We start from the raw sequence: 461,373 nt of genomic DNA, 5'->3' as shown, positions 1-461,373 counted from the left end.
GGCACGGGCGACACCACGCTGTTCTGCAGCATGGTGGTGATGGCACCAGAGCAAAACCGCAAGATTTTTGATCAGATCATCGACCGCTCCAATCGTCAGATGTCTCCGGACAACGAGGCCCTCCTGTATCAGGAATTCCGTGCCAAGCGGGCCGCCGAGGAACTGGAAGACGCTCTGGGAGGTTAATGTATGAGCCGTCTTCGTACTGTAATGTCGGTAGTTGTGCTGGCCTGGCCCCTGGTGGCGGCCGGACAGCCAGGCTATCAATCCGGAGCAGGCGGGGCTGCAAGCAGCTACACCGCAAGCTCGGGATTCGAGGAGTTTAAGAAAAACCGCCTGCAAGGATTTACCTCCTACAAAGAGCAGGTGCAAAAGGAGTTTCAGCAGTTCGCCAAACTCCATGACCAGGTATCGGCCCAATACGAAAAGCGTATCTCCGATGTCTGGGCGGAACCCGAACAATCCTCAAAAACCCGTTGGGTGCATTACGAAGACGGCTATCGCATTAAACGGGTGGTGGACTTTGAGCAACAGCAGATTATCTGGTCCACCCCCAAGAGCGAGGCAGACAACGTTGACCTGAGCAAACAGGGTGCCCGGCAAATGTTGCAGGCCCTGATGGTCATGACGCGCCGGGATGCGTTCGAGCAAGACGAGGTCGCCCGGGAAGTCGAAGAGCAAAGCCGTACGCAATTCAAACACCTGGAAACCGCCACGCTGGACGATACCAGCGCGGTGCTTCCGGCCTATCTCTTTGGTGAGGGCCATGTAGAGAAGCAACGCCGTGACAAGGCTATTGCGGCTATGCTCGCAGCTGGCGAGCGCGTGACCCGGAATCAGCACGGCCAGGAAGTGATTGGTTGGGTGTTCCCCCTCACCGCTGGGGAAGCAAAGAACACTGAAGCAAAACCAGACCCGGTAACCCCGCCCAAACAGGCGCCGGCCCCAACTGAATCGAAACCGGTTTTTGCACAAACAGAGGGGGCCGTCTGGCAAACCCGCGCCATACAAAGTGGCCAACGGGAACAGCTTCCGGCGAGGGCCCGCCCGTTTGTTGCAGCGATCAATAAAGAAAACAGCGAATTTGAGCTTTCCGCCGAATTGTTGCTGGCTATTATTGAAACCGAATCGGCCTTCAATCCGATGGCGAAATCGTCCATTCCCGCCTTTGGCCTGATGCAGATCGTGCCAGCCAGTGCCGGCCAGGATGCCACCGAAAAGCTGTTTGGCAAGCCCCGGCTGCTTGCACCGTCTTACCTCTACAATGCGGACAACAACATCCGCATTGGCGCTGCCTATTTCAATATTCTGTATTACCGCTACTTCAAGGGGGTAGACGACCCGCTGTCTCGGCTGTATTGCGCCATCGCAGCCTACAACACCGGCCCGGGTAACGTTTCCCTGGCGCTCACCGGAAAGGATATGAAACTCCGGCCCGCCATCGCGGTAGCCAATACCATGACGCCAGGGCAGGTATACGAGCACCTGCTCAACAACCTGCCGTACGAAGAAACGGTGAACTACCTGCAGAAAGTGACCACCCGCCTGAGTAACTACACGGAGGTGCTCGATAATGGCTAACGTTCTATGGAAAGCGATGATGCGCGTTGGCCTGGTACTGCCGGTAATGCTCCTGAGCGCGTGTGCCACCACTGGGCCAGCCCAACTGCCGGAATGGGTGCTTAATCCGCCCACGGATACCGCAACCACCATCTATGGTGTTGGCGAAGGTGCTGCCTTGCGCACAGCCCGTGATGACGCCCTGGCTGTTATTGCCGGCAAGCTGGAAGTGCGTGTGACTTCGGATGTGCTTACCGAAACAACACTGGCCAATGGCCGAGAAGAATCGAACACCAGAAACCGGGTGCGCACCACAACGGAAGCGCTCAAGCTCTCCGAGTTCCAGACAGAGAACAGTGCCCAGGTTGCCAACCGCTTGTACGTCTTGCTCTCTATAAAGCGACAGGTTTTGGTGACCTCCATTCTGAACGACCTGGAGCGGCTGGACAGCGAGATTGACGCCCGGCTATCCAACACGGGTAACCAGTCGAAACTCAAACGTTTGTACCGGCTTACCTTAGCGAAAACCCTCATCGCAGAGGCACTCGACAAAGCCCTCCTGGTTCAATCTGTGAGTCAGAACCCCTCACTCAAACAAGTGCAAGCGGCCCATTACCAAAGCCTGTTGCAGGAGCGGGAGCAGTTGCAGCAGAACCTTTCGCTGGCCGTAGCCTGGGATAAAAACACACCAGAGATCGGCGAGCGAGTGCTGACCATGCTGCTGGAACTCGGTCTGCATGCCGAGGCCAACAAAGCGGGGGCTACCTACGACGGCCGGATCGTGGTGACCGGCACGCCTTCGCGCCGTGAAATCTTTGACGAATTCCACGTGCAACTGGACGCCGTGGTCGCCTTGCAAGACAGCGAAGGCAGTGAAATCTCATCCGCCCGATACAAAGCAGCAGCGAGTTCACTATCAGACCACCAATCCGCACAGAAAACCGCCAACCGCCTGATCGCTGACGAAGTCCGAGAACGGGGCATCTGGCGCGCACTGAATATGCATAAAGGAGCATGACGTTCACGCGCATGCATCCTGTTAAAACCCAAGGAGAACGATAATGATTAAAAAAACGCTAGCGCTCGGCATTGTTGCAGGTCTGGGACTTGGAGGCTGCGCCTCCGTTGAAATCAACCCGGCAGACCTGAACAACAAGATGCAGCTGCCGGTGTCTGCTGCTAACCCGGCACCCTCCGGAGCGGTAACCAGCAAAGTGGTTATCTTTGAACCGGACACCACCAGGGCCACCGTCGCGGAACAATCTGAAGCCGGCGGCCCCATTCAGTTTGCGTTGGATGGCTACATTAACGATGCAGGCGCAGACCTGGTGGATCGTAACCTCGCCGCACAGCTCAAAGACGAAGTCATCCGTGCCGAAATGGGCGGTGCTGGCGCTTACCAGGGTGCTCCGGTTGCCGATTATGCGGTTCGCACGACAGTAACCGGTGCCAGCTTTGGCGCCGAGTTCCAGGAAGCCAGCCGTTGGACCGACGACGATGGCGAAACTCACGTCACGCCAGCCAAATGTAAGTACTCCAGCCGCGTTGCGGTCTCCGTAGACGTATACACCGTACCGGAACTCACTCGGGTGAAGTCGCTGCGCAGCGAAGGCACCAGCTCCGCCTCTGAAGATGCACGTAGCTCCAACTGCAACAAAGGCGGCCCAGGCCTGGTGCGCTCAGCAGCAGAAGATGCCGTTTATGAAATTCAGGAAGACCTCAAGGCGTTCTTCTCGCCCATCGGCTACGTGCTGCATGGTTTCGAGACCTCAGACGGTAAGTTTGTTCTGAAAACCTCTCTGACCAAAGAGCTGGGAGCCCAAGAAGGTAAAGGTGTTCGAATCGTCAATGTGACTGAAGAGGGTGATCGCTATCCGGTGGGCGAGGGCACCATCGCCAAGCCTCTGGTGAACAGTGGCGCTTTCGTGATTGTCGACGAGGAAGTGGTATCCCGCGTACGGATTGGTGATGAAGTGCGTGTAGACCACAGCTGCTCCTTCATGGGGTGCAAACTGGACCAGACCCTGGGCATGAACTGATAAAAACCTGCCATCGAAGGCTTGCGCGAGGGAATGCGTGAGCCTTTGCTCCAGGGCAAAACTGCCCGCAAATATCCTGGGGTCTCCCCGCAAATTTGGTAACATGGTGTAAACCTGACGCAGGACGCCGCCATGCACTACAGCTCCATACTGCCAGATGTGATCAAAATTGCTGATGAAGCCAGCGAAAAAGTGCTGCATATCTACCAGTCTGATTTCAAAGTAAATTATAAGGAAGATCACTCACCCATCACCGCTGCGGACATCGCCAGCCACGACATCATTGTCAAGGGCCTGCGCCAAATCAGCCGGGACATTCCCATACTCTCGGAAGAGGGCGCGGAGATTCCCTGGGAAGAGCGGAAAAAATGGCGCCGGTTCTGGCTGATCGACCCCATCGATGGCACCAAGGATTTTACCCAGCGCACGGGCGAATTCACCGTTAACATCGCCATGATTGAAGATGGCGAGCCCGTAATGGGCGTGGTCACCGCTCCAGCCCTGAAAGAAGCTTTCTGGGGTATCAAGGGTGAAGGTGCTCACATGCGGGACCGCACCGGCCGGGTGCACCGCATACGGGTGGCAGAACCCAAAGACACGTTGCGGGTGGTCGCCAGCAAAAATCACCTCAACGACGAAACCCGTGCCTTTATCGATACTCTCGGCGCACACGAAACCGTCCAGGCTGGCAGTTCCCTGAAATTCTGCAGAATTGCCGAAGGGCATGCTGATATTTATCCACGAATGGGCCCGACCAGCGAGTGGGATACCGCAGCCGCCCACGCGGTGCTCGTCGCCGCAGGGGGGAAGGTGCAAACGCCGGAGGGCCACCCCTTGGTTTACGGAAAAGAAAGTATACTGAATCCCAATTTCATTGCCGCGGGAAACTGGTATTTCTAACCCATGACCTGGTACGCACTACAACACAAGCCTGCCCAGGGCGACCGCGCGGTCCAGCACCTGCAGAACCAAGACATTGCCTGCTTCTACCCGAAAATCGAGGTAGAGAAAATCAAGGCAGGCAAGCGCACTAAAAAGCTGGAGCCCCTGTTCCCGGGGTACGTATTTGTGAACCTGGAGCAAACCGACCCCATGTGGGCGAAGCTTCGCTCGACTCGCGGTGTGCTGCGCATCGTCAGCTTTGCCAACCGGCCAGCACCGATTGACGATGAAGTGATCGACCACATTAAAAGTAGCATGGATAAGGTGGCAGAGCAGGGCGGCATCAAGCCCGGCCAGCCCATAGAGCTGGACGACGGGCCGTTTAAAGGCATTAACGCCATTTTTCAGTCTTATGATGGTGAAGAGCGGGCGATAGTGCTGGTTACCTTCATGCAGAAGCAGCAGCAAGTAAGAGTGCCCGTTTCCGCCATTCGGTCATGACGGGGGGTAGCCCCAAGGTTGTGCTGAAAATGTGATCAGGTTCGCTGCATTTTCTAATCTTTGACAACTTTTTACCGCTCCAACCCCCTGATTAGTCAAGTGTCAGACTTTTTGTCACTTGCTTGTCATACCGCATGCCGTAGAATCGTCATGCTTTTGAAATACTTCATTCATTCCCTGACAAGGAAACCGTTGGGAACTTCCCTCCCGCTGTAACCGTTCTATCCTTGTCTAAAGAAAACCAAATCCTATGACCTCAAAACACTGGGCCCTGGTCGGTGGGGCGGTAGCGTGCCTAAGCGTTATCACAGTCAATGCGGCACCGTGGACAACAGTCGGCGATGCTTATGAGCGCCATCAACTCCAGAAACGAGCAGATTCCGGCTCTTTGAACCATATCGTTACTACCTGGCCGGTTATGAAAGCCTCTGTTGGCCTGGCTCGCAGTAACGGCCTGTCTGCTGGTTTGGCCATCTCGGGCAGCACAGAGAACGAGTTTATTACCGGCTACGCCGGCGCGGAGTCCCAGGAAGGCATGCTCGCAGCCAGTGCGGAGTATGATGACAACTGGTGGGCAGCTGGAATCAAAGCGCAACTGGTTGCCAATCCAAGCGATGATGATGCAGCACGCCTGGATGGCAGTTATCTCGCCCTGTTTCCCGGCAACTGGGTCTTGGGAGCAGGCGCCGTTGAACGATGGTGGGGGCCAGGTTGGCAGAACAGTCTGATTCTCTCGAATAATGCTCGTCCTGCCCCTGGCGTTTGGTTAAGTCGCCATCGTGAAACGCCATTTGAAACGCCCTGGCTATCCTGGCTCGGCCCCTGGCAAATCACCGCCACCGTAAGCCAGCTGGAAGGCGAACGTGAAGTTGCCGATCCGCTCCTGGTTGGATTTCGCGGAACATTCCGGCCGATCGAAGGGCTGGATATCGGCCTTACACGCACCTTTATTTTTGGTGGGGATGGTCGGTCTACCTCTTTCTCGACGTTCTGGGATGCCTTTGCAGGCAATGACAACCCCAGAGATGCCGCGGAAGACCCCAGCAATCAGTTGGGGGCGGTGGACGTTAGATACGGATTTAAAGTAGGTGAGCAAACCGCCTCTATCTACGGCCAGATGATGGGCGAAGACGAAGCAGGCGGCTTTCCGTCGCGGAAATCCTGGTTATTTGGCGTAGATGCAACCACCAGCTTGTGGGGCAGGGAGCAGCGTTGGTATCTGGAAGGTGCAGACACGCTGGCCGATAACCTGTTTGGCTCGCCCATGGAAGACATAGCTTACGAACATCGGGTTTATCGTACGGGCTACCGCTACAAGGGGCGTAACCTCGCCGCAAGCATAGACTCAGACAGCCAGATTTTCACCCTGGGTTATTTCGACTTTCTGTCAAACGGCAGTACCGTCGGTGCGTCCGTCAGTTATGTTGATTTCACCGGGAACCCACCGTCTCGGGTTACCGTGCCAGACTCAGACGTGACGTATTTCTATCCATCAAGAGATCAGGCCGTCATGCTTTACGGCGGTTTTTGGGAGTTTGCAACGGAATACGGTAAGGTCAGGCTCTCCGGTCAGATCGCGGAAGATAAAATTGCAGTACGCTCGCGAGAGTTGGACCAATGGTCTCTCTCTGCGCGATGGTCTTATGGATTCTGATAATTCAGGCAAGATTGAATGAATAAACATCACCAAGCGAAAGCCACAGCGACGATCGCTCCGCTTATGGCCTTCGTTGCTGTATTGGCCGGTTGTGCGACCGGTGGGCAGATAAACACGGCTAAAACGATTCCAGTTCCGCAGTGGCTAAATACCAAGAACACAGTCACCTCCCTTTCAGCACAGCATTCACAGCAGATCGATAAAGCCCGAACCGGAGAGATCGTTAAGCTGGGTGCTTCGCCATGGGGCGAAAATACACAGTTACGGGTAGGCGAGCGTTACTTCTCCGCAACCGGTAAATCCTGCTTTGTTACCCGCATAGTAAGTTCGGAAGGAACCCAGCCTGCAACGGTATGCGAGTACCCGGAAGGCAACTGGGGAGTAACCCGGTCTTACACTGCAGAACAAAAGGCGGTTCAAGACCAGGAAATCGGAGGTGTGCAATGATCACTCGTCATTCTGCCTCCGTGGTGGCGGCACTTTTATTTTTAGTCACTTCCATAGTGAGTGTGGGTGTGAGCGCTCAAAGCATCGGTGATATACCCGCAAGCCAGCGTGAGCGCCTGATGCCTCAAATCCAGGCGGCAACGGAAAACGCGGGCAGTGGCCCTTCCGAAGCAGATACCGCAAACCAGGAGCGCCAGGCCAGAACCCTGAGGTCTACCGGCACTTATGGTCCGATCCTGACGGAAGAACAGAAAGAAGAGCTGCAACCTTTCGGCGCTGAGCTGTTTACCGGCGGCTTTCGCGGCTTGCGCTCAGATGGACTCAATCCCGACTACCGCGTTCTGCCGGGCGACCAGGTAACGCTTCGCCTTTGGGGCGCTGTCGAGATGGATCGAGTGCTCCCGGTAGACGCACAAGGCAACATCTTCATTCCTGCGGTTGGCCCCGTTCAGGTCGAGGGAGTCAGCCATAGCCAGCTGGATTCCGTGGTGAAGAGCGCTGTGCGTCGCGTCTACCCGGATAACGTGAATGTTTACACTAACCTCCAGGGCGTTCAGCCCGTCTCGGTATTTGTAACCGGCTACGTCAACAAGCCGGGCCGGTATGTGGGTGTGCCCAGCGATTCTATCCTCTACCTGCTGGACCAGGCCTCCGGAATAGATGAAGAGCTGGGCAGCTATCGGAACATCAAACTGAGCCGCAATGGCGAAGTGATCGCCCGAATCGACCTTTACGATTTCCTCCTTGAAGGCGCGCTGAACCACCCTCAGTTGCAGGAAGGCGATACCTTGCTTGTTGAAAAGCGTGGCCCCGCCATCACCGCGTTGGGGGATGTCAGCAAACCCTATCTTTTCGAACTATCCCCAGGCCCTCTCACAGGCTCCATGCTTAGTGAGCTCGCGCCATTGCGCCCCGGCGTTTCCCACGCCCTGATTCGTGGAAAGCGTGGTACTGTGCCTTATTCCGAATATTTACCTCTTGAGCGTTTTGAATCTGCTGAACTCGCCAACGGCGATGAAGTCCTGTTTCTGGCTGATCAGCGCTCCCAGAATCTTGTGGTTCAGTTAGAGGGCGCCTACCTGGGCAAATCTTACTATGTGGTGCCCAAAGGCACATCACTTCACGAATTGCTGAACGAAATTGCCATCAACCCGGAAGAAACCGCCTGGGAAAGCATCTCGCTGCGCCGGGAAACCGTGGCTGAACGCCAGAAGGAAGCTCTGAACGACAGCTTGCGCCGGCTGGAAACCACCTACCTTGGTGCCTCATCATCCACGGCAGAAGAATCTGCCATCCGGGTACAGGAGGCGGAATTGATCTCTCGCTTCGTGGAAGAAGCCCGCAAGGTAGAGCCCAATGGCCGCCTGGTGGTTGCCCACGAAGGGAAGCTGGTAGATGTGCGGCTGCAGGATGGCGACACCATTACGCTACCACAGCGCACGGATGCCATCCTCGTGTCCGGTGAGGTTTATATTCCGCAATCCCTGGTGTATATCCCGGGCCGCAGCGCTCGCGATTACATTGATGCAGCTGGCGGCTTCAGCCAGCATGCCAACCCGGAACATATTCTGATTGCCCGCCAGAATGGTGAAGTAAGGGACGCGGGTGAGGTGCAGCTCCTGCCGGGGGATCAGATACTGGTCCTGCCGAAGGTCGAGACCAAGAATCTGCAGATTGCGTCTACGGTTACCCAGATTCTCTATCAGATTGCTGTAGCAACCAAGGTAGCGCTGGACCTGTAAGTGCAAAGCGCGAAACGTACTCCCTGGCAGATAACCATCGGCGTATGGCAGGCCCTGTTCCTGAGGGAAGCTGTGGCCAGAATCAGTGCAGACAGGGTTGCCTGGCTATGGCTGTTGGCAGAACCGATTGCACATGTGGCTTTGCTGGTGTGGGTACGCACACTCATTGGTAGGATACGGGTGATCCCAGGCGCGGAATTCATACCCTGGCTGGTTGTGGGAATCACCACCTTCATCATGTTTCGTAACCAGATGAATCGTGGAATGGAAGCCATAGCGGCCAACCGTGGCCTCTTTGCCTATCGCCAGGTACAGCCTGTGGATACCGTGCTGGCCCGCTGCGGCCTCGAGGGGGCAATCAGCACTGTTGTCATTACGCTAATGGTTTTTCTGTTCTCCCTGCTTGGTCACAATCTGGTTCCCTATCATCCCATGGTTGTCCTTCATATCTGGGTTACTGTTTGGGCGTTCGGCATGGGCGTGGCACTGATCTTTTCTGTTGTGGTTACCAGCCTGCCGGAAGCCAGCAAATTCATCCGTATGTTCATGTTTCCGCTGTACTTCCTCTCCGGCATTATGATTCCAGTGCAGTACTTTCCTCACGATTTACAGCAATACCTTCTCTATAACCCCATGTTGCACGCCGTTGAACTTATCCGCACCGGGTTTTTTGAAACCTACCGTGCAGTCGATGGTGTGAGCGCGTTGTATCTTCACCAATGGGTTTGGGGAAGTGTGTTTCTGGGCCTCTTGCTGCAACTTCGCTTCAAACAGAGGTTGCTGGCGCAGTGATCGAAATTCGCAACCTCTACAAACGCTATCACGGCCCCTTTGGCGGTGATTGGGTGCTGAAAGACGTTAACTTCACCATTCCAGACAACGTCAGCGTGGGTTTGCTTGGTCGAAATGGCGCCGGTAAATCCACCCTGCTCAGGATCATTGGCGGGATGGATTCGCCAGACAAGGGCACCGTTAACCGGGATTGCCGGGTATCCTGGCCCATAGGGCTGGGTGGAGGATTCCAGGGGTCTATGACGGGCCGACAGAATGTGAAATTCGTAGCCCGCATCCACGGAGGTGGAGATCGAATTCCGGAAATTATCAGCCGGGTTCAGGATTTCGCGGAAATCGGAAAGGCATTTGATCAACCCGTAAAAACCTATTCCTCTGGTATGCGCAGTCGCCTCGCATTCGGCCTGTCACTCGCCTTTGATTTTGATGTTTACCTGTCGGATGAAGCGACTGCCGTAGGCGATGCAGCATTCAAAGCCAAGGCCACCAAGGCGTTCAAAGACCGTGTAGGCAAAGCCAGCATCGTCATGGTGTCGCATCAGGTTGGCATGCTTAAAGACCTCTGCCAGGCAGGGGTATGGATAAATAACGGAACCGCCACCTGGTTCGACGACATCAACGAAGCCATAAACAGTTACCACAAGAGCATCGGTAAATGATTCAGTTCCTCAAGCGCAACCCCTTTTGGGCCATTGCAGCCATTGCCACCCTGTTTGCCGTTATCTACTGGGGAGTAATGGCGACAGACCGCTATGTCTCCAGGGCTCACATCGTGTTGCAAACACCTGAAATCGTGCCCACGGGTCTGAACGTCTCGTCGTTGCTCTCTGGTACCAGTGGCTCTGGCGATCTTCTACTGCTGAAAGATCATCTGGAATCGGTCGCCATGCTCAGAACGCTGCAGCAAAAGCTGGATTTGCGCGGCCACTACTCACAAACCTCCATAGACCGGTTCTCGCGCCTGTCATCGGCCGACGTGCCAATAGAAAAGTTCCACGAATACATGGCCAGCCGTATCAAAATACTGTTCGACGACTACAGCAGCGTTCTGAAAATCGAAGTGCAGGCTTACTCACCCGAAATGGCTCAGGATATTGTAAAAGCCTTGCTGGATGAGGGTGAGCGCCATATGAACGAAATGGGCCAACGCCTGGCCGAAGAGCAGGTAGAGTTCATCGATAAACAGGCTAAGGAACTTGAAACCCGGTTGTTTGACGCCCGCGATGCGTTGCTGGCGTATCAGAACGAAAAAGGGCTGGTAGCGCCTACTCAAACTGTAGAAGCCATCTTCACTACCGTATCCCGGTTGGAAGGTGAGTTGGCGTTGTTGCGAGCTCGCATCAAAGCCCAGAGTACCTACCAGAGCCAGAACTCACCTGAAATCCGGCGGCTCCGGGCCGAAGCCCAATCGCTGGAGGAACAAATAGCCATAGAGAAAGAAAAAATGGCCCGCCAGGGCGGCGATGCCCTGAACAAAGTCTCGGCGGAATACGAAACCCTGCAGATGCGCGCGGAATTTGCCCTGGAGCTTTATTCCAACGCCCTGACTACACTCGAAACCACCCGGGTAGAAGCGGCCCGCAAGCTCAAGCAAGTCTCGGTGCTGGAGTTCCCAACCCTGCCGGAATACCCCACACGGCCAGACAGAACCTACAACATCGTGGTTTTCCTGATTTTCGCCATACTCTTTGCGGCGATTCTGCAAATGGTCATGGCAGTCATTCGGGACCACAGAGACTAACTAAGCATGAGCCACAACGGCACAAAGGCCAATTGTTGGCGCGAATTTCTGCTGCAACACGGCCTCCAGCACCGGCTAGTGTACGCTATTGGCTTTAACCCACACTGGCGTAAAACCCTGGCAAGGTTTACCCAAGGCAGCGACATAACTCATGTACGCACGGCAGACCAGGTGCCGGAAGGTGCCTTGGCTTTGATATGGGGCCAACGCCAGGTGGAAATCCAGCATAAAGAGACGGTGCTGGTGCGCCTTGAGGATGGCTTTTTGAGGTCGGTTGGTTTGGGAGCGGAATTTGCCAGGCCGCTGTCCTGGGTGGCGGATTTTCAGCACCTGTATTTTGATGCCACGGGACCATCCCGCCTGGAGACCCTGCTCAACGAGCAATCGGTTACCGAGGTCGAAAAAAGCCGGGCCAAAGCATTAATTGAAGGCATCACAGCGGCACGCCTGAGCAAATACAACAGCCAGTCGGCCTCCTGGGCACGCCAAGGGAAAGAGCACGTCATCCTGGTACCGGGGCAGGTAGAAACCGATGCCTCTATCGCTTTTGGTGCGCCCGGCATCAAAACCAACATGGAACTCCTACAAACCGTTCGGCAGCAGCACCCTCAAGCCTGGGTTGTCTATAAACCCCACCCAGACGTGGTCGCCGGTGCCCGAAAACAGGGAGACCAGGAGCAAAACGCACTGCAATGGTGTGACGAAATCGTCACCCATGCCAATATTGCGGAATTGCTGGAACAAGTAGACGAAGTGCATACGCTGACCTCGCTGGCCGGTTTCGAAGCGCTTCTGAGACACAAAAGCGTCACCTGCTATGGTTTACCCTTCTATGCGGGGTGGGGGCTTACAAACGACCAATACACCTGCCATCGTCGAAAACGTACGCTAAGCCTTGAAGAGTTGGCACATGCCGTGCTGATTCAATATCCGTTGTACAGCAGTTTGAATCACAATGGCTTTATTACCCCTGAACAGGCGCTGAGCGAACTTCAGAACCAGAAAACGCGTCGACGGGCGGCTGGTATAGCCCTCGGCAAATACGCCAGGAAAGCCATTAACCTGATCAGAGGAGCTCAGTAACATTGAGCACCATTGAACCGACCAATTCCACCGAGAACCAACGCGTTGCCATTGTTGGGACGCTGGCCAACACCATGCTGGGTTTTAGGGGCGAGTTGATTCGAGATCTTGTGGCGGGCGGCCACACCGTGTTTGCTTTTGCCATTGATTATACGCCGGTAACGGAACAGGAAATCCGGGCCATGGGCGCAACGCCGGTTTCTTACAGGATGGGTCAGCTTTCCACCAATCCGCTCACCGACATTAAAGCCACGCTGCAGCTCTACCGGCTTTTCAAGGAGCGTGCGATAACCCTGAGCTACTGCTACTTTTCAAAGCCAGCAATCTACGGAACCTTGGCCGCCAAACTGGCAGGAGTAACCACGCGGGTGGCCAAAATTGAGGGGCTGGGCCGGGTTTTTACGCGCCACCCGGGAGGCGACAAACTCAAAAAACGCATCCTTCGCATGATAATGGCGGCCCTCTTCCGGATAAGCTTGCCCCATGCCCATAAAGTGCTAGTGCTGAACGAAGGTGACAAGCAAGACCTCCAAAGCTTCAGCACAAAAATACCGGAACCGACAGTGCTTGGCGGTATCGGCGTGTGCCTGAAACGCTACCCCTTCCGACCGCCGGTTACTGCGCCAGTGAGGTTCATCTTTGTGGGCCGTCTTTTGCCAGAAAAGGGTGTGCGTTATTTTGTGGAGGCCGCAAAAGCCTTGAAAACGCGATACCCCGACACCGAATTTATCCTGGTAGGCGCTCCAGACAACAAGCCCGGGGCCATCAACAAGGCCGAGCTGGACCAGCTGGTATGCGAGCAGGTGGTAACCTGGCCGGGCCCCGTAGAAGACGTGGCCCCCTGGCTGGCAAGAAGCAGTGTATTTGTGCTGCCTACCTACTACCGCGAAGGGGTGCCAAGAAGCACCCAGGAAGCCCTGGCCATGGGCCGCCCAGTTATCACAACACGAATGCCAGGCTGCCGTAAGACGGTGCGGGAAGGCGCCAACGGCTACCTGATAGAACCACACGATCAGGCTGGCCTGGAACGTGCCATGCTTGAATTCATTCGAAATCCGGATCGGATTCCGGCCATGGGTGTAGAGAGCTACCGGCTGGCAAAAGAACAATTTGATGTGCGTAAAATCAATCAGTCGATAATGAAAACCATCGGTGTAAATATCGCACCGATGGTTTTCGAGAATGAAATGCCAGATCCAGCAAACGACTGGCACGCCAAAGTTCAAACTTCCGTTAAATAGAAATCAAGAACCATGTCTAAAACCTTTTTGGTAACCGGCGGCGCTGGCTTCATTGGCTCCGCCGTCGTCCGTGAACTTTTGAACAACACCGACCACACCGTGGTAAACGTAGACAAGCTCACCTACGCCGGAAACCTGGAATCCCTGGAATCCGTAGCTGGTAACCCCCGTTACACTTTTATCCAGGCCGATATTTGCGATGCAGATGCCATGAACAAAGCCCTGGCCAAGCATCAGCCAGACATCATCATGCACTTGGCTGCCGAGAGTCACGTAGACCGTTCCATAGATGGCCCTGCCGCCTTCATGGAAACCAACATTGTTGGTACATACACCTTGCTGGAAGCCACCCGCGCCTACTGGAAACAGCTCCAGGAAATCGCCCCGGAAAAAGCAGCACACTTCCGCTTCCACCACATCAGTACCGATGAAGTCTATGGCGACCTGCCACACCCAGACGAAAGTGAAAACGCCACCGAGCAGCTGTTTACCGAAACCACCCCTTACGCCCCCAGCAGCCCGTATAGCGCCAGCAAAGCCAGCTCAGACCACCTGGTGCGCGCCTGGCAACGCACCTACGGCCTGCCCACGCTGGTGACCAACTGCAGCAACAACTACGGCCCGTACCACTTCCCGGAAAAGCTTATCCCGCTGGTCATCCTCAACGCCCTGGCCGGCAAGCCGCTCCCTGTTTATGGCAACGGCAGCCAAATCCGCGACTGGCTCTACGTAGAAGACCACGCCCGCGCCCTCATTCTGGTCGCACAACAGGGCAAAATAGCCGATACCTACAACATCGGCGGCCACAACGAAAAACAGAACCTGGAAGTGGTACAAACCATCTGCGACATCCTGCAAGACCTGGTTCCCAAAAACACCCAGTACCGGGACCAGATCACCTACGTACAGGATCGCCCGGGCCACGACCGCCGCTACGCCATAGACGCCAGCAAAATCGAGAAAGAACTGGGCTGGAAACCCCAGGAAACCTTTCAGACTGGCCTGCGCAAAACCGTGGAGTGGTACCTGAACAATGAAAGCTGGTGGAAACGAGTACAGGATGGCAGCTACCAGGGCGAACGCCTAGGGGTAGGCGCATGAAGAATATCCTGCTCCTGGGCAAAACTGGCCAAGTAGGCTTCGAACTCCACCGTGTGCTCTCCCCCTTGGGGGCGATTGACGCACCCAGCCGGCCAGAACTTGACCTAACCAGCGCAAAGGCTGTAACGGATTACCTGGAACGAACCCACCCAGACCTAATCGTAAACGCCGCCGCCTGGACCGCCGTAGACGCTGCCGAAGAACAGCAAACCGAAGCCCGCCGCCTCAACGCTGGCCTGCCCGAACAGCTCGCCAAATACAGCGCAGAGCAGGGTGCCTTTCTGGTGCACTACAGCAGCGATTACGTCTACCCTGGCAACGGCACCGAGCCCTGGAAGGAAACCAGCGCCACCGGCCCGCTCAGCGTATACGGCCAAACCAAACTCGAAGGCGACAACGCCATTCAACGAAGCGGCTGTGAACACCTGATCTTCCGCACCAGCTGGGTCTACAGCGCCCGTGGCACCAACTTCATGAAAACCATGCTGCGCCTGGCCCAAACCAAGCCGGAGCTCAACATAGTGGCAGACCAGATCGGCGCCCCCACACCGGCCAGGCTCATCGCCCAAATCACCGCCATGGCCATCCGCAGCAACATCCCCAATGGCCTGTACCACCTGGCCCCCACGGGGGAAACCAGCTGGCACGGCTTTGCGCAGGAAATTTTCCGCCTGGCGAAAGGGCAGGGCGAACAGCTGACGATGGGCCCGGAAAACGCTCACCCCATCCCAACCAGCGACTACCCAACCCCGGCCCAACGCCCACTGAACTCAAGAATGGCCCTGAACAAACTCGAAACCGCCCTGAACATCCAGCTACCAGATTGGCAAAGCCAACTACACCTAACCCTCGCCGAGTACCTGGAAAAGAATTGATTCGCCAGGAAATCATTAGTCTCCCGGAGCAACACCCATGAAAGCCACCCTAGGCACAACCCCCCACAGCAACTGGCAAACCCTCGCCCCCTTGCTGCGAGCCCTGGGCTGTGAAACCCCCAATCCGGAAACCGGGCACCTGAACACCCAGGAACTACCCGAGGGCCACTTCCTGCTTGCCTACACCCACCCCCAGCAGGCCCTGGAAACCGCCATGGCAAAGGGCCAGGCCCCGGAAAGCGCCCTGCACCAATGGGCCGAAAGCGCCCAGGCACTGGTGAACCTGTTCAAAGCAAACCGCCGCCGGGCGGTAGTCATCAACATCCAGCACGCCGCACAAAACCTGGCAAACACCACCCAGGCCCTGGCAGAGCACTGGCAACAAACCCTGGAACTGCCAGAAACGCCCGAACTGCCAGAAACCCCAGCGGAACAACCCGCACCGGCTGCCAACCCCTACTACCAACTACTGGCCAGCGCCACCCTCCAGCAAAACCCGCAGCTAAACGCACTGCTGGCCCAGCTGGAAGCCTGCACCCTGCCGCTGGAAACCCCAGACACTCCGGCCGAAGCGCTCAACCCGAACGAGCTATACCAGGCACTCACCACCGAAGCCAACACCGAAAACCAGGCATTGAACGAAGCCCGGCAAGAAAGCCTGCTCCTGCTGGAACAACTCCACCTGGTGCAAGAAGAACTCGAACAACGCGTCTTGGCAGCGAAAGACACCGAGAAACAACAGGCAGAACAACAGAAAAAGCTCGATGCAGCCCTGAAGGCTCAGCAGGCCAGCGAAAAGCAAAGCGCAGACGCCGAAAAAGCGCTGAAAAAAGAACAAACCGCCCACACCAAAACCAAAGCCGAAAAAGCCACCCTGGAAAACCAGCTAAAAGCACTGAAAGCCAGCAACAAAACCCAGGCCCAAACCACCGCCGAGCTGGAAAAACAACTCAAAGCCCAAACCGCGAAAACCGAACAGGCGGAAAAAGCCCGCCAGGCCGCAGAACAGCAACACCAGCAAACACAAACCACCCTGGCAGAAGAAAACCAGCTAATACTCGAACAGCTGCATCTGGTGCAGGAAGAGCTTGAAACCAAATTCCTGCAAGCCCACGAGCACCAGAACACCATCGGCAACCTGCAAATTCAGTTACAGCAGGCCCAGCAACAGCTTCAACAGGCTAAGAAACAACACGCCGCCAGCCAAAACGAAAACCAGCTGCTGCAAGCCCGCCTGCATAAACTCCGTGCCACCCTGGAAAACCTGGAACGCACCAACAGCACCCTCAATGGCAACCTCGCCGAACTGAAAAACCAGCTCGCCGCCGCCAGAAAACACCAGGCAGACTGGGAACACAAACACCAGCAGGCCGAACGCAACGGCACCCTGGCCCTGGCCGCCGCCAATCGCCGCATCAGCGAACTCAGCACCGAACTGAACAACGTTACCAAAAGCCGCAGCTGGCGCCTGGCCAACTCCTCCGCCAGCTACAGCAAAAAAAGCAAAAAAGCCGCAGCCGAAAAACTCGACGCCCAAAAAGCCGAAATTGAACAATCCGGCCTGTTTGACGAAACCTGGTACCAGGAAACATACCCCGATGTGGCCAAAGCCAAACTCAACCCCATCGAACACTACCTGAAAACCGGCGCCTACGAAGGCCGCAACCCCAGCGAAACCTTCGACACCACCTGGTACCTCACCTACTACCGCGACGTAACCGAAAGCGGCCTCAACCCGCTTATACACTACATCCGTTACGGCCAGAAAGAAGAGCGCGCACCCCGTTCAGGCTCATTGGCATCGCTGCCGGCACCGCAAACCCAACCCGCTGCCAAACAACACTGAACCACGGCCCAAGGAAAAGGTAAGCCAACACCATGCACACCATCCTCCACATAGGCGCCGGCCAGGCCACAGAACTGCCAGACTGGCTGAACACCGAAGCCCAGCGCATCGTCCTGGTGGAACCCCACCCGGAGCTGGCCGAACACCTGCGCCAGGCAACCAGCCGCGAACCCCGGGTAACCGTAGTAGAAGCGGCTATTACCCCGAACCCGGCCAATAACCAGCTGCACGAATACAACCTGCCGGAAGCCAGTAGCCTGCACGCGCCCACCCGCCTGAAAACCCTGTTCCCCGGCCTGAAAACCATCGCCATCCACACCGTGGCCACCCTCAGCCCCGAACAACTCCTGGCAGACCACGGCCCGGAAAACGGCCAGCCAGTCATGCTGGTACTGCAAACCCCGGGTGAAGAACACGCCATCATTCAGGCGCTGATAACCGCCGAACAGCTCAACCAGTTCCAACAACTGCACCTGGCCGCCAACCCGGAACCCTACTACCAGGGCAGCGCCGCCGCCGAACAAACCCTGCAAGTACTGGCAGATAACGGCTACAACATCACCCAGGAAAACCAGCAAGACCCAGACTGGCCAACCTGGCAACTGGCCCGCAACCCCCTGCAAGACAAAATCGCCACTCTGCAACAAGGCAACCAGGCCCTCGAAGAACAGCTGCGGGAAAAAGACGACAACCTGCAAGCCTTCGCCAAAGAAAAAGAAACCCTGAAAGAACAACTGCAACAAAGCGAAAGCCAAAAAGCCGAAGCCCAGAAAGCAAACGCCGCACACAAAGCCAGAGCGGAAGAACTGAAACAACGGCTGGCCCAGGCCGAAGCCGCCTTCAGCGCCAAAGTACAAGCCGAACAGCAAGCCAGAAAACAACTGGAGCAGCTGAAGGCCGAACAGCTGGTTCCCGGCCAAGAAGCTCTCGCCAAAGAGCAGGCAGCCCACCAGCAAACCGCCAGTGCCTTAGAAGAGGCTCGGCAACAACTCAAAACCCGTGAAGCCGAACTCGCCAAGCAAGCGGAACAAAAAAGCGGACTAACGCAGCGCCTCACAAACGCCGAACAGGCCCGTGAAAAATCTCAAAAGCAGGCCGAACAAGCTCTGGAACAGGCGGAACACGCTAAACAGCAAGCCGAACAAGCCAAAGCGCAGGCCGAGCAAGCCCTCTCCAAAGAAAAAGAGCAACATCAGGCCACCGAGCAAGCCCTAAAAACCGAACTGGAAACGCTACGCCAGAAAGCCGAACAACTGGCACCCGCACAGAATGCCTTAGCCAAAGAGCAAGCGGCCCACAAGCAAACGGCCACCGCCTTGGAAGAGGCGAAGAAGACAGTTGCAAACAAGGAACAAGCCCTTACAAAAGCCACTCAGAAGCTGGAAGAGGCACACCAAACCCAGCAGCAAACCGAAAAAGCGCTGGAAGACAACAAAAAATGGTTCCTGGCCCGCAAACAGCAAGCAGAGCAGCAACAAACCGAGCTAGCCGAACTCAAAAAGCAGAATGAAGACCTTCAGCAGCAGCTGAGGCAACAAACCGACGCCCTCAAACAGGCCCAGCAAGCGTTAGCCAGCGAAACCGAGAAACGTGAAGAGCAACAGGCCACAAACGCCAAACTTGAGGAACTGGAAGAGAAAATTGCCAGCCTTGGCAGCAATCTCACCAACCACATCGACAAAAAGCTGACCAACACCGCCAAACAGGTGGAAGACACTCTAGGCCTGCAAAATTACCTGAGTACCGGAGAGCTGCCACTTAACTACCACGGCTGGCCAATCAGCCCGGATTTGGCGCTCTACCTCACGGAGCGGCTGGAAACCCAAAACTACGACCTGGTTATCGAGTTCGGCTCTGGCACTTCCACAGTGTTGTTTGCCAAAGTGCTCATGAAAAAAATGCTGCGGCAAACCATCGCCAAAAGCCAAAAGCGAATTGGCGCCGACAGCACATCCCAGTCAACACAAACATGGGTGGAAGGAACGAGCCTGCCGAACGACACCGACTTGCCGAAGCGAGTACTCACGTTTGAGCACAACGATCACTATCATCAACAAACCGCTGAAATGCTTCGCCAAGCAGGCTTGGAGCAAGTTGTAGACCTGGTACACGCTCCGCTGGTGGATTACAGCTATCAAGGTACTGATTACCTCTATTACGACTGTGACAAAACACTGGCAAAGATTGCAGAACTTTATGAAGAGCGGCAGCCGAACATTCTGGTTTTGGTTGATGGGCCGCCTGGGGCGACCGGGCCGAATGCGAGGTTTCCAGCGCTTCCTAAGTTATTAAATCACCTCCCAAAGGCAAAGTTTGAGTTGATTCTTGATGATTTTAATAGAAAGGAAGAAAAAGAAATTACAGGTTTTTGGATTGAACTGCTTAAAAACCGATCCTTTAGATTTAAAGAAAAAAGCCTTGTGTTAGAAAAAGGTGGTTTTCAGTTGATTATTAATTAGTGTTGCCTTTTTACTCTATCTGATTGGTTCGGTTATGAAAAATTCAGAATATTTAGATTTAATTTTACGCAGAGAAAAATACGGAAAAAATGTCGGCGCTTTAGATTTTCTTATAAAATTTGGTGAGAAGAAAAGGTTTTTATCCAGTTCAAATTGTGTTTATGAGAGCCCAGTATCAGTTAGCCATAAATATAAACGGCTAGAAGACTTGAATCATGGTGTTGGGCGTAACCCACGTGCTAACGAATTTGGCTACCTGGTTGATTACGCGAACATCCTTCGAAATGTCCAGATGACACAGACATTCTTAGGGCAGGTTCGATATTTAATTACTAAAATTCACGCCCTTGATAGTCACAAAAAGAATGAGCTCCTTAAGCTCATTCGTGCGGCGTACATCGTTAGTGGTGATGTAGCATTTTTTGAAGCGTTAGAGGGCGTAGACAGCCCTTCCGTTGGGAAAATTTCGCTGCCAAAATCGATCGTGGACAATTTGCCTTCACCGTTTAACAAAAGGGTAAGAAAGGGTACTGCCATTCACGATCGCGTATTCACGATACAGAATGAACTTGCTGAAATAGATAAGATCCTCGAAGAGGAAGAGCACTTACTGGCAGAACAAACCCAGGGACTAAAGATCAACCAGGCGCGTTTGGTCGGGAACGAAAGTGCCTATCTTGACGCTATTAATGACCTGCTTACTTCCTCAAAGCTAAGCCCCATCACCAGCATAGATCTGGCAGCTGATAACGTTCTTGCCTCGATCAAGCACACTGCGGAACACGTGAAGCCGGAAGACCGGGGCTTAGTGACCATTATCATGTCCTGCTTCAATTCAGAGGGAACAGTAGGTTATGCACTGGAATCTTTGTTGGCTCAGACTTATGAGAATCTTGAAATTCTGATTTGCGACGACAGCAGCGATGATGCAAGCCTCCAGAAAATCATTCAGATTGCGAAGCGAGACAGGCGGGTCAAAGTTTTCAGGTCCAAGGATAATCAAGGCACCTACAACATCAGAAACGCATTGCTTGAAAGAGCCGCGGGTGAGTTTATCACCTTCCAGGACTCAGACGACTGGGCTCATCCTCAGCGGATAGAGGAACAGGTAAGTTATTTAACAACTAACAACGTCCCCGTTGTCAGCGCACGGTGGGTTCGTATCGACCCACGGGGTAATGCGATCTTTTTTGTAGACGGCCGAATCTTACGATTTTGCGTTGTGTCTACGATGGTTAAACGCTTCGTGTTCAGTATTGTTCCCAAGTTTCGCCCGAGCCTTGTTGCTGCAGACACAGAGTTTCATGAAGCCTGCATCAAGTTTCTGGGTGAAGAGAAAGTAAAGGTACTGGAAAAGCCGTTGATACTGGGGTTGTGGGGCGATGGCTCCCTGACGAAGAAAGACGGCCTGCAAGCAGAAAGTAATGGCCAGGTAGCCCTGAGACGCCGGAATTATTCTGACATAGCCGCACGACAGCGGGTGCTGGGGTCAAGAATTGTAACAGATAACGATGTTGAGGAAGTGCTGAAAGAAAACGGCATTTACCGGGATTACAAGGGAGTAGTAGAAGTGGAGGTTGGCCGATGATTATTGCAAATATGGCGACGTTTCCCGCCCGCAGCGAGGTGTTGCCAGATTCGCTAGCTCGAATTCTGCCTCAAGTGGACAAAATTAACCTGTGTTTGAACAGCTACGAGAAGATACCCGAATATCTCTGCCAGCCAAAAATTAATGCATTCATTCCCGATCAGGATTACCGAGATGTCGGCAAGTTCGTTGTTAATGACTTTTCGGATGATGACTATATTTTATATATGGACGATGACCTTGTATATCCTGAGGACTATGTATCGGTCCTTATAAATGAGCATGAAAAATATCAGGGTTTTTCGCCAATAATAGGTGTTCATGGAATTATTTATCCAGATGTGTATGATGGCCAAGTTGGGTGTCGTGTAGTTTTCTCTTTTAGGCAAGCTTTAAAATGCTCCAGAGTTGTTAACCAACTAGGGACGGGCACTATATTGTGCAAAGGATATCAGGCCGCAAAGCTAAACTACATGCTTGGATCTGAGAGGTTTGTAGATGTCAGGTATTCACGGTATGCATACGAAAATGGGTGGCCACTGATATGTATATCAAGAAGCTTCTCCTGGTTGGATGAAGTAAAATATGATGAAACAATTTTTTCAACCTTTACATCAAAATGGCCTCTCGAGGTAATTAAAGAATGTCAATATTTTAGTGGTTATGGGAAATTGAGTACTGATGTGTCTTTATTGGTTGAAGGTTTTTGATGTTTTTCGGGTTATTGACTATGTTTTTAATATTTAATTTTGTAATCGAAAGACTACCCTATGAATAGTTTTTTTGTGATAGAAAAAGATGATGTTTTTGATTCGATGCCTGATTCTTTGCATGGTTACGCCGTTTTGGCTGATTCTTTGGTGTTCGGTTCAAAAGGGCTTTTGGATTTTAAAACTAAGAATCCTGGCTTTTCGTCACGGCAATTGAAGGATGGTCGTTTTTCAGCCATCGTTCGGGAAGGTGATGAAATTGTTGTGAAAGTTGATTCAACTGGGCAGGAGATTCTTTATCTTTTTCAGAAGAATGATGATTGGATAGTATCAAATTCATTTTTGACACTAGCCAAAGTAGCTTCTAGAAATTTCAGTTTGAGCCTATATGAAGCTTCTGTTTTTGGTTTTCTTCTAAAAGATGGTGTGCATATAGGTGAACAACTGATTTCCAATCGAACGATGATTGACGAAATAAGGGTTGTCCCACTAAATTATGAAATTCGAGTAAATGTAAGTACAAAAAAAATACGTGTCGTTGAGTCTTGCTCGCTTAAGGATATCATGTTTTCTTCTTTGAGCTATGAGGAAAGTTTATTAGAGACAATAGAGACGGGTGCGGGCTTGCTTGCTGCACTTTCCTCAATTGGCGCCCCTCTAAATCTGTTTATATCAGGTGGGTACGATAGTCGATTAATTCTCGCGATGCTTTTTGTTGGTTTGGGTTATCAAATTCCGGAAAATGTTCATTTTACTAGTAATGAATCAAAAGTTGATGATTTCAAATCGGCAAAAAACCTTTCGACCAAGTTAGGGTTTTCTATTAATAAATTTTTGCCTCCGAGAATTGATTCGACTATATCGAGCAGTGATTCGTTTCGGCAGTATTTGGCTTCTTGTGGAGGAACATACCTACCCTTCTATCCGGTCAACTCTAACCGGCAGAGTCGTAATATTTATTTTAGGTTAACTGGAGATCAACCAACAGGGTGGAGTCATTTTTCTGGTAATGGGCCATTTAATGGTAATGCGGCAAAAATCGTTGATGATATTAATAAATCTCTTGCTCATAGGGGGGTTGGAGATTTAGTGAGTAATGAGTTTTTATCTACCTTTGATGAAATGGATTTAGATCCTAATGATCCCTATGCCATGCTGCTCCATTACAGTGCAATAAGGTCGAGACACCACTGTGGTCGAAATTCTTATAAGAGTCTCGGAAATGTTGTTTTGTTTACGCCTTTGATGCAAAGAAAATTCATTGAACTCGAGTTGAAAAATGTATTGAGAGGTGGTGTTCCTAAGCAGTTATTTTGTGATGCATTTCTGGCCTTGGCTGATTGGGCGATAAAGGAGCCATTTGAAACGTCAGATAGATCCTTTGGCGACGAGTTGGTAAGTTCTTCGCCATTTAAATCTGGTGTTAGTATAGTGCCAAAAAAGTTCCAAATTTATGGGAGTCCAAGTGAGCTATTCGAAAATGATGACAGTTTTGATCGCTTCGACCTGCCTATTAATTTGAAAGTAGATCAAGATAAAATAAAGGACTGTGTTCACTATGCTTTTTACACTTCTGATCTTGCTCGTGGTAGCGCATTGTTTTCCGATAGAGATTTTTATTTGGCTAATGAAGAGCTTAAGGGAAGAGGTTCTTTGAGTCATTCTTACAGAAAAAGTCTTCATATAATTTGCACGGATATCGTTCTTCGCTTGATTGAAGAGTCGAAGAAGAATTTTTAATAATTTGGTTTTTGATATGCTAATCTCTGAGAAAAAACATAGATTTTTTACAAATAGCTTGGATGCTTCATCTGTTATTGCAAGCGAATTTGATCTTAGTTCGGTTTTTTTGAATAATAAATCTAAGAGTATATTCTTTGAAAAGGCTGTTCGCTTTGCTTCAGAGTTGATGGTTGGTAAAAAAGGTGTTTTTTTAGGCGCCCATTCGTATATGAATGGCGGAGGTTATGTTACCGATAATACGTTCATAGGTAGGTACTGCTCAATAGGTAGGCGTGTTAGTTTGGGGGCGGGCTTACATAGGCTGAATACTGTTAGCTCATTTCCTTTTCGGCACTATACTAGTGCTTCTCCGTATACTCGTGATGACGCGCTTTATATTCCGGAGTCAAGAAAATTTTCAGATGAAACGATAATAGGTAACGATGTTTGGATTGGCGATGGTTCAGTTATTATAAAAGGTATACAAGTTGGTACGGGGGCTGTCATTGGAGCGAATTCTGTAATAACTAAGGATATACCGCCATATGCAATTGTGGGTGGGAGTCCTTCTAAATTGATACGTTACAGGTTTGATGCTGATATAAGAGAAAAGTTACTAGGCTCTGAATGGTGGGAAAGTGACAGGCTGGATTTAGAAAGCTTGCCTCTGTTAAATGTTTACGAATTTTTGGAGTCTTATGCCTCTGAGAAGTTTTCTGATGCTAACTTTTCTACATATTTAATTAATTGATTTTGTTCCAACTTGATCTAAAATTTGGGTGCGTTTCAATGAAAATCGCCATCGCCGGCACCGGCTACGTCGGCCTCTCCAACGCTGTGCTCTTGGCCCAGCATCACGAAGTGGTTGCACTGGATATCGATACCCACAAAGTCCAGCTGCTGAACGACAAAGTCAGCCCCATTGAAGACTCGGAAATTAACCGCTTCCTGGCCGAAAAAGAGCTGAATTTCTGCGCAACGCTGGACAAGACACAGGCCTACACCAACGCGGACTTCGTGATTATCGCCACCCCCACGGATTACGATCCCGAAACCAATTACTTCAACACCGGCACCGTGGAATCGGTGATTCAGGATGTCATGGCCATCAACCCGAAGGCGGTGATGGTAATCAAGTCGACAGTTCCCGTTGGCTTTACCCGGGAGGCCAGTGAGCGGTTTGGGACCAACAACCTGATGTTCTCACCGGAGTTCCTCCGCGAGGGTAAGGCGCTTTACGACAACCTATACCCGTCAAGGATTATCGTGGGTGAGCGCTCGGAGCGTGCCGAGACGTTCGCGGCGCTGTTGCGGGAAGGGGCGGTAAAAAAAGATGTGCCCGTTTTGTTTGTTGACAGCACAGAGGCCGAGGCCATCAAGCTGTTCTCCAACACCTACCTGGCGATGCGTGTGGCCTATTTCAACGAGCTGGACACTTACGCCGAAAGCCATGGCCTGGATACCAAACAGATTATCGACGGGGTAGGGCTGGACCCACGCATAGGTAAGCACTATAACAACCCCTCATTCGGTTACGGTGGTTACTGTCTGCCGAAAGACACCAAACAACTGCTGGCCAACTATGATGATGTGCCTAATAACCTCATCCAGGCGATTGTGGATGCCAACCGCACCCGCAAGGATTTTGTGGCCGATGCGGTATTGCGTCGTAATCCGCAAGTGGTCGGTGTTTACCGCCTGATTATGAAAACCGGTTCCGATAACTTTCGGGCCAGCGCCATGCAGGGTGTGATGAAGCGCATTAAGGCCAAAGGTGTTGAGGTTATCGTCTACGAACCCGTGCTGGAGCAGGCTGAGTTTTACCACTCCCGCGTTGTGGAAGACTTCGAGGCATTCAAGCAGGAGGCAGACGTCATACTGGCCAACCGAATGGCGCCGGAGCTGGAAGACGTGCGGGAGAAGGTTTACACGCGGGATTTGTTTGGGAGTGACTGATTAAAAGGGCTGACTGCTTGGGGTAGTAGGACGATAAATGGCTAACGGTAAAGTCTGGATTGATGGACGGGTTGTTCCTATTTTTCGCCAACTTCAGACGAAGCTAGGCGGCAGTGCTCCTTTTTTGAACGTTTATGAGGGCGGGCGGCCCGTTGGGCCCGCGTCAATACATAAACCCACGCTTTACCCAGAATTGAACATACCTGCAGGGAGCGGTGGAGACTGGGGCGAGGTTGCTCGTGGAATTGCTCATCTGATATCTGCTATTGATGGCGTTCCGGAGCTCCGTGCTGCCAGTAACGCAGACACCGAGCTGGCGATAGCCCAACAGCTTAACTCGGAACTGCAGACGATTGCCGCTGCAAAAGAGAATCTGCAGCCAAAACCGCTATGGACCAGGGGTGGGCCGGATGCGCTATTGTCAATGATTTTGGAACCATGCCCTGGCATTTCGACGGCACAGACTCGGTTTCGCCTTTTGCAACTTCATCGCTTGGTACTAGATGGACACCCTGAGGCGCAAAGAGCACTTGATGTCGCCAGGGAAGCACTTCCGGAAGAGGGCTTTGAGGCTGAATCCGTCTTTAATGCGATTGTCGAGGAAGATCTAAGACACCCCGCCGGGAAGGCGATGGCGGCTGCAGCGCTCTTTGAGTATCTCGATTTGGATCCAGGGCAGTTTTACCTTCAAAGTTCCCAATATGTGGATGGGGTCTTCGATGACCGAAGTCTTGGTTATCATCCAGCAATAAAAAACGCACAGGTGGAGTTTGATTCGCTTCGTCCTACACCGGGCTGTTGGTTAAAGTGCCAGTTACCATTTGCGCTCCCTATTTTGGAGGGAGTTTACAAGTCCGATGATTTAATTCTTTTGGTCCGACACACGCGAGTGATTAGTTCCCGTGCAAGCTGGAAAGCATCACAAGGCATGCGGCTGGATAGCATGATGAATCCGTCCGGTCTATACGCGCAGAGCGTTGTTGAACTTTGGCTTCCTGGGAATCTGGCAATAGATTTTGCGCTCCCGCCTGGCGACGAACAATACAAAAATATCCATACCTATCCAGAAGCCATAAAGGGAGCGGTCCGTAAGCTAAATGAATTTATTGTGGGGCTAAGGGCGGATACTGGTCGCAGCGATATTCCTGAGGTGATTCCAGGCGATCTGAATCAGCTTGCTTTCAAGCAGTTTGATTCAAAAGGCAACCTCACGCGTGACATCCCCATGCTGAATTTGGAGCTTGTGCGGGTAAGTGCCGGTGCACCTCATCTCAATGAAGAGGTTCTATTGAAACCCTTTGAGGTTCAATATCCTGGTTTCGCACGCGAGCTTCTGGAGAGTGCCAAGTTTCATGTTTCCGCGTACAGCGTGCGCAGGGCAGTGATAGATTTCGCTGGTGCTTACGAGGCGTTTATTGCTGAGGTGGTTTCCCCTCGAATTGGTGAAGTTAGGGAAAACACGAAAGATCAGTTTCTGCGGCGCTACGGGGATAAGCTCTCTGCTGAGGTTCGAGCTGAGGTTGAAAAAGTGACTCTGGCGCCGAACCAGGACCCCGATCGGGTGCCGCCTATTCACAGGCAGTTGGACGTGTACAAGAAGATGGGGTTGAAGCCCGATTTTGGTAGAAAGCACCTCAGCGCCATTCGCAAGGTGATGGACGTCCGGAATGACGCAGCCCATGGTAGAGTGATTTCTCACGAGGTATTGAGCGACATAATTGCAGGAATCGGTGCGCTTGAATGTTTGATGCAGGAGTGGCCCGGGAATAATGTTAAAGAACGAGAGTTATAGTATTTGGCTCGATAAACTAAATTAGTGTGGGTTTACAAATAACCAGTTTTTATTGGCGGTGTGTAGTTATCTCAATACAATGGCTGGCCTGCACTGTTTCAACAAGGATGATTCATGCCGCGGACCAGCGGCACGCCAATCAGGCACGACCAGAACTTTCAGAACCTGATTCTTGATTACCCCTGCTGCGCACCCTGGAGGCGGATCCGGAGAAGCGGCTCAAGCACCTGGACTTTATCGACACCTACACAGCCCAGGGTGATAATGAAATGGAACAGTATCAGCAGCAATACCCGCAGTAGAGCAACATTATGAAGGCGAGCTTGAGCGATCGGTTACTAGCGGAGCGGATGGTGATCCCGATTGGTACCTGCAGGAATTAAGGTTGACCACCAGCCACCAACGCAACTTGGGCCAAACTCTTACCGCCCGGCATTATGTTTTGGCATGGAACGGGCAGCAGTTTACTCAGTATGCTCACATAAACGCATACCATGCACTTTGAAATGGCATTGATTTGGTTCAATTGAACCTGTGCCCTATGGTGGACGAAATCGAGCCCAGCTCCAGCTAGGCAACTTGAACGGATTTCACTTAAAAGTTAATATGCCTCTCCATCTCAAACGAATTACGTTCCAGAGCATTCGAGTTCCAGTTCAGCCAGAGCCGAAACTGGTTGATAACAGCTGGGTAGTGGTTGCCGCCTGTGAGAATGATTATTTCAGCAACTGCGCATAGATGCGGAGAAGAAAGGAGAGCTCGTGTTAGAGCCAGATAATTCTTTATCTTCCTCGCCACCACGGAGGTGACTGTGAATACTGTTAATCACGAATTTTCTGAACTGTTTGAGTCCCTGTGGGAAGACGAAAGCACCCAGTTTGAAGCCAAAACCCAAGACGTTGCGATTGCTTTGGCGAGTGCCGTAGAAAAGGCAGGGTTGAGCCGGGGCGAATTGGCGAAGAAGCTTGCCTGGAAACCTAGCCGGGTAACCAAAGTGCTGACAGGCAATTCTAACCTTACCTTGAAGACCATGTTTGAGGTATGCCGCGCTATTGGTATGGAGTTTGACGTGGTGTTGCGTAAAGCCAGTGAGCGGGTTGAAGTGGTTGACCCTGATAAGCATCGGGCTATGTATTAGCAGACGATCAACAATCTTCATTCTTTGGATTTCCGGCATTTGGATGTTTGAATGTCTTGCCCTTAAGCTCATTCACTATCTACCGACACGCCGCATGTTAGAGACGTTCTCTTGGTTGTGACACCCGAAAAATGGTTTGACCCCTACTGGTACCTGCAACAATACCCCGATATCGCTCGCGCCGGCCTCAACCCGCTTGAACACTACCTGAACCACGGCATCAACGAGGGCCGGCTGCCGTGTCGGCTGCAGTCGCTGGAGTGGGATCAGGCTTTGTGGCAAAAGGAGCAGCCAGAGCGCGAGTGTGTTCAGGCGTTATCGACACTGGCCGCCAGTGATAACCCGTTGGAAGCTTCTTATGCAGCCTTTGCACTGGGCCGCTGGCATGCCTGGCAGGACAACTGGCCACAAGCGGCCAGGGTGCTGGCAGGGCGTGCTCAGGCAGGGCAAAGGTTACCGGCACATCACGGCCCGGAACTGCTTGCCGTAGAAGCCCTGGTGCGCACTGGCCAGCTGGCAAAAGCCTGGCACCGGTTGGGTGGCTTGCAACAGCAAGAACGCGCATGGGCAGACGCCAGCCTGGCGACGGCAAATGTGTTGGCGGCCAAAGCCACGCACTATGCCCGGGCGCCTTCATCGGTAAAGCAGGCCTGGCAAGCCCAACGCCTGGGCTGGATTAACCGGGTGTGGCAGCAGGTTGGGCTTGAGGCGGCGAAACTGGTCGACCCAAATGGGGCGCTTCAGCTGGATAATCTTGCGGTGGATCGCCCGTTGCCAGAGGTACAGGTTACCCCGGCCAAAACACCGCTGGTTTCGGTGATTATCCCGGCCTACAACTCGGAGCAAGGGCTGAGTACGGCGCTGAAAAGCCTGGTCGATCAGTCTTTGGTTGTTGCTTGCCCCGGGGCAGTGGAAATTCTTGTGGTAGACGATGCCTCTACCGACAACACCGCCACCGTGGCAGAAACCTTCGCGCGCCAGCACCCGAATGTGCGGGTACTTCGCCAACCGAGCAATGCCGGCGCCTATGCAGCCCGTAACCGTGGCCTGGCCGAGGCCCGTGGCGATTTTATCACCGTACACGATGCCGACGACTGGTCGCACCCGCGCAAACTGGAGCTGCAGTGGCGGGCCTTGCAGGAAAACTCTCAGTGGATGGCCTGCAATTCTCATTGGGTGCGCTGCACGCCGGAGCTTCAGTTTACGCGCTGGCGTATGGAAGAGGGGTGGATTTACCGCAACACGTCCTCGTTGATGTTTCGCCGCGTGGTGTTTGAAACCCTGGGCTACTGGGATGAGGTGCGGGTAGAGGCAGACACCGAATACTATTACCGCATACGCGCCGCCTTCGGCCCGCAAAGTACTGGCGAAGTGCTGCCGGGTATACCCCTGGCGTTTGGCAGGGTAGTGCCCACCGCCCTCACGGTGCTGCCGGCCACCCACCTGGCCACCCAGTTCGCGGGTGTCAGGGCCGAGTACCGCAAAGCCGCGTTTGCCTGGCACGAAAATGCCACCGGCGCCGAACAACTCTACATGCCCCACAAGCCGCAAAACCGCCCGTTTACCGCACCGGCAGACATACTTCGATGACATGTCTTGTGCCATAAATGACACCTGGCACCCATTAATCCACCAGGCCAGGCAGGCTACAAAGGGGTCTGACCCCTTGGGGTCAGACCCACCCATCTGCCAGAGGCCTGCGGATTTATATCTGCCGCCAAGGCATTAATTGGCCTTAAACCATAGGTGGACAGGATGTACGCAATGATGCCGCCCAAGGCAGAACGATACCGGATGAATAGATTACCCCTCACTTTGTTTTTTGTCCGGGTGGGTCCGTGAGTGTCTGTGGCCCGGCCAGCGCCCCCGGGCGCGAAAAAGCCGGTACCTTTCGCAAGAACTACGCGCTGGCGGATATCAGTCGCATTCACTTTATTGGCGTGTTCGATACCGTCGGTGCCCTGGGCATTCCGGCGCCGTTTCTGGGTAGCTTGGGTTCCGACAAGTATCTGTTCCAGGACACCGAGCCCAGCAGCATCATCAACCACGCCCGCCATGCGGTGGCCATTAGAGTGGTTGGGGTGGGATGGTATTGAGCTGATAGGTGGGCAATAATGCGTATATTGCGATAGGCTGCGCAATTTTGCTCACGCTGAAAATGTTCTCTATACTTTGGGGTGTTGAAAAACGCTCAACCAACTCACGGCAATGCAGGAGGCAAAGCCATGCACGCATACCAAACACACCATCAGGTTGACCACCAGCCACCAACGCAGCTTGGGCCAACTCTTACCGCCCGGCATAGCAGCGCCGGCCTGCGCTGGCTCTTTGAGCGTCGTGATGCCTGGTCTCTCACCATGGAAGAACTTGGTGAGCTGCTTGGCGGGGTGAAGCGGCGCACCCTGAACGATTGGCAGCAAAAGCTGAATGCCGGCCAGGAGGTAGAGGTGTCTCGAGATACCATGGAGCGGATCAGCCTGCTGCTGGGTATCCACAAGGCCTTAACCCTGATCACTCCGGCCGGCCATGAGCGCATGGCGTACGAATGGTTCTGCAAACCCATCGACTTGATGGGCTTGCGTGGCCGTTCGATTCGGGACTATCTTCTGGCCCAGGGTACGATGGACGCTCTGTACTATGTGCGCCGAAATCTGGATGCCATGCGCGGCTGAGAAAGGCCGTCAGTTCTATGAACAGAACTCAACCGCGGTGGAAGCATCATCGGGTTATTCACAGCAAGTATCCGCCTATCGATGTGTTCGAAAGCCCGGATCATCTTATTTTGGGGGAGTTGGAATCGGCCACCAGTGATCGGGTGGTGAACTGGCCGAGGTATGTTCTGGAAGAGGATTACCGCGCCGGTGAAGGTTGGGGTGCGGTTATGGCGTCTTTCTGCTACCCGGCAGAGGGCCGGTTCAACACCGCAAGCCGGGGTGCCTATTACGCCGGTGATTGCCTGGAGACAGCCCTGCGGGAATGGGCGCATCACACCGGTAAGGTGTGGCAGGGCTTTGGGGTGGGCAATGATTTTTCAGCCGTTGTGCGCTGTTACACCGGGCATGTCACCAAGCTGTTGGTAGACGTACGGGGGCAACCGGAATATAGGCGCGCTACCGATTACCAACCGGGCCAACAACTGGCTGCAGAGCTCCTTAGTGCGGGCGAGTACGGGATCCTATACAGCTCTGTGCGGTCTCCGGGGGCAGAGGCTGTAGCTCTGCTAAGGCCACCCGCGACCACCCCGGTCACCCAGGCCGGGCATTACGTTTTGGCATGGAACGGGCGGCAGTTTACGCAGTATGCCCACATAGACGCATACCATGCCCTATAAAGGTGTTACTTTGGCTTTATCCTCCTCAAAGTGGTTCGAACCCCACTGGTACCTGCAACAATACCCCGATATCGCCGGCGTAAGGGCCGAGTACCGCAAGGCGGCGTTTGCTTGGCACCAAAGCGCCAAAGGCGCCGGGGGGCTTTTCCTTCCAAGGGGCCCGGAGCGGCGTGCGTTCAAGGCGCCGGCTGGTATACTGCGGTGATACATCCACTAAAATCTTTGTTCGTGGTTTTAGTGGATTTCGTGGCGAAAAAGTTTTTAAGTCTTTTGAATAGGAATTAAGTGTGCCAGACCAGAACCTGAATCAATTGAAAGAGCAGCTGGAACAAAAAAAAGCCGATCTTGCCCAGCGTTTTGAAGAGGTGGCCCGGCTGACCGAACAACTGGAAAAAGAACAGGCGGGGGTAGATGCACTGCAACAGCAAATAGAAGCCCTTCAGCAGCAGGCCCGGAAGGCAGCTGCTGCGCCGCTGAAACTGGAGATTACCGACGAGCAGCGTGAAAAAAATCGCAAGCATATCGAGCTGATTGCGGGCAGCGATTTGTTCGATGCGGAATGGTACCTGGCCACCTACCCGGATATTGCCAAATCCGAAAAATTTGCCAAGGCCCCGGCGGCCCATTACACGCTGTATGGCGCTTTCGAAGGGCGCAAACCTTGCCCGGAGTTTGATTCCTCGTTTTACCTGCGCACGAATGCCGATGTGGCGAAGGCCGGCATCAACCCGCTGGCCCATTATCTGCGCTTTGGCCGTGACGAAGGCCGGGCGTTCGCGCCGCCTGTGGACGGTGAATGAGCCAGCCCGAACCATTGATTGAACGGCTGCAACGCCTGCAACTGTTTGATGCCACATGGTATCTGGAGCAAAACGAGGACGTTCGGGCCAGTGGTCTGGACCCATGGCAGCACTATCTGAACCACGGCCTGGCCGAGAAGCGATTGCCAGGGCCGCTGCGGGAGAATAGAGGCGCGGAGGGGCTTCGGGTGCTCTATGCGCTCTCGGTGCAATCCGGTGGCACCCCGCAAACCAATGAAGACCTGATGAATGCCCTGGCTGCAAGAGATGATGGCCCGGTAGACTGCTTCGTGCTTCGGTGCACCGGCCGAAATCTTTGTTTGTATCTGTATTGTCATGGTGTGTATGCCACCATCGCCGAGCATCTTTTAGCCGCGCCCATTGCACCGTTTCCCCACAGTGATAACGAATTCGACACGGTGGTTGGCCAGTGGCTGGATGCCCTTGGGGTATCGTTGGTGCACGTTCGGCATTCTGCCTACCAGAGCCTGGGGTTGATTGAAGCAGCGTATGAACGCAACGTACCGGTGGTGTATTCGTTCCACGATTATTACACCGCCTGCCCATCGGTGAAGTTGCTGGATGAAAACCGTCACTTCTGCGGCGGCCGCTGCACCGCCACTCTGGGGGAATGTCACCAGGAGTTATGGCCGAAAGAGCAGGTGTTGCCGCTAAAGCATGAAGCGGTCTATGCCTGGCAGGGCCAGTTTGCAGGTGCCCTGGCTCTGTGTTCCGGGTTTGTGGCGACGGTGCAGGCGGTGAAAGACATCATGCTGGATGTGTTTCCGGCGTTGGCGGGCAAGCCTTTTGACGTAGTCCCCCACGGCCGGGATTTTAAGGAGCTGGTGCAGCTGGCGCAGGCGCCTTCGCCGGCTGAACCAGTGCGGGTGTTGGTGCCGGGGCACATCGCCATTTCCAAAGGCGCGGAGATTTTGCAGCACCTGGCCAACCGGCCAGAGCTCGCTCATATAGAGTGGCATGTGTTGGGTACTCTGCAGCAGGGGTTTGGCGACAAAATGCCAGCCAATGTGATTGTGCACGGCGCCTACCAACGTAAGGATTTCTTCGCCCATGTGGCGGAAATTAAGCCCCACCTGGGCGCGGTGTTGTCCATATGGCCAGAAACCTGGTGCCACACCCTAACGGAACTCTGGGCCGCGGGTTTGCCGGTAGTGGGCTTTAACACCGGGGCGGTGGGCGAGCGGCTGAAGAGCACCGGAGCAGGGTGGCTGGCCGAGGAGGCTACGGCCGAGGCCATGATGAACGCCGTTTTCCGGGCCAGCCAGCCGGGTGAATGGCAGCAGGCCCTGGCACAAGTCAAAAACTGGCAGGAAAACGGCCAGCGCAGCTGCGCCCAAATGGCTGAAGACTACTGGAATCTGTACAATCAGGTGACAGAAGCAGGTCTTTAAAACTCAGGAGAAGTAATGAAAGGCATCATCCTCGCCGGAGGCTCCGGCACCCGCTTGCACCCCATTACCCACGGGGTTTCCAAGCAACTGCTCCCCATCTACGACAAACCGATGATCTACTACCCCATCTCGGTACTCATGCTGGCTGGTATTCGGGAGATTCTGATTATCTCCACTCCGGATGACCTGCCGCAATACGAACGCCTGCTGGGCGACGGTGAGCAGTTCGGTGTTAAGTTCAGCTACGCCGTGCAACCCAGCCCGGACGGCCTGGCCCAAGCGTTCATCATTGGTGAAGACTTTATCGGCAAAGACTCCGTGTGCCTGGTGCTGGGCGACAACATCTTTCATGGCCAGCACTTCAGCGATCAGCTCAAACGCGCCGCCGCGAAGCCTCACGGTGCCACCGTGTTTGGGTATCTGGTGAAAGACCCGGAGCGCTTTGGCGTGGTGGAGTTTGATGCCGAAGGCAAGGCTATCTCCATTGAAGAAAAGCCGAAAAAGCCCAAGAGCAGCTATGCCGTAACGGGCCTGTACTTCTACGACAACGACGTGGTGGAAATCGCTAAAAATGTGCAGCCGTCTGGCCGCGGCGAGCTGGAAATCACCTGTGTCAACAATGCCTACCTGGAACGCGGCGACCTGCACGTAGAGCGCCTGGGCCGGGGCTTCGCCTGGCTGGACACCGGCACTCACGACAGCCTGCTGGAAGCCGCCCAGTACGTGCAAACTATAGAACACCGCCAGGGCCTGAAAGTGGCTTGTCTGGAAGAGATTGCCTGGAACCAGGGGTGGGTGAGCAAAGACTTTATTTTGCAACGTGCGGATGATCTGAAGAAGACCCATTATGGGCAGTACCTCAAGCGCCTGGTGAAGTAATGACCATCTCCAAACTCCTGACAGCCTACAAAGAACGCATCCCAAACCCGGAAGCTCCAGCCGAGCGCGTAAGCTTTGGCACCTCTGGCCACCGGGGCACGGCGCTGAACAACAGTTTCAACGAACAACACCTTATGGCCATCACCCAGGCCGTGGTGGAGTGGCGAGCCGGTCAGGGCATTAATGGCCCGCTGTACGTGGGCAAAGACACCCACGCGCTGTCTGCCCCGGCAATGGATACCGTGCTGCAAGTTCTGGCCGGTAATGGCGTGTGCACTCGCATTGATGCGGAGGGTGGTTTTACTCCTACGCCGCTGGTGTCCCACGCGATTCTGGTGCATAACCTGGGCGGGTCAGGTGAGCTGGCGGATGGCCTGATTATTACGCCATCTCACAACCCGCCGGAAGATGGTGGTATCAAGTACAACACGCCAGACGGCGGCCCGGCCAATACAGACGCCACCGGCTGGATTGAAAGCCGCGCCAACAAGTTACTGGCTGCCGGCCTGGTGGGGGTGAAAACCTCCCCACGGCGTATGGCCATTAACGACGCTGAGCGCTGGGATTACGTAGGCCAGTATGTGCAGGCCCTGGGCGACGTGGTAGATATGCCGGCCATTGCGGCCAGTGGGCTGAAAATTGGCGTAGACCCCATGGGTGGATCCGCCCTGGCGGTGTGGGAGGCGATTGCGTTTCAGTACGGCCTGAACCTGGAGGTGGTGAACCGCAGCCAGGACCCGGAATTTGCCTTCATGCCACCAGACCACGACGGCAAAATCCGCATGGATTGCTCCAGCACCGCCGCCATGGCGAACCTGCTGAATATAAAAGACCGCTTCGACCTGGCCTTCGGCAACGACCCGGACGCAGACCGCCACGGCATAGTAGACGCCGCCGGCCTGATGAACCCCAATCACTACCTGGCGGTATGCATCGACTACCTGATTCGCAACCGCCCCCAGTGGAAGCCGGAACTGAAAATTGGCAAAACCCTGGTGTCGTCTTCCATGATTGACCGCGTGGTAGATGGCCTGGGCCGCGAACTGTATGAAGTTCCCGTAGGCTTCAAATGGTTTGTGGAAGGCCTGCACCAGGGCACCCTGGCCTTCGGCGGCGAAGAAAGCGCCGGCGCCAGCTTCCTGACCATGGCTGGCACCCCTTGGAGTACCGATAAAGACGGCATCATTCTGTGCCTGCTGGCGGCTGAAATTCTCGCCAAAACCGGTAAACTGCCCAGCCAGTATTACCAAACACTGACAGAAACCTACGGCGCGCCGGTATACCAACGCAAAGACTTCCCGGCCACGTCGGAACAAAAACAGAAGCTCAAGGCGCTGACTGCCAATGATGTTCCGTTTACCGAGATTGCCGGAGACCCGGTAAATGGTTGCTTTACCGAAGCACCCGGAAATGGCGCTGCGATTGGTGGGGTGAAGGTGACTACGGCGAATGGCTGGTTTGCGGTAAGGCCGAGTGGGACTGAGGATTTGGTTAAGGTTTATGGGGAGAGTTTTGTGGGTGAGGCATTCCTGCAAGCGATGATAAAACATGCGTTGCGGCTGACTGCATGAAAGTCGTTCTACACATTGGAACACCAAAAACCGGCTCCTCTGCACTGCAGTATTTTCTTAATGAGAATCGCAAGCAGCTTGCTCGGCACGGATACTATTACCCGAAGCACAACTTCGACAGTAATCAGATTTCAGGCGGCCACGGCAGTTTGGCCCGGTTTATTGACGATGGCGAACTCGACAAGGCGCGAGCGCAACTGGATACCTGGCTAAAAGCCGCAGCGCGGAAAAATTTGGTTCTGCTTCTTTCGGCTGAAGGTTTTTACACACAAGCTAAAACATTGCCGTTGTTGTTTGAGGGGCATGAGCTCTCAGTCGCAGCTTTTGTGCGCCATCCGGTTGAGTTTGTCATTGCCAACCACAATCAGTCTGTTAAGCGGCACTTTGGCACTCAAACCCTCCAAAATGTTTTGGAAAAGGTGCCACAGTCTCAGAATCGCGGGGTAAATGGCGAGCTCCTGTTTGAATGGGCTGAGGCCGTTGGTCGAGACAATCTGAGTGTTCTCGCTTATCACAAGCCATCTTTGCCCAAGGGGCGTGTGGAATTTGCGTTTTTGAAATGGTTGGGTGTTTCGGGATTGTCGTTGTCTGGCTTTCGTGTTCCTGAGCGACTGATTAATACGAGTTACGCGCCTGAAGCGCTTGAGCTTAAGAGGTTACTCAATACAGTTTTGATCCAGGACGATCGAACAATAAATCACCAGGTTGACATCTTTCTCCAGCATTATTCAGATCGGCGAAATAACGAGACACCAAGGCGTGCAGGTGGATTGCCGGTGCAGCCCGCTGTGCTACGAAGCGCTTATCAGGCGTTTGAGGATTCAAATGCCAGGTTATTGAAAGAGCTTGTGCAAAGCCCCCCGAAAGGTTTCCTAAAAACACCCTATTCGCTTGGTGAGCCTGAAGTGCCAGATGCGCTCGGAGTATTAACTCTAGGGCGCGCGATGACAGAAAAGCTTCCCGAGGTGTCTCGTTATTTGCAAGCCCGTGTTGAGGAAAACCTAACTCAGCGGCGGGTGCCATATGCAATTTACAAATTGGCGGATGTAATTGGTATTCCATACAGCGAGCCGGAAACGCCGCAGGTAATGAGGGAGGAGTTTTTGCGGGTTTTTCGGGCTCCTAAAACAGTTGCCGCAGACCACTTGAGGGCCTTGGCACAGTTTCTGGTTTCTGAAGACTATAAAAACGAGGCGCTGAACGTGATTCGCCAGGCAGAAAAGCAAAGGCCGAACGGGCCAGTCATTCGTGATTTGAGAATTGCGCTTGAAAAAAGATTTAAAGGTTGAAAAGGAATGAAGGGAAGTTATAGGAGCTTGTATGAATTCGGCGAGATGTTCTTGGGGCCGATTCTGAGTGTTTATGCCCGAGAGGTGGAGAGTAGCGCTGAAGAGCGCCTGCCCGTTTGTCTGGCTCGGGAAGGGTGGCTGTTCCATAAGTTATTTGGGGAGTTGAAAGCGGACGGCTTGGCAAATTTTCAGAACGAACCAGTGTACTTGAAGGTCTCCCGAACCGTTTTGTTACGTTCTTTGCTTGGTGATGAAAATGCCTGGGAGATGGCTTTTTCAGCAGAGTTCAGAAAATCGACGGTTCTGGATCTTCTGATTCGTCGTTTCGGATTCAGTATGCACGAAGCTTTTTCGACACTCCCCGGTGAGATACTTCACCGAGAACTGGAGTTGCCCCATCAGGCTGGTGAACTTCGAGAATGGATTAAGCCCTATAAGTCCGCTTTGGCCGGTGCAGTAAAACCGACACTGGAAGGACTTCAGGAATCGTTTGAGCTGGCAGGCCTTAGCCAACCTGAAATTGAACCCTTGTTTCTTGATATAGGCTACTCAGGCACGATTCAGAAGCTACTAACCCATTTGCTAAAAAAAGATACTACGGGACTATATTTCATAGCTCTTAAAGCAGGCAGTCACAATGTAGGAACGTTTCGAGCAAAAATGTCGGGCGTTTTTCATCAGGGGATTGAGTGGAATCAAGGCCATATGCTTCTGGATCGCTCGTTATTGCTGGAAAGCCTTATGACAGCTCCGCATGCGCAGGTGGTTGATGTTCGTGTGTCTCCATCAGGCCTAAAGTATTTTTACGGCAAAGAGGCTCCTACCCAGAAGTTTTTCCAAGACTTGGATGTAATTTTTCGTGGCGCCATTGACGAGGTTAAGAGGCTTTTGGCTCACGATATCTATTATTCTGTCAGTGATATTGAAGATTTGTATCGGGTGATGGTGACGACACCAGGTGCTATTCCCAAGGCTGCCTGGCACCTGTTTGGAATAGATGACGATTTTTATGGCAATGGTGAACTTAATTCGCTGCAGGTTTTTGGGTTGTGATTATGCTGAATAGTGTAAAAAAAGGAATTAAAAAGGTCGTAAGGGGAAAAGTAAGCGACCCGTCGGGGGGCGTGTGGCGGCAAGCAAGGGATTCGGGGTTGTTCAATCCAGTATGGTACGAGGATACGTACCACAAAAAGTTCGACAGTCATAAAGCTGCATTTGAAGATTATATGAGGGTTTCACGGTTCTCGCCGGTCAACCCGTCTCCATTTTTTGATACAGAGACGTATCACAAGCAAAATCACGATGTTTTTCATAATGAGCTGAGTCCTTTGTTTCACTACCTGACGTTCGGTCAGGCTGAGGGGCGAGCTTGTCAGCCCGCAAAAGCACGTTGGACACCGAAGAGCACCGAACCATTTGACCCGGTGTTGAGCGCGGAAGCGGCCGTGATGAAGGTTGCGGTTTGCCTGCATATTTTCTATGACGACTTCATTGAAAAGTTTGCTGATGCTCTAAAGCTGTTCCCCGCAGAGGTGGATGTTTTTGTCGCTGTTTCTGACGAAAAAATAACTGCGCGTGCCGAAGCGGTTTTTTCTGCCGTAGCAAATGTTTCAACTGTGAAAGTAGTTGTAGCTCCCAACCGGGGCCGGAATTTTGGGCCACTGTTAGTGGAGTTTGGTTCAGCTTTGCTCAGCTACGATTTGGTATGCCACCTTCATTCCAAAAAATCGCTTTATTCCGGGCGTGAGCAAACGCAGTGGGCTGATTATCTTTGCGAGTACCTGTTACGGGACCGCGCAGTCACGACGGCTGCTCTTAATCGCTTTGCCAGGGATGAATCGGTTGGTGTGTATTATCCGATCACTTTCTGGGCCATGCCGACCTGGACAAACCATGTTCTGATGAATGCGGGTAATCTGAAGGCCTGGGAGAAAGATCTGGAGTTGGACCCTATCTCGGGTTTTATCAGTTACCCGGCAGGCGGAATGTTTTGGGCGAGACCTGCCGCACTCAAGCAGCTGCTTGAAAGAGATTGGAACTATGAGGACTTTCCAGCAGAACCCTTGCCTAATGATGGTTCTATGCTGCATGGGCTGGAGCGGATTATTGGCCGGTTGGCGGAGAAAAATGGTTTCAGGGAGCTGTTTTATGCTCCTACCTCTGGCCACCTTACCTTTGATCAGACTTACATCGGGGCTTCGTATTACACAGATTTTGAAACCTATGTTCCGTTAATTCGAGGCCAGGAATGTGTTGGTTTTGATGTATTCGATACACTTCTGCGCCGGGAGTATTATTATCCGGACTACGCCAAAATGCTTTTGGGCAAAGAGCTGGTAGAGCAGGGCCGAGTTCACTCAGTGCGTGATTTCGTAGAGCAGAGAAATCACGCGGAGTGGGTGGCAAGAGAACGCAAGAAGTTTCAGGGTGATGTGAGCATCTACGAAGCCTATGAAGTGCTTTCTGAGCTTCTTGATGTTGATAAAAGTGTTGCCAGGCAGTGGGCAGATAATGAATTTGAGTTTGACCTGGGGATGGTTGTTCCTCGACAAGAAATAGTGTCGCTTTTTAACCAGCTTGGTAGCGAGGGTTATAAGCTCTGGATTATTTCTGACACCTACTATACGGAAGACCAGATAGCCTTGATGCTGAAAAAGGTTGGGGTAACGGCACCTCACCGCTTGATGGTTTCAAGTGCCATGCAGGTGCGAAAGGATGCTGGTTCGATGTGGGAGATAGTAGTGCGAGACTTGGAGTCAGAGGGTATTAAACGATTTGCCCATATTGGCGATAATGTTGTATCCGATGCTCAAGTCCCAGGAAACTATGGCATTTTGTCAACTATACATATTTTGAACCCACTGGAGAAATGGCGTTTGATGGGATTTCCTTCGGTTTTTGATTCAGGCTTGCCTCCAGAAGAGCAAATCCTTAAATGGGGTAAGCTCGTTAGTGTCAATGGTTCTACAGCATTTATCGGTGGCTAATGAAGTACTCGACTCTATATTTACATGTTGGCTGGTCCAAAACGGGCACATCTGCGATTCAGTCCCAAGTGCAGGCGCAGCACAGGGAATTTCTTCAAAAGGGGATCCTTTACCCGCAAGCCCTGCAGTGGCCTGATCATTCTCACCATCCTTTTGCGCTGGCATTTAATGATGTCGGGGGCTACCAGGGGCAACACACACCGGCAGAGGCTTTGAACCAGCTGCAACGAGAAATGTCGTCTGTAGATGCGGATAGTGTTTTGGTTTCGTCTGAGTTGTCACCGTTTTATTTTTCTAATGATTTATTTAAATCATTCGTTGAATCTAATTTTGAAACCGTAAAAGTTATCTTTACCGTGCGTACCCAGTCCGAACTGTTACTGTCGCTTTTTAACCAGTTGGTTAAAGATCCGAACGTTCGTTATGGGGCTTCAATGTTTACTCTTGCGATGCGCAACCTTGCCTGGTTGAATTTTGATCAAAACGTTATGCGTTGGAGTAAGGTGGTTGGTCGTGAAAATCTTCATGTTGTCCCATACAGCCGCGAAGTCGTTAGGGATTTCTTTAACCTTTTTGACATCGGCGTGTCTGAAGGCGAGAGCGGCAAAATCGTAAATCCCTCTCTTCCGACCCGGTCACTTGCGATTCTTCAGGCAAGGGCGCGGGCAGCTGACAATCCACGCGATTTTCTTGAAATTCGTAACCGTATATTGTCACAACTTTCTGAAATACCGGAACAAAATGATCGCTATGTTTTGTTTTCGGTGCCAGAGCAGAAAGCCTTCGATGATCATTTTTCGGCAAGTAATAAAAAACTGGCAGATGAGTTTGGGTTCGATATTTCCAGGTTAAAAAAGGAAGTTTATGAGCCAGTTAAGGTGATTCCTCCCGGAGTTCGTTTGCCTAATGAGTAGAACAGTCATTGGTGGTTTTGCAGTGGTCAATGCAAATGCCTTTGAGAGTGCTTCGCTAAAGGCGCCGTTGCAATTTGATTATTTTGACATAGGGGAGCACTGGCGCGACGAGCCTGTGGCCTCGTTCGATCCTGGCTCGATTGGGGAATACCAATCCGCGGTGGATAGATTTTCGCGTGGTCCCGGTATCTGGCCCCGTCGACTTCTGAAGGCTGAAGACCTTTTGGTGTTCGGACCCCGATGCATGTTGTTGAGTGCGCGCCATAGGGTTTTGATTGGTGGATCTCCATTAAATTGGCATCCACCGCACCTGGAAGCTGATTTTAGGGAGTTTGCCAAGCAGGATTTGGGAAAGTTGAAGTTTTTTGATGAGGCCGTAGTTTTGCCAACGCCTGGGTTTGGCGTTTATGGGCACTGGTTGTTGGATTTCTTTCCGAGGTTGTTGTTGATTCGTGAGTTTCTAAGCTCTGTTGACAGGGAAATACCGGTCTTGTCCCGCCCCGTACCGAAATGGGCGCGGAAATTTATTGAGTACGCTGGGCTGGAAGGTGTTATCAAAGAATACGACAAGGAGGTCCCGTTCCAAATAAGGCACGCCTACCTTCCGTTGGTCGCGAAAGACGGAATGGTTTATTCCTCCGAATGTCTGAGAGAGAGCTTCGCCGCGATTAGCGCGAATGTTGCATCAGACCCTTATGAAGGGGCGGGGGGGTATTCAAGACTCCTTGTTCTTAGAAATAAGCCCCCGTTTGCTTCCAATCAAGAGGAGCTATATGAACTTTTGGAGCCTCTTGGCTTCAGGGCGACTTTCCCTGAAAGGTTGAGTTTTGATGATCAAGTTAGGCTATTTCGCAATGCGGATGTTGTGGTCGGCGAAGACGGATCTGCTATGCATGGCATTGGCTTCTGCCGGCCAAATACTCATGTCGTTATTTGGGGGAGGAGAAACCGGACGAATCTTAGGCACTTATCGGTTGCCCGTGCCAGTAAGGTCCGGATGGCCTTGATAGATTCTTTAGGGTGCGAGCACGCTTACCGAATAAATTTGGACGGTGTTTTGAATTCTTTAGAACGCTAGTTGGTGTGGGTATCTTGTAGCAGCTTAAACTTTTTAAAGAGTCGTTTTTTATTATGAAAGACTATGATGTCGAGAAATCGCTAATATCAATACATCTCCCAAAGTGTGGTGGGTCATCATTGACATCTGTTTTAAAGGATTGGTTCGGGGATTTTTATAGGGAGCATTATTACAGACCTGGGGTGATGCCGGAAAAGCTAAAACTATCTCCGGGTCTTTGTATTCATGGTCATTTTGTTCCTGAAAGAAAGGTTAGTGTTAAGGATTATTATCCGGAAGCAAGCCAGTTTATCACTTTTGTTCGTGATCCTTTAAAATCTGTTGAGAGTCTGTATTATTTTAATTTGAAAAGATCAAAAATAAGAAAGGAGAAAGGTTTAGATAATAATTATGATAGATTTATGACTAAGTTTCCTGATGTCGATCATTTTGTTTCCAATGCCAAGTTTTGGATGCTCGATCAGTTGCCATTTGAGGTGAACAAGGAAAATTATAAAAAGGTGATATCCGAGTTTGTCTATATAGGTGTTGTAGAGGAATATGAGCGGTCACTTGCAGGGCTTTCTGATGCGCTTGGAAAAAAGATGCCTGAGCTCGTCCCCCACAAAAATAAAGGTGAAATTCGGAAGCCAACATCTCATTTGGTCGCGCAAGAGTTCAGGGAGCGCCACCAGCTCGAATATATGTTCTATAGCGAAGTTCTTGCGTTGTTAAAAAACGCTGATAAGAGATAAGACTCTATGATTGTTTTCGTTCATATTCCAAAAACTGCGGGTACAAGTTTCTCCAAGGCACTAGACAAAAAGTTTGGGGCAGAGCATGTTGCCTACGATTTTGGTTCTGCCTTTTCCCGCACATCCCGGATGGTTACTGATCATCTATATGGTAAGCATACTCCAGAGCTTTGGAGCATGCGGCGAGAGATGGAGGCTCAGGGAGTAAAGGTTTTAAGTGGGCACTTTCCTGCAAAGAAATACAGTACGCTCTTTCCGTTGACCCAGTTTGCGACGTTTCTTAGAGATCCTGTTCAGCGTTTTTATTCCGAGTTCTGCCATCGAAAAAGAAGAGATTTTGATCGTTTCGAGGGGGATTTTGATGAGTACTGTAAAGATCCTCGTTTCCGGAATGTTCAGTCGTCATATTTGGCCGGGGTCCCTTGGGCTGCGTTGGGGTTTATTGGCATTACTGAGCAATATGCAGAGAGTATTGAATTTTTTTCTAGGCTTTTTGGGGCTCAGATAGAAAGGCTGTCATTAAATAAGAATTCTGAGAAAGGCCGGCAGCTATATGACCTGACTCCCGAAGAGCTGGAGCTTGCAAGGGCCGTGAACCAAAAAGATATAAATCTATATGAGGCTGTAAAACGATATTTTAATGAACTTCGGCGTGTTCATGGAGAAAACGAACATATAGTGAAGGGGCAGTTTCACCGGCCTTCGGATAATAGAATCTCGGGTTATGCATTTTATGATGATCCGCGTTTCGAGCTTGCTGACGTTGAGTTAGATATTTTGGTCGACGGTGAGACGGTAGCTCAGTGTAAGTCTAATGAGTACAGGCAACGACTCCATTGTTTTGGCTTGCCAAAACGCGGGTTTGTTGGGTTTAGCGCGGAGTTGTCGATTCCTTCGGGGGCGTCGGTCGAAGTGGTGTGCTCAGATACGGGCCAGCGGTTGGCGGGATCTGTTTATTCTTGAGCAAGAAACGATAGTCTGAGCTTGTAAAATCCTGTCAAATGTTGGCGGGTGGTGTTTTTTGCCCTACCGATTGTCCGCGGATGTGCTAATTTCATGCAAACATGTGTTTGCACTGCCGTGCTTTTTAAAGAGCTGACGCTATATTGTACGCCGCAGTGAATCAACCAGATTGGATCATAATAAAGGATGTCAGTGATGACCTATATTGAGCAAGAAGGTTCCCTCTCCCTGAAATTGGTTGACGGGGTATACGTAATTGAGACTGAGGGCGGGGATCTTTCGCTTAAGCGGGCCAACGGGGCGGACTTTGTGGACAACAGTTCGTTCACATTTACCCATGCCGAGCAGACGGCAGACGGCGGTTACGTGGCCGTTCTGAAGTTCACCGCGGACGACAGCATCAGTCTGCGTTGGTTCAACGCCGAAGGCCGGTTAGTTGAGGGTACCGATGCGGCGGCGCTGGAGACCTACCTGGAGCGCGAAGCCGAAATTGGCATCGATTTGAATGGCGACGGTGTTCTGAGTGAGCCGGCGCCGCAAGAAACCGTGATTGAAGCCGAAGGGTCTGCCACGCTGAAGCTGTCTGGCGATGGCGTTTACAGGGTGCAGACCGAGGCCGGTGAGTTGTCCCTGAAGCGGGCCAATGGGGCGGATTTTGTGGACAACAGTTCGTTCACGTTTACCCACGCCGAGCAGACGGCAGACGGCGGTTACGTGGCCGTTTTGAAGTTCACGGCGGACGACAGCATCAGTCTGCGCTGGTTCAACGCCGAAGGCCGGTTAGTTGAGGGTACCGATGCGGCGGCGCTGGAGACCTACCTGGAGCGCGAAGCCGAAATTGGCATCGATTTGAATGGCGACGGTGTTCTGAGTGAGCCGGCGCCGCAAGAAACCGTGATTGAAGCCGAAGGGTCTGCCACGCTGAAGCTGTCTGGCGATGGCGTTTACAGGGTGCAGACCGAGGCCGGTGAGTTGTCCCTGAAGCGGGCCAATGGGGCGGATTTTGTGGACAACAGTTCGTTCACGTTTACCCACGCCGAGCAGACGGCAGACGGCGGTTACGTGGCCGTTTTGAAGTTCACGGCGGACGACAGCATCAGTCTGCGCTGGTTCAACGCCGAAGGCCGGTTAGTTGAGGGTACCGATGCGGCGGCGCTGGAGACCTACCTGGAGCGCGAAGCCGAAATTGGCATCGATTTGAATGGCGACGGTGTTCTGAGTGAGCCGGCGCCGCAAGAAACCGTGATTGAAGCCGAAGGGTCTGCCACGCTGAAGCTGTCTGGCGATGGTGTTTACAGGGTGCAGACCGAGGCCGGTGAGTTGTCCCTGAAGCGGGCCAATGGGGCGGATTTTGTGGACAACAGTTCGTTCACGTTTACCCACGCCGAGCAGACGGCAGACGGCGGTTACGTGGCCGTTCTGAAGTTCACCGCGGACGACAGCATCAGTCTGCGTTGGTTCAACGCCGAAGGCCGGTTAGTTGAGGGTACCGATGCGGCGGCGCTGGAGACCTACCTGGAGCGCGAAGCCGAAATTGGCATTGATTTGAATGGCGACGGTGTTCTGAGTGAGCCGGCGCCGCAAGAAACCGTGATTGAAGCCGAAGGGTCTGCCACGCTGAAGCTGTCTGGCGATGGTGTTTACAGGGTGCAGACCGAGGCCGGTGAGTTGTCCCTGAAGCGGGCCAATGGGGCGGACTTTGTGGACAACAGTTCGTTCACGTTTACCCACGCCGAGCAGACGGCAGACGGCGGTTACGTGGCCGTTTTGAAGTTCACGGCGGACGACAGCATCAGTCTGCGCTGGTTCAACGCCGAAGGCCGGTTAGTTGAGGGTACCGATGCGGCGGCGCTGGAGACCTACCTGGAGCGCGAAGCCGAAATTGGCATCGATTTGAATGGCGACGGTGTTCTGAGTGAGCCGGCTCCGCAAGAAACCGTGATTGAAGCCGAAGGGTCTGCCACGCTGAAGCTGTCTGGTGATGGTGTTTACATGGTGCAGACCGATGCCGGTGAGTTGTCCCTGAAGCGGGCCAATGGGGCAGATTTTGTGGACAACAGTTCGTTCACGTTTACCCACGCTGAGCAGACGGCAGACGGCGGTTACGTGGCCGTTCTGAAGTTCACGGCGGACGACAGCATCAGCCTGCGTTGGTTCAACGCCGAGGGCCGTCTGGTAGAAGGCACTGCAGCCGCGCCGTTGGAGACCTACCTGGAGCGCGAAGCTGAAATTGGCATTGATCTGAATGGAGACGGTGTCCTGAGTGAGCCGGCACCGCAAGAAACCGTGATTGAAGCCGAAGGGTCTGCCACGCTGAAGCTGTCTGGTGATGGTGTTTACATGGTGCAGACCGATGCCGGTGAGTTGTCCCTGAAGCGGGCCAATGGGGCGGATTTTGTGGACAACAGTTCGTTCACCTTCACCCACGCTGAGCAGACGGCAGACGGCGGTTACGTGGCCGTTCTGAAGTTCACTGCGGACGACAGCATCAGTCTGCGCTGGTTTGATGCATCGGGTGTTTTGACGGCCGCTACCTCTGCGGCGCCCCTCGATACCTACATCGAACGCGAAGCCGAAATCGGAATCGACCTCAACGGCGACGGCGTACTCAGCGCCCCAGACGTCATCAACACCATCGAATCCGAAGGCTCGGCTACCCTGATAACCGTGAACGGTGAGTACCAGGTGGAAATGCCGGCCGGTTCCGTCGCCCTGACGGATGGCGCAGGCCAGCCCCTCGCTGAAAACTCGGATTACACCCTGGTTCATGCAGAGCCCAAAGATGGCGGCTTTGTGGCTGTGAAGCAGTTGGCCAATGGCAACATCGCTCTGATGTACTTCACCGCGGCCGGTGTGCTCAGCAGTCAGACGGCAGAGGGCTCGGTAGCCAGTTTTGTTGAACAAGAAGCGGCGATTGGCATTGATCTTAATGGCGACGGCATTCTCTCGGAGCCGGAGCCCGCTGATGGCGTTGTGAAACAGATTGATACCGCATCACTGCAGTGGAACAGCGCGGGCTACAGCATCACCATCGAGGGTGTCACGGTTCCTGTTACTGATGGCGCTGGTACCCAGGTTGAGCCCAGCGCTTCTTTCGAAATGATCAATCTGGTGCGCCAGCAATGGGGCCCGGATGATATTGAATACCTGGCCATTGGCCGTGACCTGGATTCCGGTGATTACCAGGTGTTTATTTACGATCAGTTTGCCACCCAGATTGAAATTGTAGGCCCCATGCCAGAGAGCGTTCTGCAGGGCTATGAAATCATGGATGGTGTCGATTTCACTGGCGACGGTGTGATTGGCCGGGGCGAGGCCGCGCAAAGTGGAGTTACTTCAGAGCTGTCTGGTCACTGGGGCAATGAAGGCGCTATCTACGGTTCGAACAATGCAGACGATATTGTCATTCCAGACATTCTGCCACCTGGTACAAATAGTGAAGACTCCTGGGTAGACGTGTTCGGCGGTGCTGGCGACGATATTATTGTCGGTGGTAATGGTGAGAACTACTTCATTGGGGGGGAAGGTAACGACACACTGATGGGGCAGGAAGATTCCGATAACGATCAGGAAGCCATTTACGACTCTCGTGGAAATGGCGCTACGCAGGCTCCAGACATTCGCTTCGAGCCGAATGGCGATGTGGTCATCTTTGATGACACCGGGGATCTCTATCGGTTGAACCTCACCAATAATGACTTTAACTGGGTGGAGGATCTCTCCGTTGCCGATGGTCGCGATGAGGGCCGTGATACTCTCGTCAATGTAGACGTGGTGTTTGTCCTGAACGATCACGGTGAGTTCGGCATTACCTATGATCACGAAGCCGGTGAGTACTATTACAAGTCGCCCTACCAAACCTTTGTTGAGGTTGAAGAGGATTACTGGGGCCGGGAAGGCGAAATTGAGGGTACCGTTGGCGATGACACCATTGATGTAGAGACCGTTCCAGAGTTTGCCGATTTCGGCTTTGAGGACTGGATTGATATCAGCGGTGGTAATGGCAACGATACGCTATATGGCCATGCCGGAGACAGCGGTTTTGAGGGTGGCCGGGGAGACGACTTTATTGATGGCCGTGATGGCTTCGATAAGGCCGAATACAGCCTGTTCGACTTTAACGACTACAGCGCGTTCCTGGGCTACCGGGATAACAGCGATGGCACCCTGACGGTCACCAAGAACGGCACAGATGTTCTGACGGTTGAATTGAATGCCGATGGCACCGGTACCGTAACGGATCTGCGCCCGGGTTCAGAGAGCTTGGGCACTGATACGCTCGTGGGAATCGAGGAAATCGAAATTGAGGGAACGGTGGATTATCTGTTAATCCAGCGTGACAGCAACGGCTATCGAGTGTCAGGTACCAATACACCGGAATATAACCCCGAGTGGGGCCAGATTCGCGGTACCGTTGGTGATGATGTGCTCGAGGCCTCTGAAGAAAATGGTTTCATGCCGGGTGATTACGTCGATATGTGGGGCGGTGGCGGTAACGACACACTCATTGGCGGCTCCGGCACGACTTTCTTTGAGGGCAGCGCCGGCAACGACATCATGGACGGTAGTCTTGGTGAGTGGAGCTACGCCTCATATCATGCTCCGGATTTGTCCGCTTATGATCAGTTCTGGGATAGCCCGGAGGGCATCTACTCATTCGATTACCGTTTTGAGGAAGATGGCTCAATAACGGTCTTCGTAAATGACCAAGATCTTTATAACCTGAGCTTGACGGGTATCAATGGTCAACCGGGCTATATCGAAGATCTTTGGGATGAGGACGGTGACTTTGGTCGGGACACCTTGATCAATGTCGATACGGTGAACCTGGGTAACCCCAGCGGTATGGACTCTCTCAGTATCAGCTACAACGAGGAGTGGGGTTACGACGTATGGGGTTTCATCAGAAATTATGTCTATGCGGAGCGAGATGACGAGTTCAACGGCGAGGTTATTGGCACGCAAAACGACGATGTAATCAACGTCGCGGATTTTGCCGATGAGATCACCGTTAGTGCAGACAGCTCAATCGATATTATTGCGGGTGACGGTAACGACACTATAACCGGGCACGGCGGCACTAACTGGATTGAAGGTGGGGCCGGTGACGATATTATCGACGGGGTGGGTGGCTACAATACGGCCAATTACTACACAGATGGCTGGGATTACTGGGATCAAACCGGCCTGAGTTATTCCTTCACTACCTTTGCCACTCGGGATAATGGTGACGGAACGCTCACGGTTTTCGTTGACGATGTTGATCTGTACCACGTGTCGCTGGATGCCAATGGCAATGGGTTCGTTAATGATCTTCTTGCTGCAGATGGAGACGAGGGCAATGACACTCTCGCAAACATCAACGAAATCAATATCTCCACACCAGTGGGCTCCCTATACATTAGCTCTGATGGTGCCGGTGGTTATCAGGTTAACGGTGAGATCAAAGACGAGCCGTATGCTGAGAGCTGGAACACGGGTGACGGCAGTGGCGTCATCTATGGCAGTACCCAGGATGATGTAATTGCCGCGTCGGATTTTGCGGAGCTGGATGCTTCGAATGACATGAGCACCATTGATTTTGCTGCCAGTGAAGGCAATGACACGATGGTGGGCCATGCCGGGTCTAATACGTTCCATACGAATTATGCCGATGGCGACGACACCATGGACGGTGGCGACGGTCACGATACCGTTACCTACATAAATTACGATGAATCAGCCTATTCTCAGTTCACTGGCGATGGCCGATGGCAAGCCGGTGTGCGTGAGAATGCTGCTGGTGATTACACGATTTATGTCGAAAACACGGATATGTTCAGTGTCACTTTCGATGAGAATTACACCGCAACCGTTACCGATCTTTGGTTTGGAGACGGCGATTCCGGCATCGATACGCTGATCAACATAGAAAGCATTTCCTTTGATGGTCCGGTAGGCTTTGCTCATTTCGAGGTCGATCCCCTGTCCGGCGTTTCGGTAATGCAAGATGATTATCAGCCGGATGTGATTGATAACGGTGATGGTACGGCAAGCATTATCGGTACAGACCGCAATGATACGATTCTTCTGCAGGATTATGCCGAGCTGGATTTGAGCCCTGCGAGCAGCATCTATGTTGAAGGTGGTTGGGGAGATGACATCATTGTTGGCCACGATGGATCTAATATTCTTGTTGGTGGATCCGACAATGATTTGATGGATGGTGCCGGCGGTGACGATCTTGCATTGTTCAAATTTGAACAATGGGATGGCGGCCAGGCTGCTCCCCAGCTTTCGGTTGCGGTTGACGGTACGGTTGTTACCATTAGCAGCCTGAATTTTGGCGACATCTACCGGATTGACCTTGCCTCTGAGATCGGGCTGGATTCTGTAGGTGGTACTCCTGCGGATGCCTCTACGGCGCTTACAGTCGGTAATGGCATAAGGTCGGCATTTGAAACGGCTGATGATGTGGATACTTTTGCTGTCAGCGTGGAAGCTGGCCAGACCTACATCATTCGTGGGCTTGAGGATTACTCTCAGGGAGAAGGCGCGCAGCCACGGGTATCGGGTATTACCAATGAGTTTGGTGATTTCTCGGGTGAGTGGTATACCGAATGGGATGAGGTGGGCCAACACGTCGTCTTTACTCCGTATCAATCCGGAACTGCCTACATTGCAGTAGAGAGTGACTATGGCAATGCAGGTAATTACTCTCTTGAAGTCTTGCCGTCTGGTACTGATGCTGCAGGTGAGTTGGTGGATGTGCCATCAGACTACCGAGCTGGTGTCGCCGTTGAAGACTTGGCCATGTTTGAGAAGGACTTCGTTGCTAACACCGAGCACTTCGAGTTCACGGTTGATAACTATTCTGGCGAAACGTCGGTGGTGGATATCGACCAGACTGACACTGGCTACGACATCCTGATAAATGGTGTTAAGTCCGATGAAGTCGCACTTGTGTAACACCCCTTAACAACCTTCGGGTTGCATTAACAGCGACCCCGGTTATCATGCCGGGGTCGCTTTTTTCTGTTCCTCCTTTGGGCTTTTATGCAAGACAATAACCAGGTAAACCTGTTCCGCGAAGTGTTTGCGTTGTGCAAGCGCTCGTTCTGGTTTGTGGTGGTGTTCAGTTTTTGCATTAACTTGCTGATGATTGTGCCTGCCATTTACATGTTGCAGGTGTACGACAGGGTTATTACCAGTGGTAGTTACAACACCTTGTTGGTGCTGACACTGATAATGGTCTTTCTTCTTGTGTCTATGGGTGGTCTTGAGTGGGTGCGCTCCCGGGTGTTGATTCACCTGGGCGAGCGCATAGACGGGCTGCTGGCTTCCCGGCTGTTCAACGCCGGTTTTGTGAACAAACTGCGGGGGGCGCCCAATAGCGGTGCCCAGGGCCTGCAGGATTTGTTCGGCCTGAAGAACTTTGTAACGGGCAATGGCCTGTTTGCCTTTCTGGATTTCCCCTGGTTGCCGGTGTACCTGGCGATTATGTTCATGTTCCACCCGCTTTACGGTTGGGTGGGCGTAGCTGCGGCTCTGATTTTGCTGGCGCTGGCGTTCACCAATGAATATTTCACCAATCCCATGCTGCAGGAAGCCAGCAAAAAATCCGTGGCAGTAAACCAGCTGTTAACGCGCAATTTTCAGAATGCTGAGGCGGTGCACGCTATGGGTATGCAAGCCAATGTGCGCGGCAAATGGCAACCCATGCATGACGAGGTTCAAGCCCTTCAGGCTCAGGCCAGTAAGCGGTCTGCTGGCTTTACCAGTACATCCCGCAATATCCGTATGTTGGTGCAGTCTTTGATTCTGGGTCTCGGTGGATATTTGGTTTTAGAGCAGGAGATTTCCCCGGGTGTGATGATTGCTGGCTCTATTCTGTTGGGCCGGGCACTGGCACCTATCGATCAGTTGATTGGCGCCTGGCGTGGGTTCAGTGCGGCACGTTCACAGTATCAGCGAATAACCGCATTGCTTAATGAGGTACCGGAAACACCCCCTCGCATGCAGTTGCCGGAGCCGGTTGGCAAGCTGTCTTTTGAGCACGTGTTTGTGGTGCCACCAGGGGCTGAGGAACCGGTTTTGAAAGGTTTGTCCTTTAGCGTAAATCCCGGTGAGGTGGTAGCGGTGATTGGGCCCAGCGCTTCTGGTAAGTCCAGTCTTGCCAGGGCGGCTTTAGGTACATGGCCGGCTGCCAAAGGCGTGGTTCGGTTGGATGGTGCGGATATTAATCATTGGGATCGCGAGCAGTTAGGGCCGTTTGTGGGCTACGTACCTCAGGATGTAGAGCTGTTTGATGGCTCAGTAAAAGACAATATTGCCAGGTTTGGGGACGTGGACGCTGAAGCGGTGGTTGAGGCGGCGAGGCTGGCTGGTGTTCATGAGCTTATTCTGCGTTTACCTCAAGGCTATGACACGGTGATTGGTCAGAGTGGCGGAGTGCTCTCTGGGGGGCAGCGCCAGCGAATTGCCCTGGCCCGGGCGATTTATCGTTTTCCGAAACTGGTGGTTCTGGATGAACCCAACTCGAACCTGGACGATGCCGGTGAGAAAGACCTGGCTCGCGCGGTAGCTGATCTTAAACGGCGGGGTACGGCGGTGCTGGTGATTACTCACCGGATGTCGCTGGTGAATGGTGTAGACAAGATTATGGTTTTGGTTGAGGGCCAGGTTCGTGATTTTGATGAACGAGCCAAGGTTCTGTCGGCCATGAATCAAGCGGCACGGCCGGCGCCGGTTCCGGTGCGTAAGGTGTCCCGGCCGCCGTCCTCGGGAGCGCCATCGTGATGGCAGGCCCGTCTTTGAGTAATGCTTTGCCCGGTGCTGTGGGCAATGTGGGGGATTCTGGCGATCGCAAGGTGTTATTGGCGGGTTCGCTGATTGTGGCGCTGGTGTTTCTGGTTTTTGGTGTGTGGTCTGCCTTTGCGCCGTTGGACAGCGCGGCCCTGGCCCAGGGTATTGTGAAAGTTGAGGGCAACCGCAAGCAGGTTCAGCACTACGAAGGCGGTATTGTTGAAAACATTCTGGTGCAGGAAGGCCAGGCGGTTACCCAAGGTGATTTGCTGATGCGCCTGGATGATACCCAGGCCCGGGCCGAGCGGCAGATTCTGACTGGCCAGCTGTTGGCGGCGAAGGCGGAGGAAGCCCGCTTTTTGGCAGAGTTAACCGGTGCGGATCTGCCGGATTTCCCTGAGGTGCTGGCCACGGATGAGCGAGGTGTAGAGGCCCGTGAGGCGTCGCTGGAGCATTTTCTGGCCCGGCGAGAGGCCCGCTTGGGCGAGGTTGAGGTGTTGGAGCAACAGATTGAGCAGCTGAAGCTGCAAGCCGGCGGGCTGCAGGAAATGATTGATGCCAAGAACCGCATGGTTACGTCCTACAACGAAGAAATTGCCCAGTACGACGCACTGTTCTCGAAGGGCTTGTCCAACAACTTGCGTATTCGGGAATTGCAACGCCAGCGGGATGAGTATCAGGGCGAGATTGCTGAGCATAAATCGGAGATTGCCAGTACGAATGTGCGGGTAACCGAGGCCGGGCTGAAGATTATTCAGATTGAGCGCAATGCAAGAACCGAGGCGGCCAATGAGTTGTCCCGTATTAAATCCGAGATCTATGACTTTGAAGAGCGTTTGTATGTGGTGGAGGACCGGATTCGCAAGGCGGATATCCGGGCGCCTGTGGACGGTATGGTGATGGGACTGGCGGTGCATACCATTGGCGGAGTGATTCGCCCAGGAGATGTGCTCATGGAGGTGGTGCCCCAGGGGGCGGAGCTTGTGGTTGAAGCTCGGATTGCACCATCAGACATCGATTCGGTTGCAGTAGGCATGTTGGCCGATCTTCGCTTTCCGGGTTTCAATACGGCGAATATTCCGATTGTGCAGGGTAAGCTTGTGGAGCTCTCGGCCGACAGTTTTGTCAATGAAGAGGATGGCACGTCGTATTATATCGGCAAGCTGGTTGCAGACGCCGATTCTCTGGAGCAACAACTGGGCGATTTTCAGCTGGTGCCCGGTATGCCGGTTGAGGTTGTGATTAAAACTGGCTCCCGCACGTTGTTCCAATATTTGTTGAAGCCAGCCATCAATATGTTTGATACATCGCTTCTTGAGCACTGATTAAGGCCCAGATGACTCGTTTCCTTCCTTTTTTTGTGCGGCGTTGGTTGCATCGGCTGCTGGAGTTGACGCCACTGGTTCGTAAGCCGGCTGAGTGTCTTGAGGTCAGGCAGCAGCTAGAGCCTTCAGCTAATGACGACTACGATTGGTGCTCTACAGGGGCGGATCCGCAGTTCGGCTGGCGCTACGATTTACCGGCTCCGGGCTGGTATATGCTTGAGGTGGTGCTTCGTCACGATCAACCTCTGGCAGGCTTAAGGGTTTACTTCAATACTGGCGACGGCTTTAGCGATGCAGGTAGTTTTTATCTTCCTTTAAAAGCGGGGCGGCTTACCAAGCGTTTATGCAGGGTGCCGAACAGGGTTAAGTCTATTCGCATAGACCCTATGGAAAGTGCCGGGCAATTTACTTTCGAACATCTTCGCTTTGCTCGTGTTACCACCAGAATGGCCCTGGATCGCCTGGCCAGGCGTTTGGTGAATATGCATTACCATTGGCAAGAAACCCGGTTTGAAGATGTCTTGCCAGGCATTCGTAAAGAGGCATCGGCGGCTGGCACGGATTGGCTGGCATTGGCCGCCAAGTATTACGAGGAAACGTTTGCCCGCATGTCGATGGCCTGGAGCTATCCGGAATGGCTGGCTAGAAATCCGGCTTTGACTGCCACTGATATTGGGCAACGGCCGGCCCCGGTAGGGTATCGTTTTGAGGTGCTGTTGGCGGTTGACTCCCCGGATCGCTCAATGGTTAGTCGGTCAGTCGCAGCGGTTGAACATCAGGTGTGGGGGGACTGGTGCTTGAAGATGGTGGTTTCTGCTGCGCTGTCGGAATCGGAATGTGCATGGTTTGAGGGGATTGTGGCGGCGGACGATCGTCTTTCCCTGGAGCTATGTTCCAGGCCACTTACCGAGCAGGTTGAGCAGGAGGTTTGGCGCAGCGAAGCAGATTGGCTGGTAGTGATGGAGCCGGGAGACGCCTTATCACCTGATGCCTTTTGGTGGGTCGCAACTCAGGCGGGAAAACAGCCAGAACTGCCGTTGCTCTATTGTGATGAGGATTGTCTGGATGAGAATGGCGGCCGCTTTGGGCCGAGTTTTCGGCCAGACTGGAACCCGGATTTGTTGTTATCCCGAAACTATACAGGCAAGGCGTTGTGGCTGAAGCCAGAGGCGATTCGTAGAGGCGTTCACCGTTTCGGCGCCGGCTTGCACGGGTGGCGTTATGGTGTGATGTTGCAGCTTGGTATTGGTGCAGGGCTGTCGGTGCATCATGTTCCCCGTGTGCTGTTTCATGGTCGCCGGGCTGACACCCACGAGCTTGAAGCCGCGGAAGCTGACAGCACGCTGGCCCATGAACAGTGGTCCCGGGCCGAGGCTGGCAGGCAGGGTGTTGAGGTCATCAAAGTACTGGGTGGGGTTCGGCAGAAGTATCCTGTTCCGTCGAAGCCGCCTTTGGTGAGTCTGTTGATCCCGACGCGTAACGGAGTCGAGATTCTTGAACCTTGTGTCGATGCCATTCTTCAGCGCTCTACTTATCCGAACTTCGAGGTGCTGATTCTTGATAATCAGTCCGATTGTGCACGCACTCTGGAGTACATGGGCAATGTGACTGAGCGGGATTCTCGGGTGAGGGTGTTGCGCTGGGATTTTCCCTTCAATTATTCAGCAATCAACAATTTTGGTGTGACAGAAGCTCGGGGGGAAGTTATCGGGCTGATTAACAACGATATTGAGCCTATCAATGGTGATTGGCTGGATGAAATGGTAGGCCATGTTCTGCGCCCGGAGGTAGGCTGCGTTGGGGCCAAGCTGTATTACCCTAACGAAACCATCCAGCACGGCGGCGTGATTCTTGGTATTGGCGGGGTGGCAGGGCACTCTCATAAGTACCTGCAACGTGACGCGGAAGGGTATGAGTATCGCCTGAAACTGGTGCAGAATCTTTCTGCGGTAACGGGCGCCTGTTTGTTGGTTCGGAAATCGGTGTTTGAAGAGGTGGGCGGCCTCGAGGAAGCAAATCTTGCTGTGGCCTTCAACGATGTGGATTTCTGTTTAAAAGTCCGAGAAGCCGGTTACCGAAACGTGTGGACACCGTTTGCAGAAGCCTACCACCACGAATCCGTCAGTCGAGGCGCCGATGACACTCCGGAGAAGCGCGACCGTGCCAATCGTGAGGCCGCCTATATGAAACAACGCTGGGGTCAGGTCTTGATGCACGATCCGGCCTATAACCCGAACCTCACACTGATCCACGAAGATTTCTCGCTCCGCTGATTTTGGGGTATGACCCCAATGTTGTTTTTTTGTAAGTTGTTTTGGTAATACTGTTTTAATCACTTGTGCCGCTTTGGGCGATACACTACCTTCCTACCTATCGCATCCATTTGTTTCGGGATTGTTGGCTTCAGGATGAAGAAACCGCTTGTTGTTCTTGTCATCATTTTTATCGCCGCTCTTGCTTCTGTTCTTTGGCTTTTCCCCGGCCAGGAATCTTCGTCGAATATTGAAAACGTAAAAGAGCCTCCAGCTAGGGAGTCTCTATCGTCACTATGTGTAGGTGTTTTGGCGGTGGAGAGGAATGCCTGGGATGCTGCCTACCGGGAGTTTTCTGAGCTGGCCGTGGTTGGAGAGCCTGTCGCCCAGTATTACCTTGGAACGATGTTCGCCCGTGGTTATGGGGTGGTTAAGGACAGTTCTACAGGCATGCGTTGGCTGATGAAAGCAGCTGAGCAGAACTATCCGCGGGCAATGTTTGAGCTGGGCCTACTCGCCTACCAAGGGCAGGTGAGTGGCAAAAATTATTCCGAAGCTTTCCATTGGTTTGAGCGTGCAGCGAAGTTGAACCACCCGGAGGCACAGCTGTTTTTGGGCTCTATGCATTTGAATGGCCGGGGTACAGAGGTAGATCTAGCTGTTGGCCACGCCTGGCTTTCCGTTGCTCTTGAAAATGGGTTTGTTCCTGCGGCAGATGTTCTCGCAAATCGCGCCGAGCCGCCAAACACCGCGGTACAACTCAAAGTACAACTTCAGAATTCGATAGCCGATACCGTCCGGCAATCCGACATACCCAGGGGGCCGCAATGCGCTCAGTAAAAACATTCTATTCCTCGTTAATTCTATGGTTGGGTCTGCTGGTTTTTGCCTCTTCCGCCCAGGCAGGTAGCCTGAATGGCACGGTTTATGGGGGTGGTACGCCCCTGGCCGGTGCAGAGGTATCGCTTTATCTGGTGATGGCGGGCGATGGCAGCACTACGGAGCAGCCTGAATCGGGCGATGGTGCAACTGAACCGGAGGCCACAGGCCCTGCGGCCACGGCGGTTACGGACAGCAACGGCCAGTATGCCCTGGAGGCTCTGGAGCCGGGTTTATACGATCTGGTGGTTGCGCCTTCTGTGGAGTCTGGATTTGGTAACACGCTGATTTCTAATGTGGATGTGGGTGATGGCGTTTCTCAGCGGAATGTGGTGTTGGTTGAGAATGCGTCGATTCTGAGTGGGACGGTGTTTGATGGTAATGGGGAGCCGGTCAGTGGCATTCAGCTGACAGTTAATGAACAAGCCAGTGGCACGGCGGTGGGCACGGTGGTATCGGATGAAACTGGTTACTATGAATTGCCGCTGGCGCCCGGTGTTTATGAGATTGATGCCGGGTCAGGGTACGGGGCGGCGGCGGACGCTCAGCGCCCGGATTACTTTGTGCTGTGGCCGGCGGCGGTGAATGTAAGCGTCGACGGAGCCACAGTTAATGACATTCAGCTTCCGTTTATAAAGCTCACGGGCCAGACCACGGACCAGAATGGAGTGCCGGTGGCTGGCGTGACCATTCGGGCCGATGAGTCTTGGTCTGACCAGGCTGCTCTGGGGCAATATCAGTTCCGGAAAGTTGTAACGAGTGTGCAATCCGATGCGAACGGGTACTACTCCTTGGTGGTTCTTGCGGGCCTGGAAAGCTTGTCGTTTATTCCACCAGAGGGATCAGAGCTGGCGCAGAAGGTCGAGAGTGGCTTGTCGCTGACGCACAGCCAGGAGCGCGATTTCTCTCTACCGAGCAAGCAGGTTTTGAGTGGGCGTGTGTTGGATGGTAACGGTAATTCGATTGGCGGTATCGAGCTGACGGTTAATGAACAAGCCAGTGGCACGGCGGTGGGCACGGTGGTATCGGATGAAACTGGTTACTATGAATTGCCGCTGGCGCCCGGTGTTTATGAGATTGATGCCGGGTCAGGGTACGGGGCGGCGGCGGACGCTCAGCGCCCGGATTACTTTGTGCTGTGGCCGGCGGCGGTGAATGTAAGCGTCGACGGAGCCACAGTTAATGACATTCAGCTTCCGTTTATAAAGCTCACGGGCCAGACCACGGACCAGAATGGAGTGCCGGTGGCTGGCGTGACCATTCGGGCCGATGAGTCTTGGTCTGACCAGGCTGCTCTGGGGCAATATCAGTTCCGGAAAGTTGTAACGAGTGTGCAATCCGATGCGAACGGGTACTACTCCTTGGTGGTTCTTGCGGGCCTGGAAAGCTTGTCGTTTATTCCACCAGAGGGATCAGAGCTGGCGCAGAAGGTCGAGAGTGGCTTGTCGCTGACGCACAGCCAGGAGCGCGATTTCTCTCTACCGAGCAAGCAGGTTTTGAGTGGGCGTGTGTTGGATGGTAACGGTAATTCGATTGGCGGTATCGAGCTGACGGTTAATGAACAAGCCAGTGGCACGGCGGTGGGCACGGTGGTATCGGATGAAACTGGTTACTATGAATTGCCGCTGGCGCCCGGTGTTTATGAGATTGATGCCGGGTCAGGGTACGGGGCGGCGGCGGACGCTCAGCGCCCGGATTACTTTGTGCTGTGGCCGGCGGCGGTGAATGTAAGCGTCGACGGAGCCACAGTTAATGACATTCAGCTTCCGTTTATAAAGCTCACGGGCCAGACCACGGACCAGAATGGAGTGCCGGTGGCTGGCGTGACCATTCGGGCCGATGAGTCTTGGTCTGACCAGGCTGCTCTGGGGCAATATCAGTTCCGGAAAGTTGTAACGAGTGTGCAATCCGATGCGAACGGGTACTACTCCTTGGTGGTTCTAGCCGGCCTCGACGCCCAAACCATCACCCCCCCAACCGGCAGCGGCTTCGCTCAAACGGTCATCTCGGAGATGAACCTGCAAACCAACCTGGAGCAGTCCATCATTCTGCCTTACAACGATGTAATCGCTCCGGTGATCACCTCGGCGCCGCGGGCTACGGATATTACAGATACGGGCGCGGTGATTCAGTGGCAAACCGATGAACCTGCTTCGTCGGTTGTCACCGTGAATGGTGTTGCCCATCGGGTACCTGGCTTCCGCATGTCCCATTCAGTGGCGGTTTCTGGGTTGTCTGCTAGCCAGCTATACAGCGCAACGGTTGCTTCTTCCGACAAAGACGGTAATGGCCCGGTTTCCGGCTCCACGTCGTTCACCACCCAGGCCACGCCAGACATTCAGGTGCCAGTGATTCTAGAGGGGCCGGTGGTCAGTTTTGTTGCCCACGACAGGGCGGTGGTGGAGTGGCGCACCAACGAGCCGGCCACGACGGCACTGGGTTACAGCGTCGCTGATGGTGTGCAACAGGCTGTTAATATCGACGGCTTGCGTAATCAGCACCGGGTTGAGGTGACTGGCCTTCAGCCAGAAACGGTGTACGCGGCGCAGGTGTCCTCTGTGGATGCGGCGGGAAATGGCCCGGTTTCGGGGCAGGTTGGCTTCCAAACGCTGCAGGCGCCAGATACTTCAGCACCGGTTTACGTGAGCGGGCCGGTGATTACCAATATCAGCGCCGATTCGGTAACGGTGGAATGGCAAACCGATGAGCCTTCCGTTAGCGCAATTTCTCTGAACGATGGCACGGAATATCGGGTGGTTCGGGATGAAACTCTAGATACTGAGCATGCAGTGACGGTAACGGGCCTGGTAGCGGCCACGCAGTATACCTATACGGTTTCAGCCACGGATGCCGTTGGTAATGGCCCGGCTTTGAGTGGAGAGGATTCGTTCCGTACTCAGGAGCTAGCCGATACTCAGCCACCTTTGGTGACAGAAGCACTGAAAATTGTGGGCATTACTCACCAGTCGGCTGTAGTTCACTGGCGTACTGATGAACCCGCCGATAGCACGGTGGAGTTCGGTATTACCAGTGGTCAGCTGGGCGAACTGGCCAGTGAATCCAAACTCAAGAATAAGCATGTGGTGCAGCTGACTAATCTAGATAGAGACACGCTGTACTATCTGCGTGCGGTGTCGGTAGACCAGCATGGCAACCGGGTGGTTACGGATGAAGTGAACTTCACAACGCGAAGTTTGCCGGATTCTGCCAAGCCGCATTTCAAGAAGCAGCCGGAAGTGGTGGGTGCCACAGACGAGACAATCACGTTGGCCTGGGAAACCGATGAGCCAGCTGATGCGGCTGTGGTTGTTACGTCGGGCAATGGTGATGTGAAGTCCAAGGCGAATGGCAAGAAATCCAACCGCCATACGGTCACTGTCACAGGTTTGGCTGCAGGAGAGAGTTATTCCTACGTGGTAGAAGCCAAGGACAGCTCTGGCAATGTGTCTCGCCATGAGAGCGCAGCGATAGTGGCAGAGGATTTCTGGCAATCGGGTGCGGTTCAGCTGGCCAGGGCGTTGGGCGTTGAAACGGCCAGTGCCGCAACGGCTGTCGCTAAAACAACGGAGGCGCCAGACACCGTTGCGCCGGCATTCCAGCTGGCACCGGAGTTTGTCTGGGCTGACAGCAGCCGGGTAGTTGTGGAATGGATCAGCGATGAGCCGGCCAGTGCCGAGTTGCGTTATGGCGTCGCAGGGGCTCTGGACAGGGTGGCTTCAGAGGTGGATGCCGAGCTTGAACATCAGTTGGTTCTGGCAGGGCTACAACCGGGGCTGAGTTATGAGTACGTGCTGATTCTGACGGATGTTGCTGGCAATGAAACCCGCCACACCGGCAGTTTCTCAGCCGCTGCAAATGCAGATACGCTGGCGCCGGTGATTTCGTCTGTGGTTGATTATCAGCCTGCCACCGGTGTTCTGGACCTGGAATTCGCAACCGATGAGCTGGCTACCGCAACGGTTCGTTACGGCGCAAAGGGCGGCGATCTGAAGTACTCTGTCAGTGTGGTGGGTTATAACCGCCTGCACAGCGTGCGGATTGCTGGCCTGGATGCGGCTATGGATTATGCCTGGGAAGTTGAGGCAACAGACCCGGCTGGTAATAAGGCAACCTATGCACCGGAAGGTTCTGATACTGGCGAAGAAGCGGATGCTGATGGTGATGGAATGCCAGACGCCTTTGAGCTGGCCCATGGCCTGGACCCTGCGGACAGTTCCGATGCCTTGCTGGATGCAGATGGCGACGGGGTCTCGAATCTGGATGAGTATCTGGCTGGCACTGACCCATTGAGTGCGCCAGCTGATGATGAGGAGCCCGTGACGGAAATCAACCAGGTTCCGGTGGCGAGCTTGTCTGTGATGCAGAATGGTCTGCAGGTTGCGCTTCCGACCTTGAAGGATGGGGTTGTCAGTGTGCTCGTTGAGGTTAGGGATCCGGATTTCGGGCAATCGCATCAGCTTGACTGGAGTCTGACGGATAACCGGTTGGTTCCGGTGGGGGGATCGAATGCAGGGGCGTTTGTGTTTGATCCGGCGGGATTGGTTGCCGGTGTTTACTTTGTTCGGGTAACGGTTACGGACGATGGTGCTTCGGCTCGTTCGGCTTCCTACGAGCTTCCTCTGAGGCTGATTGAGGGTGACTCCGCAGGCGAAGATGCCAATGGCAATGGTATGCCGGATGCGTTGGACCTGTCTCCCGAGGGCGGCAGGGTTTATGTGCCGGGCCTGGGCGAATTGCAAGCCAGTGAGGGTTTGCGGTTACGGCCCGCGGCTGTCGCGGTAGCGGCTAACCGGTTGACTCCCGTTGTTCGCTGGCATGAGCTGGTGCGTTTTGGCGGGGAAGATGCTCAGCCTGGCCGCTATGTGCTGGATGGTTACTGGCGCTATGAGGATGTGATTGATGTGTCGGTACATGATCTGGTACACGCCGGTGACTCTGCGCAGATCATGATTCCGCTGCGTGAGCCGGTCAGCACGAGCGGGAGGCTGCGCATTTATCATTCCGACAGGGGCTGGCAAAGTTTCCGGCAGACCATGAATAACCGTATTTTTTCTGCGGTGTCTACGGGCGTAGAGTGCGCGCAACTGCCCCAGTCTGAGTGGCAGTCGGGTTTGACTAAAGGTGCAAATTGCCTGCGGCTATTGATTCAAGACGGTGGGCCAAACGATGTGGATGGCCAGGCGAATGGCGAGGTGCGCATCACTGGTGGCGTGGGTACCGATTTCGAGACTTTCGCAATCAGAAACGACCGGCAGGCACCTTGGTTCACGCGGCCCCCTGTGGCAGCATTCCCACAGCGCGGATTGCCGTCGGTGCAGTTGCAGTGGGCAACCAACGAACCGGTTAGTGTGGATCTCTCGGTGAGCACAAAAGGCTACGAAGCTGAGCGTCAGCTTTCCCTGCCGGCAGCGGCCAGCCATGAAATTCCGCTGACCGGCCTGGTGCCGGGTCGCAGATATGAATACCGGCTGGAACTGACCGACAAAGCGGGTAATCAGGCGAGCTATAACGGGGGCTTTACCGTTCCGTCTGTGCCTTATCGTGATCGCTACCGTCAATCCGGCCGCTCAACATTAAGATTTTGAATCGTAGGGTCAGACCCCACCAACAGTTAAGGAGTACGAAATACCAATGAACTACCAGGCCCTGAGCATTCCTGATGTCGTTCTGTTAACCCCCAATGTATTCGGCGATGACCGCGGCTTCTTCCTGGAAACCTTCCGCCAGAGCGAATTTGAAGAACACTGCGGCAAGTACACCTTCGTGCAGGACAACCACAGCAAATCTGCCAAAGGCATCCTGCGTGGCCTCCACTACCAGCTGAACCAGCCCCAGGGCAAGCTGGTGCGGGTTACCCGCGGTGAGGTGTTTGATGTGGCCGTGGATATGCGCAAAAGCTCGCCTACATTTGGCCAGTGGGTGGGCGCCATGCTCAGCGAAGACAACAAGCAGATGCTTTGGGTGCCGCCGGGCTTTGCCCATGCCTTTTACGTGACGAGTGATGAAGCGGAGTTTCAGTACAAGTGCACGGATTACTACGCGCCAGGGGATGAGTACTCCATCCGCTGGGATGATCCGGATCTGGCTATTGACTGGCCGCTGAAGGGTGAAGCGCCTCGGGTGTCTGAGAAGGATGGTAATGGGTTGTTGTTTCGGGATGCGCCGGGTTTTGAGTGATTGTGCTATTCTGCATCAATCGTATGAACTTTGATGCACGGTGAGGTTATGGCGACCATACGCAAGACGATTACGCTGACTGACCAACAAGGTGACTGGGTAAAGTCCCGAATTGCGAGTGGTGGGTTCACCAACGACAGTGAGTATTTCCGCGATTTGATCCGGCAGGATCAGGCTCGTAATGCGGGAATTGAGCAACTCCTGGCAGCACTTGAGGAGGGTGAGCGAAGTGGCATCAGCAATCGCTCACCGCAGGAAATTCGCCAGGCGGCCAGGGAGAGGCTGAAAGCAGATGGCAAACTACCGGCTGAGTAAGAAAGCTGATGAAGATTTTGAATCTATCTATGTCTTTGGTTTGCTGAATTTTGGCCTGATGCAAGCGGACGCTTATGCCAATGGCTTGGAAAAGCGCTTCGAGCAAATAGCACTGCAGCCAGATCTGTATCCTGCTATTGATCACATTAAGCCAGGTTACAGATTCAGTGTTTATCAGAGCCACTCAATTTATTATCGGGTCGATAATCCAGGAGTTCTCATTTCCCGCATTTTGCGTAATCAGGATGTTGGAGCGGCGCTATGAGTTCAGGCGTCGCTAGCATCAGGAGTTTCGTCGTTCAGCAAACCGAAAACCCCTCCACAGACTTCTTTATCCGTCCGTTTTTACGCGGGAGTGGCGAGGATGTGCGGTTTCATACCTTTGCCGACATACCGGAGCCGGCAGAGCTTGCCGGTGGCACGGTAATTTTTGTGCGATATGTGCCACCTGCCTGGAAAGCGTTGCTGAAACGCCATCCAGCGCAGCGGGTGGTGTTTTTTATGGACGACGACCTGTTTGACTGGCGCGCCTTTCGGGGCATGCCCTGGCATTACCAGCGCAAGTTGTTTCGCCTGGCCTGGCGGCATCAGCGCTGGTTAAGGGAGATTGGCGCGGAGCTTTGGGTGTCGTCGCCCTGGCTGGCGCAGAAGTATGCCAGCTGGAATCCTTCCGTTCTTGAACCCGAAAATCCCCATGGTTTGGTGGCTGAGTTTACCGACCCTCCGATGAAAACCGTTTTCTATCACGGCTCTGCCTCGCACAGGGGGGAATTGGAGTGGTTGATGCCGGTGGTGGAACAGGTGTTGGCGGCCCGTAGCGATGTATGCTTTGAGGTGATTGGCGACCGCAAAGTGCGGGACCGTTTTGCGCACTTGCATGGGGTGCAAGTGGTTCACCCTATGAGCTGGCCGGCCTATAAAACCTTTATCCAGCGCCCTGGCCGAACCATTGGCCTGGCCCCGCTGCTGGACACTCCCTTCAACGCCGCCCGCGCGCCCACCAAGTTCTTCGATATTACCGCTGCTGGCGCAGTGGGTATCTATGCCGATTCGCCGGTATACAAGCGCTTGGTGGAGCATGGCAAAAATGGCTTGTTGCTGCCGATGAATTCACAAAAGGCCTGGGCGGATGCGGTGCTTGAGCTACTCGCGCAGCCTGAGAAAAGACAAGCGCTGCTCAACCATTCTATGAGCCACGAAACAGTAGACCAGCGTGCCGGATAACCACTCCTACCTCACAATCTCCCGAACCCTGTACGCCCTCAAAAACCTGGACGTGTTTACGGAAGGTCCTGTTGTGCGGTACCGCCTTGGACGTTCCATCAAGCCGGCGAGCGCTATGCTTGCCTGGGGGCGAAAGCCTTCCGCTTTCAAGGCGGAGATAGTGGCAAGGAAACTTGGCTTGCCCGTGGTGCGCCTGGAGGATGGCTTTCTACGCTCGGTGGAACCCGGTAACGAGCCGCCTCTGTCGCTGGTGTGGGATGACCAGGGTATTTACTACGATGCCAGCCAACCCTGCCGACTGGATGCATTGCTGGCTCGGCCCCTTGGTCTGGATGAAAAGGCTCGGGCTCGTGATTTGATTCGCCGTTGGCGCGCGGGGCGGGTTTCCAAGTACAACCACGCCCGCGAGCGGAATTACCAGCACCTGAGGCCCTATGTCCTGGTGGTCGACCAAACCTTTGGTGATGCATCGGTGAAGTATGGCCAGGCTGATGCGAGTAGCTTCGACACTATGCTGAAGTCAGCTCTGGAAAGATTTCCGGGGCATCGCATTGTGCTTAAAACCCATCCGGATGTGGTAGCAGGCAGAAAGCTGGGGTATTTCAGCCAATCCGATGAGGCTCAGTCTGAGCGGGTAGAGTGGCTGGGTGACAATGTTCATGCTCCGGCATTGCTGGAACACGCCGATGCGGTGTTCTGCGTAACCTCGCAAATGGGGTTTGAAGCCCTGATGTGGGGCAAGGAAACGCACGTGTTTGGCATGCCATTCTACGCAGGCCGCGGATTAACCGTAGATGCTTTGTCGGCACCGGAATTTCGTGAGCCGGTAAGCCTGGAAACACTTGTGTTTGCCGCGCTGGTGGGTTACCCGCGGTACGTAGATCCAGAGACCGGTCTTCGCTGTGAGCCGGAGCGCATTCTTGATTGGATGGCCTTGCAGCGAGAGCAGCGTGAGCGCTTTCCCGAACAGCTTTATTCGCCCCGTGTGCCTCTGTGGAAGCGCAAGGCGTTGAAGCGTTTTCTTGCCGGCAGTGATCTGATTGATGAACGTAAGCAACCTGCACCGGAGGGTTCTGCACGGGTTGTGTGGGGGCTCACGGAATCCCGGGAACCGGTAATTCGGGTGGAAGACGGCTTTATTCGCTCGGTGGGTCTTGGTGCAGATTTGGTTCAGCCCCAGTCCTGGGTGATGGATGATGTAGGCATGTATTACGATGCTACTCGGCCATCCCGCTTGGAGCAGCTGCTTGAGGGGGCCGGGTTTGAGCCTGGCCTGTTAGAGCGGGCTGCTGGTTTGATTGATAGCCTGAATGCATCGGGCACCACCAAATACAACACCGGGGCCAGAGACTGGCAGCGTCCCCCTGGCGCTGAGCGAGTGTTGCTGGTGCCGGGGCAGGTGGAAAGTGATGCTTCTATCAAGTTTGGGTCACCGGTTGTTAAAACCAATCTGGAACTGCTGAAAGCCGTGCGTGAGCAAAACCCGGGTGCCTGGGTGGTTTATAAGCCTCACCCGGATGTGGTGGCTGGCTTGCGCACGCCTGGGGGTGCCGAAGAGCAGGGCGAACGCTGGTGTGATGAGTTAATACTGGATCAGGATATGGCTCATTTGCTTAGCCAGGTAGACGAAGTGCATACGATCACCTCGCTGACCGGCTTTGAGGCCTTGGTTAGGGGGGTAAAAGTTACCTGCTACGGGCAACCGTTTTACAGCGGGTGGGGGCTGACAATGGATATCCACCCCTGCACCCGCCGCACCCAAACGCGAACTTTGGAAGAACTGGTGGCGGCAGCGCTTATTCTGTACCCCACCTACATCAGTCAGGTAACCGGGAAGTTCTCCACCGTGGAAACCGTACTCCGCGAGATTGAGGCGCAAAGGAAGAGCTCGGCGCCGGAAGTTGGTACACTCCTCAGACTTTCAAGAGCGCTGAGGCGGGCCTGGCGGTTTTGAAGCCCGCACAATCCGGGTATTGTTAGAGTTAGTGCAGGCTAAGCAGAAGTTTTTGGAGGATGCGTGGCATGACTATTTCGCCTGAAAAAGTTTGGTTTGATCAGGATAACCTTTGGGTTTTATTGTCAGATGGGCGTACCGTGGGCGCACCCTTGGCTTGGTTTCCTCGCCTGTTGAATGCAGATGTTACAAACCGTGAAGACTTTGAACTGAGCGTTCATGGTATTCACTGGGATGCACTGGATGAAGACATCAGTGTGCAGGGATTATTGGCGGGACTTGGAGACCAGTCCCACCCAAAGCGTGAGAGTGTTGCCTGAGGCTGCTGGCATGCCTCAAACCTGACGGATGAAAAGGGGGGCTGCCCCCGAACGGGGTCAGCTCCCACCCGTCTGCCGATATATTCACTATCAGAGAAACTATGCAAACCTACGACGTATTCAATGGCGATGCAGATGGCATCTGTGCGCTCATCCAGCTCCGCCTGGCTTATCCTGGCGAATCCACCCGGATTACTGGTGTAAAACGCGATATTGCCCTGGCCCGGCAAGTGCCGGTTGATTCGCCAGCCCGGGTAAACATTCTGGATATCAGCCTCGATAAAAACCGCGAAGCCGTAGATGGCCTGCTGGCTGCGGGCTGCTCGGTGTTTTATGTAGACCATCATTTCCCCGGCGACACTCTGCCTGATCACCCCGGGTTTACGGCTCTGATTGATACCCAGCCCACTACCTGCACCAGCTTGCTGGTGGATCAGCATTTGGGTGGCCGGTTTCATCATTGGGCCATTGCGGCGGCGTTCGGCGATAACCTGAATGCGGTGGGCGAAGCGCTGGCTGCCAAAGCGGGCTTGAGTGCCGAGCAGGCCGAGGCCCTTAAAAATCTGGGCGTGTGCATTAACTACAACGGCTACGGCGCCACGGTGGAGGACTTGCACTTTCACCCGGCGGATTTATACCGGGCGTTTGTGAAGTTTGAGGACCCATTGGATCTGATCGCGTCTGAGCCTGCTGAATGGCAGAAGCTGCGAGAGGGTTATGCGGAGGATATGGCCAAAGGTCTGGCTGCGCCCGTTTTGAACGAAACGGTAACATCTCTTGTTGTAAAACTACCGGATGAGGCTTGGGCGCGGCGAGTAAGCGGCGTGTTAGGCAACGAGTTGGCCAATCGGAACCCTGAGAAAGCCTGTGCCATTGTGACCGAGAAGCCAGGTGGCCATTACCTGGTGAGTATCCGTGCACCGTTGGGTAACCGCACAGGCGCTGATGAAGTCGCCCGGCAGTTTCCGACCGGTGGCGGGCGCAAGGCGGCCGCAGGCATTAATGAGCTGCCGGCAGGGCAGCTGGAAAAGTTTATGGGCTTAATGGCCGAGTTTTGGCGTTAAGCGATAACGCCAGGCAGGGCTGCTCGCCCTTCGAGAGCCCGCAAGAATCTTGATTCAGAGTACGGATGCAATAATGACACTAACCCCCCCCAAGAAAACCCACCTCAAACAGCTTGAGGCGGAATCGATTCATATCATTCGCGAAGTGGCCGCCGAGTTTGATAACCCGGTGATGCTCTATTCCATCGGCAAAGACTCTGCTGTGATGCTGCACCTGGCCATGAAGGCCTTCGCCCCCGGCAAGCCGCCTTTCCCGCTGATGCATGTGGATACCACCTGGAAGTTCAGGGATATGATTACCTTCCGGGACAAAATGGCCGAGAAATTAGGTATGAAGCTGATTGTTCATACCAACCAGGAAGGTGTGGAGCAGGGTATTGGGCCATTTACCCATGGCAGTGCCAAGCACACAGATGTAATGAAAACCCAGGCGCTCAAACAGGCGCTGGACAAGTACGGTTTTGATGCTGCTTTTGGCGGTGCCCGGCGGGATGAGGAGAAGTCTCGTGCCAAGGAGCGGGTGTATTCCTTCCGCGACAAGTTCCACCGCTGGGATCCGAAAAACCAGCGCCCGGAGTTGTGGAACCTCTATAACGGCAAGGTGAACAAGGGCGAAAGCATTCGCGTGTTCCCGCTCTCCAACTGGACCGAGCTGGATATCTGGCAGTACATCTATCTGGAGAACATCGACATCGTGCCCCTGTACTATGCGGCGGAGCGCCCGGTGGTGGAGCGTGATGGCACACTGATTATGGTTGATGACGACCGCATGCCGCTGGAACCGGGTGAGCAGCCGATGATGAAGATGGTGCGTTTCCGTACCCTGGGCTGCTATCCGTTGACCGGTGCGGTGGAATCAGAGGCGGCCACCTTACCGGACATTATTCAGGAAATGCTGTTGACCACGACGTCGGAACGCCAGGGCCGCGTGATTGATCACGATGGTGCAGCATCCATGGAGCAGAAGAAGCGGGAGGGATATTTCTAATGTCGCATGCATCGGTTTTGATTGAGAAAGACATCCTCGCGTACCTGGATCAACACGAAAACAAGGATTTGCTCCGGTTTCTAACCTGTGGAAGTGTGGACGATGGTAAGTCCACCCTGATTGGTCGCTTGTTGTTCGATTCCAAGCTGATTTTTGAGGACCACCTGGCGGCGTTACACAAGGATAACGAGCGTCAGGGCAATGCGGGCGAAGCTCTGGATTTGGCGCTGCTGGTTGATGGCCTGGCTTCAGAGCGGGAGCAGGGCATTACCATTGATGTGGCGTACCGGTACTTCAGCACCGACAAGCGCAAGTTCATTATTGCGGATTGCCCGGGCCACGAGCAATACACCCGCAATATGGCCACCGGGGCGTCTACCTGTGATCTTGCCGTGGTGATGATCGACGCCCGTAAAGGCGTGCTCACCCAGTCCCGCCGTCACAGCTTTATTGTCAGCTTGCTGGGCCTGAAGCATGTCGTCGTGGCTATTAACAAGATGGACCTGGTGGAATTCAGCGAAGAGCGCTTTAACGAGATCCGCGCCGAATACCAGAAGCTGGCCGATCAACTGGGGCTGCAAGACGTTTACTATGTGCCGATTTCTGCCCTGAATGGCGATAACGTGGTGAACCGCAGTGAGCACACGCCCTGGTACCACGGCGAGACTCTGATGACCATTCTGGAGCAGGTCGAGCTGCGAAAAGACCAGAACGTGGAAGATTTCCGCTTTCCGGTGCAGTTCGTAAACCGTCCGAACCTGGATTTTCGTGGGTACTGTGGCACGGTCGCCAGTGGTGTGGTGCACAAGGGTGACGAGCTGGCGGTGCTGCCGTCTGGAAAGACGTCTCGGGTGAAGGGTATCCACACTTATGAGGGCGAGATTCCACGGGCATGGCCTGGTGATGCGGTGACCATTACGCTGGAAGACGAAATTGATATTTCCCGGGGCGACCTGTTGGTCCACGCCAACCAGAAACCGGAGATGGGCCAGCGGTTTGCCGCCCACGTGGTTTGGATGAATGAGAAGGCGTTGGTACCTGGCCGCGAATACGGCATCAAGATCGGCACCAAAGTGACTGGCTGCTTTGTGAACAAGGTGTTGGAAGAGGTAGATGTAAATACCTTGGAGCGCAATACCAACGTAGCCAGCGGCCTGGAATTGAACGCCATTGGTCTGTGCGATGTGGAGTTGTCGGAGCCTGTGGTAGTTGAAGATTACCAGATGCACCCGGGCACCGGCGCTTTTATCCTGATTGATCGCCTTACTAATGTGACAGTGGCTGCAGGTATGGTGGCGCAGGCATTGGATGGGGCTGGTGAGGCACCCAAGCGTGAATATACTGAAGCCGAGCGGAACCTGAACCGGTTTATCCGCGAGAATTATCCGGAATGGGGCTGTAAAGCAGTATGAGCAACATAGTCTGGCACGATCATAAAGTTACCCGCGCCGAGCGTTCCGCCAATAAGAACCAGAAGCCTTGCCTGCTCTGGTTTACCGGGCTGAGTGGCAGCGGTAAATCCACTATTGCCAATGCGTTGGACGTCGCCTTGCACGAGCGGGGTTACCACACCTTTTTGCTGGATGGTGACAACGTACGCCATGGCCTGTGCAGCGATCTGGGCTTTTCCGATGACGACCGGGTGGAAAATATTCGCCGGGTCGGTGAGGTGTGCAAGCTCTTTGCGGACGCAGGCTTGATTGTGATGAGCGCTTTTATCTCTCCGTTTACCAGTGATCGCCGTATGGTGCGTAAGCTGTTTCCGGCAGGAGAATTCATTGAGGTGTTCATGGATGCTCCGCTGGAAACCTGCGAATCCCGGGATCCGAAAGGCCTTTACAAGAAAGCCCGTGCTGGCGAGATTAAGCATTTCACCGGCATCGATTCGCCCTACGAAGTACCCTCACACCCTGAAATCCGTCTGGATACCTCCCGGAATTCGGTAGACGAATGCGTGGACTCGTTGATTGCTTATCTTCAAGAAAGAGAGCTAATCAATCGGAAATAACGGGGAAGAGCCGCGGACATTTGGTGCCGCGAAATGTCTTGGGGGGCTGACCCCGGCATGGAGTAGTTGAACGGATGGAATGGCAGGCTGTTTTTACGCTGATGGTGCTAGTGGGGGTGCTTGGCACGTTGGCGCTTACGCGGGTATCGGCGGATCTCGTGTTAATGTCTGCGTTAGCCCTGTTGCTGGTGTTCGGCATCCTTGGGCCGTTAGAGGCATTAGCGGGATTTGCCAACCCGGGTGTGATTACCATCGCTACCCTGTATGTGGTGGCTGCTGGCTTGAAGGAGACGGGAGCGGTGCAGTGGATTGCCCGCTTGTTGCTGGGCCACCCCAAAACCCAGCGAGGTGCGCAATTACGCATGATTGCGCCAACCGGCGTGTTGAGTGGCTTTATGAACAATACGGCCGTGGTGGCCATGTTTATTCCCGCCATTCAGGACTGGGCCCAGCGTCTGGGGATTCCCGCCTCTAAGCTTCTGCTGCCGTTGAGTTATGCGGCTATTCTTGGCGGCACTTGTACCCTGATTGGTACCAGTACCAATCTGGTGGTGGATGGCATGCTCCAGAGCCGGCTGGGTATTAACCTTGGGTTGTTTGAGTTGGCTTGGGTGGGCGTTCCGCTTTTGGTGGTTGGTGGCGCTTTTCTGGTGTTGGTTGGTCACCGTCTGTTGCCGGACCGAGGTGGGCTCAGCGAAGAGTTGGACCAAGTTCGTGAGTATGGGGTAGAGGTAGAGGTGGAGAGCCCTGGCCCATTGGTGGGAAAAACCATCGCCCAGGCAGGTCTGCGGGCACTGACCTATGGTTACCTCACGGAAATTGATCGGGATGGACGGTTGATTACCGCTGTTGAGCCCGATAGAACACTGCAGGCAGGCGATAAGCTGTATTTCGTAGGAGCGCCTGAGTGCGCCAGTGAGCTTCGGCGTATTCAAGGTTTGAAGCCCGCCAATGGCAGCGTTCACAAGCTGGAAATGGAAAATCATCAGCGCTGCCTGGTGGAAGTGGTTCTGGGCCCGGAATTCCCGGCACTGAACAAGACCATTCGCGATAGCCGTTTTCGGACGCGCTTCAATGCGGTGATTCTATCCGTATCCCGGGAGGGTAAGCGGGTGCCTGGCAAGCTCGGGGACATTACCTTCCGAATGGGAGATACCCTGTTACTGGAGGCCAGCCATCAATTCGTTGAGCAGTACAGGTTCCGCCGAGACTTCTTGCTGGTGAGCGCATTGAACGATTCGACACCACCAGATTTTCGCAAGGCGCCCAGGGCGCTGGGTATCCTGGCAGTGATGGTGCTGTTGAGTGCGTCTGGATTGTTGTCGATTCTGGAGGCGGCGTTTATCGCGGCCGGCGCGATGATTGTAAGCGGTTGCCTGACGGCCAGCCGTGCCAGGCGTAGTGTCGATTTGCCAGTGCTGGTGGTGATTGCGGCGTCCTTTGCCTTGGGCAACGCGATGACCGAGACAGGTGCTGCTCAATGGGTGGCGGGTTTGTTGTTGGGGTGGGGGCCGCTGACGCCCTGGGTGGCACTGGCTATGGTGTATGTGCTGACGGCTGTGTTTACGGAGGTGATTACCAATAACGCCGCCGCCGTGCTGATGTTTCCTATAGCGATGGCGGTCTCCGAGCAGCTGGGGGTGAGTGTACTACCGTTCGCTATCGCGGTTATGTTCGCCGCTTCGGCTTCTTTCATTACGCCCTTGGGCTACCAGACTAACTTGATGGTTTATGGGCCGGGCCGTTATCGTTTTAACGATTATGTGCGAATTGGTCTACCGGTGTCGCTGCTCGTGGGGGTAGTGGCGGTCAGTCTGATTCCCTTGGTTTGGGGATTTTAAGGTCTGCGTGGCAGTCCTTATGGAAAATGGCTCCGGGGAAGATGAGCCAGGCAATCAAAAATCATCACTTTTCCATCAATGCAGTGGCAAGTGGTAGAGCTTGAGTCGGGAGCTTGATTTGAAAGTATTAACGGTATTTGGAACCCGCCCGGAAGCCATCAAGATGGCGCCACTGGTGCTGGCCCTGCAGGCGGATGAGCGCTTTGAGTCTGTGTTGTGTGTTACCGGCCAGGATCTTACCGATGTCATCACGGCCTTTTTGCAGAAAATGCGGGATGTACTTGCGGAAATCCGGCCGGATATCATGCTGGTGCATGGCGATACTGCCACCAACTTCGCAGTTACCCTGACGGCTTATTATGAACAGATTTCGGTGGTATTCAGGAGGAGGCGCCTTCGCTTGGTAAGCCGGTACTGGTTATGCGGGAGACCACCGAGCGCCCGGAGGCAGTAGAGGCCGGTACGGTAGAGCTGGTGGGCACGGATGTAGAAAAGATTGTTGGCCGGTTGAAGTCATTGCTTGATGATCAGGCGGCTTACGATGCAATGAGCCTCGCACATAATCCCTATGGAGACGGGCAGGCTTGTGAGCGTGTTCTTGAAGTCCTGGCTCGTGGGGGCAATGATTGATCAGGGGTGTCTGTTATACTATCTGACTGTCTAATCGCAACTCGAATGTAAAGCGTCTTAACCAAGGCGCTTTTTTTCATTAGGGCTCAAGGTTTCCATGCTCCTTCGGCACACACTCTACTATTTCACTGCTCGCGGCTTGCCTGGGTTGGTCAATTTTGCCGCATTGGCAGTGTTTACGCGCCTCTTGGCGCCGGAAGAATTTGGCCGTTATGCGCTAGTGGTGGTTGGAGTAGGTTTGGCCAATGTTATCTTGTTTCAGTGGTTGCGATTGGTGCTTGCACGTTTTTACCAGGCAAACCGGCATTGCCGCGAGCAATACCTGGGGGGCGTGCTTGCGCTGTTTTTGAGCGTTGCTGTGCCTGTCACCGGAGCGGGCCTTCTGCTGGCGATGGTGTGGCCAGACCCTTTATGGCAGTACCTGCTTCTGTTGTCAGTGATTCTTTTACTGGCCCAGGCATGGTTCGAGCTGAATCTTTCCTTGGCTCAGGCGGGGGTTCAGCCGATTCTGTATGGCAAGCTTTCTGGCACGAAAGCGGCGCTCTCTATTGTCGTCGGTGGTAGTCTTGCTGCGCTGGGATGGGGGGCGTCAGCACCGATAGTGGGCCTTATCGTTGCCCATGCACTTTCTTTTATTGCTTTTGGGTGGTTTGCATGGCGGGGAGTCAAGCCCTCGTTGCCCGGGAATGATGTTTTAAAAAGCCAGTTGGGATACGGATTGCCTTTGACGGTCACCTTTGCATTGTCATGGGTCGTATCCGGGTCTGACCGTCTGCTCATTGCCTGGCTGATGGATGAACGGTCGGTTGGCGTTTATGCCGCTGGATATGATCTGGCTTTCCAGACTCTGATGCTGGTACTGACCATTATCAATACAGCTGCCTTTCCGCTTGCAGTAAAAGCTTTGGAGCGCGGAGGGGCCCCCGCTGCTCGAAGGCAACTCGGCGAGAACGGCCAACTGATTTTTGTCGCAGCCATTGCTGGAGGAAGCGGTTTCGTTGCATTGGCACCGCAGGTGGTGGAGATTGTCATCGGTGCTGAGTTCAGAAGCTCCGCTTTGGCGATTTTCCCGTGGGTGGTGTTTGCCGGCGCCATTGCGGGTATCAAAGCCTTTCATTTCGATCTGGCCTTTCAGTTAGGCGTGGCCAGCCGCTGGTTAGTGCTTACCGGCGCTGTCGCGGCTTTGTCCAATCTGGTTTTAAACATACTTTTAATACCGAGCTTTGGCATTCTTGGCGCCGCCTGGGCTACACTCGCGGCTTTTGTTATATCGGCCCTTTTAAGTGCAGTGTTGGGCTCAAGGGTATTTGACATGCCGCCGCTGGGTCCAATGATCGGGCGGGCGTTGATGATTGGCGGGCTCTCTGGTGGCGTTGCCTGGCTGGCAGCTGGCCAGTTCACCAGTGTTTGGTCAGGGTTAGTGAGTGGATTGCTTGCGGGAACGGTTGTGGGGTTAGTTGCGTGTTGGCTCATGAATGTGGCGGGTGTTCGGGCGCGCTTGCAGCACCGTTTTCCGGGTTAATCAGGTAGAACGTGTAAGGTTTGGAGAAAAAATGGGCGCAAGAGTAAGTCTTTATAATGGGTGGATGCGCCTGACGGGGCGGCGCCCGCAGTTAGAGCTCTGTCAGGAGTGGTTAGGCAAGCAGTTTTTACCCGCCAGTGAGAGTGGGCGGGCGCATCTGGAATCGTTGTGCGGAATTTTACTTCATGCCTTTCAACATGTTGCTTATTACCGAGACTGTCTTTTGCGTGCGGGTTTTGATGACAACGAGATTCGTAATGATCCCGTTGCGGCTCTCGGAGCTTTGCCGCTCTTGGACAAGAGGATTTTGCGGGAACACTTTGAGGCGTTGAAATCAGACGACCTTGCCAGCCGAAACTGGCATGTCAATACCAGCGGAGGGAGCACTGGAGAGCCCGCGCGCTTTATTCAGGACAGTGAGTATCACCTTTATGGGATGGCCGGTAAGGCTTTGTTCGATGTGTGGACAGGTTACAAAGCGGGTGAACCCAGAGTCATTCTCTGGGGGTCTGAGAGGGATTTGCTGGTAGGGCGTGAAACTGTAAAAGCTCGCGTTGGCCGTTTTTTGAGGAACGAAGTTCCTTTGAATACCTTTCGGATGTCTGAGCAGGATCTTCGCCACTTTGTAGATGTTATTAATGAAGTGCGCCCTGTACAGATTACGGCATACGTTGAGAGTGCTTTTGAGCTAGCAAGGTATGTTGAGCAGCGTGGTCTTAAAATACACTCGCCCACTGCCATTCTGACGTCGGCGGGAACACTGTTTCCGCACATGCGTGAGCTGATTGAGAAAGTGTTTCAGGCGCGTGTATTTAACCGTTATGGCTCCCGCGAGGTGGGCGACGTTGCGTGTAACTGCAGGGAGCAGGACGGCCTGCATGTAAATCCATACACGCACCATGTGGAGATTCTGAGAGAAGACGGCACTCCATGTGTCCCCGGAGAAATCGGGGAAGTGGTTGTGACCTCTCTCACCAACCGTGCAATGCCTCTGTTGCGTTATCGTATTGGTGACCTCGCCTCGTGGGCGGAACAGGCCTGTGAGTGCGGCCGGGCTTGGCCTTTGATGCAAGAAGTTGCAGGGAGGGTCAATAGCATCCTCAAGACTCGAAACGGCACTTTTGCTACAGCTGCGTTGAGTACGATGATGTACTTTAAAGACTCTGAGAAAACGAAACCGTTTTCTTCATTTGGCCGATATCAGCTTGTGCAAAAGGGGCTGGATCATTTGGTTGTCCGTTTGTTGTTGGAGAACGAGGCGCTTTTTGCGGAGGAAAAGCCTTTATTGATCCATAACATCAAGGCTGTATTCGGTAACGATATTATTCTTGATGTAGAAACACCCACTAGCCTGCCCAGTAACCCAAGTGGTAAGCACATCTATATCTGGAGCGAGGTTGAATGACTGGTCATCTGGCAATATTCCTTCCATCTGTGAGCGGTGGCGGGGCGGAAAGGGTAATGGTCATTCTCGCCAATCGCTTTGCCGAGCAGGGGTTTAAGGTTGATTTGGTTCTGGCACAGGCCGAGGGGGCCTATCTTTCCCAGGTTAGTGCTATGGTGAATGTTGTTGATCTGGGAGTGCCTCGAGTTCTTCAGAGTATTCCCAAGCTTGCCAGGTATCTTCGCAGCAGCCGGCCAGATGCCATGCTTTCGGCTCTTGCCCATGCAAATGTCGCAGCAATAATCGCACGTCGGCTATCTGGTATTAAGGTCCGGCTCGTGGTTAGTGAGCGAGCCAATCTGTCGGTCTCCGCCTCTAATGCGGGAACCTTACGCGCAAAGTTCATGAAGCGGTTTGTCGCGATGGCATACCCTTTCGCTGATCACGTTATTACCGTTTCTAAAGGGGTTGAACAGGATCTCGTAACGGGGCTGGGTCTATCATCGCAGAAGGTATCCACGGTCTATAACCCGGTGGTAGATCAGGAGCTACTGGAAAAAAGCCGGTTGCCCGTTGAGGATGACTGGTTCAAAAGGGATCAATCTGTGCCTGTCGTCCTTGGTGTGGGGCGGCTTTCTCCACAAAAGGATTTTACAACCTTACTGAAAGCCTTCAGCCGGGTTCGCGCAGAGAGACTGGTTAGGTTGGTTATTCTGGGGGAAGGGCCGCTGCACTCGGAGCTTGAGAACCTGGCGACAGAGCTCGGGATTCAAGGTGATGTTCGGTTGGCGGGATTCAAAGATAATCCTTTCCCTTACATGCGCCATTGCTCGGTTTTTGTGCTTTCTTCTGCCTGGGAAGGGCTTCCCGGCGCATTGATTCAGGCGATGGCCTGCGGTGCCCCGGTCGTGTCGACTGATTGCCCCGATGGTCCGGCTGAGATCCTCGAAAATGGCCGGTGGGGGAGTTTGGTGCCCATTGGCGATGTTGGAGCGATGGCCGAAGCCATAAACAGCGCACTTGCAGCCTCAGATCAGCCGGACGTTTCCCGCAGGGCCATGGATTTTACGGTTGACCAGGCGGTGACGAATTATCTGGATATTCTTTTGCCCGGACACGGTGATGGGCACCCGGAATCTCTGAACCATCTTAATTCTGGTCGATAGCATGCAATCTAATTCGTTTCTTGAAGATACAGGACACTCGCTGGAGGGATATCGAGGGTGGTGGACCAGACTTGCCGGGCATCTTGGGGCGGTCTATCCATTTTACGATTTGGCATCACCTGATTATTTTTCACTTGAAATTGCCGACGTCATCGCGAAAAGGGTTTCCAGAAGCGCGCCTGTGGAGCTGGATAGAACGGCTGTTGCTTGCAAAGTTGGCCTGCCTTATTTGTTGGGCAATCGAACGCTTGTAAAGGGCGTTGAGCGGGCACCCTGGGTCGAACGGCCCGTCAGCCCTGGCGAATGGCAGCTTATGCCGCTTCCTGATCACGGCAGTGCTCACCCTGATAAAGATGAGTTCCTGGAAAAGTTTATTCAGGCACTACGGTCGGAACTCGAGGGCTATGTCGGCAACTCGCGCACGGTTGGGATATTGCTGAGCGGCGGCATGGACAGCCGGGTTGTCGCAGGTGTGCTACGCGAGGTTGAGCTACAGAATCCTGGTCGGTTCGACGTAGTGGCGCTGTCCTGGGGAGCGGCGGGCTCACGGGATGTCGTTTACGCTGAGCGTATTGCTCGGCAATTTGGATGGTCATTTGAGCATTTTCCTATAACTGCCGAGACGCTTCGGGAAAATATCGATATCGCCGGGTATGCCGGGGCGGAGGTTTCTCCACTGCATCTGCATGCCATGCCGGCTATCGCCAGGCTAAAGAATATAGATCTTGTGCTCGCGGGAAGTTATGGCGATAGTGTAGGGCGAGCTGAGTTCTCAGGAGTAAGAGTCGCTAACCTTAAGCCCATCCTACCCTCGAATATAGATCCGTTCGGAGTATTGAAGCATTCCGCAAAAAAAGCCGCAGAACCAGAATTGGCGAGAGATGTTCGTTGCTCTGGCCATTTTCGTTCTGATAACTCGTCTTTGCGCAATTTTGAAATTGAGCAGGAAATGCACTATATGCGGCGAATGTTGCAAAGCTGCATGTTGCATATTGGCCGAGAGATCCCTCTGTACCAAATGTTCACGGCACCGGCTGTATTTGGGCTGATGTGGCAACTCGCGCCTGAAGAAAGAGGCGATCATTGGTACCAGTATGTTCTCGAGGCGTTGCCAGGGAGGCTGCTGGATATCCCCTGGGCACGGACCGGAAGTCGTTATCTGGAGCAGTCTGGCGAGGCCGACCGGTTACCTAAGGCCTATCATGCCTATGGTGAGTGGCTTCGTAACGATCTTCAGGATCTGGTGGTATCCCGGGTTAACAGTGATGCTATCCGTGGCCTGGGCTTATTTAACGACAAGGGGCTCGATAAGGCGCTTCGTAATTGGCTGAAAGCAGAAACGAAGGGCAGTAACTCCCTGGACGAGTTGATCTCTTGGTTAGCCTCACTCTATACGTTTCTTGAGGCCTACCCTGTGTCATGTCAGCCTGCCGAGCCCAACGTTGTCGGCGATGCGTTTTCCGCTATGCGTGGCAGTCTGTATGGGAATCTTTATGTTCGCGCCAGAAATTATTTCAGAGAGTGATTGAGGTGTTCTTGTACAGGGACAAGCGGTCTGGTTTTACTTGGGAATTCAAAACGCTTGGCTCGGGCTGTTTAAGTGGGTTGAGTCGCCAATGAAGGTTTTACATATTATTACCAGTTTGGACGCTGGTGGTGCGGAGGGTGTGCTTGCCAGATTATGTGTGGCTGATAAATCCAATGATCATCACATTGTTTCCTTGATGGACGAAGGGGTATACGGGGAGGTGCTTCTTAAGGCCGGCGTTAGCGTCTCTTGCTTAAGGTTGCCCAAAGGTGGCGTATCCGCCAAAGGGCTGTTCAAGCTCTGGCGCATCATCCGGGATATTCGGCCGAACGTGATTCAAACCTGGATGTACCATGCCGATTTTCTTGGCGGCCTTATAGGACGGCTGGCCGGAGTTCGCAACATAGTCTGGGGCATCAGAAACACAGAGCTCGCACCAGGAAAGTCCAGCCGTTCTGCAATTCTGGTGGCGAAGCTGTGTGCCCGGTTGTCGAGCCGGATTCCGGCCAGAATTGCCGTGTGTGCTGAAAAGGCTGTCAGTGTTCATGAAAGCCTGGGGTACTGCAGAGAAAAAATGGTTGTGGTTCCGAATGGTTATGATTTATCTCGCTTCCGGCCGTTTCCAGAGTCGGGCTCGGCTCTACGCCGGGATTTGGGTATTCCCGACACCAGTTTCTTAATGGGTATGGTCGCGCGCTTTGATCTGTTTAAAGACCACGAGACCCTGTTTGCTGCGCTTGATCTTCTAGCGGCCGAAGGAGTGGATTTTCAGTGTTTGCTGGTAGGGACTGGCATGACCTCTGAGAATACGGAACTAAATGAAGTGTTGATGAAAAGGAGCATTAGCCAAAGGGTAGTGCTTGCCGGGAGGCGGAGTGACATTCCAGAGGTAATGTCGGCCCTGGACCTTCATGTGTTGTCGAGTTCCAGCGAAGCTTTCCCAAACGTTCTCGCCGAGGCTATGGCGTGCGGAACGCCCTGTGTGTCGACCGACGTGGGTGATGCAGCCCTCATAGTCGGCGATACTGGTTGGATAGTGCCACCAGAAAGTCCTGAACAGTTGGCCAATGCATTGCGATCTGCAGTCTTGGAATATCGTCTCATGGAGGATTGGCAGAATCGTAAAAGGGAGGCAAGGAAACGAATCGAACAGCGGTTTTCCCTGGAAGGCATGGTTGCCAATTTTAATTCGCTTTGGAGCGAAATTTTGAGGTGATGAGTGTTATTGGATGCGCAGCGTTCGGACCATCTAGCTCGCTTGGTTTTATTACTGTTTATTTTTTCCATTCCTTGGGAAGAGATGGTTGTAATTCCCGGCGTTGGTACTTTGACAAAAATTCTGGGCGCCTTGGGCGCTTTTTGTGTCCTCATTTTTTTAGCCGTTGAAAGGCGTGCTTATTACCACATTTTTTTTATTGTCGCAGGGGCGTTCGTCGCTTGGAGTGCTTTGAGTATTGGCTGGTCCATAAACAGGGACGCCACGGTGCTCCGTGTGGTCACTTATGTGCAGTTACTTGGCATGGCGTTTTTGATCTTTCAGGTGGCGGACAAGGCTTTTATTAAACACGCTATGGTCGCCTTTTCCCTGGGGTGTTGGGTTTTAGTCTTGGGTACGTTTCATCAGTTTGTTCTCGGAATCGAGGCCCACCACCAAAGGTTTTCTGCGCCAGGAACCAATCCCAATACTTTGGCTGCAGCAATTGCGCTCGCGTTACCAATGGCAGTGCTTGCTATGCGTGACAAAAGCCTTTCACCTTGGCTTTTTATTGGTTTACTCGTATTTGTTCCGGCTGGCCTGATAACGATTATCCTGACAGGCTCCCGAGCTGGATTTGTGTTGATGAGTCTGTCGCTGCTTGCCCTGTGTGGGTATTTGGCGAGTCTCTCTCGAAGATTTCGCTGGAGAACGTTGCTGTTTTGGACAATGGCAACGGTAGTCTTGATCAGTGTAACGCCGCTTGAGACAGCGCAGCGAGGGACAGGTACCTTCAGTGAGATTCAAGCGTTGTTATTTAGCGAATGGGAGGTTGAGCGTGCCGAGTCTCCAGAAGGAGACGCCGGCGGTCAAGATTTGCCACATTCTTCGGAAATTGAAGATAAGGAAGCAGGCACCCTGAGCAGCCGAACCGAAATATGGTCAGCTGGCTGGCAGGTATTCCTGGATAATCGTTGGGCTGGCGTGGGTGCCGGTGCCTTTGCATCGGCAGTAGAGAATGTGATTGGTCAACCCCAGGCCCCCCATAATGTCTACTTGGGGCTATCTGTTGAGGGTGGAATTCCGGGCTTGGTGCTTTGGTTGCTGATTATGATGATTGCTTTGCTCGCGTGCCGAGACGTGCCTGAAGAGGCGCGTAAATACCTGGCGTTGATTCTGGTGATGCTGTTTCTGATGTTCTTGGTGGGTAATTCCGAGTGGCGCAAGATGACCTGGTTGCTGTTGGTCTTGCCTGTGTGTTTTTCCAGAAAAAAGCGTTTCCCACTTGCTTTTGGTTTGGAGAGCAAGACGTGAAGGTTGTTTATGTCATTACCCGTTCTGATGTAATGGGAGGAGCCAGCGTACATTTGTTGGATTTGGCCAAAGGTGTGCAGGATCTCGGCCACGAGGTCACAATTCTCGTGGGGGGGCGAGGTCTCGTGGTTGACCGTGCAAAACAGCGTGGTCTTGACTGTCGCCCCCTCGAGTATCTGGTTCGAGAAATATCGCCCTGGGTAGATTTCAAAGGCTACCTGGAATTGCGTAGAGTTTTATCTGAGCTTAGACCCGATATAGTTCACTTGCATTCCGCGAAAGCGGGAATTTTGGGCCGGTTAGTAGCTTGGCGGTGCGCGATACCGGCAGTCTATACCGCCCATGGCTGGCCCTTTACCGAGGGGGTTTCGGAGAGAAAACGAAAAGTGTTTGCGTTCATTGAGCGTGCAATGGCCAAAATCAGTAACCGGATCATTACCGTCTCCGAGTATGATAAGAATATTGCAATTGCTCAAAAGGTTGCTGATAAAAAGCAAATGGTAGTGGTTCACAATGGCATACCGGATGATTCTCCTCAGCCGAACCTAAAGCGTCTTTCCCGAACCGTAAAACTGATAATGGTGGCCAGATTTGAAGATCCGAAAGACCAGTGTGCTTTGCTTCGGGCACTTTCCTGTGTTCGTGAGTTGGACTGGCGTCTCGAACTTGTTGGCGACGGCCCGAGGTTCGACGAGAACAAGAAGCTTGCCGAGCAGCTTGATCTGTCTGATCGCGTGGCCTTTCTGGGCGCAAGGGATGACGTTCCGCAGCGTTTGAATGATGCAGATGTTTTGGTGCTCGTCTCTCGATGGGAAGGATTGCCGCTGACCGTTCTGGAAGCCATGCGTGCCGGCTTACCGGTGATTGTGTCGAACGTCGGTGGCGTCAGCGAGGCGGTATCTGATGGTAAGACGGGGTTTTTGGTTCCGCGAGAGGGGCAATCTGAACTGGTAGAAGCTCTGAAAAAGCTTATCGGAGATGCGGATTTGCGCAGAAGGATGGGGGAGGCGGGGCGTTCACGGTACGAGGTTGAGTTTACCTTTAACACCATGCTGGCACGCACCGTTGATGTGTATCGGGATGCCCTGGGAGCCAAAACGTGAAGGTCGTAATAACCGGAGCTTCAGGGTTTGTTGGGCGGGCACTGGGAAATGCCCTTTTAGCTACGAGTAGGATCACAGCAGTGACGGGGCTTGTTCGCGCGCCCGTTACAGGCGTTGGTTTTGATACCCGGATCGTCAACGATCTCTCGGATAAAAAGGGACTCCGGGACTCTTTTCGTGGTGCTGATGTTGTTGTTCATCTGGCTGCGAGGGCTCATGTACTGGGCGACGAGAGTCCGGAACCTTTATCGGAATTCCGTCGTGTAAATGTCGAAGGTACTCTAAATGTCGCAAAGGCAGCGTTGGAATCGGGCGTAAGCCGTTTGGTTTTTCTTAGTTCAATCGGTGTCAATGGTAATAAAACAGAAGGGAATCCATTCAGTGAAAAGTCGATTCCTGATCCTGTTTCTGACTATGCGCTGTCAAAGTGGGAGGCGGAAGAATTGCTTCGTGCTTTGTGTGCCGGCTCATCAATGGAGTTGGTTATTGTCAGGCCACCGTTGGTTTATGCTGGGCAGGCTCCGGGTAATTTTGGCAGATTGTTGAAACTGGTGTCAGCCGGAATACCGCTGCCTTTTGGGGCGGTCTCGAATCTCCGTAGCATGGTCGCTCTGGATAACCTTGTCGATTTCTTACAAAGCTGTATTTTGCATCCTGAAGCCAGCAATGAGACTTTCTTGATATCTGATGATGAGGATCTGTCATTGGCACAGATTATCAGTTGTCTGGCGGAGGGTATGTCAAAGCGGTTTGTTCTGGTTCCAGTGCCGGTCGCCATTCTTTCTTTCGGCGCTAATATATTGGGTAAAGGCGCTATAATCGAACAGCTTTGCGGGTCTCTTCAGGTGGATGCTGGAAAAGCTCGCCGGGTATTGGGATGGACCCCGATTGTAAACGCAAGGCAAGCGCTGGAAGGCGCCGGTAAGCATTATTTTCTGCTGAAATCGGGCGGGGGTAATGCTTGAGACGTTTTATTTATGGAGTGGTCGAGTGATTCGTGCGTTAGATTTGTTTTTCTCCTTGTTTGGTCTATTGCTTGGTTTGCCGGTTTTAGTCGTTTTATTTTTTATCGGCCTTTTTGACACTGGTTCGCCGATTTTCAGCCAGGAGCGAGTTGGTAGACACAGGAAACCGTTTACGCTTGTTAAGTTTCGGACAATGAGAAAGGGAACTGCTTCTGTAGCAAGTCACTTGGCAAGTGGTGACGCCATTACGCCCTTTGGTCGTTTTTTACGAAGAACCAAGTTGGATGAGCTTCCTCAGCTCTGGAACGTGTTGAAAGGAGAGATGAGCCTTGTAGGACCTCGTCCATGTCTGTTCAATCAGGATGAACTGATCCGGGAAAGGCAGGAGCGAGGCGTTTTTGATGTTCGCCCGGGGATTACAGGATTGGCTCAGGTTAGCGATATTGACATGTCTACGCCAGTGTTGCTGGCGGAAACAGACGAAGAGATGATAAGGAACCTCTGTCTTGCTGACTATTTCAGATACATTTTTATGACAGTGACGGGAAAAGGGGCAGGAGATCGAGTGAGGCGCTGATTTCTTCCTGTTTTTAAACGCTATATTTTGAAGGGTTAAGCTTTGTCATCAGATCTGATCAACAAGATACTCGGACTGTCTCGGCCGGTAAAACGGTTCGTTTCTGTGGTTACTGATGCACTACTGCTCTCGTTTGCTGTCTGGGCGGCTTTTGCATTGAGGTTCGAGGATTTGGCCTGGGTGCCCTCCAATAAACAGTTATTAGTGTCTTCTGCGACCGTTCTGGTGACTATTGTCGCATTTATTAAACTGGGGCTTTATCGTGCCGTCATTCGCTATTTAAGCGAACACGCTTTTTTAGCAATCATTAGTGGTGTGGTGGTTTCCAGCCTGTCTCTCATTGTGTTTGGTTATTTGTTCCAAACGCTGGTGCCTAGATCGGTTCCGGTTATTTATGGTGCTTTTGCCTTCTTGCTGGTTGCTGGCACGCGATTTTCCGTCAGAGCACTGGTGCGCCGGAGTGGCGAGAAGGTCAAAGACGGAGTTTTGATTGTTGGTGCCGGGTTAAAGGGTATGCAACTTGCCTCCGCTTTGTCGCAGGGGGTTGAGTACCGGCCAGTTGGCTTTATTTCAACAGTGGAATCAAATCACAAGTCGTTGATTGGCAACTTGCCAGTGTATTCGATCAAGCACATTGAAAAGATTATCCGAAAGCTCGATGCCTCACGTGTCCTGTTGGCACTCGAAGATTCCACGCCCGTTGACCGGAAGTCCCTGATGCAGACACTCGAGCGGCTCTCTGTGCCTGTTCAAACGGTTCCTTCAATGTCGGAGCTTGTTTCGGGACAGGCCAGGATCAATGACATAAGGGACCTGGAAATAGAGGACCTTTTAGGGCGAGATCCAGTTAGGCCAGACGCCGCCACTGTAGCCCAGAGCTTGTACGGTAAATCCGTGATGGTCACGGGGGCGGGCGGCTCAATCGGCTCAGAGTTGTGCCGGCAGATTCTGATACATAAGCCCCGAGTGCTGGTCTTGTTTGAGCAATCGGAGTTTTCGCTCTATTCCATTGAGCGTGAGCTGCAGTCGATAAATCAGATCGAAGGGCTAGGGGTATCCATCCACGCCGTTCTGGGGAGTGTAACCCATCGCCGTCGTTGTGAAGCGGTAATGCGCGCTTTTGGTATTCAGGCGGTCTACCATGCAGCGGCCTATAAACATGTGCCTTTAGTCGAGCACAATGTGATTGAAGGTCTCCAGAATAATGTTTTTGGTACTTGGCACACAGCAGAAGCTGCTATCGCTGCAAAAGTGGAACGTTTTGTACTGATCTCGACCGATAAGGCCGTTCGCCCGACCAATGTTATGGGCGCAACCAAAAGAATGGCGGAACTCGTTTTGCAGGGCTTGGCGCAACGTCAAGATGAGACGGTTTTCTCTATGGTGCGCTTTGGCAATGTTCTGGGTTCTTCCGGTTCTGTGGTGCCATTGTTCCGTGATCAGATTCGTGATGGTGGTCCGGTTACTGTGACGCATCCGGATATCATCCGGTATTTCATGACAATACCCGAGGCCAGTCAGCTTGTTTTACAAGCCGGAAGCATGGGCGAGGGGGGGGAGGTTTTTGTCCTTGATATGGGTGAGCCGGTAAAAATAGCTGACCTTGCCAGAAAGATGATTCATCTAATGGGACTGAGGGAACGCAGCTCTGAACACCCGAACGGTGATATTGAGATTATCTATACGGGACTGCGCCCGGGTGAAAAACTCTATGAGGAGCTACTGATCGGAGATAATCCTCAGGGAACCGCGCATCCCCGGATAATGATGGCCAGAGAAGCGTCAATGACTTGGCCTAAGGTTGAGGAGTTGATGGGCAGGTTGGCTCAAGCTAGTCAATCGTTTGACTGCGCTTCGGTCATTGCGTTGTTAAAAGAGGCGGGAACGGGATATTCCCCTACCGGTAAAACATCCGATCTTGTGTGGTGTCGTGGCGAGGATCGTCGACCCAGTGCTGAAACGAGCAGCAAGGTAATCCGGTTAAACTGACGAGCAGATCTTTAAACAAGGATGTTGGGATGGTATCAGTTAAACACCACGGCGCCGTTACCGGCGTCACTGGATCCTGCCATGAGCTCCGATTATCGGGCTTTGGCGTTCTCATTGATTGCGGACTTTTTCAGGGCCAGGAACAGGGCCGCGATTCATCTGCCAATAGCTTGGCGATTGATTTCCCTGTTGAGCACATTCGTGCATTGATCATAACCCACGTGCACATAGACCACGTGGGCCGGATTCCCTACCTTTTGGCCGCCGGGTTTGACGGGCCAATTATCTGCTCCGAACCTTCGGCGATCATGCTCCCGGAAATCCTGGACGATGCGCTCAGGATTGGGTTTACCAGAGATCGGGGCTTAATCAACAGAGTTCTCGACAGGATTCGGTCGCAGCTTGTGCCCTTGGCTTATGGCCAGTGGCATGAAGTATTCAGAGATGAATCGGAAGCTCTGAATGTGCGTTTGCAACGTGCGGGACATATTTTGGGCTCTGCCTATGTGGAATGTGATGCTCAAACGGTTGAAGGGCAAGAGCGTATCGTGTTCAGCGGGGATTTGGGCGCGCCGCATTCACCGCTGCTGCCTGCACCGAAATCGCCCGAGAAAGCGGATCGATTGATTATAGAGAGCACCTACGGCGATAAGAATCACGAAGACCGGGAATCACGCCGATATCGTTTGAAGTCGGTTCTTGAGCATGCGTTGGAGGATGGCGGTACGGTTCTGATTCCGGCATTCAGTATCGGTCGCACCCAGGAATTGCTTTACGAGATAGAGGGTCTGATTGCGGAATTTGGTGATGAGGCCATTGAGCAAACTGGTGATTCCTCGTCTTCCATTGCTTTGAATTGGAAGGACCTTGAGATCGTTGTGGACTCACCTCTGGCGGCCGAATTTACGCGAATTTACCGGGATCTGAAACCATACTGGGATAACGAGGCCCGTGCCTTGGTAAAAGCCGGAAGGCATCCGCTTTCGTTTGAGCAACTCACTGTGATCGGCTCCCACGAAGATCACCTGAATGCCGTGGACTATCTGGCCCGATCACATCGGCCCTGCGTGGTAATTGCGGGATCTGGCATGTGTGCCGGCGGCCGGGTGGTGAATTACCTTAAGGCTATGTTGGGCGATCGGCGTAACGATGTTCTTTTTGTTGGATATCAGGCTGCCGGTACACCGGGCAGAGATATTCTTACCTATGGTTCCCAGGGCGGTTGGGTTGAGTTGGACGGAGAGCGGTATGACATCCGCGCCCGAGTTCACTCGGTTGGTGGGTATTCGGCCCATGCCGGGCAGGGGGATTTGCTGACCTTTGTTGACGGGATCCCCCGCTCGCCTAAAGAGATCCGTATTGTTCACGGAGATGCGGGCGCAAAAGAGGCATTACGGGTAGAATTGCAGATAATGGCACCGGAATCGAAGGTTTTGATTCCTGCTGGCTAGACAAAATTTAAAGGATAAATCCGAGGTTTCTGGAGGGATGATGAAGAAAATTGCGGTTGTAGGCCTGGGCTACGTTGGTTTGCCTTTGGCGGCTGCATTTGGCGAGAAGCGGGAGGTGATTGGTTTTGATATCAACACCAAGCGGATTGCTGAACTCAAGGACGGAGTAGATTTCACTCGCGAGGTATCCTCCGAAGAGCTGGCCATTTCTAAATATTTATCCTTCACGGATTCGCTGGACGACATTGCTGATTGCCAGATCTATATAGTGACCGTGCCGACGCCCATCGATGAGTATAAGTCACCGGATCTCACCCCCTTGATAAAAGCCAGCGAAAGCGTAGGCAAAGTCCTGAAGAAGGGCGACATCGTTATTTATGAGTCCACGGTGTTCCCCGGTGCCACTGAGGAAGTCTGCGTTCCGGTTCTGGAAAAAATGTCTGGCCTCAAGTTCAATCAGGACTTCTTTGCCGGTTATAGCCCTGAACGTATCAACCCGGGCGATAAGGAGCATCGAGTTACCACCATTATGAAGGTAACCTCTGGCTCCACTCCCGAGATTGCAGATGAGGTGAATAATCTCTACGCAGATATCATTACTGCCGGCACTCACAAAGCCAGCTCAATCAAAGTGGCGGAAGCGGCCAAGGTAATTGAAAATACCCAGCGGGATTTAAATATCGCGCTGATGAATGAGCTATCGATGATTTTTGCCCGCATCGGGATCGATACCCATGAAGTGTTGGCCGCTGCAGGTACCAAATGGAATTTCCTGCCGTTCAAACCCGGCCTGGTAGGCGGGCATTGTATTGGTGTGGACCCGTATTATCTCACCCATAAGGCCCAGGCCATTGGTTATCACCCGGAGATTATTCTTGCCGGCCGCCGTGTGAACGACAATATGGGCCCCTATGCCGCCGCTGAACTGGTCAAGGCGATGATCAAGAAAGGGCATACCATTGCCAATTCTCGGGTATTGGTTATGGGGCTTACCTTTAAGGAAAATTGCCCGGATTTGCGTAATACCCGTGTTATTGATGTGGTTAATGAGTTAAAGGATTTCGGTTGCCAGGTGGATGTCACCGATTGCTGGGCAAATAATGAAGAAGCCGAGCATGAATATGGTATTTCCCTGGTTGCGGAACCGAAGGCCGGAGAATATGATGCGGTATTTCTTGCAGTACCGCACCGCGAATATGTAGACCTTTCCGCTGAGCAACTGCGTGCTTATACAAATGGCAACGGCGTTTTATTTGATTTGAAAGGTGTGTTGCCGTTAGGGAAGGCTGATTTGCGCCTCTGATCTTAATGTGAACTACGAAGCCGGCCAATGTGCCGGCTTTTTTATTAAGTCGATTTAAGTAATTTGTTTTGCCTTGCTTTGGTTTCTCTATTATTATTTGTTTCGACTCTCGGTCATATTCACTCAGTATTTAAAACCCCACGATAAAAGGTTTTATTTCCATGGCAAAGATTAATGATTATTACCAGAAGAAGCAGCTGATGGAAAAGCTGGCCGCCGAGCTGGAGAAGCTTGAAAAGGACCAGGCACTGAAAAGCGAACTGGAATTCGAAAACAAAGTTCGCGATTTGATGAAAGAGTATGACAAATCACCGAAGGACGTTCTGCAGATTCTGTCTGCTATTGATCCTTCTATCGCTGGCGCCAAGGCCGAGACTGCAACCGGTACCCGTGCCAAGCGTCCGCTGAAAACCTATAAAAACCCGCACACTGGTGAAGTGGTAAAAACCCGCGGTGGTAATCACAAGACTCTGAATGAGTGGCGTGAAAAGCACGGTAAGGAAGCGGTACAGAGCTGGCAGCAGGATTAACTGCTTATTCCCCTCCCTCAATAGAGGGAGGGGAATATTAACTGATTACGACTTTGTTCCGCCCGCTTTCCTTGGCTTTATATAAAGCCTCATCTGCCTTTTGCATCCACTGCATATAGTTCTCTGGCGTTTCAGTTAATTGCGCGATGCCCATGCTTACTGTGTAGCGAATATCGCCTGCCGTAGTGCTAACCGTGCTGTTCTCAATCGCCTCACGAATGCGCTCGCAAATGACCCGGGCACTCTCGGCATCGGTTTCTGGCAAAATAATGCCGAACTCTTCACCGCCATAGCGGCCGGCGCTGTCCGATTGCCGGATGTTATTGCGAGTGACTTCGGCGGTATGGCGAATCACCTCGTCTCCGGCCAGGTGGCCGTAGGTGTCATTCACCGGTTTGAAGTGGTCGATATCGAACATCACCAGGCTTGTGGCCTGGCCATAGCGCCGGAAACGTTCATATTCCGCATCCACCAGGTTTTCCCAGGTGCCCCGGTTCAGCAGCCCCGTTAGCCGGTCTGTCATGCTGAGTTTGGCCAGCTGTTCGTTTGCACGTTCCAGGGCCCGTTTGCTGCTGGCGAATTCGGTTACGTCGTAAATCAGCAGGCACACCTTCTCCACCTCTCCGTTCGGAGCGGTGATCGGGCTGATGGTCAGGTTCTGGAACATGTATTCTTCCGTGCCTGTGATAGGGCGTGTATTCCGGAACTTGAACAGGTAAGGGCGCTGTTCCCAGGACGTAAAGGCCCGGGTGTTCAGCATGGCGACGGCGTCTACCTTTCGGGTAAGCCAGGCTTCCGGGATGTCCGGAAAGGCTTCGAACAAAACCTTGTCCTGAATCTGGCTGGCGGTAATGCCACTGTGGTGTTCCATGAAGCCGTTCCATGCCTGGACGTGGAAATCCAGGTCCAGCACGACCAGCCCCACCTCGACGGATTCGAGCATGTCCATCAGCCAATGGAATTCGTTGGCGTCCTGATTAAAGGCCATAGTCAATCCACCAGATACGCGAGGCGTTTGTCAAGGAATGGGATGGAGTCCTCGGTTAGCAGGATCAGCATGTTGCATCGGATATCCCGGTTTTCCAGAGCATAGCTGATCTCAATACACAGCAGCTGTTCTTCCCGCTTGCTGTGATGATCCAACAGTTCGTTAACCGGGCGGTGCTGGCCGAGAACGGTCGGATGACCCAGGCCCAGCTTCAGGTCGAGCTGATCGCCAATACCGTTGATGAACGCGCCAAACAAGATGCTCGACATATCCATGAGCACTTCCACGTTCACGGATTCGCCTTCCAGCACGTCATAGTGCAGCAGTTCGGCCATTTCCCGGAAGCTGGCGTCTTCAAACAGCAGCAGTGCCTCACCGGCGATACCCGCGCCTGTAAAGCCCTGGCAAACGGCTGAATAGTTTTCTGCTCGTTGCGCAGCCGATATCGCCATGTGCAGCTCAGAGTTGGCGATAAACGCGACTTTGGGGATAGGTTGTTTGACAAACACCTTTAGCAGCCGGGCCAGCAGATCTGAGGACCGGCCCATGGCCACGTTGGAGATCTCCTGCAGGTAGTCGCTCAGGCTCACTGAGATTTCCGGGGCTGCTGCTTCTCGACTGTGCAGGCTGGCGTCGTTCAGGGCAGTGTCTTCAAGCTCGGAAGGGCGATAGAAACCGTACTCTTCAAGCAATCGGGAAACAACGCCGGTGTCGGTTGGCTTTTTGATGAAGTCGATGGCGCCCAGTTTACGCACACGTTCCCGGGCTTCCGGCTGAATGTCGCCCGAGACTACGATGGTCAGAACCGGAAGATCCTCTGAGCGGATATGTTCCAGCACCTGGTAGCCGTCGAGTTCCGGCATGTTCAGGTCCAGAAACAACAGCTCGGCTTTCTGATCGCGCAGTATGGTTAGCGCCTCCTTGCCATCGCCGGCGAAGAGGATGTCGTCTGCCAGGCCGGGTGGCAAAGCTTTGGCCATTTGTTTGCGCGCCAGTGCAGAGTCGTCGCAGATCAATATTCTGGTGGTCATGGAGTGCCGTTTGGGGCCTTTAACGAAAGGGCGTAAGTATACCAATCTCAGTTGTTATGTATATGCGGGCTACATTATAAGTTCGCTAAGCGACATATTGGTGTCTGAGTTAGTGTAGTCCTGTGACGAACATCAAGCTTGAACAACAAATGACGGCCACGTAATGAATGAATGTGATGTACCTCACTCAATATACGAGGCTCGGTCGGATATAGTCGTGTTGCGGTCAAAAAGAAACAGTTTGTTACAAAGAATAACAGGCCGCATGCCAGCACCGAAATAATAAAACCAGCGGGCAGGCATGGAGTCGGGTGTCGAAACTGACTCACTAAAACAATCAGAGACACAATCTATGACAACGCAAGCGTACGGATGCGCTGCCCTTGCCATGCTCTGCCTGGGTATTTCGCCCGTTTCCCAGGCAGAACTGGAGCCCATTTCAGACAATGCGATGGGCGAGGTAACCGGGCAGGCCTTTATGCAGATTGAAAACATCCCCGGCCAGAACCATGAGTTCACGCGCATGACGCTGACCATGGATGTAGAGACCCGTGTGAATATTGACGATATTCAGGCCGGCCAGATCAATGGCGGCACGGACTTCTCTGCCACCCACCTGGCCTTTGGTCATATCGCCCGTAACGACGGCGAGGTGTTCAATGGCAAGACCTACAGTGCCGGGGATGAAATTCCTTTCGAAGCGCGCATGCCCTACATCGAACTGGCGGAGGATGCCGCGGGCCTTGCCGGATTCCGCATGGGTTTTGGGCAGGCAAGGGGCTCGGTGTCGTCCCATACCACCAGCTTCAGTGGCGACATCGGCCTGAAAGTGCAGGATGCATCCGGTGCCGTTTACGATACCTATCTGTTTGATGGCGATGGTGGCGCGGCCACCAACTACCGAGCATCTCACATTGGTATTGACCCAAACTCCTGTGTTTCCGGAGCTAACTGCACGCCACTTACCCACCTGCAATCATTGACCGTAGGCGAGGATAACGGGAGTACCGATGGCACCATCGGATTCACGGATGCGTTTTTCATCGGCTTTCAGCGCGATGACGGTGTAGCCTGGCAAACGCTGGACGGTGCCAATACCATCAGTGTGGGTAAGGGTGTGTTTATTAACCTGCCTACCAATATGACCGTGGATCTGAGCCAGCTGGTTGGCCCGGACGGCATCGACCGCCTGCGTACCCATCAGTCGGATATGGGTACCAAGCTGTTTTGATTTTGCTAGACTCCTGCCTCTGAACCAACACGCAGGAGTCTTCCTTTGATCCGCTCTTTCTACTGGCACGATTACGAAACCTTTGGCGTAGACCCGGTTCACGACCGGCCCTCCCAGTTTGCGGGTGTTCGCACCGATGCGGATCTGAATATCATCGAAGACCCGCTGGTGATCTATTGCAAGCCAGCCGACGATTACCTGCCATCTCCTGAAGCCTGCCTGATTACCGGTATTACTCCTCAGAAAGCGCTGGAGGACGGATTTCCGGAAGCGGAGTTTATCGCCCAGATTAATGAGGCTTTCAGCCAGCCCGGTACCTGCGCTGTGGGCTACAACAGCCTGCGGTTTGATGATGAAGTTACCCGGCATACGCTGTATCGCAATCTCCGGGATCCCTACGCCAGGGAATGGCAGAACGGGAACTCTCGCTGGGACATCATTGATATGGTGCGGCTGACCTATGCCTTGCGGCCGGAAGGTATCCACTGGCCCCGCAAAGAAGATGGCAGCCCGAGTTTCAGGCTGGAAGAGCTGACAGTAGCCAATGGCATTGCTCATGAGGCTGCCCACGATGCCATGTCCGATGTGCTGGCCACCATTGCCGTGGCAAAGCTGATCAAGGAAAAACAGCCCAAGCTGTTCGATTTCGTTCTAAGCAACAAAGACAAACATTCCGCGAGGCAAATGCTGGACACGGCGAGCATGAAGCCGGTGTTTCATATTTCCGCCAAGTACCCGGCAGCAAGGGGTTGTTGTGCGCTGGTGGCGCCGTTGGCAGAGAGCCTGAGCAATAAGAACCAGGTGATCGTTTACGATCTTCGCGAAGACCCGGAAGCGCTGATTAGCGCCTCGGTAGAAGAGATCCGTGAGCGGGTATTTACGTCTCAGGCGGAACTGGGGGAGGGCGTTAGCCGGTTCCCGCTGAAAGGTGTGCAACTGAACAAATGCCCGGTATTGGCGCCGGCGACCATGCTCTCCACGCTGTCACAAGAGCGGTTGGCCGAGCTGGAGTTAGATGGTGATGTGCTTCGGGCGAACCTGGCCAAGCTGCGCAAAGCACCAGACCTGCCCGCCCGCATTGCCCAGGCATTCGAACAGGATTTTCAGGGCAGCGACCTGACCGATCCCGACGAGCAACTTTACGCTGGCGGTTTTATCAGCAAAACCGACCGGGAGAAACTCAACTGGTTGCTGACCCAGCCCGTGGAGATCCTGGCCGAGCAGGAAGTGCGGTTTGAAGACGCGCGCCTGCCGGAGATGCTGTTCCGTTACCGTGCCCGAAACTATCCGGATACCCTGATTGGCGAGGAAATGGAGCGCTGGGAGCAGTTCCGTACCGAGAGATTGATGCAGCCGAAAAAGGGATGGCGGTCGCTGGAAGCTTTTGGCCGTGAACTTCAGAGATTGGCCTCTGATCCTGAGCTGATTCCCAGGAAGCAGCAGGTTCTAGAGGACTTACATCTCTATGGCGAATCCCTGATCCCCTATATGTAAGTGGGGGCTGCCCCCAAGACATTTCGCGTTGGCAAATGTCCGGGGGCTGCCCCTTTTCTATTTCTCAAATAGGACAGAAATATCGTCGGCCGTAATGGCCGAGCTGAAGGCATCAGCTTTGCCGTACAGACCGTCTGCAAGCTGGCTCTTTCTTGCCTGTAGTGCCTGAATTCGCTCTTCTACCGTGCCTTCGGTTTCACGAACCAGGTTTTGTACCCGGCCCTGGCTGAAATAGCGCTTGCCTCGTTGCAGGCTGTTGTTGTCAAAGTTGAGGTTCAGGTTTGCTTGCGAGACTTGCATGGCTGAGAGCGGGCACCGGTAGATTCAAAAAAGGGAAAGCTACCGGAAACCCACTGTGTGCTCAATCGAATTTGGGGTCAGACCATGCGAACAGGGCCGGGGTACCGAGCAACCTGTTCATCTGAGGTTATTAGCAAGACCCCCTCGGTCTCGGCCTGGGCAACCAGAATTCGGTCGAAGGGATCCTTGTGAATATCAGGAAGGTGGCCTACCGCCAGTGTGTGTTGCGAGGTGACAGGTAATTCCAGATAGCCGTTATCTACAAGTCCCCGCCTCAGTAAGTGGGGGTCGACACGAAAATCCGGTCGGCCCAAGCCGTTTTTGATGACGACTTCCCAAAGGCTGGCAGCACTGAAATACAAGCGATGTTCTTTGTTGCTAATCAGTGCTTTTGCCTGCGGGGATAGCTTTGAGGGCTCCGCTGCCGTCCATAGCAGAAGGTGAGTGTCCAGAAGCAGGTTCACATCAGCCTCCGAACATTTCGGTTATGTCTTCCTGCCCCATCCGGTCAAAGTCATCCGGCACAGTAAATTCCCCAGCCATAAAGCCAATCCGTTTCTGCTGGTTATCTTCCGGTGAATCGTAAGCGGAAACACGGGCAACGGGTTTCCCTGCTTTAGCGATGATGAAAGCCTCACCTTTGGCAGCACGGGCAACCAGTTGTGATAAACGCGTTTTTGCTTCGTGCATGTTGACAGATTCCATCGTGCTCTCCGATCGATTAGCTAAGCTTGGTTAGTTTAGCATTGTCGGGCTGAGCTCACTACCGTATTACCGCCTCCGCTGAAAATACACGCTCAGGTTCTGCCCCATCAGGCTTTGAACTTCACTACCCAGGGCTTCCGCCTGGATCTGGCGCTGTACCGGGCCGGTGGCCAGGCTGTGGCCATCTTCATCCCGGGCTTTAATCAGCTTCCACTCCACTTCATTGCTCACCAGGGCCAGCAGCTCTTTGAGCTGGTTGGCGTCTTGCGGCCGGAACCATCGATCGCGGCAGCCGCCCAGGCTGTAGAAGTCCTCGTCCTTCAGCAGCTCTGTCCAGAGGGTATCTTGCCGGTTGGCCAATACCATCCTGCGAAGTTGACGCAAGGCTGTGCGAGTGGGTTGCAGATTGTGCTCCGCGACCAGGCGGCGAATCTGTTTGTCGCCCTGGGTTTGCTCGGCCAGCGCCGTGTGCATGTGCACTATGGCACCGGTGTTCGAGGCAGTATTGATCAGCGCGGCCAGAGATAGCTCGGTCATGGCTGGTGAGGGCACACGGCCCACTTCCACCCAATGGACCTTGTGACCATCGGCTACAAACCGCTGTGCGATGGACCAGGGCCAGAACACGATGTTGTCCATGTTCAGGCTCTGGGCCATGCGGGTGCCTTTGGCAATGTTCGCCAGCGATTCATCAACCGCGATCACTTCCACGTCGTCCAGGTATTGCGCCAGCTCCATGGCTCGCTGGCCAGACTGAGCGCCGCACACCATAATCCGTAACGTGGCGGGGAGGTTGTCGGTGTTCAGGCCAAGTTCCTGAGCCATCACGGCTTTCAGGCTGGTCTCCGTGCGATAAGCCAGCTGGCTCCAGGCCGGCCATGCCTGGGGCACATCGGTTTTCTCCAGGCAGAGTTCCTCGGCTTTTTCGTCAAAATTCTGCTTGATGGCCTCTTCTTCTGCCCGGCTGTAGTAGCTCGCTGCCATCATGTGTTGCATGGCCAGCGGCCAGTCCACCAGGTTCCATTGGCCGAGTTGTACTGCAAAGTTCTGGTGGAAGAGTGCGCCATACATGGCACTGATCATCAGCGAGCCAATCAGGGCTTCTTGAGGTTCGCCCACGGCAAATTGCGCCATGATGCTTTCATTGATGGTGGCCGCCAGGCGTTCTTCATCGTCTTCCGCGGCCAAAGCGAAACCGGTGCGGTCGGCGTATTCCGCGATGGCCAGGCAGAGGGGCTGCAGTTCGTCCCTCAGGCTGGCCGTTTGAGCGACCTCCGCCATGATGGCGCGACGAAGCATCACGACCAGTTCTTCTACGGCAGCATTGGGCATCAGGGTTTTCTGTAGCGCCAGAATAAGCAATTCGTCTTCGGCGGCAGCATCCAGGAAGACCTCGGTGTTCGGGTTATCCAGATCGTATTGTTGCTGGATGATCGCCCCGACAAAGCGGCCAATTTCCTGGTGTGGCAGGCCTTCCTTGCGCAGCAGGGCGATGGCGTCCAGCGCCAGATCGCTGTCGGCTTTGTGAACCTGAAGGTGCTGCGCACACGAGAGCATGCCGGAATAGACAGAGTCCCATTCCGATCCGCTTTGGAGTAACTTTCGGTAGTGCAGGTAGGCAACATCAAACTGGCCTTGCAGCCGTTTGGCGTGGGCCACGCCGCAGAAAGCGGCGGCAGATTGCCGGTCGCATTCCAGTGCCTGCAGGAAATACTCCTCCGCCAGGGCGGGGCGCTCGCTCTTCAGTGCCCAGTAGCCCAGGTTGCAGTATTGCTGGGCCTGGGCAGGTTGCCGGTTCAGGCTGGCGTTGAACAGAGCATGGGCTTTTTCAAGCTGGCCGTCGTCCATCTCCACCCGGCCGAGTAGGCCGAGAGCTGCTGCGTTGTCTGCCTCCAGCGCCAGCGCCTGGTTCAGGTACTCCCGGCATTCATTCCGCGCCTTCAGCCGCTGAATGTAGGAAAGCCCGTTGCTGTTGGACTCGCCATACGCCAGGTTTGCCTGGAGCACCAGGCGCGCGACCTGAGCCTGAACCGAGCGGGAAAGATGCGCGTTATGATGTTGTACTTGCATGGAACACCTCGTTACCAGCCAATATCCGATGCGGCAAAGGTCTGCAGTTTTTTGACGGTTTGCCGGGGTTTGAGGGAGGTGTTGCGAAAGGTGTGCCAGTTTGGGGTTTGGGGTCAGCCCCCAATTTATAGATGCTCGGCGAAATCCATTGAGCCGTGCAGGATTCGCACGACGACGAGCTTGCGTGCTGACATTTCAGATATGGCTTTGAAAAACACTACATGTCGGGCTTTCTGAGACTCTCTCTGAATCCTTATACTTCTGATCCCCGGTAGGAGTTCAGATCTATCCCTTGCTAAAGGATGATCAGGGCCCCGCTCGGATAACTCTTGGATGGTATGCGCAATCAGCCCACTGTAACTCATAGCTTGGTGGATGCCGAAGTTGTCCCGCGTGTAGCGCACAATCTCTTCGAAATCTCTAGCAGCGTTTTGGGAAAGTTCCACCGTCCATAGTGGGTGCATGCTGTTTAGTCCTTTTTATTCAGTTCTGCGGCCCTGTTGATCAGGTAGTTTGTGATCGCTTCACCGGTGCCCAGTGTGACTGTGCGGCCATTATCGACGTCTGCAAGCCCTTCGGCTAAGGCTCCGCGAAGTTCGAGAAGCTTTTGCTGCAGTTGGACTTCCTTCTCTTCGACCAACCGCAGCCCTTCTCTCAGTACCTCGCTGGCATTTTGGTAGCGACCTGTCTTAACCAAGTTACTCACCAGTTGTTCCTGGTGGTCTGTCATAACTATATTTCTAGTTGCCATTGTTCGGGGCCTCCCTGTGTCTATTGGCATATATTGCCATTTTGGCTATAGGGTTCCAAGCAGGAATATTGGATTCGACCCAAGTGTATTTGATTGGGTGAAATGTCTTGGGGTCAGGGTCAATTAGAAAGTTGGGAGTAGGTCAGTTCAACTTTGTCGTTCAGCTAAAACCAAAACGGCCGGGTGACTAACCCGGCCGTTTTGGTATCACTTGGCTACTGTTAACCCTGCAACAACTGCAGCACCTGCTGAGGCCTGGCGTTAGCCTGAGCCAATACCGAGAGGCCGGCCTGCTGGAGAACCTGGGTGCGGGCCAGTTCGGCGGATTCGGCCGCAAAATCGGCGTCCTGAATCCGGGAGCGGGCGGCTGAGAGGTTCTCGGAAGCGGTCGACAAATTGGCAATCGTGGTTTCAAAGCGATTTTGAACCGCACCGAGCTCAGAGCGAAGACCACTGATTTGTTCCAGTGCATAATCCACTGTGGTAATAGTGTTGGCGGATTCATCGCGGGTAAGGACGTTCATATCGTTAACGATAAGGTCTTCCTGTGTAAGAGTGCCCAACCCAAGGTCTGCAAGAGTTCCAGTCCCGCCCAGCGTAACTGTGTCGCCGATATCTGTGATGAGCTCAAGGCCTGGCTCAAAAGTGGCGGTTGCTGCTCCAGTAATAGCCGCGCTTCCCAAAACGTCTGTTGTGCCATCGTCCTGGAGCTCAATCACGCCACCATTCTTGTCTGTCAGAATAATGTTGGTGCCAGCCGTATCTTTTGCTGCGGTAATTCCGGTCTGCCCGGCTCTCTCGTTGATTTTGTCTATGGTCGAGTCGATGTCGTCGGAGTCTGTAATTTCAATACCGGTTCCATTAATGGTGATTGTTGCAGGGCTATCTGCAGCGGCTGGCGCGCTGAATGCACCAGTATCTACAATCGTCTCACCCGCCTTTTGCGCCGTAACATTGGTATCTGGGCTGACTAGGTTGATTTGATTAATGAGGTCTTGCCCAGTGGTTGCTGAAGACAGGTCAACGTCCACACCATTAATGCTTAACGATCCGGCTGCGCTAAAGCTTGTAATATTGCCTTGATTAAATGTTGTTCCAGAAGAGACGGAAGCGCCGAGTTTAGAGCCTCGTGCATCAACTCCGTCCACGCCGATGGTTTGATTTGCATTGGCTCCAACCTGAAAGCTGAAATCTGCAAAGCTTCCATCCAGAATGTTACGCCCGTTGAACTGAGTTGTGCTTGCAATTCGGTTAATTTCGGAAATCAGCGCTGAAACTTCCTGGTTCAGAGCTTTGCGATCTGAAGGAGAGTTGGTGTCGTTAGCGGACTGTACCGCCAGTTCACGAATTCGCTGAAGCGCGTTGGTGGTCTCTTCAAGAGCACCTTCGGCAACCTGAGCAAAGGAAATGCCATCATTGGCGTTTCTGATGGCTTGATTCAGTCCTCGAACCTGGGAGGTGAAGCGCTCAGAAATCGCCAACCCTGCAGCATCGTCTTTTGCGGAGTTGATGCGCAGACCAGAGGACAGCCTTTCGAGGGCGACGTTAGCGTCTCCCTGGGATGTATTAAGGTTGCGTTGAGCGTTTAGCGAAGCGATGTTGGTGTTGATGACCTGAGGCATATCTATTCTCCTGCTCAGAGGTGCCGGAAACCAGATGCCCGTTGTAGAGGGGAACCCTTGCCGGCGGAAATTCGTTAAATTGCCGTTTTGCCGGATACTAAGCGAAGGGTGTGCCAGTTTTAAGAAAGTGGCGTTATATGGCTGTTTTAATTGATAGTTTTTAGATCAGGTTTTGAGCAGGGTGTTGCCTAGCGCCGGAAAGTTGGCGTAGGGGGCGGGAAAAGGGTTGCCGGTTTTGTTGAGTTGGGGTAGTACAGTTCGCCCCACCAAATGTCCCGGGGTCTGCCCCCAAATTCCATGTGTTACATTCCTTTACAAAAACCCTGAAAATTTTCCTAAAGCAACCGCACAAGGCGCCGTTAAGTGGAATAACAGGGCGGCGCTCCCAGATTAACGAGAACGGGCGTCAGACCTTTTCCATGAAATAACGACATCTGTCGAAGGAGAAGCATTATGGCTCTCGGTATTAATACTAACGTTGCGTCCCTCAACGCTCAGAATCAGCTGGGTAATTCTCAAAGGCTGAATGATCAAGCGCTTCAGCGACTTTCTTCTGGTTTGCGAATTAACTCTGCGAAAGACGATGCTGCCGGTCTGGCCATTTCAACACGGTTTCAATCGCAAATCTCTGGTTTAAATGTGGCTCAGCGGAATGCCAATGATGGTATTTCGTTGGCGCAAACGGCTGAAGGTGCTTTGGACGAGATCACCAACAACCTGCAACGTATTCGCGACTTGTCCGTGCAGTCTGCTAACGCTACGAATAGCGCTTCTGATCGCGCAGCATTGCAAGCCGAAGTTGACCAGTTGGTTGAAGAGGTTGATCGCGTTGCTTCACAGACAACCTTTAATGGCACCAAGCTTCTGGATGGGAGTTTTACTCAGAAAAATTTTCAAGTTGGCGCCAATGCCGGTGAAAAAATTTCAATCGATGGTATTACTAATGCTAGGAGCTCATCTCTTGGCATCTATACCGGTGTGAGTGCAGCAGATAACACTATCGCCGGAAATGCTGCGGCACAAGAACTGACAGTTACTGTTGGAAGTAACGCTACAGTTAGTTTGGGTGATGTGGCGACCGATGCTAGGGATATAACGGATGCGATAAATAACTCCGGAATTGCTGGGCTAACTGCGAGTGCGGATGTCAATCGGGTCAGTGGCGATACCACCGGTGCAGCTACGGTAGCAAGTGCTGATGCTGGCAATGTAACATTTACCATTAATGGGACCTCATTCGAGGTTTTCGCTGGTACAGATAATGGCGCGAACACTAAAGCAGCGATGGATGCGATTAATAGTGTGTCTTCCGTTACTGGTGTGGTAGCTGAAAACAAAGGCGGGAAATTAGACTTGGTCGCTAGCGATGGTCGGAATATCACTTTCGCTTTCGATGATACGGCCAACTCTACTGGTGCTAATACACAAAGTTTTGGTCTGGCTGCTGCCGGAACCCAATATTCAAAGGTGGATATCGAGTATAAGGGAACTTCGGATCAGCAAGGTGGAACTCTGGTTATTGCTCAAACTGATGGCTTGACCCTTTCCAAGGGTATATCCAAGACTGGAACGGCTCTGAACGCGATTGATATTGGTACTCAGGAGGGTGCCGAAAAAGCGCTTTCATCTATTGATGGTGCGCTCGACGCAATTAACGCTGCGCGGGCAGATCTCGGTGCTGTCCAGAACCGCTTCGAGTCCACGATCAATAACTTGGCAACCTCAGTAGAAAACCTGAGTGCCTCCAACAGCCGAATCCTGGACGCAGACTTCGCAGCCGAAACCGCGAAGCTCTCCAAGTCCCAGGTACTGCAGCAGGCCGGTATCTCCGTCCTGGCTCAGGCGAACGCCCGTCCGCAGCAGGTTCTGTCCCTCCTGCAGTAACAGGGACATAGCGGCACAAACCGGAACCTTCGGGTTCCGGTTTTCCGCCGTTTGAGGATAGCGAGGTAAAGCTATGAATGACGTTAACCTGAACAACCCGAACCTGAAGCTGGTGAATGCCAGTGACCGGGGCCCGGTGAAGGCACTGTCGTCATCTCAGGCCGAGGGCCGGAATGCCCCTGACCTTGCTGCTTCGACTGTCGGCGCAGCCCAGGTTCAACGCAACGTTGCTAACGAAGCCTCCAAAGCCGAGCGGCTGCAGGAGCGTAACGAGGCGCAGCGTGAAGAGTTGGATCAGGCGGTCAGCCAGCTGAACGACTTTGTTCAGAATGTGCAGCGGGATCTGCAGTTTGAAGTGGATAACGACATGGGCCAGACCATTGTTAAAGTGGTCGATCAGCAAACCCAGGAAGTCATCCGCCAGATTCCGGATGAAGTGGCTTTGAGGTTGGCAGAAAAATTGCAGCAGGACGAACCGCTGACGTTGTTTAACATCAAGGTGTAAAAGCTTGCCGCTTTTGCGCGGATGACTACAACGGTATTTCAGCACCGCCGCACCTGAGAAGGTCCGGCGGTGTTCTGCGTTATGGCTGCACCCGGTCTGATTCGGGGCTATGCTTGGTTTGACGCGTTGTTACAATTTTCTACGCCGGAAAGGCAAAGTTTTGCCGCTTTCGGCCGATACATAGTTCAGTGAAGACATTGGCCCCCTTGAGGAGGCATGGTTATGGCAGGTATATCATCGTTGGGAATTGGTTCCGGGGTGCTGAACTCGGATCTGGTGGATCAGTTGGTGGCCGCAGAGCGCAAGCCTACGGAAACCCGCCTAACCCAGAAAACCCAGCAAGCCGAGGCGCTTTTGTCCGCCTATGGCAAGTTGCGCAGTGCCGTCACGGAACTTCGTCTGCCTATGCGGCAGTTGAGCTCACCGGATAACCTCAAGGCATTTTCTGCGTCTTCCTCCAATGACGATATTGGTGTTTCTGTCGATTCCACCAAGGCAAGCCGTGGCGCTTACAGTGTGGAGGTCACCAGTCTTGCCTCTGCTCAGGCATTGGCTTCCCGGGATGTATTTGCGGATCGTGACGCGACCAGCGTCGGACGTGGCACCCTGGAGCTGTCGGTTGGCGACAAAATTACGAATATCACTATAGACAGCAGTAACGACACACTTCAGGGTCTGGCGAACGCGATTAATGAAGCAGACGCGGGCGTTTCCGCTGGAATCATCGATACCGGTAGTGGATATCAACTGGTGCTTTCTGCGGATGAGACGGGTACCGCCAACGCAGTCAGTATTTCTGTCACGGGTGATACGAATGGCACAGATACCGACAACACCGGCCTTTCACGTTTTGCCTTCAACGCGGGAATGGATGCGGACTCCGGCCTGAAAGAAACTATTGCTGCCAGCGATGCGGTAATGGATATCAATGGTGTAACGGTTACCCGTTCCACCAACACATTTGAAAATGTGATCGATGGCCTGACCTTCGATATCAAAGAAACCGGCACTTCTACTATTAAAGTCTCTCAGGATTTTGGCGCAGTGGCTGACCGCGTTCAGGGCTTCGTTGATAAGTTCAATGCGCTGCAGTCCACCATTGACAGCCTTGCCGGTTTTAATGCCGAGGCTGGTGTGGGCAGCCTGCTAACCGGCGATTCTACGGTTCGGGCGATTCAGAGCCAGTTGCGGAATATTCTTACCCGTGTGGTGCCAGGCATGGAGAACGCCAGTGTTCGCAGTTTGGCCGATGTGGGTATCACCACTGACTTTGAGACCGGTGGCCTAGAATTCGACCGGGCGAAGTTCGAAGAAGTCCTGAAGGCTAATCCTGACGAGGTAACGGCGCTGTTTGCGGAGCAGGGGCGTACCACGGACAGCCAGGTGGAATTTGTTCGCAGCGGTTTGAATACCGAGCCCGGTGAGTACGACATCAATATCACGCAGGCTGCCACTCAGGGGCAGTTGGTAGCTGGTTCGGCACTCGGTGCTACGTTCGATATTACCGATACCAATGATGATCTGGCCTTGACAGTGAACGGTGATATCACGGTGAACCTGAAGCTGACCCAGGGTAATGGCATTAGTCAGGAGGCGCTTCTTGATAATATTCAAGCTCAGTTGAACGCCAATAATGCGCTGAATGCAGCCGGCACCCGATTGCAGGTTGGTTTGGATGGTGGCGGAAATCTGACGTTTACGTCGGCAGACTATGGTAGCGATTCGAAAGTGGCCCTGGCATCCGCCGAAGATGCGGCCTTGTTTGGCCTGGATACCAATACCAGCACCGACGGGCTGGATGTGGCCGGCACCATCGATGGTCGGGCTGCGGAAGGCGACGGCCAGGTGCTGTTTCTTGGAACTGGCAACGGCGGTGCTTCGGGACTTCAGGTTCGAATTCTCGGTGACCAGACGGGTAATCGTGGTTCCATCACCTTTGTGGAAGGGGTTGCAGAGCGTACGGTTGACTTGGTGACCAACATTGTTGGCGCTGATGGCGCGATCGAAGCTCGGACAAATGGACTAAACCGTGAGCTTGAGCAGATTCAGGAGAGTCAGGTTCGTCTTGAGGAGCGTATTGCTGCTTATCGGGAGAGGCTGGTGAGCCAGTTCACAGCGGCGGACTCCTTGATCTCGCAGTTGAACAGCACCCGGGATTACGTCACGCAGCAGTTGGCTGCGTTGGCACCACAGAACAATCGAGAGTAATACGGTGAAACGAGGTTATTTATGAACGGTTTACAAGCGTACCAACGCGTTAATACCCAAACCAGCATCACCGATGCCGATCCCCACAAGCTTATCCAGCTGTTGTACAACGGTGCCATTGAGCGCATCAACATGGCCAAGGCCAAGATGCAGGCCAAGGATTACGCCGGAAAAGCGCAGCTGTTGAACAAAGCCATCGAAATCATTGGCGGGCTGCGCTCGTTCCTGGATTTCGAGAAGGGCGGCGATCTGGCGCCACGGCTTGAAGCTTTGTACGACTACATGGAGCGCACCTTGCTGGAAGGCAGTGCCCGTAATGATATGGCCAAGCTGGATGAAGTGATTGAATTGCTTCGTTCAATCAAAGAAGGCTGGGACGGCATCCGCGAGGAAGTGGTAAGCCAGCACTCCCAGGCCGCTGGCTAAACCAGCACTTCTGCCGTCCATGGCGCCCCTATCCTTTGGCAGGGTAGGGGCTTTATAGCCATTCCCCCCGCCATCCCGTACAATGTTGCCCTTCTTTTCAACACATCCATTCTGTTCAGTCTGGAGCAAGGGCATGTCTGATATTAAAAAGGTGGTGCTGGCCTATTCCGGTGGCCTGGATACTTCCGTCATCGTTCGGTGGTTGCAGGATACCTATAACTGTGAGGTGGTAACCTTTACTGCCGACATTGGCCAGGGCGAGGAAGTGGAGCCGGCGCGTGCGAAAGCCGAAGCGCTGGGCGTTAAGGAAATCTACATCGAGGACCTGCGCGAGGAGTTTGTGCGCGATTACGTGTTCCCGATGTTCCGCGCCAATACCATCTACGAAGGCGAGTACCTGCTGGGTACCTCTATTGCCCGCCCGCTGATTGCCAAGCGCCTGATCGACATTGCCAACGAGACGGGTGCAGATGCCATCTCTCACGGTGCCACCGGTAAAGGTAACGACCAGGTTCGCTTTGAGCTTGGCGCCTATGCCCTGAAGCCGGGCGTGAAGGTGATCGCTCCCTGGCGCGAGTGGGATCTGAACTCCCGCGAGAAGCTGCTCAAGTACTGTGAAGAGCGGAACATCCCGGTGGAAATGAAGAAGGGCAAGAGCCCGTACTCCATGGACGCCAACCTGCTGCACATCTCCTACGAAGGCATCAACCTGGAAGACCCGTGGGCGGAAGCCGAGGAAGACATGTGGCGCTGGAGTGTGTCTCCGGAAGCCGCGCCGGATAAGCCCACGTACGTGGAACTCACCTACAAGAAGGGCGACATCGTTGCCGTTGATGGTCAGGAAATGAAGCCCCACGTGGTGCTGGAAACCCTGAACAAGCTGGCGGGTGAAAATGGTATTGGCCGCCTGGACATCGTCGAGAACCGCTACGTGGGCATGAAGTCCCGCGGCTGTTACGAAACTCCGGGTGGTACCATCATGCTGCGCGCCCACCGCGCCATCGAGTCCATTACTCTGGACCGTGAAGTGGCACACCTGAAGGACAGCCTGATGCCGCGCTATGCTGAGGTGATCTACAACGGTTACTGGTGGTCCCCGGAGCGTGAGGCTCTTCAGGCGCTGATCGACCAGACCCAGAACTACGTGAACGGCACCGTTCGCCTGAAGCTTTACAAGGGCAATGTAGACGTGGTCGGCCGTAAGTCTGACGATTCTCTGTTCGATGAGAAGATCGCCACCTTTGAAGAAGACCAGGGTGCTTACGATCAGAAAGATGCGGAAGGCTTTATAAAGCTGAACGCGCTGCGCCTGCGGATTGCCGCTGGCAAAGGCCGCAAGCTTTGATGGTTTGTTGATGCCCTGAAAACGCCCGGTTCATAACCGGGCGTTTTTGTTTATACTTTTCAAACAATTCCAACAACGAAAGTCATCACCATGAATGCGTTGGGCACAGCTTCCGTCGCCGCTTTGCGGCAGTATGTTCGCTACGCCGATGCCAAAGGTATCGCGGTTGATCCGCTGTTTGAAAAGGCGGGTTTGAAGCCCGAGATCCTGGATTCCGATGAGGGCCGAATCGACGGCGAACAGCTCCAGGCATTTATTCACTTGCTGGCCGAACATACCGGTAACCCGGTATTGGGATTGGAGACCGGCGACTATGTGCAACCCGGTTCCTACAGTGTGCTGGGTTACATCACCATGAGCTGCGCCACGTTGGGGGAAGCGGTTACCCGTATTGCGCCCTATGAAAAGCTGGTGGGGGATATGGGTACCACCCGCCTCAAGATGAAGGGCGATTGCGCGACACTGATCTGGACCTGCAATTTTACCGATCCTGTGGTGTGGCCCCAGGTGGTGGACAATGTCTTTGCCTCCTGGATCAACTATGCGCGATGGCTGGCAGACAGCGCGGACGCCACGCCGCTGGAAGTTCGCCTCAGGCGGCCTTCTCCCGGCCCGGAGCATGAGAAGGCCTATGCTTTGCGCTGGCAATGCCCTGTACAGTTTGATGCAGAGGAGGACAGTGTCACCTTTGCGCAGTCACTGCTCGCCACCCGCCTGCGTCAGCCAGACCCGCTATTGCGAAAAACCCTGGAAGCACACGCATTGTCTCAGTTGGCGTTGCTCGACACCGACACGGATCTGACCAGCAAGGTAAAGCAAAGCATTCAGAAACAGCTCGCCGAGGGCATTACCCGCCAGGATATGGTTGCCGAGGATCTGGGAATGACCAGCCGTACCTTACAGCGAAAGCTGAGTCAGGAAGGGGTGTCTTACCAGAAGTTGCTGGATGAGGTGCGCCAGCAAATGGCGGAGGACTATTTGCAGAATACCGACATGAGTATTCCGGATATTGCCTTGCGCCTGGGGTACAGCGAAACCACGTCGTTTCACCGAAAGTTCAAGGCTGCGACGGGTAAGACGCCGGGGGATTTTCGCAGGCAATAAAAAAGCCAGCTTACGAGAGCTGGCTTAAGAAATTCGGAAAGAACGAAAGTGCCTGAAAAATTCGTTAATCCTGCAGAATCAGCTTGCGGTACCCATATGGCGGCGGAGGTACTACTCGGCTCCTCCGCCATGGGTGGATACTGCTTGATTCCACAATGTCAGAATAAGCCTGATCGCCTTTCCTGTCTGTTTGTGAAGTGTGTCCCAGTGTTACTGTTTGTGATCGCTACACACCTGCCCGTATCTCCGGGGTGATTTCGGTGAAACGACGGGTTTCATAGGCATCTACCAATCCTTGCACGGCTGCGCGCTCCAAATCCTGCACTGTTGGCGTGCCGTCCTGGGCATCGGCTTTGCACAGGGCCATACCGGCCTCCACAGAGATGAAGCCGGCGGTGGTTTTCAGGGCTTTGTGGTTGATGCCGTCAAAAATGCGCCGGAACGCGGTGGTGGTGCAGTGATCACTGTTGGGAAAGTAGGAGACAATCGCAAACTGGTTATCACCTACCCGACACAGGGCATCAATCGGGCGAATCAATGTGCTCAGGCGCCGGGCGATGCCGATCGACAGTTCGCTCATCACGCTGGGCGGATGTTTGCGTTTCAGGTCTTGCCAGTTGCGGATGCCGCACATCACGTAGGCGGTTGAGCCGCCACGGGATTCGGCGTGGCGCAGGGTTTTCTGCAAGCGCTGGCGCGCGTATTTGTTGTTGGTCAGGCCGGTTTCCAGATCAATGATGTTGCTGGATTCCAGTTCCCGGTTGTTCTCCACCAGCAGCGCGTTGGCGCGCAGCAGGGTGTTCTGCCGGTCTGCCATGCGGTCCGCCGCAAAGATGCGAGGGATGAGCTGTTTGGTCATGTCTGATTTGTAGATGAAGTCGTCCACACCCCGGTCGAACGCTTCCGACAAGGCTTCCACGCTCTCGCGGGCGGTGAGCAGAATCACATAGGTGTAGTGGTTGTTCTGCTCGTCTTGCTGGCGAACCTGGTCGGTCAGCTGCAGGCCGTCCATTTCCGGCATCAGCCAGTCTGCAATCAATACGCTGACCGGGCGTTGTTCCATGAGTTTCAGGGCAGCCGGTGCGTTGTTGGCGATGCGTATGTCGCGGTATCCGGCATTTCGCAGCGTACGGCCCACCACCATACTGCTGAATTTGGCGTCGTCTACTACAAGAATGGGAAGATCGAGGTTTGGCATTGTTTGTCTACTTCTTACCAGTCCATTGTCAGATGCGGTTCGCCACAGCTCTTGGTATTCTTGGCGGTTTCGAACATCCGTAATCAAATTGTCGCCACAGTATACCCCTCCGTGGCCTTTGGAGAATAACGACTATGCCTTCTTTTGACATTGTTTCAGAAATCGAAATGCACGAAGTTACCAACGCGGTGGACCAGGCCAAGCGTGAACTGGGTAACCGCTGGGATTTCAAGAATGTTGAGGCGGACATCGAGCTGGAGGACAAACGCCTGACGCTGAGCGCCGAGCAGGAGTTCCAGCTGGAGCAACTGGTGGACATGATGCGAATGGCCTTTGCCAAGCGCAACATCGACACCCGCGCCCTGTCCGAAGATGGTGAAAGCAAAGCGGGCAAGCTGGTGAAGCAGCATTTCACCCTGAAGCAGGGTATTGAAACGGACATGGCCAAGAAGATCGTGAAGATGATCAAAGAGCAGAAGATGAAAGTGCAGGCCAGCATCCAGGGTGACAAGGTGCGGGTTACCGGCAAGAAACGGGACGACCTGCAGGAAGCCATTGCCATGTTGCGTGAGGCAGAACTGGACATCCCGCTGCAGTTCAACAACTTTCGCGACTGATTCGGAGAGGCTCCTATTTATCTTCCTCCCAACGTTGCAGCCCTGATTCGGGATACCGCCTACACCTACACCCGCTGGCAAGTGATTGCCATGTTGTTTCTCGGGTTCTCGGCGGGGCTGCCCTTTCTGCTGGTGTTTTCCACCCTCAATGCCCGCCTGGCAGACGTTGGGGTGGAGACCGCCACCATCGGTTTTTTCAGTTGGCTTGGCATTACCTATTCCATCAAGGTGTTCTGGGCGCCGGTGGTGGACCGGCTGAAACTGCCGGTGCTGGATCGCTTGTTTGGCAAGCGCCGCAGCTGGATTCTGCTGGCTCAGGCGGGCATTGCCACCGGGTTGTACCTGATGTCCCAGACGAACGCCCTGGCGGCTCCGGAGACACTGGCGCTGTTCGGATTGTTGGTGGCTTTTTCCTCCGCCACGCAGGATGTGGCCATTGATGCCTATCGCATTGAGATTGCTCAGGAGCGTTTGCAGGCGGCGTTAGCGGCCACATACATCTTTGGTTATCGGCTGGCGTTGCTGGTGGCTGGCGCCGGTGCACTGTATGTGGCGGAGTTCTGGTCCTGGGAAGTGTCGTACCAGGTGATGGCAGCGCTGGTGGGTGTGGGTGCGCTGACGGTGCTGATTGTGAAAGAGCCGGAAGTAAACCATTTTGCGGCTGCTCAGGACATTGCCCATCGAATTGAGGAAGAGGTGGAGAAACGAAGCCACCGACCGGAACGCCTGGCCAGGTTAACTGGCTGGTTCTATGCCGCCGTGGCTGGTCCGTTTCTGGACTTCTTCCGTCGGTATCGGGAGCTGGCGGTGGCGATTCTGGTGCTGGTGGCGGTGTATCGCATTTCGGATATTGCCATGGGGGTGATGGCCAATCCTTTTTACCTGGATTTTATGGGCTTCACTAAAACCCAGGTGGCCGATGTCACCAAGGTGTTCGGGTTTTTCATGACCATTGCCGGTTCTATGCTCGGTGGGGTGTTGGTAGTCCGTTATGGTGTGCGCCGGATACTGCTGGCGGGTGCCATCATGACGGCGGCGACCAACCTTCTGTTTGTACTGTTAGCCCAGCAACCACCGGATATCGCGGCGCTGGCCTTGGTGGTGAGTGCCGATAACCTCAGTGGCGGCATTGCCAATGTGGCGTTGATTGCGTGGCTGTCCAGCATGACCAGTGCCTCGTTCACTGCCACCCAGTATGCCCTGTTCAGCTCGCTGATGACGCTGCCAGGCAAGTTCCTGGGGGGCTTTTCCGGGATTGTGGTGGCGAACTTTGGCTACGCCGAGTTTTTCCTGATCGCGGGATTGATGGGCGTGCCTGCGATTCTTCTGGTGCTGTTTATGATGCGACACGGCGCCAGGCTGGATGCGCTGGCGCCAGTCAAACATGAGGAAGATGCCCTGGTGAAATAGCGGCCGTTCAGGAAGAGCAGCTGATGTTCAGATGTTTCCCCCAATCCGGTGGCAGGGCAGCGTATTTCTCATACTCGGGTTGCTCATCAAAGGGCTTTTCCAACACCTTGAGCAGTTCTTTCATCGGCTCATAGTCGCCATTCTGCGCCTCCAGGATCACTTGCTGGGCCAGGTAGTTGCGCAGAATGTACTTCGGGTTTACCCGGCGCATGGCGAATTCCCGTTCATCGTGGCCACGGGTTTCCTTCTGCAGTCTGGCTTCGTAACGTTCCAGCCACTCGTCGGCCACGCTGCGGTCTGTGAACAGATCACGAACCGGCGCTGTGCCATGGTCGTGCAGGTTGGACAGGCCGCGGAAAAACCGGGTGTAGTCCACGCGGTGTTCGTGGAGCATGCTGAAGGTGTCCATGATCAGGCCCATATCTGACCCATCCGCTTCCTCCAGCCCCAGCTTGGCGAGCATCTGGTGTTTGAAATGCTCGTTGTAGGCGGTTTCATAGCGTCGCAGTCCCCGGCGAACGGTATCCTCGTCCATGATCGGCAACAAAGCAGTGGCCAGGTACTGACAGTTGGTAAAGCCTACCTGGGGCTGGCGGTTGTAGGCATAGCGGCCTTCGTGATCGGAGTGATTGCAGACGAAGCCGGCGTCGAAATCATCCAGGAAGGCGAAGGGGCCATAGTCAAAAGTGTCACCGATAATCGACATGTTGTCGCTGTTCATCACCCCATGGCAGAAACCAACGGCCTGCCATTTCGCGATTAGTCTGGCGGTGCGTTCCACCACTTCCTCAAACCAGCGGGCGTAGCGTTGGTCCTCCGGCAAGCTGATCAGGTGAGGGAAGTGCAGGGCAATCACATGCTCTAACAAGGTTTTCAGGGCTTCCGGCCCTTCATGGTGGGCGGCAAACTCGAAGTGGCCGAACCGGATGTGGCTTTTCGCTACCCGCATCAGAGCGGCGGCGGTTTCGATGGATTCCCGGCGCACCGGGTCTTTGGCACTGATCATGAACAGCGCCCGGGTGGTCGGTATTCCGAGACCATGCATGGCTTCGCTGCACAGGTATTCGCGAATGGTTGATCTAAGCACCGCCCGGCCATCGCCGAAGCGGGAGTAGGGCGTGGTGCCTGCGCCCTTCAGGTGCCAGTCCCAGCGTGTGCCGTCCGGGCCCACGGTTTCCCAAAGCAAGAGGCCGCGGCCATCGCCCAGTTCCGGGTTGTACATGCCGAACTGATGTCCGGTGTACTTCATGGCGACCGGGTCCATCCCCTCCAGAAGTTCGGCGCCGGCACCAATGGCCGCCCAGTCATTTTCATTCCGCACCAGAAATCCCATATCGCTGGCCAGGGCCTGGTTAAAGCAGACCATGCGCGGTTCAGACAGAGGAGATGGCTGTACCCGGCTGTAGAAGCTGTCCGGTAATTCCAGGTAGCGATGTTCCACCTGAAAGCTGTTGTTGCTCATAAAACGACCTGGCTTTGGTATGAATACTGCGTATGTATAGGGTTGAAGCCTAACAACAGATTGCAGAGCAGGTGAACCAAATGCAACCACACCTGATAGTTTTCACCGACCTGGACGGCACCTTGCTGGACCATCACAGCTACAGCTGGCGGGCCGCATCGCCGGCCATGGCAAAGTTGGCCGCTAACGGTATCCCCTTGATTTTTAACTCCAGTAAAACCGCCGCGGAGATGCGCCATCTGCAAAACGCGATGGGTATACGGGCCCCCTTCATCGTCGAGAACGGTGCGGCGGCGGTTATCCCGGCGGGCTGTCTGGGCCGCACCGAAGAACAGGTGATGAATTTTGGCGCAGATCACCAGCAGGTTCTGCGCACGCTTATGGTGCAGAGGGAGGCGGGTGCACAGTTTCGGGGCTTTTCAGATATGCCGGATACGGAACTGGCCGAGGTTGCGGGGCTGGATAAGGTGGAGGCTGCTCGGGCCCGGCAGCGCCTGGGTACTGAGCCACTGATCTGGCAGGGCAGCGATCCGGAGCTGGACCAATTCAGTGCGGCGCTGGAGCGTGAGGGGCTCCGTCTGGTGCAGGGTGGGCGCTTCTGGCACGCCATGGGGCGGTTCGACAAAGCCGAGGGGGCCCGCTTTTTGCTGGAGCAATACCGGGAGCGCTATCAGGGCGAGCCGATAGTCACCATCGCATTGGGCGACAGCCCGAATGACCAGCGCATGCTGGAGGCCGCGGATATCCCGGTGGTGATTCGCGGGGTGAACAGCGATCAGGTCCAGTTGCCATCGCAGAAGCACCCCATGCGCTCCCTGAAACCCGGCCCAGAGGGTTGGAACGAATGCGTGCTCAATCTTCTTTTTGAGTACGGCTACTAGGCCGCCTGGTGTGGCCAAAAGCATAGGAGAGGCGCCATGGGCGACTTTTACCAGAATGGCATAGTAACGACCCTGCACAATCTTGTGCGACGACCGGTAGAAGACATCGAGGCCGATCTGCTTCAGTTCCGTAAAGCGCGGCCCATGTCACTGGTGTTGCCGTCGCTGTATTCAGAGCTGGAAGGCCCCGCCCTGAAACACATTGTCCAGGAGCTGGCAAAGGTGCCTTATCTGGAAGAAATCGTGATCGGGCTCGATCGTGCCGATGAAGCACAATACCGGCACGCATTGGAGTACTTCTCCGAGCTGCCTCAGCCGTTCAAGGTACTGTGGAACGATGGGCCGCGTTTGCGGGCCATCGACCTCAAGCTTCGCGAACAGGGCCTGGCCCCAACTGAAATGGGTAAGGGGCGGAATGTCTGGTACTGCTTCGGTTATGTGCTGGCCTCAGGGGTGAGCAAATCGGTGGCGTTGCACGATTGCGATATCCTGACCTACTCGCGGGACCTGCTGGCACGGTTGATTTACCCGGTGGCCAACCCCGGATTCAACTACATGTTTTGCAAAGGCTATTACGCCCGTGTTGCCGACAGCAAAATGAACGGTCGGGTCAGCCGTCTGCTGGTCACCCCGCTGATCCGGGCCCTGAAAAAAGTCTGCGGCCCGAACGATTTTCTCGACTACCTCGACAGCTACCGCTATCCCCTGGCCGGAGAATTCTCGTTCCGCACAGATGTTATCAATGACCTGCGCATTCCCAGTGACTGGGGGCTCGAGATTGGTGTGCTCTCGGAGATGAAACGAAACTACGCCACCAATCGCCTGTGCCAGGTGGATATTGCTGATGTCTACGATCACAAGCATCAGGATCTCTCGCCGGAGGATGCCAGCCGAGGGCTGTCCAAAATGAGCGTGGATATCGCCAAGGCCCTGTTCCGAAAGCTGGCCACCAATGGCGAAGTGTTCTCCAATGAAAAGTTCCGCACCATCAAGGCGACCTATTTCCGTATTGCTCTGGATTTTGTGGAAACCTATCAGAACGACGCCGTGATCAACGGGCTCGGCTTTGATCGGCACAAGGAAGAAAAGGCAGTGGAATTGTTTGCCCAGAATGTGATGCGCGCCGGCGCCTACTTCCTGGATAACCCCATGGACACCCCCTTTATCCCCAGCTGGAACCGGGTGACCAGTGCCATTCCGGACATTCGCGAGCAACTGCTGGAGGCTGTTGAACTGGACAATCAGGAATATCGGCCATGACTCAGCCACTGAAGAGCAAGCTGCAAGGTATGCTCGAGGTCGTCTATCCCTCGGTAGATTGCGATTTTCTGGCGGAGCAGTTACTGGCCACCATGGGGCTGGCGCCCAATGCCGACGCCCCACCGGCCCACCAGAACCATTGGGACGAAACCGATGTGTTGCTGATCACCTACGCGGACACGCTTCAGCAACCGGACGAGAAGCCGCTGGTGACGCTCAAGCGCTTCCTGGATGACTGCCTTAAGGACTCCGTTTCCGCGGTGCACATACTGCCGTTTTTTCCCTTCAGCTCTGATGATGGCTTTTCGGTGATGGATTACCTGGCGGTGAATGAGAGTCACGGTGGCTGGCCGGAGATTGAGGCCATTGCCCGGGACTACAAGTTGATGTCCGATCTTGTGATCAACCACATGTCGGCCCGCAGCCGGTGGTTCGAAAACTATAAGAAGCGCATCGACCCGGGTAAGGACTATTTCTTTGAAGGCAACCCGAAAGACGACCTCAGCCAGGTAGTGAGGCCACGTACGTCGCCCCTGCTCAATCCGGTGCAGACCGACGACGGCGAGCGCTATGTGTGGTGCACCTTCAGTGAAGATCAGGTAGACCTGAACTTTGCCAACCCGCAGGTATTGTTGGAGTTTACGGGGATCATCCGCCAATACCTGGAACGGGGTGTGATGATTTTCCGTATGGATGCCGTGGCCTTTCTCTGGAAAGAGCCCGGCACGCCGTGTATTCACCTGCAGCAAACCCACGAGCTGATCAAGATTCTGCGCTTGCTGATTGAACATCACACGCCGGACGCGGTGGTGATTACCGAAACCAACGTGCCTAACCGGGAGAACCTGACTTATTTTGGCAATGCCAACGAAGCCCACGCCATCTATAACTTTTCGTTGCCGCCTCTGCTGATCAACACGCTGGTGACCGGCAATTGCCGACATCTGAAAACCTGGCTGATGAGTATGCCTCCGGCGCAGCTGGGCACCACCTATCTGAACTTTATCGCTTCCCACGACGGCGTTGGTCTGCGGCCCACAGATGGCCTGCTGACCGAAGATGAAAAGCAACGCCTGATCAACACCATGGAGTCGTTTGGCGGTAAGGTGTCCTACCGCCGGACGGCCGACGGGCGGGATCAGCCCTATGAGATGAACATTGCGCTCTGGGATGCCCTCAAAGGGACCGCAGAAGGCGGTGCCGACCACTGGCAGCTCGCGCGATTCCTGTGCGCGCATACCATCATGCTGGCTCTCGAGGGCATTCCCGCCTTTTATATCCACAGCTTGCTGGCCACGGAGAACGATCAGGCACGGGTGGAGCATACCGGGCGCCTGCGCTCCATTAACCGCAGTCAATGGCAGTTGTCGCAACTGGAGGAAACCCTCGCAGATCCACTGACCCACCACAGCAAGGCATTCCGGGAGCTGAAGCGTTTGATTGCCATACGTCGCGCTCAACCTGCGTTCCATCCGAACGCCACGCAGTTCACCTTGCACCTAGGGTTGCAGTTGTTCGGGTTCTGGCGCCAGAGCATGCGTCGGGAGCAATCGGTGTTCTGTATCCATAACATCAGTCCCGAGGTGCAGCAGGTGGCGCTCAGTGATATCAATCTGATCGGAACGGATCGCTGGGTAGACTTGATCTCCGGAATGGAGGTGGATGATCTGGCTGGGTCAATCACCCTGAAGCCGTATCAGAGTGTGTGGTTGTCCAACGAGCAGAGACGCTGAGCGTTAAGGCGAATGCCTCAGGAATGAGGCATGGTTGGTTTGTATTCTGCAAGTCGGTGGTTATAATCGGGGCTGCTCAGGATGAGTCAGTTCAACATAATCTTCAGGGATCGAAGTCATGCCCCAGGCAAGCGGATTGCAGTTCACCGCCCGTGTAGGCGAATTCCCCTCGGACCACTTTGTCGTTGTCGGCTTCGCGCTGACCGAACGGCTGTCTGATCTGTTCCATGGCCGGTTACAGCTGGCCAGCACCGACCCGGATGTGGCCGCCGCCGATGTACTGGAACAGCCGGTAGACCTGGTGGTGTGGCAGGACGGCCAGCCCCTGCGCCGGTTCACCGGCGTGGTGAATGAATTTATGCGGGGCGACACCGGCCACCGCCGCACCCGCTACGAAGTGGTCATCCAGCCGCCCCTGTGGCGCCTGGGCCTGATGCACAACAGCCGCATCTTCCAGACCCAGACCACCGACGCCATCGTGCGCACCCTGCTCGAAGAGCGGGGCATTGTGGATTCCATCTTTGACTTCAAGCGCCCACCGGAAGAACGGGAATACTGCGTCCAGCACCGGGAAACCGACCTGCAGTTCCTGGAACGCCTGGCCGCCGAAGAAGGCTGGCACTACCGCTACCAGCACGGCAGCGTGGATGGTGAAGAACAACCAGCACTGATTCTTGCCGACCACCACGGCGACGCTCCGAAACTGGACCCGGTCACCTGCAACACCAAAGCCGGTGGTAGCACCCAACAGGCCTGCGTGTTCCAGTTCGCCTACGAAGAGCGGGTCAAAGCCGCCTCCGTGGCCATGAAGGACTACACCTTCAAGAACCCCGCCTACGCCCTGATGCATGAACACAGCGCTGCCGACGCGAACCACCGGGAAGACTACCAGCACTACGACTACCCCGGCCGCTACAAAGCCGACGCCAGCGGCCAGCCGTTCACCCAGAACAGACTGGATGCGCTTAGAAACGACGCCGCCATGGCCAACGGCAAAAGCAACCGCCCGGAATTCACCCCCGGCGCCAAAGTGGAACTGCAGGACCACGACAGCCAGACCCTGAACCGGGAATGGCTGCTCACCGCCATCACCCACACCGGCAAACAGCCCCAGGCCCTGGAAGAAGAGGGTGGCAGCGAACCCACCAGCTACCACAACACCTTCAGCGCCATTCCGGCCGACAAAACCTGGCGCCCGCTGTGCAACCACAAACCCGTGATGGACGGCCCCCAGATGGCGCTCGTCACCGGCCCCGAGGGTGAAGAAATCCACTGCGACCAGTATGGCCGGGTGAAAGTAAGATTCCCTTGGGACCGCTATTCCAAGAACGACGCACACTCAAGCGCCTGGCTGCGCGTGGCCCAGGGCTGGGCGGGTGGCCAGTACGGCTTTATGGCTCTGCCCAGAATTGGCCACGAAGTCATCGTGTCTTTCCTCGACGGCGACCCGGACCAGCCCATCATCACCGGAAGAACCTACCACGCCACCAACACACCGCCGTACGCGCTGCCGGAACACAAAACCCGCACCACCCTGAAGACCAAAACCCACAAGGGTGAGGGCAGCAACGAACTGCGGTTTGAAGACGAAGCGGGCGAAGAACAGATCTACGTGCACGCCCAGAAAGACCTCGACCTGCTGACGGAAAACAATCGCACCGAAGTCATCAGGAACGACAGCCACCTGACGGTGGAGAACCACCAGTTCAGCCACATCAAAGCGGCGGACCATTGCACCACCGACGGCGAAAACCGGCTGTCCGTTGGCGCAGATTGCAGCCAGACCGTGGGCGGCACCTACCATCAGAAAACCGCCCGCACCATGGCCTCGGAAGCCGGCACCGAAGTGCATCACAAGGCCGGTGCCAAGGTGGTTCTGGATGCCGGGGCAGAGCTGACAATTTCTGGCGGTGGAAGTTTTATCAAGCTGGACCCCAGCGGCGTGACCTTGAGTGGGCCGGGGATCAAGATTAATTCCGGGGGCAGTCCGGGCAGTGGTTCGGGGCAGAATACAGTTGCTCCGGAACTGCCTGCATTGCTTGATAGAGATCGGGCAGCAATGCAGCAGTCTCCTGAACTGGCAATGGTTAGTCAGCGTAAAGGTGCCTCTCCCGACCAAACAGAGTTTGAACAGTTACCGGGCTCTGATCGAAAACTGATCATTGATGTGATTGGTGGCCACTTGGAGCGGGATTCAGTAGAGGCGGTGAAAGGAAGCGATGGAGGGGAGAGCGTATGACGGACACGGTGGATTTTTCGGATGAGTCTCTGGATCGCTCAATTCTCAGAAGAGCGGACTACGACGATACAGATCCCAAAGACCTGGTGCTGACGATCCCCAAGCGTGATGGAGGCAAGATCTCTGTTCCTCTTCTTAAGCATGCAAGATCCAATATTGAGCGTGAGGATTACCAAGAGAATACTCTTTTGAGGATCAAACCTCTGGCGGAGATCGCCGATAACCTCCCGGTACAGCAAGGGCGCGGTGCACCAATCTATCAGGGTAAAGGGGTGGCATTGCTACGCCCTGGATTTCTCTACATTTTTTGCAAAGACAAGCTCTGGCGAGAATTGGAGATCAATCAAAACTCCCAATTTAGTGACGTTGATCTTCAGGAAGCGCGTGCGGAGGTCAACGACCCTCAGTCCGATTTGAGAATGGTGCGCCCATCAGCGGGGCAGTGGTTGGACGATGTGCTTGTTCCTGTGTTTCTCCAGGGACAAGCGGTGATGCACGATTTCCGCATGGCCTACAGTGAAGTCCAGTGGGACTGGTCTTATATTCAGAAACTTGAAGAGAATGACGCAGTTCGTAATGCAAGGACGACTGGAGTGGGTCATGCCTGGGCGGCCACATCAGTTGATTCATTAAGTTTTGAAACCGGATTCCCTGCATCACGTGTTGAGAACGCTCCAGAACTCAGGCATCGGGATCTGGGCATTGAACTAATGATTGAAGATCCCAGTGATTTTGTGCTCAGTTTTGAAGGGCCGAGTGAAGACGATCTGTGCAGCAAGCTCGCCAAGCTATTGGTGAGTAATGAAAAGCAGGCAAGGGAGTCAGCACGGCGGGCGGCCTCGAGAAGCGAAGTAAAAGACCCTGTTGAATACACTGAGCAATTGATGAAGAACCCGCTCGAGCATGCACTGGAGGCTATCGCACCAGATCCGGTGGATGCCGGTGAGGAGAGTGAGGTGGCGAACATTCTTGAGCTCTCCTGCCCCCAAGGGGCAGATCTTTTGCAGCATCTCCGCTCGCAGAGGGGGGTTGTCTGCGTAGCTATCCCGGATCCATTGTTCAGGCTGCGTCACTCGTTGGCGCAGCTTCAATTGGCGCTTCACTATCTTGACGCTCTTGATGTATCCATACAGGAAAGACCGCTGGTTCATTCAGCAATGCTGATACGTCAGGCGGTATTTGATCCGAATGCATCCGACTCAGCTGGTCAGATTAGAAAGCTGCGGGCCGCAGTAGATCAAGACAAACTCCACAAAATCCTAGAGCAATCAGAACGCCGAACGATACTTCACAGCATAGAGGGTCATCTAACAAAGCTCGAAATGCTAGTTGCTAGCGGTGAATTTGATTTGGTCTGCGGTGACTATCTCCATCATAGAGGGCTCGGGCCATGCGAGGCATTCTCTCTTCATGCGGGCCTGCTGGATATTTTTCAGCAATTACCTGGTGTATTTAGAGCGCAGGGTGTGGAAGAGCCAATTACTCTGTCTCGTGTCCTGAAGCTGGGTCTGGAAAAGAGTTCTCTGATTGACGCTTTGGCTAACGGGGAATGCGAAGAAGATGACCGGTCGTTGCTGGCGCAGTTAAGGGCACTATCTCGTCAGGGCGAGACCCTCACTGATCGGCACTTGAATGGGCTCGGTCTATCAGCCATCAGTACGATTGCTCAGCAACTAAAATATGAGGAGGCTGATTCCGGTACGAATGATGAAAGCTCCTCTCCTGTTTCTGTTGGCTCTGCAGGTACCGTTGCGGGGATGGTTGAAACTGCACTGAGTGGCTGGAGTGGCGCCGTTCTTAAGGTTATTGATCGGATACGTGAGAGTGGCGAATTGACGGCTATCAGGCTGGACCGAGTGTTTACCGCGGTCAGTGAAGCGGCTGATATTGCGGATCCGAAGCTTGGTGGTGAATTAAGAGTGATGCGTAGGGATGCCGTTGACCTGACGCGTTACAGCATTGTCGGCGTTCATGGAAAAGGCCTCTCGTTTGGATTGACCGATGCTGATCTCCAGAGTGAAGCGTTGACAAGGCGTAACGACTACCTTTTCGCTGATCGAGTTGATGCGGCGGGTAAAAAGGTTGCGTCAACGAGTCCGGCAAGGCTTGCGGATGAGGTTGGTGACGCTGTAGTTAAAGCTGCTGCCCACACTTGGGTGTTTGTCTTGCCGATTGATCATCCCGAAGCTGTGAAGTTCAGTGCGTGGAAATTTGATTGGGCTAATAAGGCTAAGGCTGTTGCGGATGGGCCGGGCTTGTCCCGGGTTTTGGTGGGGTTAGCTGCATTTAACGTTGTCTCCGAAATGTTGAATTTGAAGCAAGCAAAGCCAGAAGAGGTTGGCTATGGTCTTACGAAATTTGTGGGTGCAGGATTAGATCTTTCCGCGGCATTGATGAAGCTTCACGCGGTTAATTCCCCCGCCGAAAGTAAATTGGTTTCGAAAGTTATATTGAGGCCGCTTTTTGAGGTGAGGTCTATACCAGTGCTTGGCCCTTTAGTTCAGCAAAAGCTCATGAAGGATGGCGCAAGTACTATTGTACGTTCTATGTCGTTGGTGAATTTCTTCGCGGCTAGTTTTATGGTGACCGTAAGCGCCTGGGACGTTCGTAATAGTGTTAGTCGTGGAGATATGGACGCCGCTTTAGGCCATGCACTAGCAGTAATCGGTGGTAGTGTTTTCGCATTTTCAAAATTAATGACCGGTATGTTGTTGGTGCCTGGTTGGGGGTGGGCTTTGTTGGGTTTGGGGTTGGTTTTAGGTGGTAGTATATATGCTGCTGTTTCCACTGATAGTGAGATAGAGCAGGTGCTGAAAAGAGGGCCTTTGGGCATTGGCCCAAGTCATGCGGGGCTGCCAGATGATGATGTCCTTTACTATGCCCAACTTCTTACCTTATTCGCTCCTATAAGTATTTCGGCTAAGCGTTATGATAATCTAAGTGATAGTGAAAAGAGAATGTTTTCGGATAACGAGACTTCCCAAAATGATTATAGAATAACGCTTAAGTCCCCGATAATTAGTAGATTTAAAATCGATAAAGTTGGTCATAAAAAAGATAATACAGGCGAGAGAGTTAAACATCCAAGTTTAAGGCTCGGTGTTCAAGAATTGGAATATACTCACAGCACTGTTCAGACATCAAAAACCGACGCGTGGAATGTGGAAAATTACAGATTGAGCAAAAGTACTCCGTTGAAGAGGATTAAAAGCTGGGTCGCCGTTCCTGAACAAAATGCAGTGCATTTTCTGGTTGAAAGAAACTTGGTTGGAGGCGAAATCGAAACGTATGAATATCGTGAACGACGAACCATTAGCCTAAGAGTTGTGATGCAGGCGTATATTACAAGTGAAATTGGGGGATTTCGGTATCCGACTCCGGCGTTGGATGAATACAAACCGTTCGATTCTAAGCATCACGCTGTACTGCCAGGTAAGAAACAAAATGTACTGAACCCGTTCGATAACGATCCGGTTCCGTATTGGATAATTAAAGAGGTTGCACTTTGAGTAACGATGATAAAAAAAGAAGCTATCAGAATTGGAGAGGATCGGGAGATAAGGTTCCTCCTGTTCCTGATGCTACGAAAAAAAATAGAAAACGTGCTGGTCAGGATCTACAACCTGTTGGCGATTACGCAGGTATCGATCCCTATTACCGTATTAGCGATGATGTTGGGGAAGTTCAAAACCAAGATAAGATTGACCCAGAAGCTTTTCAGTCCGGTAACTGGTGGTGGAATCATCGTCAGATTCGTTTCTTGAGTGGCAAGGCGTTTCTCGGCCTTTCAGCAGTTCTATTATTCGTACCCTATGCATGGGGTGGATTGATTTTGATTGGTGGTGCATGGTGGTTTTATTATTGGTTGTATCAATGGGTCGTTGAAGCCAACGATATTGTATTTATGCTGGTAATGTTAGTTGGAGTTGTCGTTTGGCTACCACTTTCGATTCTTATCCTGATAAAGACTATGCCCGTGGTCATGGGCAGCGTTGCTCTATTACTGAGGCCGTTCGACAAATTTCTTGGTAAGCTCTTGGACAGAAGTCATAAGGCGGGTGAAAGCTACTTCAGCCGAGAGACCGGTCAGGTCAGTTTTGCCTTGCCAGGCGGAAAAAAGTTGACAGCCCCCTTCGAGGAATATGATGCCTACGTGGAGCGCGTCGTTGAAGCCGGCGGTATCTTCTACCGCCTGATGTTCGTGCATCGCTACACCGCCAAACAATTCAGCCAGACGTCCCTGAGCCGGGTAGAGCCCACGAAAGAAGAGGTAATGGCGCTGTGGGACATGCTTCAACGCTACATGGATACCTCTCAGCCCCTGCCGGATGTGCCAAGGCTGGAACCATTCAGACATCTGGACCCAGTTACCGCAGAGCATGACCGGCGCACCGACCGCAACCCTCGCTTCTGGCGTGATCTGGATTTGGAAGTCTGGAAGGAAGGGGAAGGCAAGGAATGGCTGAAGCGGCAGATGGAATACCCATGGGATAAACGCCAATGCAGGCTGACACCGCAGTTGGGCAAGATCTCGATGGCGGAGTACCGAAAGCTACGCCCGGCCGATGCCTGGCCGATTTGAGAGGCTTGATAGCATCGGCGCAGCCACATGTCGCTCGCGACTTCGTTTTTTGCGTTGCTTGAGGGATCTGCGTGACTGAACTGCTGCAAGACACTCTTTTTTCGAACACCGCCTTTCGGGTGGTGGAGATTGGTCCACTGCCGAAAGCTCCCAAAGACCGAATGCGCATCGGCGAGGATCTTCAGCCTGTCGGTACCTATGCCGGCATTATTCCCTATTTCGGGACAATTGAAGATGTTGAAGTGCTACAGGATCACGAAAAGACAGATCCCGAGTTCGAGTCCAAAGATTGGTGGTGGGACCACCAAAGGATTCGATTTTTGAATGACAAATTGGGACTCAAGGTTTTAGTCCTTGCATTGCCGGTCATATGGGTTTTTTTCCTATGGTTCAGCGGTATAGCGTTAGTCGGTTGGGGAATTATTGAGGCAAATAACAACTTAGATATTGCATCCGAGATTCTGGTCTTTATTGGAGGGCTTCTTTCGCTAATGTGGTTTGCGTTTGCGTTTGCGTTTGCGTTTGCGATTTGGGTAACTCCTATCACCACTAACTGGCTCATGAGCACCGGCATGAGTTTTGTACTCAAGCCCTTTGAAAAAGCGATCAACAAGAAACTGGACGACACCCTCGAGGACGGTTGTAGTGAGTTCAACCGAGCCACCGGGCTGGTTCGCCTGGCTCTCGGGCGAGGCCGGTTTTTCGAAGCCCCGTTTGTGGAATTCGATGCTTATGTGGACCGGGTGATTCAGCAAAGCGGTGTGTTCTATCGGCTCATTTTTGTGCATCGCTATACACAGAAGTCATTCCATAAAACGGCTTTCAGTACCATCGAATCCAGCAAATCAGAGGTCCTGGCACTTTGGGATGTACTTCAGACCTACATGGATGTCACGCAGCCCCTGCCAGATGTACCACGGCTGGAACCATTCCGACACCTGGATCCTGTCACCGCTGAACACGACCTGCGCAGCGGTCGTAATCCTCGCTTCTGGCGCGATCTGGATTTGGAAGCCTGGAAGGAAGGTGAGGGCAAGGAATGGCTGAAGCGGCAGGAGGAATATCCCTGGAATAAGCGCAAGTGCCGGCTCACGCCGCAACTCGGTAAGATCTCGATGGCGGAATACCGAGAGCTACGTCCAGCCGATGCATGGCCGATTTGATAACACGCTCGATTCTGTAATGGCTGGACCGAAAACCGGCGCCATTACAGAATCGAAGTCACTTTACCAACTCCCCACATTCTCCATACTCGCCCAAGGCTCCCGAGCCGGCAGCGCATCGCCTTTCTGCAGCAACTCAATGGAAATCCCGTCCGGTGTCTTGATGAACGCCATATGGCCATCCCGGGGTGGGCGATTGATGGTGACGCCCCTGGCCTGGAGTTTCTCGCACAGGGCATAGATATCGTCCACCCGGTAGGCCAGATGGCCGAAGTTGCGGCCGCCGGTGTATTCCTCTGGGTCCCAGTTGTAGGTCAGTTCGATCATGGGCGCCTTGTCTTCCCGGGCCCGGGCTTCGTCTTCCGGTGCGGCGAGGAATACCAGGGTGAAGCGACCTTTTTCGTTGCTTTTACGACTGATTTCTACCATGCCAAGCAAATCGCAGAAGAAGTGCAGCGTGTCGTCCAGGTTGCTCACCCGGATCATGGTGTGCAGGTATTGCATAAGGTACTCCTTGGCTGGCCAGGTTCTGAATTGTGTCCCCCACAGTTTACGGTATTCTTCGGCTATGACTAAAAACGAGATTACCGAGACGTTGCTGGCGTTCGAGGTGCCGGCGGTCCGGCACCTGGCCTGGTTGTGTCTGTCGCCTCAGCTGTTAAAGCATGAGCTCAGTTTCGATCCTGCCGCCCATCTGCCCCCGGAATTCCTGGAGACGTTGAAACGGTGGGAGCGGAACCCTGATACCCTGCCTGTTCGGTTGACGGAAACGCCGGAGCGTCGGCTTGGCCACTATTTCGAGCGCCTGTATGAGGTGTTACTGCGGGATCTGTTGGGTTGGGACATTGTACTGCAGAATCAGCAGGTTCAGGCCGAGGGGCGAACGCTGGGTGAGCTGGATTTTCTGGTTCGCAACCGGTGCTCCGGCCAACTGGAGCACCACGAAATTGCCATCAAGTTCTATCTCGGCTTCGTAACCGAGGCAAATCAGGTCCGGTGGTACGGACCCAATGCCCGGGATCGGCTGGATCTGAAAACTGAGCGCCTGCTGAATCACCAAAGCCGCTTGTGCCAGCGACCAGAAACCCAGGGCTTGCCGGCCAGTGTTGGCGTCTGCGAAACAGTTACACCACGAATTTTCATGCCAGGCTATCTGTTCTATCCGGTTGCTCAAACGCTACCTGAGGCCCCGGCACAGGTGCCGAGGGAGCATCTGAAAGGTTACTGGATGAGGCTTGATCAGGCTCGGCAGGAGAATATCTCTGGCTGGGTGCCCCTGTTCAAGCCGGACTGGATCGGCCCCTGGGCTCAATCGGCTGCGCCGGATACAGCATCGGCGAGGGCGGCGCTTGATCGGGTGGAGAGCGCCGGGATACCCCAGATGTTTGCCGTTTTGAACAGGCGGACGGAATCTGATCGTTGGGTAGAGACTAGTCGGGTGTTCATTATGCCGCCTCAGTGGCCGGGTGCGGGCGCCTAAGACCATTGTAGGGGCTGTTCGGTTCACAGAAACGGGCCTTGGTCGTTGTCACATTCGTGACACGGTTCTAGAATTCCGGGCTGTTCAGGTGGCATCAGGACGATGCCCGTAAGCCAAGGAAGGAGATGCCCCGATGGAAGATTGGCAAGGATGTCTGTCTCCGGAGTGTCAGACCGCGCTGTTGATGGCCCGAGAAAGTGTTGGGCGCCGGGGCGGTTCTGTGATTACTGCCGAAGATTTTCTGCTGGCATTGCTCGATGCCATCCCCGCGATTCCCCCGTTTTTGCAACGCCAGAGTATCGATCTGGACGAACTCGTTCGCACCATTCAGGGTGAGCAGCCCATCGTGACCGAGGTGGTCGGAGACGGTGATCTGTCCTCGCAGTTGATCTATTGGATTGCCTCCGCCCGCGAGTCGGCCGAGGCCCCCTGGCTCGATTGGCCGGTGCTTCTGAAAGCCCTGACGTCCCAGTGTGAACGGCTTCAGGATAAAGCCTACGTAGCTGTTCTCGAGCTTGTGACGTACTGGCCCTCGGCACATGACGTGCCTGTGCCCACCTCCGATGCCCGTTTCGTTGCGCCGGTATCGATTGCGGAACCAGAATGGCTCGCGCTGGCGGAAGATGTTGCGGTTGCCCTGGCGGCCAATCCCGAAGCACTGATTTGGGTTCGGGGGCCGAGGGGTGCCGGCAAGTCGGCCTGGCTGCACTCGCTCCAGAGCACTCCTGGCCTGGCCTGGGTTCAGGTTAATCCTCGCCGGGAGTCCGAAGTGCTGGCCTGTGATCAACCGGTTTTACCGTCAGGTGATTCGTCCTCTGAGCATTGGCCTGCGCTGGTATTGGACAATGTCAGCCCCGCCGATTTGCTGACGTTGATAGCCGAGCCGCTGGGCCTGATCCGGGATCTGGTTTCCGGCTGGTCTGGGCCAATCTTGCTGATTGGTCGTGATTCGATGACGGATTCCAGCGGTGTCGTTCGGCTGGGGCAGTTGCTGGGGCGTGAACCTGAGGTTCTGGAGTTGCCTCCGGTGAGTGTCCGTCAGCGGAGGGCGGTACTCACCGCACATCAACCGGCAATCGAAAAGCGTTGGAATATACAGGTTTCCCAGGCAGCTCTCGAATATGCGGCTTCCCGACAAAGCAGCTGTGTCAGCACTCCTGGTGGCATGCTGCAGTGGGTACGGCGAGCTGCCGCCCGGCTGGATTTGTTTGCCAGTCGTGGCTCGGTGTCGGCGGCGGCACTGGAGGGCGAAAAAGAGGTGTGGCACCGGCAGTCTCTGGTTGCACTGGCGCGGGGAGAAGATTGCCATCTCCCGGAGCAGAAGGCGGAGGTCCTGATGATTGAACAGGCGGCGGCCGATGTTCTCTGGCACGAGCGCAAGCGGGCCGGCACGCTCCGTCGATTGCTGGTGGACGATCTGCGCGAGGAACTGGAGCGATGGGTTGCAGCGAGGCCCGGGCCGGTTCACTATGTGCGACATTGCGAACAACTGCAGGGAGAATCCTTGGGTGCAGGATCTGGAAATCTACATTCGTGACCTTGAACCGGCCGCGGTCTCCAACTGGCTGGAAGGCCAACTGGACGAATTGCAGCTGGACGATACCGACGTCAGTTCGGTGGTGAAGGGCATGGCCAGGTATAGCGGCGCGCGGGTGCGCATCACGCTGTATCCGGGCGCTTTCGGCAAGCGTTTCACTTCACTGGTGATGGAAGGCGATGAGCTGCCCTGGAACAGCGACCTGGATTGCGCCCGCAGTGCCTGGCGGACAATGGATACTGAAATCCGCTGCAGCCCGGGAGACTGGAAAGAAGGGGACCCGGTGGAGGACGATAAGTGGTGGCGGCTGGATCATCGCGGCGAGCAGTTGGTGGTCTGGAACTGACAGCCACAAGGTTTTCGGCTTGAAACAAAAAAGCAGCCCCGAGAGGCTGCTTTTTTATTGGCGCGTGCGGGCGGTGTCTCAGTCGCTCAGGATAGACACGTTGTCTGCCTGCAGGCCTTTGTCTGCCTCAACCACGTTGAAGCGCACCAGTTGGCCCTGGCGAAGCACGCGGCGACCACGGCCACGGATGGCGCGGAAGTGCACAAAGATCTCGTCGCCACTGTCACGAACGATAAAGCCGAAGCCTTTCTTGACGTTGAACCACTTGACGGTGCCTTCCTCGTTACCTTCGGGAGTGCTGTCGTCAAAATCGTCTTCGTCGTCGTCATACTGATTGCTGGGCTGGGCACTGCGAGGTGCTGCCTTGCGCGCGGCTGAGTTCCTGGCGGCAGGCTGCTTGCCGGCGAGTGCAATCGCAACAAAGGCGGCAACGGCAAAGACAACAAACGCGAACAGATAGGCCGCTATGCCACCCTGGCTGCCTAGAGCTTCCAGGCCCTGGCCCAACGCCAGGATTTTCAGGGGTTCCGGAGTGGTGGTAAGCAGAAGGCCGAGTACAAACGGTGCCGGAATCGCGATCAGAATGGCAACAAGGATCGCTTTGGCTGGATTACGCATTGGTTGGTTATTCTCCATGGTTTAACACTGACGATAAAAAGCCGGACATCGGGTAACATGGCATGTCTGGCCGGTGAACGCCGCCAACCCCGGGAAAACTGATTATCCCGGCCGCAGGCGGTAAAAGGCGGCATGATACCAGATTACAGAAAGGGCTGACCAAACCTCATGAGCAAAAACTCCCTGGAAGAACGACTGGCAGAACTGGAAATGCGACTTGCGTTCCAGGATGAGCTGATCAACACGTTGAGTGATCAGGTCGCCAAGCAGGAGATGGACATTCGGGAACTGTGGGACGCCAAGAAAATGCTGCACAAGCAACTCAAGGATATCTCGCCGTCCAATATCCGGCGGGAAGAAGAGGAAACGCCCCCGCCGCATTATTGATCAGAGGCTCATTGTGAGCCTCTGGTTCGATTCTTTATGCCAGCAGCTCGACCAGGATCTGTTCGTAGATCTCGGACAGCGTGTCCAGATCCTCAGCCTTCACACACTCGTCCACTTTGTGAATGGTGGCGTTGATCGGGCCGAGTTCGACCACCTGGGCACCGGTGGGCGCAATGAAGCGACCGTCTGAGGTGCCGCCGGACGTAGACAGTTCTGTTTCACGGCCAGTCACGGTTCGAATGGCATTCTGTGCGGCTGATACCAGCGCGCCTTTGTCGGTCAGGAATGGCCGGCCACTGAGGTGCCATTGCAGGTCGTACTTCAGGTTGTGCCGGTCCAGGATTGCGACCACCCTCTCTTCCAGGCTTTCCGCGGTGTTCTCGGTGCAGTAACGGAAGTTGAAGTGCACCAGGCACTCCCCGGGCACAATATTGCTGCCGACGCCGGCCTCGACACGAGTTATCTGGAAGGTGGTGGGCGGGAAGAAGTCGTTGCCGTTGTCCCAGAATTCCTTGGCCAACGCGTCCAGTGCCGGTGCAACGTTGTGGACGGCATTCTCGGCCAGATGCGGGTAGGCCACGTGGCCCTGAACGCCGTGAACGGTGAGGTATCCGTGAAGGGAGCCGCGCCGGCCATTCTTGATGACATCCCCTACCTGATGGGTGCTGGAAGGTTCGCCAATCAGGCACCAGTCCATTTTCTCATTGCGGGCTTCGAGGGTTTCTACCACTTTCACGGTGCCATCCTGGGCCGGGCCTTCCTCATCGCTGGTGATCAGCAGGGCAATCGAGCCCCGATGATTCGGGTGGTTGGCCACAAATCGTTCACAGGCGGTGATGAAGGCCGCCAGGCTTCCCTTCATGTCCGCAGCGCCCCGACCGTGCAGGTAGCCGTCCTTGATGATCGGGTCAAACGGCGGGTGAGCCCAGTTTTTCTCGGGGCCGGTGGGTACCACGTCGGTGTGGCCGGCAAATGCCAGAACAGGCCCATTGTTGCCCTTTCTTGCCCACAGGTTGTCGGTTTCGCCAAAGCGCAGGTTCTCCCCACTGAAACCCAGCGGCGCCAGGCGTGACATCATGAGTTCCTGGCAGCCCGCGTCGTCCGGCGTTACGGATTGGCGGCGGATAAGGTCCTTGGCAAGTTCCAGGGTGGGGGAGAGCGACATAGAGAAACCTGTTCGATAAGGAAAGAGTAGAGGGAATAACACCACAGAACCCCCGGTGTTCGTGGGTTCTGTGGCGGGCTGCAGCCTTAGTTGTTGGCGTGCAGTTCTTCGTTCAGTTCAATGGCGGTCTTGTTGGTTTTGCACTCAACCGCACCGGTCTGGCTGTTGCGACGGAACAGCAGATCGTTTTTGCTGGCCAGATCGCGGGCTTTCACCACTTCCACCAGTTTGTTGTGGTCATCCAGCAGGGCCACCTTGGTGCCTGAGGTGATGTACAGGCCAGCTTCAACGGTGCAGCGATCGCCCAGCGGGATGCCGATGCCGGCATTGGCGCCCAGCAGGCAGTTCTCGCCCACGGAAATAATGATGTTGCCGCCGCCGGAAAGCGTGCCCATGGTGGAACAGCCGCCGCCCAGATCGGAGCCTTTACCGATCATCACGCCTGCGGAGATGCGCCCTTCGATCATGCTGGTGCCTTCGGTACCGGCGTTGAAGTTGATAAAGCCTTCATGCATGACGGTGGTACCTTCGCCTACGTAGGCCCCCAGACGTACTCGGGCGGTGTCGGCAATACGTACACCCTTGGGCACTACGTAATCCGTCATCTGCGGGAATTTGTCGACCGACTTCACTTCCAGAATACGGCCATCCAGGCGTGCCTGCAGTTGCCGCTCCGGCAGTTCATTCAGGTCAATGGCGCCTTCGTTGGTCCAGGCCAGGTTGGGCAGCAGGCCAAAAATGCCGTCCAGTTTCAGGCTGTGGGGCTTGGCCAGGCGGTGTGAGATCAGGTGCAGTTTCAGGTACACCTCCGGCGTGCTGGAAGCGGTATCGTCCGTTGCCAGTACGGTGACTACCACGGGGCGCTTGCTCTCAGCCGCTTTCTCGGCCAGTTTGGCCTGGTCTGTCCGGCCCAGTTGGCGAAGGGCGTTGGCAAACTGTGCCAGTTGTTCTGCTTTCACGCTGATGGCCTGGTTGCCACCCTTATAGTCCAGCGCAGACTCAACCACGTCGATCAGGTCTCTGTCGGGTGTCATGATCGGCTGCTGGTAGTACACCTCCAGCCATTCGCCCTGGTTGTTCTGGGTGCCGATTCCGATACCGAATGCAAAACTCATCTGGTGGTTGCTCCTGTTGTCATTAAATAGTCAGAAAAATTCAGCCCAGCCACGCAGACCAGTCGTCTGCGTTGAACCCCACATTTACGCCGTCTCCGCGCTCGACGACAGGGCGCTTGATGATGGAGGGGTTGTCCAGCATGATCTGGTGGGCACTTTGGGCGCTAATGGTATCACGAACCTCGTCGGGAAGTTTTCGCCAGGTGGTCCCGCGTTTGTTCAGGAGCGTTTCCCAGCCAACGGCCTGTTCCCACTGGCTGAGCTTCTCGCTGCTCAGGCCGTCTTTCTTGAAATCATGGAACTCATAGTCCAAGCCGTGCTCATCCAGCCACTTCCGGGCCTTTTTGACGGTGTCGCAGTTGCGGATGCCATATAACTTCATTGTTCAAAACCTTTTACGAACTCAACGATACGTTTCGCGGCCTCAACACATTCCTCCAGGGGAGCTACCAGTGCCATGCGCACGCGGTTTTCACCCGGGTTGTGGCCGTTTACCGTGCGCGATAGATATCGGCCCGGCAATACGTGTACGTTCTGTCGGGCGGATAGCTCCCGGGCAAAAGTTTCGTTGTCCATGGGCGTCTCCGGCCAGAGGTAGAAGCCGGCATCCGGGAAGTCGACGTTCATGACTTCGCGCAGAATGGGCACGACTGCCTCGAACTTGGCCCGGTAGGCGGCGCGGTTTTCGCGCACATGGTCTTCATCGTTCCAGGCGGCGATACTGGCCAGCTGATTATGTATAGGCATGGCACAGCCATGGTAGGTGCGGTATTTCAGGTAGCCGGCCAGTACCTCGGCGTCGCCGGCCACAAAGCCGGACCGCAGGCCCGGCAGGTTGCTGCGTTTGGACAGGCTGTGGAACACCACACAGCGCTTGAAATCGTGGCGGCCGATGGCGGCGCAGGTTTGCAGCAGGCCTTCCGGCGGGTTGGCTTCGTCCGGGTAGAGCTCTGAATAGCACTCGTCCGAGGCAATCAGGAAATCGTGCCGGTCAGCCAGTTCAATCACTTTTACCAGGGTTTCCCTCGGAATCACGGCTCCGCTTGGATTGCCGGGTGAGCAAAGGAACAGGATCTGGCAGTCCTTCCAGACCGACGCGGGCACGGCGTCGAAGTCCGGGATGAAGCCATTGCTGTCATCGCAGGGCAGATAAACCGGTGTGGCGCCGGCCAGGAAGGCTGCGCCTTCGTAGATCTGATAGAAAGGATTGGGGCTGACCACGGTGGCGGGTTTGCCGGCATCCACAACCGCCTGAACCAGGGCGAAGATGGCTTCGCGGGTTCCGTTTACGGGCACCACGTGGCGGTTCGGATCCAATGATTCCGGGGCCAGAGCAAACCGGCGGGTTGCCCATCCGGCAATCGCGCTACGAAGTTCGTCGGTGCCTTTGGTGGTGGGGTAATTCGCCAGTTTGTCCAGGTTATCGGCAATAACGTCCTTTACGAAGGCTGGCGACGGGTGCTTGGGTTCACCAATTCCCAGGGAGATAGGCTCCAGATGTTCTGGTAACGAAATGCCGGCCTTCAGTTTGGCCAGTTTCTCGAAGGGGTAGGGGTGAAGTCTTTCCAGATTGGGGTTCATTGAATCTCGTCCAGCATTTTACAGAGGTCCTGTTGCAGGGCCTGGCACACGCCCGGGTCGCGCAGGGGTTCGCCCTGTTCGTCGGTGATGAAGAACACGTCTTCAACCCGTTCTCCCAGCGTGGCAATCTTGGCGTTGGTCAGCCGCACCCGGTGCTCCAGCAACACCTGGCCAATCCGCGCCAGCAGACCGGGGCGGTCCGGCGTAATCAGTTCCATCACCGTGCGCTGATTGATGGTGTCGTTGGAGAAGGTCACCTCGGTCGGGAACGCAAAGTGCTTCAACTGCCTTGGCGTTCTGCGATGGATGATGTCCGGATAGTCTTCCGGGTCGTCCAGTTCTTCAATCAGGCGCTTGCGTACACGCTCCTTTCGGGCCGGGTCGATGCCCAGCGGCTGGCCCTTGTCATCAAGCACCACGTAGGAGCTGATGGAATAGGGGCCTTCGGTGGAATTGATGCGGGCATCCACGATGTTCAGGTTCAACTGCTCCAGGACAGCGGTGGTAGCGGCAAACAGGGCGACGCGATCTTTCATGTAGATGATGATCTGCGAATAGCCGTCAGTCGGGCCACCCCGGGTGTCCCGGATCAGCACCAGAGGATCCGGGTTGTCGCCGTGGCGAATGATGGCGGCTGTTTGCCAGGCGATATCGACAGTGGAATCCTGCAGGAAGTATTCGTCGTCCACGGTATTCCAGATCTGGTCGATCTGTTCATCGGTCATGTTCTGGGCGTGGAGGATTTCCCTGGCTTCCTCCTGGGTGGCCCGGATCCAGGACTGCCGGTCTACCGGATTGTCAGTGCCGCGGCGCAGCGCCCGTTTGGTTTCTATATAAAGCTGGCGCAACAACGACGCGCGCCAGGTGTTCCACAGTTTGGGATTGGTGGCACTGATATCGCACACCGTAAGAATGTAGAGATAGTCCAGGTGGGCCAGGCTGGGTACCGCGCGGGCAAAGGCCTGAATGATGTCCGGGTCGGAAATATCCTTGCGCTGAGCAGTCATGGACATCAGCAGGTGGTTTTCCACCAGCCAGGACACCAGCTGGGTGTCCCGCTCGCTGAGATGGTGTCGCTCGCAAAAGGCTTCGGCATCAATGGCGCCGAGCTCGGAATGGTCGCCGCCCCGGCCTTTTGCCACGTCGTGGTAGAGGCCGGCAATAAACAAGGTTTCCAGTTTGGGTAGCCGGTGTATCAGGCGCGAGGCCAGGGGGTATTCGGTTCTGGCCTCGGTGCTGTTGAGCCTCACCATGTTGCGGATCACCCGCATGGTGTGGGCGTCTACCGTATAGATATGGAAAAGGTCGTGCTGCATCTGGCCAATGATCTGGCCGAACTCCGGCAGGTAGCGGCCCAGCACGTTGTACTTCTTCATGGCCGACAGGGTCTGGTCCAGGGCATGGGGCGTGCGTAGCAGCTCCATAAACAGCGTGGTGACGGCCAAGTCAGAGCGGAACGCGTCATCAATCAGATGCCTGTGGGCCCGGAGTGAACGAATCGTAGTGGCCCGGATGCCTTTGATCTCCGGGTGTTGCGCCATCAGCACGAAGATTTCCATGATGGCGTAGGGAGCATAGGCGAACACCTGATTGTTCACCGCTTCAATATAGAGGTTGCGAACCTGAAAACGCTTATTCAAGGGGCGGATTTCATCTTCTCCGCCGCTGCCAATGATGGCCTCGTCATAATACTGCAGGATTACGTCCGCCAGCTCCGCCAGTGCAAGCACGGTGCGGTAGTACTGCTGCATCATCAGTTCCACACCCAGGCGTTTGCCTTCGTCCTGGTACCCGAGCATTTGCGCCAGCGCTCGCTGGTGGTCAAACAGCAGGCGATTTTCGTTGCGGTCGGCCAGTAATTGAAGACCAAAGCGGAGCTGCCAGAGGAAGGTCTCTCCCTGATACAGAATCTGATGCTCTTCTTCGGTCAGGATGCTGAAGCGGGTGAGGTCGGCAATATTCTGCAGGCCGAAATGGCGTTTGGTGATCCAGCCGATGGTCTGGATATCTCGAAGGGCGCCCGGTGAGCCTTTGACGTTGGGTTCCAGGTTATATTCGGTGTCGCCGTATTTCTTGTGGCGCTGCTGCTGTTCTTCCCGTTTGGCCAGGAAGTAATTCCGATCGGAGCTGACGTCGTCCGAATACACCTGCTCACTGAGTTCCGCCCGCAAACCATCCGGGCCTGCAATGGTACGTGTTTCCAGCAGGTTGGTCAGGATAGTGATATCTTCCCGGGCGGCCTGAATGGATTCCGCCAGGCTGCGAACGCTGTGGCCAATATCCAGTTTGAGGTCCCAGAGCAGGGTGACAAACGCGCCCAGGTCTTCCTGCCGGTCCTCTTCTATGCCATTGCGGGTCAGGATCAGCAGGTCAATATCGGAATGAGGGTGCAGCTCGCCCCGGCCATACCCCCCCCACGGCCACCAGTGCAATGTCAGCGGAGCGGGAGAACGGGTATCGGTTCCAGATCAGCCGGAGAACCTTGTCGATGGTGTTGGCCCTGGCAAGAACCAGGGCCCGGACATCGGCGCCTTGCCGAAATGCCTCGGCATCAGCGTTGTAGCTTTCCCGCAACAGTTCGCGTGCGGCAAACACCGGTGAGGTGTCGTTACTGATGCGGGATTCCAGCTCGCTTCGGTCCACTTAGAACGACTCTTCCGATCGGCGGGTGAGCACCTCATAGCCATCGGAGGTTACCAGAATGGTGTGCTCCCACTGTGCCGACAGTTTGTGATCCTTGGTGACTACCGTCCAGCCATCTGCCAGTAACTTGGTCTGGTATTTGCCCTGATTGATCATCGGCTCGATGGTAAAGGTCATGCCTTCTTTCAGTTCCATGCCGGTGCCGGGCTTGCCGTAGTGCATTACCTGAGGCTCCTCATGAAACACCTTGCCAATGCCGTGGCCGCAATAGTCTCTGACAACGGAGTAACGGTGTTTCTCGGCATACTGCTGTATTACGTGGCCAATATCACCCAGGCGGGTTCCGGGTTTCACCAGTTCAATGCCTTTATACAGGCACTCCTGAGTGATCTGGATCAGGCGTTCGGTGCCGGGCTTGGGTTTGCCCACAATCCACATCTTGCTGGTGTCGCCGTGGTAGCTGTCTTTGATGACGGTGACATCGATATTGATGATGTCGCCTTCCTTCAGCACCTTCTTCTCGGACGGGATGCCGTGACATATCACGTGGTTGACCGACGTGCAGATCGACTTCGGGAAGCCCTTGTAGTTCAGAGGAGCGGGAATCGCCTGCTGTGTGTTGACGATGTAATCGTGCGCAATGCGATCCAGCTCTTCGGTGGTGATGCCGGGTTTGACATGTTCGTCGAGCATTTCCAGAACTTCGGCAGCCAGGCGACCGGCCACGCGCATCTTTTCAATCTCTTCGGGGGTCTTGATAGTTACCTGCATCGGGCTTCCTGTTGATTTGTATCAAACCGGCATTTTAAGGGGCGGCGACATAAGGTACAAGGCGGGGAGCAGGCTATGCTGGCCATAGTCCAGGGCTAAAAATAATGGCGTTTGGCCTGGCAGATATGGTATAAACGCGCCCGCCGGAAACGAATCCGGCAAATTCACACACGTGTCAGCACGTTGTCCCAGGGTGCCGGCTCCTGTTTAAAGGAGGCTGGTTGGGGCAATCGGACGCGTGGAGGACTAACCCGAAGCTAAAAGGTAAATATCATGGCTCAGGTAAATATGCGTGACCTGCTCAAGGCAGGTGCTCACTTCGGTCACCAGACTCGCTACTGGAACCCGAAAATGTCGAAGTTCATCTTCGGCGCCCGTAACAAGATTCATATCATCAACCTGGAGCAGACTGTTCCGGCCATGAATGAAGCGCTGAACTTCATTCAGTCTCTGGCTGAGAACAAGAACAAGATCCTGTTTGTTGGTACCAAGCGCGCGGCTTCCAAGATCATCAAGGAAGAAGCTCAGCGTTCCGGTCAGCCTTACGTTAACCACCGCTGGTTGGGTGGTATGCTGACCAACTACAAGACCATCCGTCAGTCTATCCGTCGCTACCGTGATCTGGAAGCCCAGAGCCAGGACGGTACTTTCGACAAGCTGACCAAGAAAGAAGCCCTTGAGCGTACCCGTGAAATGGACAAGCTCGAGCGCTCCATCGGTGGTATCAAGGATATGGGCGGCCTGCCGGATGCCCTGTTCGTTATCGATGTAGACCACGAGCGTATCGCCATCAAGGAAGCCAACAAGCTGGGTATTCCTGTTATCGGTGTTGTTGATACCAACAGCGATCCCGATGGTGTTGATTACGTGATCCCGGGTAACGATGACGCCATCCGTGCTATCCAGATCTACGTGAAAGCCGTTGCCGATACCTGTCTGGAAGCTTCCCAGTCTGCCGGCGCTGGCGCTGACGAGTTTGTTGAAGTCAGCGAAGATGCTGCAGGCGCTGCTCCGGCTGCCGAGTAACATCCAGGCTTAACGTTTGAGTTGTAAGGTATGCCCGCCTGTTTATGCGGGCATATCTCCCCACCGAATTCGGAAAAGACAAGAGGATTGAACATGGCTGCAATTACCGCTGCAATGGTCAAAGAGCTGCGTGAGCGTACCGGCCTTGGCATGATGGAGTGCAAAAAGGCACTGGTTGAAGCTGAAGGCAGTGTTGAAGCTGCAATTGAAGAGCTGCGCAAGTCTTCCGGTCTGAAAGCCGCCAAGAAAGCCGGCCGTACCGCTGCTGAAGGCGTATCTCTGGTCAAGGTGTCTGACGACAACACCGTGGCGTTCATTCTGGAAGTGAACTCCGAAACTGACTTCGTTGCTCGCGACGACAACTTCATGAACTTCGCCAACGACGTTCTGAATGTTGCTTTCGAAAAAGGCGAAACCGACGTTGCGGCCTTGATGGCTGGCGATCTGGAAGCCAAGCGTGAGGCGCTGGTTCAGAAGATCGGCGAGAACATCACTGTTCGTCGCATCATCAAGGTTGAAGGCCCGGTTGTAGGTGGTTACGTGCACAGCAACAACAAGATCGCTTCTGTTGTTGCCCTGACTGCCGGTAACGAAGAGCTGGCCCGCGACATCGCCATGCACGTTGCTGCTGTTAACCCGCGCATTGGCAAGCCTGACGATATGCCGGCTGAAGAGCTGGAAAAAGAGAAAGAGATCATCAAGGCCCAGCCGGATATGGAAGGCAAGCCTGCTGAGATCGTTGAGAAAATGATGGGTGGCCGCATCAAGAAGTTCCTGGCTGAAAACAGCCTGGTTGAGCAGCCGTTCGTCAAGAACCCGGACCAGAAAGTGGGTGAGCTGATCAAGTCTGCCGGTGGCGACCTGGTTGGTTTCGTTCGCCTGGAAGTGGGTGAAGGCATCGAGAAAGAAGAAGTGGATTTCGCCGCTGAAGTGGCTGCTGCCGCTGGCACAGGCAAGGCCTGATTCCTCTTCGAGGCACTGCCGTACAACATGGCAGTGCCACCTGAGTCTGCCACGTCAGCCGGGTTCGCCCGGCTTTCGTGGCGGGCTTGTATCTGAGATACCCCTTTTTCTGAGGAGTATGTCAGATACAAGCCTGCAACGGGTTTGCGCCGGATAGCCAACAGACGAGAAGGGGACCACCATGCCGACATCTTCGAAAAACCAGCCCAGATACAAGCGTGTTCTGCTCAAGCTCAGTGGCGAAGCCCTGATGGGAGAGCACGATTTCGGTATTGATCCCAAAGTTCTTGATCGTATGGCCCTGGAAATCGGTGCCCTTATTGGCATTGGTGTTCAAGTGGGACTGGTGATTGGCGGTGGCAATCTGTTTCGCGGAGCAGCCCTCAATGCGGCAGGCCTTGATCGCGTGACCGGAGACCACATGGGGATGCTGGCCACGGTCATGAACGGCCTGGCCATGCGTGATGCGCTGGAGCGTTCGAACATCCGTACCCGCGTGATGTCTGCTATCCCCATGAGCGGTATTGTCGAGCATTATGACCGTCGCCGTGCGGTGCGGGATCTCAAGGAAGGTGACGTGGTCATCTTCAGTGCGGGTACCGGCAACCCGTTCTTCACCACGGACTCTGCAGCCTGTCTGCGTGGCATTGAAATTGAAGCTGACGCTGTTCTGAAGGCAACCAAGGTAGATGGAGTTTACTCGGCCGATCCCCATCTTGATCCTACGGCAGTAAAATACGACCACCTGACCTATGATGAGGTTCTGGACAAGAAGCTGGGCGTGATGGATCTCACGGCCATCTGCCTGGCGCGGGATCACGGTATGCCGCTGCGGGTCTTCGACATGAACCGCCCCGGTGTGCTCACGCGCATTGTGACCGGGGAACGGGAAGGCACATTGATTGAATGAATAAGGCTGCCGGCGCCTGAAGTGCCGGCTTCCTGCATGGAACCAGACGAACGAATTGAGGAAGCTGACGTGATTAACGACATCAAAGCTGAAGCCGAAAAGAAAATGAAAAAGAGCCTGGAAGCTCTGCACTCGGCTTTCAATAAGATCCGTACCGGGCGTGCCCATCCGGCGATCCTGGACAGCGTAATGGTGAACTACTACGGTCAGGAAACACCGCTGAAGCAGGTGGCCAGCGTGAACGTGGAAGATAACCGGACGCTGACAGTCGCGCCCTGGGAAAAGAATCTGGTGCCCACGATTGAAAAGGCGATCATGACGTCTGACCTTGGCCTGAATCCGGCCACCAGTGGCGACATCATCCGCGTGCCCATGCCGATGCTGACCGAAGAGACCCGTAAAGAAATGGTCAAGCAGGCAAAGGCTGATGCGGAGCACGGTCGGGTGTCTATTCGTAACGCTCGTCGCGATGCTAATCACATGATCAAAGAGCTGGTTAAGGAAAAGGAAATCAGCGAAGACGATCAGCACCGTGGCGAAGATGAAATTCAGAAGCTCACCGACAAATACATCGCCGAAGTTGAAAAGATGTTGAAGTCGAAGGAAGAGGACCTGATGGCGGTTTAATCGCCCGGGTTCATTCAGGAGCAGGATCAGCGGCGGGGGAGTCCCGCCGCACAGAGGATTTCATGACGGCAAAAGTTACCGCAGAAATTCCGGTGGCAGCAGATAACTGCCCCCGGCATGTCGCCATTATCATGGATGGCAATAACCGCTGGGCCAAAGCGCACCGGCTTAAGGGAGTGGCGGGCCACAAGGCCGGGGTGGATGCGGTCAAGGCGGTGGTGGAAACCTGCGCCAAAGAGGGCGTGGAGGTATTGACCCTGTTTGCCTTTTCCAGCGAGAACTGGCGCCGGCCCAAGGACGAAGTATCAGCTCTTATGCGTCTGTTCCTGATCGCATTGGAGCGGGAAGTCCGCAAACTGCATCGCAACAATATCCGCCTACGGATTATCGGTGATCGTTCAGCCTTCAATCCGGCGCTCCAGGAGCACATGGAGAAAGCCGAGGCGCTGACCCGTGACAATACCCGTATGACGGTGGTGATTGCGGCCAATTACGGTGGCCACTGGGACATCACCCAGGCGACCCGTAAGGTGGCGGAGCAAGTGAAGGCGGGCCAGCTGGAACCTTCAGATATCACCGACGACCTGATCCAGGAGCACCTGAGTATCGGTGATCTTCCCATGCCGGATCTCCTTATCCGGACAGCAGGCGAACAGCGCATCAGCAATTTCCTGTTATGGCACCTGGCCTACACCGAATTCTACTTTTCCGAGGTATTCTGGCCGGATTTCAAGAGCGAGCAAATGCTCAAGGCGCTTGATGCCTATGCCCATCGACAGCGCCGTTTCGGTCAGACCGACGACCAGATTGCTGCTCGCGCTGCACAACAATAACGACCAAGCGACCAATACCGTGCTTAAAACCCGAATCATTACCGCACTCATCCTGGCGCCGATTGCAATCGGTGGTATTTTTTTCCTTCCGCCTCTGGGGTTCGCCCTGTTTACCGGCGCCATCATCACGTTAGGGGCCTGGGAATGGGCCAATATGTCCGGAATCGAAAGCCAGCCCGGACGCGTCGGGTATGCGCTGGTTATGGCGGCACTTCTCTATGCCCTGGGCGGCCTGCCAGCACTGTTGGTGCTTTGGCTGGCGATTGCCTGGTGGTTGGTCTGTTTCTGGCTGGTCAGACGGTATCCCGCCGGATCCGAACGCTGGGGCGCTATCCCGGTCAGGGCGCTGATGGGGTTCATGGTGCTGGTGCCCGCGTGGGTGGGCCTGAATCACCTTCGCAATGGCGGCTTCCAGTTTGGCGACGTGGCCAATAATCTGGTGGTTATTCTGTATATTTTTCTGGTGGTGTGGGTGGCTGATATCGGCGCCTATTTTGCCGGCCGTGCCTTTGGTAAAGCCAAGCTGGCCCCCCGCGTCAGTCCCGGCAAATCCTGGGCTGGCGTCTGGGGGGGATTGGCTGCCGTGGCCTTGCTCGCCATTTTGGCCAGCCTTCTGGCCAACGCAGGTGTCGCGGAAGCCATGCTGCTGGTGGTGGCAAGTCTGGTGACCGGTTTTGTCTCGGTTCTTGGCGATTTACTTGAAAGCATGCTGAAGCGCTTTCGAGGCATCAAGGACAGCAGTCAGCTGCTGCCCGGGCATGGCGGCATTATGGATCGTATCGACAGCCTCACCGCGGCCATTCCGGTATTTGCCCTGATGATTACTCTGTTGGGCTGGTTGACCGCCGGCCAGGTCGTGGTATGACGAAACGCTCGATTACGGTTCTCGGCGCAACGGGCTCCATCGGCTTGAGTACCCTGGATGTTATTCGCAGGCATCCAGACCGCTTTTCAGTGTATGCCCTGACCGCAGGAACCCGGGCGGATGAATTGGCAACCCTGTGCCGTGAATTTCGACCGGCCGTTGCGGTGATGGCCGATGCAGAAGCTGCTGAACGCCTGAAGGCGCTGTTGGCGGATATGCCCGAGACCCGGGTGCTGGCGGGAGAAACGGGGCTCTGTGAGGTGGCGGCTTCGGCGGAGTCGGACACCGTGATGGCGGCGATTGTCGGGGCGGCTGGCCTGGCGCCAACGCTGGCTGCAGTCCGGGCAGGGAAACGCGTTCTTCTCGCCAATAAAGAAGCGTTGGTGATGTCCGGCAAGCTGTTTATGGATGCGGTTGAGCGCCACGGGGCTGAGCTGCTGCCCATTGATTCCGAGCATAATGCCATTTTTCAGTGTATGCCGGCGGACAAGGTGCGAGACCCTCATGGCGCGGGTATTACCCGTATCCTTCTGACCGCCTCCGGCGGACCTTTCCGGGAGTCTGCGGCTGAGGACTTGCGGGTGGTGACGCCGGCCCAGGCCTGCGCCCATCCTAACTGGTCGATGGGCCAGAAGATTTCTGTGGACTCTGCAACCCTGATGAACAAGGGCCTGGAGTTGATTGAAGCCTGCTGGCTGTTCAATACCACGCCGGCAAACGTGCAGGTTCATGTCCACCCTGAAAGCATCATTCACTCCATGGTTGAATATGCCGACGGCTCGGTGCTTGCCCAGTTGGGAAGCCCGGATATGCGTACACCCATTGCCAATGGCCTGGCCTGGCCTGAGCGTATTGAGGCTGGTGTTGCGCCCCTGGATTTGTTCGCCATTGGCCGTTTTCACTTTGAGCGCCCGGATTTGCAGCGTTTCCCCAGTTTGCGCCTTGCGGCCGAAGCCTTTGCTGCCGGCGGTACAGCGCCAGCGGTACTCAATGCAGCGAACGAGGTTGCAGTGGCGGCGTTTCTGGAAGGCCGGCTGTGCTTTGCCGATATCCCCGTTATTATAGAGCGAACCCTGACGGCCACAGAAGTTGTTCCGGCGGACAGCTTTGACACTATTTTCGCGAAAGATGCCGAGGCTCGCCGCCGGGCCAGGGAACAGATCAGCTTGCTGGCTGTCTGACGTCCCTGGGCCTGACAGGCCGCTCATTCAGCCATAAACCGGAACGTCTATGCAGATCATTCAAACCGTACTGGCACTGGCGCTTACCCTCGGAATTCTGGTAACGCTGCACGAATACGGCCATTTCTGGGTGGCACGCCGATTCGGTGTGAAGGTGCTTCGTTTTTCAGTGGGGTTCGGCAAGCCTCTGTTTTCGTGGTATGACCGTCACGGAACCGAATATGCGGTAGCGGCTATCCCCCTGGGGGGATACGTGAAAATGCTGGATGAGCGGGAAGGGCCGGTACCGGAAGAGCTGCGTGAGCAGGCGTTTACCTCGAAACCTCCTTTCCAGCGCATCGCTATTGCGGCTGCCGGCCCAATTGCCAATTTTCTGTTCGCGATTCTCGCTTACTGGGTGTTGAGTGTTGTTGGCGTTACCACGGTCGCTCCGGTGGTTGGCGAGGTGGCCCTGGGCAGCGTTGCGGAACGGGCAGGGCTGGAAAGCGGGATGGAAATCCATGCCGTTGACGGCCATAGGGTGACCTCCTGGCGAGACGTGAACATGCGGCTGCTCGAGAGGGCGGGGGAGTACGGTCAGGTTTCGCTGGAGATTTCCCGGGATGGTTCCAGGGGCACTGTGGCGGGTCCATTGGACGGCTGGCGCCTGAGTGATGATACTCCGAACCCGCTGGCGGAGTTCGGGATATCCCCCTGGCGTCCGGATGTGCCCGCGGTGCTGGGTGAGGTGACTGCCGATGGTCGGGCAAATGCGGCCGGGCTGCAAGGCGGTGACCGCATATTGGCTGTTGATGGCGAGCCGGTACCGGACTGGTTCGCTCTGGTGGAGCATATTCGGAATGCCCCGGAACAGACTCTGGAACTGACCATCGAGCGCTCTGGTGATGAATTGAATGTACCGGTAACACCGGCATCGAGAACCCTTGAAGATGGTCAGGTGATTGGTTTCGTCGGTGCCGGCGTAAGTGCAGTGAGCTGGCCCGATGATCTGTTGCGGGAGGTCCGCTATGGGCCTTTGGCTGCCATACCCAATGCGGTGAACGAAACCTGGGCCGACACACGTCTGACCCTGGTGGCGATTAAAAAGATGGTCACCGGGCTGTTGTCGCCGACCAACCTCAGTGGTCCTATCACCATTGCCCGGGTTGCCGAGGCGAGTGTCAGCTCGGGGTTCGAAGACTTTGTGCGCTTTCTGGCGTATCTGAGTGTCAGTCTTGGCGTGCTTAACCTGCTCCCCGTTCCGGTTCTGGATGGTGGGCACATTGTGTACTACACCATCGAAGCCATTCGCCGGAAGCCACTTTCCGAGCAGGCCCAGGCCTTTGGATTACGAATCGGTATGGCTTTGATACTGACTTTAATGGTGTTTGCTCTTTACAACGACCTGATGCGGTTGTGAGAATTGCGGGCTCCTTACCGCACATTAACCAGGCGAAATAACTGAATGAGACGTTCCCTTCTAGCTGTAGCCGTTGGCCTAGCAATTACCGCAACCGGTATAAAGCCAGCGCTGGCGGATGAATTCACGGTTGCGGATATCGAGGTAGAGGGCCTTCAGCGGGTTTCAGCGGGTTCTGTGTTTTCGGCTTTTCCGGTGAACATCGGCGAGCGTATGGACGAGACCCGGTTGGCCGACGCCATCAAGGATCTGTTTCGGACCGGATTGTTTACGGATATTCAGGCCAGTCGTGATGAAGGCGTGCTGATTCTGTCGGTGCGTGAACGCCCGTCGATTTCCTCCATTGAGATCGAGGGTAACAAGAATATCGAAACCGAGATGCTGATGGATGCCCTGGCCGGTGCGGGCCTGGAGGAAGGTCAGGTATTTCGGCGTGCTACCCTGGAGAAACTGGAACTGGAGATCCTTCGCTCCTACATCGCCCAGGGCCGCTACAACGCAAGAGTAAAAGCCACCGCGGAAGAGTTACCCAGGAACCGTGTTGCCATTCGCCTGGACATCAACGAGGGTTCTGTCGCTGCCATTCAGCACATCAATATTGTTGGGAACGAAGATTTCAGTGATGAAGAACTCATCGGCCTCTTCGAGTTGCGTACCAGTAGCTGGTGGAACTCGCTGACCAACAAAGATAAATACGCCCGGGAACGTCTGAGCGGGGATCTGGAGTCTCTGCGTTCGTTTTATCTTGATCGCGGCTATCTGGACTTCAACGTTGAATCCAGCCAGGTGTCCATCTCGCCGGACAAGCAGGAAGTCTTTATTGCCATTTCCGTTAATGAAGGCCCCCAGTACACCATCTCGGATATTCGTTTGCGGGGTGAGCTGATTGTCGGCGAGGAAGAGCTACGGAAATTCATTCCGGTTAAAGAAGGCGATGTATTCTCCCGTGCACAGATGACGGCGATTTCCGAAGCGCTCTCGTTCCGGCTCGGTCGCGAAGGCTATGCGTTCGCCAACGTCAACGCGGTACCTGAGCCGGGTGAAGACAATACAGCTGCTGTTACCTTCTTCGTGGAGCCCGGCAAGCGAGCCTATGTCCGCCGGGTGAACTTCGATGGCAACGTGTCCACCAAGGATGAGGTGTTGCGCCAGGAAATGACCCAGATGGAGGGTGGGGTAGCCTCGTCCGACCGCATCGAATTCTCCAAAACCCGTCTCGAGCGCCTTGGGTTTTTCCAGACGGTCGATGTCGAAACGGTTCCGGTACCCGGCACCGACGATCTGGTTGATGTGAACTACAGCGTGCAGGAGCAACCAACGGGCAGCTTGTCCGCGTCGGTGGGCTTCTCGCAAAATTCCGGCGTAATCCTGGGTGCCTCGGTCTCGGAGAACAATTTCTTCGGTACCGGCAAGCGCGTTTCGTTTGGTGTGAACGTCAGCGATTCGGTGAAAAGCGCCAATGTGTCTTATCTGGATCCATACTATACGGTGGACGGGGTAAGCCGGGGCTTCAGTTTGTTTGCCCGTGAGACCGATTACGAGGAAGAGGATATTTCCTCCTACCTGCTGGATGAATACGGTGGTCGGGTAACGTTCGGGTATCCGACAGACTCCATCACTCGTTTGAACTTCGGTGCTGGCGTTACCCAATCAAACATTAAGCCGGGTGTATTCTCAGCTCAGGAAGTTCGCGATTTTATCGCCGACGAAGGCGATTCGTTCACCAATTACTTCCTGTTTGGTAGCTGGCGGCGGAGTACTCTCAACCGAGGTGTACTGCCGACCAAGGGTTACAGTCATTCCCTGTCGCTGGATGTCGCTGTTCCAGGCAGTGACCTGACCTTCTACAAGGCGACCCACAAAACGGATTTCTATTTCCCGCTGACGGATTCCGCCAACTGGGTCTTCAGAGCGCGATCGGAGATCGGGTATGGGGACGGCTACGGTGACCGCAGTCAGATGCCGTTCTTCGAGCATTTCTATTCCGGGGGCTATGGCTCTGTTCGGGGATATGAAGCAAACTCTTTGGGTAACAAGGCGGAGCGTGCAGCAGGCGACTTCTCGGATCCCGATCCGTTCGGTGGTAACGTTCTGACAGAAGGCGGGCTGGAGTTGATCTTCCCGACGCCTTTTGCAGGAGACTCCCGCTCGATGCGCACGTCTTTCTTTGTTGATGCCGGACAGGTGTTTGATACAGAGAGAGGTTTTGATCCCGAGTTAGGTGAAGTGCGGACTTCGGCTGGTGTCAGTTTCCAGTGGATCACTGCGGTAGGCCCGCTGGCTTTCAGTCTGGCCAAGCCGCTGAATGATAAATCCGGTGACGACACCCAGGTCTTCCAGTTCTCACTGGGGCAGACGTTCTGACCGGGCTATAAAAAAAGAAAGAATGAAACAAAGGAGAAGATTGATGACCCGTTTGATGACTATCCTTGCCGCCGCTCTTATGGCCTTCTCGGCCCAGGTGGCGGCGGAGACCCGTATTGGTGTGGTGGATCTGCGCCAGGCCCTGTTCTCTTCCAATGATGCCCAGGCCTTCAGCGAAAAACTCCAGCAGGATTTTGCCGGCGACGAAGCCCAGGTGCGTGAAGCTCAGGAGGCCGCCCGCAAGTTAAAGGATCGGCTGGAAAAGGACGGCGCCATGATGAACGAGAGCGAGCGTAATCAGTTGGCCTCCGAGTTTCAGGAAAAGGTAAAGGAGTTTAATTTCCTCAAGCAACGCCTCGACGCCACCGTTAACCAGCGCAAGCAGCAGTTTCTGGAAGGTGCGCGCCCTGAGGTAGACGTCGCTGTGAAGGAACTCCTGGAAGAAAATGACCTTGATCTGATTCTGCCCAGCGAAGCGGTGGTTTACGTTAAGCCGGAGATGAATCTGACCACACAACTGCTTGAAAAACTGAACCAGTGATGTAGAAAGGGGCTCCCCGGCCCCTGTGTTTGGAGAAAACGATGACACAGAAGTCCTATCGGCTGCAGGAGATTGCCGAGGCATTGGGAGCGCGCCTCCGGGGAGACCCCGATATCCGTATTACCGGGCTTGCCACCTTGCAGGCGGCTGTCCCGGGCCAGATCAGTTTTCTGGCAAATTCCTCCTATGCCAAATACCTGAGAGATACCCGGGCGTCAGCGGTGATTGTGTCCTCGGCTGCGGCGGAGGATGTTCCGACCAATGTCCTGTTACTGGACAACCCCTACCTGGGCTATGCTCAACTCAGTCATTGGTTTGATCCGGCTCCCAAGGCTTCCCCGGGCATTCATCCAACTGCCGTGGTTGATGAGTCTGCCAGTATTCCCGAATCCGCATCCATAGGCCCGCATGTTGTGATTGAGGCCGGGGTTTGTATTGGTGAGCGCGTAGCAATCGGTGCTGGCGGTTTTATCGGGGCGAGAGCGAGTATCGGAGACGACAGTATCCTTCGGCCCCGGGTCACGCTTGCACATGATGTGGTTGTCGGTAAGCGCTGTCACATTCTCAGTGGTGCGGTGATTGGTTCCGACGGCTTCGGCTTTGCCAACGAAAAAGGTGTCTGGCACCGCATCGCGCAGCTTGGTGCCGTGGTGCTGGGCGACGATGTGGAGGTTGGTGCCAATACCACCATAGACCGTGGCGCCCTGGACGACACCACAATAGGTAACGGCGTGAAGCTGGACAATCTGATTCAGATTGCCCACAACGTACAGATTGGTGATCACAGCGCAATGGCGGCCAAAGTCGGAATTGCAGGTAGCACCCGGATTGGCAATCACTGCGTGTTTGGTGGCGCCTCTGGCGTGGCTGGTCACCTTGAAATAGCTGACCAGGTTCACCTCACGGGCATGACCCTGGTAACCGGTGATATTCGTGAATCGGGGGTCTACTCCTCCGGCACCAGTGCGGATACCAATCGCCAATGGCGGAAAAATGCCGTCCGTTTTCGTCAACTGGATGCTCTGGCGCGACGGATCAAAGAACTGGAAAAGAAATTAGAGGGCTGAGGCCAATCAAGATGATGCACATCGATGAAATTCTGGAGTACCTGCCGCACCGTTACCCCTTTTTGCTGGTGGATCGGGTGACTGAGGTCGAAAAAGGGAAGTCGATCAAGGGGTACAAGAATGTATCGTTCAATGAGCCCTTTTTTACCGGTCATTTTCCGGACAATCCGATTATGCCGGGTGTCCTGATTATTGAAGCCATGGCGCAATTGTCGGGGATTCTTGGTTTTGTGACTGTGGAACGGAAACCGTCGGACGGCGTGGTACAATATCTGGCTGGATCCAGTAAAGCGCGTTTCAAGCGCCCCGTTTTACCGGGTGACCGCTTGGATATGGAGTCTGAGTTTATCTCTGGCAAGCGCGGTATCTGGAAGTTTGATTGCCGTGCCCTCGTTGATGGCGAGGTGGTATGCGTGGCAGAAATACTTACCGCTGAGAGAGAAGTTTGATGGCGACAAATGACTGGTCGGGTGTCCATCCTCAAGCGATTGTGGACCCGTCAGCCAAACTGGCGGATAACGTGACGGTTGGCCCCTGGAGCTATATTGGTCCGGGGGTGGAGATTGGTGAAGGCACCGAGATTCTCTCTCACGTGGTCATCAAGGGGCCGACGGTAATTGGCCGCAACAACCGAATCTTCCAGTTTTCCAGCATCGGCGAAGAATGCCAGGACAAGAAATACGCTGGTGAGCCGACCACGCTGGTCATTGGTGATGACAATGTTATCCGCGAGAATTGCACTATTCATCGTGGCACCATTCAGGACCGGGGTGAGACCAGGATCGGTAATGGTAATTTGCTGATGGCTTATGTGCACGTGGCCCACGACTGTATTGTCGGCAACCATACCATTCTGGCCAATTGTGCCACGCTGGCAGGGCATGTATCGGTAGGAGATCATGCCATTCTGGGCGGCGGTACCATGGTGCATCAGTTCTGCCATATCGGGCCCCACAGCATGGCGGCCGGTGGCAGTATCGTGCTCAAGGATATTCCCGCCTATGTCATGGCGAGCGGCCAGTCTGCCCAGCCTCACGGTATGAATGTGGAAGGGCTGAAGCGACGTGGTTTTGCCAAGGATACGCTCCTGAGTCTCCGCAGAGCCTACAAAGTGGTTTATCGCCAGGGCCTGACGACCGAGCAGGCCATCGAAGAGCTGGAGCGCAACTTTGCCGATGTTCCTGAGGTTCTTCCGCTGATTGACTCGCTCAAGGGAGCGGATCGCGGCATCATCCGTTAAGCCAGCCGGAGGCTGCTGGTGACACATCGACAGGCCAATTCGGCCACATTCTCAGGGCGAACCATCGCCATCATTGCCGGCGAGGCATCGGGAGATATTCTCGGTGCCGGACTGATTCGTGCGCTAAGAAAGCGTTACCCGAAGGCTCGTTTTGTCGGCATCGGCGGTGATGAAATGATTGCAGAAGGCTTTCACTCGCTGGTGCCAATGGAACGGCTTTCCGTGATGGGCCTGGTGGAAGTGCTCGGGCGAATCCGCGAGCTGTTCAGTATCCGTGCGCGCTTGCTGGATTATCTGTTTACTACCCCTCCGGATGTTGTGATTGGAATCGATTCGCCGGACTTCACATTGGCCATCGAGCGTCGATGCCGGGAAGCGGGCATCCCGTCGGTACACTACGTAAGCCCTTCAGTTTGGGCCTGGCGCCAGAAGCGTATCTTCAAGATTGCCAAGTCTGTCGACCTTATGCTGACGTTGTTTCCCTTTGAAGCCCGTTTTTATGAGGAGCATCATGTGCCGGTGTCTTTTGTGGGGCACCCTCTGGCCGACAGGATAGCGCTGGAACCGGATACTCTGGCTGCGCGGAAAAGTCTTGGTCTGGAGACAGATAAACCTGTGCTGGCGGTGTTGCCGGGTAGTCGGGGTGGTGAGGTTGAGCGCCTCGGCACTCTGTTTCTCGAAGCGTCCCGTTGGCTCCAGGCACGTCGCCCGGATCTGCAGCTGGTTATTCCCTGCGTCAATCGGGATCGTGAGCGGCAGGTGCGTGAGCTGGTTGAATCCCTGGAGGTGAGCTTGCCGGTCACGCTGGTTCGTGGTCGGTCGAGGGAGGTGATGGCTGCCAGCGATGTGGTGCTGCTGGCGTCGGGTACCGCGACACTGGAGGCGATGTTACTGAAAAAACCGATGGTGGTAGGTTACCGGCTCAGCGATTTCAGTTACAAGATACTGTCCAGATTGGTCAAGGTTCCCTGGGTGGCGCTTCCTAATTTGCTGGCCCAGGAGCAACTGGTGCCCGAGTTGTTACAGGACGACGCAACGCCGGAGAAGTTGGGGGCGGCGGTTCTGGAAAGGCTGGAAAACGAACAGGAGCGCGACAGGCTGCATCAGGCGTTTCTGGAGTTGCACCAGACGCTGCGCCAGGGCGCCGACGAACGTGCGGCGGAAGCGGTGTCTGAGCTGCTGGAGTCCCGAAGCTGATGGCGGCCAAGGCATTACCTCCTTTTGAATGTTCCTATCGCGGCTCGCTGCTGGCCGGTGTGGATGAAGTGGGGCGCGGCCCGCTCATCGGAGCGGTTGTGACGGCCGCTGTGATTCTTGATCCAGCGCGGCCTATCCCCGGGCTGGCGGATTCCAAAAAACTCACCGAGAAGAAGCGCCTGCGCTTGTACGACGATATCCTGGAGAACGCGGCGGCCTGGAGTCTGGGTCGATGTGAGGCCAGGGAAATCGACGAGCTGAACATCTACCAGGCGACCATGCTGGCCATGAAGCGGGCTGTTGAAGGGCTCTCGATAGCCCCGGAGTATGTTCTTGTGGACGGGAACCGGTGCCCGAAGTGGCGCTGGTCTTCCGAGCCCGTGATCAAAGGTGATAGTCGGGTTGAGGCAATCAGCGCTGCCTCCATTTTGGCAAAGGTAACGCGGGATCGGGAGATGGAGGAACTGGATGTCCGGTTTCCGGGTTTCGGTCTTGCCCAGCACAAAGGGTACCCTACGCCTGTGCATCTCGAGGCGCTCAATCGCCTTGGGGTGACTCCGGAGCATCGCCGATCCTTTAGGCCGGTACAGGTGGCGCTGGATACCGTCGGGGTTTATGGAGGATCCTCCGCGCCTGTGCAGGAGCTAAACTATCCTGCCGATTTATTTGAAAATATGGATTGACAGGGTGCGGGGCCGGCGGTAGTATACGCGCCACGTTGACAGGGGTAACCCGGTTAACAAACAGTTTGATGCGGGGTGGAGCAGTCTGGTAGCTCGTCGGGCTCATAACCCGAAGGTCGTTGGTTCGAATCCAGCCCCCGCTACCAATCCAGAAAAGCCAGCTTTTGCTGGCTTTTCTCATTTCCGGGGCCAGTGTTTTATTCTGACCCTGTTTCTTGCAAGGCAGGCCAGTTTTACTGGTCTGCCTTTTTTGTTTCCGCTTCTCTGCGATGCGCCGGTGTCCCCTCAATTCTTTGCGATTTCCGTCTTGCATTATGATGACGGAAAAATGACGATTTTTTATCTATAAAAATGACGTTTATCGCATCATCATTCGCGCCGATTTTATAGAATTTCACAAAATCGACGGAAATATGGTGGTTCATAACCGTGAAACGCGTCATTTATATGTCAAAGGCATGGATTGCCGCGTTGTTGGTAGGGATGGTGCTCGCGGGTTGCGGCGGCGGTGGTTCCGGCGGTAGTGAATCCGCCACTCAATCTGGCAGCCTACCCGATACCGGAAGTAGTGTTGGCAGTGCTCAGCCGGCTGCAGAGCGCTCAGCTGTATTAAGCTGGTCTGCGCCTATGACTCGTGTGAACGGTGAGTCGATCGCGATGGGAGAACTGGACAGATACGTGATTCGCTATGGGCAGGATGCTGACGATCTGTCCAGAGAGATCACCGTAGATGGTGCCAGTGGTGAGGCAGAGATGTCCTATGTGGTCGATAACCTTGACGCTGGTACCTGGTATTTCACGATTCAGGTTCAGGACACTGCCGGTCTTCTGAGTGAGCCTTCTGAGCCGGTCAGCAAGACCATCCAGTCTTGAGCAGGCATGCCGGTTCAGAACATCGGGTCTGCGATTGGTAGCTTCAGGGTGAAAGTGGTGCCTTCGCCCGGCCGTGAGTCTACGCTGATCTCGCCTCGGTGTTTTTCCACCACCGTTTTAACGAATGAAAGCCCCAGGCCGGTCCCATGCGCTCCGGCTATCTCGCTGCGCTTCTGTCGATGATAGCGGTCGAACAGTAACGGCAGCTCCTCCGGATCAATCCCATAGCCCTCGTCTGATATGGCCAGACAGGCCAGATGCGCTGCCTGATAGACGTGAACGCTGACTGCGGAGTCCGGGGGGCTGTATTGCACGGCGTTGGTCAAAAGGTTGATGACGGCCCGTTCCAGAAGTTCGGCGTTGCCTTTCAGCCAGAGGTCTTCGGTACCGTTCAGCACGATCGAAATGCCTTTTTCCTGGGCCTGCTCGCACACACTGTCCCGAGCGTTCTCAACAATCGCCAGAAATTCGCATTCGTAGAACCGGGTTTCGGTCAGTTGCTCGGCGCGAGCCAGCTGCACAAACTCTTCGGCCAGATGATAGCTACGCCGCGCCAGCCGCCCCAACTGGTCGAGTTGGTTGGCGTCAATATGGCTGGGATCCCGTTTCAGTTGTTCAATCAGGGCCAGCTGAGAGACCAGAGGTGAGCGAACATCGTGTGAGATGAAGTCGATCGCCTCACGATGCTGCCGTTGCTGCTCCCGAAGTTCGGAGATGTCTGAGATGTTGGCAATAATGCCAAACTGGCGACTGTTTTGCAGGGCAAAAGGTGCCAGGTGGATGAGAAAATCTTTACCGTTCAATGTCAGGTCTACGGTTCGGCTTTGTCTCAGGGTCAGCGCCTCTGAAATGGTTTCGAACCAGGGCGGCAAGTCCCGGGGGTCGTGGCCATCAAGGAGGGTGGCCAGGGGCATGCCGCTGAGGCTTGGCATAGGCTCGCAAAACCAGTCTTCAATGTGACGGTTGGTAAACCGTATAACGCCTAATTCATCGGTCACGATGATGCCATCGGGCATGTGCTCGAAGCTGTGGCGAATAAACGCCTGCATTTCTGCTAGCTTCTGGGTGGCAATGCGCACTTTCTCGATCCGGGCCGAAATGTTTTCCCGGGGCCCCTTCTGGCGTTCACTGTCTGCATGGGGCTCCAGCTCCAGCTGGTTCAGATAGCGCTGGATGACCTCCCGACTGAGGTCGTTCGGCAGAGTCAGGCCGAGCAGGTAGCTGGTGCCGCCACGAATCAGTGTTATCCAGCTTTGGTTCTGCTGGTGTTCCCATCGTCCTGGCGTCTCCGTGGGTGGGGCCTGGGCAAGGGTCATTTCCTGTACTTCCAGCAAGTCATCCTGCTCTGCCAACAGCCATCCGGGTGGGTGGAGCAGCGCCCGCAAGTGAGTCAGCAATTGTTGTGGATGTCGGTTTGAAGGCTCTGGCAGGGACAGTCGTGGCGTTCTGGCCATTTCGTCCAGTTGCCGGTTGAGAAAGCGATTGGTCATGGCGAGCCGGAGTGCGCTGGCGATGGGCATGGCGGCCATCGGCAGCATCAGGGCGTTGGCTACGGACAGCTGAACCCGTGCCCCAATCAGCAGCAATACATAACCGGCTACCAGTCCTGCGGCAATGGTCGCACATGCCAGCAGGGTGGCAGCAGGGCGCAGGCGAGGCAGAAGCAGAGCTAACAACAACAGTACGAGCAGGTTCAGTGCGGGTGCGGCCCAGGGCTCCGCCGGCACGATCAGTATATTCTGCTTGCTCGCGGAATAGACATTGGCATGGAATTCCACCCCGGACATTGGCCGGCTCAGACCGGAAAACGGCGTGGGCAGTATGTCGCCAAACCCCGCGGCGGTAGCGCCGACCAGGACGGTTTTGCCGGCAAACTCCTGCGGTGAGGGCGGGTGGCTAAGCACGCTCGCGTAGGAGTAGGTGGGTAAGGTGCCGGCCCCGCCTGCCAGGGGCACCAGCCGATAATCCTCCCGGACGTTGATGTAGTTCGGCAATTGCGCCTGCATCTGATTCGACATTGGCAAGTGAGCTGCGAGTGACAGGGTCGGCCATAACCGGCCGGCAAGGCCGTTGTACAGATAGAGCCCGCGGGCGACGCCATCAGTGTCCAGCTCGATATGGGCATGCCCGATCGCCCCTGCGACACCTGCCAGGCTGGGTGTGGGGAGTTGTTCACTGATCAGCCGCTCCCGGGTTGGAGCGGTAAGATAGGCTGGCAGAACAACGTTGCCATGGCGGGCCATGGCGCTAGCCAGTTCCTCATCGCCCGGCCCGGCTTCCGGAAACAGGATGTCGAGTACAATGGTTTCTGCGCCCGCTTGCCGCAAGGTGTCGATCAGCGAGGCATGAAGACTTCGGTCCCAGGGCCATCGGCCAACCTGTTCCAGGCTGAACTCATCAATGGCAATGATGGCCACCGAATCATCCATGGGCGCTGGCCAGGTTGTGATCGCCCTGTCATACATCCAGTCATTGATTCGACTCGGCAGCTCCGTTGTCTGAATCAGTAGCAGGGTGGTGACGAGTAGCAGGCCCAAGGACCACGGTGTTGTTGTTATCGGTAACCAGTCCCTTCGCATCGGCCTTTTTGTCGTAGAAGGTTAGTCGAGATACAGCTCCCTGCCCGGGCCCCAGCGACTGGCAAGAGGGCCGTCAGAAAGCGCTTTGACGCGGACAAAATACCTTCTTCCGGGAATCAGGCGCAAGGCCGCAGTGGTATCGGCGATATCGGCTTCCTTGATGATATTGCGAAACGCCGGCTCTTCAGCCAGTTGCAGACGGTAATCCGTGGCGGTGTCGATGTTTTCCCAGAACACCCGAACCTGGCTGTCCAGATAGTTCACGCTGATAATCCGAACCGGAGGCAGGGTACCGTTAACCACGATCTTGCGTGGTTCGGAGGTAGCAACAGAGCTGCCTCCTGCCTCCGTAACCACGCGCCAGTAATACTGGCCGGGGCTCAGGGGGCGGGAAGGAAGCGCCTGGCTTTCCGGCGCCCACTCGCTGGTTGTGATCAGTTGCCGGAAACTGTCATCCTCGGCGATCTCCACCCGGGCAACTTCGTTGGCGCCATTGAGCTGCCAGCGGAACTCCGGCATGTCGTCATTCACGCTCTCGCCATCGGCCGGAGCGGTGAGGTCGGGCTTTCTGGCCTGGAGGTCTACCTCAAGTTCGGCGGTGCCGGGCATTCCGGCGATACCGCGCTGATCAACCGCGGCGAGTTGGATTTCGTAGCGGCCGTTGTCGAGTTGGGCGATGTCGAAACGGGTTCCGGCTATATCCCGGCTCTGCACCCAGGTGCCGGATGCCTGGTCAAAAATGTCCAGCCGGTAGGCCGGGTAACCGCCTGCCTGCCAGGTCAGTTCGGCCGGAAGCTGCGTGAGTACCGATGGCAAAGGATTCATGGTTGGCGCCGGCGGAAGCTGTCGAATATTCAGCGCGCCTCCGTTGGCGGTGGAGACGCTCGCGCCATAGCCGGCTGGAATGCGACGGGTGTTGCTTGGCTGGCCGAAGTCCACCACGCCTTCGGTAACCTGCACGCTGCTGCCGTTGCTGCTGGCTTGCATGGCAAACACCGTACCCCGGACGGCGGCGACAGCGGAGGGCGTCTCGATTTCGAAGCGGGCCCCGCCTTCAATGACCGGGCGAACCCGGGTGTGAACCTCACCTCGTTGCAGGCGAAGCCGGGTGTCGACCATGCCGGATTTGCCATATTGGGTGAGCCGATTGAACATGAGGCGGGAGTTGGGGGAGATCCGAAGTTCCGAGCCGTCGGCCAGTTCAATGGTTGCTGATCCGGCTCCTGAGAGTATTTCGTCTCCAACCCGGACGATCGAATCTTCGGACAGCGGGAGTTTTCGCCCATCCATGCCGGAGATGTGTTGCACGTTGCCGATGACCGCGATCACCCGGGCCGGTTCGGGTTGTTTTTTAAGCCAGTTTACTGGAATGCGCAGGGTATCCCCGGTGCCAAGTTCCGCGTTGCTGGCCAGACCATTGTGCTGCAGCAGTCGTTGGCGTGTGGCCTGCTCGGATAGCAGTGTCTGGGTTACGCTCGCCACCGTATCTCCCTGACGCAGGGTATAAACCCACTCCGGGGCATTGTCCCGTTGCTGGCTGCCAGATACCGCCGACCCCCGTGCGATTGACAGCTCCGCAACGGTGGTCGCTGGCACCATGACCACCAGTGCAAGGAAGGTCAGGATCTTCAGGTGCTTGCTCAGAGCGTCAGGCATTTGCAGTGTCATCGTTCCGAATTTCGTTTGCGTCACCGGGCTTGATGGCTTCGAGCCGATAGCCACGCTGGTAGATGGTCTTGATACGAAATCCGTTTTCAGGGTTGAGCCCGAGCCTTCTGCGAAGGCGGCTCATATGAGTATCCACCGTGCGGGTGTTGATGTCCCTGGTTAATCCCCATACCCGCTCCAGCAGCATCTCCCGGGTGAGCAGGCGGCCCTGGTTCTGGAACAGGAACAGCGTCAGGTCGAAGTCCTTGTCGGTGAGCGTGAGTGGCTCGCCATGCAGGAGGATAATGCGCTGGTTGGTATTGATCTCAAAGGGCCCGTAGACCAGCACTTCCTTTTCACTTTCCGGATTGCTGCGCCGGGCCAGTGCATTGATGCGGGCGACCAGTTCAGCCGCCCGTGCCGGTTTGGCAATATAGTCGTCGGCGCCGGCATCCAGGGCGCGAACGATGTCGGTTTCACTGTCACGCTGGGTCAGGAAAATGGCGGGTACGGGCCAGTTAAGCTGTGCCCGGATGTTCTCCAGTACCTCGATTCCGGTCATGTCCGGAATCTGCCAGTCCAGAATAATCAGATCATAACTGCGGTGCAAAACGGCACCGAGAAACGATTGGCCGGTCGGAAAGCTGTCACAGTGATGTCCTTTCTCTGAAAGGATGGACTGGATGTGCTGCGCCTGTTCGTGTTCGTCTTCCAGCAGAGCAATGCGCATTAAGCCTGGCCCTCGATCGTGTTGCCTGGTTTATATACCGTAGCGCAGAGCCCTTGGTCAGACCCTGCAGTGTCGGGGATTATCCCAAAAAATGAGTTCCCGTTCAGTATCGTTATGTAGAATTCCGTAAGTCCACCGAAGGCCGGCCGTTGTGGTCATCAACTGTTTGTCGGCAGCCGGGGAAATTGCTGCAGCCCCAGAACCAGCCTTTTTTGCTTTTACGTCGTACCAGTGGCGACAAACAATGCGGGCAAGGCACCGGTTTCTGGCTGGTGCCGTCCTCGGGTTGATGGTCCTCCAGGGGGCGGGTGCCCTTGCAGGCGGGGTATCGGGTGCAGGCAAAAAAAGCCCCGAACTTGCCTTCCCGTTCAACCATCGGCGCCCGGCATTTCGGGCAGTGAATGGCGGTGCCTGGTGTTTCTGTATTCACCAAACTCGCAGCGGGCGTTTGCGCCATGAATCCGCGGATTTCATTCTTGAGGGCCTCCAGAAAGGCTCTGGGGTCCTCTTCACCACGGCGAACGCCTTCGAGAGTGGCCTCCCAGACAGCGGTGCGATCCGGCGTACGAATGGATTCCGGTAGCGCCGCGATCAGGGTTTTACCCTTGTCAGTGGCGCGGATGAAGCGTTTTTCCCGGAACAGGTAATCGCGCCGGAACAGCGTATCGATAATGGCTGCACGAGTCGCTTCGGTGCCAAGGCCATCGGTTTCACGCAGTGTTTTTCTCAGCTCGTTGTCGGCGACAAAGCGGGCAATATTGGTCATGGCCGATAGCAGCGTGGCATCGGTGAAGTACTGTGGCGGCTGGGTTTTGCGCTCGCTGGCGTGGGCCTCGTTGCAAAGCACCGGTTCATCTTTGTCCAGTCTGGGCAATGGTGCTTTTTCAGGCTCCTGCCCAGGTTCCCGCTTGCGGATTTCCAGCGTTTTCCAGCCTGGCTCGATCACGGCTGTCTCGGTGGCGCGAAAGCGATAGTCCTGAATCGCGACCGTCAGCCGGCCTTCCCGATGCACGGCGTCAGGTGCAAACTGCATCAGATAGAATCGACTGATCAGATCGTAGATTTTCTGTTCGGCCGAAGACAGCTTGCCGTTTGGTGCGGGCCGCACTGTGGGAATGATTGCGTGGTGGGCATCCACTTTTTGGTCATTCCAGGCGGCAGAGCGGCGGTCTGTCTCTGTTGTCTCGCAGAATCCGGACAAATCCGGTGCGACACGGGCGATGGCGCGAATCACGGCCTCCCGGTGACCGAAATGCTCCTCTGGCAGGTAGCGGCTGTCTGACCTTGGGTAGGTAATCAGTTGGTGGCGCTCATACAAGTTCTGGGCGGTATCGAGCACATCTTTGGCGCCCATCCGGTACAGACGGCCGGCCTCGATCTGCAGTGCAGACAACGACAGTGGCAAGGGCGGCGGTTCCGGGCGGTCGCGGAACCGGGCCTCGGTAATTCGGCCCGGTCGACCGCTGATGGCGGCGACAATCTGCTCGGCCACCGACTTGTCCAGCAGCCGGTTTTCCTCATCCAGATGGTCCTGAAATTCGTCACCGGGTAACCAGCGAGCAATGAACGGTCGCTGGTCGGCCTCCGGCTCGCTGGCCTGGAAGGTGGCTTCGACCCGGTACCAGGGCCTGGGCTGGAAGTGCTCGATGGTGTTGTCTCGATCCACCACCAGGCCCAACACCGGAGTTTGCACCCGACCCACGGAGAAGACGCCCTGTTCGCCCCGGGTTTGATAGCTGAGGGTATAGAATCGGGTGAGATTGATGCCATAGAGCCAGTCGGCCCGCTGTCTCGCCAGCGCAGAATGGGACAGTGGGCGGAACTCCCGGTTGTCTCGGGGGGTCTGTATGGCGCGGGCTACCGCCTTGGGGGTAAGGTCGTTGATCAGTATCCGTTTTACCGGTGCCTTGGTGCCGAGATAGCGCAGGACTTCGTCGACCAGTAGCTGGCCTTCACGGTCGGGATCACCGGCGTGGGTAATGAGATCGGCCTTGCGAATCAGAGCTTCGAGCACTTTGAATTGCAGGCGCACGCTGTCTTTGGGCACCAGTTGCCAGGGTTCGGGGAACATGGGCAGGTCTTCAATGCGCCATTTTTTCCAGGCCGGGTTATAGCGGGCCGGCTCGGCGGGCTCCAGCAGGTGGCCTATACACCAGCTTACCGTGGCAGCATCCGGTCCTTTGCCGCAGCGTATCCAGCCCTGGCCTTTCTCGTGGGGGCCGGGAAGTGCGGCGGCAATGGCTCGGGCCAGGCTTGGCTTTTCGGCGATGTACAGGTGCATGGCTATCTGGGGTTGGTTGCTGGCAGGGGAATGTGTCGCTTTGGGGCTTTTGTGTCAAGGGCTTCGGGGTTCCGCGGCGTACTGTAGTAGACTGGTTAAACAACAGGTCCGTGCATTGATGCTTAAAGTCCGGAGTAAGTGAGTTATGAAAGTACAGAAAAGCATAGAGGAGAAGCTGGCCAATGGCTTTGATGCCAGTCTGATTTCGGTGGAAAACGAGAGCCATATGCATTCGGTGCCACCCAATTCTGAAACCCATTTCAAGGTAACGCTGGTGTCGGCGGATTTTGAGGGCCAGATGAAGGTGCGGCGTCATCAGGCGATCTACAAGGTTCTGGCGGATGAACTGGCGGGGCCGGTGCATGCTCTGGCATTGCATCTGTATACGCCGGAAGAGTGGACGGCCAGTGGTCAGGCATCCCCGGCTTCGCCCAACTGTATGGGCGGGTCGAAAGGTGATGCAGCAATGGAAAAGAAGCTTCAACAAGGAGCTAATGGATGAGCCAGTTTTTCCAGATTCACCCGGAAACACCGCAAAAGCGTCTGATCAAGCAGGCGGTGGAGATTTTGCGCAAGGGTGGGGTGATTGTGTATCCCACCGATTCAGGTTACGCCCTGGGCTGCCACCTTGGCGACAAGCAGGCGGCAGACCGTATCAAGCGGATTCGGCGCCTGGACGACAAGCACAACTTCACCCTGGTGTGTCGTGACCTGTCAGACATCGGGGTTTATGCCAAGGTAGACAATACCCAGTACCGGTTACTGAAGAATTTCACGCCGGGCCCCTACACCTTCATTCTGGACGCGACCAGCGAGGTGCCTCGCCGGTTGCTGCATCCCAAACGGCGGTCTATCGGCATCCGGGTTCCGGACAACGAGATTGTTCGGGAATTGCTGGGTGAGCTGGGTGAGCCGATTATGAGCAGCACCCTGATTCTGCCGGGTGAAACCGAGCCGTTGACCGATCCTTACGATATTCGCGAGACCCTCGGGCATGAGCTTGATCTGATTATTGATGGCGGCTTCTGCGGTATGGAGGCTACCACGGTGGTCAACTTTACCGGTGATGTGCCTGAAGTTACGCGGGTGGGTAAGGGTGATCCGGCCCCGTTTCAGGTTTGATCTGATTAGCAGTTACCCCCGGGCTTCAGGCCCGGGTATTCAGGCTGAAGGCGTAGCGTTGCTGCGCTGTGACACCCGTCTCGGCGGGTGTGGCGGTGCGTCGAAGGCTGTCATAGCGGTGGATGACATCTTGCAGTCCATTGAACTGCTGGTTTTCGCTGAGCAGTGAATCCAGCAGGGAATTATTCACGCCATAAGCCTGATTAAGCTTGAGCGCATTATCCATAAAGTGCAGGGTGGGTTCGGTCACGCTCAAGCGGCTTAACGCCTCACCAAATCCCCGGTTGTTGTTGAGATCCTGTTGTATCCTATCCCGCACCTGGTCGGGAATTTTGCCGTCCAGCTGAATGCTGCCTTGCTCGCTTTTGCTCACGCTCAGCGCCGTTGCCGGGTGTACGTTGTATTCGGCAAGTTTGTGCCGCAGAGTTTCGCGAACGTAGGACAAATCCTGGGCTACCGTCTGTTTGTACTGGGTCAGTGGCAATTGCCGGGTTTTCTGGCTGGCGGGGTTGCGATCCTGCCATTGGGACGGTGTGAAGCGGTCGTCAGTGCTGCTCTGGGGCTCGCTTGCGGTGGCGCCTTCATTGGTTTTACCGGCGGGTACGTCAGTGCGTGGCGCGCGGTTGTCCATGGCTTGCTGAAAGCGCGTGCTGGCCTGTAACAGTGATGTCAGCAATGACATGGTTATCTCCCCTGAAACGGAAAATCTCTGCCGGATACCACGGAATTAGCCCGTGTCGCATCAGGCCTTGCAGGTTTCGGGCCAACCTGCCTTGCCTTCGGGTTTGAATGTGCCGGGACGAATGTAAAACATTGCAAGGAATGACATAGCGGGCGCGTCCGGATGATCTGCGTCATAAAAAAATTGATGCATATCTATAAAGTTATGCGCCAATTCGCCGTCATTACTCTTGGATGTCCAGATCATCTTCCGTTGTCGGGGTCACATGAAAAAACAATACTCAATCCGTTTCCTGTTACTGGCAGCTCTGGCTGCGGCTTTCACCGTCATTCTCGTGTTTACGGTTGTTTACAGCGCGCAGTCCCAGCGAGCCCACCTCGAAGAATACAGCCACAAATACGTGGATGGTCTGGCAAAGTCCTTTTTCGATGGCCTGAACACCATGATGGTGACGGGCACCATTAATAACCGTGATGTTCTGCGCGAGAAGGTGATGGCTCCCGAGGACGTACTGGATGTTCGGGTGATCCGCAGCGATCAGCTGAATGCCATTTACGGTGCTGGGAATGCTGCCGAACAACGCCGTGAGCCGCTGGACATGAAAGCGCTGGATGGTGAACGGGTAGAGCACTATTCGGAGAACGACGCGGGTCGTGTCTACACGTTGATCGAGCCGGTTATTGCCAGCGAAAACTATCAGGGCGTGAACTGCCTCGGCTGTCACCAGGCCCAGGAAGGGGACGTGCTTGGCGCTATTCGGGTCGACTATTCTTTGGCGGAGAGCGACGCGCGCCTGCAGCAGCAGCTGATGGTGAGTGGCGGTATCCAGATTCTGATCTTTGTGGTTATTTTCATACTGACTACCGTAGTGTTGGGGCGCCTGGTGTTTTCCCGCTTACGTCGGCTGCACGACCGAATGGATGAAATCTCCCGCAATTCGGATCTCTCCATAGAGCTGGAGGTAACCCGAAACGATGAGATTGGCTCGGTCTCTCGTGCGTTCAATCGGATGGTCGCCAAGATCCGCGCCAGCATGCATACGGTGATGGACAACGCGGAACAGGTTGAAGCGGCGGCCCGCACCATTGCCGGTAAGGCAGAGACCACCGAGCAGGAAGTGCTGGCCCAGAAAGACAATACCGACCAGGTGGCCAGTGCCACCACCGAGATGGCCGCTTCCGCGGTGCAGGTTCGTGAGAACGCGGTGACTACCGCACGGAAATCGGCCGATACCACCAAGTCGGCAGAAACCGGAGAGCATCTGGCTCGAAATGCGGTTCAGGGTATTGAATCTCTGAATGCGGAAGTCCAGAACGGTGCGCAGCGCATTGAGCAGCTGGATCAGCGGACAACGGAAATGGCCTCACGGCTGGAGCTGATTTCCGAGATTGCCGACCAGACTAACCTGTTGGCCCTGAACGCGGCGATTGAAGCGGCCAGAGCTGGTGAGCAGGGCCGGGGATTTGCCGTGGTCGCAGACGAAGTCCGGGCGCTTGCCTCGCGCACGCAAACGTCGACTGAGGAAATTCGCCAAACCATTGAAGGACTGAAGAAAGAGGTGGTGGATTGTGTCGGTACCATGCGCCATGCCTCGGAACTTGCTCAGCATCAGGTGGATTCAATTCTGAAAGTGGAAACCGAGCTGCAAACTATTGCTGCAGCGGTGCGTGAGATCACGGGCCTGAATGAGGAAATGGAGAGTGCGGCTAACGAGCAGAGCGAAGTGTCGGACTCCATCAATCAGAATGTGATTGAAATCAGCCGCTCTGCTGAGCAGACCTCCAGCGATGCTCAGGAGGCCGCGCGGATTGCAGGGGATCTGCTGTCCATGGCGGAAACCCTGCGCAAAACCATCGAGCAGTTCCGCCTGTCCCAGGGCTGAAGTGTGCGATTTTACCGGGGCGTTCAGCCCCGGTGATCAGACACAAACGGATTGGTGGCTCGTTCCTGGCCGAACGTAGAGATGGGGCCGTGGCCACAGATGAAGTTCACGTCATCCCCCAGAGGGAACAGCTTTTCCCGGATGGAGTGAATCAGGGTGTTGTAATCGCCTTTCGGGAAATCCGTGCGGCCAATGGAACCATTGAACAGCACGTCACCCACCTGGGCCAGTTTTGAGCCTCGATGGAAAAACACCACATGGCCAGGGGTGTGGCCCGGCGTGTGCAGTACTTCCAGGGTTTCATTGCCAACGGTCACTGTATCCCCGTCTTCCAGCCAGCGATTGGGCGTGAACACCTCCGGCGCCGGAAACCCGAACATCTGTGCCTGCATGGCCAGGCCCTGAATCCAGAAGTTGTCGTCCTTGTGCGGGCCTTCAATGGGCAGCCCCGCTGATTTGGACAGCTCCGCCGTGCCGCCGGCGTGATCTATGTGGGCGTGGGTGAGAAGGATCTTTTCCAGAATCACGCCTTCGTCCTCGGCTGCCGCCAGAATGCGATCCAGGTCCCCGCCAGGGTCCACCACCGCTGCTTTGTGGGTTTCGGTACACCAGAGCAGGGTGCAGTTTTGTTCAAAGGGTGTGACGGGTACGATCTTGTACTTCAGCGACATACTGTTCCAGTTTGTTCAGATTTGATTTTGCGGTAGAGAGCATCCGGGGCAATGTCTGCTTCGTTGGGCCAGCAGATGGCTCCGAACTCATCAACTTTTGCTTGAGCAAAGAATGCCGGGTCTTTCAGGGGCTCGAACATCGGGCCAAACAAACGATCTGCAAGGCTGATCTCGCCGTGAGTACCATCATCGAAGGTGACGGCCAGTACGTAATCGGCCTTGGCTTCCACATGGGTGACTCTGGGCATGCTGTTCATTCCAATGGCTCTATCTTCTTCAGTGGCTGGTGCAGCTCGGCAAGGCGCCAGTCTGCGATAAGGTCCTGCCGGTGTTCAAAGGCCCATTCGATAACCATTGCTTTGGCTCTTTTGGGCAGTTTGCCCTCAACCATCTCCAGCGTTTCGATCAGAATGATGGCCTCGTGTTCCCCATAATAAGCGTAAAAATGGGGAGGATTATGGTCATCGTAATACATCCGTATCAGAATGCCGAAGAATTCACTGATGGTTGGCATGGGCCCTCCGTGGCTCATAAGGTGTCATATTTTGGTAGACCGATAATAACAATCTGCGGACAGGTGGGCTATTGAAGAACTACCTCCAGAAAATCCTTCAGGGCCAGGCGATTAACTACGAGGCCTTTCTGAAGAAGCTGCCGGATTCCCAGCGTCGGCGGCATCGGGAACTGTTCGCAACGGAGAAGGTTGGCGCCAATCGCTGGCAGGTAACCATTCTTGATGAAGCTGCGTTTGCGAAGTTACATCGACAGGCCGCTTCACCCGTTAGCAGAGTAGATGCGGCGAAGAAGGGCGATTCCCACCGCCACGGCACCGATGTGAGTTTTCTGCTGGTGTATCATCACGCCCTGACAGGCAACCGGCCGGATTCGGTGGTGATTACCGGAGATTCGGTGGATATCGGTTTTCGGCCAGCGCCCCGGGTGCTGGTGGTGGAGAATGAGCGAAATTTTTATTACTACCGACAGATGCTGGCCTTTGCCGGTGACTGCCTGGGCCAGACAGTTGATCTCACAAACAGCGATGTCGTGCTCGGTGGCGGCAATCGGATTACCGGTACTGCGGATTTGAACTGGCTGACCAGTTACGATGAGGTGCTCTGCGCCTTTGATTACGATGCCGGCGGCCTGCAGATGTTTTCATCGGTGCGATCGGCACTGGGCGACAAGGCCTGCTATCTGCAGCCGGCTGACTGGCAACCTTGGCTGAGCCGTTTCCGCAAAACCCCGGACTCCACCGAAAGGTTTACAAAAGCCCTGTCGCTGGCGGAAGATCTGGGGTTTGTGTCGCTGGCGCAGGCCTTCCGGGCCACCGGCAAATTCATGGAACAGGAGATGATTCTGAATGAGTGATTCACAGGCGAGCGCGAGTACGTTCACCTTCGGCATTCGCCGCCTGGTGCTGGTGGACTCCGCCGGCTTCTGTTACGTGGAAATTCCGGTAGACAACCACGGCCTGATTCTGGGGCCGGGCAACCTGGGTAAATCCAGCTTGCTGAACTCCCTGCGCCTGTTCCTGTTGCCGGAGAACAACTTCAAGAACAGCCGCAAGAAATTTGCCTTCCGCAACGCCAGCGCCGGCAGTTTCTACACCAACGAGGAAAGCTACCAGCACTATTTCCCCAGCCAGTTCAGCTTCCTGATTATGGAAGCGGAGAACCCGGCCGGCGCCCATTGTCAGATCCTGTATCGGGACAATGCCAGCCAGCTCAGCTACGGCCGGGCTTTTGTTCCGGTCAGTTATGACCAGTTGCGACCTTTGTTCTGGAGCGGCGACGATGAAGATGGCATTGGCCAGGCAGTGCCGGAGCTCTCATTCACCCGCCTGTCTGAGGCACTGAAAAAGCTCTCGAAAGAGACCAGGCTGGTCAACGACCCGGCCAAACTGAAAGCCATGCTCTACAGCAGTGAGTTGATGAACGCCGACGCGGTGCGTTATTCCGTGCTGCCCCTGGGCGAATCCGACGAGCGCCGGGTGCAGTCGCTGCGCACCCTGATCCTGCTGCTGTTCGAGATGAAGGCGGACGATCAGGCCATGGCCAACGCCGTGGCCAGCATCATCGAGGCCGACAAAAAGTTTGCCGATGATGCCTTTGACTTCAACATCGACGATTTCCTCAATCGCCACGACCAGCTCAAGCAGCAGCAAACCCAGCTCAACCGTATCGAGAAAGAGCGGCCAAGGTTTGAGAAGCTGAACCGCGACTACCAGGCCTATCAGAATCTGCTGCGCAGCCAGCACGAGTTCTCCGCCTTCCGGGACGGGGTGACCAACGCCTTGGCTGATATTGCTGCCAAACGCCGGGTAGCGCTGGAGGCGTATAACGAACAGAACGAAACCCTGCGCCACGTGCTGCAAACCCTGAAAAAACTGGAGCAGGATGCCAGCGGTTTGAAGGGCGAGATTCGCTCTGCCGATCGGCGTATCAAGCAGGCCGAACAGAGCCAGAAAGACGGTGAGCTGCTGATCTCGCAGTATGGCGACATGACCCTGCAGGAAATTGCAGAGATCCAGACCGAAGAGCTGGAAAGCAAGAAAGGCCATCTTGCTGCCCTGAAAAGCGCCGCCCAGGCGGAAATCCGACTTGAGCAGATTCAGCGCAAGAAGCAGGATCTGGAGCGCAAGCTGGAAACCCTGAAAGACCGGGAAAGCAAACAGCAGTGGCAGCTGCAGAACCAGCTGGACGAGACCACTGCTGCGCCGTTACGGGCGGTTGATCCCCGGCTGATGATAGCAAGCCCCGGCCAGGATCTGGATGCCGATAGCAAAGCCACCATTGAAGCCTTCGCTCGCCTGTTTGCGCCCAACGATCGCGGCTTTGACTGGTTTGATACTGAGTACCAGAGCCAGCCTGCCCGGCACACCAACTTTGCCGAGCAACGCCATCATATTGAAGGTGAGCTGCACGGCCTGGAAAAAGAACGCTCAGAGCTGGCCGACACCGCCAATCAGGAACACGACCGACCTCAGCTGATCGAGCGCACTGAGAAAGAAATCCGGTCTATCGAGAAAGACCTGGAAACGCTGCAGCGCCACCCGGCGGCAGCCACCACCCTAAAAGACGCCACCGAAGAAAAACAGGCCGCCGAAGAACAGCTTGCCAAACTGAACGAACAGGCCCGGCTGGAGCAGGAAAAACAGGACGCGGTTCAGGCGAAAGCCGCGAAAGCGAAAGCCGAGAAAGATCGCATTGAAGAGCGGGAGCGGGAGCTGGCGGCCCTGAGCAAGAGCGTTGGCACCGTGGAGCACCGCTTCCCGCACCTGAAGGCCGTGCAGGCGGAACAGCCGCTGGACATTGAGCGCGTATCGGCTGCCGCCTTCGACGAGCTGCAAAGCCAGCTGGACGACCTGGAAGAGCGCCGCCGCAACATTCTCGACCACCTTCGCCAGTTTGTGTACCTGGGTATCCATGAAGATACCGAAGGGGAATTGCAGAAAGACAGCCCCGCGTCGTCTGTTATCCGAAGCACCTTCAAGAGCCTTTCAGATCTGTACGCCGGCATGGCCGAGCGCTGGAGTGTTCTGGAGCAGCAGGTTGGCATCCATAACGAAACTGTGGCCAGTTATCGTCAGGCCCTGAAATCCAATCATGAGCACATCGCCCGCTTTGAGGCCCAGCTCAATCGGGAGCTGGACGGCGTTCGCATCAACGATCTGGTGGAAATCCGCGTGGATATTCACACCGATCCTAAATTCCGCAATCTGGTGGAAGAAGCCAACAACATTGACCCGTATGGCAACCAACTGCAGTCCGACGCCTTCTACGACCGCCTGCGGGTGTTCGTGGCGGACTTTTTCGGGGAGCAGGGCGGCAGCAAACGCCTGACCATGGACAAGGTAATCACTGGCATTTCCTATCGCACCCGCAAGGAGAACGCCGCCAACCTGGACAAGAAGGGCCAGTCCACCTCCACTACCGCACTGATCAACCTGGAACTGGTTTACCGCCTGCTCAAGCGGGTGCTGTACCCGGGTGTGCAGCTGTCGTTCCCCATGGTGCTCGACGAACTGGCCAGCGTGGATATCAGCCAGATGCCGTCGTTGCTGGAACGGCTGCGCAAGCAGGGATTCAACCTGTTCTCTGCCGCTACCCACAGCGCCAGCGCCGAAGTGATTTACCTGATTGGCCGGCACCTGGAGGTGGGGCAGATGCGCACCGCGCGGCCCTACAGTAAGGAACGCACTCTGGTGTTCTGGGGCGGCGCGGAAGGTTTTACTGGTGGTGAACCGCTGAGTCACTGGGCAGACCAGACCCAGAGCGGCTTGCTGGAGCCGGTGGATGAGTAAACGCTTCAGCACTCTGGACACCACCCGGCTGCTGTTTGAGCACCCGAAAATCCTGTTCAGGATGATCGAGCGCATGGACCGCAACGAAGCACGTTTCATCCGTGAAAGCGATCTGGTGGCCGAGGTGATGGACTACACCCGAGGCCTGGGCAACGCCGATCGCGAGCGGGTGCGGCTGGCCCTGAACACCGACAATCTGTTCCGCAGTGGGCTGATCATCGACATCATCAAGGCTGACGGCGAACGCCGGCTGGTATTTCAGGACGCACTGATCAATCTGATGCGGGCCTGTAACGCCTCGCTCTACCAGGAGCTTACTGACGCCCGCCTGCGCGGCCATCTGGTGACTCTTCGGGATGTGCGCAATCGCCTGGAAACCAGCAGTTTCAGTGATGCTGATCCGGATTACACCGAGCTGCGGGACGATCTGAACGAGCGGGTCAGCCAACTGATCGGCCTGTTGCGCCAGAACGTGTTGCGCATGCAGACCATCAGTGCCCAGCTGGCGGACCTGTCCGGTGATGCCAGCCGGGCGCCGGAGAAGTACCTGGAGTTCCGCCAGAATCTGTTTGAGCAGATCGTGACCCTGTACGAACGCCATATCAAACCCACGCTGGTGTTCCTGAACCCGGACACCCGACTGCCTGACGGCAGCAACCTGTTTGAAACCCTGGAAGCCATGGTGCGGCTGCTGGAAAACCACGACGACCACAGCCTGGCGGACCAGTTGTTTCGTTCCTCTATCAGCCTGAATGCTCTGTACAAGCCCATTCAGGCGGTGGCCCAGGAGGTGGAACACTTCCTGCGCAAGACCCGCCGGGGCATGGCCCAGTACAATGCCATGGAGCATTTCTACGGCAAGCTGCGTGCGCTCAAAGACGACACCGAAACCCTCAGCCTGCGCCGAAAATGGCTCGAAGGAGGCGACTTTGCCCGCAGCACCGGGTTCCTGGTGGGCCTGCGGGCACAGCAACGGCCCAAGCATTATGCCTTTGGCCAGTCGTCGAGCTACTACCAGTTGTTGTTCAGCGAACTGGAGCTGCGCCTGAGCGATCTGCGCCGCCAATCCGAAGTGCCGGTACTGCAGGAAGTGGCCGGAAGCGGCCGCGAAAGCCGGGTAGACCTTCAGCGCATCAACCAACTGTATCAATGGCTGGAAACCCTGGAATTGCGTCCCACGGCGGATCTGGTGCGGGAGCTTCACGGCCGGCTGGATGGCTTCATCCCGGGCTACCGTTTTGCGGACCTGCTGGCAGCCCTGAACCGGCTGGTCAATTCGCCGCCGGAGGGTATGCAGGTGACAACCACTAACCGTTTCCGCACCCTGGAACAGGCGCCGGACTGTGAACAGTTTGTGTACCGCAAACGACGCCTTGAAACCAATATGACTGATTCAGAACAAGAGCCAGACCATGCCTGATTTCGTGGAAACCCGGGATACAGAGAGCACCCTGAACGAGCAGGGTGCGACCAGCTTCGAGCAGATCCTGCCGGCTCACAGTGCCGCGGTCTACCGGGAGTTCCAGGCTGGTCGGGTGATTGTCCGGGATGTGTGGGACAACAACCGCTCGGAGCTTCGTGCCAACCCGCTCTACAACCTGCTGTATAACCACCTGTCTCACTTCCGTACCTTCTATGAGCATCTGGGTAGCGACCTGGTGTTCAATGAAACCGGCGCCTTTTTCTTCCTGAAAGAGAGCAGTGACGACGAAAGCGAAGAGCACGATGAAAACGCTTTCCGGGTGCAGGTGGTATTGCTTCTGATCGGTCGTTACTTTGCCCGAAGCGGCAGAGATCTGGATTATCTGGGGCGGCCGGAAGCTGGTTTAAACGAGCAGGATCTGGCGAATCTGGGGGCGGATGAGGAGTATCAGGACATCCTTCGGGCCGCCCGTTTTGAGAAAGGGTTGAGCGAAGCGCTGGATTACCTGGAAAAACGGAACCTGCTGTTTCGCTCCGGGGCAGGGCGCTATTTCCTCAGCTCCGCCGGTATTTACTTTTTAAACCAGCTGGTGCAGGAGTACGAGCAGAGCTAGCCCCCGCTCAGGCAAACGCCAGGTTGTTCCGGCCGCTGGTTTTCACGGAATACATGGCCTTGTCGGCGGTAGCCAGTAGTTGCTCAGCAGTCTGGCCGTTGTCCGGGTACAGGGCGATTCCCACCGAGGCACCAATCTGCACAGTCTGGCCCTGAATGTGAAACGGTTCATTCAGCACCTGAATCATTTTGCGAGCAATGGGTTGGGCATCGGCATCGTTGGACAATGGCCCGGTTATGATTACGAACTCATCCCCACCCCGGCGCCCCACCACATCATTGGCCCGGATACTGTGCTTGAGCCTTCTCGCGACATTCCGTAGCAGCTCATCGCCAGCCTGGTGACCCATGGTGTCGTTTACCGGTTTGAATTTGTCCAGATCCAGGAACATCAGGGCGAAGTGATGATGCTGGCGTCGTGCCTGCTCGATGGCTTGTTCCAGGTGGGTTTCCAGGGCCGTGCGATTTGGCAGGCCAGTGAGCTTGTCGAAATGTGCCAGCCGGAACATCTGCTTTTCTGCCTGTACCCGTGCGGTAATATCGCTGAAGGTCAGGATCAGTTGCTGGATCTGTCCCCGGGCATTGCGTACCGGTGAAACCGTCAGCAGGTTGGGAAACGGATCATTATCGGGCCCGGTCAGCCAGACCTCGCCTTGCCAGGCATTTTCCGCGACCAGATGCCGGTGGATCTCTTCCCGGTCTATCTCCTTGCATCTATCACTGTCGATAAATGCCAGCAGGTTAGTATTGCGAAGTGTCTTGGGTGTTGCGCCGGTAATCTCGTTGAAGGCCGGGTTAGCACGAATAACCTGTAAACCGGTGTCGCAAATCACGATGGCTTCGTGGGTGTGGTTAAAGACCTGCTGGGCCAGACGCAGCTCATCGGTAGAACGGGCAATCTGGGAGGCCTGGTTAACCAGTGCATGCACAATGGGCCTCAGTGAACGCCAGACCACCGTACCGGCCACAGCGGACAACATGAGTATCAGCACAACGCTGATAACAATGTCTTCGATAACTTCGCCGAACACACTGGAAATCCTGGAGTTCATATGGATTTCCCAGTCATACCCCTCCACCGGTCGAATGAACGCCAGTACACGGGTGCCATCTGGAAGCGAAGTCCGGAAAAAGTCGAGACCTGGTTTGTAAACGATACCTTCCCGTTCGGCCAGGCAGCCATTGGGCGTTGTCAGTTGAAACTGGTGACTGCCCTCGGCCAAGATCAGTCGCCGCGTTCGCTCGACATCCACCAGGCAAAGACTGAAGTCCGCATCCACGCGAAAAGCGGTAGTCAGTGGGGAGAGGTCGAACAGCAGAAGGTCATAGCCAACAATCTGCTCGTCCACGCGTATCGGAGCGATGGCGTGCAGTAACGGCCTCGCTTCGTTATTCGCCCCTACCGGGTAGGACTGAATATCAAGCCCGGATGGCATAGGCAGGTCAGCCGGTAGTTGATCGTTCAGGGGCCCGACGCGCACGACTTCGTCACCACTGGCATCAAATCGAATGATAGCGGCAAGGTTATCGATGCTTTTTGCGGCATCTTCAAGTCTGGGGCGAGAAAAGGTTCGCAAGACAGCGAGTGCCAGGTTTCCACTCTTGAATTCGCCCATAACCCGCGCCAGTTCAGAGCGGCTGGCTGTTTGTCGGGCCAGATCCTGATGCTGATCGAAAACCGCCCGAACGTTCTCGGCCTTGGCATCGGCCACCTGGCTCGCCGCGTCTGCGGCCTGGGTATGGATCTGATTGATCAGGGGCGTGGAGACCACCACGGCAATACTGATTCCAGTAAGAACAACTGCAACGATGGCAGTGGTGATAATGCGGCGTTTCTGCTCGAAGATATCCATAGGTGCCGTCGGACGAAAGCGAGGTGATAAAGATATGGTATCCGTTTTTTGCAATGGGTATACCCATCTAGAGTTGTTTTCTGTAACCGGTGTTGACATGTGTCAGCCTTCATGTTGGAGATTTTCCATGTAGACTGAGGTTTTTATAGCAGGAGTACTGAATGACAGAACCCGCACTGTTCCAGTCCCGGCCCAGACGGCGACTATTGTGGCTGGCGCTTTTCGCGTTGGCGGTGGCCGTTCTGGTGTCAGTAAGCTTGCAACCGCAACCGGTTGAGGAACGGCTTGTGCGCCTGCAGGCCCAGGATGAATTCGGTACAGAATCACCGCTGCTGGGCGAAGCCTTGGCTCTGCAGGCGCTCCTGCTGGATTACCGGGACGACCGCCTGCTGTTGCTGAAAGCTCAGGCCGCGTTGCAGGTATACCCCGAGTGGACCAGGTTTGTGATGGATCTGTTTGGTGAAGAACCGGAATTTCAGCAGGCCCTACGAGCCCATGGCGAGTATCTGATGCCTCCTGTGATGCATTTTTATCAGAATCCGGTCGGCTCGATTGAGATGATGAACCGGGTTGCCGGCACCGGTAAAGTCCTGACGCCGGAACAGCGTGCCTGGTATGCCGTCAACTTCGCCAATAAAGAAGGTCAGGATTTCACGGGCCAGTTCGTGGTCGGGGCCGATGGCAATAACATAGAGTGGATCTGGACGGAGCGAATTACGGAGGGTGTTACGCAGTTCTTCACCAGTGGTATCCGGACTCTGGAATCCCGGTACCGTACCGATCAGCCGATTCGCATGGAAGATGTCGGCTGGGCCGCCGTAGACGCGCTGATTATTGGCAGTGCGGTGAAATTCCTGAAAGCCGGTCGGGCGGCAGCAGGTACTGCAAGAGCCTCGAGTGTCACCGCCCGTTCCGCCGCCTATTCTTCCCGCCTCGCGCGGGCCGGGCGCATGGCTTCGGTCATGGTTAGCAACGCAAAGTGGCCCGGTGCGGTGGCTCTGGTCTATGTCGTTGTCAAACACCCCGCCTTACTGAACGACATATTCGCCGGTGCTGCCCGGGCACTGGGTGTGCCGGCCTGGATGGTGCAGATACCAGGATGGTTCCTGGTACTGCTGCCACTGCTGTTGCTTACGCGCTGGCTACTGGCCACCGTGCTCTGGTTGCTACCAATAACGTGGCTCCGGGGGCGGAGGCTCAGATAGTGCGCACTAACTGGACGTTCCGGTTTTTCAGAACGGTGGTGGCCTCCTTGAGTTGCTCAGAACTGCAGGCATGCACGGTCAGTACATACTTGCCCTCCTTCAGAGCCGACTGCGCTTTGGCAACATAAGGTGTGTGGTCAGGCCGTAGAGTAACGCCCCCTGCCAAAAGCAGGCCAAGTATCAGGCCGAGCGCCGCAAGAACGGCTGCGGCAACCACGCCATTCTGGGCAATAAACCCCACGCCGACAGCACTCAGTATCAGGAACACAATAAAGCCTGCGACTGCACCGCCGATACCGAGCCAGAGATGCGAACGCACCAGCGTTTGCCATATGCCCTGGTTCTCTGGCTCCAGCTCTTCACCCGGGTGTTGGTCCTGGGGGCTTACAACAATGACTTGCTCGTGATCCAGACTGGTTTCCTGCGACAGCACCCGTGCAACGCCGTTGGCATCGGTTTCTGTCTCGAATATTGCGGCTACTTTATGGGCTTCCTGTTCACCGGTAATACTCACTGAGGGTTTCATGGAAAGACCTCCTGAGTGTTTCGCCGAGGACCAGATCCTCGTTAAAACAAAGCGGCTTCAACTGTAACCCTAGTACACCTGAACCTGTATTTCGAATGACCGTATGGCAACAAAACGGTCGGGAATCGCCCGCCATCCCCCAAATTACCAGGCCAGCCAGATTGTGTGACGGGCGCCTTTACCCGGACGCAGGGCTCTCACAACAACGGGTTCCACCGAAAAGCCAGCGCGCCGCAAGCGTTCGGTAAAGGCCTGTTCCGGACCGGCCGACCAGTAGGCGAGAATGCCGTCGTTGCTCAGGGATTTCTGGGCGGCGGCGATGCCTTCCGGAGAGTAGATCCAGTTGTTTTCTTTACGGGTAAGGCCTTCCGGACCGTTATCCACATCCAGCAAGATGGCGTCCCAGTTGCCATCGCCCTGCCGCAAAAGTTCTGCCACATCGCCAATGTGAACGGCGGCCCGGGGATCGTCCAGAGGGTAGCCGGCGGCTGCGCCCAATGGTCCGCGATTCCAGGTTTCTACCTCGGGAACCAGCTCTGCCACCGTCACCTGAGCCTGATCGCCTGTAGCCGAAAGCGCTGCCGCCAGGGTAAAGCCCATACCCAGCCCGCCAATCAGAATCCGTGGCGCGGGCAGATGGCTCAGGCGTTCACAGGCGAGGGTGGCGAGTGCATCCTCCGAACCATGTAAGCGGCTGTTCATCAGTTCACCCGGGGCGCCGGCAATCTTGATGGAAAACTCGTCATTACGTTGCAGCAGTCGCAAGCAGGTGCCGTTGCCGGGGATGGTTGCGGTGCCAATTTCGTTAAAGCGGGCCATGGTTGGTTTCCGGTAGTGTGGGCAGGCGGGCATTCTAACCTGTTGATACAGCCTTCGGCGAAAACCGTATCAATCAGTTGCTGCTAAACTGCAGCAATCAATCCGTCCGGCGCAAAGCCCGCCGAATAGTAATGACGGAACCGAAACAGTTGGAGGCAGACTTGGAACGAATGCAAAAGGTAGTCCTGGTGACAGGAGGCGCGAAGGGAATTGGCCGAGGCATAGTGCTGCACCTGGCGGCGGCGGGCTGGAAAGTGGCAGTCTGTGATACTGACGAAGCCGTAGGTGAACAGTTGGTTGCCAACGCAGAGGGTGAAGTCGTGTTTCTGGCAGGCGACGTTGCCAGCGAAGCGGATGTTGAGAATATCATTTCCCAAACGGTGCACTGGGGTGGTGGCCTGAATGCCGTTATTAACAACGCTGGCATTGCGGACCCTCATACCGGCCCGATAGAACAACTGGGCCTTGAACAGTGGCAGCGTCGAATGGATGTCAATCTGACCGGGCCGTTTCTGGTGAGCAAACATGCGATACCGTATCTCCGGAAGGCGAGGGGCGTGATTGTGAATATGGCCTCCACACGGGCCCTGCAATCAGAGCCGGATACTGAAGCCTACGCCGCCACCAAGGGCGGCCTTGTGGCACTGACCCATGCGTTGGCCATTAGCCTGGGACCAGAAATACGGGTGAACTGTATCAGCCCGGGCTGGATAGATACCCGTGACTGGCAGGGCAGCGAGCAGGCTGTCGAGCCTCTGTCAGAAGCGGATCACCAGCAGCATCCGGCCGGTCGCGTTGGCAGGCCCGAAGACATCGCTTCACTGGTGGCTTACCTTATTTCCTCCGAGGCTGGCTTCGTCACCGGGCAGAATTTTGTGGTGGACGGAGGCATGACGCGCAAGATGATTTACCATGAATGAAAACCTGATTATGGGGGAGATCATGAAACTGGTTGGATCTACCACGTCGCCCTACGTACGCCGCATTCGGCTCCTGCTGAGCGATGAACCATACGAGTTCATCAATCTCGATATTTATGGTGAAGGCCGTGATGAGCTGCGGCGTACTAATCCCACCCTGAAAATCCCGGTACTGATTGATGGCGATCAGGAGCTCTATGACTCACGGGTGATCGCCCGTTATCTTGGTCAGAAGCTTGGGCTTGACGCCCTCACCTGGGACCAGGAGAACCAGTTAACGCTGATTGATGGCGCCAACGATTCTGCGGTAACCATGCTGCTTTCTGAGAGGTCCGGAATCGATACCAGCCAGGATGCAATGTTCTATAACCTTCAGCGCGAACGCATCATGACAACGCTGCGAACCCTGTCCGCCATGGTGGAAGCGGGGCAGTTTGAACAGTGGAACTATCCTGCCATCTGTCTCTATTGTCTGGTGGACTGGCTGGATTTCCGTGACCTGGTGGATTTTTCCGGGGTCGATAGCCTGTTGGCTTTCCGGGATGCTCACGCAGACAACTCGTGGGTTTCGGTAACCGATCCGCGCAAATAAGGTTCCTCCACGCCCGGCACTTAATCTGTGTTTTTCGCCCCTCCGTCAAAGCCATTCTGCATAGGCGAGGGGCTCGGGCATCAAGTAAGCGTTTCAGCAACTGGTCGTATTATGCGCTAGGGTAGGTGGTGACTCTTCGCATGCTTCGGCAGATAAGGAGGAACGCTTTGAGTAACTTTCTATCGCTATGGAATGAAGCGGCAACCACGAGCCTGGGCTTTTTCTGGATGGCGCTTTGGGCATTTATTCTGGGTTACGTCATAAGCAGTCTGATTCAGGTTCTGGTTACCCGCAGGAAGATGCAGCAGGCCATGGGGGAGGATGGACTGCGCAGTATCGCGCTCGGCACGTTTTTTGGTTTCATTTCCAGTTCTTGCAGCTTCTCCGCACTCGCCACCACCCGTGCAATCTTCAATAAGGGCGCCGGTCTGGCGCCGTCTCTGGCGTTTATGCTGGCCTCCACAAATCTGGTGATTGAGCTCGGTATCGTGATCGCGGTTTTTCTGGGTTGGCAATTTGTGGTTGGCGAGTATGTGGGTGGTGTACTCCTGATTCTTGTAACCTGGCTGCTGATCCGACTTACCCGGCCGCGCCGGCTTGAAGCACAGGCTCGCCGAAAGATGGATAACGGCGACGGGGACGACGGCAGCTCTGACAAAAGCTGGAAGGAAAAAATAACCAGTAAGGAAGGATGGCAGGCGATCGCCCAGACCTATGTGATGGAGTGGCAAATGGTCTGGAAAGATGTCCTTATTGGCTTCACCGTAGCCGGTATCATCTCCGCCATGGTGCCTCAGAGTTTCTTTGAAGCTCTCTTTATCGGCGCCGGTGGCGAGAACGCGGCCAACCCTGGCTTCCTCGCTGTACTATCGCAGACACTGGTTGGGCCAATTGCAGCCTTTTTCACCTTCATCGGTTCCATGGGGAATATTCCTCTCGCGGCCGTGTTGTTTGCTCAGGGAGTGAGTTTTGCGGGCGTCATGGCCTTTATCTTTTCCGATCTGGTTGTGCTGCCAGTGCTCAGAATCAACGCCTCCTATTATGGCTGGAAGATGGCGCTGTACATCCTCGCACTGATGCTGGTCGGCATTGTGACTGTGTCATTGCTGATGCACTACAGCCTGGCCCTGCTGGGTATGTTGCCGGACTTCAGCGGCCAGACCTCAATGGGAGAGCGGGAGTTCTTCAAGTGGAATTACCAGGCTGTCTTGAACATCCTGTTTCTGACCGCCACAGCGATACTGCTATGGTTCTGGCGACAAGGGCAGAAGCAGCATTCACATGACCACCACCATCATGATCACGATCATGGCGGATCTTCGCTGACAGATAAGGTGCTGAGTGTTCTGGTAGTGGTTGCGCTGCTATGGCTCGCGGGCGGTGTTGTGGTGCCATTGTTCTGACGGGGCCATTCGGTGGCTGCCTTTATGGTACCCCCGGCAGGACTCGCATAGCGTTTTAACTTGTTGAAAGTATTTGTTTAAAATAGAAATGCGGATATTTGTACCCCCACATGTGAGGCTGAGTAGCCAGTATTCATGCCTCGCTGTGAGAAAAGCATTAGCAAGCTATATATTTGTTAGGTTTGTAACGCTTTATTCACTCGATCGAGAATGTTATCCCAGCTTTCTCCAGGCATTGCTATGTCGATATGCGGATGCAAATCTTGATGACGCAAATGCAGCTCTCTCCTTGAAAGCCCTTCGTTTCGAAGTATTTGGCTCAAAGCTGCCTGCTCGAGAGAGTTGAAGCCTTGTTTTAGGCAATACCTTAGTTGTGCTTGAGCAGGTGGGGCTAGAGACTCTATCCCAGCTTCGGATAGTCGACGCTCATGAAGTAGAGCGGGGAAGCCGAACAGAAATGAAAGCTCGGGTATTATTCGTACAACAAAGCGTCTCGCACCAACACACTTTTTGATCCTTCGTGGATCACCAATCAGAATAAGCTCGAGCTCAGAAAGAGGTGCTCCTTTCATCCAAGCCCTAACCAGCTTTCTAAGAATTGGAATTGCGAACTTTGCGCTCTCTCCACTTGAGTTAAATTCGGAGTATTTGCGGCCTAATAGCTCCGATAGAGAGTTAGCTCTGAAAACATGCTCAAGCATGTCGGGGTTCTCTTCTAACCAATCAAAAAACCACTTGCGCCAAGCTGGTATGGTTGGCGCTATTCTGTATTGGTTGGAATCAAGGGAGGAAATTAGTCGAGTAACCAAATCTGTAGAAAGGCCGAGACTGGCCGCCAATTGTTGAGAAAGCGCATCTACCTCTTTATCTGAAGATTGCTCGTTGAAAAATCTGACGCTGGCCGCAACTCGTTCATCAAGCCATTTTTCGTCATTTCGTTTTCTTGCTTTGTGTGCAGCCAGAGAACGGCGTATCGCTTGGGATAGAGAGTTACCTCGGGCTTCTTGATTTTCACCCTGTGCTAGCCGGGCGATTGTGTATTGATCAATTTTTGTCGTGTTCTGTCCGGATTGAACTCGGTCAAGAATTCTTGTCAGCGGGTCATCGATTACAAGGCATTGATCTGACTGACCGAAAATTTCTCTGAGAGAACCCCAATGATGCCCGATTTTGCCATCGCCAAGATCGATCCCTACCACTTTTCCAGGAATAACTAATACAATTCCGCTGGCGCTTTCGCCGGCACGCCCTGCACGGCCGGCTGCATTCAAGAGTTCTTGGGCCTCAAGGATCTCTCTTCGCTCTGTGGCAGAATCAAATCGGCTATCCTCTGCAATGATTACCAACTCACTCGGGAGATTCATTCCTTGGGCGAGAGTCGAAGTTGCAGTGAGAGCTTTTATGCCATCGGGGCGCTTGTAAAGTGACTCGCACAGAGAGCGCTCCTCGGGCAATAGCAGTCCATGGTGAACCAGCGCCGAGTCGGATACCAAACCATCCTGCACTTGAACGTACATGCGCGAATTCCCACCAAGCTCTAGTGTCGATATGTCCGCCCAGCGACGCTCTGTTGGAGTCAGTCTTACTGGTGGTTGCTTTAATCGATGAGAAATCTTTTTGGCTGCACTGGCGGCGTTCGTAATTGTTTGAAAGAAGACGAGGGTCCGCATTCCATTATTTACAGCTGCGTTCGTAATTGACGAGGAAACGACCCCTGAATTTGGTGTTATTTTCCAGTAAGTGTTAGCACCCAGTTCTATTTCATCACCCAATAAAGGAATAAGCGAATAGTCTTGGGATTTAGTCGTATTCCAGGTCTGCTTTAGGCCAAACAGCGCGTAGGGTTTTATTTTTAAATTACGTTTTACCCTAGCTGAAGGTGCTCTAGTCGTGCCTTCGCGCCTAGACTTTCTGAGTAGGTTATTCAGCTCATTTACGTCTTGCTGTTGATAGACAACTGACCCACGTAACTGACGCGTTGGCTTCCAAGATAGAGACAGAGAAAGACATGGCTTAGCAGTTAATTCAGAAATCCACTCGGCCAATTCATCAGTGTTTTTCATCATTGCTGATAAAAGCAATAGATCCAGATCTGTAGCGATCAAGGGTAAGTTGATGAGGCAGAGCATCGAGTCAATGGCTCTACGATCATTCGGATTATCGTTCGGATGTAAAAGGTGACATTCATCGAATACCAATAGACCAATATTTTCAAAGACATCAGGTTCAATGCTTAGCTGAGCTAGGCATGCCTCCGGAGTCATGACAAATATTTCTGCTACCCCAAATTCTCCGAACCCAAATCCGAAGAGGTCTTGACGCTCTCCTTGAACTGAGGTGTTTGAGAATGAATTTTTCAAGCTATTTACCGTTTGCTGGACCAGTGCATGAGTGGGGCAAAGAAAAATCACACTGCGGTCTTGGAGCAATGTTACTCGAATTTTTAGCTCTGCAAGCGTCGATTTTCCCGCTCCTGTGGGAAAACCAATCACGGATGAGGTTCCAGGGTTGAGGTATCCCTTTTCGATAGCGTCTTGATGGTTTTGCCAAAGGTAGGGGCGAGACTTGGCAGTGAACTGCATACTGTCAAGCCATTCAACAGGATTGATGCTTGGAGGTGTAGATACGTTTGTTACTGCGCTATTGAAAAGGTCACGGGAAACCGAGATTAACAGCGAGGCGAGGTGATGAGGTCCAGAAAATGAGCTCGTGGGTGTGGCATTACCAAAATCGGGGAAGTCCACGCTATCTCCAAGGCTCATATCCCTTACGGCAATGAAAGAGTCCAGAGAAGTTCCATTTTCTTCATCCTGCCATCCTGAAAGAATTTCTGACGCGAGTTTTCGAACACCTTGGAGCAGATTAAAGTAAAGTGCTTTTACAGCGTAATCTGAGAGGTCTTCAAAAAGTGTTTCTTCAATTGAAGGTAACTCCCGATTTAACAACTTTTGGAGATCGCCGTTCGCTAAATCACAGATGCTACTTATGAGTGAGAGTGCGACCGGGTCAAGCCCCCGTAGGTCTAGAGAACGAGCAATTTCTGATGCGTCTGCTGTTGCCTCGGCGATTAAAAAAAGTAGGACAGCGGCAACGTCGCTAGAGATCGAGAAGGGCCCTATTGATGATTTTGGTATTCGTTGTTGGAGTAAATAGTCGGCATTAAAACGAAGCTGATGGGCTGTTGCTGCGACAAATGCTGCGGAACGTCGATCTGCTCGTTCCGGTAAAGCTGAAACCAACGCCTCATTCGTGAAAGCTAATCGTCTAATTGGGGATATGATTTCATTGAGACTGTCCAACGAGTCATCATTCAGTTCTCTCATTCTCACTCGGGCTGCGGCTATCTGCGCGAATGCATTGGTCAGAAACTCTGGTAGCGCGTTTCGATCAAGTCCATCTAGGTCTGGCGTATTGCGAATCAAATTGGCCGAGTCTTGATCAAACATGGGTCACATCCATGTCGTTGACAACTTTAATTGCTTTTTGTGCAAGACTTTCCATCCATGCTCTCAATTCGGGCTTGAAGAAGGTCTCGGCTCCTCTGCGATCAACGTTCCCGTTCGGTATTTTTTTGTCATACCCTCCAAATAGTGCCTTTCTCCCTGCTTCACTGTTGTGTTCATCGTCCACTGTTACAGAGACACAATATGACCGAGACTGATTCCACAAAATCGCTGCTACAGCCTCATCAGCATCGATACTTCCGTTTCTAGCAAGAATTGTGGTGACTTCTGCGACTAACTCGTTATCTCGCTCCCCAGATTCGAGAGATACAAATTCAGGCCACACTTGGCTAGTGATCTTATTTCTAGGGTTTTCAGTGGCTTTTTGTTCACAAATTATCACTGAAGACACGGAAGTGAGATCTTCATTCACCCTAAGCTCTAATCCGTCGAAACCTTTATGAGCGTGAATCATGTGTGGCGAAGATTTTAAAGTTTGAGAACGATGGAGGTGGGCGGCGATCCAAGTAAGTACTTGGAAAAGCCATCCATCTCTGTGGTATGGCTTCTCTAGATCTTTTGCTGTCAAAAGGCGGATCGCTCCCTCTTTCGCTGTCTCTGGAGGAGGAGGAAGAATAGAGCTCAATGAGCTAATAATTTTCGTTGCGTGCCGAGATTGGCCTAGAGCTACTCGAGCAACAAGCCCGGCAACCTCGTCCTCATCAGTAATTGTCCAATCTACACCTGACCAGATATTTGCATCTGAAATACTTGTAAAGCGAATCATTGAAGGCCGTCACCAAGTCCCTGATATTAGAACGAATCAGTACTACGCTTCACATCCTATGCTTCTCTTCGCAAGAAATCATCTTCTATGGCAAGTGTCCGGCAGCCAAGAGCTTCGAATCGAAAAAATCTCAAACCTATATCACCTCTGTGAACCAAGGCACCAACGGTGCCTACTCTCCTAATTCACAGAGGTAACTCCAATGTCCGAACAATGCCCCCGTTGCCAGTCCACCCGGATTGGCAATAAAAATTACGGCAAGAGAGCCGCTGGCGTAGTGGGTGCGTCTGCCGGCACTTACGGCGGCTATGCCGCTGCCACCGCTGGTGCCAGGGCAGGTGCTGCCTTCGGGATCGTGGCTGGCCCCGTGGGTTCTACGGTTGGTGGTATCGGTGGTGCGGTAGTAGGCGCACTGCTTGGCGGCGCTACCGGAGTGTCAGCCGGCGTCATCCTGGGCGATATCCTGGATGAGAGCGTTCTGGACAACCATCGTTGTCTTGATTGCGGCTATTCCTTCAGCACCGACCCTCGCTCCCGCAGCGAATCCCGTTAATCCCCTCGCGAATCCCATAGGAGAATCTTCATGGCTCATCTCATCGAGCAAATGGCCTATGTAGGCCAAACCCCTTGGCACGGACTGGGGAATGAACTCACTTCTAATGAGCCCCTGGAAGTGTGGGCGAAACAGGCTGGTCTGGACTGGCAGATTGAAGAAAGCCCAGTGCGTTACGTGACCAATGCTTCCGGAACCCTGGGGCAGATCCTTTCCTATCCGGATAGCAAGGTGCTGTACCGGTCGGATACTAAGGCCCCGCTGTCTGTTGTTGGCAACCGATTTAAGGTGGTCCAGCCAGAGGAGATCCTGGAGTTCTATCAGGATCTGACCGAAGTATCGGGCTTCGAGCTGGAAACCGCTGGTGTGCTTAAGGGTGGCCGTAAGATGTGGGCGCTGGCCCGTACTGGCCAGACCGGCGTGCTCAGGGGCAACGACCAAACCAACGCCTACGTGCTGTTGGCCACCGCGTGCGACGGCACCATGGCCACTACCGCGCAGTTCACCAGCATCCGTGTGGTGTGTAACAACACGCTCGCCGTGGCCTTGAAGGATTCTACTGCTACGGCGGCAGTCAAGGTGAAGCACAACACGGCATTTGACGCGGAACTGGTGAAGAAGCAGTTGGGCATATCCGTTTCGGCCTGGGATGACTTCATGTATCGGCTGAAGCTCCTGAGCGAGCGGAAAGTGCGGAGCACCGAAGCCAGGAACTACTTTCTAAAGCTATTCACGGATGAATCCCGGACTGGTATCGGTAAGACCAACGAGCGCTCCATGGCCAAAGCCCTGGCTTTGTACGAAGGGGAGGGGATGGGTGCAACCCTGGCCTCGTCAGACGGCACCGCCTATGGCCTGCTGAACGCTGTGACCGAGTTCATCGACCACCAGCGTCGTGCCAAGACTGTTGACCACCGGCTGGATTCAGCCTGGTTCGGAAACGGCGCTTCCATTAAGAACCGAGCTTTGGAACGGGCCATATCCCTCGTGGCATAACCGGCTTCCCGAAAACCAAAACCCCTCATAAAGCCCACCGGAGCCCCGAGCTCTGGTGGGCTTTTTTACGTCTGGAGGAAACACCATGGGCATGAACGCAAAACCAATCGAGAAACAACGACCAGCCTTGCGGTTGGTCTCTACCAAGGGCCTGAGTCGGGATGAATGGCTGAGAGTCCGCAAGCAAGGCATCGGAAGCAGTGATGCAGCCGCAGCGGTTGGAATGAACCCGTACCAGTCTCAGCTGGAACTCTGGATGGTCAAGACTGGTCGGGACGCCGGCCTGCCTAAACCGGATTCTGACGACCCCAGTTCGCCCGTGTACTGGGGCCATATCCTCGAACCGATTGTCGCCGATCAGTACAGCCAGCAAACCGGCAGGAAAGTGCGCCGGGTGAATGCCGTGCTTCAGCATCCTGATCCGGACAAGCACTGGATGTTGGCCAACCTGGACTATTCCGTTGTGGCCGATGAAGAGGTGCAAATTCTCGAGTGCAAAACGGCAGGGGAGTTCGGTTCACGTTTGTGGAAAGAGGGCGTGCCGGACTACATCCAATGCCAGGTTCAGCACCAACTGGCTGTTACCGGCAAGCAGGCAGCAGATGTTTGTGTTCTGTTGTGTGGCCAGGAACTGAAAATTCACCGCGTCGAGCGGAACGAGGAGCTCATCGAGGCGCTTTACGTGCTGGAGCAACAGTTCTGGGACTTCGTGGAGACGGACACGCCACCGCCAACGGACGGTACTGAGTCTGCTGAGCGGGCGTTGCGAAGTCTCTACCCCCGGGACACAGGGCAAACCATCGATCTGACCCCGAGTAAAGATTTGTCCGATGCTTTCGATGAGCTGTTGGCGGTCAGGGCACAGATAGAAACGCTGGGCGCCACCGAATCTCACTTGAAGCAGCGCATCCAGTCTCAGATGGGTGAAGCGTCCAGGGCGATCTTCCCGAGTGGTTGCGTTACCTGGAAGCGCAGCAAGGATTCCGTTGGTCTGGATGTGAAGAAGCTACTAAATGACCAGCCGGAGCTGCTGGACATGTACCCGCTTACTAAATCAGGAAGCCGTCGATTCCTCGTTCAAGCATGAACACGCCATTGGCCATGGGGGAGTTCCCCGTGGCACTTTTCCTTAGGAGAACCAGCATGATTAAAGGTCTAGCCATCACGCCTCCGATATTGGGGCGTATCAGTATTGGTCGGGTGGTCGAGAAGAACGGCATCCGGCTGCCACAAAAGGACGACCAGTTCACCATCACCTCCCAGGTTCAGGAGCGGAGCGGGTGGAAGCTGCACCCCATGGACGAAGAACTGAGAAAGGACGCACCCAATGGGAAGCTGCGGACTATTCCGGTACGGATGCTGTTCAATGACGCCGACCTGAACCTGCGGGCTGAATACACCATGTTCGACCGTAAGAGCGGACGTCCTATGTGTGTGGGTGACGGCGAAAGCTGCAAGCGCCTGACGCAGTCAGGAGTCCAGTCTTTGCCATGCCCTGGGCCGACGCTCTGTGAGTTTGGCAAAGGTGGCCTGTGCAAGCCCTATGGCCGCCTGAACGTGAAGCTTGGCGACGACGATGACTTGGGCACTTTCATCTTCCGGACGACCGGCTACAACAGTATCCGAACCCTTGCGGCCCGACTGAGTTACTACCAGGCGGTCTCTGGGGGGCTGCTGACGTACATGCCGTTGGAACTAAAGCTTCGGGGAAAGAGTACGACCCAAAGCCATCAAGCGCCGATTTATTATGTAGATTTGGTGCTCGGGAAAGATATATCGCTGCGGGAAGCAGTGGCCGAGGCACGGGAACACGCCAGGCAGTTAAAAGATGAGGGTGTTGACCAGGCTGCTCTGGATGCTGCAGCAGCGAAGGGGGTTAGTAATGCACTGTTTGAGTGGGGCGAGGATGAGATGAGTCAGGTGGTTGAGGAGTTTTATCCTGTTTCAACGGAGAATAGCACGCTGGATAAGACTTCTCTCCTCCCAAAGTTCCGCCGTGATCTAAAGCCGGTTAGGTTAGCCAGCGAGTAGATAGAGGCGAGTGGCAGATTGCGGCCACTCGTCTTCTTTACCACGGACCCTAATTTTTTGTTTTTTGGCACGCTTGCCATTGGAAATGCAATTTTTAAAGTTGTTGAAACTGACAGAACGTCTTCAAATGACTGTATGGTAAGGGTTTGTGAAGTAGGCTAAGCTATTGATTAATTTAATCGAAGGCGTCATGTTCAATGAGATTGTTGCGGCGCTGAGCAATGGGTATGGGGCTGAAATTGTGGTTTCGATGCTGCTGAAAAATCTCTACTAAAACAGTTCCAGGAGCGGCTATGACGACGACAAGCGCAGGTGGACAGATGGCTGGCTACTTATGGCAGGCTTCAGAAGCTTGCCGGCGAGCCTTGACTAGTCCAAACGATGCTATTGTCAAAATCGAAATTGAGGACGATTTATCGGTTGCGAGTATGGAGGGAGTCATTCAATCATGCGAGCAGTTGAAACACAGCGAATATATCCAGTCAATTAGCGAAAGTAGCCCGATTTGGTGGCAAGCAATAGACGCCTGGATAAGGGGGCCGGCTCCAGAGAATTCCAAGTTGAGACTGGTTACTACGAGTAACTTGAAGCCAAGCTCTCTTCTGGCTTCATGTTACCTACCAACTGGGCTTCCTCCATGGGAGTCCTTGCTAGACGAAATGAATATGAAGGCTAGCGAGGCAGCCAATAAGCAACTTGCGGAAAAAGGCGTGTATGCGCGCTGGAGTGCGCTAGGACATGCCCAGCGCAAACTGCTCACTCGAATTGAGATTGCAAGTTCGCAAAATCGGTTGGCAGCCACTAACGACCAACTTGATGAAACTCTCATGGATCGTGGTGTCTCCCCACTAATTGTGTCGCAGGTTCGTGAGTCTCTAGTCGGAGCTTTTATGACCCGACTCACGAACTCGTTAGACTCTGGTGGCTTCGAAGTGAGCGTTAAAGCAATGAACGTTGACTTTCTTGAGGCCCACGCTCGCCATGCGGAATTCGGCAATTACGATTTCCCGGATTTGGAGTACACCGAGGAAGAAGTTTATGCCCTTCGGGCCGAGCATCATCAGCACCTTATTCCACAGCTCGTTGCTATCAAACGAGACCAGCCAAACACAATTGCCCGCGCGTTGAAAAACTGGTTTGAAGCTCGTGCACTGCGCCAAGAACTTATGGATGGTGCGCCTCATGTAGTTCAGGATCTGAAAAAGCACGATAAGAACTTAGAGGATTACTGCCAGACGTTACATGAAGAGCATCTGCCGGCTAAAGATGCGGAACATGCTATGGAGGTCGGACGAGACGTGCATTCAAGCTGCATGAAGTATCAATCAAAGTTGGGGCGCACTGACCCTCCGCTTCAATTCACGCAAGGAAGTTATCACGAGATGAGCAATGCGTTGCGGCTGAAATGGAATCCTTCCTATGAAGAGGAGAAATAGGTGCGGCATTTTTTGGACACAGAAATTCATCAAGAGCCTTTGGCAGCGGCAGTGATTCTATTCTGGCTCGCGGAAAGTCATGCTAAAGCAAGACATCTCAAAGATGGAATTCTGATTCCTTGGGCGATGCTGGGAATTGGATTAGTCGCGACGGAATCGACACTTGAGTCCTTACCACAAAAGAAACAAACGCTTGCGGGTTGGCTTAGAAGTGAAGGGGCGCGAAGCTGGCGCGGATATTCTAAGCAGACCATCCTTGCTTGGAAGGACGCATTTTGGGCTGCTTTTGCACACGGTGAAGCAGCCGGAATTTTAACCATAGAGGATGGAAGGCTGGTTGCTAAAGGAAAAATTGGGTCTATCGAACCCAATAGTCACTCTCAGTTTGTTCGTCGCGCGGCCCGTGCCATTGGTGGGACCATTGGAGGTGAGCAGGATGATCTGCGTGTTGCCAGCGCTTTAGGATTGGAGTTTGAAGTATGACTTGGAGAATAAAGAGCCTCGTTCTATATCAAAGAGGAGGAACAGATCGCCGAAAAATAAACTTCAATCTCCACGGGGTGAATGTCATCACCGGTAATAGCCAAACCGGTAAGTCGGCTGTCTTGGATATACTGAACTATATTCTGATGAGTCGGTCATGCCCCATTCCGAAGGGAATAATTCGTCGTGCCGTGTCGCACGTCGGAGGGCACCTAGTTGGCCCGGAGGGCGAGCTCTTAATTGTTCGGCCACTGCCAGCTCCGGGGGCCAAGGTCTCCACACAAGGTTGGTATCAAGTGGGAAAGGATCTTGAGTTCCCCAATGATCTTCCAGAGATGATATCCAATCGTACCCAAATACGTGACGTTCTCTCTTCATTTACTGGAATTGCGGGTGCAGCGATTCTCTCCAATCCCAGAGAGCCCTCGGAAGAAGTTTTGGCAGAGGCGAATATTCGGCACGCCGCTCCGCTGATTTTCCAACCCCAGGACGTCATCGCGAATCGTCATGTGAGTGTTCCTGGCTTGGATAGAGATGAACATCGGCGACACATGCTCGATGCACTGCCATTCCTACTTGGTATCGAAAATAGAGAGCTTCTTGAAGCGCGAGTTCGTCTGCGTAGGCTTAAGTCCGAGCTGGCCGCGCTCAAAATGAAACGTAAGGAACGAGGGAAACTTAGAGCCAATACTTTTGCTCGTGGCCATAAGCTGTGGCTTGAAGCACAGGGTATTGGTTTACTGAGTGGGGAGAGCCCGCAGTCGGTTCCAGAGCTGTTGGAGATATTGCGGAATATTCATGTCGATGAAAATAGACGGTTTAATGTGGCGACCGCAATTCCGAACATCCGCCAATTGGAGGCAGATGAGCAGAAAGCCCGGAACGCGGTCCTAGAGGCTCGGAAGAAAGTTCGTGGTCTTCTTGATTTCGAGCGTAACGCCGGAATTCATCAAGACGTGGTTTCTCGGCAGTTCAATAAGCTATCTATTTCGGACCTCCTCCCGACCCAAATAAAAAATGGGGGATGTCCGATTTGCGACTCTAAGCAATTTCATCCAGAGCGACAGCGGGAGCAGTTGAAGCAAACCCTTTCGTCTTTAAGTGGAATCCGTGCGGTTCCTCTCAGAGTGGACGCGAAAGCTCGAAAAGCTCGGGTACGCCAAGAAGAAGAGCTTGTACCTCTTGAGGAACAGCACGAAGCTGCTCGAAGCAGACTTCGTGAGGCCATAATAACTATTTCGAAAAACGCTGAGTACCTCGCGGCAGATCGGGAAATTGATCGCCTACTAGGGCGAATAGCGGAGTACATCCGAACAGTCGATACTGGTGATATGGATGACGATGAGGAAAGCTCTGCCTTGCTTGAAGTTGAAATTGATTTGCTGGAGAAAGAAATTAACTCCATCGCTATGCGCCGCCGGAAAACGCAGGAATCTATTAATAGGAAGATGACAGAGCTTGCTCGACGGATGGAGGTCGAGTTTAGGAATGGCAACGCTTCCATCTCTGTGAACGACCTCTCTATAAGCGTCCAGATCGATCCAGACAGCGATGAAATGACAAGTTTGGCCGAGATCGGTAGTGGGGCAAACTGGGTCAGTTATCACCTGGCGGGGATTTTGGCTATTCACAATCATTTGGCGCGCAATGCATGCCCGGTACCCAGAGCTTTGCTTCTTGACCAGCCGAGTCAAGCCTGGTTTCCAGAAGAGTTGCGCACTACTGATAATGGAGGTGAGCTGTTGCCCGAGGATGAAGAAGATACCAATCGGGTACGCGACATTTATCGTCTGCTAGACGAAATGACTGATAACGAGGATTTTTCACAGATTATCGTGATGGATCACGCTAAGTTTGGCGATGATTGGTTCAAAAAGATGGTTCGCTATGAATGGCGACATGGGGAAAAGTTGGTGCCGGAGCACTGGACTTCTCAACCTGCGAATACATCCTGAATCACACCTAGTGAAACGAACGCACCAACTAGAAAATGCCTAATGGCATCATAGGGACTGGGGGATATACACTAGTAATAGGCTGAATGTCGCCTGGTATATAACCTTCAGATCAAAGTCATATACCAGGCGGGACTCGAACCCGCATGCCCGAGGGCGGCGACATGGCAAGTCGCTGTGTCTACCAATTCCACCACTGGCCGATAATAACGGGACAAACCCGTCATCGAAAATGCAGAGTACCGATGGGATAGCGGCTCGTCAATGCCCCTCTTTTGTTTGGTACATAATGTCCATATCAGAGTGGAGTGACCCTACCCCAGAATTTAGGTCCATTTAAAACTGGAAAATCCGGCATGATAGAGCCCTGAGCAGGAGATCATGCCATGAAGCGATCCCGTTACACCGAAGAGCAGATTGCCTTTGCCCTGAAGCAGGCCGAGCTGGGCACCCCGGTTCCCGAAGTCTGTCGCAAGATGGGCGTCTCGGATGCCACGTTCTACAACTGGCGCAAGAAGTATGGCGGCCTTGGCCCGTCCGAGCTGAAGCGGCTCAAGCAACTGGAGGAGGAAAACCATCGCCTCAAGAAGCTGGTGGCCGACTTGAGCCTGGACAAGGCTATGCTCCAGGATGTGGTGGCAAAAAAGCTCTGAGACCGCCTCGTAAACGCCAACTGGTGGCTGACTTACAAGCACGGTACGGAGTCAGCGAACGCCAGGCGTGTGCGGTCTTGCAGTTTTCTCGGGTGTCTTGTCGATACCAATCAGTGGCGAGGGATTCATCGGCATTGTCGATGAGGATCCGCGAGATTACTCTCACGCGGCTTCACTACGGTTACCGGCGTGTGCATGTCCAACTCCAACGAGAGGGCTGGCGTGATAACCACAAGCGGGTTTACCGGCTTTATCGGGACCAGGGATTGTCGCTTCGCCTCAAGCGTCCCAGGCGCAACAAGGCAGCCAAGAACCGTCAGCCACTTCAACAAGCCAACCATCCCAATCACATCTGGGGCATGGATTTTGTCTCGGATGCGCTGTTTGATGGCCGCAGGCTACGCCTGCTGACGATCATCGACCTTTTCACCCGGGAGTGCCTTGGCATTGTGGTTGGTCAGAGCCTGAAGGGCCACGATGTTCAAGAAGCCCTGACGGCGATTGCACGGTTTCGAGGTAATCCTGAAGTTCTTAAGACCGATAACGGTTCGGAGTTTGCCGGCAAGGTCATGGATCGCTGGGCCTATGAGCGAAACATCGAAATCGACTTCTCGCGACCGGGCAAGCCTACCGACAATGCGACGGTAGAGTCCTTCAATGGACGACTCCGGCAGGAGTGTCTGAACGAAAACTGGTTCTTGTCACTGGCCGACGCCCGGGAGAAAATCGAAGCATGGAGGGCGTTCTATAACCAAGTCAGACCCCATTCCGCATTGGAGTGGTCCACGCCCTCGGACTACGCCAGGAAACATGCGGTTTCACGAAGAAAACAGAAGCAACTGGAGCCGGATTTTTCCAACTCTGGGTGGACCTAATACGGGGTCAGGGTCACTCGCCAATGCGTTGCCGAATACGATGGGCTGTCTCATGTTTGCGTTGGTTTTCTATTTCACGGAGGGCCTCAAGCACTGTGGCAGGCTTTATTTCTGACAATGGCAGGTGCCCCAGCTTGGGGTAAGCCCAGGTCTCAAGTCGCCTCCGTGCCACTTCGAGTGTGCTGTCAGCAAGTTCGCCTTTCTTCAGTTTGAGCCAATCCTCAGCGACTGCCTTAAAGGTATCTGCCTTCTCCTGTTGAGCGGCTTTCAGTTGCTTTTTGGTTTCGTTGGGGTCGGTGCCTGTAGCAATCTGTTGTCGTGCTTCTGAACGCCTTTGACGAGCCACCTTCAACGAAACGTCCGGGTATACCCCGAGGGCCAGTGTTTTCTCCTTGCCATCGAACCGATACTTCATGCGCCAGTACTTTCCGGAGGGCTGGATATCCAGGTGCATGCCTTGGCTGTCCGAGAGCTTGGTGCGCTTTCCGTACTTCGCGAAGGTGGCTGACTTGACCTGTCTGTCCTTTAGTTTGTCTGTTGCCATGGGGGGGTGGCTCCGCAGTGGGGGTACAAATTTCACTATAACGGGGTGCATCGCGATTTGCACCCCCAGAAGTACCCCCAAAAAGCATGGCTCTGCATGGAATTTGGTGGAGTTCAGTGGACTAAAGGGTGAGGTTAAAACGTTTAAAAACAGTGGTATATGGAAGGTGGTGGATCTTGGTGGAAGTGCAGGTGGTACCCCCGGCAGGACTCGAACCTGCTACCTTCCCCTTAGGAGGGGGACGCTCTATCCAGATGAGCTACGGGGGCATCGTAAAGGAGGCGGTATGATAACGGCCTGAGGCAGCGGGCTCAAGGCCGTCATTTTTCATTTGTTCACACTGTCTTGCCGTTTCCGGGTAGATCACGTGGGTAGTCGCTGACTATCATAGGCTCGGCCTGTTTACAGGCAGGGGATGGCGCGGAGCCGTCGGATCAAGTACCGGATAAAAAGGAAATCTGCATGAAGTTCTACAAGTTGCTTGCGCTGTTGCTGGTCGTGTCTTTCTCCCAGGCCAGTCTGGCTCAGAGTTTTGGTGGCTTTGACTCCTACGGCGAGGGCACGAAATCCCTGCTGACTACCGTTGTGAAACAGCTGGGTGTCAGTGATCCCGACAACAGTGTGAAGGTCAAGGTATTTGACACCATTGACGTTGCTTTGGAAGGCAACTGGTACTCCTACTGGGTTGGCATGAACGACCTGGCCAGCTCTAAATACCAGGATGGCGCCGAGAAAGGCTTTGTGCAGGTGATGTTGCCCACCAACGACTCGGGCATCTGGATTCTGACGTTCAACAAGGCAAAGGATATTCCCCAGATTATTGTCTCCATGGCCCAGATTCGTCATGGCAGCCAGGACGGAGCCTTGTCTGTGTATAACGAGAAGAAAAACGACACCGAGAACTACGAAGTAAAGAATGAAAGCGACAAGTTTGCTTTTATTCAGGAGAAGGGCAAGGTGGCATTCAGCATTCTGAATGTGGGGACCGGCACTGGGTCTGTGGTGTATTTCAATCAGTTTGCGGTGGATCTGTAACCGGCTTTGTTAACCCGACAACCTGCCCGGCAGGCGAATGATCGCCGGGCAGGTTCGTAGTATCTCTCGTCAATCCTTCGGTACAGGGCCCAGGTCCCGCAGGATCTGAAGGATCGCCTCATCATTCACGGCATCGCCTCCGGTGGTGACCAGCAGAGCACGTTGTCGTTCAAGCATGGCCTGTTCGAAGGTCTCTTTCAGTTCCTCCAGCGATACGTTCCGAATAGCGTCGGCCAGGGCTTGTCGGCTGTTAAACTCGGCATTTTCCCGGTCGATCTCCCGCCAGTATCGGCTGGAGACTTCGCTCAGTTGCCGGTCACGCTCCAGCAGTTGGCTGATCACCGCCTGTTTTTCCCGCTTAATCCGGGTGTCATCCATCTCCGCCAGTTGTTGCGCAAAGGTTTGGCTGAATTCCTTGACGGCCGAGTCGATGGCAGATGCATCAGCGGATGGGGATTGCACAACCAGCCCGAGCGCCGGCGTTTCCAGAATCTCGAACGCGGTCGCGTAGACGATGTATCCGAGCTGGCGCGTGGTCCGGATTTCCTCATAGAACGGGCTACTGATGATTTGTGCCAGCAACCGATACCGGGCTCGCTCGGCGTAGGAAGTGTTGTTGCCCTGCAGGTATAAGGTGTAACCGGTATCGGGGTGCTCAACCGCCAGATGTGCGGCGGTCTGGCTCGGAGGCAGCTGGCGAATTCGCGCCCGATCCACGTTGGTACGCTGGTGATCGTTCAGCACCAGAGCCTGTACCTGTCTGGCCATATTCAGGGCACTGGCCTGTGTCAGGTTGCCATGGGCGAGCATGACGGGATCAGTGCGGGCGAGGAAACTGCCGGCAAACCCCCTCAGCTCATTCAGTGTGACGTCGCGCGCAGCGGCCAGGCGCTCCTCCGCGGGAAACGTGCCTTCCAGCAATGCGGTTTGGACAAATTCCGAAGTCTGCTGCACCGGCCGTTCTTTGCTCTTGTTTTCCAGAGCATCCATCAGGTTCTGTCGCGCAATCCTGAATCGCTGTTCGGTAAGGGCGGGATTGGCGAACTCCAGCAATATCTGGTTAGCCAGCTTGTGCAGCTTGTCGCTGTAACCGCCGACACGGATGGTAACGCCACGAAGATGGGGGTAGACGCTGTAGTCCAGCCCGGCCAGCCGGGCAGAATAGGCCCAGGCGTTGAGGTTGGTGTTAATGGCGTCCACCAGCAGTTGTGTGAGCACTGAACTCCGGGCGGATTCCCGCGCTGCCGGCGTTCTCAGGCTGACAAACAGATTGGCTTTCGGAGTGGCGAAACGGGTATCCCGGGCGTACCAGATATCCAGTCCGTCCAGTTCGGCAATTTTCTCCGGGTGAGCCATGCTGTCCCCCCCCACCAGTTCGAGATCTTCTGGAACAAAGGGGTTGGATTCGGGCAGGGCAAGCTGTTCAGCCAGGCTGGGAGCTGCCGGGTTATCGAGGTTCAGGGGCGTCCTGACCCATGGCGTCTGATACCACCGCGTGAGGTTCGGCTCGCTCGCGTCCAGGTTGGGGGCGGCAACCCAGACTTTAAGGTTGGCTGGTTTCAGCTGATCGAGGATCGCCTTGTATTGCTCTGGGGCATACCTCTCCAACAGCCAGGGGGCGCTTAGAACATCTTCAGGCGGATAGTCCTTGAGGAGTCTGGACAGTCGCATGGCCTCGCTTTGCGCTTCAGCGCGTTCCCGGAAACGGAAATCAATCATGGCCAGCTGTCGCATCTCGTTGAAGCGTTGCTGGCTGATGCCGTTGTCACGAATACGATCTATATATTCAAAGGTGAGGGCAATGATCTCATCCTGGTGTTCCAGGCCTTCCCGGGTGAGCGACATGCTGATGTCGAGAGTGGCGTGTTCGCCGGTGTCCATCCCTGTGCCTGCGGAAAGGCTTTCTACCATGCCTGCGCGTTTCAGAACGTCAAACAGGCTGCCGGGGCCTTCGTGGCCCAGCAGGTTGGCAACGTAGGCTGCGGGTTTGCTTTTGTAGTAACGCTGCTGAGAGGGGATCGGGAAAGACAGCGTTATGCTGCGATTGTCTTTCAGCGTCTCGGCTGTCACTTTCTCTGGCAACCGGGAGGTGTCGTACAGCGGGTGAGGGTGAACCTTGGGTTCAAGGTTACGGTTGGCGATGGCGCCAAAGCGCTCCTGCACCATGCGTTCCAGCTCATCCAGCGGCTGTGGGCCGTAGACTGCCAGGGTCATGATGTTCGCCGAATAGTTTTCTTCCCAGAAACGAATCAGGTCAGGCCGAAGCGGGTTGCCTTCGGTATTTTCCAGGGTCTCCAGGTTGCCGACCGCAAACTGGCTGAAGGCATGCTTCTGATTGCCCGCCGCCTTCCTGACAGAAAGCAGGCGCCGGCCGTCATCTTTAAGCTTGGAACTGTACTCGGAGTGGACGGCATTGCGCTCACGATCCACCAGTTCCGGCGTGAACAGAGGATGAGAAAACTGTTGGGCGAACCGGTCCAGCGCCGGCTCCAGAAACTCGGCTTCGACATCAAAGAAATAGTTGGTGTCCTCAAACGCTGTGAACGCGTTATGACTGCCGCCGTGGCTGCGAATAAATTGCTGGTATTCGCCTGCCTCCGGGTACTTCTCGGTGCCCAAAAACAGCATGTGCTCGAGAAAGTGCGCCAGGCCTGCCCGCTCTTTCGGGTCGTTTCCGCTGCCCACGGCAACGTTCATGGAGGCGGCGGCTTTGTCCGTTTCCGGGTCCGAAGCGAGGATCACGCGCAAGCCATTGTCGAGTTCGATGAACCGGTACTGGTTCGGGTCGTTGGGACTTTGGGTGGGTGACACACTGGCTGTCGCCAGTGGAGCCAGTAACACGGTGACGACAAGCAACAGCCTCTGCAGCAGAGCGTAGCGAGATCGAACAGGTAACGGATGTTTCGAAGTCATGGGGCCTCGGGTTCCGGAATGGCGTTCAGGTTGGAAAAGGGATCAGTGCATCTGGTTGTTTTTGGCGCTCTCAGGCTTCTGTTCTATGGTTTGGCGCGCGAGTTTGGCCGCCTGGTCAGCGTCGAGTTCACCAGAGGCGATCCGCTCCAGCACCGTCGCCATGATCGCAACGGACTGTCGATAATCGGCAAACTCGGCCTGAAACGCCTTGTCGATTGCCTGGTATACGGCCTGGATCTTGTCTTCCCGGGAACCACTGTCGGCGGCAGTGTCGTTGATGGCCTTCAGGCAGGCACGGGCGATGGCAATATAGCGTTCGGTGTTCGGATTGTTTTTCGGCATGGGAGTTTCTTTTAAACCTTGATGTCTGGCTCGGTTAGTGACGCCGGATGGCGCTGGAAGTTCCCGATTATGTCATTGGTAAGAACCTCTTGCATTGCCTCGTCGTAATTAAATGACCCAATGCGGTGGTCGCGGTTTCTTGTGCTAATCTCAATCACATTGTGTCGATAAACCGGACAGGGAGTGAGGTGGAGTTGGCTGCTTTTAGAGTAATGGCTCTAACAAAAACAATGGGTTACAGAGTAAAAACTCTAAAAAAGTTCGATACTTGAGGGTTGCAATTAAGTAGAATTGCCGACCGATGGAATCAGCTACGACTTTAGTCGTATCTGTGTCGGTTAAAGACAAAAAAACACAACAGGCAGAATGGAGTACCTATGAATTATTTCCTGACAGGCGGCACCGGTTTTATCGGTCGTTTTCTGGTTGAGAAACTCTTGGCGCGCGGCGGCACCGTGTATGTTCTGGTTCGCGAGCAGTCCCAGGACAAGCTGGAGCGGCTCCGGGAGCGCTGGGGTGCAGACGACAAGCAAGTGAAGGCTGTGATCGGCGACCTCACCAGCAAAAACCTTGGTATTGACGCGAAAACGCTGAAATCACTGAAAGGAAATATTGACCACGTATTCCATCTTGCCGCGGTCTACGACATGGGCGCAGACGAAGAAGCCCAGGCCGCCACCAATATCGAAGGCACCAGGGCGGCTGTTCAGGCTGCAGAAGCCATGGGCGCCAAGCATTTCCATCATGTGTCATCCATCGCGGCAGCGGGTCTGTTCAAGGGTATCTTCCGGGAGGATATGTTCGAAGAAGCCGAGAAGCTTGATCATCCTTACCTGCGCACCAAGCACGAATCCGAAAAAGTTGTGCGTGAAGAATGCAAGGTTCCGTTCCGCATCTACCGCCCTGGTATGGTCATTGGCCATTCGGAAACCGGCGAAATGGACAAGGTGGACGGGCCCTATTACTTCTTCAAGATGATTCAGAAGATCCGTCATGCGTTGCCCCAGTGGGTACCCACCATCGGTATTGAAGGTGGCCGGCTGAACATTGTACCGGTGGATTTCGTGGTCGACGCCCTGGATCACATTGCCCATCTGGAGGGCGAAGATGGCAACTGTTTCCATCTGGTGGACTCCGATCCGTACAAGGTGGGTGAGATCCTCAATATCTTCTGCGAGGCCGGCCATGCCCCCCGCATGGGTATGCGCATCGATTCCCGGATGTTCGGTTTTATTCCGCCGTTTATTCGCCAGAGCATCAAGAATCTGCCTCCGGTCAAGCGCATTACTGGTGCGCTTCTGGATGACATGGGCATTCCGCCCTCGGTGATGTCCTTCATTAACTACCCGACCCGTTTTGATACCCGGGAGCTGGAGCGGGTTCTGAAGGGCACAGACATTGAGGTGCCGCGTCTGCCGTCCTATGCCCCGGTGATCTGGGACTACTGGGAGCGCAATCTTGACCCGGATCTGTTCAAGGACCGCACTCTCAAGGGCACGGTTGAAGGTAAGGTTTGCGTGGTCACCGGCGCGACCTCAGGTATTGGCCTGGCAACGGCAGAGAAGCTGGCAGAGGCCGGTGCCATTCTGGTCATTGGTGCGCGCACCAAGGAAACTCTGGATGAAGTGGCGGCCAGTCTGGAGGCCAAAGGCGGCAACGTGCATGCGTACCAGTGCGACTTTTCGGACATGGACGACTGCGACCGCTTTGTGAAGACGGTGCTCGATAATCACGGCCACGTGGATGTACTGGTGAATAACGCGGGTCGCTCCATCCGCCGCTCCCTGGCGTTGTCTTTTGACCGGTTCCACGATTTTGAGCGGACCATGCAGCTCAACTACTTTGGCTCCGTTCGGCTGATCATGGGCTTTGCGCCAGCCATGCTGGAGCGTCGCCGCGGGCACGTGGTGAATATTTCTTCCATCGGGGTACTTACCAACGCTCCGCGTTTCTCGGCCTATGTCGCCTCGAAGTCCGCACTGGACGCGTTCAGCCGCTGTGCCGCTGCGGAATGGTCGGATCGCAACGTGACCTTCACCACCATCAACATGCCGTTGGTGAAAACGCCGATGATCGCGCCCACCAAGATCTACGATTCGGTGCCGACGCTGACACCGGATGAAGCCGCGCAGATGGTGGCGGATGCGATTGTGTACCGGCCCAAGCGCATTGCCACCCGTCTTGGCGTGTTCGCGCAGGTTCTGCATGCGCTGGCACCGAAGATGGGTGAGATCATTATGAATACCGGCTACCGGATGTTCCCGGATTCTCCAGCAGCCGCTGGCAGCAATTCCGGCGAAAAGCCGAAAGTCTCTACCGAGCAGGTGGCCTTTGCGGCGATTATGCGGGGGATATACTGGTAATCGTCGTTATAAGCCAAAAAAACCCGCCTCGGCGGGTTTTTTCGTTTCAGGTTGGAGATTTCATTTCTGGGGTTCTTCTGCAATTTCGATTGGCGGCGGCGGAAACCCGCCCAGTTCACGCCAGCGATTGACGATGCCGCAGAACAGGTCTGCTGTCTTTTCCGCGTCGTAGGCGGCAGAGTGGGCTTCCTTGTTGCTGAAGGGAATGCCCGCCAGTTTACAGGCCTGGGCCAGCACGGTGTGGCCGTAGGCGAGGCCCGCCAGGGTAGCGGTATCAAACGTCGAGAATGGATGGAACGGGTTGCGTTTGATATCGGCCCGCAGCGCTGCCGCGAAAACGAAATTATGATCAAACGTGGCATTGTGGCCCACCAGTACCGCGCGCTTGCAGTCGTGTTCTTTTACCGCCTTGCGGATGGGAGAAAAAATCTCGCTCAGGCCTTCCCGTTCCGGTACCGCCTCCCGCTCCGGATTCCAAGGATCGATACCGGTGAAATCCAGGGCCGACTGCTCCAGATTGGCGCCTTCGAACGGGTCGATCTGCTGCACGTGGGTTTCGCCCCGGCGCAGCCAGCCATCCTCATCCATGGTCAGCATTACGGCGGCGATTTCCAGCAGAGCATCACGTTCCGGGTTGAAGCCGGCGGTTTCCACATCGACCACCACCGGCAGAAAGCCGCGAAAGCGCTGGGACATGGGGTGGGGCTGTTTGTTTTCGTCTGACACTCGAACTCCGATGTTCGTGGTAGTGAATGAATAGGGTTTACGCCAGGCGCCAGTTAACGGTTTCGCCGGCCTTCAACGGAACAATGCCGCCGCCGGCCAGAGGCAGGTTCTCTGGCATGGTCCAGGGTTCCCGGATCAGCGTCACGGTGTCGGTGTTCCGGGGCAGGCCATAGAAATCGGCGCCGTTGAAGCTGGCAAAGGCTTCCAGCTTGTCCAGAATGCCCAGTTCCTCGAAGATATCGGCATACAGGCCGATGGCGCCGTAGGCGGAGTAACAGCCAGCACAGCCGCAGGCGGCTTCCTTCTTGTCTTTCGCGTGTGGGGCAGAATCCGTGCCCAGGAAGAAGCGGGGATCGCCACTGGCCACCGCCTCTCTGAGTGCTTGCTGATGCTTGTTGCGCTTGAGGATGGGCAGGCAGTAAAGGTGTGGGCGAATACCGCCGACCAGCATGTGATTGCGGTTATACATCAGATGCTGTGGTGTGAGAGTTGCTCCGAGGTTATTGCCTTGGTGGCTACGGACAAATTCGGCCGAATCGGCCGTGGTGATATGCTCAAGAACCACCCGGAGCGACGGGAACGCTGCCAGCGTTGGTGCCAGAACCCGCTCCAGAAACACCTTTTCCCGATCGAAAATATCGATGTCGCTGTCGGTCACCTCGCCGTGTACCAGCAACAGCATGCCGCAATCCGCCATCGCCTCCAGCACCGGGTAGATATTGCGAATGTCCGTTACGCCGGAGGCAGAGTTGGTGGTGGCGCCAGCCGGGTACAGTTTCGCTGCCTCTACGCCGGCGGCTTTGGCTTCACGAATGGTCTCGGCGGTGGTGCTCTCGGTCAGATACAGGGTCATCAGGGGCTGGAAGTCCGTTCCCCGGGCCGCGGTCTGAATGCGATCCCTGTACGCCATGGCCGCGCTGGCATCGGTTACCGGCGGTACCAGGTTAGGCATGATGATAGCGCGGCCGAAGCAGGCGGCGGTGGCGGGCACCACATCGTTCAGAATGTCGCCGTCGCGCACGTGCAGGTGCCAGTCGTCCGGGCGTGTGATGGTTATCTGTCGGGTCATGAGAAGGTATCCGAAAGCGAGCGCAAAATTTCGCGGATTATATCAGAAGCGAAAAGCAGATGTTTTTAACCTCATCGTAAGTTATCCGGCTCAAGTTCCCGGTCGGGTCGCCGTTAACCGGTTAGTTCACTGGTTTAAAGGCTCCACGGGGCATTCCTATGGTTTTACCCAATTGGTTCTTCAGGCAGAGCAGATTGCTGAAATTGCTGGCGACGGCAGGGTTGATGTCATTGCCCTCTGCGCCTGTGCTGTCATCCAGTTATGGTGCCGGTATTGAAAACAGCCAGTGGTATCTCTCCGAGTCGGTCTTTGAGTGTTCCCTTGTCCATGAGGTCCCTGGCTTTGGCCGCGCAGTGCTCAGGCACCGGGCAGGGGAAGACCTGCGTTTCTATCTCGAATCGGATCTGAGTGTGATGCGCCCCGGCCAGGGTCAGTTAGTGGTCGAAGCTCCGCCCTGGCGGCCAGGAGTTCCACCGAGCCCCATTGGTGCTGTGCAGGTAACGGATAGTCCGCGCTCGGTGAACCTGGGGAATCGGGAAGCGGTGTTGATTGCCCAGGGGTTGTCCCGAGGTATGCAGCCGACAGTAACCCGAGCCGCGGTATACAGCGGCCAGCCCGTGCGGGTGCAGTTGTCGAATGTGAATTTTTCCGGCCCGTACGCCGGCTATCGTGAGTGCGTGGCCAGTCTGCTGCCGGTTAACTTCGACCAGATTCGGCGCAGCCGGGTTCCGTTTGCCAGCGGGAGTACCAGCCTGTCACAGGCAGATATGAACCTGCTCGACAATATTGTGACCTACGTGATGGCCGACAGCACGGTAGAGAGAATCTTCGTGGACGGCCATTCCGACAGTATTGGTAGCCGGATTGATAACCGCGCGCTGTCGGAGGAAAGAGCCAACGTGGTGGCCGAGTATCTCAAATCCAGGGGAATTGATGAGACTATGCTGACGGTCCGGGCCCACGGCGATCAGTATCCGGTTTCCCGCCGGCCGGCTGATAACCGCCGCACCACCATTCGTTTGCAACGCCAGGGTGAGCGCCCGGAACTGCTGCAGGCTAACGGTATGGGAAGCGAGTTTTCGGGATAGCCGGAACACGCCATCCCGAGTTTCAATATACTGCGTTCAGGACTTCCAGGTGCGCGGCCACACCCTCTGCCAGGGCTTTCAGGTGATACCCGCCTTCCAGCGTGGAGATGATGCGGTCGTTGGAGTGGTCATGGGCGACACTCACCAGCATTTCCGTTAACCATCGATAATCCTCGGTTTCCAGATTCAGCTCCGCCATGGGGTCCAGCCGATGCCCGTCAAAGCCTGCCGAGATCAACACCAGTTGCGGACGAAAATCCTGCAGTTTCTTGAGCCAGGCGGCTTCAACCGTCTTGCGGTACTCAGCCGCTGAGCAGTCGGCTGCAATCGGCGCATTGACAATATTGTCGGCCTGCCGGTGCACGTGGGAGTGCGGATAAAACGGATGCTGAAAGCTGGAACACATCAGTATGCGTTCATCACCACTGACAATATCTACCGTGCCGTTACCCTGATGCACATCGAAATCGACAATGGCCACCCGCTCAAGGTGGTGGAAGGTGAGCGCCCGCATCGCCGCCAGGGCGATATTGTTATAGAAACAGAACCCCATCGACTTGGCACGTTCGGCGTGGTGTCCCGGTGGCCGGGCGCAGACAAAAGCGTTAGTTACCTGGCTGCTCATCACCATATCGACAGCCTGCACATTGCCCCCCGCGGCCAGCTTCGCCGCTCTCAGGGTGTCCGGCATCATCGCGGTGTCCGGGTCGGTGAACACCCGGCCCCGGGTTGGCTGCATCAGGTCCAGCTGGTGCAGATAGCTTTCCGGATGCACGGTCAGCAGTTGGTCCCGGGTGATTTCTTCCGGACGAACCCAGTCCAGTTCCTGTTGCAGATTGGTATCCGCAAGGTAGGCGAGAATGCTTGAAAGACGCTCTGGGCTTTCCGGGTGCTCCGGGCCCATGTTGTGTTTCATGCAGTCGTCGTGGGAAAAAAATGCCGTGGTCATGGGTAATGCCTGAACCTGAATATGCTTATTATCGCTTTCATGTTATCAGGGATAACCGAAGCCTGTCGTATTTCTTTGGTCTAATAACCCGTTAGTCGATTTACATCATGAATTCGCCACCTAAGATAAGGTATACACTGATAAGCAAGTCGTTTTATTGAAGTCTGTACATTCCTGTCGCGCACACCACTGGGAGAGCCGCGTTGAGTACCCGCTATCTGGAAAGCCTGTTCAATCCTGAATCCATTGCCGTTATTGGCGCCTCGGAACGCGCTGACAACCTCGGGGGTATGGTGTTGCGGAACCTGCTGGGCGGCGGCTATCCGGGTCGGCTCGTGGTGGTCAACCAGAGCGACTACGAGAACGTGCACGGGGTGCCCTGTGTGCGCAAAGTGTCCAAACTGGATTTCAGTCCGGACCTGGCGATCATCTGTACCCCGCCGGATACGGTGCCCAAATTGATCCGCAAGCTGGGTGAATGTGGCGTGCGTACCGCCATTGTAATGACCGGGGGCATGTCCCGGACTCACAGTAAAACCGGCCAGCCATTGATGTATTCAGTGCGCGATGCCGCCCGGGAGACCGGCATCCGCGTGCTGGGTCCCAACACCATCGGTTTGATGGTGCCGGCGCGGCATCTGAACGCCACCTATGCCCATATGGGGGCCATTCCCGGCCGCGTTGCCTTCGTGGGGCAGTCCGGCACCATAGCCAGTTCGGTGCTGGACTGGGCTTTTGCCAGGGGGGTGGGCTTCTCTTACTTCCTGACCCTGGGCGATGGCATGGACATCGATCACGACGACCTGATCGACTATCTGGCCCAGGACACCCAGACCAGGGCGATTCTTCTGCACATTGAAAACATCCCCAATCCCAGGCGTTTCATGTCAGCGGTGCGGGTGGCCTCCCGAACCAAGCCTGTGATTGCGGTGAAATCCGGACGGGTGCCCGAATCCGAGTGGTTTACCCATGCCTTGCCCGCTGGTATCAAACGCAGCGACCCGGTATACGATGCCATGCTTCAGCGCGCCGGTGTGTTGAGGGTGGACGGGCTTGGCCAGATGTTTGATGCCCTGGAAACCCTGACCCGGATGCGCCCGCTGCGTCGGGAATCCCTGGCCATCATGGCCAACGGCGTGGGCCCCGGCGTATTGGCGGTAGATCGGCTGGCGGATCTCGGCGGTGAACTGGCGGAGCTGTCGGAAGATACGGTCAGGGAACTGGGAGAACTGTTGCCGCCGTACTGGACCCGCAAGAACCCCATCGACCTGAACTATGACGCCACGCCCGAGCTCTATGGCAAGGCCATCAAGATTCTGGCGAAGGACCCGAACGTGGCTAACGTACTGGTGATGTACGCACCCACACTGATCGAAGACAGCTTGCAGATTGCCGATTCCGTGGTGCAGGCGTCCAAGGGCACCCGTCTGAACATCTTTACCTGCTGGTTGGGGCAGAGCACGGTGATGGATTCCCGGGAAGAGTTTTACCGGGCTGGGCTGCCATCGTTCTTTAACCCGGAAAAAGCGGTGATGGCGTTTATGCAGCATGTTCGGCATCAGCGCATTCAGCGGCTGCTGACCGAGACGCCCGAATCGTTTACAGACCACTTCGCCGACCGGGCCAACACCCGCAAACTGGTCGCCAGGGCCTTGCGGGATGGCCGGCGGCATCTGTCTAACCGGGAAGCCCGGCGGGTGATCTGCGACTACGGCATCAATACCATTGAAACCGTCTACTGTGATGACGTGGAAGAGGTGCTGGAGGTCTTCGCAGTCGAGCGCCGCCCCATTGATGTAACTGTCATCCACGAAGATGTGTGTTATCCGTTCCTGGATCTGAGCCCGACCCAGCGCCGCTATAAGGGCACGGTCAAAAAGCTCAACAGCGAACAGGTGATCATCGACAGCTGCCGCTTCCTGATGGACGAATATCGGGAGCATTTCCCGAAAAGCGGCTTTCTGGGCTTTGCCGTCCAGCGTTCCTACCAGCATGTTGGCGGCATCGAATTCAGTGTGGGGATCACCCGTGATGAAGTCTTTGGGCCATTGGTGGTTTGTGGGGCAGCCGGTGCCCAGATCAACATCATGACTGACCGCCAGATAGCCTTGCCGCCGTTGAACATGGTGCTGGCCCGCGAGCTGCTGCGGCGCACTTACATGTACAAACTGCTTAAAGAACACAGCCTGAAGCCGGAAGAGGATATCCGGGCAGTGTCCGAAACCCTGGTGACGCTGTCACAGATTGTGATCGATATACCGGAGATCAAGGGCCTGGAAATCTCGCCGTTGTTGTTCAATGAGCAGGGCGCCGTTGCTGTAAACATCGCCATTGACCTGGATGAACATCCGGTCAAGCCCATTATCCAGCCCTACCCGCGAGAGCTGGAGGAGTGGCTGGTATTGCCCAAATCCGGTCGCCGCGTGATTATTCGCCCGGTGCTGGCGGAGGATGAGCCTGCCCACCGGCTGTTTCACGAGCATCAGTCTCCGGAATCCATCCGTTACCGATTCTTCCAGTACCGCAAGCATTTTTCCCGGGAAGACGTGGCCCAGATGGTGCAAATCGACTATGACCGGGAAATGGTGTTCATCGCCAATGCGCCCCGTGAAGATGGTGAAGGCGAAGAGACCCTCGGTACGGTGCGTACCTGGACCGATGCCGACAATCTGCGTTGCGAGTTCGCCGTCATGGTAGATGACCGGATGAAAGGCGAAGGCCTGGGTGTGGCCCTTATGCAGAAGATGATTGATTATTGCCGTGCCCGGGGCACCATGGAAATGATCGGCAATGTGTTGCCGGACAACCGGCCGATGTTGCAGCTGGCCGAGCATCTGGGGTTCGAGATCAAATACAACCCGGAAGAAGAAGTGATGGATCTGCGGCTGGTGTTGAACGAGCCGCAGAAAGACTGGCAGAAGGAACGGCTGGGAAAAGGGGGGCACCTGTAGGCCCCCGCTTCCATTACTCTTCGACGATGGCGGAGCGATCTTCTCCGCCCAGGGCTTCCAGCAGCCCGGGAATCAGCCGTGACAGCTCCAGAGTCATGATGGTGAAAGCTGCATCAAACTTGGCCAGGGCGTCGTCGACATCGACGTCGTCCAATTGCTCTTGCAGGGTTTCACCGAATTTCAGCCGGCGTATGCCCAGCTCTTCGTCCAGTACGAACGAGACATTGTCGTCCCAGGTCACGGCCAGCTTGGTCACCTGCATGCCAGCTTCCAGGTGGTTGCGGATCTCGTCGGCTTTGAGATCAAGGCCTTTACAGCGTACCACGCCGCCATCTTCTGACGGGTCTTTCAGTTCGCATTCGCTGCCCAGGGTAATGTTGGCAGGGTGATCAATGCTTTCGTTCAGCCAGCCGGTGAAGGTGAAGGCGGGGGATTGCTCAACCGCCGGCGGTCGCACAGGCAGTGATCCCAGGCTCTTGCGCAGGGTGGAGGCTAGATCTTCGGCCTGTTTCGCAGAGCCGGCATCGACCACCAGCACGCCGTCCTGGGGGGCGAGGTAGGCGAAGCAGCGGCGGTTGCGGGAAAATGCCTGGGGCAGCATTTCCAGCATCACCTGCTCTTTCAGTTCGTCTTTTTCCTTCCGGCGCACCTTTCGGCCCTGCTCCAGCTCAATGGCTTCGGCACGCTCTTCCACAGCCTCCTTCACCACTGGCCCGGGCAGGATCTTCTCTTCTTTTCTCAGGGCAATCAGGTGATAACCATTGGCGCTGTGCACCAGCTGGTCGCCATGCTTACCCAGGGGCGGAACCCAGCCCTGGCGATTGGTTTCCTGAGGGCCACAGGGTTTGAATGCGTCCGCCTGGAGTTTCTCTTCCAGCGCTTCAGCGGAAATATCGAAAGGTTTGGTGAAACGGAAAACACGGGCATTACGAAACCACATGGGTCTGAATCCTTGCGTCAGGTCGGAGCTTGTCGAATCGAAAAAAGGGGGAGGGATGATACGGCTACCAGGCGGTAGCCGTAAAGTGACGGCAGGCCGGTCAGATCTGCATAACCTCCACCAGCACGGTTTTCACGATAAAGCCGACAACACCGGCGCCAAGCACGGTGAACAGGGCGATGGTGCCGAATTTGCCGGCCTGGGATTTCTTGGCCAGATCCCAAACAATGAAGCCCATCCAGGCAATAAGGCCGGTCAGAAACACCAGCATGGCGATCTGGGAAAATACTGCTTCGTTCATTGCTACTCCGATATCAACAGATGTCTGAAGGTGTTAAACACAGGTCGGAAAACCGCCTGACTACTGCTCGTCCCGCAGGAAAACCCAGTTGTTGTTATCGGATTGGTCTTCGCTGAAATAGTACCCATCCAGGTTGAAGCCTTTGAGATCATCAGCCTGGGTGATTCGATTCTGGATGGCGTAACGGCACATCAGCCCACGGGCCTTCTTTGCGTAAAAGCTGATCATCTTGTACTGGCCGTTTTTCCAGTCCTTGAACTGGGGCGTAACCAGCCGGGCATCCAGGTGTTTCTTCTGCACGCTCTTGAAGTATTCATTGGAGGCCAGATTCACCAGTACCTTGTCGTCACTGGCCAGGAGCTGGTTCAGGGCATCGGTAATCTTGCTGCCCCAGAACGCGTACAGGTCTTTGCCCCGGGTATTTTCAAACCGGGTGCCCATTTCCAGTCGGTAGGGCTGCATCAGGTCCAGCGGTTTCAGCAGTCCGTAGAGGCCGGAGAGAATCCGCAGGTGTTTCTGGGCGAAACTGAAATCCTCACTACTGAAACTCTCGGCATCCAGACCGGTATAGACGTCGCCCTTGAACGCCAGAACGGCCTGTCGGGCATTATCCAGCGTAAACGGTGTGTGCCAGCTCTGGAAGCGCTCGGCGTTCAGTTGCCCGAGTTTGTCGCTGATGCTCATCAGGTTGCTGACCTGATGCGGTTCCAGCTCCTTGAGCTGGTCAATCAGTTCACAGGCATCGTCCAGGAAGTCCGGTTGGGTATGGGTTTCCGTTGCCAGGGGGCTCTCATAATCCAGAGTCTTGGCAGGGGAGATGATCATCAGCATGTCAGAGGATCCTCATTGCAGAAACGTGAGTAACTGGTCCCTGGTGAACGGCCAGTCCAGCTCCGCCCCGGTGTCGTTGCGGCGCAGAACCGGGATGCGAGTGCCGTAGCTCTCCACCAGGGCTTCGGACTGGGCGATGTCCACCACATCCACCGGAATGGGCTCGGGCATCGGGGTGCTGACCAGCAGCGCCTCTGCCAGTTCGCACAAATGGCACTGGGATGTGGTGTAAAAAAGCAGTTCCATTATTTTTTCGGCTGCGCGTCAATTTGCTGGCCATGAACGCCTTTGCTGTCCCGGCCCATCAGATACAGGTAAACGGGCATCAGCTGCTCCGGGTCCGGGTTTTTCTTCGGATCTTCCGCCGGGTAGGCCAGCACCCGCATGCCTGTGCGAGTCGCGCCCGGGTTCAGGCTGTTTACCCGGATATTGTGGCGCTCGTCGTCCAGTTCGTCGGCGAGTAACTGGGCCAGGCCCTCAACGGCAAACTTGGAGACGGCGTAGGCGCCCCAGTATGCCCGTGCCTGCCGACCAACGCCGGAAGAGGTAAAGATCACGGAGGCGTCATCGGATTTGCGCAGCAGCGGAATCATCGCCCGGCTCAGCAGGAATGGCGCTGTGGCATTCACGTGCATGACCTTGTTCCAGGTTTCCGGATCGTACAGCTCAACCGGGCTGCGAGCACCCAGAATCCCGGCATTGTGCAGGAGACCGTCCAGGCGACCGAAATTGTCTTCCAGGGTCATGGCCAGCTCTTCATAATCCTTGACCGCCGCCCCTTCAAAGTTCATAGGCACGATGGCAGGTTTGGGGTGGCCAGCAGCTTCAATCTCGTCGTAGACTTCCTCCAGCCGCGAGACCGTACGCCCAACCAGGATGACGGTGGCGCCATGGGCAGCAAAGGCTTTGGCGGCAGCGCGTCCGATACCACTGCCGGCACCGGTTACCATGACAATGCGGTCTTTCAGAAGATCGGCGGGTGCCTGGTAATCTTGCATAACCTGTCTCCGTAAATCAGGCCAGACCAGGCCTTGGCCAGCCCGGTCGAAAATAATTGGGCGCTATTGTAACAGCTTTGTCAGGTCGCTGACGGTATCGGCGATGCGGTCGGCTTGCCACAGGTCAACGGTCTCCGGTTGCTCTATGTAGCCGTAACGCACCGCGATGGTGTGCATTCCAGCGTTCCGGCCCGCTTCAATGTCCCGTTCATGATCACCGACATAAACAGATTTTATCGGTTCCACCTGAATCTGACGGCAGGCCAGCAGCAGTGACTCCGGGTGCGGCTTGCGTTCAGCCACATGGTCCGGGCAAATCAGGGCGGCACAGCGTTGCGCCAGGCCCAGGGCTTCGATCAGGGGCACTGCGAAGCGTGCGGGCTTGTTGGTGACAATCCCCCAGGGAATGCCCCGGCTCTCAAGGCTGCTCAGCAACTCGTCCATGCCCGGGAACAGGCTGGTTTCAACGGCCACACCGGTTTCATAGAGATCGAGAAAGGCCGTGTGCTTTTCAGGATAACCCTCGTGTTCGGGCTCCAGCCCGAATCCCACCCGAATCATCGCCCGGGCGCCGTTGGAAACCGAGCGCCGGATCTGTTCTGCGGGCAGTGCCGGCATGCCGTGTTGCTGTCGGAGCTGGTTCAGGCAGCGGATGAAATCCGGGGCGGTGTCAATCAGGGTGCCGTCCAGGTCGAAGAGCACCGCCGCCGGTGTCTGCTCAGTCTTCACGGGTATCCCGGGCATGCATCAGGTAATTGACGTCTACATCCCGCCCAAGCTTGTACACCTTGGTGATAGGGTTGTAGGTCATGCCGGTGAGCTCGCGGACTTCCAGCCCGGCATGGCGAAGATGGTCAGACATCTCCGATGGACGGATAAACTTCTTCCACTCATGGGTGCCCTTGGGCAATAAGTTCAGAACGTATTCGGCACCGACAATGGCAAAGAGGAACGACTTGGGGTTGCGATTGATGGTCGACACGAACAGGTGGCCGCCGGGTTTCAGCATACTGGCGCAGGCTCGAATAACCGATGCCGGGTCGGGTACATGTTCGAGCATTTCCAGACAGGTAACCACGTCATACTGGCCGGCATGTTCAGGATCCCGCGCCAGTTCCTCAATGGTGGTCTGGCGATAGTCCACCTTCACGCCGGACTCCAGGCCATGGAGCTTGGCCACCGACAATGGCGCCTCGCCCATGTCGATACCGGTAACATGGGCGCCCCGAAGTGCCATGCCTTCGGACAGCAGGCCGCCGCCGCAGCCAACGTCCAGAGCCCGTTTGCCGGCCAGCGAGACGCGCTCGTCGATGTAATTCAGTCGCAACGGGTTGATGTCGTGCAGGGGTTTGAATTCACTGGTCGGGTCCCACCAGCGGCTGGCGAGCGCCTCGAATTTCGCAATCTCGTTCTGGTCTACGTTCTGGTTGTTCATGTTCGGGGTTACTCCGGATAATCAGCTGAGAATCTGTTTGCGCCATTCGTTCACCCGCAGAACCAGATCTGGTACGTCGATGCGGGTTAGCCTGCCATCCTGTAATTGTGGTACGCCATGAATCCAGCTGTGGCTTACTGCCCGGCCGTGGTTGCTGTAGACCAGGTGCGAAGCGGGATCGTAGACAGGCTGCAGATAGGGGTCGCTCAAGTCGACGGCGATCAGATCTGCCAGTTTGCCCGCCACCAGGGAGCCGATGTCATGGTCCCGCCCTAGGGCTCGGGCACCACTGAGGGTCGCCATCTCCAGCGCTTTGTGAGCCGACAGGGCTGCCGCATCGTCCGCCACAGCCTTGGCTACCATTGCGGCGGTTTTCAGTTCGCCGAACAGATCCAGATCGTTGTTGCTGGCGGCCCCATCGGTCCCGATGGTGACATTGATATCGTGATCCAGCAGTTTCTGTACCGGACAGAACCCGCTCGCCAGTTTCAGGTTGGACTCCGGGCAATGGACAACATGGGCGCCGGTCATTTTCAGATGAGCCAGGTCGGATTCGTCGATCTGGGTCATGTGTACACACTGCGTATTGGCTCCGAGAACACCCAGGTCTGCCATACGCGCCAGCGGTCGCTGCCCGCTGGCTTTTACCGCTTCCGCTACTTCAAAGGCGGTTTCGTGCAAATGCAGTTGAATGGCGGCACCGGTTTGCTGCGCTAATTCCACGGCGGCACCCAGAGGACCGTCGGAAACGGTGTAAGGAGCGTGGGGCCCAATGGCAGGCATGATGTAGTCATCCCGCTGCCATTGTTCAATAAGGTCCGCACCTTTGCGCAGGTATTCTTCTGGCCCTGAACCCCATACCGTTGGCATATCCATCAGAGGAAAGCAGATCTGTGCACGCATGCCGGTGTCGTGGGCTGCCTGGGCAGTCACTTCCGGGAAGAAGTACATATCCGAAAACGTGGTGGTGCCGGTGCGGAGCATCTCTGCCATGGCCAGGCGCGTGCCGTCTGCCACGAACTGCTCGCTGACAAACTTGCCCTCTGCAGGCCAGATATGATCATTCAGCCAGGTCATCAATGGCAGGTCGTCAGCCAGACCCCGGAACAGGGACATGGCGGTGTGGCCGTGCAGGTTGATCAGACCGGGCAGGACAACATGCTGGTTCAGGTCGAGGGTTTCCCGGGTGCGATAATTTTGGTCTGCCTCAGCCTGCGGCACGATCGCCAGAATTCGGCTGCCTTGAAGGATTACGGCCTGGTGTTCAAGGACAACCCCGAAGGGTTCGACGGGAATCAGCCAGCGGGCGTTGATTCGGGTATCGGCTGCGGTGATGGTTTCTGCCGTCATTAACCTGCCTTGCGGGTTCGGGGCACCGGAGGCGCCTTGAAATTCAATGGGCAAGTATAACCAGCGCGGTCAGGCAGAACTACCCCGGTGGCGGCCGCTGCGCTGCGATTTTCCAGACATTCATCAAGCCTCTTCAAATCAGGGCAGTCAATCTGGTTTGATAGGGCTATACTCGCTGTTTTTCTTTGGTTCGGGAGTTGTTTATGGCAGGTCGATCTTCCAATCGTTCCATCGGGACGGTGGCAATGCGCTGGCACGGGGACAGGCTGGAATTGCTGGATCAACGCCTGCTCCCGGCGGAGGAGCACTGGATTGTTGCGGATGGTGCCTCGGCGGTGGCCCAGTGCATAACGGATATGGTGGTGCGTGGGGCACCGGCCATCGGCATCAGTGCTGCGTACGGGGTGGCCCTGGCAGCCCGCCACGCAGGCGGAGGCGATTGGCAGGCCGAGATCAAACAGGCTATTCGAGTGTTGGCGAAATCCCGGCCTACGGCGGTGAACCTGTTCTGGGCGCTGGAGCGCATGGAAAAGGTGTTCCACGCCTGCCATTCTCTGGACGAAGCCACTGATCGGCTGGCGGCAGAGGCTGTTCGTCTGCATGAGGATGACCTGGCGGCCAACCTGGCCATGGCAGATTTTGCTCTGGAGGTGATGAATCCCGACAAGCCTGTCGCAGTGCTGACCCACTGTAACACCGGTGCACTTGCCACCGGAGGATACGGTACCGCGTTGGGGGTGATTCGCCGTTTGCACGAGGAAAAACTGTTGAAGAGGGTCTATGCCGACGAAACCCGGCCCTGGCTTCAGGGCAGCCGGTTAACCGCCTGGGAGCTGACCCGTGACCATATTCCCGTTACGCTCAATGCCGATGGCGCGGCAGCGGCCATTATGGCTTCCGGCAAGGTTAAATGGATTGTTGTGGGCGCCGACCGGATAACCGCCAACGGTGATGTGGCGAACAAGATTGGTACCTATAACCTGGCGGTCCTGGCGCGGCACCACAAGATCGGGTTTATGGTGGTGGCTCCCTCCAGCACCGTTGATATGTCGCTGGAGTCCGGCAAGGATATTCCGATCGAAGAGCGGGAGGGCACCGAAGTTCGTGAAATCCGCGGGATTCCCCTGGCGCCCGCGGGCGTTCAGGTCTTCAATCCGGTGTTCGACGTGACACCGGCCAGCCTGATTGATGCCATCGTGACCGAGAAGGGCGCAGTGCGTAACCCCAACATTACCGGAATGCGGGCGCTGTTTACCTGATATTCCGTTTGGCCCCGGAGCTGGTTGCCGGCTTGTCCGGCGCTGGCTCCCCAGGCTTCATGCCAGCTTTCAGTTCTGCCATTTCCTTTTCCTGCTGCTCGATAAAGTGCAGTGACATTTCGAAGCTCTGGCGGGTGAACTCCAGCACTTTTCGGAAGCCTTCATCCGACAGGTTTCTGGCATCGTCGTGCCGGCGGAAGATGTTAATGAATTCCCGTTCCCGCTCGAACTGGAGCGGAATCCGGCCAATGCCCCAATCGTTGAGTATCTGCCACACCTCGGGGTTATAGTTACGGGTGGTGCGCATGATAAACGGGATGGGATCGTTGCGGGCCACCAGGGCGGCGAGTCTCAGGATCAGCTCGAAGGAGAGGGTGGAGGTGCCATTTTCAATGGCTTCCAGCAAAGACTTGTCTTTGAGGTTCAGGGCTTCACTCATTTCCGAGAGCGTGAGGCCCGCAACTTCCCGTATGTCTTTCAGCGATTGGCCGGCTGTCAGCATGGCCCGCAACTGATCCTGAGAGTTAATCAGGGCCCGACCGACCCGCAGGGAGGTGTCGGTTGCCCGGGCGCCCAGGCGAAGTGCCGAACCCGTCAACCCGGCTATACGTTCCAGCATACCGTCTGGGGTTTTATCTTTCGGGCCAGAGGATTCCAGGCCCTCAGCTTCGTCCATGGAATACATGGCGTGCAGGGCGTCCAGTAGCATGTCCCTGAACACCCGGGCACGCTGTTGGGTACTCTGACTGCTTTCCCCGGACGGCTGCCCAGCCATGATTTATGGTGCCTCAGTCTTGGCCGCAAACTGGGTGGGCATCAGAATGGACGCCATACGTTGGTCCAGCTCCAGCAAGTCGGCCATGATGTGTCCGCCTTCCTGGATGACGAAATCCAGTTCTTCGTCGGTGTTGTCCAGATCTGCCGCCTGTTGATCCTGCCAGTCTTCCAGAGCTTCCAGGTCTTCAAACGGTTCTTCGCCTTTCAGTTCCCGCCGGGCATTGGCGATGGTCAGGCGGGTCTGCTCGATCTGGTTGTGCTGGTTCTTGCGCTCGTCCACGTTAAGGCTGACGTAATCCATCTGCCGCTGGCGGTTAAGGAACTCAATTTCCTTCTGCAGCAGCTTGAACTCCGGGTTGGTGGCGAACCGCTCTTCGTGGCGATTCCGCAGTTCGTCAATCACGCCGGTAAAGTCGAAATAGCGGGCATGGGGAACGGCCTCAATCTGGTCCCACGGCAGGGCGTGGTCCAGAGCGTCCTCACCAATTCGGGTTTTATCGATGCGCGACGGGATTTCGATGTCTGGAATCACCCCTTTGTGCTGGGTGGAACCGCCGGAAACCCGGTAAAATTTGGACTGTGTGATTTTCAATTGACCGTGGTTCAGTGGCCGAACGGCCTGAACCGTGCCTTTGCCGAAGGTTTGGGAGCCAACCACCAGGCCTCGACCATAATCCTGGATAGCGCCGGCGAAAATTTCAGAGGCGGAGGCGCTCATCCGGTTGACCAGTACCACCAGAGGGCCGTCGTAGACCACGGACGGATCCTCGTCTTCCAGTACCTGGACATCGTTGTTGGCGTTACGGATCTGGACCGTGGGGCCTTCGTCGATAAACAGACCAACCAGGTCGTTGGCTTCGTGCAGTGCGCCACCGCCGTTATTACGAAGATCCATGACCACGCCATCCACGCCGCTGGCCTTGAGTTCCTCAATCAGTTTACGCACATCGCGGGTGGTGCTTTTGTAATTTGGATCGCCAGCCTGCATGGCCTGGAAATCGGCGTAGAAGGTGGGGATATTGATGACCCCGATACGATAGGTCTCGCCGTTTCGGTCCAGTTCAATCACGTCTTTGCTGGCGCTTTGCTCCTCCAGCTTCACCTCGTCGCGCTTGATGGCGATGGTGCGTGTGATGGTCTCGTCGCTGGCGTTGGCCGGGATTACTTCCAGGGTTACGGTGGAATTACGGGGGCCGCGGATCAGATCCACCACCTCGTCCAGGCGCCAGCCGATCACGTTTACAGGCTTTTCATCACCCTGCGCAACCGAGACGATGCGGTCGGCTGGCTGCAGCTGACCTTGCTTGGAGGCCGGGCCACCGGGTACCAGACGCACTACCTTGGTGTACTCGTTATCGGATTGCAGTACCGCGCCGATGCCCTCCAGCGAGAGACTCATGTTGATATTGAAGTTCTCAGAGGTACGGGGCGAAAAGTAGGACGTGTGTGGGTCCCACATGCCGGTAAAGGCATTCATGTAAGCCTGGAATGCATCTTCGCTGCGGGCCTGGTAAGCGCGTTTGAGCTGCCCTTCATAGCGGCGTCGCAGTGTTTCTTCAATCGCCTCATCGTCTGCGCCGTTCAGTCTCTGGGCCAGAACCGCGTTTTTAATGCGCTTCGTCCAGAGTTCGTCCAGAGCGGCCTGGTCCGCTTCCCAGGGCGCCTCGGATCGGTCGACGCGAACCCTGTCATCGGCAGTGAAGTCGAGTTGCTCAATACCGTTGTCGATGAGCCCCAGGGCGAACTTCAGGCGTTCGATAACCCGCTGCTGAACCAGATTGTATATATCAAAGCCCGGCTGGAGCTGGCCGGTCTTTAGCGCTGACCCCAGGTGTTTCTTGACCCTGGAGAGGGCATCAATGTCCTCCTGGGTCAGGTAAATTCTCTGGCTGTCGAGGTAATTCAGGTAGGCATCGAAAACATCGCCGGACAGCTCGTCGCTGATGCCGAGATTGCGGAAATGCGTGAACTGCAGCTGCCGGGCAATCAGAATATTGGCGCGGGCCTGGTCAATCGTGGGCGCAACCGGCTCATACCTGGCGGAGTCGTCAATCTTTGCGTAGGCGCCGGAGACAAGGAGGCCCAGGGCCAGAGCCGTGACCGCGCCTGCTTTCCGGGTGAGGGAAGTCAGAGACGGGCGCTGCATGGAGTTTTCCGCGATGGTCATAAATGCATACCTGAAGCTGCTGGGAATCGCCACCAATGACAATGGGGGTGAATACCCGTGACTGTTCAATTTATTGTAGGCAACCGCTACACCTGTTGCCATAGGCCAGGGGTATAGCTTCGTGACAATATGTCCATATACGTTTCAGCCTGAGGCTAACTATGGGGGCGTGTGACCGGAAGTAAACTGTCGGCAGTTGAGGGTAGAGGTGGCCGGAGGGTATAGGCCCTCCGGCCGGCAGGGTCAGCTAAAGTTTTCGTTGCGTTCGGCTTTCTGAAGCAACAGGGATGGCGGCGTGAATCGCTCTCCGTACTGGTCTGCCAGCTGCTGCGCCCGCTCCGCAAAGGCCCGAACGCCATACTGGTTGACGAACTGGATGGCACCGCCGGTCCAGGGCGCGTAGCCAATACCGAAGATGCTGCCAATGTTGGCGTCTTCCACGGTTCTCAGCACACCCTCCTCAAGACAGCGGATGGTCTCGATGGCCTGCATGAACAGGATGCGATCTTTCAGATCCTGCAGCTGCACACGGCGTGCCTTGTCCTGGTCCACGAACAGGTTCTCCAGTTCCGGCCACAGGTATTTTGTGCCCTTCTCCGGATACTCGTAGAAACCGGCACCGGCGGCTTTGCCCTTGCGTCCGTGGGTATCCACCATGGCATCGATGACGGCTTCGGCCGGATGCGGCTGCCAGGTACCGCCGGCGGCTTCCGTGTCTTTCTTGCTTTGGGCGCGGATGTGCTGCATCAGGGTCATGCTGACTTCGTCAGAGATGGCCAGCGGCCCTACCGGCATGCCGGCCAGCAGTCCGGCATTCTCGATGCTTGAGGGGTGAATGCCCTCGGCCAGCATGCTGATACCTTCGTTCACGAAGGTGCCAAATACCCGAGAGGTAAAGAAGCCACGGCTGTCGTTCACCACAATGGGAATCTTGCCTATCTGTTGCACGTAATCGAAGGCCCGGGCCAGGGTGTCATCGGAGGTTTTTTCGCCAACGATGATTTCCACCAGCTGCATCTTGTCCACCGGCGAGAAGAAGTGCAGGCCGATGAAGTTGTCCGGCTTGGCCGAGGCCTGGGCCAACTGGGTGATGGGGATGGTGGAGGTGTTGGAGGCAAAGATGCCGTTGGCCACCATTTTCGGCTCGGATTCCTGGGTAACCTTTGCCTTCAAATCGCTGTCTTCGAACACGGCTTCGATGATCAGGTCGCAACCTTCCAGATCGTCGGCGGAAGCCGTGGCTTTAATTCGGGCCAGCACCTCGTCTTTCTGGGCCTCGGTCATCCGGCCGCGGCTGACTTTCTTGGCCAGCAGGTTTGCGGAATAGCGTTTGCCTTTTTCCGCGTTTTCCACGGAAACATCCTTCAGCACCACCTCAATGCCGCGGCTGGCGGTGGAGTAGGCAATGCCGGCACCCATCATGCCGGCACCCAATACCCCGACTTTCTCGAAAGTTTCTTTTTCAACACCATCCGGGCGACTGCCGCCGGCCTTGATGGCGTTGAGCTGGAACCAGAAGGTGCCCGTCATGTTTTTGGCCACCTGGCCGGTGGCCAGCTCGGCAAAGTAACGGGTTTCAATCAGGCTGCCATTGTCGAAATCCACCTGGGCGCCTTCCACCGCTGCTGCCAGAATCCGTTCCGGTGCCGGATAGCAGCCTTTGGTCTTCTGTTTGAGCATGGCCGGTGCAATGGCCAGTTTCTGGGCCATGGCCGGATGATGCGGAGCTCCGCCGGGGAAGCGGAAGCCTTTCTGATCCCAGGGTTGCTGGCACTTGGGATTGGCTTCGATGAAGGCTTGGGCCTTGGCGATCATGTCTTCTGGTGAGTTGGCGAGCTCATCCACGATACCGGCCTTCAGAGCGGCTTTTGGATTTACCTTCTTACCCTCCATCAGGAACGGGAAGGCGGCTTCCAGGCCAATCATCCGGGGCAGTCGCTGGGTGCCGCCACCGCCGGGCAGCAGGCCCAGGGTGACTTCCGGCAAGCCCAGTTGGGTCCGGTCATCATCAATGGCAACGCGATGATGGCAGGCCAGGGCGAGTTCCAGGCCACCACCCAGAGCGGTGCCGTTGATGGCCGCCACCACAGGTTTGCCACAGGTTTCCAGCACCCGCATGTCGGCTTTCAGGCCGTTGACCATGTCTTCAAACTCTTTGGCCTGTTCGCGGGTCACTGAGTACAGCTCATTCAGGTCGCCACCGGCAAAGAAGCTTTTCTTGGCGGAGGCGATGATAATGCCTTTGACATTATCCAGGTCGCCTTTGACCTTGTTGACGGTTTCGGTCAGCGCAGTTCGAAACTCGCCGTTCATGGTGTTGGCGGACTGGCCCGGCATGTCGATGGTCAGGGTCAGAATCTGGTCTGAACCCAGGTCGTATTTGATGGCACTCATGGTCGGTTCCTTTTATATGAAAGTGGCGTTCAGACGCGCTCGATGATGGTGGCAATGCCCATGCCGCCGCCCACGCACAACGTGGCCAGGCCGTAGCGCAGTTCGCGGCGTTCCAGTTCATCCAGCAGGGTGCCGAGGATGATGGCGCCGGTAGCACCCAGCGGGTGGCCCATGGCGATGGCGCCGCCGTTTACATTCACTTTCTCGTCCGGAACGGACAACTCTTTCTGGAAGCGCATCACCACCGAGGCGAAGGCTTCGTTCACTTCAAACAGGTCGATCTGGTCCACCGTCATACCGGCTTTCTCCAGTGCCTTGCGGGCGGCGGGGGCAGGGCCGGTGAGCATAATGGTGGGGTCGGTGCTGGTAACGGCAGTGGCGACAATGCGGGCGCGGGGCTTCAGGCCCAGCTCCTTGCCCTTGGCTTCGCTGCCAATCAGCATGGCGGTGGCACCGTCGACAATGCCGGAGGAGTTGCCGGCGTGGTGCACGTGGTTGATCTTCTCCACGTAGTGGTATTTTTCCCGCGCGACGCCGTCAAAGCCCATTTCGCCCATCATCTGAAACGAAGGCTTGAGGCCGGCCAGGGATTCTACGGTGGTGTTACCGCGTACATGCTCGTCCCGGTCCAGGATGACCACGCCGTTCTGGTCGGTGACTGGCACAATGGATTTCGCAAAGTAGCCCTTATCCCAGGCGCTGGCCGCTTTTTGCTGGGATTTCACAGCAAAGCCATCGACATCTTCGCGACTGAAGCCTTCCAGAGTGGCGATCAGATCGGCACCGATGCCCTGGGGCATGAAACCGGTGTGCAGGTTGGTTTCCGGGTCTGTGGCCCAGGCGCCGCCATCGGAGCCCATCGGAACGCGAGACATCGCCTCGACACCACCGGCAACCACCATGTCTTCCCAGCCGGAACGTACTTTCATGGCGGCCAGATTCACGGCTTCCAGGCCGGAGGCACAAAAGCGGTTCAGGGTGACGCCGGCCACTTTTTCGTCCCAGTCGGCTGCGAGTGCTGCAGTTTTGGCAATATCCGCGCCCTGATCGCCCACGGCGGTGACGCAGCCCATGACGACATCATCTACCTGAGAAGTGTCGAGCCGGTTACGCTCTTCCAGAGCCTTGAGCACGGTGGTGAGCAGCGTGATCGGCTTAACGCTGTGCAGTGAGCCATCTTTCTTGCCGCGGCCGCGGGGGGTGCGAACGGCATCGAAAATGTACGCCTCGGTGGTCATATCTGTTCCTCTGATTGTTATCCGGGCTTGATTTCAAAGAGTGATAACCATAGCGGTTCAGTGTAGCCCCCGGTAATGACAGCCGCTGCCAATCCCATTGGCGAAATTGCTCAGGGACAATGACACAAACGCTTGTGACTTCTATCTTGAATAAAGATTGATCCTATAAAGCAGGCAGGTGTAACCATGTCTCTGAGAGATGCTATCGATAATTTCTACGAAAGGCTGGTGCTGGATGCGATCGATGCAACCCGGGAGGAGTCGGACACAGCGGATTATCTGACCGACGTGATGTGTGTGGCTCTGAATCGTTTGCCGGCCAGATACTATCGGCACACCATCGATATGATGTTCTACCTTGCCGATGAGGAATTAAAGGAGATGAAAGAAAAATCCCTGGCTGCGGTCAGGCAAGCCAGGGATTTTGTAAGGCAGCATCAGAGAGAATGATGCTTTAGTGCTGCAGTCGGTTTTCCAAAGCCTGAACCAGTCGACCAGCGTGTTCTGTGCTCTGGTCGTTCATCTCCGGGTGCAGGCACCAGAGTGCGATCAGCCTTTCCAGTTCCTGCTCAGGTGTGGTTTGATCGCCACCACCCAGGCCTTCGGCCAGACGCTGAACCTGGATTTCCATACGCCGTCCCTGGTCTGAGTCCGGAGTCTCCTGGCCGGCAACGATCTCCGCCCTGATCACCAAGTCTCTACCTGTAAGAGAGGTCGCGCCGTTAACCAGATTCTGCCAGTTTGAAGGAACCTGTTCCGGGGCAAGGGCGCCACCCACACGCTCTTTGATCAGTGTCTTCCAGTTATCGAGTCTGGCTTTCAGCTTTTTGCGCTGCCCCAGCTCTGTCAGATGCTGACGAAGGTCTTGTACTTCGCCCCTAACCGGTCGTGAAAGCGGCATATCGGCTAACGGCTTGAGCTCGGTCTTGGCTTCATTGATCAACGCTTCGTCAGCCTCTGTTCCGAGATCGCGGTACTTGGCAACCACTGCGCGAGCGTCGGCGTCAGCCTTCTCGGTCGCTTGTTGCTGTGCAGACCGCTGGGCATCGCGTCGGTCGAAGATCTGGTCGCAGGCTTGGCGGAACGCCTGCCAGAGCTTGCGATCTTCGCGGTGCCGGGTGATGCCGATACGCTTCCATTCCGATTGCAGGGCTTTGGCCTGATCCATGGCCTCCTGAAGAGGTTCATGGTCAATCAACGCCTGAGCCCGCTCGACAATCGCCTGTTTGGCGGCCTCGTTCTTCTGTCGCTCCTCGTCCAGGGGCCGCTCCAGGTTCTTCAGCAGGTCGTCAAACCGCTTCTGTACCTGCCGGTTATCCCGGAAGTCTACCGGCCAGGCCGCTTTCCATTCCTGACGGGCGGTCTGATGAATCCGTTCGGCACCTTTCCAGTCAATACTGGTCCAGTCTGCCTGCGCGAGGAATCGTTCGAGTTCCTCGCAGATGGCTTCCCGTTTGTGCAGGTTGACCTGTTTGAGATCGGCTTTTGCCTCGAAGTAGGCTTTGCAGGGCTCATAGGCCTGATCGGACGCTGCTTTGAAACGATTCCAGAGGGTTCGGTCGGACGAGCCACCAAGTTCTCGCCATTCGTTCTGCAGTTCTTTTATTCGCTCTGCCTTGGCCTCCGGCTCCATCGGTTGTTCCGCCAGATATTCCATCTGTTCGCACAGAGAGACCTGTTTGGGCTCGGTGGCGAATCCCTGCCAATCGCTCAGTTCCCGGAACTGGCCGGCAAGTAACTGCATCTTCGCCTGGACGTTCTTGCGGTGACGATCATCAAGCGCCTGAAACTGGTTCTGGGCTGTTTTCAGGAGCTGGCGGGATTCCCGGAACTGCTTTGCTTCCAGGGCGGCTTCCAGTTTGGGCAGGGTGGTATTAAGCGCGGCCGCATATGCTTGCTGCTGTTCCCGGGTTCCGTCTGCCCCAGGTTGTGTGCGTGGCTTACCGGCCAGGGCCCGCAGATCGGCCAGGGCCTGGGGTAGCGGGAATTCCTGAGGCCAGGCCACTTCCTGCAACAGGGCTTTTGCGGCAGCCTGAGGGCTCTCGGTGTCGTTGCTTTCCAGTTCGCTGATTTGCGGCCGCGCCAGATTCAGGCGGCGCACCGCACCAAGGTAGTTGCGTAGAGCCAGCATGGCCTGTTCGTATTGCGTCTGCTCCTGTTTGTCCACCTGGGTGTCCCGCGTGGCTTCCAGCCAGCGGTTTTCCTGGGTTTTTTGCAACGCATCCAGGGCAGATTCTGAGGGAAGTCCAGAGGGCGCTGCGGCTTTAAGCTGGTTCAGGGTTTGCTGCAGCAGTTCCAGTGTTTCCTGCCGTTGCTGCTTCTGATCGAGGTGCCGCTGCTCTTCCTGGCGCGTCTCATCCAGTTGCTTCTGGCGTTCACGAATCTGGTGGACCGCTTGCAGGAATTGCTGGGTCTGCTCTGCGCTGGCCTTGTTTTCAACGCTTTGCCAGTGATCCTGGAGAGCGTTCAGTCGGGCCTCGTAGAGCTTGGTGTCTTCGCTTCTGGCCTGCTCCTGTGCCTGGCTGACCAGTTCAGTGATGCGATGCTGGGTGGCCGCTTCGCTGGCCTGTTGTTCCTTCAGGGTTTGAAGTGACTGTTTGACAGTCTGGTAAACACTTTTATCGCGGCCTTTTGCCTGTTTCAGTACCGCCTGTAGGTGCTCTTCCTGGTTAATCTGGCTCGCTGCCTGCAATCGAATGGCGGAGGTCACACCTTCTATTGCCAAAGCCGCGAGTTCCGATTGTTCAGGGCTGGCGCCAAGCTGGCGTTCCTGCTGCTGGCGTAACTGCTGTCGGTTGTCTTCTTCGGTTGGCTGATTGCTTTGCGGTTTTTCGGATGCCTTCTGGCTTTCGAGTGAGACGGTTTTGCGGTTCTTGAACAATTTCTGAATGAATGCAGCCATAAACGGTATCCTTGGGATTGCAACCAGTTTGCGGTGGCGGCAGAGTATCTCCGCCTTCCGGCCCGATCCAGCGTCTGGTTTCGGGTAGTGTGTTTGCGGGGGTGCCCCGGGACGCTAAGTCTATCGTTTTGCAAGTCATCGCGGAAAGAGCCTGTATGGGAAAAGATCAAAAACATGACGATCCGGAATACCAGGCTCGTTCGGTAGCGCTGCGTCTGTTGGCCCGCCGGGAGCACAGCCGGTATGAGCTCGCGATCAAGCTGCGGCAGCGCAAGATTCCACCGGATGTTTTTGATCCGGTGCTCGATGAATATGAGTGTGAGGGCTGGTTGGATGACGACCGGTTCGCGGAGATCTATAGCCGCCAACGCATTGAAGCCGGCTACGGACCACTAAGAATACTGGCCGAGCTGCAGCAGCGTGGTGTGAATCAGGCGCCGGAGTGTCTATCGTCCGTCGCAGAAGAAGAGTGGTGCCGGAGGGCGGTCCGGGCCCGTGATAAACGGTTCGGGCTGGCGGATGTGCAGGGGGATCTGCCTGAAAAACTCCGTCAGGCCCGGTTTCTGGCCCGGCGAGGGTTTTCATCCTCCCAGTCCGAGCACGCCTTGAGCGCGCGATCGGATGATGTTTGAGTCAGAGTGTTGGCGGTATCAACCGTAATTCCGGAGGCAGGTCTGCGCGCAGATCCGGCTGAGACTCTTTGGCTGGGGCTTCGGGGCCGGCCTCGTTGTCGCCAAGCCAGGCCAGCTGGTCTTCAAGCCCGGACGCCGATGGTGCGTCCGGTTCCGTAATCCGGACCAGGACGTCGTAATACCGCCGGATGTTCTGTACGTAAACCACCGGTTCGTGCCCGCGTGCGTATCCGAACCGGGTTTTGGTGTACCACTCTTTCTGGGCCAGCAGAGGCAGGAATTCCTTTACATCCATCCACCGATCCGGATCTTTCCCGGCGGATTCCGCCAGGCGTCGGGCATCTTCCAGATGTCCAAAGCCGACGTTGTAGGAAGCAAGCGCGAACCAGGTGCGATCCGGCTCCGGAATTCTGTCCGGGATGCGCCCATGCACCATGCGGAAATAGCGGGCGCCGCCCTCAATACTTTCCTCGGCATCCAGCCGGTTATTAATACCGATGTAATTGGCCGTGGTGCGGGTGAGCATCATCAGACCGCGAACCCCGGTGGGGGAGACGGCGTTGGGGCGCCAGTGGGATTCCTGGTAACCGATGGCGGCCAGCAGGCGCCAGTCCATACCGGATTCTTCGGCATAATCCTTGAACAGCGACTGATAGCGGGGCAGGCGGTTCTCAACGTGGTGCATGAAGGTGCGGGCGCCAACGTAATTGAGCCGGTCCAGATGACCGTAGAACCGTTCGGCGAGCTGGGCCATGGTGCCGTTGTTGTTCACCCTTTCCATGAAAGCTTCGGCGGCATTCACCAGAGTGCCATCCTGAGCAGCTGGAAACAGCCAGACAAGATCACTGGGTTCGTTCAGCGCGAACGCTTCATAAACCTTTGGGAAGAAGACGTGGTTCAGATCCAGTTCATTGGAGGCCACCGCCGCATAGCCGAATTCCCCGCTTTCCACCCGGGCAAGAAGACCGGCTGCATCCAGGCCGGGATGTTTCTGAATGATAGGCCCAGCCTCATTCGCAGGGTCGGCAATAAGGTGCTCATGGTTGCTGTCGGCCAGCATATGGATGGTTTCGGAAGCCAGATCTTCCAGTGATTCCGGTGCCGGAACTTCCTTGTGGTAGACGATAACCGACTGCGCGGAAACCCCGATGGGCACGGAGCGGTACTGATTGCCAAAGTCCGGACGTTGTGTCAGGCCGGCGAGACCAATGTGAGCGTAATTTCTGGATAGGACAGAGAGGATTTCAGAATTGTCGTCGGCGACCCGAACCCGCAGTTCAACCCCGAGTTCGTTGGCAAACAGTCTGGCCAGTTCGTAATCGTAGCCGGTGTCCCGTTCCCGGTCCTGGTAATAGATAGAAGGCGCAACCCGGGTAATGACGTGCAAAACGCCTTCTTCCCGGATTTCCTGCAGCGTTGTGGGCTGCGAGCAGCCTGTGGCAAGGAGAACTGCCAATACAATGCTCAACTGCGCACTACTGCGTCGGAAAGTGCTGATAAATCGTGACAAATCCCTGCTCTCCGCTACACGCTCAATGGTCAGGATGGTCCGGGAGGTGCTCCCATGCTCCTGCTTTTTGATGCTTCTTGCTTTCCATGCATAGTCTCAATGATCACTGCTGAGGGCGAAATGGTCAATTGGTCTGGTTAATAACTGTGCAAAAGAATGTCAATTTTACACCGCGGAAAGAGGCCAGCTTCCGCTGTAACCTGAAGTCGGTTTCAAGTATCATTGCGGCCTTTCAGACGTCCCCCGATTCGCGCGATACAGGTTGATATCATGCTTGAACTTCGCGGCGCGCCAGCGCTCTCGCCTTTTCGTTCCCGCAAACTGCATTCCCGTATACAGGAAATGGTGCCGGGTGTAGAACATGTGTATGCCGAGTTCATGCACTTTGTGGATCTTGATGCCGACCTTTCCGATTCGGAACAGGCCATCCTGGATCGCCTGCTTACCTATGGTCCCAGTGTCCAGGTTGAGCAGCCGGATGGGATTTTATTCCTGGTGGTTCCGAGGCCGGGCACGTTATCGCCATGGTCCAGCAAGGCGACGGATATCGCCCGTAATTGTGGCCTCCGGCAGATTCGCCGAATTGAGCGCGGCATTGCCTACTATGTAAAGGCCAGCAAGAAACTTGGCCTGGAGCAGCGCGAGCAGATCGCAGCACTTCTCCACGATCGTATGACTCAGAAAGTGTTCCACGAGATGGGCGGCGCAGAACTTCTGTTCAGCCACGAAGAGCCTCGCTCTCTGGGACGGGTACCGGTGTTGTCTGGTGGCCGGGATGCCCTGGTGGAAGCAAATGGCCGGTTGGGCCTGGCGCTGGCGGACGATGAGATTGATTACCTGGTCAAATCCTTTGTCGGCCTGGAGCGGGATCCGACGGATGTTGAGCTGATGATGTTTGCTCAGGCCAACTCTGAGCACTGCCGCCACAAGATTTTCAACGCGTCCTGGGATATCGATGGGGAAGGCCAGGAAAAGTCCCTGTTCGCGATGATTCGCAATACCTTCGAGATGAATAGCGAGGGCGTGCTGTCGGCCTACAAGGACAACGCCGCGGTGATCGCCGGCAGCGAAGCCGGTCGCTTCTTCCCGAATCCGGACACGGGTGTCTACGGCTATAACCGGGAGCCGGTGCATATCCTGATGAAGGTGGAAACCCACAACCACCCGACGGCGATTGCCCCCTTTTCCGGCGCGGCCACAGGCTCTGGTGGCGAAATCCGGGATGAAGGCGCGACCGGTCGTGGTTCCAAGCCGAAAGCCGGTCTCACCGGTTTCACCGTTTCCAACCTGAATATTCCCGGCGACGAGCAACCCTGGGAAATCGACTATGGCAAGCCGGACCGGATTGCCTCTCCCCTGGATATCATGATTGAAGGCCCCATTGGTGGGGCGGCCTTTAACAACGAATTCGGCCGTCCTAACCTGGCCGGTTACTTCCGGACCTTTGAAGAGAAGGTGCCTGGCGCCGCCGGTGAAGAGGTCCGTGGGTATCATAAGCCGATCATGATTGCCGGTGGTCTGGGCAACATTCGCGAGCAGGACGTAGAGAAGGGCAATATTCCGGTCGGCGCCAAGCTTATCGTGCTGGGTGGTCCGTCCATGCTGATTGGCCTTGGCGGGGGCGCAGCCTCTTCCATGGACTCCGGTTCCAGTAATGAGAATCTGGATTTCGCTTCGGTACAGCGCGACAACCCTGAAATGGAACGGCGTTGCCAGGAAGTTATCGACCGTTGCTGGCAGATGGGCGACAAAAACCCGATCTGCTTCATTCACGATGTCGGGGCCGGCGGCTTGTCCAATGCCATGCCGGAGCTGGTCAAGGACGGTGGCCGTGGCGGCAGATTCGAGCTTAGGGATATTCCCAGTGACGAACCGGGCATGTCGCCCCTGGAAATCTGGTGTAACGAGTCTCAGGAACGTTACGTTATGGCGGTTGCGCCTGAAAACCTGGATCTTTTCGATGCTCTGTGTCGTCGCGAGCGCTGCCCGTATGCAGTGATTGGTGAGGCGACCGAGGAACATCATCTGGAGCTGGGTGATTCCTACTTCAACGACAAGCCCGTGGATCTGCCGATGGAAGTGCTTTTCGGCAAGCCTCCGCGTATGCATCGCAGTGTCAGTCGTTCCTCCTTTACCAAGCCGATTTTCGATTCCACGAAAATCGATCTTCACGATGCCGTTCGGCGGATACTGCGTCTGCCGTCGGTTGGCTCCAAGAGTTTCCTGATTACCATTGGCGACCGCACCATTACCGGGCTTGTGGCCCGGGACCAGATGGTGGGCCCATGGCAGGTTCCTGTCAGTGATGTGGCGGTCACCGCAGCATCGTTTGATGTGCGTACCGGTGAAGCTATGGCGATGGGTGAGCGTACGCCGCTTGCAGTGATTGATGCGCCGGCGTCAGGCCGAATGGCCGTAGGCGAAACCATTACCAACCTGGCGGCGGCACCGATTGCGAAGCTGTCTGATATCCGGCTCTCGGCAAACTGGATGGCCGCCGCAGGTCATCCGGGCGAGGATGAGAACCTTTACGAAACCGTTCGCGCTGTGGGTATGGAGTTGTGCCCGGCGCTGGGTATTACCATTCCAGTGGGCAAGGACTCCATGTCCATGAAAACCGCCTGGGAAGAAGACAATGGCGAGCAGAAGAGCGTCACTGCGCCGCTGTCGCTGATTGTCAGCGGCTTCGCTCCGGTTACCGACGTTGCCCGCACCCAAACACCTCAGCTGCGTACGGATGCCGGTGAAACGGATCTTATTCTTGTTGACCTGGCCGCTGGCCAGAACCGTCTTGGCGGATCTGCGTTGGCGCAGGTTTATCGTCAGGTGGGTGCTGTGGCGCCGGATCTGGACGATCCCGAGGACATCAAGGCGTTCTTCGCGGTTATTCAGGGGCTGAACGCCGATGGCAAGCTGCTGGCCTATCATGACCGTTCCGATGGCGGTCTGTTCGTCACCCTGGCCGAAATGAGCTTTGCCGGCAGAACCGGTGTCGATATCAAGCTGGATGGCCTCGCGGAAGACGAATCCCAATTTGCCCGCGAACTCTTCAATGAGGAGCTGGGTGCGGTTATTCAGGTGCGCCGTGAAGACACCGATTTCGTTCTCCAGCAATTCTCCGGTTCCGGGCTGGGAGATCACACGAGTGTCATTGGTACTCTGAATGACAAGGATCGGGTTCGGTTGTTGTTTGCCGGAGAGCCGGTTCTGGATGAGGCGCGCACAGATCTGCAGCGCCTCTGGGCAGAAACCAGCTACCGTATTCAGTCTCTTCGCGACAATGCCGACTGCGCCCGGGAAGAATTCGAGAACCTGCTCGATGCCGAGGATCCGGGGCTGAGTGCTGATCTGACCTTTGATCTGAATGAAGACGTAGCAGCGCCGTTTATCAATACCGGCAAACGGCCGAAAGTGGCGGTGTTGCGGGAGCAGGGCGTAAACGGACAGGTTGAGATGGCGGCAGCCTTCGACCGCGCAGGCTTTGAAGCGACGGACGTTCACATGAGTGACCTGCTATCCGGTCGCATCAGTCTGGAGAAGTTCCAGAGTCTGGTGGCTTGTGGCGGTTTCTCCTACGGTGATGTGCTGGGTGCTGGTGAAGGCTGGGCCAAGTCCATCCTGTTCAACGACCGGGTGCGTGATCAGTTTGCTGCGTTCTTTAATCGCCAGGATACCCTTGCCCTTGGTGTCTGCAATGGTTGCCAGATGCTATCCAATCTGCACGAGCTGATTCCGGGCAGTGAGGGCTGGCCCCGCTTTGTTCGAAACCAGTCAGAACAGTTCGAAGCGCGCTTGGTGATGGTTGAGGTTACTTCCTCACCATCCGCTTTCCTGGATGGCATGACCGGCTCCCGTATGCCGATCGCGGTTGCCCACGGTGAGGGGAGGGTTGAGTTCGCTTCCGGCACGTCAGCCAAGGCGCTGTCGGATAACGAATTGGTTGCTCTCCGATATGTCGACAACCGTGGCCGGGAAACGACCCGTTACCCCTATAACCCCAACGGTTCAGAGTCGGGTATTACCGGGATTACCACACGGGATGGTCGCGTGACCATCATGATGCCCCATCCGGAGCGGGTGTTCCGGGCCGTTCAGCACTCCTGGCGCCCGGATGGCTGGCAAGAAGATGGTCCCTGGTTACGCATGTTCCGCAACGCCAGAAAGTGGTTTGGTTGATTCGCTGAATCACACCTGAAAAGAGAAGTGAAAGCCGGCCTCCGGTCTCTGTTTATAAGAGATTCGAGGCTGGCTTTTTTATGCTCGATTGGTTAAACCGATACCTTTGATGTCAACCCAAAATTTACCCCTGGTGCCTTAAAATAGTCTGTAAATTTGCCGCTTCAGGGCTTGACTAGACAACTTTATGCACATATCCGGTGCCGCCCTGACTGTTCTGTGAGCAAAACTTGAGAACTAAGTTCAGTTTTTGTGCGAAACTTGTAACCTGTTGATATTAAAGAAAATAAAATCATGGGTGAAAATGTCGGCAATTTAAGGAAAGGCCAGTATTCATGGGGCCTGGGGGGCGATTCCCAAAAACTTTCCCCAGAGTTATCCACAGAATCTGTGAGTAAGTTTGAATTCTCTAATGCTGGGCAATATTTGATCAATCGAGGAGGTGTTCGTGTACAAATTTTGCTACTTCGTACCCGAGAGTCATCTGGAACAAACCAAGCAGGCGCTGTTCGATGTTGGTGCTGGAAAGATTGGAGAATACGACAGCTGTGCCTGGCAATGTGAAGGCCAGGGGCAGTTCCGGCCGCTGGCGGGAAGCGATCCGTTTCTTGGGCAGCAGGGGCAATTGGAGACGGTGCGGGAATACAAAGTGGAGTTGGTGTGCGACGACCGCCTCATAAAAGATGCGCTAGCCGCATTGAAGCGAGCACATCCTTATGAAGAACCGGCTTATGAGATCTTTCGGCTGGTTGATCTTTGACGGCGGGTCAGGCTTTTTTTCCCATGGGGTGGCGGATATCACTGACGTGAACGCCAAACCGTTCTGTCTCCATATCGATAAGAAAGAGCTCAAGGGTTTTGCGTACGGTTGGAAATGATATCTCGTCCCATGGAATCTCGCCGGGGGAGAAAAGGCGGGACTCCAGGGATTCTTCTCCGGCGCCGAATTGCCCGTCTTTAAGGCTGGCGCGATAGAACATGTGAACCTGGTTGATATGCGGCACATCGATGATGGAGTAAAGGCCTTCGATGGTGACGTCGGCAAGGGCCTCTTCCAGCGTTTCCCTCGCTGCAGCCTCAATGGTTGTCTCGGCATTTTCCATGAAACCGGCGGGCAGGGTCCAATAGCCGTAACGGGGCTCGATCGCGCGCCGGCATAAAAGTATCTGGCCTTCCCAGACCGGAACTGTACCCGCCACAATCCTCGGGTTCTGGTAATGTATGGTCTCGCAGCTGACACATACGTAGCGGTGCCTGTTGTCACCCTCCGGAATGCGTTGTTCGACCGGATGGCCGCATGTGCTGCAATACTTCATTAGTTTCCCCGTATACTGAGTGTCTGTTGATGATCAGTTTAACGATCCCGGCTGTCTGTGTCTCATGCAAAATCGGGATGCCACTGGAGTAGCGAGTGCGAGACCTATTAACTGAAAAATTATCCAATTATGCCCCGCGACAGTTGGCACTGGATTATCCGGAAGCCGGTATTCTGGTGCCGGTAACGGATGATGAAAACAATCCGGAAATGATTTTTACCCTGAGGTCTGCCAACCTGAAAACCCACCGTGGCCAGGTGTCTTATCCGGGCGGCAAGCGGGATCCCGAGGATTCGTCGCTTGCGGCCACTGCGTTGAGAGAGACCCATGAAGAAATCGGGTTGCCTCCCGACCAGGTGGACGTCATCGCACCATTAAGCCAGGTAATGTCGCGCTACGGCATTCTTGTAACACCCTACGTAGGGGTTGTTCCAGGCGATCATCCGGTGGTGCCCAATCCCTATGAAATAGAAAGCGTGTTCCGGGTACCGCTTTCCTTCTTTCTGGAGGACAGGAGGGAGCGCACCGATGCCCTCAGTTTTCTGAACCACACCTTTTATGTGCCCTGTTATCGCTGGGAGCGTTACCAGATCTGGGGGCTCTCCGCGGTTGTTCTGGTCGACTTTATGAACGCCGTGTACGATGCCGGAATCGATCTGCTCGAACCCCCTCAAGGAGGCTGATATGTTTTACGAGCTCGAAGACAAGCGCCCCCAGGTAGTTGGCGATGGTCAATTTGTTGCTGCAAACGCCGTTATCATTGGCAATGTCTGGTTGCTGGAGAAAAGTAGCGTCTGGTTTAACGTGGTTATTCGCGGCGACAACGAGTGCATCACGGTTGGTCCTGAATCCAACGTTCAGGATGGATCGGTGCTTCACACCGATCCGGGGCTGCCTTTGACCATCGGCCGGGGTGTTACTGTCGGGCATAAGGTGATGCTGCACGGCTGTGATATCGGCGATTATTCACTGATTGGCATAAACGCGGTGGTGCTTAATGGGGCAAAGATCGGCAAGCATTGCCTGATTGGTGCCAATACGCTGATTCCTGAAGGTATGGAAGTACCGGATGGTTCGATGGTTGTGGGCTCTCCTGGCAAGATCAAGCGTGAACTGAACGACAATCAGAAGAAAATGTTGGAAATGAGCGCGGCGCATTATGTTCAGAATGCCACGCGTTACCTGGAGAAACTTAAAGCGTGTGATCCGAAGCAGAAATGAACAGGGCTGATCGGGTGCGCTCACCCTGCGTAAGCGTGTGCGCCTTAGACGAGAACGATGTTTGCATAGGGTGCCATCGTACCAGTGACGAGATTCTTCACTGGACTCGCATGACAGACGATGAACGCCGAGAAGTTTTGAAACTGGTGGCAATACGTGAACAAAAGGTAGCTCTATAAGATGACCGATAACACCAAGACCAGCGTCAGATTGGGTACACCTCTTAAAAGCAACTCGTTCCGGGTACTTTTTTGTGGTTCCGGGGAGTTGGGCAAGGAAGTTGTGATTGAGCTCCAGCGCTTCGGCGTTGAGGTGATCGCCATTGATCGATATGCCGATGCACCGGCAATGCAGGTGGCCCATCGTTCCCATGTTGTCGACATGCTTGACCCTGTGGCTTTGCGGAGCGTCATCGAGAAAGAGCGCCCGAACCTGATTGTTCCGGAGATAGAAGCTATTGCCACCCCGGAGTTGGTCAAGCTCGAGCAGGAAGGTTATCGGGTGATACCCAGTGCGCGGGCGGTGAACCTGACGATGAATCGTGAGGGTATTCGTCGGTTGGCTGCGGAAGAGCTCGGGTTGCCAACGTCACCGTATCGGTTTGCGGGTACGCGGGAAGAATATTTGCAGGCGGTTGCGGAAGTCGGGCTTCCCTTGGTGGTAAAACCAGTGATGAGTTCGTCTGGCAAGGGGCAAAGTACAGTAAAGACCGAAGCCGATATTGAAAGAGCCTGGGAGTACGCACAAACCGGAGGCCGAGCAGGAAAGGGCAGGGTAATCGTCGAAGGCTTTGTCGATTTTGACTATGAGATTACTTTGCTGACGGTGAGGCATAAAGAGGGGGTAACCTTCTGCGAGCCCATTGGCCACAGACAGGAAGATGGTGACTATCGCGAATCTTGGCAGCCGCAGCCGATGAATGATCTGGCATTGCAGCGTTCAAAAGAGATCGCCCGTGCTGTGGTGGAAGATCTCGGCGGTTACGGCATCTATGGTGTTGAACTGTTTGTGAAGGGTGAGAATGTCTGGTTCTCGGAGGTCTCACCTCGCCCCCATGACACGGGATTGGTCACACTTGTATCCCAGGACCTGTCCGAGTTTGCTATCCACGCACGGGCCATACTGGGTATTCCCGTTCCTGTTGTTCGACAGAATGGTCCCAGTGCGTCGGCGGTCATTCTGCCGGAGGGAAGCTCCACAGAAGTTTCCTATACCGGCCTGGAAGAAGCCCTGGCACAACCGGGAACCCAGCTACGCCTGTTCGGAAAGCCGGAATTACAAGGCAGGAGGCGAATGGGGGTAGCGCTGGCGTTGGGTAGCTCCATAGAGGATGCCCGGGAGAAAGCTCGCACTGCAGCAAGCTCTATAAAGGTCGAATTCTGAAAGTCTGATCCCTGAATCCATCGTGAGGGGTGAAAATCCGGGTGATTTTTGGTCGTTCTGGTTGTATTCTGAACAGCTCGATAGGTGGAAACCGAAGCCCGGCAAAATAAATTGAAAATGGGCGTTGACAGTTTTCCTGAGGGCTGTAGAATGCGCACCACTTCTGAGGGACACGGCAGACAACGCCGGTTCACGAGGAACGCAACTACTTGAAAGTGTTCGAAAATTTGCTTCAAAAATTCTTCGAAAAAAGTGGTTGACAGGGCAGCGGAACGATGTAGAATACGCGGCCTTGATTGAGCAACAGCTCAAACGCTCTTTAAAAAGTTAACCAAGTAATTCGTGTGGGCGCTGGCCGAGGTATTTCGGACACGAAATATCAGGACAGTGACTCGTCGAAATTGAGTTTTGTCTTGAGCAAGAATTAAGAGCTTTCGGGTTCTTGTATGATTTAAACTGAAGAGTTTGATCATGGCTCAGATTGAACGCTGGCGGCAGGCTTAACACATGCAAGTCGAGCGGTAACAGGGGAAGCTTGCTTCCCGCTGACGAGCGGCGGACGGGTGAGTAATGCTTAGGAATCTGCCCAGTAGTGGGGGATAGCCCGGGGAAACCCGGATTAATACCGCATACGTCCTACGGGAGAAAGCAGGGGATCTTCGGACCTTGCGCTATTGGATGAGCCTAAGTCGGATTAGCTAGTTGGTGGGGTAAAGGCCTACCAAGGCGACGATCCGTAGCTGGTCTGAGAGGATGATCAGCCACATCGGGACTGAGACACGGCCCGAACTCCTACGGGAGGCAGCAGTGGGGAATATTGGACAATGGGGGCAACCCTGATCCAGCCATGCCGCGTGTGTGAAGAAGGCTTTCGGGTTGTAAAGCACTTTCAGTAGGGAGGAAAACCTTATGGTTAATACCCATGAGGCTTGACGTTACCTACAGAAGAAGCACCGGCTAACTCCGTGCCAGCAGCCGCGGTAATACGGAGGGTGCAAGCGTTAATCGGAATTACTGGGCGTAAAGCGCGCGTAGGTGGTTTGGTAAGCGAGATGTGAAAGCCCCGGGCTTAACCTGGGAACGGCATTTCGAACTGTCAGACTAGAGTGTGGTAGAGGGTAGTGGAATTTCCTGTGTAGCGGTGAAATGCGTAGATATAGGAAGGAACACCAGTGGCGAAGGCGGCTACCTGGACCAACACTGACACTGAGGTGCGAAAGCGTGGGGAGCAAACAGGATTAGATACCCTGGTAGTCCACGCCGTAAACGATGTCAACTAGCCGTTGGGACTCTTGAAGTCTTAGTGGCGCAGCTAACGCACTAAGTTGACCGCCTGGGGAGTACGGCCGCAAGGTTAAAACTCAAATGAATTGACGGGGGCCCGCACAAGCGGTGGAGCATGTGGTTTAATTCGACGCAACGCGAAGAACCTTACCTGGCCTTGACATCCAGAGAACTTTCCAGAGATGGATTGGTGCCTTCGGGAACTCTGAGACAGGTGCTGCATGGCCGTCGTCAGCTCGTGTCGTGAGATGTTGGGTTAAGTCCCGTAACGAGCGCAACCCCTATCCCTGGTTGCTAGCAGGTAATGCTGAGAACTCCAGGGAGACTGCCGGTGACAAACCGGAGGAAGGTGGGGATGACGTCAGGTCATCATGGCCCTTACGGCCAGGGCTACACACGTGCTACAATGGCGCGTACAGAGGGCTGCCAACTCGCGAGAGTGAGCCAATCCCTTAAAACGCGTCGTAGTCCGGATCGGAGTCTGCAACTCGACTCCGTGAAGTCGGAATCGCTAGTAATCGCGAATCAGAATGTCGCGGTGAATACGTTCCCGGGCCTTGTACACACCGCCCGTCACACCATGGGAGTGGATTGCACCAGAAGTAGTTAGTCTAACCTTCGGGAGGACGATTACCACGGTGTGGTTCATGACTGGGGTGAAGTCGTAACAAGGTAGCCGTAGGGGAACCTGCGGCTGGATCACCTCCTTAAACGAAGCCGAATGCTTCGGTCAGAGTCCACACGAATTACTTGGTTGGCTAATAAAGAGAGCAAAAGGGTCTATGCAGGCCCGATATCGGTTTGCCACAAACACTGAGTCAGTCTCGGGGTTTGGCGCCGGATTCGGAGCGGCTGGCAAGGCGCAGGTTGAGTGAAAGAGGGAGCGTACACACGTACGTGACCGATTGAGCGAGAGCTGCAACGCAGTCCAGACGGTTCGAAGACAAGCAAAACCGGGTCTGTAGCTCAGGTGGTTAGAGCGCACCCCTGATAAGGGTGAGGTCGGTGGTTCAAGTCCACCCAGACCCACCAGAATTATCCAGCTCGGCGTTATCGAATGACTTGCATAGCAGGCTATGCGGCGCCATTCGATGCCTTGATCTGAATAATTCTTGTAGATAGCTTCTTGGGGCTATAGCTCAGCTGGGAGAGCGCCTGCCTTGCACGCAGGAGGTCGGCAGTTCGATCCTGCCTAGCTCCACCAAACTTTACTGACTAACTTCGGTTAGCAGTGTGCAGAAACAAGTGTTTCAACTTGATGAAAGTTCGAAGCCCTTCTTTCTGATCACTGGGTCAGATTTGCTCTTTAACAAATTGGACGAGATAGAACACGAATATTTTTCTCTCATTATCTCCGAGAGAAAATGTTCAAAGTGATAGCGATTTCAAGCGTTATCCGGTGTTGTCGTTGAAGTGGTTGTTCTATTGCTTCAAGTGGCTGTCTCGAAGATGCCTCGGAAACAGGCTTGCCTGGTGAAGAGTGTGGATTCGTGATCAGTTGTCTTGGGGTTATATAGTCAAGCAACTAAGCGCATACGGTGGATGCCTTGGCAGTCAGAGGCGATGAAAGACGTGGAAGCCTGCGATAAGGTTCGGGGAGCTGGCAAACGAGCTGTGATCCGGACATCTCTGAATGGGGAAACCCACCAACCTTCGGGTTGGTATCTTACACTGAATCCATAGGTGTAAGAGGCGAACCAGGGGAACTGAAACATCTAAGTACCCTGAGGAAAAGAAATCAACCGAGATTCCCTAAGTAGCGGCGAGCGAACGGGGACCAGCCCTTAAGCTGAACAACTGGTAGGAGAAGGCTCTGGAAAGTGCCGCCATAGTGGGTGATAGCCCCGTATCCGAAACCTGAGTTCAGTGAAATCGAGTAGGTCGGCGCACGAGAAACGTTGACTGAACATGGGGGGACCATCCTCCAAGGCTAAATACTCCTGACTGACCGATAGTGAACCAGTACCGTGAGGGAAAGGCGAAAAGAACCCCTGTGAGGGGAGTGAAATAGACCCTGAAACCGTATGCGTACAAGCAGTCGGAGCAGACTTGTTCTGTGACGGCGTACCTTTTGTATAATGGGTCAGCGACTTATGTTCAGTGGCGAGGTTAACCGTTTAGGGGAGCCGTAGGGAAACCGAGTCTGAATAGGGCGAATTAGTCGCTGGGCATAGACCCGAAACCGGGCGATCTATCCATGAGCAGGTTGAAGGTGCCGTAACAGGCACTGGAGGACCGAACCCACTGTCGTTGAAAAGCCAGGGGATGACTTGTGGATCGGAGTGAAAGGCTAATCAAGCCCGGAGATAGCTGGTTCTCCCCGAAAGCTATTTAGGTAGCGCCTCGGACGAATACCACAGGGGGTAGAGCACTGTTTGGGCTAGGGGGTCATCTCGACTTACCAACCCCATGCAAACTCCGAATACCTGTGAGTACTATCCGGGAGACACACGGCGGGTGCTAACGTCCGTCGTGAAGAGGGAAACAACCCAGACCGCCAGCTAAGGTCCCAAAGTACCAGTTAAGTGGGAAACGATGTGGGAAGGCTCAGACAGCTAGGAGGTTGGCTTAGAAGCAGCCACCCTTTAAAGAAAGCGTAATAGCTCACTAGTCGAGTCGGCCTGCGCGGAAGATGTAACGGGGCTCAAACTGGTCACCGAAGCTGCGGCTGCATACTTTGTATGCGGGGTAGGGGAGCGTTCTGTAAGCCTGCGAAGGTGTGTTGAGAAGCATGCTGGAGGTATCAGAAGTGCGAATGCTGACATGAGTAACGACAATGCGGGTGAAAAACCCGCACGCCGGAAGACCAAGGGTTCCTGCGCAACGCTAATCGGCGCAGGGTGAGTCGGCCCCTAAGGCGAGACCGAAAGGTGTAGTCGATGGGAAACGGGTTAATATTCCCGTACCTTGGATAGCTGCGATGGAGAGACGGAGAAGGCTAGGTGAGCCGGGCGACGGTTGCCCCGGTTTAAGCATGTAGGGAGTGGACTTAGGCAAATCCGGGTCCACAATCCCGAGACGCGACGACGAGTGCCCAAGGGCGCGAAGTCATTGATGCCCTGCTTCCAGGAAAATCTTCTAAGCTTCAGGCTATTCGAGACCGTACCCCAAACCGACACAGGTGGTCAGGTAGAGAATACCAAGGCGCTTGAGAGAACTCGGGTAAAGGAACTAGGCAAAATGGTGCCGTAACTTCGGGAGAAGGCACGCCGGTGTGTACGTGAAACCCCTGCGGGTGGAGCGGAAGCCGGTCGAAGATACCAGGCCCCTGCGACTGTTTATTAAAAACACAGCACTCTGCAAACACGAAAGTGGACGTATAGGGTGTGACGCCTGCCCGGTGCCGGAAGGTTAATTGATGGGGTTAGCATTCGTGCGAAGCTCTTGATCGAAGCCCCGGTAAACGGCGGCCGTAACTATAACGGTCCTAAGGTAGCGAAATTCCTTGTCGGGTAAGTTCCGACCTGCACGAATGGCGTAACGATGGGGGCGCTGTCTCTACCCGAGACTCAGTGAAATTGAAATCGCCGTGAAGATGCGGTGTATCCGCGGCTAGACGGAAAGACCCCGTGAACCTTTACTATAGCTTCACAGTGAACTTTGAGCATGCTTGTGTAGGATAGCTGGGAGGCTTTGAAACCGGGACGCCAGTTCCGGTGGAGCCAACCTTGAAATACCAGCCTGGCATGTTTGAGGTTCTAACTCTGGCCCCTTATCGGGGTTGAGGACACTGTGTGGTGGGTAGTTTGACTGGGGCGGTCTCCTCCCAAAGCGTAACGGAGGAGCACAAAGGTGGGCTAAGCACGGTCGGACATCGTGCGGTTAGTGTAATGGCACAAGCCCGCTTGACTGCGAGACAGACACGTCGAGCAGGTACGAAAGTAGGTCATAGTGATCCGGTGGTTCTGTATGGAAGGGCCATCGCTCAACGGATAAAAGGTACTCCGGGGATAACAGGCTGATACCGCCCAAGAGTTCACATCGACGGCGGTGTTTGGCACCTCGATGTCGGCTCATCACATCCTGGGGCTGAAGCCGGTCCCAAGGGTATGGCTGTTCGCCATTTAAAGTGGTACGCGAGCTGGGTTTAGAACGTCGTGAGACAGTTCGGTCCCTATCTGCCGTGGACGTTGGAGATTTGAGGAAAGCTGCTCCTAGTACGAGAGGACCGGAGTGGACGAACCTCTGGTGTTCGGGTTGTCACGCCAGTGGCATTGCCCGGTAGCTATGTTCGGACAGGATAACCGCTGAAAGCATCTAAGCGGGAAGCCCCTTCCAAGATGAGATCTCCCCGAGGCCTCGAGCCTCCTGAAGAGCCGTTCAAGACCAGGACGTTGATAGGCCGGGTGTGTAAGCGCTGCGAGGCGTTGAGCTAACCGGTACTAATTGCTCGTGCGGCTTGACTATATAACACCCAAGACAATTGCGGATGACGCAACGAAATCAACATCACTCAGTTCCATCTCGTCCCCCAGTGATCAACCGTTTTGCCTGACGACCATAGCGGTCTGGAACCACCTGATCCCATCCCGAACTCAGAAGTGAAACAGACCTGCGCCGATGGTAGTGTGGCGTTGCCCATGTGAGAGTAGGTCATCGTCAGGCTCCTAAATAAAACAGCCCCGACAGCAATTGCTGCCGGGGCTTTTTTATTTCTGCCTTTATGGTCACTATCGACCGATTAATTCAATAACGCCGCCAACAATGCTATGCAGTAAACTGAATTGTTCATCGGTGCGCGCAATATAGTCGTCAAGAACCCCTCCCTGCCATGTGACAAGCCAAACCAGTGCCACCAAACCCGCAATGGATAAGCCGCCCAGCCAGCGCATTTGCCGTCGTTGCTGGTCTAACTTCTGAACCTGTTGTAGCTGACATTCGGTAAAGGCAGCGCGCAACTCACGGATTTCTTCCTCCAGCTCTTCATAGGCAATTTCCAGCGTGGACAGGCGCCCGGTCATGCCCCGGGAGTTCTGTTCCGTTGCTTCCAACCCGTGATGTCCTCCTTCCTCAACGGCCAGGCGGATGGCTTCACTTTGTTCCTGATCAGGCACGTTAGACAGAATGATATCCAGAGTTCGCATCAGCTGGTCCCGGTCAACCTGCTTGCGAATGACACCGGCAGCACCGAGGGCTCTGGCTTCCTGTAGGTAACGCTCTGCGTTCTGGGAGGTATACATGAATACCGGGATGTCCCGGGTCTCCGGCTGTTGCTTGAGTCTCTCCAGTGCCTGAAAGCCATTCATGCCCGGGAGGAGATGATCAAGGAAGATAAGGTCGAAATGTTCCTGCTGAAGCAGGGGAAAGGCCTGCTCCGCAGTGGCAACCCCTTTGGTGGAGATATCCGCCCGTTCAAGCAGCCGGGACAGCAGAATACGGGCCGTTGACGAGTCTTCGATGATCAGTGCGTGCCCTCGCGGCATGAGAGAGCTCCTCCCTGGAAGTGACAGACGTTGTTACGCCGTGATGAATCAGTCCGAAAGACTCGGGCACTATAAGTGCAGCTCAGAAAATATGCAGTGGGTTGGCGGGCCCGGGTTCCGTTTTTGAGACTCCCATTTCATTTTTGCGTCAGGGCAGCCAGATTTCGAATACACCTCCACCCAGGCTGCCGCCGTTGTGCAGTTTGATGGAGCCGGTTCGCTCGCCTTCGCTATGCAGTGCGGCCACAGACGAGGCGAAGAACAGCCCCAGGCTGGTACTGCCGGTATTGAAGTCCAGCGACTTGAAACTCAGGGTACCAGTATGTTGCATGCTTTCCGGGTAGCCCTGGCCATCATCTTCAACCCCCAGCACCAGATAACCGTCTTCTTCGCGCGCAATAAGCCGTATCTGGCTTTTGGTATAACGGATGGCGTTGTTGATGGTGTTGTTGAGTACGCCGGTCAACAGGTCCTCGTCGAAAAAACCATTGATGTCATCTGCGGCAATTGAATATTTGAGCCCGAGTCCCTGCAACAAAGGGATATGCCTGGCGAGGTGCTCCTCCAGGAAATCCGGCACAAAATGCTCGTCAATGTGGGCAGAGAGATTGTTTTCTCCCAGGCGATAGATACCCAGTAACTGAACCAGATCGTTATGCATACGCTCGGCTTCGTACTGGAGCATGTTGAATTTGTCGGAGCCAGCAAGGGATTGCTCATGTTCACCACGAAGTTCGTCGAGGCTGTTCAGTAACATGCCGAGAGAATTTTTCATGTCGTGCACGGCAGAGGCCAGCACCATCGAAAAGTCGATGTTTGGGTCGGTCATGCGGTCAGTCCTTTCAGTTTTCGGGTGAGGGCCAGATATCGACGGTGCTGACGATGCTGCTCTGGCAGCTTGCTCAAACGATCCAGGCGCTGTTGGCATGCAGCCAGCAACGCAGGTTCCGGGTTCTGGTCATATTGCTTCATCAACACCTGAACCAGGTTGAGGTTCAGGGCGGCATGGTCCGGAACGATTGTCAGGGCTTTGTTGAAGGCTTCCACCGCAGCGTCAAGATCACCTGCCTCAAACGCTTTGATGCCATCCCGGTTCATACTCCGTGCTTCCAGTTTCTGACGGAAGCCAACGGGCTCGTCCAGGAGGTTTTCAATCTTCTGCAAGGTATCCGGGTCGTTATCAAATCGTGAGGCCAGATCACCGAGGATTTTCTTGGCCTGATCTTCCCGGCCCATCCGGAACAGGGTTTTTGCAAAATCCAGCCCCATATCGGCCGGGAGTTCCTCCAGGCTTTCGAGCTCGGAGCTCACCGAGGCGAGAATCTTCTCCGCCTCCCGGTGGCGACCCTGGCCGGCATGGAGGCGACACTGCACGATGCGACTTTTGAGTCCTATGGTTTCATCGTTGTCGAACCGTTTCTCCATTTTTGTAAGCACAGAGAGGGCTTCTGCTGAACGTGCCGCGCCTTCCTCGTCCAGGTCTCCCTCACTCAGATCGGAGAGGCTCTGGGCGAGCGACAGGTAATGCTCTGCATTGTCGTGGATGGAATAGGTACCCAGAGATACCGTCTGTCGCCATGCCTGGGAGGCAGTGTCAATATCCTGGTTTGCGCCGGCCAGTTCAGCGAGGTGCTTCTGGCGGAGCAGGGCGTTGGGCGAATGTTCAGCCGCTTTCTCAAGAATCTGCTGGGCCTGGGCCGATCGTCCCTGTTTCTCAAGGCCTTCGGCCAGCAGGTCGTAGGCTTCCATATAGTCCGGGTGTTTTTCAATCAGAGCCTTGAGGCCGTCGACCGCCTGATCAAAGTTCCGGTTGGCGAGCAACACCTTACACCGGCCTAGCCGGGCCCAGGACAGCTCCCGCTGATTCAGAACATCATCGTAGACCTTCTGGGCGTGGGCCAGGTCGCCGACCATGAAGTAGAGTTCCCCGAGGGTCTTCATCAGCCAGGTTTTGTAGCGGGGCTGTTTGGGCAGGGTTTGCAGGCAAAGACTGATGGCTTCCGGGTAGTTTTCCCGGTCGATCTCCCGGGTGATGGGGAGCAGGGCATTGCGCTGTTTGATCAGGCTGCCCAGACGTTGCTCCAGCATGGCACGGTTAATGGGCTTTGTCAGATAGCCGTCAGGCTGATATTCCCGTGCCCCCATGACCATTTCCTTGGAGGTTTCCGCGGTTACCATCAGGAACAGCGATGAGCGTTTGAGGAGTTTCTTGTGCCTCAGCTCTTCCAGCACGTGCTGGCCATTTTTGCCCTCTCCCAGGTTGTAGTCGCACAGGACGACATCCACATGGTTCCAGGTACAGTACTGGATGGCGGGCGTGGCGTGGGCAACCAGCTCAATCTTGTCGGCACCACAACTGCGAAGCATCTGCCGCATGGATAGCCGAAAGTTCTCGAAATCGTCGACAACAAGAAAGGTAAGCTTGCCAAACGGATTTACTGCCTCTTTCCGGTCGGATGGATTCATGGCCGCTTCTGTTTAAGTAGTTTGTTTACGAGCGCTCGCAGGGCTGCAGGCTTTACTGGTTTGTAAAGTACCTGATAACCCCGGTTGCCTGCGTCGTCACGTACCTCCGGCGCCATATAGCCGGTAATCAGGATGCCGGGAATATCGCTACCCAGATGTTCCCTGATGCTGTCCATGGCATCCAGTCCATTGCGGTTATCATCCAGCTGATAATCAGCAAGTATAATATCGGGCCGGCGTCCGTCCAGTTTGGTAAGGGCATCGTCCAGGCTTTCGGCGGCAGTGACATCACACTGCCAGTTACCCAGCAGTGCGACCATGCCCTGCAGAATCGCTGCATCATTGTCGATGCACAGAACGTGCAGGCCACCAAGATTGGAGACCCTTCTTGAACTGCTGCCACTCTTCTGGGCATCCAGTCGGCTTTGATCGGCCGGGGCGACCGGAACCGTGATCCCGAATACGCTGCCTTTGCCCTGGATGGAGTGTACGGTTACCGGGTGATTAAGCATGCCGCTGATACGATCAACAATGGCCAGGCCAAGCCCCAGCCCCTTCTTGTCGCGACCATGCTGGAATCGGCGGAACTCCTCGAAGATGTGATTGAGCTGGTCATCCGACATACCCGGTCCGGTATCCCAGACTTCAATGCGCAGATAGCCTTTCAGGCGTCGGCAGCCCATCAGAATCTTGCCGCTTGCGGTGTAGCGGATGGCATTGGAAAGGAAGTTCTGTACCACCCGGCGCAGAAGTTTCGCATCGGAACGGACCCAGGCGGTACTGGGGACCACATGCAGTTCCAGCCCCTGATCCTTGGCGATGGCTGAAAACTCGGTGGCCAGATGCCGAAGCAGATCGTTGACCGGGAACACGCCGATGTCCGGCTCGAGAGCCCCGGCATCGAGTTTTGAGATGTCCAGCAGGGTACTGATGATCTCCTCAGCTGCACCCAGCGAACTGTCGATGTGGTCTACCAGATCCCGGGTTTCGCCCTCGCTCACTTTTCCGGACAACGCGGAGGTAAAGAGCCTTGCTGCGTTCAGCGGTTGCAGCAGGTCGTGGCTGGCAGAGGCAAGGAAGCGGGTTTTACTCTGGTTCGCCTGTTCAGCCACCGACTTGGCCTTGAGCATCTGCTCATTGATCACCTGCAGTTCCTGGGTGCGCTCCCGGACCCTTTGTTCCAGATAGATGTTGGTTTCCTTCAGGGCCTGCTCGGTCCTGCGCATGGCGGTAATGTCCTGGAACGTGGTGACATAGCCGCCGCCGGGAATCGGACTGCCATCCACCCGGACGACCGTGCCATCGGGCCGCTGACGCTCGTAAGACATGGGTTTGCCTTCGCGCATGCTGTTGCAGCGGTTCTCGACGATGTCGTCAATTCGCCGGGCAGACAGGTTGGCGTTGGTGAGGTTGTAGCGCATCAGGTCTTCAACCGGCCGGCCAACCCGCACAAACCCCTTGGGATAGTTGAACAGTTCAAGATAGCGATGGTTCCAGACCACAAGTTGTTGCTGATGGTTGACCACGGACACGCCCAGGCTGATGTTCTCGATGGCGGATTGCAGCAATTCCCGGCTGAAGGTCATGGCCTGGGAGGCTTCATCGACAATGCTGACCACATCCTCGATCTGCATATCGCGGCCAGTCAGGGTGGACTCCAGAACCACGCGCGCCGTGGAGGCACCAATCACCGATGCCAGCTGGCGCTCTATGTACTTCATCAGATGGGTGGAAGCCGGTCGCTGGGGGTAGAGTCGGATGGCATTACGTCGCTCGTAGTTCCTGAAGATACTTTCGGAGCGTTCTTCCCCCATGAACCGATCGGTCAGGGCTTGCAGGTCGGAAGTGAGAATCTCGCCCTGCCAGCTCTGATGCTGGGCATTCTCGGCTTTGGGTTGGGCGTCGTGGAAGAAGGCGGCAATCTGAATCTTCTCGCGAATACGTTGCCGGGTAATCAGGGAGAGCAGAATATAGGCGCCGGTGTTTACCCCCAGACTCCACAGAATGCCATGGCTAGTCTGGTCCAGATCGGAACCGAACAGGGCTGTTGGGCGAGTCCAGTTCCAACCAAACAGGCCGTGTTCGATCAGAGTATCTGCAAACCAACCCGTGGACACCAGTGCGGGCAACAGCAAGGTGTAACACCACATCAGGAAGCCCAGCCCCAGGCCCCAGGCCGCACCGGCAAAGTTACCCTGGCGCCACAGAATCCCCCCCACCAGTGCCGGGCCAAACTGGGCTGCTGCGGCAAAGGACAGTAACCCGAACGCCGTCAGGCTGTAATCTTCGCCGGCCATGCGGTAGAAGCCGTAGGCGGTCAGCAGTACCACAAAGATGGCCACGCGCCGGATCGTCAGTAGCAGGAAGCTGAGATCGGTTCGTCGGTTCATGCCCGGGCGGAAGAATTTGAGCAGGCCCGGCATGATGATTTCATTGCTCACCATAGTGGCAATGGCTACGGAACAGACAATCACCATGGCAGCCGCTGCTGATCCACCGCCAAGAAACGCCAGCACGGCAAGCCAGTGTTCCCCTGCCATGATCGGCAGTTGCAGGATGACGATATCCGGATCGCTTCCTGCCAGGTGAGTGCTCAACAGTCCGGCGGCGGCAATGGGAATGACGAATGCGCTGGCGATGATCAGATAGATCGGCATCGCCCAGCGAGCGACCTCAAAATCCCGGTGATCGGTGTTCTCCACCACCATGACATGAAATTGCCGTGGCAGGCAGATGATGGCCAGCATGGCAACCAGGGTCTGGGTGAAGAAAGCGGGGGCTTCCAGCGATGAGGTGGTGAGCGTGCCCATCAAGTCCGCTTCACGAACACGGGTGAACAGGTCTCCGAAGCCATCGTACAGTCCGTAGCCAACAAAGAGACCCACGGCCACGAAGGCGATGAGTTTGATCAGTGATTCAAAGGCAACGGCCTGGATCATGCCCCGATGATGTTCTGTGGACTCCAGGTGCCGGGTTCCGAACAGCACGGTAAAGACCGCCAGAGCCAGGGTGATGTACCAGGCAGAGTCGTTCCAGGCCGCTGTACTCAATTCCTGATAACTGTCACCGGTGCCCGAGAGGACATTAAACCCCAGGGCAATGGCTTTGAGCTGAAGGGCAATGTAGGGAACGCTGCCGATCAGGGCAAAGATGGCCACCATGGCCGCCAGCACCTGGGATTTGCCGTAACGCGAGGCAATAAAGTCGGCAATGGAGGTGCTGTTGTTGCGTTTACTGATGTAGATGATGCGCCGGAGCAGCGGCGCAAAGAAAATGAATACCAGTAACGGGCCCAGGTAGATGGGGAGAAATGCCAGACCTTCCTGGGTGGCCCGACCAACTGCGCCATAGAAGGTCCATGACGTGAAATAGACGGCCAGGGACAAACCGTAAATATGGGTTCTGGCCAGACGGCGCTTGTAGAGCCCCGGGTGCCGGTCACCTGCCCAGGCGATCAGGAACAGCAGTGAAATGTAAGTGATCGATATAAGGACAAGCAGCCAGGCGCTAATCATGGGGTCTTGTTATCCGCTCCTGTGGTCTCAGCTTCTGCAAATGATGGTATAGAGTGGATCGTCGCTCTCCAGCAACTTCATGTTATCTACTCTCGGCGCCCCGTCGGAACCCAGTGGTACCAGCTCCCGGCTGCCACAGTTAATGAGATGAATCCGGTGCGAAACCGCATCGGTGACCGTCTGCTCGAAACGATAAAGGGTGAAGCGAACAATGTTCTGATCACCGGTATCACGGCTGATACTTTCCTTGTCGACCGCAGAGAATGAGGTCACGTAGGGAAACACAAAGGTCCAGGGGCGAAAGAAAATTCTCTCCTGTTCGGTGGCCACAACCACAGCTTCATCCGGCAGCATGGCTCGTTTGTGGTCATACCAGGTGTATTCTCCATAGATCAGATATCCCAGCATGCCCGCACCGGCAAAGACCGGAATCAGCCACTTCGGGGCTTTTTTGGCGGTGGCCGCGCGAATACCCATGGCGATGCCAGCGGCACCAAGACCGCAAAAAACGGTGGCTACAAAAGTCCAGAACATACAACGGTTTCCTCAAAAAAGAACGGGCTCCCTCACTGAGGAAGCCCGTTCGGTTTCAACCTGTCATCAGGTGCGATGAATCAGATTGTCTTTCGCTTCAGTGATCCTGGGCAGTACCGGCACCACGCGGGTAGCGGACGCTTTCAACCAGTTCCTGAATTTCAACGGGCGGCTCTGCAGTCACCTTGGATACTCCGAAGGCTACCGCAAAGTTGACGATCGCACCAATGGCACCGATAGACAGCGGGGAAATACCCAGCACCCAGTTCTCGGGAGTGTCTGCCAGATTGTTGGTGCCCGGGATGAAGAACCAGCCTTTGTACACGAAGATGTACACCAGAGTGAAGATCAGGCCGGACAGCATGCCCAGAGTCGCGCCCACGTTGTTTACGCGTTTGGAGAAGATACCCATCATCAGTGCCGGGAACAGCGAGGCAGCCGCAATACCGAAGGCAAGGGCAACCACCTGAGCCGCGAACCCTGGCGGGTTCGCACCGAGATAGGTGGCGACCACAATGGCAACGGCCATGGATATCCGGGCAGCCATCAGTTCGCCCTTATCACTGATACTGGGGTTGAATCGTCCCTTGATAAGGTCGTGACTCACCGCCGAGGAAATCGCCAGCAGCAGGCCGGCGGCTGTCGACAGCGCGGCTGCAAGACCACCGGCTGCGATCAGGCCAATGACCCAGCCTGGCAGGTTGGCGATTTCGGGGTTGGCCAGTACCAGGATGTCGTTGTTAACAACCATCTCGTTGCCTTCCCAGCCGCGCTCGGAAGCGGTCGCTGCAAAGTCAGGGTTTTTGTCGTTGTAAATCTGGATGCGGCCGTCGTTGTTCTTGTCCTCGTAGGTGATCAGGCCAGTCTGCTCCCAGGTCTGGATCCAGCTCGGACGCTCATCGTACTCGATGGGCTGAGCCTGGGTACCTTCTGGATAGATGGTGGTCATCAGGTTCAGACGAGCCATGGAAGCAACCGCAGGAGCAGTCAGGTACAGCAGGGCGATGAAGACCAGTGCCCAGCCGCCGGACCAGCGTGCGTCAGCAACCTTGGGAACGGTGAAGAAACGGATGATTACGTGCGGCAGACCGGCAGTACCAATCATCAGGGACAGGGTGAACAGAACCATGTTCAGTTTGTTGTCCACATCCGCGGTGTATTCCCGGAAGCCGAGGTCAGTCACCACCTGGTTCAGCTTGTCCAGCAGTGGCAAGCCAGAGTCGGTATGGGTAGAGAACATACCCAGTCCCGGAATCGGATTGCCGGTCAGCTGCAGGGAGATGAACACAGCCGGAATGGTGTAAGCGATGATCAGTACGCAGTACTGGGCAACCTGGGTATAGGTGATGCCTTTCATACCGCCGAGTACGGCGTAGATGAAAACAACCACAGAGGCAATGATCAGACCGGTAGTGGCATCCACTTCCAAGAAGCGGGAGAAGGCCACACCAGCGCCAGCCATCTGGCCGATTACATAGGTGACGGAAGCCACAATCAGACAGATAACCGCCACCAGGCGGGCGTTAGCGCTGTAGTAACGGTCGCCGATAAACTCGGGCACCGTGAACTTGCCGAACTTACGCAGGTAAGGGGCCAGCAGCATGGCCAGCAGCACGTAACCACCGGTCCAGCCCATCAGGAAGGTGGAGTTGGCATAACCACCGGCGGCAATCAGGCCCGCCATGGAAATGAAAGACGCTGCAGACATCCAGTCGGCACCGATCGCCATACCGTTGGTGACCGGGTGAACGCCGCCGCCGGCAACGTAGAAATCACTGGTGCTTCCGGCTTTCGCCCAGATAGCAATCAGGATGTAGAGGAGGAACGAACCCCCCACGAAGATCAGGTTAATTGCAAACTGGCTCATGGGTTCTTACTCCTCGTGTACGCCGAATTGCTCGTCGATTTTGTTCATGCGCCAGGCATAGAAGAAAATCAGGGCAATGAAGGTAAGAATTGAGCCTTGCTGGGCGAACCAGAAGCCCAGATCGGTGCCGCCTACGGGGATTCCCGCCAGCATCGGGCGTAACAGAATAGCGAAGCCGTAAGATACCAGGGCCCAGATAATCAGGCTCCCGAATATCAGGCGTAGATTCGCCTTCCAGTAGTTTTCAGCGTCGTAGCTATGACCTGACATACAATCACTCCTGTATTGTTGTTGTGGAGATTGGGTGTTTTTTTGGTGAGGTGTTGCGGATAGAGAATTTATTATTCATGTAGTACTTCTCCGACTTGTTGTCTCCTCCGACTTTACCCGTCAATGGATTTATGGATATTGGCAAATGGTCTAACTCTCAGTAACTTGCCTTGTATTTGGTCAAGGACATGGCCGGTAGATTCTGTTCCGCTAATAGCGGTGCATATGCTGTAAACGGCGTTGATAATGCAGCTTTTCACTGAGTTCTTTGAGAGTTTTGACGTCGTTTTTCCGGGCTTTATTGAGAGCAATCAGCGCCAGTTCTGCGGTCACCAGCGCATCGGCTGCGGCGTGATGCCGTTCACTGATTTCCAGACCGAATACATCCGCCCAGTCGTCCAGACCGCGCCCTTTGATCGTTGCTTTCGGGAAGAACGCTGGCATCAGCTCGGCAACATCCATCCAGACGTGGGGCAGGGTGTAGCCCAACTGGCTTTTCAGCGTCTTTTCGAGGAACTTCTGGTCGAAGGCGGAGTGGTAGGCAAGAATCGGATCCCCGTTCATCCATTCCAGAAGGTAGAGTAGTGCATCCTGGGTTTCGTAGCCCTGAGTCAGGGCTTCTGGGCCGATGCCATGGATCAGCACGGTTTCCCGGATGTCCAGTTCAGGGCGACGCAGAATCAGGTCAAACTGGTCATTCAGGTGGATGACACCACCTTCGATGGCAACCGCTCCGATGGCAATCACTTCATCTTTGGACGCGTTCAGGCCGGTGGTCTCAAGGTCAAGGACAATCAGCCGGCTCCGGGACAAGGGCTGGTCGCCAACCGTTTTCGGGCTGGGCAGATTGGCGGCATCGTGATCGCCGACTGTTCCGCCGCGCCTTCTGGCCAGCCACTGTTTGATGTGTTCCAGCATGATCTGTGTGCGGGCCTATAGTTGATACGTAACTTCGAGTTTCTGCTGGAGCCGCTGGGCCTGGCGGAAAGACTCGCGAAGTATGCGCCGGTCCAGAGGATTCAGATCGTCCGGATCGATGTAATTGGTCAGTTCCTCCCCCCGGTCGAGCATTTCCTGATGAGCGCGCATGCGGATGGCCTGAATCAGACTGTAGGCTTCCTTCCAGGCGTTGGCATCCTTGGCGTCAAAGATGTCCTTTCTGGCCAGGGCGTCAATTCGCTCCAGGGTATTGGCGGCTGCCACCCCGTGAGCCAGCGCGAACACCCGCACGGATTCCACAAAAGGTGCCAGCCCCTGACGTTTAAGGTCCAGCGAGTGCTTCTTCTCGTCGTTCAGATAGCGGAAGTTCCGGAACATGGTCAGGGGCGGTTTTCGCTGCAGGGCGTTGCCGGCGAGCATTTTCTGGAACAGAGCGTTCTTGCGGATGCGTTGAAGCACCTTCTCCAGCAGGCGATGGAGCGGCTCAGTCGGGCCAAAGACCGCTCTCATGTCCAGGAATATGGATGAGTAGACCAGGTTCTGCGGGGTAGAAGCATCAATAAAGCGGATAAACCAGTCGTCCCATTCCCGGTCACTCAGGCAGAGTTTGGGATTGCTGGCCATGATGTTGCCTTTGCACAGGGTAAATCCGCACTCCGCCAGTTCATCGTTGACCTTGCGGGCAAAGGGCAGCAGTTTTTCACGCACCTGGTCTTCGGTCATGCCCTCTGGCGTCTCGAACAGAATGCCGTTGTCCTGGTCGGTAAGCAGGGTCTGCTCCTGGCGGCCCTCACTGCCGAAGGTAAGCCAGGTAAACGGAATGCCGGGGTCGTTCTTCTTGAGGTTGAGTTCGAGTACCCTGCGCACGGTGACATCGTTCAGGGTGGTAATGATCTTCACGACCTGCCCGGAATCCGCGCCGTGGGCCAGCATGGCATCGACCAGCCTCGAGACATCGGAGCGAAGGCTGACCAGAGTGCGCAAGTGGGTGGCTGTGCCGATGGTTCGAGCCAGGTTGACCAGATCCACTCGCTGCAGGGAGAACAGATCCCGCTCGGATACCACGCCAATCAGGCGGTCCTCTTCGTCGACCACACACAGATGGGCAAAATGGTGTTCCGCCATCAGCATCGCCGCCTCAAAGGCGTCTGCCGTGGCGGGCAGGCGACAGGGATTGCCCGTCATCACCTGACGAATGGGCGTGTCGAGGGGGCCTTTTTCCTCAGCAATCATGGTGCGCAGGTCGCGCAGCGTGAAAATGCCGGTGGGATGGCGGTTGTCATCGGTGATGATGATGCTGCCCACGTTATTTTCGTGCATTCGGGCTACGGCCTTGCGAACCGGCAGATCCGGTGAGCAGACAATCGGGTTGCGCAGCGCGTAGCGCTCCAGGGGGGTGTCCAGGCTGTTGCTGGAGCCAATGGAAGCCATGGCCTTGGACTGGATACGCTGATTGACCTGATCCAGCAGGCTGCTTACGCCCCGCAAGCAGAAATCGCGAAAGGGTTCGCTCTCGGAAAACAGGGTGATGAAGGCTTTCTGTTCGATACTTAGGCAGAATGTGTCGCCGGAAGCCCTGTGCAGGGTTCGGGTTGGGCGCTCGCCAATCAGTGCCGCGAGCGGAAAGCACTCGCCCTGGCTGATTTCAAAGGTGGTTTCTGCCCGGTCTTCTTTTTCATTGTGGCGCTCACCCCGGATACGTCCCTGCTTGACCACATAAAACCGCTTGACCACTCCATCGTCGGGCGAGAGTACTTCGTCGCCATCGGCGTAAAACCTCAGGGTCGCATGCTCGGCAAAATGGGCCAGATGGGTGTCGTCCATGCTGGAGAACGGGGCATGTTCCCTCAGGAATGACATAATCGCTCGGGTGTTCTGGGGGCGGGTAGTGTCCTGATTTGCTGCGGCCATATCGTGATCCGTAAGCTTGGGAGCCAGGTACAGGGGAGCTCCATCATTATTATTCTCCGCTTGCAGTGTAGTTCAGCGGAACCCGGAGGGGCTCTACGATTTTCGTCGCAGAGCTTTTCTTTATGGTAGACCGGCGCGGTGATAGAGTTCTGATACTCGTCAAACCGGAATCAGTTAGTGTCATGACCAGTAAAGATGAACGCCTTGCCTTCCTCGAAGAAATGAAGGATGTGCAGCGGATACGCAAACCCAATCGGGCCGAGGTATCGGTGCCCAAGGAGCTGACGCCCGGGCACCTTGAACGCCAGAGGGCGGCGGTTGAAAAAACGGTGCGAGACCTGAACCCGCTGACATCCGATATGGTAGAGCCGCTAACGGCACACGACATTCTCAGCTGGCAACGCCCAGGCGTTCAGCACGGGGTTTTCCGCAAGCTGCGTCTTGGTCAGTACCCGATCGAGGCCCGGCTGGATCTGCATCGCATGACGGTGGAAGAAGCCCGCCGGGAAGTGTTCGGTTTTATCAACGATTGCGTACATTACGGTTTGCGCTCGGTGATCATCCTGCACGGCAAGGGCGAACGCAATCCCGATGGCATCGCCCAGCTCAAAAGCTACCTGGCGAAGTGGTTGCCGGAGCTGGATAACGTTCTGGCCTTCCATTCGGCAAAGAAACACCACGGTGGCACCGGCGCGGTTTACGTAATGGTCAGGAAAAACGATCGGGAAAAGCAGCATAATCGGGAAATCCATGGTTCCAGATAAGGAATCGTCTGGTTCATTCGCTACGACGGAAACACTGAATCGGGAGAATTGCGATGCGTTTGATTTTTGTGGCTCTGATCTCTGTTCTGGCACTGGCCGGCTGTAAAGACCGGGTAATCTGGAACGACAATGGCAAAGTGGAAAGTGCCACCCAGAACCGTGAAGTCTGGGATTCCAACGGCAAGCTGGAAACCGGTGAGCGCAAGATCTGGGTAAACAAGGATGGTGAAGACGTCGTCAAGTAAAGGCGTGGCGGTAAAACGCGCCGAACCTGCCAAAACAATAACATGATGAGGAGCATGGAATGGCTTTCACGCTGACTGTGAACGGTCGCCAGCATTCGCTGGATGTCGAGCCCGATACCCCGTTGTTATGGGTGCTGCGGGATGAACTGGGGCTGAAAGGGACCAAGTTTGGCTGCGGTGCAGGCCTTTGTGGCGCCTGCACTGTGCACCTGAACGGTCAACCCACCCGTTCCTGCTCTACACCGGTGGAGATGGCCGAAGGTGCCGAAATCACCACCATCGAAGGCCTGTCCGCTGATGGCGAGTTGCATCCGTTACAGAAAGCCTGGGTGGAACAGGGGGTGCCCCAGTGTGGTTATTGCCAGTCTGGCCAGATCATGACGGCCGCGCACCTGCTGGCCAACAACCCCTCTCCGGATCGCGAACAGATCGTCACCGCCATGACCGGCAACCTGTGTCGCTGCGGCACCTATCCTCGCATTGTGGCTGCGGTTGAGTCCGTCGCCGGTGGTGTGGGTCAGTACCAGCCGGCCGAGGAGGATGCGTAATATGGCGATGAATCGACGGGATTTCCTGAAGGTCAGCACCTCGGCTTCCGGTGGACTGCTATTGGCGCTGAATCTGCCTGGTTGTGCCTCCGTGCAAACCGGCTATGAGCCTGAAACCGGGGAATGGAAACCGAACGCCTGGCTGGAACTCACCCGGGACAACGACATTATTTTCACCCTCGATCGGGTTGAGATGGGCCAGGGCACCTACACCGGCCTTACCACTTTGATAGCGGAGGAGCTGGATGTAGCGCCGGAGGCCATTCGCGTGGAATTTGCCCCGGTTGCTCCCGGGTACCATAACCCGTTGTTCGGGCTCCAGCTTACCGGTGGCAGCACCAGTGTCGCCTCCAGTTGGCAGCCCCTACGGGAGGCCGGAGCTTCGGCGCGACTGATGCTGGTGATGGCCGCCGCCCGGGTTTGGCGGGTCGAGCCGGGACAATGCAAAACGGAGGGCGGGTATGTACGCCACCCCAACGGCCTGGATTCCATGCCCTATGGCAAACTGGTGGAGTTGGCGGACAAAGAGGTGATCCGTGGTGATGTGCCCCTGAAACCCCGCTCCCAGTGGAAATACATCGGTCAGCAGGCCGGAAGGCTGGATGCCGAGGCCAAGTCCACCGGCCAGGCGGTTTACGGGATAGATGTAGAACTGCCGGATATGGTGTACGCGGTCATGACCCGAAGCCCCAGACATGGCGGATTGGTGGTTGGTTTCAATCGCGATCAGATTCGGGCCATGCCGGGCGTGCTTGATGCCTTCGTGACCGAGCGCGGCGTGGCCGTAGTGGCAGATCGCTACTGGCGAGCCCGCAAGGCACAGGAAGCGCTAGAGGTTGAGTGGGATTTTTCCGAGGCCGTCGGGTTATCCCATCCGGAAGTGTTTGAACACTACCGTCAGACTGCCAGTGACGATCCCGGCGAGGACGAACGGGTGGACGGTGATCCCGAGGCCGTTCTGGAAACGACGGGTACCCTGGTGGAGGCTGAATACGAGCAGCCGTACCTGGCCCATGCCACCATGGAACCGATGAATGCGACCGCCTGGTACCGGGACGGTGGCATGGAAGTCTGGGCACCGACTCAGGCCCCGGACCTGGGCCGCATAGCCGCGGCACGACACACCGATCTTGCTCCGGATGACGTGACCATCCACACCACCTTTCTGGGCGGTGGCTTCGGTCGCAGATTGACCCAGGACTACATTGAGGAAGCGGCGCTGGTCGCCTACCGGGTGAAGGTGCCGGTCAAACTGATCTGGTCCCGGGAAGAAGACACCCGCCATGGCTTTTTCCGGCCGGCTATGTTGCATCGCATGACGGCCAGCCTGGAGGATGGTCAGTTGACGGGCTGGGATCACCAGATTGTTGGGCCGCAGATCCTCGACTGGTACGTCCGGAATGCCGCACCAGCCCAGTACCCCTGGGCACCAAAGTTCCTGTACAGCACATTGGGCCGGGTTGGCCTGATGGTTGAAGGCATCGCGACCCCGAAAGATATTTCGGCCATTGAGGGCGCCATTGGCTATCCCTACGCGGTACCCAATGTCCGGGTTCGGCATACCCATACCGACCCCGGCGTGCCGATTACCTGGTGGCGGTCCGTGGGCTATTCCCACAATGGTTTCGCGGTTGAGACCTTTATGGATGAACTCGCCAGCCAGGCCAACGAAGACCCGGTCAGTTTCCGGCTGAAACTGCTGGAGAGCGAGCCCCGTCATCGCCGGGTTCTGGAGCGGGCTGCCGAGCTGGCGGGCTGGAGCCGGCCGGCGCCAGAGGGCAGGGCGCGGGGAGTGGCTCTGTTCAAGAGCTTCGGTACCTATGTTGCCCAGGTGGTGGAAGCCGGTATTGAGCAGGGCGAGATTCGCGTTCACAAGGTGACGTGCAGTGTTGACTGTGGCCAGGTGGTGAACCCGCGAATTGTCGAGGATCAGATGACCGGCGGTATTGTCTTTGGCCTGACCGCGGCGCTGAATGGGAAAATTACCCTGGACGGCGGCGAGGTACAGCAAAGTAACTTCCACGATTATCGCCTGCTGCAGATGCATCAGGTACCGGAGATGGTGGTGGATATTGTCGATAGCGATGAGCCGCCCACCGGTGTGGGTGAACCTGGCGTACCCCCGGTGATTCCGGCCCTGGGTAACGCCTTGTATGCGCTGACCGGAAAACGACAGCGCAATCTGCCCCTCAAAGCCTGAGCGGAATCGGTTTTACCCGGGCTGGGGTGGTTCTATAATGGCGCCAGATTCGCGCCCGGGCAGGGCTCGTACCAACCCGGAGGATGCCTGTGTTTGATGTAACCCGCTACGCCACCGCCGCTCAATCCATCGTCGAGGCCGGCCGCTTTCTCTACGATCGCGGCTGGTCGCCCGCCACCAGCAGCAATTATTCGGCCCGTATCGATGGCGATCATGTGGCAATTACGGTATCTGGCCGGCACAAGGGCCAGTTGGGCGCAGGCGACGTCATGGTGGTGGATCTGCATGGCCAGGCGGTGCAAAGCGATTGCCGCTCGTCGGCAGAAACCCTTCTGCACACGGTGATCTATCAGCTTTATCCCGAGGTTGGCGCCGTTCTGCATACCCACTCGGTCAAGGCTACCGTGCTTAGCCGCCTGATCCCGGCGGGGCAGGCACTGGAGCTGGAAGGCTATGAATTACAGAAAGCCTTCAATGGCGTGCAAACCCATGAGGGTAAGCTGATTGTTCCCGTGTTCGACAACACCCAGGATATTCCGGCACTGGCTGAGGAAACCCGGGACTGGTTTGCGCGGCACCCGGAACAGCCTGGATACCTTATCCGCGGCCATGGTCTTTACACCTGGGGCCGCACCATGGCCGATTGCCTGCGCCATATTGAAGCGTTTGAATTTCTTTTTGAATGTGAACTCGAAACCATGAGGGTACGCCGATGACCACCCTGAGCATTTTTCATCAGAACCAGCCCGAGCAGGCCCAGACGGTCGTAACAGACCCGGACACCATCCGGAATAAACTGAGTGCCCACGGTGTGCATTTCGATCGTTGGGCAACCCGCGATCTGCCGGCCGATGCCACTCAGGAGGAGATTCTTGAGGCCTATGCCGACGAAGTGGCACGGCTGAAGCAGGATTGGGGGTTTCAGACCGCCGACGTGGTCAGCCTGACCGCGGATCATCCCCAGAAAGACGCGTTCCGTCAGAAGTTTCTGGATGAGCACACCCACAGCGAGGATGAAGTGCGTTTCTTCGTTCGTGGTCAGGGATTGTTTTACCTGCACTTCGGCGACCAGGTATACGCACTGCTGTGCGAGAAGAATGACCTGATCAGTGTACCTGACGGCACCCGGCACTGGTTTGATATGGGGCCGGAGCCTGAGTTCACCTGTATCCGGCTGTTCAGCAACCCGGAAGGCTGGGTGGCGAGCTTTACCGGTGAGGATATTGCCTCCCGGCTGCCCCGATATGAGAGCCTGGCGGGAGGGGCCTGATGATTCGAGTGATTCTGACGGACATTGAGGGCACCACCAGTTCGATCTCGTTCGTGCACGATGTCCTGTTTCCCTACGCCAGCGAGCACCTGCCAGGGTTTATCCGGGCCAACCACCACACCCTGCCGGCGGTGGCGGAACAGCTGGCGCGGGTGGCAGAGATCAGTGGTACTGACCCGAAAGATATCGATGGCCTGATTGATGTGCTGCAAGGGTGGATTGCCGAAGATCGCAAGGAGGGCTCACTCAAGGCTCTGCAAGGCATGGTCTGGGAGCAGGGCTATCATAGTGGTGAGCTGAAAGGCCATATCTATCCGGATGCCGCGGATTATCTCAAGCGCTGGCATGATCGGGGCCTGAGACTGTTCGTATATTCCTCCGGATCCGTCAAGGCCCAGAAGTTGATCTTCGGCCACAGCAATGAAGGCGACTTCACGGTTTTCTTCTCCGGCTATTTTGACACGGCCGTCGGGGGCAAAAAGGAGTCCCAGTCCTATCGCAACATTCTTGCGGAACTGGGAGTTGATGCGGGCACTGTATTGTTTCTGTCCGATGTTGAGGAAGAACTGCGTGCTGCCGAGGACGCCGGCCTGAAAACCGCCTGGCTGGTACGAGAAGGCGAACTGCCGGATACCGCCCGGGTCGTGGCCAGGGAATTTTCGGAGGTTGATGCGCTTTTGCGCAAACGATAGGAGGTGATTCATGCCCGGGCGCCGCTGGTATTCATGGCTGTTGCCGGGTGTGTGTGCGCTGAGCCTGGTAGGCTGCAATCCCTTTTCAGACGCTGAATCCCTCACCGATGAGTATCTGGAACGTTTGGCCCGGGTGCTCGATACCGCGCCCGTTACCAGGGCAGAGCTGCCCGCCGCCTCCATTCCCCCCAGGCGGCGGGAGCGTATGCTGGCCCTGCCGGAGCTGGATCTGGGCATGCTGGATTTTCTGTCGCTGTACGGCTGCGAGCTCCAGTATGTGGTGGGCGAACGCAATTCCGTGATGGGCAAGGTGATGCAGCCCATCAATCAGTTACGCTATGAGACTCGTTTTATCCGTGCCGCGGAGGCCTGTCTGCCCGAGGTAGACGACGAGGAACTGACAGACGCCCTGGAATCCGCCATTGAAAGCAAGCGGGGCAGTCTGCCGCTGGCTGTCTGGAATGCCACCTGGGGCACCGAGGAAGTAGAGCGCCAGTTTACCCTGTCCAAAGGGTATTATCCGGTGGCGGAAACGGGCAATCCTGCATCGGATCTGGTCAGGGATCTGCAACGGCTGAACCGCCAGGTGGAAGCCTTACTGGCTCAGAAGCTTGAGATCTCCCTGGAGAATCTCGGCCAGATCCATCAGCGCTGGCAGGCGGATGTGCTGGCGGGCCAGACCATTAACAGTGCCCGATTGCTGATCAGCACCCTGAATGCCGGCACCGAGCTACTCGGCAGTCGACTGGAGGACAGGCCGCTGTGTCTCAACGGCCAGCCCAATAACCAGTCGGAGATTGTCCAGAATTTCTTCTTCAGTATCTATATCGAGAAAATTCAGCCTTACATGAGTGACGTCAGCCGGGCCAGGGATTCGCTGATTGCGGGCTTTGCCGAACTTGCCCGACAGCAGCGAGCGGTGATGCCGGAGAGTTTTGTGCCCTGGTACCAGCGCCACCTGGCAACCGATACCCCGGATAGCCTCTGGCAGGAACTGGATCAGGCCATGATGCGCCATACCCGGCACTGGCAGGATCTTCTGGGGCAGTGCGGGCTTCGTCCAGGCGCGTGACAGGACACTGTCCTCAGCGCTGACTTTCCGGCGTTACTCTCAGAATTTCCTCAACCGTGGTCAGTCCGGCTGCTACCTTCTGGGCGCCACTGAGCCGAAGCGACTTCATGCCTTCTTTGTAGGCATCCAGCCGAAGCTGTTCCAGCTCGCAGCGATCGGTGATCTGGCGGGTGAGTTTGTCTGACAGTGCCATGATCTCGTATACCCCGGCCCGGCCCAGGTAACCGGTGTTCCGGCACTCCAGGCAGCCGACCGGATGGTGGAACTGCCGGGGCAGCGGCGCCTTCCACGGGCGGGTCAGCGTCTGCCAGGCCTGCGCATCCGGCTCGCCGGGCTGCTTGCAGTGGGGGCAGAGCGTACGCGCCAGTCTCTGAGCCATCACGCCCAGTACCGTGGCCCGGATCAGATAGGGCGGAATGCCCAGCTCCATCAGGCGGGTGATGGCACTGGGTGCATCGTTGGTATGCAGAGTCGACAGAACCAGATGCCCGGTCAGCGCTGCCTGCACCGCCATTTCAGCGGTTTCCAGATCCCGGATCTCGCCAATCATAATGATGTCCGGGTCCTGCCGCAGCAGGGCCCGCACACCATGGGCAAAGGTCAGGTCGATATTGGTTTGCACCTGCATCTGGTTGAACGCGGGCTCCACCATCTCGATCGGATCCTCGATGGTGCAGATGTTGAGCTCTGGAGATGCCAGCTGTTTGAGTGTGGAATACAGTGTGGTGGTTTTACCGGAACCGGTGGGCCCGGTTACCAGCACTATACCGTGGGGCCGCGAGGTCATGGTCTGCCAGCGTTCCCGGTCTTCCTTGCTGAAGCCCAGCTGTTCGAAGGACTTGAGCAGCACCTCCGGGTCAAAAATCCGCATCACCATTTTTTCGCCGAAAGCCGTTGGCATGGTGGCCAGGCGCAGCTCTACTTCGCTGTTGTCGGGTTTGCGGGTTTTGATGCGGCCGTCCTGGGGCCGACGTTTTTCGGCCACGTTCAGGCGCCCGAGGATTTTCAGGCGGCTGGTAACGGCCACGCCAACGTGTTCCGGGAATTCGTAGACATTGTGCAGCACACCGTCGATCCGGAACCGAACCTGAGTAACCGTGCGACGGGGCTCGATGTGAATGTCCGAGGCCCGCTGGTCGAAGGCATATTGCAGCAGCCAGTCAACAATTTTGACCACATGTTGGTCGTTGGCGTCCGGATTTTCGCTGGCGCCCAGGTCCAGTAACTGTTCAAAATTCTGATTGCCGGCACCGCCTGGCGACTGGCCGCCACTGGCCTTGCTGACCGAGCTTGCCAGTTGATAGAACTCGACTGTGTAACGGCGGATATCCTCCGGGTTGGCGACCACCCGGCGAATGTCCTTGCGCACGGCCTGGCGGAGGTTGCTTTCCCATTCCCGCTTGAAAGGTTCTGTGCTGGCAATCACCACCTCATCCGGTGTGATCTCTACCGCGAGAATGCCATGGCGCTGGGCGAAGGCGTAGGACATCACCCGCGCGATGGCCGGAGTGTCGATCTTCAGCGGATCGATATGGTAGTAGTCCTGACCACCCCAGCGCGCAAGCCAATGGGTCAGCCGCTCCAGATCAAGAGTTCGGCCGTCCCGCTGGCTGGTCAGTGCGGCAATTGCCACCAGTTCAAGAGGGTGCCGCTGTGGCGTATGGCCGGCACCGGAGGCGGCACCGAGATTGGCCGTCAGTACTTTTTCAGCATCCTGCTGGGTGATCTCGCCGCTCTCCACCAGCGCTGAGCAGATGTCCCTCAGGGTCAGGGTCTGGCGATGCGGCGGTGCCGGCATGGTCACGGTGTCATTCGCCATCTATGTGCCTCCGGGAGCCATCAGCATCAGTTTGCGACCGGTCGATTGACCTTGAGGTGCACCATGGCAACGGTAAACAACAGGAATGTCAGAATAGTCAGTGTCACCGGGCCAGCCGCGCCCTCCGACAGCCAGGCCGAAACCACGGCCTGAGTGAAGTAGAAGATCACCACAAAGGCCAGCCATATATAACCCCGATTGTGACCGCGGAAGACCGGCACTGCAAAGGCCAGCAGCGGCAGGAGTTTGACGGTCAGCATCAGCGGTATGGAGACGCCCTCGACCGGCGCGGGCCAGAACGTAGTGACCAGCAGGGTGGCGAGCACGGCCAGGTAAAGGGCGATGGTCAGGCGTGCGGTGTTTCTGGCTTTATCGTTGTGGAGCATGGAGCGGTCCGCATTGTGGGTTGTTTGAGGGTTTGGTCAGGCCTGGTTGGCCAGTTTTATGGCCAGTCTGGCAAGCCGTTCACCGAAGGCCTGGCACAGGTTTTTTTCATGGTCACTCAGGGCTTGCTGTTCCCCTGTTCCGGCCCAGTGGGAGGGGCCATACGGCGTGCCACCGGTGGCGGTCTCGTTGAGCGCGCTTTCGGAGTAGGGCAGGCCACACAGCACCATGCCGTGATGCAATAGTGGCATCATCATGGTCAGCAGGGTGGTTTCCTGGCCACCGTGCAGGCTGCCGGTGGAGGTAAAGGCACCAGCCGGTTTGCCGGCCAGTTTGCCGTTGAGCCAGAGGTCGCCGGTGCCGTCCAGAAAGTGCTTGAGTGGTGCTGCCATGTTCCCGAAGCGGGTCGGGCTGCCCAGGGCCAGCCCGGCGCACTCCGCCAGGTCGGCTTTGGTGGCATAGGGTGCTCCCGCATCCGGTACCGGGGGCAGGCTGGCGGCGGTGTCCGGGGAAACCGGTGGAACCGTGCGGATTCTGGCTTCAATGCGTGCCACTCTGGCAACGCCGCGGCCGATCTGGGTGGCCATCTCGGCGGTCTGTCCGTTGCGGCTGTAGTAGAGCACCAGCACAAAGGGAGTTGTTTCTGTCATGGGTAGCCCTGGTAGTCAGAGAATGTCCAGTACGTTTTCTGGAGGCCGGCCGACGGCAGCCTTGCCATTGGCCAGTACAATCGGGCGCTCAATCAGCTTCGGTGTGTTTGCCATGGCACGTATCAGGGCTTCGCGGCTGAGATCCGGGTTGTCCAGCCCTTGTTCCCGGTATTCGGCTTCCTTGGTTCGCATGAGTTCCCTGGGTTCGCAACCAAGCAGATCCAGAATGTGTAGAAGTTCCTGCTCTGTCGGTGGCGTCTCAAGGTAGCGTATAATCTCCGGTTCGATGCCCTTTTGCTGCAACAGTTCCAGGGTCTGGCGTGATTTTGAGCACCTGGGGTTATGGAAAATACGGGTAGCTTCTGTCATGGTCGTGGCCGTTTAACCTATTGATTGCAGACTTTTCAGGGGCGTTAGTCTAACAGGAGGATAACCCTTGCAGTACCCTCATTCCGGGCTCTTTTGTAGTGGCACACGTTGGCTGGCATGGCCGGTACTGATGCTGATGCTGTTGTCAGCTCCAGGTTGTGAAAAGATTGAGCTGGAACGGGCCGACGGCACCCTGGCCAACTGGGACAAGTACCGTGGCCAATGGGTGCTGGTGAATTACTGGGCCGAATGGTGCAAACCCTGCCTGGAGGAAATTCCGGAACTGAACGAGCTGGACAAGGCACCGGATATTGCGGTGCTTGGGGTTAATTTTGATGGCGTTACCGGTGCTCCGCTGGTTGAACTCGGCGAACGTATGGGTATTGAATTTACCATGCTGGCTGCTGATCCCGGGCCCGGGTTTGGTTGGCAGGTACCGATGGCGCTGCCCGCCACCTTCGTTGTGGATCCTGAAGGCACCCTGATTGAGGCCCGGTTCGGGCCCCAGACCGAAGAAGACATCCGAGCACTGATTGGCGAATGACCATGGCAAACACCTTTGTACACCTGCGCGTTCACTCCGAATACTCCATGGTGGATGGCCTGGTTCGGGTCAAGCCGCTGATCGGCCGGGTCGCGGAACTGGGCATGCCGGCGGTTGGCCTGACCGAACAGTCCAATATGTGCTCCCTGGTACGTTTCTACAAGGCCGCCATGGGCGCGGGCGTCAAGCCCATTATCGGCGCCGATATCTGGCTGGAGAATCCGGATGAGCCCGAAAATCCATTCCGGTTGACCCTGCTGGCCCGTGACAACGACGGCTACCTGAACCTTACGGAAATCATTTCACTGGGCTATACCGAAGGCCAACGATACGGCAAGCCGATTGTCCAGAAAGCCTGGCTGGAATCCCGTGCCAAGGGCCTGATTGTGCTGTCCGGCGCCAAGATGGGGGACGTCGGCAAGGCCTTGCTGGCCGGGAAGCCGGAACTGGCCAGGGAGCGTGCAGACTATTGGCGAAATCTGTATCCCGACAGTTATTACCTGGAGTTGCAGCGCACAGGGCGGGCCGGTGATGAGGATTGTCTGCACATGAGTGTGGAGTTGGCAGCTGAGCTCGGTTTGCCGGTGGTGGCGACCAATGACGTTCACTTCCTTGAGGTGGATGATTTTGAAGCCCACGAAGCCCGGGTCTGCATCGGCGAAAGCCGGACTCTGGACGATCCCAGGCGGGATCGTCGGTTCAGCGATCAGCAATATCTGCGCAGCGCCGAGGAAATGATCGAGCTGTTCTCGGACATTCCGGAAGCTGTGGAAAACACCGTGGAAATCGCCAGGCGCTGCTCGGTGAAGGTCCGGATGGGCGAATACTTCCTGCCTAATTATCCGATCCCGGACGGCATGACCATGGACGAATATTTTCGCCATGTGTCGGAAGAAGGACTGGAAGCCCGACTGGCGAAGACCCTGAGCAAGGACGATCCGGAGTATGATCAAAAGCGTGAAGAGTACTACAAGCGCCTGAAGTTCGAGCTGGACATCATTATCCAGATGGGGTTCCCAGGCTACTTCCTGATCGTAATGGACTTCATCAAGTGGGCCAAGAACAACGGCGTGCCAGTAGGGCCAGGCCGGGGTTCCGGTGCCGGCTCGCTGGTGGCGTATGCGCTGCTGATCACGGACCTGGATCCGTTGGAATACGATCTGCTGTTCGAGCGGTTCCTGAACCCGGAGCGGGTCTCCATGCCTGACTTCGACGTCGACTTCTGCATGGAAGGCCGGGACCGCGTCATCGACTACACCGCCCAGAAATACGGCCGGGAAGCGGTATCCCAGATTATTACCTTCGGTACCATGGCCGCCAAGGCGGTGGTCCGTGATGTGGCCCGGGTGCAGGGAAAATCCTATGGCCTGGCAGACAAACTCTCCAAACTGATCCCCTTTGAAGTGGGCATGACCCTGAACAAGGCGATCGAGCAGGAGCCCCAGCTCAAAGAATTCCTGGAGCAGGATGAAGAAGCCCAGGAAATCTGGGAGATGGCTCTGAAGCTGGAAGGCGTGTGCCGCAACGCCGGCAAGCACGCCGGGGGCGTGGTGATCGCACCCACCAAGATCACCGATTTTTCGCCGCTTTACTGTGATGACGAAGGCGGCAGTCTGGTGACCCAATTTGACAAGGGCGATGTGGAAGACGCCGGCCTGGTGAAATTTGACTTTCTGGGCCTGCGAACCCTGACCATCATCAAATGGGCACTGAACATGATCAACCCGCGCCGGCAGCAGCGTGGGGAAGGCGAGCTCGACATCAGCGCGATTCCGCTGGACGACAAGCCCTCTTTTGACATGCTCAAGAAGGCAGAGACCACGGCGGTATTCCAGTTGGAATCCCGGGGTATGAAAGATCTTATCCGCCGCCTGCAACCGGACTCCCTGGAAGACATGATCGCCCTGGTCGCCCTGTTCCGTCCCGGTCCGCTGCAGTCCGGCATGGTGGATGACTTTATTGACCGGAAGCACGGTCGGCAGCCGTTGTCTTATCCGCACCCGGATTACCAGTATCAGGGCCTGAAGCCGGTTCTGGAGCCCACCTACGGGGTTATCCTGTACCAGGAGCAGGTCATGCAGATCGCTCAGGTGATGGCGGGCTATACCCTTGGTGGCGCCGACATGCTGCGCCGGGCCATGGGTAAGAAGAAGCCTGAAGAAATGGCCAAGCAGAAGGCCATCTTCCTGGACGGTTGTGAAAACAACGGCATCGACAAGACGCTGGCGGAAAACATTTTTGACCTGGTGGAGAAGTTCGCCGGTTACGGCTTCAACAAGTCCCACTCCGCCGCCTACGCGCTGGTGTCTTACCAGACTCTGTGGCTGAAAGCCCACTATCCGGCCGAGTTTATGGCCGCGGTACTCACCGCCGATATGCAGAACACCGACAAGGTGGTGACGCTGGTGGAAGAGTGCCGCAACATGAAGCTGGACTTGCTGGTGCCGGACGTCAGCCGGTCCGCTTATACCTTTACCGTTAACGATCAGGGCCAGATTGTGTACGGCCTGGGCGCAATCAAGGGCCTGGGTGAAGGTCCCATCGAGAGCATTGTAGAAGCGGCCAAAGAAGGCCCCTTCCAGGATATCTTTGATTTCTGCCGTCGGGTGGATCTGAAAAAGGTCAACAAGCGGGCCATGGAAGCCCTGATTCGCTCTGGCGCCATGGATAAACTGGGCGCCGACCGTGCCAAGTTGATGGCCAGTATCGACAAGGCCATTCAGCAGGCGGATCAGCAGTCCCGCAACGATGCCGCCGGCATGGTGGACATGTTCGGAGAGATGCTTGAGGGCGGTGGCGATGATGAAGACACCTATGCAGACGTTGCCCACGTTCGGGAGTGGCCGGAGAAAGAGCGCCTGAAAGGCGAAAAGGACACTCTGGGCCTGTACCTTACCGGCCACCCCTTTGATGAATACGAACGGGAAGTGCGTCGGTTTGTCCGTTGCTCCATCGCCGATCTGAAGCCCAACAAATCGCCGCAGCGGGTAGCCGGGCTGGTGGTGGCCCAGCGCACCATGAAGACCAAGACCGGCTCTACCATGTGCTTCATTACTCTGGATGATCGCAGCGCCCGGATCGAGGCTACCCTGTTTTCCGAGGCCTTCTTCGAGAACCGGGAGTTACTGCAGTCGGATCAGGTAATTGTGGTGGAAGGACAGGTCAGCCACGATGATTATTCCGGCCAGATGAAAATGCGGGTCAGCAGCGTGATGGATGTGGCGACCGCCCGTCAGCAGTTCAGCCGGGGTATCAAACTGGCGTTGCGTTCAGAGCAGTTGCAGAATGGACTTCTGGACAAGCTGGACGATACCCTCAGGCCGTTTCGCAGTGAAGGCAGCCCGGTCTGGATTGAGTACCGCAGTGCCGAGGCCAGCACCCGTATTGAACTGGGTGAAAGCTGGCGGGTACAGCCAGACGACACACTGTTGTTCGAGCTGAAGCACCTGGTGGGCGACCAGTCTGTGGAACTGGTCTATGATTAAGACCAATGTCCGCTTTAGCCTTGCCGGCAGCGCTGCTATCTTTGTCCCAAATTCTGGTTTTGGCGGGTTTCGGCCCGCCTGGCAATAAAATGATGGAACATCATGAACCCTAACTACCTGGATTTCGAACAGCCGATCGCCGACCTGGAAGCCAAGATTGAAGAGCTTCGCATGGTGGGTAACGACACCGATATCAATATCACCGACGAAATCAGCCGCCTTAAAAAGAAGAGCATCAGTCTGACCGAGTCGATCTTCTCAGACCTTAAGTCCTGGGACATTGCCCGTCTGGCCCGGCACCCGCGCCGGCCCTACACTCAGGACTATATTGACCTGATCTTCGAGGATTTTGACGAACTGCATGGTGACCGACGCTACGCCGATGATCTGTCGATCATTGGAGGCACCGCCCGCCTGGATAATACGCCGGTCATGATTATCGGCCACCAGAAGGGTCGGGAAGTGCGGGACAAGGTCAAGCGCAACTTCGGGATGCCTCGTCCGGAAGGTTATCGCAAGGCTCTGCGCCTGATGGAAATGGCTGAACGTTTCAAGATGCCGATTCTGACCTTTATCGATACCCCGGGCGCCTATCCCGGTATCGGTGCTGAAGAGCGCGGACAAAGTGAGGCCATCGCGTTCAACCTGGCGGTGATGTCGAGACTGAAAACACCGATTATTTCTACCGTGATTGGTGAAGGCGGTTCCGGTGGCGCACTGGCGATCGGTGTCTGTGACCAGCTCAACATGTTGCAGTACTCCACCTACGCCGTTATTTCTCCGGAAGGCTGTGCCTCCATCCTTTGGAAGAGCGCCGAGTACGCTGCTCAGGCGGCTGAGGCCATGGGCGTTACCGCCGATCGTCTGAAAGAGCTGGGTGTGGCTGATCACGTAATCGATGAGCCGCTGGGCGGCGCTCACCGTAACCCGGAAAAAATGGCGGAAACCCTGAAGAAATCGCTGTCTCAGGGCGTGGCTGAGCTGAGCCGATTGCCGCTGGATGAACTGGTTTCCCGTCGGTACGAGCGTCTTACCCGCTATGACGGCGGGCGGTAACACCGCTCGTCGGGACAACTGGCCCGAAGACCTGCTCGGGCCGGTTCAGAAACTTCCGGCCTGTAAAGAACTCTGGGTCGCCCTGAGCGGCGGCCTGGACTCATCCCTGCTTTTGCATGTTGTTGGGGCTGTTTATCCGGGCGTCAGGGCGTTGCACATCAATCATCAGCTACAGCCCAATCACGACCAGACTGAACGCGCCTGTGTGGAGCTCTGTACGGGATTGGGTGTTGAACTCGAAGTGCGTCGAGTGTCCGTGGATACCGCAGCAGGGAGCCTCGAAGATTCGGCAAGGGCGGCGCGCTATGAGGTCTTCAAGGAGGTTCTGCAAGACGACGACCTTCTGCTGATGGCACACCATGCAGACGACCAGGCGGAAACGGTTCTGTTCCGGCTGCTGCGTGGTACCGGCGTAAACGGTCTGGCCGGAATGCCAACCTCCCGGTCACTCGGGCGAGGGCACCTATACCGGCCCTGGCTTGGCGTAACCCGCAGTCGGTTGGAGCAGGTAGCGCGTGAGCAGGGGGTAAGCTGGACAGAAGACCCCAGCAACCAGAGTGAAGTACACGACCGCAATTATCTGCGGCACTCGGTAATGCCGGGCCTTAAACAGCGTTGGCCGGGTTTGTTGAAACGCGTTGCCCACACTGCCCGGGCCTGTGCGGAGAGTGAAACCCTGAGCCAGCGGCTGGCGGAGTTGCAATGGCAGAGTTGCGGCGATGATAAAGGTCGAATCCGGCTGGCCCCCTTCTCTGCGCTCGGGCAGATTGAACGCCGGAACCTGGTGCGCTGGTGGATTCATGGCCGGGGATTGCCGGTTCCGGCGCTGTCTGGCTGGGACTCAATGCTTGATCAGTTGATTCATGCCGGGCCGGATCGCTCGCCGGAAATTCCTGGAGACGGATTTTATATCCGTCGTTATCGGGATCATCTGTACCTGGTGCATGAGGTCCAGATTCCGGAGGCTCCGAGGTCTTTGTTGCCTGGTCAGATAATGAAGTGGGGGTGGTGGACCCTGCGGCTTGTGCCTGCTTCGCAGAGCACTACAACGGAAGCCTCCTGTCCGGAAATAAGGGTATCTACGAGGCAGGGCGGCGAGCGAATCCGGTTCGGTAGCAATTTACCGTCCCGGTCGTTGAAAACCTGGATGCAGGAGCAGGGCGTACCACCCTGGGAGAGAGCTGCTCTGCCGCTGGTTTCCGAGGTCACGGCGGCTGGAGAGGCATGGATTGCCATTGGCGATTTGTGGTGTTCTGAACAATACTCCGGAGGCGCCAATGCCGCAGGCTGGCGGCTGATTGTGGAGCGGGATTGTGATTGAGTAGAGAGGGGCTTTCTGGTAGTCTGGCGTCCCATCTTGAGATGAATAATCTCCCTCCTTCACAGAACCAGATAATCACGGAATCTGCATGACGCGTTATATTTTCGTCACCGGCGGTGTCGTGTCCTCATTGGGGAAAGGTATTGCGTCTGCCTCACTGGCAGCCATCCTTGAGGCACGCGGCCTGAAGGTCACCATTCTCAAGCTGGACCCGTACATCAACGTGGACCCCGGCACCATGAGCCCGTTCCAGCACGGTGAGGTTTTCGTCACCGAAGATGGCGCGGAAACCGACCTCGACCTTGGCCACTACGAGCGTTTCATTCGCACTCCAATGACCAAACGCAATAACTTCACCACCGGCCGGGTGTACGAAGAGGTTATTCGCAAGGAGCGTCGGGGCGATTATCTGGGTGGTACCGTTCAGGTCATTCCGCACATCACCGATGAAATCAAACGCCGTGTGGTGGAAGGCGCAGCCGGTGCCGATGTGGCATTGATTGAAGTTGGTGGCACGGTGGGTGACATCGAGTCCTTGCCCTTCCTGGAAGCCTGCCGTCAGCTGAAGGTGGAAGTAGGCTCCCAGCGTGCACTGTTCATGCATCTGACGCTGGTGCCGTACATTGCTACCGCCGGCGAGATCAAAACCAAGCCGACCCAGCATTCCGTGAAAGAAATGCGCTCCATCGGCCTGCAGCCGGATATCCTGCTGTGCCGCTCTGAACACGAAGTGGATGCCAGCTCCCGTCGCAAGATTGCCCTGTTCACCAACGTGGAAGAGCGTGCGGTCATTCCGATGCAGGATGCCAGGTCCATCTACGCCATTCCGCGCATGCTGCACGAATACGGGCTGGACCAGCTGGTGATCGAACGCTTCGGTCTCGATGCCCGTGAAGCAGACCTGAGCGAATGGGACGCGGTTGTGGATTCACTGATGAATCCGCAGGATGAAGTCACCATCGCCATGGTCGGCAAGTACATGGAGCTGCTGGACGCCTACAAGTCCCTGATCGAATCCCTGCTGCACGCCGGTATCAAGACCCGCACCAAGGTCAACATCAACTACATCGACTCCGAAGACATCGAACGCGACGGCACCTCCGTGCTGGAATCCGCCGATGCCATTCTGGTGCCCGGTGGCTTTGGTGAGCGTGGCGTGGAAGGCAAGATCCGCACCGTACAGTACGCCCGTGAAAACAAGGTGCCGTATCTGGGCATCTGCCTGGGTATGCAGGTGGCGGTTATCGAATACGCCCGCAACGTGGCCGGCCTGAAAGACGCCCACAGCACGGAATTCCGTGAACACACACCGGAGCCGGTTGTCGGCCTGATCACCGAATGGCTCGACGCCACCGGCGAGAAAGAAGAACGCACCGAAGAGTCCGATCTGGGCGGCACCATGCGCCTGGGAGCCCAGGATTGTGTGCTCAGTGAAGGCTCCACCATCGTTGGCTGCTACGGCAAGAAGACCATCCGTGAGCGCCACCGTCACCGTTACGAAGTCAACAACCACTTCCTGCCCAGACTGGAAGAAGCCGGCCTGCAAATCTCCGGCCGCTCTGCCGATGGCAAGCTGGTTGAAGTGGTGGAAGCGCCAGACCACCCCTGGTTTGTTGCCTGCCAGTTCCACCCGGAATTTACCTCAACACCCCGCGACGGCCATCCGCTGTTCAAGGGCTTTGTTGAAGCCGCGCTGGCGAACAAGAAAGGATCCTGATTATGGCGCGCAGCAACCTGAACGTCTCGGGCATCGGGATCGCCAACAATAGGCCGTTTGTGCTGTTCGGCGGCATGAACGTGCTTGAGTCCAGGGAACTGGCGTTTGAAGTGGCGGAAAAGTATGTGGATGTATGCACTCGCCTGGGCATCCCGTACGTATTCAAGGCGTCCTTCGACAAAGCCAACCGCTCGTCCGTCAACTCCTTCCGCGGCCCCGGCCTCGACAAGGGGTTGCAGATCCTGGCTGATATCAAGAGCAAGTATGGCGTACCGATCATCTCGGACGTGCACGAGCCTGGTCAGGCTGCTCCGGCGGCGGAAGTCTGCGACATCATCCAGTTGCCCGCCTTCCTGAGCCGGCAGACTGACCTGGTGGTGGCCATGGCCAAAACTGGCGCCGTCATCAACATCAAGAAAGCCCAGTTCCTGGCACCTCAGGAAATGAAGCACATCATCACCAAGTGCGAAGAAGCCGGCAACGACCAGATCATCCTCTGCGAACGCGGCACGAGCTTCGGCTACAACAACCTGGTGGTGGACATGCTCGGCTTTGGCATCATGAAACAGATGAATGTGCCGGTGTTCTTCGACGTCACCCACGCACTGCAGATGCCGGGCGGTCGGGCCGACTCCGCCGGCGGGCGTCGTGCCCAGGTCACCGACCTGGCCCTGGCGGGAATGTCCCAAGGCCTGGCGGGCCTGTTCCTTGAGGCTCACCCTGACCCGGACAAAGCCAGATGCGATGGCCCCTGCGCCTTGCGCCTGAGCCAGCTGGAACCGTTCCTTGAGCGTGTGAAAGCTGTCGACGATCTGGTAAAAAGTTTTAAACCTATCGACACCGCCTGATTGGCGGTGTTGGTGTTTAAGAGACTGCATGCTGAATAGTTTGGGAGCGAGCGACTGGAACGACTTTGCGAAAATTTTGAGGGCCATGGATGGCCCGAAATAAGCGCACATGGATGTGCTTGTAGCGGTTTTCGCAAAGTCGTTCCAGTTGATCGCTCTAGCACCAGCTTGATAGACAACTTAGTGTTTAGATACTGAAAATCTGGAGAAATTTTCGAATGACCAAGATTGCCAACATCAAAGCCCGTGAGGTTCTGGATTCCCGTGGTAACCCCACCGTGGAAGCAGACGTCATCCTGGAAGACGGCACCCTGGGCCGCGCTTGCGCACCGTCCGGCGCCTCTACCGGTTCCCGCGAAGCTCTGGAACTGCGCGATGGTGACGCCTCCCGTTACCTCGGTAAAGGTGTTCGCAAAGCCGTTGAAGCCATCAACGGTCAGATTCGTGACGCCCTGCTGGGTAAAGATGCCGCAGACCAGCGCAGTCTGGACCAGGTCATGATCGACCTGGACGGCACCGAAAACAAAGCCAACCTGGGCGCCAACGCCATCCTGGCCGTATCCCTGGCTGCTGCCAAAGCCGCAGCTGTCTCCCTGGGCAAGCCTCTGTATGAGCACATCGCCGATGTAAACGGCACCTCCGGCAAATTCTCCATGCCGGTGCCGATGATGAACATCCTCAACGGTGGTGAGCACGCCGACAACAACGTCGACATCCAGGAATTCATGGTCCAGCCGGTCTCCGTGAACAGCTTCGGTGAAGCCCTGCGCGTTGGTGCCGAAATCTTCCATAGCCTCAAGAAAGTGCTGAAGGCCCAGGGCCTGAATACAGCCGTAGGCGACGAAGGCGGTTTTGCCCCCAACCTGCCGTCCAACGAAGCAGCCCTGGCGGCGATCAAGGAAGCCGTCGAGAAAGCCGGTTATGAACTGGGCAAAGACGTCACTCTGGCGCTGGATTGTGCCTCTTCAGAATTCTACAAAGATGGTCAATACCAGCTGTCTGGTGAAGGCAAGAGCTTCGATTCCGAAGGCTTTGCCGATTACCTGTCCGGCCTGTGCGACCGTTACCCGATTGTGTCCATCGAGGATGGTATGGACGAGAGCGACTGGGACGGCTGGAAAGTGCTGACCGACAAACTGGGCAGCAAGGTTCAACTGGTCGGGGATGACCTTTTTGTCACCAATACCAAGATTCTGAAGCAGGGTATCGAGAAGGGCATTGGTAATTCCATTCTGATCAAGTTCAATCAGATCGGTAGCCTGACCGAGACGCTGGATGCCATCAAGATGGCTCAGGATGCTGGCTACACGGCGGTCATTTCTCACCGCTCCGGTGAAACCGAAGATACCACCATTGCGGATCTGGCCGTAGCTACCTGTGCTGGCCAGATCAAAACTGGTTCTCTGTGTCGTTCCGACCGGGTTGCCAAGTACAACCAGCTGCTGCGTATTGAAGAGGCGCTGGAAGGCAAGGCACCATACCGTGGCCTGAGCGAAATCAAAGGTCAGGGTTGAGGATTAGCGACGTTTTCTGACCTGCCGGTCCATTCCGGCAGGTAACAAAATGTTAAGGCCATCGCGTTCTGAATGAAAATTCAGACACGATGGCCTTTTTGTACAGTGACTTACAGAAAATTGTTGCTAATCTACTATAAGGTCTATACTTGACCCTCGACTCGTTTATTTTGTTGTTCATTTTCTGTACGGATTCGGCATGAAATCGCTTTGGGCCATTCTGGTAGTGCTGATACTCCTGCTGCAGGTTCGCCTGTGGATCGGGGAGGGCAGTTTTGCGCAGGTGTGGGCCCTGGAGCAGTCGATTGCCGAGCAGCGGGAAGAGAATGCCGAGTTGGCGGCCCGGAATGACCGGCTTTATGCGGAGGTGCGGAATCTTCGCAATGAGCAGGGCGCCGTTGAGGAGCGGGCCCGGATGAATCTTGGCCTGATTCGTGAGGATGAGACGTTCTTTCTCGTTGTTGAAAATTGATTTCAGACCCGGGTGGTGCGAGCGCCGGGGAGTGTCTCTCCGGGAACCGCTACAAGCACATCCATGTGCGCTTCTCTCAGGCCATCCCTGGCCTTCGAAATTCCCGGAGAGACACTCCCCGACGCTCACCTGACCTTTGAAGTGCCGTCCCATGAAAAATGCAGATCTTTGGCTTATTGTCCCCGCCGCCGGTATCGGCCAGCGCATGAACGCCGAATGCCCCAAGCAATACCTCAAAATCAATAACCGTTTCATCCTGGATATCACCCTGTCCCGTTTGTTGGACAACGCCCCGTTTAAAGGTTGTATGGTGCCGCTGAATCCGAAGGACCACTGGTGGCCGGAGAGTGAGTCGGCGAGGGATGATCGGGTGCAGACCTGTACTGGGGGCAAAGAACGGGCGGATTCGGTGTTGTCGGCTCTGGTAGCCCTGGAGGGGCAGGCGGCGGATAATGACTGGGTGCTGGTACATGATGCGGCGCGGCCCTGTGTTCATTCTGAAGATCTGTCCCGTCTGATTGAGACGTTGTCTGAGCATCCGGTGGGTGGTTTGCTGGCTGCGCCGGTGGCGGACACGTTGAAGCTTGCCGAGGCCGGATCATTGCCGGTGGTGAGTGAGACCATTGACCGGAGCCGGTTGTGGCGGGCGTTGACGCCGCAGATGTTCCGGTTCGGAGCGTTAAAACAGGCGTTGTCATTGTGTCTGGAACGTGGCCAGGCGATTACGGATGAGTCCTCTGCCATGGAGTTTTCCGGTAACATGCCGGTTCTGGTGGAAGGGCGCCCGGATAATCTGAAAATTACGGTCCCCTCGGATCTGGCGTTGGCGGAGTTTATCCTCGGGCGTCAGTGATTCCCTGCATTCTGTTCTGTTTTCGGAGATGATCATGCGCATTGGTCAGGGCTTTGATGTCCATGCCTTCTGTGAGGGCGATTCTGTCATTCTTGGGGGTGTGACAATTCCCCATAGCCACGGTCTCATGGCGCACTCGGACGGGGATGTTCTGTTGCATGCGCTTGCGGATGCGCTGTTGGGTGCGGTGGCGCTGGGTGATATTGGCCATTTCTTTCCGGATTCCAGCGAGGAGTGGGCCGGCGCAGACAGCCGGGACTTGTTGCGGCGGGTGATGCAGCGGGTGCTGGATGAGGGTTACGCGGTTACCAATATTGATACCACAATCATTGCCCAGGCGCCGAAAATGGCGCCCCACATAGAGGCGATGCGGATGAACATTGCCGAGGATCTGGGCGTGCCTGCTAATCGGGTGAGCGTGAAAGCCACCACCACAGAAAAGCTGGGTTTTACCGGGCGAGGGGAAGGTATTGCCTGTCAGGCGGTGTGTCTGCTTGAGGCGGTTTCCCAGTGAGTGAGGATTCTCAGTGGCTGTTGGACTGGCCGGTGTCTGGCGGAGCCCGGGTTGGTCGTGCTGAACTGAAAACGTCGCCAGAGGATTTCCGGGTTACGGAGTTGCTCTGGCCGGAGCGGGAGGACGATGTCGCGGCGCCAGGTCCGGTTGAGGTATCCGGCGACGGTGAGCACCTTTGCCTGCGGCTGGAGAAAACCGGTGACAATACCGAGTACGTTGCCCGGGAGCTGGCGGCACTGGCGGGCTGTCGTTCTTTCGATGTTGGTTTCTGTGGCCTGAAAGACCGGCATGCGGTGACGGTTCAGTGGTTCAGTCTTTATCGGCCTGGCCAGGAAGCGGACGATCAGGCGTTGATGGCAGAGGTTGGCCAGCGTTGGCCGGTTCGGGCCGCGGTTCTCCATTCCCGCAAACTGAGGCGGGGCGATCATCAAGCCAATGGTTTTGAGATTGTGCTGCGCAATGTGACGGGCCAGCGCGAGCTTGTGGAAGCCGGGCTTGCGCGGTTGGCGAGCCAGGGCGCCCCCAATTATTTTGGCCCCCAGCGGTTCGGTTTTCAGGGAGCGAATCTCGACCGTGCTTTACAGATTGATCCCTCACGGCTCAATCGCAAGCGCGGACGCGCTGGCAGAAGCGCGTCGAAAAACGTATTGTACTTTTCGGCGGCACGTTCCTGGCTGTTCAATCAGGTACTTGCGGAGCGGGTCAGCAATCGAACCTGGACCGAGGTGTTACCGGGAGAGCCGGAACCCTCAGGTGCCGGGCCAACCGGACCACTGTGGGGCGATGGCGGTACGCTGGCCTCGGGCGAGCAGGAAGCCCTTGAGCGTGGCGTGGTGGATGCCTGCCCGGAGTTGACCAGGTTGTTCCAGTCCACCCGCATGAAACCGGAGCGTCGCCCCCTGGTAGCCCGCCCGGGAGAGTTCAAATGGCAGTGGCTGGATACCACCACCCTGCGAATTCAGTTTGTGTTGTCGCCCGGGCAATATGCCACAACGGTATTGGGTGACCTTTTCGAGCTTGAGGACCTGAGCCTCAGCCGTGATAACAAGTAGTATGGCTAGCGGAGATAATTGTGCGAATTCTGTTGTCCAACGACGATGGCGTTCATTCGCCGGGTCTGGTGGCGCTGTATGAGGGTCTGAAGGGCCTCGGGGAGCTGGAAGTTGTTGCCCCGGACCGGGATCACAGCGGTGCCAGTAATGCCCTGACACTGAACCGACCTCTTACGGTAGAGCAGCACCCCAATGGTTTCCGGTCTGTCGACGGAACGCCGACAGATTGCGTACACCTGGCCGTTAACGGTTTGTTCGACACGGCGTTTGATCGGGTGGTGTCGGGCATCAATACCCACGCCAATCTTGGTGATGACATCATCTACTCGGGCACAGTGGCTGCTGCTACCGAAGGGCGCCATCTGGGGCTGCCTGCCATTGCTGTATCGCTGGTCAACAATGGCTATTTCCATTACGACACGGCTGCCCGGGTAGTGCGGCTGTTGCTGGAGTACAAGCAGGCCCTGAAACTGGGCCCCCGTTCCATTCTCAATGTAAATGTGCCGGATCTGCCCTGGGAACAGCTTAGCGGGTTCCGCGTGACCCGTCTGGGGCACCGTGAACGGGCCGAAGGTGCGGTGCCGATGACCTGCCCGAGAGGCAAGCAGCGATACTGGATAGGGGCAGCGGGGCAGGGTGGAGACGCAGGCCCGGGTACGGATTTTCATGCCGTGCGTGAGGGCTATGTGTCCATTACCCCGGTTCACATCGATATGACCCGGCACGAAGCCTTGTCCGGCCTCAGGGAATGGGTTGACGGTCTGGATATGAGTACCGGAGGTCAGCCATGACGGCCCAGCTCGAAGGCATTGGTATGACCTCACGGCGCACGCGCATGCGTCTGGTGCAGCGTCTGCGTGAGGGGGGAATAGAGTCTGACCGGGTGCTTGAGGTGATTGGCCAGGTGCCCCGACATATCTTTCTGGACGAAGCGTTGTCACACCGGGCCTACGAGGATACCTCGCTGCCCATCGGGCATGGCCAGACTCTTTCCCAACCCTACATCGTCGCCCGGATGACTGAGCTGTTGCTGGCCCATGCGCCGCAACGGGTGCTGGAACTGGGGACCGGCTCCGGCTACCAGACGGCCGTGCTTTCGCAACTGTTCCCCGAGATCTACAGTGTTGAGCGTATCCGCCCGCTCCAGGATCGCGCCCGGGACCGGCTGCGCCAGTTAAACGTGCGCAATGTCCTGCTTAAACATGCGGATGGTGGTATGGGCTGGCCAGAACGAGGGCCCTTCGATGGCATCATCGTAACGGCAGCCCCGGTGGAAGTTCCCAGAGAACTGCTGGATCAGCTGGCCGATGGTGGCGTGCTGATAGCCCCAGTGGGGGAAGAGAATCAGGTGTTGGTTGAGATTATCCGCAAAGGCAATCGCTTTGAGCGCCACAACCTTGAACCGGTGCATTTTGTGCCTTTGTTGGGTGGAGTTATCCGTTAATGTCAGAACCGTCGGTGTCGGAAACAGACCAGAACCAGACTGAGTATCATCATCGCCTGCCTGCGATATTTCTGAGGGGCATGGCGATGGGTGCCGCGGATATTGTGCCAGGCGTTTCCGGTGGCACCATTGCCTTCATCACTGGTATCTACTTCCGCTTGCTGGAGGCCATCAGTGCCGCGCCCGTAGCCTTTGTGCGCCAACTGGTGCGGGGTAATGTAGCCGGCTTCTGGCGAGCCATCGACGGAACATTTCTGGTGTGCCTGCTGGCGGGGATTGTCTCGAGTGTTGCCAGTCTGGCCTCTGTTATTACCTGGTTGCTCGAAACCCAGCCGGTTCTGATATGGAGCTTCTTTTTCGGTTTGATCGTGGCCTCGGTCTGGCATGTGGGTCAGCAGATCCAGCGCCCTCGGGCCGGTTTGCTCGTGCCGTTTGTGGCGGGGGCTGTCTTTGCCTGGTGGGTGACGACCTTGCCGGCCAGTGAACTTGCACCCACGGGTATTGCCTTCCTTGGAGCTGGCGCGCTGGCCATCTGCGCCATGATTCTGCCCGGAATCTCTGGCAGCTTCCTGCTGTTGATTATCGGCATGTACGCCCCCGTTCTTGCCGCGATCAAAAATCTTGAACTGATCCATCTGGGGCTGTTTGTGCTGGGTTGCCTGATTGGGTTGTTGTCGGTTGCGCGCCTGATTACGCTGGCCTTTCGGCATTTTCACGACACAGTGTTAGCGCTGCTCACCGGCTTTATGGTGGGCGCCTTGAGTAAGGTTTGGCCCTGGCAGGAAACCCTCAGCTGGCGTACCAACAGTGCCGGGCATCAGGTACCGTTGAGCCAGACCCCGGTGACACCGGAAACCTGGACAACGCTTTACGGGCAGGATCCCCAGATTCTGCTGGCGGTGTTAATGGCGGCGCTCGGGCTGGCGTTGGTATTAGTGATTGAATTGGCCGGCAAAAAGGCAACGCCTGCGGAGAGTGGTTCTGCCTGAGCAAGAGAAAACGTTACCTGGCGCACAAAAAGACTGTTCCCGAGGGTAACAATCCTGTGCACAGGGTAACTTGGAATTGCCCGATAATCGTGCAATATATTAGTAAGTTAGTCCTGAATGATAAGAAACTGGATAAAATCAGGGCGATTCTTAAGACGGATTTTTCATAACCGGGCAGCTTTTAATACGTGACTCTTTTTAACGGGCGCATTCAATTTGAGCATTTCCCCGTTTGGTGGTCTGAAGTCCCGGCTTCTGAGCGCCGGAGCCCTCCATTGTTCCGGGCCATGATGACTGCGCTCCTGGCCGTCGCTGTGCTTGTGCTCTCAGGCTGCAATACCAGTGCAATCTATCAGGACGATCTGTATAACCCTCCGGTTTACTGGGGCTCCCATGTGGTCAAGAAGGGCGAAACCCTGTATCGGATCGCCTGGCAGTACGGCCGGGACTACCGGGAGCTGGGTAATGCCAATGGCATCGGGCCGCCCTGGAATATTCGTCCGGGGCAGGTGCTTCGACTCGATCGCAAGGGCACGATCCCCCAGACCGCGCGGACGACCGCGCCCTCCAGGCCCGCGGCATCACCACCCCCTTCCCGTTCAGGTGCAGGCGCGACGGTGTCGAAACCGGCTGCCAAACCCGCGACCTCCGCTCCGACGGCCAGGTCATCCGGTAGTCAGGTGGTGGCCAATGTGCGGTGGCACTGGCCGCATTCTGGCACTGTAATTGCAAACTTTTCTTCGTCTGGCAAAGTCAATAAAGGCATTGATATCGCCGGCAATCCCGGTGATGCTGTCAAGGCGGCGGCTGATGGAAGCGTGGTGTATGCAGGAAACGGGTTGCTAGGTTATGGCAATCTGATTATCGTGAACCATAACGAACATTATTTGAGCGCCTACGCACACAATAGGAAAATTCTCGTAAAGGAAGGGGAGGGTGTGAAAGCTGGACAGGTAATCGCCGAACTGGGCAATACCGGAACCGACAAACCGAAGTTGCATTTCGAGATACGCAAGAATGGCAACCCGGTGGATCCATCCAGGTATTTGCCAAGGCGCTGAAAAACGCGCACGGGCCCGAGGCCCGGAGGGTATTACCCAACAGCCTGACTGAAACCGCGAAACAGAAGAACAAAAACGGCAACGGTAATTGCCAGCCAACAAGTAAATGTCCTGAAGAAAACCAAAACTGAAACACTCCCGGAATAAAAAGAAGTAGCGGGTGACAACAGGATTATTGAGAGGCGGGGTAAACAATGTCAGTAGAACAGGAAGATATCATCATTGATCGCGTAGCAGATCTGGAAGACGCCGACGATCAACTGTTAGCCGAAGACAAGCCTGAAAAAGCTTCTGCTGAAGACGAAACTGCAGAAGTCGAAGACGGATTTCCCGCACAGGGAAAGTACTACTCCAACCAGAAGCAGCTGGATGCCACTCAGCTGTACCTCAACGAAATTGGTTTTTCTCCCCTGCTTACTCCGGAAGAAGAGGTGTACTTCGCGCGGCTTGCCCGTAAAGGCGAAGAGAGCGGCCGTAAGCGCATGATCGAGAGTAATCTCCGGTTGGTGGTCAAGATTGCGCGCCGCTACGTCAACCGTGGGCTGACACTGCTTGATCTGATTGAGGAAGGCAACCTGGGGCTGATTCGGGCGGTTGAGAAGTTCGATCCCGAGCGTGGATTCCGTTTCTCCACCTACGCTACCTGGTGGATTCGCCAGACCATCGAACGAGCCATCATGAACCAGACCCGCACCATCCGTCTGCCGATTCATGTGGTCAAGGAATTGAACCTGTACCTGCGGGCCGCCCGTGAGCTGACCCAGAAGCTGGACCATGAACCGACCGCGGAAGAAATTGCCCGCATGGTCGACAAGCCGGTTGACGACGTAAAACGCATGCTCGGCCTCAACGAGCGCGTTGCCTCCATGGATACTCCGATCGGGGCCGGGAGTGACAAGTCCCTGATGGATACCGTGGCCGATGAGGGCGCGTCGGATCCTGCGGATCTGCTGCAGGACAACAACATGTGTTCATGCCTGGAGAAGTGGATTGATCAGCTCAGCGACAAACAGCAGGAAGTGCTTTCCCGCCGTTTCGGGCTGAGGGGCTATCCCATCAGTACCCTGGAAGAGGTTGGCCAGGAGATTGGCCTGACCCGGGAAAGGGTGCGGCAGATTCAGGTGGAAGCCTTGCGTCGCCTGCGGGAGATCCTTGAGAAAGAGGGATTGTCCGGAAGTCTGCTGTTCAAATAGACTGGATTGACGAGATCAGTGAAAAAGCCGGCCATGGAAACATGGTCGGCTTTTTTGTTAAATGTGGCGGCAAATGAGAACCAGGTGGCGATCAGCCCGCAAAGTTCGTTGTTAGAATGGGCCACCGGGCAGATCTAGGGAGTCGCCCTGGTGTCGAATGAAACACTCAATAATAACGATCGAAAGGAAAGGACTATGAAGAAGGCTCTTACTGCAGGATTTGCATCCCTTTTGCTAACCGGTGTTCTGTCAGCCCCGGCTTCCGCCCTGACCGTAGGTGACGTCGATGTGCCCGATACCTATTCTGCCATGGGGCAGGAACTCAAGCTCAATGGCGCCGGCACCCGTTCCAAGTGGTTTATGGATCTTTATGTGGGTGGTCTCTATGTACCTGAACAGGTGAGCGATGGCGAAGCGGTTATCAACGCTGATGAGCCCCAGGCCATCACGCTGCACATTACCTCGGGGATGATCACCAGCGAGCGCATGACCGAGGCGACCATGGACGGCTTCAAGGCATCCACCGATGGTGACCTGTCTGCTATCCAGTCGGATGTGGACCAGTTCATGGCGGTATTCCAGGAAGAGATCACCGAAGGTGATGTGTTTGATCTGGTTTACCTGCCCGGCGAAGGCGTTCGCGTACTCAAGAACGGCGAGCAGAAAGATACCGTTGGCGGCCTGGAGTTCAAGAAGGCGCTGTTTGGTATCTGGCTGTCAGACAAGCCCGCCCAGGAAGACCTGAAAGAGAAAATGCTGGGCCAGCGTTGATCGCAACCCAGATCTGAAAAAGCCGGCATTCGCCGGCTTTTTTGTTCCTGTCAGTTCGCTTTCAAGACAGTCTACTGGTAGTCCCGCTTCTGCTTGAATTCGCACAGATCCTCAATAATGCAGGCGCCGCATTTCGGCTTTCGGGCTGTGCAGGTATAACGGCCGTGCAGGATCAGCCAGTGGTGAGCGTCCATCAGGAATTCTTTCGGCACCAGCCTGAGCAAGCGTTTTTCGACTTCCAGGACATTCTTGCCCGGCGCGATACCGGTACGGTTGGAGACCCGGAAAATGTGGGTGTCCACGGCCATGGCTGGCTGCCGGAACGCTGTGTTCAGCACCACATTAGCCGTTTTACGGCCGACGCCGGGCAAGGCTTCCAGGTCTTCCCGCCGGGCCGGGACTTCACTGCCGTGTTTCTCGATCAGAATGCGGCAGGTCTTGATCACATTCTCGGCCTTGCTGTTAAACAGCCCGATGGTCTTGATGTATTCCTTCAGGCCGTCAACGCCCAGGGCAAGAATGGCCTCGGGCGTGTTCGCTACCGGGAACAGCTTGTCGGTGGCCTTGTTCACGCCTACGTCTGTGGCCTGAGCGGAGAGAATGACCGCAATCAGTAGCTCAAATGGCGTGCTGTAATTGAGCTCCGTGGTCGGATTGGGGTTAGCGTCCCGCAACCGGGAGAAAATCTCGGTACGTTTTTCTTTGTTCATGCTGGCCCGATCTGGTTCAGGAAATAGTGCCGGTTACACGCACCCGTTTGCTACCTGTGCTGGCCGGAGCGGGTTCGGCGGCTTTTCTGCGTTCTTTGAGGTGATTGTCGATGCCGTTCTTCAGGGCAATCAACAACCCGAGGCCCACAAAGGCGCCCGGTGGAAGCACCATGAACAGCATGTCGGGGTACTGTTCGAACGGCCGGATGACCCAATCCGCCGCCATGGGGCCGAGGAGCAGGTGCATGTCGGCGAACAATGTGCCCTGGCCGATCAGTTCCCTCATAGCGCCCAGGGTCATCAATACCGCAAGGAAGCCGATCCCCATCATGGCGCCGTCCAGAATGGCGGGTAACGGTGGATTCTTGGAAGCAAAGGCATCGGCACGGCCAAGAATGGCGCAATTGGTAACGATCAGCGGGATGAAGATGCCGAGAATCTGGTACAGCTCATAGGTGAACGCTTGCATCAGCAGTTCGGCGCAGGTTACGAACGAGGCAATGATCATGACGAACGCCGGCAGTCGAACGGATTCGCTGACGAAGTTCCGGATAAGGGAGACCGACAGGTTTGAGCCCATTAACACCAATAGTGTGGCCAGGCCCAGGCCGATGGCGTTGACGACCGTGCTGGTGACGGCAAGCAGCGGACACAACCCGAGAACCTGCACCAGGGCAGGGTTGTTGTGCCAGAGGCCGTCCTTGATGATTTCGCTGGACGTTTTCGTGCTCATGATCAGGAGTGCTCCGCTGGTTGAGTATCGGCGGCAATGGCTTCCGGAGACAGGCGGCGCTTACCGGGCTCCGGGGGCGCGTTCACCCGTTCGCGGATGATCTCACGGTTCTGGCGAAAATAGACCAGGGTTTTCTGTACCGCTTTCACCACCGCTCTCGGAGTGATGGTGGCTCCGGTGAACTGGTCGAAGATGCCACCGTTCTTCTTCACGTTCCAGGCGTTGGGGGCAGGGTTACCGAGAGACTTCCCGTCAAACGCATAGATCCAGTCAGACTTGCGGGTTTCGATACGATCGCCAAGCCCCGGTGTTTCCTTATGGCTTGTGACCCGAACGCCTAATACCCGGCCTTGAAGATCCAGGCCAACCAACAGGCGGATATTACCGGAGTAGCCGTCTGGTGCCACGGTGGGCAGTATCATGCCGATAGGCCGGCCGTCTTTTCTGGCAACCCAGGCCCGCACGGGGCCTTCAACGGGTAGCCGCTCGCTGGCAGGCAGGGTGACCACATCTCTCAGCAGGTCATTATCATGCTGGCTTTCCGGAATAATCTCGAACAGTGCCCTGGCCTCGGCGCGGGCCGCCTGCTCCTGAATCCGGTCTTTGGTCAGCCCCTGAGTCAGGGCAATCGTGCCGCCGGTAATAATGGCAAACAGGCCCAGGCCGATTGCGCTTCGACGGATGGCGGTGGTTACTGCACTCATGGTCAACCTCCACTCCGGCCCGGGACGCCCCGGCGGGCCTTGTGATGGCCGTAGGTGCGGGGTGGTGTGTAATGGTCGATAAAAGGAACCGCGAAGTTCATCAGTAGCACGCTGAACGCGACCGCATCGGGATAGTTGCCCCAACTGCGAATCAGGTACACCAGGACACCGATGCCGGCACCGTATATCAGCTTGCCCTGATGGCTGGTGGCTGCCGAAACCGGGTCGGTGGCAATAAAGAACGCGCCAAGCATGGTACCACCGGCCAGCAGGTGCAGTTGCAAAGGCGCGTACTGGTCGGCGTTGCTGCCAAAGGCCAGGCTCATGGCGGCAATACCGGCCAGGAAGGCAACCGGAATATGCCAGGTTATGATTCTAAGGGCGATCAGCAGGACGCCGCCGGCCAGGAAGGCCAGATTGACCCACTCCCATCCCCGGGCAATCAAGTTGCCAAAGGTGGGGTGGCCGAGCACTTCCACTGACGTGTGACTGGCAATCTTGTGTTTGTATTCGTCCAGCGGTGTTGCCATGGTCCAGCCGTCGACGGCGGTCTGGCCCCCGGTGAAAATCTTCGCGAGGGTCTCACCAAAGCCGGGCGCGCCGCCCCAGAGCGTGGCTGCTTCGGCCCAATTGGTGGTCATGGCGACCGGAAACGAGATCAATGCCAGGGCATAGCCCACCATGGCCGGGTTAAAGGGATTGGAGCCCAGACCACCGTACAGCTGCTTGGCCACTACGATTGCTGAGACCACGGCAATACCGGACACCCACCAGGGCGTGAACTGGGGCAGGGATAGCCCCAGCAGCAGGCCGGTGACCGCTGCGGTGTTGTCACGCAGGAAAAAGGCGACGGGTTTGCCGCGCAGCTTCAGGAAGGCGGCTTCAGAGCCCAGCGCCAGGGCAATGCACCAGATGACATTGATCAGGTTGCCCCAGCCAAAGAACAGAGTCTGGGCCAGCAGGCCGGGCAGAGCGGCCAGAATGACCCAGAGCATGACCTGTGACGTGGGCCGCGCGCGACGAGCGTGGGGTGAGGACTGTTGAACAAGAGCCATGAAGTTCCAGCCTGATTGAATTATTGAGACGACGCGGGTTCTTCCGCCACTTGCTTGCGAGCCTGATCAAGCGCCTGCTGAGCCCGTTGCACCCGATCATGGTTCTTGGCGACCGCACGTTCGAGTTTCTCAACATTATCCGCCTGCTGAGACCGGGCCTCATCGAGCATGCCCTGCATGGTGTTGAGCTTGGCTTCTGCCTGGGTGAGTTGCTTCTCCAGCGCCTCTATGTCGGGCTTGTCATCGGCCACCTCAGTGCTGCTCGGTACCGGTTGCTCTTTGGTTTCGGCGGCTGTTTTGGCCTTCTTGCGTTCCAGGGCCTGCTGTACCAGGGCGGCTTTGGCTGCCCGGTCGTCGCTTGCCTGGCCATCGGCGGCGGCCATTTCTGCTTCCGCCTGCTTTTTGGCCTGAGCTTCGGCAGCAGCCTTGGCCCGCTCCTTGCGCCGTAATTCCTTTTCCTGTTGCTCCCGTTCCAGGCGGGCCTGACGTGCCTCGAAGCGCTCGCGAGCGCGATCCGCTTTCAGCTGTTCCGCGCGCTGGGTGCGAATCTCGCCTTTGGCAAACCGATAGTACTGGACCAACGGAATGGAGCTGGGGCAGACGTAGGAACAGACTCCGCATTCGATGCAGTCGAACAGGTTCAGGTGTTCTGCTTTCTCGAATTCACCCGCCTTGGAATACCAGAACAATTGCTGCGGCAACAGTTCCATGGGGCACGCCTCGGCGCACTGTCCACAACGGATGCACGGCTGCTCTGGCGGCGGAGCCGGCAGTTCTGCCGCGGTTGCCGCGATCACGCAGTTGGTGGTTTTTACCACGGGCACGGAATCGGTGGTCAGGGTATACCCCATCATGGGCCCGCCAAGAATCAGCCGCTCAAGACGTTCCTGCGCCATCCCTGCCGTTTCGAGCAGGTGATGGATCGGCGTGCCGATCAGGACTTCAAAATTGCCGGGTTCCCGCACGGCCTCGCCGGTAACGGTTACCACACGGGATATCAGCGGCTTGCCCTCAAAGACAGCGCGGCCCACGGCGACGGCAGTTCCGATGTTCTGGCACATCACCCCGATATCGGCCGGAATACCGCCACTGGGGACTTCCTGGCCGGTCAGAATCTGTATCAACTGTTTTTCACCGCCAGACGGGTACTTGGTGGGCACCACCGCAATTTCAATCTGAGTGCCCGCCACCGCCTGGCGCATGGCGGCAATGGCCTCGGGCTTGTTGTCTTCAATGCCGACAACGCACCGGGAAGGCCGGAGAATCCACGCCATCACTTTCAGGCCGGCAACCACCTCGGCGGCCTGCTCGCGCATGGTCATGTCATCTGCAGTGATGTAGGGCTCGCATTCCGCGCCGTTGAGAATCAGGGTATCGACCTTGCGATCCCTTGGTGGCCTCAGCTTGATATCGGTAGGAAAACCGGCGCCACCCATGCCGGAAATGCCGGCCTCGCGAATTCGCTGCAGCACCGCTTCCCGGTCAAGTTGTTTGTAATCGTCAATCGGTGACAGGGCGCACCACTGGTCTTCGCCATCCGGTTTCAGTACCACGCACCAGTCCGCCATACCGGACGGGTGGGGAACCGGACGCTGTTCAATGGCTTCGATCACCCCCGAAGTGGGAGCATGCACCGGCACACCCATGCCATTGGTAACGTCTGCGATTTTCTGACCCTTGAGTACCCGATCGTCCACCGCAACCACCAACTCTGCCGGTTCGCCGATGTGTTGTTGCAATGGCAATACCAGGCGATCGGGCATGGCGCCCTTGCGGATCGGGCGGGCCGTGGACTGATGCTTGTTCTCGGGCGGATGAATGCCGCCGGTGAAATCCCACAGCTGAGTCATCAGGCGCTGGCTCCCTGGCGATCGGTGGTGATGATTTGGGGCGCTGGAGGTGTCCAGGTCCAGGTACGGATATCCGGCTCAATGGTGATCATGTCGATGCAGTCCACCGGGCAGGGTTCCACGCACAAGTCACAGCCGGTGCACTCGCTCTCGATAACGGTGTGCATGTGCTTGGCGGCGCCCAGAATGGCGTCTACCGGGCAGGCCTGAATGCATTTGGTGCAGCCGATGCATTCATCCTCGCGAATAACAGCCACCCGCTTGGCCTGCTCGACACCGTGTTCTGCGTCCAGCGGTTGTGGCTCTACATCCAGCAGATCGGCCAGCGCCTTGATGGTGCTTTCACCACCGGGCGGGCATTTGTTGATGGCGTCGCCGTTGGCAATGGATTCGGCATAGGGCCGGCAGCCGGGGAAGCCACACTGGCCGCACTGTGTTTGCGGCAGCAGCGAATCAATCTGGTCTACCAGTGGATTGCCTTCAACTTTGAACCGTTCAGAGGCAAACCCCAGTAGCCCGCCAAAGACCAGGGCAAGCGCCAGCAGGACCACAACGGCAATCAGGAAACTCGTCCACATAACAACCGCTCCGTCAGACCGCGACCAGGCCGGTGAAGCCCAGGAAAGCCAGCGACATGAGCCCTGCGGTAATCATGCCGATAGCCGCGCCCCGGAAGGCCACCGGCACATCGGATACGGCAATGCGCTCGCGCATGGCGGCAAACAGCACCAGCACCAGGGAGAAGCCGACGGCGGCGCCAAAGCCGTAAAGCACAGATTCCACAAAGTTGTTGTTTTTGTTGAGGTTCAGGAGGGCTACACCCAATACCGCGCAGTTGGTGGTGATCAGGGGCAGGAAAATCCCGAGAACCCGATACAGCAGCGGACTGGTCTTGCGTACCACCATTTCGGTGAACTGTACCACCACCGCAATCACAAGGATGAAGGTGATGGTTTTCAGGAAAGCGAGATCCAGCGGGGCCAGCAGGTAGGTGTAGGCCAGATAACTGCACACCGACGACAGGGTCAGCACGAACGTGGTTGCCAGCGACATGCCCATGGCGGTTTCCAGTTTCCCGGAAACGCCCATGAAAGGGCACAGCCCAAGGAACTGCACCAGCACAAAGTTGTTCACCAGAATGGTGCTGACCAGAATCAGTAAATACTCTGTCATCGGAGCGTCTCAGTCTCTGCTTTACATCACCCGCATACCCGGCACAGCGCCGGAATCCGGAGACAGAATGAAAATATCCTTACCACCGGGGCCGGCCGCCAGCACCATGCCTTCGGACATACCGAACTTCATCTTTCTGGGTTTGAGGTTGGCGACCATCACGGTCATACGACCTTCCAGATCTTCCGGTTTGTAGGCGGACTTAATACCAGCAAACACGTTGCGTTCGCCATGCCCCACGTCAAGAGTCAGTCGAAGAAGCTTGTCAGCGCCTTCCACATGTTCTGCTTTGACAATCTTGACGACCCGCAGATCCACCTTGGCAAAATCCGGGAACTCGATTTCCTCGGCGATCGGTTCGAGATCCTTTGCCGCCTCTTTCTTGCTGTCGCCCTGGGCCGCCGGCAGTTCCTCTTTGGAGGCCTCCAGCATTTTTTCGATCTGGTCCATATCCACCCGGTTCATCAGCGGCTTGAACTTGTCGATGCCGTGGTTTTCGAGCAGGGCTGCACGGTTGTTCCAGTCCAGACGTGAATTCAGGAACGACTGGGCTGCATCAGAGGTCTTCGGCAGTACCGGTGCCAGATAGGTCATCAGCAGGCGGAACATGTTGATGGCGTTGGTACAGATAGCCTGCAGCTGGTCATCCTGGCCGTCCTGTTTGGCAATCACCCAGGGCTGCTCATCATTCACGTACTGGTTGGCAATGTCTGCCAGCTCCATAATCCGACGCATGGCGCGGCCGAACTCACGGGCTTCGTAGAACTCTGCAATCTGTTCACCGGCATCAATAAACTCTTTCAGCTTGTCCTGCTCGGTGACCTTGCCCAACTTGCCGTCAAAGCGCTTGGTGATAAAACCGGCGCTGCGGCTGGCAATGTTCACCACCTTGCCCACCAGATCGGAATTCACCCGGGCAGCAAAGTCTTCCAGGTTCAGGTCCATGTCATCCACACCGCCGGTCAGCTTCGCAGCGAAGTAGTAGCGCAGGTACTCCGGGTTCAGGTGGTCCAGGTAGGTCCGGGCCATGATGAAGGTGCCGCGGGACTTGGACATTTTCTTGCCGTTCACCGTCACGAAGCCATGGGCCCAAACCGCGGTTGGCGTGCGGAAGCCCGCATCGTGCAGCATTGACGGCCAGAACAGGGCATGGAAATTGATGATGTCCTTACCGATAAAATGGTACACCTCGGCACTGGAATCCTTCTTCCAGAAATGCTCGAAATCGATGCCCTCGCGGTTGCACAGGTTCTTGAAGCTGGCCAGGTAGCCGATAGGTGCATCCAGCCAAACGTAGAAGTACTTACCTGGTGCATCCGGGATCTCAAACCCGAAATAGGGCGCATCCCGACTGATGTCCCACTCCTGCAGGCCCGCATCCAGCCACTCGGCCAGCTTGTTGGCCACCTGGGGTTGCAGAGCACCGCTGCGGGTCCACTTGCTCAGAAAATCGTGGAACTCCGGCAGTTTGAAGAAGTAATGCTCGGATTCTTTTTCCACAGGGGTGGCGCCAGACACCGCAGAGCGGGGGTTGATCAACTCGGCGGGTGTGTAGGTGGCGCCGCAGGCCTCACAGTTATCACCGTACTGGTCTTCGGTTTTGCACTTGGGGCAAGTGCCTTTGATGAAACGATCCGCCAGAAACATCTCTTTTTCCGGATCAAAGAACTGCGTGATCTTGCGCGTGGCAATGTGATCATTGTCCTTGAGCTGGCGGTAGATGTACTCCGAGAAGTACTGATTCTCCTCCGAGTGCGTGGAGTAATAATTGTCGAAACGGATGTGAAAGCCCGCGAAATCTTCCTGATGCTCCTGACGAATCCGGTCGATCAGCTGCTCCGGGGTAATCCCCTCACGCTCGGCCCGCAGCATAATGGCGGTGCCGTGAGCATCGTCTGCGCAAACGTAGTAGCAGTTGTGGCCGCGCATGTTCTGGAAGCGCACCCAGATATCGGTCTGAATGTATTCCAGCAGATGCCCCAGATGAATGGGCCCGTTGGCGTAGGGCAGGGCGCTGGTAACCAGAATATCGCGCTGTTGCTTGCTCGCTTGCGTCATGGTGATGTCCGAACCTTATGTTGAGTCGGGTTGGAAAGACAAAAACGGGGTTCCGGCGCCAATCGCAATTGATTGTTCCAGGTAAAGACCCCATATGGTCAGAAACGGGCACAGATGATACCTTCCGAGCCATCATTTTTCACCTGCATTCAAGCTTATGAGCTTATTCCGGAGACCCCGATGACCCAGATTTCCCAACAGGCCCTAGAAGCCGCCGTTCGCGAATACCGGGACCCCTACCTGAACAAAGACCTGTACGAACTGGGAGCCGTGAAAAACCTGAGCGCAGACGACAGCGGCAACGTAACCCTGATGGTCGAACTGCCATACCCTTCCAAAGGCATCGCTGGTGGCCTGAAACAGATCGTCGCCAACGCTCTGGAATTTGTCGATGGCGTTGAAGGTGCCGAGGTACACGTAGCCCAGAAAATCCACAGCTACAAAACTAACAAAGACCTGCCGGCCGTCCCCGGTGTGAAAAACATCATCGCAGTCGCCTCCGGCAAAGGCGGCGTGGGCAAATCCACCACCGCCGTCAACCTCGCTCTCGCCCTTCACGCCGAAGGCGCCCGGGTCGGCATCCTTGACGCCGATATCTACGGGCCCAGCATCGGCATGATGCTCGGCGTACCCGAAGGCAAACGCCCGGACGTACGCGAAAACAAATACTTCGTCCCCATGCTGGCCCACGGCCTGCAAGCCAACTCCATGGCCTTCGTCACCACCGACAAAACCCCCATGGTCTGGCGCGGCCCCATGGTCAGCGGTGCGGTGATGCAGTTGCTCCAGCAAACCCTGTGGGATGAACTCGACTACCTCATCATCGACATGCCTCCCGGCACTGGCGACATCCAGCTCACCCTGGCCCAGAAAGTCCCGGTAACCGGCGCCGTCATCGTCACCACCCCCCAGGACATCGCCCTGCTGGACGGCAAGAAAGGCATCGAAATGTTCCGCAAAGTCGACATCCCGGTGCTGGGCGTGGTCGAGAACATGAGCGTGCACATCTGCTCCAGCTGTGGCCATGAAGAACCCCTCTTCGGCCATGGCGGTGGCGAACGCATCGCGGAAGAATACGAAACCACCCTCCTGGGCCAGCTACCCCTGCACATGACCATCCGCGAGCAGACTGACAGCGGCGCTCCGACTGTGGTCGCCGAGCCGGATTCGGAAGTGGCAAGACGCTACCGCGACATCGCCAGAAGGGTGGGGGCGGAGCTGTCCACCCGCGAGCGGAATCTTGGTGGGACGATTTCCAGTGTTTCCGTGACGGAGCATTAACCAAGACCAGACCTGAAGGGACTTCAGCGCCGTAGTTGAATCGCGGCATCAGGGTGCCCTTTCCAAAAATGTCGGAGGCCATGGATGGCCGGAGAGAAGCGCACAGGGATGTGCTCGTAGCGGTTTTTGGAAAGGGCACCCTGATGCCGCAGCCCCCCAACGCGGCCACTTTGGGGATGCTGCCCTATACCTTCGACAGTCACCGCACGACAAGGTAAACTACGCCCCAATTTTCCCACCAGCTGGAAACGAGAATTCACCCATGAGCATCAAATCCGACAAGTGGATCCGCCGGATGTCCGAACAGCACGGCATGATCGAACCCTTCGAAGCCGGACAAGTTCGGGAAAGCGAAAAAGGCCGCGTCATCTCCTACGGCACCTCAAGCTACGGCTACGACGTACGTTGCAGCAACGAATTCAAAATCTTCACCAACGTCCACAGCGCCACCGTAGACCCGAAGAACTTCGACGAAAACAGCTTCGTCAACTACACCGGCGACGTCTGCATCATCCCGCCGAACAGCTTCGCCCTGGCGCGCACTGTTGAATACTTCCGCATCCCCAGAAGCGTGCTCACCATCTGCCTCGGCAAAAGCACCTATGCCCGCTGCGGCATCATCGTGAACGTCACCCCGCTGGAGCCGGAGTGGGAAGGCCAGGTGACCCTGGAGTTCTCCAACACCACCAACCTGCCGGCGAAAATCTACGCCAACGAAGGTGTGGCCCAGATGCTCTTCTTCGAATCCGACGAAATCTGTGAAACCAGCTACAAAGACCGCGGCGGCAAGTACCTTGGCCAGACCGGCGTGACCCTGCCCAGGACATGAACGCCAACCAGTTTCTCAAAGCCGTCTCACAACTGCAGGGCTGGCGCGAATGCGCCTTCCTGCTGGCCCTGGCCGAACGTTCCTTTCCCAACTACGCCCTGTTCGCCGACGCCGTTGGCCTGAAAACCGGCGGCAAGATGCGCCAGTTGCTCGATCTGGCCTGGGACATGCTCCAGAAAGACGTGGCCGATGCCGCGATCCCGCAGCTGCTCAGCAAACTCGAAGCCCTGTGCCCCAATGTCGACGAGTACGATGCCTACGGTGTCTACCCGGCCTTCGATTTCTGCCAGCTGCTTGAGCAGGCGCTGCTGAACCGTCTGAACCCGAACAAGCATCGCGCCACCGAAGCCTCTCAGCTGGCGACCCGCACCGTGATGGATTTTGTTGAAATGTCCGAAGGTGAGGGGCTGGATGAAAACGAACTGGTGCGCGTGTTTGAGCACCATCCACTGCTCAAGGACGACAAACTGTTTCAGCGCGACACCGTCATGGCGCTGAAAAAGCAGCGAACACCCAAAGAAGCCTTCCTGGCTGAATTGCGAGCCGGTGCCGCCAACGACGGTGTCAGTAACCTGGGTATCTCCCTGGAAGGCTGACATAAGGCAACCGAGCTACACTGCCTGTAACCTCCCTCAGTACTTAATTGAACGGAATGAATCATGAAACTCTCAGCTTTCGGTCGTAAATTCACCGCTGATGCCGGCATTACTTCCCTGATGGACGATCTCGGGAATGCCATGGCCTCCGGTGAAGACATGATCATGATGGGCGGTGGTAACCCCGGCCATATTCCGGAGATCCAGCAGAGAGTTCAGAGCATTCTGGCGGAGATGGCATCCAATGAAGCTTACGTGCGTCGGCTGGTGGGTATTTACGATCCCCCTCAGGGGGAAAAACAGTTTATCGCCTCCCTGGCCCAGTTGCTGAATCAGGAATACGGCTGGGGCCTGAAGCCCGAAAACATTGCGCTGACCAACGGCAGTCAGGCTGCCTTCTTCATGCTTTTCAACATGTTTGGTGGCGACTACGGTGATGGCCATCGCAAGCACATCCTGTTGCCGCTGGCGCCTGAATACATTGGCTACGCCGATGCCGGTATTGAGCAAGGGCTGTTCCACGCAGTACAGCCGGACATCTCCTTCACCGATGCCCATGAATTCAAATATCGGGTGGATTTTGACGCCGTGGAGGTGACCGGAGAAACCGGCGCCATCTGTGTTTCCCGGCCCACAAACCCCACGGGAAACGTGATTACCGATGAGGAATTGGCCCGGCTGGAAGATCTGGCCCGGCAAAACGATATTCCGCTGATTGTCGACGGAGCCTATGGAACGCCATTTCCGAGCCTGCTGTTTGTCGACGCGCAGCCGACCTGGAATGAGCAGGTCATCCTGTGCCTGAGCCTGTCAAAGCTGGGCTTGCCGGCGGCGCGAACCGGGATTGTTATTGCCGAAGAGTCCATCATCAAGGCATTGTCGGGTATCAACGCCATCATGAATCTGGCCACCGGAAGCTTTGGTGCGATGCTGGCAGAACCGCTGGTGCGCTCCGGAGAGATTCTGTCCCTGAGCCGGGATGTGGTTTGCCCGTTCTATAAAGCAAAAATGGAGCGGGCGGTATCGGTGTTCCGGGACGCCATGGGCGAGGATAGTTGTCGCTGGTACATCCACAAACCGGAAGGCGCCATGTTCCTGTGGCTCTGGTTCCCGGATTTGCCAGTCTCCAGTCTGGAGCTTTACCAGCGCCTCAAGGCTCGGGGTGTGCTGGTGGTCTCCGGGCACTATTTCTTCCCGGGCTTGCCCGAGGACGGCTGGCGTCATCGCCATGAGTGCCTCAGGGTCACCTATTCGCAGGACGATGCCCGGGTGGCTGAGGGCCTGAGAATCATCGCTGAAGAAGTAAAAGCGGTGTGGGCCGAGCAGGGGCTGGCCGATTAATCGGCCAGTGTTGCGTCTTTGAGTTTCAGCTCGTACTCGCTGCCGTCCGGCTCTACCTGGAGCAGGCGAACCAGCAGGTAATCCCGGGCCGGATCAAACCACATCAGGGTCTGGCGTTTGGAATCTTCGTCCCGGACCTTTTCCGCCTTTAGGGTCTTCATGGTGCGGCCATTGTCGCTCAGGCTATCTTCGTCGATGACAGCAAAGCGGTCGTCGTCGTAATCCCCCTTGTCCAGCACCTGGTAGGTGACATCGCGTTTGCCTGCCTTGAGGTCCTGATGGAGTTGCAGTTGGTAGCCCAAGGGGTCCAGGGTGTTGTCTCGTAACTCCACTTCAAACTTATCGCCACGATAGCTGCCGGTGGCAATGCCTGCCTGCCAGTCAAAATCAATGGACTGTTTGCGATCTTTGATCAGGAAACCGGAGAGGTGATAGCGGTAGCGCAGGGGAATCACCTGGCCATCTTCCCAGCGAAAAATCAGTGATTCGTTGATATCGGCGATGAAGGAGTCGACATCCGTACGGTACAGCCAGACGTTATTGCCCTGGTCTGTCAGTTCCCGAACACCCTCGCCGTTGAGGCTGACGCCTTTGGACATGGAGGCGGTGTAGCGGGCCTCATAGGGTGCCAGAGGGGCATAATCAACATCGCCGGCGGACGCCGGGAGTGCAATCATGCCGACAATGAGGGTTGCCCAAAACTGCAAACGTGCTTTGTGGGGTTTGTCTGTGTGCATTAAAAAGCCTCTTTGACCGTCTACGCTAGCGACAGTGTAGTTGGTTCGGCGAGGCCTTGTGATGACAATCTGTTCAGTTCGCCGGCAGTCGCATGGGGCGCTCGATTGGCGTGCCGTCAAACATAACGCCCTCAGCGCCCAGCTGAATGCGACCCTCACAAAACCAGCGCACAACGATGGGATAGAGCACGTGCTCCTGTTGCTGAACTTTCTCCGCCAGGGACTCCGGAGTGTCATCCTCGGCCACGGTAACTTCCGCCTGGGCGATGACCGGCCCGCCGTCCAGTTCCTCGGTCACAAAGTGAATGGATACACCGTGGGTGCGGTCACCGGCTTCCAGGACCCTTTGGTGGGTGTTCAGTCCGGTGTAGGCCGGCAACAGGGAAGGGTGAATGTTAAGCATCCGGCCACGGAATGCGCGGACAAAGTCGCTGGTCAGAATCCGCATGAAGCCGGCCAGCACCACCAGATCCGGATTGTGGCGAAGGATTTCGGCCAGCAGGGCGGCGTCGAATTCTTCTCGGGAGCCATATTTTGTATGGTCGACCACAAAGGTGGTGAGATTGGCCTGGGCGGCGCGCTCCAGGGCAAACGCGCCCGGTTTGTTGCAGCCAACGGCAATGATCTCACCCGGAAAGTCGCGTTCCCGGGTGGCGTCGATCAAAGCCTGCAGATTGGTGCCGCTGCCAGAGGCGAGCACCAGGATCTTCGGAACGGGGGCCGGATCTGCCTTCATGCCGTCAAAAGCCCCGGTGCGTAGCGAACAACGGGCTCAGCATCGCTGGATTCGGCTGCTTCCATTACGCCGATCTGCCATACCTTTTCACCCATGGCATTCAGGGTGTCCATGGCCAGTGCCTTCTGGTCTTCCGGTACACAGATGACCATGCCGATACCGCAGTTAAAGGTGCGATACATTTCCTCCTGGGCTACGCCGCCGGCATTCTGAAGCCACTGGAATACCGGGGGCAGCTCCCAGCTCTGGGTGTCGAGTGCGGCTATGGTGCCCTTGGGCAGTACCCGGGGGATATTCTCGGGCAGGCCGCCGCCGGTAATGTGCGACAGGGCCCGAACATCGACTTCGCGAATCAGTTTAAGCAGATTCTTCACATAGATGCGTGTGGGCGCCATCAGGGCGTCGGCCAGTGTGGTGTCGCCCATTGACTGGCTCAGGTCTGCGCCACTGACTTCGATAATCTTGCGAATCAGCGAGTAGCCGTTGGAGTGGGGGCCGGAGGAGCCCAGCGCCAGCAGGGCGTCACCCGGCTGCGCGCGGCTACCGTCAATGATCTTGTCACGCTCCACAATGCCTACACAGAAGCCCGCCAGATCGTAATCGTCGCCTTCATACATGCCCGGCATCTCGGCGGTCTCGCCACCAACCAGAGCGCATCCGGCCTGCTCACAACCCTGGCCAATGCCTTCAACTACCTGAGCGGCAACGTCGACATTCAGTTTGCCGGTTGCGTAGTAGTCCAGAAAGAACAGAGGCTCGGCGCCGCCGACCACCAGGTCATTCACGCACATGGCCACCAGGTCGATGCCGATGCTGCCATGCTTCTGCAGTTGCATGGCAAGCCGAAGCTTGGTGCCTACGCCGTCCGTGCCAGAAACCAGTACGGGCTCTTTGTAGCCTGCCGGAATCGATACCATGGCGCCAAAGCCGCCGAGGCCGCCGAGTACTTCCGGGCGACGGGTGCGCGCTGCAGTACTCTTGATTCGGTTGACAAGATCGTTACCTGCGTCGATGTCCACGCCGGCATCGCGGTAGGTCAGGGAGGGCTTCTGTTCGCTCATGGAAAATAACCGTAGGCCTGTGAGTCAAGGCGCGGATTTTAACAGGTGCGCACGGGGGCTCCAAATGGAATTGGGAGCACAGGCAATATTGCCGGTTTCAGATTGCCTGACTGCAACCTGTGCTTGCTACTCTCGGCTCTGGTGATGGTGTATCCTGTGCGCCAACCATGGGAATGGCAAGGTGTTTCATGACCGAATCAGTGAAAACAGCCAGGAACGGGCGAGTTGCTGCGTTTCTGTTGGCGGCAGTCTGTTGGGTACTCTCGGCCGGCCCGGCATCGGCGGTCAGCGTGTCGGGACTCTACGCGGCCGATGTTCCGGTTGCAGGCACCTCGGCGGATGCGTTGAAGGCCGGATACGCTGCAGGGCTGCGTCAGGTAATGGTGAGGGTGTCCGGAACCCGTGAGGTGCTGGAACTCGAAGGGATAGACGAGGTATTGGCAGACGCCGAGTCCATGTTGCTGTCTTATCAGGTGAACCGTACCGCGGGGCAGTCACGTTTGCAGATGAGTTTCGGAGCCGTCGGGGTCAACCGCGCGCTGGCGTCTGTGCAGGCGCCGGTATGGGGCGCCAACCGCCCCCTGACACTGGCCTGGATTGCCGTGGAAGACCGGGGGGACCGGCAATTACTGACCCGTGCAGCGGATTCAGCGCCGGGAAGTAATGAGGGGCTCTGGGCACAACATCTCTTATCAGCAGCGGCCGATCGCGGTCTGCCCATCGCCTTCCCGCCGGAGACCTATGCCGGTGACCGGGCCTTGCTGTCGGATTTGTGGGGCCAGTTTGTCGGCCGCATCCAGCAAGCTTCAGACGATCTGTCCCACGACGCCCTGGCTCTGGTGCGTATCAGTCGTTCCGGCGGCCAATGGCGCGCAGGCTGGGTGGTTGAAGGCATGGGGCTCGATGCGGGTGAGCAGTCGGTCAATGCCGATACGCCGGAACAGTTGGCGCAAGCTTTGATTGATCGCTGGACTGAGCAATACGCCAGCCGATATGCGGTCACAGCCGGCGAGGCGGGTGAGGCTCCGAAAGTTGATATGGTGCTTGAGGGTGTAACGACGCTGGCGGATTACGGCCAGGTGACCCGGGCACTGCAGGACATGACTCCGGTAGTGTCTGTTGGTGCGTCACGGGTTCGTGGCAACCGGCTGACCGTGGAGGTGGCATTCTCCGGAGAACTTGACCAGTTGAAGGAGCATATCGCGCTGGACGCACGATTTGTGCCGGCGGAGCAGCCTGCAGAGCCGATAACGGCCAGCAAGAACAGCCAGACTACCGGCTCGGAGGGGGATGGTGCGGCGCAAACAGGCGAGCCCGGTTCCCGGAATGAGACCGAAGCACCGGCCGGAACGGATGCGCAGGATAGTGCTTCGACGGCTGGGTTCAGCTATCAGCCCCTGGCTCCGGGCGATGAGCAGGATGCCGAACAGGCTTTTGAGTCTTTGTACCAGGTACTTTATTACCGCTGGCAACCCGCTCCCGGCGCCACTGGCGGCGACCGAAGCTGATGGCTTGATGGAGGCAGCCCGGTGAGTTCTAGGCAGTGGCGCTGGATCCCGAATGCACTGACATTCCTGCGAATGGTGCTGATCGTGCCGTTCGCCGGCGCGCTGCTGGAAGGTAACTACCGGCTGTCTCTGGTGATATTCTTCTTTGCCGCACTGACCGATGCCTTTGACGGGTTTCTGGCCCGTCATTTCAACTGGCGCTCCCGGCTTGGCGCTGTGGCCGACCCTCTCGCGGACAAGGCGCTGTTGATTTCGGCCTATCTCATGCTCACCATTACCGGTGTACTTCCGTTGTGGCTGTTTGCCCTGGTGCTGGGTCGGGATCTTGTCATTGTCGGTGGCGGCCTGGCTTTTCATTACGGCATCGGCCGCTTCGATATGGAACCCAGTATTCCGGGCAAGATCAACACGTTTGTCCAGATACTGGTGGCGCTCGCCATTATCATCCTGCTGGCCGGTTTGTCCATGCAGCCCTGGGTAATCGACACCGGGATCTGGCTGGTTGCCGTCAGCGCGCTGGTGAGCGGGGGCCACTATGTTGCAGTGTGGAGTTTGCGGGCCTGGAGGGCGAAGCGGTCATGAAAGCCTCACAAATGGTATTGGGGGTCAAGCTCCGGGACGATGCCCGCTTCGACAACTTTCACGGTGACCGTAACCGTTCGGCCGCACAGCGGCTGGAGCTGGTGTGCCGGGAGCCGTCGGGGCTTCCGGTGGTAGTGATCTGTGGCGATTCCGATACCGGCAAAAGTCATCTGTTGCAGGCGATCTGCCATGAGTCCGAGCAGATGGGAAAAACCGCCGTCTGCATCAGCATTGTCGAGCTGCTGCCGTTCGGCCCGGACGCCCTGGCGGGCCTGGACAGTCATGATGTGATCTGTCTTGACGATCTGGAGCATGCCGCGGGTGATCCCGGCTGGGAGGAGGCGGTTTTCCACCTGTACAACCGGGTGCTGGACCGCAATGGCCTGCTGGTGGTCAGTCTGTCCGAGGTGCCCGCTTCGCTGCCGTTCGGACTGGCAGACCTGGGATCTCGTCTGGCACATGGCTTGCTCATTCAGTTGGGCGTGTACCGGGATGAGGATCGGCAGCGAATCCTGATGGCCCGGGCAGAGCAGCGCGGGCTGGTGATGAGTGAGGATGTTGCCGGCTTCATCATGCGCAGGGCCCCTAGAAAGCTGGGTGATCTGCTGGGGCTGCTGGATACCTTGGATGAGAATTCGCTGCAGGCCCAGCGACGTTTAACCATTCCGTTTGTTAAAGCTGTGATGGGATGGTAGCGGTAAAGGGATTAATAACGATAAAGGCCATTGGAGAGACGACATGAGACGGGTTGTATTCAATCAGAAAGGTGGCGTTGGCAAGTCCAGTATCACCTGTAATCTGGCGGCCATCAGCGCCGCAAGAGGAAAGCGTACCTTGGTGGTGGATCTGGACCCGCAGGGCAACTCCACCCACTACCTGCTGGGCAAGCCGGCGGCTGAACTGAAAGATACCGTTGCCGATCTGCTGGAGCAGACGGTCGCCTTCAGTGTCTTCAATCGTCGACCTGACGAGTTTGTACACGCCTCGTCATTCGACAACCTGTACGTGTTGCCATCCAGCCCTGAGCTGGATTTTCTGGAACGCAAACTCGAAGCCAAGCACAAGATCTACAAGCTCAGGGAGTTCCTGAAAAAGCTCAGCGACAGTTTCGATGAGATCTATATCGATACCGCTCCGGCCCTGAATTTCTACACCCGTTCTGCCCTGATTGCTGCCCAGCGCTGCCTGATCCCGTTCGACTGCGATGATTTCTCCCGCCAGGCGCTCTACAACATCCTCCATGAAATCCGCGAATTGCAGGAGGATCATAATGAGGAGCTGGTTGTTGAGGGCATCATTGCAAACCAGTTCCAGCCAAGGGCGAGCCTGCCCAGGCAGTTGGTCCGGGAGCTGACGGAGGAGGGGTTGCCGGTGCTGCCGGTACGCCTGTCCAGTTCCGTCAAGATGAAAGAATCACACCAGAGTCGCCAACCGCTGATTCACATGGCTCCGAAACACACGCTCACACGCCAGTATGAGGATCTATACCGTGTGCTGCATGGGGAGTCTGTTGAGCTGGAGCCATTGGCAGACTGAGAGGAATCCCATGAGTGAAAAAGTACGCCACCTGGATCAGGTGACCGACGGTTTGCTGCAGATTGAAATTGAACTTCGGCAACTGGGTGTCTGGCAGACAGAAAGCCTGCCACCGGAGGCGTTCCAGAGTACGCAGCCGTTCTGCCTGGATACCATGGACTTCACCCAGTGGCTGCAGTTCGTGTTTCTTGAAAAAATGAAGGCGCTGGTGGAAGCCGGTCACGCGCTGCCAGAGGTATCTGGTATTGCGCCCATGGCAGAAGAGCATTTCCGTGGGCGTGAGCAGTCCGGCCGTGAGCTGATCTCAGCGCTTGAGGAGATGGATCGGCTGTTGTCCTCTGGCGGCCGCTGATTATTCCGGGACTGGATTACTCCAGGCGCATGGACAAATCGATGGCTCGTACGTCTTTGGTCAGTGCGCCAATAGAGATGTAATCCACGCCGGTTTCGGCAACGGGCACCAGCGTGTGCGCGTTGATGCCACCGGAAGCTTCAAGGCGGGCTTTTCCGGCATTCCGCTTTACCGCTTCAGCCATGTCGGCAAGCGAGAACTCGTCCAGCATGATGATGTCGGCCCCGGCCTCAAGAGCCTGGTCCAGTTCGTCGAGCGATTCGGTTTCCACTTCCACGGGTTTGCCTGGTGCAATGCGGTGCGCTTCGGCGACCGCATTGGCAATGGAGCCGCAGGCGGCAATGTGGTTTTCCTTGATCAGGAAGGCGTCCCAGAGCCCCAGCCGGTGATTGTCGCAGTCACCGCAAGTCACCGCGTATTTCTGGGCCAGTCGCAGCCCTGGCAGGGTTTTCCTGGTGTCCAGAAGGCGGACGTTGGTATGGGACACCCGGCGAGCGTAATGGGCACAGGCCGTTGCCACGCCAGACAGGGTCTGCAACCAGTTAAGAGCAGCTCGTTCAGCGGTCAGAAGCGAGCGGGCCGGGCCTTGCATGCGGAAAATCACGGCGTTGGCGGGTACGTCGTCGCCATCGTGAAACTGCCACTGAAGTGTTACTGAGGGATCCACCTGGCGAAAAACCTCCTCCACCCAGGCGCTTCCAGCCAGGCGGGCGTCTTCCCGGGTGATTACCCTTGCGGTTGCCAGTTTTTCGGCAGGAATCAGCTGGGCAGTGATGTCGCCATCGCCAATATCTTCCCGCAGACTCTGGGCAACGGATTCGATACGGGCCTGGCGCAGCAGTTCGGCAGAAATCATTGGGACGTCCGGAGGTTGATGGTGGCTTGGAAAAGTGTGGAGGGCAATTCTACTGCCAGCGCTATCGATTCGCCAAATGGAGGTGTGAGCGGTCTGAAGTGTGATGCAGTTCCTGCTGACACAAAAGGTGACAAATTCTGACACAAGGTGACGACACTCGCCCGTATGATGTAATCCTATAAAGGTTTAAGTACCATCAGCTGTTCGATTCCGGAGCATCCACATGGCGCACGATAACAAGGTAGTCCGCTTGGCCGGTCAGAAGCCGGTGAGCCGGTTCTCGTTACCGGTAGAGCTGGTGCGACTGCGTGACACATCGGGTCAGTCACTCAAGGCGGTACTTGCCAGTTTTTTCGAACAGGCTGACGACAGTTTGTTTGCCCTCGCAGACCGGGCCGGCTCCAACCAGGACCAGACTGCCTACTTCGACGCCATGCGGGAGCTGCGACTGCGCCGGAAGGCAATGACAGTGTCAGTCCTGCAATACGTCAGCCAGGCCTTCAATGAGCTGGGTAAGTTCAAACCTGCCCGCTCCGGTGGTTCACTGGAAGAAGTGGACCAGGACTCCCTCAGCCTGGTGGATCACTCTGACCTTGAACAGCAGGTAGCGATAGATAACCTGACCAATCGCCTGCGGAATCGATACCAGGAGCCGGTAAGGATGTTGGCGGCCCGGATTCGCCATCTCGTTCCGCAACTGGATCTCTCAGACGACCAGATGCCTCTCAGCCCGGAAGTGATCTGCGGTGCCATCTCGGATGCCTGCACCGATCTGGACATTGATATCCGCGCCAAGCTGGTGGTTTTGAAGCTGTTTGAGCGACTGCTGGTGGACAAGCTCAGTGATTTCTACCAGGAATGCAACAAAACCCTGATCGCCGCCGGCGTGCTGCCTGACATGAAGCGGGCTCCGGTGGGTGGTGCTCAGGTAGCGCCGGGTCGCAGTGCGCCAAAGGCAGGCGGTTCGCCAGCGCCCGCCCAGGAAGCCCCGGCTGCCGAAGGTACTGCCAATGGCCATGGACCGTCGCCTACTTTCAGTGAGCTGAGTGCGCTGTTGCACCAGGGAGAGACCAGTAGTGCCGGTATGGCACAAACCGGCGCTGTTCTGGATACCGATCGTCTGATGGCGCGCCTGAACGAACTGCAGGGCGCAGCGCCGCAGGGTGAAGGCGACAATGTGGTGCCTTTGCGCCAGCAGTTACAGCCGCTGTTGCAGGGTCCGGAAGGGAAGCGATTCTCAGTAGGGCAGGTCGACAGTGATGTGATCAACCTGGTCTCAATGCTGTTTGATTTCATTCTCGAAGATCGGCAGTTGCATCCGGTTATGAAGGCGCTGATCGGGCGGCTACAGATTCCGGTACTCAAGGTCGCACTCAGCGACAAGAACTTTTTCAATCGTGGCGGCCATCCGGTTCGCAAGCTCCTCAACGAACTTGCCCTTGCCGCCATTGGCTGGAGCGAGAAACGTGCCGGAATGCGTGATCCGCTTCGGGAAAAAATTGAGGAAGTGGTGGGTCGGGTGCTCACCGAATACACCGATCAGGTAGGGCTGTTCGAGGAATTGCTGAGGGACTTTGGTCACTTCATGGATCTGGATCGCCGCCGTCGCGAGCTGGTTGAGCAGCGCCTTCGGGATGCCGAAGAAGGACGCGCCCGGCAGGAGCGTGCCAGTCAGGCTGCTACCGATGTAATTCGTGAGCATACTGCAGGCCGGGACATTCCCGAGCCGGTTTTACAGGTGCTGAACGAGCCCTGGACCCGCTACCTGCAGTGGGTGGTGTTGCGCGAGGGTGAAGAAAGCGAGCGTTGGCTGCAGGCAAAGGCCATCAGCGAGCGGCTGGTGTGGAGTGTTGACCCGCGACCGGTGTCTTCTGATACCCGGGCGGAACTGTTGCGAATGATTCCAGAGGTGGTGGAAGAGCTCCGCAAGGCGCTTCAGGAGATCTCCTGGGATCCGTTTGCAACCGATGCGGCCATCCGGGACCTGGAGCTTGCCCATGTCGATGTATTCCAGAAGCTGGTGACCGCGCCGGTTGTTGAAGACAAGGCACCCACGATTGAGAATTTCGAGGTACCTGAAGCTCCTGCAGAGCCGGCGGAAACTCCCGAGCAATCGGAACCTGCGCCGGAGGTGATTGACGAGGTGGTTAAACCTGCGTCAGTCAAGCCTGCTGAGGTCTCAGTCGGCGTTGAGACGGCAGCCGTCGCCGAGGAATCCGCGGAGATCCAATCACCAGTAGCGTCGGCGGAATGGCTGGCGAAGGCGGATGGCCTGAGAGTTGGATCCTGGGTTGAGATGGCCAGAGACGAGACCAGGGTCCGTTGCAAGCTGGCGGCCTTCATCAAGGCCACCGGCAAGTACATCTTTGTTAACCGCAGTGGTGCGAAGGTGGCGGAATATCATCGGGATGACCTGGCGATTGCTCTGCAGGAGCAGGCGATCACCATGCTGGATGACGGCCTGATCTTTGATCGGGCGCTGGAGTCCATCATCGACAACCTGCGTCATAACCGAAAAGACTGATCTCCGGTACTGAGTGCCCGCGCAGGGCACCGGCGACGTCGTGGCATCCATGGGCGCTTTGTGATTCAATCATCTGCATGAGTCCCCTGCGCCGATGGAAACACGTTGTCTAGTATCCAGAACGATCATCACCCACAGTCCCTGAAAGATGCGGCAGCACTTTTGCGTTCCAGTGGCCGGTTCCCCGGCGTGCGTTGGTGTCCGTCGCCCAATTTTGGTCCCCGCCCGGACGGTTCCTCTATCTCACTGCTGGTGGTTCACAACATCAGCCTGCCGCCGGAACAGTTTGGCGGCCCGCACATCGAGAATTTTTTCTGTAACTGTCTGGATACTGCTGCGCACCCCTATTTTGAAACGATCGCAGAGCTGAAGGTGTCTGCACACGCGTTGATTCGCCGGGATGGTTCCGTTATTCAGTTTGTCAGCTGTCTGGACAGGGCATGGCATGCTGGCCGTTCCAGTTTTCAGGGTAAGGAGGAGTGCAACGACTACTCCATTGGTATCGAGCTCGAAGGTGCGGATGACGTTCCCTATACCGATGATCAGTACCGTGCGCTGGCGCGTCTGGCGCTCCTGGCAATGACAGCCTGGCCGGAAATCACGCCGGGTCGCATTGCCGGCCACAGTGATATTGCTCCGGGCCGAAAAACCGATCCAGGGCCCGCGTTTGAGTGGTCTCGCTTCCGGGCACTGCTGTCGAACGAGGAGATGGCCTGATGTCGTTGGTTGTTTTTCTGATTGCGTACGTGACTCGCCGCAGGCTGGACCGCGCCGACCACCTGGCCAGCGATGAGATCTGGCGTCGCTGGTTTCATCGTTGGGGCCGGGTAGAAGCGGGTCAGGAGCGGTCAGTCTGGAGAGGGGCGCTGCTGGTTGTGTTACCTTCTCTGGCGCTCGCTGGCGCGTGGGCGCTGTCCAGTGAGGCGGGCTACCGCTATGCCCTGTATCCGCTTGAACTGTTGCTGCTGGTGGTGCTGATGGGGGCGCCGGGCTGGCGCAAGGTGCTGCGAGCCTATTCTGATGCCTGGCGGCGCGGAGATATGCAGGCTGCCTGGCACCATGTTCAAGAGCGCCTGCCCGCCTCCGAAAGAGGAGCGGCGCTATCGCCAGAAGCCATGCACCTGTCGGTGTCGCGGGCGCTGATGGTCTCGGTTTTCGAGCGTTTCTTCCTGGTGGTTTTCTGGTACGCCGTCGGCGGCATAGCGCTGGCTTTTCTGGCTCGAGGGCTTGTAGCTCTGGCGGGCCAATGGCCGCAGGCGGCCGCGCGGGAACGCTATCAGCGGGCGGCCCGGCTTATCGGCTGGATTCCTTCCCGCTTGCTGTCATGCACATTCGGGCTCGCCGGTGACCTGGCCGGCTGGTCCCGGGAAATACGCAAGGTATTCCCGGGATTCGGGAAAAAGACCGCGGATGTGCTCATGATTTCCGCCAACGGGTCGTTAACTGGATATGCACTTGATCCTGCGCGCTTTTTGGAGTTGCACCCGGAAGAGTGGCCCGATTTTGGCGGGCGGAGCCTCAGCGCTATAAGGGACCTCCTCAACCGGAGCATGCTGGTGTGGATATGTGCGTTTGCATTGCTGGTGATCGCAGGCATGGCCTAGCCGGAAAGCAAAAACGGATTACAGAATAACACTAAATAGTGATTAAGTTTTTCCGGCAACGGGCGATAATCAAACAAAAGAATAAAGATTCAGTTGTTAGAAGCAGCGAGGGCTCTGTGAACTATATAATCAATCCGGCTGTAGCACTGATGAATCGGCTGCCCATGGTTTACAAATTCAGCCTCATCAGCATTCTCTTTCTTGGCCCTATCATCGTGCTTTCCTGGTTGGTGATTTCCGGGCTTAACCAGTCGGTTCAGACCATGACCCGCGGCATTGAAGGTCTTGCAGAACTCCAGAAGGTGGAGCGCCTGCTGGTGGCGGCGATGGATTACCGTGACTATCAGGCCCCCGGCATTCTGAAAGACGAACAGCCCCTGCTCGAAAAAGCCAACGAAGCGGCCAGTCGCATGGATGCCCTGTTGGCAGATCTCGCCGAACCACAGCGTTCTTTTGACACCTCCGGCTCCTGGCAGGAGCAGATCCTGGTTGTAAGAGAAGAATGGGAGACGCTCAAAGCCAACGATAACTATCAGGGCAACATTGACCCCCAGTTCAAGTACTACCAGGAGTTTGTGCAGAAGGTGATGGCCTTGCTGCCGGCGACCATTGAAATCAGCGGATTGGGTCAGGATGCGTCCCGGGAAAACCTGCTGCTGTTAGGGCTGGTGCGTTCTGCGTTGCCTGAGTCTCGCACTGTTGTTGGCCGCGCCCGTTCATACGGTATTTTTGCGCTGGTGGAAGGTCAGGTGGGCTATGCACTCAGCGAAACCCTGAATGAAATCTACGATCAGTTGACCAACCGCAGTTCGCTGCTTTCGCCGGCCCTTTCCGTTGCTGTGGAGGCGTCGCCCCAGCTGGCAGAGAGTGCGAGCGGTGCACTGACCCGCACGGAAGAGAGTCTGATGACAGTCCGTGATGAGCTGGACCTGAATGTCATCACGCCTATGCGCCTGGAGCTGCCCTGGCAGGAATTTGACGAGACCGTATCGGCGCAGATGGGATATTACGATACCCTCAGCGATCGTATCTTCGATGTGGTTGCCGGTAATCTTGAGGATCGCCTGGCTCGCCAGACCGGGCAGCGCACCCTGATTCTGGTGGCGCTGATTGCTGTGATGCTGGTGGTGGTCTACCTCTATGTGGGTTTCTTTATGTCTGTGCGGATTGCCATCAACCGGTTCAGCGAAGCTGCAAGAAATGTGGCCGCCGGCGATATGACCACCCATATCCGGTTGAACAACCGGGACGAACTGGGTGAGCTCACCTCTGAGTTCAACAACATGACCGATCGTATTGCTGAGCTTGTCCGGTCGGTCGGCTCTACAACAGCAGATGTTGATCAGCAGGCGGTCCGGGTGAATGACACCGCTTCGGCGAACAGTCAGGCCGTGGCCCGACAAATGGAAGAGACCGGTCAGATCAACGAGGCCATGGGCCAGATGGTGGAAGCGGTCAATGAAGTCACGGAGAGTGCGCACCGGGTGGCGGATAGTGCGGGGAATGCCGAGAAAGATACCGAGAAGGGTCGGGAAGTGGTGGCCGATACGGTGGCGACCATTAACCGCCTGGCTACGGAGATTGCAGGCGCCGTTGATGTCATCAACCGGGTGAGTGCGGACAGTGACAATATCAGTCAGGTTCTGGTTGAGATTAAAGCAATTGCCGAGCAGACCAACCTGCTGGCGCTGAACGCGGCCATCGAGGCAGCGAGGGCGGGAGAACAGGGGCGTGGCTTTGCGGTGGTGGCGGATGAGGTTCGCTCATTGTCCCAGCGTACCCACAAGTCCACTGAGGAAATTGAAGGCATGATTTCCCGGCTTCAGGGTGGTGTAAAAGAGGCGGTATCTGCCATGACCTCAAGTCACGATGCCACGGAGAAGACGGTACAGAAGTCTGGTGAAGTGACCGAAGCGCTGGATCGGATCGCCTCGGGCATTTCCGAAATCGTGGATATGAGCCACCAGATTGCCCAGGCGGCGGAGGAACAGTCGGCCGTGGCCAGGAACGTGAATGCCAACGTGGAGCGCATTGGCGAATTTGGCCAGAGCACAGCCTCCAACGCCGAAGAGACTCTGGCTTCGTCCAGACAGATGTCGGAGCTTACCGCGTCGCTTCAGCGCCTGGTGGAAGCATTCAAGGTGTAATCTGTGGTTGTTGTGAAAAATCCGGCCTCAGAGGCCGGATTTTTTTTGCTCCCAGAGAATCTCCTGGCTGCCATCCCGGCGAGCCAGCACCCGGGCGATGACAAACAGCAGATCGGATAACCGGTTCAGGTAGTGACGCGAGGCAGTATTGATGGAGTCCTCGTGGCCAAGGGCCACCACCACGCGCTCGGCCCGGCGACAGACCGCCCGTGCCAGATGACATTGTGCTGCGGCAGGGCAGCCCCCAGGCAGGATGAAGTTTTTTAGCGGCGGCAGGTCGGTGTTGTACTCGTCCAGAGTCTGCTCCAGCCACTCAATGTGATTGTCGCTGATCACCTTGCTGCCCGGGATGGCAAATTCGCCGCCCAGATCAAACAGGTGATGCTGAATGCGCCGGAAGGTATCGATCAGACTGTCACCAGAGGGAAGCGTCTCAATCAAAACGCCGATATGGCAATTCAGCTCATCTGCCATACCCATGGCTTCCACTCGCTGGGCATTTTTGGCGATACGGTTGCCATCGGCCAGGCCGGTAGAACCGTCGTCTCCGGTTCGGGTGTAGATCTTCGACAGGCGATTGCCCATGGTCTTGCTCCCTCTGGTAAAAGTCAGTTCAGTTGTTGTACCTGTTCGGCGAGCATTTGGTTCACCTGTACCGGTATGCCATGTTGATGGCCGAGCCGCGCCAGGTAACCGTTAATGAAGTCGATTTCCGTGGTTCTGCCTGCCTTTACATCAGCCCGCATGGAAGACGTGTTGGCGGCGGTTTTGCGGGCGACAGCCTCAATAGTCTCGCGCAGGTCTTCCGGGGCTTGTTGCGGTTGTCCGGCGGCAGGGAGCAGGCGGCTGATCTCCTCGCACAAGGGGGAAATCCATTGCAGGTAAAACGGTTGTGTCAGGATCTCTCCGTTGGGGCAATCCAGAATGGCCGTAAAGGCGTTTATGCCGGCGTTGATCACCAGTTTTTGCCAGAGCCTGGCGAGTATATCGTGTTCAGGGTGGACCATGAGGCCGCTGCTGGCGAGCTGTTGGGCAACCCTTTCGACCAATGGATTCCCCGCCGGGTTCAGGGCGCCGACCCAGGTAGTGCCGCGGCCAGCGTGAACGGTCAGCCCGGGGGCGGGCCGGTTTGCGCCTTCGGTGGTGGATGCGGCCAGTACCGGCCGGTCCGGCCATGTTTCGGTGACCTGCTGCTGGCTCCCCAGGCCGTTTTGGAACAACACAATGGGAGTCTGTTTGGCAATGGAGGGCAGGGCCGCCTTGAGGGCTTCGAGGGTGTCGCCGGCTTTGGTTGTCACCAGGATCAGATCAGGAGACTGGCCGGGTTGTAGCCAGGGAATAATGGCACTGGCTGATTCGCCGTCAATGGACTGAAAGCGATAACAGACGGGGCCCGGGGCCTGCCCCGGGCGGGGCACAAACGCTACCTGCCCGCCAGGTAGCGTTGCGGCCCAGAGCCGGCCCAGGGAGCCGGCACCGAGGATGGCGATCATGGCCTTACATGGCCTCGATTTCTGCCCGTTGCGCACTGAGCCGCTGCAGGCTGCCCTGGACATCCTTCAGCTTCTCTTTTTCCTTCTCTACGACTTCGGCTGGGGCCTTGGCGGTGAACTTTTCGTTGTTCAGCTTGCCTTCCAGGCGACCGATTTCCTTGTTCAGGCGTTCCAGCTCCTTGTCCAGGCGCTTGAGTTCGGCGTCCTTGTCGATCAGGCCGGCCATGGGCACCAGCACTTCCATTTCGCCTACCAGTTGGGTGGCGCTCATGGGAGCTTTGTCGCCCTCGAACCATTCCAGCTTCTCAAGTTTGGCCAGGGAAATGAGGAATTGGCGGTTGTCGTTCAGGCGGCGCTGATCGTCGGCGTTGCCGCCTTTCAGAAGTACCGGTACCTGCTTACCAGGGGAGATGTTCATCTCGCCGCGGATATTACGCACCGCTACAATCACGCCTTTCAGCCACTCGATATCGGCGGCCACGGCCGCATCCTGCTTGCTGGCATCCGGCTGCGGGTAGGGCTGCAGCATGATGCTGTCGCCCTGCTTGCCGGCCAGCGGTGCAATGCGTTGCCAGATTTCTTCGGTAATGAACGGCATGATCGGATGCGCCAGGCGGAGTACGGCTTCGAGTACGCGTACCAGGGTACGACGGGTGCCCCGTTTGGCCTCGGCACTGGCGCTGTCATCGCTCAGGGCTGGTTTGGACAGTTCCAGGTACCAGTCGCAGTATTCGTTCCAGATGAACTCGTACAGGGCGTAGGCGGCCAGGTCAAAGCGGTACTGGTCCAGGTGACGGATCACCTCCTGCTCGCAGTGCTGCAGTTCGCTGATGATCCAGCGGTCTGCCAGTGACAGTTCCACCGGCTCATTGTTCACGCCGCAGTCTTCGCCTTCCGTGTTCATCAGCACATAGCGGGCGGCATTCCACAGCTTGTTGCAAAAGTTACGGTAGCCTTCCAGGCGCTTCATATCCCAGTTGATGTCACGGCCGGTGGTCGCCATGGCGGCGAGGGTGAAACGCAGGGCGTCAGTACCATGGGCGGCGATGCCTTCCGGAAATTCCTTCTCGGTGCGCTTGCCGATTTTCTCGGCCAGCTTGGGCTGCATCAGGTTGCCGGTGCGTTTTTCCAGCAGGTCCGGCAGGCTGATGCCGTCGATCATATCCAGCGGGTCGATCACGTTACCCTTGGACTTGGACATCTTGTCGCCGTGCTCGTCCCGGATCAGACCGGTGACATACACGGTATGGAAGGGTACCTGTGGGGTGTCGTCTTCGTTTTTCATGAAGTGCATGGTCATCATGATCATCCGGGCAACCCAGAAGAAGATGATATCGAAACCGGTCACCAGCACGTCGGTGGGGTGGAAGGTCTTCAGCCGTTCGGTGATTTCCGGCCAGCCCAGAGTGCCGAAGGTCCACAGGGCGGAGCTGAACCAGGTGTCCAGTACATCGTCGTCCTGCTTGAGTTCCAGTGTGTCCGGGAGCTGATGTTTGCTGCGAACCTCAGCCTCGCTCCGGCCCACATAGATATTGCCTTCAGCGTCGTACCAGGCAGGAATCCGGTGCCCCCACCAGAGCTGGCGGGAGATGCACCAGTCCTGAATGTCGCGCATCCAGGCGAAGTACATGTTCTCGTACTGTTTGGGTACGAACTGGATGCGACCGTCTTCTACCGCTTCAATAGCCGGCTTGGCCAGGGTCTTGGCGTCGGCAAACCACTGATCCGTCAGCATCGGCTCGATAATCAGCCCGGAGCGATCGCCGCGGGGTACGCTCAGCACATGGTCTTCGATTTTCTCGACCAGGCCTGCCAGTTCCATGTCGGCAACAATCTGCTTGCGGGCTGCTTCCCGGCTCAGGCCGGCATAGGCGGCCGGGAGGGCGCTGTTAATCTCGGAATTTTCGGTGCCGTCCGCATTGAAGACTTCGGCGATTTCACGAATGTTGGCGTCCTGCGTCATGACGTTGATCATGGGCAGGTTGTTGCGTTTGCCTACGGCGTAATCGTTGAAGTCGTGAGCGGGGGTGATCTTCACGCAGCCGGAACCTTTTTCCGGATCGGCGTGGTGGTCGGCCACGATGGGAATGCGGCGGTTAACCAGCGGCAGCAGAACGTGCTGGCCAATCAGATGCTGGTAGCGCTCATCGTCCGGGTGGACGGCTACGGCGGTGTCACCCAGCATGGTTTCCGGGCGGGTGGTGGCGACGATGACGTAGTCTTTGCCGTCCTGGGTTTTCTGGCCGTCGGCCAGCGGGTAGCGCAGGTGCCAGAAATAGCCCTTTTCTTCCTTGTTTTCAACTTCCAGATCAGAGATAGCGGTGTGCAGCTTCGGATCCCAGTTCACCAGCCGTTTGCCGCGGTACACCAGGCCTTCATCGTACAGGCGGATAAAGACTTCCTGTACGGCTTTGTAGAAGCCATCGTCCATGGTGAAGCGTTCGTTGCTCCAGTCCACGGAGTTGCCCAGGCGACGCATCTGGCGGGTGATGGTACCGCCGGAGTGTTCTTTCCAGTCCCAGATGCGCTTGATGAATTCTTCCCGGCCGAGATCGTGGCGGGTTTTGTCTTCTTCTGCAGCCAGTTTGCGTTCGACGACCATCTGGGTGGCGATGCCGGCATGATCGGTGCCGACGGTCCACAGTGCGTTACGGCCCTGCATGCGCTTGAAGCGGGTGAGGGTGTCCATGATGGTGTGCTGGAAGGCATGGCCCATGTGCAGGCTGCCGGTCACGTTGGGTGGCGGGATGGCGATGCTGTAGGAGTCGCCTTCGCCGCTGGGGCGGAAATAGCCTTTGGATTCCCAGTTTTCGTACCACTGGCGCTCGATGTTTTCTGGCTGGTAGGTTTTTTCCATGGGATTATGCAGTGACCGTTTTGGTTGATTCACATAGGGAAATTCTGAATCGGACGATTATACATGGTCGTCTTGATCGCGGCGAACCTGGCTAGCGTTTCCGCATATCATGCACCCGAGCTTCAATGCCCAGTGACCGCAACTGCTTGTAATGCCCCCGCGCCTGGTTCAATACCGCCGGGTCATTGTGGGCAACCAGTGCCAGGCGGCCGTACTGGTCGGCGTCGTCGGGCAGTGTTGAGGACAGGACGATAACGGTATCCCAATCCACCGCGGCTGGCGGGTAGAGCAGGATGCCGACAGGATCGGTGCAGGGGGTGGTTGGGTCTTGGGCGATACTGTGGGGGATGAAGGCTTCGGGGGTGAAGTTCCACAACAGGTCGTCGAGTTCCAAGGCCTGTTCTTCAGTGTCACAAAGAACGCACACACGGTCGCCTTGCTGCCAGGCTTTGTCCACGAGTTTGGCAGCGTGGAGGTTGCGGGCGGCGTGGGTGTTCTGGGCGAGGATGTGGAACCAGTAGCGCTGGTTTTTATCGTCCCGGCCGGAGGGGCCGGCAGCGAGGCTGCCGGGCTCCGGGGAAGGGTTTGGCTGGTTATCCTGCATGGGTCATCAGGTAGTCGACCAGCAGGGGGACCGGGCGGCCGGTGGCGCCTTTGGCTTTGCCGGAGTTCCAGGCGGTGCCCGCGATATCCAGGTGGGCCCAGCGGTAGTCCTTGGCGAAGCGGCTCAGGAAGCAGGCGGCGGTAATGGTGCCCGCGGGGCGGCCGCCAATGTTGGCCATGTCTGCGAAGTTGCTGTCGAGCTGGCTCTGGTATTCGTCCCACAGAGGCAGGCGCCAGGCGCGGTCGCCGGTGCGTTCGCCGGCGGCGAGCAGTTCGTTCGCAAGCTCGTCGTTGTTGGACAACAGGCCAGTGGCGTGACTGCCCAGGGCGATAATGCAGGCGCCGGTGAGGGTGGCCATGTCGACCACGGCTGCCGGGTCAAATTTCTTCACGTAGGTGAGGGCGTCGCACAGCACCAGGCGGCCTTCGGCGTCCGTGTTGAGGATTTCGACGGTCATGCCGCTCAGGGTTTTGACGATATCGCCGGGGCGGGAGGCGCCGCCGTCTGGCATGTTTTCAGCGGCAGCGATCACGGCAACCACGTTGATCTTGGGTTTGGTTTCAGTCAGGACTTTTATGGTGCCGAAAACGCTGGCAGAACCGCCCATATCGTATTTCATTTCGTCCATGCCCTCGCCGGGTTTCAGGCTGATGCCGCCGGTGTCGAAGGTGATGCCTTTACCCACCAGTACGTAGGGCTTGTCTTTGGCCTTGCCACCCCGGTATTCCATCACGATCAGGCGCGGTGGCTGCTTGGAGCCTTTGCCCACGGCCAGGATGGTGTTCATGCCCAGCTTTTCCATCTGCTTCTCATCAAGCACTTCGGTCTGGATGCAGTCGTATTCCTTGGCCATGGCCTGCGCCTGTTCGGCCAGCCACACCGGGTGGCAGATGTTGGGCGGGGTGTTGCCCAGGTCTTTGGTGTAGTTCATGCCGCGGCCGGTGGCCAGGCCAAGGTTGAAAGCATCTTTCAGGGACTTGCCGGCGCCGGATGCCTGTACCACAACTTTTTTCAGTTTGCGGGCGGCAGGCTTGTCGCTTTTGAATTCGGTGAAGGTGTAGAGCTGGTCTTCCAGAATCCGGCCAATCAGGTTTAGCCGGGCTTCTTCAGAGCTGACCGCAGCTTCGCCCTGAACCGCAGTATCGGTCAGGCTGATCAGTGCACTTTTGGAGGGGCCATCTTTCAATGCGCCGGTCATGGCAATCAGGCTCTTACGATAGGCTGTGGCTGTGCGGTCTGCATCTTTGCCGGTGCCAATTACCACAACGCGCTGCCAGGGTTGATCCACCAGGGGCAGGGTATTCACGGAGGCGTTCTTGCCGGTCAGGTCGCCGGCTTTCTCGAGTTGCTTGATCAGTCCGCCCAGCGCGTCGTCTGCCGCTTTGGTGGATTCTGGCCACTCGCCTTTCTCAGGCAGGCCGATAACCAGGCAGTCGACTTTGGTGGCTGTGATGGCTTTGCTGCTCAGGCTGAAATTCATGGCAACTCCGTTGTCAGATTGTGCTTTATTCAATTGAATTGAATGTTGATGGCAATGCTCATAAGGATTGGGGCAAAGCCTTTATTAATCAAGCCGGGTGCCCGCTTCGTTACGATGGTTTTATCGTGTAGGCCCCGTACTGTCATTCGTCGGCGAGGTTACATAGAATACGCGCTGTTCTCCTTAACCTCCATCTCCAATGACGGCGCCGCCAGAGAGACTGATTTGAGTATTATCTTCCGTTACCTCATTCGCCAGATCATGGTCAGTATGCTTGCGGTGTCAGGCATTCTGTTGCTGGTGTTCATGAGTGGGCGTTTTATCAAGTATCTGGCCGATGCTGCTGAGGGCGAGATTGCGGCCGGCGTCCTGTTTGCGATTATGGGGTATCGTTTCCCCGGGTTTCTGGAATTAATTCTGCCCCTGGGCCTGTTTATCGGAATTCTGCTGGCGTACGGCCGGATGTACCTCGAAAGCGAGATGACGGTGTTGTTCGCCTGCGGTGTGAGTGAAAAGCAGTTGCTGGCGAAAACGTTGCTTGGGGCGTTGCCGGTCATGCTGGTGGTGGGGGCCATGAGCCTTTACATCTCTCCCTGGGGCATGAAACAGGTGGAGCACATCTTTAACGAGCAGCGAAAGGCCACCGAGTTTGAAATGCTGGCCCCGGGGCGGTTTCAGGACTTTACCTCCGGTGATCGGGTCACTTACACCGAGGCCCTGAGCGACGACAAGCGCCAGTTGCAGGGGGTGTTTATTGCCGAGTACGACAAGGACGGTAAGGGTGTCACTCTGATCACTGCGGAGTCTGGCTCCCAGTTCATTGATGAGGAAACCGGCAGCCGGTTTCTGGTGCTGGAGGATGGTGGTCGTTTTCAGGGGGCTCCCGGCCGGCTTGATTACAATGTCACTGAATTTGAAGCCTACGGTTTGAAGATTGTCAGCGGCAAGGAGGGCAGTAAGGAGCTGGAGGAAGGCCTGAGTACGCTGGCGCTTTGGAACTCGGATGATCCGGAAGACCGGGCTCTCTTGCACTGGCGAATATCGTTACCGTTGATTGTGCCCATCGTCACCTTGCTGGCCGTGCGGCTCAGTCGGGTGAATCCCCGGCAGGGGCGGTTTTTCCATCTGTTGCCAGCCATGCTGGTTTACATCACCTATCTGGGCTTACTGATTGTGGCGCGGGATGCGCTGGCGGATGAAAAGGTGCCTGAATGGGTGGGTATGCTCTGGGTGCATGCGCTGTTCCTGGCGCTCGGCCTGTGGCTGCAGTTTGGCCCCGGGTGGCTGAACCGTCGTCGTCTTGAGAGGGAGGGGCGCCAGCGTGCATAAGATCGATGGTTATGTCATGCGTACCGTTGGCGGCGCCATGTTCCTGGTTATGGTTGTGGTGTTGTCGCTGGATGTGATCTTTGCATTCATTGCTGAACTGGAAGACACGCGCAACGAATATCAAACCCTGCAGGCGTTGTGGTATGTGGCGCTGACCTTGCCCCGGCGAATCTACGATTACCTGCCTCTTGGTGCCTTCATGGGGTGCCTTGTCGGCCTGGGCTCCATGGCCAGTTCCTCGGAGCTGACGGTGATCCGGGCAGCCGGCGTGTCGCTCAAACGCATTGTCTGGTCTGCCATGAAGCCGGCGCTGATCGTGGTTCTGCTCGGCGTGGCGATTGGTGAGTATGTCGCGCCGACCACCGAACGTATTGCCCAGAGTGACAAGGCGGTGGCCTTGGGTGCGGGGAGCAGCGTGGCTTCCGCGGAAGGGGTGTGGCATCGGGAAGGCAATACCTTCATGCACCTGAATGCGGTTCAGCCAAACGGTGTGTTGCATGGGGTTTCGCTGTTCCGGTTTGACGATGCCCGGCAATTGCGGGTTGCCAGCTTCGCCGAGCGTGCCATCTACCAGGGCGACTATTGGTTGCTGGAGAACGTGACCTCCACTCGCATTGAGCCGGAGCGGACCGTGCGTGATGTGAGTGCGTCACTGCGTTGGGAGACCGGCCTGTCGCCGAGCGTGCTGAGTGTACTGATTGTGAAGCCGGAGAATCTGTCGATGACGGGCCTGTATACCTACGCGGCCTATCTCGGAGAGCAGGGGCTGAGTGCGGCGCAATATTGGCTCGCGTTCTGGAAAAAGGCACTGATGCCTCTGGGCACGGCGGTTATGGTGTTGGTCGCCATCTCCTTTGTGTTCGGGCCACTGCGGTCTGTGACCATGGGGTTCCGGGTATTTACCGGTCTGCTGGTGGGGTTGCTGTTCAAGTATATGCAGGATCTGCTGGGGCCGATGAGTATGGTTTATGGCTTTAATCCGCTGATTGCGGTGCTGGCTCCGATTGTTGTTAACGGTATTGTCGGAGCCGTCCTGATGCGTCGGGCGGGGTAGCGCCAGACCTATTTCTTCTCGGGCCTGGCCACCTGAACAACCACGCTGTTGGAGGTGCGGTCGGTCAGCGACAGCCCATTGATGGGATAGAACAACGCGATGATGGCCGGGATGCTGAGCAGCAACGTCAGCGCGCCCAGGTAGTAGGCGCCGAGAATGCTCAGGAAAACGACGATCGCAGCGGTAACATAGCGAATCAGGGCCTGGGTCCAGCTCACGGAGGTGCCATCAAGATTCTCGATGCGAACGCGCCATACCTGCATGCCGAGAGTCTGGCCGATGCGGGTCCAGAAATAGGCGAAAAACAGATACAGCACCAGAAAAAGAACGAAGGTCAGCCCCGGGTCTCCCGAGAGTTCGCCGGCTTCTGCCATTTGCTCGTAGCGATCCCAGCCCGTAATCCAGCCCGCAATCATGGTGTATACCCAGCTGGCGACAAGTAGCACGGCGATACTGATCAGCCCATCGTAAATGATGGCCAGGGCGCGTTTCAGGCCGGTCGCCGGTGGCAGAAGTTCATCGGCTTCATGAAAGCGTCGGGGCATGGCGTCTCCTGTGAGTTTTCACGTTTTTCAAGTTCTCGGCGTGTGCTAGAGTAGCCGATTTGCACACGCATGTAAGTAATCGCATTTAACCTCAGGCCCGGCGGTTCATTCGGCGGGGTTCTGGCAAGGTGTATCAGGTCGAAAGGTATCAAAGGTCTATGAAAACCGCAGAGTTGCGACAAGCATTCCTCGAATATTTCCAGCAGCAAGGGCATGCCATTGTGCCCAGCAGTTCACTGGTACCCCACGATGATCCCACTCTGCTGTTTACCAACGCGGGGATGAACCAGTTCAAGGATCTTTTCCTCGGCCGCGAGGAGCGCGACTATACACGAGCGACCAGTTCCCAGAAATGCGTGCGTGCCGGCGGCAAGCACAATGATCTGGAGAACGTGGGTTATACGGCGCGCCACCATACCTTCTTCGAGATGCTTGGCAATTTCAGCTTCGGCGATTACTTCAAGCGTGAAGCCATCAATTTCGCCTGGACCTTCCTGACCGGCGAGCAGCACCTGAATCTGCCCCAGGAAAAGCTGTGGGTAACGGTGTACGCCGAAGACGACGAAGCCTTTGATATCTGGAATAAGGAAATCGGTGTACCGGCGGAGCGGATTGTGCGCATTGGCGACAACAAAGGCGCCCGCTACGCTTCCGATAACTTCTGGCAGATGGGTGATACCGGCCCCTGCGGCCCGTGCACCGAGATTTTCTATGACCACGGTCCGGATGTGGCAGGGGGGCCTCCCGGCAGCCCGGAAGAAGATGGCGACCGCTACATCGAAATCTGGAACGTGGTCTTCATGCAATACAACCGCACCGCCGACGGCGAGATGCTGAACCTGCCCAAGCCTTCGGTGGACACCGGCATGGGGCTGGAGCGAATTGCTGCGGTTCTGCAGGGCGTTCACAGTAACTACGAAATCGACCTGTTCCAGGACCTGTTGAAGGCGGCATCCGACATCCTGGGTGGTGCGGCCACCACAGAAGCGTCTCTGCGCGTGGTGGCGGATCATATCCGTTCTTGCGCCTTCCTGATTGCCGACGGCGTGATGCCGTCCAACGAAGGACGCGGCTTTGTTCTGCGCCGAATCATTCGTCGCGCAGCTCGCCACGGCAACAAGCTCGGTGCTACCCAGCCGTTTTTCTACAAGCTTACCGGCGCTCTGGTTGAACTGATGGGCGAGGCCTATCCGCAATTGGTGAGTAGTCGCAAGCAGATCGAAAAGGTGTTGCTGCAGGAGGAAGAACAGTTCGCCAAGACCCTGGATAAAGGTCTGCGCCTGCTGGAGCAGGACATTGCGGAGCTGAAGGGTACCGAGATTCCCGGTGAAACCGTGTTTACGCTTTACGATACCTATGGGTTCCCGGTCGATCTGACCAACGATATTGCCCGCGAGCGTGGCCTGACTCTGGATTACGAAGGCTACGAAAAAGCCATGGAGGCCCAGCGCGACCGGGCTCGTGCCGCCAGCAAGTTTGGTATCGACTACAATGCCGCCGGCATCACTATTGAGGGCAAGACCGAGTTTACCGGTTATGACCACGTCGATGGCCATGAACGTATCCGTACGGTGCTGGTCAACGGTGAGGAGCGTAACGCGGAAGCGGGTGATGAGTGTGTGGTGGTATTGGAGCGCACGCCGTTCTATGCGGAGTCTGGTGGCCAGGTGGGTGATACCGGCCTGCTGACCTGGAGCGGTGGCCGCTTCCAGGTAACCGACACCCGCAAAGAAGGGGATAACCATCTGCATGTGGGCACCCTGATTGAAGGTGAGCTGTTCCCCGGGCTGGAAGTGGATGCGCGGATTGATCATGCCCGTCGTGAACGCACCAAGCGCAACCACTCGGCTACGCACCTGCTGCATGCGGCCCTGCGCAATATCCTGGGTGAACACGTTACCCAGAAGGGCTCGCTGGTAGACCCGGACAAACTGCGATTCGACTTCTCCCATTTTGAAGCCGTGACTCCGGAGCAACTGAGAGAAATCGAGCGTACGGTTAACGAGCAGATCCTGGAGAACACGCCGGTAGATATCGACATTACCGATATGGATACCGCCAGGGAAAAGGGCGCGATGGCTCTGTTTGGTGAGAAGTACGGTGATGTAGTTCGGGTGCTCACCATGGGTACCGACAAATACTCTGTTGAGTTGTGTGGTGGTACTCACGTTGCCCGTACCGGCGATATCGGGTTGTTCCGCATTACCTCCGAAAGCGGTATTTCCTCTGGCGTTCGTCGTATTGAGGCTGTAACCGGGTTTGGTGCGCTGGAATGGGTTGATGAAACCGAGCGTACACTGCGCGAGACCGCACGTCTGGTTAAGGGCACCCGTGATTCTGTCGTCGACAAGGTCAAGCAGGTTCTGGACCGCAATCGCCAGCTTGAGAAGGATGTCGATGCCCTGAAAGCAAAACTGGCGAGTTCCGCGGGTACTGATCTGGCTGGTTCCGCGGTCGAAGTGGCAGGCCTGAAAGTGGTGGCCTCCGAGATGGAAGGCGCTGACCGCAAGGCCTTGATGGAAACTGCGGATCAGCTCAAGAACAAGCTGGGCGAGGGCGTTGTGGTGCTGGCCACGGTAGAAGACGGAAAGGTGGTCCTGGTGGCTGGTGTTACCAAGTCCGCCACCAACCGCATTAAGGCTGGCGACTTGATGAAGCATCTGGCCTCGCTGGTAGATGGCAAAGGCGGCGGTCGCCCCGACATGGCCCAGGGTGGTGGTAATGATCCATCCCGTCTGGCCGAGGCCCTCGCTGGTGTACCGGCCTGGGTTGAGCAAAATATCGGGTAAACAACTGTTTTCTGATACGGGCGGAGGTTTATAATCCCGCCCGTTTGTTTTTAATGGCGGGGCGCCCAGCCCCGTTGTGACACCCCGTTTCGGAGTTTGGGAAACATGGCTCTGCTGGTTCAGAAATTTGGTGGTACGTCCGTCGGGACAACCGAGCGGATTGAAGCGGTAGCTGACAAGGTCTGTCGGTTCCGCAAAGAAGGGCACGATGTCGTGGTTGTGGTTTCGGCCATGAGCGGTGAAACCAACCGTTTGATTGCGCTCGCCAACGATATTATGGATGACCCTACCCCCCGTGAGATGGACGTTCTGGTTTCCACCGGCGAGCAGGTGACCATTGCCCTGTTGTCCATGGCACTCCAGAAGCGGGGCTGCGATGCCCGGTCCTACACCGGTTCCCAGGTCAGGATTCTCACCGACAGCAGCCATACCAAGGCCCGTATCAAGCAGATTGATGAGCAGCGCATGCGGGAAGATCTGGATGCCGGTCGGGTGGTTGTGGTAGCCGGCTTCCAGGGCATTGATGACAACGGCAATATCACCACGCTCGGCCGTGGCGGTTCTGACACCACGGCGGTTGCCCTGGCGGCGGCACTGAAAGCCGATGAATGCCAGATCTATACTGATGTAGATGGTGTTTACACAACTGACCCCCGGGTAGTGGACAGTGCCCGCCGGTTGGAGCGCATTACATTTGAAGAAATGCTCGAGATGGCTAGTCTGGGTTCTAAGGTACTCCAGATTCGCTCAGTTGAGTTTGCAGGTAAATACAACGTTCCATTAAGGGTGTTGTCCAGCTTTCAGGAAGGCGAGGGCACCCTGATTACTTTTGAGGATGAGAACGCCATGGAACAACCGGTTGTTTCCGGCATTGCTTTCAATCGTGACGAAGCCAAGCTGACGATCTCTGGTGTGCCCGATACACCGGGCAGCGCACTGCGGATTCTCAAGCCCGTCAGTGATGCTAATATCGAAGTAGATATGATCGTTCAGAACGTGGGCGAGGATAACAAGACTGCCTTTACGTTTACGGTGCATCGCAACGATTTCAAACGGGCCCAGGAAGTGCTGCGCGGTGTTACCGCCGAGCTGGGTGCCGGTGAAGTGGGTGGAGATACCAAGATCGCGAAGGTCAGCATCGTGGGCGTGGGTATGCGCTCCCATGCGGGCGTTGCAACCAAGATGTTTGAAGCACTGTCCAATGAGGGCATCAATATTCAGATGATCTCCACGTCAGAAATCAAGATTTCGGTGGTGATTGATGAGAAGTATCTCGAGCTTGCCGTTCGCGCACTGCACAGTGCGTTCGAGCTGGATAAAGCCGGGGTGGAGGAGAGTGCCTGAGGCGGGAAGTCTCAGATGCTCTCTGATTAAGGTCATTGAAGATAGCTATCAGGATTCAGGTAAGTATAAGTATTTCTGCGTCTTTAGTGTCTGAAGTGATCTCATTATAAAAGCAATAAGTAAACAGTAGTGTTTGTCGGAACAGGTAGCTCTGGAATAGGGAGTAAGGGATATGTTGATTTTGACTCGCCGTGTTGGCGAAACCCTGATGATCGGCGACGAAATTACCGTCACCGTTCTGGGTGTAAAGGGGAATCAGGTACGCATCGGTGTGAACGCGCCAAAAGATGTGGCGGTTCACCGCGAAGAAATCTATCAGCGAATTCAATCTGAAAAAGGCTCTGAAGAGCCGGAATCGGGCAATCGTTGATCAGTTAAAAAGCCGTTCGAGGGTAACCCGGACGGCTTTTTTGATTGTGGGGAAAATCGGCCAGAAAAAAGTCGTGTCAACCCTATGAAAACAGAAAAATTATGGTAGTATACGCCCCGTTCTCAAGGAGAGGTGGGTGAGTGGCTGAAACCAGTTCCCTGCTAAGGAACCGTACGAGCAATCGTACCGAGGGTTCGAATCCCTCCCTCTCCGCCATTTTCTCCCCGGAGAGAAGTGAGAATAGTTGAGGTAGCACTCAACGTTGCGATGCGCGGCTGTAGCTCAGCTGGATAGAGTACCTGGCTACGAACCAGGCGGTCGGAGGTTCGAATCCTCCCAGCCGCGCCAACATCGCAAATCAGTTTCAAGCGGCTGTAGCTCAGCTGGATAGAGTACCTGGCTACGAACCAGGCGGTCGGAGGTTCGAATCCTCCCAGCCGCGCCATATTAAAGTTAAAGCGCCTCAGTTCGCATGCTATGTGGGCTGGGGCGTTTTGCTATAAAAAATAAAATCCCCCGCCTTGTGCGGGGTTTTTTATTGCCTCTACCACATCAAATCGTCGGGGATTTCATACCCTGCATACGGGTCGTCTTCGCCTGCGTCATCCTGTTTACGATCATGCATTGAGATGATGGCGTTCTCGTCGCGCTCCATAATCTTCCGGGCTACCCTGTCCGGGACAATCTCATAGTTGTCACCCAATGCCACGATGGCCAGTCGGCCGCGAGAGAGTTGGTCAACCATCTGGTCGTCCACCAGAATCTTCTTGATTTTCTTGCCGTCGACAAACTGGTAGGAGGTTTCGCCGCGGCTCCGGTCCAGGCGATTGGTTTCAATCAGCTGGCGAATCTGCGCCTGAATTGCCTTTTTCTCAGCCTCTTGCTTGCGCTCAAGGTTGAGCTGCCGATCCCGCTCGGCTTTTTCCTGGCGGGTCTTGCGGGCGCGCTCTTCGGCTTCGTTTACAACCGTGGCGCCTTTGGGCTGTTGTTTTCTCTGTTTTCGTTTTTCATTTCGTACTTCCCGGGCTTTCTTTTCGTCTGCCAGCCCGGCCTTTAATAACTGTTCCTGCAGTGAGGCCATCAGTGACTCCGTGAATTCATGATAAACTGGTACGATCAAACGTTAAGTATACGCCGTCAGCATTCTCTCAATAACCCATCACAACCCACCCCACGGATTTTTCTATGTCATCTTTTAAAGCGCTTGGCCTTTCCGCGGCCATGCAGGCCAATCTTGATCAATTGGGTTACCAGCAACCCACGCCGGTTCAGGCAGAGGCGGTTCCGCTTGCGTTGGCGGGCAAGGACGTGATTGCCATGGCGCAAACCGGCAGCGGCAAGACAGCGGCGTTCGGGATACCGATTATCGAGACCATCGATCCGCGACGCTTCCAGGTTCAGAGTCTTGTTCTTTGTCCCACCCGGGAACTGGCGGATCAAGTGGCCAAAGCGTTGCGAGAGCTGGCACGGGCCAAAGATAACGTGAAGGTGCTGACGTTGTGTGGTGGTGTGCCTATCGGCCCCCAGATCGGGTCGCTCAGCCATGGCGCTCATATCGTCGTGGGCACTCCCGGCCGGGTAGATGACCACCTGCGCAAAGGTACGCTTTCGCTGGATGGCTTGAAAGTGCTGGTGCTGGACGAGGCGGACCGCATGCTGGATATGGGGTTCGAGGAGGTGGTCACCAGTATCGTTTCCCAATCTCCTGGCGGCAGGCAGACGCTGCTGTTCTCCGCCACCTGGCCGCCGGCAATCAGAAAGCTGAGCGAGCAATTCCAGAGCAAGCCGGAAGACGTGCGGGTGGAATCAAAAGCGGCCACCATCACCATTGAAGAATCCTTTTACGAAATCCAGCCGGACCAGCGGGCGGCCGCAGTGGCAGCACTGCTTTCCCGTTTTCAGCCGGTGTCGTCTCTGGTGTTCTGTACCACCAAGCGGGACTGTGATGAGCTGTCGGATGAGCTGGGTCGTCTTGGGTTATCGGCATTATCGCTACACGGCGATCTGGACCAGCGCGAACGGGACAGCGCTCTGGTTCGATTTGCCAACCATAGTTGTACGGTTCTGGTGGCTACCGATGTGGCGGCAAGGGGGCTCGACATCAAAGGGCTACCGCTGGTCATCAATGCCGAGCCTGCGCGGGATCCCGAGGTACACACCCATCGGGTGGGCCGTACCGGCCGGGCAGGGGAGCAGGGGCATGCGGTTACCCTTTGCACCCCGCGCCAGGGCCACAAGATTACGCGCCTGGAAACGGAGCGGGGCGAGCCGGTGTTGTGGGGTGATACCGAAGCGTTGCTGGCGGAGGCGTTGCGCCCGGTTACGCCGGCCATGAAAACGCTGTGCCTGGCTGGCGGTCGCAAAGACAAGGTGCGCCCCGGCGATGTGATGGGGGCTCTCACCGGCGAGGCTGGTATTCCCGGCGCTGCAGTCGGCAAAATCGATCTGTTCGACTTTCAGTGTTTCGTGGCGGTTGAATCCCGGTGGGCGGCCCAGGCGCTGGCGCGGCTGGAGAAAGGCAAGGTGAAAGGCCGGAAATTCCGGGTTAGATATGCATGATTAGAGCTGGGTAAGATTGTCTCAACAGCTGTCATTTCAGGCCGGGACGCTCGGAAAGTCCCTATAGAAATGCGTGCTTCAGGTTGCTCCTGGTCATTGAAAACGGTAAATTACGCAGGATTTTGCCTCCCGAATTGTTCCGCCGGGCCATTAGACTTTAGTTTTAGTGGTGGCTTGTCGGGCGGTACGGGGAAATCAACAAACCAATACAGGTAGCTGTTCGATATGAATGAGCTGATGTCACAAGCCGTAGACTTGATGATTGCCGGCATGGGCTTCGTGTTCGTGTTCCTGATTATTCTGGTATTCGCGACCGGCCTGATGTCCAAAATCATCCTGCGGTTTGCGCCGCCAGAGCCGGCAACCCCGGCCAGAACGCCACGTGCCAAGCCGAAGGCGCCCACGTCGGTTGACCCTGACACCGCCGAGGCCATCAAGAAGGCGATTGCACAATACCGGTCACGCCACAAGAAGTGACCCCGGTACACGATTAGAACCTTTTAACAGAAGGCTGACACGATGACTGACACGAAAAAACCGCTGGGGATTACGGACGTAATTCTGCGTGACGCCCACCAATCCCTGCTCGCCACCCGCATGCGTCTGGACGACATGCTGCCAATCGCCGAGAAACTCGACAAAGTGGGTTTCTGGTCGCTGGAATCCTGGGGCGGGGCTACCTTTGATGCCTGTATCCGTTACCTGGGCGAAGACCCCTGGGAGCGCATCCGCGAACTTAAAAAAGCCATGCCCAATACTCGCCAGCAGATGCTTCTGCGCGGCCAGAACCTGTTGGGCTATCGTCACTATGCGGATGATGTGGTTGACCGTTTCTGTGAGCGTGCCGCCGAGAACGGCGTAGACGTGTTCCGTATTTTTGATGCCATGAACGATCCCCGCAACATGGACCGCGCGATTAAGGCCGTTCGCAAGACCGGCAAGCATGCCCAGGGTACGATTGCTTACACCACCAGCCCTGTGCACACCATCGATATGTGGGTAGATCTGGCGAAAGAAGTCGCCGACATGGGCGCAGATTCCATCGCGATCAAGGACATGGCTGGTATTCTCAAGCCGTATGTGGCCTATGATCTGGTCAGCCGCCTGAAGAAAGAGCTGGATATCCCCATCCACATGCAGTGCCACGCCACCACCGGCATGTCGACCGCCACCGCCATCAAGGCTGCGGAAGCCGGTATCGATAACGTGGATACTGCTATTTCCTCCATGAGCATGACCTATGGCCACTCGCCCACCGAGGCGCTTGTGGCCATTCTGGAAGGTACCGATCGTGACACCGGTCTTGATCTGAACCTGCTGGAAGAAATTGCCGCCTATTTCCGCCAGGTGCGCAAGAAGTACGCGAAGTTTGAGGGCAGCCTGCGCGGCACTGATTCCCGCATCCTGATTGCTCAGGTACCGGGCGGTATGCTGACTAACATGGAAAACCAGCTGCGTGAGCAGAACGCAAGCGACAAGTTTGACCAGGTGCTGGAAGAAATTCCCAAGGTTCGTGAAGACCTGGGCTTCATTCCGCTGGTGACCCCGACCTCGCAGATTGTCGGCACCCAGGCGGTACTGAATGTTCTGACGGGCGAGCGTTACAAGTCCATCTCCAAGGAAACCTCCGCCATTCTGAAGGGTGAGTACGGCGCAGCGCCAGCCCCCATGAACAAAGAGCTGCAGGAGCGTGTTCTGGATGGCAAGGAAGTCATGACCTGTCGTCCTGCAGATGTGCTTGAACCGGAAATGGACAAGCTGACCGACGAGCTCAAGAAGCTGGCGGACGAGAAGGGCATCAAGCTGGCCGACAATCTTGAAGACGACGTGCTGACCTACGCGCTGTTCCCACAGATCGGCCTGAAGTTCCTGGAGAACCGCAACAACCCGGATGCGTTCGAGCCGGTCCCGACCGCAGAAGACGCCGCACCGGCCAAGAAAGCCGCGGGCCCGGAGACTTACACCGTTGAAGTTAACGGCAAGAAGTTTGTGGTGGCGGTTTCTGAAGGTGGCGAGATTACCCAGATCCAGGGTGACGGTGGCACCGCGTCTGCTCCGGCCGCTTCCTCTGCACCTGCTCCGGCGGCAGGCGAAGGCGAGCCTCTGGTGGCGCCGCTGGGCGGTAACATCTTCAAGGTTCTGGTTTCCCCGGGTGACACCGTTGAGGAAGGTGACGTGCTGATTATCCTCGAAGCCATGAAGATGGAAACCGAGGTTCGCGCACCGAAAGCCGGTACTATCGGCGAAGTCTTCATCAAGGTCGGTGATGCCGTCTCCCCTGATGATGAAATGCTGACAATCGCATAAGGGCCAGCATTCCATGGATAAATTAATGACACTGTGGACAGGCAGTGGCCTGTTCAACATCGAGCTCGGCCAGGTGATCATGATCGCCATCGGCCTGCTGCTTCTCTTCCTTGCCATTCGCAAGGGTTTTGAGCCGTTGCTGCTGGTTCCCATCGGGTTTGGCGGTATTCTGGCGAATATTCCGGAGGCAGGGCTTGCCCTGACTGCGGCGGAGAACGCCATTCACTTTGCGCTGCAAGGTGGCAAATCCGAGATTCTGGCTGCGCTAGCGGCACCGCTGGACGTCGCTTACCAGGTTGGACAAGCGATTACGCCTGAACTCAAAGACGCGTTCAAGGTGGCGGTTAAAGAAGCCAGTTACTCCGAAATGGCGATGGCTAATTCCATTGCCCAGGATTTCGGCTACGGCAACGGCATGCTCTATAACTTCTACTCTGTGGTTATTGGTAGCACAGTCGGGCCGCTGTTGATCTTCATGGGTGTTGGTGCAATGACGGATTTTGGACCGTTGCTGGCGAACCCCAAGACCATGCTTCTGGGTGCAGCGGCTCAGTTCGGTATCTTCGGTACCGTGATTGGTGCGGCGCTGCTGGATTGGACCGGGGTATTGGACTTCAACATCCTTGAAGCCGCTGCGATCGGCATTATTGGTGGCGCTGATGGCCCCACTTCCATCTATGTAGCGAGCGTGCTGGCTCCGCACCTGCTGGGTGCGATTGCAGTCTCCGCCTATGCATACATGGCGATGGTGCCGATGATTCAACCCCCGATCATGAAGGCTTTGACCAGCGAAAAAGAACGTGCGATCAAAATGACCCAGCTCCGTCCCGTGAGCAAGAAAGAGAAGATCGTCTTCCCTCTGGTTGTTCTGATTGCCGTGGTTCTGTTCCTGCCCGATGCGGCTCCGCTGCTGGGTATGTTCTGCTTTGGTAACCTGATGCGTGAGTGTGGCGTGGTAGAGCGTCTGAGCGATACCGCACAGAACGCGCTGATCAACATCGTAACCATCTTCCTGGGTCTGTCTGTTGGCTCCAAGCTGATGGCCGACAAGTTCCTGGATGGCCAGACGCTGGGTATCCTGGGCCTAGGTATTGTGGCTTTCGGTGTGGGTACCGCTTCCGGTGTACTGATGGCGAAACTGATGAACAAGTTCAGCAAGGAACCGATCAACCCGTTGATTGGCTCCGCGGGCGTATCCGCGGTACCCATGGCGGCGCGTGTGTCCAACAAGGTGGGCCTGGAGGCCAACCCGCAGAACTTCCTGCTGATGCACGCTATGGGTCCGAACGTGGCCGGTGTTATCGGCTCTGCAGTGGCAGCCGGTGTGATGATCAAGCTTCTGAGCTGATCATTCGTACGGTTTGCGTTGAAAAGCCCCGCCTTTGGCGGGGCTTTTTCGTTTTGGGTCAGTGGAAATCCCGGGAGCTGACCGGTAGCGAGTTAATCAGATGGCTCAAGTCAGACAGCTTGCCGGCCATGACATGAACGATATCCCCCTCTTTTTCGATAACTCCTTTTACGTGTAACAACCGGGCGGTGAGCAACGGTTTGCGTTGGCGGCGGGCGGTGTCTAGCCAGACGACGACGTTGACGTTGCCGGTTTCGTCTTCAAGGGTGACGAAGGTGACGCCGGAAGCGGTGCCGGGCCGTTGGCGGCCGGTGACCAGGCCGGCAACTTGTACGGGGATGCCGGGACGGGTGGCTTTGAGTTGGTCGGCGGTGAGGCAATGGCGCAGGTGGCCTTGTTCGCGGAGCAGGGCAAGGGGATGCCTTTGTAGTGTTAAACCCTGGCTGCTGTAGTCGGCCAGTACGTTTTGCCCTTCGGTGGGCTCCGGGAGCAGGTGGCAGGGTTCCGGTGTGTATTCGGTCATGGCTTCGTTAGCGAAGAGCTCGGCGGGTTCTTCGTGTTCGAGCAGTTGCCAGTAAGCCTGGTGGCGGTTGCTGGTGAAGCCGGGCATGGCGTTGGCGCCGGCGAGAAGTTCCATGTCGCTCTGGTTGAGGCCAGCTCGGGTGCGCAGTTCGGCGGCGCTTTGGTAACCGTTTGCCGGGCGGTTCTGGTGGACGCGCTCGGCGCCATTGCGAGACAGGCCTTGAATGATTCTAAGGCCAAGGCGCAGGTGCTGCTCCGGACCTTGCAGGGTGTGCTGCCACTGGCTGTGGTTGACGTCTGGTGGCAGCACGGTAACGTTGTGGCGCCGGGCATCCTGAACCAGCTGGCTGGGCGAGTAAAAGCCCATTGGCTGGCTGTTGAGCAAGGCGCAATAGAATGCTGCCGGATGGTGGCGTTTGATCCAGGCAGAGACGTACACCAGCAAGGCAAAGCTGGCGGCATGGGATTCCGGAAATCCATAGCCACCAAAGCCGCAGATCTGTTTGTACAGGCGCTCGGCGAAGTCGGCATCGTGGCCCCGCTCCAGCATGCCCTGAATCAGTTTGTCGCGGAAAGGTGTCAGATCGCCATGGGATTTCCAGGCCGCCATGGCGCGGCGAAGTTTATCGGCCTCGCCCGCACTGAAACCGGCGGCAACCATGGCCAGTTTGATGACCTGTTCCTGGAAGATCGGCACCCCGAGGGTGCGCTCCAGCACCTGGCGTACGGCATCGTTGGGGTATTCCACCGCTTCCATGCCGTGTTTTCGGCGCAGGTAGGGGTGCACCATGTCGCCTTGTATGGGCCCCGGGCGAACGATGGCGACTTCGATCACAAGGTCGTACCAGGTTTCCGGTTTAAGCCGCGGGAGCATGTTGATCTGGGCGCGGGACTCCACCTGAAAGACACCGATACTGTCGCCTTTTTGCAGCATGGCGTAGGTGGCAGGGTTTTCCTGAGGGACATCCTGAATGGTAAACGGCGTGCCTTTCTCTTCACTGATCAGCGCCAGTGCTTTGCGAATAGCGGTGAGCATGCCCAGGGCCAGGACATCCACCTTCATCAGCCCCAGGCTTTCCAGGTCGTCTTTGTCCCACTGGATAACCGTGCGCCCTTCCATGGCGGCATTCTCGACAGGCACCAGTTCTGAAAGCGGGCCGGCGCTGATCACGAAACCGCCCACGTGCTGGGACAGGTGGCGTGGAAAGCCCAGCAAGGTGTTCACCAGCGTGAAGAACTGATCCGCGACTTTGGGGCTGCGGGTCAGGCCCTTGTCCAGAATCTGCTGGCGCCAGCCGGTGGCCTTGTCACGCCAGTCGATGCCATCCAGCAGCTTCTCCACCAGTGTGGCATCAAAGCCCAGCGCCTTGCCCACATCCCGGATGGCGCTGCGGGGGCGATAACGAATCACGGTGGCGGCCAGGGCGGCCCGCTCACGGCCGTAGCGCTGGTAAATGTACTGAATAACCTCTTCACGCCGTTCGTGCTCGAAATCCACATCGATGTCGGGGGGCTCATCCCGGTCTTTGGAGATGAACCGTTCAAACAGCAGTTCCACATTGGCCGGGTTCACCTCGGTGATGCCCAGGCAGTAACAGACCGCGGAATTGGCCGCGGATCCCCGGCCCTGGCAAAGAATGCCCTGGCGCCGGGCAAAGTCGACGATGTCGTGGATGGTGAGAAAATAGTGTTCGTAGCGCAGTTCGGCAATCAGCTCCAGCTCTTTGCGAATCAGTGCCTGCACCTTCATGGGTGTGCCCGATGGGTAACGCCGCCGTTCACCCTCCCGGGTGAGTCGCGCCAGAAACGATGTGGGTGTTTCGTGTTCCGGCACTAAATCGGGAGGGTATTCATAACGCAGGCTGCCAGGCTCAAAGCTGCAGGCTTCGGCGATTGCCACGGTCTCCCGAACCCAGGGCTCGGGGAATAGTCGCCGGATAACCGGTATCGGGCGCAAATAACGCTCGGCATTCTGAAACAGACAGTGTCCGGCCTGTTCCAGCGTGGTGTGGTGGCGCAGAGCTGTCAGCACGTCCTGTAATGGCTGGCGTTCGCGGCGATGCATATGAACCTGGCCGGTTGCCACCACTGCGCAGCGCATTTGTTCAGCTAACCACCGTACACGGACCAGTTGCTGTTCCTCGCCGGCTTCCAGTGTGCGGGTCGCTGCAAGGCGTAGCCTGTGCTCGAAAATCCGTTGCAGCCATTCGCCGGTGATCAATGCCTGGTGCGCGTTGGTTTGTGATACCAGCGGTGGCAGCCACAGGCAGAGGCAGTGGTCCAGCGAATGGGTTTCGATGTCCCGGGTCAATAACCGGTATTGCCCTTTCTCAGCGCGTCGCCGCCCGGTGGTGATCAATTGGCAAAGCTGACCGTAGCCCTCGCGGGTTCGAGCCAGCAGTATGAACCGGGGTGGGGCAGTGGCGCCCTCGGGAGTATCGCTCAGTTCGAACCAGCTCCCGGTAATCAGCTTTACCGGGCTGTCTTTAAGGGCTGCCCAGGCTCTGGGGATGCCTGCCACCGAACAGGTATCGGTGATGGCAATTGCCCGATAGCCAAGCTCCGCGGCTTGCTCAGCCAGTTCATGAGGATGGGAGGCGCCGGTCAGGAAGGTGAAGTTGCTGAAGCAGAACAGCTCGGCGTAATCAGAATCCATCAGCCAAACCACCCGTGTATGTACCAGCCATCGCGGATATCCCGGAACACCCACGCCAACTGGCCGCTGGACAACTGGGCAATATAGTAGTCACGGTGCACCCGCTGGCCGTCCCACCAGCCAGCACTGATGCGTTCCGGCCCCGAGAACCATCTGGCCGGAGGTTCTGCCAGTGGGTGTGGCGTGGATAACAGCCATAAAGGGCGCGCAGGCAGGCCAGAGACCTCTGGTGTTTCGCTGTGCCTGCTGGCTGGTTTTATGGCGGAGGCTGTCCAGGCAAACTCCGGGCGGTGGTCTGCCCGCGGTGCAAGCTGTTGCAATGCCTCAGTACCAAGGCGGGCCTGTAAACGACTGGCCAGCGTATGCCAGGCTTCATTCAGGTCCTGACCATCGCCCAGGAGGTCCTGGCCAACCGGGGTTTCCCGGCCCAGAAACCGCTTTACCGACAGGGACAGACTGATCACCGGTGCCCGCAGCGGGTGCTGATCCAGTTTCAGGCGCAGCAGTTTCAGAAAACTCTCTGTCCGATGCTCCGGACCAGTCGTTCGCAACGTTAACCGGGTGGCTTCTTCGTGCCGGTGTTGGAGTAAAAGATGCAGGGTATCGGTGTCCTGTTGGCGCCAGCACAGGTCTTCTTCCAGCTCGGTCAGAATCCGCTGCAGCGCGAACAAAAGCCCTTGGGCATGCTCCACTTCCTGAATAAAATCGGCCCGCTGGCGAAATCGGTGCGGGGGGGGCCAGGGCGATTTGGGGTCTGGCCTGGTGCCCTGGGCTTTTTGTATACGTGCCAGCAGCTCCGGGGATAGCCTCCGTGCCAGTTCCCGGGCTGGCAGATTGAAGACTTCAGCCAGCGTATTCAGCCCCAGGCGATGCAGGCGGGTACAGGATTTTTCATCAAAACCTGCAGCCACCAGAGGCAGCTTGCCCAGGGCCGTCAGAATGTGGCCTTTGTCTGCGGTGCACTCGCCTTTGCCTGCTTGCGCAAGGAGCTGAGCCGCCAGTGGCGTATGCCCAAGAGCCAGCCAGGCAGTGAGTTGCCGCTCTGCCAGAGCCTGCTCGACCGTTTGCCAAACGGCGGGAAGCCCGCCATATAGCCGCTGGAGGCTGCTGACTTCAGCCCACAGACCGTGCGGCGGCGACAGGGTAATGTGGGCCGCGTAACGGTATAGCCAGCGGGCCTGCTCTTCCAGCAGATTGGTTTCCTGTTGAGAATCGAGATGCAGAATCACCAGGTCTGGTGCCAGGCCCAGTGCGGTCTTGAGGCGCATGCCCGGCCGAATACCCAGGTGATCGGCTTCTGGACAAACCTGCAGGATAGCCTGCCCGGCAAGATCGACCACCGCAAGTGCGCCCTGAGTTTGCTGGCTGCGGCGAACATGATCCAGCAGCAGGTGAGGGAAGTGCAGATACAGCCACAACATGAATCAGGTGGCTCCATCCTGTGACCATGGCCCCTGAATAACACCAGTGGGGTCGCTGGCCTGAATGCCCGCGCGATGCCCAAGGGCAAGAGTGCAGCGCTGCCCTGGCCAGCTACCACGGCGTTTCAGAATGTTGATCTTGAGATCCTGGTGTTCTCCGGGAATCAATTCCAGCCGAAGCGCGGCCGGTGAATGCTGCTCTGCCTGCCGACGTTCCCGAAACAGAATGCAGACATTGTTACCCGCTTCGGAGGCCAGTTGCAGCCGGCGGATATCCCGGGTGGCCAACTTCCCCGGCCAGGCCATCACCAGGCCTGTGACAGGGGAGCGCAGGCAGTTTTCCAGTGTCCACAGAAAGTCAGCGGAATCGTGAGTTTGAACCAGCACCAGTTGATCGGTATTTACGCCAGCCCTGGCCAGCGCCGGGGCATAAGGTGTGTGGGGCGGGTTCAGCCAGAAAATGGTCTTTCCCTGCCTGGCGACCTTCTGCATAAGCGGAAGTACCAGGTGCAGCTCGCCAATGCCACAGCTGTCCAGCAGGCATTCACTCAAGGCACCCTTGGGCCAGCCGAGCCCACCAAGTTGGTTATCCAGAACCTGATACCCCGTGTGCTCCGCCGGAGAGGCGTGTTTCTGGGGCTTATGACCCTGCCAGATACGGGCATCCTGAAGCAGGTGGTTGAGTGATTTGCTCATGCTTATTTCTCGAGTACTGTTTATATATACAGTATTCGGAAAAAGGGTCGATTTCAACTGCCGGGTTGATAAACGACGGGCGGGCACCCACGATGTGGTTGAAGCCACAAATATAGTGGAGGACGCTATGTCGAATCTTGGCCAGCAAAGCTGCAGCGCCTGCAGTGCCGATGCACCCCAGGTCACGGATGCTGAAAAGCAGACCCTGTTGAAAGACGTGCCTGAATGGCAGTTGATCGTTCAGGATGGGGAAGAGCAGTTACAGCGGGTGTTTACCTTCAAAAACTTTGTCCAGGCCCAGGCCTTTACCAACAAAGTGGCGGACCTGGCGGAAGAAGAGGGCCACCACCCCGCGATACTGTTGGAATGGGGGAAAGCCACCGTACGCTGGTGGACCCATAAAATCGGAGGCCTGCACAAAAACGATTTCATCATGGCCGCCAGAACCGACGAACTTTACTCATAATCGCTTCAAACAGACCGGAAACAGGAAGTGCCATGGACGAACAATCAATGGACAACCCGCTTACCCTGAAACTTGGCCACGAAGAGCTGATCATCCGGCGCCGCTACGAGATGATCAGCATCATCAATGATTTCTTCATCGCCATCTGGTTTCTGGTGGGGAGCATACTCTTCCTGTTTCCGAAGCATGAGACCGCCGCAATCTGGCTGTTTATTATCGGCAGCTTCCAGTTCCTGGTACGGCCCACCATCCGCCTGATCAGCCACATTCATATCCGCCGAATACCAGCGAGTAACTGGGAATCCTAAACGGCCTGGTCAATCGGGCTGCGGACTCCAAAGCCGCCTTTCTGCACAACGTGGGTGTAGATCTCCGTTGTGCGCACGTCTGAGTGCCCGAGTAATTTCTGAATGGTTCGCAAATCGTAGCCAGACTCCAAAAGCCTGCCTCTCCCTTCGCGAACGATCAACTGCTGCATGCCGAAATCGACGTCTTTGACACGTAAGCGAAGAGCTTCGTTAATCCTCAGGCCGGCACCGTAGATCAGCATGGCCACCAGCTTGAACTCGCCCTTCAGATTATCAATTACCCGCCTGGCCTCGTCCGGGCTGAACACAACCGGAAGCCTCGAAACTCCCGACAAAGCACTTGATCCAGAACACATAGGTTTTCTCGGTTTTGTAAGCGAGACCGCGAAGTCGGATAAAATTTCTGAGCCGATCCAGAAAGCGTGTGGATTGCGGAGAAATCGGGCAGCGGATGTCCATATCCTGGCTCCTTAATGATTATGTATAAATATACAGTATTTAATTTTCCGGAATTGTCAATCAAGTATCCAGAAGCGGAGTTATACGAACGCGTTCGCAAAACTCCGGGAAACCAGGGCGAAATGTTGCTAACCTTCTGATAAGTTTGAAAAGGAATATCGGGGCGTGCGGAGTTATACGCCCCCAATCTGGAGCAGGGGTGGCTCGAACACGGGCGTATAACTCCGGCGGTAGCCGTGGTGGATTCAGGTAATCTGCTGATTTTATTGGTGAAGCTGGGGTTTCTGAGAGTCGCGTTTTTTGGAGTTATACGAATGCGTGTTATACGAACGCGTTCGTATAATTAGCTGTTGAACTAAACCGCTCCGCGGTAGCGGTGATACTGAGAAACTCCCCGGAATGCAGGTGATTGGAGGATACTTTTGAATGGCCCAAGTGGGCTTTTCAAAGAGGAGATGCCGCCATGACCCCCTTACGTCAGGCTATGATCCAGACCATGCGTCAGCATGGTTTTTCCCCGCAGACCCAAAAAAGTTATCTCTATGTAGTCGCGGATCTGGCTCGATATTATCGTCGATCCCCGGACCAGTTGGAGGTCGGGGATCTGCAGACCTACTTTAATTACCTCGTCCAGGAACGTTCCCTGGCGCCGGCCAGTTGTCGGCTTTACCTGCATGGCATTCGGTTTTTGTATCTGCAGGTGCTGCATTGGGCAGACTTCGACGTGAACCTGGTGCTGCCCAAGCGACCACAGCGCATTCCTGAGTTACTGACTCGTCAGGACGTTGCAAGGATAGTGGGAGCCACCAAGAACCCCAAGCATCGGGCCTTGCTGTTGATCACGTATGGCTGCGGCTTGCGAGTGAGTGAAGCCGTGGCATTGCAAGTGAAGAACATCGACGGGGAGCGCCACCTGCTTCACATCCATCAGGGCAAGGGCGGTAAGGATCGCATGGTGCCCCTGACTGACGTGCTACTCGATGTATTGCGAGCGTATTGGTGCCTTGGCCGCCCCGTACTCTGGCTGTTTCCGAGTGAAGTACTGGTTGGTCAGCACCTGACCGCCACCACGGCCCAGAAGGTTTATCGTCACGCCAAGCGACTCAGCGGCGTGCAAAGACGCGGAGGGATACACGCACTGCGCCACGCCTATGCGACCCATCAGCTGGAACATTGTGTACCGCTCAACGAGTTACAGAAATATCTTGGGCACAGTGATCTGCGCACCACGGAGCGCTACCTGCACTGGTTGCCGGGAATATCCTCACAAAACCGTTCGCCTGCGGACTTGATCGCGGATCTGGGAGGTGCGTGATGGCCGGTTCAGTTACGGTCCAGTCGGCACTGACCCAGTTCCTCTCGACCGACTCATTGGACCGCCACCGTCGCAAGGTGTGCAGTCGACTGATGGATTGCCGCACAGCCCGGATGGGCGGTATGGAAATGCGTTGTGATCACTGCAAAGCACGAACCGTGCATTACTACGGTTGCCGGGACCGGCATTGTCCGCAATGCCAGAGTCGGGCTAGCCAACAGTGGTGTGAGCGCCAGCGTCGATCGCTACTGCCGGTACCCTACTTCCACCTGGTGTTCACCGTGCCCCACGCCCTGAATGGCTGGGTTCAGGTGCACCCGGAAGTGGTTTACCGTCGCCTGTTTGAGTCAGTTTGGAATACGCTCAGTCAGTTTGGCCATAAAACCAAACACTTGCAGGGTGAGTTGGGCATGACAGCCGTGCTCCATACCTGGGGGCAGAATCTGAGTCGCCACGTTCACCTGCATTGCCTGATTCCGGGCGGGGTGCTCACAGAGGCCGGAGAATGGCATGAGGCTAAACATCAATATCTGTTCCCCGTCAGGGCCTTGTCCCGCCGCTTTCGCGGCCGCATGGTATCGTCCCTCAGACGATCGGTCAGAACCGGCGAATTGCACAGACTCACGGAGCCTCAAGCCATCGACGACGTACTCAAAAAAGTGATGCAGCAGGATTGGGTGGTTTACGCCCGCCCTTGTCTGAATCAGGCGGAGACGGTGGTGGATTACCTGGCTCGCTACACCCACCGCATTGCTATCAGTAACGGTCGTTTGTTGTCACAGGACGGCGGCAGAATCATGATCCGCTATGTGGACTACCGGGAAGGAGGGCGCCAGAAGAGCCTGCAACTGGAAGGGGCGGAATTTGTTCGACGGTTCCTCATGCATATCCTGCCCAAGGGCTTTATGCGGATTCGTCACTTTGGTTATCTGAGTAACCGAACCCGACGTCGCAAGCTGACGGCCATTCGTCAGGCCCTTCAAAAGCCACCCGAGGTCGATGTTGAAGTCAAGAATGGCTCGGAGTCCCAACGCAGCTGGCCGTGCCCTCGATGCGAGGACGGTGTGGTTCATATGGTTCGGCAGATTCCCCGGTTTAGAGCCGTTGGTAGAGTGACGGTTTAGCCGCATTTCCTGGCGGCTTCCCGTGGGCGCTACAGTTCCTGAGGAGCTGGGTTGTGACTCGGGCTGAGGCTGGCAATGAAAGAGACAGGGGGGTAGGCTGATCCAAACCACCCAGGGATGAGGCATTTTATGGGGACCATCAGGACGATAAGCACTTCTGCAGAGTACCTTTGCGGGCCTGAACCGCCATCCCGGTATCCGTTCAAAATTTACTTTACCCTTATACATTGTGTGCTGGCATTGGTGGCAGCGGCTTAGTCCAACCCACATTTAAAGGCCATGCTGCGCACGACCATTAAATGCTTCAGTGTTAATGGCCCGGGCCGTCTTCATTTTTGCCGGGCTCAGTGCAAAGGCCTTGGCATCGGGTTTGGCTGCAAAGCCGCCTGTGTTGGTGATGGCCAAGGCCGGAAAAGTTGCTGTCGGGGTTGGTTGCCAAAGTCACCCGCAGCATGGTTATTCATGGCGTGCCCCAGTTGCGGGGCCGTCCAGTTCAAACAGTAATCGGGTTGGTGCGGTTTGCGTTCTGGTTCCTTTCGCCATCCGTTGGGTTGGTGCAAGCTGTTCGGGAGAGGGCATGCAGCGCTGGGTGCCAAGGGAGACCTTGGTGGTGACCGGCCACTAACCAGGCGGTCAACCGGACGCCAAAAGCCTACAGCTTTTGGTTCCCTCCGCTGCGCTCCGGCGCCGGTTACCTCAGCGTTAGCTGTCGAGAAGAAGCCCGCAGAAAAAAGGAAAAGTATGAAAATTTTTATTAGTTGGTCGGGTGATACTAGCAGAAAGGTTGCAGAGGCAGTTCGGGAATGGCTTCCGACTGTTCTGCAAACGGTCAAACCTTACTTCACTCCCAGTGATATTGAAAAGGGGACACGCTGGTCATCTGATATTGCGCAGGAACTTGATGATTCCATGGCTGGTATTTTTTGTGTTACGAGCCAAAATCTCAATAGCCAATGGCTTATGTTTGAGGCGGGTGCGATTTCAAAGAAGGTAGATCAATCTCTCGTTTGTCCGATTCTGATCGGGCTGGATAATTCAGACATCAACGGTCCGCTAACTCAATTTCAAACGACGTTATTTGAGAAATCCGATTTTCGACGGCTCGTCTCAGATTTAAACAAGGCCAACAAATCCAATGTCTTGGAGGAGGGGGTTCTCAACACCGTTTTCGAAAAATTTTGGCCGGAGCTGGAGTCAAAGGTTCAGGGTATAATCGAAGCAAGTGGAGATGAGAATGGCGCTGCCACTGATCTGCGATCAGACCGTGAGCTTCTTGAGGAGGTTTTAGACCTTTCGAGAGCCCTAGCAATCCAGAAATCGGGTGGCTTCAAAGCACACAAAGAGCTGTTCGGACTCATCTCAGATTTTCTATCAGCATACTATGTAATTTTTGAAATAGACTGGGACCATACCAAGTCATGTCTTGAGAACCCAAAATACTTCATATCGAGCTCGGGAACGTTCATAAACCCTAATGTTGAAGATGAAGAAAACAATTGGGGGAACAGGCCGATGCTTCTGAATGCTTACCGTAGATTAATCGATTACATTGAAAGCAATGACATCGATATCCAGCCATACCGGTACGGCAGCTAACAAGGCCAGGCACGGCGACGTCTACTACATTGCGGCTTTGCCTCCATTCCGTAGCCGCGCATGCTGGCTAGCGTTACATGTGAAGAGTTGACATGACACCGGAAGAAGCAGAGAAACAGCTACGGAGGATTAGAGGTCAGCATATAGAAGGTCGCTGGTCTCAGTTATACCACCTATCGAAAGAGTCTGGTGACTCCGCGATACGCTACCTTTTCACTACTAATGCGGGCGGTGCAGTCGCGGTACTGGCGTATCTTGGTTCTGTGGCACAGAACGGAGGCGCGCCTTGGTCCGCGAAGGTTGCCTTGATTTGCTTTTTCACAGGGCTCTTATTCGTGGGTTTTTATCGCGTCTACATAGTCCACCATCACGAAGGGCTATTTGAAAATTACAAAAGGCTTGTCAATTCATACTACGAGGACGGTATTGATTGGCAGCAATTGCTTAAAGCCGACGAAGAAAAGGTCGGTAACTCGAAAGTTCCGTATGTGTTTGGCTATCTGTCATTTTTCAGTTTTATTTCCGGGTGCATTGCCGGCGCAGTTGGTATTTTGTAGCCCAACATGTAACACATATGAGCCTTCTCGGAATCAATAGGCAAGAGTCATTTTTTTGGCCGCGCCAGCGGCCAACCTAAATCCATGAGCGAGAACGCCTGCTTCGTCAGTCTCGCGGAGCTGTCAGGCACTTACAGCAAACACATATAGGGGCTCTCTTACGTGGCTTTAGGCCACTGCCTGACCGGTCGTTCCATCAGTGGGTCAGGGGCACCAGACATTCATCGGTTAACCGGTCACTGGCACTATTCAAACGACGGGCTGCATGGCTCCAGTTAGTGTCAGGCTCAGGACCGGTGTAAGCGCACTGGCTCATGGTATTAAGGCACGCCCACGGGCTGGCTAATCAAGTCGCTCTGGCTTCAACATCGGTGACAGAAAACCGCTTGGGTATCGGTGTACCAGTCAGCAGACTTGCGGTCTTCGGTGTCATCCTTTCTGATCCAGTTAGACGTCTTGCTCAGCCCGTGGCGTGACTAACCTCTCAAGAACCGTTGTTCATCGAACACCCTCTTGTCTTTGAGCATGAAGTACACAGCTCTACCCAACTTGTGTGCCAAGGCGGATAGGGCCTTGGGTTTGTTCATGCGCTTCTGCAATTTTTCGACGTAGCGTTTGGCCTTGTCGTTGTTACGAATGAACAGCACCGCCGCTTCTGAGAACGCCCACTTCAAATGAGCATTGCCGATCTTGTTGCCCTGAGTGCCGTAGATTTTGCCGGCGGATTCGGCTTTGCACTTCACCAGGCGAGCGTAGGACGCGAACTTCTGAACGGATTCGAAACGTTGGATATCGCCGACTTCGTAGAGAATGGTTAGGGCCAGAATGCGACCAACTCCAGGAATGGTCTTCAGTACGTTGAGTGATGCCGGGTCGTGTTGCTTGGCTTGCTGCTCCAGGTGCCACTCAAGCTTTTTGAGTTCGTGCTGATAGCAGTCGACGATGGCCAGGTCCAGATCGATATTGCGCTGAACGTCTGGATCGCTAAAAGCGGCGGTCAGTTGTGATCGGCCACCAGGGTTGTTGAGGTTGGCTTTGCTGGGCGGCAGATTGTACTGGCCCAGAGTGTTCACTGCGTGGGCCTTGAGCATGGCACCATGCCGGACAATGCGGGTACGGCGGCGCAATAGATCGCGGGTGGCCCGCATCTCCCTGGGGTAGACGTAAGCCAATGGGAAATTGCCACCGCGCATGAGCATGGCGATCTTGAAGGAATCAATACGGTCGTTCTTGGTTTTGCCGCCATGGATCGCCTTCATGTACAGCGCATGGCCCAGAATGAAGTTGATGCCGTGTTCTTCGCACAGGTCTGATATCCAGTACCAGCAGTGCATGCATTCGACACCCACGACCAGGTCATCACGGAAAGGTTCGAGCAGGGCGAGTAAAAGTTCAGGCTGGGCTTTGATTTCCTTGTGCAGAAGGACCTCGCCCTGTTGGTCGATGATGCAGACGTACAGACTACGGGCGTGCAGATCGATTCCACAATAATGGCGATGGGTGCTATGGTAAAAGTTCATTGAGTCTTCTCCCTTGTAGTGCTTGGTCGCCTTCCAGCTTAGCGGGTAACCGCAGGGCTGGGGAGAAGGCTCAATCAGTATCAAGTCGCTGTAGTACGCGGCCTGCGGCCGCCGGACGCCCTTTTCATTGCGGCTTCGCCTCCATTACAAGGGCGCCGCTAAGCTCAGCTACATGGACTCCCCCTGCGGTCAAGCAACGCCATTTGATTCCGAAGCGGTTTGAGACTGCAGCTCTACATTCGGCCTCTTTGTGGGCGTGTGTGCCCGGGCCAGGATGATGATGCGTGTGAGTGATGACCTCATTCGTTAGTCGGCTTGTATCAGCCGCGAAGCTTAACAGGTTCAATCACTCTCGGTCTGACCGTTCCGTCATCGCTTGCCGTTGCTAGACTCGGCGGGCAGGCGTGTTCTGCCTGTCGTTGGTGCCTGGTTATCAGCCCTCCATAGGCTGTGTTTTAAACTCGGTTTGGTTCATCAACAGTGCCCAGATAATCCGGGCATTCTTGGCGGCCAATGCCACGGCGGCTCGTTTGTAGCCGCGGCGTTCCACCAACCCTTTGGCCCACTCGCTGAGTTGATCGTGTTTGTCAGCTAGCTTGGCAATCACCGCTCGAGTGCCGTGGATTAATAGTGTTCGCAGGTACTTGTCCCCGCGCTTGGTGATTCTACCCAGCCGGGGCTTGCCTCCGGTCGAGTACTGCCTGGGTACGAGCCCGAGCCAGGCGGCAAAGTGTCGTCCGCTTTTGAACTGTCTGGGATCCGGCGCACTGGCCAAGATTGCGGTGGCTGTTTGGGGGCCGATGCCTGGAATGGCCATCAACCGTTTGGCCTGTTCGTCGCGCCGGGCCATGGCTTCGATTTCCCGGTCATAGGCCAGGATTTCCTCATCGAGCTGGAGAATGCGTTGGTTGATGTTGTTGAGTAAACGCCGGGCCAGCATGGGCAAGCCGTTTTCGGCATCTTCCAGGATTTCCGGAATCCGATGGCGAGCGTGATAACGGCCCTGAGGAATGATCAGTCCGAACTCGGCCAGCAGCCCGCGAATCTGATTGATCTGTGCGGTGCGTTCTTTGGTCAGCCCACGGCGGATGCGGTGCAGGCACAGCACGGCTTGTTGATCTTCGGTCTTGACCGGGACAAAGCGCATGTTGGGTCGGCTGACGGCTTCGCAGATGGCCTCGGCATCGTTGTCGTCATTCTTGCTGCTCTTGCGATACGGAGCGACAAAGCGGGGCGCAATGATCCGGGCATCGTGGCCGAGTTTGGTTAACCCCCGAGCCCAGTAATGGGTACCGGAACAGGCCTCCATGCCAATCAGGCACGGTGGCAGTTGTGCGAAGAACGCCAGCAGCTTAGGGCGATTGAGCCGTTTGCGAACCACGACCTTGCCGTGTTGATTGGTGCCATGAATACTGAACACAGTTTTCGCCAGATCGATGCCAATGGTTGTAACATTCATGATGACTCCTCCTGCTTCGGATTGAAGATGTCAGACACCTTCAATGTGGCACATGACTGATGCCGTGGGAGCAGGGGGAGTCCATATCATTCGTTATGCCCTAAGGTGCTATGAGTAACTATTACGTCTACGTGTACATTGATCCCAGGAATTTCGAGGAGTTTTACTATGGGAAAGGTAAAGGCTCCCGGAAACATGCTCACCTGAATGACGAGTCAGATAGCGAAAAATCCCGGCGCATAAAGGCCATTAAGAAAGAAGGGCTGGAGCCAATCATCAGGGTTATTGCTCGCAATCTATCTGAACACGATGCGCTGCTGGTTGAGAAGACACTACTCTGGAAGTTAGGTAAGCAGTTAACGAATATCTCCTCCGGCCATTATGCAGACAATTTTCGTCCGCACGACTCCCTGCACAAATATCTGTCGGGGTTCGATTTTCAAAATGGGCTGTATTACTACAACGTAGGGGAAGGCCCGCACCGCAACTGGGATGACTACGTTGCCCATGGGTTTATCTCCGCAGGCCAAGCACCAAGGTTCCGGGATGCAATGCTAGGTTTGCAGACAGGGGATTTTGTTGCAGCATACCTTAAGCGCCACGGCTTTGTTGGGGTTGGCCAAATTACTCAAAGCGCGCGGCCGGTGCGTGAGGTTCTGGTAGATGGTATCCCACTTTTGCAGAAAGAGCTGGTATGCCCAAATATTGCGGAAAACTCGAACGATCTCGATAAGTCAGAGTATGTCGCACTCGTGGACTGGGTAAGGACTGTTCCGCGGAGCGCGGCAAAATGGAAATCAAAGAGTGGCTTGTTTACCTCGCAGCTCATTCGAGCCTCGCTGGATGGCCAGCCAGAAACTGTAAAGTTTTTGGAACAGGAGTTTGCCATTGATTTCGCGGAACTTTTGGCATAACAATCGGCTGCACCGCGACCGATTTTCCGCCGCTTCGCGGCTCCAAACCGGCGCGTGAGCCGGGCGTTAATTACGAGCTCTGTGCTCAAGGAGATGGTATGTCAACGTTCTGGTGGATCGTCATAATAATTGCGATTATTCTAAGGATAAAGCCGTTAGATCTTACAACGCATCAGACGAGGCGGCTCCTTGGTTTCAATCGCATGGAATTAATCCTGATTCGGTTATGTTTAGCACTTATGAAGATCCGGATCTTACCGTGATCCCAAATGCAGTTCTGCTGGTAGGTCAAGGAAGTAGCATTTCAGGTGAGACAGGATTTGCGATTGAGATTCTGCCCGGTGTAGGTGTTGTGCAGGCTCATTTATTCCATCGTCCAGGGCATGCATCCCACCATAAAACTATTGCAGCAAAAGCCAAGGCGCTGGGGATTCCTTTTATCGAAGTCGCTCAGACCATGAAGTAAGTTTGATTAACAAAGCCAGTCACGGCGACGCCTACTACATTGCGGCTTCGCCTTCATTCCGCAGCCGCGCATGCTGGCTGGCGTTAAAGGTCCTATGAAATCCGAGAATTTTCACAATGCCGATCACCCGCTGAAAGTTGTGGTTGAGCTAGCTGAGACAGGTTCTGGTGGTCGCCATAGGCCGGTTGTACCTGGCGAAAATTGGCGACCTGACATGTATCTAATTGGAAGTGGTCGCCAGTTTTGGGGTCAGATAGATTTCGAGGATTTGGCATATCCTGGCAGCACACAAGAGGGATGGTTATATGCTAGCTACCCTGAAGACTTATCTAATCAGCTCGTGTCAGGTGCAAAAATAAGACTAATCAGTGGGGCGCAAGATGTCGGTATTGCCACCATTTGGTAGCCCGTATAAAGCCTTTAACACATATGAGCCTTCTCGGAATCAATAGGCAAGAGTCATTTTTTTGGCCGCGCCAGCGGCCAACCTAAATCCATGAGCGAGAACGCCTGCTTCGTCAGTCTCGCGGGGCTGTCAGGCACTTACAGCAAACACATATAGGGGCTCTCTTACGTGGCTTTAGACCACAGCCTGACCGGTTGTTCCATCGGTGGGTCAGGGGCACCAGGCATTCATCGGTTAACCGGCCACTGGCACTATTCAAGGATCTGGCTGCGTAGCTCCAGTTAGCGTCAGGCTCAGGGCCGGTGTAAGCGCACTGGCTCATGGCATTAAGGCACGCCCACGGGGCGGCTAATCAAGGCGACTGGCTTCAACGACGGTGATAGAAAGCCGGTTCGGTATCAGGTACCAGTCAGCAGACACCCGGCTTTCAGTTATCATCCTGTTTGATCCAGTTAGACGTCATGCTCACCCCGTGGCGTGACTAACCCTTTAGGAATCGTTGTTCATCGAACACCCTCTGATGCTTGAGCATGAAGTAGGCGGCCCGGCCGAGCTTGTGGGCCAGCGCGGACAGCGCCTTGGGTTTGTTCATGCGTTTCTGGAGTTTCTGCAGGTAGCGCTGTGCTTTGTCATTGCCCCGCAGGTACAGCACCGCTGCTTCTGAGAAGGCCCACTTCAGGTGGGCGTTGCCGATCTTGTTGCCCTGAGTGCCGTAGACTTTCCCAGCAGACTCGGCTTTGCACTTGATGAGCCGGGCGTAAGAAGCAAATTTCTGGACCGATTCGGAGCGTTGAACATCGCCGACTTCGTAGAGAATGGTCAGCGCCAGGATGCGCCCCACACCGGGAATGGTCCTCAGCACACTCAGGGAAGCGGGATCATGTTGTTTGGCTTGCCGTTCCAGGTGTTCTTCCAGCTTGCTGAGTTCCCGGTGATAGCATTCGATGATGGCCAGGTCGAGATCGATGTTGCGCTGAACATCCTGCCCGGCAAAGGCCGCCTGAACCTGTTCCCGGGCCCCCACATTCTTCAGGTTGACCTTGTTGGGCGGCAGGTTGTATTGGCTCGTGGTGTTGACCACATGGGCCTTGAGCATGGCTCCGTGCTGGACGATGCGGGTGCGTCGGCGCAGTAAATCCCGGGTTGCCCGCATCTCCTTGGGATAAACGTAGGCCCGGGGGAAATTGCCGCCCTTCATGAGCATGGCGATTTTGAAAGAATCGATACGGTCGTTCTTGGTTTTACCACCGTGAATGGCCTTCATATACAAGGCATGGCCCAGGATAAAGTGAATGCCGTGTTCTTCACACAGATCCGAGATCCAGTACCAGCAGTGCATGCATTCGACACCGATTACCAGATCATCACGAAACGGTTCGAGCAGGGCTAGTAGCGGTTCCGGGCGCGCTTTGATTTCCTTGTGCAGAAGTACCTCGCCCTGTTGGTCGATGATGCAGACATACAGGCTGCGGGCATGCAGATCGATTCCACAATAATGGCGGTGGGTGCTATGGTAAAAGTTCATGAGTCTTCTCCCTTGTAGTGCTTGGTCGCCTTCCAGCTTAGCGGGTAACCGCTGGGCTGGGGAGAAGGCTCAATCAGTATCAAGGTGGTCAACGGGACGCCAACTACGCTGCGCTCGTGTGTCATGACGAAAGACTTCAGTCTTTCTTGCTGTACTCAAGATGAGGGAAGGCCCCTCGGCCTCGGTGACCAGACACCGGGATCAAACCGCCCTGTGCGGCTTGCATTAAGAGTGCGGGTCGTGAGCGACATGGGAAAAGGCCGTCAAGAGCGGTCAGGTACGTACCCAAGGAGATGAACGAAAGTGAACCGCCGATGAGGGGTCGAAATGTAGACAGATGTTGTCAGAACCGGGGACCGAGCGTCTCCCCGGGATGAGCTGTGACGTGAGCTGGCACAACGGACACAGCGGCAGCCGGTCTTGAGGCGGCATGACCTGGGTACAGGCTTGAGTATGGAACATGAGAACCTGTCGTCCTGATGTTAAGGGAGAAGCACAAGTGGAGATCCCACGAGGCGAGAGTACCGATGCAGGACACAGGGACGGATTGGCCCGTAGTAGTGTGGAAACACCTGTAATGGGTGTGGAGCGAAGGGGGCAAGTTATCCCGTCGGATCTAGATGGCCAACCGAATTCCGGGAGGAGCCGTCAGGGTCAGGCAAAACCATTTACCATCCCGAAGGCCTTGGTCTATCAGGCCTACAAGCGGGTTCGAGCCAACAAAGGTAGCGCCGGGGTAGATCATCAGAGTCTGGAAGACTTTGATGGTGACCTCAGCAATAACCTTTACAAGCTTTGGAACCGTTTGTCCTCAGGAAGCTATCATCCACCACCGGTTTTGCGCGTGGAGATCGAAAAGGCGGATGGGGCAACCCGTCGTCTCGGCATCCCAACGGTTGCCGACCGCATTGCGCAGATGGTGGTCAAGCTGCTGATTGAACCGGAACTGGAACAACACTTCCACCCGGACTCTTACGGCTACCGCCCGGGAAAGTCAGCGCACGATGCGCTGAAACAGACTCAGGCCCGGTGCTGGAAGAAAGCCTGGGTGCTGGATATGGACATTCAAGGCTTCTTCGACAACATCGACCACAACCTATTAATGAAGGCCGTGGATCGTCATGTGACCGAGGACTGGCAGAAGCTGTACATCCGACGCTGGCTAAGCGCGCCGGTTCAGTTGGCGGATGGTTCCGTGGAGGAACGCGATCGGGGCACGCCGCAAGGCGGTGTGATCAGTCCCTTACTGGCAAACCTGTTCCTGCACTACGTCTTTGATCGCTGGGTGGAGAAGCGCTGGGGTGGCATCCAGTTCGAACGCTATGCGGACGATATCGTATGCCATTGTTCCAGTGAACGGGAAGCTCAAGCACTGAAATCGGTCCTTGAGGCACGATTCACAGCGTGTGGCTTGACGCTCCATCCCCGCAAGACAAAGATTGTGTATTGTAAGAGCGAGTACAACCGGCGGGGCTACCCGGAGATCGCGTTTGATTTTCTGGGTCACACCTTCCGACCGCGGCTGATCCGCAACCGGTTGGGACAAAAGAAAGTCTACTTCACGGCGGCCATCAGCCAGAGTGCAGCGAAAGAGATCCGCAAGCAGATCAACGAGTGGCCCTGGAAATGGTGGCGACAGAAAGAACTCGGGCAGTTCGCTCGATTCTGTCAGTCCCGCCTCCGAGGCTGGATGCAGTACTATAGCCTGTTTGGCCGCAGCTACATTCGGAATGTGCTGTTTCATTTCGATCTGAGGTTGAGCCGGTGGGCATTAGGGAAGTATCGGAAACTCAGAGGTCTGTTACAGGCTGCCCGGAGAGTGAATGGACTGCGTCGGCGACGGCCGGATCTATTTGCTCACTGGGCAGGATCAAGGGCAATGGTTGGATAACAAGAGCCGTATGAATCGAGAGGTTCACGTACGGTTCTGTGAGAGACTTTGGGGGTGGTTCCCAGGGCCTACTCGACCGTTGCCGCCCATTACCACTGGCGTTAAATGTACAGAAGGAGACCCCCTCATGGGGCTGAAGGGAAGCTGTTTGTGTGGTGAGATAAGTTACGAAATAGACTCTGTGGATATGCCCATTGTGCATTGTCACTGCCAAACTTGTCGTAAAGCCCACGCTGCCCCGTTTGCCTCTACGGCTGGCGTAAAGCGCGAGAATTTCCGCTGGCTCAAGGGTGCAAGTTCCATTTCAACGTTCGAGTCCTCGCCAGGGAAGTTGCGTCATTTTTGCAAATGCTGTGGGTCTCATTTGGTAGCAGAGAGGCCGGCTCAGCCACATGTAATCGTTTGGGTAGCTACTTTGGACGTTGACCCTGAATTGAGACCAGAGGCTCATATTTGGGTTTCACATGACGCACCATGGCTTGAGTACGAGGGTGTGCGCAAGCACAGAGAATGGCGTGACGACATTTAACCAGTCAATTAAGTTCGTTCCGGCCTGCGGCCTCCACCGGACGCCCTAGTCGGGCGCCGCTTATTATTGGCGTGTGTGCCGGGCATGGCACAGAACTAGGGAGGTGAAAGTCCTCCTGCCAGGTGTTCGCAGAGCCGAAGGCTAGGAGAAGGGCAAGGGCGTCATCGCGAGGTGGGGTCTAAAGGAAGCCCAATCCAAAGCGGCGGGGCGACGAACAGGAACCCGATACGAGGTGTGGTACACCCGGGGCGAGCGGGCACGTGACCGCGAAGCCCTCCTTCTGCGAGCGGGGTGTACTTTATAAATCGGGCGTCTACGCCGTGAAAGCTCTGTGCCTTACCCCGGGAGGTCTGCCATGTGTGGACGGACCCACTGAGAGACGAGCGATCGCCTCTGATCGCGTGGTAGAAATCAGCCGAGGGCATAGTAGGTTCGCCCGTGAACCGAAGGCCCGAACAGAGACAGGAGTCGAGTGTCCGTGCAGGGAAACGGGATGGCATCCGCAAAGCAGCTTGCGCTGCCCCTGGAGTCTCCAGGTGATGAACCCGTTGCCGGAAACCGGGAAGACTCGCACTCCGTTCAACCCTCACCGTGGATGGCGCGTGTATTGAGCAGGGACAACCTCAATCGCGCCCTGAAACAGGTTCGACGTAACAAGGGAGCGCCGGGCATCGACGGTATGACCGTGGATGAACTGACGGATTATCTGCGCCAACATTGGCCGGAGATCCGGCAACAACTGCTCCAGCAGACCTATCGACCAAAACCGGTCCGGCGGGTCACCATCCCCAAAGCCAACGCCGGTTCCCGCCCCCTGGGTATTCCGACGGTGCTGGACCGCTTTATCCAGCAAGCAATCGCTCAGGTTATCCAGCAGGATTGGGAACCCCGCTTCCACCCACACAGCTATGGCTTCCGCCCGGGGCATTCTGCCCATCAGGCAGTCCGATACGGACAGCACTGCGCTCGGGAAGGCTGTAACTGGGTAGTGGATCTGGACTTGGAAGCCTTCTTTGACCGGGTAAATCATGATCGGCTGATGGCACGGCTGAAAAGGCATACGCCGGACAGGCCGCTGCTCAGGTTGATCAACCGGTACCTGAAGGCAGGTGTACAGATCGACAGCCGCAAAACACCAACACCCGAGGGCGTGCCTCAAGGCGGGCCACTGTCTCCGGTGTTGGCGAATGTGGTGCTGGATGAGCTGGATTGGGAGCTGGAACGGCGCAACCTGAAATTTGCCCGCTACGCGGATGACTGCCAGATCTACGTGGGCAGTCACCGCGCAGGCGAGCGGGTGATGGTGAGTCTGACGCGCTTTATCGAGGACTCGCCGAGGCTCACAGTGAATACACGAAAGAGCGCGGTAGACCGGCCCTGGAAGCGAAGCTTCCTGGGCTTCACCCTCAGCCGGAAAGGGCAGCGATTGAGAGTGGCTGACAAAGCCATCAGCAAGCTGAAAGCCCAAATCCGGATACTGAGCCGCCGAACACGGGGCCACTCCCTGGCCCAGGTGATCGCAGATCTGAAAGAGACCCTGCTTGGTTGGAAAGCGTACTTCGACACAGCCGAAGTGCTGAGCCCGCTGCGGGACCTGGACAAGTGGATAAGGCGGAGAATGAGAAGTTACGTGTGGAAGCAATGGGGCCGAAGAGGGTATCGTGAACTGAGAAAGCGGGGCGTCCCGGTCAGACTGGCTTGGAACACCGCCAAATCAGCTCACGGCCCGTGGCGGCTGAGTCATTCGCCGGCACTGCGACAAGCCTTGCCGGCCCGATTGTTCCGGAGCTATGGACTGCCGGAGCTGGCAGTACGGTAACGGGTTGAATCAAGTCACTGAATCGCCGTGGTACGTGATCCGTATGCCCGGTGATGTGGGAGGAGGGGCATCGTGAGGTGCCTCCCTATCCCGATTATAAGCACTAGGGAAGTCAGCATGCTTAACAAGGCAGTTTTAGTATATTTGTTCTTATTATCAGGATCCGCTATCGCTGAGGAAAAACCGCCTGAGCTTTGGTCATGGTTTAAAGATCTGAACAAGTCCAAAGAGGCTTGCGAGATACAAAGCTCTTATGCACTGCAAGTCCTAGGGCTAGAGAATCAAGTTGAAAATGAGTACGGAATATACGGGAACGTAAAGTCAAATCGTGTTGTGGTTAAATGTATAGAAATATCACCCAATAAAAGCAAGCTCATGGTTGCGGTTGCTGGCTACAACAGGGATTCAGTTGAGCTTGTAAGAAATAAAATCATTGATTCAATTCAGTAGCATAGAGCTTATAACACATATGAGCCTTCTCGGAATCAATAGGCAAGAGTCATTTTTTTGGCCGCGCCAGCGGCCAACCTAAATCCATGAGCGAGAACGCCTGCTTCGTCAGTCTCGCGGAGCTGTCAGGCACTTACAGCAAACACATATAGGGGCTCTCTTACGTGGCTTTAGGCCACTGCCTGACCGGTCGTTCCATCAGTGGGTCAGGGGCACCAGACATTCATCGGTTAACCGGTCACTGGCACTATTCAAACGACGGGCTGCATGGCTCCAGTTAGTGTCAGGCTCAGGACCGGTGTAAGCGCACTGGCTCATGGTATTAAGGCACGCCCACGGGCTGGCTAATCAAGTCGCTCTGGCTTCAACATCGGTGACAGAAAACCGCTTGGGTATCGGTGTACCAGTCAGCAGACTTGCGGTCTTCGGTGTCATCCTTTCTGATCCAGTTAGACGTCTTGCTCAGCCCGTGGCGTGACTAACCTCTCAAGAACCGTTGTTCATCGAACACCCTCTTGTCTTTGAGCATGAAGTACACAGCTCTACCCAACTTGTGTGCCAAGGCGGATAGGGCCTTGGGTTTGTTCATGCGCTTCTGCAATTTTTCGACGTAGCGTTTGGCCTTGTCGTTGTTACGAATGAACAGCACCGCCGCTTCTGAGAACGCCCACTTCAAATGAGCATTGCCGATCTTGTTGCCCTGAGTGCCGTAGATTTTGCCGGCGGATTCGGCTTTGCACTTCACCAGGCGAGCGTAGGACGCGAACTTCTGAACGGATTCGAAACGTTGGATATCGCCGACTTCGTAGAGAATGGTTAGGGCCAGAATGCGACCAACTCCAGGAATGGTCTTCAGTACGTTGAGTGATGCCGGGTCGTGTTGCTTGGCTTGCTGCTCCAGGTGCCACTCAAGCTTTTTGAGTTCGTGCTGATAGCAGTCGACGATGGCCAGGTCCAGATCGATATTGCGCTGAACGTCTGGATCGCTAAAAGCGGCGGTCAGTTGTGATCGGCCACCAGGGTTGTTGAGGTTGGCTTTGCTGGGCGGCAGATTGTACTGGCCCAGAGTGTTCACTGCGTGGGCCTTGAGCATGGCACCATGCCGGACAATGCGGGTACGGCGGCGCAATAGATCGCGGGTGGCCCGCATCTCCCTGGGGTAGACGTAAGCCAATGGGAAATTGCCACCGCGCATGAGCATGGCGATCTTGAAGGAATCAATACGGTCGTTCTTGGTTTTGCCGCCATGGATCGCCTTCATGTACAGCGCATGGCCCAGAATGAAGTTGATGCCGTGTTCTTCGCACAGGTCTGATATCCAGTACCAGCAGTGCATGCATTCGACACCCACGACCAGGTCATCACGGAAAGGTTCGAGCAGGGCGAGTAAAAGTTCAGGCTGGGCTTTGATTTCCTTGTGCAGAAGGACCTCGCCCTGTTGGTCGATGATGCAGACGTACAGACTACGGGCGTGCAGATCGATTCCACAATAATGGCGATGGGTGCTATGGTAAAAGTTCATTGAGTCTTCTCCCTTGTAGTGCTTGGTCGCCTTCCAGCTTAGCGGGTAACCGCAGGGCTGGGGAGAAGGCTCAATCAGTATCAAGGCCAGGCGCAGCGACGCCTGCTACATTGCGGCTTCGCCTCCATTCCGCAGCCGCGCATGCTGGCTGGCGTTAAAAGTCACAAGGAAGTATTCGTGGAATTTCTGTTAATACTGCTCATCCCACTTGGATTTATTGGAGTTTTCCTTGCGGCTCCCTTTTGGATCTCTCGGGTCACGAAAGCCGAGCATGAAGAGGTACTTACTGAAGCCCAAAACTATGAGGGAAAGGAGAGAGACGAGTTCATAGAAGCACAGCGAAAAGACAAACGCCTTGGCGAATACAGCAAGAGCCTCTCTGGAGGAGCGGTACTTATCTTCATAGCTGGACTTGCTCTGCTGTCAGGGGAGCTTTCGATTCGAGGAGGCGACCCAATAGTAAGCCAAGCTAATGGCGATGATCGATTCTTTGCTTTTGTAGGGATTATTTTGGTTTTGGGTGTTTTGCTTGCTGGATACGGGTTGATCGGGAAGTGGAAAAATGGAACGTTAAACAAGTCACGGAAGACGGACGCGTAGGACGCGCTGATGACTACTACGTTACGCCTTCGGCTACATTTCGTGAGCGCGCATGCTGCAAGCGTTATGTTTAAGAGAGCAGCATGAGCCAGATAGTATGTCCAGCTTGCAAAGATGCCACGGTAGTTGAAGTTGGCGAAAATCCAGAGGGAGTAAAGTATTTTGTTTGCTCTCGCTGCAGAGAGTCAAAACGGTGGTGCTCCAGGTGTGATCAGGGGTGGCTATATAAATGGGTAGATCCAACCACAAATGGAGTTCTATTCAATTGCGACGAATGCGAGGCTACTTGGTATTCCATCGAAAAAGTTGGCTCTAAAGACACGTCTCAGTTTGATCGTCCTTTTGACGGAAGTATGGAGGGGTTCAAGAAAGTGACAACTTATGAGGAAAAATAATAAACGCGTGTTCTCGGACTAATTGTTCGCTGTGCTCCAAACCAGATTTAAATGTGAGCTTGTTTTAAATACAATTGTTGTGGCTTAGATCATTTTGCAAGCTATTAATTTGCTTGTGGCGACGTGATATGCAAAGAGATCGATAACTAATTGGTCAATATGTAGCGTTCCAGAGCACCAAAAGTGATTAGAGGGCTAGCTTCGTTCGATATGTCGACAATCAAAATTTTTGAAAAGGAATTCATTCGATGGGCACAGATAAGACTGATCGAAAACTCACAGGTGTCAATTTACTAGTATCGGCTGCCGTGATCGGGGCGCTGGCTTGGTTCGCGATGCAGCATCCGAAAGAGGCAGATTGGGTTTTCTACACCCCGGATGGGGAAATCATTGAAGGAGGAATCTACAAACGCTGCTTAAACCGTGTTTCGAACGAGTGGGGCCAATGTCATTACATCAATTATCTAATGAGGGGTACCCGGTGGTCCTCGACGATAAGTGTGCCAGATCTCGGTGAAGATCCAGATGGCGTCAAGATCATCGAGAATTCTGACGGAGGGTGTTACATTTTCGCCAAACATGGGCACGACAGGGTCAGAGTTTTGATAGAGCGTGGGCACGCTTTTTCGGGAACTGCTCGGTTAAGCCGTCAGGAATCAAAAACTATTCTGTTTACTGAATTTATGGTTCCTGTTAGTAACTCTTTCACTGAGTGGGGCACTCCCGCTTTATTTGACGGTGATATCAATTTTCACGATCGTGAAGATGACGCCTTAATATATGGCCCATCCGAAAATCTGGTTAGTTGGAGAAAGCGAGGGCCAATCGTGCCGTTTGAACTTGATAACGAACGGCAATCTCGACGAATAGGTTATAAATTCAGCGACGAATATGATCAGCTTATTGCATACAATGAGGTGCTTGTTGATGACTTTCCGATTCCTTACAGGGATGAACTGTTGGAAGATGAAGCCGCTGCCAGCGCTTTCGAGAAGGGCGTGATCGCTGAGGCATTTGCCTGGCGCGATGAAGTTTTGGCCGACTTTAGTTCGAAGTCGGGTATTGAAATTCCAATCACTTGTGACGTACTAAGGTCAATTTGAGAGCGCGCCCAATGCGTCATTGGTTGACCAAGTACTCTGTACGAGCGTTCAGCGCTAAAAATTTGGTTGGGATAATTGTCGAGGCAGGTATCCGCCTTTTCCCGGCCGTAAGTATTCTCTAGCAAGGCAATTAAATTCGTCCAGGCTAGATCTATATTGATAATACGATCCATATTGGTTTATTTCAGGGAAAAGCAACTGTTATGTCAGGGAAAGAGTGCAGCGATGAAAACCCACAGATTATTTCCATCAGTAGCCGTGGCTCAAAACGGAGTGCACGACTGGCATGCAAGGCCAGCATTCCGGTACCCGGCCTTAAACAGAAAAGTCCTCCGGAACTGGGATATCCATGGGTGGACCGGTGGACACGGAGTAATCAGGCAGCAGGGTCAAAGTTCTCCTATTTACTGGGGCTGTTTTTTCTGCTGTTGCCAGTTGGCTTGGTCTTTTCGCCGGGCGACGGAGTTTCTTCCTTTCTGGTCGTGGGCCCATTCTTTGGCATCTTCATTCTGGGTTCGCAGTTGAACACCAGCTGCAAACTCTACATTTATGGTCCCGCCTTGCTGAAGCTGGGAACGATTCCTGAAGTTGGCGGAACATCTTCGGGAGCCATTCGGTTTCTTAGGCCGTTACGCGGCTGCGAATTTGTCGAAATCAAACTGGCTTGCTACGAGAAAGACGCCAGGAAAAAAAGCGATTATTCATACAGCGACGCCGAGTACTGGAGTATAAAGCAGCAGCTCAGGTTAAGGCCCGAAGGCCAAGAAACAATCGTCGAATTCAGTTTTGATTTACCCACCGGCTTACCAATCGATGAGCCGTTCAGTTTTTACTGGCGCCTTGAAGTGCGGGGTACGTCCCGTTGTAAAAGCATGTACCGCAGCTGGCGTATGCCCGTGAAAAACTTTACGGGAGCAAAAGTAGTTTGATGAGCTTTCTCTTTTCCTTAAATGATTCAATCGAAGATACGTCGCACCTAGAAATCGAAAGTGTAAAGAAGCTCGATTACGAGTTGTCGTAAAGAGGTATAGTTTCGTTATCCTCTCTGTGTAAGCGTTATTGGTCGAAATATAAGAAAGTCCTAAAACGAGGGGCCATCAAAAACGAAACCGAGTATTGTTTGATCAATGGGTTGCTAACTGATTTGGATAATGGGCTTTCAGATGAAGAGACCGAAGCATTGTCGGTAATGGTTGGCAAGTTTGAACAAACTGAATGAAGAGGCCATAAAGGTTGTTTCAGGTCGCCGGTGCGCCCCGCGTTATGCGCGTAAGAAAGTTTGGTGATAGACGCATATCTCTTCGACTGGGGGGACACTTTAATGGTGGATTTCCCCGGAACTCCCGGAAAATGTGTGATTGGCCGGTGGTCCAGACAGTTGATGGTGCGCCGGAAGCATTAAAATGTTTGTCCCAGTCTGCAAACATCTATGTGGCTACGGGAGCGGAGGACTCGTCCGAGTCAGAGATTAAACGGGCGTTCAGTCGAGTCGGGCTGGATGAGTTTTTATCGGGCTACTTCTGTAAATCTAACGTTGGGCTTGCCAAAGGAAGCCCGGGATTTCTGGAAGTTATCTTGAGCCACTTGGGTTTGCCTACCTCTCGAACGGCAGTGGTGGGCGATAGCTTCGTTAAAGATATGAAGCCCGCAATGCGGTTAGGTCTTAAGCCTATCTGGTTGACCCAGGAAAATGCACCTCGGGGAACTGAGGTTCGTGTCATCAGGAACTTGCGAGAATTGTGCATGTAATCAGGTTGATGGCTACGATGCCGGCATCACGTTGATCTGGAATGCGCCCCTTTGGTTCCTATACCACTAACGTTACGCACTAACTGGATGATGAACGTGACTAAAACTCTGTATTTACTGCTGGTGTGTGTCTTGGTTGCTGGCTGTAGCAGCAAAGCCGTGTATGACAATGTGCAGCGAAACAACCGACAGGAATGTGTCAGTGTGCCACCCCCTCAGTATGATGAATGCATCGAACGTTCCAGTAAGTCATACGAAGAGTACGAGAGGGATCGGTCTGAGGTACTCAAGTCTGAACCATAGAGCCGTGGGCGGGAAAGTCGGGCTCATTATGTGATTACCTTTCGCAGCCTTTCCGCCGCAGTGGTGGCACCCCGAAAACCCGCTTGTAAGCCCTCGAAAACGCCGCTTCGGATTGGTACCCCAGCTCTTCAGCCAGCTCAGTCAATGTCACGGGTGATTGACCAATTCTGAGACGCGCCAGGTTCATCCTCCATTCGGTCAGGTACTGTTTTACTGAAGTGCCTATCACCTCGGTAAACCGGGCGGAAAACCCGGAGCGGGACATGCCCGCGTGCCTGGCCAGCCGGCTGACTGTCCAGTCAGCCTCAGGATGTGCGTGTATGGCCGCCAGAGCCTTGCCCAGTTTCGGATCTTTCAGCGCACCCAGCCAGCCTTTGCTGGCTTCCGCGCTGGAGTTGATCCAGTGTCGTATGGCCTGAATCACGATGATATCTGCCAGGTGGGCCATCACCGTGACCCCGCCGGGTGATAGTGCGCGGGCTTCCTGCTCCATCAGTTGTATCAGCGTTGTAAGCTGGGCGGGCAGGGCGCCATCGTCGCCTTTTATGTGAATGCACTGTGGCAGTTCACGAATGAGCTTCTGAGCCGCAATCTGGTCGAAGCCAAGCACGCCGCAGGTCAGTCGGGTTTCTTCTTCGCCCGTGCGCTGTTCTTCCGTGCCGGCCCCGCCATAGCGCATGAACTCAAAGCGGTCTGTCAGCCGGGTGACGGGAATATCAAAAAAGGGCTCGCACGGCTGATTGTTACTATGGGAGATACAGTGGCCTTCCCCTTTGGGTACCAGCGCCATGTCGCCCGTTTTAAGGAGCAGGCTATCCTGGTCTTTGAAACGCAACCAGCAGCTTCCCTGGGTGACGATGTGAAACATCATTTTGCCCCCGAGCGGCGGCATCTCCATGCCCCAGGGGCTAATCAGTTCGGCAGTCGCGTAGACGGTACCATCCATGCGAAGTGAACACAGCGTCTCGCCGAGTGGATCGGAGGTTGTCGGCATGCGCCGCTCAAGTTCAGGGATCATTGTTTCTCACGGGTTTTGGACGATCTGCAAAATATAGTAGATAGAAAAGCATTAAGCATCAGTTTTTGTCCTCGTAAACTGGAACCTTCAGTGATCGTTTAACGAGGACCAAACCATGACATCAGAAGTCATCGCTGTTGTTGGCGCCACCGGTAAGACCGGTTCCAGGGTATTGGCAAAACTGGGTGAGATGGGGCTGGAGGCGCGCGGCCTGTCACGCTCTTCTCCCATCCCCTTTGATTGGGCAGACCGCAGTACCTGGGCCGCGTCACTTCAGGGAGTGCGTGCTGCCTACGTTACGTATTTCCCGGATCTCGCGGTGCCGGCGGCGGAAACGGATGTGCGTGCCTTTGTGGCGGAAGCTAAACAGCAGGGTGTGGCGCACCTCGTATTGATGTCGGGGCGTGGAGAGGCGGGTGCACGGCGGGCAGAACAGGTACTGGAAAGCAGCGGGTTGGACTGGAACGTGGTTCGCGCCAGCTGGTTTATGCAGAACTTCAGTGAAAGCTTTATGCTGCAGGGCCTGCAGGCGGGTGAGCTGGTGCTCCCCAGGCCCAACGCCAGAGAACCATTCATCGATGTGGATGACCTGGCCAGTGTGGCGGTAGCGTCGCTGACCAATCCCGCATTGAAAAACCAGGTATTGGAAGTTACCGGTCCGGAGCTGCTCTCGTTCGAGGAGTGTGTGCATGCGATTGCTGCGGCCACTGGCCGTGAGATCCGGTTTACGCCGTTACCGGTGGAGGCCTATCTGGATGGCGCCAGGGCGCTGGGTATGGCAGACGACATGGCGTGGCTGATCAACGAACTGTTTGTGAAAATTCTTGATGGCCGCAATGAAAGCACCACTCAAACGGTTGAAGAAGTGCTGGGGCGGCCTGCGCGCCGGTTCAGAGACTATGTCACTGACGTTGTGCCTACGGGGGTGTGGTGATTGGGTGATCGCTTGCTTGAGGTTCGATATTGTCTGTGTCCGGAGTTTATGAAGAAGTTTATGGTTTTGTGAACTTTCCACGATAGACTCAGAGGACTGACGATAATACTGGATTGACAGTCAGTGTTGACCGAAAGGAGCCCTCAGCTGCATGCCGCGCACGGTATTGATAATCGAAGACAATCCCGGTATCGGCGAACTGGTCCGCATGCAGGTATCCGACCTGGGCATGACTGCGGTTCTTCGGGACCGGGGCGACAGCGGCCTGGCGCGTTTCCGGGACGGTGGTATTGACCTGGTGATTCTGGACCTCATGCTTCCGGGCCTGGATGGCCTGGCGGTGTGCCGGGAAATACGCTCCAGTGCGGGTTATGTGCCGGTGCTCATGCTGACCGCCAAGAGCACCGAGCTGGACAGGGTGCTGGGGCTGGAAATGGGGGCGGATGACTACCTCACCAAGCCTTTCAGCGTGGCGGAACTGTCCGCTCGCATCAAAGCTCTGTTCCGGCGCGTGGACGCGCTCTCCCGGAAGAGCTCAGCCGAAGACGATGTGGCGGAGATTGAGGCGGACGGGCTGCGGATTGATCCGGTTCGGCGCCGGGTGTTCCTGGAGTGCCGCGAGCTCGATCTGACCGCCCGTGAGTTCGATCTTCTGTGGCACTTTGCTTCCCATCGTGGCCGGGTTTTCAGCCGGGCCCAATTGCTGGATGCCGTCTGGGGGTACAATCACGACGGCTACGAGCACACCGTAAACACCCATATCAACCGCCTGCGTAACAAGATTGAGCCCGATCCGGCCGAACCGCGTTACGTTCAGACGGTCTGGGGCGTGGGCTATCGGTTTATGGATTAACCATGGGCCTTTCCGTGCTTCGAACCCTGTATGCGAGGCTGGCCATTGGTCTGTTCCTGCTGCTGTTGGTGGTGGGCGGGCTATTCACTTTGCTGAGCCTGGCCTCGGTCAGGGAGTATTCGGCTGCCGTTAACCAGCAACTGAACCGGAATCTGGCGCAGAATCTGGTCTCTGACCGAAATCTGGTCACCGATGGCCAGTTGAATCGGGATGCCCTGAAGCAGCTGTTCGAGCTGTATATGACGATCAATCCCAGCCTTGAGATTTACCTGTTGGATACCGACGGGGCCATTCTTGCCTATTCCGCCGATCCGGACCGAATCAAGCGCAATCGGGTATCCCTCGAACCAATCCAGACACTGCTCGAAAACCCGGACGCCTATCCTCTGCCGGGGGACGACCCTCGTAGTCACGATCGGCAAAAAGTGTTCTCTGTAACCCCTGTTCCCTCGGCAATCGACCCTGCCGGCTATCTTTATGTGGTTCTGAGGGGTGAAGAATTCGACCTCGCGGAGAGCATGGTGCACAGCAACCGGTTGTTGCAGATGGGCGCAGGCGCCCTGGCGGTGAGCCTGCTCGTCGGGCTCCTGGCCGGGTTGGTGTTCTTCCGAATGTTAACGCGGCGGCTGTCCCGGCTGACTGAACGGGTGGAGTCGTTTGAACGGGAATTGTCCTCTGAGCAGAGTCCTCCACTGGCCGAGAAGGGCGACGACATTGATTACCTGGCCTCTCGGTTTGATCTCATGGCGCGACGCATTGTGGCGCAACTGGATCTCCTGAAGCACAAAGACGCCCAGCGTCGACAGCTGGTTGCTCAGGTGTCTCACGATCTTCGAACACCGCTGGCGTCTATTCAGGGCTACCTGGAAGCGCTGCGGATGAAGCATGAGACCCTGGAAGCCGAAGAGCGAGGACGGTTCCTGGCGGTGGCCCTGTCAGAAACACACCGGTTGGGCAGGCAGGTTGAGGAGTTGTTCGAGCTGGCCGCCCTGGACGCCCGTGAAAAACAGCCGGATATCGAGCCGTTTGTCATTGCCGAGTTGCTCTACGACGTCGTTCAGAAGCATAGACCTGCGGCAGACCGAGCTGGTGTTGAACTCATCATTTCGGCGACAGAGACCGAGAGCGTGCTGGCGGATATTGCGATGACCGAGCGGGTTCTGGACAATCTCATCAGCAATGCCATCGCCCATTCTCCGCGAAATACAAGAGTCATACTCACGATGTCAGTACGGGATGGTGGAGCAGCGATCACTGTTGCCGATGCTGGGCCTGGCATCCGCCAAGAAGACCTTGGCCAGGTGTTTGACCCCTTCTACCAGGCCGCCGGAGCCGAACGCACCGGGCATGCCGGCCTGGGACTTGCGATCGCCCAGCGCTTGGTCGTCCTGCAGCATGGCAGGCTCTCAGCGCACAATGCGAACGGTGCTGTCTTTACCCTCTGGCTACCGTTAGCTTCCTCCAGCTAGCTTTCCGCTGCGTTATAGATTTGTGATAGTTGCTGAACGTTTTTGTGAATTCAGATCGCTAGGCTGTGATTATGGATTCAAGCGAGGAGAAGTGTCATGAAACGCAAAGTTAAAGGTCTGTTTTCCGCCCTGGCGCTGGTCTCCGCCGCCGGTCTTTTTGCGGCACAGGTGGCAGCAGAGCGAGTGGATAGTGCAGGTAATGCCTATGCACCGGATGATCCGGATCTGGCCGTGGCAACCTTTGCTGGCGGCTGTTTCTGGTGCGTAGAAGCCGGCTACGAAAAGATTCCTGGTGTTGTCGAGGCAGTGTCTGGCTACGCTGGTGGAGAAGAAAAAAGTCCGACCTATAAACAGGTCTCTTCCGGGCGCACAGGCCACACTGAAGCCGTCCAGGTATATTACGACCCGGATAAAATGACCTATGAGGGCTTGCTGGCCGGCCTCTGGCGAATGATGAATCCGACCGACCTGGAGGGCCAGTTCGTTGACCGTGGTCGGCAGTACCGGCCCACCATTTTTTACCACAACGAGGAGCAGAAGCGCCTCGCAGAGGCGGCAAAGCAGGCACTGGAGGCTTCCGGCGTCTATGACAAACCGGTGGTGATCCCCATTGAGCCGCTCAAGAGATTCTATCCGGCGGAGGAATACCACCAGGACTACTACAAGAAGAATCCGGTCCGCTACAAGTTCTATACCTTCAATTCGGGTCGTTATCAGTTTATTGAAGAGGTCTATGGCGAGGATTATGAGCTGGATTTCTCGCGCTATCAGCCCAATACCGGAGTCAATGACTCGATGCCTGCGGAGGACGATCCGACAGAAGCGGCGGCAAGCGGGGGTTTTAACCCCGAACGTTTTCAAAAGCCGGATGACAAGACTCTTCGGCAGCGTTTGACGGAAATGCAGTATGAGGTCACGCAGGAGGATGGTACTGAACACGCCTTCAACAATACCTACTGGGACAACACCAGGGAGGGGCTTTATGTGGATGTCGTTTCCGGTGAGCCGCTGTTCTCCTCACGGGATAAGTACAAGTCCGGTACCGGCTGGCCGAGCTTCACTCGCCCGATAACGCCAGAGGCAGTGGTAGAACGTGAGGACAAGTCGTTTTTCATGACCCGGACGGAGATTCGCAGTGCCCATGCTGATTCTCATCTGGGCCATGTCTTTGACGATGGTCCGGCGCCGACGGGATTGCGCTATTGTATGAATTCCGCAGCCATGAAGTTCATCCCGCTGGAGCAAATGGAAGCCGCGGGGTATGGCAAATGGATCGACGCTGTGAAAGCTCAGGGCGAACGTTAACTGGGCCGTTGGGGCAGGGTTTGTGCGGGGTTCGTTATCGTATCCGAACCTGATCGCCGTCTTCCAGGCCACGGCCGGGGTGCCGGACCACCTGAACGCCCTCCTGCAGTCCCTGCGTTACCTGGGTCATTAAACCGTTGGATGGTCCTGTTGTGACTGTCCGGCGTCTCGCCGTCTCGCTCTCAACCACGAAAACCGCAGAAGCGCCGTTGTATTCGAAGATCGCTGAGGTGGGTACCTGCAAGGTGTCTTCGCTTTGCCACAGGATAAAGTCAGCGTCCACTCGGTAGCCGTCTCCCAGCTGTCGCCACTGCTCCCGTGGGCTGACCATATCGGCAATAACCTGAACCCGTTGTTCTTCCACGCCCAGAGCGGATACATCCTCAAACCCGATAGGCTCGATACGACGAACCGTTGCTTCCAGTACCGGCCCGCCCCAGCCACTCAGTCGCACGCCAAGGCCGGGTTCCAGTTTGACGGCATCGAAACTCAAGACCTCGACCACCACTTCCAGAGCGCCAGGGTCTCCGACCTCCAGTATCGGCTCGCCGGCCTGGATGACGCCCTCGCTCTGGCGAACCAGAGCCAGAACCGCGCCGTTAACCGGAGAGCGCACGGCGACCCGCTCGGCAGGTTTCTGACCATTGGAGGACGCGGTTGAAATCTGCAGCCGGGTTTGAGCGGCGGCCAGTTCATGGGCGGCCACCTCTTCATCAAAGCGGGCGGAACGCAGGATTGCCTGTGCCCGGGCTGCCGTGGATTTCGCCTGTTGTAACTGTTCGGTGGAGACAAAGCGGGATTCTTCCAGAGCGAGCAGGCGCTGGTATTCATTCTGAGCGAACTCAGCATCAGCCTCCGCCGCCTGAACCTTTTGTTGGATGGATTGAAGTGCTGCCTGGGCGGCGGCTGCCCGAGCCTCGGCTTCGGCACGGGTCCGGGCGTCCAGGATGCTGGCGGGCGTCGGGTCCACAAACGTCAGTAGCTCCCCGGGAATCACCGCGTCGCCTACGTCCAGCTGAACCCGGTGAATATAGCCGGCCACAGGGGAGGAAATCAGATAGCGATCTTTGACCCGGGTTTTGCCCTCTTCAAGAATGGTCACTTCCATGGGGCCGCGCTCGACGGGGGCAAGGTCAACCCAAACGGGCTCTGGCCGCAGGATAAGCGCGAAGACGATGGCGGCTAGTGAGGCCATCAAAAGCCAGAAGGCCCATTTTCCTTTTGAGATGCGTTGTGTCGCCATGTTGGGTCCCATGTGAGTGTGTGTGCATTATTCCCGGGTTTTCAGAACCGCGACAAGGTCCAGTTTACGAAGTCGCCACCAGGTGATGAAGCCGGAAATCAATGCCGACAAAATGACCACGTTGGCCGCCAATGCCAGGGTTTGGCCGGTCAGGACCAGAGGAACGCGATAGAGTTCGGTCTGCATCGCGGTAACCACAAAACTTGCCAGTCCAAAACCAATCGCCCAACCCAGAGGAATTCCCAGTAACAGCAGTATGGCCAGTTCCCCGAGCAGAATGTGGGCGACTTCGTTGTGGCTGTACCCCAGTACTCTCAAGCTCGCCAGGTCTCGCCCCCGTTCGGCCAGGGAAATCCGCGCGGTATTGTAGATCACACCAAAAGCAATAATGCCGCCGAGCAGGCTGATGATGAAGGTGTAGGTCAGGAAGGTGCGCGCGAGCGTCTCGAAGAAACTGTCGAGCATTGCCTGTCGCAGATTGGTGGCCATCACTCCCGGCGTATCCCGGAGTTCCTGGTAGACGGTGTTGGTTTGCTCCGGCGCCAGATTCATCAGCATCTGGTTCACTCTCGGGCCTTCGCGAAGCGCCTTGTTCATGGCGGCCAGATTCATGTAGGCGCCCACACCGAGGAACTCGCTGGTAATGCCAGCCACCGTGAGATCCAGTTCCGGGCGTCGGCCTTCCAGCACTCGCACCCGAACTGTGTCTCCGGTCTCAACATTCAGGGCCTTGGCCAGAAAGTCGGTTACCAACAGGCCGGCAGCAGGAATGGCCACGTTCTCCAGATCCTGGTTAACCACGAATTGCAGTTTGGCGTCCCGGGGCAAGCCGGTGAGCACCGTGCGCCATCTGCGGTGTTCGTTAACCAGCTCTACGGTAACGGCCCGGCGTCCTTCGACGTAACGCACACCGGATTGGCGCGCCATTCCGTACAGTGCGGTCGGGTCGACCGGGTCGGTGAGTGTGGCGGTCAGGTCCTGCTTCTGCACCCGGGCGAATTGGGTGTGCACCATCAGCGAAACAGAGCTGAACTGGAAATTGCCCACCACCACGATGGCCGTGGCCATGGCAATGCCGAATACCGAGAGGGCGGTTCGGCCAGGCTTGCGGGCAAGCTGCCTGACGATCATGCGTGAAGGCTGATGAAAGCGCACCCAGCCCAGCACCCGTTCGGTAACGGTAACCCGGTATCGGGCGGGGCTCTCGGGCTGCATGGCTTCCGCCGGGGGCAGGGCGGCCGCCGCGCGGATGGAGCGCCAGCCGCCGAGCAGTGCAACTGCCATACTGATCAGGGCCAGTAACGCCAGCCACCAGGGATTGATTCGGAACAGTAGCGAAGGGAAGCGGTAGTAATCCATATACAGCTCTCCCAACCGATGCCCCAGCCAGAGGCCACTGGCGCAGCCGATGGCAAGCCCGGTAAACGCAATGGCCAGCACCAGTTGGCTATAGTGCCAGCCGATCTGGCCATTGCTGTAGCCGAAGGCTTTGAGAATGGCGATGATTTCCCGCTGGGTACTGATCAGGCGTGTCACCACCACATTGAGCAGAAACATGGCGACGCCCATAAAAATGGACGGAAAGATAATCGCCATGGCCTTCAGCTGCTCGAGCTCGTCACTGAGAAAACGGTGTGAGAACTGGTCAGCCCGGGCGAACGCACCGGTACTGCCGTAGCGCGCCAGCAACCGGTCCAGCGGGTCGATCACATCTTCCACAGGATGCCGTGGGTCGATCTGCAGTGCCAGGCTGTTGAAGGCGCCCCGCATGTCCATGGCGGCGGCCAGTGCTTCCTGATTCAGCCAGAGCACGCCAAAGCGCTGATAATCCGGCAGCATGCCCCCCGGAGGTATCACGTAGATGAATTCCGGCGACTCGACAATGCCCACGATTTTCAGGGTTTGTTGTCGGCCATTGATGATGGCGTTGAAACTGTCGTCCAGAGTGAGCTGGTGCGCATCCGCGAAGCTGCCAATGATTGCGACTTCATTGGCGTGGGTGGCGCTTGGCAGTCGACCTTGCCGGACATACAACTGGTTTACCCCGGGTTGGCCGGTCGGAGGAACAGACACCAGGTGGGCCGACACAGGTTCATCGTAATCGGGGAGATTGAGCTTCGCGGCGCCTTCCACCCGGCCGCTCAGGCGGGTCACACCCGGTAGCTCGGAAACCGTTTTCAGCACATGGCGGGGGGCCCGTTTTACCGAAACGAAAACATCAGCAAACTGGTGCTCCTGATAGTACTGATCCCGGGTGGCTGTGAGGGAGGAGTAATTGACCAGGGACATCAGGCAAACCGCGATCCCGCCCGCAATCACCAGCGCGATCGCCAGCAACTGGCCGCGCATCTGCCAGATTTCCCGTCGCAGTTTGGTGTGCAGTACGCTCGGCCCGAAAATCATGGCATCACCAGCTCAGGGTGTTCGGGTCCTGGCGTTCTGAGTTGCGGTGCTCACCGCTGATCACGCCATCCGAAAGGGTGATCACTCTGTCCGCCATGTTCGCGATTGAAGCATTGTGGGTGATGATCACCGTGGTGGTGCCGGTTTCCCGGTTGGCCCGTTCCAATGCCGCGAGGACCAGAATACCGGTGGCCGAGTCCAGGGCTCCGGTAGGCTCATCGCACAGCAGCACCCGGGGTCGCTTGGATATGGCTCTGGCAATGGCCACTCTTTGTTGCTCGCCACCGGAAAGCTGAGCCGGAAAATGGTCCAGGCGACTGGCCAGGCCCACCATGTCCAGGGCTTCTTCCGGCGCCATGGGGTCACGGGCAATCTCGGTCACGGCGATGACGTTTTCGCGGGCGGTCAGGCTGGGGATGAGGTTGTAAAACTGAAACACGAACCCGACATAATCCCGGCGATAGCGGGTAAGCTCCCGGTCTGAGGCGCCGGCCAGATCGATGTCCTGATAACGAACTTCGCCGGTAGTGGGCACATCCAGTCCGCCCAGAATGTTCAGAAGCGTGGATTTGCCTGAGCCTGAGGCGCCAAGCATTACTACCAGCTCCCCCGGATAAAGGCTGATATCGACCCCCCGCAGTGCATGCACTTCCACATCGCCCTGACGGTAGGTTTTGGTCAGGCCTTTCGTTTGAAAGACAGGAGCGGTCCGGTCGGCGTGACACGCCATGGCAGGTTCCATTGCAGTCCAGTTGATCCAGAGCCGAGTATAGCCCAATACCGATGACCGATTATTGATCCCGCGCAGACGTATTCCACGTGCGTACCCGTGCCGGATTCGGTTACAGTCATGCCACTAACCCTGTAAAGCCAATGGGAGAAAACGGAATGAGTGACCCAACTTACACACCTCCGAAAGTCTGGAAATGGGATCCGAACAACGGCGGCAAGTTCTCTAACATCAACCGCCCCATCGCCGGCCCTACCCATGAAAAAGAGCTGCCGGTGGGGGAGCATCCGTTCCAGCTTTATTCCCTGGCAACGCCCAACGGTGTCAAGGCAACGGTCATGTTTGAGGAGCTGCTGGAAAAAGGCATCAAGGAGGCGGAATACGATGCCTGGCTGATTCGCATCACCGAAGGGGATCAGTTCAGCAGCGGGTTCGTGAAGGTGAATCCCAACTCCAAGATCCCTGCCATGCTGGATCGCAGTGTGGACCCGGCCATCCGGGTTTTTGAGTCTGGTTCCATTCTGTTCTACCTGGCGGAGAAGTTTGATGCATTTCTGCCCAGGGACCCGGCCAAACGCACCGAAACCATGAACTGGCTGTTCTGGCAGATGGGCAGTGCGCCTTTCCTGGGAGGCGGCTTTGGTCACTTTTATGCCTACGCGCCAGAAAAGTACGAGTACCCCATCAACCGCTACACTATGGAAGTGAAGCGCCAGTTGGACGTGCTCGATCGTCAGCTGGCGGATAACCAGTACATTGCCGGTGATGAATACACCATCGCCGACATGGCCATCTGGCCCTGGTACGGAGCCCTGGTGAAAAACATGGTGTACGAGGCGGCCGAATTCCTGGAAGCCCACACCTATACCAACGTGGTTCGCTGGACCGACGAGGTGGCCAAGCGCCCGGCAGTAAAGCGTGGCCGTATGGTGAACAAGGCCTGGGGCGATCTTGCCTCCCAGCTGCACGAGCGGCACGATGCCAGCGATTTTGATTTGCGCACCCAGGACAAACTGGAAGGCAACGCCTAAGCCATAAGGAGGACGGATGGCTCTGCCCGACGCTCTGACCGAAGCACAGATCTACCATCGGTGCCCGCTGGACAAACTGGATTTTGAAACCACGGAAAGTCTGCAAGATCTGGCTCTGCCCTTCGGTCAGGACCGGGCACTGCGTGCCCTGGAATTCGGGGCCAGCATGAAGGCCCAGGGGTTTAACCTGTTCGTGTTGGGGCCCTCCGGTGCCGGCAAGCATGAGCTGGTACGGCGGGTATTGGCCAGCCATGCCGCGGAAAAACCGGTGCCGTCGGACTGGTGTCATGTGTTCAATTTTCAGCAGTCGGACAAACCCGGGGCCATTGAGCTGCCGCCGGGGGAGGGTCGCTTGTTCAAGGCCGATATGAGCGAACTGGCCAACGAACTGAAGACCACCATACCGGCCACCTTTGAAAGCGAGGAATACCAGGCCCGTATTCAGGAATTGCAGGAAGAGGTTACCCGGCGCCAGCAGCAAGGCCTGTCTGAGATTCAGGAAGAGGCAAACGCCAACAATATAGCCATGCTCACCACCCCGGCAGGTTTTACCTTCGCGCCCATGCGCAACGGCGAGGTGATTGAACCTGAGGAATACAAGACCTTCTCCGATGAGGAAAAGGAGTTGGTGGAATCCAAGGTGGAAGACCTCCAGAAAAAGCTGCAGCAGGCCATCCAGCAGGTGCCCCGGCTGCGCAAGGAAGTCCGGGAGCGGGTCCATGCCCTGAATGAAGAAATGGTTCAGCTTACCCTGGGCGGCCCCATGGGGGAGCTGCGCGAGAAGTGGGAGCACGTGCCGGCCGTGGTGGCTCACCTCGACGCGGTGCGAGAGGATGTGGTGGAGCATGCCGAGGCGTTTCAGGATACTGAAAACGGCGCACCGGCAGGGTTGTTGAACCGCTACCGGGTGAACCTGCTGGTGGATAATGCCGAGACCCGTGGGGCCCCCGTCATCTATGAAGATCTTCCCAACCACCAACACCTGGCAGGTCAGATCGAACACCGGGCCCACCAGGGTAACCTGTACACGGATTTCACCCTGATTCGGGCCGGGGCTCTGCATCGGGCCAACGGGGGCTACCTGATCCTCGACGCCCGGCGGGTACTGTCGCAGCCCATGGCCTGGGAAAGCCTCAAACGCATACTCTTTTCCGGCGAGATCCGCATCGAATCCCTGGAGCGCCTGTATGGCCTCGCCACCACGGTAAGCCAACAACCGGAGCCGATTCCGCTTTCGGTAAAGGTGGTGCTGCTTGGCGACCGGATGCTGTATTACCTGCTGTCCCACTACGATCCGGACTTTCTGGACCTGTTCAAGGTGGAAGCGGATTTTGAAGACGACATGGAGCGGGATGAGGCCAGCTACTTACTCTACGCCCGGATGATTGCCACCATGGCCCGGTCGGCTGGCGTAAGAATCCTGGACAGGGAGGCGGTTGCCAGGTTGATTGAACACGCGAGCCGTCTGGCCAGCGATCAGAACAAGCTGACGGCTCATGATCGTGTACTGAAAGATCTGCTCACCGAGGCGGATCATTGGGCTGGTGTGGCCGACAGCCCACACGTGTGCGCCAGCCATGTGCAGCAGGCCATTGACGAGCGGGACTACCGGGCGAGCCGGGTCCGCGAGCGTAGTCTGGAGCAGATTCGCCGAGGTGTGGTGATGATTGCCACTCAGGGCGAGCAGGTGGGACAGGTGAATGGTCTGTCGGTACTGCAGCTAGGTGCCACCCGCTTTGGCCAGCCCACCCGAATTACAGCTACGGCGCGCCCTGGCAAGGGCCAGGTGGTGGATATCGAGCGGGAAGCCAAGCTTGGTGGGCCGATCCACAGCAAGGCGGTGATGATTCTGTCCCGGTTCCTGGCCAATCGTTATGCGCCAATGAATGAGCTGTCACTGTCGGCCAGTCTGGCCTTTGAGCAGTCCTACGGTGGCGTGGAAGGGGATTCTGCCTCGGTGGCGGAAACCTGTGTGTTGTTGTCTGCCATCGCTGGCATTCCGCTCAAGCAATCACTGGCGGTAACCGGTTCCATGAACCAGCATGGTGAGGTGCAGGCAGTGGGCGGCGTCAACGAAAAAATTGAAGGCTTCTTTAATGTCTGCGGGCAGGACGGAGGCGTGAATAGCCAGGGAGCCTTGTTGCCGGCCAGCAATGTGGAGCATCTGATGCTGAATGAATCGGTGCGGGAAGCGGTGCAGGACGGAAGGTTCTCCATTTATCCCGTTACCCATATCGACCAGGCCATTGAGTTGTTGACGGGCCTGGAGCCGGGGCAACCGGATGCTGATGGCGTGTTCCCTGAGGGCAGCTTTAACCGACGCGTGGCAGACAGGCTGGCCGCGTTTGCCGAGGTTGGCAAAAGCAAGGACAAAGACACGGGTCAGGATAATGGCAATGGCGGACACTACGGTCAGTCATAAAACTCCGGAGCCAGACCCCGCCGTAGCCCGGCGGATATTGGTGTTGCTGGATGGTTCCAGGCGGAGTCTGGCAGCCCTGGAGGCTGCGGCAGACATTGCTCGTGCGCAGCAAGCCGAAGTTCTGGGTATCTTTGTGGAGGAAGTAAGCCTGCTGCGTAGTGCCGGTTACGGTTTTGCCCGGGAAGTGGGCCGGAGTTCCGGCGTGGCGAGGCCAATGGATGTCGACGCTCTGGAAGTCCGTATGCAGGCAACTGCAGAGAAGCTTCGCCGTACTCTCGAGCGAACCCTGGCGCCCTGGGGTGTGGCCCAGGCACTGAGATTATGCCGGGGTGAAGTGGTAGAGCAGGTATTGGGGCTGGTACAGCCTGATGATTTGTTGGTGCTCGGCGGGGCTGGCTGGTCCGGTATTTCATCTTTCAAGCTGGGCTCAACCGCGCGGGACCTGTTGCGGCAGGCGCCGGGAGATGTGCTGTTGTGGCCGGAATCGCGCTCATTACCACCGGGCAGGGTGGTGGTGTTGCTGAACCACGATCAGGGCGCGAATCATCGGGCTGTGCGGGTAGGCGTGGAGCTGGCCAGGCGTGGGCAGCGGGCGCTGACGGTACTGGTGCGCTCGGATGCCGCTGATGATCATGGATTGCTTGAGGAGCTTGCCGCCATGCTGGAAACCGGTGGCATTCCTGCCCGCGTCAAGCGTTTGCCCAAAGCCGGCGCGGCTGCCATGGCCCGTGCAGTTCGGGAGGAGAGGGCCTCCCAGCTGGTGATCAGCCGTCAGTGCAGCCTGTTCGAGCAGCAGGGCGCGGAGGCCTTGCTTGCCCAGTTGAATCTGCCGGTCACCATCACGCCTTGAGAGCCCTACGCCACCGCCGTCGATTGTTCAGGCAATCTCCCGGCTGCGGGCTTCCTCCAGCACCTCGGTTATTTCCCCGGCTGACAGGGTTTCCCTTTTCATGACGGCTCTGGCAAGGGCATCCAGTTCCTGCCGGTGTTCGGTCAGGAAGTTCACGGTAAAGGCTTCAAAGGCCAGTAATTGCGACTGGATTTCCGAGTCGATCATTTCCGCGAGTTTTTCGCTGTACTCCCGGGGCGCGCCCATTTCCCGGCCAAGGAACACATGTTCTTCGCCGATGCCCAGGCCCAGCGGGCCGATCTTTTCGCTCATGCCCCACTGGCCGACCATTCGTCTCAGCAGTTTGGTGGCTTCTTTCAGGTCATTCTGGGCGCCGGTACTGACTTCCCCGTAGATGATTTTTTCGGCAGAACGCCCGCCCAGCATCACCTTGATGCGGTCCTCCAGGTAACTTTCGGTGTAATTGTATTTGTCTTCTTTCGGGGTCTGTTCGGTCACTCCCATGGCCATGCCGTGGGGAATAATGGTGATCTTGGTGAGAGGATCTGCCTTGGGCATGTAATAGGCCATAATGGCATGCCCGCATTCGTGGTAGGCCACGGCTTCACGCTCTTCCGGTGTTAACTGGGCGTCCCTTTCTTCACCCAGAATCAGGCGATCGTGGGCCACTTCAAAACAGTGGTTGTTTACCTCAACGAGGTTGTCTCGGGCGGCTGTAAGGGCCGCTTCGTTCACCAGGTTTTTCAGGTCGGCGCCGGAGAAGCCGGTCGTGCGTGCGGCCACCTGCGTCAGGTCTACATCCGCAGCCAGCGGCACCTTGCGCACATGGACCTTCAGAATAGCTTCCCGGGCCTCCCGGTGAGGGCGGTCCAGGGTGATTTTCCGATCAAACCGGCCCGGGCGCAGTAGCGCGGTGTCCAGGACATCCGGCCGGTTGGTGGCGGCCAGCACCAGAATGTTCTCATGGGCCTCGAAGCCGTCCATTTCCGTGAGGATCTGGTTCAGAGTCTGCTCGCGCTCGTCGTGGCCGCCCCCCAGGCCGGCGCCCCGTGAGCGTCCGACGGCGTCCAGCTCATCAATAAAGATTAGTGCCGGGGCTTCCTTGCGAGCCGTCTGGAACATGTCCCGAACCCGCGCGGCGCCAACGCCCACGAACATCTCGATGAATTCGGAGGCGCTGATACTGAAGAAGGGGACTTCCGCCTCACCGGCAATGGCCCGTGCCAGCAGTGTCTTGCCGGTGCCCGGCGGGCCGACCAGGAGAATCCCCTTGGGCATGATGGCACCCAGGCGCCGATACTTATCCGGCGACTTGAGGAAGTCGATAATCTCGGCAATGTCCCGTTTTGCAGACTCAATGCCCGCCACGTCGTTCAGTGTCGTGGTGGAGGTTTCTCTGCGGGCGCGGCGGGCCCTGGACTTGCCATAGTCAAAGGGGCCGCCGCCCTGAGTCATGCGTTTCTGGGCGGCACCCCAGAACCAGAACATCAGCGCCAGTAACAGGATCCAGGGCAGGAAGCCCAGGATCAGCTCCTGCCACCAGGGGCGGCCGGAGCGGGAGCCCCGAACCAGGACTTCTTGTTTTTCCAGTAGTGGTAGCAGCTCCGGGTCTTCCACCTGTGGCCTGAGCGTTATGAAACTGCTCGACGGTGGACGGCTGTCGTTGGAAAACCGGCTGGCACCGGAATCCGTAAAGCGTCCGCTGATCTCTTCGGTACGCAGGGTAACTTCGGCAACCTGGCCGCCCATGACGGCCTGTTTGAACTCGGAATAAGCCAGTTCCTGTTGTTGCTGTTGGTTATTGCCCTGTAGCCACAGGAACATCAGGAAAATGGCCGCGCTCAACCACAGAAACGAGTACTGGTTGGGTATCGCCGGTTGCGGCTGCGGTGACTGATCCTGCTTTCCGGGTTCGTTGCTGGGTGTCATTTCGGCCTCCGGTCACCCTCCATGATTTTTGCTACAAACACCGATTTGCCGTAGGTCTCGAAAGACCATTTCATGGTGTCTGAGAGCACCTTCATCACTTCGTCATACTCGCCGAAGATCTCGGTACTCATGCGACCAGGGTGGACCTCAAGGCTGGTCTGTTCCAGGCGTGCAATCAGATCCCAGATCGGTTGTTTGTAGTCGTCCTTGAGCGGATAGCAGCTCAGTTGTACGGAAAGATACATCAGTTACCTCCTGTCCGGGATGCGCCCGGTCAATATTGAATGGCTCAGAATCCCGTGGCAGACGAGGTGCTGCGCCGGGGATCGGCTCCGCCGTAAAGCGTGCCGTCTTCGCCAATCAGGATGCTCTGGATGGCGCCCATGGCCGAGCCGGTGTTGATGGTGTGCCCTCGCGCCCGGAGCAGATCAAGAGTGTCTGGGCTGATACCCTGTTCCACCCGAATCTCGTCCGGTAACCACTGGTGGTGGATGCGCGGCGCACTGACGGCTGTCTGTATGTTCATATTATGGTCGAGCACATTCATGATCACCTGCAAGGTGGTGGTGATGATCCGGGAGCCGCCGGGGCTGCCGGTTACCAGGAAATTGCGGTCGTCCTTTCGTACGATGGTCGGCGACATGGAGCTGAGCATGCGTTTACCTGGCTCCACCTTGTTGGCTTCGCCGCCGATCAGGCCATAAGCATTGGGAACCCCCGGCTTGGCGCTGAAATCGTCCATCTCGTTATTGAGCAGAAAGCCGGCACCGGCCACGGTAATGCCCGAGCCATAGCTGAAATTGATGGTGTAGGTGTTTGATACCGCGTTGCCCCAGCGGTCCACCACCGAGAAGTGTGTGGTTTCCGGGCTTTCCCGGGGCCCAGGTTTTCCAGGCGCGATCTCGCTGGCGGGCCGGGCCTTGTCTGCCTTGATGGATGTGCGAAGTTGGTCGGCGTAGCCCTTGCTGGTTAGCCCTTCCAGCGGCACAGCTACGAAGTCTGTATCACCCAGGTATTCCGAGCGATCTGCGTATGCCAGTTTCATGGCCTCGGCCATGTGGTGGATAGTGTTTGCGGAGTTGTGCCCCCATTCGCCGATGGGGTAGTCCTCCAGAATGTTGAGGATCTGCACGATGTGAGTGCCGCCAGAGGAGGGCGGCGACATGGAGTAGATATCAAATCCCCGATAGGTGCCGTGGACCGGCTGGCGAACGGCCGGTTCGTAGTTGCGCAGGTCTTCCAGAGTAATCAGACCCTCGCCCCGTTGCATTTCCGCCACAATCAACTGTGCGGTTTCGCCTTCATAGAAGCCTTTTACGCCCTGCTCGGCAATGCGCTGGAGGGTGTCGGCCAGTTCCGGCTGGCGAAACACTTCGCCCGGTTGTGGGGCCGATCCATCTTTTTTATAGAAGGTAGCGCGGGTGGCTGGCCAGCGTTCAAGGCGGTCCCGGGCCTGCTCCAGGCCTTCGGTGAATCGGTGGGGTACCACAAAGCCCTCCCGTGCCAGGCGAATGGCCGGGGCCAGGGCTTGGCTCAGGTTCAGGGTGCCGTGCCGCTCCAGAGCCAGTGCCAGCCCGGCAACGGTGCCGGGTACCCCGGCGGCCTTGTGGCTAAAGCGGCTGCGCTCGCTCACGACATTGCCGTCCTGATCCTGAAACATGGTTTCGGTGGCTGCAGCCGGTGCGGTTTCGCGATAATCAATGGCTTCCGGGGCATCACCGTTACCGGGCGAGTAGACCAGAAAGCCGCCACCGCCAATATTGCCGGAACGGGGTTGGGTGACGGCCAGGGCGAAGCCGGCGGTAACAGCGGCATCAATGGCGTTGCCTCCGTCTTGCAATACCTTCAGGGCAACCTCTGTGGCCAGGGTGTGGCTGGTGGCAACCATACCCTGGGTGCCCTGAACCGGATGGAAACGCTCCCCTTCCAGAATGGCTTGTTCGTTGGCGCTTGTGTTGAAGGCGAGCAGGAAAAGCATCAGCGCGGCTGTCGCTCTCCAGAGCGGTCTGTGGCTGATTTTCGAAGCGGGGCTGTAGATCACTCTGTCCATGGTCGGATTCCTCGTTTCTGGCTGTCAGATAGGCTATCATAGCCGGTCATTTTTACCGGTGCGTACCGACCATCGCCGTGAATGTCCGGTTTGTGGTTTCCTGTCGCGCCCGCTTTCCCCGGATTCAAGTTAAGGAAAGGCTTCATGGAGCATACCTATCGTCTTGTTATTTCCTGCCCGGACAGGGTCGGGATTGTTGCCAAGGTGAGTAATTTTCTGTCCACCTATAACGGCTGGATTACCGAGGCGAGCCACCACTCCGATACCCAGGCCGGCTGGTTTTTCATGCGGCATGAAATCAAGGCCGAATCGATACCGTTCGGGCTGGACCAGTTCCGTGCCGCCTTTGAGCCGATTGCCCGCGAGTTCAACATGAACTGGCACATTGCTGATTCCGCGCGCCCCAAGCGGGTTATCCTGATGTGCAGCAAGGAATCACACTGCCTGGCCGATCTGTTGCACCGTTGGCACAGCAAAGAGCTCAACTGCGAGATCGTTGCGGTGATTTCCAACCACGATGATCTGCGCCGTATGGTGGAGTGGCACGAGATTCCTTACCACCATGTGCCGGTGAGCAAAGAGAACAAGGCTGAGGCCTTCGCCCATATCGACGAGCTGTTCCAGCAATACGAAACCGACGTGGTGGTGCTGGCCCGTTACATGCAGATTCTGCCTGCCGAGCTGTGCGGAAAGTACTCCGGCAAGGTGATCAATATTCACCACAGCTTCCTGCCATCGTTCGCCGGTGCCCGTCCCTACCATCAGGCCTATAGCCGGGGTGTGAAGCTGATTGGTGCCACCTGCCACTATGTCACCGAGGATCTGGACGAGGGTCCGATCATCGAGCAGGACGTCATCCGGATCAGTCACAGCGACTCCATCGAAGACATGGTTCGCCTGGGCAAGGATGTGGAAAAGAACGTGCTGGCCCGGGGCCTGCGGTCCCACATTGAAGACCGCGTGATTACCTACGAAAACAAGACCGTGGTGTTTGATTAAGGCTTTACCACAGTTGCCCCTGGCGGGGGTGGTCTGTGGTATGCTTGGCGGCTTGTTGAAGAATAAAGACGGGGCCCGGAAACGGCCCCGGAACGACTTCCAGATAACGCAAAGGAACCTTTCTCGATGGGTGAGTTAGCCAAAGAGATCCTGCCGGTCAATATTGAAGACGAGTTGAAACAGTCCTACCTCGATTACGCCATGAGCGTTATCGTTGGCCGGGCATTACCCGATGTCCGGGACGGCCTGAAGCCGGTACACCGCCGGGTGCTGTTCGCCATGTCCGAGTTGGGTAACGACTGGAACAAGGCCTACAAGAAGTCTGCCCGTGTGGTGGGTGACGTTATCGGTAAATATCACCCCCACGGTGACTCTGCGGTATACGACACCATCGTTCGAATGGCTCAGCCATTCTCCCTGCGCTACCCGCTGGTAGACGGCCAGGGTAACTTCGGTTCCATCGACGGCGACAATGCCGCCGCCATGCGTTACACCGAAATCCGCATGGAGAAGATCGCCCATTCGCTGCTGGCGGATCTCGACAAGGAAACCGTCGATTACGTAGACAACTACGACGGCACCGAACGTATTCCGGAAGTCCTGCCGACCCGTGTGCCTAATCTGCTGGTGAACGGCTCCTCCGGTATTGCCGTGGGTATGGCCACCAACATTCCGCCCCACAACCTGACGGAAGTGGTGAACGGCTGCCTGGCACTGATCGATAACCCGGATCTCACGGTCGATGAGCTGATGGAATTCATCCCGGGCCCGGACTTCCCCACCCAGGGCATCATCAACGGCCGTGCCGGTATTGTGGAAGCCTACCGTACGGGCCGTGGCCGCATTTATATCCGTGCCCGCCACGAGATTGAGCAGGACAAGAAGACCGGCCGCGAATCCATCATCATCACCGAGCTACCTTATCAGTTGAACAAGGCCCGTCTGATCGAGAAGATCGCGGAACTGGTGAAAGAAAAGCGCCTGGAAGGTATCTCCGAGCTGCGTGATGAATCGAACAAGGAAGGTATCCGGGTTGTGATCGAATTGCGCCGGGGCGAGAACCCGGATGTGATCATCAACAATCTGTTCGCCCAGACTCAACTGGAAACCGTGTTCGGTATCAACATGGTGGCGCTGATCAACGGCGAGCCCAAGACCCTGAACCTGAAAGAAATGCTCGATGCGTTTGTGCGCCATCGTCGGGAAGTGGTCACCCGCCGCACTATTTATGAGCTGCGCAAGGCTCGTGAGCGGGGCCATATTCTGGAAGGTCTCACCGTTGCCCTGGCCAACATTGATGAAATCATCGAGTTGATCAAACAGTCGCCCTCTGCTGCAGAAGCGAAAGAAAAGCTGATGGACAAGGGCTGGGCACCTGGCGACGTACTCGCCATGCTGGAGCGTGCCGGCGAGGATGCTTGCCGTCCGGACGACTTGCCCGAGATCTATGGCCTGCGTGACGGCCTGTACCACCTGTCGCCGGAGCAGGCCCAGGCGATTCTGGATCTGCGACTGCATCGCCTGACCGGTCTGGAGACCGAAAAGCTCCAGAACGAGTACAAGGAAATCCTCGAGAAGATTGCCGATCTGCTGGATATCCTGGGTGATCCCGAGCGTCTCATGCAGGTGATTCGTGACGAACTGGCAGAGATTGTCAGCCAGTATGGCGATGAGCGTCGTACTGAGATCACCAGCTCCCGTCGCGACCTGACCATTGCAGACCTGATCGACGAAGAAGATCTGGTGGTGACTATTTCCCACAGTGGCTATGCCAAGACCCAGGCCGTTGAGGATTACCAGGCCCAGCGTCGTGGTGGCCGGGGTAAAGCGGCAACGTCGATGAAGGACGAAGACTTTATCGAGAAGCTGCTGGTTGCGAATTCCCACGACACCATTCTGTGCTTCTCCAACAAGGGTAAGGTGTACTGGCTGCGGGTGTTCGAGATTCCCCGCGGCAGCCGTGGCTCCCGCGGCCGGCCCATGGTCAACATCCTGCCGCTGGACGAAGGTGAGCGTATTACCACCTTCCTGCCGGTACGTGATTACCCGGAAGACCAGTTTGTGCTGATGGCCACCTCGGCCGGTGTGGTCAAGAAGACACCGCTGCCGAACTTCTCGCGCCCACGCAGCAGTGGCCTGATTGCCTTGAATCTCGATGAGGGTGACACCCTGATTGGTGCCGCCATTACCGATGGTTCTGCCGAAGTGATGCTGTTCTCCAGTGCCGGTAAAGCGGTGCGCTTCCAGGAAGAGCAGGTTCGCCCGATGAGCAGGACGGCTCGTGGTGTCCGCGGTATCAAGATGCCGGAAGGCCACCATGTCGTGTCCCTGATCATTCCGCAGGAAGGCGGTGTGATTCTGACGGCCAGTGAGCATGGTTATGGCAAGCGCACGGCCATTGATGAATTCCCGGCCTACAGCCGTGGCAGCCAGGGCGTTATCGCCATGCAGTGCTCCGAGCGAAACGGTAATCTGGTGACTGCGCTGCAACTGTTTGATGGCGACCAGATGATGCTGATCTCCGACAAGGGCACACTGGTGCGTACCCGCACTGATGAGGTGTCGGTACTGAGCCGGAATACCCAGGGCGTGCGTCTGATCCGTCTGGCCCAGGAAGATGAGCGCCTGGTGGGTGTGGAGCGGATTGCAGAATCCGATGATGAAGAAGTGGAAGGCGAGGAAACCGAAGAATGAGCAGGGCGTTCAATTTCTGTGCTGGTCCGGCCACCTTGCCGGAAGCTGTGCTGAAGCAGGCCCAGAGCGAAATGCTCGATTGGCGCGGCACCGGCATGTCGGTGATGGAGATGAGTCATCGCAGCGATGAGTTTGTTGCCATTGCAGAAGCGGCTGAGAAGGATCTCCGTGAATTGGCCGGTATTTCAGATGATTACGCCGTACTCTTCATGCAGGGTGGAGCTTCCAGTCAGTTCTCGACCATTCCGCTGAATCTGCTTGGTGACAAGGCCTCGGCCGATTATGTGAATACCGGCATCTGGTCGAAAAAGGCCATTGCCGAAGCCAAGCGCTACGGTAATGTGAATGTGGTTGCGAGCTCTGAAGACAGCGGGTTTACCACCATTCCGGATCAGTCCGCCTGGAACACCAGCGCCGATGCCGCTTACCTGCATTACACGCCGAACGAAACCATCGGTGGTCTGGAATACGATTTTATTCCGGACAGTGGCAATGTGCCGCTGGTGGCGGATATGTCTTCCACCATGCTGTCCCGGCCGCTGGATATCAGCAAATTCGGTCTGATCTATGCCGGCGCCCAGAAGAACATCGGCCCCTCGGGCCTGGTGGTGGTAATTATCCGTAGGGATCTCCTGGGTAAGGCCCGGAAAGAGACGCCGACCATGATGAACTATCAGGTCATCGCCGATAACGGCTCCATGTACAACACCCCGGCGACCTATTCCTGGTACCTGTCCGGGCTGGTGTTCAAGTGGCTGAAAGAGCAGGGCGGTGTTCAAGCCATGGGCGAGATGAACGCCCGGAAAGCAAAGAAGCTGTATGGTTTCATTGATGGCAACGATTTCTACGCCAACCCCATTGAACCACGCTTCCGCTCCTGGATGAACGTACCGTTCACTCTGGCCGATGATGCGCTTAATGCTGAATTTCTGAAAGGCGCTGAAGCCCGGCATCTGCTCAACCTGCAGGGCCACCGCTCGGTCGGTGGTATGCGTGCCAGCATCTACAACGCCATGCCGGAAGAAGGTGTCGACGCCCTGATCGACTACATGGCGGAATTTGCGAAGGAGCGGGGCTGATCATGACGGATGAGAAGACCCGCCTGGGGGAATTAAGGGAGGAGATCGACGCCCTCGATCAGCAGATCATGGAGCTGATCAGTGCCCGGGCGAAATGTGCGCAGGAAGTGGCCCGTGTCAAAATGGCGGCCAATCCCGGTGAGGATGTATTCTTTTACCGGCCTGAACGCGAAGCTCAGGTGTTGCGCCGGATCAAGGAAAAGAACCCGGGGCCTTTGCCCGCTGAGGAGATGGCGCGGCTGTTCCGTGAGATCATGTCGGCTTGCCTGGCGCTGGAAAAGCCCATGCATATTGCCTTCCTGGGCCCGGTAGGCACCTTCACCCAGGCGGCGGCGCTCAAACACTTCGGCCACTCTGTCGTCAGCGTGCCGCTGCCTGCGATTGATGCGGTATTCCGCGAGGTGGAGTCCGGTGCGGCGCATTACGGCGTGGTGCCGGTGGAGAATTCCACTGAGGGTATGATCAATCACACCCTGGATATGTTCATGTCTTCGTCGTTGAAAATCTGCGGTGAGGTGCAGCTTCGCATTCATCATCATCTGCTGGTATCGCCGAAGCACAAGGATGAGGAAATTACCCGCATCTATTCCCATCAACAGTCGTTCGCCCAGTGCCGGCAGTGGCTGGATACACATCGCTACGGTATTGAGCGTATTACCGTTTCCAGCAATGCCGAGGCGGCGCGCCGTGCGGCTGAAGAGCCGGGTGCGGCGGCGATTGCCGGAGATATGGCGGCGGAGCTGTACGGTCTGGAAAAGCTGGCTAACAGCATTGAGGATCGCCCGGACAATACCACCCGCTTCCTGATCATTGGGCGGGAGGAGGTGCCGGCCAGTGGCCAGGACAAGTCCTCGATTCTGGTCTCCATGCGCAACAAGCCGGGCGCTTTGTACCAGCTGCTTGAGCCGTTCCATCGTCACGGCATCAGTCTGACACGGATTGAAACGCGGCCTTCGCCCAGTGGCACCTGGGCTTATGTTTTCTACATTGATTTCGAAGGTCACATGCAGGATGACAGGATCAGCAAGGTACTGGCTGAAATTGATGAAGAAGCCGTGGAGCTGAAGCGCCTGGGGTCCTATCCCATCGGCGTACTTTGATTTCGAATGTCGATCCTGAGGAGAGTTCAATGTCAGTGGATTACCAGAGTCTTGCGGTAAAAGGTGTTCAGGCTCTGTCTCCGTACCAGCCCGGCAAGCCGATTGAAGAGCTGGCCCGGGAGCTGGGATTGAATCCGTCGGAGATCATCAAGCTGGCCAGCAATGAGAACCCGCTTGGGCCGAGTGAGAAAGCGTTATCGGCCGCCCGAAATGCCCTCGATGAAATGTGCCTGTACCCGGACGGCAATGGCTTTGATCTGAAGCAGGCTCTGGCCAGTCGCTTTGGCGTGGAAATGAGCCAGATCACCCTCGGGAATGGTTCCAACGATGTGCTGGAAGTCATTGCCCGGTGTTTCGCCGACTCTGATAGCGAAGTGGTGTTCTCCCAGTATGCCTTCGCGGTTTACCCGCTGGTAACCCAGGCGATTGGCGCCCGAGGTGTGGCGGTGCCTGCAAAAGGCTGGGGGCACGATCTGGATGCCATGGCCGATGCGGTGACCGAGCGCACCAAGCTGGTGTTTGTTGCTAATCCGAATAATCCCACCGGTACCGTACACACGGCCGATGCGATTGAAGCGTTTCTGGATCGTATCCCTGAACAGGTTCTGGTTGTTCTGGATGAAGCCTACTGCGAATACCTCGTTGGTGACGAGTATCCGGATGGTATTCGGCTGCTGGACAAATACCCGAACCTGATTGTCTGCCGTACCTTTTCCAAAGCGTGGGGGCTGGCAGCGCTGCGAGTGGGCTACAGCATCAGTTCTCTGGCCATTGCTGACATCCTGAACCGGGTTCGCCAACCCTTCAATGTCGATACCGTTGCCCTGGCGGCGGCCACAGCTGTTCTTGAGGATGAAGTCTATCTGCAGAAATCCCGGGAGGTGAACGAAGCCGGCCTGCAACAACTGGCGGAAGGCTTCGATCGCATGGGGCTATCCTACATCCCTTCGGCGGGCAACTTCATTGCCGTGGAAGTGGGTGAGCCAGCTGCCGGTATCTATCAGGCCTTGTTGGCCCATGGCGTGATTGTGCGCCCGGTTGCCGGTTATGGCATGCCCCGCCACCTGCGCGTTTCGGTTGGCCTTCCGCAAGAGAATGAACGTTTTCTCGAGGCGCTGGCTGAGGCATTGGTGTCAGCAGGGTTGGGGGCGTGAAGTGACAGTTCCGAGTGCGCCTTTTCGTCGGGTTGCGGTTATCGGGTTGGGGCTGATAGGCGGTTCTCTGGCCAGCGCCATACGCACGCAACGGCTTGCGGGTACGGTGAGCAGCTTTGATACCCGACAGGATGAACTGGCTCTCGGCGTTGAACTGGGTGTAATTGACGAGGCTGCGGATTCCATTGAGCAGGCCGTAAAGGGCAGTGATCTGGTGGTGTTGGCCGTTCCGGTGCGGGCCACCCGTGCGGTGCTGGAACAAATCCGGCCCGTCATCGAAGAGGGCGCCATTCTTTCTGATGTGGGTAGCACCAAATCCAGTTTTGTTGCCGATGTGGAGGCGGTATTCGGAGAACTGCCACCCTGGGTGATACCGGGCCATCCCATCGCCGGTTCCGAGAAGAGCGGTATTCGTGCGGCCCGGCCCGATCTTTTTGCCAATCACAAGGTAATCCTGACGCCGGCGCAAAATGCCGACCAAGACGGCCTGAAGCGTTTGCGGACCGTCTGGGAAGGTGCCGGTGCGACCGTGCTTACCATGTCGGTGGGGTATCACGATGAGGTGCTCGCGGCCACCAGCCATTTACCCCATCTGATCGCTTTTTCGCTGGTAGACACTCTGGCGGGCGAAGATGAGAATATGGATATCTTCCGCTACGCCGCAGGTGGGTTCCGTGATTTTACCCGGATTGCCGCAAGCGATCCGGTGATGTGGCACGACATTTTTCTCTCCAACCGGGATGCCGTACTCCGGGTAATAGACCATTTTACCGAAGATCTGGATCAACTCCGCGCTGCCATTGCCTGTGGCGATGGTGCCACGTTGCTCAGGGTTTTCAGCCGTGCCAAGGCGGCGCGGGAACATTTTTCCAAAATGCTTTCAGGACAGGCGTACGTGACTAACAACAGCGATAAACAGGTGACATTCCAAATGCAGCCGGGCGGCACCGTGAGAGGTGACATCCGGGTTCCGGGCGACAAATCCATGTCTCACCGTTCCATCATGCTCGGTGCCCTGGCTGAGGGGACTACCGAAGTGAAGGGCTTTCTGGAGGGGGAGGACAGTCTTGCCACCCTGCAGGCGTTCCGGGATATGGGCGTCACCATCGAAGGTCCGGATGACGGCTTCGTGCGCATTCACGGCGTCGGTATGAAAGGCCTGCAGGCGCCCCGTGGCCCGTTGTATCTGGGCAACTCGGGTACGGCCATGCGCCTGTTTGCCGGATTGCTGGCCGCTCAGCCCTTCGATTCTGAGCTCACGGGCGATGCCAGTTTGTCGAAGCGGCCTATGGGGCGCGTGGCAGATCCACTGCGTGCCATGGGAGCGGTCATCGACACCGGTGAAGGTGGTCGGCCGCCGTTGAAGATTCGGGGTGGACATGCGCTCACGGGCATTCATTACGAAATGCCGGTGGCCAGTGCCCAGGTGAAATCCTGCCTGCTGCTGGCGGGACTCTACGCTGAGGGTGTTACCTCGGTGACCGAGCCGGCGCCAACCCGGGATCATACCGAGCGCATGCTGGAGGGTTTCGGTTACCACGTTCACCGCGATGGTGCGACTGCCAGTGTCACCGGTGGAGGCAAACTGTCTGCTTGCGCCATTGATGTGCCGGCTGATATTTCCTCGGCCGCGTTTTTCCTGGTGGCGGCCAGTATTGCCGAAGATTCTGACCTGACGCTTCGCCACGTTGGCATGAACCCCACCCGTGTAGGTGTAATCAATATCCTGAAACAGATGGGTGCCAACATTGAAGTGTTCAATGAGAAGGTCATCGGTGGAGAGCCGGTAGCCGATCTTCGGGTACAGTCAGCCCGTTTGAAGGGCATCGACATTCCGGAAGAGCAGGTGCCGCTGGCTATCGACGAGTTCCCGGTATTGTTTATCGCTGCAACTTGTGCCGAAGGGCGCACGGTATTGCGCGGCGCCGAGGAACTTCGGGTGAAAGAGAGTGATCGTATCCAGGTGATGGCGGACGGTCTCGCGGCTCTGGGTGTGGAGACCACCGTGACACCCGACGGCATCATTATAGATGGCGGCCAGGAAATAGGCGGCGGTACCGTGGAAAGCCATGGTGATCATCGCATTTCCATGTCGTTTGCGGTGGCATCATTGCGCGCAACCGGACCTATCCGGATCAACGATTGCGCCAACGTGGCTACATCGTTCCCGGGTTTTGTTGATCTGGCATTGCAGACAGGTATTCGAATTAACGCAGAAGGTAGTGATTGATGAGTAATAGCAAGGCACCGGTAATTACGGTTGACGGCCCTGGCGGTTCTGGCAAGGGTACCGTTACCCAGATGTTGGCCCGCAAACTGGGCTGGCATCTGCTCGACAGTGGTGCCTTGTATCGGCTGACGGCCCTGGCGGCTGCCCGCCAAGGGGTTGCGCTGGACGACGAGCCGGCACTGGTTCGGGTTGCCGCAGGGCTCGATGTTGCGTTCATGCCGACGCCTCCGGGTGAGCCTGCGAAGGTTCTGTTGGCCGGGGAAGATGTTACCTCCGAAATCCGCACCGAGACCTGCGGTGATAACGCGTCAAAAGTCGCCGTCATGCAACCGGTGCGCGATGCCTTGTTGCAGCGCCAGCGGGATTTCCGGGTGGCGCCCGGGCTGGTGGCCGATGGCCGCGATATGGGTACGGTGGTCTTTCCGGATGCACCGGTCAAAATCTTCCTGACCGCCAGTGCCGAGGAGCGGGCCCGCAGGCGCTACAATCAGTTGAAGGAAGCCGGTGTCGATGTTAACATTGACGCCCTTTTAGAGGAGATACGGGTACGTGACGAGCGGGATATGAACCGTTCTGCGGCCCCCCTCAAGCCTGCAGATGATGCGCAAGTCATTGATTCTACGGGTTTGAGTATCGAAGAGGTGTTAGACAGGTGTATGGCCGCAGCAGGTCAGGCCTGACTACACCTTTTTGTCGTTGAAATGCCGGAACAGCGTACTCTGCCAGCCGCTGGCTGATTCCGGACATCGTTAACAGACCGTGTTGCTGGTGACACGGAGCACACTTGCGTTGATCATATAGGGCACATAATGAGCGAGAGCTTTGCGGATCTTTTTGAAGAAAGTCTAAAAGAAATTGACATGCAACCGGGTTCCATCGTCCAGGGAACCGTAGTTGACGTCGACAACGACTGGGTCACCGTTAACGCCGGACTGAAGTCCGAAGGCGTTATCCCCGCCTCCCAGTTCCTGAACGAAAAAGGCGAGTTGGAAGTAGCTGTCGGCGATGTTGTCGATGTGGCTCTCGATGCAGTTGAAGACGGTTTCGGTGAAACCCGTCTGTCTCGTGAAAAGGCCAAGCGCGCTGAAGCGTGGAAGGTTCTCGAGAAGTCCTTCGAAGCTGAGGAAGTGGTCAAGGGTATTATCAATGGCAAGGTCAAAGGTGGTTTCACTGTTGATCTGGCCGGCATCCGTGCCTTCCTGCCGGGTTCCCTGGTAGACGTTCGTCCGGTTCGCGACACTGCGCACCTGGAGAACAAAGAGCTTGAATTCAAGGTTATCAAGCTGGACCAGAAGCGTAACAACGTGGTTGTTTCCCGCCGCGCCGTTCTGGAAGCTGAAAACAGCGAGCAGCGTGAAGCTCTGCTGGAAACCCTGACCGAAGGTCTGGAAATCAAGGGTATCGTCAAGAACCTGACCGACTACGGTGCATTCGTAGACCTGGGCGGTGTTGACGGCCTGCTGCACATCACTGATATGGCCTGGAAGCGCATCAAGCATCCGAGCGAAATCGTGAATGTGGGCGACGAAATCAATGTTAAAGTCCTGAAGTTTGACCGTGAGCGCAACCGTGTGTCTCTGGGTCTGAAGCAGCTGGGCGAAGATCCCTGGGTCGACATCAAAGGTCGTTACCCGGAAGGTTCCAAGGTTACTGCTCGCGTAACCAACCTGACCGACTACGGCTGCTTTGCCGAGCTGGAAGAGGGTGTTGAAGGTCTGGTCCACGTATCCGAAATGGATTGGACCAACAAGAACATCCATCCGTCCAAGGTTGTTCAGGTAGGTGACGAAGTAGAAGTGATGATCCTGGATATTGACGAAGAGCGTCGTCGTATCTCTCTGGGCATCAAGCAGTGCGTTGCCAACCCGTGGGAAGATTTCTCCAGCAACTTCAACAAGGGCGACCGTATCTCCGGCAAGATCAAGTCCATCACGGACTTCGGTATCTTCATCGGCCTGGACGGTGGCATCGATGGTCTGGTTCACCTGTCTGACATCAGCTGGAACGAGACTGGCGAAGAAGCCGTTCGCGAATACAAGAAGGGCGACGAAGTTGAAACCGTTATCCTGTCTGTTGATCCAGAGCGTGAGCGCATCTCCCTGGGCATCAAACAGCTGGAAAGCGATCCGTTTGCCGAGTTCGTTCAGCTGAACGACAAGGGCTCCATCGTTAAGGGCACCGTATCTGCGGTTGACGCCAAAGGCGCCACCATTGCCCTGAACGAAGAAGTTGAAGCGGTACTGAAAGCCTCTGAAATCAGCCGTGACCGCGTAGAAGACGCGCGTAACGTTCTGAAGGAAGGCGAAGAAGTTGAAGCGAAGATCATCAGCATCGATCGCAAAAACCGCGTGATCAACCTGTCTGTCAAGTCCAAAGACGTTGAGGACGACAAGCAGGCCCTGGAAAACGTACGCAGTAAGGCTGCAGAATCCTCAGGTGCCACCACCATCGGTGACCTGATCAAGGAGCAGATGCAGCAGCAGAACGCTAACAAGGACTAAGTTTCCGGTTGGTGTCAAAAAAACGGGCTCTAAGAGCCCGTTTTTTTTGTGTTTTTTTCTGGTTTGGCTAAACTAGAGGCATTGAGACCCGGTAATTTGCTGCGGAATAATAACGACAGAGGGAAAAGCCTCATGACGAAGTCCGAACTGGTTGAACTGATCGCTTCTAAGCAGACTCAGCTCTCCGTAAAGGATGTTGAGCTCGCGGTGAAAAGCATCATCGAGCATATGTCTCAGTCCCTTGCCGACGGCCAGCGAATTGAGATCCGTGGATTTGGCAGTTTTTCCCTGCATCATCGGGCTGCCCGCACCGGACGTAACCCGAAAACCGGAGACGCCGTGCAACTGCCAGCCAAGTTTGTGCCGCACTTCAAGCCCGGCAAAGAGCTGCGAGAGCAGGTCAACGACAGCATGAAAAAAGGTTTCTGAGGCCCCGAGAAGGCAATTAACACACGAAACCTCACATACCGGGCATCTGACCCGTTGGGAGCGCTTAAGACATGGCAGGACTGCGGAAGATCCTAATTACCTTGCTGGTTCTGGTTCTGATTCTTCTGGCGCTGGTGTTTTCCCTGAATAATCAGATGGCGGTCTCGCTCAACTTCCTGTTGTTCGAAACCCAGCCCCATGGCGTTGCTGTCTGGATCATCATGGCGTTTGTGATTGGTGCACTGGTTGGGGTGCTTGTGACTACCATGGCTACCGTCCGGACGTCTGTATCGCGCCGTCATCTGCAGAAGCGTCTTGAGCGGACAGAGCACGCACTCGAAAAATCCAGGGCACAAAACGACCGGGCACTTTGATGGACATGCTGTTTCAGTGGCTGCTTCTGACGGCGGCCGTTGCCGCTGGCTGGGCTGTAGGTCGATACGGAAACCGCTCTGGCCGCGCCTCCCGAGCCATTATGGACGAGGATTCCGTTCGGGACCGTCTGCAGTTTCTCTTTACCAACTACTCTGATCAGGCCGTCGAGAACTTCGTTCAATCCCTTGCCGTCAACAAAGATACCGTCAGCCTGCATCTCTCCATTGGCAGCCATTTCCGGAATAAGGGAGAGACAGACCGCGCCATTCTGATTCACCAGAACCTGCTTGCCCGGCCTGAACTTCCGGCCCGCTATTCGCCCCAGGTTACCCTGGAGCTGGCAATGGATTACCTTAACGCCGGATTGCTCGACCGGGCCGAAGCACTGTTTCACCAATTGATGGGTGACCGGGAATACGGTCGTCGTTCTGCGCGCTCGCTGATCGAGTTGTACCAGCAGGAGCGAGAGTGGGAAAAAGCGGCACAAGTTGCGAAAACGCTAACCCGTGGAGATGCAGATCCAGCTACCTTCAAAGCGCTGGCTTACATTACCTGTGAATTGTCTGATGCCGCACTGATCCGCAACGACGATCGCTGGACAGCACAGAAGCTGGCCAAAGAGGCGCTGGATTACGACCGCTCCTGTGTACGGGCAACCCTGTTACTGATGAAGCTTCAGATCCGGCAGGGGAATTTTCGGGAGGCGGCAAACCAATCCCTGAAGATCTTCGATCAAAACCCGGAGTTCGGGCCAGAAGCGATAGACAGATTGATGAAGCTGGAGCGGGAGCATGGTGATGTTTCCCGCCTTTATAAAAAGCTCCGTAAGCTCTATGAACAGTATCCCAGCACCAGTCTGCTGCTGGCCCTGGTGGAATCGGTTGAGCGTTCCTCTGGCCGGCCTGCGGCCATTGATTTGCTGCGCATGGAGCTGGAAACCCGGCCTTCCGTGCGGGGGCTTCTGCGGTTGGTGGAGATGGCGGGTTATGAAAAAGGCATGACCACCGATGAAGGGCGCCTCGTCAGCAGGATAGGGCACCTGATTCTCGCCAACCGCCCGGTCTACCGTTGCGTAAGCTGCGGATTCTCCGGCCAACAGTTACACTGGCTGTGCCCAAGCTGCAAACAGTGGGAAACCGTGCGCCCCATCCAGGGCGTAGAGGCAGAATAACCCCGCTTTGATCCATCCCGAGTACCTCTACCCAGGAATCTGAACGTGCAAAATCCGAACGACCCGAAAATCATCGTCGCGCTCGACTTTCCCTCCCAGAATCCCGCCTTGGCCCTGGCAGATCAGCTTGATCCTGCAAAATGCCGCCTGAAAGTGGGCAAGGAGCTGTTTACGCGCTCAGGCCCGGATCTGGTAAAAGCGCTGCAGAGTCGTGGATTCGATATCTTCCTGGATCTGAAATTTCACGATATCCCTAATACCACCTCGGCTGCGGTGGTCGCAGCGGCGGAACTGGGCGTGTGGATGGTGAATGTGCATGCCTCAGGCGGCGAGAAGATGATGGTGGCCTGCCGTGAACGCCTGGAAGCGTTCGGCAATGACCGCCCGCTCCTGATTGCGGTTACTGTATTGACCAGCATGTCTGACGAGGACCTTGCTGGTATCGGTATTACCGGTTCGGCAGAAGCCCATGTTTCCCGGCTTGCAACCCTGACGAAAAACAGCGGCCTGGATGGCGTCGTCTGCTCCGCTCAGGAAGCTCCCCGTCTGAAAGCGGAGCAGGGCAGTGACTTCCAACTGATCACACCGGGAATCCGGCCACTGACCGCCGACAAAGGAGACCAGCAACGCATCATGACCCCGACCGATGCCCTTAAGGCTGGATCTGACTACCTGGTGATTGGTCGCCCGATTACCCAGGCGCCGGATCCCTTGGCTGCTTTGGAAGCGATCTACGCCGAGGTAGTTTCGTTCTGACTATACTCCGTGACTTTGTCGGCGGTACGGGAAGGCCTTTCCAAAAATTTCGGAGGCCACGGATGGCCGGAGAGAAGCGCACAGGGATGTGCTCGTAGCGGTTTTTGGAAAGGCCTTCCCGTACCGCCGCAGCGCCACATTTAGCAGGCTGGTTTTGTTTCGTTATGGCACAAAAAAGCCCGCTAATTCAGAGAACTAGCGGGCTTTCGAAATAGTGGCTCCCCGAGCTGGGCTCGAACCAGCGACAAACGGATTAACAGTCCGTTGCTCTACCAACTGAGCTATCGGGGAACGTCGTCATGTGACGAGGCGCGTATATTAAGTTGGCCATACCGCCCCGTCAACCCCTCAGCTTAAAATTTTAGCCAAGAGCCTTCTGCAAACGCTCGACCGCCTTCTGCAGGTTATTCATGCTGGTGGCAAAGCTCAGCCGCATGTGCCCCGGGCAGCCAAACGCAGAGCCCGGAACCAGAGCCACGCCGGCTTCGGTCAGCAGCTTCTCGGCGAATTCCACATCGGTGCTCACGCCGTCAGTGGCATCGATGGCACCCTGGAAGCTCGGGAAGACATAAAACGTGCCGTCACCGTTCAGGCAGTCCACACCAGGCAGTTTGTTCAGGGCCGCTACCAGCCAGTCGTGGCGTTCCCTGAAAGCCTTGACCATCTCGCCCACGCACGCCTGATCGCCGTCCAGAGCGGCTGTTGCGGCGGCCTGGGAGATAGAGCAGGGGTTCGAGGTGCTCTGAGACTGGATCTTCTTCATGGCACCGATGATTTTTGCCGGGCCAGCGGCATAGCCGATACGCCAGCCAGTCATGGAGTAGGCCTTGGAGACACCGTTCAGTACGAAGGTGCGGTCATACAGCTCCGGGCAAGCGTTCAGGATGTTGCAGAACGGCTTGCCAGTCCACAGGATCGGCTCGTACATATCGTCGGTGGCAATCATGATGTTCGGGTGCTTTTTAAGCACCTCACCGATGGCCTGCAGCTCTTCCATGGTGTAAGCCATGCCACTGGGGTTGGACGGGCTGTTGATCACGAACAGGCGGGTGCGCTCAGTAATGGCGTTTTCCAGCTGTTCCGGCGTGATCTTGAAGCGAGTCTCTGCGGTGGTTTCGATGATCACCGGTTTGCCTTCGGCCACCAGCACCATATCCGGGTAGGAAACCCAGTAGGGTGCGGGAATGATGGCCTCGTCGCCTTCATTCAGTGTCGCCAGGGCGAGGTTGAAAAAGCTCTGTTTGCCACCACTGCTTACCAGTATCTGGTTGGCTTCGTATTCCAGGCCGTTGTCCCGTTTGAACTTCGCAATAATCGCTTTCTTCAGTGCGGGCGTACCATCCACGGCAGTGTACTTGGTCTGGCCGTTGTTGATGGCGTCGATAGCCGCCTGTTTGATGTGATCGGGGGTGTCGAAGTCAGGCTCGCCAGCACCGAGGCCAATAATGTCCTGGCCGGCCGCACGGAGTTCAGCGGCTTTATTGGTAACTGCGAGGGTTGGGGAAGGCTTGATCGCCTGTACTCGGCTGGAAAGTTGAAGGTCCAAACTTGAGCTCCTTAAAGCTGCGTCTTATTGGGCTGCGATCGGCCGGGCAACTGGAGCCAAAGTTACTGGCTGATTTTTCACCCAGCCGTCGATCGCACAGATGGTATCATGAAGCTGCCAGAACGCTAAATTTCTTGAGGATGCGACGCAAATATTCCGTCGTTTCCGGTGTCCGGAGGTTAAAACGCCAGATATGGCCAACAAAGCATCCAGTGCAAGGGAAGGGGCCTTTCGCGTTGATTCGCCCTACCAACCTGCTGGTGACCAGCCCAAAGCGATTGCGGGACTGGTTGACGGCATTGAATCCGGGCTTGCCCATCAAACCCTGCTCGGGGTAACCGGTTCTGGCAAGACTTTCACGATTGCCAATGTGGTTCAGCAGGTGCAGCGACCAACCATCATCATGGCCCACAACAAGACCCTGGCGGCACAGCTCTATGGCGAGTTCAAGGAGTTCTTCCCCGATAACGCGGTGGAGTACTTTGTCTCCTACTACGATTACTACCAGCCAGAGGCCTACGTACCGTCTTCCGATACCTTTATCGAAAAAGACGCCTCCATCAATGAGCACATTGAGCAGATGCGGCTGTCGGCCACCAAGGCTCTGCTCGAGCGGCCGGATGCCATCATTGTCGCGACGGTTTCTTCCATCTACGGTCTGGGTGATCCGCAGTCCTATCTGAAAATGATGCTGCACCTGGACCGGGGTGACCAGATGGATCAACGGTATATCCTGCGCCGGCTGGCGGAACTTCAGTACACCCGCAATGACATCGAGTTCCACCGTGCCAATTATCGGGTTCGGGGCGATGTCATTGATGTCTTCCCGGCAGAATCCGAGAAGGAAGCCATTCGCATCGAACTTTTCGATGATGAAGTGGAGAACCTGAGCTATTTTGACCCGCTTACCGGAGAGGTGCTCAGGCGGGTGCCGCGGGTGACCATCTACCCGAAGTCCCACTATGTCACGCCCCGGCAGACCGTGCTGGATGCGGTCGAGCATATCAAGCAGGAGCTCGATGTTCGGCTGCAGCAGTTGCGGGATAACAACCGGCTGGTGGAAGCTCAGCGGCTGGAGGAGCGTACCCGCTACGACATCGAGATGATGCTGGAGCTGGGTTACTGCAATGGTATCGAGAACTACTCCCGCTATCTCTCCGGGCGTAACCCCGGTGAAGCGCCACCCACACTGTTTGACTACCTGCCACCCAACGCTTTGCTGGTAGTGGACGAGTCCCACGTGACCATCCCGCAGATTGGCGCCATGTACAAGGGCGACCGGTCCCGTAAGGAAACTCTGGTGGAGTACGGTTTCCGCCTGCCATCAGCACTGGACAACCGCCCCATGCGGTTTGAGGAGTGGGAGCGAATTGCGCCCCAGATGATCTTTGTCTCGGCCACCCCGGGGAATTATGAGGCCGAGCATGCTGGCCAGGTAGTGGAGCAGGTGGTACGACCGACGGGGCTGCTGGACCCGGAGATTGAGGTTCGGCCCGCCTCTACCCAGGTTGACGATCTGCTGTCTGAGATTCACCAGCGCGTCGGGGTGAATGAGCGGGTGCTGGTCACAACGCTTACCAAGCGCATGGCCGAGGATCTGACCGACTTCCTGATGGAGCACGACATCCGAGTGCGTTATCTGCATTCAGATATCGATACCGTGGAGCGAGTAGAGATTATTCGGGATCTGCGGCGAGGCGAGTTTGACGTGCTGGTGGGCATCAACCTGCTCCGGGAGGGTCTGGATATGCCGGAAGTGTCGCTGGTGGCAATACTGGATGCGGATAAAGAAGGCTTCCTGCGCTCAGAGCGTTCGCTCATACAGACCATTGGCCGGGCCGCCCGTAACGTGAACGGCAAGGCCATTCTGTATGGCGACAGGATCACCGGTTCCATGCAGCGGGCCATTGATGAGACCGAGCGTCGCCGTGCCAAGCAGATGGCACACAACGAGGAGCATGGTATTACCCCCACCGGTCTTAACAAGAAGATCGCGGATATTATGGAGGGTGCCGCGGGCGGCGGTGGTCGTGGCCGGCGCAAAGCGGAGCGTCCCGGGCAGAAGGCAGCTGAAGAAGCCGAGGATTATCGCGTAAAGGTAGGCAATCGCTCGCCGGAAGAGGTCCTCAAGGAAGTGGCGAAACTGGAAGACGAGATGTACAAAGCCGCCGCGGATCTGGATTTCGAGACCGCGGCGCGCCTGCGGGATCAGATTTCGGAACTGAAGGAAGCGGCCCTGCGGACCGGCTGATCAGTGTCGTTTGGGGCCGACAATCACCGCCGCCTGCAGGGGCTGGTTGCGGCCATAGCGCGACATCTTGTCGAATACCCGTCGGTCGATGGGCAGGTATTGCTTGTCGGCCACGGTTTCCCCTTCCTCGGTATCGATTTCCGGGTCATGCAGGTACACGAAATCCTCATCGATCGCACACACGGTTACCCAGTGCGGCACCCGGCTCCGGTTCAGTTGCCAGGTGCTGATCAGGATGACAGGGATGCGCCCGTCATGCAGGGCTTTCTCCATTGCCTCCAGGGTTAGCGGGTCGTGATGCAGCTGGATTTCTGTCTGCCCGATATCGTGCAGGAACCCCTCGTGCACCAGTTCCAGTACCCGCTTTTTATCGTCGTTGCGGACCGTATCTTTGAACAGCGCGCCTTCCTGGCTGATCCAGGCGCTGGCCTCGAAGCCCCGGTGCCAGGCAGATAGTGCAAGCCCATGGGGGCCACAACCGCCGTGCCCGGCCAGCATGAAGATGGTGGTAGCTTCACGCCAGATTTTCAGCTCCTCCAGCGTGCTAACCGGTTGCTGTTCGTCAAGGGCCGCCATCGCCATGATTAATGCAGACGGACCGCAGGTGAACTCGGTGGTCTGGGGGTAATAGGGCACCGGAAGAAATTCGCGAGAGGGCTCGTAGTAGAGAATCCGGCGCTCGAACCGCAAGGCATCGCCGTGATCTTCGTAGTAGTCGCGGTAGGTGCCAAACTGCCGATATCCCAGCCGACGATACAGGGCAATGGCCCCGGTGTTGTCTTCACGCACTTCCAGTCGCATGATGATGCGGTCAGCCTCAACCGCTTCCTTCTCCGCCTCACGGACCAGTCTTTCACCCACACCGCGGCCGCGGGCAACGGGTGAGACTGCAATCGAGTAAATCCGAGCCAGCCGGGTGGCTGCATTCATCAGCACCAGGCAGTAGCCCACCAGTTCGCCGTTCAGTTCGGCGATAACCAGTCGGTCCCTGGGCATCTCCAGAAAGCGGCGGAAGCTGCGCCGGGATATCCTGTCCTCGGTAAAACAGCGGTTCTCCAGCTGAACGAGGGCATCCAGATCACTGGCATGGGCTTGGCGGAGCATTACATCGGTCATGGTCTGGTGAACCCGGTTAAACAAAAAAAGGTAGCGCCTGGCGGGCACTCTCATTGCCGCTATTATGGTAGACAGATGCCATCCCGTCATAGCAGCGGATGATGCGTAAAAGCACGCATCTTCAGGCGATTGTCTGGCAAGGGGATGGGGCGTATTGTTGCCGGAATTATCAGGCTTACCTTCAGGGAGGAATGCCGCTTTATGTCCCGATTGCTCATCGTTGTAGATCGCGCCAAAGACTGGGCACCGTACTACCCCAGCGAAGACGTGCTTACCTTCGATCAATACCTTCAGTTCACCGCCCCGGCTAACAGCCGCGTCAGGGTGATAAACCTGTGCCAGAGTGCCAGGTATCTGAGCAGGGGCTATTACTGTTCGTTACTGGCCGAGGCGCGCGGGCACCACGTGGTGCCATCGGTCATGACGCTCAACGACCTGAGCCGGAAGGGGCTGTTTTCGCTCGAACTCGAAGAACTGGACAGCAGTGTTATCCAGTGGCTGGAAAGGTCAGCATCCGAAATCGATCCCGCTACCGATGACCGGGACGCTACCCATGAAGTACGAATCCGAACCTATTTTGGCCAGGCCGAACATCCAGACCTGAAGCCCGTGGCCCGTGCCCTGTTCGAGCGGTTTCCGTGCCCGATTCTGGAAGTGGTGTTCCGTCACCGCAAACAATGGCAGATCGAAACCATGAAGCCGGCGGCACCGGCGGATCTTGACGAGCGTGAGCAGGATTTGTTCGCGGCCGCCCTGGATCGCTTCAGCAGTATGATCTGGCGCAAACCCCGCACCCGTCGCCGCTACCGTTTTGATCTGGCTATGCTGGTGAACCCGGAGGAAGAGTTGCCTCCGAGCGATGAGATGGCCCTGAAACGTTTTGAGCGTGCCGGCCGAAAGCTGGGTATTAACGTGGAGCGCATTACCCGCCGGGATTACATGCGCCTGCCGGAATATGATGGTCTGTTTATTCGCGAAACCACCGCTATTGATCACCACACCTATCGGTTTGCCCGCAAGGCAGAGGCCGAGGGGATGGTGGTAATTGACGACCCGGTGTCGATTCTGCGTTGCACCAACAAAGTGTTTCTGGCGGACCTGCTGAAAAACAACAAGGTGCCAACACCGAAAACGCTGATCCTTTCAAAGGATCAGAAAGATGCGGTACAACAGGTGAGTAATGAACTGGGCTTTCCTGTGGTCATCAAAATTCCGGATGGTGCCTTTTCCCGTGGTGTGATCAAAGCCAAGGACGAAAAGGAACTTCGGGCAGGGCTGAAAGATCTGTTCAAGCAGTCTGCGCTGGTATTGGCTCAGGAGTACTTCTACACGGATTACGATTGGCGCATTGGTGTGCTTGGCGGCCGGGCCATCTATGCCTGTAAATATCTGATGGTGAAAGGTCACTGGCAGATTTACCAGCACGGTGGTGCCACGGTGGAAAGTGGCGGTTTTGAAACCATGCCCACCTACGAGGTGCCTCGCAATGTAATCCAGGCGGCATTGAATTCGACCCGGTTGATCGGTAGTGGGCTTTACGGTGTCGACATCAAACAAGCCGGGAATCGGGTGGCGGTGATTGAAGTGAATGACAACCCGAGTATCGACTCGGGTGTGGAAGACAAGTTCCTGGGCGGAGAGCTGTATACCCTGGTGATGCAGGAATTCCTCTCGCGCATGGAGGAGAACCGGCGCCGTTAAACCGGCGCGTCAGGTGGCAGCGACCCAGACCCGGACGCTGCCAAACCAGGGGTAGTCTGCCAGAACCGCTCGAACCTGTTCCGTGGTCAGGTGCGGCCCGGAATGGTTTTCATCCAGGAAGATTTCCAGGTGGATGCGATTCTTGAGGTAATGAAGCCGGAGCCGGCTTTGTGGTGGAAGCTCTCCCAGCTTCTCTGTCAGCAGGCGACGAAGTGCTTCGCGATCGGGTAGCCCCGGGTCGGTGGCGTGGGGCACTTTTTCATCGTTCTCGGCGTCGATATGGAAGTTGATGTCCCGAATGTTCTCCAGGGCACCCCGCATGCCCGTGACCACCTTCATACCAATCTGATGCCCCTCGGAAACGCTGATTTCCGGGCGAACCACCAGGTGAACGTCCAGCAGGATATCGTGCCCCATGCGACGGCTGCGAAGTTCATGAACATTGCGTACGCCATCCGTTTCCAGCGCAATGGTTTTCAACATCCGGGTATCATCTTCGGACAGGCCTGTATCGACCAGTTCTTTCACGCTGTCCCAGGTGAATTTCCAGCCGATGTGCACAATGATGGCTGCAATGAGGACGGCGGCTACCACGTCGAGCCACACGAAACCCAGCATGGCACCGATGGTAGATACCAGAACGACCACTGACGAAAATGCATCGGTACGGCTGTGCCAGGCGTTGGCAATGATCAGGTCTGAGCGGATTTTCATGCCAACATGGCGGGTATAACGGTAGATCCATTCCTTGCCTGCTACCGAGGCCGCGGCCGCTACCAGCACTGGCCAGCCCGGAACCAGCTGCGCTTCACCGGACAGGAGCCTGAGAATGTTCTCCCAGGCCAGGGCGGCGCCCACGGCAATAAGAATGCTGCCCAGTACCAGAGTGCCGAGGGTTTCGATTCGCTGGTGTCCGTATGGGTGGTCCGCATCTGGCTCCTTACGGGACAGACGCATGACCGCCAGAACCACCCAATCCGATGCCACATCGGTAAAGGAATGGATACCATCCACCAGTAGCGCCTGGGAATTAAAAAGAGTGCCGCCAATGACTTTTATGATGCCCAGAACGGCATCGAGAATCATGCCAATGATCGTGACCCGGGTCGCCGCATGCTTCTCGGATTCGAGATTATTCTGGCGCTGCTGGCTGGGTTGATCGGGCTGTTCCATTGGATTCACTCCGGGCTTTTCGCGATGAGGGAAGTATAACGGGAATAAATGCAGAAATGGGTGGAATTAATGGCCTGGCTGTGATCGATTTATGCACATCATGACGAATTGGTTACCCGTTAGCATTTTGTTACCAAAGCCGTCAAATGTTAATTTTATCTATTTAAACTATTGATAAATAAGGGGAAAATAACTGGTTAAAAATTGATCAATTTGTAGGCTGGCGCAGTTATCAAGGGGTCGGGGCGCTTGCCCCGCAATTTTCAACAGGGTTATCCACAGATTCCGTGGAAAAGCGTCGGGAGGCTATACAGGGCGGGGTTTTTGGGACTAATTGGGGTTTACACAAGATGGTGTGGAAAACTTTCGGTATACTCCCGCCACCCGGAGAAAGGAGTTTGACGATGTACGGCCTTCTGAGAAACCTGCTGTTCCGATTGCCCCCGGAGCAGGCCCATAATGTTGCCCTTGGCAGCCTGGATGTTGCTCAAAAACTGGGCATCCTGAATACATTTACCCGACAGCCGGAGCCATGCCCGGTCAACGTGATGGGCCTGGAATTCCCGAATCCGGTTGGATTGGCTGCTGGGCTGGACAAAAACGCCGATCACATTGATGCTCTTGGTGCTCTCGGTTTCGGGTTTATCGAAGTGGGTACTGTTACGCCTTTGGCACAGCCCGGGAATCCAAAACCCCGAATGTTCCGGTTGCCGGAACACCGCGCCATCATTAACCGCATGGGGTTCAATAATGAAGGCCTGGAACACCTCATTGCCAATGTCCGTCACCGTCGTTACCGGGGCGTACTGGGCATTAATGTCGGCAAGAACAAAGACACCCCGAATGAACAGTCGGAACAGGACTACCGTAAAGGAATAGCGGCTGTTTACCCCTATGCCGACTACATCACGGTCAATGTGTCGTCTCCCAATACGCCGGGCCTCCGGGATCTGCAGTTTGGCGATTCGCTCAAGCAGCTTTTGCACGCCATAAAGGAAGAGCAGGCGGCGTGTGAGCAAAAACATGGCCGCTATGTGCCGGTGGCAGTAAAAATCGCACCGGATATGGACGAGCAGGGCATTCGCTTTGTGGCTGCTGCATTGCTGGAGGCTGGCCTGGATGGAGTTATTGCCACCAACACCACGATCAGCCGGGAGGCGGTGAAGGGGCACGTTCACGAGCAGGAGGCGGGCGGTCTCAGTGGTGCACCGGTACGGGAAGCCTCTGTGAAGGTGATTCAGGGGCTGTATGCGGAGCTGGGCGACCGGCTGCCGATTATTGGTGTGGGCGGCATCACGGATGGCGACAGTGCGGCAGAGAAGATTCGGGCAGGCGCAAAGCTGGTGCAGATCTACACCGGGTTTATATATCGAGGCCCGTCGTTGATCAACGAAGCTGTGGAAGCAATCCGGAAAGAAATCAGCTGAGGCCAGAAAGAAGGTGGGCCCGCTGAGCGGGCCCTTGCGGGGAATAAACCCCGTAGCGCTTCTTCGCATGGTACGGGGCGGGAGGCCCCGTTTGGGTTGCTCTGGTTACTGCTCTGATTGTGATTTGTGCGTAAAAACTGAAAAAAACAGATCAGGGTTAAACGGGGTTGGCCATTATGTTGCGGTTACGTTGGCCAGTTTATGGATGCCGGAGACGCCGGTCATGCCCTCCCAGTTATCTGTGCGGCCTTCTCGCCACCCGTTCAGCCATTCCTGGCGGACTTCCGGTTGTTCTAACGGGCAGCTGTCTTTGGATTTGCCGGACACGCCAGCGAGATAACCCCGCTTGAATGCACGAGCGTACATGTCTCTCTTCTGTCTTTTCATGCCGTTCCTCACTGATGGATTAACAGAACAAGCGTGTACACATCTGCAGTGACCTTGGCAGTCGGGAGCCTCTCCGGGACAACCCACTATTGCCAGCTCCGGTCAGAGCAGTCAGGATCCTGTTAACGGAGACTTTTATTCGGCCTCCGGAACGACGCGTCAACTACAAGGTAAGACGAACCTCGCGCCGGTGTACACTATTTATTTCATCTATGTGGCGCTTCTTTTATATTTTTGTGAAATAACGATGACAGTCGCTAAAAGGCTTTTACTGCCATTCCGGAAACTTACCGGCCCTATTCAGAAAACCAGGAGTTGATCTTGTCCAAGCATGTCTTTTTCGTAACCTGCCCCAAAGGCGTCGAGTACCTCCTGGCCGATGAATTGAAAGAATTCGGCCTGAACCTTGTGCGGAATGCGCCCGCCGGTGTCTGGGTTGAGGGCGAACTGGAGAGCGGCTATCGGGCCTGTCTGTGGTCCCGCCTGGCGAACCGGGTGATTCTGAATGTGGCGGATGTGGATGCCCGGAGTGCCGACGAACTTTATGCCGGTGTCGTGGATCTTGACTGGCAGGCCCATATACCCGCGGGGGGGAGCTTCCGGGTAACGTTTCTTGGCCAGAACGAAGCCATCCGGAACACTCAGTTTGGCGCCCAGAAAGTGAAAGATGGCATTGTTGACAGCATTCGGGGTGCCGGTGCACCCAGGCCCTCGGTCGCTCCGAAAGACCCGGATGTCACGGTATCGGCGCGGTTGAACCGGGGTCGCTTGTCGTTGGGGATTGATCTGAGTGGCCACAGTCTTCATTTGCGGGGCTACCGAACCGAAAAGGGTATCGCGCCCTTGAAAGAAAACCTTGCAGCGGCTTTGCTGCTGCGGGCGGGGTGGCCAGAGATTGCCGCTAACGGTGGTGACTTTGTGGACCCGATGTGCGGTTCCGGTACGCTGGTGGTTGAAGCTGCGTTGATGGCGCTGGACATTGCGCCGGGGCGTAAGCAGGAGCGGTTCGGGTTCGAAAAGTGGCCAGGACACCAGCCCGAGCTCTGGCTAGCGCTGCGCCAGGAAGCGGAGCGTCGGGCCCATGAGGGCAAGCAGGGGCGCATTCCCACTTTTTCTGGCTTTGATCAGGATGGCCGCGTGATTGCGACCGCGGAGAAGAATATCCTGCGAGCTGGCCTGGAAGGTATCGTTCGCGTAGACGCCAGGCCGATTTCCGAATTCACTCGCAAGAATGACTGGAGCGATACTGGCCTGGTGCTGACCAACCCGCCCTACGGTGAGCGGTTGAGTGAGCGCAAGGAACTGGCGGCCCTGTACCAGAGCCTTGGAGAGGTTGTGGCCCGTGAGCTGATCGGATGGCGCCTGGGCGTGTTCACCGGTGCACCTGAGTTTGGGAAGTCTCTTGGTTTGCGAAGTTTCAAGCAGTACAAGTTGTTCAATGGCAAACTGCCGGCGCAGCTGTTGCTGTTTGAAGTACAGCCGGAGAATGCCCGCACGCCCCGTGATCCGGCCGCGCCGGGGCAGATTATGCCTCGTATCGCCAATGTCGAACGGGCAGACATGCTGCGCAACCGTCTGAAAAAGAATCTGAAAACGATTGGCCAGTGGGCCAGGAAGCAGAACATTGGCTGTTACCGCCTGTACGATGCCGATATGCCGGAATATGCCCTCGCGATCGATATCTATGAGGGGCGGGTACATGTTCAGGAATACCTGGCTCCCAAATCCGTTGACGAAAAGGCAGCCAGAGAGCGCCTTGCCGAAGCCATGGCTGTGATCCCCGAGGTGCTTGAGGTCGCGCCGGAGGATCTGGTGTGCAAGCAACGTCAACGCCAGACCGGTACCCGGCAGTATGAAAAACAGGCTGCGACCGGCGAGTACTTCAATGTGCACGAGCATGGCTGCGCCCTGAAGGTGAACCTGAAAGACTATCTGGATACCGGCCTGTTCCTGGATCATCGCCCGGTACGTTACTGGATCCAGCAACATGCCAGGGGCAAGCGTTTTCTGAACCTGTTCTGTTATACCGGCGCAGCGACCGTGCACGCAGCGGTTGGCGGAGCCAGCCGCACCCTGAGCCTGGACATGTCCAAAACCTACGTCAGCTGGGCTCAGGATAACCTGGCTCTCAACTCGGCAGATCCGCGCAAGCATGTCGTCGAACAGGCAGACTGTTTGGGCTGGCTGGCAGACCGAAAAACCGCGAATCAGACCTTTGATCTGATTTTCATGGACCCGCCCACCTTCTCAAACTCAGCCCGGATGGCTGGCGTTCTCGATATTCAGCGCGATCATGCCGATCTGGTGCGGCAGTGCATGGCACGACTGTCCAGTGATGGCCTGCTGATTTTCTCCAATAACTTCCGTAAGTTCAGGCTGGATGAGGCGCTGGAGTCAGAGTTTGAAGTGAAAGAGGTGAGTGCCAGCACTCTGGACAAGGATTTTCAGCGCAACCCGAAAATCCATCGGTGCTGGCATATCCGGCATCAGAACTCGTAACGGATACCTGAGGAGAACTGGAAGGCATTGGCGCTGGTGTCCGTGTCTTCAAACAGCTTGCCGCCCTCGAAAACCAGGTAGGTGTTATCCATCAGTTCCAGGTCCAGGCCGGCCAGCCAGCTGAAGCTGAAGCTGCTGCTCGGGTAATCGCCCTCGATATCCCGAAACTGGGCATTGGCGTCGGCATCCCGGTTGTCGAGGGTTGCCTCCCCGCTGACATGGGTAAAGCCAGCCTGGGCATAGACATTGCCAAGCTCACCGATGGGGTAGTGCAGGCCCATGTACCAGCTGCCGAAGTAGTCGACGGCCAGGCTCAGGTCGCCACGGGAAATCTCGGCGTCTGCCAGGCCTCCGCCCAGCCGCACTTCTGCATGAATCAGGTCGCTCAGATGGCCGCCAATCACCAGTGTCGCTGCCTGGCCCCAGCTATCCTCGTCGGATTGCCCGATGGAGCGGTGTTCAATGGCTGTCGCCAACAGTCCGACATAGTGTTTATCGGAGCGAGGGGTCTCCTGGCCAAAGGCGGCGCAAGAAAACAGGCCAAGCGCTATCAGGCTGGATGTGAGGAAACGGGGTGTGACCTTGTTCATTATTATCAGGCTTCCTGTCAGTAACGGTACTGACGCCCGATTCTGCCTTGTGTAACGCAATGTTACGCGGACTCATGTCACAGTTCCCCGTGATCAGGGGCCGGACCTCAATCCTCCAGGTAGCCTTCCTCACGGGCCAGCAACAGCAGGGAATATACGCCGTTTTCCGGCAGCTGCGGTTCAAGCCCTTCATCAAAGAGCAACTGCCGGCGGCGGTCTTCCAGTGCTTCGCTGTCCAGGCCGGTAATCAGCTCGGAAATGGGGGCGATTTCAAACGGGGCCTCCTGGCGAACGGCACTGAAGATCAGGTCTATCAGGATTTCGTCCGGATCCAGTCCATCCACGTATACGGTCTGGTCCGGCAGATCCTCGTGCAGCTCCCTGGCCAGTTCCAGCAGGGGGACCCCCTGTTCTTCCAGATACAGCAGGTCTACATCGCCCAGGTCGCCATCTTCGGGCAACCAGGCATCCTCCGGTGCAATTACCACGGTTTTCATCTGGCCGTCTGCAAGGGACCAGGCGATGGCCGTGGGAAACAGGGCGTCGTCGGTCTGGCAGTATTCGATATCCAGAAAGCGGGGTAGCGACACAGTGAACTCCGGAATCTTCGGTGAGTGCTTATGGCGGTGCGCAGCGTACCCGGTAGGAGCCGGCGCGGCTTCATGCCATACTGTAGCCGCCATTATCATGCAATCAGGAAGATCATGGAACACACTGAATTCAATAAAGACTTGATTGAGTTTTTGAATGCCTCGCCGACTCCGTGGCACGCGGTCAATACCATGAAAACGCGTCTTGAAGCAGCGGGATTTCAACCGCTGGACGAGCGCGAAGAATGGTCGTTGCAGCCAGGGCAGGGCTACTACGTAACCCGTAATGGCTCGTCTATTGTTGCCTTCCGTACCGGCACCAAGGATGTGGTCAGTTCCGGCATCCGGATGGTGGGAGCCCATACCGACAGCCCCTGCCTGAAGGTCAAACCGAACCCTGAGATTCGCCGCAAGGGCTTTTTCCAGTTGGGTGTGGAAGTGTATGGGGGCGTATTGCTGAACCCCTGGTTTGACCGGGATCTTTCTTTGGCCGGCCGTGTGACGGTATTGGACGACAACGGCAAAGTACGGGACACCCTGGTGAATTTCCGCAAGCCGGTGGCGATCATTCCGAGCCTGGCCATTCATCTGGACCGGGAGGCGAACAGCAGCCGTACCGTTAATGCCCAGACTGATCTTCCGCCGGTGGTTATGCAGGTGCCGGAAACCGATACCACCACCTTTGCCGAGTTGCTGAAACAGCAGATTGCCAAAGAATCCGGGCTGCAGACCAGCAAGATTCTGGGCTATGAACTGAGTTTCTACGATGCCCAGGGTGCGGCTCTGGTGGGGCTGCGTGAAGAGTTCCTGGCCTCTGCACGGCTTGATAACCTGCTCAGTTGTTACATCGGCCTGCAGGCCTTGCTGGAAACCTCCGGTGATGAGCCGGCACTGCTGGTGTGTAACGACCATGAGGAAGTGGGCAGTATGTCCGCCGAAGGTGCCCAGGGGCCGTTTCTCACGGCGGTGCTGGACCGCTGGTGTGGCGCCGGGAAAACCCGTGCCATTGCTCGTTCCATGATGATTTCCGCGGATAACGCCCACGGTATCCATCCAAACTACGCAGACCGACATGACGAGAATCATGGGCCATTGTTGAATCAGGGGCCGGTCATCAAGGTAAACCACAATCAGCGTTACGCCACCAACAGTCGTTCCGCCGCCCTGTATCGCCACATCAGCGATGAACTGGGGTTGCCGCACCAGACATTTGTGGTGCGTAGTGACATGGGGTGTGGCAGCACGATCGGGCCGTTGACCGCGGGAAATCTTGGCGTGACCACGCTGGATATCGGCGTACCCCAGTTTGCCATGCACTCGATTCGTGAAATGATCGGTACACGGGATGGTTATACGCTGTTCCAGGTGTTGCGGGAGTTCATGCAGCGGGCCGAGGTTTTCTGAGGCCCCAAAAAAAAGGCCGCTGATATCTGATCAGCGGCCTTTCGGAATAAGTGGCTCCCCGAGCTGGGCTCGAACCAGCGACAAACGGATTAACAGTCCGTTGCTCTACCAACTGAGCTATCGGGGAACAGCATCAATGTGGCGCGCATATTAAGTACTTTAATCAGGTTCGTCAACCCCCTGAAATGAAAGGTCAAAATTTGCACAAAGCTAAGCTTGAAGCCTATCGTCCGCCGGTGTGGTTGCGTAATGGCCACGTCCAGTCGGTATGGCCGACCCTGTTCCGGAAAGTGACCCTGCCGGAACCGGAAACCGACATACTGGCCACCGACGATGACGACGAACTGCATCTGGACTGGTATCGCCAGGGCAGTGACCGGCTGGCGGTGATATCCCATGGGCTGGAAGGCCACAGCCGCCGGCCCTACGTGCTTGGCCTGGCCAGGGCATTGATGGCCGATGGCTGGGACGTGCTGGCATGGAACTTTCGGTCTTGCGGCGGGGTGATGAACCACCAGCCGCGCTTCTACCACAGTGGCGCCACTTCGGATCTGCATGCCGTTGTCAGTCATGCGCTGGGGCGGCGGTATCAGAACCTCTTCCTGTCAGGTTTCAGTATGGGAGGGAATCTCACGCTGCTGTACCTGGGCGAGCAGGGCGAGCGTGTGGACAGCCGTATCAGTGGTGCGGTGACCTACTCAGTGCCTGTGGATCTGGCGGGCAGCGCGGACGTGCTCGCACTGCCCAGCCGGCGTATCTACATGCAGCGATTTTTAACCGATCTACAGGTCAAAATGCGGGAAAAAGCTGAAAAATTCCCTGATCTGATAGACGTTAGCGGTTTTGAAAATATCCGGAGTTTTCACGAATTCGATAATCGTTACACGGCACCACTGCATGGATTCCAGGACGCGGCCGACTATTGGGCCCGGTGTTCTGCTCTGTTTCGGTTGAGTGATATCCGGGTGCCAGCTCTGGTAGTGAATGCAGCAGATGACCCGTTCCTTTCGGCCCGCTGTTTTCCGGACAGTCGCCGGGTATTGGGACATTACGTCCAGATGGAAATCCCGAAGTGGGGCGGGCATGTGGGGTTTGTCCAACATGCCCGGGACGGTTACTACTGGTCTGAACGCCGAGCTTTAGGGTTTGTCCGGCAGGTAATCTGAGTTATCAGCTGCTGGCCTGGTTGTTCAGCAGCGGTTCCAGCTTGGGCCAGATGTTATCCAGCAGCCGGGGTTGCGCTTCTTCCGTCGGGTGAATGCCATCACCTTGCATCAACCCGTCCTGATCGTAGATACCGTCCAGGAAGAAGGGAACCAGAACCGTATTGTAGCGGTCAGACAGGGTCGGAAAGATATCGGCGAACATGGTGGTGTAGCGCTGGCCGTAGTTAGGCGGGATCTGCATGCCCACCAGCAAAGGGGTGGCGCCGGTATCACGCACCTGTTCGATCATGTTCGCCAGGTTGGATTCGATTACGTTGGGAGGGAAGCCTCGCAAACCATCATTGCCGCCCAGCTCAATGACGACAATGGTTGGGTCGTGGGCTTCCAGCAGGCCTGGCAGGCGCCGCAGGCCACCGTCGGTGGTTTCACCGCTGATGCTGGCATTCACCACGGTCCAGTCCAGATCCTGGCTCTCGATGCGATCCCGCAGCAGCTCTACCCACGCGGTTTCCGAGGGTACGCCATAGGCGGCACTCAGGCTGTCGCCCAGTACCAGCACCGTGTTCTGGCTGGCCAGAACAGGCAGGGCGATAAGAAGCAGGGCCGAGAGTGCGATTGATCTGACGTACAGCGATATCGTATGCATAGTAAATTCATATACCCTTTACAGATTCAACAATACAGACAACGGAGCAACCGTGAACCAGATGACGGATCCCAGTAATACCGATAGCAGCCCGATGTTGCGGGTGTCTGATCTGACCCATCGGGTCAGCCTGGAAACCGATACGCTCACGATCTTGCAGGGGGTCAGTCTGGAAATCAATCGGGGAGAGTCCGTAGCCATTGTCGGTCGGTCTGGTTCCGGTAAAACCACGCTGCTTGGGTTGCTTGCTGGCCTGGACACGCCCACCGAAGGTACCGTAGAGCTGGATGGATCGGTAATCAGCAAGCTGAGTGAAGACGAGCGTGCCAAGCTCCGGGCCCGTCGGGTCGGGTTTGTGTTCCAGTCGTTCCAGTTGCTGCCGGCGTTGACCGCGCTGGAAAATGTGATGCTGCCGCTGGAATTGGCCGGCATGGAAGCGCCGGAGCAGCGTGCCAGAGAGCTGCTTGAACGGGTCGGCTTGGGTGAACGGCTGAACCATACCCCTCGTCAGTTGTCCGGTGGCGAGCAGCAGCGGGTTGCGATTGCGCGTGCCTTTGCATCCGACCCCGCCATTCTGTTTGCCGATGAGCCCACGGGCAATCTGGATAACCGGACCGGGCAGGCGGTGTCTGACCTGCTGATGGATCTGAACCGGGAGCAGGGCACCACACTGGTGATGGTTACCCATGATGAACACCTTGCCGAACGTTGCGGCCGGCAGCTGCACATCGAGGCGGGCATGCTGACTGAGCCGGATCTGGCCGGGGAGCCGGCACACTGATGGGAGCCTCAAAAAAACTCATGTCCGTGAGCCGTGACTGGCGCGAACGCGACGTTCGTGTGGTGCTGGTTGCGCTGATTATTGCTGTTGCCACCGTGGCCACGATTGCGCTGTTCGCCAGTCAGCTGCAGCGAACCCTGGTATCGTCTGCCAGTTCTTTTCTGGCGGCAGATCGGCAACTGGAAGCCGAGAACGGCCGTCCGATCCCACAGGAATGGTTAGAGAATGCCCAGTCCCGAGGCCTGGAAACCGGGCGCATGGTGGAGTTCTCCACCATGGTCTTCGGAGAAAGCGGGTTTCAGCTGGTCTCGGTCAAAGCCGTGAGCGACGAATATCCGTTGCGCGGCGAAATCGAGATCCAGCCCGGTGCTGAAGAGCCGAGACAGATTGTCAGTCAGGGCCCCGGCCCCGGCCAGGTGTGGGTGAATCCACGGTTGCTGCGTCTGCTCGAACTGGACATCGGCGATACTCTGGAAGTCGGCAATCTGAAGCTGGAAATTACTCGCTTGCTGATCCGCGAGCCGGATGGGGGCTTCCGGCTCTCATCATTGGCGCCACGGGTGATGATACATGTGGATGATGTTGCCGCCACCGGTGTGGTCCAGGAAGGTAGCCGGGTGGAATACGTCTACCTGTTTGCCGGTGACGAAGGTGTGCTTGATGACTACTACCAGTGGCTGGAACCACAGCTGGAGCCCAGTCACGAGTGGGAAGGGGTCAGAGACGGTGAAACCTTCTCGCGCTCCCTGGAGCGGGCCGAACGCTTTCTGCTGCTGGGCGGCAGTCTTGCGGTGTTGCTGGCGGCGGTAGCCGTGGCCGTAGCCAGCCGGCAATACGCTCTGTCTCAGAGGGACACGGTGGCATTGCTGAAAAACCTTGGATTATCCAGCCGGGGCATTGGTGAGCTCTACCTGCGGCGCCTCACTCTGTGGGGTGTCGTCGGTGTGTTGGGCGGTCTGGCGGTGGCGTTGCCGTTGTTCTGGCTGCTGGTGCGCTTGCTCAGTGACGTGCTGGAACGGCCGGTGGATTTTTATCTGGATCCGGCGGCATTAACGCCCGCCTTGCTGACGGCACTGGTTTCTCTATTCGCGTTTGCCTATCCGCCCATTCGCCGCCTGCGTAATGTTCCCGCCATGCGGGTATTACGCTCCCAGCCCGGCGAAACCGGCCGGGAAGCCATTCCGGATATCCTGCTGGCGGTGGTCGCCGTGTTTGGGTTGGTATGGATGTACGCCGGCGAGCTGATGCTGGTGGCCGCACTTTTGGGCGGGCTGGTACTGCTGCTGGGTGTGCTCGGTCTGCTGGGGTGGGGCATGGTCGCCCTGTTGCGCAGAGTGAAGGGTGGCGGCAACTCCTGGCGCCTGGCCCTGGTGGGCTTATACCGGCATCGCCGTGCCAGCATGGCGCAGATGGCGGTCTTTGCCATGACCCTGATGCTGGCAGCCACGCTGGTGTTGGTGCGCTCCTCGCTGCTGGACGACTGGCAGGCCCAATTGCCGGACGACGCGCCAAACCATTTCCTGATCAACATTGCCCCGGATGCGGTGGATGATGTTGAGGCATTCTGGGCCACTCGCGGCGCGCCCCTGGAGACGCTTTATCCGATGGTTCGCGGTCGCCTGACCGAACTGAACGGCGAGCCGGTGAAAGAAGCGGTCAGCAAGGATGAGCGGGTTGGTGCGCTGAACCGGGAGCTGAATCTGACCTGGATGCCGGACCTGCCGGAAGACAACCGGATTGTGGATGGCCAGTGGTTCGGGCCGGGCGAAACCGAGGGGGTTTCGGTAGAAGCTGAGCTGGCGGAGAAACTCGGTTTGCAGCTGGGTGATCGGCTGACCTTCACCATCGGCTCCAGCAAGGTAACCGAGCCGGTAACGAGTATTCGTACCGTGCAGTGGGACAGCATGAAGCCGAATTTCTACATGGCCTTCCCGCCCAACGGCGGTCTGACCGATATGCCCGCCACCTGGATTACCGCGTTCTATCTGAATCCTGATAACAAACTGGCTCTGAATGAATTCTCACGCCAGTTCCCGACGGTGTCGGTGCTTGAGATAGATCATATCATCGATCGCATCCAGCAGATTGTGCAGCAGGTAACCCAGGCCATTGAGGCCATCCTGGCGCTTATCCTGGCGGCTGCCCTGGTAGTAATGGCGGCGGTTGTCAGCGCTACGCTGCGAGATCGTCAGCGAGAAGGGGCATTGCTGCGTACCCTGGGTGGCCAGCAGTCATTGCTGGCACGCAGTACCATGCTGGAATTCGCGCTGTTGGGATTCTTTGCCGGTACTCTGGGTGTGATTGCGGCAGAAGGAGCGGTGTATGCGCTCCAGGCCGGAATGTTCGAAGGCACCTTCCGCTGGCACTGGCAGGTTATGTTGCCGGTACCGTTGATCGCTGCCGTTCTGTTGGCGCTGTTTGGTCGCTGGCAATTAAGACCAGTGCTTAGCGTATCGCCGATGCTGCTGCTGCGTCGTCTCGAGTAATCGAGGCTTAGCGATAGTTTGAGAGGATGGCGTCGAGTTCGCCATTCTCTCGAATGGCCGCCAGCTCCTGGTTGAAGGCCTCGGCAAATTCTTCCCAGTCTTTACGCACCATGATCCGGAAGCCGAACTGACTGATTCCTTCCACAGAGGAGCGAAAGTGCTCCGTCAGTCCTTCGTTCTTGAGAATCCACTGCCCAACAAGCCGATCCGCAAGCGCTGCGTGAAACTGCTCGCCATGCAGCACAAAGGTGAAAATCTCCCGATCTCTGGAGACGTCAAATCGCTTAATGCGATGATCTTTGAAATAGGGCTCGAGAAAGGGATAGTAGTATCCCAGTGGCGTGACGATCGTCTTGCCGTAGAGGTCTGCGGGGTGTTTGTATTCAAGCTCAGAGCTCTTCGGGAAGAAGAATACTTCCTCCACGTGAACGACCGGGTCGGTAAACAGGAACTTCTCCGGCTCTTCCGTCCACTCTATGGCCCTTGGCGTGCCGTCAATGTAGCCGTCGGCAAGCATAGGGTCTACCCGTTTTCTGGGGATTTTTACTGGTTCCACCTCGTAGCCCAGGCGGGGGGCAATCAGGTTTACCACGTCCCACATAATACCGGAGGGCTTGCTGCCATCAACGATCAGATAAGGTGGGTAGCCGTTAGGAGAGATGTTGAAGCGGAACACCCGCTCCTGATTGTCCACTTCGGCAGCGGCATTGCCACTGAAAGTGGTTAGCAGGCTCAACAGGATCGCGGTAAAGGAGAGCTTGAAAAGGAGTTTCTTCATGGCGGAACTCTGGATAGGACAGGCCCATACGCTGGTTAGATCGATACCCGGCCAACTCCCTGCCAGAATGCCCGCTAAATATTACCTTCTTACTATTTTATTTCAATCATTGTGAATCTGACTTTAGGCTAACCCCGGCCAGAGAGGGCCGGGGCGAGATATGTCTCCGAGGTATCAGGCCCAGGCGCGACGAAGCACCGCCATGGCATCTTCGTGGCTCACTTCCCGGGGGTTGAACATGATCGAGCCGTCGTCCAGGGCCAGCTTGGCAATGCTTTCCAGCTGATTTTCCAGTACTTTGCCGGTTTCTTTCAACGTACGGGGCAGTTCGCAGCGCTTGTAGAGGGCATCCCGCAGTTTTCGAATGGCTGAAATACTGGCCTCGGCACGTCGGCTCGCAGGGGTGGCGGAGTAGACGTCCGGACCTTCCAGGTACAGCAGCAACTCGCCCAAAGGCTCCCGAATGCTCTCAAGGTTGAACTCAAGCACATAGGGCAGGTACAGGCTCATGCACAGTCCGTGGGGCAGGTGGCAGATGGCTCCGGTAGCGTGGCCCAGAGAATGCACCAGGCCTACCATGGAGTTGGAGAAGGCAATGCCCGCCATGGTGGAAGCCTGGGCCAGTTCCAGCCGGCCATCACTGTCTTTCGGGTTATCCATGACCGCAAGCAGGGACTGGCTCACCTTCTTGATGGCCGCCGTGGCATAGGCGTCGCTCAAGGGGTTCTTGGCCATGCAGGTGAACGCTTCGGTAGCGTGGGTGAGGGCGTCCATGGCGGTGGCTGCCGTAATGTGGGGCGGCAGGGTCAAGGTCATACGCGGGTCGATGATGGCCGCGTTCGGCAGTAGGAATGATGAGGTAAACGGCAGTTTTACGCCTTTTTTCTCATCGGTGATGACCGCCACCGAGGTCACTTCGGAACCAGTACCCGCGGTGGTAGGCACCACAAAGAACGGCTTGAGCGGATGCTTGAGAACACCGGCACCACTGTATTTGGCAATATCATCACCGCCTTCGGACACCAGAATATTCACCGCCTTGCCGGTATCAATGGCGGAGCCGCCGCCGACAGCAATGATCGAGTCGCACTTTTCCTTACGGTAAACGCCGGCAATGTCTTTCACCACCGAGGTGGAGGAATCCGGCGGTACATCGTCGTAGATGGAGACAATTTCCAGCCCGCTTTCTTCGCAAGCGGCAATCACAGGGTCGAGCAAGCCCGCCGCGCGCACCCCTTTGTCAGTCACAATCATGGGCCGCTTGGCTGCCAGCCCTGTCAGTTCGTAGGGAATGTGTTCCAGCGCGGCTTTACCGGCAATCACTTTTACCGGGCAGAAGAACTCGTAGTATTTGTTGGTCATTATGCTCTCACTGTCTCGACAAATTGGGTGGCGACTTTCAGATAAATGCGGGCGGCACTGATGAGTTTTTCAGGCAATTTGATGGTTGCCGGATATTCCTTGACTGCCCGCTCGGCAATCAACTTGGGCAGGATGAAGGATTCCAGTCGGTTGAGAACCCGGGTCATCCGCACCGCGTAACTCACATCCCCATCCACCAGCATGCGGTCGTTGGCAAAGGCAACGGAGGTCTTCTCCTGAAACGACAGTACCAGGAAGGCATGGGCGATATGCTTGAACTGGATCGAGAGGTCAACGGGGCGTGGAGCCTCATCCCCGTGGAAGAGCAATTTACCGTTGCCGGTGTGCTCAACGATGAGTTTTGGCCCGTTGGGCATAACCTGCATCTCGAACAGGAAGCCCTCCGGCAGTTCGCAGGTTTCGTTTCGGGTGGCTTCATCCACCTCGCTGATTGCCTGCAGTGCGCGCCCCATCACCTGGAACATCAGCTCAACATAGCTGCGTCGTGCGTGGGACATCATTGGCTGAAGTCGTTTTACGATCATGGTCGCCATCCGATTGTTGTTGGTTAATCTGATTTTTAGAGTTATTGCTCTAGAAGTCAATGCAATCGTTGACGCGGTTTTTGTGTCAGGTCAGCAAATGTGACAACCATAAAAAAACCGGGCGTATTGGCGCCCGGCTTTTTTTGACACTGCAAACAGCTATTCGTTGAGTTCGGCCAGCTTGCGCTGAGCTTCAGCCCCCACATCACCACCGGCCTCAGCGGCGGTGGAGTAATAGGCTGCTGCCTCCCTGCGTTGGCCCTGTTGCCGCGCGATATCACCCAGGCGGAGATAGGCAATGGAAGTGGGTACCACCTGATTGGCTTTCTCCAGATGGCTTTTTGCCTTGCCAAGGTTGTTCAGCTCCAGTTCGTTCAAACCGCTGTACAGCTGATACTGGAACATCTCCGGATAAAGCGACACGGCCTTGTCGAAGTCGGCCTTGGCCTTCTCCGGCTGCTCCATGCCGCGATAGATCCGGCCGCGCAGGGCAAAGAACATGGCCTCCCGGGGCTCCAGCTTGATGGCCTTGTTGACCTGATCGAGTGCGGCTTCGAACTTGCCTTCCGACGCCAGCTTCATCGCTTCATCATGGGCATCGTAGGCCGGCTGAAGTTCCTTGAGCTTGGCGATACGATGCTGGTAAACGTCCCGGCCGCGATAACCGCCGGCACCGATCTTCTGAACCAGCTCCTGGTTTTCCTGAACCCGCTTGGCAGAGGGAGGGTGAGTGGCGAACAGGCCATCCAGCCATCCGCTCTGTCGGCCTTCCGATAGCTTCAGAAACAGCTGTTGGAGCTCTACGGCGGCTTGTGGATCATAGCCGGCTTCTTTCATGTATCGGATACCGTAGGCATCGGATTCCAACTCGTCCCCTTGGCTGTACTGGGCCAGGGCCAGCTGTGCACCCAGAGCCGCACCGCCCATGATCAACCCGGCCCACTCGTTGTCTGAAAGGGCGAAGCCCAGCCCGGCCACGCCTGCGCTGATCAGCATGCCCTGTTGCATGCGCTGTACGCTGTGGCGAGCCGCGGCATGGACAATCTCATGGCCCAGCACCGATGCCAGCTGGGCCTCATCCTCCAGCTCCACCAGCAGGCCCCGGTTGATGGCAATCTTTCCGCCAGGCAGGGCCCAGGCATTGGGCACGCTGTTATTGAGCACGACAAATTCATAGGGAAGGTCTGGTCGGTCACTCACGCGAGCCAGCTTCTGGCCAACATCACGCACATAAATGGACAGCTCCGGATCAATATAGAAGCGGCCGCCCTGAGTCTGTTGCGTGGGTGTGTACTGTTCCGCCCCCATTGCCAGCTCCTGGTTCTCTGAAATCAGAGACAGCTGCTTCTCTCCGGTTACCGGGTTCACAGAACACCCACCCAGCCCTGTCAGTGTGAGGGCGATTGCCGCTATCGCGATATATCTGGTCAACATTCCGGGTCTCACTTAAGTCTCCTTAACGTTGGGGTAAGTTTATAGCACAGACCGGTTTCCGACGTCGGCACCGCCCGACAGACAGTGGTCGGCGCGCTCCCCTTGGCGTATCATAACGTAAGTTTTCGCCCTATTTACCTCCCCAATCCAGGCTTTTTAACCACCCAATGAGCTACTATCTGGAATTTCTGGCACTGATCTGGTTTTTTGTCTGCTGGGGAGGGTACACCTGGTATTCGCGCAATCGCGCCAACTCTCGCTCGTGTCTGTCGAACACCCTCGATCTATACCGGGAAGACTGGATGCGGGTCATGCTCAAGCGTGAAAACCGTATTTCAGACGCCTCGGTTGTCGGTAACCTGGAACGCAACGGAGCGTTTTTTGCGTCCAGCTGTCTGCTGATTCTCGCCGGTATTATCACCGCCCTCGGCTATACCAGCGAGGCCATGGAAATTTTCGCCACCATGCCATTTTCCGCTGTGCCCAGTCGTGAAATCTGGGAATTGCGATTGGTGGTGCTGCTGGTGGTCTTTATTTACGCGTTTTTCAAGTTCACCTGGTCCATGAGAATGTACAATTTCGTGGCCGTCATGATTGGCAGCGCGCCGCTACCAGACGACAGCAAAACCAGTCCGGCAGCGAGAGAGGCCTTTGCCCGCAGCGCCGGCAACATCTGTAACCTGGCCGGCGACGCGTTTAACCTTGGCTTGCGTTCTTACTACTATGCCCTGGCTGTGGTGGCCTGGTTCATTCATCCGGTGGCCTTTATGGCTGCCTCAACCCTGGTGGTGTACGTACTCTACCGCCGAGAATTCCACTCAGATGCATTATCCGCCCTGCGCGACGGCAAGGTCTTCGAAGAAGCCATACCCGCCCGTGCCGATGCGGACGTAAAATCCAAGAACTGATCTGCAGGACAGCCCTGAATGAATGATGAAACCCGAATAAACCGGGTTAACCGGTTTATCAGTACGCTCAACCAGGCAAGGGAACTGGGTCTGAACGCAACGGAGGCGGGTGAAGGCTATCTGGTTATGGAGCTGCCTTACAGCGACAGGATTATTGGCAACCCGGACACTGGAGTTATCCATGGTGGCGCTATCACGACCCTGATGGACACCGCCTCCGGCTCGGTAATGATCTGTGGTCTGGACGAATTTGAGCTGTGTCCGACCCTGGATCTCAGAGTGGATTACATGCGCCCGGCGGAGCCCCGGAAGCCGGTGTACGCGAGGGCAGAGACCTACAAGATCACCCGTAACATCATCTTTACGCGCTGCGAGGCCTATCAGGAGGGGGGTGAAACCATCGCCAATTGCGTGGGCACCTTCATGCGCATTGGCAAAGAAGCCACGCCGAAATCCTATCGCGACCTGATCACCGGAGGTGAGGAATGACCGACCCGGAAATTCTGCGCTACACCCAGGAAACCGGCGACTTCTCGCGCATGATGGAGAGTATCCCGTACGCCAGCTGGATTGGCCTGCAGTGCGACCGATTTGGTGATGACCTGATCTTCCGCCTGCCCGCAAAGGAAGAGAACCTGGGCAATCCGATCCTGCCTGCCATTCATGGCGGTGTGATTGGTGGTTTTATGGAAATGTCTGCGGCTATTTATCTGATTATGTCCCAGGACACCTTCCGCATGCCCCGAATTGTCGATTTCTCCCTCGACTATCTTCGGGCCGGCCTGAACCGGGAAACGTACGCCGAGTGCCGGCTTACCCGCCAGGGTAACCGCGTGGCCAATGTGATGATCTCCGCCTGGCAGAAGTCTCGCTCCCAGCCCATCGCTACCGCCCGCGCTCACTTCCTGCTCGAAGACTGATTTTGGGTGCTCGCCGGGGTTGAAATACTCCGGCCAACCCCCACTCTCTTGCTCATAAAACTGTTTCTTTATTTGTGACACAGCAGGAGACCAAACCAGCCATGACGGTAGAAGCCAACAAAGAGACCCTGGGATTCCAGACTGAAGTGAAGCAACTGCTTCACCTGATGATCCACTCTCTGTACTCGAACAAAGAGATCTTCCTTCGTGAGCTTATCTCTAACGCCTCAGACGCCGAAGACAAACTGCGCTTCGCTGCCCTGAAAGACGACAAGCTGTTTGAAGGCGATTCGGATCTCAAGATTCGCCTGGATTACGATAAAGATGCCGGCACCATCACCATCGCCGACAACGGCATCGGTATGACCCGTGACGATGTGATCGCCAACCTGGGCACCATCGCCAAGTCCGGCACCGCCGAGTTCCTCAAGCAACTGTCTGGCGACGAGAAAAAAGACAGCAAGCTGATCGGTCAGTTCGGTGTTGGTTTCTACTCCGCGTTCATCGTGGCGGACAAAGTGGAAGTATTCACCCGCAAGGCGGGCGAGCCTGCCGACAACGGCGTGCACTGGGAATCCAAGGGCGATGGCGAGTTCACCATCGAGCCGGCGACTCGTGAGCAGCGTGGTACCGAAATCGTGCTGCACCTGAAATCCGAGGATAAAGAGTTTGCCGATGGCTGGAAGCTGCGCAGCCTGGTGAAGAAGTACTCTGACCACATCTCATTCCCGGTGGTAATGAAGTCCGAATCGGAAGAAGAGGACAAGAAGGGCGAAGAAGAGACGGTAAACGATGCCACCGCCCTGTGGACATTGCCTCGTACTGAGATCAAAGACGAAGAGTACAAGGAGTTCTACAAACACATCGCCCACGATTTTGAAGACCCGCTGACCTGGTCCCACAATAAGGTAGAAGGCAAGCTGGACTACACCAGCCTGCTGTACATCCCCAAGCGCGCGCCGTTCGACCTGTACAACCGGGAAGCGCCCCGTGGCCTGAAACTGTACGTGCAGCGCGTGTTCATCATGGACGACGCCGAGCAGTTCCTGCCGCTGTACCTGCGGTTCGCCAAGGGCGTGATCGATTCCAACGATCTGTCCCTGAACGTATCGCGGGAAATCCTGCAGAACGACAGCACCGTGGAGAGCATCCGCACCGCCATGACCAAGCGGGTGCTGGACATGCTGTCCAAGCTGGCCAAGAAAGACAGCGATGAGTACCAGGGCTTCTGGGATGAGTTCGGCACTGTGCTGAAAGAAGGCCCGGCAGAAGACTTCAGCAATCGCGAAAAGATTGCCGGCCTGCTGCGTTTTGCCACTACCCATACCGGTGAAGCCACCCAGAACGTGTCTCTGGATGATTACATCAGCCGGATGAAGGAAGGCCAGAACAAGATCTACTACATCACCGGTGACAATTTTGCTGCGGCCAAGAGTAGTCCGCACCTGGAAGTATTCCGCAAGAAGGGCATCGAGGTGCTCATCCTGTCTGATCGTATCGATGAGTGGATGATGGGTTACCTGAACGAATACGACGGCAAGCAGTTCCAGGATGTCGCACGTGGTGACCTGGACCTGGGCGAGGTAGAAACCGAGGAAGACAAGAAGCACCAGGAAGAAGCCGCCAAAGAGCACAAGGATCTGCTGGAGCGCATCAAGACCGCTCTGGAAGATCAGGTGCAGGAAGTACGGGTAACCAACCGCCTGACCGATTCGCCGGCGTGCCTGGTGGTGGGCCAGTTCGATATGGGTGCCCAGATGAAGAAGATTATGGAAGCTGCAGGCCAGAAAGTGCCGGAGAGCAAGCCGATCTTTGAAATCAACGTGGATCATCCGCTGGTACAGCGACTGGAAACCGAGCAGGGCGAACAGCGCTTCAAGGAGCTGTCTGCCGTTCTGTTCGACCAGGCCACCCTGGCCAGCGGTGAACAGTTGAAAGACCCGGGCGCCTACGTAAGCCGCCTGAACCGTCTGCTGCTTGAACTGGCCAACTGAGCCAGGCATCGCCAATGCAGCAGATCATTGTGGACATCAGCATCAGCCCTGATGAGTGGATCAAGCTCTATCAGGGCGTGGCCACCGATGTTCACACCACGGCCCGGGACGGACGTTCTGTCCGCTTCCCGGCCCGTATTCTCTCCCGTTTTTTCCTCAACGACGGCGTACGTGGCAGCTTCCGCATCCTGTTTGACGATGCCGGAAAGTTCACCTCTATCGAGCGCCTTTAGTCGATAAATAAAAGCTCTCGTAAATTTATTTTTAATTAATTGTTCCTCTTGATGGCGTCGGCGGTAAGGTAACGGTGTTCTCGTTAACACAGGAGTTGCCCTATGTCAGCGTTGTCCTATCTCACATCGGTAGCATGGAGTGACTCTCTGGGAATTCTGGCGGATTACTGCGGGAATTATGCGATTGCCCAGTGAGTTACAGATTTGCCAGTGAAGCGGGAGAGTCGATAGTCCTTCACTATTCTGGCGGTAGGAAACATTCAAGCAGCCAACTGTGAATGATCTATATTGATAGTTGCTCTTGAATAATAGACGCCTTTTTGCCAATGACGCAGAAGCAGGAGAGTACGATGAGTGAGACGAATTCTGGTGGTAAGTGCCCGGTTGTGCACGGCGGTAGTACCGCCCACGCCCAGGACAATACCAACTGGTGGCCTGAGGCCCTGAACCTGGACATCCTGCACCAGCACGACCACAAGACCAACCCCATGGGGGAAGACTTCGATTATCGCGAAGAGGTCAGGAAACTCGACTACGAAGCCCTCGAAAAAGACATGCACGACTTGATGACTAACAGCCAGGACTGGTGGCCGGCTGACTGGGGGCATTACGGTGGTTTGATGATCCGGCTTGCCTGGCACGCCGCAGGCACATACCGACTGGCCGATGGACGTGGCGGCGGTGGTACCGGTAACCAGCGCTTCGCTCCTCTGAATTCCTGGCCTGATAACGGCAACCTCGACAAGGCCCGCAGACTTCTTTGGCCCTTGAAGAAGAAGTATGGCAACAAGGTGAGCTGGGCCGATCTGTTTATCCTGGCCGGCAACATTGCCTATGAATCCATGGGCTTCAAGACTTTCGGTTTCTCGTACGGCCGGGCAGACATCTGGCATCCGGAGAAAGATATCTACTGGGGTGCTGAGAAGGAGTGGCTGGCACCTTCCGACGAACGTTATGAGAACGTAGAGAAGCCAGACACCATGGAAAATCCGCTGGCAGCGGTACAGATGGGTCTAATTTACGTAAACCCTGAGGGCGTTAACGGCGTATCCGATCCGATCAAGTCCGGTGACCAGGTGCTGGAAACCTTCGCCCGTATGGCGATGAATGCGGAAGAAACGGCAGCACTGACAGCCGGTGGGCATACCGTTGGCAAGACCCACGGTAATGGTGATGCCGGCGCCCTTGGCCCCGAGCCTGAAGGTGCCGATGTGCACGAGCAGGGCCTGGGCTGGCACAATCCGAATATGGGTGGAAAAGCGGCTAACGCCATCACTTCCGGTATTGAAGGTGCCTGGACTACTAACCCGACCCAGTTTGACATGGGTTACTTCGAGTTGCTGTTTGGCTACGAGTGGGAGCTGAAAAAGAGCCCAGCCGGTGCCAACCAGTGGGAACCGATTGATATCAAGGAAGAGCACAAGCCGGTAGACGCTACGGATCCTTCCAAGCGCCACAATCCGATCATGACCGATGCGGATATGGCCATGAAGATGCACCCGACTTTCCGGCCGATCTGTGAAAAGTTCATGAAGGACCCGGAGTACTTCAAGGACTGCTTCGCCCGCGCCTGGTTCAAGCTGACCCACCGGGATATGGGGCCGAAATCCCGCTACATCGGCCCGGATGTGCCGGCCGAAGATCTGATCTGGCAGGATCCGATTCCCCAGGGCGAGACCAACTATATCGAGGAAGTGGTCAAAGAGAAGATCGACGAAGCCGGACTGACCCTTAACGAGCTGATCACAACGGCCTGGGACAGCGCCCGTACTTTCCGTGGCTCTGACATGCGCGGTGGTGCCAATGGTGCCCGTATTCGCCTGGCCCCCCAGAAGGACTGGGAAGGCAACGAGCCCCAGCGTCTGGCCAAGGTGCTGAAGGTTTACGAAAAGATCTCCGCTGATACCGGTGCCAGCATTGCCGATGTCATTGTGCTTGGCGGTAATCTGGGTATCGAAAAGGCTGCCAGAGCGGCAGGTTATCCGGTACACGTGCCTTTCCTGAAAGGTCGTGGCGATGCCACCGATGAGATGACGGATGCGGAATCTTTTGAGCCGCTGGAGCCGCTGGCGGATGGCTTCCGTAACTGGCAGAAGAAGGAGTACGTGGTCAAACCGGAAGAAATGCTGCTGGATCGGGCGCAGCTGATGGGCCTGACCGCACCGGAAATGACTGTACTGGTCGGTGGTATGCGAGTACTTGGTACCAACCACGGTGGCACCAAGCACGGTGTGTTCACCGATCGCGAGGGCCAGCTCACCAACGACTTCTTCGTGAACCTGACCGACATGTCGTACCGTTGGGTGCCGAAGGGCAACAATGTCTACGACATCGTGGATCGCAAAAGTGGTAGCACCAAGTGGACGGCTAGCCGTGTAGACCTGGTGTTTGGCTCCAACTCCATCCTGCGTTCCTACGCCGAGGTGTACGCTCAGGACGACAACCAGGAGAAGTTCGTGAACGACTTCGTTGCCGCCTGGGCCAAGGTCATGAACAATGACCGCTTCGACGTGAAGAAGTAAATCTGTAGTGATAAGCCGGGCATCCTGTTTCGGGATGCCCGGCTACCTATTTCCCCCCGAATTCCTTACAATCCGCTCCGCCTGATTTTTGATCAGCCGCACTCTGATTCACTTCTCTCAGTTTCTGGAGCCTTCATGCGAATCATCCTTGCCCCGATGGAAGGGCTGGTCGACGCACCCATTCGTGAAACCCTGACCAAGGTCGGTGGGATTGACCGGTGCGTGACGGAATTTATTCGCGTGACCCACGGCATGTTGCCGCCCCGGATTTTCTACAAGTACGCTCCGGAGCTGCACAACGGTGCGCTCACAGAAGTAGGTACACCCGTGGCCGTTCAACTGCTGGGCTCCAACGCCGACATGATGGGCCGTCACGGTGCCAAGGCTGCCGAGCTTGGAGCAGGGCAGGTGGACATCAATTTCGGCTGCCCGGCCAAGACCGTGAACAAACACAAAGGTGGTTGCGTGCTAATGCGCGAACCGGAGCTGATGTATGAAATCACTGCGGCCGTTCGCAAAGCCGTGCCTGCGGATATTCCGGTAACCGCCAAGATGCGCCTGGGCTATGACGACCGTTCCATGGGTGTGGCCTGTGGCCAGGCGTTGGAAGCCGCCGGGGCCTCGGAAATCGTGATTCACGCCCGCAGCAAAGTAGATGGCTACAAGCCGCCCGCCTACTGGGAAGAAATCGCCAGGGTACGCGAAGCCGTGAACAGCCATGTGATTGCCAATGGCGAAATCTGGACCGTGGAAGACTACTGGCGCTGCCGGAAAGTCTCCGGCTGCGACGATGTAATGATCGGCCGTGGCCTGATCGCCAGGCCAGACCTGGCGGCCCAGATCAAGGCCTCCCAGAGCGGTGAAACACGGGACCCCATGAGCTGGGCAGAGGCTGTCGTGCTGGTGCGGGAATACGCGGCCGCCCTGCAAACCCGCCTGGAAGACAAATATGTGACCGGCCGGATCAAGCAATGGCTCAATTACCTGCGCCAGGGCTTTGCCGAAGCCGAGGCGCTTTGGCCCCAGGCTCGGAAGCTCCGGGACGTGGCGCCCATGCTGGCTTGCCTGGGCCAGCCGGTAGACTTACCCACCCCGCGCACCAACGCTGCCTGACTCACCCCCCGTGTTTTCCCCTCTCGACTACACTGGTACGAATCAGTGTGGTTGTCGTAAATCTTTTCGGTTTTGAAAAACGAGAGGGATGGCACGATGAAAACAATGAAACGCCAGATGGCCCTTGGCCTGGCCTTGGCGGCAGGGCTTTCTGTGGCAACGTCAGCCCAGGCCGACGACGCTGTGGTCAAAGTTACGCCATTGGGCAGTCACGACGGTGAATTCTGTAGCCGAGATCGCGCACTGATCTTTGAAGACCCGAACGGCACCCGCATTCTGTACGATGCCGGCCGCACGGTGGCCGGCCCGGACGACCCACGCCTGGGTAATATCGACGTTATCCTGGTGTCCCACATGCATGGGGACCACGTAGGCGACCAGCGAATCGACAAAACCAATCAGGGCAGCTGCGGCAATCCGGAGACCTCGGTTTCCAGCTTGCCCCAGTCCAATACCGTTGATATCGCCTTGAAAAAGAATTCAACCATCGTCACTGGCAGCGAGATGCCCGCGTTCTTCGCCGCCAAGCTGAAAGAGGGCGGCGGTGATCCCGGTAAGTCACTTCTGGTTCGTTTTGGCGGGAGTCGGGACGTTGGTGGCGTCTCCATTACCACGGTTCCGGCCGTACACAGCAACGGTGTTTCGCCGTCGTTTCTGACCGGCCCGCTGGCGGATTACCTGGCCGCTGCCGGTGTCAGTGCCAGTGTTGGGCCACCAACTGGCTATGTGCTGACATTCTCTAACGGGCTCGTTGTATATTTGTCTGGCGACACGGGCATTACGGCAGAGCAGAAGCTGGTAGTGAAGGAGCACTACGGCGCGCAGCTGGTGGTTATAAACATTGGTGATACCTTTACCACCGGGCCCACGGAAGCGGCCTATGTGATCAACGACCTGATCAGCCCGGCTGCGGTGATCGCCTCGCACGCCAATGAAGCCGCTACCGAGAACGGCAAGGTCGTAGCCGGCACGCGCACGGCCCGGTTCACCGAACTGGTGTCTGCGGCCGTACACGTGCCCCTAAGTGGCCGCACCATGGCATTCAATGGTGCGGCCGGTTGCATGAGCGGCTGTAACTGAAGCGCTTTAGTCAGAGCTCTCCAGCTCTGGAGAGTAACTGCCGGAACGGGCCAGGCCATTGAGCCTGGCCCGTTTTTTCATGGCCGCCTGCGCTGCATCGGCGTTTTCAAGTTTGCCCGCCCAGGCTTTCTGCGCGGGTTCCTGCAGGGCCCGGCCGTAGGAGAAACTCAGCTCCCAGGGATGGTAGCCCATGCTGTTCAGAGCATTGAGGTTCTCGGTGGATTCTTCAGGTGTCTGGCCTCCGGAGAGAAAAAATATCCCGGGGACGGCCGCTGGCACCACTCGCCGGAAGACGCTCAGTGTCGCTTCGGCAACCTGTTCAGGCGTGGCTTTGCCGGATTCCTTGCCCGGTGTCACCATGCTGGGCTTCAGCACCATGCATTCCAGGTTCACCCGGTGCCGATGCAGGGCCTTGAAGACTTCCAGCAATACGTCTTCGCTCACCTCTGCAGCCCGCTCGATGGTGTGATTTCCGTCAATCAGTACCTCCGGCTCCACGATCGGCACAATACCCATCGACTGGCACACGGCGGCATAGCGGGCCAGCACCTCGGCGTTGGACTTGATGGCCTGGAACGAGGGCAGAGTGTCCGAGATATGAAACACATCCCGCCACTTGGCGAAGCGGGCACCCATGGACTTGTAGTGTTCAAGCCGGGCAGCCAGGCTATCCAGCCCGTAGGTAATCTCGTCACCAGGAGCATTCACCAGAGGCCCCTTGCCCTGATCGACCTTGATACCCGGCACCATGCCCTGGCTGGCAAGGAGCTTGGGAATAGCAACGTCTTCCAGGCTCAGTTGTTCCAGGGTTTCTTCGTAAAGAATCACGCCGCTGATGTGTTCGCCAAGGCCGGGCGTGGAGAAAATAATGCTGCGGTATTCACGCCGCGTGGTTTCTGTGGATTCCACGCCGACAGCCTTGAAGCGTTTTGCAATGGTAGGGGAGCTTTCGTCTGCGGCCAGAATGCCTTTGCCCGGTTGCACGAGATCGGCAATGGTGGCGTTAAGTTCTTCCTGAATGGTCATGGAGCCTCCCTGAATCGGACTGGGGGTTGAGAATTCGACACAGCATGAGTTTAGCCGGTTATTTTGTGCCTGCTATTTGATCTGAGCTAAAGCAGCTGAGCGCTCCATCTTCTAAACTGATTGCATAACAAAACAACAAGGATGCCCCCGCCATGAAAACGGTCGTTAGTGTCAGCCAGGGATCATCGGAATACGATTACGAACTGGAAACCACGTTTCTGAAACAACCATTCCGAATCATTCGGGTAGGCACGGATGGCAACCTGGAGCGTGCTGAGGCGGTGCTGGATTCCGTTTGCGGGGAGGCCGATGCCATTGGCCTGAGCATGATTCATGATCACTACCAGGTGGGCTGTGAACAGCTGGAACATCCGGACACTGCCCGCCTGGAAGCCTGCGTTCCCGACAAGCCGGTGACGACCGGTGCCGGCCTCCGGGGTATCTTGCAGGAATGGGCGGTGCGCCATACGCAGACAGAGCTGGGGCACTTTTTTGACAACGCCCGGGTACTGTTTCTGAACGGCCAGGCCGGCTACCGAATTGCCAAGGCGTTGTCTGAACACACCGACAACCTGTTTTTTGCCGATCCCTATCTGGATTTCGGCGTACCGAGATTGCTTACCTCCCTGCGCCAGCTGGAAACCTATACCTCGTTAACAGCCCCGGTGACCTTCCGCCCGGCAGCGGTCAAGCTCATTGAAGCGCTTCACAAAACACCGATTTACCGCATGGGCGAAAAGCTCATTCGTGGCTCGTTGCATGAGTCGGTGAAGGATTCTCATGTGATTGTTGGTGCCATGGGCGATCTGGAGGCCTTCTCGGAGAAAGAGCTGGACGGTAAAACCGTGATCACTTCCCGGGTTACGGAGTCTGCCCTGGACTGGTTTCGCTCCCGGAAAGTCGCCATGGTGGTGGACTACAGCCCTTGGTTGGAAGGTCGACCCGTGGGCGTGAATGTGATGGAGGCGATGATTAGTGCGGCCTTGTCCCGCACGCCGGAGCAGCTGGGTGCAGGCGACTTCCTGGATGTTATTCAGGCCCTGGGAATTGAGCCGCGGATTCTGTACCCCAACGGTTACCGGAGGGTAAACCGTTTCGCCTTCGTGATTCATCCGTTGTCTCAGCAGTACCTGACCAAAACCCCACCGCTGGACTGGATTGCCAATGTTTCACCACCCACCGTGATGAACCTGGTGGAAAAAGCTGTGGCTTACACACCGCCTTTCATTTACTCCAAGGTAAGCGGCATCAAATCCCCTACCGGAGACGAAGCCGAGGGTTGGTTGATCACCGTAGGTGGCACCCCCAAGGAAATCATGGCCCACAGCCCGGAGTTTACCTACAGCCGGTTGTTGGCGGCGGCAAAACTGGCCAAGAAACTTGGGGCCCAGATTATGGGACTGGGTGCCTTCACCAAAGTGGTTGGTGACGCCGGCATCACCGTGGCCAAACGCGCTCCTTTACCGATCACTACGGGTAACAGCTACAGTGCCTCGGGCGCGCTCTGGGCCGCCCACGATGCCGCCAAAAAAGTCGGCCGCGTGAGTATTGGCAAGAGCGGAAAAATGGCGGGTAAGGCGATGGTGGTCGGGGCCACAGGCGCCATTGGTTCCGTGTGCGCGCGCCTGCTGGCAAAAGCCGTGGATGAAATCTACATGGTTGCTCCGGAGGCGGCGAAGTTACTGGCACTGAAGGAAAGCATCGAACTGAAAACACCGGGGGCCATCGTTCACGTCTCTGCCACCACGGATCGGGATCTTTCAGAAATGGATATGGTGGTTACCGCTACGTCCGGGGCCGGTAAACGCATCCTGGATATCATGCAGGTAAAGCCAGGCTGTGTGATCACCGACGTGGCGCGGCCGTTGGATATTCCGGCGGAAGATGTGGCGAAGCGGCCGGATGTGCTGGTAATCGAATCCGGGGAAATCCAGCTACCGGGAGACGTACGCATGAAGGACATCGGCTTGCCCCGGGGCATCGCCTACGCCTGTCTGGCGGAGACGATTGTGCTGGCGCTGGAAGCAAGATTCGAGAACTTCACTCTCGGCCGAAACATTGAATGGGAGAAGGTGCGGGAGATCTACAAGCTCGGGCTCAAGCACGGCATGGAGCTGGCCGCCATATCGGGCGTGAATGGTGTGTTTACCGAGGAGGACTTTGAGCGGGTGCGGACTCTGGCCGAAGAGGCCGCTTGAGCCCAGGTTGGCGGGATTGCGTTTCTCAGCCTACGCCATGAGCGCGAAAGTGCTCCACGTAGGCTTTATCCACTTTAAGGATGTGGTGCGTTAGCCAGTCTTTGAGCAATGCCAGGGCTTCACCACCGGCGGCTTCGCCATTCTCGTGCTGGTCGATAAGCCCCATCACCTTGCTGGTGAACTGATCGTGCTCGGCTTTATGGGCGTCGGATTCCGGATAGCCCAGCCTCAGGAAAAGATCTTCCTCTACAATGAAGTGGTTCATTGTGTAATCCATCAGGGATTCCAGAATCTCCCCTAGCTCGTTTTTATCAGCACCCGCCTCCAGAGCGGCATGTAACTGATTGGTTTTATCCACCAGCCATCGGTGCTGTTCATCAATCTCTCCGATTCCCACTTCAAGCTCTTTACTCCACGGCCAGAAAGTCATCGGTACATCTCCTGAAGTCCTGATTATTGTTTTGCTTCCTCAGGCATCCTATGAACAGGCGTTCAGAGAGATATTGATCGACATCAAGAAGGGGGCGGCCGCACCCCGGTGTGAGGTGCGATTTGCAATATCAGGACAGGGTGAAGGTTGGTCTACAGAGATTTACGCATCAGGTACCGCAGGAACTGGGCGCCACGCACCGTGACTCGCTGCTCATCCACCACCTCAAAACCGTGGCGCTCGAAGAAGGGCCGGGCGACCACGCTGGCCTCGGTCTTGAGTTCTGTTACGCCCAAGTCTTTCAGCTGTTGTTCCGCCTCGTGATAAAGGGCAGAAGCAATGCCGCGACGGGCATAGTTCGGGGCGGTGAATACCAGATCAATATGGCCATCTTTTTCATAGGAAATGAAACCGGCGAGATCTGAGCCTTCTTCTGCCACCAGGGTCTCCAGAGACTCCAGGCGCTCGCGCCAGGTATCCAGATGTGGCGTGCGTGAAGCCCAGGCATAACGCTGGGTTTCGTCGTAGGCACCTGCCGTTAGCTCGTGCACGGAATCGGTGAATAGGCGAACCACCGGGCTCAGATCCTGAATCCGGTATTTACGAATAGTGATCGAAGTTACGGTACTCATGTCGGTTCAGTGTGCACCTGTGTTGGAAAGCAGGTTGATAACCAATACGCCGGCTACAATCAGCAGCATACCGACAACCGCAGGAAAATCCAGCTTTTGACCGAGCAGTAACCAACCAATGAGCGAAATTAATACAATGCCCAGCCCGGCCCAGACGGCATAGGCAATCCCCACTGGAATCACCTTGATGGCCAGCGCCAGAAAATAGAAGGCCACACTGTACCCGATCACCACCACAACACTTGGCAGCAGGCGGGTGAATCCGTCACTGGATTTCAGGGCCGAGGTAGCAATCACTTCGGCCACAATGGCCAGACCAAGAAGCAGCCAGCTTTTCATAGAACGTGTTAAAACCATCACCAAGTGAATGAGGAGCTAAACTGTGGCGGCTGAAATGGCTGCGCTGGTCACGCTAACGCGTGCGCCACGGCTTGCTCAGCGTGGATGCGGGTGGTGTCGTAAAGCGAAATGGCAGTATCAGCCTGCTGCACCAATAAGCCGATTTCGGTACAACCCAGTATTATACCTTGCGCTCCCCGTGCGGCCAGCGAGTCCAGCACCTGCAGATAGCCCTGCTTGGAAGGTTCGCGGATAATCCCACGGCAAAGCTCGTCATAAATGACGGTATGCACCAATGCCCTCTGGGCATCATCCGGCACCAGAACGCGAATGCCCCGGTTCTCCAGGCGCCCCTTGTAGAATGCCTGTTCCATGGTGAATTTTGTGCCGAGAAGGCCGACACAATCGATCCCATCGCGATTAAGCGCATCAGCTGTCGCATCGGCAATGTGCAGCATGGGCAGGCCAGAAGCCTTCTCAATACTATCTGCCACTTTGTGCATGGTGTTCGTGCACAACACAAAGAAATCGGCCCCTGCCGCAGCCAACGCCTTGCCGGCCGCACCAAGAATTTCCCCGGTCGCCGCCCAGTCTCCCTGATGTTGCAGGACTTCGATCTCGGCAAAATCCACACTGTAGAGAACCAGTCGTGCTGAGTGCAGCCCGCCCAGCTCGTCCCGGACTTTCTGGTTGATCAACTGATAGTAGGTTTGGGTGGACTCCCAGCTCATTCCACCGATGAGGCCTATGGTTTTCATAGTAGTGGCTTCGTCCTTTGAACAAATTGAACCAGGTAAGACTGCCTGGAATCCGCGCGGCTTCCGTCGAGTTCCCTGAGCTTTGGGGAAACCCTGATGGTATTGTCTTCAGCATGACTCTGTATAGAGGCTCCGGCACGGGAATCAAATTTGAGGTTACCTGAGGTGTAAATTGCTTGACCGAACGGATGTCTCCCAATAACATTCATAAAAAATGAATGTTAAATCCAGTAGTAAACCGAGGAGTCCAAATGGCCCTGTCATTCGTGAATATTTTCAAGAAAGAAGACGCAGAAACTGAAAGCAATGGCGTTGAACACGTCGAGGCAAGTGGTACTGCGGAGACGCAGAACGACGAGCCAAAAAAGGGTGGGCACGGTGAGGGCGGTACCTGCTGCGGCTCTTGCTCGTAAGCCTGAGCTTTAAGTTAACCCCGGGCTAGAGCTCGGGGTTAGTTTCGATCCTTTAACACTGAATAAATCTGATACGCCGCATGTTCTGCGCCTTCAGAAGGCGCCTTTCGGTTTTTTTCCCAAGAAGCCAACAAATTCAGAACCCGCTTTTCGTCATTACTGCGGAATCCAGGCCAGTACACGTAGGGCACCAGGTTCGGGCGGCTGATGAAAAACAGCGCGGTTTCCTCCGGTTTGTCTTCAATATCGCCCCGCAGCCCCAGGGTGAAACGTTGTCCATCGCTTCCGGTGAGCGACACCAGCAAGGAGTTGTTGTCATCTACGTGCCGGGCATCACTCACGGTGATGGGTGGCTCAAGGCTGGGCACAGAGGTTATGGCGTACTGAAAAACAATCAGAGCCAGAAGCAGGACAATAAGCCCCGCCAAAGCGATCGATTTAACCATGAGCGTCTCGTGGAACCAGTTCAAAGTGGGCTTTAATGGCGGGCTGCAAGTGTATCACTACTACCTGGCTTGCAAGTCTCCGGAAATAAGTCTTACCGCAACATCGCCGTATTGCGTGCTGTTTTCTCTTACATGCTCGGAGCCGAACAGATTCAGCCACTGATCGTCCTTTAGCAATACCTCTCCGGTGCTGGTGCTATTTTGCTGGCCGGCCACATAATTGCCGGCAAAGCTAAGCATGAAATCCTCGGGGGATTCCGGCAGGGCTCTTAGTTCAAAGTCCAGTGTCATTTCAGGTGACGACACAAAGCCCTTGCCGTCAGGGTCTACGTCAACTTTCAGTAGACGCGATTGTTCCAGAAACGCCGGGCGTAATTCGGTGGGAGCCTTGCCTGGCTCTGTGGCCTGGCATTCGCAATAGCGAACCTCCAATACCATCGGGCTGTTTTTGAGGTAGTGTTCGGGAGACGGGCCGCCGGCCTGGGTAATGCCTGGAAGCAGGCACAGCGTTGTAAGGCCGAGCAAACCGAATTTGAGTGATGCGATCCTTTGCATGATTGAGCTCCTTTCAAGGTTTAACCATAGATGTTCAAGCTATTCTGTTTTAAGTTCCGCCGCAAGTTACGTCGGCCGATTAGAAAAGCCTGCACATTAGCATGCATCGTTTGCAAGCAGACTGGCCACGAATCAAAACGCCTGATTCCGCTTCCTGCGTGCCTCCGCTAACTGGCTCACCGCGAGCCCGTAGGGTTTCAACTCTACGGCTCGCTTCAGGTTATGAACGGCTTCCCGGTAACGCTTCTGGCCCAATAGAAATGAACCGTAATTGCCCCAGGCGTAGGCATAGTCCGGGTCCAGATCGATCATTTCCTGATACAGCCTATCCCGCTCCTCAAGGTTTTTAGTAGCCTTGGCCAACCGCATGCGCTCCTGAAGCAACAGCCGTTTCTGATACTTCTGGGATGCTCTGCTCTCGATTTCTTTGAAACCCTCTGCGGCGAATTTTTCGTCTTTGTGGTGTATCGCGATAACCGTCCGCAGGTACCAGGGGTAGAAGCTCTGTTCATCCAGTGAGTCTGCGGTATTCAAATGATCCCAGGCCGTACGTAGTTCGCCTTGAATAATGAGCACCATGGCTAACTGAACGTGTGCCATGGCCAGATTCGGCCCGTTACGAACCGCGCGTTCAGCCTGTTGCCTTGCCGTGCTGACGGCGGTTTCCTCATAGGCGCGACGATCGTGTCGTTGCCCAACCTTGTAGCCGCTCACCAGAGTCAGGCGTGATTGGGCAACCGCTACCCATGGTTCGTCGCCGTCCAACAAGTTGGCTCGCTGAATGAGATAACTCGCTTCATTGCGTTGATCAAGATCGAGAGGGTCACGCTCAATCAAGAAATACGCCTGCCTGGCCATTTCGACAGCGGTGGCAGCTTGAGTCAGAGCGGAGAATAAGGTGAGGACGATTAGCGCGCAGGCGCTTTTGATTCCCTTCATAAGAGACAACTCCAAGTTTGCTGATCTGCACTGGTCGGGGGCTGCATATGAACCTGAGAACAGGCTACGAAAAATGAGTAGGGGGATTCCAGTCCTCATGCCTCATTTTCAGTGATTACACCTTGCCCGGCGTGATACGCGCAATCGCACGAAACTCCCGGGTCATATGGGCCTGGTCGCTGAAGCCGAACTGGTGAGCTATTTCAGCCAGGTTGACCTGGCCATGCTCACGAATGTAATTGATGGCCCGTTTCACCCGAAGAATGCGCTGGTACTGCTTGGGCGTCATTTCCATCCAGTGTTTGAAAAGGCGTTCCACATGGCGCTGACTGATTTCCAGGTGTTGTGTGAGCGAGCCCGGTTCCGCATCATCTCTCATACAGTCCAGAGCCTGCTGCAGTGCGCCGGGAATGAGCCGGGTGAGCCGGAAGTTGTTCTCGGCCCAGCTCTGCAACGTGCCCACGCGGCTCACGTTGTCGTGACAGGTTTTGAGGCGGGAGAAGAGCGGAAGTAGGCCGGGCAAATGTATCGGGTCGCCGGTCAGCGCCGTTGGCCGGCCAAAGTGCTGGCGGATCAGGCCATAACCGATGGCCGGCTGAAAGCGAATCCCCGCGAGCTCTGATCCCGGCGCCAGTGATACCCGGGCGGCCACCTTCTCAACCGGCAACACAACAACCCCTTCAGGAATTATTGTACCCCCAATTCGCACGTCCCCCACGAGATTAAACCAGATGCTGCTGCACGCCTCAGAATGCAGCAGCTTTGCCACCGGTTCCGCTGCCGATTCAGAGACGGTCGCAGACCAAAGCCCCTGAACAAAGGCCGACAGCGGGCCCGATGGACAGGACAACTGAAAGTCGAACGCAGGTTTGCGGAGGTTACTTGGGTTTATAACTGCCTACCTCTGGCTTGAAGGTTTTGACGATCCGGTTCCAGCTGTTAATGGCGTTCACCGCGACGGTTACATCAACCAGCCCTTTTTCGCCAAAGACCGTTGCCGCTTTGTCATAGCAGTGGTCGTCCACCGGCTTGCCCTGGGTAAGATGCTCCGCCCACCCAAGAGCCGCGCGCTCTGTGGCTGAGTACATCGGCATATCCCGCCACGCACTCAAGCCAATCAATCGTTCAATCGTTTCGCCCTGGGCCAGGGCATCTTTGCTGTGCATATCCACACAAAAGGCGCACTGGTTAATCTGCGATACCCGTAGCTTCAGCAGCTCCCACAACGCCGTGCTCAGGATGTTGGATTCGCTGAACTGCTCTTTGAGATAGGCTTCCTGATCCAACAGGATCTGCATGGCTCTGGGTGCCAGCCCGATATAGTTCGCGCGTTCAGTCATCGTTCATCTCCTCCAATGGTGTTGGAGTTTCACCATACTGACTGCGGGCGAGCCGGTATTGAAGATTTTCGACACGACGCCACTCACTGGCGTTTGATGCACAGCTTGACGTAAAGGCAATAACTTGCAAATAACAGAATCGGCACTGCGTACCAGAGATAGGAGATTTCACCCGCGCCAGAGCGGTAGAAACCAATCACAATTTTTTATCCGCTGATTAAGCAGAGCAGTCTACAACGTGCCAATGGCTCTGCGGAGGTTCTGTTTTGCTTGATCTTCGTATCTTTCTTTAAACAGCTCAAGGTTGTAAATGCTGCCACTACTCAGAAAGGACCGAAGCAGCTCCTTTCGCTTCTTGCGGTAGATAAACCCGGGCACCAGCCTGTATTCCTTGCGTACGTTACGCTCAAACTGATCGTACACCTCGGGCGGGGCGCCCAGAATGGCAAGATCGATATCTACAATCAGCTGCTCGTCCGGCGTCTTCACGTTGCCATTGTGCATAGTGGCCATGATGAGGTTGTGCACGCGCTCGATGCCTGCCTTACCGTAACTGTGAGCAGTCAGGAACGCCTGTGCCCAGTTTGCGCTGTCCAGCTCGTTAGTCTTCGACAGGGGCTTGTAGATGGCATCGTGGAACCAGATGGCCAGCTCCAGCTCTTCCGGCCTTTCAGCGATTTCCTTTACGCCGTCAAAGTGGGTAAGCATGGCAGCAATGTGGTCGACGGTATGGTAGAACCGGTGTTTCTCTGAGTAGGCGGCATGGAGTGTGTCATAACACGCTGCTGAAGGCGGGAGCCCCAGAGCGCTCATCAGGGTTTGCCATCGTGTTTGGTTCATTGCTTTAGCCATGAGCGACCGCCTTATGACGCGACGCGGATAGTTGCCGGTGCCGCAAGAGTAGGGGAATCCAGAGTTGCCTGCTAAAAGCCGATCACTCCGAGGCAATAAACTGAACGATAGCGGCCTTTCTGTTGTGATTCTTCAGCCAATCCTTGATTTCAACGGCCTTGGTGGTATCGGTTTCTCCAACCAGTTTTTTCAGGCGCTCGACTTTCTTGCTCTCCATCTTTTCATCCCGAACCTTTCGCTGCCATTGGTCGGTGAAAACCTTGGGAAGTTTGTGTGCCAGTTCCAGGGACTTGAGTAACGTCCATTCGCTGCCATCGAGCCAGGCCTCATCACAGAATGCGCAGAGATCGATACGGTTCTTGTGCTCGCTGGATACCGAGTACTTGGTCATCAGTTTGCTGCACTTGGGGCAGGAGAGGGCGGTTTTGGCATCGTTTTCGACGGTTACATCCGCGTCTACGGCTTCGCTCTGATCGACCGGTGCATTTCGTTCCGCCCAGTCGCGATAGTAGAGCAATGACAGCGAGGCACCCTCACAGTCCGGGCAACCCATAACCGGGAGGCCATCCTCAATTTTGGTGGGTTTCAGGTCGGTGTTTCTGCATTTTGGGCATTTCATGGTCATTCCTTTTTTGATGAAAGCCAGTTTGGGAGGCTACCAATGTCAATCTGGTCTCGCACCACGGCGGGGAAAGATCACCCGATAAACGGTGCGCCATACCACCGAATCCAGGGGAGCATACCGCAACGCCTGAGCAACCGCGCGCCAGGCCGTCGCAGATTTGCCAACCGTCGCAAAATGACGGGCTTTCCGGCAATAGAAGCGGGCCAGGCCCCAGCGGATGTCACCGGGCTTGAGTGTACTTCCGTATTCCTCGATAAAATCACGAATGATGGCTTCGTTCGCGGCAAATCGGCGCTTCTTGTCGCTGGAAATCTGGTCTGCCATCACCCGGTAATAACCCCAGTACTCGGGCACATACAGGAAGGTGAAACGGGCTGAAAAACGCAGCCAGATGTCGTAGTCGTCGGCAACGCCGTAGCGGCCGGAAAACCCGCCCATGGCATCGAAACATTCCCGCCGCGCCATTACCGTGTTGATGCTCACGCTGTTGTCCACCAGCATCTGGCGAGCAATCCGGCCCGAGTACCGGCGCATATTCTTGCGGGACAACTCCCGGCCCTGTTCGTCGATCATGATCTCATCACTGTGAAGGACATCCACCTCCGGGTGAGCCTGCATCAGCGCCACTTGCCGTTCCAGCTTTTTAGGCACCCATAGGTCATCGGAATCCAGAAAACACAGTAATTCGCCCCGGGCATATTGAAGCGCCAGGTTGCGGGCAATGCTCTGGCCCTGGTTTTCCTGAAAGTGGTAGTGGATGCGGTCATCATCCAGGTAACTGGCCAGCTTCTCACGGGTGCCATCCCGGGAGCCATCATCAACGATGATCAACTCCCAGTGGGGATAGGATTGGGCCAACACAGACTCGACCGCTTGCGTGATGGTGCGCTCACGGTTGAAGGTGGGGGTGATGATGCTGACCAGAGGAGCAGACGCAGGCACAAGTTGTCCTGATTGGTGTCCTTCGCGGGACTGAGGTGCCGCAGGGGAGGCTGCAGAATTGAAGCGATGGGTCATGCCTGAGACTCTTCGGGAATCTGAACCAACAGATCAGTCGCCCCAATATCCACCCCTGCCTGGGAGAGCAAAGTTGACACTTGCCCCCGATGATGGGTTTGATGGTTGAAGAAATGAAGCACCAGGCTTGAAAACCGTTTACTGGCCGGAATCCCTTTGGTGTTGTGATAACTGAGAGTGACAGCGAGATCGTCTTCGGTTAACTCGGAAATCCAATGGATAATCTGCCAATCCAACCAGGTTCGATGTTCTGTTAATTGCGCAATATCACCAAAGAGAATTTGGTTCAGGCTAGTTGGATTATCAAGGGTAGCGATTTCTCGGAGCGAGACCTGACATGACGGATGAGTAGCAAAACGTTTGAGCCAGATCGTATCTCCGACGAGGATATGGTTCAGTGTTCCCAGAATAGAACCAAAGAAGGCGCCGCGATCTTTCGCCAGTTCATCGGCCGAAAGCTTTGCGGCCGCATCGTAGACCTTTGAGTTCATCCACTGATTGTAAGTGGCGAGCAGTTCAAAGTGGTTTTTCAGGTTCATTGGAATTCCGTTCCGTACCTAGCTGTAAAGCCTTGAATTGTCCTCGAATGGCGGTGAAGTCCCAGAAGCAAATGGGTGGCTTTGACCACATTGTTACACATTGACCGAGTACTTGAGGTCACGTGCCTCATCTCCGGTCATAATACGAAAGCCCCAGCAGTGGGGAGGTTGTTCCTTGATTGTGATCTCAACATCCACGGGTGAGATGCCAACCACGGACTCAATCTTGTGGAAGAGCTCCTTGATCAAAGCTTTTTGGGTCTCGGGCGTTCGGCCCTGCATCATGTTGATTTCAATTACCGTATAGGCGGGCGTTCTGCCACCTGGATAATAAAAATCCTCGGGTTCCATCGGGATAAAACGATGAGCCCGCTTGTCTTCCGGTATACCGAGTACGGACTGCATGCATCCGTGAATGACCTCGGAGAGCTGAGCCTTGATCGGATTAAGATGTTCTTTGATTCCATAGATGACTATCACGATGCCTCCTGCAATGTGTAATGCCCGCAAAGACGGTGTAGAACCTGAATGGACCTAATTGATTGGTTGCATTTACTCTTCGCACACGGGCATATGTGCCAGCCTATCACGAAGCACTGATAATTCCCCGCCCAACAAAAAGGCCCGGAAGCTTCCGCAACCGGGCCTTTTCATCACTCAGCGGTCAATCACCTTAACCGCATTTGCTGTCGCCACAAGACAGGCAGGTAGCGCAGCCATCCATCACGATCACCGCCTTGGTGTTGCACTTGCCGCACATGGTGGCGTTGGCCGGGTAATCGCTGCCGGAATCATCATTGGTGGCCTTGTTCTGGCTGGCTTCAAACTCGGCGCGTTTCTCGGCGAGGATGCGTTTGGTGGTTTCGCTCAGCTCGTCGCTTTCCAGCAGGCCGATGGCCTTCAGGTGCTTCTCGATCACGGCGCCGATCTCGGCTACCAGTGAGGGCATGAACACGCCGCCCTTCTTGAAGTACCCGCCGTTGGGGTCGTACACGCTGCGCAGCTCTTCCACCAGGAAAGTGACGTCACCACCTTTGCGGAACACCGCTGAGATAACGCGGGTGAGGGCGATAACCCACTGGAAGTGCTCCATCGATTTGGAGTTGATGAACACTTCATACGGCTGCCGGCTTTCGTGATCGGTGTCTTCGTTCAGCAGGATGTCATTGATGGTAATGTACATCGCGTGCTCGGCCACCGGCGGCTTGATCTTGTAGGTGGTGCCCAGGAGGAAATCCGGGCGTTCGATGTTCTCGTTCATCTCCACCGGTTTGGTGTCGGCTTTCACCGGTGCCTGGTGTTCACCCGTAGTCTCGGTATCGGCTTTCTTTACCCGGTAGCCGACGATCTTGTTGCTGATTTTCACTGTCATGTTCGTAATTCCTGTCTGTCGGTTCCCGGATTAATACTTGCCGTAAGTGCCTTCTTTCAGCGCGTCGAAGAGGTTGGCGGCGGTGTGAATTTCGCCGTCGTACTCTACCTGTTCGTTGCCGCGCAGGGTCACTTTGCTGCCGTCGTCCAGGGTGAACTCATACATTGTGTTCTCAAGGTCTTTCTCTTTAACCAGTACGCCCTGGAACGCTTCCGGGTTGAAGCGGAAGGTGGTGCAGCCTTTCAGACCCTTGTCGTAGGCGTACAGGTAGATGTCCTTGAAATCCTGGTACGGGAATTCTGTAGGAACGTTAGCGGTTTTGGAAATGGAGGAATCTACCCATTTCTGTGCCGCAGCCTGGATGTCGACGTGTTGCGTGGGCGTTACGTCGTCGGAGGTAGTGAAGTAGCTGGGCAGCTTCTTGTCTTCTTCATCGGAGAACGGCATGGCGCCCGGGTTCACCAGGTGGCGGTAGGCCAGCAGTTCGAAGCTGAATACGTCTACCTTCTCTTTGGTTTTACGGCCTTCACGAATGATGTTCCGGGCGTAGTGGTGAGAGAAGCTCGGTTCAATGCCGTTACTGGCGTTGTTGGCCAGGGACAGGCTGATGGTGCCGGTCGGGGCAATGGAGGTGTGGTGGGTGAAGCGGCCACCTTTCTCGGCCAGTTTGGCTACCAGCTCCGGCTCTACTTCGGCAATACGGCCCATGTAGGCACTGTACTTGGCGTGCAGTACCTTGCCTTTGACCTTGTCGCCCACCTTGATGCCGTCTTCGGCCAGTTTCGGGCACTTGGTCATCATCTTCGGCGTTACTTCAAACTCGTCGTCCATGATTGGCGCCGGGCCTTTCTCTTCGGCCAGGGCCAGGGACTGGCGCCAGCCTTCTACCGCCATTTCACGAACCACTTCTTCGGTAAACTTAACGGACTCGTCAGAGCCGTAAGGCATGCGCAGCATGGCGAGGGTGGAGCCCAGGCCCAGAATGCCCATACCGTGGCGACGCTTGTAGGTGATCTCATGGCGCTGTTCGCCCAGGGGCAGGCCGTTGATTTCGACTACGTTGTCCAGCATGCGGGTGAAGGTGCCCACCACTTTGCGGTACTTCTCGTAGTTGAAGCTCGCTTTCTCGGTGAACGGGTACTCAACGAACTTGGTGAGGTTCACGGAGCCCAGCAGGCAGCTGCCGTACGGGGGCAGGGGCTGCTCGCCACAGGGGTTGGTGGCGCGTATGTCTTCGCAGAACCAGTTGTTGTTCATCTGGTTGACCTTGTCGATCAGGATGAAACCTGGCTCGGCGTAGTCGTAGGTGCTGGTCATGATGGTGTCCCAGATGAACTGGGCTTTGACCGTTTTGTAGATGCGGCAGGCGACCTTGCCTTCGTTGTTCACCACGTAGCCTTCCTGTACCGGGAAGTCACGGTAGACGAACTGGCTGGCGTCGGTCAGGTCCAGGCCTTCGTCGTCGGCTTCTTTCTGGGTAACCGGGAAGGACAGGTGCCAGTCGTCGCCGTTGCGCACGGCTTCGATGAAGTCTTCGGTGATCAGCAGGGACAGGTTGAACTGGCGCAGGCGGCCGTCTTCACGCTTGGCCTGGATGAATTCGATCACGTCCGGGTGGTGTACGTCGAAGGTGGCCATCTGGGCACCGCGGCGGCCACCAGCGGAAGACACGGTGAAGCACATGCGGTCGAAGATATCCATGAACGACAGCGGGCCGGAGGTGGTGGCACCCGCGCCGGCGACATAGGCACCGCGTGGGCGCAGGGTCGAGAATTCGTAACCGATACCACAGCCGGCCTTGAGGGTGAGGCCCGCTTCGTGGTTTTTCTCCAGGATATCGTTCATGGAATCCTGGATGGTGCCGGATACGGTGCAGTTAATGGTGGAGGTGGCCGGCTTGTGGGCTTCGGCTCCGGCGTTGGAAGTAATGCGGCCGGCGGGGATGGCGCCGTTTTGCAGGGCCCACAGGAATTCCTTCATGTACTTGTCGCGTACATTCTTTTTCTCAACCTCGGCCAGGGCCTTGGCCACGCGCTCGTAGGTTGCGTTGATGTCTTTGTCGACAGGCTCGCCGGTCTTGGTCTTGAGCTGGTACTTGCTGCTCCAGATATCCAGCGAAGCTTCCTGCATGGGAATCGTTGTGATCACTGCCTGTGCCTTAGCGTTCATTGCCACCCTCGGTTTTCAGTATGTCTCTTTTTTGAAGACGCCGTCCTCAGCGCCTTACCCCTGTGTGTTTCTGGTACTTCATGGGTTATCTGGCCAGCAGAATCACTATATATGGTGTCCGTGCCTGGCCGGGAAGACTGCCTTCCATAACCGGAATTCTGTGTTGATCACTGCAGCCAGCCTTGTGTCTGCTGGCATTTCTACTGCTTGACAATCAGTAGGTGTTGGCGTAGCTGACCCTATATATGGGCTTATTTTTTGGGAAGTATAACAGGATATAGTGTTCTGTGAATAAGAGAGCAACTATTGATTGGCGCCTGTGGGCAAAGAAAATCAATGGAAAAGTTCTTGAATCTGCGGGAAGCCGCGCCATTAACGGATTCTCTGCATGTCACTACATCTTGTGGTTAAAAAGTGTGCGCCTGAAAAGTTCTGGAATGCAGGTTTTTGTGACTTCTGCACGTATCCAAAAACGACGTGTCGGTAGAGTATGAAAGTGGCGTCGTAATACTGCAGTGGCCCACAGGAAGTGATAACGACTATAAAAGGAAAAGAACAATGAAAGGCCTGAAACCTACCGTTCTTGCGCTGTGTATTGCCGGGGCGCCCCCTGCGGCCCTGGCGTTTCAACCGTTGGATGAAACCACGATGGGAAACATCACCGGCCAGGCGGGTGTGACCATTGAACTGGAGACCAAGCTGAACATTGATCGGTTCATCTACACCGATGAGGGGTCGCTTGAGATCAACAACATCTTCGTGGGCGGTACCAACCGGACCGACCTGTTTCCGGAACTGGGCGTTAACCTGATGGGCGGCGCTGCCCAGCAAACCGACCTGCTGGACAACATCCGCATTGAAATCGATGTGCTCAGTGACGGCGATGCCATCATCAACGTGCTGCCGCAGATGTTCGGTGCGGTGGATGTGCGGGTCTCCACCGACCAGTGGAATCTGGTTGGCACCACAGACTCCACCACCATCCTTGATAATTTCACCGCTGACATTCTGATGGGCGGCGCCAATATCGAGATTGATGCGGATACCGACGTGATGAACCTGCGCGCCGATATAGCGATTGATAACCTGGAGTTCGATGCACCGTTCCTGGCGGTGGGCATCCGGGATCTGCGCCTGACCGGTGATACCTATGATCCGGTTCGCAACAAAAACATTCCGGACCTGTTCGCCAAGGTGGACCTCGATATCTACAAGGGCTCTAACAGCCTGGGTGTCGACAGCCTTGCGGTCGATATGGATTCGTTCCGCGCTGACATGACCATTGGCGGTGTGCTGGTGGGTGGTACGTCCATTGGCAGCATCTTTATGGACGACCTGGCCATTACCAATACCCAGATGGTGATCTACGGCCACTAAAATGGCTAAGTAGAAACAAAAACGGGGCCGCGTGGGCCCCGTTTTTGTCTGTCGGCTGTTTCAACCCAACAACAGACTGTCGTCGTCCACCTCCAGGCCGCGCTGTTTCTCGAACAGGCCCAGCAGGTCTTTCACTTCCAGTCCGTCCCGGTCCTTACCGGCAATATCGAATACCACCTGGCCCTGGTGCAGCATCACCGTACGGCTGCCGACTTCCAGTGCCTGTTTCATGCTGTGAGTGACCATCAGGGCGGTGAGCTCCTGCTCCTCGATGATCTGCTGGGTGAGTTCCAGCACGAAGTTGGCGGTTTTCGGGTCCAGTGCGGCAGTGTGCTCATCCAGCAACAGTATGCTGGAGGGCGTCAGGCTGGCCATCAGCAGGCTGACGGCCTGGCGCTGGCCGCCCGAAAGCAGGCCCATTTTGTCGCCCAGGCGGTTTTCCAGGCCCAGTTTCAGCGTGGCAAGGCTTTCCCGGAACTGCCCGAGATACTGCTTTTTTACCGCACTGGTGAGGCCTCGGCTTTGGCCACGTTTGATGGCCAGTGCCAGGTTCTCTTCAATGGACAGGTTTTCGCAGGTGCCCGCCAGGGGGTCCTGGAACACCCGGGCAACCCGCGCCGCCCGTTTATGGGTAGGCAGCCGGGTAACGTCCAGGTTGTCGACGATAATCTGACCGCTGTCCACCATGACTTCGCCGGCGAGGGCGTTCAGGAAGGTGGATTTGCCGGCGCCGTTGCTGCCGATGACCGTCACGAATTCGCCCTGGTTTACCGTCAGGCTCATGCCCCGAAGGGCCGGGTTTTCCAGCGGGGTGCCTTTGCCAAAGGTAAGCCGCAGATCGGTTGCGCTGATCATAGTGCCTCCTCAGGCCTTTTTGCTGGTGAAACGACTGGCAATCTTGGTGCGAACGCCAGGCAGTACGATGGCCAGGGTAACCAGAACCGCGGTAATCAGATTCAGATCCTGTGCCTGCAGGCCGAGAACATCGGCATTCAGGGCAAAGGCAATGGCCAGTCGGTAGATGATGGCGCCCACCACACACGCCAACAGGGCGCGTACCACGGTGGAGGGGGTGATAACGGCTTCACCGCCAATCAGTGAGGCGAGGCCGATCACGATTACGCCTACACCCATGGTGACGTCTGCTGCCCCCTGGCTCTGGGCAAACAGGGCACCGGCCAGGCCCACCAGACCGTTGGAGAGAGCAACCCCGAGAATGATCATGCCACCGGTCGCAATGCCCTGGGCACGAGCCATGCGGGCGTTGGCGCCAGTGGCACGCATGGCCAGGCCGGTCTCGGATTTCATGAAACGCCACAGCAGAATCAGGGACACAATGGCGACCAGGGTAAACAGCAGCACCGGGACCTGATGGAAAGCCAGGCCCAGGTCGTACCAGGGAGTCAGTACGGTTTCTTCTGTGAGCAAGGCCACGTTCGGTCGGCCCATGATGCGCAGGTTCACGGAGTAGAGCGCAATCATGGTAAGGATGGAGGCCAGCAGGTTCAGAATGTTGAGTTTGACATTCAGGATGGCGGTTACGGCACCGGCGGCCATGCCGGCCAGTACCGCACAGCCAGTTGCCAGCCAGGGATTCCAGCCTTCAATAATCAACATGGCGGCGACGGCGGCGCCCAGGGGGAAGCTGCCATCCACCGTCAGGTCGGGGAAGTCGAGAACACGGAAAGAGAGATAGATACCAAAGGCAACCAGGCCGTAGATCAGGCCGGTTTCGAGAGCACCGTAGAATGCGATTTCACTGAGCATGGGTAGTTTTTCACCGTGAAAGAAAACGGGCGGGCCCTTTTGGGGTCCGCCCGTGTTGGTCAGGCGTTACTTGTCGTTTTTGACGACTTTGACGGCTTCCTGAATGAGGTCTTCGGGCAGAGTGACGCCCATGCGCTCGGCGGCCTCGGGGTTCACATACAGATCCAGTTCTTCCATGGTTTCAACCGGCATGTCGGCTGTGCCGGCACCTTCCAGTACGCGTGCGACCATGGCGCCGGTCTGCCGGCCGTGGTTGTAATAATTGAAGCCCAAAGCGGCCACCGCGCCACGCTCAACGGTGGCGGTGTCGGCAGCAAAAACCGGGATCTTGGCTCGTTCGCCAACGGAAATAACCGCTTCGGCGGCACTGATCACGGTGTTATCGGTGGTCAGGTAGATGGCGTCGGCCTTGCCTACCAGGGAGCGGGCTGCGCCCAGCACTTCAGAAGTCTTGGTGGCCGCACCTTTAACCAGCTCCAGACCGCGGGCCTGCAGGCGTTCTTCCAGCAGTTCAATCAGCGCGGCGGCGTTGGCTTCGCCAGGGTTGTAAACGGTGCCGATGCGCTTGGCGTCGGGCATTGCACGCTGCAGCATGTCCAGGTGCTTCTCGATGGGCAGCATATCGCTTACCCCGGTGATGTTGGCACCAGGGGACTCCCAACTTTGTACCAGTTTGGCGGCAACCGGATCGGTCACGGCAGAGAAGACCACGGGCACGTTACGGGCTGCGGCGGCAACGGTTTGTGCGGACGGTGTGGCAATGGCCACGATTACATCCGGGTTTTCACCCACAAACTTGCGGGCAATCTGAGAGGCAATGGCTGAGTTGCCCTGGGCACTTTCGTGCATCAGGCGCAGGTTTTCGCCTTCGCGATAGCCGCGCTCGGCCAGTTCGTCCTTAACACCCTCATGTACGGCATCCAGTGCCGGGTGTTCAACAATCTGTGTGATGGCAACAACACGGGGGTCGTCCGCTTGAACCAGGCTTGCTGCGGCAAGCAGCGAGGCGCCGATCAGCGTGCGCAGGGATTTCTTGGCCATATGCCCATCTCCGAGTCAGTTACTGTTTTTTCCCGTGAAACCGGGGGCAAAAATTCAAGGTGCGCAAGTTTAACACAGCCATGCGACAATCGGTGTAGGGGAAGGCGCAGTTTGTTGCGACGATCGTTTGAGTGGTTGCAGATGCAAATTATTTTGCACGGATCACGTTTTGACGGGCTCTGGTGTGTTGAAATAGGCTACTAAAGTCTAATAATACGAGAACGCGACAAAGCGAATCCGAAACTATAACGACAAATCAGGAAGGTCCATGGACACAACGAAAAAGCTCCCCCTGGATATGGTTTACCACTGGGAGGCCACCAGCCCTAATTCCCTTTATATGACGCAGCCCATTGGCGACGGTAAGGTGGTTGAGTACACCTGGGGCCGTGCCGTGGATGAGGCACGCCGGATGGCGGCGTACCTGAAATCCCTGAACCTGCCTGAGAAAAGCCGGATTGGTCTGATTTCCAAGAACTGCGCCCAGTGGGTGATGACAGACTGGGCCATCTGGATGGCAGGGCACATTTCCGTGCCGCTGTATCCCACCCTGAACGCCGATACCGTGAACTACATCCTCAACCACGCCGAGTGCGACGTGTTATTCGTGGGTAAACTGGATGACTGGGACAGTATGAAATCCGGTGTGCCGGAATCGGTTCGCTGCATTTCCTATCCGCTGAGCCCGCCCAACGATTTCGAGACCTGGGACGACATTGTTGCCAAGTACCCGCCGCTGGAAGGCAAAACCAAGCGGGACCCGGAAGAGCTGGCCACCATCGTGTACACCTCAGGCAGTACCGGCCGGCCGAAAGGGGTTATGCTCAGCTTCAACAACATGGCTTTCGCCGCCGCTGGTGGCATCGAGACTCTGGGCGTAGGGCCAGGTGAGCGCATGTTGTCCTACCTGCCGCTGGCTCATGTATTTGAGCGCACCTTTGTGGAGCTGGGCTCTTTGTATTCCGGCTTCCAACTTTATTTTGCAGAGTCTCTGGACACCTTCGTTCAGGATCTTCAGCGGGCACGGCCCACACTGTTCCTCTCGGTTCCGCGCCTGTGGGTGAAATTCCAGCATGGTGTCTTGCAGAAAGTGCCCAAGCAGAAGCTGGATCGTCTGCTGAAGATTCCGGTAGTGAACAAGCTGATCAAGAAGAAGGTGCTTAAGGGCCTGGGCCTGGACAAGGTGAAACTGGCCGGTTCCGGTTCCGCGCCGCTGTCCAATGATGTACTGGACTGGTATCGCAATCTCGGCCTGGAGCTGCTGGAAGGCTACGGCATGTCCGAGAACTTCGCATACTCCCACATGAACAAGCCGGGCCGTACCCGCACCGGTTATGTCGGTGAAGCCCTGCCGGGCGTTGAAGTAAAAATCAGCGAGCAGGGTGAAGTGCTGGTGAAGAGCCCGGCCACCATGATGGGTTACTACAAGGACGAAGAAAAAACCAAAGAGGCATTCACCGAGGATGGCTTCCTGCGTACCGGTGACAAGGGTGAGATTGACGAGATGGGGCGTCTCAAGCTGACCGGCCGCATCAAGGAGATCTTCAAGACCAGCAAGGGTAAGTACATTGCCCCGGCACCGATCGAGAATCGCCTGATGTCTCACGACGCCATCGAGATGGTGTGTGTGTCTGGCGCCAACCAGACTCAGCCCCACGCGCTGGTGGTTCTGGGTGAGGAGATTCGCCCGAAAGCCGCTGATGAGAGCTTCCGCAGGGAGCTGGAAGAAAGCTTCAAGCAGCTGATTCAGGATGTGAACAAAACCGTGGACCCGCACGAGCAGTTGGCCTTCATTACGGTGGTTAGCGATGAGTGGTCCATCGAGAACAGCTTCCTGACGCCGACGCTCAAGCTCAAGCGTAACGTGGTGGAAGACGCCTATCAGGCGAAAGTGGACAGCTGGTACGCCAAGAAGCAGCCGGTTATCTGGCAGTAAAGGCGACGGCTTACATGGTAAGTTCAAGAAGGCCCGGCAAACTGCCGGGCCTTCTTGTTTCTGGTGTTCCGATATCTGTGACCGTCAGGCCATGGTTCTGGAATTGGAGATGGACCGGTTCATCAGAATGATGGGGATGATACCGGCGACCACAATAATCAGGGCGGGAAGGGCGCTGTGATAGAGCTGTTCGTCTGAGGCAAACTGGTATACGTAGGTGGCCAGGGTCTCGTAATTAAAGGGCCGAAGAATCAGGGTGGCCGGCAGTTCCTTCATGCAGTCGACAAACACTACCAGGGCGGCAGTGACCAGGGTTCCACGCAGCATCGGCAGGTGTACGTTGATCAGGGTTTTGCCGGGAGTGTGGCCCAGGGAGCGGGAGGCCATGTCCATGCTGGGGGTGATTTTCTGGAGGGCGCTCTCCACACTGCCGGCAGACACCGCCAGAAAACGCACGGTGTAGGCAAAAATCAGGGCAAAGGCCGTTCCACTCAGCAGCAGGCCGGTGCTCACGCCAAGATAATCCCGCATCAGGGAATCCAGCCAGTTATCGAAGCCGGCCAGTGGCACGATGACGCCCACGGCCAGCACTGCGCCGGGCATGGCGTAACCGAGACTGGATAGGCGCATCAGGATCTGCATGCCACGGGTGTTGTGCAGACGGCGGCTATAGGCCAGCGTAACGCCGATGATCAGGGTGGTGAGCGCTGCCGCGCTGGACAGGAACAGGCTGTTAAACGTGTTCTGAATAAAATCCGGGTTCCAGCTGACATCAAAGTATTCCCAGGCGTAATAGCCCAGGGTGGCACCGGGGATTATGAAGCCAAATATCAGTGGCACGGCGCAGACGACGACACAGATCATCTGGCGCGGGAAAGACATAGTGAAGCGGTGAATCGGGTCACGGTTGTCGCGGGCCGCGTATTGTTGCTGGCGGCGCCGTGAATAACGTTCCAGGGTTACCAGGATCACCACGAAAATGAGCATCGTGGTCGCGATCTGGGCCGCGCCGCCCAGGTTACCCAGGTTCATCCAGGTATCGAACAGGCCGCGGGTGAGGGTTTGCACAGCAAAGAAATCGACGGTGCCGAAATCGTTCAGGGTTTCCATCAGCACCAGGGACAGGCCCACGGCAATGGCTGGCCGGGCAATGGGCAGAACTACCCGAAAGAAAGTGCTCAGTGCCGAATGACCCAGGCTGCGGCTGACGGCAAACAGTGAGGGTGATTGTTCAAGAAAGGCAGCTCGCCCCAGCAGGTACACATAGGGGTAGAGTACCAGTCCGATCATCAGGATGGCGCCTTCCAGGCTGCGGATTTCCGGAAACCAGTAATCGCTGGCGTTCTGCCAGCCAAACCACTCACGCAGGCCTCGCTGCACGGGGCCGGCGTAATCCAGCAGGCTGGTGTAGACATAGGCAATCACGTAGGCCGGTACGGCAAAAGGTAGCAGCAGAGCCCATTCAAAGAATTTCCGGCCCGGGAACTCGCACATGGTCACGGCCCAGGCGGTGGCCAGTCCGATCAACAGGGTTAGCGCGCCCACACCGATCATCAACTTGATGGTGGTGGTCAGGTAGCGGGGCAGGGTGGTTTCAATCAGATGAGGCCAGATGTTCTCGTCCGGGAACAGGGCCAGGAAGATCACCGACAGCACTGGAAGCGCGACAATAGCGGTGGTAAGGACGGCGCTGATCAGCCACCGTTTTGAGGTGCGTTTTGCCAGTAGCGGTTGCGAGAGCCCCGGGTTTGCACTGGAAACGACCTCGGTCATGGTGATCCTGTTAGCGTAGTGGTGATGAGAAGTGTTGCGATTTTAGATAGTGCGTTGCTTCCCTGCAATGACTGCGGTCATGTTTGTGGCCAACAAAAAAGGGTGCCCTGGACAGGACACCCTTCGGTTTACCGGTTGGTGTGAGGCTGATCAGCCGTCATAGTCAACGCGGTCAACCAGCTTCACAGCCGCTTCGCGGTTGTTGGCGATTTCCTGCAGTGACAGATCGTCCGGGTTGATCTCACCCCACTCGGCTACCAGGCCAGAAGGCTTCACTTCCGGGTTCGCCGGGTACTCGGTGTTGGCTTCCGCGTAGATGCGCTGGGCTTCCGGTGAGGACAGGAATTCCATCAGCTTGATGGCATTGTCCTTGTTCGGCGCGCTCTTGGTGAGGGAAATGCCACTGATGTTTACGTGAGTGCCACGACCTTCGGCATTCGGGAATACCAGGTTAACCTGTTCGGCGATCGGGCGCTGGTTTTCGTCCATCAGCATGTTGCCGTAGTAGTAGCTGTTGCCAATGGAAATGTCGCAGACGCCTTCAGCGATGGCTTTGATCTGGTCGCGATCGCCACCCTGGGGTTTGCGTGCCAGGTTTTCTTTGACGCCTTGCAGCCACTCTTCGGTCTTTTCTTCACCGTGGTGGGCGATCATGGAGGAGATCAGGGCGATGTTGTACGGGTGCTTGCCGCTGCGGGTACAGATGCGGCCTTCCCACTTGTCATCAGCCAGTTGCTCGTATGTGGTGATCTCACCCTCTTCAACGCGATCTTTGGATGCGAAGATCAGGCGACCACGAGTGGTCAGGGCGTACCACTTACCTTCCGGGTGGCGCAGGTTCTCCGGAATGTTCTCCTGCAGCGTGTCGGTCTCAACGCCGGCAACGAGGTCTTTCTCAACCAGTTCGTTGATGCGTGAAATGTCGACCGTCATCACCACGTCTGCCGGGCTGTTTCGGCCTTCACGCTCAAGGCGCTCGGCCAGACCCTGCTTGGCAAAGACAACGTTCGCTTCAATGCCTGTTTCTTCGGTGAAGGCGTTGAGCAGCGGTTCCAGCAGGTAAGCCTGACGGTAGGAATAGATATTGACCTCGCCGTCGGCAGAGGCAGACAGCGGCATGGCGGCCAGAGCGATGGCGGCAGTTGCGGCAAGTTTCATTCGCATAGTGGTGATCCTTTCTGTCGCGTTGCTAAAAGGTGAACATTCGCCTGTAATCGAATGTGACAGGCAGTTAAAAACGACAACTATTCTCATTGCTAACCGCGAATGAGTCAATAACCCTTCGGGGATATTTTTCAGAAAATAGTGTTATGCTTCAGAACACTATAAGAAGGCAGCAAATAGCAGGGTTTCCGAGCATGGTCGGTAGTGATCGCAGAGAGCATAGCCGCACGGCAATGAGCGCAAAAGTGAAGTTGGTCCATGAACAGTTGGGAGAATTCGTCTTCTCTACCCGTGACATCTCAGACGGCGGCGTTTTCATCGTTGTGGGTGAACAGGTTTTCGAGCCCTCCTTGGGCGATTGCGTAAGCGTTCAGGTGCAGGGGCTTCCTGTGCCGGCCCCCATTCTGGACATGGTGGTGGTGCGTCGCACGGTTGACGGGTTCGGGTTGCAGTTTGCCGATACTGCCGAATAGTTGACGGAAGGGAATCTCATGATGGAGATAATGGGCGCAGTTAAAAGAAAAGGTTTTGCCTGATGAGTTCACCTGCGTACTTCAGATTGATGGTCTCGGTGTTTGTTGTGCCGATGGCAATGCTATCAGGATGCGCCAGCTACTATACTCACTATGCCATGTTCCCCGCGGAGAATTCCGCGGGTGAAACCCGGCAGGTGCGGGTGAACTGGCAAAGCGCGGAGTATCCAGAGTGGTGGCCGGGCCGTAATCAGGCCACCACCATGAAACTGGAAACCCAGTGTAGTGAACGGGTCTGGCGTATTGCCGACAGCAGTCATGACAGTGCTGGTGATTGTGGTGATGGCATTCGTGCTTGTGGAGACCCCTCGCTGGATGTCTTGGCGGCAACAGGTTCGCCAGCCACAGGGCAGTCTTCCTGTCTCACGGTAAAAACGCCGCAGGGAGGAGGCCGGGTGGCCGATGTCGGCAGCCGCTTTGAGCTTCTGGTTTCCTGCCACCCTGCGAGGGCAACCCTGATGAAGGGTGGCGAAGAGGTGAATGTTGATTACATTCGTCCGTCTGCAGTCGCCTATACGGTTTATGCCAGGAAGGTGCCCCGGGGCTCTTTGAATGCGCGTCTGCCGGATTTTGACGAGACTCAGTGCCTGGAAGATTGAAGTCTGTCTGCTTTTTCCTGTGAGCTTTGTCACAGTGATACATTTCGTTGCCGAGTGAAAATCTGAGTTACGACTTGTTGCGCTTTGGTGACGGTTCGCTACCAAATAGTAATGGTGTCTTGCCGTTAACGTGGCAAACTGGGAACTGTCAAAGAATCCCTGTTCCTGAGGTGTCTAGTGGGCGTTCGTCAGAAAAAAATTGCGGCACATGATCTTGAGATCGGCATGTTCGTGTCTGATCTTGATCGCCCCTGGCATCAAACACCGTTTCCTATCCAGGGCTTTTACCTCCGTTCCGAAAACGATCTGAAAGCCGTTGTCTCCCACTGTAAGTGGGTGATGGTTGATGTGGCGGAAACCCGCGAGGAAATCACCTTCGGGCCCGACAAGGTTCGCCCCTTTGCCCGACGCTCTAACACCCGTGCGGGTGGTCGTGAGGAAATGCAACTGGCGCCACTGAGTATTCGTGAACCGGTTGTTTACAAGAATGATGTCCCCCTTCGTAAAGAACTCAAAGCATCCCGCAAGCTCCTGAACGATGCGGAATTGGCATTAAGCCGTATGTTCGAGACCGTTCAGGACGATCAGGTGCCGGATCTGCGCCCGGCTGCGGACGTCACCCGCCGCATGGTAGAGAGCGTCGTTCGCCAGCCGAACGCGCTTTTGTGGTTGAGCCGCACCCGCCAGTATGATGATTTTGTGTATCGGCATGCCCTGAATACCGCAGTATGGGCCCTGGTGTGTGGCCGGCAGCTAGGATTGAACGAAGGGCTCCTGAACCATCTGGGAGTGGGGTGTCTTTTGTCGCAGGTGGGTAAGACCGCATTGCCTAAAGAGATGCTGGCCCGAGAGCACCGTCTATCCACTGAAGAATACGCGACTTATCGCACCTATGTTGAACGTGGTTGTCAGATGCTGGAAGGCGCGGGTCTCTCCAGAGCCGTTATGAGCGTGGTTCAGGGGCACCGAGAGCGACACAATGGTTCCGGCTTTCCACAGGGAATTCGTGGCGACCGTATCCCGCTGCTGGCAAAAGTTGCAGGTATTGCAGAATTCTTTGAGTCTTTGATTGCGCCCAGGGATGATCAGGATCCCATGACACCGGCAAAAGCGGTATCGCTGTTGTACGATATGCGCAATATCGAATTTCAGGAAGATCTTGTTGAGGCTTTTATCCAGGGCGTGGGCGTGTATCCGACCGGTACTCTGGTGGAGCTTTCTGATGGCCAGCGTGGCATTGTGGTATCCCACTCACCGGGAAGGAGGCTGTGGCCCAGCGTGATGGTCATGCAGGACGCCGAGCATCGGCCGCTGAAATCCGCAAAGATTGTTGATCTGGCCCGGCACAATGAGTCCCGAGGCGCCTCGGAGTTACTGACCGTGCGCGAGTGTTTGCCTCACGGCACCGAGGGCCTGGACCCGGCTGGCTACGATGTAACAGGTGCCGAGTCCCGTTGGTCCCTGGGTAAACTGATTAATCGATAAGTATGCGTATCTGCTTGCGCACCCAGCGATAGGTGCCCTCCGGCCGGAAGTTCACCAGAATTTCTGATTCACCGCCTGTGCGGCCGTCGACCACGTACTCCACTTCTGCCTCTTGCCAGCTTTCGGCGTTAACATAAACGTCGGTTGGGCGTGTGCTTTGGGCCTGCAGCTGGGCCAGTTGAGCGTCCCCCCTGATCTTTTTGACTTTCACGGACTGGATGCTGGTGTCGCCGGCGGCGTGTGTGGCGTCTTCCGGTGACAGGTAGTACTGCCTTGATAACTTCCGGGTTATAGCGGCGAGCTCTCTGCGAAGGTAATTGCGGGCCTGTTCGTTGTCGAATTCATCCATGTTGCGCACAGACTGGAGAATTCGTTCCCGGAGCGCCTCCAGATCTTCCTTGTAGTCGACATCAGGATCCAGCTCACCATCTACAGGGCGGTCATCGGCGTTGTCGATTTCCTCCTGGGTTGGCGGCTCACCGCACAGTGGGTCGTCTTTCGGGTGGAAGCAGATCTCCGCCAGGATCAGGTTGGCCGGCGAATTCTCGGCGGTAAACTCGCCGATGCTGACATTGAAATCTATGGTGTTCGGCAGGTTAGGATCATCAAGCGCCTGGTTGAGCTGGTTGATGACTCGCTCGCGGATGTCGATGCCCTCGTCGTCGTCTACGTTCTCGGTCCAGTTCAGGGCCAGAAGGAAGCGGGACAGGTTCATCAGTGTGTTGTTCTCAAACAATAGCTGTTCACGGACCTGGTGGCTGTTCAGTCCTTCATCGTCAACGGCCGGGGTTTGCAGGGCCGCGCGGGTGTCTTCCTGAAATTCCAGGAAGGTCACGTATTCCCTTGCCGGAATCCCTTCTGCGATAGGGAGATTGCCTACTTTGACCGAGAGTGTCTCGCCGGGGTAATAGCGGAACTCGCCACGTGTGTTGGTCTTTCCGGACTGACTGGCAGTCTGGTAGGTCAGCCCACCAACGCCCTGGAAATGAATTCGCCCGGTGCGGGTATCGTCGGATCCGGAGCTGCTGCCACTATCGAAGCAGCCGGTCAGGGCGATGGCTGCAGAGAGTGGCAGAATAAAGCGGGTGAGGTGAACGAGTTTCATGGCGTTTCGTACAATCCCTTCGCGTTGACCTGGAGCATCCGGTGGCCGGTGTCCGATTTGTAAGTTGTTGTAACCGCATTATAGGGATGGCACTTCGGCTATATCGGGAATCCTGTCGCAGTTTGAGGGTTTGGGGCACCTGGCTTTAATTGGCTTCGTCCCTTGAATTTTCCGGCGTTGCCTCAATCAAATAGCTCTCTATCTTTTTAGCTCCTCTGGAGCCCGGTTTCTGAACAACGGTGGGGTGTATGACCTACGCACTGGACATTGAAGGGCTGACCAAGAACTACAGCGATGGTTTTCAGGCCCTCAAAGGCATTGATCTGCACGTTCGGGAAGGCGATTTTTTCGCCTTGCTGGGCCCAAACGGGGCCGGCAAGTCGACCACTCTTGGGATTGTTTCCTCTCTGGTAAACAAGTCGGGCGGCAAGGTCAGAGTGTTCGGCCATGATATCGATACAGACCTCTCAAGCGCCAAGCTCTCCCTGGGTGTGGTTCCACAGGAATTCAATTTTAACCAGTTCGAGAAGGTGGAAGATATCGTCACCACGCAGGCTGGTTATTACGGCATACCCCTGAAAACCGCACGGGTGTCTGCGGAAAAGTATCTGAAGAAGCTCGGGCTCTGGGACAAGCGCAACACACCGGCCAGGATGTTGTCCGGTGGTATGAAACGCCGCCTGATGATCGCCCGGGCACTGGTACATGAGCCCAGATTGCTGATTCTTGATGAGCCGACGGCCGGTGTGGATATCGAATTGCGTCGCTCCATGTGGCAATTCCTGGAGGAGATGAATCGTCAGGGGACTACCATCATTCTGACCACCCACTATCTGGAGGAGGCGGAAGCCCTGTGCCGCAACATTGCCATTATTGATCATGGGGAAATCATCCGGCACACCAGCAAGCGGGAACTGCTGCAACAGCTCAGTGTAGAAACCTTTGTGCTGGATACCGAGCAGCCGTTAGAAAAAGCCCCTGAGCTGACTGCATTCAAAGCCAGCCTGGATGACGATGGCGCGCTCGAAGTAGAAGTTGCCAAGGGACAGGGTTTGAACGCTCTGTTTATCGAACTGGAGAATCTGGGTATTCGTGTGCTGAGCATGCGAACCAAGGCCAACCGGCTGGAAGAGCTGTTCGTTCGCATGGTCGAGGAGAATGCCCGGGAGGCAGAGAAAGCCAGCGAGGTGACAGCATGACACCGCAAGCACTGTGGACAGCCTTTACAACCATCGTTACCCGCGAGGTTCGGCGCTTTACCCGGATCTGGCCGCAGACGCTGTTGCCGCCGGCCGTCACGATGACGCTGTATTTTATTATTTTTGGCAACCTGATTGGTTCCCGCATCGGTGAAATGGGCGGCTACGACTATATGCAGTTCATTGTGCCGGGCCTGATCATGATGGCGGTGATCACCAATTCCTACTCCAATGTGGTGTCGTCGTTTTTCTCTATGAAGTTCCAGCGCAGTATTGAGGAATTGCTGGTGTCGCCGGTGCCAAACTGGACGATACTGGCGGGCTATGTGGCTGGTGGTATGGCCCGGGGTCTGAGTATCGGCCTGATCGTCACCTTGCTGTCGCTGGCATTCACTCAGTTAAGTATCCATAACCTGCTGATGGTGGTTATCACGGTGATTCTCACATCGGCATTGTTCTCTCTGGGCGGCTTCATCAACGCCATGCTGGCGACCAAGTTTGATGACATTTCCATCGTCCCGACCTTTGTGCTTACTCCGCTAACGTACCTTGGGGGTGTGTTCTACAGCATCGACATGCTGCCGTCGTTCTGGCAGGGCGTGTCCATGGCGAATCCGATCCTGTATATGGTTAACGGTTTTCGCTTCGGCATACTGGGTGTTTCGGACGTTAATCCGTTCGTGTCTCTTGGTATGATTCTGGTTTTCATCGTCTTGCTGGCGGCGGTAGCCTTGCGCATGCTTGCCCGTGGCAAGGGCATTCGACACTGATTAAATTCCGGAACTGATATGGCTCTTGATAACGCGCCACTGGGCAAGTCCAGTGAATACCCTGATCAGTATGATCCGTCTCTGCTGTTCCCGGTGGCCCGGGAAGAAAACCGCCGGCGAATCGGCCTGGACGATGGTCGCTGGCCCTGGTTTGGCGAGGACATGTGGCAGGCGTGGGAAATCTCCTGGCTGAAGCCTGGCGGTGTGCCGGCCGTGGCCTGGGGAGAAATCCGGTTTCCTGCGGCATCGCCTGCCATTATTGAGAGCAAATCCCTGAAGTTGTATCTGAACTCTCTGAATCAGGCGGTGTTCTCGTCTCCGGATCAAGTGGCCGAGACCATTACCCAGGATCTTTCGAGTGCCTGTGGTGCGGCGGTGGATGTGACGCTTCTGAGTGTGGATGACTCAGCGCCTGCAATCGGCCGGCCCGAAGGATACGAGTTGATCGATGATGAAACGCTAGAGCAGGTGGCCTACGACTATGCGCCTGAGTCGCTGACAACCAGCGAGCCAGTGGTCAGTGAAGGCTTGAGCTCACACCTTCTGAAAAGCAACTGTCCGGTGACCGGCCAACCCGACTGGGCCACGGTCCTGATTCGCTATTCCGGGAGGAAGATTGACCGGGCAGGGTTGCTGCGCTATATCGTGAGCTTTCGTCAGAAACAGGATTTTCACGAACACTGCGTTGAAACCATCTTCACTGACTTGATGGCGAGGTGTCAGCCGGAATCCTTGATGGTGTGCGCCCGCTACACCCGCCGTGGTGGCCTGGATATCAACCCCTGGCGCAGCACATGTGCTGAAGATGGTCCGGGGCCGCGGCTGGTTAGGCAGTAGCAGGCTTGGCTATTCGGTATCGTCTTCCTGACGCAGTCGGTCGGCTGCGTCTTCGAGAGCGCTGAGTATGGCTTTGCGCTCCCGTTCGGTGACCTTGTCGGAATCCAGGTACATGGCAAAGCCGCTATGCTCGTGTTCCAGGAAGCTACGGTGCGGCCCCATGTCGCGCCGGAAATCCACCACCTCGTAGATGGGCACCGGCTTACCGAAGCCTTTTACGGTAATCTCGCCCTTGTCCCGGCACATAATGCGGTCTTTGATCAGCGAGAAGGTCTCATACGACACCAGAATCTCACCTGGTTCCGCCAGGGACTCCAGTCGGCTGGCGAGGTTCACTTCCTTGCCGATAATGGTGTAATCCATCCGGTTTTCGGCGCCGAAGTTACCAACCGTGGTGTAGCCGGTACTGATGCCCATGCGGATTTCCAGGGGCGTCTTGATGCCCTGGCTGCGCCATTTCTGGCGCATGATCTTCATGTGTTTGCGCATCTCGATGGCCATGGACACACACGAGAACGCATCTTCTTTCTGGCCGCGACTGGTCGGATCGCCAAAGAACACCATGATGGAATCGCCGACAAACTTGTCGATGGTGCCGCCGTATTTCAGGGCGACCTCTGACATTTCGTTGAAGTAGTGATTCAGAAGCTCGGTAAGGGCTTCCGGCTCCATCTCCTCCGACAGTTCAGTAAAGCCTTTTATGTCTGAGAAAAACACTGCGAGTTTCTTGCGCTGGGTTTCAAGCCGAACATCCCGTTCCCCGGTAAAGATGGACTGCCAGACCTGAGGCGACAGGTATTTCGAGAGCTTGTGGGACAGGGCGATGGACTGTTCCCGCTGGTTCTGAATCTGGGTCTTTGCCAGCAGCAGGGCCCGGGCCTGCTGGTGTGAGTAATAGGCGGTAACGCAGATGTACGTGCCTGTGGCCAAAATGGCGACGATGCTGGTGAGCAGGGGGGCTTCCAGATCGGCGGCGGTGCCGGTTGCCGCCACTGTGGCGGCCATGGCGGCCGACATGAGCGCTGTGCCGAACAACCATTGCCTGACGCCGCCCACGATCAGACAGCTGAACATCAGCATCAGGACAACCGATACCGACGGAATGGCGATTAATCCGATCAAACCAATAAAGCTGCCTCCGATTATGCAGTCGAGGAACAGCATTTTTTGCCGAATCCGGGCTGAACGTCGCAGGAAGGTTCGCCGTGTAAGCACGTGCGCGAGATGAGGCCAGATCAGAGCGCCAGCCACCATCCAGAGAAGCAATTGGTGAAACACATCCTGAAGGACACCCGTGACAATAATGGCGGCAGTGGCGGTGTAGGCCAGTATCCGACCGTTGTAATCGGGCATCGGTGGAATCGCCACCGTGTGGTCGTAGATGTCGCCTTGCCCCAGCTTGCCGGTATTGCCGGTTACGCTGCGTAATTCAGCGGGTGCGCTCATCATTTTCAGAACCGGATCCTTCCGATAAGTATGTCGCTCATTGTATGCTGCCGATTCTTTATAATTGTTGGTTTGAACTACGACTAAAGATTAACAGCATTACGTAGAACTCACAATTCATCGGGGCCGCTTCCGGCCCAACCGAAAATCATGCAACCAATCAACAGCGAGACTGTATGAGTTCGATAACCCGTTTTATTCTGGATCGTGCTTCGGAGCCCCGTTTGCAGGCACCGGCACCACCGGTGTCTGTGGTTGATCAGGCCTTCCGGTGCGCGGCCCGGGCCCCGGATCATGCGTTGTTGAGGCCCTGGCGTTATCTCGTGGTAGAGGGGGAAGGCCTGGCAGCTCTGGGCGACCTGTTTGCTGAATGCTGCCCGCCGGAGGCTTCGGATAAGGAGCGTGAGAAGGCCCGGAATGCTCCGGCTCGTGCACCCATGATTATTGTCGGTATTGCGTCCCCCCGTCACCATCCGAAGGTGCCGGAGGTGGAGCAGGTGATGTCGGCAGCGGCCGGTATGAGTTTTATCTCCCTGGCGCTGAATGATGCCGGCTACGGCGCCATGTGGCGAACCGGGCCTGTGGCTTATCGTCCGTCGCTGCATGACGGTCTTGGGCTGGTGCCAGGCGAGTCCATTGTCGGTTTCCTCTATACCGGTACCGTTGCCAGTGAAAAACCATCGGTGCCCCGGCCGGATACCAAAGATTATGTCTCAAGGTGGGCCGCGCCAGGGCGCACTTCCCCATGGGAAGTCTGAGCCTCGATCAGCGGCAAGTTCGCCTGGGGAAACCCGTTGCCGCCCTCGTTGCGTTTAACCGGAATTTGCCGCTCATTAATTAGACAGCCCTCTTCGAAGCCCGCATCACAGCGGGCTTTTTCAATTCTGGCACTCTGCTTGCTTTAATCACTTCAGAACGCAAAACCGGCAAGTTCACAGGTTCAGCCTGGTCGGTGCAAAGATCTGGAGGCAGTAATGGCAATTACATTCGACAAAGCGCTCGGTATTCATGAGCACGCGCTGCAGGCGCGGGTCAAGCGGGCCGAAGTGCTGGCGAACAACCTGGCAAATGCCGACACTCCGGGCTACAAGGCCCGCGACGTGGATTTCCAGGCGATGATGCAGAAGGCGCAGGATTCCATGACGGGCTTTGGTATGACCACGACCCACAGCGGCCATATGGACACCTCCAGCCCCGGCGCTGACGGCGAGCTGCTGTACCGTACCCCGCACCAGCCATCAATTGATGGCAATACCGTGGATGCGCAGGCCGAGCAGACCCGTTTCATGCGCAACGCCATGGATTATCAGGCCAGCTTCCAGTTCCTGAGTAGTCGGTTTTCCGGCCTGACAAAGGCGCTGAAGGGCGAATAAGCCGCAGTTCGTACGAGATTGAAGGAGATTGTCATGTCACTGGGTAACATTTTCGACATCGCCGGTTCCGGCATGACCGCACAGTCACTGCGGCTCAACACCACCGCGTCTAACATTGCCAACGCAGAAACCGCCAGTTCGAGCACGGATACAACGTACCGTGCCCGCAAACCGGTGTTTGCCGCTATTCAGCAGGCCATGCTGAACCCTGATCAGCAGGGATTTGGAATGGGTTCCGAAGAGTGGCCCGGGGCCGGCGTTCGCGTTGAGGGGATTGTCGAGAGCGATGCAGAACTGCAGATGCGCTATGAGCCGAATCACCCCGCCGCGAACGAGGAAGGGTACGTTTACTACCCCAACGTGAACGTGGTTGAGGAAATGGCGGACATGATGTCGTCGTCCCGCAGTTTTCAGATGAATGTGGATGTCATGAACACCGCCAAATCCATGATGCAGCGAATTCTGACACTGGGTCAGCAGTAACAAGTGAGGATTAAGCCATGAGTGCAGTGAATTCCGCAGCCGCCTCAGACGTGCTGAGCCAGTACCAGCTGAACCAGGAGGGCAAGACCCCTGGTGGCAACGAGCTGGGTAAAGACGCGTTTATGGAGCTGATGCTGGCGCAGCTCAAGAATCAGAACCCGCTGGAGCCGCAGGACAACGGCGATTTTATCGCGCAGCTGGCCCAGTTCAGTTCTCTGGAAGAAATGCAGAATCTGTCTGGCAGCGTCGATGATGTTGTTGGTCAGTTCCGCTCCAGCCAGGCTTTGCAGGCCTCAGCGATGGTGGGAAAAACCGTGCTGGCACCCTCCAGTGTGGGCATTCTGGGTAGCGAAGGCGAGATAACTGGCACCATTCAGGTGCCGGCTTCCACGGGTGGGCTGCGACTGTCGGTCATGAATCAAAGCGGCGAACTAGTTCGCCAGATTGATATGGGCAGCAGCCAGGCTGGTGTGGTGTCGTTCCAGTGGGATGGGCAAGACGGCAACGGCAATCCTTTGCCGCCCGGACCCTACTCGATCGTCGCACAGGGCTCCTATCCCTCCGGGTCAGAGCAGCTGGCGACCATGGTGAGCGCCAATGTCGACAGTGTGTCGCTGGGGCAGGGTGGTTCCATTACTCTGAATCTGGCCGGAATGGGTTCCATTCCGCTGTCTGAAGTCAAACAAATCAACTGATCCGGTGTCAGACCAGGAGGTATAAGTCATGGCATTTAACACAGGTTTGAGTGGTCTGCGCGCCGCTTCGGTGGATCTGGATGTCACCGGTAACAACATTGCCAACGCCAGTACCGTGGGCTTCAAAAGCAGCAAGGTACAGTTCGGTGATTTGTACGCCAGTGGTTTCCTGAGTGCCGGTACCAATCCGATTGGCGACGGCGTGCGGGTGCAGGACGTAAAGCAGTCATTCGGTCAGGGCAATATCAGCTTCACCGATAACGGCCTGGATATGGCTATCAGTGGTGATGGCTTCTTTATTCTGAATAATGGCGGTGAAATCCGTTATTCCCGGGCTGGCCAGTTCGGGATTGATAAAGAAGGTTATGTTGTCAATAACCAGAACATGAGGGTTCAGGGTTACACCGCTGATGATGATGGCAACCTGTCTGGCATTCGTGGTGACCTTCAGATTGAAACCGACAACCTGGCGCCCCGACGCACAACGAATCTCCAGACCGATCTGAATCTGGATTCCCGGGAATCGGTGCTTGAGCGTCGCATAAGGGATTTTGATCCGATTGAGCTTGGGCAGCTTCAAGGCGCTAGCTTTACTTTCGGATATTCGGACGGAACCAGTCCCTACACCGTGCCGCCAATCGACGCTTCGGCGTCCGCCAGTGATGCCGCGATTGCGATCAATGCCGCGCCTGGAGTAACTGCAACCGCGACGACGACTGCCCTCATGGACGCTGCGTTGACAGACGGTTTCGTCTCTGGAGCTGGTGGTGGCTTCAGGTTTGAAATCAGTGTTGATGGATCGGCTCCAATCCCCTTAAACCTGGATACGGCAGCTTCTCTGGAAGATGTTGCGGCTGCAATCAACGACACAAGCAATAACGCTATATCTGCTTCGGTTGTTGACCATGATGATGACACATCCACGGCACCACGCCTTCGGGTGATTCACAGTGGTGGTGAGCCGCTGGATATTGCCTGGGGAAGTGAGCCGGTCGGGACACCGCCTTCCAACACTCAGCAAGGCGTTAGCGAGGTGTTTGTCACCACTGATCGCAATGTCGACCAGGTGACCACTGATTCAGGTAGCAACGCGTTTGAAGTCGCCTTCAATGCGACACCTTTTACCGTAACCAACGAATTCAATCCCATCGACCAGCGTACTTACAACCACGCAACGTCGACCACCATTTTTGACAGCCTGGGCAATTCCCACGAATTGACCCAGTTCTATGTAAAAGAGCCATCTCCGGGTAACGGGGTGGGTCAGAGCCAGTGGTCTATCTACCTCCAGATTGACGGTGAACTGGTGGGTGGTACCGACCAGACGCCATACACTGCCTTGTTTGACCAGGATGGCCAGCTGGAATCCATCAACGGTGATCCGAACGGTGAGTTGATTATCACCGACTGGGTGCCTAAGGATCCAAGCGGTGATCCGAACGGTGCTGACGGCCCACCGGCAAATCCCGGTGATGTGGTCAGCCCGATTCCTGAGCCGGCCACCAGTTCTGCGTTCGTTGTCAATCTGGCCAATACCACCCAGTATGGCGCGGCATTTGGTGTTAACGATCAGCAGCAGAACGGCTACACCACCGGCCGTCTTTCAGGCCTCGATGTGTCCGACCAGGGCGTGATCTTTGCCCGGTATACCAATGGTCAGTCCAAGTCTCTGGGTCAGGTGGCGCTGGCTGCGTTCAATAACACTGACGGTCTTTCTCCGGTGGGTGACACCACATGGGTGGAAACCTTTGAATCCGGCCAGCCGGTGATTGGTGCTCCGGATACCGGCACGCTTGGTTCCATCAAGGCCAGCTCCGTAGAGGACTCCAATGTGGATCTTTCGGCAGAGCTGGTGAACCTGATCATTGCCCAGCGCAACTACCAGGCCAACGCCAAAACCATTGAAACCTCCGATGCGGTCACCCAGACCATCATCAACCTCCGATAATTTCGCGCCCTAGCGAACATGGCATGACTCCTGCAGGAAGACTGGAAACAGTCAAAATTCCGGCAGGAGTTTGCCCATGGACAAAGCCCTCTATATTGGAATGTCTGGCGCCAAGCAGAACATGCTGGCCCAGCGTGCCCATGCCAACAACCTGGCTAACGTCAATACCACCGGGTTCAAGAAGGATTTTGCCCAGGCCCGCAGTATGCCCGTGTTCGGTGAGCACCATCCCACCCGCGCCTACGCCATGACCGAGCGGCCCGGCACTGATCTCTCGCCCGGCGCTTTAATGGAGACCGGACGTAAGCTGGATGTGGCGGTAGACGGCGGTGGCTGGCTCGCCGTTCAAAACAATCTGGGCGAAGAGGTATTCACCCGTACCGGTAGCTTACAGGTCGACGTGAACGGGCTTGTGCGGCTGGCGAGTGGTGAGCTGGTTCTGGGTAACGGTGGGCCGGTGGCTCTTCCTCCTTTTGACAATCTTCAGGTTGGCTCGGACGGCACCATCTCCATTGTGCCGGTAGGTGGGCCGCCGGATCAGTTGGTGGAAGTTGACCGACTGAAGCTTGTCAACCCACCGGCAGATGCACTTGAGAAAGGTCTGGATGGGTTCATTCGACGCAAGCCGGATCAGGCTCTGGATGGTCCAGAGCCACCGGATGCAGCTATGCGTGTCGCCACTGGTTTTCTCGAAAGTTCAAACGTGAATGCGGTGGAGGAAATGATCTCCAACCTGCAGTTGTCTCGCCAATACGAGATGCAGGTAAAGGTGATGTCGACCGCCAATGAAAATTCCGAGGCTACGGCACGACTGTTGCAGAACCTCTGATAACGATGATCAAACGCCATCGGTTGGCGGAGAGCGGCAAAAGATCGCCGCATCGGCCACCGGCAGGCAAGGAGTAAAACCATGCATCCAGCACTTTGGGTCAGTAAAACCGGGTTGAGCGCGCAGGACACCAACATGTCCACCATTTCCAATAACCTGGCCAATGTGAATACCACCGGCTTCAAGCGGGATAGGGCGGTGTTCCAGGATCTGCTGTATCAGATAAACCGTCAGCCCGGCGGGCAGAGCACTGAGAACACGCAGTTGCCCTCTGGCCTGCAGCTGGGGACCGGGGTCCGGATTGTTGGCACTGCCAAGCAATTCAGCCAGGGCAACCTGCAGATAACTGAACAGCCTCTGGATATGGCGGTGAATGGTCGGGGATTCTTTCAGATTCAGATGCCGGACGGACAGATCGCCTATACCCGGGATGGCCAGTTTCAACTGAACTCTGATGGCGATGTGGTCACACCGGATGGTTTTCCGCTTCAGCCGAATATCAATGTCCCGGAGAACGCCACCAATATCACCATTGGCAAAGATGGGACGGTCACCGCTATTACCGATGACCAGGCTGCGCCCGTCAATCTCGGGCAGATCACCCTGGTGGACTTCATCAACCCGCAGGGCTTGCAGGCCATCGGGAACAATCTGTTCAAGCAGACCAATGCCAGTGGTGATCCGGCTGAAGGTGAAGCCGGACTTGCAGGTCTCGGGTCCATTGAACAGGGCACCATTGAATCCTCCAACGTAGAGGTGGTGGAAGAACTGGTGAACATGATTACGACCCAGCGTGCCTATGAAATGAACTCCAAGGTGGTTTCGACCACAGACCAGATGCTTCAGTTCATCACCAACAATATCGGTTAAGCCATGAAACGCATTCAACGCAGTTTACACACTGAACGGCTGGCCACCCTGGCACTGGTGGGTGTGCTGATTGTGCTGCAGGGATGCACCGCCATGTCTCGCCCCCGGGCTATGCCGGACGATCCGGCCTACGCTCCGGTTCGTGCTCAATCAATGATGCAGCGCGACCCGGATTCCGGGGCAATTTACCAGGTGTCCAGGAATTACAATCTGTACGGCGATACCAAGGCACTCAACGTGGGTGACGTGCTCACGGTATTGCTGCAGGAATCCACCAGCGCCAGCAAGAACGCTGAAACCTCCATTACCAAGGATCAGGAACTGAGCATTCCTGAACCGAGCATCTTTGGAAAGACAAATATCGGCCTGAACGCTTCTGCCAATTTTGAGCGGGACTTTGAAGGCTCCGCCGAAGCAGACCAGAGCAACAGCCTGGCTGGCAGTATTACCGTAACAGTCACCGAGGTTCTGCCTAATGGTGTGCTTCGTGTCCGCGGCGAGAAGTGGTTGTCTCTCACCAATGGGGACGAATACATCCGGTTGACCGGTCTGGTTCGGCCACAGGATATCCAGCCGGATAATACCGTTGCCTCCAATCGTGTTGCAGATGCCCGGTTTGCTTACGGCGGTACCGGTGATTTTGACCAGGCCAACCAGATGGGCTGGCTGGCTCGCTTCTTTAACAGTGAGTGGTGGCCGCTATGATCCGCAAACTGATTGCTGTTTTTGCCCTTACGGCCCTGTGTGTGGCGCCGGTGATGGCTGACCGCCTGAAAGACCTGGCCAAGGTGAAAGGTGTGCGCAATAACCAGTTGATTGGTTATGGCCTGGTGGTCGGTCTTGACGGTACCGGCGACAAAGCGCCGTTTACCAACCAGACCTTCCGCAACATGATGAACCAGTTCGGAATAACCTTGCCGGATGGTGTGAACCCGAATCTGGCCAATGTGGCGGCCGTAACCGTAAGCGCGACTTTGCCGGCCTTTGCCAAAGCCGGGCAGGAGATGGACATCACGGTTTCATCCATCGGAAATGCCGATAGCCTGCGTGGTGGAACCTTGTTGATGACACCGTTGAAAGGCGCAGACGGTCAGGTTTATGCCATGGCGCAGGGCAGCCTGGTGGTGGGCGGTTTTGGCGCCCAGGGCCAGGATGGTTCCCGGATTACCGTGAACGTACCCAGCGTCGGCAGAATTCCCAACGGCGCTACCATTGAGCGAGAGGTGGAATCGCCGTTCAACCGGGGCGATACCATCACCTTCAATCTGCTGCGTTCCGACTTTACCACAGCCCGCCGTGTGGTTGAGGCGATCAATGGTCGTTTGGGCCCGGACATGGCTTATGCACACGATGCCACGTCTATATCGGTGCGGGCACCCAGGGACCCATCACAGAGAGTCAGTTTTCTGTCCATTCTGGAGAACATTGAGGTCGATCCGGCTCAGGAAGCCGCAAGAGTGGTGATCAATAGCCGCACCGGCACCATCGTGGTCGGCCAGAATGTAAAAGTGAGCCCGGCTGCCATTACCCATGGCAACCTGACCGTGACTATTCAGGAAAACCCCGAGGTGGTGCAGCCCAATCCTCTGGCTCAGGGTGATACAGCCGTTCAGCAGAATACCCAGATCGCTGTGACGGAAGACCCGGCACGGATGTTCCAGTTTGGCCCGGCAACCACGCTTAACGAAATTGTTCAGGCTGTAAACCAGGTAGGGGCAGCGCCAGGCGATGTGATGGCGGTGCTTGAAGCACTCAAACAGGCTGGCGCGCTTCGTGCCGAATTGATTGTGATCTAGGTATCGCCATGCAGGATCCAAGACTACAGCAAGCCCAGGTCTACACCGATTTCAGTGGTCTGAATGCGCTGAAGACCCAGGCTCGAACTGACAAACAGGCTGCACTGGAGCAGGTTGCGAAGCAGTTCGAGAGCCTGTTCCTGTCAGAGATGCTCAAATCCATGCGCAAGGCAGGCGAGGTATTTGCCGAGGGAAACTACCTGAACAGCAATGAAAGCCAGATGTACCGGGATATGTTCGACAGCCAGATCAGCTTGAGTATGGCCGGTGGTACCGGTACCGGGCTGGCGGAAGCGCTGGTCCGGCAACTGAGTCAACAGATTCCGGGGCTCGGTGAGGATGGAGAGAAACTGGCGGGTCACAAGGGTGCCATTACCGATTACGACCGCAGTATGCCGGCGATTTCCAGAGAGTTGCCGGAGCGAATGGCTGAGGTGGCGGATGTAGCTGCGAAGATAAAAGCAGAGCCAACGCAGAAACCCGGCAAGCTGCCGGAGGTATTTGAGTCACCAGAGCATTTTGTTGAGCAGCTGATGCCGTTCGCAAAGCAGATCGGAAAGGAGACCGGCATTGATCCGCGCCTGATGATTGCCCAGGCGGCGCTCGAAACCGGTTGGGGCAAACACATGATCAAAGGCGATGGTTCGCAGCCAAGTTTCAACCTGTTTGGCATCAAGGCAGACAGTCGTTGGAGCGGTGACGCTGTGAGCATTACCACTACCGAATTCCGGGGTGGCGTGGCGATGAAGGAACGGGCAGATTTCCGGGCCTATCCGGACTATGAAGCCAGCTTCCGGGACTACGTTGACTTCCTGCAAAACAATCCCCGTTACCGCGATGTTCTGTCATCGGCAGATCAGCCAGAAGTATTTGCCGAGAAACTGCAGGAAGCGGGTTATGCAACCGATCCGGAATACGGAGCCAAGATCCGTCGGATCATGAATCGTGATTCTCTGATGACACTGTCTATGAGCAGTGACAGAGTAAAGGAGTAACAGATCATGGCGGGCTTGATCGGTATTGGTCTGAGTGGGGTATTGGGGCACCAGGCGGCGCTCAATACCACTGCAAATAACATAACCAACGCAAACACGCCGGGTTACAGTCGCCAGGAGGTCCAGTTCGAGACCCAGGAAGGGCGGCGTACAGGTGCAGGGACCATCGGCAGTGGCGTATCCGTCGCCAATATCCGCCGGCTGGCAGATGCCTATCTGAGTCAGCAGTTACGTGAGGACACCACACTGTTTGGCGAGCAGAATGCTTTCAACGCCGAACTCACGCGGCTGGATAACCTGTTAGGCGGCGAAGACACCGGTCTGAACAAAGCTCTGAACAACTTTTTCTCGGCTATGCAGAATGCCGCGGAAGACCCCACGTCTTTGCCACAACGCCAGCTGGTGCTGAGCGAAGCCCAGCAACTGGTGAATCGCTTTCAGGGCTTGAACCAGGAGTTCATCCAGCAGCGCGAATCGGTAAAAACCCAGATGCAGCAGGGCGTGAAAGATGCCAATACTCTGCTGAAGAGTATCGCTGAACTGAACCTGGCTATTTCTGAATCTCCGGGCCTGGCCCAGGGCAAGGAGCCCCTGGAGCTGATGGATAAGCGGGACGAGAAGTTGCGCCAGTTGTCTGAGCTGGTGAGCATTCGGGTAACGGAAGTTGAAGGCAGCCAGGTGAATGTGTCCCTGTCTAACGGTCTGGCTTTGGTTACCGGCGCCAACGCCGCAGAATTTGCGACCCGAAGCAGTGCGGAAGATCCCACGCGGCTGGAATTTACGCTCTCCAGTGGTGGGCGCACCCTGCTGGTGGATGAACAGATTCAGGGCGGAAAACTGGGTGGCTTGCGTGCCTTTGATGAAATGGCCCTGAAGCCCGCCTTCGATGAGCTCGGCCGGCTGGCGATTGCCATCTCCTCGGCCATAAACCATCAGCATGAGATCGGGATGGACCTCGAAGGCGATCTCGGTGGTAACTTCTTCAGTGATGTGAACAGCCTCGCCGTGCAGCGCAGCCGGGTGGTGCCGAACGGCAATAACGACCGTACCACCACCGGCCAACTGGCCGTTGAGATTACCGACAGTTCCCAGTTGCCGGCGGGTACCTGGGAGCTGCAGTTCAGTGGTGATGGGCGCAGCTATGAGTTGATCGATACCATCTCGGGCGACACGGTCAAACAGGGCCGGCTTCCAGATCCGGTGCAGTCTGAAATCAACATGCCGGGCTTTAACATTCGTGTTGAAGGTGGCGAATTCAATGCGGGTGACAAGTACCTGATTCAGCCCAGCCGCAATGCTGCCGAAAACATGCAATTGAACATTCGGCGGGAGGAGGATCTTGCTTTTGCAAGCCCCGTTCGTGCGAGTTCTAATGATGGCAATCTGGGCACAGGCACGATCAACCAGGGCAACATGCTTAATGTCCGTAATCCCAATACCGGTGCTCTGTTGGATGACTTCCAGAATTCCGGTCAGTTTGCAGATGGTCCGATTACCGTAACCTTCAGTAATGATGGTGCGGGCAATATTACCTATGAAGTAGCCAACGATAGCGGTGTACTGTTTACCAGTGCCGCGGTTGACAACGATGGGGACGGAACACCGGATGTCTATGATCCCCAGAAGATCAATCAGATTTTCAGTACTCGTCCGGAAGACGAATCCAATGGTCAGTATCGGGGTTTCGTTTTCGAGATAACAGGTGAGCCCGCAGACGGTGATGTATTCACCATCGACTTCAACCGCAATGGCGTTTCTGATAACCGAAACGCCGAGCTGATGGCGGCCCTTGGTACCAAGAATACCCTTAATGGCGGTTCCCAGAACTTTACCGAGGGCTATGCCGGCCTGGTAGAGGATATCGGGGTGAAAACCCGTCAGAGCCAGTTGGATAAAGATGCCGGCGCAACGCTGCTGGAGCAGTCCACCAATCAG

At 56.0% G+C, this 461,373-nt stretch carries 396 protein-coding genes, 10 tRNA genes, 3 rRNA genes and 3 pseudogenes (2 of these 412 only partly in view); 270 read left to right on the top strand and 142 right to left on the bottom strand.

Annotated elements, in window-relative coordinates; genetic code table 11:
* The 17 genes from ACF8YQ_RS11930 to ACF8YQ_RS11850 form a co-directional block, all read left to right on the top strand.
* A protein-coding gene (locus tag ACF8YQ_RS11930; RefSeq protein ID WP_224850117.1) for a hypothetical protein crosses the window boundary here: on the top strand, positions 1 to 186 show its 3' end. The gene continues 402 nt to the left of window position 1, outside the view; only the last 186 of its 588 coding nucleotides appear in the window; the start codon falls outside the window, past its left edge; its stop codon occupies positions 184 to 186.
* Between the two features lie 3 nt (positions 187 to 189).
* Positions 190 to 1,581: a transglycosylase SLT domain-containing protein gene (locus ACF8YQ_RS11925; RefSeq protein ID WP_224850119.1), complete on the top strand. Its 1,392-nt coding sequence runs from the start codon at positions 190 to 192 to the stop codon at positions 1,579 to 1,581.
* Positions 1,574 to 2,578, top strand: coding sequence for an LPP20 family lipoprotein (locus ACF8YQ_RS11920; RefSeq protein WP_396621521.1), 1,005 nt, complete (start codon positions 1,574 to 1,576; stop codon positions 2,576 to 2,578). Before ACF8YQ_RS11925 ends, ACF8YQ_RS11920 begins: the two co-directional genes overlap by 8 nt.
* A gap of 43 nt (positions 2,579 to 2,621) precedes the next feature.
* On the top strand, positions 2,622 to 3,599 hold the full coding sequence (locus ACF8YQ_RS11915; RefSeq protein ID WP_224850124.1) for a hypothetical protein: 978 nt from the start codon (positions 2,622 to 2,624) through the stop codon (positions 3,597 to 3,599).
* Positions 3,600 to 3,731: 132 nt separating this feature from the next.
* Positions 3,732 to 4,499 carry a 3'(2'),5'-bisphosphate nucleotidase CysQ gene (gene cysQ, locus ACF8YQ_RS11910; RefSeq protein WP_396621520.1) on the top strand — a complete coding sequence of 256 codons (768 nt, stop codon included), beginning with the start codon at positions 3,732 to 3,734 and terminating at the stop codon, positions 4,497 to 4,499.
* A gap of 3 nt (positions 4,500 to 4,502) precedes the next feature.
* Positions 4,503 to 4,982, top strand: coding sequence for a transcription/translation regulatory transformer protein RfaH (gene rfaH, locus ACF8YQ_RS11905; protein WP_396621519.1), 480 nt, complete (start codon positions 4,503 to 4,505; stop codon positions 4,980 to 4,982).
* A 388-nt stretch (positions 4,983 to 5,370) separates the two neighbouring features.
* Entirely contained in the window at positions 5,371 to 6,636 is a 1,266-nt protein-coding gene (locus ACF8YQ_RS11900) for a capsule assembly Wzi family protein (RefSeq protein ID WP_396621518.1), read from the top strand.
* 18 nt (positions 6,637 to 6,654) lie between these two features.
* Positions 6,655 to 7,086, top strand: coding sequence for a DVU3141 family protein (locus ACF8YQ_RS11895; protein WP_396621517.1), 432 nt, complete (start codon positions 6,655 to 6,657; stop codon positions 7,084 to 7,086).
* On the top strand, positions 7,083 to 8,828 hold the full coding sequence (locus tag ACF8YQ_RS11890) for a polysaccharide biosynthesis/export family protein (RefSeq protein WP_396621516.1): 1,746 nt from the start codon (positions 7,083 to 7,085) through the stop codon (positions 8,826 to 8,828). Before ACF8YQ_RS11895 ends, ACF8YQ_RS11890 begins: the two co-directional genes overlap by 4 nt.
* Positions 8,829 to 9,620 carry an ABC transporter permease gene (locus tag ACF8YQ_RS11885; RefSeq protein WP_224850151.1) on the top strand — a complete coding sequence of 264 codons (792 nt, stop codon included), beginning with the start codon at positions 8,829 to 8,831 and terminating at the stop codon, positions 9,618 to 9,620.
* Positions 9,617 to 10,279 (top strand): ABC transporter ATP-binding protein, encoded by a 663-nt coding sequence (locus ACF8YQ_RS11880; protein WP_396621515.1) that lies wholly within the window; start codon positions 9,617 to 9,619, stop codon positions 10,277 to 10,279. Before ACF8YQ_RS11885 ends, ACF8YQ_RS11880 begins: the two co-directional genes overlap by 4 nt.
* Complete coding sequence (locus tag ACF8YQ_RS11875) at positions 10,276 to 11,361, top strand: chain-length determining protein (protein ID WP_396621514.1); 1,086 nt, start codon at positions 10,276 to 10,278, stop codon at positions 11,359 to 11,361. Before ACF8YQ_RS11880 ends, ACF8YQ_RS11875 begins: the two co-directional genes overlap by 4 nt.
* A 6-nt stretch (positions 11,362 to 11,367) precedes the next feature.
* A complete protein-coding gene (locus tag ACF8YQ_RS11870; protein WP_396621513.1) occupies positions 11,368 to 12,444 on the top strand; it encodes a hypothetical protein in 1,077 nt (358 codons plus the stop codon).
* Positions 12,445 to 12,446: 2 nt separating this feature from the next.
* Entirely contained in the window at positions 12,447 to 13,685 is a 1,239-nt protein-coding gene (locus ACF8YQ_RS11865; protein ID WP_396621512.1) for a glycosyltransferase family 4 protein, read from the top strand.
* A 12-nt stretch (positions 13,686 to 13,697) separates the two neighbouring features.
* Positions 13,698 to 14,786 (top strand): dTDP-glucose 4,6-dehydratase, encoded by a 1,089-nt coding sequence (gene rfbB / locus ACF8YQ_RS11860; protein ID WP_396621511.1) that lies wholly within the window; start codon positions 13,698 to 13,700, stop codon positions 14,784 to 14,786.
* Positions 14,783 to 15,661, top strand: coding sequence for a dTDP-4-dehydrorhamnose reductase (gene rfbD / locus ACF8YQ_RS11855; protein ID WP_396621510.1), 879 nt, complete (start codon positions 14,783 to 14,785; stop codon positions 15,659 to 15,661). Before rfbB ends, rfbD begins: the two co-directional genes overlap by 4 nt.
* 37 nt (positions 15,662 to 15,698) lie before the next feature.
* A complete protein-coding gene (locus tag ACF8YQ_RS11850; protein WP_396621509.1) occupies positions 15,699 to 17,507 on the top strand; it encodes a hypothetical protein in 1,809 nt (602 codons plus the stop codon).
* Here ACF8YQ_RS11850 and ACF8YQ_RS11845 read toward each other — a convergent pair.
* Positions 17,417 to 17,971 (bottom strand): hypothetical protein, encoded by a 555-nt coding sequence (locus ACF8YQ_RS11845; RefSeq protein ID WP_396621508.1) that lies wholly within the window; start codon positions 17,969 to 17,971, stop codon positions 17,417 to 17,419. The two genes, ACF8YQ_RS11850 and ACF8YQ_RS11845, sit on opposite strands and share 91 nt — an antisense overlap.
* Here ACF8YQ_RS11845 and ACF8YQ_RS11840 point away from each other — a divergent pair.
* From ACF8YQ_RS11840 to ACF8YQ_RS11575, 54 genes and pseudogenes are all read left to right on the top strand, one after another.
* Positions 17,891 to 19,966 (top strand): hypothetical protein, encoded by a 2,076-nt coding sequence (locus ACF8YQ_RS11840; protein WP_396621507.1) that lies wholly within the window; start codon positions 17,891 to 17,893, stop codon positions 19,964 to 19,966. The two genes, ACF8YQ_RS11845 and ACF8YQ_RS11840, sit on opposite strands and share 81 nt — an antisense overlap.
* 34 nt (positions 19,967 to 20,000) lie before the next feature.
* A complete protein-coding gene (locus ACF8YQ_RS11835; RefSeq protein WP_396621506.1) occupies positions 20,001 to 21,554 on the top strand; it encodes a glycosyltransferase family 2 protein in 1,554 nt (517 codons plus the stop codon).
* Complete coding sequence (locus tag ACF8YQ_RS11830; RefSeq protein ID WP_396621505.1) at positions 21,551 to 22,264, top strand: glycosyltransferase family A protein; 714 nt, start codon at positions 21,551 to 21,553, stop codon at positions 22,262 to 22,264. Before ACF8YQ_RS11835 ends, ACF8YQ_RS11830 begins: the two co-directional genes overlap by 4 nt.
* 60 nt (positions 22,265 to 22,324) lie before the next feature.
* The gene (locus ACF8YQ_RS11825) at positions 22,325 to 24,004 is read left to right on the top strand and encodes a hypothetical protein (RefSeq protein ID WP_396621504.1); all 1,680 of its coding nucleotides are present in this window, start codon (positions 22,325 to 22,327) and stop codon (positions 24,002 to 24,004) included.
* Positions 24,005 to 24,020: 16 nt separating this feature from the next.
* Positions 24,021 to 24,737, top strand: a complete 717-nt coding sequence (locus tag ACF8YQ_RS11820) for a CatB-related O-acetyltransferase (RefSeq protein ID WP_396621503.1) — start codon at positions 24,021 to 24,023, stop codon at positions 24,735 to 24,737.
* Between the two features lie 38 nt (positions 24,738 to 24,775).
* Positions 24,776 to 25,942: a nucleotide sugar dehydrogenase gene (locus tag ACF8YQ_RS11815; RefSeq protein ID WP_396621502.1), complete on the top strand. Its 1,167-nt coding sequence runs from the start codon at positions 24,776 to 24,778 to the stop codon at positions 25,940 to 25,942.
* Positions 25,943 to 25,979: 37 nt separating this feature from the next.
* A complete protein-coding gene (locus ACF8YQ_RS11810; protein ID WP_396621501.1) occupies positions 25,980 to 27,734 on the top strand; it encodes a hypothetical protein in 1,755 nt (584 codons plus the stop codon).
* Positions 27,735 to 28,545: 811 nt separating this feature from the next.
* A complete protein-coding gene (locus tag ACF8YQ_RS11805; protein ID WP_396621500.1) occupies positions 28,546 to 28,872 on the top strand; it encodes a helix-turn-helix domain-containing protein in 327 nt (108 codons plus the stop codon).
* A gap of 117 nt (positions 28,873 to 28,989) precedes the next feature.
* A complete protein-coding gene (locus ACF8YQ_RS11800; protein ID WP_396621499.1) occupies positions 28,990 to 30,462 on the top strand; it encodes a glycosyltransferase family 2 protein in 1,473 nt (490 codons plus the stop codon).
* 248 nt (positions 30,463 to 30,710) lie between these two features.
* Positions 30,711 to 30,968, top strand: a complete 258-nt coding sequence (locus ACF8YQ_RS11795) for a T6SS phospholipase effector Tle1-like catalytic domain-containing protein (RefSeq protein WP_396621498.1) — start codon at positions 30,711 to 30,713, stop codon at positions 30,966 to 30,968.
* 129 nt (positions 30,969 to 31,097) lie between these two features.
* Positions 31,098 to 31,544 (top strand): antitoxin Xre-like helix-turn-helix domain-containing protein, encoded by a 447-nt coding sequence (locus ACF8YQ_RS11790; protein WP_396621497.1) that lies wholly within the window; start codon positions 31,098 to 31,100, stop codon positions 31,542 to 31,544.
* Positions 31,545 to 31,561: 17 nt separating this feature from the next.
* Entirely contained in the window at positions 31,562 to 32,203 is a 642-nt protein-coding gene (locus ACF8YQ_RS11785) for an RES family NAD+ phosphorylase (protein WP_396621496.1), read from the top strand.
* 287 nt (positions 32,204 to 32,490) lie between these two features.
* Positions 32,491 to 33,003: a hypothetical protein gene (locus tag ACF8YQ_RS11780; protein ID WP_396621495.1), complete on the top strand. Its 513-nt coding sequence runs from the start codon at positions 32,491 to 32,493 to the stop codon at positions 33,001 to 33,003.
* Positions 33,000 to 34,415 (top strand): glycosyltransferase, encoded by a 1,416-nt coding sequence (locus tag ACF8YQ_RS11775; protein WP_396621494.1) that lies wholly within the window; start codon positions 33,000 to 33,002, stop codon positions 34,413 to 34,415. Before ACF8YQ_RS11780 ends, ACF8YQ_RS11775 begins: the two co-directional genes overlap by 4 nt.
* 15 nt (positions 34,416 to 34,430) lie before the next feature.
* Positions 34,431 to 35,294, top strand: coding sequence for a glucose-1-phosphate thymidylyltransferase RfbA (rfbA, locus tag ACF8YQ_RS11770; RefSeq protein WP_396621493.1), 864 nt, complete (start codon positions 34,431 to 34,433; stop codon positions 35,292 to 35,294).
* Complete coding sequence (gene pgm, locus ACF8YQ_RS11765; RefSeq protein WP_396621492.1) at positions 35,294 to 36,865, top strand: phosphoglucomutase (alpha-D-glucose-1,6-bisphosphate-dependent); 1,572 nt, start codon at positions 35,294 to 35,296, stop codon at positions 36,863 to 36,865. The genes rfbA and pgm overlap by 1 nt, the downstream gene beginning before the upstream one ends.
* Positions 36,862 to 38,154 carry a hypothetical protein gene (locus ACF8YQ_RS11760; protein ID WP_396621491.1) on the top strand — a complete coding sequence of 431 codons (1,293 nt, stop codon included), beginning with the start codon at positions 36,862 to 36,864 and terminating at the stop codon, positions 38,152 to 38,154. The genes pgm and ACF8YQ_RS11760 overlap by 4 nt, the downstream gene beginning before the upstream one ends.
* A gap of 6 nt (positions 38,155 to 38,160) precedes the next feature.
* Complete coding sequence (locus ACF8YQ_RS11755; RefSeq protein WP_396621490.1) at positions 38,161 to 39,207, top strand: HAD family hydrolase; 1,047 nt, start codon at positions 38,161 to 38,163, stop codon at positions 39,205 to 39,207.
* A 2-nt stretch (positions 39,208 to 39,209) separates the two neighbouring features.
* Positions 39,210 to 41,141, top strand: coding sequence for a rhamnan synthesis F family protein (locus ACF8YQ_RS11750; protein WP_396623300.1), 1,932 nt, complete (start codon positions 39,210 to 39,212; stop codon positions 41,139 to 41,141).
* On the top strand, positions 41,141 to 42,055 hold the full coding sequence (locus ACF8YQ_RS11745) for a hypothetical protein (protein ID WP_396621489.1): 915 nt from the start codon (positions 41,141 to 41,143) through the stop codon (positions 42,053 to 42,055). Before ACF8YQ_RS11750 ends, ACF8YQ_RS11745 begins: the two co-directional genes overlap by 1 nt.
* Positions 42,048 to 43,133, top strand: a complete 1,086-nt coding sequence (locus ACF8YQ_RS11740; RefSeq protein ID WP_396621488.1) for a glycosyltransferase family 61 protein — start codon at positions 42,048 to 42,050, stop codon at positions 43,131 to 43,133. Before ACF8YQ_RS11745 ends, ACF8YQ_RS11740 begins: the two co-directional genes overlap by 8 nt.
* A gap of 53 nt (positions 43,134 to 43,186) precedes the next feature.
* Positions 43,187 to 43,867: a hypothetical protein gene (locus tag ACF8YQ_RS11735; RefSeq protein WP_396621487.1), complete on the top strand. Its 681-nt coding sequence runs from the start codon at positions 43,187 to 43,189 to the stop codon at positions 43,865 to 43,867.
* 6 nt (positions 43,868 to 43,873) lie between these two features.
* Positions 43,874 to 44,830 (top strand): hypothetical protein, encoded by a 957-nt coding sequence (locus ACF8YQ_RS11730; RefSeq protein ID WP_396621486.1) that lies wholly within the window; start codon positions 43,874 to 43,876, stop codon positions 44,828 to 44,830.
* 195 nt (positions 44,831 to 45,025) lie between these two features.
* Positions 45,026 to 51,778, top strand: coding sequence for a hypothetical protein (locus tag ACF8YQ_RS11725; RefSeq protein WP_396621485.1), 6,753 nt, complete (start codon positions 45,026 to 45,028; stop codon positions 51,776 to 51,778).
* 87 nt (positions 51,779 to 51,865) lie between these two features.
* Positions 51,866 to 53,608 (top strand): type I secretion system permease/ATPase, encoded by a 1,743-nt coding sequence (locus tag ACF8YQ_RS11720; protein ID WP_396621484.1) that lies wholly within the window; start codon positions 51,866 to 51,868, stop codon positions 53,606 to 53,608.
* Complete coding sequence (locus ACF8YQ_RS11715; RefSeq protein ID WP_396621483.1) at positions 53,608 to 54,939, top strand: HlyD family type I secretion periplasmic adaptor subunit; 1,332 nt, start codon at positions 53,608 to 53,610, stop codon at positions 54,937 to 54,939. Before ACF8YQ_RS11720 ends, ACF8YQ_RS11715 begins: the two co-directional genes overlap by 1 nt.
* A gap of 482 nt (positions 54,940 to 55,421) precedes the next feature.
* Positions 55,422 to 57,212, top strand: coding sequence for a glycosyltransferase family 2 protein (locus tag ACF8YQ_RS11710; RefSeq protein WP_396621482.1), 1,791 nt, complete (start codon positions 55,422 to 55,424; stop codon positions 57,210 to 57,212).
* A gap of 135 nt (positions 57,213 to 57,347) precedes the next feature.
* The gene (locus ACF8YQ_RS11705; RefSeq protein ID WP_396621481.1) at positions 57,348 to 58,031 is read left to right on the top strand and encodes a tetratricopeptide repeat protein; all 684 of its coding nucleotides are present in this window, start codon (positions 57,348 to 57,350) and stop codon (positions 58,029 to 58,031) included.
* Positions 58,019 to 63,655, top strand: coding sequence for a carboxypeptidase regulatory-like domain-containing protein (locus tag ACF8YQ_RS11700; RefSeq protein ID WP_396621480.1), 5,637 nt, complete (start codon positions 58,019 to 58,021; stop codon positions 63,653 to 63,655). The genes ACF8YQ_RS11705 and ACF8YQ_RS11700 overlap by 13 nt, the downstream gene beginning before the upstream one ends.
* A gap of 46 nt (positions 63,656 to 63,701) precedes the next feature.
* Positions 63,702 to 64,247: a dTDP-4-dehydrorhamnose 3,5-epimerase gene (gene rfbC / locus ACF8YQ_RS11695; protein ID WP_396621479.1), complete on the top strand. Its 546-nt coding sequence runs from the start codon at positions 63,702 to 63,704 to the stop codon at positions 64,245 to 64,247.
* Between the two features lie 48 nt (positions 64,248 to 64,295).
* A complete protein-coding gene (locus tag ACF8YQ_RS11690) occupies positions 64,296 to 64,562 on the top strand; it encodes a type II toxin-antitoxin system ParD family antitoxin (RefSeq protein ID WP_396621478.1) in 267 nt (88 codons plus the stop codon).
* Positions 64,540 to 64,827: a type II toxin-antitoxin system RelE/ParE family toxin gene (locus ACF8YQ_RS11685; protein ID WP_396621477.1), complete on the top strand. Its 288-nt coding sequence runs from the start codon at positions 64,540 to 64,542 to the stop codon at positions 64,825 to 64,827. The genes ACF8YQ_RS11690 and ACF8YQ_RS11685 overlap by 23 nt, the downstream gene beginning before the upstream one ends.
* Positions 64,824 to 65,786: a glycosyltransferase gene (locus tag ACF8YQ_RS11680; RefSeq protein ID WP_396621476.1), complete on the top strand. Its 963-nt coding sequence runs from the start codon at positions 64,824 to 64,826 to the stop codon at positions 65,784 to 65,786. The genes ACF8YQ_RS11685 and ACF8YQ_RS11680 overlap by 4 nt, the downstream gene beginning before the upstream one ends.
* A gap of 115 nt (positions 65,787 to 65,901) precedes the next feature.
* The gene (locus ACF8YQ_RS11675) at positions 65,902 to 67,740 is read left to right on the top strand and encodes a capsular polysaccharide biosynthesis protein (protein ID WP_396623299.1); all 1,839 of its coding nucleotides are present in this window, start codon (positions 65,902 to 65,904) and stop codon (positions 67,738 to 67,740) included.
* A gap of 68 nt (positions 67,741 to 67,808) precedes the next feature.
* Positions 67,809 to 68,060: a DUF2442 domain-containing protein gene (locus ACF8YQ_RS11670; protein ID WP_396621475.1), complete on the top strand. Its 252-nt coding sequence runs from the start codon at positions 67,809 to 67,811 to the stop codon at positions 68,058 to 68,060.
* A 101-nt stretch (positions 68,061 to 68,161) separates the two neighbouring features.
* Positions 68,162 to 69,124, top strand: coding sequence for a DHH family phosphoesterase (locus ACF8YQ_RS11665; protein ID WP_396621474.1), 963 nt, complete (start codon positions 68,162 to 68,164; stop codon positions 69,122 to 69,124).
* Between the two features lie 73 nt (positions 69,125 to 69,197).
* Positions 69,198 to 70,112, top strand: a complete 915-nt coding sequence (cysD, locus tag ACF8YQ_RS11660) for a sulfate adenylyltransferase subunit CysD (protein WP_396621473.1) — start codon at positions 69,198 to 69,200, stop codon at positions 70,110 to 70,112.
* Complete coding sequence (cysN, locus tag ACF8YQ_RS11655) at positions 70,112 to 71,524, top strand: sulfate adenylyltransferase subunit CysN (RefSeq protein ID WP_396621472.1); 1,413 nt, start codon at positions 70,112 to 70,114, stop codon at positions 71,522 to 71,524. Before cysD ends, cysN begins: the two co-directional genes overlap by 1 nt.
* On the top strand, positions 71,521 to 72,120 hold the full coding sequence (cysC, locus tag ACF8YQ_RS11650) for an adenylyl-sulfate kinase (RefSeq protein WP_228223931.1): 600 nt from the start codon (positions 71,521 to 71,523) through the stop codon (positions 72,118 to 72,120). Before cysN ends, cysC begins: the two co-directional genes overlap by 4 nt.
* A 74-nt stretch (positions 72,121 to 72,194) precedes the next feature.
* The gene (locus ACF8YQ_RS11645) at positions 72,195 to 73,961 is read left to right on the top strand and encodes an SLC13 family permease (protein WP_396621471.1); all 1,767 of its coding nucleotides are present in this window, start codon (positions 72,195 to 72,197) and stop codon (positions 73,959 to 73,961) included.
* A gap of 163 nt (positions 73,962 to 74,124) precedes the next feature.
* Positions 74,125 to 74,591: pseudogene (locus ACF8YQ_RS11640) on the top strand (UDP-N-acetylglucosamine 2-epimerase).
* 97 nt (positions 74,592 to 74,688) lie between these two features.
* The gene (locus ACF8YQ_RS11635; protein ID WP_396621470.1) at positions 74,689 to 76,113 is read left to right on the top strand and encodes an oligosaccharide flippase family protein; all 1,425 of its coding nucleotides are present in this window, start codon (positions 74,689 to 74,691) and stop codon (positions 76,111 to 76,113) included.
* A gap of 31 nt (positions 76,114 to 76,144) precedes the next feature.
* Positions 76,145 to 77,518, top strand: a complete 1,374-nt coding sequence (locus ACF8YQ_RS11630; protein WP_396621469.1) for a phenylacetate--CoA ligase family protein — start codon at positions 76,145 to 76,147, stop codon at positions 77,516 to 77,518.
* Positions 77,515 to 78,663, top strand: a complete 1,149-nt coding sequence (locus ACF8YQ_RS11625; RefSeq protein WP_396621468.1) for a glycosyltransferase — start codon at positions 77,515 to 77,517, stop codon at positions 78,661 to 78,663. The genes ACF8YQ_RS11630 and ACF8YQ_RS11625 overlap by 4 nt, the downstream gene beginning before the upstream one ends.
* Position 78,664: 1 nt before the next feature.
* Positions 78,665 to 80,188 (top strand): asparagine synthase-related protein, encoded by a 1,524-nt coding sequence (locus tag ACF8YQ_RS11620; RefSeq protein WP_396621467.1) that lies wholly within the window; start codon positions 78,665 to 78,667, stop codon positions 80,186 to 80,188.
* 91 nt (positions 80,189 to 80,279) lie between these two features.
* Positions 80,280 to 81,407 carry a glycosyltransferase family 4 protein gene (locus tag ACF8YQ_RS11615; protein ID WP_396621466.1) on the top strand — a complete coding sequence of 376 codons (1,128 nt, stop codon included), beginning with the start codon at positions 80,280 to 80,282 and terminating at the stop codon, positions 81,405 to 81,407.
* 9 nt (positions 81,408 to 81,416) lie between these two features.
* Positions 81,417 to 82,700 (top strand): O-antigen ligase family protein, encoded by a 1,284-nt coding sequence (locus tag ACF8YQ_RS11610; protein ID WP_396621465.1) that lies wholly within the window; start codon positions 81,417 to 81,419, stop codon positions 82,698 to 82,700.
* Positions 82,697 to 83,803: a glycosyltransferase family 4 protein gene (locus ACF8YQ_RS11605; protein ID WP_396621464.1), complete on the top strand. Its 1,107-nt coding sequence runs from the start codon at positions 82,697 to 82,699 to the stop codon at positions 83,801 to 83,803. The genes ACF8YQ_RS11610 and ACF8YQ_RS11605 overlap by 4 nt, the downstream gene beginning before the upstream one ends.
* Entirely contained in the window at positions 83,800 to 84,768 is a 969-nt protein-coding gene (locus tag ACF8YQ_RS11600; RefSeq protein ID WP_396621463.1) for an NAD-dependent epimerase/dehydratase family protein, read from the top strand. Before ACF8YQ_RS11605 ends, ACF8YQ_RS11600 begins: the two co-directional genes overlap by 4 nt.
* A 25-nt stretch (positions 84,769 to 84,793) precedes the next feature.
* Positions 84,794 to 85,345 (top strand): sugar transferase, encoded by a 552-nt coding sequence (locus tag ACF8YQ_RS11595; RefSeq protein ID WP_396623298.1) that lies wholly within the window; start codon positions 84,794 to 84,796, stop codon positions 85,343 to 85,345.
* A 42-nt stretch (positions 85,346 to 85,387) separates the two neighbouring features.
* The gene (locus ACF8YQ_RS11590) at positions 85,388 to 87,334 is read left to right on the top strand and encodes a polysaccharide biosynthesis protein (protein ID WP_396621462.1); all 1,947 of its coding nucleotides are present in this window, start codon (positions 85,388 to 85,390) and stop codon (positions 87,332 to 87,334) included.
* Positions 87,335 to 87,363: 29 nt separating this feature from the next.
* The gene (locus tag ACF8YQ_RS11585; protein WP_396621461.1) at positions 87,364 to 88,785 is read left to right on the top strand and encodes an MBL fold metallo-hydrolase; all 1,422 of its coding nucleotides are present in this window, start codon (positions 87,364 to 87,366) and stop codon (positions 88,783 to 88,785) included.
* 40 nt (positions 88,786 to 88,825) lie between these two features.
* A complete protein-coding gene (gene tviB, locus ACF8YQ_RS11580; protein ID WP_396623297.1) occupies positions 88,826 to 90,088 on the top strand; it encodes a Vi polysaccharide biosynthesis UDP-N-acetylglucosamine C-6 dehydrogenase TviB in 1,263 nt (420 codons plus the stop codon).
* A gap of 161 nt (positions 90,089 to 90,249) precedes the next feature.
* Positions 90,250 to 90,618 carry a histone-like nucleoid-structuring protein, MvaT/MvaU family gene (locus ACF8YQ_RS11575; RefSeq protein ID WP_014422046.1) on the top strand — a complete coding sequence of 123 codons (369 nt, stop codon included), beginning with the start codon at positions 90,250 to 90,252 and terminating at the stop codon, positions 90,616 to 90,618.
* A gap of 37 nt (positions 90,619 to 90,655) precedes the next feature.
* Here the strand turns inward: ACF8YQ_RS11575 and ACF8YQ_RS11570 are convergent, their stop codons facing one another.
* Both ACF8YQ_RS11570 and ACF8YQ_RS11565 read right to left on the bottom strand, forming a co-directional pair.
* The gene (locus ACF8YQ_RS11570) at positions 90,656 to 91,606 is read right to left on the bottom strand and encodes a GGDEF domain-containing protein (RefSeq protein WP_396621460.1); all 951 of its coding nucleotides are present in this window, start codon (positions 91,604 to 91,606) and stop codon (positions 90,656 to 90,658) included.
* 2 nt (positions 91,607 to 91,608) lie between these two features.
* The gene (locus ACF8YQ_RS11565) at positions 91,609 to 92,637 is read right to left on the bottom strand and encodes a response regulator (protein WP_396621459.1); all 1,029 of its coding nucleotides are present in this window, start codon (positions 92,635 to 92,637) and stop codon (positions 91,609 to 91,611) included.
* Positions 92,638 to 92,989: 352 nt separating this feature from the next.
* Between ACF8YQ_RS11565 and ACF8YQ_RS11560 the strand changes: the two genes are divergently transcribed.
* Both ACF8YQ_RS11560 and sbcB read left to right on the top strand, forming a co-directional pair.
* Entirely contained in the window at positions 92,990 to 93,868 is an 879-nt protein-coding gene (locus tag ACF8YQ_RS11560) for a DUF6160 family protein (protein ID WP_224850277.1), read from the top strand.
* Between the two features lie 45 nt (positions 93,869 to 93,913).
* The gene (gene sbcB, locus ACF8YQ_RS11555) at positions 93,914 to 95,362 is read left to right on the top strand and encodes an exodeoxyribonuclease I (protein ID WP_396621458.1); all 1,449 of its coding nucleotides are present in this window, start codon (positions 93,914 to 93,916) and stop codon (positions 95,360 to 95,362) included.
* A gap of 57 nt (positions 95,363 to 95,419) precedes the next feature.
* Here sbcB and ACF8YQ_RS11550 read toward each other — a convergent pair whose 3' ends face one another.
* The 7 genes from ACF8YQ_RS11550 to ACF8YQ_RS11520 all read right to left on the bottom strand — a co-directional run bounded on the left by ACF8YQ_RS11550 (position 95,420) and on the right by ACF8YQ_RS11520 (position 100,810).
* Entirely contained in the window at positions 95,420 to 95,662 is a 243-nt protein-coding gene (locus tag ACF8YQ_RS11550) for a hypothetical protein (RefSeq protein WP_396621457.1), read from the bottom strand.
* 77 nt (positions 95,663 to 95,739) lie between these two features.
* Entirely contained in the window at positions 95,740 to 96,126 is a 387-nt protein-coding gene (locus ACF8YQ_RS11545; protein WP_396621456.1) for a type II toxin-antitoxin system VapC family toxin, read from the bottom strand.
* Position 96,127: 1 nt separating this feature from the next.
* Entirely contained in the window at positions 96,128 to 96,367 is a 240-nt protein-coding gene (locus ACF8YQ_RS11540; protein WP_396621455.1) for a type II toxin-antitoxin system Phd/YefM family antitoxin, read from the bottom strand.
* A 66-nt stretch (positions 96,368 to 96,433) separates the two neighbouring features.
* Entirely contained in the window at positions 96,434 to 98,437 is a 2,004-nt protein-coding gene (locus ACF8YQ_RS11535) for a hypothetical protein (protein WP_396621454.1), read from the bottom strand.
* 125 nt (positions 98,438 to 98,562) lie between these two features.
* The gene (locus ACF8YQ_RS11530) at positions 98,563 to 98,901 is read right to left on the bottom strand and encodes a type II toxin-antitoxin system RelE/ParE family toxin (protein ID WP_396621453.1); all 339 of its coding nucleotides are present in this window, start codon (positions 98,899 to 98,901) and stop codon (positions 98,563 to 98,565) included.
* Between the two features lie 5 nt (positions 98,902 to 98,906).
* Entirely contained in the window at positions 98,907 to 99,188 is a 282-nt protein-coding gene (locus tag ACF8YQ_RS11525) for a type II toxin-antitoxin system ParD family antitoxin (protein WP_222562389.1), read from the bottom strand.
* A 221-nt stretch (positions 99,189 to 99,409) separates the two neighbouring features.
* Complete coding sequence (locus ACF8YQ_RS11520) at positions 99,410 to 100,810, bottom strand: flagellin (protein ID WP_396621452.1); 1,401 nt, start codon at positions 100,808 to 100,810, stop codon at positions 99,410 to 99,412.
* 453 nt (positions 100,811 to 101,263) lie between these two features.
* On the opposite strand from ACF8YQ_RS11520, the gene ACF8YQ_RS11515 reads away from it, so the two are divergent.
* From ACF8YQ_RS11515 to ACF8YQ_RS11490, 6 genes are all read left to right on the top strand, one after another.
* On the top strand, positions 101,264 to 102,694 hold the full coding sequence (locus ACF8YQ_RS11515) for a flagellin (RefSeq protein ID WP_396621451.1): 1,431 nt from the start codon (positions 101,264 to 101,266) through the stop codon (positions 102,692 to 102,694).
* Between the two features lie 73 nt (positions 102,695 to 102,767).
* The gene (locus ACF8YQ_RS11510; RefSeq protein WP_396621450.1) at positions 102,768 to 103,199 is read left to right on the top strand and encodes a flagellar protein FlaG; all 432 of its coding nucleotides are present in this window, start codon (positions 102,768 to 102,770) and stop codon (positions 103,197 to 103,199) included.
* A gap of 222 nt (positions 103,200 to 103,421) precedes the next feature.
* Positions 103,422 to 105,407, top strand: coding sequence for a flagellar filament capping protein FliD (gene fliD, locus ACF8YQ_RS11505; protein ID WP_396621449.1), 1,986 nt, complete (start codon positions 103,422 to 103,424; stop codon positions 105,405 to 105,407).
* Positions 105,408 to 105,428: 21 nt separating this feature from the next.
* Complete coding sequence (fliS, locus tag ACF8YQ_RS11500) at positions 105,429 to 105,833, top strand: flagellar export chaperone FliS (protein WP_396621448.1); 405 nt, start codon at positions 105,429 to 105,431, stop codon at positions 105,831 to 105,833.
* 133 nt (positions 105,834 to 105,966) lie between these two features.
* A complete protein-coding gene (locus tag ACF8YQ_RS11495; RefSeq protein WP_199452266.1) occupies positions 105,967 to 107,178 on the top strand; it encodes an argininosuccinate synthase in 1,212 nt (403 codons plus the stop codon).
* Positions 107,179 to 107,268: 90 nt separating this feature from the next.
* Positions 107,269 to 108,282 carry an AraC family transcriptional regulator gene (locus tag ACF8YQ_RS11490; RefSeq protein WP_396621447.1) on the top strand — a complete coding sequence of 338 codons (1,014 nt, stop codon included), beginning with the start codon at positions 107,269 to 107,271 and terminating at the stop codon, positions 108,280 to 108,282.
* A gap of 226 nt (positions 108,283 to 108,508) precedes the next feature.
* Here the strand turns inward: ACF8YQ_RS11490 and ACF8YQ_RS11485 are convergent, their stop codons facing one another.
* A complete protein-coding gene (locus ACF8YQ_RS11485) occupies positions 108,509 to 109,480 on the bottom strand; it encodes a response regulator (RefSeq protein ID WP_228223960.1) in 972 nt (323 codons plus the stop codon).
* A 134-nt stretch (positions 109,481 to 109,614) separates the two neighbouring features.
* Here ACF8YQ_RS11485 and ACF8YQ_RS11480 point away from each other — a divergent pair, with 134 nt between their 5' ends.
* Together ACF8YQ_RS11480 and ACF8YQ_RS11475 are read left to right on the top strand one after the other, a co-directional pair.
* Complete coding sequence (locus tag ACF8YQ_RS11480; protein WP_011786031.1) at positions 109,615 to 110,097, top strand: YajQ family cyclic di-GMP-binding protein; 483 nt, start codon at positions 109,615 to 109,617, stop codon at positions 110,095 to 110,097.
* A gap of 81 nt (positions 110,098 to 110,178) precedes the next feature.
* Positions 110,179 to 111,507, top strand: coding sequence for an AmpG family muropeptide MFS transporter (locus tag ACF8YQ_RS11475; protein WP_396621446.1), 1,329 nt, complete (start codon positions 110,179 to 110,181; stop codon positions 111,505 to 111,507).
* Positions 111,508 to 111,514: 7 nt separating this feature from the next.
* Here ACF8YQ_RS11475 and ACF8YQ_RS11470 read toward each other — a convergent pair whose 3' ends face one another.
* Positions 111,515 to 112,969 (bottom strand): YdiU family protein, encoded by a 1,455-nt coding sequence (locus tag ACF8YQ_RS11470; protein WP_396621445.1) that lies wholly within the window; start codon positions 112,967 to 112,969, stop codon positions 111,515 to 111,517.
* An 80-nt stretch (positions 112,970 to 113,049) separates the two neighbouring features.
* Between ACF8YQ_RS11470 and ACF8YQ_RS11465 the strand changes: the two genes are divergently transcribed.
* The 7 genes from ACF8YQ_RS11465 (at position 113,050) to ACF8YQ_RS11435 (ending at position 124,827) form a co-directional block, all read left to right on the top strand.
* Entirely contained in the window at positions 113,050 to 113,850 is an 801-nt protein-coding gene (locus ACF8YQ_RS11465; protein ID WP_396621444.1) for an HAD-IIB family hydrolase, read from the top strand.
* A 36-nt stretch (positions 113,851 to 113,886) separates the two neighbouring features.
* Positions 113,887 to 115,110, top strand: coding sequence for a glycosyl transferase (locus ACF8YQ_RS11460; protein ID WP_022992716.1), 1,224 nt, complete (start codon positions 113,887 to 113,889; stop codon positions 115,108 to 115,110).
* A complete protein-coding gene (locus ACF8YQ_RS11455) occupies positions 115,107 to 116,843 on the top strand; it encodes an alpha-amylase family glycosyl hydrolase (protein WP_396621443.1) in 1,737 nt (578 codons plus the stop codon). The genes ACF8YQ_RS11460 and ACF8YQ_RS11455 overlap by 4 nt, the downstream gene beginning before the upstream one ends.
* Before the next feature lie 118 nt (positions 116,844 to 116,961).
* Positions 116,962 to 119,082: a type VI secretion system Vgr family protein gene (locus tag ACF8YQ_RS11450; protein WP_396621442.1), complete on the top strand. Its 2,121-nt coding sequence runs from the start codon at positions 116,962 to 116,964 to the stop codon at positions 119,080 to 119,082.
* A complete protein-coding gene (locus ACF8YQ_RS11445) occupies positions 119,079 to 122,591 on the top strand; it encodes a toxin VasX (RefSeq protein WP_396621441.1) in 3,513 nt (1,170 codons plus the stop codon). Before ACF8YQ_RS11450 ends, ACF8YQ_RS11445 begins: the two co-directional genes overlap by 4 nt.
* On the top strand, positions 122,588 to 123,664 hold the full coding sequence (locus ACF8YQ_RS11440) for a hypothetical protein (protein ID WP_153741599.1): 1,077 nt from the start codon (positions 122,588 to 122,590) through the stop codon (positions 123,662 to 123,664). Before ACF8YQ_RS11445 ends, ACF8YQ_RS11440 begins: the two co-directional genes overlap by 4 nt.
* Positions 123,665 to 123,735: 71 nt before the next feature.
* On the top strand, positions 123,736 to 124,827 hold the full coding sequence (locus ACF8YQ_RS11435; RefSeq protein WP_396621440.1) for a hypothetical protein: 1,092 nt from the start codon (positions 123,736 to 123,738) through the stop codon (positions 124,825 to 124,827).
* Between the two features lie 63 nt (positions 124,828 to 124,890).
* Here the strand turns inward: ACF8YQ_RS11435 and ACF8YQ_RS11430 are convergent, their stop codons facing one another.
* On the bottom strand, positions 124,891 to 125,331 hold the full coding sequence (locus ACF8YQ_RS11430; RefSeq protein ID WP_224850329.1) for a VOC family protein: 441 nt from the start codon (positions 125,329 to 125,331) through the stop codon (positions 124,891 to 124,893).
* Positions 125,332 to 125,395: 64 nt separating this feature from the next.
* Here ACF8YQ_RS11430 and ACF8YQ_RS11425 point away from each other — a divergent pair, with 64 nt between their 5' ends.
* The 3 genes from ACF8YQ_RS11425 (at position 125,396) to ACF8YQ_RS11415 (ending at position 128,190) form a co-directional block, all read left to right on the top strand.
* Positions 125,396 to 126,307 carry a DUF1853 family protein gene (locus ACF8YQ_RS11425; RefSeq protein ID WP_396621439.1) on the top strand — a complete coding sequence of 304 codons (912 nt, stop codon included), beginning with the start codon at positions 125,396 to 125,398 and terminating at the stop codon, positions 126,305 to 126,307.
* A 133-nt stretch (positions 126,308 to 126,440) separates the two neighbouring features.
* Entirely contained in the window at positions 126,441 to 127,844 is a 1,404-nt protein-coding gene (locus ACF8YQ_RS11420; protein ID WP_396621438.1) for a hypothetical protein, read from the top strand.
* Positions 127,816 to 128,190: a hypothetical protein gene (locus tag ACF8YQ_RS11415; protein WP_396621437.1), complete on the top strand. Its 375-nt coding sequence runs from the start codon at positions 127,816 to 127,818 to the stop codon at positions 128,188 to 128,190. Before ACF8YQ_RS11420 ends, ACF8YQ_RS11415 begins: the two co-directional genes overlap by 29 nt.
* A gap of 78 nt (positions 128,191 to 128,268) precedes the next feature.
* Here ACF8YQ_RS11415 and ACF8YQ_RS11410 read toward each other — a convergent pair whose 3' ends face one another.
* Positions 128,269 to 128,808: a cold-shock protein gene (locus tag ACF8YQ_RS11410; protein WP_011786015.1), complete on the bottom strand. Its 540-nt coding sequence runs from the start codon at positions 128,806 to 128,808 to the stop codon at positions 128,269 to 128,271.
* 168 nt (positions 128,809 to 128,976) lie between these two features.
* Here ACF8YQ_RS11410 and ACF8YQ_RS11405 point away from each other — a divergent pair, with 168 nt between their 5' ends.
* Positions 128,977 to 129,195, top strand: coding sequence for a SlyX family protein (locus ACF8YQ_RS11405; protein WP_011786014.1), 219 nt, complete (start codon positions 128,977 to 128,979; stop codon positions 129,193 to 129,195).
* A gap of 34 nt (positions 129,196 to 129,229) precedes the next feature.
* On the opposite strand, the gene dapE is transcribed toward ACF8YQ_RS11405, so the two are convergent.
* The 6 genes and pseudogenes from dapE to map all read right to left on the bottom strand — a co-directional run bounded on the left by dapE (position 129,230) and on the right by map (position 136,470).
* Positions 129,230 to 130,360, bottom strand: coding sequence for a succinyl-diaminopimelate desuccinylase (gene dapE / locus ACF8YQ_RS11400; protein ID WP_023008783.1), 1,131 nt, complete (start codon positions 130,358 to 130,360; stop codon positions 129,230 to 129,232).
* Between the two features lie 86 nt (positions 130,361 to 130,446).
* Positions 130,447 to 131,475: a 2,3,4,5-tetrahydropyridine-2,6-dicarboxylate N-succinyltransferase gene (dapD, locus tag ACF8YQ_RS11395; RefSeq protein WP_022991540.1), complete on the bottom strand. Its 1,029-nt coding sequence runs from the start codon at positions 131,473 to 131,475 to the stop codon at positions 130,447 to 130,449.
* A gap of 40 nt (positions 131,476 to 131,515) precedes the next feature.
* Entirely contained in the window at positions 131,516 to 131,857 is a 342-nt protein-coding gene (locus tag ACF8YQ_RS11390) for an ArsC family reductase (protein WP_014422002.1), read from the bottom strand.
* Positions 131,854 to 133,056: a succinyldiaminopimelate transaminase gene (gene dapC / locus ACF8YQ_RS11385; protein WP_396621436.1), complete on the bottom strand. Its 1,203-nt coding sequence runs from the start codon at positions 133,054 to 133,056 to the stop codon at positions 131,854 to 131,856. The genes ACF8YQ_RS11390 and dapC overlap by 4 nt, the downstream gene beginning before the upstream one ends.
* Positions 133,053 to 135,699 (bottom strand): annotated as a pseudogene (locus ACF8YQ_RS11380) ([protein-PII] uridylyltransferase). The gene dapC and the pseudogene ACF8YQ_RS11380 overlap by 4 nt, the downstream one beginning before the upstream one ends.
* Positions 135,700 to 136,470, bottom strand: a complete 771-nt coding sequence (gene map, locus ACF8YQ_RS11375) for a type I methionyl aminopeptidase (RefSeq protein ID WP_222534319.1) — start codon at positions 136,468 to 136,470, stop codon at positions 135,700 to 135,702.
* Positions 136,471 to 136,743: 273 nt separating this feature from the next.
* Here map and rpsB point away from each other — a divergent pair, with 273 nt between their 5' ends.
* The 17 genes from rpsB (at position 136,744) to ACF8YQ_RS11290 (ending at position 152,239) form a co-directional block, all read left to right on the top strand.
* A complete protein-coding gene (rpsB, locus tag ACF8YQ_RS11370) occupies positions 136,744 to 137,496 on the top strand; it encodes a 30S ribosomal protein S2 (RefSeq protein WP_011786007.1) in 753 nt (250 codons plus the stop codon).
* 93 nt (positions 137,497 to 137,589) lie between these two features.
* Complete coding sequence (tsf, locus tag ACF8YQ_RS11365) at positions 137,590 to 138,459, top strand: translation elongation factor Ts (protein WP_396621435.1); 870 nt, start codon at positions 137,590 to 137,592, stop codon at positions 138,457 to 138,459.
* 181 nt (positions 138,460 to 138,640) lie between these two features.
* Complete coding sequence (pyrH, locus tag ACF8YQ_RS11360; protein ID WP_011786005.1) at positions 138,641 to 139,369, top strand: UMP kinase; 729 nt, start codon at positions 138,641 to 138,643, stop codon at positions 139,367 to 139,369.
* Between the two features lie 69 nt (positions 139,370 to 139,438).
* The gene (gene frr, locus ACF8YQ_RS11355; RefSeq protein ID WP_031210096.1) at positions 139,439 to 139,996 is read left to right on the top strand and encodes a ribosome recycling factor; all 558 of its coding nucleotides are present in this window, start codon (positions 139,439 to 139,441) and stop codon (positions 139,994 to 139,996) included.
* 62 nt (positions 139,997 to 140,058) lie between these two features.
* The gene (gene uppS / locus ACF8YQ_RS11350; protein ID WP_023011000.1) at positions 140,059 to 140,829 is read left to right on the top strand and encodes a polyprenyl diphosphate synthase; all 771 of its coding nucleotides are present in this window, start codon (positions 140,059 to 140,061) and stop codon (positions 140,827 to 140,829) included.
* Between the two features lie 19 nt (positions 140,830 to 140,848).
* Complete coding sequence (locus ACF8YQ_RS11345; protein ID WP_396623296.1) at positions 140,849 to 141,694, top strand: phosphatidate cytidylyltransferase; 846 nt, start codon at positions 140,849 to 140,851, stop codon at positions 141,692 to 141,694.
* The gene (gene ispC / locus ACF8YQ_RS11340; RefSeq protein ID WP_396621434.1) at positions 141,691 to 142,875 is read left to right on the top strand and encodes a 1-deoxy-D-xylulose-5-phosphate reductoisomerase; all 1,185 of its coding nucleotides are present in this window, start codon (positions 141,691 to 141,693) and stop codon (positions 142,873 to 142,875) included. The genes ACF8YQ_RS11345 and ispC overlap by 4 nt, the downstream gene beginning before the upstream one ends.
* 49 nt (positions 142,876 to 142,924) lie before the next feature.
* Complete coding sequence (rseP, locus tag ACF8YQ_RS11335) at positions 142,925 to 144,274, top strand: RIP metalloprotease RseP (RefSeq protein WP_396621433.1); 1,350 nt, start codon at positions 142,925 to 142,927, stop codon at positions 144,272 to 144,274.
* A 45-nt stretch (positions 144,275 to 144,319) separates the two neighbouring features.
* Positions 144,320 to 146,638 carry an outer membrane protein assembly factor BamA gene (bamA, locus tag ACF8YQ_RS11330; RefSeq protein WP_224850338.1) on the top strand — a complete coding sequence of 773 codons (2,319 nt, stop codon included), beginning with the start codon at positions 144,320 to 144,322 and terminating at the stop codon, positions 146,636 to 146,638.
* Positions 146,639 to 146,681: 43 nt separating this feature from the next.
* On the top strand, positions 146,682 to 147,179 hold the full coding sequence (locus ACF8YQ_RS11325; RefSeq protein ID WP_396621432.1) for an OmpH family outer membrane protein: 498 nt from the start codon (positions 146,682 to 146,684) through the stop codon (positions 147,177 to 147,179).
* A gap of 41 nt (positions 147,180 to 147,220) precedes the next feature.
* Entirely contained in the window at positions 147,221 to 148,246 is a 1,026-nt protein-coding gene (gene lpxD, locus ACF8YQ_RS11320) for a UDP-3-O-(3-hydroxymyristoyl)glucosamine N-acyltransferase (RefSeq protein WP_396621431.1), read from the top strand.
* Positions 148,247 to 148,257: 11 nt separating this feature from the next.
* Positions 148,258 to 148,695, top strand: coding sequence for a 3-hydroxyacyl-ACP dehydratase FabZ (fabZ, locus tag ACF8YQ_RS11315; protein WP_011785996.1), 438 nt, complete (start codon positions 148,258 to 148,260; stop codon positions 148,693 to 148,695).
* Positions 148,695 to 149,486 (top strand): acyl-ACP--UDP-N-acetylglucosamine O-acyltransferase, encoded by a 792-nt coding sequence (gene lpxA / locus ACF8YQ_RS11310; protein WP_011785995.1) that lies wholly within the window; start codon positions 148,695 to 148,697, stop codon positions 149,484 to 149,486. Before fabZ ends, lpxA begins: the two co-directional genes overlap by 1 nt.
* Positions 149,487 to 149,504: 18 nt before the next feature.
* Positions 149,505 to 150,683 (top strand): lipid-A-disaccharide synthase, encoded by a 1,179-nt coding sequence (lpxB, locus tag ACF8YQ_RS11305; protein ID WP_396621430.1) that lies wholly within the window; start codon positions 149,505 to 149,507, stop codon positions 150,681 to 150,683.
* On the top strand, positions 150,683 to 151,366 hold the full coding sequence (gene rnhB / locus ACF8YQ_RS11300; RefSeq protein ID WP_396621429.1) for a ribonuclease HII: 684 nt from the start codon (positions 150,683 to 150,685) through the stop codon (positions 151,364 to 151,366). The genes lpxB and rnhB overlap by 1 nt, the downstream gene beginning before the upstream one ends.
* Positions 151,367 to 151,435: 69 nt before the next feature.
* A tRNA-Met gene (locus ACF8YQ_RS11295) sits at positions 151,436 to 151,512 on the top strand.
* A 301-nt stretch (positions 151,513 to 151,813) separates the two neighbouring features.
* Positions 151,814 to 152,239: a fibronectin type III domain-containing protein gene (locus tag ACF8YQ_RS11290; RefSeq protein ID WP_396621428.1), complete on the top strand. Its 426-nt coding sequence runs from the start codon at positions 151,814 to 151,816 to the stop codon at positions 152,237 to 152,239.
* A gap of 14 nt (positions 152,240 to 152,253) precedes the next feature.
* On the opposite strand, the gene ACF8YQ_RS11285 is transcribed toward ACF8YQ_RS11290, so the two are convergent.
* The 4 genes from ACF8YQ_RS11285 to ACF8YQ_RS11270 all read right to left on the bottom strand — a co-directional run bounded on the left by ACF8YQ_RS11285 (position 152,254) and on the right by ACF8YQ_RS11270 (position 159,476).
* Complete coding sequence (locus ACF8YQ_RS11285; RefSeq protein ID WP_396621427.1) at positions 152,254 to 154,818, bottom strand: CHASE2 domain-containing protein; 2,565 nt, start codon at positions 154,816 to 154,818, stop codon at positions 152,254 to 152,256.
* A gap of 21 nt (positions 154,819 to 154,839) precedes the next feature.
* Positions 154,840 to 156,474 carry a FecR domain-containing protein gene (locus tag ACF8YQ_RS11280; RefSeq protein ID WP_396621426.1) on the bottom strand — a complete coding sequence of 545 codons (1,635 nt, stop codon included), beginning with the start codon at positions 156,472 to 156,474 and terminating at the stop codon, positions 154,840 to 154,842.
* Positions 156,467 to 157,195, bottom strand: coding sequence for a response regulator transcription factor (locus tag ACF8YQ_RS11275; protein WP_153741578.1), 729 nt, complete (start codon positions 157,193 to 157,195; stop codon positions 156,467 to 156,469). The genes ACF8YQ_RS11280 and ACF8YQ_RS11275 overlap by 8 nt, the downstream gene beginning before the upstream one ends.
* Positions 157,196 to 157,307: 112 nt before the next feature.
* Positions 157,308 to 159,476: a DNA topoisomerase 3 gene (locus ACF8YQ_RS11270; protein ID WP_396621425.1), complete on the bottom strand. Its 2,169-nt coding sequence runs from the start codon at positions 159,474 to 159,476 to the stop codon at positions 157,308 to 157,310.
* Between the two features lie 145 nt (positions 159,477 to 159,621).
* On the opposite strand from ACF8YQ_RS11270, the gene ACF8YQ_RS11265 reads away from it, so the two are divergent.
* Both ACF8YQ_RS11265 and ACF8YQ_RS11260 read left to right on the top strand, forming a co-directional pair.
* Entirely contained in the window at positions 159,622 to 159,978 is a 357-nt protein-coding gene (locus ACF8YQ_RS11265) for a BolA family protein (protein ID WP_396621424.1), read from the top strand.
* Entirely contained in the window at positions 159,975 to 160,598 is a 624-nt protein-coding gene (locus ACF8YQ_RS11260) for an L-threonylcarbamoyladenylate synthase (protein WP_011785986.1), read from the top strand. The genes ACF8YQ_RS11265 and ACF8YQ_RS11260 overlap by 4 nt, the downstream gene beginning before the upstream one ends.
* A gap of 25 nt (positions 160,599 to 160,623) precedes the next feature.
* On the opposite strand, the gene ACF8YQ_RS11255 is transcribed toward ACF8YQ_RS11260, so the two are convergent.
* Complete coding sequence (locus ACF8YQ_RS11255; protein WP_222449106.1) at positions 160,624 to 161,280, bottom strand: hypothetical protein; 657 nt, start codon at positions 161,278 to 161,280, stop codon at positions 160,624 to 160,626.
* A 265-nt stretch (positions 161,281 to 161,545) separates the two neighbouring features.
* On the opposite strand from ACF8YQ_RS11255, the gene ACF8YQ_RS11250 reads away from it, so the two are divergent.
* Positions 161,546 to 163,162, top strand: coding sequence for a methyl-accepting chemotaxis protein (locus ACF8YQ_RS11250; RefSeq protein ID WP_396621423.1), 1,617 nt, complete (start codon positions 161,546 to 161,548; stop codon positions 163,160 to 163,162).
* A 23-nt stretch (positions 163,163 to 163,185) separates the two neighbouring features.
* Here ACF8YQ_RS11250 and ACF8YQ_RS11245 read toward each other — a convergent pair whose 3' ends face one another.
* The 3 genes from ACF8YQ_RS11245 to ACF8YQ_RS11235 are packed head-to-tail and all read right to left on the bottom strand — an operon-like array spanning position 163,186 to position 164,347.
* Positions 163,186 to 163,833, bottom strand: a complete 648-nt coding sequence (locus tag ACF8YQ_RS11245; protein WP_396621422.1) for an MBL fold metallo-hydrolase — start codon at positions 163,831 to 163,833, stop codon at positions 163,186 to 163,188.
* Positions 163,824 to 164,081 (bottom strand): DUF2442 domain-containing protein, encoded by a 258-nt coding sequence (locus ACF8YQ_RS11240; protein WP_014421980.1) that lies wholly within the window; start codon positions 164,079 to 164,081, stop codon positions 163,824 to 163,826. Before ACF8YQ_RS11240 ends, ACF8YQ_RS11245 begins: the two co-directional genes overlap by 10 nt.
* A 5-nt stretch (positions 164,082 to 164,086) precedes the next feature.
* Entirely contained in the window at positions 164,087 to 164,347 is a 261-nt protein-coding gene (locus ACF8YQ_RS11235; RefSeq protein WP_396621421.1) for a DUF4160 domain-containing protein, read from the bottom strand.
* Positions 164,348 to 164,418: 71 nt separating this feature from the next.
* On the opposite strand from ACF8YQ_RS11235, the gene ACF8YQ_RS11230 reads away from it, so the two are divergent.
* Genes ACF8YQ_RS11230 through ACF8YQ_RS11215 form a run of 4 tightly spaced genes read left to right on the top strand, consistent with a single transcriptional unit; the run spans position 164,419 to position 170,172 of the window.
* Positions 164,419 to 165,201 (top strand): Wadjet anti-phage system protein JetD domain-containing protein, encoded by a 783-nt coding sequence (locus tag ACF8YQ_RS11230; RefSeq protein WP_396621420.1) that lies wholly within the window; start codon positions 164,419 to 164,421, stop codon positions 165,199 to 165,201.
* On the top strand, positions 165,194 to 168,136 hold the full coding sequence (locus ACF8YQ_RS11225) for a hypothetical protein (protein ID WP_396621419.1): 2,943 nt from the start codon (positions 165,194 to 165,196) through the stop codon (positions 168,134 to 168,136). Before ACF8YQ_RS11230 ends, ACF8YQ_RS11225 begins: the two co-directional genes overlap by 8 nt.
* Positions 168,129 to 169,556 (top strand): hypothetical protein, encoded by a 1,428-nt coding sequence (locus tag ACF8YQ_RS11220; protein WP_396621418.1) that lies wholly within the window; start codon positions 168,129 to 168,131, stop codon positions 169,554 to 169,556. Before ACF8YQ_RS11225 ends, ACF8YQ_RS11220 begins: the two co-directional genes overlap by 8 nt.
* Positions 169,549 to 170,172, top strand: coding sequence for a condensin complex protein MksE (locus tag ACF8YQ_RS11215; protein WP_396621417.1), 624 nt, complete (start codon positions 169,549 to 169,551; stop codon positions 170,170 to 170,172). The genes ACF8YQ_RS11220 and ACF8YQ_RS11215 overlap by 8 nt, the downstream gene beginning before the upstream one ends.
* Positions 170,173 to 170,179: 7 nt before the next feature.
* Here ACF8YQ_RS11215 and ACF8YQ_RS11210 read toward each other — a convergent pair whose 3' ends face one another.
* A complete protein-coding gene (locus ACF8YQ_RS11210) occupies positions 170,180 to 172,024 on the bottom strand; it encodes a diguanylate cyclase domain-containing protein (protein WP_396621416.1) in 1,845 nt (614 codons plus the stop codon).
* Between the two features lie 161 nt (positions 172,025 to 172,185).
* On the opposite strand from ACF8YQ_RS11210, the gene ACF8YQ_RS11205 reads away from it, so the two are divergent.
* Positions 172,186 to 173,229 (top strand): hypothetical protein, encoded by a 1,044-nt coding sequence (locus tag ACF8YQ_RS11205; RefSeq protein WP_396621415.1) that lies wholly within the window; start codon positions 172,186 to 172,188, stop codon positions 173,227 to 173,229.
* Here the strand turns inward: ACF8YQ_RS11205 and ACF8YQ_RS11200 are convergent.
* Together ACF8YQ_RS11200 and ACF8YQ_RS11195 are read right to left on the bottom strand one after the other, a co-directional pair.
* Positions 173,222 to 173,755: a hypothetical protein gene (locus ACF8YQ_RS11200; RefSeq protein WP_394133431.1), complete on the bottom strand. Its 534-nt coding sequence runs from the start codon at positions 173,753 to 173,755 to the stop codon at positions 173,222 to 173,224. The two genes, ACF8YQ_RS11205 and ACF8YQ_RS11200, sit on opposite strands and share 8 nt — an antisense overlap.
* A 144-nt stretch (positions 173,756 to 173,899) precedes the next feature.
* Positions 173,900 to 174,574 (bottom strand): spermidine synthase, encoded by a 675-nt coding sequence (locus ACF8YQ_RS11195; RefSeq protein WP_219194457.1) that lies wholly within the window; start codon positions 174,572 to 174,574, stop codon positions 173,900 to 173,902.
* A 131-nt stretch (positions 174,575 to 174,705) separates the two neighbouring features.
* On the opposite strand from ACF8YQ_RS11195, the gene ACF8YQ_RS11190 reads away from it, so the two are divergent.
* The 3 genes from ACF8YQ_RS11190 (at position 174,706) to ACF8YQ_RS11180 (ending at position 177,489) form a co-directional block, all read left to right on the top strand.
* Entirely contained in the window at positions 174,706 to 175,494 is a 789-nt protein-coding gene (locus ACF8YQ_RS11190; RefSeq protein WP_396621414.1) for an SDR family oxidoreductase, read from the top strand.
* A 22-nt stretch (positions 175,495 to 175,516) separates the two neighbouring features.
* Complete coding sequence (locus ACF8YQ_RS11185; RefSeq protein ID WP_396623295.1) at positions 175,517 to 176,086, top strand: glutathione S-transferase family protein; 570 nt, start codon at positions 175,517 to 175,519, stop codon at positions 176,084 to 176,086.
* Between the two features lie 167 nt (positions 176,087 to 176,253).
* Positions 176,254 to 177,489: a permease gene (locus tag ACF8YQ_RS11180; protein ID WP_396621413.1), complete on the top strand. Its 1,236-nt coding sequence runs from the start codon at positions 176,254 to 176,256 to the stop codon at positions 177,487 to 177,489.
* A 176-nt stretch (positions 177,490 to 177,665) separates the two neighbouring features.
* Here the strand turns inward: ACF8YQ_RS11180 and ACF8YQ_RS11175 are convergent, their stop codons facing one another.
* On the bottom strand, positions 177,666 to 180,935 hold the full coding sequence (locus ACF8YQ_RS11175) for a DEAD/DEAH box helicase (RefSeq protein ID WP_396621412.1): 3,270 nt from the start codon (positions 180,933 to 180,935) through the stop codon (positions 177,666 to 177,668).
* Complete coding sequence (locus tag ACF8YQ_RS11170) at positions 180,928 to 181,719, bottom strand: hypothetical protein (RefSeq protein ID WP_396621411.1); 792 nt, start codon at positions 181,717 to 181,719, stop codon at positions 180,928 to 180,930. The genes ACF8YQ_RS11175 and ACF8YQ_RS11170 overlap by 8 nt, the downstream gene beginning before the upstream one ends.
* A gap of 202 nt (positions 181,720 to 181,921) precedes the next feature.
* Here ACF8YQ_RS11170 and ACF8YQ_RS11165 point away from each other — a divergent pair, with 202 nt between their 5' ends.
* From ACF8YQ_RS11165 to ACF8YQ_RS11135, 7 genes are all read left to right on the top strand, one after another.
* Positions 181,922 to 182,272 carry a hypothetical protein gene (locus ACF8YQ_RS11165; protein WP_396621410.1) on the top strand — a complete coding sequence of 117 codons (351 nt, stop codon included), beginning with the start codon at positions 181,922 to 181,924 and terminating at the stop codon, positions 182,270 to 182,272.
* 30 nt (positions 182,273 to 182,302) lie between these two features.
* The gene (locus ACF8YQ_RS11160) at positions 182,303 to 183,268 is read left to right on the top strand and encodes a DUF932 domain-containing protein (protein WP_396621409.1); all 966 of its coding nucleotides are present in this window, start codon (positions 182,303 to 182,305) and stop codon (positions 183,266 to 183,268) included.
* Between the two features lie 85 nt (positions 183,269 to 183,353).
* Positions 183,354 to 184,355 carry a YqaJ viral recombinase family protein gene (locus ACF8YQ_RS11155; RefSeq protein ID WP_396621408.1) on the top strand — a complete coding sequence of 334 codons (1,002 nt, stop codon included), beginning with the start codon at positions 183,354 to 183,356 and terminating at the stop codon, positions 184,353 to 184,355.
* Between the two features lie 56 nt (positions 184,356 to 184,411).
* On the top strand, positions 184,412 to 185,299 hold the full coding sequence (locus ACF8YQ_RS11150; RefSeq protein WP_396621407.1) for a hydrolase or metal-binding protein: 888 nt from the start codon (positions 184,412 to 184,414) through the stop codon (positions 185,297 to 185,299).
* Positions 185,300 to 185,592: 293 nt separating this feature from the next.
* The gene (locus tag ACF8YQ_RS11145; RefSeq protein WP_396621406.1) at positions 185,593 to 186,735 is read left to right on the top strand and encodes an ABC-three component system protein; all 1,143 of its coding nucleotides are present in this window, start codon (positions 185,593 to 185,595) and stop codon (positions 186,733 to 186,735) included.
* Complete coding sequence (locus ACF8YQ_RS11140) at positions 186,736 to 187,218, top strand: hypothetical protein (RefSeq protein ID WP_396621405.1); 483 nt, start codon at positions 186,736 to 186,738, stop codon at positions 187,216 to 187,218.
* Positions 187,215 to 189,173: a DUF3732 domain-containing protein gene (locus ACF8YQ_RS11135; RefSeq protein ID WP_396621404.1), complete on the top strand. Its 1,959-nt coding sequence runs from the start codon at positions 187,215 to 187,217 to the stop codon at positions 189,171 to 189,173. The genes ACF8YQ_RS11140 and ACF8YQ_RS11135 overlap by 4 nt, the downstream gene beginning before the upstream one ends.
* 121 nt (positions 189,174 to 189,294) lie before the next feature.
* On the opposite strand, the gene ACF8YQ_RS11130 is transcribed toward ACF8YQ_RS11135, so the two are convergent.
* Positions 189,295 to 189,376 (bottom strand) — tRNA-Gly (locus ACF8YQ_RS11130).
* Between the two features lie 183 nt (positions 189,377 to 189,559).
* On the opposite strand from ACF8YQ_RS11130, the gene ACF8YQ_RS11125 reads away from it, so the two are divergent.
* Positions 189,560 to 190,701, top strand: a protein-coding gene (locus ACF8YQ_RS11125; RefSeq protein ID WP_396621403.1) for an IS3 family transposase whose coding sequence is annotated in 2 segments (ribosomal slippage) — positions 189,560 to 189,812 and positions 189,812 to 190,701 — 1,143 coding nt in all. Because the reading frame shifts where the segments join, the coding sequence is not laid out codon by codon here.
* Between the two features lie 13 nt (positions 190,702 to 190,714).
* Here the strand turns inward: ACF8YQ_RS11125 and ACF8YQ_RS11120 are convergent.
* Entirely contained in the window at positions 190,715 to 191,245 is a 531-nt protein-coding gene (locus tag ACF8YQ_RS11120) for a tyrosine-type recombinase/integrase (protein WP_396621402.1), read from the bottom strand.
* Positions 191,246 to 191,437: 192 nt separating this feature from the next.
* Positions 191,438 to 191,514: transfer RNA gene (locus tag ACF8YQ_RS11115), tRNA-Arg, on the bottom strand.
* Between the two features lie 193 nt (positions 191,515 to 191,707).
* Here ACF8YQ_RS11115 and ACF8YQ_RS11110 point away from each other — a divergent pair.
* Complete coding sequence (locus ACF8YQ_RS11110; protein WP_011785969.1) at positions 191,708 to 192,280, top strand: hypothetical protein; 573 nt, start codon at positions 191,708 to 191,710, stop codon at positions 192,278 to 192,280.
* 69 nt (positions 192,281 to 192,349) lie between these two features.
* On the opposite strand, the gene ACF8YQ_RS11105 is transcribed toward ACF8YQ_RS11110, so the two are convergent.
* Complete coding sequence (locus ACF8YQ_RS11105) at positions 192,350 to 195,193, bottom strand: insulinase family protein (RefSeq protein ID WP_396621401.1); 2,844 nt, start codon at positions 195,191 to 195,193, stop codon at positions 192,350 to 192,352.
* A gap of 42 nt (positions 195,194 to 195,235) precedes the next feature.
* Positions 195,236 to 195,535, bottom strand: coding sequence for a hypothetical protein (locus tag ACF8YQ_RS11100; protein ID WP_022992890.1), 300 nt, complete (start codon positions 195,533 to 195,535; stop codon positions 195,236 to 195,238).
* A gap of 377 nt (positions 195,536 to 195,912) precedes the next feature.
* Here ACF8YQ_RS11100 and ACF8YQ_RS11095 point away from each other — a divergent pair, with 377 nt between their 5' ends.
* Positions 195,913 to 197,898, top strand: a complete 1,986-nt coding sequence (locus ACF8YQ_RS11095) for an SDR family oxidoreductase (RefSeq protein WP_224850367.1) — start codon at positions 195,913 to 195,915, stop codon at positions 197,896 to 197,898.
* Between the two features lie 60 nt (positions 197,899 to 197,958).
* Here the strand turns inward: ACF8YQ_RS11095 and rnt are convergent, their stop codons facing one another.
* Both rnt and pyrC read right to left on the bottom strand, forming a co-directional pair.
* Positions 197,959 to 198,624 carry a ribonuclease T gene (gene rnt, locus ACF8YQ_RS11090; protein WP_396621400.1) on the bottom strand — a complete coding sequence of 222 codons (666 nt, stop codon included), beginning with the start codon at positions 198,622 to 198,624 and terminating at the stop codon, positions 197,959 to 197,961.
* 37 nt (positions 198,625 to 198,661) lie between these two features.
* Positions 198,662 to 199,693: a dihydroorotase gene (gene pyrC, locus ACF8YQ_RS11085; protein WP_396621399.1), complete on the bottom strand. Its 1,032-nt coding sequence runs from the start codon at positions 199,691 to 199,693 to the stop codon at positions 198,662 to 198,664.
* A 158-nt stretch (positions 199,694 to 199,851) separates the two neighbouring features.
* On the opposite strand from pyrC, the gene ACF8YQ_RS11080 reads away from it, so the two are divergent.
* Positions 199,852 to 200,781 (top strand): OmpA family protein, encoded by a 930-nt coding sequence (locus ACF8YQ_RS11080; RefSeq protein WP_396621398.1) that lies wholly within the window; start codon positions 199,852 to 199,854, stop codon positions 200,779 to 200,781.
* 22 nt (positions 200,782 to 200,803) lie between these two features.
* On the opposite strand, the gene ACF8YQ_RS11075 is transcribed toward ACF8YQ_RS11080, so the two are convergent.
* Positions 200,804 to 201,730, bottom strand: a complete 927-nt coding sequence (locus ACF8YQ_RS11075; protein ID WP_226595777.1) for a histone deacetylase family protein — start codon at positions 201,728 to 201,730, stop codon at positions 200,804 to 200,806.
* Positions 201,731 to 201,933: 203 nt separating this feature from the next.
* On the opposite strand from ACF8YQ_RS11075, the gene ACF8YQ_RS11070 reads away from it, so the two are divergent.
* Entirely contained in the window at positions 201,934 to 204,681 is a 2,748-nt protein-coding gene (locus tag ACF8YQ_RS11070; RefSeq protein ID WP_396621397.1) for a GNAT family N-acetyltransferase, read from the top strand.
* 13 nt (positions 204,682 to 204,694) lie between these two features.
* Here the strand turns inward: ACF8YQ_RS11070 and rdgC are convergent, their stop codons facing one another.
* The 8 genes from rdgC to ACF8YQ_RS11030 all read right to left on the bottom strand — a co-directional run bounded on the left by rdgC (position 204,695) and on the right by ACF8YQ_RS11030 (position 210,536).
* Positions 204,695 to 205,621 (bottom strand): recombination-associated protein RdgC, encoded by a 927-nt coding sequence (gene rdgC / locus ACF8YQ_RS11065; protein WP_396621396.1) that lies wholly within the window; start codon positions 205,619 to 205,621, stop codon positions 204,695 to 204,697.
* A gap of 100 nt (positions 205,622 to 205,721) precedes the next feature.
* Positions 205,722 to 205,922, bottom strand: coding sequence for a DUF2788 domain-containing protein (locus ACF8YQ_RS11060; RefSeq protein ID WP_011785959.1), 201 nt, complete (start codon positions 205,920 to 205,922; stop codon positions 205,722 to 205,724).
* 60 nt (positions 205,923 to 205,982) lie between these two features.
* Positions 205,983 to 206,753 carry a peroxide stress protein YaaA gene (gene yaaA, locus ACF8YQ_RS11055; RefSeq protein WP_396621395.1) on the bottom strand — a complete coding sequence of 257 codons (771 nt, stop codon included), beginning with the start codon at positions 206,751 to 206,753 and terminating at the stop codon, positions 205,983 to 205,985.
* Between the two features lie 12 nt (positions 206,754 to 206,765).
* Positions 206,766 to 206,999: a glutaredoxin family protein gene (locus ACF8YQ_RS11050; protein WP_396621394.1), complete on the bottom strand. Its 234-nt coding sequence runs from the start codon at positions 206,997 to 206,999 to the stop codon at positions 206,766 to 206,768.
* Entirely contained in the window at positions 206,999 to 207,751 is a 753-nt protein-coding gene (locus ACF8YQ_RS11045) for a YciK family oxidoreductase (protein WP_396621393.1), read from the bottom strand. The genes ACF8YQ_RS11050 and ACF8YQ_RS11045 overlap by 1 nt, the downstream gene beginning before the upstream one ends.
* A gap of 63 nt (positions 207,752 to 207,814) precedes the next feature.
* Positions 207,815 to 208,495 (bottom strand): phosphoglycolate phosphatase, encoded by a 681-nt coding sequence (gene gph / locus ACF8YQ_RS11040; protein WP_158011885.1) that lies wholly within the window; start codon positions 208,493 to 208,495, stop codon positions 207,815 to 207,817.
* Complete coding sequence (ubiG, locus tag ACF8YQ_RS11035; protein ID WP_014421957.1) at positions 208,470 to 209,186, bottom strand: bifunctional 2-polyprenyl-6-hydroxyphenol methylase/3-demethylubiquinol 3-O-methyltransferase UbiG; 717 nt, start codon at positions 209,184 to 209,186, stop codon at positions 208,470 to 208,472. The genes gph and ubiG overlap by 26 nt, the downstream gene beginning before the upstream one ends.
* Positions 209,187 to 209,207: 21 nt before the next feature.
* Complete coding sequence (locus tag ACF8YQ_RS11030) at positions 209,208 to 210,536, bottom strand: TRZ/ATZ family hydrolase (protein WP_396621392.1); 1,329 nt, start codon at positions 210,534 to 210,536, stop codon at positions 209,208 to 209,210.
* A gap of 203 nt (positions 210,537 to 210,739) precedes the next feature.
* On the opposite strand from ACF8YQ_RS11030, the gene mtnA reads away from it, so the two are divergent.
* Positions 210,740 to 211,795, top strand: a complete 1,056-nt coding sequence (gene mtnA, locus ACF8YQ_RS11025) for an S-methyl-5-thioribose-1-phosphate isomerase (protein WP_121208654.1) — start codon at positions 210,740 to 210,742, stop codon at positions 211,793 to 211,795.
* Here the strand turns inward: mtnA and ACF8YQ_RS11020 are convergent.
* From ACF8YQ_RS11020 to ACF8YQ_RS11005, 4 genes are all read right to left on the bottom strand, one after another.
* Positions 211,788 to 212,570 carry a helix-turn-helix domain-containing protein gene (locus ACF8YQ_RS11020; protein ID WP_396621391.1) on the bottom strand — a complete coding sequence of 261 codons (783 nt, stop codon included), beginning with the start codon at positions 212,568 to 212,570 and terminating at the stop codon, positions 211,788 to 211,790. The two genes, mtnA and ACF8YQ_RS11020, sit on opposite strands and share 8 nt — an antisense overlap.
* Before the next feature lie 3 nt (positions 212,571 to 212,573).
* Positions 212,574 to 214,739, bottom strand: a complete 2,166-nt coding sequence (locus tag ACF8YQ_RS11015; RefSeq protein ID WP_396621390.1) for a carboxy terminal-processing peptidase — start codon at positions 214,737 to 214,739, stop codon at positions 212,574 to 212,576.
* A gap of 243 nt (positions 214,740 to 214,982) precedes the next feature.
* Positions 214,983 to 217,133, bottom strand: a complete 2,151-nt coding sequence (locus ACF8YQ_RS11010) for a 3-hydroxyacyl-CoA dehydrogenase NAD-binding domain-containing protein (RefSeq protein WP_396621389.1) — start codon at positions 217,131 to 217,133, stop codon at positions 214,983 to 214,985.
* A 29-nt stretch (positions 217,134 to 217,162) separates the two neighbouring features.
* Positions 217,163 to 218,371 (bottom strand): acetyl-CoA C-acetyltransferase, encoded by a 1,209-nt coding sequence (locus ACF8YQ_RS11005; protein WP_224850380.1) that lies wholly within the window; start codon positions 218,369 to 218,371, stop codon positions 217,163 to 217,165.
* Between the two features lie 186 nt (positions 218,372 to 218,557).
* On the opposite strand from ACF8YQ_RS11005, the gene ACF8YQ_RS11000 reads away from it, so the two are divergent.
* Positions 218,558 to 218,821 (top strand): late competence development ComFB family protein, encoded by a 264-nt coding sequence (locus tag ACF8YQ_RS11000; protein ID WP_014421950.1) that lies wholly within the window; start codon positions 218,558 to 218,560, stop codon positions 218,819 to 218,821.
* Between the two features lie 4 nt (positions 218,822 to 218,825).
* On the opposite strand, the gene ACF8YQ_RS10995 is transcribed toward ACF8YQ_RS11000, so the two are convergent.
* Positions 218,826 to 221,273, bottom strand: coding sequence for a DUF349 domain-containing protein (locus ACF8YQ_RS10995; RefSeq protein WP_396621388.1), 2,448 nt, complete (start codon positions 221,271 to 221,273; stop codon positions 218,826 to 218,828).
* Positions 221,274 to 221,428: 155 nt separating this feature from the next.
* On the opposite strand from ACF8YQ_RS10995, the gene ACF8YQ_RS10990 reads away from it, so the two are divergent.
* Positions 221,429 to 221,905 carry a regulatory protein RecX gene (locus tag ACF8YQ_RS10990; RefSeq protein ID WP_396621387.1) on the top strand — a complete coding sequence of 159 codons (477 nt, stop codon included), beginning with the start codon at positions 221,429 to 221,431 and terminating at the stop codon, positions 221,903 to 221,905.
* 1 nt (position 221,906) lies between these two features.
* Here the strand turns inward: ACF8YQ_RS10990 and mltF are convergent, their stop codons facing one another.
* The gene (mltF, locus tag ACF8YQ_RS10985) at positions 221,907 to 223,415 is read right to left on the bottom strand and encodes a membrane-bound lytic murein transglycosylase MltF (RefSeq protein ID WP_396621386.1); all 1,509 of its coding nucleotides are present in this window, start codon (positions 223,413 to 223,415) and stop codon (positions 221,907 to 221,909) included.
* Positions 223,416 to 223,685: 270 nt separating this feature from the next.
* Between mltF and purL the strand changes: the two genes are divergently transcribed.
* Together purL and ACF8YQ_RS10975 are read left to right on the top strand one after the other, a co-directional pair.
* Entirely contained in the window at positions 223,686 to 227,591 is a 3,906-nt protein-coding gene (gene purL, locus ACF8YQ_RS10980) for a phosphoribosylformylglycinamidine synthase (RefSeq protein ID WP_396621385.1), read from the top strand.
* Positions 227,592 to 228,039: 448 nt separating this feature from the next.
* Positions 228,040 to 228,351 (top strand): NGG1p interacting factor NIF3, encoded by a 312-nt coding sequence (locus ACF8YQ_RS10975; protein WP_396621384.1) that lies wholly within the window; start codon positions 228,040 to 228,042, stop codon positions 228,349 to 228,351.
* A 7-nt stretch (positions 228,352 to 228,358) separates the two neighbouring features.
* On the opposite strand, the gene ACF8YQ_RS10970 is transcribed toward ACF8YQ_RS10975, so the two are convergent.
* A complete protein-coding gene (locus tag ACF8YQ_RS10970) occupies positions 228,359 to 228,907 on the bottom strand; it encodes an NUDIX hydrolase (protein WP_011785941.1) in 549 nt (182 codons plus the stop codon).
* Positions 228,908 to 229,002: 95 nt separating this feature from the next.
* Between ACF8YQ_RS10970 and ACF8YQ_RS10965 the strand changes: the two genes are divergently transcribed.
* From ACF8YQ_RS10965 to rrf, 9 genes are all read left to right on the top strand, one after another.
* On the top strand, positions 229,003 to 229,590 hold the full coding sequence (locus tag ACF8YQ_RS10965; protein ID WP_022992909.1) for a CoA pyrophosphatase: 588 nt from the start codon (positions 229,003 to 229,005) through the stop codon (positions 229,588 to 229,590).
* A gap of 1 nt (position 229,591) precedes the next feature.
* The gene (locus ACF8YQ_RS10960) at positions 229,592 to 230,128 is read left to right on the top strand and encodes a gamma carbonic anhydrase family protein (protein WP_396621383.1); all 537 of its coding nucleotides are present in this window, start codon (positions 229,592 to 229,594) and stop codon (positions 230,126 to 230,128) included.
* The gene (locus tag ACF8YQ_RS10955) at positions 230,125 to 230,307 is read left to right on the top strand and encodes a DUF1289 domain-containing protein (RefSeq protein WP_011785938.1); all 183 of its coding nucleotides are present in this window, start codon (positions 230,125 to 230,127) and stop codon (positions 230,305 to 230,307) included. The genes ACF8YQ_RS10960 and ACF8YQ_RS10955 overlap by 4 nt, the downstream gene beginning before the upstream one ends.
* Before the next feature lies 1 nt (position 230,308).
* Positions 230,309 to 231,511 carry a formate-dependent phosphoribosylglycinamide formyltransferase gene (purT, locus tag ACF8YQ_RS10950; protein WP_014421942.1) on the top strand — a complete coding sequence of 401 codons (1,203 nt, stop codon included), beginning with the start codon at positions 230,309 to 230,311 and terminating at the stop codon, positions 231,509 to 231,511.
* Positions 231,512 to 231,964: 453 nt separating this feature from the next.
* Positions 231,965 to 233,505, top strand: a 16S ribosomal RNA gene (locus ACF8YQ_RS10945).
* Positions 233,506 to 233,750: 245 nt separating this feature from the next.
* Positions 233,751 to 233,827 (top strand) — tRNA-Ile (locus tag ACF8YQ_RS10940).
* A 96-nt stretch (positions 233,828 to 233,923) separates the two neighbouring features.
* Positions 233,924 to 233,999: transfer RNA gene (locus tag ACF8YQ_RS10935), tRNA-Ala, on the top strand.
* A gap of 311 nt (positions 234,000 to 234,310) precedes the next feature.
* Positions 234,311 to 237,202, top strand: a 23S ribosomal RNA gene (locus tag ACF8YQ_RS10930).
* 83 nt (positions 237,203 to 237,285) lie between these two features.
* Positions 237,286 to 237,400, top strand: a 5S ribosomal RNA gene (rrf, locus tag ACF8YQ_RS10925).
* The 16S, 23S and 5S rRNA genes sit together here with 2 tRNA genes alongside, the layout of an rRNA operon.
* 65 nt (positions 237,401 to 237,465) lie before the next feature.
* Here rrf and ACF8YQ_RS10920 read toward each other — a convergent pair.
* From ACF8YQ_RS10920 to ACF8YQ_RS10880, 9 genes are all read right to left on the bottom strand, one after another.
* On the bottom strand, positions 237,466 to 238,218 hold the full coding sequence (locus ACF8YQ_RS10920; protein ID WP_153741316.1) for a PleD family two-component system response regulator: 753 nt from the start codon (positions 238,216 to 238,218) through the stop codon (positions 237,466 to 237,468).
* Positions 238,219 to 238,366: 148 nt separating this feature from the next.
* Complete coding sequence (locus tag ACF8YQ_RS10915) at positions 238,367 to 239,047, bottom strand: sensor histidine kinase KdpD (protein ID WP_014421940.1); 681 nt, start codon at positions 239,045 to 239,047, stop codon at positions 238,367 to 238,369.
* The gene (locus ACF8YQ_RS10910; RefSeq protein WP_396621382.1) at positions 239,044 to 240,684 is read right to left on the bottom strand and encodes a tetratricopeptide repeat protein; all 1,641 of its coding nucleotides are present in this window, start codon (positions 240,682 to 240,684) and stop codon (positions 239,044 to 239,046) included. Before ACF8YQ_RS10910 ends, ACF8YQ_RS10915 begins: the two co-directional genes overlap by 4 nt.
* Complete coding sequence (locus ACF8YQ_RS10905) at positions 240,681 to 244,199, bottom strand: NahK/ErcS family hybrid sensor histidine kinase/response regulator (protein WP_396621381.1); 3,519 nt, start codon at positions 244,197 to 244,199, stop codon at positions 240,681 to 240,683. Before ACF8YQ_RS10905 ends, ACF8YQ_RS10910 begins: the two co-directional genes overlap by 4 nt.
* Positions 244,200 to 244,226: 27 nt before the next feature.
* Positions 244,227 to 244,733, bottom strand: coding sequence for a hypothetical protein (locus tag ACF8YQ_RS10900; protein WP_396621380.1), 507 nt, complete (start codon positions 244,731 to 244,733; stop codon positions 244,227 to 244,229).
* A 97-nt stretch (positions 244,734 to 244,830) separates the two neighbouring features.
* Complete coding sequence (locus ACF8YQ_RS10895) at positions 244,831 to 246,600, bottom strand: sodium:solute symporter family protein (RefSeq protein ID WP_396621379.1); 1,770 nt, start codon at positions 246,598 to 246,600, stop codon at positions 244,831 to 244,833.
* 6 nt (positions 246,601 to 246,606) lie between these two features.
* A complete protein-coding gene (locus ACF8YQ_RS10890) occupies positions 246,607 to 246,870 on the bottom strand; it encodes a DUF4212 domain-containing protein (RefSeq protein WP_058090360.1) in 264 nt (87 codons plus the stop codon).
* Positions 246,871 to 247,080: 210 nt separating this feature from the next.
* On the bottom strand, positions 247,081 to 247,788 hold the full coding sequence (locus ACF8YQ_RS10885) for a PolC-type DNA polymerase III (RefSeq protein WP_224851674.1): 708 nt from the start codon (positions 247,786 to 247,788) through the stop codon (positions 247,081 to 247,083).
* 15 nt (positions 247,789 to 247,803) lie between these two features.
* The gene (locus ACF8YQ_RS10880) at positions 247,804 to 249,720 is read right to left on the bottom strand and encodes a putative nucleotidyltransferase substrate binding domain-containing protein (RefSeq protein ID WP_224851673.1); all 1,917 of its coding nucleotides are present in this window, start codon (positions 249,718 to 249,720) and stop codon (positions 247,804 to 247,806) included.
* A 182-nt stretch (positions 249,721 to 249,902) separates the two neighbouring features.
* On the opposite strand from ACF8YQ_RS10880, the gene smrA reads away from it, so the two are divergent.
* From smrA to ACF8YQ_RS10840, 8 genes are all read left to right on the top strand, one after another.
* Positions 249,903 to 250,484: a DNA endonuclease SmrA gene (smrA, locus tag ACF8YQ_RS10875; RefSeq protein WP_224851672.1), complete on the top strand. Its 582-nt coding sequence runs from the start codon at positions 249,903 to 249,905 to the stop codon at positions 250,482 to 250,484.
* 53 nt (positions 250,485 to 250,537) lie between these two features.
* A complete protein-coding gene (locus ACF8YQ_RS10870; protein ID WP_396621378.1) occupies positions 250,538 to 250,729 on the top strand; it encodes a hypothetical protein in 192 nt (63 codons plus the stop codon).
* A 59-nt stretch (positions 250,730 to 250,788) separates the two neighbouring features.
* On the top strand, positions 250,789 to 251,277 hold the full coding sequence (locus ACF8YQ_RS10865) for a (2Fe-2S)-binding protein (protein WP_396621377.1): 489 nt from the start codon (positions 250,789 to 250,791) through the stop codon (positions 251,275 to 251,277).
* A 1-nt stretch (position 251,278) separates the two neighbouring features.
* Positions 251,279 to 253,477 (top strand): molybdopterin cofactor-binding domain-containing protein, encoded by a 2,199-nt coding sequence (locus tag ACF8YQ_RS10860; RefSeq protein ID WP_396621376.1) that lies wholly within the window; start codon positions 251,279 to 251,281, stop codon positions 253,475 to 253,477.
* A gap of 89 nt (positions 253,478 to 253,566) precedes the next feature.
* Positions 253,567 to 254,193 (top strand): methylthioribulose 1-phosphate dehydratase, encoded by a 627-nt coding sequence (locus ACF8YQ_RS10855; RefSeq protein ID WP_022991682.1) that lies wholly within the window; start codon positions 253,567 to 253,569, stop codon positions 254,191 to 254,193.
* Entirely contained in the window at positions 254,190 to 254,747 is a 558-nt protein-coding gene (locus ACF8YQ_RS10850; protein WP_011784424.1) for an acireductone dioxygenase, read from the top strand. Before ACF8YQ_RS10855 ends, ACF8YQ_RS10850 begins: the two co-directional genes overlap by 4 nt.
* Positions 254,747 to 255,439, top strand: a complete 693-nt coding sequence (mtnC, locus tag ACF8YQ_RS10845; RefSeq protein ID WP_396621375.1) for an acireductone synthase — start codon at positions 254,747 to 254,749, stop codon at positions 255,437 to 255,439. Before ACF8YQ_RS10850 ends, mtnC begins: the two co-directional genes overlap by 1 nt.
* Before the next feature lie 10 nt (positions 255,440 to 255,449).
* The gene (locus ACF8YQ_RS10840; RefSeq protein WP_396621374.1) at positions 255,450 to 256,511 is read left to right on the top strand and encodes a DUF3080 domain-containing protein; all 1,062 of its coding nucleotides are present in this window, start codon (positions 255,450 to 255,452) and stop codon (positions 256,509 to 256,511) included.
* Between the two features lie 13 nt (positions 256,512 to 256,524).
* On the opposite strand, the gene ACF8YQ_RS10835 is transcribed toward ACF8YQ_RS10840, so the two are convergent.
* From ACF8YQ_RS10835 to arsC, 4 genes are read right to left on the bottom strand one after another with little or no spacing between them, the layout of a single operon-like run.
* On the bottom strand, positions 256,525 to 258,330 hold the full coding sequence (locus ACF8YQ_RS10835; protein WP_396621373.1) for a GspE/PulE family protein: 1,806 nt from the start codon (positions 258,328 to 258,330) through the stop codon (positions 256,525 to 256,527).
* A gap of 26 nt (positions 258,331 to 258,356) precedes the next feature.
* Entirely contained in the window at positions 258,357 to 258,716 is a 360-nt protein-coding gene (locus tag ACF8YQ_RS10830; protein WP_014421925.1) for a DUF2069 domain-containing protein, read from the bottom strand.
* 36 nt (positions 258,717 to 258,752) lie between these two features.
* Positions 258,753 to 259,364, bottom strand: a complete 612-nt coding sequence (gene wrbA, locus ACF8YQ_RS10825; protein ID WP_396621372.1) for an NAD(P)H:quinone oxidoreductase — start codon at positions 259,362 to 259,364, stop codon at positions 258,753 to 258,755.
* A gap of 15 nt (positions 259,365 to 259,379) precedes the next feature.
* On the bottom strand, positions 259,380 to 259,733 hold the full coding sequence (arsC, locus tag ACF8YQ_RS10820) for an arsenate reductase (glutaredoxin) (RefSeq protein ID WP_023011378.1): 354 nt from the start codon (positions 259,731 to 259,733) through the stop codon (positions 259,380 to 259,382).
* 67 nt (positions 259,734 to 259,800) lie between these two features.
* Between arsC and ACF8YQ_RS10815 the strand changes: the two genes are divergently transcribed.
* The 17 genes from ACF8YQ_RS10815 to ACF8YQ_RS10735 all read left to right on the top strand — a co-directional run bounded on the left by ACF8YQ_RS10815 (position 259,801) and on the right by ACF8YQ_RS10735 (position 278,567).
* The gene (locus tag ACF8YQ_RS10815) at positions 259,801 to 260,277 is read left to right on the top strand and encodes a TlpA disulfide reductase family protein (protein WP_224851663.1); all 477 of its coding nucleotides are present in this window, start codon (positions 259,801 to 259,803) and stop codon (positions 260,275 to 260,277) included.
* Between the two features lie 2 nt (positions 260,278 to 260,279).
* Complete coding sequence (dnaE, locus tag ACF8YQ_RS10810; protein ID WP_396621371.1) at positions 260,280 to 263,762, top strand: DNA polymerase III subunit alpha; 3,483 nt, start codon at positions 260,280 to 260,282, stop codon at positions 263,760 to 263,762.
* Positions 263,763 to 263,864: 102 nt separating this feature from the next.
* Entirely contained in the window at positions 263,865 to 264,818 is a 954-nt protein-coding gene (gene accA / locus ACF8YQ_RS10805) for an acetyl-CoA carboxylase carboxyl transferase subunit alpha (protein WP_396621370.1), read from the top strand.
* Positions 264,802 to 266,139, top strand: coding sequence for a tRNA lysidine(34) synthetase TilS (gene tilS, locus ACF8YQ_RS10800; protein ID WP_396621369.1), 1,338 nt, complete (start codon positions 264,802 to 264,804; stop codon positions 266,137 to 266,139). Before accA ends, tilS begins: the two co-directional genes overlap by 17 nt.
* An 88-nt stretch (positions 266,140 to 266,227) precedes the next feature.
* Positions 266,228 to 267,856 carry a CTP synthase gene (locus ACF8YQ_RS10795; RefSeq protein ID WP_222448262.1) on the top strand — a complete coding sequence of 543 codons (1,629 nt, stop codon included), beginning with the start codon at positions 266,228 to 266,230 and terminating at the stop codon, positions 267,854 to 267,856.
* A gap of 2 nt (positions 267,857 to 267,858) precedes the next feature.
* A complete protein-coding gene (kdsA, locus tag ACF8YQ_RS10790; RefSeq protein WP_396621368.1) occupies positions 267,859 to 268,704 on the top strand; it encodes a 3-deoxy-8-phosphooctulonate synthase in 846 nt (281 codons plus the stop codon).
* 218 nt (positions 268,705 to 268,922) lie between these two features.
* Positions 268,923 to 270,218, top strand: a complete 1,296-nt coding sequence (gene eno, locus ACF8YQ_RS10785) for a phosphopyruvate hydratase (RefSeq protein ID WP_396621367.1) — start codon at positions 268,923 to 268,925, stop codon at positions 270,216 to 270,218.
* A 199-nt stretch (positions 270,219 to 270,417) separates the two neighbouring features.
* Positions 270,418 to 270,690 carry a septum formation initiator family protein gene (locus tag ACF8YQ_RS10780; RefSeq protein ID WP_011784438.1) on the top strand — a complete coding sequence of 91 codons (273 nt, stop codon included), beginning with the start codon at positions 270,418 to 270,420 and terminating at the stop codon, positions 270,688 to 270,690.
* A gap of 151 nt (positions 270,691 to 270,841) precedes the next feature.
* Positions 270,842 to 271,543 (top strand): 2-C-methyl-D-erythritol 4-phosphate cytidylyltransferase, encoded by a 702-nt coding sequence (gene ispD, locus ACF8YQ_RS10775; RefSeq protein ID WP_011784439.1) that lies wholly within the window; start codon positions 270,842 to 270,844, stop codon positions 271,541 to 271,543.
* 34 nt (positions 271,544 to 271,577) lie between these two features.
* Entirely contained in the window at positions 271,578 to 272,057 is a 480-nt protein-coding gene (ispF, locus tag ACF8YQ_RS10770; protein WP_011784440.1) for a 2-C-methyl-D-erythritol 2,4-cyclodiphosphate synthase, read from the top strand.
* Positions 272,054 to 273,109 carry a tRNA pseudouridine(13) synthase TruD gene (gene truD / locus ACF8YQ_RS10765; protein ID WP_396621366.1) on the top strand — a complete coding sequence of 352 codons (1,056 nt, stop codon included), beginning with the start codon at positions 272,054 to 272,056 and terminating at the stop codon, positions 273,107 to 273,109. Before ispF ends, truD begins: the two co-directional genes overlap by 4 nt.
* A gap of 20 nt (positions 273,110 to 273,129) precedes the next feature.
* A complete protein-coding gene (gene surE / locus ACF8YQ_RS10760) occupies positions 273,130 to 273,900 on the top strand; it encodes a 5'/3'-nucleotidase SurE (protein ID WP_396621365.1) in 771 nt (256 codons plus the stop codon).
* Entirely contained in the window at positions 273,897 to 274,553 is a 657-nt protein-coding gene (locus ACF8YQ_RS10755) for a protein-L-isoaspartate(D-aspartate) O-methyltransferase (RefSeq protein WP_014421914.1), read from the top strand. Before surE ends, ACF8YQ_RS10755 begins: the two co-directional genes overlap by 4 nt.
* A complete protein-coding gene (locus ACF8YQ_RS10750; protein ID WP_014421913.1) occupies positions 274,553 to 275,542 on the top strand; it encodes a DUF368 domain-containing protein in 990 nt (329 codons plus the stop codon). The genes ACF8YQ_RS10755 and ACF8YQ_RS10750 overlap by 1 nt, the downstream gene beginning before the upstream one ends.
* A gap of 275 nt (positions 275,543 to 275,817) precedes the next feature.
* Positions 275,818 to 276,603 carry a peptidoglycan DD-metalloendopeptidase family protein gene (locus ACF8YQ_RS10745; RefSeq protein WP_396621364.1) on the top strand — a complete coding sequence of 262 codons (786 nt, stop codon included), beginning with the start codon at positions 275,818 to 275,820 and terminating at the stop codon, positions 276,601 to 276,603.
* Positions 276,604 to 276,797: 194 nt separating this feature from the next.
* Complete coding sequence (gene rpoS / locus ACF8YQ_RS10740) at positions 276,798 to 277,796, top strand: RNA polymerase sigma factor RpoS (RefSeq protein WP_011784446.1); 999 nt, start codon at positions 276,798 to 276,800, stop codon at positions 277,794 to 277,796.
* A 195-nt stretch (positions 277,797 to 277,991) separates the two neighbouring features.
* Positions 277,992 to 278,567, top strand: coding sequence for a chalcone isomerase family protein (locus ACF8YQ_RS10735; protein WP_011784447.1), 576 nt, complete (start codon positions 277,992 to 277,994; stop codon positions 278,565 to 278,567).
* A gap of 71 nt (positions 278,568 to 278,638) precedes the next feature.
* Here ACF8YQ_RS10735 and nth read toward each other — a convergent pair whose 3' ends face one another.
* The 8 genes from nth to metG are packed head-to-tail and all read right to left on the bottom strand — an operon-like array spanning position 278,639 to position 286,850.
* Positions 278,639 to 279,277, bottom strand: coding sequence for an endonuclease III (gene nth, locus ACF8YQ_RS10730; RefSeq protein WP_011784448.1), 639 nt, complete (start codon positions 279,275 to 279,277; stop codon positions 278,639 to 278,641).
* A gap of 16 nt (positions 279,278 to 279,293) precedes the next feature.
* A complete protein-coding gene (locus ACF8YQ_RS10725; protein WP_023007890.1) occupies positions 279,294 to 280,010 on the bottom strand; it encodes an electron transport complex subunit E in 717 nt (238 codons plus the stop codon).
* A gap of 2 nt (positions 280,011 to 280,012) precedes the next feature.
* Positions 280,013 to 280,714 (bottom strand): electron transport complex subunit RsxG, encoded by a 702-nt coding sequence (gene rsxG, locus ACF8YQ_RS10720; RefSeq protein ID WP_396621363.1) that lies wholly within the window; start codon positions 280,712 to 280,714, stop codon positions 280,013 to 280,015.
* Between the two features lie 2 nt (positions 280,715 to 280,716).
* A complete protein-coding gene (gene rsxD / locus ACF8YQ_RS10715) occupies positions 280,717 to 281,769 on the bottom strand; it encodes an electron transport complex subunit RsxD (protein WP_041654815.1) in 1,053 nt (350 codons plus the stop codon).
* A gap of 20 nt (positions 281,770 to 281,789) precedes the next feature.
* A complete protein-coding gene (rsxC, locus tag ACF8YQ_RS10710; RefSeq protein ID WP_396621362.1) occupies positions 281,790 to 283,619 on the bottom strand; it encodes an electron transport complex subunit RsxC in 1,830 nt (609 codons plus the stop codon).
* Complete coding sequence (gene rsxB / locus ACF8YQ_RS10705) at positions 283,619 to 284,197, bottom strand: electron transport complex subunit RsxB (protein WP_022991704.1); 579 nt, start codon at positions 284,195 to 284,197, stop codon at positions 283,619 to 283,621. Before rsxB ends, rsxC begins: the two co-directional genes overlap by 1 nt.
* 13 nt (positions 284,198 to 284,210) lie before the next feature.
* Positions 284,211 to 284,792, bottom strand: a complete 582-nt coding sequence (gene rsxA, locus ACF8YQ_RS10700) for an electron transport complex subunit RsxA (protein ID WP_014421904.1) — start codon at positions 284,790 to 284,792, stop codon at positions 284,211 to 284,213.
* 21 nt (positions 284,793 to 284,813) lie between these two features.
* Positions 284,814 to 286,850, bottom strand: a complete 2,037-nt coding sequence (gene metG, locus ACF8YQ_RS10695; protein ID WP_014421903.1) for a methionine--tRNA ligase — start codon at positions 286,848 to 286,850, stop codon at positions 284,814 to 284,816.
* Between the two features lie 180 nt (positions 286,851 to 287,030).
* Here metG and apbC point away from each other — a divergent pair, with 180 nt between their 5' ends.
* The 4 genes from apbC to ACF8YQ_RS10675 all read left to right on the top strand — a co-directional run bounded on the left by apbC (position 287,031) and on the right by ACF8YQ_RS10675 (position 290,897).
* Complete coding sequence (gene apbC, locus ACF8YQ_RS10690) at positions 287,031 to 288,131, top strand: iron-sulfur cluster carrier protein ApbC (protein ID WP_396621361.1); 1,101 nt, start codon at positions 287,031 to 287,033, stop codon at positions 288,129 to 288,131.
* Positions 288,132 to 288,393: 262 nt separating this feature from the next.
* On the top strand, positions 288,394 to 288,960 hold the full coding sequence (gene dcd, locus ACF8YQ_RS10685; RefSeq protein ID WP_011784457.1) for a dCTP deaminase: 567 nt from the start codon (positions 288,394 to 288,396) through the stop codon (positions 288,958 to 288,960).
* On the top strand, positions 288,957 to 289,556 hold the full coding sequence (locus ACF8YQ_RS10680; RefSeq protein ID WP_022991707.1) for a YjaG family protein: 600 nt from the start codon (positions 288,957 to 288,959) through the stop codon (positions 289,554 to 289,556). The genes dcd and ACF8YQ_RS10680 overlap by 4 nt, the downstream gene beginning before the upstream one ends.
* A gap of 63 nt (positions 289,557 to 289,619) precedes the next feature.
* Positions 289,620 to 290,897: a valine--pyruvate transaminase gene (locus ACF8YQ_RS10675; protein WP_396621360.1), complete on the top strand. Its 1,278-nt coding sequence runs from the start codon at positions 289,620 to 289,622 to the stop codon at positions 290,895 to 290,897.
* Here the strand turns inward: ACF8YQ_RS10675 and ACF8YQ_RS10670 are convergent.
* The 3 genes from ACF8YQ_RS10670 to purM form a co-directional block, all read right to left on the bottom strand.
* Entirely contained in the window at positions 290,894 to 291,634 is a 741-nt protein-coding gene (locus tag ACF8YQ_RS10670; protein WP_396621359.1) for a DUF3108 domain-containing protein, read from the bottom strand. The genes ACF8YQ_RS10675 and ACF8YQ_RS10670 overlap by 4 nt on opposite strands.
* Positions 291,635 to 291,707: 73 nt before the next feature.
* Entirely contained in the window at positions 291,708 to 292,370 is a 663-nt protein-coding gene (purN, locus tag ACF8YQ_RS10665) for a phosphoribosylglycinamide formyltransferase (protein WP_396621358.1), read from the bottom strand.
* Positions 292,367 to 293,431 carry a phosphoribosylformylglycinamidine cyclo-ligase gene (purM, locus tag ACF8YQ_RS10660; RefSeq protein ID WP_396621357.1) on the bottom strand — a complete coding sequence of 355 codons (1,065 nt, stop codon included), beginning with the start codon at positions 293,429 to 293,431 and terminating at the stop codon, positions 292,367 to 292,369. Before purM ends, purN begins: the two co-directional genes overlap by 4 nt.
* Positions 293,432 to 293,619: 188 nt before the next feature.
* On the opposite strand from purM, the gene ACF8YQ_RS10655 reads away from it, so the two are divergent.
* Genes ACF8YQ_RS10655 through ACF8YQ_RS10635 form a run of 5 tightly spaced genes read left to right on the top strand, consistent with a single transcriptional unit; the run spans position 293,620 to position 297,409 of the window.
* Positions 293,620 to 294,939, top strand: a complete 1,320-nt coding sequence (locus ACF8YQ_RS10655; protein ID WP_396621356.1) for a DUF2066 domain-containing protein — start codon at positions 293,620 to 293,622, stop codon at positions 294,937 to 294,939.
* Between the two features lie 21 nt (positions 294,940 to 294,960).
* Positions 294,961 to 295,521, top strand: coding sequence for a CDP-alcohol phosphatidyltransferase family protein (locus ACF8YQ_RS10650; protein ID WP_396621355.1), 561 nt, complete (start codon positions 294,961 to 294,963; stop codon positions 295,519 to 295,521).
* Complete coding sequence (gene hda, locus ACF8YQ_RS10645) at positions 295,518 to 296,216, top strand: DnaA regulatory inactivator Hda (RefSeq protein ID WP_014421894.1); 699 nt, start codon at positions 295,518 to 295,520, stop codon at positions 296,214 to 296,216. Before ACF8YQ_RS10650 ends, hda begins: the two co-directional genes overlap by 4 nt.
* A 43-nt stretch (positions 296,217 to 296,259) precedes the next feature.
* Positions 296,260 to 297,057 (top strand): ParA family protein, encoded by a 798-nt coding sequence (locus ACF8YQ_RS10640; protein WP_011784466.1) that lies wholly within the window; start codon positions 296,260 to 296,262, stop codon positions 297,055 to 297,057.
* Positions 297,058 to 297,067: 10 nt separating this feature from the next.
* Positions 297,068 to 297,409 (top strand): YqcC family protein, encoded by a 342-nt coding sequence (locus tag ACF8YQ_RS10635; protein ID WP_396621354.1) that lies wholly within the window; start codon positions 297,068 to 297,070, stop codon positions 297,407 to 297,409.
* Positions 297,410 to 297,425: 16 nt separating this feature from the next.
* Here the strand turns inward: ACF8YQ_RS10635 and nadC are convergent, their stop codons facing one another.
* A complete protein-coding gene (gene nadC, locus ACF8YQ_RS10630; protein ID WP_303293526.1) occupies positions 297,426 to 298,265 on the bottom strand; it encodes a carboxylating nicotinate-nucleotide diphosphorylase in 840 nt (279 codons plus the stop codon).
* A 223-nt stretch (positions 298,266 to 298,488) separates the two neighbouring features.
* Here nadC and ACF8YQ_RS10625 point away from each other — a divergent pair, with 223 nt between their 5' ends.
* From ACF8YQ_RS10625 to ACF8YQ_RS10610, 4 genes are all read left to right on the top strand, one after another.
* Positions 298,489 to 300,789 carry a DUF1631 domain-containing protein gene (locus tag ACF8YQ_RS10625; RefSeq protein ID WP_396621353.1) on the top strand — a complete coding sequence of 767 codons (2,301 nt, stop codon included), beginning with the start codon at positions 298,489 to 298,491 and terminating at the stop codon, positions 300,787 to 300,789.
* A gap of 105 nt (positions 300,790 to 300,894) precedes the next feature.
* Positions 300,895 to 301,506: a 1,6-anhydro-N-acetylmuramyl-L-alanine amidase AmpD gene (gene ampD / locus ACF8YQ_RS10620; RefSeq protein ID WP_396621352.1), complete on the top strand. Its 612-nt coding sequence runs from the start codon at positions 300,895 to 300,897 to the stop codon at positions 301,504 to 301,506.
* Complete coding sequence (locus ACF8YQ_RS10615) at positions 301,506 to 302,393, top strand: histidine kinase (RefSeq protein ID WP_396621351.1); 888 nt, start codon at positions 301,506 to 301,508, stop codon at positions 302,391 to 302,393. Before ampD ends, ACF8YQ_RS10615 begins: the two co-directional genes overlap by 1 nt.
* 116 nt (positions 302,394 to 302,509) lie before the next feature.
* Positions 302,510 to 304,540, top strand: a complete 2,031-nt coding sequence (locus ACF8YQ_RS10610) for a methyl-accepting chemotaxis protein (RefSeq protein ID WP_014421887.1) — start codon at positions 302,510 to 302,512, stop codon at positions 304,538 to 304,540.
* Positions 304,541 to 304,567: 27 nt separating this feature from the next.
* Here ACF8YQ_RS10610 and ACF8YQ_RS10605 read toward each other — a convergent pair whose 3' ends face one another.
* From ACF8YQ_RS10605 to ACF8YQ_RS10585, 5 genes are all read right to left on the bottom strand, one after another.
* Complete coding sequence (locus ACF8YQ_RS10605; RefSeq protein WP_023007876.1) at positions 304,568 to 305,125, bottom strand: cob(I)yrinic acid a,c-diamide adenosyltransferase; 558 nt, start codon at positions 305,123 to 305,125, stop codon at positions 304,568 to 304,570.
* A 23-nt stretch (positions 305,126 to 305,148) separates the two neighbouring features.
* Positions 305,149 to 306,033: a ketopantoate reductase family protein gene (locus tag ACF8YQ_RS10600; RefSeq protein WP_288033210.1), complete on the bottom strand. Its 885-nt coding sequence runs from the start codon at positions 306,031 to 306,033 to the stop codon at positions 305,149 to 305,151.
* Between the two features lie 4 nt (positions 306,034 to 306,037).
* Complete coding sequence (locus ACF8YQ_RS10595) at positions 306,038 to 308,890, bottom strand: valine--tRNA ligase (RefSeq protein WP_396621350.1); 2,853 nt, start codon at positions 308,888 to 308,890, stop codon at positions 306,038 to 306,040.
* Between the two features lie 91 nt (positions 308,891 to 308,981).
* The gene (locus tag ACF8YQ_RS10590) at positions 308,982 to 309,494 is read right to left on the bottom strand and encodes a DNA polymerase III subunit chi (protein ID WP_396621349.1); all 513 of its coding nucleotides are present in this window, start codon (positions 309,492 to 309,494) and stop codon (positions 308,982 to 308,984) included.
* Positions 309,484 to 310,974 carry a leucyl aminopeptidase gene (locus ACF8YQ_RS10585; protein WP_396621348.1) on the bottom strand — a complete coding sequence of 497 codons (1,491 nt, stop codon included), beginning with the start codon at positions 310,972 to 310,974 and terminating at the stop codon, positions 309,484 to 309,486. The genes ACF8YQ_RS10590 and ACF8YQ_RS10585 overlap by 11 nt, the downstream gene beginning before the upstream one ends.
* A 225-nt stretch (positions 310,975 to 311,199) precedes the next feature.
* Between ACF8YQ_RS10585 and lptF the strand changes: the two genes are divergently transcribed.
* Positions 311,200 to 312,303 (top strand): LPS export ABC transporter permease LptF, encoded by a 1,104-nt coding sequence (gene lptF / locus ACF8YQ_RS10580; protein ID WP_396621347.1) that lies wholly within the window; start codon positions 311,200 to 311,202, stop codon positions 312,301 to 312,303.
* Positions 312,296 to 313,357: an LPS export ABC transporter permease LptG gene (gene lptG / locus ACF8YQ_RS10575; protein ID WP_014421880.1), complete on the top strand. Its 1,062-nt coding sequence runs from the start codon at positions 312,296 to 312,298 to the stop codon at positions 313,355 to 313,357. Before lptF ends, lptG begins: the two co-directional genes overlap by 8 nt.
* 8 nt (positions 313,358 to 313,365) lie before the next feature.
* Here lptG and ACF8YQ_RS10570 read toward each other — a convergent pair whose 3' ends face one another.
* Positions 313,366 to 313,902 (bottom strand): RDD family protein, encoded by a 537-nt coding sequence (locus tag ACF8YQ_RS10570; protein ID WP_023011362.1) that lies wholly within the window; start codon positions 313,900 to 313,902, stop codon positions 313,366 to 313,368.
* A 158-nt stretch (positions 313,903 to 314,060) separates the two neighbouring features.
* Between ACF8YQ_RS10570 and alaS the strand changes: the two genes are divergently transcribed.
* From alaS to ACF8YQ_RS10540, 6 genes are all read left to right on the top strand, one after another.
* Positions 314,061 to 316,691 carry an alanine--tRNA ligase gene (gene alaS / locus ACF8YQ_RS10565; protein ID WP_396621346.1) on the top strand — a complete coding sequence of 877 codons (2,631 nt, stop codon included), beginning with the start codon at positions 314,061 to 314,063 and terminating at the stop codon, positions 316,689 to 316,691.
* Between the two features lie 105 nt (positions 316,692 to 316,796).
* Positions 316,797 to 318,035, top strand: a complete 1,239-nt coding sequence (locus ACF8YQ_RS10560) for an aspartate kinase (RefSeq protein ID WP_396621345.1) — start codon at positions 316,797 to 316,799, stop codon at positions 318,033 to 318,035.
* 172 nt (positions 318,036 to 318,207) lie between these two features.
* Positions 318,208 to 318,405, top strand: coding sequence for a carbon storage regulator CsrA (csrA, locus tag ACF8YQ_RS10555; RefSeq protein WP_011784483.1), 198 nt, complete (start codon positions 318,208 to 318,210; stop codon positions 318,403 to 318,405).
* A gap of 126 nt (positions 318,406 to 318,531) precedes the next feature.
* A tRNA-Ser gene (locus ACF8YQ_RS10550) sits at positions 318,532 to 318,621 on the top strand.
* Positions 318,622 to 318,676: 55 nt separating this feature from the next.
* Positions 318,677 to 318,753, top strand: a tRNA-Arg gene (locus ACF8YQ_RS10545).
* A 20-nt stretch (positions 318,754 to 318,773) separates the two neighbouring features.
* Positions 318,774 to 318,850 (top strand) — tRNA-Arg (locus ACF8YQ_RS10540).
* 99 nt (positions 318,851 to 318,949) lie between these two features.
* Here the strand turns inward: ACF8YQ_RS10540 and ACF8YQ_RS10535 are convergent.
* Complete coding sequence (locus ACF8YQ_RS10535) at positions 318,950 to 319,486, bottom strand: DUF2058 domain-containing protein (RefSeq protein ID WP_396621344.1); 537 nt, start codon at positions 319,484 to 319,486, stop codon at positions 318,950 to 318,952.
* Positions 319,487 to 319,590: 104 nt separating this feature from the next.
* Here ACF8YQ_RS10535 and dbpA point away from each other — a divergent pair, with 104 nt between their 5' ends.
* The 4 genes from dbpA (at position 319,591) to ACF8YQ_RS10515 (ending at position 324,619) form a co-directional block, all read left to right on the top strand.
* Positions 319,591 to 320,964, top strand: coding sequence for an ATP-dependent RNA helicase DbpA (dbpA, locus tag ACF8YQ_RS10530; protein ID WP_396621343.1), 1,374 nt, complete (start codon positions 319,591 to 319,593; stop codon positions 320,962 to 320,964).
* A gap of 225 nt (positions 320,965 to 321,189) precedes the next feature.
* Complete coding sequence (locus ACF8YQ_RS10525) at positions 321,190 to 321,441, top strand: OadG family protein (protein ID WP_011784486.1); 252 nt, start codon at positions 321,190 to 321,192, stop codon at positions 321,439 to 321,441.
* Positions 321,442 to 321,483: 42 nt separating this feature from the next.
* Positions 321,484 to 323,271, top strand: coding sequence for a sodium-extruding oxaloacetate decarboxylase subunit alpha (oadA, locus tag ACF8YQ_RS10520; RefSeq protein WP_396621342.1), 1,788 nt, complete (start codon positions 321,484 to 321,486; stop codon positions 323,269 to 323,271).
* Between the two features lie 13 nt (positions 323,272 to 323,284).
* Entirely contained in the window at positions 323,285 to 324,619 is a 1,335-nt protein-coding gene (locus tag ACF8YQ_RS10515; protein ID WP_011784488.1) for a sodium ion-translocating decarboxylase subunit beta, read from the top strand.
* Between the two features lie 58 nt (positions 324,620 to 324,677).
* On the opposite strand, the gene ACF8YQ_RS10510 is transcribed toward ACF8YQ_RS10515, so the two are convergent.
* Genes ACF8YQ_RS10510 through imuA form a run of 3 tightly spaced genes read right to left on the bottom strand, consistent with a single transcriptional unit; the run spans position 324,678 to position 329,914 of the window.
* Positions 324,678 to 327,797, bottom strand: a complete 3,120-nt coding sequence (locus ACF8YQ_RS10510; RefSeq protein ID WP_396621341.1) for an error-prone DNA polymerase — start codon at positions 327,795 to 327,797, stop codon at positions 324,678 to 324,680.
* The gene (locus ACF8YQ_RS10505; RefSeq protein ID WP_396621340.1) at positions 327,797 to 329,218 is read right to left on the bottom strand and encodes a Y-family DNA polymerase; all 1,422 of its coding nucleotides are present in this window, start codon (positions 329,216 to 329,218) and stop codon (positions 327,797 to 327,799) included. The genes ACF8YQ_RS10510 and ACF8YQ_RS10505 overlap by 1 nt, the downstream gene beginning before the upstream one ends.
* A gap of 3 nt (positions 329,219 to 329,221) precedes the next feature.
* Positions 329,222 to 329,914, bottom strand: coding sequence for a translesion DNA synthesis-associated protein ImuA (gene imuA / locus ACF8YQ_RS10500; protein ID WP_011784491.1), 693 nt, complete (start codon positions 329,912 to 329,914; stop codon positions 329,222 to 329,224).
* 127 nt (positions 329,915 to 330,041) lie between these two features.
* On the opposite strand from imuA, the gene ACF8YQ_RS10495 reads away from it, so the two are divergent.
* On the top strand, positions 330,042 to 330,380 hold the full coding sequence (locus ACF8YQ_RS10495; protein WP_226597920.1) for a 4a-hydroxytetrahydrobiopterin dehydratase: 339 nt from the start codon (positions 330,042 to 330,044) through the stop codon (positions 330,378 to 330,380).
* Positions 330,381 to 330,412: 32 nt separating this feature from the next.
* Positions 330,413 to 330,688 carry a YrhK family protein gene (locus ACF8YQ_RS10490; protein WP_014421871.1) on the top strand — a complete coding sequence of 92 codons (276 nt, stop codon included), beginning with the start codon at positions 330,413 to 330,415 and terminating at the stop codon, positions 330,686 to 330,688.
* Here the strand turns inward: ACF8YQ_RS10490 and ACF8YQ_RS10485 are convergent.
* Together ACF8YQ_RS10485 and ACF8YQ_RS10480 are read right to left on the bottom strand one after the other, a co-directional pair.
* Positions 330,685 to 331,008: pseudogene (locus ACF8YQ_RS10485) on the bottom strand (tyrosine-type recombinase/integrase); the annotation flags it as partial. The gene ACF8YQ_RS10490 and the pseudogene ACF8YQ_RS10485 sit on opposite strands and share 4 nt — an antisense overlap.
* On the bottom strand, positions 330,962 to 331,147 hold the full coding sequence (locus ACF8YQ_RS10480; protein ID WP_396621339.1) for a phage integrase N-terminal SAM-like domain-containing protein: 186 nt from the start codon (positions 331,145 to 331,147) through the stop codon (positions 330,962 to 330,964). The pseudogene ACF8YQ_RS10485 and the gene ACF8YQ_RS10480, both read right to left, overlap by 47 nt.
* Positions 331,148 to 331,610: 463 nt before the next feature.
* Between ACF8YQ_RS10480 and ACF8YQ_RS10475 the strand changes: the two genes are divergently transcribed.
* Positions 331,611 to 332,462, top strand: coding sequence for a tyrosine-type recombinase/integrase (locus ACF8YQ_RS10475; protein WP_396621338.1), 852 nt, complete (start codon positions 331,611 to 331,613; stop codon positions 332,460 to 332,462).
* A complete protein-coding gene (locus tag ACF8YQ_RS10470) occupies positions 332,462 to 333,586 on the top strand; it encodes an IS91 family transposase (RefSeq protein ID WP_394133511.1) in 1,125 nt (374 codons plus the stop codon). The genes ACF8YQ_RS10475 and ACF8YQ_RS10470 overlap by 1 nt, the downstream gene beginning before the upstream one ends.
* 270 nt (positions 333,587 to 333,856) lie before the next feature.
* Here ACF8YQ_RS10470 and ACF8YQ_RS10465 read toward each other — a convergent pair whose 3' ends face one another.
* Entirely contained in the window at positions 333,857 to 333,991 is a 135-nt protein-coding gene (locus tag ACF8YQ_RS10465) for a hypothetical protein (RefSeq protein ID WP_396621337.1), read from the bottom strand.
* A gap of 336 nt (positions 333,992 to 334,327) precedes the next feature.
* Here ACF8YQ_RS10465 and ACF8YQ_RS10460 point away from each other — a divergent pair, with 336 nt between their 5' ends.
* Positions 334,328 to 335,182 carry a TIR domain-containing protein gene (locus tag ACF8YQ_RS10460; protein ID WP_396621336.1) on the top strand — a complete coding sequence of 285 codons (855 nt, stop codon included), beginning with the start codon at positions 334,328 to 334,330 and terminating at the stop codon, positions 335,180 to 335,182.
* A gap of 92 nt (positions 335,183 to 335,274) precedes the next feature.
* Positions 335,275 to 335,739 carry a hypothetical protein gene (locus tag ACF8YQ_RS10455; RefSeq protein ID WP_396621335.1) on the top strand — a complete coding sequence of 155 codons (465 nt, stop codon included), beginning with the start codon at positions 335,275 to 335,277 and terminating at the stop codon, positions 335,737 to 335,739.
* A 476-nt stretch (positions 335,740 to 336,215) separates the two neighbouring features.
* Here the strand turns inward: ACF8YQ_RS10455 and ACF8YQ_RS10450 are convergent, their stop codons facing one another.
* Positions 336,216 to 337,259, bottom strand: a complete 1,044-nt coding sequence (locus ACF8YQ_RS10450) for an IS110 family transposase (RefSeq protein WP_228223648.1) — start codon at positions 337,257 to 337,259, stop codon at positions 336,216 to 336,218.
* A gap of 433 nt (positions 337,260 to 337,692) precedes the next feature.
* Complete coding sequence (locus ACF8YQ_RS10445; RefSeq protein WP_396621334.1) at positions 337,693 to 338,718, bottom strand: IS110 family transposase; 1,026 nt, start codon at positions 338,716 to 338,718, stop codon at positions 337,693 to 337,695.
* Between the two features lie 110 nt (positions 338,719 to 338,828).
* Between ACF8YQ_RS10445 and ACF8YQ_RS10440 the strand changes: the two genes are divergently transcribed.
* The 3 genes from ACF8YQ_RS10440 to ACF8YQ_RS10430 all read left to right on the top strand — a co-directional run bounded on the left by ACF8YQ_RS10440 (position 338,829) and on the right by ACF8YQ_RS10430 (position 340,504).
* Complete coding sequence (locus ACF8YQ_RS10440) at positions 338,829 to 339,632, top strand: LEM-3-like GIY-YIG domain-containing protein (protein ID WP_396621333.1); 804 nt, start codon at positions 338,829 to 338,831, stop codon at positions 339,630 to 339,632.
* 112 nt (positions 339,633 to 339,744) lie between these two features.
* A complete protein-coding gene (locus ACF8YQ_RS10435) occupies positions 339,745 to 340,098 on the top strand; it encodes a hypothetical protein (protein ID WP_396621332.1) in 354 nt (117 codons plus the stop codon).
* Between the two features lie 70 nt (positions 340,099 to 340,168).
* On the top strand, positions 340,169 to 340,504 hold the full coding sequence (locus tag ACF8YQ_RS10430; RefSeq protein ID WP_396621331.1) for a hypothetical protein: 336 nt from the start codon (positions 340,169 to 340,171) through the stop codon (positions 340,502 to 340,504).
* 481 nt (positions 340,505 to 340,985) lie between these two features.
* Here the strand turns inward: ACF8YQ_RS10430 and ACF8YQ_RS10425 are convergent, their stop codons facing one another.
* A complete protein-coding gene (locus ACF8YQ_RS10425) occupies positions 340,986 to 342,029 on the bottom strand; it encodes an IS110 family transposase (RefSeq protein ID WP_396621330.1) in 1,044 nt (347 codons plus the stop codon).
* Between the two features lie 577 nt (positions 342,030 to 342,606).
* On the opposite strand from ACF8YQ_RS10425, the gene ltrA (ACF8YQ_RS10420) reads away from it, so the two are divergent.
* The 4 genes from ltrA (ACF8YQ_RS10420) to ACF8YQ_RS10405 all read left to right on the top strand — a co-directional run bounded on the left by ltrA (ACF8YQ_RS10420) (position 342,607) and on the right by ACF8YQ_RS10405 (position 346,718).
* Positions 342,607 to 343,920, top strand: a complete 1,314-nt coding sequence (gene ltrA, locus ACF8YQ_RS10420) for a group II intron reverse transcriptase/maturase (RefSeq protein ID WP_396621329.1) — start codon at positions 342,607 to 342,609, stop codon at positions 343,918 to 343,920.
* A gap of 127 nt (positions 343,921 to 344,047) precedes the next feature.
* Positions 344,048 to 344,449, top strand: coding sequence for a GFA family protein (locus ACF8YQ_RS10415; RefSeq protein WP_396621328.1), 402 nt, complete (start codon positions 344,048 to 344,050; stop codon positions 344,447 to 344,449).
* A 493-nt stretch (positions 344,450 to 344,942) separates the two neighbouring features.
* Positions 344,943 to 346,268 carry a group II intron reverse transcriptase/maturase gene (ltrA, locus tag ACF8YQ_RS10410; protein WP_396621327.1) on the top strand — a complete coding sequence of 442 codons (1,326 nt, stop codon included), beginning with the start codon at positions 344,943 to 344,945 and terminating at the stop codon, positions 346,266 to 346,268.
* 117 nt (positions 346,269 to 346,385) lie between these two features.
* A complete protein-coding gene (locus ACF8YQ_RS10405) occupies positions 346,386 to 346,718 on the top strand; it encodes a hypothetical protein (RefSeq protein WP_222179902.1) in 333 nt (110 codons plus the stop codon).
* Positions 346,719 to 347,196: 478 nt separating this feature from the next.
* On the opposite strand, the gene ACF8YQ_RS10400 is transcribed toward ACF8YQ_RS10405, so the two are convergent.
* Positions 347,197 to 348,240 (bottom strand): IS110 family transposase, encoded by a 1,044-nt coding sequence (locus ACF8YQ_RS10400; protein WP_228223648.1) that lies wholly within the window; start codon positions 348,238 to 348,240, stop codon positions 347,197 to 347,199.
* Between the two features lie 177 nt (positions 348,241 to 348,417).
* Between ACF8YQ_RS10400 and ACF8YQ_RS10395 the strand changes: the two genes are divergently transcribed.
* From ACF8YQ_RS10395 to ACF8YQ_RS10380, 4 genes are all read left to right on the top strand, one after another.
* Entirely contained in the window at positions 348,418 to 348,840 is a 423-nt protein-coding gene (locus ACF8YQ_RS10395) for a hypothetical protein (protein WP_396621326.1), read from the top strand.
* A 643-nt stretch (positions 348,841 to 349,483) separates the two neighbouring features.
* Positions 349,484 to 350,338: a hypothetical protein gene (locus ACF8YQ_RS10390; protein WP_396621325.1), complete on the top strand. Its 855-nt coding sequence runs from the start codon at positions 349,484 to 349,486 to the stop codon at positions 350,336 to 350,338.
* A gap of 203 nt (positions 350,339 to 350,541) precedes the next feature.
* Positions 350,542 to 351,267 carry a hypothetical protein gene (locus ACF8YQ_RS10385; RefSeq protein ID WP_396621324.1) on the top strand — a complete coding sequence of 242 codons (726 nt, stop codon included), beginning with the start codon at positions 350,542 to 350,544 and terminating at the stop codon, positions 351,265 to 351,267.
* Positions 351,268 to 351,601: 334 nt separating this feature from the next.
* The gene (locus ACF8YQ_RS10380) at positions 351,602 to 352,087 is read left to right on the top strand and encodes an HAD family hydrolase (protein ID WP_396621323.1); all 486 of its coding nucleotides are present in this window, start codon (positions 351,602 to 351,604) and stop codon (positions 352,085 to 352,087) included.
* Positions 352,088 to 352,424: 337 nt separating this feature from the next.
* On the opposite strand, the gene ACF8YQ_RS10375 is transcribed toward ACF8YQ_RS10380, so the two are convergent.
* Positions 352,425 to 353,384 (bottom strand): AraC family transcriptional regulator, encoded by a 960-nt coding sequence (locus ACF8YQ_RS10375; RefSeq protein ID WP_226597252.1) that lies wholly within the window; start codon positions 353,382 to 353,384, stop codon positions 352,425 to 352,427.
* Between the two features lie 139 nt (positions 353,385 to 353,523).
* On the opposite strand from ACF8YQ_RS10375, the gene ACF8YQ_RS10370 reads away from it, so the two are divergent.
* The 4 genes from ACF8YQ_RS10370 to msrB all read left to right on the top strand — a co-directional run bounded on the left by ACF8YQ_RS10370 (position 353,524) and on the right by msrB (position 357,969).
* A complete protein-coding gene (locus tag ACF8YQ_RS10370; RefSeq protein ID WP_396621322.1) occupies positions 353,524 to 354,342 on the top strand; it encodes an NAD(P)H-binding protein in 819 nt (272 codons plus the stop codon).
* Between the two features lie 151 nt (positions 354,343 to 354,493).
* Complete coding sequence (locus ACF8YQ_RS10365; protein WP_014421837.1) at positions 354,494 to 355,195, top strand: response regulator transcription factor; 702 nt, start codon at positions 354,494 to 354,496, stop codon at positions 355,193 to 355,195.
* Between the two features lie 2 nt (positions 355,196 to 355,197).
* Positions 355,198 to 356,664 (top strand): ATP-binding protein, encoded by a 1,467-nt coding sequence (locus ACF8YQ_RS10360; protein ID WP_396621321.1) that lies wholly within the window; start codon positions 355,198 to 355,200, stop codon positions 356,662 to 356,664.
* Between the two features lie 96 nt (positions 356,665 to 356,760).
* A complete protein-coding gene (gene msrB / locus ACF8YQ_RS10355; RefSeq protein WP_396621320.1) occupies positions 356,761 to 357,969 on the top strand; it encodes a peptide-methionine (R)-S-oxide reductase MsrB in 1,209 nt (402 codons plus the stop codon).
* A 34-nt stretch (positions 357,970 to 358,003) separates the two neighbouring features.
* Here msrB and ACF8YQ_RS10350 read toward each other — a convergent pair whose 3' ends face one another.
* Genes ACF8YQ_RS10350 through ACF8YQ_RS10340 form a run of 3 tightly spaced genes read right to left on the bottom strand, consistent with a single transcriptional unit; the run spans position 358,004 to position 362,357 of the window.
* The gene (locus tag ACF8YQ_RS10350) at positions 358,004 to 359,212 is read right to left on the bottom strand and encodes an efflux RND transporter periplasmic adaptor subunit (protein WP_396621319.1); all 1,209 of its coding nucleotides are present in this window, start codon (positions 359,210 to 359,212) and stop codon (positions 358,004 to 358,006) included.
* A 27-nt stretch (positions 359,213 to 359,239) separates the two neighbouring features.
* Entirely contained in the window at positions 359,240 to 361,615 is a 2,376-nt protein-coding gene (locus ACF8YQ_RS10345) for an ABC transporter permease (RefSeq protein WP_396621318.1), read from the bottom strand.
* Positions 361,616 to 361,619: 4 nt separating this feature from the next.
* Positions 361,620 to 362,357 carry an ABC transporter ATP-binding protein gene (locus ACF8YQ_RS10340; protein ID WP_011784524.1) on the bottom strand — a complete coding sequence of 246 codons (738 nt, stop codon included), beginning with the start codon at positions 362,355 to 362,357 and terminating at the stop codon, positions 361,620 to 361,622.
* A 146-nt stretch (positions 362,358 to 362,503) separates the two neighbouring features.
* On the opposite strand from ACF8YQ_RS10340, the gene yghU reads away from it, so the two are divergent.
* The 3 genes from yghU to ACF8YQ_RS10325 are packed head-to-tail and all read left to right on the top strand — an operon-like array spanning position 362,504 to position 366,648.
* Entirely contained in the window at positions 362,504 to 363,376 is an 873-nt protein-coding gene (gene yghU / locus ACF8YQ_RS10335; protein ID WP_022992571.1) for a glutathione-dependent disulfide-bond oxidoreductase, read from the top strand.
* Positions 363,377 to 363,392: 16 nt separating this feature from the next.
* Entirely contained in the window at positions 363,393 to 365,798 is a 2,406-nt protein-coding gene (locus ACF8YQ_RS10330) for a Lon protease family protein (RefSeq protein WP_396621317.1), read from the top strand.
* Positions 365,773 to 366,648: a universal stress protein gene (locus tag ACF8YQ_RS10325; protein WP_396621316.1), complete on the top strand. Its 876-nt coding sequence runs from the start codon at positions 365,773 to 365,775 to the stop codon at positions 366,646 to 366,648. Before ACF8YQ_RS10330 ends, ACF8YQ_RS10325 begins: the two co-directional genes overlap by 26 nt.
* A 27-nt stretch (positions 366,649 to 366,675) precedes the next feature.
* Here ACF8YQ_RS10325 and ftsH read toward each other — a convergent pair whose 3' ends face one another.
* Genes ftsH through ggt form a run of 3 tightly spaced genes read right to left on the bottom strand, consistent with a single transcriptional unit; the run spans position 366,676 to position 370,627 of the window.
* Positions 366,676 to 368,577, bottom strand: coding sequence for an ATP-dependent zinc metalloprotease FtsH (gene ftsH / locus ACF8YQ_RS10320; RefSeq protein WP_396621315.1), 1,902 nt, complete (start codon positions 368,575 to 368,577; stop codon positions 366,676 to 366,678).
* Positions 368,574 to 368,822, bottom strand: a complete 249-nt coding sequence (locus tag ACF8YQ_RS10315) for a YkoF family thiamine/hydroxymethylpyrimidine-binding protein (protein ID WP_011784528.1) — start codon at positions 368,820 to 368,822, stop codon at positions 368,574 to 368,576. The genes ftsH and ACF8YQ_RS10315 overlap by 4 nt, the downstream gene beginning before the upstream one ends.
* Positions 368,823 to 368,866: 44 nt before the next feature.
* The gene (ggt, locus tag ACF8YQ_RS10310; RefSeq protein ID WP_396621314.1) at positions 368,867 to 370,627 is read right to left on the bottom strand and encodes a gamma-glutamyltransferase; all 1,761 of its coding nucleotides are present in this window, start codon (positions 370,625 to 370,627) and stop codon (positions 368,867 to 368,869) included.
* A gap of 144 nt (positions 370,628 to 370,771) precedes the next feature.
* On the opposite strand from ggt, the gene purU reads away from it, so the two are divergent.
* From purU to pyrF, 12 genes are all read left to right on the top strand, one after another.
* Complete coding sequence (gene purU / locus ACF8YQ_RS10305; RefSeq protein ID WP_153741059.1) at positions 370,772 to 371,626, top strand: formyltetrahydrofolate deformylase; 855 nt, start codon at positions 370,772 to 370,774, stop codon at positions 371,624 to 371,626.
* Positions 371,627 to 371,752: 126 nt separating this feature from the next.
* Positions 371,753 to 374,320, top strand: coding sequence for a DNA gyrase subunit A (gene gyrA / locus ACF8YQ_RS10300; RefSeq protein ID WP_396621313.1), 2,568 nt, complete (start codon positions 371,753 to 371,755; stop codon positions 374,318 to 374,320).
* Positions 374,317 to 375,399, top strand: coding sequence for a 3-phosphoserine/phosphohydroxythreonine transaminase (gene serC, locus ACF8YQ_RS10295; protein ID WP_396621312.1), 1,083 nt, complete (start codon positions 374,317 to 374,319; stop codon positions 375,397 to 375,399). The genes gyrA and serC overlap by 4 nt, the downstream gene beginning before the upstream one ends.
* Positions 375,400 to 375,401: 2 nt before the next feature.
* Positions 375,402 to 376,499, top strand: a complete 1,098-nt coding sequence (gene pheA / locus ACF8YQ_RS10290) for a prephenate dehydratase (RefSeq protein WP_396621311.1) — start codon at positions 375,402 to 375,404, stop codon at positions 376,497 to 376,499.
* Positions 376,500 to 376,528: 29 nt separating this feature from the next.
* A complete protein-coding gene (hisC, locus tag ACF8YQ_RS10285; RefSeq protein WP_396621310.1) occupies positions 376,529 to 377,653 on the top strand; it encodes a histidinol-phosphate transaminase in 1,125 nt (374 codons plus the stop codon).
* A gap of 1 nt (position 377,654) precedes the next feature.
* The gene (locus tag ACF8YQ_RS10280; protein WP_396621309.1) at positions 377,655 to 379,883 is read left to right on the top strand and encodes a bifunctional prephenate dehydrogenase/3-phosphoshikimate 1-carboxyvinyltransferase; all 2,229 of its coding nucleotides are present in this window, start codon (positions 377,655 to 377,657) and stop codon (positions 379,881 to 379,883) included.
* Positions 379,883 to 380,563, top strand: a complete 681-nt coding sequence (gene cmk, locus ACF8YQ_RS10275; protein ID WP_023008146.1) for a (d)CMP kinase — start codon at positions 379,883 to 379,885, stop codon at positions 380,561 to 380,563. The genes ACF8YQ_RS10280 and cmk overlap by 1 nt, the downstream gene beginning before the upstream one ends.
* Positions 380,564 to 380,692: 129 nt before the next feature.
* The gene (gene rpsA, locus ACF8YQ_RS10270; protein ID WP_011784537.1) at positions 380,693 to 382,384 is read left to right on the top strand and encodes a 30S ribosomal protein S1; all 1,692 of its coding nucleotides are present in this window, start codon (positions 380,693 to 380,695) and stop codon (positions 382,382 to 382,384) included.
* 132 nt (positions 382,385 to 382,516) lie between these two features.
* Entirely contained in the window at positions 382,517 to 382,813 is a 297-nt protein-coding gene (locus tag ACF8YQ_RS10265) for an integration host factor subunit beta (RefSeq protein ID WP_011784538.1), read from the top strand.
* 71 nt (positions 382,814 to 382,884) lie between these two features.
* Positions 382,885 to 383,187 (top strand): LapA family protein, encoded by a 303-nt coding sequence (locus ACF8YQ_RS10260; protein ID WP_011784539.1) that lies wholly within the window; start codon positions 382,885 to 382,887, stop codon positions 383,185 to 383,187.
* Positions 383,187 to 384,359, top strand: coding sequence for a lipopolysaccharide assembly protein LapB (gene lapB / locus ACF8YQ_RS10255; RefSeq protein WP_396621308.1), 1,173 nt, complete (start codon positions 383,187 to 383,189; stop codon positions 384,357 to 384,359). The genes ACF8YQ_RS10260 and lapB overlap by 1 nt, the downstream gene beginning before the upstream one ends.
* A gap of 45 nt (positions 384,360 to 384,404) precedes the next feature.
* Positions 384,405 to 385,115 carry an orotidine-5'-phosphate decarboxylase gene (pyrF, locus tag ACF8YQ_RS10250; RefSeq protein ID WP_396621307.1) on the top strand — a complete coding sequence of 237 codons (711 nt, stop codon included), beginning with the start codon at positions 384,405 to 384,407 and terminating at the stop codon, positions 385,113 to 385,115.
* Between the two features lie 215 nt (positions 385,116 to 385,330).
* Here the strand turns inward: pyrF and ACF8YQ_RS10245 are convergent.
* Positions 385,331 to 385,406, bottom strand: a tRNA-Asn gene (locus tag ACF8YQ_RS10245).
* A 70-nt stretch (positions 385,407 to 385,476) separates the two neighbouring features.
* Entirely contained in the window at positions 385,477 to 386,661 is a 1,185-nt protein-coding gene (locus ACF8YQ_RS10240; protein ID WP_396621306.1) for a pyridoxal phosphate-dependent aminotransferase, read from the bottom strand.
* A 193-nt stretch (positions 386,662 to 386,854) separates the two neighbouring features.
* Between ACF8YQ_RS10240 and uvrB the strand changes: the two genes are divergently transcribed.
* Positions 386,855 to 388,912: an excinuclease ABC subunit UvrB gene (uvrB, locus tag ACF8YQ_RS10235; RefSeq protein ID WP_153741065.1), complete on the top strand. Its 2,058-nt coding sequence runs from the start codon at positions 386,855 to 386,857 to the stop codon at positions 388,910 to 388,912.
* Here the strand turns inward: uvrB and rimI are convergent, their stop codons facing one another.
* Positions 388,913 to 390,028 carry a ribosomal protein S18-alanine N-acetyltransferase gene (gene rimI / locus ACF8YQ_RS10230; RefSeq protein WP_396621305.1) on the bottom strand — a complete coding sequence of 372 codons (1,116 nt, stop codon included), beginning with the start codon at positions 390,026 to 390,028 and terminating at the stop codon, positions 388,913 to 388,915. It lies immediately after the preceding gene.
* Between the two features lie 201 nt (positions 390,029 to 390,229).
* Here rimI and ACF8YQ_RS10225 point away from each other — a divergent pair, with 201 nt between their 5' ends.
* Positions 390,230 to 391,729 (top strand): RimK family protein, encoded by a 1,500-nt coding sequence (locus ACF8YQ_RS10225; RefSeq protein WP_396621304.1) that lies wholly within the window; start codon positions 390,230 to 390,232, stop codon positions 391,727 to 391,729.
* Positions 391,730 to 391,738: 9 nt separating this feature from the next.
* Here the strand turns inward: ACF8YQ_RS10225 and ACF8YQ_RS10220 are convergent, their stop codons facing one another.
* A complete protein-coding gene (locus tag ACF8YQ_RS10220; protein ID WP_396621303.1) occupies positions 391,739 to 392,902 on the bottom strand; it encodes a cation diffusion facilitator family transporter in 1,164 nt (387 codons plus the stop codon).
* Positions 392,903 to 393,306: 404 nt separating this feature from the next.
* Between ACF8YQ_RS10220 and ACF8YQ_RS10215 the strand changes: the two genes are divergently transcribed.
* Positions 393,307 to 394,329 carry a quinone-dependent dihydroorotate dehydrogenase gene (locus ACF8YQ_RS10215; protein WP_206852300.1) on the top strand — a complete coding sequence of 341 codons (1,023 nt, stop codon included), beginning with the start codon at positions 393,307 to 393,309 and terminating at the stop codon, positions 394,327 to 394,329.
* 174 nt (positions 394,330 to 394,503) lie between these two features.
* Here ACF8YQ_RS10215 and rmf read toward each other — a convergent pair whose 3' ends face one another.
* On the bottom strand, positions 394,504 to 394,716 hold the full coding sequence (gene rmf / locus ACF8YQ_RS10210) for a ribosome modulation factor (RefSeq protein WP_011784548.1): 213 nt from the start codon (positions 394,714 to 394,716) through the stop codon (positions 394,504 to 394,506).
* A 321-nt stretch (positions 394,717 to 395,037) separates the two neighbouring features.
* Between rmf and rlmKL the strand changes: the two genes are divergently transcribed.
* Positions 395,038 to 397,215 (top strand): bifunctional 23S rRNA (guanine(2069)-N(7))-methyltransferase RlmK/23S rRNA (guanine(2445)-N(2))-methyltransferase RlmL, encoded by a 2,178-nt coding sequence (gene rlmKL, locus ACF8YQ_RS10205; protein ID WP_396621302.1) that lies wholly within the window; start codon positions 395,038 to 395,040, stop codon positions 397,213 to 397,215.
* Here rlmKL and ACF8YQ_RS10200 read toward each other — a convergent pair.
* Together ACF8YQ_RS10200 and ACF8YQ_RS10195 are read right to left on the bottom strand one after the other, a co-directional pair.
* On the bottom strand, positions 397,203 to 397,805 hold the full coding sequence (locus tag ACF8YQ_RS10200; RefSeq protein WP_396621301.1) for an outer membrane beta-barrel protein: 603 nt from the start codon (positions 397,803 to 397,805) through the stop codon (positions 397,203 to 397,205). The genes rlmKL and ACF8YQ_RS10200 overlap by 13 nt on opposite strands.
* 107 nt (positions 397,806 to 397,912) lie before the next feature.
* A complete protein-coding gene (locus ACF8YQ_RS10195; protein WP_014421807.1) occupies positions 397,913 to 398,395 on the bottom strand; it encodes a hypothetical protein in 483 nt (160 codons plus the stop codon).
* Positions 398,396 to 398,509: 114 nt separating this feature from the next.
* On the opposite strand from ACF8YQ_RS10195, the gene ACF8YQ_RS10190 reads away from it, so the two are divergent.
* Positions 398,510 to 399,799 carry a M18 family aminopeptidase gene (locus tag ACF8YQ_RS10190; RefSeq protein ID WP_153741069.1) on the top strand — a complete coding sequence of 430 codons (1,290 nt, stop codon included), beginning with the start codon at positions 398,510 to 398,512 and terminating at the stop codon, positions 399,797 to 399,799.
* Positions 399,800 to 399,850: 51 nt separating this feature from the next.
* Here ACF8YQ_RS10190 and ACF8YQ_RS10185 read toward each other — a convergent pair.
* A tRNA-Asn gene (locus tag ACF8YQ_RS10185) sits at positions 399,851 to 399,926 on the bottom strand.
* Between the two features lie 73 nt (positions 399,927 to 399,999).
* Here ACF8YQ_RS10185 and ACF8YQ_RS10180 point away from each other — a divergent pair.
* Positions 400,000 to 400,965, top strand: coding sequence for a YheT family hydrolase (locus tag ACF8YQ_RS10180; RefSeq protein ID WP_227548918.1), 966 nt, complete (start codon positions 400,000 to 400,002; stop codon positions 400,963 to 400,965).
* 4 nt (positions 400,966 to 400,969) lie between these two features.
* Here the strand turns inward: ACF8YQ_RS10180 and ACF8YQ_RS10175 are convergent, their stop codons facing one another.
* Complete coding sequence (locus tag ACF8YQ_RS10175) at positions 400,970 to 401,611, bottom strand: arylesterase (RefSeq protein WP_011784554.1); 642 nt, start codon at positions 401,609 to 401,611, stop codon at positions 400,970 to 400,972.
* Between the two features lie 61 nt (positions 401,612 to 401,672).
* Here ACF8YQ_RS10175 and ACF8YQ_RS10170 point away from each other — a divergent pair, with 61 nt between their 5' ends.
* Entirely contained in the window at positions 401,673 to 402,392 is a 720-nt protein-coding gene (locus ACF8YQ_RS10170; protein ID WP_396623294.1) for an ABC transporter ATP-binding protein, read from the top strand.
* A complete protein-coding gene (locus ACF8YQ_RS10165; RefSeq protein WP_396621300.1) occupies positions 402,392 to 404,878 on the top strand; it encodes an ABC transporter permease in 2,487 nt (828 codons plus the stop codon). The genes ACF8YQ_RS10170 and ACF8YQ_RS10165 overlap by 1 nt, the downstream gene beginning before the upstream one ends.
* Positions 404,879 to 404,885: 7 nt before the next feature.
* Here ACF8YQ_RS10165 and ACF8YQ_RS10160 read toward each other — a convergent pair whose 3' ends face one another.
* The 4 genes from ACF8YQ_RS10160 to ACF8YQ_RS10145 form a co-directional block, all read right to left on the bottom strand.
* Entirely contained in the window at positions 404,886 to 405,656 is a 771-nt protein-coding gene (locus tag ACF8YQ_RS10160) for a substrate-binding periplasmic protein (protein ID WP_396621299.1), read from the bottom strand.
* 174 nt (positions 405,657 to 405,830) lie between these two features.
* The gene (locus tag ACF8YQ_RS10155) at positions 405,831 to 407,018 is read right to left on the bottom strand and encodes an iron-containing alcohol dehydrogenase (protein ID WP_396621298.1); all 1,188 of its coding nucleotides are present in this window, start codon (positions 407,016 to 407,018) and stop codon (positions 405,831 to 405,833) included.
* Positions 407,018 to 407,563: a hypothetical protein gene (locus tag ACF8YQ_RS10150; protein ID WP_396621297.1), complete on the bottom strand. Its 546-nt coding sequence runs from the start codon at positions 407,561 to 407,563 to the stop codon at positions 407,018 to 407,020. The genes ACF8YQ_RS10155 and ACF8YQ_RS10150 overlap by 1 nt, the downstream gene beginning before the upstream one ends.
* 159 nt (positions 407,564 to 407,722) lie before the next feature.
* Entirely contained in the window at positions 407,723 to 408,997 is a 1,275-nt protein-coding gene (locus ACF8YQ_RS10145) for a M48 family metalloprotease (protein ID WP_396621296.1), read from the bottom strand.
* 167 nt (positions 408,998 to 409,164) lie between these two features.
* On the opposite strand from ACF8YQ_RS10145, the gene ACF8YQ_RS10140 reads away from it, so the two are divergent.
* The 8 genes from ACF8YQ_RS10140 to ACF8YQ_RS10105 all read left to right on the top strand — a co-directional run bounded on the left by ACF8YQ_RS10140 (position 409,165) and on the right by ACF8YQ_RS10105 (position 417,767).
* Positions 409,165 to 409,905, top strand: a complete 741-nt coding sequence (locus ACF8YQ_RS10140) for a DUF599 domain-containing protein (protein WP_014421798.1) — start codon at positions 409,165 to 409,167, stop codon at positions 409,903 to 409,905.
* Positions 409,906 to 409,923: 18 nt separating this feature from the next.
* Positions 409,924 to 410,394, top strand: a complete 471-nt coding sequence (locus tag ACF8YQ_RS10135; protein ID WP_011784562.1) for a PaaI family thioesterase — start codon at positions 409,924 to 409,926, stop codon at positions 410,392 to 410,394.
* Positions 410,391 to 410,825: a PaaI family thioesterase gene (locus ACF8YQ_RS10130; protein ID WP_011784563.1), complete on the top strand. Its 435-nt coding sequence runs from the start codon at positions 410,391 to 410,393 to the stop codon at positions 410,823 to 410,825. The genes ACF8YQ_RS10135 and ACF8YQ_RS10130 overlap by 4 nt, the downstream gene beginning before the upstream one ends.
* A 101-nt stretch (positions 410,826 to 410,926) precedes the next feature.
* Positions 410,927 to 412,819: a molecular chaperone HtpG gene (gene htpG, locus ACF8YQ_RS10125; RefSeq protein ID WP_396621295.1), complete on the top strand. Its 1,893-nt coding sequence runs from the start codon at positions 410,927 to 410,929 to the stop codon at positions 412,817 to 412,819.
* Between the two features lie 14 nt (positions 412,820 to 412,833).
* Complete coding sequence (locus ACF8YQ_RS10120; protein WP_011784565.1) at positions 412,834 to 413,052, top strand: DUF2835 domain-containing protein; 219 nt, start codon at positions 412,834 to 412,836, stop codon at positions 413,050 to 413,052.
* A 350-nt stretch (positions 413,053 to 413,402) separates the two neighbouring features.
* The gene (katG, locus tag ACF8YQ_RS10115) at positions 413,403 to 415,574 is read left to right on the top strand and encodes a catalase/peroxidase HPI (RefSeq protein WP_396621294.1); all 2,172 of its coding nucleotides are present in this window, start codon (positions 413,403 to 413,405) and stop codon (positions 415,572 to 415,574) included.
* A gap of 135 nt (positions 415,575 to 415,709) precedes the next feature.
* Positions 415,710 to 416,687: a tRNA dihydrouridine synthase gene (locus ACF8YQ_RS10110; protein WP_396621293.1), complete on the top strand. Its 978-nt coding sequence runs from the start codon at positions 415,710 to 415,712 to the stop codon at positions 416,685 to 416,687.
* Between the two features lie 105 nt (positions 416,688 to 416,792).
* Positions 416,793 to 417,767 carry an MBL fold metallo-hydrolase gene (locus ACF8YQ_RS10105; protein WP_396623293.1) on the top strand — a complete coding sequence of 325 codons (975 nt, stop codon included), beginning with the start codon at positions 416,793 to 416,795 and terminating at the stop codon, positions 417,765 to 417,767.
* A gap of 6 nt (positions 417,768 to 417,773) precedes the next feature.
* On the opposite strand, the gene ACF8YQ_RS10100 is transcribed toward ACF8YQ_RS10105, so the two are convergent.
* On the bottom strand, positions 417,774 to 418,793 hold the full coding sequence (locus ACF8YQ_RS10100; protein WP_396621292.1) for a class I fructose-bisphosphate aldolase: 1,020 nt from the start codon (positions 418,791 to 418,793) through the stop codon (positions 417,774 to 417,776).
* A 152-nt stretch (positions 418,794 to 418,945) separates the two neighbouring features.
* Between ACF8YQ_RS10100 and ACF8YQ_RS10095 the strand changes: the two genes are divergently transcribed.
* Positions 418,946 to 420,991, top strand: coding sequence for a dehydrogenase (locus ACF8YQ_RS10095; RefSeq protein ID WP_396621291.1), 2,046 nt, complete (start codon positions 418,946 to 418,948; stop codon positions 420,989 to 420,991).
* 25 nt (positions 420,992 to 421,016) lie between these two features.
* Here the strand turns inward: ACF8YQ_RS10095 and ACF8YQ_RS10090 are convergent, their stop codons facing one another.
* The 4 genes from ACF8YQ_RS10090 to ACF8YQ_RS10075 all read right to left on the bottom strand — a co-directional run bounded on the left by ACF8YQ_RS10090 (position 421,017) and on the right by ACF8YQ_RS10075 (position 423,150).
* Positions 421,017 to 421,421 carry a bacteriohemerythrin gene (locus ACF8YQ_RS10090; RefSeq protein WP_396621290.1) on the bottom strand — a complete coding sequence of 135 codons (405 nt, stop codon included), beginning with the start codon at positions 421,419 to 421,421 and terminating at the stop codon, positions 421,017 to 421,019.
* Positions 421,422 to 421,573: 152 nt separating this feature from the next.
* A complete protein-coding gene (locus ACF8YQ_RS10085; RefSeq protein ID WP_396621289.1) occupies positions 421,574 to 422,053 on the bottom strand; it encodes a GNAT family N-acetyltransferase in 480 nt (159 codons plus the stop codon).
* Between the two features lie 6 nt (positions 422,054 to 422,059).
* Entirely contained in the window at positions 422,060 to 422,392 is a 333-nt protein-coding gene (locus tag ACF8YQ_RS10080; RefSeq protein ID WP_113879638.1) for an SMR family transporter, read from the bottom strand.
* Positions 422,393 to 422,460: 68 nt separating this feature from the next.
* The gene (locus tag ACF8YQ_RS10075) at positions 422,461 to 423,150 is read right to left on the bottom strand and encodes an aspartate/glutamate racemase family protein (protein WP_396621288.1); all 690 of its coding nucleotides are present in this window, start codon (positions 423,148 to 423,150) and stop codon (positions 422,461 to 422,463) included.
* Positions 423,151 to 423,401: 251 nt separating this feature from the next.
* Here ACF8YQ_RS10075 and ACF8YQ_RS10070 point away from each other — a divergent pair, with 251 nt between their 5' ends.
* A complete protein-coding gene (locus ACF8YQ_RS10070; protein ID WP_222533636.1) occupies positions 423,402 to 423,563 on the top strand; it encodes a CCGSCS motif protein in 162 nt (53 codons plus the stop codon).
* 38 nt (positions 423,564 to 423,601) lie between these two features.
* Here the strand turns inward: ACF8YQ_RS10070 and ACF8YQ_RS10065 are convergent, their stop codons facing one another.
* The 12 genes from ACF8YQ_RS10065 to ACF8YQ_RS10010 form a co-directional block, all read right to left on the bottom strand.
* Positions 423,602 to 424,009: a hypothetical protein gene (locus ACF8YQ_RS10065; protein ID WP_396621287.1), complete on the bottom strand. Its 408-nt coding sequence runs from the start codon at positions 424,007 to 424,009 to the stop codon at positions 423,602 to 423,604.
* A gap of 60 nt (positions 424,010 to 424,069) precedes the next feature.
* Positions 424,070 to 424,564 carry a hypothetical protein gene (locus tag ACF8YQ_RS10060; protein ID WP_396621286.1) on the bottom strand — a complete coding sequence of 165 codons (495 nt, stop codon included), beginning with the start codon at positions 424,562 to 424,564 and terminating at the stop codon, positions 424,070 to 424,072.
* A 132-nt stretch (positions 424,565 to 424,696) separates the two neighbouring features.
* Complete coding sequence (locus tag ACF8YQ_RS10055) at positions 424,697 to 425,503, bottom strand: tetratricopeptide repeat protein (RefSeq protein WP_396621285.1); 807 nt, start codon at positions 425,501 to 425,503, stop codon at positions 424,697 to 424,699.
* Positions 425,504 to 425,618: 115 nt separating this feature from the next.
* A complete protein-coding gene (locus ACF8YQ_RS10050) occupies positions 425,619 to 426,173 on the bottom strand; it encodes a helix-turn-helix domain-containing protein (protein WP_396621284.1) in 555 nt (184 codons plus the stop codon).
* Positions 426,174 to 426,381: 208 nt separating this feature from the next.
* Complete coding sequence (locus ACF8YQ_RS10045) at positions 426,382 to 426,843, bottom strand: carboxymuconolactone decarboxylase family protein (protein ID WP_396621283.1); 462 nt, start codon at positions 426,841 to 426,843, stop codon at positions 426,382 to 426,384.
* A gap of 231 nt (positions 426,844 to 427,074) precedes the next feature.
* On the bottom strand, positions 427,075 to 427,695 hold the full coding sequence (locus tag ACF8YQ_RS10040; RefSeq protein ID WP_396621282.1) for a hypothetical protein: 621 nt from the start codon (positions 427,693 to 427,695) through the stop codon (positions 427,075 to 427,077).
* Between the two features lie 82 nt (positions 427,696 to 427,777).
* Positions 427,778 to 428,314 (bottom strand): hypothetical protein, encoded by a 537-nt coding sequence (locus ACF8YQ_RS10035; RefSeq protein WP_396621281.1) that lies wholly within the window; start codon positions 428,312 to 428,314, stop codon positions 427,778 to 427,780.
* A 45-nt stretch (positions 428,315 to 428,359) separates the two neighbouring features.
* The gene (locus ACF8YQ_RS10030; protein ID WP_396621280.1) at positions 428,360 to 429,337 is read right to left on the bottom strand and encodes a glycosyltransferase; all 978 of its coding nucleotides are present in this window, start codon (positions 429,335 to 429,337) and stop codon (positions 428,360 to 428,362) included.
* Complete coding sequence (locus ACF8YQ_RS10025) at positions 429,334 to 429,876, bottom strand: DinB family protein (RefSeq protein ID WP_396621279.1); 543 nt, start codon at positions 429,874 to 429,876, stop codon at positions 429,334 to 429,336. The genes ACF8YQ_RS10030 and ACF8YQ_RS10025 overlap by 4 nt, the downstream gene beginning before the upstream one ends.
* A 93-nt stretch (positions 429,877 to 429,969) precedes the next feature.
* Positions 429,970 to 430,356 (bottom strand): tautomerase family protein, encoded by a 387-nt coding sequence (locus ACF8YQ_RS10020; RefSeq protein WP_396621278.1) that lies wholly within the window; start codon positions 430,354 to 430,356, stop codon positions 429,970 to 429,972.
* A 193-nt stretch (positions 430,357 to 430,549) separates the two neighbouring features.
* The gene (locus tag ACF8YQ_RS10015; protein WP_396621277.1) at positions 430,550 to 431,248 is read right to left on the bottom strand and encodes an NrdJb; all 699 of its coding nucleotides are present in this window, start codon (positions 431,246 to 431,248) and stop codon (positions 430,550 to 430,552) included.
* Positions 431,249 to 431,278: 30 nt separating this feature from the next.
* Entirely contained in the window at positions 431,279 to 433,417 is a 2,139-nt protein-coding gene (locus ACF8YQ_RS10010; RefSeq protein ID WP_014421772.1) for an adenosylcobalamin-dependent ribonucleoside-diphosphate reductase, read from the bottom strand.
* Between the two features lie 287 nt (positions 433,418 to 433,704).
* Between ACF8YQ_RS10010 and ACF8YQ_RS10005 the strand changes: the two genes are divergently transcribed.
* Both ACF8YQ_RS10005 and ACF8YQ_RS10000 read left to right on the top strand, forming a co-directional pair.
* Entirely contained in the window at positions 433,705 to 433,911 is a 207-nt protein-coding gene (locus ACF8YQ_RS10005; RefSeq protein ID WP_147232538.1) for a hypothetical protein, read from the top strand.
* 64 nt (positions 433,912 to 433,975) lie between these two features.
* Positions 433,976 to 434,794 (top strand): DUF6160 family protein, encoded by an 819-nt coding sequence (locus tag ACF8YQ_RS10000; protein WP_121206340.1) that lies wholly within the window; start codon positions 433,976 to 433,978, stop codon positions 434,792 to 434,794.
* Positions 434,795 to 434,854: 60 nt separating this feature from the next.
* Here the strand turns inward: ACF8YQ_RS10000 and ACF8YQ_RS09995 are convergent, their stop codons facing one another.
* The 3 genes from ACF8YQ_RS09995 to ACF8YQ_RS09985 all read right to left on the bottom strand — a co-directional run bounded on the left by ACF8YQ_RS09995 (position 434,855) and on the right by ACF8YQ_RS09985 (position 437,602).
* Positions 434,855 to 435,649 (bottom strand): ABC transporter ATP-binding protein, encoded by a 795-nt coding sequence (locus ACF8YQ_RS09995; RefSeq protein ID WP_396621276.1) that lies wholly within the window; start codon positions 435,647 to 435,649, stop codon positions 434,855 to 434,857.
* A gap of 9 nt (positions 435,650 to 435,658) precedes the next feature.
* Positions 435,659 to 436,561, bottom strand: a complete 903-nt coding sequence (locus ACF8YQ_RS09990; RefSeq protein ID WP_014421769.1) for an ABC transporter permease — start codon at positions 436,559 to 436,561, stop codon at positions 435,659 to 435,661.
* Positions 436,562 to 436,627: 66 nt separating this feature from the next.
* Positions 436,628 to 437,602, bottom strand: coding sequence for an ABC transporter substrate-binding protein (locus ACF8YQ_RS09985; RefSeq protein WP_396621275.1), 975 nt, complete (start codon positions 437,600 to 437,602; stop codon positions 436,628 to 436,630).
* 268 nt (positions 437,603 to 437,870) lie between these two features.
* Between ACF8YQ_RS09985 and ACF8YQ_RS09980 the strand changes: the two genes are divergently transcribed.
* Positions 437,871 to 439,538, top strand: a complete 1,668-nt coding sequence (locus tag ACF8YQ_RS09980) for an AMP-binding protein (protein WP_396621274.1) — start codon at positions 437,871 to 437,873, stop codon at positions 439,536 to 439,538.
* A gap of 84 nt (positions 439,539 to 439,622) precedes the next feature.
* Here ACF8YQ_RS09980 and ACF8YQ_RS09975 read toward each other — a convergent pair whose 3' ends face one another.
* A complete protein-coding gene (locus ACF8YQ_RS09975; RefSeq protein ID WP_121206343.1) occupies positions 439,623 to 441,311 on the bottom strand; it encodes an iron ABC transporter permease in 1,689 nt (562 codons plus the stop codon).
* Positions 441,312 to 441,461: 150 nt separating this feature from the next.
* Positions 441,462 to 442,475, bottom strand: coding sequence for a Fe(3+) ABC transporter substrate-binding protein (locus ACF8YQ_RS09970; protein WP_014421765.1), 1,014 nt, complete (start codon positions 442,473 to 442,475; stop codon positions 441,462 to 441,464).
* A 194-nt stretch (positions 442,476 to 442,669) separates the two neighbouring features.
* Here ACF8YQ_RS09970 and ACF8YQ_RS09965 point away from each other — a divergent pair, with 194 nt between their 5' ends.
* The 3 genes from ACF8YQ_RS09965 to ACF8YQ_RS09955 all read left to right on the top strand — a co-directional run bounded on the left by ACF8YQ_RS09965 (position 442,670) and on the right by ACF8YQ_RS09955 (position 445,092).
* A complete protein-coding gene (locus ACF8YQ_RS09965) occupies positions 442,670 to 442,948 on the top strand; it encodes a PilZ domain-containing protein (RefSeq protein ID WP_014421764.1) in 279 nt (92 codons plus the stop codon).
* A gap of 62 nt (positions 442,949 to 443,010) precedes the next feature.
* A complete protein-coding gene (locus tag ACF8YQ_RS09960; protein WP_023008186.1) occupies positions 443,011 to 443,607 on the top strand; it encodes a hypothetical protein in 597 nt (198 codons plus the stop codon).
* 177 nt (positions 443,608 to 443,784) lie between these two features.
* Positions 443,785 to 445,092: an HD-GYP domain-containing protein gene (locus ACF8YQ_RS09955; RefSeq protein ID WP_114434912.1), complete on the top strand. Its 1,308-nt coding sequence runs from the start codon at positions 443,785 to 443,787 to the stop codon at positions 445,090 to 445,092.
* Here the strand turns inward: ACF8YQ_RS09955 and ACF8YQ_RS09950 are convergent.
* Complete coding sequence (locus ACF8YQ_RS09950; RefSeq protein WP_114434911.1) at positions 445,082 to 446,197, bottom strand: organic solvent ABC transporter permease; 1,116 nt, start codon at positions 446,195 to 446,197, stop codon at positions 445,082 to 445,084. The two genes, ACF8YQ_RS09955 and ACF8YQ_RS09950, sit on opposite strands and share 11 nt — an antisense overlap.
* A 248-nt stretch (positions 446,198 to 446,445) precedes the next feature.
* Here ACF8YQ_RS09950 and ACF8YQ_RS09945 point away from each other — a divergent pair, with 248 nt between their 5' ends.
* Genes ACF8YQ_RS09945 through queF form a run of 3 tightly spaced genes read left to right on the top strand, consistent with a single transcriptional unit; the run spans position 446,446 to position 449,003 of the window.
* On the top strand, positions 446,446 to 447,396 hold the full coding sequence (locus ACF8YQ_RS09945; RefSeq protein WP_014421760.1) for an ABC transporter ATP-binding protein: 951 nt from the start codon (positions 446,446 to 446,448) through the stop codon (positions 447,394 to 447,396).
* Positions 447,393 to 448,166, top strand: coding sequence for an ABC transporter permease (locus ACF8YQ_RS09940; protein ID WP_011784607.1), 774 nt, complete (start codon positions 447,393 to 447,395; stop codon positions 448,164 to 448,166). The genes ACF8YQ_RS09945 and ACF8YQ_RS09940 overlap by 4 nt, the downstream gene beginning before the upstream one ends.
* 18 nt (positions 448,167 to 448,184) lie before the next feature.
* Positions 448,185 to 449,003 (top strand): NADPH-dependent 7-cyano-7-deazaguanine reductase QueF, encoded by an 819-nt coding sequence (queF, locus tag ACF8YQ_RS09935; protein WP_396621273.1) that lies wholly within the window; start codon positions 448,185 to 448,187, stop codon positions 449,001 to 449,003.
* Positions 449,004 to 449,012: 9 nt separating this feature from the next.
* Here queF and ACF8YQ_RS09930 read toward each other — a convergent pair whose 3' ends face one another.
* Positions 449,013 to 450,452, bottom strand: coding sequence for an adenylate/guanylate cyclase domain-containing protein (locus ACF8YQ_RS09930; RefSeq protein WP_396621272.1), 1,440 nt, complete (start codon positions 450,450 to 450,452; stop codon positions 449,013 to 449,015).
* A gap of 173 nt (positions 450,453 to 450,625) precedes the next feature.
* Between ACF8YQ_RS09930 and ACF8YQ_RS09925 the strand changes: the two genes are divergently transcribed.
* The 11 genes from ACF8YQ_RS09925 to flgK all read left to right on the top strand — a co-directional run.
* On the top strand, positions 450,626 to 451,207 hold the full coding sequence (locus ACF8YQ_RS09925; RefSeq protein WP_396621271.1) for a nitroreductase: 582 nt from the start codon (positions 450,626 to 450,628) through the stop codon (positions 451,205 to 451,207).
* A 216-nt stretch (positions 451,208 to 451,423) separates the two neighbouring features.
* Positions 451,424 to 451,822 carry a flagellar basal body rod protein FlgB gene (flgB, locus tag ACF8YQ_RS09920; RefSeq protein ID WP_011784611.1) on the top strand — a complete coding sequence of 133 codons (399 nt, stop codon included), beginning with the start codon at positions 451,424 to 451,426 and terminating at the stop codon, positions 451,820 to 451,822.
* 33 nt (positions 451,823 to 451,855) lie between these two features.
* Positions 451,856 to 452,305, top strand: a complete 450-nt coding sequence (gene flgC / locus ACF8YQ_RS09915) for a flagellar basal body rod protein FlgC (protein ID WP_396621270.1) — start codon at positions 451,856 to 451,858, stop codon at positions 452,303 to 452,305.
* Positions 452,306 to 452,322: 17 nt separating this feature from the next.
* On the top strand, positions 452,323 to 453,000 hold the full coding sequence (locus ACF8YQ_RS09910) for a flagellar hook assembly protein FlgD (RefSeq protein ID WP_011784613.1): 678 nt from the start codon (positions 452,323 to 452,325) through the stop codon (positions 452,998 to 453,000).
* Positions 453,001 to 453,028: 28 nt separating this feature from the next.
* Positions 453,029 to 454,948 (top strand): flagellar hook protein FlgE, encoded by a 1,920-nt coding sequence (locus ACF8YQ_RS09905; protein WP_396621269.1) that lies wholly within the window; start codon positions 453,029 to 453,031, stop codon positions 454,946 to 454,948.
* 76 nt (positions 454,949 to 455,024) lie between these two features.
* Complete coding sequence (locus tag ACF8YQ_RS09900) at positions 455,025 to 455,777, top strand: flagellar basal body rod protein FlgF (protein ID WP_023008193.1); 753 nt, start codon at positions 455,025 to 455,027, stop codon at positions 455,775 to 455,777.
* A gap of 81 nt (positions 455,778 to 455,858) precedes the next feature.
* On the top strand, positions 455,859 to 456,647 hold the full coding sequence (flgG, locus tag ACF8YQ_RS09895) for a flagellar basal-body rod protein FlgG (RefSeq protein ID WP_023008194.1): 789 nt from the start codon (positions 455,859 to 455,861) through the stop codon (positions 456,645 to 456,647).
* A gap of 3 nt (positions 456,648 to 456,650) precedes the next feature.
* Positions 456,651 to 457,352 (top strand): flagellar basal body L-ring protein FlgH, encoded by a 702-nt coding sequence (gene flgH / locus ACF8YQ_RS09890; protein ID WP_113879653.1) that lies wholly within the window; start codon positions 456,651 to 456,653, stop codon positions 457,350 to 457,352.
* Complete coding sequence (locus ACF8YQ_RS09885; RefSeq protein WP_396621268.1) at positions 457,349 to 458,443, top strand: flagellar basal body P-ring protein FlgI; 1,095 nt, start codon at positions 457,349 to 457,351, stop codon at positions 458,441 to 458,443. Before flgH ends, ACF8YQ_RS09885 begins: the two co-directional genes overlap by 4 nt.
* 8 nt (positions 458,444 to 458,451) lie before the next feature.
* Positions 458,452 to 459,438, top strand: a complete 987-nt coding sequence (flgJ, locus tag ACF8YQ_RS09880; protein ID WP_396621267.1) for a flagellar assembly peptidoglycan hydrolase FlgJ — start codon at positions 458,452 to 458,454, stop codon at positions 459,436 to 459,438.
* A gap of 6 nt (positions 459,439 to 459,444) precedes the next feature.
* Positions 459,445 to 461,373, top strand: partial view of a flagellar hook-associated protein FlgK gene (gene flgK / locus ACF8YQ_RS09875; RefSeq protein WP_396621266.1) — the 5' portion only. Its footprint extends 138 nt past the window's final position; 1,929 of the gene's 2,067 nt are visible here — the first part of the coding sequence; the start codon lies at positions 459,445 to 459,447; its stop codon lies off the right edge, out of view.

The organism is Marinobacter sp. W-8 (assembly GCF_044342215.1).
Classification (GTDB): domain Bacteria; phylum Pseudomonadota; class Gammaproteobacteria; order Pseudomonadales; family Oleiphilaceae; genus Marinobacter; species Marinobacter nauticus.
This window is presented reverse-complemented; position numbering and strand designations above follow the sequence as displayed.

Bases quoted from the DNA above. Each gene is read 5' to 3' on its own strand.
- ACF8YQ_RS09965 (WP_014421764.1), top strand. From the start codon at position 442,670: ATGGTCGGTAGTGATCGCAGAGAGCATAGCCGCACGGCAATGAGCGCA.
- ACF8YQ_RS11750 (WP_396623300.1), top strand. From the start codon at position 39,210: ATGCTGAATAGTGTAAAAAAAGGAATTAAAAAGGTCGTAAGGGGAAAA.
- ACF8YQ_RS11205 (WP_396621415.1), top strand. From the start codon at position 172,186: ATGACAGAACCCGCACTGTTCCAGTCCCGGCCCAGACGGCGACTATTG.
- ACF8YQ_RS10365 (WP_014421837.1), top strand. From the start codon at position 354,494: ATGCCGCGCACGGTATTGATAATCGAAGACAATCCCGGTATCGGCGAA.
- ACF8YQ_RS10525 (WP_011784486.1), top strand. From the start codon at position 321,190: ATGAATGAGCTGATGTCACAAGCCGTAGACTTGATGATTGCCGGCATG.
- ACF8YQ_RS10850 (WP_011784424.1), top strand. From the start codon at position 254,190: ATGACCACCCTGAGCATTTTTCATCAGAACCAGCCCGAGCAGGCCCAG.
- ACF8YQ_RS11535 (WP_396621454.1), bottom strand. From the start codon at position 98,437: ATGCAAGTACAACATCATAACGCGCATCTTTCCCGCTCGGTTCAGGCT.
- ACF8YQ_RS11560 (WP_224850277.1), top strand. From the start codon at position 92,990: ATGACAACGCAAGCGTACGGATGCGCTGCCCTTGCCATGCTCTGCCTG.
- ACF8YQ_RS11155 (WP_396621408.1), top strand. From the start codon at position 183,354: ATGGGCATGAACGCAAAACCAATCGAGAAACAACGACCAGCCTTGCGG.
- rpsB (WP_011786007.1), top strand. From the start codon at position 136,744: ATGGCTCAGGTAAATATGCGTGACCTGCTCAAGGCAGGTGCTCACTTC.
- wrbA (WP_396621372.1), bottom strand. From the start codon at position 259,364: ATGACAGAAACAACTCCCTTTGTGCTGGTGCTCTACTACAGCCGCAAC.
- lpxD (WP_396621431.1), top strand. From the start codon at position 147,221: ATGACACAGAAGTCCTATCGGCTGCAGGAGATTGCCGAGGCATTGGGA.
- ACF8YQ_RS11585 (WP_396621461.1), top strand. From the start codon at position 87,364: ATGGTATCAGTTAAACACCACGGCGCCGTTACCGGCGTCACTGGATCC.
- ACF8YQ_RS11465 (WP_396621444.1), top strand. From the start codon at position 113,050: ATGCAACCACACCTGATAGTTTTCACCGACCTGGACGGCACCTTGCTG.
- ACF8YQ_RS10220 (WP_396621303.1), bottom strand. From the start codon at position 392,902: ATGGAACAGCCCGATCAACCCAGCCAGCAGCGCCAGAATAATCTCGAA.
- ACF8YQ_RS11020 (WP_396621391.1), bottom strand. From the start codon at position 212,570: ATGGCTGGGCAGCCGTCCGGGGAAAGCAGTCAGAGTACCCAACAGCGT.
- ACF8YQ_RS11835 (WP_396621506.1), top strand. From the start codon at position 20,001: ATGAAAAATTCAGAATATTTAGATTTAATTTTACGCAGAGAAAAATAC.
- rpoS (WP_011784446.1), top strand. From the start codon at position 276,798: ATGTCAGTAGAACAGGAAGATATCATCATTGATCGCGTAGCAGATCTG.
- ACF8YQ_RS11005 (WP_224850380.1), bottom strand. From the start codon at position 218,371: ATGACCACCGAGGCGTACATTTTCGATGCCGTTCGCACCCCCCGCGGC.
- ACF8YQ_RS11000 (WP_014421950.1), top strand. From the start codon at position 218,558: ATGTCTCTGAGAGATGCTATCGATAATTTCTACGAAAGGCTGGTGCTG.
- ACF8YQ_RS10535 (WP_396621344.1), bottom strand. From the start codon at position 319,486: ATGGCCTCACTGCAGGAACAGTTATTAAAGGCCGGGCTGGCAGACGAA.
- ACF8YQ_RS11120 (WP_396621402.1), bottom strand. From the start codon at position 191,245: ATGGCAACAGACAAACTAAAGGACAGACAGGTCAAGTCAGCCACCTTC.
- rfbC (WP_396621479.1), top strand. From the start codon at position 63,702: ATGAACTACCAGGCCCTGAGCATTCCTGATGTCGTTCTGTTAACCCCC.
- cysC (WP_228223931.1), top strand. From the start codon at position 71,521: ATGAGCAACATAGTCTGGCACGATCATAAAGTTACCCGCGCCGAGCGT.
- ACF8YQ_RS10440 (WP_396621333.1), top strand. From the start codon at position 338,829: ATGAGTAACTATTACGTCTACGTGTACATTGATCCCAGGAATTTCGAG.
- ACF8YQ_RS10910 (WP_396621382.1), bottom strand. From the start codon at position 240,684: ATGAATCCATCCGACCGGAAAGAGGCAGTAAATCCGTTTGGCAAGCTT.
- ACF8YQ_RS09950 (WP_114434911.1), bottom strand. From the start codon at position 446,197: ATGAAACTCGTTCACCTCACCCGCTTTATTCTGCCACTCTCTGCAGCC.
- ACF8YQ_RS11080 (WP_396621398.1), top strand. From the start codon at position 199,852: ATGGTTTTACCCAATTGGTTCTTCAGGCAGAGCAGATTGCTGAAATTG.
- ACF8YQ_RS11740 (WP_396621488.1), top strand. From the start codon at position 42,048: ATGAGTAGAACAGTCATTGGTGGTTTTGCAGTGGTCAATGCAAATGCC.
- ACF8YQ_RS11285 (WP_396621427.1), bottom strand. From the start codon at position 154,818: ATGCGAAGGGACTGGTTACCGATAACAACAACACCGTGGTCCTTGGGC.
- mtnA (WP_121208654.1), top strand. From the start codon at position 210,740: ATGGCAGGTCGATCTTCCAATCGTTCCATCGGGACGGTGGCAATGCGC.
- ACF8YQ_RS10890 (WP_058090360.1), bottom strand. From the start codon at position 246,870: ATGTCAGGTCATAGCTACGACGCTGAAAACTACTGGAAGGCGAATCTA.
- ACF8YQ_RS11100 (WP_022992890.1), bottom strand. From the start codon at position 195,535: ATGCCGAAAAACAATCCGAACACCGAACGCTATATTGCCATCGCCCGT.
- ACF8YQ_RS10145 (WP_396621296.1), bottom strand. From the start codon at position 408,997: ATGTTGACCAGATATATCGCGATAGCGGCAATCGCCCTCACACTGACA.
- ACF8YQ_RS09970 (WP_014421765.1), bottom strand. From the start codon at position 442,475: ATGCGAATGAAACTTGCCGCAACTGCCGCCATCGCTCTGGCCGCCATG.
- ACF8YQ_RS11575 (WP_014422046.1), top strand. From the start codon at position 90,250: ATGGCAAAGATTAATGATTATTACCAGAAGAAGCAGCTGATGGAAAAG.
- ACF8YQ_RS11870 (WP_396621513.1), top strand. From the start codon at position 11,368: ATGAGCCACAACGGCACAAAGGCCAATTGTTGGCGCGAATTTCTGCTG.
- ggt (WP_396621314.1), bottom strand. From the start codon at position 370,627: ATGGACAGAGTGATCTACAGCCCCGCTTCGAAAATCAGCCACAGACCG.
- ACF8YQ_RS10065 (WP_396621287.1), bottom strand. From the start codon at position 424,009: ATGGTTAAATCGATCGCTTTGGCGGGGCTTATTGTCCTGCTTCTGGCT.
- ACF8YQ_RS10215 (WP_206852300.1), top strand. From the start codon at position 393,307: ATGTACGGCCTTCTGAGAAACCTGCTGTTCCGATTGCCCCCGGAGCAG.
- ACF8YQ_RS10360 (WP_396621321.1), top strand. From the start codon at position 355,198: ATGGGCCTTTCCGTGCTTCGAACCCTGTATGCGAGGCTGGCCATTGGT.
- ACF8YQ_RS11145 (WP_396621406.1), top strand. From the start codon at position 185,593: ATGACGACGACAAGCGCAGGTGGACAGATGGCTGGCTACTTATGGCAG.
- ACF8YQ_RS10570 (WP_023011362.1), bottom strand. From the start codon at position 313,902: ATGCCCCGACGCTTTCATGAAGCCGATGAACTTCTGCCACCGGCGACC.
- alaS (WP_396621346.1), top strand. From the start codon at position 314,061: ATGAAAACCGCAGAGTTGCGACAAGCATTCCTCGAATATTTCCAGCAG.
- flgJ (WP_396621267.1), top strand. From the start codon at position 458,452: ATGCAGGATCCAAGACTACAGCAAGCCCAGGTCTACACCGATTTCAGT.
- ACF8YQ_RS10970 (WP_011785941.1), bottom strand. From the start codon at position 228,907: ATGAAGTATTGCAGCACATGCGGCCATCCGGTCGAACAACGCATTCCG.
- dapC (WP_396621436.1), bottom strand. From the start codon at position 133,056: ATGAACCCCAATCTGGAAAGACTTCACCCCTACCCCTTCGAGAAACTG.
- ACF8YQ_RS10840 (WP_396621374.1), top strand. From the start codon at position 255,450: ATGCCCGGGCGCCGCTGGTATTCATGGCTGTTGCCGGGTGTGTGTGCG.
- ACF8YQ_RS10885 (WP_224851674.1), bottom strand. From the start codon at position 247,788: ATGCTGGAACACATCAAACAGTGGCTGGCCAGAAGGCGCGGCGGAACA.
- ACF8YQ_RS11775 (WP_396621494.1), top strand. From the start codon at position 33,000: ATGAGCCAGCCCGAACCATTGATTGAACGGCTGCAACGCCTGCAACTG.
- ACF8YQ_RS11670 (WP_396621475.1), top strand. From the start codon at position 67,809: ATGACTATTTCGCCTGAAAAAGTTTGGTTTGATCAGGATAACCTTTGG.
- ACF8YQ_RS11150 (WP_396621407.1), top strand. From the start codon at position 184,412: ATGATTAAAGGTCTAGCCATCACGCCTCCGATATTGGGGCGTATCAGT.
- ACF8YQ_RS10560 (WP_396621345.1), top strand. From the start codon at position 316,797: ATGGCTCTGCTGGTTCAGAAATTTGGTGGTACGTCCGTCGGGACAACC.
- ACF8YQ_RS10160 (WP_396621299.1), bottom strand. From the start codon at position 405,656: ATGAAGAAACTCCTTTTCAAGCTCTCCTTTACCGCGATCCTGTTGAGC.
- purT (WP_014421942.1), top strand. From the start codon at position 230,309: ATGACCGATAACACCAAGACCAGCGTCAGATTGGGTACACCTCTTAAA.
- cysN (WP_396621472.1), top strand. From the start codon at position 70,112: ATGTCGCATGCATCGGTTTTGATTGAGAAAGACATCCTCGCGTACCTG.
- ACF8YQ_RS11430 (WP_224850329.1), bottom strand. From the start codon at position 125,331: ATGCAATACCTGCACACCATGATCCGGGTGAGCAACCTGGACGACACG.
- ACF8YQ_RS11785 (WP_396621496.1), top strand. From the start codon at position 31,562: ATGAACAGAACTCAACCGCGGTGGAAGCATCATCGGGTTATTCACAGC.
- rdgC (WP_396621396.1), bottom strand. From the start codon at position 205,621: ATGTGGTTTCGTAATGCCCGTGTTTTCCGTTTCACCAAACCTTTCGAT.
- ACF8YQ_RS09975 (WP_121206343.1), bottom strand. From the start codon at position 441,311: ATGACCGAGGTCGTTTCCAGTGCAAACCCGGGGCTCTCGCAACCGCTA.
- eno (WP_396621367.1), top strand. From the start codon at position 268,923: ATGACCAAGATTGCCAACATCAAAGCCCGTGAGGTTCTGGATTCCCGT.
- rmf (WP_011784548.1), bottom strand. From the start codon at position 394,716: ATGAAAAGACAGAAGAGAGACATGTACGCTCGTGCATTCAAGCGGGGT.
- ACF8YQ_RS10915 (WP_014421940.1), bottom strand. From the start codon at position 239,047: ATGACCGACCCAAACATCGACTTTTCGATGGTGCTGGCCTCTGCCGTG.
- ACF8YQ_RS11665 (WP_396621474.1), top strand. From the start codon at position 68,162: ATGCAAACCTACGACGTATTCAATGGCGATGCAGATGGCATCTGTGCG.
- ACF8YQ_RS09960 (WP_023008186.1), top strand. From the start codon at position 443,011: ATGAGTTCACCTGCGTACTTCAGATTGATGGTCTCGGTGTTTGTTGTG.
- fabZ (WP_011785996.1), top strand. From the start codon at position 148,258: ATGATGCACATCGATGAAATTCTGGAGTACCTGCCGCACCGTTACCCC.
- msrB (WP_396621320.1), top strand. From the start codon at position 356,761: ATGAAACGCAAAGTTAAAGGTCTGTTTTCCGCCCTGGCGCTGGTCTCC.
- rsxA (WP_014421904.1), bottom strand. From the start codon at position 284,792: ATGACAGAGTATTTACTGATTCTGGTCAGCACCATTCTGGTGAACAAC.
- gyrA (WP_396621313.1), top strand. From the start codon at position 371,753: ATGGGTGAGTTAGCCAAAGAGATCCTGCCGGTCAATATTGAAGACGAG.
- ACF8YQ_RS11630 (WP_396621469.1), top strand. From the start codon at position 76,145: ATGGGCGCAAGAGTAAGTCTTTATAATGGGTGGATGCGCCTGACGGGG.
- ACF8YQ_RS11010 (WP_396621389.1), bottom strand. From the start codon at position 217,133: ATGAGTGCCATCAAATACGACCTGGGTTCAGACCAGATTCTGACCCTG.
- purU (WP_153741059.1), top strand. From the start codon at position 370,772: ATGGAGCATACCTATCGTCTTGTTATTTCCTGCCCGGACAGGGTCGGG.
- cysQ (WP_396621520.1), top strand. From the start codon at position 3,732: ATGCACTACAGCTCCATACTGCCAGATGTGATCAAAATTGCTGATGAA.
- ACF8YQ_RS10015 (WP_396621277.1), bottom strand. From the start codon at position 431,248: ATGACAGTGAAAATCAGCAACAAGATCGTCGGCTACCGGGTAAAGAAA.
- ACF8YQ_RS11690 (WP_396621478.1), top strand. From the start codon at position 64,296: ATGGCGACCATACGCAAGACGATTACGCTGACTGACCAACAAGGTGAC.
- ACF8YQ_RS11225 (WP_396621419.1), top strand. From the start codon at position 165,194: ATGAGTGATTCACAGGCGAGCGCGAGTACGTTCACCTTCGGCATTCGC.
- ACF8YQ_RS11725 (WP_396621485.1), top strand. From the start codon at position 45,026: ATGACCTATATTGAGCAAGAAGGTTCCCTCTCCCTGAAATTGGTTGAC.
- ACF8YQ_RS10045 (WP_396621283.1), bottom strand. From the start codon at position 426,843: ATGACTGAACGCGCGAACTATATCGGGCTGGCACCCAGAGCCATGCAG.
- ACF8YQ_RS10060 (WP_396621286.1), bottom strand. From the start codon at position 424,564: ATGCAAAGGATCGCATCACTCAAATTCGGTTTGCTCGGCCTTACAACG.
- ACF8YQ_RS11075 (WP_226595777.1), bottom strand. From the start codon at position 201,730: ATGACCACGGCATTTTTTTCCCACGACGACTGCATGAAACACAACATG.
- ACF8YQ_RS11215 (WP_396621417.1), top strand. From the start codon at position 169,549: ATGCCTGATTTCGTGGAAACCCGGGATACAGAGAGCACCCTGAACGAG.
- ACF8YQ_RS11675 (WP_396623299.1), top strand. From the start codon at position 65,902: ATGCTTGCCTGGGGGCGAAAGCCTTCCGCTTTCAAGGCGGAGATAGTG.
- ACF8YQ_RS11840 (WP_396621507.1), top strand. From the start codon at position 17,891: ATGCTGGTACTGCAAACCCCGGGTGAAGAACACGCCATCATTCAGGCG.
- ACF8YQ_RS11410 (WP_011786015.1), bottom strand. From the start codon at position 128,808: ATGCGTAATCCAGCCAAAGCGATCCTTGTTGCCATTCTGATCGCGATT.
- ACF8YQ_RS11455 (WP_396621443.1), top strand. From the start codon at position 115,107: ATGACTCAGCCACTGAAGAGCAAGCTGCAAGGTATGCTCGAGGTCGTC.
- ACF8YQ_RS10470 (WP_394133511.1), top strand. From the start codon at position 332,462: ATGGCCGGTTCAGTTACGGTCCAGTCGGCACTGACCCAGTTCCTCTCG.
- dapE (WP_023008783.1), bottom strand. From the start codon at position 130,360: ATGTCGCTCTCCCCCACCCTGGAACTTGCCAAGGACCTTATCCGCCGC.
- ACF8YQ_RS11635 (WP_396621470.1), top strand. From the start codon at position 74,689: ATGCTCCTTCGGCACACACTCTACTATTTCACTGCTCGCGGCTTGCCT.
- ACF8YQ_RS11490 (WP_396621447.1), top strand. From the start codon at position 107,269: ATGAATGCGTTGGGCACAGCTTCCGTCGCCGCTTTGCGGCAGTATGTT.
- ACF8YQ_RS11565 (WP_396621459.1), bottom strand. From the start codon at position 92,637: ATGACCACCAGAATATTGATCTGCGACGACTCTGCACTGGCGCGCAAA.
- ACF8YQ_RS10105 (WP_396623293.1), top strand. From the start codon at position 416,793: ATGAAACGCCAGATGGCCCTTGGCCTGGCCTTGGCGGCAGGGCTTTCT.
- ACF8YQ_RS09900 (WP_023008193.1), top strand. From the start codon at position 455,025: ATGGACAAAGCCCTCTATATTGGAATGTCTGGCGCCAAGCAGAACATG.
- ACF8YQ_RS11645 (WP_396621471.1), top strand. From the start codon at position 72,195: ATGGAATGGCAGGCTGTTTTTACGCTGATGGTGCTAGTGGGGGTGCTT.
- pgm (WP_396621492.1), top strand. From the start codon at position 35,294: ATGACCATCTCCAAACTCCTGACAGCCTACAAAGAACGCATCCCAAAC.
- ACF8YQ_RS11250 (WP_396621423.1), top strand. From the start codon at position 161,546: ATGAAAAAACAATACTCAATCCGTTTCCTGTTACTGGCAGCTCTGGCT.
- ACF8YQ_RS10750 (WP_014421913.1), top strand. From the start codon at position 274,553: ATGTCAGAACCGTCGGTGTCGGAAACAGACCAGAACCAGACTGAGTAT.
- ACF8YQ_RS10085 (WP_396621289.1), bottom strand. From the start codon at position 422,053: ATGAGTACCGTAACTTCGATCACTATTCGTAAATACCGGATTCAGGAT.
- ACF8YQ_RS10450 (WP_228223648.1), bottom strand. From the start codon at position 337,259: ATGAACTTTTACCATAGCACCCATCGCCATTATTGTGGAATCGATCTG.
- ACF8YQ_RS10990 (WP_396621387.1), top strand. From the start codon at position 221,429: ATGGGAAAAGATCAAAAACATGACGATCCGGAATACCAGGCTCGTTCG.
- ACF8YQ_RS10655 (WP_396621356.1), top strand. From the start codon at position 293,620: ATGACCGAATCAGTGAAAACAGCCAGGAACGGGCGAGTTGCTGCGTTT.
- ACF8YQ_RS10315 (WP_011784528.1), bottom strand. From the start codon at position 368,822: ATGTATCTTTCCGTACAACTGAGCTGCTATCCGCTCAAGGACGACTAC.
- ACF8YQ_RS11240 (WP_014421980.1), bottom strand. From the start codon at position 164,081: ATGCCCAGAGTCACCCATGTGGAAGCCAAGGCCGATTACGTACTGGCC.
- ACF8YQ_RS10425 (WP_396621330.1), bottom strand. From the start codon at position 342,029: ATGAACTTTTACCATAGCACCCACCGCCATTATTGTGGAATCGATCTG.
- ACF8YQ_RS10480 (WP_396621339.1), bottom strand. From the start codon at position 331,147: ATGGACATCCGCTGCCCGATTTCTCCGCAATCCACACGCTTTCTGGAT.
- ACF8YQ_RS09930 (WP_396621272.1), bottom strand. From the start codon at position 450,452: ATGATGAGCGCACCCGCTGAATTACGCAGCGTAACCGGCAATACCGGC.
- ACF8YQ_RS11245 (WP_396621422.1), bottom strand. From the start codon at position 163,833: ATGTCGCTGAAGTACAAGATCGTACCCGTCACACCCTTTGAACAAAAC.
- ACF8YQ_RS11625 (WP_396621468.1), top strand. From the start codon at position 77,515: ATGACTGGTCATCTGGCAATATTCCTTCCATCTGTGAGCGGTGGCGGG.
- ACF8YQ_RS11190 (WP_396621414.1), top strand. From the start codon at position 174,706: ATGACGGAACCGAAACAGTTGGAGGCAGACTTGGAACGAATGCAAAAG.
- ACF8YQ_RS10095 (WP_396621291.1), top strand. From the start codon at position 418,946: ATGAAAACGGTCGTTAGTGTCAGCCAGGGATCATCGGAATACGATTAC.
- ACF8YQ_RS10585 (WP_396621348.1), bottom strand. From the start codon at position 310,974: ATGAATTTCAGCCTGAGCAGCAAAGCCATCACAGCCACCAAAGTCGAC.
- ACF8YQ_RS10325 (WP_396621316.1), top strand. From the start codon at position 365,773: ATGGCGGACACTACGGTCAGTCATAAAACTCCGGAGCCAGACCCCGCC.
- ACF8YQ_RS10735 (WP_011784447.1), top strand. From the start codon at position 277,992: ATGAAGAAGGCTCTTACTGCAGGATTTGCATCCCTTTTGCTAACCGGT.
- ACF8YQ_RS10345 (WP_396621318.1), bottom strand. From the start codon at position 361,615: ATGATTTTCGGGCCGAGCGTACTGCACACCAAACTGCGACGGGAAATC.
- ACF8YQ_RS10515 (WP_011784488.1), top strand. From the start codon at position 323,285: ATGGATAAATTAATGACACTGTGGACAGGCAGTGGCCTGTTCAACATC.
- bamA (WP_224850338.1), top strand. From the start codon at position 144,320: ATGAGACGTTCCCTTCTAGCTGTAGCCGTTGGCCTAGCAATTACCGCA.
- ACF8YQ_RS11620 (WP_396621467.1), top strand. From the start codon at position 78,665: ATGCAATCTAATTCGTTTCTTGAAGATACAGGACACTCGCTGGAGGGA.
- pyrC (WP_396621399.1), bottom strand. From the start codon at position 199,693: ATGACCCGACAGATAACCATCACACGCCCGGACGACTGGCACCTGCAC.
- lpxA (WP_011785995.1), top strand. From the start codon at position 148,695: ATGGCGACAAATGACTGGTCGGGTGTCCATCCTCAAGCGATTGTGGAC.
- ACF8YQ_RS11890 (WP_396621516.1), top strand. From the start codon at position 7,083: ATGATCACTCGTCATTCTGCCTCCGTGGTGGCGGCACTTTTATTTTTA.
- ACF8YQ_RS10155 (WP_396621298.1), bottom strand. From the start codon at position 407,018: ATGACCAACAAATACTACGAGTTCTTCTGCCCGGTAAAAGTGATTGCC.
- dapD (WP_022991540.1), bottom strand. From the start codon at position 131,475: ATGAGTTTTGCATTCGGTATCGGAATCGGCACCCAGAACAACCAGGGC.
- accA (WP_396621370.1), top strand. From the start codon at position 263,865: ATGAACCCTAACTACCTGGATTTCGAACAGCCGATCGCCGACCTGGAA.
- purL (WP_396621385.1), top strand. From the start codon at position 223,686: ATGCTTGAACTTCGCGGCGCGCCAGCGCTCTCGCCTTTTCGTTCCCGC.
- yghU (WP_022992571.1), top strand. From the start codon at position 362,504: ATGAGTGACCCAACTTACACACCTCCGAAAGTCTGGAAATGGGATCCG.
- ACF8YQ_RS10100 (WP_396621292.1), bottom strand. From the start codon at position 418,793: ATGACCATTCAGGAAGAACTTAACGCCACCATTGCCGATCTCGTGCAA.
- ACF8YQ_RS10430 (WP_396621331.1), top strand. From the start codon at position 340,169: ATGCTGGCTGGCGTTAAAGGTCCTATGAAATCCGAGAATTTTCACAAT.
- pyrH (WP_011786005.1), top strand. From the start codon at position 138,641: ATGCCGACATCTTCGAAAAACCAGCCCAGATACAAGCGTGTTCTGCTC.
- ACF8YQ_RS09945 (WP_014421760.1), top strand. From the start codon at position 446,446: ATGACCTACGCACTGGACATTGAAGGGCTGACCAAGAACTACAGCGAT.
- pheA (WP_396621311.1), top strand. From the start codon at position 375,402: ATGACGGATGAGAAGACCCGCCTGGGGGAATTAAGGGAGGAGATCGAC.
- ACF8YQ_RS11280 (WP_396621426.1), bottom strand. From the start codon at position 156,474: ATGCCTGACGCTCTGAGCAAGCACCTGAAGATCCTGACCTTCCTTGCA.
- ACF8YQ_RS09990 (WP_014421769.1), bottom strand. From the start codon at position 436,561: ATGCTCAGTGAAATCGCATTCTACGGTGCTCTCGAAACCGGCCTGATC.
- ACF8YQ_RS11235 (WP_396621421.1), bottom strand. From the start codon at position 164,347: ATGCCAACCATCAGTGAATTCTTCGGCATTCTGATACGGATGTATTAC.
- fliS (WP_396621448.1), top strand. From the start codon at position 105,429: ATGAACGGTTTACAAGCGTACCAACGCGTTAATACCCAAACCAGCATC.
- ACF8YQ_RS10140 (WP_014421798.1), top strand. From the start codon at position 409,165: ATGAGCTACTATCTGGAATTTCTGGCACTGATCTGGTTTTTTGTCTGC.
- ACF8YQ_RS10600 (WP_288033210.1), bottom strand. From the start codon at position 306,033: ATGATCGCCATCCTCGGTGCCGGCTCCCTGGGCCGGCTCTGGGCCGCA.
- ACF8YQ_RS11270 (WP_396621425.1), bottom strand. From the start codon at position 159,476: ATGCACCTGTACATCGCCGAAAAGCCAAGCCTGGCCCGAGCCATTGCC.
- ACF8YQ_RS09885 (WP_396621268.1), top strand. From the start codon at position 457,349: ATGATCCGCAAACTGATTGCTGTTTTTGCCCTTACGGCCCTGTGTGTG.
- ACF8YQ_RS10960 (WP_396621383.1), top strand. From the start codon at position 229,592: ATGTTTTACGAGCTCGAAGACAAGCGCCCCCAGGTAGTTGGCGATGGT.
- ACF8YQ_RS10090 (WP_396621290.1), bottom strand. From the start codon at position 421,421: ATGACTTTCTGGCCGTGGAGTAAAGAGCTTGAAGTGGGAATCGGAGAG.
- smrA (WP_224851672.1), top strand. From the start codon at position 249,903: ATGACCAGTAAAGATGAACGCCTTGCCTTCCTCGAAGAAATGAAGGAT.
- rsxG (WP_396621363.1), bottom strand. From the start codon at position 280,714: ATGAGTGCAGTAACCACCGCCATCCGTCGAAGCGCAATCGGCCTGGGC.
- ACF8YQ_RS10390 (WP_396621325.1), top strand. From the start codon at position 349,484: ATGGGCACAGATAAGACTGATCGAAAACTCACAGGTGTCAATTTACTA.
- ACF8YQ_RS11095 (WP_224850367.1), top strand. From the start codon at position 195,913: ATGAATTATTTCCTGACAGGCGGCACCGGTTTTATCGGTCGTTTTCTG.
- ACF8YQ_RS10635 (WP_396621354.1), top strand. From the start codon at position 297,068: ATGAGTGAAAAAGTACGCCACCTGGATCAGGTGACCGACGGTTTGCTG.
- ACF8YQ_RS11480 (WP_011786031.1), top strand. From the start codon at position 109,615: ATGCCTTCTTTTGACATTGTTTCAGAAATCGAAATGCACGAAGTTACC.
- ACF8YQ_RS11105 (WP_396621401.1), bottom strand. From the start codon at position 195,193: ATGACTTCGAAACATCCGTTACCTGTTCGATCTCGCTACGCTCTGCTG.
- flgC (WP_396621270.1), top strand. From the start codon at position 451,856: ATGTCACTGGGTAACATTTTCGACATCGCCGGTTCCGGCATGACCGCA.
- imuA (WP_011784491.1), bottom strand. From the start codon at position 329,914: ATGAGCAAATCACTCAACCACCTGCTTCAGGATGCCCGTATCTGGCAG.
- ACF8YQ_RS11135 (WP_396621404.1), top strand. From the start codon at position 187,215: ATGACTTGGAGAATAAAGAGCCTCGTTCTATATCAAAGAGGAGGAACA.
- rfbA (WP_396621493.1), top strand. From the start codon at position 34,431: ATGAAAGGCATCATCCTCGCCGGAGGCTCCGGCACCCGCTTGCACCCC.
- ACF8YQ_RS11445 (WP_396621441.1), top strand. From the start codon at position 119,079: ATGACGGACACGGTGGATTTTTCGGATGAGTCTCTGGATCGCTCAATT.
- yaaA (WP_396621395.1), bottom strand. From the start codon at position 206,753: ATGCTGATGATCATCTCCCCTGCCAAGACTCTGGATTATGAGAGCCCC.
- ispF (WP_011784440.1), top strand. From the start codon at position 271,578: ATGCGCATTGGTCAGGGCTTTGATGTCCATGCCTTCTGTGAGGGCGAT.
- ACF8YQ_RS11920 (WP_396621521.1), top strand. From the start codon at position 1,574: ATGGCTAACGTTCTATGGAAAGCGATGATGCGCGTTGGCCTGGTACTG.
- ACF8YQ_RS11755 (WP_396621490.1), top strand. From the start codon at position 38,161: ATGAAGGGAAGTTATAGGAGCTTGTATGAATTCGGCGAGATGTTCTTG.
- ACF8YQ_RS11570 (WP_396621460.1), bottom strand. From the start codon at position 91,606: ATGGCCTTTAATCAGGACGCCAACGAATTCCATTGGCTGATGGACATG.
- ACF8YQ_RS10680 (WP_022991707.1), top strand. From the start codon at position 288,957: ATGAACGCCAACCAGTTTCTCAAAGCCGTCTCACAACTGCAGGGCTGG.
- ftsH (WP_396621315.1), bottom strand. From the start codon at position 368,577: ATGACACCCAGCAACGAACCCGGAAAGCAGGATCAGTCACCGCAGCCG.
- ACF8YQ_RS10380 (WP_396621323.1), top strand. From the start codon at position 351,602: ATGCGCGTAAGAAAGTTTGGTGATAGACGCATATCTCTTCGACTGGGG.
- metG (WP_014421903.1), bottom strand. From the start codon at position 286,850: ATGACGCAAGCGAGCAAGCAACAGCGCGATATTCTGGTTACCAGCGCC.
- ACF8YQ_RS11210 (WP_396621416.1), bottom strand. From the start codon at position 172,024: ATGGATATCTTCGAGCAGAAACGCCGCATTATCACCACTGCCATCGTT.
- purM (WP_396621357.1), bottom strand. From the start codon at position 293,431: ATGAGCGAACAGAAGCCCTCCCTGACCTACCGCGATGCCGGCGTGGAC.
- ACF8YQ_RS11520 (WP_396621452.1), bottom strand. From the start codon at position 100,810: ATGCCTCAGGTCATCAACACCAACATCGCTTCGCTAAACGCTCAACGC.
- ACF8YQ_RS10795 (WP_222448262.1), top strand. From the start codon at position 266,228: ATGACGCGTTATATTTTCGTCACCGGCGGTGTCGTGTCCTCATTGGGG.
- ACF8YQ_RS10330 (WP_396621317.1), top strand. From the start codon at position 363,393: ATGGCTCTGCCCGACGCTCTGACCGAAGCACAGATCTACCATCGGTGC.
- dbpA (WP_396621343.1), top strand. From the start codon at position 319,591: ATGTCATCTTTTAAAGCGCTTGGCCTTTCCGCGGCCATGCAGGCCAAT.
- kdsA (WP_396621368.1), top strand. From the start codon at position 267,859: ATGGCGCGCAGCAACCTGAACGTCTCGGGCATCGGGATCGCCAACAAT.
- ACF8YQ_RS10340 (WP_011784524.1), bottom strand. From the start codon at position 362,357: ATGGAACCTGCCATGGCGTGTCACGCCGACCGGACCGCTCCTGTCTTT.
- ACF8YQ_RS10900 (WP_396621380.1), bottom strand. From the start codon at position 244,733: ATGTTCTGGACTTTTGTAGCCACCGTTTTTTGCGGTCTTGGTGCCGCT.
- ACF8YQ_RS11705 (WP_396621481.1), top strand. From the start codon at position 57,348: ATGAAGAAACCGCTTGTTGTTCTTGTCATCATTTTTATCGCCGCTCTT.
- ACF8YQ_RS10860 (WP_396621376.1), top strand. From the start codon at position 251,279: ATGGCGATGAATCGACGGGATTTCCTGAAGGTCAGCACCTCGGCTTCC.
- queF (WP_396621273.1), top strand. From the start codon at position 448,185: ATGGCTCTTGATAACGCGCCACTGGGCAAGTCCAGTGAATACCCTGAT.
- ACF8YQ_RS10035 (WP_396621281.1), bottom strand. From the start codon at position 428,314: ATGAAATGCCCAAAATGCAGAAACACCGACCTGAAACCCACCAAAATT.
- rfbD (WP_396621510.1), top strand. From the start codon at position 14,783: ATGAAGAATATCCTGCTCCTGGGCAAAACTGGCCAAGTAGGCTTCGAA.
- dnaE (WP_396621371.1), top strand. From the start codon at position 260,280: ATGGCAAACACCTTTGTACACCTGCGCGTTCACTCCGAATACTCCATG.
- katG (WP_396621294.1), top strand. From the start codon at position 413,403: ATGAGTGAGACGAATTCTGGTGGTAAGTGCCCGGTTGTGCACGGCGGT.
- ispD (WP_011784439.1), top strand. From the start codon at position 270,842: ATGAAAAATGCAGATCTTTGGCTTATTGTCCCCGCCGCCGGTATCGGC.
- ACF8YQ_RS10640 (WP_011784466.1), top strand. From the start codon at position 296,260: ATGAGACGGGTTGTATTCAATCAGAAAGGTGGCGTTGGCAAGTCCAGT.
- ACF8YQ_RS10400 (WP_228223648.1), bottom strand. From the start codon at position 348,240: ATGAACTTTTACCATAGCACCCATCGCCATTATTGTGGAATCGATCTG.
- hisC (WP_396621310.1), top strand. From the start codon at position 376,529: ATGTCAGTGGATTACCAGAGTCTTGCGGTAAAAGGTGTTCAGGCTCTG.
- ACF8YQ_RS11390 (WP_014422002.1), bottom strand. From the start codon at position 131,857: ATGAAGTTATATGGCATCCGCAACTGCGACACCGTCAAAAAGGCCCGG.
- ACF8YQ_RS10490 (WP_014421871.1), top strand. From the start codon at position 330,413: ATGGACGAACAATCAATGGACAACCCGCTTACCCTGAAACTTGGCCAC.
- ACF8YQ_RS11175 (WP_396621412.1), bottom strand. From the start codon at position 180,935: ATGTTTGATCAAGACTCGGCCAATTTGATTCGCAATACGCCAGACCTA.
- ACF8YQ_RS11715 (WP_396621483.1), top strand. From the start codon at position 53,608: ATGGCAGGCCCGTCTTTGAGTAATGCTTTGCCCGGTGCTGTGGGCAAT.
- ACF8YQ_RS11050 (WP_396621394.1), bottom strand. From the start codon at position 206,999: ATGGAACTGCTTTTTTACACCACATCCCAGTGCCATTTGTGCGAACTG.
- ACF8YQ_RS10000 (WP_121206340.1), top strand. From the start codon at position 433,976: ATGAAAGGCCTGAAACCTACCGTTCTTGCGCTGTGTATTGCCGGGGCG.
- ACF8YQ_RS10385 (WP_396621324.1), top strand. From the start codon at position 350,542: ATGTCAGGGAAAGAGTGCAGCGATGAAAACCCACAGATTATTTCCATC.
- ACF8YQ_RS11875 (WP_396621514.1), top strand. From the start codon at position 10,276: ATGATTCAGTTCCTCAAGCGCAACCCCTTTTGGGCCATTGCAGCCATT.
- apbC (WP_396621361.1), top strand. From the start codon at position 287,031: ATGACCCAGATTTCCCAACAGGCCCTAGAAGCCGCCGTTCGCGAATAC.
- ACF8YQ_RS10200 (WP_396621301.1), bottom strand. From the start codon at position 397,805: ATGAACAAGGTCACACCCCGTTTCCTCACATCCAGCCTGATAGCGCTT.
- ACF8YQ_RS10495 (WP_226597920.1), top strand. From the start codon at position 330,042: ATGTCGAATCTTGGCCAGCAAAGCTGCAGCGCCTGCAGTGCCGATGCA.
- ltrA (WP_396621329.1), top strand. From the start codon at position 342,607: ATGGGTGTGGAGCGAAGGGGGCAAGTTATCCCGTCGGATCTAGATGGC.
- rfbB (WP_396621511.1), top strand. From the start codon at position 13,698: ATGTCTAAAACCTTTTTGGTAACCGGCGGCGCTGGCTTCATTGGCTCC.
- ACF8YQ_RS11470 (WP_396621445.1), bottom strand. From the start codon at position 112,969: ATGAGCAACAACAGCTTTCAGGTGGAACATCGCTACCTGGAATTACCG.
- ACF8YQ_RS10375 (WP_226597252.1), bottom strand. From the start codon at position 353,384: ATGCCGACAACCTCCGATCCACTCGGCGAGACGCTGTGTTCACTTCGC.
- rnhB (WP_396621429.1), top strand. From the start codon at position 150,683: ATGGCGGCCAAGGCATTACCTCCTTTTGAATGTTCCTATCGCGGCTCG.
- rsxC (WP_396621362.1), bottom strand. From the start codon at position 283,619: ATGACTCAGCTGTGGGATTTCACCGGCGGCATTCATCCGCCCGAGAAC.
- ACF8YQ_RS10130 (WP_011784563.1), top strand. From the start codon at position 410,391: ATGACCGACCCGGAAATTCTGCGCTACACCCAGGAAACCGGCGACTTC.
- tilS (WP_396621369.1), top strand. From the start codon at position 264,802: ATGACGGCGGGCGGTAACACCGCTCGTCGGGACAACTGGCCCGAAGAC.
- ACF8YQ_RS11680 (WP_396621476.1), top strand. From the start codon at position 64,824: ATGAGTTCAGGCGTCGCTAGCATCAGGAGTTTCGTCGTTCAGCAAACC.
- ACF8YQ_RS10070 (WP_222533636.1), top strand. From the start codon at position 423,402: ATGGCCCTGTCATTCGTGAATATTTTCAAGAAAGAAGACGCAGAAACT.
- ACF8YQ_RS10010 (WP_014421772.1), bottom strand. From the start codon at position 433,417: ATGAACGCTAAGGCACAGGCAGTGATCACAACGATTCCCATGCAGGAA.
- ACF8YQ_RS10075 (WP_396621288.1), bottom strand. From the start codon at position 423,150: ATGAAAACCATAGGCCTCATCGGTGGAATGAGCTGGGAGTCCACCCAA.
- ACF8YQ_RS11030 (WP_396621392.1), bottom strand. From the start codon at position 210,536: ATGACGGCAGAAACCATCACCGCAGCCGATACCCGAATCAACGCCCGC.
- ACF8YQ_RS11550 (WP_396621457.1), bottom strand. From the start codon at position 95,662: ATGCAAGTCTCGCAAGCAAACCTGAACCTCAACTTTGACAACAACAGC.
- ACF8YQ_RS10165 (WP_396621300.1), top strand. From the start codon at position 402,392: ATGGGAGCCTCAAAAAAACTCATGTCCGTGAGCCGTGACTGGCGCGAA.
- lapB (WP_396621308.1), top strand. From the start codon at position 383,187: ATGGACATGCTGTTTCAGTGGCTGCTTCTGACGGCGGCCGTTGCCGCT.
- htpG (WP_396621295.1), top strand. From the start codon at position 410,927: ATGACGGTAGAAGCCAACAAAGAGACCCTGGGATTCCAGACTGAAGTG.
- ACF8YQ_RS11530 (WP_396621453.1), bottom strand. From the start codon at position 98,901: ATGCACCCACTATGGACGGTGGAACTTTCCCAAAACGCTGCTAGAGAT.
- ACF8YQ_RS09980 (WP_396621274.1), top strand. From the start codon at position 437,871: ATGGACACAACGAAAAAGCTCCCCCTGGATATGGTTTACCACTGGGAG.
- ACF8YQ_RS10025 (WP_396621279.1), bottom strand. From the start codon at position 429,876: ATGAACCTGAAAAACCACTTTGAACTGCTCGCCACTTACAATCAGTGG.
- ACF8YQ_RS11820 (WP_396621503.1), top strand. From the start codon at position 24,021: ATGCTAATCTCTGAGAAAAAACATAGATTTTTTACAAATAGCTTGGAT.
- purN (WP_396621358.1), bottom strand. From the start codon at position 292,370: ATGAAGGCAGATCCGGCCCCCGTTCCGAAGATCCTGGTGCTCGCCTCT.
- ACF8YQ_RS11015 (WP_396621390.1), bottom strand. From the start codon at position 214,739: ATGACCATCGCGGAAAACTCCATGCAGCGCCCGTCTCTGACTTCCCTC.
- ACF8YQ_RS11720 (WP_396621484.1), top strand. From the start codon at position 51,866: ATGCAAGACAATAACCAGGTAAACCTGTTCCGCGAAGTGTTTGCGTTG.
- ACF8YQ_RS10445 (WP_396621334.1), bottom strand. From the start codon at position 338,718: ATGAATGTTACAACCATTGGCATCGATCTGGCGAAAACTGTGTTCAGT.
- ACF8YQ_RS10780 (WP_011784438.1), top strand. From the start codon at position 270,418: ATGAAATCGCTTTGGGCCATTCTGGTAGTGCTGATACTCCTGCTGCAG.
- ACF8YQ_RS11220 (WP_396621418.1), top strand. From the start codon at position 168,129: ATGAGTAAACGCTTCAGCACTCTGGACACCACCCGGCTGCTGTTTGAG.
- ACF8YQ_RS10615 (WP_396621351.1), top strand. From the start codon at position 301,506: ATGTCGTTGGTTGTTTTTCTGATTGCGTACGTGACTCGCCGCAGGCTG.
- mtnC (WP_396621375.1), top strand. From the start codon at position 254,747: ATGATTCGAGTGATTCTGACGGACATTGAGGGCACCACCAGTTCGATC.
- uvrB (WP_153741065.1), top strand. From the start codon at position 386,855: ATGGCCAACAAAGCATCCAGTGCAAGGGAAGGGGCCTTTCGCGTTGAT.
- ACF8YQ_RS11275 (WP_153741578.1), bottom strand. From the start codon at position 157,195: ATGCGCATTGCTCTGCTGGAAGACGAACACGAACAGGCGCAGCACATC.
- ACF8YQ_RS10225 (WP_396621304.1), top strand. From the start codon at position 390,230: ATGTCCCGATTGCTCATCGTTGTAGATCGCGCCAAAGACTGGGCACCG.
- ACF8YQ_RS10865 (WP_396621377.1), top strand. From the start codon at position 250,789: ATGGCTTTCACGCTGACTGTGAACGGTCGCCAGCATTCGCTGGATGTC.
- arsC (WP_023011378.1), bottom strand. From the start codon at position 259,733: ATGACAGAAGCTACCCGTATTTTCCATAACCCCAGGTGCTCAAAATCA.
- ACF8YQ_RS10110 (WP_396621293.1), top strand. From the start codon at position 415,710: ATGCGAATCATCCTTGCCCCGATGGAAGGGCTGGTCGACGCACCCATT.
- ispC (WP_396621434.1), top strand. From the start codon at position 141,691: ATGACGAAACGCTCGATTACGGTTCTCGGCGCAACGGGCTCCATCGGC.
- ACF8YQ_RS10905 (WP_396621381.1), bottom strand. From the start codon at position 244,199: ATGATTAGCGCCTGGCTGCTTGTCCTTATATCGATCACTTACATTTCA.
- ACF8YQ_RS11790 (WP_396621497.1), top strand. From the start codon at position 31,098: ATGCACGCATACCAAACACACCATCAGGTTGACCACCAGCCACCAACG.
- ACF8YQ_RS11915 (WP_224850124.1), top strand. From the start codon at position 2,622: ATGATTAAAAAAACGCTAGCGCTCGGCATTGTTGCAGGTCTGGGACTT.
- ACF8YQ_RS11895 (WP_396621517.1), top strand. From the start codon at position 6,655: ATGAATAAACATCACCAAGCGAAAGCCACAGCGACGATCGCTCCGCTT.
- ACF8YQ_RS10880 (WP_224851673.1), bottom strand. From the start codon at position 249,720: ATGGCCGCAGCAAATCAGGACACTACCCGCCCCCAGAACACCCGAGCG.
- ACF8YQ_RS11760 (WP_396621491.1), top strand. From the start codon at position 36,862: ATGAAAGTCGTTCTACACATTGGAACACCAAAAACCGGCTCCTCTGCA.
- ACF8YQ_RS11685 (WP_396621477.1), top strand. From the start codon at position 64,540: ATGGCAAACTACCGGCTGAGTAAGAAAGCTGATGAAGATTTTGAATCT.
- ACF8YQ_RS10350 (WP_396621319.1), bottom strand. From the start codon at position 359,212: ATGGCGACACAACGCATCTCAAAAGGAAAATGGGCCTTCTGGCTTTTG.
- ACF8YQ_RS10265 (WP_011784538.1), top strand. From the start codon at position 382,517: ATGACGAAGTCCGAACTGGTTGAACTGATCGCTTCTAAGCAGACTCAG.
- ACF8YQ_RS11495 (WP_199452266.1), top strand. From the start codon at position 105,967: ATGTCTGATATTAAAAAGGTGGTGCTGGCCTATTCCGGTGGCCTGGAT.
- ACF8YQ_RS11425 (WP_396621439.1), top strand. From the start codon at position 125,396: ATGACTAAAAACGAGATTACCGAGACGTTGCTGGCGTTCGAGGTGCCG.
- ACF8YQ_RS11730 (WP_396621486.1), top strand. From the start codon at position 43,874: ATGATTGTTTTCGTTCATATTCCAAAAACTGCGGGTACAAGTTTCTCC.
- ACF8YQ_RS11460 (WP_022992716.1), top strand. From the start codon at position 113,887: ATGGGCGACTTTTACCAGAATGGCATAGTAACGACCCTGCACAATCTT.
- ACF8YQ_RS11540 (WP_396621455.1), bottom strand. From the start codon at position 96,367: ATGGAATCTGTCAACATGCACGAAGCAAAAACGCGTTTATCACAACTG.
- cysD (WP_396621473.1), top strand. From the start codon at position 69,198: ATGACACTAACCCCCCCCAAGAAAACCCACCTCAAACAGCTTGAGGCG.
- ACF8YQ_RS10830 (WP_014421925.1), bottom strand. From the start codon at position 258,716: ATGCTCCACAACGATAAAGCCAGAAACACCGCACGCCTGACCATCGCC.
- ACF8YQ_RS11405 (WP_011786014.1), top strand. From the start codon at position 128,977: ATGAGCAAAAACTCCCTGGAAGAACGACTGGCAGAACTGGAAATGCGA.
- rsxB (WP_022991704.1), bottom strand. From the start codon at position 284,197: ATGTGGACGAGTTTCCTGATTGCCGTTGTGGTCCTGCTGGCGCTTGCC.
- ACF8YQ_RS10625 (WP_396621353.1), top strand. From the start codon at position 298,489: ATGGCGCACGATAACAAGGTAGTCCGCTTGGCCGGTCAGAAGCCGGTG.
- cmk (WP_023008146.1), top strand. From the start codon at position 379,883: ATGAGTAATAGCAAGGCACCGGTAATTACGGTTGACGGCCCTGGCGGT.
- ubiG (WP_014421957.1), bottom strand. From the start codon at position 209,186: ATGAACAACCAGAACGTAGACCAGAACGAGATTGCGAAATTCGAGGCG.
- ACF8YQ_RS10055 (WP_396621285.1), bottom strand. From the start codon at position 425,503: ATGAAGGGAATCAAAAGCGCCTGCGCGCTAATCGTCCTCACCTTATTC.
- ACF8YQ_RS10260 (WP_011784539.1), top strand. From the start codon at position 382,885: ATGGCAGGACTGCGGAAGATCCTAATTACCTTGCTGGTTCTGGTTCTG.
- ACF8YQ_RS11510 (WP_396621450.1), top strand. From the start codon at position 102,768: ATGAATGACGTTAACCTGAACAACCCGAACCTGAAGCTGGTGAATGCC.
- ACF8YQ_RS11200 (WP_394133431.1), bottom strand. From the start codon at position 173,755: ATGAAACCCTCAGTGAGTATTACCGGTGAACAGGAAGCCCATAAAGTA.
- ACF8YQ_RS10510 (WP_396621341.1), bottom strand. From the start codon at position 327,797: ATGGATTCTGATTACGCCGAGCTGTTCTGCTTCAGCAACTTCACCTTC.
- ACF8YQ_RS09940 (WP_011784607.1), top strand. From the start codon at position 447,393: ATGACACCGCAAGCACTGTGGACAGCCTTTACAACCATCGTTACCCGC.
- gph (WP_158011885.1), bottom strand. From the start codon at position 208,495: ATGCCCGGGATACCCGTGAAGACTGAGCAGACACCGGCGGCGGTGCTC.
- ACF8YQ_RS11810 (WP_396621501.1), top strand. From the start codon at position 25,980: ATGGCTAACGGTAAAGTCTGGATTGATGGACGGGTTGTTCCTATTTTT.
- ACF8YQ_RS10170 (WP_396623294.1), top strand. From the start codon at position 401,673: ATGACGGATCCCAGTAATACCGATAGCAGCCCGATGTTGCGGGTGTCT.
- ACF8YQ_RS10415 (WP_396621328.1), top strand. From the start codon at position 344,048: ATGGGGCTGAAGGGAAGCTGTTTGTGTGGTGAGATAAGTTACGAAATA.
- ACF8YQ_RS11160 (WP_396621409.1), top strand. From the start codon at position 182,303: ATGGCTCATCTCATCGAGCAAATGGCCTATGTAGGCCAAACCCCTTGG.
- ACF8YQ_RS09910 (WP_011784613.1), top strand. From the start codon at position 452,323: ATGAGTGCAGTGAATTCCGCAGCCGCCTCAGACGTGCTGAGCCAGTAC.
- ACF8YQ_RS10080 (WP_113879638.1), bottom strand. From the start codon at position 422,392: ATGAAAAGCTGGCTGCTTCTTGGTCTGGCCATTGTGGCCGAAGTGATT.
- rsxD (WP_041654815.1), bottom strand. From the start codon at position 281,769: ATGGCTCTTGTTCAACAGTCCTCACCCCACGCTCGTCGCGCGCGGCCC.
- serC (WP_396621312.1), top strand. From the start codon at position 374,317: ATGAGCAGGGCGTTCAATTTCTGTGCTGGTCCGGCCACCTTGCCGGAA.
- ACF8YQ_RS10725 (WP_023007890.1), bottom strand. From the start codon at position 280,010: ATGAGCACGAAAACGTCCAGCGAAATCATCAAGGACGGCCTCTGGCAC.
- ACF8YQ_RS09995 (WP_396621276.1), bottom strand. From the start codon at position 435,649: ATGATCAGCGCAACCGATCTGCGGCTTACCTTTGGCAAAGGCACCCCG.
- ACF8YQ_RS11815 (WP_396621502.1), top strand. From the start codon at position 24,776: ATGAAAATCGCCATCGCCGGCACCGGCTACGTCGGCCTCTCCAACGCT.
- ACF8YQ_RS10030 (WP_396621280.1), bottom strand. From the start codon at position 429,337: ATGACCCATCGCTTCAATTCTGCAGCCTCCCCTGCGGCACCTCAGTCC.
- ACF8YQ_RS11255 (WP_222449106.1), bottom strand. From the start codon at position 161,280: ATGTCATTGCTGACATCACTGTTACAGGCCAGCACGCGCTTTCAGCAA.
- ACF8YQ_RS10405 (WP_222179902.1), top strand. From the start codon at position 346,386: ATGCTTAACAAGGCAGTTTTAGTATATTTGTTCTTATTATCAGGATCC.
- ACF8YQ_RS11525 (WP_222562389.1), bottom strand. From the start codon at position 99,188: ATGGCAACTAGAAATATAGTTATGACAGACCACCAGGAACAACTGGTG.
- ACF8YQ_RS11260 (WP_011785986.1), top strand. From the start codon at position 159,975: ATGAGCCAGTTTTTCCAGATTCACCCGGAAACACCGCAAAAGCGTCTG.
- ACF8YQ_RS10475 (WP_396621338.1), top strand. From the start codon at position 331,611: ATGACCCCCTTACGTCAGGCTATGATCCAGACCATGCGTCAGCATGGT.
- flgH (WP_113879653.1), top strand. From the start codon at position 456,651: ATGAAACGCATTCAACGCAGTTTACACACTGAACGGCTGGCCACCCTG.
- ACF8YQ_RS10040 (WP_396621282.1), bottom strand. From the start codon at position 427,695: ATGGCTAAAGCAATGAACCAAACACGATGGCAAACCCTGATGAGCGCT.
- ACF8YQ_RS11165 (WP_396621410.1), top strand. From the start codon at position 181,922: ATGTCCGAACAATGCCCCCGTTGCCAGTCCACCCGGATTGGCAATAAA.
- oadA (WP_396621342.1), top strand. From the start codon at position 321,484: ATGACTGACACGAAAAAACCGCTGGGGATTACGGACGTAATTCTGCGT.
- ACF8YQ_RS10595 (WP_396621350.1), bottom strand. From the start codon at position 308,890: ATGGAAAAAACCTACCAGCCAGAAAACATCGAGCGCCAGTGGTACGAA.
- ACF8YQ_RS10460 (WP_396621336.1), top strand. From the start codon at position 334,328: ATGAAAATTTTTATTAGTTGGTCGGGTGATACTAGCAGAAAGGTTGCA.
- ACF8YQ_RS09985 (WP_396621275.1), bottom strand. From the start codon at position 437,602: ATGGCCAAGAAATCCCTGCGCACGCTGATCGGCGCCTCGCTGCTTGCC.
- ACF8YQ_RS10675 (WP_396621360.1), top strand. From the start codon at position 289,620: ATGAAACTCTCAGCTTTCGGTCGTAAATTCACCGCTGATGCCGGCATT.
- ltrA (WP_396621327.1), top strand. From the start codon at position 344,943: ATGGCATCCGCAAAGCAGCTTGCGCTGCCCCTGGAGTCTCCAGGTGAT.
- ACF8YQ_RS09905 (WP_396621269.1), top strand. From the start codon at position 453,029: ATGGCATTTAACACAGGTTTGAGTGGTCTGCGCGCCGCTTCGGTGGAT.
- ACF8YQ_RS10670 (WP_396621359.1), bottom strand. From the start codon at position 291,634: ATGCACACAGACAAACCCCACAAAGCACGTTTGCAGTTTTGGGCAACC.
- ACF8YQ_RS11850 (WP_396621509.1), top strand. From the start codon at position 15,699: ATGAAAGCCACCCTAGGCACAACCCCCCACAGCAACTGGCAAACCCTC.
- ACF8YQ_RS11515 (WP_396621451.1), top strand. From the start codon at position 101,264: ATGGCTCTCGGTATTAATACTAACGTTGCGTCCCTCAACGCTCAGAAT.
- ACF8YQ_RS11485 (WP_228223960.1), bottom strand. From the start codon at position 109,480: ATGCCAAACCTCGATCTTCCCATTCTTGTAGTAGACGACGCCAAATTC.
- ACF8YQ_RS11925 (WP_224850119.1), top strand. From the start codon at position 190: ATGAGCCGTCTTCGTACTGTAATGTCGGTAGTTGTGCTGGCCTGGCCC.
- ACF8YQ_RS11700 (WP_396621480.1), top strand. From the start codon at position 58,019: ATGCGCTCAGTAAAAACATTCTATTCCTCGTTAATTCTATGGTTGGGT.
- ACF8YQ_RS11185 (WP_396623295.1), top strand. From the start codon at position 175,517: ATGAAACTGGTTGGATCTACCACGTCGCCCTACGTACGCCGCATTCGG.
- ACF8YQ_RS11825 (WP_396621504.1), top strand. From the start codon at position 22,325: ATGAATAGTTTTTTTGTGATAGAAAAAGATGATGTTTTTGATTCGATG.
- ACF8YQ_RS10995 (WP_396621388.1), bottom strand. From the start codon at position 221,273: ATGGCTGCATTCATTCAGAAATTGTTCAAGAACCGCAAAACCGTCTCA.
- rimI (WP_396621305.1), bottom strand. From the start codon at position 390,028: ATGACCGATGTAATGCTCCGCCAAGCCCATGCCAGTGATCTGGATGCC.
- ACF8YQ_RS10175 (WP_011784554.1), bottom strand. From the start codon at position 401,611: ATGCATACGATATCGCTGTACGTCAGATCAATCGCACTCTCGGCCCTG.
- uppS (WP_023011000.1), top strand. From the start codon at position 140,059: ATGACGGCAAAAGTTACCGCAGAAATTCCGGTGGCAGCAGATAACTGC.
- ACF8YQ_RS11615 (WP_396621466.1), top strand. From the start codon at position 80,280: ATGAAGGTTTTACATATTATTACCAGTTTGGACGCTGGTGGTGCGGAG.
- map (WP_222534319.1), bottom strand. From the start codon at position 136,470: ATGCAGGTAACTATCAAGACCCCCGAAGAGATTGAAAAGATGCGCGTG.
- ACF8YQ_RS11170 (WP_396621411.1), bottom strand. From the start codon at position 181,719: ATGATTCGCTTTACAAGTATTTCAGATGCAAATATCTGGTCAGGTGTA.
- ACF8YQ_RS10870 (WP_396621378.1), top strand. From the start codon at position 250,538: ATGCGTTTGATTTTTGTGGCTCTGATCTCTGTTCTGGCACTGGCCGGC.
- ACF8YQ_RS11060 (WP_011785959.1), bottom strand. From the start codon at position 205,922: ATGAACGAAGCAGTATTTTCCCAGATCGCCATGCTGGTGTTTCTGACC.
- ACF8YQ_RS11420 (WP_396621438.1), top strand. From the start codon at position 126,441: ATGGAAGATTGGCAAGGATGTCTGTCTCCGGAGTGTCAGACCGCGCTG.
- ACF8YQ_RS10150 (WP_396621297.1), bottom strand. From the start codon at position 407,563: ATGATCGTAAAACGACTTCAGCCAATGATGTCCCACGCACGACGCAGC.
- rpsA (WP_011784537.1), top strand. From the start codon at position 380,693: ATGAGCGAGAGCTTTGCGGATCTTTTTGAAGAAAGTCTAAAAGAAATT.
- flgG (WP_023008194.1), top strand. From the start codon at position 455,859: ATGCATCCAGCACTTTGGGTCAGTAAAACCGGGTTGAGCGCGCAGGAC.
- ACF8YQ_RS10590 (WP_396621349.1), bottom strand. From the start codon at position 309,494: ATGCAGGATAACCAGCCAAACCCTTCCCCGGAGCCCGGCAGCCTCGCT.
- ACF8YQ_RS11195 (WP_219194457.1), bottom strand. From the start codon at position 174,574: ATGGCCCGCTTTAACGAAATTGGCACCGCAACCATCCCCGGCAACGGC.
- ACF8YQ_RS10120 (WP_011784565.1), top strand. From the start codon at position 412,834: ATGCAGCAGATCATTGTGGACATCAGCATCAGCCCTGATGAGTGGATC.
- ACF8YQ_RS11710 (WP_396621482.1), top strand. From the start codon at position 55,422: ATGCATTACCATTGGCAAGAAACCCGGTTTGAAGATGTCTTGCCAGGC.
- ACF8YQ_RS11450 (WP_396621442.1), top strand. From the start codon at position 116,962: ATGCCCCAGGCAAGCGGATTGCAGTTCACCGCCCGTGTAGGCGAATTC.
- ACF8YQ_RS11745 (WP_396621489.1), top strand. From the start codon at position 41,141: ATGAAGTACTCGACTCTATATTTACATGTTGGCTGGTCCAAAACGGGC.
- fliD (WP_396621449.1), top strand. From the start codon at position 103,422: ATGGCAGGTATATCATCGTTGGGAATTGGTTCCGGGGTGCTGAACTCG.
- ACF8YQ_RS10370 (WP_396621322.1), top strand. From the start codon at position 353,524: ATGACATCAGAAGTCATCGCTGTTGTTGGCGCCACCGGTAAGACCGGT.
- ACF8YQ_RS10955 (WP_011785938.1), top strand. From the start codon at position 230,125: ATGAACAGGGCTGATCGGGTGCGCTCACCCTGCGTAAGCGTGTGCGCC.
- ACF8YQ_RS10190 (WP_153741069.1), top strand. From the start codon at position 398,510: ATGGAACACACTGAATTCAATAAAGACTTGATTGAGTTTTTGAATGCC.
- ACF8YQ_RS10835 (WP_396621373.1), bottom strand. From the start codon at position 258,330: ATGGCGAATGACACCGTGACCATGCCGGCACCGCCGCATCGCCAGACC.
- rseP (WP_396621433.1), top strand. From the start codon at position 142,925: ATGCAGATCATTCAAACCGTACTGGCACTGGCGCTTACCCTCGGAATT.
- tviB (WP_396623297.1), top strand. From the start codon at position 88,826: ATGAAGAAAATTGCGGTTGTAGGCCTGGGCTACGTTGGTTTGCCTTTG.
- ACF8YQ_RS11265 (WP_396621424.1), top strand. From the start codon at position 159,622: ATGAAAGTACAGAAAAGCATAGAGGAGAAGCTGGCCAATGGCTTTGAT.
- ACF8YQ_RS09925 (WP_396621271.1), top strand. From the start codon at position 450,626: ATGAGTTCGATAACCCGTTTTATTCTGGATCGTGCTTCGGAGCCCCGT.
- ACF8YQ_RS10455 (WP_396621335.1), top strand. From the start codon at position 335,275: ATGACACCGGAAGAAGCAGAGAAACAGCTACGGAGGATTAGAGGTCAG.
- dcd (WP_011784457.1), top strand. From the start codon at position 288,394: ATGAGCATCAAATCCGACAAGTGGATCCGCCGGATGTCCGAACAGCAC.
- csrA (WP_011784483.1), top strand. From the start codon at position 318,208: ATGTTGATTTTGACTCGCCGTGTTGGCGAAACCCTGATGATCGGCGAC.
- ACF8YQ_RS10135 (WP_011784562.1), top strand. From the start codon at position 409,924: ATGAATGATGAAACCCGAATAAACCGGGTTAACCGGTTTATCAGTACG.
- hda (WP_014421894.1), top strand. From the start codon at position 295,518: ATGAAAGCCTCACAAATGGTATTGGGGGTCAAGCTCCGGGACGATGCC.
- ACF8YQ_RS11045 (WP_396621393.1), bottom strand. From the start codon at position 207,751: ATGCAAGATTACCAGGCACCCGCCGATCTTCTGAAAGACCGCATTGTC.
- ACF8YQ_RS11290 (WP_396621428.1), top strand. From the start codon at position 151,814: ATGTCAAAGGCATGGATTGCCGCGTTGTTGGTAGGGATGGTGCTCGCG.
- nth (WP_011784448.1), bottom strand. From the start codon at position 279,277: ATGAACAAAGAAAAACGTACCGAGATTTTCTCCCGGTTGCGGGACGCT.
- ACF8YQ_RS10895 (WP_396621379.1), bottom strand. From the start codon at position 246,600: ATGAGCCAGTTTGCAATTAACCTGATCTTCGTGGGGGGTTCGTTCCTC.
- ACF8YQ_RS10605 (WP_023007876.1), bottom strand. From the start codon at position 305,125: ATGGGCAATCGCCTGTCGAAGATCTACACCCGAACCGGAGACGACGGT.
- ACF8YQ_RS11110 (WP_011785969.1), top strand. From the start codon at position 191,708: ATGAAGTTCTACAAGTTGCTTGCGCTGTTGCTGGTCGTGTCTTTCTCC.
- nadC (WP_303293526.1), bottom strand. From the start codon at position 298,265: ATGATTTCTGCCGAACTGCTGCGCCAGGCCCGTATCGAATCCGTTGCC.
- rfaH (WP_396621519.1), top strand. From the start codon at position 4,503: ATGACCTGGTACGCACTACAACACAAGCCTGCCCAGGGCGACCGCGCG.
- ACF8YQ_RS11830 (WP_396621505.1), top strand. From the start codon at position 21,551: ATGATTATTGCAAATATGGCGACGTTTCCCGCCCGCAGCGAGGTGTTG.
- ACF8YQ_RS11735 (WP_396621487.1), top strand. From the start codon at position 43,187: ATGAAAGACTATGATGTCGAGAAATCGCTAATATCAATACATCTCCCA.
- tsf (WP_396621435.1), top strand. From the start codon at position 137,590: ATGGCTGCAATTACCGCTGCAATGGTCAAAGAGCTGCGTGAGCGTACC.
- ACF8YQ_RS10755 (WP_014421914.1), top strand. From the start codon at position 273,897: ATGACGGCCCAGCTCGAAGGCATTGGTATGACCTCACGGCGCACGCGC.
- ACF8YQ_RS10505 (WP_396621340.1), bottom strand. From the start codon at position 329,218: ATGTTGTGGCTGTATCTGCACTTCCCTCACCTGCTGCTGGATCATGTT.
- flgB (WP_011784611.1), top strand. From the start codon at position 451,424: ATGGCAATTACATTCGACAAAGCGCTCGGTATTCATGAGCACGCGCTG.
- ACF8YQ_RS11325 (WP_396621432.1), top strand. From the start codon at position 146,682: ATGACCCGTTTGATGACTATCCTTGCCGCCGCTCTTATGGCCTTCTCG.
- ACF8YQ_RS10920 (WP_153741316.1), bottom strand. From the start codon at position 238,218: ATGCCGCGAGGGCACGCACTGATCATCGAAGACTCGTCAACGGCCCGT.